This window comes from Olivibacter sp. SA151 (assembly GCF_054130995.1).
The window spans coordinates 749,731-1,211,103 of the sequence record NZ_CP096391.1 but is presented as its reverse complement, the minus strand read 5'-3'; the positions used below and the strand labels follow the sequence as shown (position 1 = coordinate 1,211,103).

The window sequence follows — 461,373 nt, the reverse complement described above, 5'->3', positions numbered from 1 at the left end:
TTAAAAATAAATACTTCTTCATTCGCTATTTGTTTTTAGTTGTTCGTTATTGGTTATTTGTTGCCAGCCATTCGTTATTCGTTCTTGGTTGTTCGTTATTGGTGACGGCGTTCGTAAGGGCAATACTACTTAACTAGACTAGTTAATTGTTAACGGTTATTCATTATTCGTACCAACATTATCACATTAACTAATTAACTAATTCCCTATTCAACATCTCAACCACTCAACGAGTATCTACTTCTTAGAGTGACAAAACATGAAAAGGTTTAAGCAAGAATCGCTCCATAATTTTAATTTAGTGAATAGGGAGTAGTTAATATGGAGTATGGAGTAGCATTATCCTCTTTTTCAACGCATAGTGAATAACGTAATTTCACCTCATTTTGTTATCCTTGTAGTAGAAATAACAAAGATGCCATGACGAACATTCAAATAAAATACAATTTACTTGATGCCGCTTCACAAAAAGAGGTAAGCGACTTTGTTGACTTTCTATTAAACAAAAAAAAAGTGGAGAATCTCTCTTCCTACAAAAGAAAATATTAAAAGTTTCCGCTTGGGCAGAAGAAGATATTAAACGAATTGAGGAGGCTCAAAAGCATATTAACAACTGAATCCACTCCCCTAGTCAACTATTTTCCTATTCAACTATTGGCTAATTAAATCAACGATTCGACTACTCAACGATTTAACAAAACCCCAACAAAAAAGCGTCACGCAAATGCGCGACGCTTTTTCTATATTAAGCTGATAGTCGATTGCTGAAATCCCTTAGCTACTTGCTATTGCTTCCGTCTTTCTCATCTTCATGCTCTTTCTCGATATCTGTAGGCTTAGCCGACTTCTTACTATCGCTCTTATGTGAGCCATTTACTACAATCTCTTCTTTTTCCTTATTGTAGTCAATTTCTAAAGTAGCGCCATCTGCTAAATCACCTTTCAGAATTTCTTCCGCAATTGGATCTTCCAAGTACTTCTGAATGGCACGTTTCAATGGACGAGCTCCGAAATTACTGTCAAAGCCCTTCTCCGCAATGAATTCTTTCGCACCTTCTGTTAAGTTCACGGTATAGCCCAAACCTTGGATACGGGTGAACAATGCTTTCAACTCGATATCGATAATCTTGAAGATCTCTTCTTTACCAAGTGAATTGAACACAATCACATCGTCTACACGGTTTAAGAACTCCGGAGCAAAAGCGCGTTTTAAGGCATTCTCGATGACACTCCGAGAATGCGTTTCAGCCTGTGTAGCCTTCGCACTCGTCGTGAAACCAACGCCTTGACCAAAGTCTTTCAATTGACGGGCACCGATATTCGAAGTCATGATAACGATCGTATTTCTAAAATCCACTCTTCTACCCAAACTATCGGTTAACTGTCCTTCGTCCAATACCTGTAATAGCAAGTTGAACACATCCGGGTGAGCTTTTTCGATTTCATCTAATAGAACTACAGAATACGGTTTGCGACGTACCTTTTCAGTTAACTGACCGCCTTCTTCATAACCGACATATCCTGGAGGCGCTCCTACTAAACGTGATACAGCAAATTTTTCCATGTATTCGCTCATATCGATCTGGATCAAAGAATCCTCGCTGTCGAACATAAAACGTGCTAACTCTTTCGCTAATTCCGTTTTACCGACACCTGTAGGCCCTAAGAAGATAAAGGAACCGATTGGTTTTTTCGGATCTTTCAAACCGGCACGGGTACGTTGAATCGCCTTCACGAGTTTCTTCACCGCATCATCCTGTCCGATAATCCTTCCTTTCATCGATTCGGCCATGTTTAGCAGCTTTTGGCTGTCGGTTTGTCCAACACGTTGAACCGGAATACCGGTCATCATCGACACCACTTGAGCAACATCATCTTCCGTAACGGTATAACGTTTGGTTTTCGTTTCCGCTTCCCAAGCTTGCTTTTCACGATCCAACTCTTCCAGTAATTTCTTCTCCGTATCACGAAGCTTAGCAGCTTCCTCATACTTCTGACTACGAACTACTTTATTCTTCTCCACTTTGATATCTTCGATTTTCTCTTCAATATCAATGATGCTCTGTGGAACATGAATATTTGTTAGGTGAACACGTGACCCTGCTTCATCCAAGGCATCAATTGCCTTATCAGGCAAGAATCGGTCAGTAATGTAGCGAGTAGTTAAACTCACACAGGCTTCAATCGCCTCCGGTGTAAAAGTTACCGCGTGGTGCTCTTCATACTTATCCTTGATACGGTTAAGAATTTCAATCGTTTCCTCATGCGTTGCCGGTTCGATCATTACTTTTTGGAAACGACGGTCTAAAGCCCCATCCTTTTCAATATACTGGCGATATTCATCCAGCGTAGTGGCTCCGATACATTGAATTTCTCCACGTGCCAAAGCTGGTTTAAACATGTTCGAAGCATCGAGTGATCCGGAAGCTCCGCCGGCGCCCACGATGGTATGAATTTCATCGATAAATAAAATCACATCAGGTGATTTTTCGAGTTCATTCATCACCGCCTTCATCCGCTCTTCAAATTGACCGCGGTATTTAGTACCTGCGACTAGGGACGCCAAATCTAAGGTAACTACTCTCTTGTTAAAGAGCACCCTAGAAACTTTCCGTTGTACAATGCGCAAGGCTAAGCCTTCGGCGATAGCCGATTTACCAACTCCGGGTTCACCAATTAAAATCGGGTTATTCTTTTTACGACGTGAAAGAATCTGAGATACGCGTTCAATCTCTTTTTCACGTCCAACGATTGGATCTAAACGCCCTTCTTCTGCAGCTTTGGTTAAGTCGCGACCAAAGTTATCCAGTACCGGGGTTTTCGATTTAATATCTGACACTTTTTTAGGTTGGCTGAAGCTATCTTCATCGCGGAAATCATCATCTCCCGCAGCCGAACCGGCTGCTTGGTCGGTGATTTCCGTTTTGTTCTGCTCTACCTCAGCTTTGAAAATATCATAATTGATATGGAATTGCTGAAGTATCTGAGAAGCAATATTATCTTCGTCTCTTAAGATAGAAAGTAATAGATGCTCGGTGCCAATAATTTCGCTCTTAAATATCTTAGCTTCTAGGTAAGTAATCTTGAGCACTTTTTCCGCCTGCTTCGTCAGTGGAATATTGCCAAGATTAGCCGAAGTGGATGACGTCCCTTTTACAGCCTCTTCAATGGAGCGGCGTAAACGGGCAGTATCTACCCCCACATGCTTTAATATTTTGATTGCTAAACCATCTCCCTCGCGGATCAGGCCCAGCAAGAGGTGCTCGGTGCCGATGTAGTCGTGTCCAAGTCGAAGCGCTTCTTCCCTGCTATAGGAGATAACGTCTTTTACGCGTGGCGAGAATTTTGCTTCCATGAATGTATTTACCTTTCTTTTAATGCTCTAATGTATAAAATTATTAATTAAAACTTTGAGCGCTTTATGTAACTTTTATCAACAATTACGCCATTTCTCTCATATGCAATTCTTGTCAGTCTTTATGATACCTAAAGTTACGCGTTTATGACTAAATATCGCCATCTTTGCAGTAGAATTTTATCACGAATATGTCAGACGAGAAAGTAATATTTTCGATGGCCGGTGTAAATAAGATTTACCCGCCTCAAAAACAGGTACTAAAAAATATCTATTTATCTTTTTTCTACGGTGCTAAAATTGGCGTAATTGGTTTAAATGGCTCCGGAAAATCTTCCCTCTTAAAAATCATAGCCGGTTTAGACAAATCTTACCAGGGTGAAGTTGTTTTTTCTCCGGGGTATTCGGTGGGTTATTTAGCGCAAGAACCTATTTTAGACCCCGCAAAAACAGTGAAAGAAGTAGTGGAAGAAGGAGTCGCTGAAACGAAGGCCATCTTAACGGAATACGAGGAAATTAATGAAAAATTCGGGTTGCCGGAGGTGTATGAAAACCCGGATGAGATGGAAAAATTAATGAATCGACAAGGTGAACTACAGGATAAAATCGACGCCACCGGTGCTTGGGAATTGGACAATAAGCTTGAACGGGCCATGGATGCCCTGCGCTGCCCCGATCCCGACGCATCAATTGCCAATTTGTCAGGAGGCGAACGCAGAAGAGTGGCATTATGTCGGCTTCTACTTCAAGAGCCGGACGTGTTACTGTTAGACGAGCCAACGAACCACCTGGATGCCGAGTCGATCGACTGGCTGGAACAGCATCTACAACAATATAAAGGAACGGTGATTGCGGTAACACACGATCGCTATTTCTTGGATAATGTGGCCGGATGGATTTTGGAGCTAGATCGCGGGGAAGGTATTCCTTGGAAAGGCAATTACTCTTCCTGGTTAGATCAAAAGGCTAAACGTCTGGCACAGGAAGAAAAGACGGAAAGTAAACGCCAAAAAACACTCGAACGGGAGTTGGAATGGGTGCGGATGGCTCCGAAAGCGCGTCACGCCAAATCCAAGGCCCGTCTTTCCAATTACGAAAAGTTGGCTTCTGAAGAAACGAAGGAAAGGGAAGAAAAGTTGGAGCTCTTTATTCCTCCAGGCCCTCGTTTGGGAAATGTGGTGATTGAAGCGCAAAATGTAACCAAGGCTTACGGCGATAAAGTGCTGTTTGAAAACCTCACTTTTTCACTTCCTCCTGCGGGTATTGTTGGTATTATAGGACCAAATGGTGCAGGAAAAACTACATTGTTCCGATTGATCACCGGACAAGAGCAACCGGACAGCGGCTCCTTCCGGGTAGGAGAAACCGTTGCATTGGGTTATGTGGATCAAATGCATGACGACTTAGATCCGAACAAAAACGTCTGGGAAAATATCACCGGAGGGCACGATAACATCGTCCTAGGGAACCGCACCGTTAATTCCCGGGCTTATGTTTCCAAATTCAACTTCAATGGTGCCGACCAGCAGAAAAAGATCGACGTACTATCGGGCGGTGAGCGCAATCGCGTGCACTTAGCCATTACCCTTAAGAAAAGTTCCAATGTTTTACTGCTGGACGAACCAACCAATGATATTGATGTGAATACGCTTCGAGCGTTGGAGGAGGGTCTCGAGAATTTTGGTGGCTGTGCCGTGATTATATCACACGACCGTTGGTTTTTAGATCGAATCTGTACACACATCCTCGCTTTTGAAGGCGATTCCCAAGTTTATTTCTTTGAAGGAAACTACTCGGAGTATGAAGAGAACCGGAAGAAACGATTGGGAGACACAGGACCGAAGCGGATTAAATACAAGAAGTTGGTTAAGTAAGTTACCAGTTGTGAGTTGCGAGTTATTAGTTGTTTGTTATTAGTTATTAGTTGTTCGTTATTGGTTATTGGTAATTCGTCAAACACTGGCCGAATAACTAGTAACCGGTAACGAATAACTATATATTTTTCCTCAACATAAAAAACACATCTTCTTTTGTCGTTGAATCGTTAAATAGTTGAGACGTTAAGTTGTCGAGTTGTTAAATCGTATTAATACTTCCCTACTTAACTACTTCTCTACTTAACTATTTCCCTACTTAACTATTTCTCTACTTAACTACTCCCCTACTTAACTACTTCCCTACCCAACGAATTAACTAAGCTCAAATTTCATCCACGATTCTCCCTCCCCGCCAAACACAAAATATTGAGGGTAAAGAATTTCTGCCAAAAGCTCTACATCATCTGCGGCCTCGGGCAAACTAGCAAGTAAGTGCTTTTCGCCGTCAATTAAAAACACCTTATTTTCCTTAATAGCCGGCGTGTTTTCCCATTCCTCATCTGCTAAAAAGCCTGGGATTTCACCTAATAATTGAAACATACTCCTATTTTGAGCTAGAAAGATGAAAAGCTGAGGTCCCTTCGTATCCAGTACTTCGTTATATACCCTTCCCCCTGCAGTTCGTATAATGGTATTAATATAAGCCTCCAGTTCGTTATCAAGCGTCGATTCGGCTACCACTTTAACAGTAGGTCGTTGGTTATCTGCTATAAATTTCAGTTTGTGAACCACGATATTAATACGCTCAGCAAGTTCTTCGATTAGTTTTTCCGCTTCTAGAGACACGTTCAAGCTTGTTCCTATGTAAGAGATGCGCTCATATATTTGATCAATATGATGAAGTTGCTGTGTTAAGTTGATGTCTTCTTCCAGTAGTTTTACGCATGCTTCATCCAAACCTAAAGCCTTCACAACTGTCGACAAATACGAGGTATAATCTTGCATAGTTTTATTGTTTACGAAGCAAACTTAGATAAAATGAGGGGTATAAAAAAGGGCTGCCAGGATATAATCACTAACAGCCCCCTCTTTAAAAATTGTTTCTTATTCGCTCAATTTAACTTCTCTTGTTATAGAAGTATTGTCTCCTTTTATTTCATTTCCATCAGGTCCTACCAACGTTAATTTGACTTTTAAATTCCCTTTTGGAGCTCCCTTGATTTCATAAGGGCCCCACTTGTCCAACGTGATCGTAGTGTCATTAATCTCTGCTTTCACTTTGTTGCCCGAAGCCGATAACTCCGTGTTCACTAGGTAGAAGTCAAGCAATAAGTTCTCGGTATCTTTTCCCTTATATTCGCCTTTCGGACGACTATAGAATAAAGCGGCATCCGCAGGAACGGGTAATTCCTCATATTTTCCCTGATCGGTAATTTTGAAATGCTTTAAAACATAAGCCTTTGGCTCTTTTATGGATTCATGGTAAGAACGTGAAAGAAAGGACAATAAATAGTGCTCGGTTCCTTTCTTCAGACTTACACTATTTTCCGGTTTATAAAGTGCGGTATAAGGCTGGTTGTCCAAAATAAAATGGATATGCTGCCCTTCCGCTGAATTAGCCATATGATCCGCATTATGATCGGCTGTATGTTCTGTCAACGTAAAATTCTTTACCGCATATTTAACCTCCAACTTCACTGAATCCTGGGAAGCACCCGGTGTAGCCGTAATAGAAGAGACGGCCAATTCAGCACCTGGAAATGCCTTTGAATCTGCGACAGGTGTAACACTGATCGCACTCGTTGCAGCCTCAGTGGCAGTAGTGCTGTCGGTTCCTTCTGTTGATTTTGTGCCAGATTGATTACATGCCGACAAAGAAGCTGCTATGAAAGCGCCCGTTGCCAGCGTCATGATTTGAGATTTAAAGTTCATATTGCTATTTTTTTTACGATAAGTACTAATAAGATTAATATCTAATCTAATAATACAGCTAAGTAACGTATTTTGTTTAAAAAGGACGAAGAATCTGATGTAAAATATTGGATATTTGTTATAGGCGTTGGGCTATAGGCAGTAAGCTTTAAGCACGCACCTACCTACAACATTACCACATTGGCTAATCTGCTAATTGGCTAATTCACTATTTATTGCGAGGCATTAGGCTATAGGCAGTAAGCTTTAGGCAGCCATCTACCCACATTGGCTAATTGTCTAATCTGCTAATTGGCTAATTCACTAATTCACTATTTCCCTACTCAACTATTGCGAGGCATTATGCTATAGGCAGTAAGCTTTAGGCACGCACTTACCTACAACATTACCACATTGGCTAATCAACTACTTAACTATTTAACGTCTCAACTATTTAACGACTTAACCTCTCAACAACCCAACGTGTTGATAATTAACTAAATGTTAACAAATAAACCACATTCTCTTTATCAGGAAACACTTCAAATGCGCTAACTTTATAGCAAAGATCGATACGCAGGCAAGGGCTATTTAGATTTAACGTAATACCTTTAATTTATGACCTGGAAAAAATTTAGCGGAGAACCCATTCGCAAACCACTTCTCGAAGAAGTAAGCACAGCCATCTCGAAAGAATATGCATTAGGAAACAAGCTCAAAGTCTGCATCGGCACCGACTCGCAGGTAAAAGGGCAAATCACTGATTTTGCAACGGTGATTGCTTTTATCCGCGAAAAGAAAGGTGGCTTTATGTTCATTCACCAAGAACGGTCCCTGCTTAAAATGAGCATCAAAGAACGAATGCTCGCGGAAGTACAGCGTTCTATTGAAACGGCTTATTCACTTTGCGATATTTTGGACACCTATCATGTCGACTTAGAAGTACATGCCGACATTAACACTAATCCTATGTTTAAATCCAATCAGGCACTTCATGAAGCTATGGGGTACATTTTAAGTATGGGCTTTGTATTCAAAGCGAAACCCGAGGCTTTTGCGAGCTCAACCTGTGCGAATAAAATGGTGCAGTAAAGAAGTTTTTTGATTCCTAGTTGTGAGCTTTTTTTTTATAATGAGCGAATTTTGGACATAAGGTCTAGGTAACATGACATAGAACCATAGCTGTCAAAGGGATTTCGTTTTTAAAAAAGAACCTTTTTCTTAATCAACTTTTCTTGATAAAAGTTGAGCAAACCGAAGAACGTAGTGATGAGTTCATGAACACCTTTAAAAATAAACAAGCCTGAATAAATCAAGGCTTGTGTAGGCTGCCTTGCAACTGATGGCAAAGCATCATTAGCGCGTATTGGAGCCGTTTCACTTCGTCAATCCGCTTGGGGATTGCAATATGAGCGAGGGTGCAAATGCTTTACTGCTCGTTGCGTCGATATCCTCCAAGGCCGTTCTTCCCACACACGAGGCTATATTTAGGGCTAAAGCTAATACGTCCGGTTAAAAGTAAAAGCCCTCCGTTCTGCCACAATGTCGCCTAGGAAATTTGCGGTTTGCACGTTGATGCATTACCGTTTAAAGCAAAGTTCCAAGCGACGAGTCTTTGGTTACTTTCTTCGGAAGAAAGTGACAAAATAAAGGTTTTTTTAATATAAACACCTCCTTCTCTATGTTAAAACCGAAACTGACCGACCAACGGGAGAAAGTAATCCTAGCTGACAGGCAAATAATTTGACGTTTGTCTTGATACCTGCCTACCGCAGGCAGGCTTGATACTTTTGTATTGGTACCGTAATAACCACCTGCCTGCCGGCAGGTAAGTAGTAGGACATAGGACAATAGATGTGTGTGCTAGAATAATAACATAACAGTCTTCGCCTTGATACTTTTATCGATACTTTTGTCCTAATACTTTTATCTTGATACTTTTGTCCTGATAACTAATAAAACAACAGCAATGAAATACATGTTCCTTTTCCTGATAAGCTTTCTACCTGCATTTTCCTATGCACAAGATCAGCAAGAATGGTTGGTTAAAATAGGTGATAAGGCACCTGATTTTTCGTTCACTCTAGCCGACAGCAGCTTAAAAAACCTACAGGATTATAAAGGAAAGGTAGTGTTGATCAATTTCTTCGCAACATGGTGCCCTCCTTGCCGAAAAGAACTCCCTCGCGTTCAGAAAGAAATTTACGATCGTTACAAGACTAACAAAAAGTTTGAGTTATTCGTCTTCGGCCGTGAAGAGAATTGGGACAAACTGCGGCCATTCATTGAAAAAACGGGCTACACCTTTCCCATCCTCCCTGATGTGAAGCGGGAAATATTCTCAAAATACGCAAACAGCGGTATTCCTAGAAACGTCGTGGTAGATGAAGAGGGCAAAATCATCTATTTATCCCTTGGTTATACGGAAGAAGAGTTTGATAAGCTATTAGAAGTCCTGGATAAGAGGCTTAATTAATCGCTTTATGTTGCAAGACTTCAATTGATACCTGTTGTCCAATCTGATATCGATTCGGCATTTTATTAATACATCGCAATTGGAGCTTCTCAGCCGACAATATAATTTCTTCGTAAAAGCCTTTAAAAAGGATGTTCTGAATAGTAAATGGCGTAGTAGTCCGTACGATCTCATCTATTCGTATCCACTCCGGATGGATAATGATCTCTTTTGCACTTATCTCAGGTAATAGATAACTAGCTTCCTCCTCGGACAATATATTACTCCTTGCCAATAACCTAGCGGTATACGCATTGGGTGGATTATCGTATATTTCTTTCGGGCTACCGACCCCCATTAAATTACCGTCTTGTAAAATTAATAAAGCATCCGATAAAGCCAGTACTTCACTTGGATCATGGGATACCATAATGACCGTTAGGCCGATCTCATCTACTATCTTTCGGATATCTTGCTGCAAGTGGTCGCGGAATGAAGCATCTACCTGATTAAAGGGCTCATCCATTAATAAGACCTGCGGTCCGGTCACAAGTGCCCGGGCGATGGCTACCCGCTGCTTCTCGCCTCCGCTTAGATCAGCAATACGTTGTTTGGATAGCCTCAAAATATTCAGACTGTTTAAGGCGATTTCCGTTTTATCGTGTTTTTCCAGTAAGTTGGTATTTGATAAACGAGACGCCACATTATCCCAAACATTAGCATAGGTATTTAAATCATCAAAGTGCTGAGATACCAGACGCATGTCTTCATGCCCCGGAATCAATTTATCGAAGGGCCCCGGCACCTTCCATCCTTTGAAACGAATTTCCCCTTCATCAGGACTTGCAAGGCCGTAAATTAATCGCAACAGTGTGCTTTTTCCGCTTCCACTTTCTCCTATGATCGCCGTGATTTTACCTTGCTCCACACCAAAGGAAATCTGGGTTAACCCTAAACTATCCGGTTTATCCGAAAAACGTTTTGATAAATTATCGACCTGAATATATGCTAGTCCTTGCTTTTGCGTATCCGAAGGAATAAAATCGCAGGAAGGGGTATTTGTATTATTTGCCATCAAAAAACATTACACTTATAGTGTAAACGCCTCGAAGATAAAAAAATTTTAGGCATTCATGAACTAGGTCGATCGTGACAGCGACTGATCGACCTATAAAAGCAAAAGTTTTTAGAAGAAGAACATCAGTCCGAAAGACATATTTCTCAGGCCCTCTTGCTGTGGACTATTCTCAAACATATCATTGAAATAGTACTTGGCATATAAACCGACCCATTTATAGCCCACACGTGCAAAAGCACCATAACGGAATTTAGCATAATTAAAATCGTCTTTAACTTTCCGTTTGCCTTCCTCTTCACTCTTAAATTTTTGGCTTCCACTTAGCAAGAAACCTCCAATTGGGCCGTAGGCAATTCGTAAATCACGATCCATGCCCAATCGGTGTTCGAAGGTTATCGGTATCCTAAGATAACTGGAGCTGAAACGGTTTTTGCTATAATGTATATCCGATTCGGTGTAGCTTAGCGGTGTAGTATTCCGGTCGAATATGATATCATTTTTCAGGCGTATGTGGGTCCAATCAAAACCGGCAGACAAAAACAATCTAAACTTTTCGTTGAAGCGGTAGCCGAATTGGAAAACATCAAAGCCCACATTAATTGTTTTCCATGTTCGGTTCCTTAGAAAATCGTTCTCCGGACTAAGCGTAAAACTACCATTATCTAGTAAGGTAGCCAATCCTAGATCAAAGCGGGAGAATGTGATTCCTAAAATAACCTTCGGCTTCTGCTTCAAAAAGTCAGTACTCTTACTTTTATTTAAGCTATCGCAAGGATTACAACGTTCAACCTTGACCATATTATCTCCATCAGAGCTCCATTTGACGGTTAGCTTTCGCTTTCGTTCAGTTTTTACGGTGTCCATATCCGTTGTATCACGTATCCCCTCCACCTTCGATAATTCAGTATTGCTTGCCTGAACGGTGCCAATCAACGCTAAAAAAGTTAACCCTGTAAATAAAATATGCTTCATATATGTAGTTATTAGTTGTTTGTTATTAGTTGTTCGTTATTAGTTGTTCGTTATTAGTTGTTGGAGACGTTTAATAGTTGAGTTGTTGAGTCGTTGAGAGGTTAAATGGTTGAGTCGTTGAGTCGTTAAATAGTTGAGTTGTCGAGTCGTGGAGTCGTCAAATCGTATCTACTTAACTACTTCCCTACTTAACTACTTAACGATTCCTCTACTTAACTACTTGACTATCCCCCCTACTTGACTATTCCCCCATCACAGCCTAACCTTCAATGCCTTCAAATCAACGGCTACTTTCAATGTGCCTTCATCATCACTGGCAAAAGACAGCACCTTTGCATCACCATGATCAACCGAACCTACGACATAATTTAAAATCTCACCTATGCCGAAATTTTTCTTTTCTTGGCTCTTCACCTTTGTATCCTTTAACGTCGGAGTCTCAATAAAAGCAAACTGTAGCGCCGGTTGCTCTACGCGTCCATTACCTGGAGATACGGCGACTGATACTACCTCATTGACGATCATGGGCCGGTTGCCCGTGTCTTCCATAATAACATCGGGATCTGTCATTGCCCTATTTTCCGATACCGTTATTTTCCGCCCGTCTATTCGCTCCTTTAAATCCCGCCTCGCAGGGGATACGCTCCTATGAACCATCTTTTCGCCTTTACCGATTCCATTATTGCTTTTGGTCACAGGCAGTGGTAAGGCAGCCCCTTCGTCTTTTATAACTTCTTTCTTTGCACTTAAATATACAACTTTGCGTGGCTGTTTGATATAAGTTATCCCCAACCCTAAAGTAAGCGCAATCATGGCGGCTATCGACCACCTCATCAAGGCTCTCTTCATTTGAAGCGGCCTTGCTCCCGATCCGGTTGTCTGCTGATCCAACTGTTCGGCGATATTCGACCATACTTTGTTCGAGACCTGCGGTTCAAAAGAATCAAGTTTCTTCCGAACCTCCTCATCAAAAATATCATTCCGCATACGATCCATAATTACCCCCTCTTTCTAACATTACCAATTTACTTTTTAACCATGCCCGCGCACGGGACAATTGCGATTTTGAAGCACCTTCGCTGATACTCAGTGCTTCAGCTATTTCTTTGTGTGAATAACCTTCCAGGGCATACATATTAAACACGATACGATAACCGTCCGGCAATTGTTGAATCAGCGCAAGCAAATCACGTACCTCCAACCCTTCCATATCAAATGTCTGTTGCTCTTCGTCAAAAACGGCGTCAACACTTATTGTGTTCTGCATTCGCTGATTCTTCCGTATCATCTCTATCGCTGTATTTACAAAGATTTTTCGTATCCAACCCTCAAAAGACCCTTCCCCCCTAAAACCAGCTACACACTGAAACACCTTGATAAAACCATTTTGCAACATATCCTCTGCTTCTATCTCGGATGTGGCATAACGCAAACAAAGGTTGAACATCTTCGAAGCAATTGCCCGATAGAGCGACTCCTGTGCCTTTCGCTCTCCCCGGCGGCAACCTTCCAATAGATCATCGATGGTGTATAATTGCTTCAAATTATGTTCCCTTTTTCTCTTAGATGTCAAGAGCAGTAAAAAGGTTGCATGATTTTTTTATTTTTTTGTTGAGTAGTTGAGACGTTAAATAGTTAAGTAGGGGATTAGTTAATTAGCCGATTAGCCAATTGGTGAATTAGCCAATGAAGCATGGGCGTGAAGTAGAGAAATTGTGGAGTGGTTGAGACGTTAAATAGCTAAGTAGTGGGTTGGTTAATTATTCATTAGTGTTTATTTAAAGGCATTATTTATAGGAGCTCCCTCGAGTCTTTGGGGTCGGTTAGTTTGATAATGTTGGACGAATAACTAATAACCAACAACGAATAACTAATAACTTGCAACCCACAACTAATAACCGATAACTAACAACAATTTATTAAGTTTGCGAAGCACTTGAACAAAAAGAAACACAAACAATTGGAAAACACACTTATAATAAGCGAAACCAGCCTACGTGAATTTACTGAACAAGTATTCTTAACGATCGGTTGTACGGCAGCGCATGCTAAACTGGCTGCGGATGTGCTGATTGCAGCCGATCTACGGGGCATTGATTCCCACGGGACGGCACGACTAAGCGGATATGTTCGGCTGTGGCAAAAAGGCAGACTAAATCCTTCACCGGAGATACGGATTATACATGAAACGCCCACTACGGCTACCGTAGATGGGGATCGCGGTTTAGGTTTGGTAGTAGCACCTTATGCCATGGAAATTGCCATCAAAAAAGCGAAAGACTATGGCTCCGGGTGGGTCGCTGTACGCAACTCCAATCATTTCGGCATTGCCGGTTATCATGCCTTATTAGCCGTTGAACAAGATATGATCGGTTATGCCATGACCAATGCTAGTCCGCTAGTAACCCCCACTTTCAGCAAAGAGCGGATGTTAGGGACCAACCCCATGTGTTATGCATTTCCGGCAGGAGCGTATCCGCCGGTAGTTGTAGATATGGCGACATCCGCTGCTGCTAACGGTAAACTTGAAATTGCTCAGCGCAATGGATATTCTATTCCTGACGGATGGGTACAAACGAAAGACGGCACTCCTTCGGTAAATCCGCACGAGCTTAAATCCGGAGGGGCCTTACTTCCTTTGGGAGGTGACCGAGCACATGGTAGTCACAAAGGATTTGGACTTAGCGCCACGGTTGACATTCTAAGTGCCGTGCTTTCGGGCGCTAATTATGGCCCTTGGGCACCGCCTTTTGTTGCTTATTTAGAGCCTCATCCTCAACCCGTAGGAGAAGGTTTGGGACATTTTTTAGGCGCATTGAGAGCCGATGGTTTCCGTCCTCTTGACGATTTTAAACAGCATATGGATAATTGGATTCATCGGTTTAAAAACGCAGAACCCATTGACAAAAGTCAGCCTGTCATTATTCCTGGTGAACCCGAGCGGGCTGCAACCATAGAAAGAAAAGCAAATGGCATCCCTGTTGTTAAAAGCGTATTTGATGACTTACTAAAGCTAGCGGATGACCTTAGTTTACCATCACCGAACATAGCATGACGTTTTTGGCATTAATTCTGAAACCTACAGGTTGGCTTTATGTCCTTATAAAAGCAAACTTATTTGAAAATGTTTTGTTGAAAAGCAACAACATGCTTAAACACTAAAACATAAAAAACATCAATGATTATTAAAACGAGTAAAAACATTAAATCCCTTTTAACACTCAGTACAGGTCTTTTTTTATTAGCAATTACAAGCAGCTGCCATTCCGGTTCCTCCAACGCAGAAGATGAAAGCAACAAGCGATTAAGTCTTCCGGTTTTTATGGTTGACACTGGTACGGCTTTAACAGAACGAGATTATCTCGGAACCATCGAAGGAAAAGTAAATGTAGAAATCCGTCCACAGGTTGAGGGCATTCTAGAAAAAATATATGTTGATGAAGGTGCCTACGTGAAACAGGGACAAAATCTTTTTAAAATCAACGAACAACCTTATTTGGAGGCGCTCAAAAATGCCATTGCAGAAGAAACAGTTGAAAAGGCTAAAGAAAAAAATGCCCAGCTGGAAGTCGAGAGTCTAAAACCGTTGGTAGAAAATGACGTTATATCTAACGTACAGCTTCAAACAGCTCGTTCCAATGCCGATATTGCTACGGCTTCGGTTGCAAAAGCAGCAACAGCCGTTGCGACAGCCAAAATAAATCTCGACTTTACCAATATTAAAGCTCCTTCGAGTGGATATATAGGTCGTATTCCAAAACGAATCGGAAATTTGATTACGAAAGGTGATTCTCAGCCACTCACCATTTTGTCTGACACACGTGATGTGTATGTGTACTTTTCCATGAGCGAGGCAGATTTCCTACATTTCACCAAAGGTGGACGATCAAACGACTCGTCTGCTAACAATGACATGTTAATTCCCTACGTTCGCCTTATGTTGGCCGACGGCACCGAATATGCGGAGAAAGGGATCGTAGATGCGATTGATGGACAGGTAAATAGAACTACCGGAGCCATTTCTCTTCGAGCTTCTTTCCCTAATCCTCACGACGTGCTTAGACAAGGGAACACCGGTACCTTGAAAATGGAAGAAAAGAAACCCGGCGTCTTGTTGATGCCTCAAGTAGCCGCCGTTGAATTACAAGACAAAACCTTTGTATATATTGTAACGCCGGATAACAAGGTAAAGATGCGTGCCGTCATTCTTGATGGAGTCAGCGGGCCTAACTATATTGTTAAAGATGGACTAAGGCCGGGCGACCGCGTCGTACTGTCAGGCTTTGACAAATTGGAAGACGGCCTAGCCATTAATCCACAGCTACAAAATCCCAAACGCAGTTAAAATCCCCGTGTTAAAGTAAATACCTATTAACTCCATTAGCGAGAGGAAAAAACTATGTTAAAAACTGTCATAAGCAGACCCGTCCTTGCTACCGTCATATCCATCTTATTGGTCATGTTGGGCATTGTCGGCATGCTGCAATTACCTGTCACACGTTTTCCCGAAATTGCCCCTCCGAGCGTGAGCGTTACTTTATCTTATCCCGGAGCCAATGCTGAAACGGTGGCGCAGAGTGTCTTACTACCTATTGAAGAAGCTATTAACGGGGTCGACAATATGACCTATATACGATCTACCGCCAGCAATACCGGTTCCGGCAGTATCAATATTTTCTTCAAAGCAGGCACCAATCCCGATCAAGCGGCCGTTAATGTCCAGACGCGTGTCTCAAAGGCCGCCAGCCAAATTCCCGCAGAAGTAAACGAAGCGGGCATCAGTGTTATGCCCAAGCAGAATGGTGTCATCATGACTATGAATATTTTCAGTAATCACCCTGATACGGTTTATGATGAAACCTTCCTGCAAGCCTATGCGCAAATTAATATTAACCGTGAGTTATTACGCGTCCCAGGTGTTGCCACCATCAGTCGAATTGGAGCTAGAGATTATTCCATGCGTACATGGCTTAATCCGGAAAAATTGGCTGTTTACGGCTTGGTACCTCAAGATGTCATCGATGCCATCAAGAGTCAAAACTTTGAAATCGCCCCAGGAAAATTCGGTGAAGCATCCGATGAGGTTTTCGAAACCGTTTTGAAACATCGCGGTCGTTTCAGTAATCCGGAGGATTATGAAAATCTAGTTATTCGGACCAACGAAGACGGTTCTGTGCTCTACCTTAAAGATGTCGCTCGTATCGAATTCGGTGCTTCTAATGTGGGATCGGACAACAAAGTAAACGGCTTCCCGGGGTTAACGATCAACGTAGTCCAAACGAGTGGCTCGAATGCCGTGGAAATCGATGGACAAATACGAAAGGTGATGGAAAAGTTACAGCGATCTTTTCCCGAGGGTATCAAATATGAAATCACGTATAGTGTTCGTGATCAAATAGACGAGTCGATCAGTCAGGTGAAACACACCTTATTCGAAGCCTTTTTCTTGGTGTTTGTCATTGTCTTTATATTCCTGCAAGATTTTCGTTCCACATTGATTCCGGCAATCGCCATCCCGGTATCGTTGGTAGGAACTTTTTTCTTCCTACTTCTATTTGGCTTTTCCATCAACGTTTTAACCATGTTTGCGCTCGTTTTAGCCATTGGTATTGTGGTAGATGATGCCATTGTTGTCGTAGAAGCGGTTCATCAAAAAATGGAACGTACCGGATTATCTCCGCGGAAAGCAACACTTTCTGCGATGAGCGAAATTACCGGCGCCATCTTATCGATTACCATGGTAATGGCGGCAGTATTCCTTCCTGTCGGTTTCATGGAAGGTCCGTCCGGCCTATTTTATAAACAGTTTGCCTATACGCTAGCTACTGCTATCTTGATTTCGGCGCTCAATGCATTAACATTAAGTCCTGCACTATGCGCTTTGTTGTTGAGAAACAACCACCATGATGATAAGGAAAAGGAGTTAAAAGGAAGCAAATTGTCCAAATATTCGAGGCGGTTTTTTGATGGATTTAATGTTGCGTTTGATACACTTACCAATAAGTATATACGCTCTTTAAATTTCCTGCTGCGTAAGAAATGGCTTACCCTGGCCCTGTTAGCCTCGCTTTCCGCAGCCGGTATTTTTCTGATGAATAGAACACCGTCAAGCTTTATCCCCACAGAAGACGACAGTTTTGTTACCTTTTCTATGTCTATGCCTCCTGGGGCTTCTTTAGCGAGAACGACAGAAGTATTACAGCGAGCCGACAGCATAGTGAGAAAACGCGAGCAGATTTCAGGCATGACGACTATTTCCGGTTACAATGCCATTGACGCCACGGCCAGCCCGGCCTTTGCGGTAGGCTATATCAATCTAAAAGACCATAAGGAACGAGGAGAGATAAAAGACATTAACGCTTTTATGGATAGTATCCGTCAGGATCTTTCTCAGATTAGCGAAGCCACTTTTAGCGTTTATCCACGTCCTACGGTACAAGGGTTTGGTGATTTTAGTGGCTTAGAGTTCGTTTTACAAGACCGCCTCGGTGGTACTTTTGCATCGTTCAGCAAGGTGGCGAACAATTTTATTCAAGAACTGCAAAAAAGACCTGAAATTGAAACAGCATTTACGCCGTTTAAAGCCAATTTCCCACAATATCAGCTAGAGGTCGATTTTGTAAAAGCACAGGCCCTAGGTGTCACCGCAAAGGATCTGATGACAACCATACGAGGCTATTACGGCCGGGTACAAGCCGGCGATTTCAGTCGCTTTGGCAGACAATATCGTATCTACATGCAGGCAGACGCCCGATTTACCAATGACCCGGAGTCTTTTAAATCGATTTTCGTCCGTAATAAAAACGGTGACATGGTACCAGCCAATACCTTGGTAAAACTGCGGAAAGTCTTTGGTCCGGAAACCGTCAATCGTTATAACTTATTTAATGCTATTGCTATCAATGCGACACCAGCGGCAGGCCATAGTTCCGGTGACGCAATGAAAGCTGTCGATGAGGTGGCGGAAAAGGTGTTGACAGCAAACTATAGCTATGAATGGACCGGCATGAGTTTGGAAGAGCGACAAAGTGGTGGACAAACCATTCTAATCTTTACGTTAAGTATTCTCTTTGTCTATTTCTTACTGGCAGCACAATACGAAAGCTATATTTTACCTTTCGCCATTTTACTTTCGGTTCCGGTTGGTCTCGTAGGGGTTTATACAGCTGTCAATCTGGTCGGACTCGAAAACAACATATATGTTCAGGTTGGCCTTATCATGCTTATAGGACTACTGGCGAAAAACGCCATTCTCATTGTGGAATTTGCCGTTCAACAACGTAAATCCGGTTTGTCGATTTACGATGCCGCGATTGAAGGAGCCCGCTTACGATTGAGACCGATCCTAATGACTTCACTGGCTTTCGTTGCGGGCTTGATTCCTTTGATGTGGACGGTCGGGCCGTCGGCACAAGGTAATCATTCAATCAGTATCGGTGCAGCAGGCGGTATGTTATTCGGCGTAACAGTTGGTGTATTTGTTATCCCCGTTCTTTATATGGTTTTTCAGCATTTTGATGAAAAGGTAAAATCCAAAATGATTCAGGAAGAAGATGATTAAAAAAAATATAAAAACAAGGCACTTCGGCTCAATAGCACTTTTGACGATATTCCTTAGTCTATTACTTAATGCTTGTAAAGTAGGGAAAGATTATAAGCGGCCGCATTTGAACCTTCCCAAAAAATATCGAGATGAAATCAGTCCCGCCGATTCGGTCGGAATAGGCAACATCTATTGGCGCGAATTCTTTGTCGATACTACACTTCGTAAGATTATTGACACGGCCCTTGTGAGTAACTACGATATGCGGAAAGCTCTGAAAAACATTCAGATCGCTAACCAACGTGTTTTCCAGGCACGTGCAGAATTTCTTCCCGACATCAATGCTACCTTGGGAAGCGTCAATAGGCAATACCGATCCAAAAACTTCTATTCTAATCCCTCCTCGAAATATTACGAAACGAAGGGTAAAGAAGCTCCGGAAACCTTATTTGATTATACCATGCAGCATATGAGCAGTATTGGACTCAGCTGGGAGCTGGACATTTGGGGTAAAATTCGGCGCATGAATGAGCGGACCCTAGCGGAGTATCTGCAAACGTATGAGGCTCGTAAACTCTTACAAACGCAATTGGTTGCCAATATCGCGGAAGGCTATTACAACTTATTGATGTTAGATGCTCAATTGGAAGTAGCCCGTCGAAACCTGCGGTTGACCGATAGCACGTTACGCATTGTCAAATTGCAACGGGATGCGGGTCAGGTAACCTCGCTCGCTATCCAGCAAACCGAGTCGCAACGTTTAGCAGCTCAATCGCTTATTCCGCAATTGGAGCGTCAGGTAGTCATTCAAGAAAATAGCTTGCGAGCTTTATCCGGTGAATTGCCCGATAGTATTCCACGAGATGCCTCCTTGACTGATTTTTTGATCGAAGATTCTGTTACGGCCGGTGTTCCGCTATACATGGTGAGTCACCGACCCGACGTACGTGCCTCTGAGCTCGCGCTACGTGCTGCTAATGCAAATGTCGGCGTCACACAGGCCTATCGTTATCCGACGCTGACCATAGAAGCCGAAGGCGGGGTAAACAGTATGTTATCCAAAAATTGGTTTAAAATTCCCGGCTCTCTATTTGGGGGTATAATAGGGAGTTTGACAGCTCCTGTCTTTAATAAACGCAAAATTAAAACGGACATCGAAGTTGCCAAACTCGAACGGGATAAGGCCGAACTGGATTTTCAACAGGTTGTATTGGATGCCATTAATGAAATTACCAATACGTTGATAACCTTTAAAAAATTGCAGGAAGAGTATGAAATTGCTGAAAATCGAGTAAAGGTTGCTCAACTAGGTATTAAACAAGCGGGATTATTATTTAAAGCAGGTTATGCTACTTATCTGGAAGTCATTACGGCGCAACAGAATGCGATTGACAGTGAACTGGAATTAGTAAGCCTTAAACAACAATTATTGCTGGCTAGAGTTGAGTTGTATAGAGCATTAGGTGGAGGGGCGTAGTGTTAGTTATTAGTTATTGGTTGTTAGTTATTAGTTATTGGTTGTTAGTTATTGGTTATTAGTTGTCCGTTGTGAGCAGAGGCACTCCTAAGGGCTAGGTTAGTTGTTGGTTATTCGTTGTTGGTTGTTCGTACCAACATTATCACATTAATTAACCGACTCCGAAGACTCGGGAGAGCTCATGCCCGTCCCGAGTCTTTCAGGGAATGCCTTTAAATAAACATTAATGAATAATTGGCTAATCGGCTAATTAACTAACCGAGCATAGCGAGCTCATGAATACCTTAAAGTGAACACGAATGAATAATTCCCTACTCAACAACTTAACTACTCTCAACGAATAACTAAAATTAATGGATTCCCATAAAAATACGATTCCATCTGATCTTGTCAAAGAAAGATCCTTTGTCATCTAAACTAAGCCATACAAAAAGGGCCTTACCAACAATATGATCTTCCGGCACAAATCCCCAAAATCTCGAATCCAACGAATTATGGCGATTGTCCCCCATCATCCAATAATAATTCATTTTGAAGGTATAACTCGTTGCTTTAGTGCCGTCAATATAATAACCATCCCCTTTTTTCTCAAACGTGTGGCCTTCATATACCGTAATAGCACGTTCGTAAATTGGCACGGTCTGTTCATTCAATTGAACCGTCCAACCTTGATGTGGCACAATGACCGGCCCATAATTATCTCTGTTCCAATCTGACCCTTGGGGAAAAATATCCTGTGTAGGTTCAGGGGTTCCCTTCGGATAAATAAGCGGTTTAATTTCCTTCACGTTTGCCCATCCTTTGATTGTATTTGCCAACGAAGGTGTCAGATAGAAAACGTACTGGTTCGCTTGCCCCGTTGATCCACCGTCGATCCGCATATCGTTAATGCGGTCTAGATTAATATCGGTACCATCCGTGGTCACCTCGTACATAAGTTGACCTTCCACGGGCGTTATGCCCTGTTTTCCATTAACATAAACCTGTGCATTTACAATGGAAATGGTATCACCCGGTATACCGATCGCACGCTTTATATAGTTTTCCCGTTTATCCACCGGTCTATTAAAGGGTGCATCAGCCTCCATCGGATAATTAAATACCACCACGTCATTACGTTTGATTTTCTGCAAGCCCGGTAATCGACGATAATCCATTTCCAAACCGTCCCAATAGGCCTTCGTGCCCGTTATTGGCATGGTGTGATGAGCAAAAGGAAAAGCAATCGGCGTCATCGGAAGACGTGGTCCATAGTTTATTTTACTAACAAAAAGAAAATCCCCGGTAAGTAAGCTCCGTTCCATAGAGCCGGAGGGAATCATGTAAGCTTCAATTAAAAAAGTCCTGATCAACGTTGCGGCTACAACAGCAAAGACGATGGCGTCAGCCCATTCCCGGGTCGCAGACTTTTTGTAAGGATACTTCTTCTTAAATTCTTCTGTAGCCGAAGCTCCCCAATAGGTAACCGTTTTATCAGCGCCCCATAAGGGGAAGACGATAAAAGGTACGATAATGGTCCCCACTTGATCGAGAAAAGAACGCCGACCAAAACATCGAACAAAATCTATGTACAGCCCAATACCGATGAAAAGATTGATGATAGGGACTACTAGCAAAATCACCCACCACCATGGTCTTCCGGTAAGTTTAGTAATAATATATTCACGATAGAAAGGAATCAGTGATTCCCATCCGGGCCTTCCTGCTTTCACAAAAAGTAACCATAAACCGATCTGCGTGCCCAGAAAAAATACTACCAAAAAAGCTGTTAACATGCCTTATAAAGTAAAAATTAAAAAGTAAAAATTAAAAAGCCTGCCTCCCGTAGGGATGGTCAAAACCCCGGAGGGCTCATTGATGCCTTAAGAAACAAATAAGATATCAATAATTAAAAAAGTAATCAGCGTTCGGAAGTCGGCTTTCAGCTTGTTCTAAAAGAAAGCTGATTTCTGACCGCAGACAGCTACCCAAAATCAAACATATCCGTAACAGCATAGAAGCCTTTCTTACCTTGCAACCACTCCGCGGCGATGACCGCACCTAAAGCAAAGCCTGCACGGCTATGTGCTGTGTGTTTAAATTCAATCTGATCCACCTCCGAACTGTACAATACCGTATGAGTGCCAGGTACTTCCTCAATCCGATGCGATTCGATCAATAACTGATTTTTCTTCGGTATGATTTCGTCGCCTTCTCCGACCAGGTTGTTTACCCATTCATCCTTATCATCGTTATGTTCCAAAATACCTTCTGCTATCGTAATGGCCGTACCGCTTGGGGAGTCCAGTTTATGAGTATGATGGATTTCCTCTACTTGGACGTCATATTGTTTATAAGGACTCATAGCTTTAGCCAATAACTTATTGATATGAAAGAACACATTAACACCAATACTGAAGTTAGACCCGTAAAGTAAGGATTTGTTACCTGCTTTACATTTTTCTTCAATTTCCGCCAGGTGACTATACCAGCCCGTTGTTCCCACAACCATGGGCGTATCTGCTTCAAAACAAAGATTTATGTTTTGAAGGGCCCCTTGTGGCGTACTAAAATCGATGGCAACATCAATGTCAGAAAAATCGTCCGCTATGATCTCATGTCGATTATTCTCATCAATAATCAATGCCACCGTATGACCTCGTTCAGAAGCAATTTTTTCTATGATACGGCCCATTTTACCGTAACCAATCAAGGCTATGTTCATTATATTTTGCTATGTGTTTAGGTTTGCAATATACGATTTTACTTAAAACTCCTAAATGTAGTAAATTTTGTCACTTAATCGAAAAGGTTGCTTTTAGCCCCACTACCGGAGTCGAACGGTAAGCCAACATACCGGGAGCTTGCATCAGGGTAGGACGAATATTAAAAGTGAGGTCGTCACTCATATCATAGCGTTTAAATTTCGCATCGATGTAAGCGTCGATTACGTTCAGCGCATACCATCCAACGGTAAGCAGAATGGTTAAATCTCGGTTTCGTCGATAAAAATCTTTCGCCCCGATAAGCCATTCAGTTGTCACGTAGTCAGGATACTTTGGATTCTGGCTGAGCCCCTGGTTGGCTAGACGGAAGCGAACCTCCTCTAAGGTCTCACTGTAGTTATTCTGTGCAAATACAAACGAATAACCTAAGCCTCCGAAACCTGCCCAGATGATCGGAGCTTTTACATAGCCCCAACCACGATTAAACAATTGCCCCCATCCCGGCAAAATAAGTGATCGGCGAACTGCCTTTTTCGTCAAAGCTTCTAATGCTAAACGAGCGGAATCTTTGTAAACGACCGGCTTCTGCTCTTCCTCTTTTTGTTCCCGTCTTTTCCGTTCCTTTTTCGGCACATTAGCGGTATCAGTCATATTGAAACGATCTTTACTGATATCATTAGGTGTTCTAATACTATCGGGCACCTGTGCTAGCACACAAGAGCAGGCCATCACAAAAAAAACAAGTAAAGAGAGAAACCGAAATGTTGTCATTACCAATCTAATAACTCCAGAATCCGACTAAGATCATCTTCCGACATAAATGGAATCTCAATCGTACCTTTTCCGCCCTTACTTTTTACGTTGAGCTTTACTTTAGTAGAAAATTTGGAGGCCAGGTCATCCTGGATCTTTTGAAACTCAAACGACAGCGGCTTCTCTTTAGTATCAGGCTTCGCTTTATTCTTGTAAGTACTGTCGTTAACGAGCCTTACCAGCTCCTCAACTTTCCGTACAGATAATCCTTTTTCAATAATTTCCTGAAAAATATACAGTTGTTTATCGACATCGGCGACATTGATTAAGGCACGGGCATGCCCCATACTCAATTTTCCATCGCGGATAGATGCCTGAATAGCCGGTGGTAATTTTAGTAAACGAAGATAGTTGGTAACCGTTGATCTGTTTTTACTTACCCGATCACCTAACTCTTCCTGCTTCAGGTTACACTCGTCAATCATGCGCTGAAAACTTAAGGCAACCTCTATTGCATTTAGATTCTCCCGTTGTATATTTTCGATGAGTGCCATTTCCAACATCTGTTGGTCATTAGCTGTTCTTATGTATGCCGGAATCTCTGTCAGTCCTGCAATCCTAGATGCTCTTAAGCGTCGTTCGCCGGAAATCAACTGATAATTCCCATTTCCCATTTTGCGTACGGTAATGGGTTGAATCAGACCTTGTAATTTAATTGAATCAGCAAGCTCATTTAAGGCTTCTGCATCAAAATCTGTCCTTGGCTGGAAAGGGTTTACTTCTATCGCATCAATTTTAATCTGGCTAATTGATCCCGGCGGCACATCCTTCCCTATTCCCACTGCGGTTGACTGCTGACTGGCTGCTGTTTGCTTTACCACTTCGTCTGTATCATTCAGCAATGCACTTAAGCCTTTTCCTAAACCTGTTTTTCGCTGTTGCGCCATTATATTTTTGCCTCCTCTTGCTCTTTCTGTAAACCGTTTTTAATTAAAATCTCTCTCGCCAAATTTAGATAGTTAATGGCTCCTTTTGAGTTGGCATCGTGCATGATCACGGAAATACCAAAGCTCGGAGCTTCACTTAAACGCGTATTTCGTTGGATAATGGTATTAAAAACCAGGTCGTTAAAATGCGAGCGCACTTCCTCAACTACCTGATTGGATAAACGCAAGCGAACATCGTACATGGTTAGCAAAATGCCTTCAATCTCGAGATTGGTATTCAAGCGGTTTTGAACAATTTTAATGGTGTTTAGCAACTTACCTAATCCTTCCAACGCAAAGTATTCGCATTGAACAGGGATGATCACTGAGTTTGCCGCTGTTAATGCGTTAATGGTAATTAATCCGAGAGAGGGCGAACAATCGATGATAATAAAGTCATAGTCGTCACTTACCTGCTTCAATACGGACCGCATTTTATACTCACGATCATTGAGATTGATCATCTCGATCTCAGCCCCTACAAGATCAATATGTGCAGGGAGCAGATCCAAATTAGGTGTTTCGGTTTTTTGGATAGCCTCTCTGGGATCTAAATCATTAATAATACATTCGTATACACTCGATTTGATAGCCCTTGGATCGAAACCGATACCGGAGGTTGAATTTGCCTGAGGATCCGCATCCACCAAAAGTGTTCGGTACTCCAATACGGCAAGACTCGCTGCTAAATTAATCGAGGATGTGGTCTTACCCACTCCTCCTTTTTGATTGGCTAACGCTATGATTTTACCCATTGTAATTTATAAGTCCTAAGTAAAAAATATTCGCCTAATGGTTTCCCGCTTTAAATCCGTCATAATCCATTAAACTAGGATGTCTTCTTAATATTGCCTTAATGGAGCATTTTCTCCGAAAAAAATTGATTCGGTTTCCCCAAAAAAAGCGCACCCTTTTCTTCTCTCCTTGTTTAAAAATGCGTTTATTTAGTATCTTCGCAGTTTTTAAACACCTTAAACAAGGTTGCTAAGATACAAATTTTACACAGCTTAAAAACCAGAAGGGGTTTAGATTTTACACATATTATTAACAATGATCACAATTATAGCCGGCACCAATCGCAAAGACAGCTACTCGCTAAAAGTAGCGAACTATTACTACAGACAACTTGGCAAAAAAGGTTATGGGTCCGAGATCATGTCACTCGAATCACTGCCGGATAATTTTATTGTTAGTGATCTTTACGGGGCGAGAAGTGACGCATTTCAACCCATACAAGACAGGATCAGCGCCACAACAAAATTTATTTTTGTTATTCCGGAATACAACGGGAGCTTTCCAGGTGTCTTGAAAACTTTTATCGACAGTTGTTTATTTCCGGACAGCTTCGTTGGAAAGAAGGCAGCACTGGTAGGAATCAGCTCCGGCAGATATGGCAATATCCGTGGGATCGAGCACTTCACGGGTGTTTGTCATTACCTTAATCTTCATACACTTCCTTTACGCATTCACATCCCCTATATCAAGCAAGAGCTGAATGAAGAAATGGATTTTTTTAAAGAAGATACACTTCACTTCACGAATCAGCAAATTACGGAATTTATAGCGTTTTAATATTTACGACGCAATCACCACTTTAATTCCCTTTTTTTCCAAGAGTTTAACCATGCTCGACGGAATCCCCTCATCGGTGACGATGTAAGCGATATCACTGAGTTCGCAAATCTTACCAATCCCTCTTTTTCCAAATTTTGTACTATCAGCCAAAACTGCCACCTGCTGGGCCGCACGTATCATTTTTTGGTTCAGGCCCGTTTCCGCCAGGTTACTAATGGATAAACCGAAATCTATATCGATTCCGTCAACCCCCAGGAATAACATACCACAAGAAATCGTTTCCAATATATATTCCGCATGCGCCCCGGCAACAGAAGAAGAACTTGGCCTCACCAAGCCACCCAATTGAAGGACCTCAATATTATTTCTTCCACTTAATTCGAAGGCCACTTTAATCGCAGGTGTTATAACCGTAATCGGATGGTTTGGCTGCAATGCCTTTGCTAATTCGAACACGGTTGTACCCGATCCGATCATGATGGAATCATTTTGTCCGATCAACGATAAAGATGCTTTCGCAATCTTTTGCTTTTTATCCGGATTAATCAACGCCTTCTCCACAATTGGACGATCATTCGCATACGGATTGGTTAATGAAGCCCCTCCTCGGGTACAAAACAACAAGTTCTTATCCTCCAAAAATTTCAAATCTTTTCTTATCGTAACCCCCGAAACTTTTGTCATCTCTACCAATTCCGGAATGGTTGCGCTTCCATTTGCTTTGATCAGCTTGATGATTGCCTCATGTCTTTTGGTAATATTCCTCATAATCACGGATTCTACTGCAATAGTACTTATTATTTCTTAAATATCATACCATATCAAATATGTTTCATTTTGTTATTTTTTATTTATTAAAACTTTTTAAAACATTTATTTTGTTATTTTTTATTAAATATTATATCTTAGAGGCTTTAAAACCAGTTAGTAACCGAAATACAGCCTACCAGCAGGTAGTTAAATATCAAGTAAAAGCGTCAATCCATTTTGAATTCTGAAGTACAAACCCTTGCACAATAGCTATAAAACGATTTAATAACCTGTACTTAACAAAGCTTTAACATTCAAAAGGGAATTTTGGCAACGTTATAAAATATTTATAAACAAAAATCAACAATCAATAAAACTAAAAAAAATGAAAAGAAAGATTTACCTAAGCCTTTTCTACTGCCTCTGTTGCATTTTTCTAGCCAATGGACAAGAGCTAAAAACGCTTCATGGAAAAGTCGTGACAGACAGTGGAGAAAGCTTACCCGGTGTTTCAGTTACCGTTATCGGGACAGATAAACGCATTGGAACAACTACTAATGAGCAAGGGATCTACCGCTTATCAATTCCAGATGGCGCTACGCTCTCATTCTCTGCTATCGGTTACATCACACAACAGCTGAACCCACAAGGCGCAAGCCAACTGGATGTCGTCATGAAAATCGGGCAGGCCGATCTGGAAGAAGTGGTAGTGGTTGGTTATGGCACACAAAAGAAAGCAAATTTAACCGGCGCTGTTGATCAAGTCGGAAAAGAGGTTTTTGAAAATCGCCCCCTCGCAAGCACTACTCGGGGGCTCCAAGGGGTTATACCAAACCTGAACATTAAAATGACCGATGGAAAACCTACGCGTGGCGCTACCTTTAATGTTCGCGGAACGACCTCCATTGGTGCCGGAGGATCGGCGCTGGTACTTATAGATGGTGTACCGGGCAATGCCGATCTCTTGAATCCCAATGATATTGAAAGCGTCACTGTTTTAAAAGACGCGGCATCCGCAGCCATCTACGGTGCCCGCGGTAGCTTCGGGGTCGTATTAATAACAACGAAAACACCCAGTAAAGAACGATCGGTTATTAACTATTCATCCGGCTATTCCAGAAATGATCATACCATACGCCCGGATCTGGTAACGGAAGGATATCCGTGGGCAAAAACGTTCAATGAGGCTTTTAGTTCGTGGAACGACTACAATGCAGACCCGCAAAAAGCTAATAGTGTATTTCCTTGGTCGCAAGAATACCTGGAAGAATTGCGTAAGCGGCATGAGGCCGGCAACACCCCTTCTACCGATATTGATCCCGCTACCGGAAGATACGTTTATTATGGAAGCACAGATTGGTTGAAAGAATTGTATGCTGACCACACGCCCTCAATGGAGCAGCAATTAAGCTTCTCCGGCAGTGGTGAAAAGACATCATTCTATCTCTCAGGTCGCTACAATAACCAAGGCGGGATTTTTCGTTATAATCCCGATAAATACAACCAATATAATTTACGCGCTAAAGGAAGCATACAGGTGAAAGAATGGCTGCGTGTGGAAAACGACATTACCTATAACGAAAGAGCCTATTTTACACCCATACTGAATCATCCAAGCAATACCCCGGTATGGCGACGTATTTCGGATGAAGCTTTTCCGGTAGCCATGTTGCGTAATCCGGATGGAACGCTCACGGAAAATGCTTCCATTGTTTTCGGCAGCTTTGTTTCCGGTAATAATCATTGGGATGAATCCCGTAGACAAACCCGCAATACCTCCCGGATTTTTACCAATTTTTTCGACAATAAGCTAAAAATCAACGGCGACTTCACCTTTGAAAAAACCGCTTTCAATCGCACGCGCCTGTACACGCCTGTCCCGTATAGCAATGCACCCGGTGTTACGCTCGAACGAGGGATCAGCAAAATGAACGAGCTTATTGACAACACAACCTATCTAGCGCTCAATGCCTATGGTCAATACACACAAGACTTCGGAAAAAACCATATCAACGCCGTACTTGGCTATAATTACGAGCGATCAAAATTGTCGAGCCGTTATATGGAACGTGATAATTTGATCAATCCTTCGCTTCCTGATTTCTCTTTAATTGATGGACAAAATTTTCTCTTAACAGGTGGAGGAAACGAATGGCTGACTGCCGGAGGTTTCTATCGGATTAGTTATGATTACGACGGTAAATATTTACTCGAAACGAACGGTCGCTATGATGGATCGTCTAAATTTCCGCGCGGACAGCAATGGGGTTTCTTCCCGTCCATTTCAGGCGGTTGGCGCGTTTCTGAAGAAAACTTCTGGAAAAACGGTCTAAAAGAGGCGATTGGCGAATTTAAACTGAGAGCCTCCTACGGCAGCTTAGGTAATGGCAATATTGACCCTTACCAATTCCTGGAGATAATGGACGTCAGCCGATCTGGTCTTATCTTGGGAGGTATTCGGCCGAATTACACGTCTAACCCCGGCGTAATACCAAACGGGCTAACCTGGGAAAAAGCAACCACTATTAATTTGGGGACCGACTTGTCCTTCATTAAAAACAGGCTGAATGCTACGTTCGACTGGTATACCCGGAAAACAACCGATATGTTTACGGTTGGACTTCCCTTACCAGGCATTTTTGGAACAGATGTCCCCGAAGGAAACTACGCTGATTTGAAAACAATCGGTTGGGAATTAAGTCTTAACTGGCGCGACCAGATCAAAACGTCGAAGCCAATCAATTACGACCTACGGTTTACGCTGGCGGACAGCAGGGCTTTCATCACACGCTTCAACAATCCACTCGGATTGATTACGACCTATTACGAAGGACAACGCGTGGGAGACATTTGGGGCTTTGTTAATGACGGTTTCTTCCAAAGTCAGCAAGAAATCGATAATTACGCAATCGACCAGTCGTTTATACGAGTGTCAGCCGCTAACAAAATCCTACCGGGCGATATTAAATTTAAAGATATAAACGGCGATGGAAAAATTGACCAAGGAACCAATACCTTAGGCGATCCCGGCGACCAAGTGATTATCGGCAATACGGAGCCTCGCTTTCAATTTGGTTTTAATGCTAATTTTAGCTGGAACAATTTCTTCTTAACCAGCTTCTTTCAAGGGGTTGGGAAGCGTGAATTTATGCCTGGTGCAGACAACGCGCTCTTCTGGGGACCTTACAATCGTCCGTACAGCTGGCATCCAACTTATGTTGTGAATAACATGTGGTCAGAAGAAAATCCCGATGCATATTTCCCTCGCCTACGCGGCTATACGGCACTTAATTCGCGCGGCGAGCTAACGTTTAATCAGACCCGTTACCTTCAAAATGCCGCCTATATCCGCCTGAAAAGTATTTCGATCGGCTACAATTTGCCGAAGTCGTGGTTAGGTAAGCTCAACATCGAAAACCTGAGCGTCTACTTCACCGGCCAAAACCTCTGGACCTGGTCGCCCATGTTCAAACACAATCCCAACATGGATCCGGAAAACATAGAACGTGCCGATCCGGAGCTGAATCCAAATGCAGGACAGGGCATGGCTTATCCGATGCTCAAAACCTATACACTGGGAATCAACGTAACACTCTAATAAGAATCTATTCAAAATGCCTTTTAAAACAAGCAAAAAATGAATAAAAGAAAATATAGGATGAAAAAGATATTTTTTATTGCTACACTCGCTTTGTTAACTGCTTGCGAAAAATCCTTCGAGCAGTATCCACCGGACAAGCTTTCACCCGAAAATGCATTCAATACCGAAAAGGATCTGCAATTATATGCGAATTCTTTCTACAACAATTTGCCTAGCGCCAATGATATCGTCAGAGGTGACCAAACAAGTGATTTCCTCGTAGGCTCCACGATCGACAATTATTTATCGGGTAGTTATTCGGCCGCACAAGCCGGTGGATGGACCTGGGGGCCGCTTCGAAATATCAACTACTTCCTCGAGCAAATGGTAAGAGCACAAATAAGCGACGAATCACGTAAGCACTTTGAGGGGTTAGCCCGTTTCTTCCGTGCCTATTTCTACTTTAATAAAGTAAAACAATTCGGCAACGTTCCCTGGCAAGAAAAAACACTCACGATTGATGATCCCGATTTATACAAAACGCAGGACTCACGTGCGTATGTAATGGAAAAAGTTCTAGCAGATCTTAATTTTGCCTGCGAGAACATTTCACCGGCCATTGATCCCACGTCTTCCCAAATCAGCAGACCGGTAGCCTTGGCCTTCAAATCCAGAATCTGTCTTTTCGAAGGCACTTATCGCAAGTATCATGAAGAACTCAATCTTCAAGCCACGGCAAACACTTGGCTGCAAGAAGCCGCTGATGCAGCCAAGCAAGTAATTGACGGCGGCCAATACCGTTTGAACATAGAATCGGACCCGACGACGAGCTTCCGAAACCTATTTATCAATGAGCAACCAAAAACCAACGAAATCATGTTGGCAGCAATCAACAACGCCTCCTTGCGCGTACTGAACGATGCCAATTGGTACTGGACAAGTGCAACCTACGGTCGGCGGCTCAGTTTCACGAAAACATTCGTTAATACATTCTTAAATCGCGATGGCAGTCGATTTACCGATCAGGCGAACTACAATCAGATCCCTTTCTGGGAGGAAGTAAAAAACAGAGATCTCCGCCTACAACAGTGCATTCGCATGGGCAGCTATCAACGGGAGGGCCAGCCGGCACCGCCCGACTTCACTTATACCTACACCGGCTACATGCCCTACAAATTTACGCTCGATTCGAAAGCAACCGATGGACGTGCCGAAAACAACAACTCACTTCCCTTGATGCGCTATGCGGAAGTGTTACTGAACTATGCCGAAGCAATGGCCGAGCTGAACCGTTTCACAGAGGCGGAATGGAACTTAACCATCAAACTGCTTCGCGAACGTGCCGGTTTAAGCAACACGGCAATGCCTTTAACAGCCGACACTTATCTGGAACAGGAATACTTTGCCGATCAAAACCTCAGCGCTGCGCTGCTTGAAATACGCAGAGAACGTGCTATTGAACTAGCCATGGAAGGCTTTCGATATGATGATCTCATGCGCTGGAAGTTGGCTAATTTGTTACTTAAGCCTTATACCGGACTTTATGTTCCTGCAATGAATACACCGTATGATCTCAATGAAGATGGTAAAGACGATGTCTCCTTTGTAACCGCTGTACCCTCCAATCCGCAAAAAGGTATTGTGTATTTTGTCATTAACGGCACGCAACATTATTTGACAAATCAAACAAGCGGAAATATTGTCGCACAAAACAATTTACGACGGGTATTTGACGATTTCATGTATTTAAGACCTATTCCTATCGAGGAAATAACCCTCAATCCCAATCTAAAACAGAACGCCGGGTGGGAGTCGAGATAACCGTATGGCCATTGGTGTTGCTCGTGCATACCAATGGCTAAACTTTAATTTTATTTATTTATATTTAAATTTGTTATTTTTTATTTCTTTTTGTTTATTTGATGCCAACTAATACCAATATAAACAGGAACTATGATGTACGAAAATTCCTCCCTACTAACAAAAGTCGGACTTCCAAAAACACTGACTTGGGGATACTTGGGCATATTGATCTTTATGATGGGTGACGGAGTTGAACAGGGCTGGCTGAGCCCTTACCTGCTTTCACACAATATGCATATTGAACAATCCGCTGCTTTATTTACCGTGTATGGCGTTACGATAGCCATATCGTCTTGGTTATCGGGGGTATTAGCAGAAACATTCGGCCCACGAAAGTCGATGTTAGCCGGGCTATTATTATACATTATCGGCACCGTTGGTTTTGTGGGCTTTGGCATGGCGAATTTGAATTACCCCATCATGCTAATAACCTACGCCATCCGTGGATTTGGCTATCCCTTGTTTGCCTATTCATTTTTAGTTTGGATTACTTACAAAACACCAAAAGCAATGCTTGGAAGAGCCGTTGGATGGTTTTGGTTTGTATTCACCGGCGGCCTAAACGTGCTTGGAGCATATTACTCCAGCTGGGCGATCGAAAAATTAGGATATCAGAACACCCTTTGGAGTTCAATTTTCTGGGTAGCTTTGGGTGCTCTTTTTGCGCTCGTGTTTAACAAAGAATCTTTTAATACCCATCAACCGCAGGGGCAAACGACCAGTAAGAAGGAAGAGCTGTTGAAAGGGTTTACCATTATTAAAGCGGAACCGAAGGTGCTTTTAGGAGGGATTGTACGGATTATCAATACAACGGCGCAATTTGCATTTCCTGTCTTCTTACCTATCTATATGGCGCAATTTAATATCAGCACCAAAGAATGGTTACAGATATGGGGAACTATTTTTACCGCAAACATTGCCTTTAATTTAATTTTTGGTTTTGTGGGCGACCGTCTCGGATGGCGCAACACGATCATCTGGTTCGGAGGCATTGGCTGTGGCCTTACCACACTCCTTATCTTTTATATCCCTGCATGGACCCATGGAAGTTATTGGGCAGTTATGTTGGCCGGTGTGCTATGGGGAGCTTTATTAGCTGGTTATGTTCCACTTTCTGCGCTCGTTCCTTCACTCGTAGAAAAGGACAAGGGCGCTGCTATGGCAATTCTAAACCTCGGTGCGGGACTTCCTGTATTTGTCGGCCCTGCCTTAGTGGGTTTATTCATCAGCACAATCGGCAATGCTGGCATCATCTGGATTCTGGCCATATTATATTTTATAAGCGCCTTGCTAACGCTATTTATAACGCTACCCAAAAACAAAACACAAATAGAAACAAGAAAACTTTACGTAAATGAAAATATTAATAACGGCCCCTTACCATGAGAAAGCTCAAGGCGAACTAAAGGAATTGTTCGGAGAAATTATATACCGCGAGTGGAAAATCAAAGGAAGTGCTTACACAGAAGAAGAACTGATAGCGTTACTTACTGAGGAACAACCGGATGCGCTCATCACGGAACATGACCAGGTTACCGAGAAGGTCATCGCCACCTTTCCTCATTTAAAATTTATCGGTGTTTGCCGGGGAACCCCCTCCAATGTCGCAATAAATAAAGCAACTGAATTAGGCATACCGGTGTTTAATACACCGGCAAGAAATGCACAGGCCGTCGCCGAAATGTTTATAGCCAACTTGATTACCTTTATGCGTAACACACTGGCCGGTATTAAATGGCTTGAGGCGAAAAAATGGGAGGCCGGTGCTCATGCTTCTTATCTTCAATTCAAGGGACATGAGCTTGCCGGAAAAAAAGTTGGAATGGTTGGCTTTGGTGCCGTTGGACAAACCATTGCCAATTTACTGCAACATTTTCCGACCGACATCGTATATTATGATCCCTACTATACTTCCGAAAATGTAAATTTCAAAAAAGTATCTTTAGAGGAGGTCTTCAGCACCGCTGATATTGTAGGAATACATCTACCTGTTACGGAGCAAACGAAAGGTATGATTAATAAAGATTTAATTAGCAAGATGAAGGCTGATGCTATTTTTGTAAATACCGCCCGTGCAGTGGTCGTAAATCGCGTGGACTTATTGCAAGCGCTAACGGAAGGAAAAATCGGCGGAGCTATATTGGATGTCTTTGACCATGAACCGCCCGACGAAATGGATTATAAGCTGATTCATCACGAACGCGTGCTGGCAACTCCACACATTGCAGGCGCAACATTTGAAGTTGAAGATCACCATGCTGACATTATGAATAATTGCTTAAAGGAATTCTTCAAAAATGGCAACAAACGTATTAAACAACTTGTCAACAAAGAAATTTAGCGCCTTAAGCTGTAAATTATGAATCAGGAAAAGCAATTAGCTTATTTAGTGGTAGACATAGGTACGGGCAATGCACGCGTTGCAACTGTTCTGACCGACGGAAAAATCGTAGCCCTTAGGCGGGAGAACGTTCATTATGAAAAAGATGCCGACTATCCGGACGCCATTTCGTTCGACCCGGCATGCTTATGGGGACAGATCATTCGAATGAGCCAGCAAGTGCTTCAGGAAACAGAAAATCTCGACATTATCGCTATTACCGCAACGAGTCAACGAGAAGGGATCGTAGTCTTTGGCCCGGACGAAAGTGAATTGATAGGCATGTCTAACCACGATAATCGCGGACGCGAATGGGAAGACATGATAAAGGACAAATCGGCCATGTATAAGGTCGTAGGGCGATACCCAACCGCTCTGTTTTCCGCTCTGAAGCTGGTAGGCTTCAGGGAAAGAAAAACGGGAGCAGGCAAAAAAATAACAGCTTTTACCAGTATCAGCGATTGGGTTAACTTTAAATTTTCGGGCATCCTTGCTTATGAGCATTCGCAAGCTTCAGAGACATTGTTATACGATGTAGAGCGCGGGAAATGGGAAGCAGCCTACGGCGACCTTTTCGGAATATCTCCAGCACTATTGCCACCGCTAAATGTAGCCGGAACAGTGCTAGGCCCTGTCCGCTCCCAACTAGCGTTGGAACTCAACATTAATCCTAAGGCTCGGGTCATTGTCGGTGGATCGGACACCCAAATGGCCATAAAAAGCGTGTCACCCAATACGGATGATGTGGTTATCGTATCAGGCACCACCACGCCGGTTGTTAAGATCGTTGACAACTACCTGGTCGATGCCTCGGAACGTACTTGGACAAGTCGGCACATCGATGACAACTATTTTGTACTGGAAGCGAATGCGGGTGTCACCGGCCTAAATTACCAGCGCCTTAAAGAAATTTTTTATCCAAATGAAGATTACGAGGTTATTGAGGAAGAACTGTACAAGGTATCACAGCCCCAGTGTATCGCGTCTTTAGGGTCGCTGATCGCAGACGAAAAATCGCCCCTAACCAAAGGAGGTTTTATTTTCAATGCACCCGTTTCCCACCAGCTCACGAGGGGCGACTTTGTCTGGGCCATATTGTGGGATATCGCCTGCAGCATTTACGAAAATTACAAAACGCTTGATCAGGTTAGCGGGCACTCGAAGGATTATGTATTAGCATGCGGCGGTGGGGTACAGAGTAAAACGTTGCGGCAGTTTCTGGCCAACTTATTTAATAAAAAGATCATCATCCGCGATACTTATAGACAATCATCCATCATCGGAGCAGCGCTGATCTGTACCGAAGCTTTACAAACCGTGTCCTATGAAACCCATGTGCTGGACACAAGCGTTCCCCGCGAGCGCGATCGCTACTTAGCCCTTTATGAAGAATGGTCTAAAGTCCGTAAAACATTTAAGCAGGTAAAATGAAGGAATATATCATTGGAATCGATGTTGGCACGCAGGGGGTTCGGGTAGCACTTGTTCAGGCAAACGGAACGGTTATACAGACAGTATCCACTCCTTTTAAACTTACCGCCCGGTCAAGAGAAGAGCAGTCGCCGGATATGTGGTGGAAACATACGCTTGAAGCGTTGTTGGAAATTAGAAAGCAAACAGCGAGTGATATCGCGCCCCGGGCGATCAAAGCCATTGCGACAACCTCTACATCCGGAACCGTTATTCCGATAGACAAAAACGGCATTCCTCTACATGACGCACTTATGTATAGTGATACCCGTTCGGCCGAAGAGGGTCAATACTGCAAAGCGCTGGCAAAACAGTACAATCCGGATGGATTTACCGGTTTTAATGCATCGTGTGGACTTTCCAAAATCAGGTGGTTCGACAAAAATTATCCGGAAAAGACGGAACGGATACACAAATGGATCCATGCTGCCGATTTCATTACCGGCAAACTCTGTGGCCGGTTCGATATAACGGATTACACCAATGCATTGAAAACAGGTTTTGATGTAGAGCGTTATTGCTGGCCGGATTACCTCGATCGACTTATTACAACCACCTGGCTACAGGAGGTGGTTCCATCAGGAACGGTAATTGGCGAATTGGCCACGGACTTAGCAGGGGCACTACGATTGGACAAAACAAAGGTCGTAGTAGGTCTTACCGATGGTTGCGCTTCACAGTTAGCCTCCGGCGCCGTCAAACCAGGCGATTGGAATACGACTATTGGGACTACCATGGTGATTAAGGGCGTAACCCGTAACAAAATCATTGATCCCAGCGGTAGCATTTATTGCCATCGGCATCCCGAAGGATATTGGATGCCGGGCGGCGCGAGCAACACCGGTGCCGATTGGGTTAGTTTGGATTTTGATAAAAAAGAGCTGCCGATGTTAAACGCGCATGCCGCTCGACTCTTGCCCACCTCACATCTTGCCTGGCCATTAAAACAAAAAGGCGAACGATTCCCTTTTACTTCACCGCATGCAATGGGTTTTACTCCTCCAAGCATATCGAATGAAGAACGTTATACGGCCAATATGGAAGGCGTGGCTTATATCGAACGCTATGCTTATGAACAAATCGAAGGTCTGTCATCCGAGCCGGTAAGCGCTATCTTTACCGCCGGGGGGGCCAGCAACAGCGCTCCCTGGTTGCGTATCCGAAGCAGTGTACTAAACAAGCCTATTTATAAATCCCGCGAAGCAACCGGTGTATTAGGGGCGGCAATAGCTGCTGCGTCCAAAACCATATATGGCTCTATGACAGAAGCCGTCAACCACATGACACAGATAACTGAAGAGGTATTGCCGGAAAAAGAGCTTATTTCCATATACGAAGAAAATTATCATCAATTTATTCATCTGTTAATCGACAAACAATATATTGCGACATGTTAACGGTATATCTTTTACGACATGGCGAAACAGCCTATAATGCAGACGGGAACCGCTACTGTGGCCTAACAGATATAGGCCTGACGGAAAGGGGGGTAGAACAGGCAAAACGAGTGGCATCCTTTCTGAAGGATACACCCATCGAAGCCGTCTATGCTTCGCCCTTGCAACGGGCTTTTACAACAGCCGCTCTAGCCATTGAGGGCAAGATACAAATACAGAAGGAGGAGCGTTTAAAAGAACTTGACTTTGGTAATTGGGAAGGAAAAACCAGGGAGGAATTTGTGCGGGAAGATCCCGAACTTTGGAATGCGTGGGAAAAAGCACCCGAAACTGCCCGAGCCGGTGGTACCGGTAATACCGGTAGCGAAATTGTGGAACGCGTAGATGCTTTTTTCTTGGAAATGTTGCAGACGCATCGCGATCGCAGCATTATGGTGGTGGCTCATAACACCGTCAACAGGTTATATCTTGCCTACAAATTGGGAATGCCTTTGCGAAATTATCGTCGGATTGTTCAGGAGAATTCTGCCATCACTCTTTTTGAACTGGACAATCAGGGGATATTAAGCCTTCATCAATTGAATACACGTTAAAATTTAATTACCTTATGAATAAATTATTTCTATTAAGCCTTTTTATTGTCAGCAGCTTAAGTCGCCCCGCTACCGCTCAAGAAAAGTTACATGTTATTTCCGTTAAAACGGCAAAAGAGCTACACCGCTTTTTCCAATATAGGCCCGGCAATAAACCCATTATTTCAGGCCATCGGGGCGGTACGGAAAAAGGCTTTCCCGAGAACTCGATCGAAGCATTCGAAAATACGCTAAAATATACACAAGCATTTTATGAAATCGATCCACGGCTTACGAAAGACAGCATCATCGTATTGATGCACGATGCGACGCTTGAACGCACGACTACCGGCACAGGAAAGGTTAGCGACTACACCTATGAAGAACTTAAACAGTTCAAGTTAAAAGATGTTAACGGAAACGTCACACCTTACCATATCCCTACCCTTTCTGAAGCAATCGAGTGGGCAAGGGGTAAAACGGTTCTAAACCTCGACAAAAAGGATGTACCGATGGAAATGACCGCCGCCTTAATCAAAAAGCACCAAGCAGAAGCCTTTGTGATGGTAACAGTACACAATGCCGAGCAAGCGAAATTTTATTACGAACAGAATAAAAATCAAATGTTCTCTGCTTTTGTAAAAACCCCCGATGCGTTAAAGCCTTATGAGGATGTGGGAATACCAGCCAGTCAAATGATCGCTTATATCGGACCCGATATAAAACCCGATAATCAAGTGATGTACAAGTTACTGCATGCAAAAGGCATACGCTGTATGATTTCGGCAGCGCCCACTTATGACAAGTTAAAAACGAAAGAAGAACGCGCAAAAGCCTACCGAGCCATTATTGAAGACGGCGCCGATGTGCTGGAATCCGATTTACCGATTGAAGTGGGGGAAGCGATCGGGTCGTTGAGACGTTAAGTCGTTAAATAGTTGAGTAGGGAATTAGCTAATGTGATAATTAGCCGATGTGATAACTAGTTAAGTCGTTAAATAGTCTAGTGGTTAAGTAGTTAGTACGAATAACTATTAACCGATAACGAATAACTAATCTAGTTAAGTAGTTAAATAGTCGAGTAGTTAAGTAGTTAGTACGAATAACTATTAACCGATAACGAATAACTAATCTAGTTAAGTAGTTAAATAGTCGAGTGGTTAAGTAGTTAGTACGAATAACTAACAACCGTTAACGAACAACTAACCTAGCCCTTATAAGCGTCTCTGCTCACAACTGGCAACTCGCAACGCACAACTATTAACCAATAACTAAATAGACGCTCTCTTAAACAAATAAAAGGGTACTTCGACATGTTGCTTGGAGTTTTCCAATATGAGGTTGGCAGCGGTCGTGCCCATTTTTTCGAAATCAGTTGAGATGGTGGTTATGCCGTTCAGTATAAATCGTTTAACGCGGGTTTCGTTGTAAGAAATGACACCAACCTGGCTTCCGATTTCCAATTTCATGGAAATAATACGATCCAACAAAATCACTAAATCGTCTTCCATTAGATTGATATAAACTTCGCCTGCACTGATCGGCTCTTTCGCAATATCGCTCACAAGCAGGTGGTCAAAAGCATATTGCTGACAAAAGCGGTAAAATCCCTTTATAATCTCTCGTGGAAAGTAACTTTTATCCGGAAAAATTAATTTTAAGGTATGGTATTTAGCCAATTCCCCTTTGGCCTCTTCCAAGGCATGGTAAATATCTTCTTCAAAGTTTTCATATACGGCAGCATAATCGCCTTCTACTCCGGGTACTTTTTTATCCAACAAGAGCAATTTCTCTTTTGGCAATTGGTTGATTACTTCGGCGGCTTTTTCACGTTCCTCCACAAAATGAGGGATGATCACATAGTGCGTATAATCCTGCTTTTGGTTCTGTAAGAGCTTTTTAAAAAGATTAAAATCGTTATTGTAAATATAAAAATCGACCGCAGCATCCGTTCCGAGCGTTTTTATAAAGGCATCATACACAATCTTCTTGTGTGCGCTCAATTTATTGAAAAGTAACATGATGCTTCTCTTTTGCCTGAAGTCGGTACGGCTCACATAATACCCTTTACCGGGCACGGAATCGATCACCCCTAATTTCTTGAGATACCGATAACCCTTTTCAGCAGTATCTCTTGAGACCTCTAAAACAAAACTTAACTCGTTAATAGAGGGCAGCATCGTATCCTTATCGATTTTACCATTTTTAATGGCATTCAATATGGCATTCGTTAGCTGTAAATACTTTGGTGTTGCCGAAAACTCATCAATCTTTATATACTCAAAAAACGGATCACACTTCATGGATATAGGTTACAAAGTCGAAAGATACAGATTTTTGATTAATTGCGTACCACATCAAATGTAAAACTATACTTACCGGAACCTATTTCCACAGCGGAATTATCCACTACAATTCCCTTTTCATCCTTCACCGAGTTTTCCACCGCATTGGGAAAAAATACTTTTGCGGTGGTATTCGGCGGAACTTCTACCGTCATTTGCATCTTCGTGCCGGTAATTTTCCAGTTCGAGACGATTTTTCCATAGATCGTCTCAAGCGAAGCGTTGGCGAAAGACAATCCACCTCCAGGTCGCGGAGCAATCACAAACGCTTTATAGCCCGGTGTCTCACTTGGCGCCTGAATACCGGCAACCTGTTGATACATCCAATCGCCTATAGCTCCATATGCATAATGATTAAACGAGTTCATGTCTTTATTTTGAAAGGAACCATCCGCCTTAATACCATCCCAGCGCTCCCAAATAGTGGTAGCACCTTTCAACACCGGATAAAGCCAGGATGGATAGGTACGCTGCATTAATAAGGTATAAGCGAGATCCTCATAGCCATATCGACTCAAGACGTGGCAAAGGTAGGGTGTCCCCAAGAAGCCGGTGGTAAGGTGGTTATCATAGCTTTTGATATTATCGGCTAAGCGTTTTGCTGCCTGTGCACGTAAATTCTCCGGCAACATATCGAATTGCAGGGCTAATACATAGGCTGTCTGCGAGCTTGAAACCAAGCGACCTGACGGTGTTACATACTCCTTCATAAAGGCTGTCTTCACTTGCTGCAGTAATTGCTGATAACGGGCAACATCCTCCCTTTTTCCTAATACCTCGGCTGCATTGATCATCAATTGTACGGAATGTCCGAAAAAACACTGGGCAATAAGATACTTGTCGGTAATAGCAGCCCGTCCATCCCGATCATCATTAGGAATATAGAAAAGCCAATCACCAAAATGAAACCCTTTATTCCAAAGGTCATTCGTGCTATTATCTACCATAAACTGCACCCATTTGGCCATTGAGGTGTATTGCTGCTCCAGTATCCGCTTGTCGCCGTACAGACGATAAAAATTCCACGGAATAATCGTAGCCACATCCGACCAGCCAGCCGAGCCACCCTCTTTCGTTTTCCAGTAATAGGGTACGACGTGTGGTATCGCACCGCTGGCGAACTGGTCGGCCTTTACATCCTGCAACCATTTCATAAAAAAACCAGCGACATCCATGTTATAAGCTGCCGTATTGAAAAAGGCCTGTGCATCGCCCGTCCAACCTAATCGTTCATCGCGCTGTGGACAATCCGTAGGGACATCCAAAAAATTTCCTTTTTGCCCCCAACGGATATTGTGCTGCAGTTGATTGATCAAGCTATCCGAGGTTGCAAAGTCCCCTGTTTGACGCATATCCGAATGTAGAACAACTGCTTTTATATTATTTAAATTGATTTTTTCGTTAGCACCTTCAATCTTCACATACCGAAAGCCCTGAAAAGAAAAACGAGGGTGATACGTTTCCGAGCCGCTCCCCTTGAAAATGTAAGTCAATCGCTGCTTAGCCGAACGCAGATTCTCCGTATAAAAATTACCTTCTTTATCTAATACTTCAGCATGATAGAAAACCAGGGAATCACCTGATTTTCCCTCGGCGTCAAACTGAATCCATCCCACCAGGTTTTGTCCAAAGTCAATCACCTTTTCGCCTTTTGGTGTTGTGATAATCTTAAGGGGTTGAATACTTTCCTGTGCCGTCACGGGTGGAGCAGGCGATGCGACTAGCCGTTGGTATGCAAGTGAATCGTTCACTTTAACGGGCTTCCATGTATCATCCTTAAAAGCAACAGTTGTCCAATTAACCTGCTCCATACGGGCATCATAAGTTTCGCCGTTGTAAATGTCAGTCATTCGGATCGGGCCATCCGTTGAGCAGCTCCACGTACCATCGCTGGAAACATTTATCTTTTCCCCATTTTCAAGCTCGATTTCCAGCTGAGCCAAAAGAGCCAGGTCGCCTCCGTAAAAATTGTTTCCACCCATCAAATTTCCTTTGAACCAGCCATTGCCCAGTAGAACGCCTATAACATTCTGTCCATTTTTGAGCTGCTTGGAAACATCGTAGACCTGATACTGCAAACGCTTATGATAGCTGGTCCATCCAGGGGTAAAATAGGCATCCCCTACCTTTTCACCGTTCAGATAAGCCTCGTATAAGCCATGCGATGTGATATAGAGTCTTGCTTTTTTTATCCCTTGATTCAGGTCAAACACTTTCCTAAATTGAGGACTGGGATTGGAAATAGGCGCAGTTGCCTGATCAAGCTGAATCCATTTCGCGTTCCAATCGGTAGGATTGAGCAAGCCCATTTCCCAAAAACTTACCTCACTCCATGGCGAAACGTTTCCTTTGTTATCCCAAACACGGACTTGCCAAAAGTAACGCGTTTTACTTTCCAGCATAGCTCCGCCAAAGGGTATAAGTACCGAAGCATCACTTGCGACTTTTCCCGAATGCCACGTTTTTCCCTTTTTCAATCCGCCAACATCAGTGGCTACTTTCAGCTCGTAAGCCGTTTGCATCACCTCTTTTTCCGTCGCCTTTATCTTCCAGCTTAACCGTGGAACTGCAATATCAATGCCAACGGGATTTTTTTGATATTCACAAGTTAAGCCATATAAACTAAGCTTTTGTGCCTGACTTTCTCCCATAGCGATAGCACAAAATAACAAGATCAAACAAGTACATTTCCACCAAACATGTTCATTTACTTTCCGTATCATAATTTATTATTAAGAGGTGATCAATCCGCTAAAAAGAATACGTACCGGCCTGCAGTTCATAAATCACTTCACCGCCCTGCTGACCGATTTTTTTGATATAATTTCCGTAGGGTTCCACATCAATATCATCTTCATGCTTCAATCGCAATGTTGCACTACAATTGGGTGGCACAATAACCTGCAGGGCTAAGCGCTCCTCCCTTTTCCATTTCACTTCAATAAGGCCCGCAGGAGAGTTGAATGAAGCTTCCGCCCATCGCAGCGCGGGTAAGGCGCTGGGAGGACTCACAACAAAATGTTGATATCCAGGCCGCTTTGGATCCAGTTTGATGCCAGCAATACCATCTATATACCACGCTCCCGGATAGAGGTACGAGCTATGTAAGAGCGAATGCCCGGGTAGATCTTTCTCCCACATCTCCCAAATGGTGCTTGCGCCATTCGCTTTCATGTAGCCCCAGCTCGGATAATCCGTTTGGGAAGTCATGCTATAAATCAAATCGTTTCTGTTATTTTCACGGAGCAATTTAAACAACAGCGCACCACCGGTGATACCCACATGAATATGACCGTTCCTGTTAAGCAGAATTTCTTGTTCCAGTCTTTCCATCACCTGAGGACGCAAATCTTTAGGCATAATATCCGCTAAGAGTGCTGCGGCCAGATTCGCCATGGAGCTATCGGCATAGCTGTTGTCCGTCTTGTTAAAAAAACGATCGTGAATAACTTTACTATAGACATTCGCCTGTTCCTCCCATTGGTTAGCTTCCTTCTCTTTGCCAAGTGCATGTGCAATTTTTGCGGCTGTCCTTAAATTGTACACCCGGTAGCAATTATTAAGACAGAGCGTTTCGGGCTTATCATTATTCATTCCTTCAGCAGTAGCTCCCGGCCAGAGCCAGTCGCCCAGAAAATCCCAATGCCCGCCAAATCGCTGCAAGAGGCCCTCTTTCGTATTTGAATCCAGAAAAGCCAGCCAATTTTTTATCAATTCAAAATTCTTTTCCAGTATCCGCTTGTCGCCCTGCTGTTGATACATTGCCCAAGGTAAGGTCACCACAATCCCGCCCCATGCAGGCCCACCACCCCCCATATAGGTCGGAGCAGTATGTGGCAGGATACCATTGTTAAGGATTCGGCCACCCATCAGTTTCTTACGGGCAAAGGTGCTATCATACATATTACCGACGATGCTCTCCGTTCCACTTACATCACGCCAATCTTCCATCCATTTGGTGTAAAAAGCACCCATATGATAATTAAGCATACCCGTTTCGCAGGTTGCATGAGCATCCCCCCCATAACCGAGGCGCTCCCGTTGCGGACAATCGACAATATATCCACCCAACGAAAGGTTTTCAAAAGTCCACCGCACCTTATCATAAATCCATTGCTGCAACGAATCGGAGCATGCAAATTGCGTTGCAGATTGAATACCGGTGCGCACCACCCAGCCGCGAATAGCTGATAGTTTTGGTTTTTCCTTTAAACCTTTAATAGTAATCCACCGACCCGAACTATAGTTGAATCGATTCCGAAAAACGCCCTTACCCGTTGCACCTATGATATAGGCGCTATGTAAACCGAAGGTCATGTCGTCTTGTTCTCGTTCCGAATAGAGAAATTGAATAGTATCTCCCGGATTTCCTTTTATCGGTACTTCGGTCCAGCCCGCAAAATTAACACCCATATCTACGCGAAATGAACCGTCCGCCCTTTCTTCTATACTAACCGGCCGAATTTCGTCGAACAGGTAATTTTTTTCTACCTGCTGTGCCGACAATTTCAACTCCGGTTTATAAACCACCACATTTTTCCAAGCCGAATCGCCACCATCAAGCCGGTTCCATTCCGGCATTTCCTGATTGGCATTCCATAATTCACCGCCCATTCGATTGGAATCCCAAATACCGAGCAGTTTATTAGGGCTTGGATGGGTTTTCCAACTAACATCGGTAGCTAGTAAAAATATGGGCTTCGCATCAGCCTGCGGTTCCTTCTCTGCATAAATGGCAGCCTGCGCCAGCACGATAGGGGTGTTGGGCCGATGGTCTGAAACGTAAGGACCGTGGATGGACCAAGACGTTCCTAACCAAATTGCGACCACATTTTTTCCTTTCTTTAGAGCAGGTGTAATATCGTAGCTTACGTAACGTGCACGCTTGGTATGGTCGCTTACTGCCGGAGCCAGCACATCCTCGCCTATCCGTTTACCATTCACATACACTTCATGGAAGCCAACGGAGGCGACAAAAAGTGATGCGCGGCCCGGACGTCGCGGTAACTCAAATGTTTTACGCAACCAAGGATCAATAATATTGCAGTCCTTCTGTTTGGGATCGAAAAGCTGATCCGTGCCAATCCATTCCGCCTGCCATTCACCTGGTTCAAACAAGCCGGTAGTCCATTGCGCCGACTTGCTCCAAGGCGACGGCTTCCCGTCTTCATCCTTTACGGCAACTTTCCAATAATAGGTTCGGTCCGACAGTAAGGGCTTTCCTTGGTAGACAACCTGCTGCATCGCGTCTGAATTGACCCATTTGGAGTCCCACATATCGGCCTCCCCCCTATCCAGCAGACTTGTTTTCGAGGCGACCAAGATCCGATACGCTCCCTGCTTTTGTCCAAAAGCCTTTTTATCCCTCGCTTCCAAAGTCCAACTAAAGCGTGGAAATTGTTCATCTATCCCCATCGGGTTTTCTAAGTATTCAAACCGGAGATTGACAGGTATAATACTTGCTTTTTGCGCAAAGGAAATGGGTACTGCCAGGCAGTAGAACACTAGTGAAAGGAGGATTTTCTTCTTCATGGGAGTATTTTTTTCTATCAACTTCAATACGCATAGGTCTCAATCGTCACGGGCCCGAGCAAGCCCGCCGGATGTAGCGGACTATCCCTTCGATAAGGATTGATCGGCAGCCAGGTGGTACGCTTATCTTGTGGGATACCCAGATCACCAATCAGCCGGTTTACCCAAGTATTGACAACTTTGATCTCTAGCTGATTTTTCCCTTCTTGGACAGCAGATGTGATGTCTATTTTATAAGGTGGAGTCCAAGCACCACCTGCATCTTTACCGTTTATCCGGACTTTTGCTAAGGCAATAACGGACCCCATATTAAGGTATACCCGTTGCCCTTCCTTAGGTTTCTGCAGTTGAATGGTCGTTTGATAGTTCGCAGCTCCCGAGCAATAGCGTATCCGCTCATCCGAATGCTTCGACCAATCGATCAAGCTATCAAAGACTACCGGTTTATCCGGCCCCTGGGCTGTTTGATCGAATATCACCGTCCATGGTTGCCGGATGATCTCCGTTTTTGTAGGAGACGGAAAGTTCAACCGATTTTTCTTCTCATCGAGCTTGTTGGCCTTCCGGAATACAATAAAGGCACTCTCATAGGCTTCGAGCAACAGCGGTACTGTTGTAGTCTGTTCAGTTTGACTAAATTCCGGCAATTCCCGTCGGCTACCATCGATCGCATTCCATAACGCCGGAACCTTGTCGCTAACACGAAATTCAGGTGTTATACGGATCGCTTGATCCGTTTGGTTCGACACAAAATAGATATCGCCTCCATCCAATCGGCGATGAATAAATAAAGCCGTATCCCGATCCGCTAGTTTAACATCCGGAAGTATTTGCAAGCTATCCAATGCCGCTTGCAGGTCTATACCATCCATTACCAAGCCCTTTCCATAAGCATGCGTTTTTATTTTTTTAGCATCGATATTTCCCCACAGTTTGTCAGCCAAGTCCTTTACCTTCTTGTCCGCTTCCCCAAAATGCTGCAAACTGGGCGATCGCTTTGGTTTCGGCCCTAATATCACACCACCATCCCTCACCAGTTCTTCAATTTTTTCGAGCAGCTCCGGACGCATGGTTTCCAACTTCGGTAGCACCAATATACGATAAGACAGCCCATCAGGTAAAACAAAGCGCCCATCCTTCACCTTCAGTCGATCCCGAATGACCTCGCCATTGATATAATCAAAGGAATAACCCTTTGGCAAGGCAGGATCCTGCACGCCCGTCATCTTAGGCGCGTCTTCGCCGATAAAATAAGCCACATCGGCCACGTATTTCCCCTGCTGCAAAATAAAATTGCAGCGTTTCAGGTAATCGACAAATAAATCCATATCCGCATACCATGTATTAAAACGGTTAAACTCGTTTCCGAACCAAGCGTTCATGCCCGGCTTTTTATCTTCATAGGGTTGATGAATATAAACATGCAGCAGGGAATTATTGATCCCTTCAGTAAAGAAGCGATCACCCCGTTGTTTCATCAATGCAGGATATCGACCATAGGTGTTTCCCGCAGCCGTGAAGGATTCGGCCGACACCTTATTTTTCCCATAGATGTGCGCCGCGGAAGAAGCTGCCCTGTTTTCGATATTCCCCAGATCACCCTCGCTCCAAAACTCACCACCCACCTCATCTGATTGTCCGCCATATTGTAGAAACTCACCGGGAAAGCCCCAGTGCCCGTAGTTCTCCAACCAAATGCTTAGTCCGTGTTTATGGCTGATATCACGCAATCCGCCCACATACTCATAGGCTACCTTATCGGCAATAAATCGTCTCAAATCCCACAAAAAGCGATCGGATTCATCCTGACTGCCGATAACATACCCATACATCGCGGGGATATAGGGTACAGGATCATAACCGTATTGCTTTTTAAACTTCTCTATGAGATTATCTGTCCAATTTTGACCGCCCATTTCATAGCTATCCTGAACAGCCACCTTGAACGTTTTCCGATCGGCTGCCGGAATCCGTCGCATAACTTCGCCCAGGAAAGCATCAAAATGCTGAACGACATGGAGGTGATTCATTTTATCGATCTCTAATCCGGTTCCTTCCGGTGAAGCAGGACCGTTCTTGACACCTGTTGGTACCATGCCGGTTCGTAAAACAATCCAGTCACCCTTCGGTGCATCCCAAATCAAGGCACCGTCCGCGTCCATTTTATCCGTAATATCCAACACAGTGGTTGGCTTTGTCAACTGTACCGCATCGTCGACAGGAGCTTGTGTCTCCCACAGATAATCATGCCAATAAGGAAGCGGAGTCGGATGCATCTTCGCCAAAACTTTCTCCTTAAAGCGCGCTACACGCGGTAAAGGACTCAGTATTATTTCGGCCAAGGCGGCATTTTCCGAAACTTCCGTAAAGACTAGGCGAAACTTCTTGGCGCGAACAGCTGCAAAAGATACCGATACAGGAGCGTACGGTTCGAAACCGACATTGAGCTGGCTATTGCTGCGATCGATCCGGAACGATTTGATTTCCCGGTAACCGGTATCGACCGCAATTTGCAAGCGGACATGAAGCATCATCGCTTGCGCCGCAGGCGTAATGGTTAGGCTTCTGGCACTATAATCCTTATCCGTCGTAAAGGTAATTGCTGTTGCTAAGCCAGCAGGCAGCTTCACATGGGTCTGTGTGTCCTGATCTATTAGCAAGGGGAGATTCTTTAAGCTAGGTTGTGCCAAAATCTCAGGACCAGCATCCGCAATTGATTGTCCGTATTCTGCACTTGCGGGAAATGCGAGGACGCGCACATCTTGAAAGTTTTCACCCAGCTTCGGCAGTTTAACGGCAACTTGCTTGCCGCCCCTCACCAACGTTTCGGTTGCCCCTAAGTAGCGCATCGCTTGGGTGGGTTTAACCCAAGGCCCGCCCGATTGGCTCCAGCCGGGACTGTTGAATAAACCGATTTCGATGCCTAGCTCACCCGCTCTTTTTAAAGCTGCATGCGTAATTTCCCACCACCCATCCGAAAAAAGTTTGACCTTTCCGTAAGGCACATCTTCTAAACCGATATTGCCGATAAATGCGCGATTAATACCAACGGCTTTCATCGCTTCCAAATCTTTCACAACCCCTTCTTTGGAAATATGATCCGAAATCCAATACCAATAGACGCTTGTTTGGATGGAGTCGGGCGGTTGCCGAAAAGCTTCTTCCAAAGCAGCAAATGATTGATCGGTATCATCGGGCGCGCATTTCCAGCACAGAAAACACGTCCATAGTAAGATAATTGTCCGGAAAAATATGAAACGCCAATAATTCATGTTTTTGATTAGGTAATAATCGGTAATTTCTTAGCCAATATAGCTTTTATTATGTATTTCTTCATCCTGTTCTATCCTGATAGGAGCTATTAGCTGTAAACTATAAGCGGTAAGCTTTAGGCATTAGGCTATAGGCTTTCGGATATCAGCTTTCAGCCATCAGCTTATTTCCCTAGCTCGAGGCCTTAGCGGCTATAACTATAGGCCTTAAGCCATAAGCGGCAAGCTTTAGGCAGCAAAGCCGACTGACAAGTCGGTGAGTTTATTATGATCTATCGGTTTATTCATCGTTCATTTTGATAAAGTAAAAATTCAAAAGTAAACCTGCCTGCGGTAGGCAGGAAGTAAAAAAACCTATTTTCCCACTGTTGATCATTCATCACTCATCACTCATCGTTCATCACTCATCGCTCATCATTCACTTATAACTCATAACTACCTAACTAGTTCCCTACTCAACGCCTCCCATATAACCCGATAAACGTCTATAGCGGTCAATTCACCCGTATTTTGCTTCGTGGCGTCACTCATGATTACCGGATAATAAGCGGGATCGATTGCCAAGCTACCATGCGAACCTTTAACAAGGGTTGCGTCTAAAGGGATCACATCCATCACATAGCGGAGACCCAGTTTTTTCCGCAGCAGTTTATAAAAAGCTCGTCCTTTAGATGTCATAAACAGCTCCACCGGATCATAGCCGGGTTTTTTATGAATATCTACAGCGCGGGCATAATCCGGTGCCTTTTTATCATCTAACCAAAAATAATAAGTAAACCAACTCTGTGCATCCGCCATTAACAAGAGGTCGCCCGACCGCTCATGCTGTATATGATAAGCCTGCTGCGCATCCCGATCCAGTATTAATTTCACCCCTTCAAGTTGCGCTAACAATTGTTGGATCATCGGAATTTTACGCTTATCCTGTACATAAATATGAGCAACTTGATGATCAGCTACAGCAAATGCCGCCGAAGCCCCGGGATCGAGCAGTTCCAAACCGCGTTCTACCCTAACTTGCAACAAACCCTCCTTCCGCAATAATCGATTCACATGGATTGGCCGATTAACGGGACAAATTCCGTACTCCGATAAAATAATAATTCGCGCATGTTGTTCCTGATAATAATGGACCAGCTGTTGCACAACGCGATCAATTTCCATTAAATCCTTCCTTATTTCAGAGGCATGAGGGCCATATTTTTGTAAACCGTAATCCAAATGCGGCAAGTATATAAAGCTTAAAGTCGGATCAAAACGTTTATCCGTAAGCATGGCGGCATCGGCTATCCATTGGGTTGACTTAATATTTGCACCAGGACCCCAAAATTGAAACAAAGGAAATTGCCCTAGCCGATGTTGTAAATAATCTCTCAGCTCGGCAGGCCGACTATAACAATCGGGAATTTTCCGTCCATCGGCCAGGTAATTTGGTCGAGGCGTAACCGAGTAGTCTGCCTGCGAGTACATATTATACCAACCGAACAATTGCGCGCATGTAAAGTCAGGATCTAGCTCCTTCGCTTTTTCCCAAATCTTGTCGCTTAACACCAATTTATTCGATTGTTTCCAAAATTTCACTTCACAATCGATCCGATCATACCAACCGTTTCCTACAATCCCATGTTCCTTGGGCCACTTGCCTGTTAGATAGGTGGATTGCACCGACGTCGTTACCGCCGGCAACATCGGCGCAATAGGTTGCAATCCATGTTCCGTGGCATAAGCTTGTAAAAACGGTGTATGCTCTCCTATCAAGGAACTTGATAAGCCAACCACATCCAGTACAACGGTCTTGTGTAACATCTCCATTAAATAATTTGATCCTTGACCCAGTTAATTTCCCTAGCTACCGAGCTTACCAAAGGCATTTTCAATGCTTGCGGTAAGACTTCCCAGGTATAGGTTTCGACCTCAATATAATCGCTCAATTTTGCTGATCGCTGCAAACTTAAAATTTGCCGCACATCGTTTTGTGTAGAAGCAATATTTCCATAATTATCTATAAACAAGGGTACGTGAAAGTGCGCCCGCCACTCTTCCACATCAGGGTTGTCCACATCCAAGAGTGCATCGGGTAAATCACGATATCGGATCAAACCGTTCTCGGTGGTTTTTGCAATCACCTGATGGAGGTAGGTATCTTCATTAAATGCATTAAACACTTCCTTTAGCTGGTTCCTATCTTCCCTTAGGGGTGACATGGAGGCTTTAATGGCCGCGCTGGCCTGTATTTTCCCAATTTGTATGCCTTCACTTCTAATGGCTTCTATTATCTCCTCGTGTTGTTCATAACCCACTGCGAAGTGGCAGACATCGTAACATAGCTGAATGTAACGCTTCAGTATCCCTGCTGCTTCCACATCAGATAGATGATGAGCAGCGGAAAGCAAGCGGCTACCGGTAGGGATTAAGTCGTTTATATACCAATCCAAAAACTCGTCTCCATTTTCCAAAAGGCCATCCGGTTCGGGTTCGATATCCAAATGCAAGTGTATACCTTTTTCCTGCTCAATCTGTCGGAGATAGATCGCCACAGCGACGATGTTTTGGGTCGCTACGTTTCGCCTTTCCTGACAATTGTGCGGTTCCCAATGCCTATAGCTTAATGGAGAGGTTGATATGCTCCCATGCATTCCTTCCGGCAACAACACAGCCAAGATGTCAAAGAGTCGTTTTGTATAACTTAAACGTTCATTGGTCGTCCAATCCGGTTGGTGTACCAAGTCTTTCACGCTGGTTTGGTGGAAAGCACCGTAGGGGAACCCATTCATAGTAAATACGTAAAGCTGTTCTTGCTTTAGCCAGTCTTTAAAGGCTGCCAGCTCCGCTGGCTGAATCAATGTTCGACTGGCCTCTTCCGAAACGCGGAGCCCTATCCCCATCCGTTGTAGCGGAGCTACTTGCTCTTTAATCGCCGGAAGAAATGTCTGTAACACTTTAAAGTGTGCCGACCAACTTTCGCCGGCATGTATATTCGTACAATAAGTTAAATGTCCATTTGCTGTATACATAATTTCAAATTTAATCTGGAAGCGAAACCAATTTCCTTTGTTGTTGAGCTTCATCTAACTTCTTTAAACGTGCAAGCGCTTCACTAATCCGATCGTGATCCATTTCATGTACCTCCAGACCTACACCCACCGCACGTAGCAGCATAATGGTCAGTTTACCTCCTAAATGTTCTCTAAACTCTTCCAAACCGTCGAGTAAATCGGATATGACCCTTTCATCTTTTAATAGTTGATGGAAAATAGGTAATTCATAAGCTTGCAGTACACGCAGTATTTCCTTGTAATCACATTCATTTAAATATCCCTGTAAAAAAGAATACGTTGTATCCAGCGCAATACCAATGGCAACAGCTTCGCCATGCAATATTTGAAAGTCACTCAGCTGTTCTATTTTATGCGCACTCCAGTGCCCAAAGTCTAGGGGACGTGAAGATCCCAGTTCAAAAGGATCGCCACTTGCGATGTGGTCCATATGTAATTGCGCACTTCTCCAGATCAAATATTTCATGGTATCAGCATTTCGCTTTAGAATACCATCCACCTGATCACGCAGCCATTCAAAGAAAGTTGCATCTTTGATAAGCGCTACTTTAATCGCTTCAGCAATCCCGGCAACCCAATGCCGATCGCTCAATGTTTCTAATAATTGATAGTCATTAAAAACAGCAATCGGTGGTGCAAAGGTTCCGAGGAAGTTTTTCTTACCGAAAAAATTGATTCCATTCTTTATGCCGGCCCCTGAATCGTCTTGAGACAGCACGGTGGTGGGTACGCGGATGTGTTTGATCCCTCGGTGCGAAACAGCCGCGGCATAACCGGCCACATCCAATACACTTCCGCCACCAATAGCAACCACAAATGAATGGCGATCGACTTTATGCCGATGGATAGCCTCAACAATTTGATTAAAGTAGTACGGACTATTCTTCGCTACCTCGCCACCGGGGATGATTATTTTTTCTTTCACAAGGGCTAAATTTACCTGCCGCTGAAAGTACACATCGATTTGCTCGAGGAGGCCCGGATGAGCAAGGCTAAGTTCCTCGTCTATTACAAAAAGTAATTGACGAACCAAACCAGGCTTTAGGTAAGGCGTTAGCGCATCCCTAAATAAAGAATTATCGATTGAAAAGATATTTTCACTAAAGTATACCTCGTACTGAAAGGTCACTGTCAAATGCTGCTTTAAAATGTGTTTCATGCGATAGTTTTGTTTAAGTAACCGCGAAAAATCGCGCAATGCAAATCGAAAGGGGCAATAGTAACAAGATGATTCCGGTTAAGACGAAGGCACTGCTAGCCATTGCCCAAGCGGCGTTCACGACGATCAAGCCGATGATACCCGCTTTTACCGCTTTACCAACGTTTCCTGCATCGGCATCTAGCATGGCTCGAAACAAGGGAGGATAGATGACGATCACCAACACAACCAAACAGGATAGGGTATAAGCAAAAGAATGATGGATATATGCAAATAAGCCAATAGCCGCAATCACGAGCGTATATGCACCGGTGGCTATCATAGCGTTGGATTTCCGACCTCCATGAACTTCCCCGCTACTAATCAAGGTGATTGCGGCAATATAAACGATGGGCACGAGCGATATGTATCCCATAACTAACAGGTTGTGGGAAGCAATCGCTATTCCCAGCAAAAGATTAGCCCCTCGGCAAAGTCCCATCACCAGTGGGCCAAACAGCCGGTGATGTTTTGCCCATTTATTATAAAGAAGTGCTGCGCATACAATGAAGCCCGCAATCATACCGGCTGCAATATTGACCGTACAAGCAGCTAAAAGTCCGAATACAAAGAAAAGACTTCCAAACAGCGCAGCCTGTCTAACAGAGACCTTTCCGCTGGGTATAGGTCTTTCGGGACGTTCGAATCGATCGATTGCCGCATCAAAAACATCATTGAAAACAATTCCACCACCATACAAGCCGATCGTTGCCATGCAGAGCCACAGGATATCCGTCTCGCCAATGCCGACGGCATCGCTGGAGGCTGTCGACAAAGCTATCCCGGCCAGTACATCACTTATAGCGGTTAAAATGTTTGCCGGTCGCAACAACCGTAGGTAGTATTTTATTTTTCCCATATTAGCTAATGATGATCGATGACTTGTCTATTCGTGGTTGCTGCCCTCCGCGGAGCACACTATTACCCGCAAACTTTTCGCGTTGGTCTACCTTTGCTTTCACGACGAAATCCTGCGGATCAAGTTGACCGCTCCGGGCGAAAGCCGTTATGGCATTTTGATAAGTTACCAGGTGAATTTCTTCATCACTGATTCCTTTCGCTTTCATGAGCGCCGCGGTTTTTGGAACCGCTAAGGGGTCACTAATCCCCCAATCTGCGGCCGAATTAATCATGATACGCGCTGCTCCATATCTTTTCACCAATTCTACCATGCGCTCGTTGCCCATCTTCGTAAAAGGGTAAATTGTAAAAGCTGCCCAAAAGCCCCTGTTCAGGACCTCTTCAACAGTTTCCTCGTTATTGTGATCGATAATGAGTTGATCAGGGGCCAACCCATGCTCTAAAGCAATTTCCATACTCCGAAGCGTACCTCGTTTTTTATCGCGGTGAGGTGTATGAACCTGCACCGGTAACCTTGCCTTTTTCGCCAGTTCCAGTTGCAGGCGGTAATAATGCTCTTCCGCAGCTGTTTGATCGTCAAAACCGATTTCGCCAATGCCCACCACCCCCTCTTTATGTAAAAACAAAGGCAATAATTCCATTACTTGCGCCGCCAAAGCGGTATTATTTGCCTCTTTGGCGTTTAATCCAATCGTACAATAGTGTTTAATCCCAAACTGCGACGCACGGAATCGCTCCCATCCGATCAAACTACTATAGTAATCCTTAAAGGTATGCGCGCTGGTTCGGGGTTGACCTAACCAAAAAGCTGGCTCAATAATGGCAACAATACCTGCATCCGCCATCGCCTGATAATCGTCGGTTGTACGGGATGTCATATGGATGTGCGGATCAAAGAAATTCATCTCTTTTACCGTTTCCAACAAGTCGACACTTAAAGGGGATACCGCATCTTCCCCATTTATAAACAATTGGTTTCCACACATAAGTTTTACGCTACTAATTCATGTTAAAAGAATAGTTCTTTTCGCTCAAACTGAGCAATTTCCGCACAGGGAGGCTTACAGTCCTACCCGCTGCCTCACGTTCCGCTACATAATCTAAAAGCGCCGAAATAAGCGGTTCATTCATACGTGCATATATTCCGACTATATACGCTAACTGCATGTCATTAAAGATTGCTTTCAAGATGAGTTGATTCCATGCGGCATTATCCAAATAGAAAAAGGGATAGGGGTTGTCATACATAATAGCCTCATGTACAAGTCCAATATTCATCCGAATTCCTTCCACACAGACCGATTTCCAATGATCAGGGTATTCCAAAACGATCAGCGAACTATATAAGGCAACCATTTCGGATATATCGGCATAATCAAATAAATGATTTAACACCTGGACATAATCAGCTTCCATCAAGTCTCTTAAATTTAGCAGTAGTAACATACGCGCTAATCGATGCGTATCCCAGGCACGCATCTGAAAACCCGGCGCGATCAACTGCAAGGCTTCGCGATCCGCGTCCAATAATTCAACCGCCTTTTTCGGTAATATTCTACTCAGCGATGAAAAGGTACCATAAATATGATCGGAACTCATCTTCACCTTACCAAGCTGTTCCTCCAGCCACTTCCAATCATTGATTTCAAAGTTTAATTGCCCAATGCGATAAGCTAATCCATTAAGCTGGCTTTTAGTTTCTTCGTTCATATCTTTCTAGATCAGGCACTTACATAATAATTCAATCCCAATGCGGTACTGATAATCAGCAGTCCAAAAAATTCCCGCGTTTTTTCAATGTAGGGTTTCGTGGCCTGCATACTTTCCACGATGCTCTGCCGCTTATATTTGGTAAACCAATCCAGCACCCCATCCTTCACAAAAAAGAGAATAGAGGCGTAGGCGAGGTAAAATCCGATGGCCCCTAAATAGACTATATGGAAGTACCTATTCAATACGGCAAGTCCGCAGAGCACCGCTGCTAACACATAAATGGGAACCCATAACCAAGAGTCTTTGTCGTTTAAATTAAAATAAGCAAAGAGTAAGAACGACAAAAAGAAAATAATATTCAGTATCTGTAACCACCACATAGCCAATAGATTTTAGTGCAGTATTTTCAATTTCATATCCCTAAATTCCACTCTCATTGGCGGACCAACGTGAATCTGAACACCGATGAAGCCTGCATCACGGCGATTTTTACCGTCATTGTCAAGCACTTCACTCATCAAAACACCATTGATATAATGTTGCAAGCTATTTCCTTTTGCGACGATCCGACAGGTATTCCAATCGTTTGCTTTGATCGCTGCCCGAAGCTTCGCGTCTTCACCAAGGGTGCCTTTTACCATCAATCCTGTCCAGGCATTGTTCTTTACTTCACCACCATTAGCATCCGGGACTTCAACGACCTGTCCACGATAAGCGAGTGTGGTCCTTTTACGCTCTTCATAAAGTTGCCCGGTATAGTTATTTTTCCCATCTATATCGGCTTGATATCCCTTTAAGGCAAATGGCGTATCCTCAAGCTGTTCGCTCCGATAATTTATTCCACTATTACCGGCGTCCGAAATTTTATACTGCAAAGTCAAGTCGAAATCAGCGGGTTGCCCTCCCTTCCATATCAAGAAGGTATTCCGCTTCAAGGGTTCGTCAGAGGCCTTACGTTCACCTATTATTTTTCCGTCTTCTACCCGCCAATAGCTCGTATCACCTTCCCATCCCCTGAGTGTCTGACCATCAAACATAAGCACGTATTCGCCGTCTGCCGACGCCTGATGGCTATTGTTGCTTTCGCTGGTGGATTGACTGCAAGCGCCGAACGGCAGTATAAGCAGTAAACAAGCGATTAAGTCTCGCTCGAAGCGCTTCTTTATTATTTTTTCCATAATCTATTTCGATTTTCAGATCAATTATTATGTTTCCGCTGCCCATACCACATCCGTCTGCTGCCATTGGCCGGACGAGGCAGAATGAAGGACGGCTTCACAGACCTTTTGCGTTTCTAAGGCATCCCGAAAGCTTGGTGCACAAGCTTGTCCGCTCTCCAGACTATGCAGAAAGTCTGCTACCTGATGTACGAAAGAATGCTCATAGCCTATTGAAAGGCCGGGAACCCACCATTTATCCATATAAGGTTGATCGCCATCGGTAACGAGAATCGATCGCCATCCCCTTAGCTCCGACTCATCCCGGTGGTTAAAGTAATCCAATCGGTTCAAGTCATGCAGATCCCATTTTAATGAGCCGTGCTCCCCATTAATCTCAAAGGTGTACAATGCTTTATGACCACGGGCGTAGCGTGTCGACTCAAAAAGTCCAAGAGAGCCATTTTCAAAATGGCAATGAAAGATACAGGCATCATCAATTTTTACATCCTGCAGCCGCCCTGTCTCCTCATGCATTCGTTGTTTAACAAAAGTTTCCGTTACAGCCGATACATCCTTGATAGCACCATTTAACCACATCGCCGTATCGATGCAATGTGCCAATAAATCGCCTGTGACTCCTGAGCCGGCGGCGTTTGCATCCATACGCCAGAAAGCTTTTCCTCCCTGTGGAAGATGCTCATTAATCGTCCAATCTTGCAGAAAATTAGCGCGATAATGAAAAATACGACCTAATTTGCCGCTATCAACGATCTTTTTTGCCAGCGTAACAGCCGGTATTCTGCGGTAATTATACCACACGGTGTTTTTTACCCTTGCCTGTTCAATGGCCTTAACCATGGATGCTGCCTCCGGCAACGTTCGGGCCAATGGCTTTTCACATAAAATCATTTTCCCTGCTTTAGCGGCAGCAATTGCTATTTCGGCGTGCATATTATTGGGCGTACAGATATCAATCGCGTCAATATCATTGCGGGTTATTAACCTATTCCAATCCGTTTCGTAAGACTCATACCCCCATTGTTGGGCAAAAGCGGCTACTTTTTCTTTATTTCTTGCACAAACAGCTTTTAAAATTGGTCGGTAATTAAGTTCGGGAAAAAAATCGCCCACTCTCTTGTAGCCATTTGTATGTGTTCTTCCCATAAAACCGCATCCAACCAAACCTATTCTAATTTCTTTCTTCATGATCTTTCTATGTTTAGTAAACACCTTATTCAGCTGCGTACCAGCCATGCTGCTCCCGCACCTGAACCATAGCCCTTAAGATATCTTCCCAAGTATCTTGTTTTTCCATAACCGTATTGGGAAACATGCAGCCATCCCAACAGATGTGGTTAAAAGCTTTTGTTAATTCACCATGACTATCTCTTAACCAAAACCCGGCATCCGTAGCAATATCAAGCTTTCCATTAGGATCACTCGCTAGGCAATGGCGTCCGGTCTTATCGTGCGAGCCGGATCCGAAAACGGTGCCATCGTTCTGCGCCACATGAAAATCAATTGTCCAGGGTCTTAACTGTTCAGTCAGTTCGCGTAAGCCCGCCTGAAAGGTTCCTCGATCGCTCCATTCAAAATCTGTCGGCAAGATGCGATCTTCCGGACTGTTATACCCTAGCAAGTATAAAAGTGTATGCGCCATATCTGCCTGAAAACCGACATTAGGCCTATTTACCTGTTCCAAGGTATCTAACATCACCCGCCAGCTATGCATTCCTCCCCAACATATTTCGCCCTCTGCCGCAAGCCTTTCTCCGAAACCTTCGGCAACATCACAAGCCTCGCGAAAGGTTTGTGCTATCAGTTTGCTATTTGCCACTGGATTTTTTAGCCACTCATTTACACTCGAAGCCGAATCAATGCGGATTACATTATTCGTCCTGATTCCTAATTTTCGCAATTTTTCACCGAAACGGCAGGCCCTGCGTACCACGTCCACGAAGCGCCTTCGCTCCTCCGCATATCCCATTGCTGCTCCGCCCGAAGGGGGCCAAACCGGCGCTACCAAGGTGCCGATTACGAGGTCGAGTGTCCCTACTTTATCCACCAATTGTTTGATTTCGTCATCGGAAGCGTCCATCCGAATATGCTCGTCGAAAAGACCCAAATCTATACCGTCGAACTTAACACCATCCACCACCGCTGTTGCCGTCCGTTCCAGCAGCGTATCCAGCGAAATGATTGGTTCAGCTCCTTCACCTTTTCCAACAACACCGGGCCAGGTAGCATTATGTAGTTTGGGAAAATTGTTCTTCTTCATAATTTGATTGTTTTGCAATGAATTTGGATTTTGCCTAAAAGTTGGTTTTATCTAAATCAGGATTAGCAGGACCGAAGTGTTTCAATAAGACCATCGGATCAACACGTGAATAATTGCTGATGGTAACACCATTTACTGCAGCCTTTTCCGATACGAAAAACTCATCATTCGTAAGCTGGTTGTACCGAATGAGCGCCGGAGTTTCAACCTCCCAAATACCTAGCTTTCCACGGCCTTGCATCATAATCAATCCGTAGGCGGCGCCATCATATATCGTCACCGTTTGGCCTGGCAGAATGGTCAGTTCCTTCGCGCTAAAGGCGTCAGACTTATAACATATCCATTTTTCCTCATAACCCATTTCTCTCATCTCCGCCATTGATTTTACCGGCACAGGACGCATGAAGCGATTTTTCATCATATGGGGATCTACGTTCAACTCCCAATCGATCACATCCAGCAATTCGTCAAAATCGCCGATACGCTCTTTGGGCGTACCATTCCATAATAGCTCTTCGGGTATAACGGCCTCGTTGACGAGCGATTGGTACATCGCAAAGACATCCGAAGCTTTCTGCGGCTCATAAGTACATAAACTGCCCGGTGCGTGAAGCAAACCGGGTGGGACGTCCCACCCCGTACCAGGCTCCAAGCGGAATGCTTGTGAAAAATTGGTAATCTTATTATCGCCTTTTGAAAAATTCATTAAACAAGTTTTTATTTGATCCTTCGTTGTACCGGGCGCGATTCCCATAAACGTATAAGGGAAGTCGCCCCCATGATTATTCAGCTGTGGCGGAAAATAATAGGCTTCTGGTTTGCCCTGTTGACCGATGAGTGCTGCTTTCTCATCATTATGATGGATATGATGTGGAAGTGGGCCCATATTGTCAAAAAATTTGGAATACATCGGCCAGCTTTTGTAAGCATCCCATAGACGTTGACCGATTAATTCGCCTTTGAGTAGTTCAACAGCATCACGGAGCAGGGCCTTTTGCACGGTAGAACCCTCTTCATACACAATAAAGCTTAAGCCCTCGTGCTCGCCTGTTAATGGGCCATTTTTAGCGGGTGTCGTGGATGAGAGCCAGCGTTCGTCAACACCCCCTCGTTCGCCACCCAATATGTAGTAATCGTCCGGATGTAATTTAATACGCCTACCGGGTACACAGAAAGATCGGGGCACCCAATTGGGTGCTAATCTTAATATCCCCTCTCCCTGTTCCATTGCTTTTTGAATAATATTCATCCTATATTTATTTAAAAGTTTACAATTCGTCTGTATACGTTGAAAGCAGCTTTTCAATAGCCGCCTGTTGGCTGATCACGTCAAGCGTTAGCGTGTAACCACGCGATTCGCCCGGTTTCAATAAAATCAATTGCTGCTGTGCTCTCGCTTTATGTTGACCAATCGGTGGATGCGTACCCGGCTCCAAGCCGGTAACGTATTCGCCCCGCCCCCAATGCTGCCAGTTTGTTAGCCAAGGAAGCTGGCTTTTTTGAAAGGATAAGGAAACAGCCAAGCCGAGGTGCTCGTTATACACACCACACTGGCATTTCCCGTTCGGATCACTCTTGACGTCGATAAAGGCAGCCTCTTCCCCTTGTCCGTTATGGATCGACAAAGGCGCGCTACATTTTTTGAAGGCTTGGCCTTCTTTAAAGAGCTTATTTTTTGCTCCCGTCTCTCGTGCTTCCCAGCTCCCATGCCATAACAGTCGGCTTCCTTCGTCCACTAAAGGCCAACCGAAATTGAAGTGATAGAGTAGCATATGAGGTACGGCCGTATTCCCGTAATTGGTGATACGATCATCGATATAGATTGCGGGCTTTCCCAATACAGCCCGAATCGTCCTTTTTAGCTCAAGATTAGGCCCTAGCGGGTGCCCTTGCCTGATGATTCCCGTCATAGACATCGTAGGTTCAGCATCACGCAGATCCGGTTGGATAACAGCGATTATTTCAGCAGGTGAATTACTGATTTGATCGTGTAAACCGCGTGCACCAAAATCATCCTGCTCGGGCCCACCTGTATGAGTAAGCCCACAGGTTACTAATAAACCACCTCCAAAAGTTCGCAGCCAATCGGTACCGCGATCTGCAAATGGTTGTGCCTTCATGACGCCTAACCGACTTAACCAGGATAGGCTATGCTGATTAAAGAAGGCCTCCGCGATGTCCATTGCCCGATCGATGACGACCTTAAACCGCAAGCCTGCGCCGGTATTAATCCAAGCAATACGGGTTCCCGCCCCAAGGCCATTATCCAACACCGAGGTTTCTATCCCACCCAGTTGACTGGGATTAGTGACTTTTTCTAACCAATTGCTTCTTTGCTTGTCATCCATCATTTAGCTTTCTTGGGTTTGAACAATTCACTTTCGGCATTTCCCCCCGACTTCAGGTAGGCCATCAGGTCTTTAAGCTCCGCTGGATTTAATACATTGATCGTACCCGGAGGCATCATGGAAACTTCTGCTATCTTGCTAGCCGTCACACTTTTCTTAGGGATTTGCTTTAAGACCTGTGGTGCATAAGGGTTTTGCGATACATAATAATTCTCTTCGTCCTCATTTTTAAGTCGGCCTAAAATAGAACTGCCATCTTTCAGCGTAAAGACCGTAGAGGCATACTGATCTGAAATAACCTTATTGGGTTCGATAACTGATTCCAAAATGTCCTTCATGGTAAAACGTGTACCCAGCTGCGTTAAGTCGGGCCCGATAGAACCACCCTCACCCTGTACCGTATGGCATGATTTACAACGAATCGCGGCAAATAGCGCTGCCCCTCTTTTAAAATCACGATCGCCTGAGTCTTTTTCGACAATCGGCAGGGCATCCTCCATCTTCCAATTTTTACCCGGACCCTTTGGTCCTTCTCCCTCAAAAGCCAAGGAAGTGCCGGTAGCACTCAAAAGCGAATCGCCGGATAATTTATTATAATGGACGTATTCACTTTTCCCAACCTTTTGTAAGGCCCGTTTTCGCGCTCTGTCCAAAAAGCCGATATAGCTATTGCCCCCTTTATATCCAAAGGCATCGTAAAACCATTTAAAGTATACCTCGCGCAGTTGCGTTGTCCACCCGCTTTCTGCCACACTCAATACGGTAGCAAAATAGATTTGCTGTGCAGGTGGCATTTTGGCTAACATATTGGCAATATCCAAGCCGTATTGTGGGTTCCGCAAAATCAGGTCGGAAGACTGTGTAACGGTTTCCCTACCGGCCGTATCATCTTTAGCCGTATACAATAAAGGAACGGTTTTCTCCACCACATCTTTGGCATCAAGGGCGACCAAGATCTTGCTTAATTGTTGATTTAATGCGTTATTCCCGGAAGGATACAAATTTCCCAGCTGCCAGACAATCATCTCTTTGTCCTGCCTTTTAGGAATACCTAAGCGCGCGATCGTCAGTTCATAAGCTCTAAGCAAATTTTGCTGCATGACCAATGGCAAACTGGCAATCTCAACCGTTGCCATTTTTTTCAGCATGCTGCTTTGTAATGCCGGCTCACCCGTTCGCGCCAAAGCGATCATCGCCTCTGTTAAAGTTGTCACATTTCTTTCACGCAGGGCTAAGTCTATCCAGCTTGCCACCGGTTGATGCTCAATGGCTATCCGGGCTGCATAACGTATAAAACGGTCTTTATATTTAAGATAGGGCCAAAGCTTAGCGGCCGTACCGGGAGCAGCGGCATGGTGATACTGCTCTAATTCTTTCCGAAGCTTGTGCAGATAGCTTGTCTGAGCCTGGTTTTCTTTTGTTTTATCGAGGTTTATTTTTTTGAAGTCCTTATAGTAGACCCGATAAAGATCTGATTCCAGTTTTCTTCCCCCTGTTAAAAAATACAAGGCACCATCCGGGCCGATTTCACCGTCGGTCAAGGCGAGCGGTGAGCCGGAAATGAACTCCTCTGCTTTGGCTTGATAGCTTGCCCCTTTTGCCCCAAGCTGTATGCTATAAATCATACCAAAACTCCAATCAAAAGCCAGCAGGCTATTTCGGTACTTTTCCGGGAATCGGGCATTATAAGCGAACATCAGATTCGTTGGTGATCCTTGTCCGATATTTAACAGCGCCGGTAAGTTATCGGGATAGTACGCCGGCCACTTATCATTGCCCTTTCGCCAACCAAATTCAGCGCCACTGGTTACATGGCAAATTCGCGTCGGACGATACCAAGGCATTCCAAAATCCCATTCCATATCCGAATCATAAGTAAAGAGCTCTCCCTCCCGATTAAAAGCAATATCAAAAGGATTTCGGAAACCGGAACTAATCAGTTCCCACTGCGAACCCACGGAATCTGTTTTGGCAATCCATCCACCCTTATCATAGCTATCCGCATCGTGCCCTTGAGGGTCTAAAATCATACGGAAGAGATTATCCCTTTGCCAAGTGGGTGGTAATTTGTAGTGATCCATTTGCGGGAGATCGGTAAAATTGCCAGCTACTACATAGATGGATGTACTATCAGGACCTAAGACGACGCTGTGCGGTCCATGTTCACCCGCCCCTTCCAATGCGACCAATTGAGTAATTTTGTCAAACTGGTCGTTATTGTCTGTGTCCTGGAGGCGATATAAACCACTACCCTTTGAAAACTCGTCATTTGCTTTATGATTCACCATAACATACAGGCTATTATGTGCCCATAAAAGTCCCTGAGCGAAACCCATCCCGATCGTTTTATCAGTAGTATCCTTCCCGGATTCCTCCACTTTAGGAAAGTCAAGTTTTTGGATTACCGGTTTCACCGTTGAATCCGAACCGATAGGCGGTAATTCGATACGATAGAGCGAACCAAACTGATCGGATGTGATCATTCGTCCCTTCTGGTCGAATGTCATAGCCACCCAAGAGCCCAATTCATTGTCTGAAGGACTATAAATATGTTCGGCCACAAAATCAGGTGGCAAAACGATTTTTTTTACTTTAGGGTCTACTTCTATTATTTTTTCCGGTTCTTCGCGACAGCCAACAAAGATCAACGATATGATCAGTGCCAGCCATAACACGTTACGCTTATATGATTGCATATACGATTTCTTGAATTGTTTTAGAATAATACATTAAAGGCAGGGCTACTGCATTTATCATCTAAAGGATGTTTATGTTATTAGTTGTTCTTATTGATTGTTCTTTATGCTTGATCATAAAGAACCAAACAATCAAGGCTGTCCAGTTCTCGCTAAAAATTCCGTTCCCCGTACACCGTTCTGCGGAGCCGCTCCCGCTCTCAATTCCATCCCTTCGCTTTTTCGCAGAACGTTTTTTCCTATCCTTCTAACTGAATTTTCTTTACGCTCATCCTGGAAGGCCATCATTCCCTATTCGCCATCCCGGCATAATCGTTCAGAAATGCTTGAATGACCTTGAAGAATATCGTAGCAACGAGCAACAAAACATTAGTCCATCACTCATTTTAGCAAAAAGAAAAAAATCCATTTTGCGGTGCCTGATTAAACGATTACCATCCCGGATTCTGTTCAAATCCATTTAACCGAATTTCACGCTCGGGAATTGGGTATAAAAGCATATATTCCTGTATGTTATAGGAGGCCTTGCTTAAACGAGATAGTCGCTGCTTTTCTTCAATTCCGTGTTGCGTTATCACTTCGATCGCTTTAGCCGTTCGAAGTAGTTGAAACCATCGATGATTTTCAAAAGCAACCTCTACCCTTTGTTCGTGCGCAATCGCGTCACGAAGTTCCGTCTGACTTAAACCCGAAAGTGGTTGTAAACCGGCTCTTGCACGTACCTGATTTAGATAAGGGGAAGGATCTCCTCCCTGTTCGTTTATCGCTTCTGCCAGCATGAGTAACACGTAAGCGTAGCGGTATATAGGCCAATTTTCATTAGCGCGACCGTCTTCCAAGAAAGGTGGATGATAGTATTTTTTAATAAAGGGGATTTTGCCACCAAAAGCTACCGCTTCTTGAAATGACGCATTAGACGGATCGTCAAATAATTGAATAGAGGCATCTCTACGAATGTCGCCGTTTTCATAAGCGTTCCATATACTTGGCGTGGGGATGTTTGTTCCTCCCAGTTTCCCGGGAAAGCCGGTGAGCTGCATCTTCCCGTTGTTGGGGCCAAATATGAAAATAAAATTGCTTGCCTCAGTTTGTAATGCAGCATCGTATTGAATAGAGAAAACATCTTCCGCATTATTCTTTGTTGCAGGATTAAAATTATCCGCATAATTAGGCAACAAAGAATAGTTTAACGTCGTTACTTGGGTTAAAGTGGACGCGGCCAGCTCATATTCTTTCCTCGTTAGGTAAATCTCCCCCAATAGGGTTAGCGCAGCGCCTTTTGTTGCACGACCAATTTCTGCACCGCTATACGACTCGGGTAAACTTGCCACGGCTCCTTGCACATCGCTTATAATCTGCTCATAAACCTGTTCAATCGCTGCGCGTCCTTCTGAAAAGGCCTTTTCGGGTTCGGCAACTTCATGAATCAATAAAGGCACCTTGCCAAAAAGACGAACTAAGTAAAAATATTGTAGGGCCCTTAGAAACTTCGTTTCTCCAATATATCTATTTTTTAACGTTTCATCCGCAAAAGGAACGGCATCTACCCGATCCAATATAACGTTGGTCTGTTGAATATTATCGTATAAAATTCGCCAACACGTGTTGACATAATTATTGGTTGAAGTAATCATGAATTCATCAATCTCCTCGCGTTGCTGCGCCCCCCGATCTGTTTCGTCGAACTGATAGTTGGTATTATCTGCGCGCATTTCGGTCAGCGCCCAGAAATCACTTGTATATAAAGTCTGTAAGGATGCATATGCTCCATTGACAGCTCTTAAAATCTGTCCCTCCGTTTGATAATAATTCTGATCACTTGAAAATGAGTAAGGTTCTACGTCCAGTAGATTCTTACAGGATGCACTAAGCAATAGCAAACATCCTACTATATAGATTCTGATCTTCATGAGAATAATTTTCTTTTAATGTCCGTGTTTAAGCTTAAAAGGATAAATTCGCACCCAAGGTAAATATGCGTGGGACAGGATAATTGGAATAATCTATACCCGGTACCAAGGCCCCTGTATCTTCCCGATTGTAATTCGTCCCTTCCGGATTACCGCTATATCCGGTAAATAAGAAAGCATTTTGAACCGTACCATAGAGACGCACCTGCTGAATAAATTTATTTTTCCCGATCCCATTGGGTAAAGTGTAGCCCAACGTAATGTTTCTTATCCAAGCATAATCGGTTTTTTCCACTGAATACGAATGCGTATCACGAAACATAACACGACCACGACCAGTTCCATTAGTGGTAGGCACCCGTCCGCTACCTGGCTGCTCCGGCGATCGCCATCGATCGGCAATTTCTTTTCTAACATTAAAGACACCATCGATATTGCCGGTGTAAAAGTTCGTTGCTCGCAGCATTTCAGCACCTACAGATCCTACTACTAATACCCGAAAATCAAACTGTTTGTATTTTAACGTGTTGGTAACACCCCATGTAAAGTCGGGATAGGGATTTCCAATGACGTCAAAATCTTCTACCGGCGTGATCTGCCCATCGCCATTCACATCCTTAAAGCGCATATTACCCGGTATGGCCCCCGGGAAAGACGGATATCGCTCCAAATCTGCTTCATTTTGATAGATTCCTTCTACCACATAACCAAATAGCATACCTACCGGACTGCCAATTTTTGTGATATTGGTCGGGTTGCCCTCGCTGCTGGTACCTGAATAAATCGGATCGCTGCTTCGGCCTAATGCAAGCACCTTATTACGATTGAAAGACACATTAATATTCGTGCTCCAACTGAAATGGTCTTTTGCAATGTTCACGGAATTAATGCCCAGCTCAAGACCTTGGTTCAGCACATCGCCTCTATTTTCCGTAACGGTACTGAAACCTGACGATTCAGGAATCTCAACATTTAACAATAGGTCTTGTGTATTGCGATGGTAATAATCTACACTGAAAGTCAAGCGATTATCGAATCCTACGAAATCGATACCCGTATTCAATTCCCGCATTTTTTCCCAGCCTAAATTTGGATTCCCTAAAGTATTCATCACACGGCCGCTCGCCAAAGTGCCATTAAATACATAATCATTCGTTCCGATATTACTCATATAGGAGTAATTTCCAATATTAAAGTTTCCTGTAAAACCGTATGATGCACGTACTTTAAGTTCATTCAACCAAGGCACATCTTTTAAGAAATTTTCATTCGAAATCCGCCATCCTAAGGCCAAAGAAGGGAAGACACCCCAGCGATTATTCGAACCAAAGCGTGATGAACCATCGCTCCGTACCGTTGCGGTTACCAAATACTTATCCAAATACGCATAATTTGCCCTGGCGAGATACGATATCAAAGACCAATCACTTTTATCCGTCCCACCGGTTATGCGAGCAGCAGCGTTTAGGGTTTCGATATCATCATCGGGGAACTGATTTCCTGTAAAATCGGCCGATTGATTTTTCTGAGATTGAACGCTAAAACCAACAAGCGCAGTCAATGAATGTCCATTGTCGGTACTGAGGTCGTAATTCAAGGTATTTTCATTCAACCAGTTTAAGTATTTCGATTGTATAAAGCGTCCGCTCGGTACCGAAGGAGGGGCGGCATTTTGGTTTCCTAAGATCGACGGGCGGAAATATTCGCTGTTTCCGTCCTCATAATCGACATTAAAGGTTGTTTTGAACCGCAAATTTTTTAATATGCTATACTCAGCATAGGTATTCATTAACACCTTAATTCGACTCGCTTTATTGGTGGTCTCATTCAGCACCATTACCGGATTGGGTACGCCGAAGGTTCCCGGGGATTGGATATAAGCATTATAACTGCCGTCCGGATTGTATACGGATGGGATGGGACTTGCAATATCAAAACCTTCGTCGCGGCCCTGACCTCTCACGCCGCCCCGTGTATAGGTCAAAGAAGGCGACACATTCAATCCAACTTTAAACCGATCCGATAAATTGGCATCGACATTGGTACGAAGTGAAAACCGGTCGAACCCCGTATTCAGCATCACCCCTTCCTGATTAAAGTAGCCTGCCGAAATATAGGTTTTGATCTTCTCTGTACCGCCCGAAACGCTTAAGTTAAGGTCAGTCATGGGGGCCACACGCGTGACCTCATCAAACCAGTTTGTTCCCTCTCCAATTAATTCAGGATTTCGATAGATTTCCGGTACATCTTCCAATGTTGGTTCACGGCCTTCTTCAAAGCGAATTTTATCCATAATCGCCTCCTTGCGCCATTGAGCGAACTCCTGTCCATTCATTAAATCCGGGCGCCCGGTTTGCGGTACTTCCTGAAGACCTGTACTTGCCGATAACTGGATATTCGGCTTTCCACTCGAACCCCGCTTTGTTGTAATAATGATGACACCATTCGCGCCTCGAGAACCATAAATGGCAGTTGCCGAAGCATCTTTTAGGACCGTCATCGATGCAATGTCTTGTGGATTCAGTGCACTCATTGGGTTAGACTGCTGTCCGGAAGACGAAGGGATTGGAAAACCGTCAATAACATATAAAGGCTCGCTACCGGCACCAATGGCACCAATTCCCCTTACTTGTATTCGGGGTCCTCCACCAGGTGTACCATTTGAGGTGCTTACATTAACACCGGAAACCTGCCCCGTAAGTGCTTGGTCCGGACTTGATATGGCTTGCCCACGCACATTTTCCATCGATATAGGAGCCACTGACCCGGTAACATCTCGACGTTGCTGGCTACCATAGCCAACAACAACCACTTCTTCCAGTCCTTCAAATGAGGCGTCCAGCACGACGTCGATTCGAGCCTCTTCTCCTACTTGCATCTCTTTCTCCTGAAAGCCAATAGCACGGAATACCAATGCTTGTCCGGGGTTGACTTTGATCTGATAAACGCCATCCGTGTTGGTTGATGTACCTTTTGTGGAACCTTTAATAAGCACCGATACACTTGGAATCGGCATCCCCGAGGAGTCTGTGACGGTACCCGAAACAGTATGCTCTTGCTGTTGCAATAACTGCTCCGGTTCGTTGTTAACAAGTCGCTTCTGAAGGACGATTAATTTATCTTTGATTTGAAAGCTACAGGGTTGGTCTTTGAAAATATAGTTCAAGGCCGTTTCAACACTGACATTCTGCAATGAGACATTAAGCGGCTTCATTAACTCGATATCATTTTTTCTGTAAAAGAACGTATAGCCTGTTTGCTGTTCAATATTGACCAGCAATTGCGCTACCGTAGCGTTTTTTTGATTTAGACTAACCTTTTGTGCCAAAATCGTTTCAGCAACTGTCGTTTGCAAACAGGCGGTGGTTAATACCGCTAGCCACATATTCATGAAAAAAAGATTTTTTAGGTATTCTAACCAGCGCCTATCTTTTAATAAAGTATCCTTCGCGCTGATGCACAGACTGCACAGATACAGTCTTTTGTCAAATTGATTAATTTGCATAATTTTGCAAGGTTTGTGGTTTATCTTGGTTAAAGAATATAGCTCATCACGCTATGCCTAATTGACTCAGATTTACCCTCATTGAGACCGATAGTGCTCGCAACACTATCGGTTTATTTATGTAAATCCGCTTTGTGATTTTATACACTAAAGCTCATACATGACCCCTCCTTTTTTTGAATTGAATAATTATATAATAATTAATTTTTTACCCTCCATTTTACATTTCACACCAACGGTTTCCAATACGCTGATCGCCTCGGTCAGACTTAATGATCGTGGAATTTTACCCACATAGGTTTCCGCAAACTCGGTTCGCCGGTAGATTACCTCGACACCGTACCAACGAGCGAACTGCTTTAATACGCTTTGAATGTCCGAATCATGAAAACTGAAGTAGCCGTTTTTCCATGAAACGATCTCGGAGGCATCGACACTTCTTATTTTTATTTTCGACATATGATGGCTAACCTTGGCTTGTTGATTAGGTTTTAATATAGCTACTGCATCTGTATGCATTTGCTTCACCTTAACAGAACCTTTAACAAGCGTGGTGCGCGCCCATTTTTCGTCGCGGTAAGCATCAACATTAAATTCAGTACCCAATACGTATACTTCTTGCTGCCTCGTTTCGACAATAAAAGGAACGGCCTTTCCTTCGGCAGGATCCACTGCAAAATAAGCTTCACCGTCTAGTTTAACACGCCGCTGACCCCATGAATGGAGTGAAAAACGAATTTCAGATGCCGCGTTTAACCACACCACACTACCGTCTGCCAATACCAATTTATAGTCTTTACCCACCGGTGTTTTAATAATGGTACTATATGCTTGCCCATCTCGTGCAGAAACTTTGCGATCACTAACACAGCGGATAACATTTTCCTCTGACTTATGTATAGTTACCCCTTCCACATTTAGCGACGTGCCGACAGGCACATCGTCTAGGTTAACAACATCTCCATTGGATAAACGCAGCATCGTTTTATCATCGCTCCAAGCTCTTTCTTTTTTGGGGATCGAACCTTCCTTTTTAACCAATTCCTTCCTTTGTGTATCAGGCCTATCAAGGTAAATTAAAGCTCCAATTACCGTAAGGCTAATGATAGACGCAGCGACATACATCCACCGCTTATTTAAGCTTCTCGGACCAACCTTGTTATCACTTAGGGAAGTTAAGTGCTTAATTTTGTCGAACAACTGTTTCCGATAGGCTTCTTCATTACCGGCAAATTTTGATTGAATAATAAGCTCCTCATCCTGCCCCTCATTATACCAGGCGGCGAACTCTTTTTTTTCTTCCTCACTGATCGTGTTACTTAACCACTTCGCAGCTAGTTCCTGATATCGTGCGCTATATTTCATTGTAAATAATTGGTCTTTATAAGGATGTCCTTTGTGGAAAGCAAATCCCTTACTTCGATTTAAAAAAAAATTAAAAATATTTTCGTACTGCTGAAATGAGCAGTATTGGTTATAGAAGGGTAAATATAAAATGGCTTAGTTTTGCCCGCAGAACGCGTATTGCTTTGCCCATATGAGCTTCCACAGTCTTCTCACTAATCTTTAATTCTTCCGCAATTTGTTTTTGAGAATAACCATGATCTCGACTTAATTTGAAGACAAGCCTACATTTCTCGGGTAAATCGCGCACATAAAGGTTTAATTGGCTAAACAATTCATTAAATTGCAGCCACTCTTGCGTTGAGTTATCAACAAAACTACTGGATACCAAGCTATTGATGTAATGCTGTTTGTTAAAGTATTTATCCAACATTTTGATGACGCGATATTTAACCGATACTGCTAAATAATTGCTCAGTGAAGTATGAATTTCCAATTCCTGTCGCCGATTCCAAAGATTCACAAAAATATCCTGTACGATTTCTTCCGCGTCTTCAAATCTTTCTACTTTGTTACTGGCGACCGTTAAAAGTTTTTTCCAATAACGATTATACACTTCAGTAAAAGCTTCTTGGTCATTGTTCGTTAAACGCGTTACCAAATCTATATCTGAAAGGTTCTTATAAATCGGCTTCATTATTGGTTAACTCGGTAGATAGCAAAACTAATAAAAACAGTAAGACCGCTATCCTGTACCGTCCTGATTTAAGCGTCTGCAAAACATTTATTTAAGTGATCAGCTTTCGGATATCAGCTTTCGGATATCAGCTTATTTCCCTAGCTCAAGGCCTTAGCGGCTATAAGCTATAGGCTTTAGGCTATAAGCGGTAAGCTTTAGACAGCATCTGCCTACTGACAAGTCGGTGAGTTTATGATCTATCGGTTTATTCATCGTTCATCACTTATAACTCATCACTACCTAACTAGTTCCCTACTTAAGTCATTCCAGTGATAGCCGTACTAGATACGTACTAAAGAAAAGCAATGGAACAGGGATGGAAATAAAAGGGATAACGGAGGACAGGTGGATGTAACGTGGATATAACGTGGACTTGAGGTGGACCTGAGGTGGATTTCTAGATTGTAATTTTAAAGGGAAAAGACGGTTTTTGATTGGTTGATTCGGTGTTGGAGATTCTTTACAAAGATACGGAAATTTTTGCTATTGCATTAGAGAAGAAAAGCTCGAGTGTTGTATATAAAGGAAGGATTAATTTTGTCGCTTAATGGCAGCGACATCGCCAACTACTTTCTTTTCCGCAAAGAAAGTAGTCAAAGAAACTCGCCGCTGCAAAATTTACAGGAATGTTAGTGCCTCCCACTGCATGACGTAAATTTTGGAGGCGGCATTGTCGAAAGCGAATAGCATGTGCTCTTAACCAAACGTGCCATAGTTTGCAGATCTTAAATCGTTTACAAAGTATTACACTGCTTGGCAAAATCTCTCCGTTCTACTGAAATATCGCCTAGGAAATTTGCGGTTTGCACGTTGATGCACTACCGCTTGTAGCAAAGTTCCAAGCGATGAGTTTTTGGTTACTTTTTGCGGAAAAAAGTGACTAAAAAAAACGTTCCTTTTCCTTATATATCAAATTCATGACTACCGGCAGCCAACGTTCTTTTCTCTCCAGACGGTAGCGTCAATGTTCCATCGCTATTAGGGGGAATCGTCAGCCAAAGCTTTATATGTTTTCCTTTCCTTTCCCAGCGCGTTGTGATTTTACCATGAGGTCCTATATGCGAAGCTTCAAAACTTTCCAGTCCCTCGACAAAATGGGGTTCGATAAGAACATGTTTAAAGCCCGGCTTTTCAGGGTCTGGTTTAATGCCACCTAATCCTTTATATAACCATGCCCCAATTTCACCGAACATAATATGGTTAAGCGAGATATCGTGCGCCGATTGGATATTCCAGTTTTCATAAAGCGTAGTCGCACCATTTTTAATCCACCATCCCCACGAGGGATAATCTTCCTGAGCCGCAATTTTGTAAGCTATATCAGCATAACCATTTTCGCTTAAAGCATTTAGGATGGCTTTGGTTCCTAAAAGCCCGACATCCAAATGATAGTTATCTGCTGTAACACGCTCTGCAAGATTTTTTGCCACCTTTGCACGTAAATCATCAGGCACTATACCCCAAAAGAGCGGCATACTTAGTTCAGTTTGAACGCCCTGTCCGTAAATTCCCGTTTCCTTATTTAAATATTTTGCGTTAATAGCGTCCTTTATCTTTCCCGCCAATTGCTCATAATGTATGGCATCTTCTTCTTTTCCGAACAACTTGGCCGCTTTGGCTAAAATCATTGCATCCACATAGTAGTAGATTGAAGATGATAGTTCCACAGGGGATTTTGATTTTACCGGCACCCAGTCGCCCAGACCCCAAGTGGTAAGTCCGCTAGGATATAGAGCATCGATATGATCGACATAACGTTTAATGGCAGAATAGGAGTCTTTCAACAGTTTATTATCACCATAAAACAAGTAAACATTCCAGGGAATTAAGGCAATCGTGCTCGTCCAATCCGGACCATTGCCCCATTCGTAGCCCCAGCCGCCTGTTGGAATAATGGAAGGCAAAACGCCGTTAGCTTGCTGTTCATCCCGGTGATCGGCCAACCATTTTTCATAAATTGTAATGGCATCAAAGCTATACAAGCCTGTCTCAATTGCGATGTGCGCATCACCCGTCCACCCATTTTTTTCCCTTTGTGGACAGTCGGTTGGATAGCCAAATAAATTTGATAAATAGGAACGGTTCGTTGCTTCCCAGATTTTATTGATAACGGGATTAGAGGCATGAATAGTACCAACCTGAGGCACATCACTATGCATAAAATAAGCCGTTAAACTTTCTTCTTCCAAGGTTATCGGACGGTTAGCCGTTACTTCCACGTATTGAAACCCTTTATAATTAAAGGCAGGCATGAAATGATCATGCTTTCCACTAAGGATAACTATGTCGGTCTGAAAAGGATCTCTATGATCCGTAGGTCGGTAATGTTGATCAATATTGGAAATATCCACATGTCCGTTTTCATAAAGTCGCTCCCCATGCTTTAGGCGAACGACGGTCCCTTTCTCCCCTTGAATATGTAGTTCCGTAACGCCTGAAATATTTTTGCCAAAATCAAAGACATACGTCGTATCATTCAATTTTTTAAAATCCTTAACCTTCAACTGCTTCACATTTCGAATTGGATGCATCGTCTGCGATACCACTTGCTGTGAGGGTGCAGCACGGTAAAAAACTTCTTTCCAAGTACTATCATTGAAATCGGCTTTGCTCCACCCCTCTTGCTTTAGGCGTGCATCATAATGCTCTGCTGTATAAATACTGTTGAACACCAAAGGACCGGTACTGGTTTTCCAAGTTTTATCACTGACAATTGTTTCAACTGAACCATCCTCATAAGTAATTCGCAAGTCCAAGCAAAAGGTCGGCCGTGCCCGCCATGGCGCTTTATCAAAAAACCAAACGGCCGTTGACTGATGGTTATACCAGCCATTTCCCAGCAAGACACCGATCGCATTCTTGTCCTGTTGGATTTGCTCCGTTACATCGTAGCTAACGTACAAATTCCGTCGATCGAAGCGTGTGTATGCCGGATCCAATCGATGGTCTCCGATTCGTTTGCCATTTAAATACAATTCATGCAACCCGGCAGCTGCAACATAAGCACGCGCAGATTTTATCGGCTTTGATGGAGTAAACGTTTTTCGAAAGTAAGGTGCGGGTTTTACATGTATGTCCTGACCATCGGAAATCCAGCTCCCTTTCCAATTAGCCGTCTGCATGATGCCTGTTTCGAATGAGCTAACAGGACTTTCTAATACATTACCTTGGCGATCCCAGGCTCTCACTTTCCAAAAATATTTCGTAAAGGCTTTCAGTGCTGACCCATCATAATGTGCGAGTGTTTGATCGCTGACAATCTTCCCCTTTTGATATAAGTTCCCCTCGCCTCGCTGCGTTGCAACGGAATCGCTATTGACATATATTTCATAAGCCGATTGTTTGAAACCTTGCTTTGCAGTTTCAAATCTCCACGTAAATCGGGGATGCTCCTGATCGATACCAAGAGGCGACGGAAGATGTTCAACCTGCAAGTGAACGAGTCTAACCTCTTGTGCAGCTAAATTTCCATAAGCGAATAAAACGAGTAGAATGGCAAAAAAACGGACACCTATAAGGGTAAAAGATTTACAGGAATGCATGATTATATTATAAATTTGTTGTTTTTGATTTTTAAAGATTAGGTTTTGGGACGTCCGCATTTGGCGGGAGTTCTATAATTTTGAAATTGCGAAAGTGAATTTCAGCACCTTCCGATTCGAGACAGAGATAGCCTTTTTTAGACGATGCATTGCGCACGCCATTTACAAAACGACCGTTAACAGAAAGTTTCACCGTTCCGTCTACACATATCACATCATAGGTGTTCCATTCTCCCTTTCCTTTACATCGGTTTTCTATGGATTTACTTCGCTCACCTCGCGGGTTATCCGGTATTGTTGTCGTTCCACCGGCACCGAAAAGCTCACCATGCACATAGGCTATCGGCGGTTTTCGTCCATCCTGCAGGTGTTGATTGACCCAATCAAGCTCCAACATTTGGACTTCAACCCCGGCTGGAAGACGAGTTTTTGCGTCCGGCTTGGCATCACTCCATATAAAGACACCCGAGTTTCCTCCCGCCTCCATATGGCACCACTCGACGTGCAGTATAAAATTTTCGTATATTTTTTCAGAACGCATGACGCCGATCGGCTTTCCTGTACATTTCAAAAGCTCGCCATCCACCCACCAAGTACCGGGGTCCGTGTTGACATTAAGCCATCTTAGGGTATGTTCCCCTCCTGCTTCCTTATTTATTATATTTTCCAAAGCAACAGTGTGGCCAAAGCTCAAACTTTCTGATTGCGCATACACTCGCAAATGATTCGAGCAGAGCGCCAAAAGCAGCGGAAGCACAAATTTATATATCTTCATCGTTAAAATCATTTTAGCTCTCGCCCGGCTAGACAAACTTCGTTTTTCCCGGTACGGCTATTTCCGGGCCTTCCCATTTTAGATCCCAGGCATATTCCTCGATGGCGGGCCCTAAACGGTGCTCCGATTGAATGGCTTGCTCCCAGGTGATCGTTTGCCCGCTATAAGCCACCATCCGACCCCAAATAGCCAGCATGGTACTATTGGCCATCCACTCGCCGTCATTGACGGGTGTACCCTTGCGTATGGCGGCGAACAACTCATCGTGCTGGGTTTGGTACATGTTATTCTTTTTATCTCGATACTTCCAATTGTTTTTCCCTATAATTTCAATCGGACCGCCTATATTAACGACAGCCCGGCCGTCGCTTCCCAAGACCTCAACGCTATTTCTATTGGACGTGCCGGCCTGTTGTCTGGTAAAGTGAAAACCACGTGCACCATTTTCATACTCAAATTCAATGGCAAAATGGTCATAAATATTTCCGTAGATCTCGTCGGTACGAACCTGACGACCACCCGTACCGGTTGCTTTTACAGGCATCTTGTCACCCATTGCCCACGACATCATATCCAAACTATGAACGGCCTGTTCTACAATAAAATCACCGGAAAGCCAGTTATAATAATACCAGTTTCGCAATTGATAAGTCATTTCAGACCAATCCGGTTGTCGGGGAATCGACCATAACTCGCCTCCATTCCTAAAAGTTGACACCGTGTTTACCGAACCGATCTCGCCATCAAGCACTTTACCGAATACCGCTCTATTCGCCCAATCGTAACGAAAGCAAAAGCCGGAGACGAGGCATAAACGCTGCTCTTTTGCCTGCCTCACGGCATCAAGCACTTTACGCACACCAGGCGCATCAACAGCCACGGGCTTTTCGCAGAAAATATGCTTCCCTGCTTTTACTGCTGCGGCTAAATGATCAGGCCTAAATCCGGGAGGTGTAGCCAACAATACGACATCCACATCGGCCTCCAATACCCTTTGATAAGCGTCGAACCCGATGAAACGGTGCTTCTTGTCCACCTTCACCCGTTTCTCATCTATTTGCGACAACGCGTTGAGCGCCTGTTCCAGACGATCTTCGAAGATATCGCCCATGGCAGTAATATGCACCTGGGGATCTGCCTGTAAAGCTTGAGCTGCAGCGCCTGTCCCCCTACCGCCACAACCGATCAATCCTACCTTCAACACGGATTCCTTCACCTGCCAAGCAGCGAATGAAGGTTGACGGTAAGCCAAAGTACCCGCTGCCACTAGCAAGCTTGATTTTCTCAAAAATGTTCTTCTATCCGTTTTTTGCGGTTTAAACTGGTTATACTTCATCATAATACGGTTTGTTTAGTTCACTAAAGTATAAAAAATAACCGCGTAAAAAAATCAGCATTGTTGAAACACAACGATTCCATGGAAGCGTATACGTTTTAGCAAATAAAGGTTAAAACAAGAAGCGCAGCAACCTGTACCGTCCTGTAAAAAGACTAAGGGTCTCCACGAAAGAAACCCTTAATATACCTGAAAATAATAAATTAACGCTTAATAAGATGATTAATCTTACAAAATGATATGTTCAAGTTTCACATGAAACAGTTTAGTAACATTCGATATACACCGGACCCGCTAAGCCGGCAGGACTTGTTTTCCAGTTTGACGCGTCGAAAGGTTCATAGTCGATGTTGACGAATTGACTTCCATTATACTCCCGCCATTTCATTTTCCGTCGATCCATATAGCGGATTCGATTGGCCATTAAATTCGCTACTTCGATTTCAATGGTGTTTTTCCCTGGACGAACAAGATTTCCAAGTCTTAATTTATAAGGAAGGCTCCAAATCAATCCAGCATCTTTTCCATTAATTTTTATACGAGCACTTTCAAATAAGCTGTCCAACTTTAAAACATATTCCTTTGCGGAGCCTGCTGGTAATTCAAAAGTAGACATGTAAACGGCTTTTCCGGCAAAATTATTTGCTGCGCTATCTTGTAGATCTGTCCACCGCATCAGGCGATCCAGATTTCGTGCTTTTGGAATCGTTGGCCCCCCATCCTTAAAGGTTAATCGCCATTTTCCTTCTATAGCGATAGACGCAGTGGGTTTTTCGAGGTATTGCCAATCTACCAGTTCTTGGTGCTCTTTATGTAAGCCTGCCAAAATCCAAGATTCACCGGGGTCCAACTGTACCCTCACTTTCAGTTGGTTATTTTTAGACATGATTGCTGCTCTTCCGGTTTTTTCCGAAAGGGGATCCAAAATATACCAAGAAGCACCTGCTCCATTAAATGTTACATATTCGTCCACCCGTTTTCCGGTTAAATTGACCAGGTAATAATAGTGACCTGTTCCAACTTTCCGCCGAACAAATCGCAGTCCTGTCTTCACCAAGGCTTCCCCGGGCAAACTTACTTCCTGGAGACCGTCACGCAAGATTTCTTTCACTAAAATTTTACCTTTACCAACCTTCGGTTGCCTCGACATCTTCTTTATATTTTCCAAGACCTGAGCAAGTTTCATTCTACGCCTTTCCAGATCGTGAGCACCGGGAACATCCTTCGGCAAGGATTGAAAAATAAGCGTAGCGCCATTTTCCGCCAAGTGAATAAGTCTTTCTAAGGTTTCTACGGGCATTTTATCGGTTTTCGGTATCAATAAAGCACGATAAGGTAAGGACTCCTTACCTGTCACCCAATTTCCATCTTGAACCTGCAGCTTTTCAAGCAAATGATCGGATACAAAATCGAAAGAATAGCCTTCTTCCTGTAATTGCAAAGCCTGCTTATAGAATTCAGTAGGATGTAACCATTCATCGATATCGTGAACCTTCAAGGCCCTTAAAGCTCCCTTTGGCTGATGCCATATATCATAGATCGGCCAATAAATCAGTAATTCATTGTCCGCTTTTCCCGATTGGAGGATCGACTGTACACGGGTAATATATCGGTTCATCCCGTCCAAATGGCTCCATAAGCTATTAGCCGGCACAAAATTCACGGACGCATAAAAGAGCCATCCCGGCCAAGGCACCTCTCGCGGAGAATAAGTCGTACCGTGGTAAAACACATGATTAATCCCGGCCAAAAACACTTGGTCCACTTCCGGTTTACATTGCGCCCAGGACGTTTTAAAGTGTTCCGTCAGCCAGGTGAAGGTTTCACTCGACACCAGATTCTTACCGGTTACATGCGCAGCGGAAGAAGCGAATTTTAACATCATTGGATCGGGATCCACATTACGTATATCGGCGCTATCACGACGCAGCCCCGGTATCGGAAAATAACTCGAACCAAAGGTTTCTGCCTCCGGTATATCCACCGCCGCATATAAATCCAAGAGATTACCTGGCGAACCGTGCGCTTGGTTTTTTGTAATACCATGCTGTTCATGCGCCCAATGAGTCCAATGCCTGGTAAAATTATCTAAAAGCATCTCTGCCACCGTTTCGCGATAATCAGATTTGATACGCGCGACCTGCTCGGTTGAATCCCGACTTAGCAAATCGCGTACATAATACCGTAGATCGTAACCTCGGTTAGCTCGGAAGGTTTTAAACAGTGCTTCCGTCCAGTCTGCTCCATACACCTCATAGCTATCGTTATAGAAAGCCCTTATTCCAATACGCTCTTTACCTAATGCCTGTGTGTACGGTTGAAGATAGCGATCCAGTGCCCCTTTCGAAAAGTGATCGAGCGTTAAACCTTCACCACCTGGTGCGGCACGTTTAACCTGCTGCTTAGTTTTACCTAGGAATAAAGCATATAATTCCCACGTGCCCTTATCGGCCATCCAATGGAGTGTACCGGAGCTATCCACTTTATCTGTCAATAAAAGCGTTTTATTATCGGGACCATATGCGGTTAAAGAGATTAAGGGAGCGTTGGGTTGTTTCGGATCTGAAGACCTAATCTTTTTTTGCAACGGTTGTTCCCCTTGTAATTTATACGTGCCTACTATTAGCTTGGTAGCCGCATCGGCTGTATCAACTTGCGGTCCGCCAAAAGGCCAACCGGTACCATTAGTTAAATCGACCCCCATCCCCAGGCTATCGGCCGTTTGCAAGGTAAACCGTAAGCGCTTCATCCACTCGTCCGAAAGGTGTTCTATGTATTGATCTTCATAACCTTTTGCTCCATATATGGGTGCAATTTCTACCCCGCCAAAACCGCGTTGTTGATATTCCTGAAGGAGGCTACGTAAGTTTGCACTATCTACCGCATTTCCCATCCACCACCAGCGCGTCCAAGGTTTCATCTCTTTAGTAACTTCCGGCCAAAGGGTATCGGGTTCGCGCTGGCATCCTGCTGTTAGCGCGAGACTTATAATGAATATGTATTGAAGTTTTTTTAACATCTTTATTAGTGAACAAGGGAACCTGTTAGTTGGGAACCTGTTAGTTGGGAACTGGTCATACTCCTTGCTCCCTATTAACTACTCCCTATTAACTACTGTCTACTCCAAATGAAACACCATTTTCAAAGGTTTACTCACGGGCGAGTTATCTGCATTTGTTTCCATAATATCCGCCATATAGGCCCACCATTTTTTTACCAATGGGTGATCTCCCAGATCCTGCGAAGAACTGCCATTTTGCCTTTGTACCGCAAACAAGGTATTCGTTTCTTCGTCCAAAAAAATAGAATAGTCGGCTACGCCTGTTTCTTTTAGCAGTGCGCTTATTTCCGGCCATATTTCATCATGCCTTTTTTTGTATTCCTCTTGGAATCCCGGCATTAATTTCATTTTAAAAGCGATTTTCATTTTGAGGTATTAGCTTATAGCTATTAGCAGTTAACACATCGCTAATGCCTTATGTCTAAAGGCTATTAGCTAATTTATACACTTCCGTTCCGGCCAGTAGAAAACAACCCAAGCCGTAATCCTCGAAGTCGGGTTTGCTGGTATAGGTAACCGGTTGGCCGTCCTTCGGCTCTTTTCCGGTGCCTTGTACATACCCCAAGAAACCATTCTTATGTAAGGATTCCTTTGACAACGCTTTCCAAGCCTTGGTTACGATCGGCAAGTATACCTTTTTATCCACCAAGCCTTTATTGATCGCCCAAGCCATTCCGTAGGTAAATAGCGCTGTTCCCGTCGCTTCCTTCCCTCCAAAGTGCGTAGGATCGTGTAAACTTACATTCCAAAAGCCGTCTTTCCGTTGCAGAGGAGCCAATGCCGCTAGCATATTGGTCAAATCCGTTAAATATTCCTGATAATGCGCGTCACTTTTTGGCAATTCGTCTAAGACCCGCACCAAAGCCGCTATTACCCAGCCATTACCACGTGCCCAGTAGCAATCTTCACCATTTGGTTCTTTGTAAGGCGGAACAAAATCCTTATCGCGCCACCACAGTTTATCTTCGGGATTGTATAAACCATTTCCGCCCTCTTTGTATTTAGTATACGCATACAGTGCGTACATTTTATCAAAATATTTCGGTTCATTATAGGTTACTCCCAACTTTACGAATATAGGCATAGCCATTTGTATGGCGTCGATCCAATCCCAATCATTTACCTGATCGCTATTGACCATCGCATCGATGTTATCTTTAATCGCTTTGATCTGAATAGCTTGCTTATCTAAGCGATACAAGTCGATATACGTTTGACCGCAGCATTGGTTATCCGCATTGCGCGTAAACAAATCACGTGCAGGTGCCCATTGGTGTTTTTCTCCCCATTGCGTAGCGTAGTTGTGGTAACGCTTATCAGCATCAATTGTATACAATGCCATCAAGCCTTCGTAATACACCGCCCTGGTCCAGATATTCGCCGGGCGCTCTTTATTCGTAATGATTGTTTTCCCCGCGTCGGGCCATTTCTCCATAAAATAGTTATTAGCCAGCCGAAGCTGCTGTAATATTTCGTCTTTCTTTGGCAATTTTTGCCCATAACCAGGTAAGCCAATCACTAACAAGCAGCATAGTGTTGTTAGCGTTTTCCGTAAGTTTCTATTGCGTATTTTATTCATCGTTATTAGTTATTAGCAATTAGGTATTAGCTGACAGCTTTCAGCGATCAGCTATCCCAAATCAGCTTATTTTCGTTTAATAAATTTTTTCAAACCCATTTTAGGGACTTTCCTTATCGCTTCTACAAGCAGCGCTGCATTCTTCTTTGCACCTTCCAAATCAGTGTGCGTATGGTCGTCGGGGAAATAGGCTCTCACCTGTTCCCGTCCTATTTGATCATAATAATCAGCAACCAAATCGTGCAGTGGAATAAATGTCGCCCCTTCGCGAGCGGCTACTTCTTTTGCCCATTTCGGATATCCATCCGTGTCACGCGCTATCTTATTTTCTTCCCATCTATCACGAGGAATAGGCGAACATACGATCACTCGAGCCCCCTTTGCTTTCGCTTCGCGAATAAATTTAGACAAATACCAACCGTATGTATAAACAACTTCTTGCTGCTTTGTAATGGGATTATATATCTCCTTTTGTTCCTCACCTATGCCTTTCAATGTTCCACGTGCTCTGGCTGTATCGTCCAAGGGGCTACCGTCGTTATGCCCAAACTGCATCATAAGATAGTCGCCGGTTTGGATTCGGTTTAACACGTTATCCCATAAGCCTTTGGTTATATAAGTACGTGTACTCGTTCCTCCCAAAGCATGATTTTCGATGGAAAGACGCGTGGTGTCAAAATAAGAAGACAGTAGGCTCCCCCAGCCCCACTGACCATTGCTGCCATCACCTTTACCATTTTTGACGGTAGAATCGCCAATAATATATAAGGTTGGCTTTCTGTCAACCGGCTTCATTGCCAACAGTAGGAGCAACAGTATACTGACGAATGGTTTAATTTTTGATGAATGCATCGATTTATTTGGTTTAATATAATATCTTTTAAATATGGTGCAAAGGTTTGCTCTCGCCTGCCCAATGGCAGAAAAAAAATTGTTGGTTAAGCTATTGTTACTTTCTTCCGCAGAAAGTAACCAAAGACTCATCGCTTGGAACTTTGCTTCATCGGTAGTGCCTCCACGTGCTAACCGCAAATTTCCTAGGCGATACTTTAGTAGAACGGAGGGCCTTTACTTTTTACCAATCTATTAAATATTAATCTATGGTTTAATATATGAATCGTATGGCTATATCACTTTTTATGCTACTATAATACATCAAATCAAGCAGGCCGGCAACCTGTAGCGTCCTGTTAGTGTCTTCCGAAGACCACGAATTAGCTTGAACCGAGTGGAACGAGCAAATGATGAAAAACATAACCAAAACCGAAGAGTGAGCTAAGGCATTTTTTTAAATCCTTCCGCTTTCACCTGCCACGAACCGTCTTTTGGAAATCCCGGAAGCTCGCCCTCGCTTCCATCCCATCCACCGGCCATCATGGCTACCGCTGCTAATACGCCTCCATTTCCCGGGAGATAAATACGTAATCTCCCATCTTGGTAGTTATGACCATTCCTAAGATATGTATTTGTTTGTATATCCATAAAGAGTGCATCAAGTGCTTTTTCGGGCAGGCCCAGGCGTGCCGCATTCATGGCAGTCATCGGGAAATCCCAGCCCCAAGTATCGGCCCACGACCAGGTCTTCCAAACCGTATCCAAGGTACTTTTCATCACGTTCTTATCTAGTTTGGGTGATTCAGGAACCATGCCTAAAGCGCCCAGCACGGCAGGATGATCCGTCCGCCATTTTGGGTTGGTATAAGAATCTGTTGCGCTCTCAGTTGCTAGGTAAACACCTCCTTGAACCGGCAGTGCTGCCAACTTCTGAATCACCTCATCCCATTTTTCATTGGGTTCCATGCCTGCCCGTTTGCGCCATTGTTGTGCAATGCGCAAGGCCCAATCCCAATAGGCAACCTCATAGGTTGGATTGAAAGTTTCAGCCGCTTTAAAAACCTCTTGTGCCGGAATTACGCCTTTACCTAAATTATAACGGTCTTTTACTTTATCGTAAGTCGGAAATGACGCCATAAAGTCGGCCGTTTCAAAAACCAGGTCTTTATATTTATCAATGACTTTGGGGTCTTCCTTATCCCGATAGGCCAGTTCCGCCAAATAAATAAAATGCGGCTGTTGCCAAATAAGAAACGCGGCCACGGAAGAAGGACTTTCATTGCCTTCGTTGTCTGACATTTTTTGCCATCTGGCACCCTCATATCCCTGACGTTTGGCGATTGCTCTTGCCTTCTCCACCGTATTAGCATAATAGCCGAGGCTTTTTTCCATCAGGTCTACACGACCCCAAAGTGCAAAATGCACAGCATGCCACCAGTGCATCTCCGTATGTGGTTTACCGAACCAACTGTTGAATGTCAGACCCGTCTCTTGCGGTGGATAATGTCCCGCACACTGTACCTTCGTTAAGTACTGCGACAACACCACGCGTCGCTCAAGTTCTTTCGCCCGTGGATCTTTACTCCCGGCAAAATCAATAGCTGCCCCCCGGTTCCAGAAGTCGGCCCAAGCTTTTGTGCTGCTAGCCAAAGTCTCATCGTATAAAGACAGCTTCCCCTCCATTTTTTTTTGCGAAAAGGCAGCACTGAACTCCAACAGATCCGTGTTTCTTCCCGGTTGAAAAACAAAATAATGATCTTCTTTACCTTTGTTGAGCTTACCTTCGGTAAAAGCAAGGCTAGTTTCATACCGCGTTCCCTGGAGCTGATGACTAATATTGGCAAAATGTGTATCGCTTACTTCGATTTTAGTTTGGTGCAGCTCGGGGCGCTCCCAAAAGGTTCCCTCATCCAAAAACTCCGCTGTTGGGTAAGGATAGCGTATATAGATTGCCAAGCGCCCCGTCTTAATTAAAGGTGATTGCACTTTAACTGCCAGCTGATCCTGCTCTTGATGGCCAGCGGTATATACCTCAACCGGCTCGCCTTCCACTTGGAATGAACTATGAATTTCACCTGTCCATAAATTTAGTTCCTGGTGAATATGCGTTAAATCTTTTGCTTCTGCGCGTTGACCATTTTTTTTGTACAATTCAAAACCAATATTTCCCAATTGAAGTCGATGCGCATTCTCACGAAACCAATCAGTGGCTTCTTTATTTCGTTGAGGTTCCTTCCATTGTACACTATATTTGGCATCTCTTCCTTCGTTGTTAAAGTCGTAGCTCTTCAATGTTTCTTCAAAGCGGAAGTTTTTTTCGTTTTTAAAGCTATCCCACGCCCATTCCGATTGCGTTCCCAAGGCCACTCCCTTTTCGTACAATAACGGAAAAGTCTGCAAGCCTGTCACATCAACTGTAAATGCAAATTCTCCATTACCCACGGTTAAAGAGCTCAATGAATCAATAGACTCATTAACAACATTATGCCGGGTTACTACGGCTTTTCGATCAATAGAATCGTTCTTCTTCGTTTGCTTTTGATTACAGGAGAGTATTCCAATCAAACAGTAAGTTAATATCGATAAATAATGTCTTTTCTTGTATATCATATTTGTTATTGGTTATTTGTTACTAGTTATTCGTACTGACTACTTAACCATTAGACTATTTAACTACTTACAAGGCAGTAAGCTTTAAGCGCACCTGCCTACGTTACTTCATTGGCTAATTATCACATTGGCTAATTGACTAACCGAGCGTAGCGAGCTCATAAATACCTTTAAAGTGAACACGAATGAATAATTCCCTACTCAACAACTTCTAGTGTCATTCCCATCAAGCCTATTACTACATCATTGGCTATCGCTCGCAATTCAAGTGTCTTCAGTTCCTTCGTCGGATCGAGCGAGAAGTCCAATAGCGTGGCGGCGCCACCGTCGATTGCCCGCTTCGTAAATCCCTTGATTTCATCATAACTTCCTTCCCCTCCGCGTACGAACCGGCCGGTTTTCAAATGCAACCGATAGGGTTTTTCCTTCAGTAGGGAAAAAGCATAACCATCATCCTCATAATCCTGCTCGATCGGCCACCAATTATCGGGATTTCGGAGTTCCAGCTTTTCTTTGGTCCCGTCCGCGTAAACAATAGTCACTAGGCCATTGATGAACTGGCTCTGCATGGGGTTGGTGGTGCCGGCCATTAGCAAATAAACATGCGAGGCTTTGCCTGTTAGGGCAAGGGTCTTCTTTGTTGGGTAGTTGTCCCACTGCGAGGTAAACAGGATATCGTTTCCATCAACCGATAATTTTATTGGTACACCATTTGGCAAGCGTATATGACCCTGCGCCTTCGCTAACCGTTTGGTCCCTTGATCATCTAAAACAGGTTCAATCAAGGGATAGCACCAATTACCGATACCTTGCCAAGGTAGTTGTAAGGTCGGCGCACCCGGTCGTGGACTTAAGTAACGTTGCTTAAACAATTCTGTTATTTTTCCGTTGAACTCCTTGCTTAAGTCCAGCATTTCGTATCTACCCTTGCTTTTGCCTTCAGTCTTCGGAAAAGCACTGCGACGATAAGCATCTTCAACGCGTACATCCACAGGCATCCACCATTGCGCATTCCCTTGTCTAAGCTTTACAAAGAACAATGATTTCCCCACTCGCTTGAAGGAAAACTTCCGTTTCTCATTTGAGGAATCCACCAATACTCGTTGTGGATCGTACACCTCTTCAAGCCGTGCTTCACGGATATCCAAGTTCAGATCCTGCCCCAAAACGACACTATTTTGATAGCCCAGTTCGGCTATTTCTTTATCAGCCCACTCGATCTCAATGTGGTAGCTTGCAGTCTTGGGTATCGACACCTGAAGTGTCGGCTGCCCCAGTGCTTCCTCTATCCATGTGCAGTCAACGTCTTTTCCATTCACCCTTACCTGCTTTACTGCCGCTTTTTTAGTGCGCAACAGCAATTTCAAGTTCATACTCCTTTGGTATCTTGGCGTGATTTCATAGTGATCAAGCAATCCCGAGCGCTTAAAAGAAAAACTTATATTGGGAACATCTAAATCCGCTTCATTCCACGATTGCGGTAAACCAGGACGTATAGTAAGCGTATCAGCTAATGCATCCGGTAAAATGCCAAACAGTCCTTCCGTTAAGGTTCGAGCCGCTACGCCAATCGGATCGGCAAAATCACGGTATAACTCGCCTCTTTGCGCATCATAGAAAGACAATTGCTGAAAATTACCCGGACTGGCACCTAAGTACATGCTTTCTATAAGGTTGCTTTTCCACAATCGAAAGGCATCTTCCGCTTTGCCTCCCTGCCAGTACGCAAGAGCCGTTTGTAGGTTTTCAGCAAGTGCCACATTGTTGATCGACCAAGTGTACGGTTGCCAATTTGTTGTAGACAACGTGTAAAGTTGCTGCTCCGATAGGCCTGCCGCCCGTATGGGGATATGGGGAATATGCTCGTCAACATAAGTTAACGACTGATAGCGCTGAAAGGGTGTAGCCATGCGGGTATCCAGCGCATGATAGATTGTCCACAATCCTGGTTGCTCGTGCCTTAAGCCCTCACCTAAGAGATCCTTATATTCGGCATACCAGCCTTTATCTTTTAACCACAAATACTTGTTTACTGCGTCCTTAATTTTAGCAGCCTCCTGTTTATAAGGGCTTGGATCTTCACCAACGATTGCGGCGAGTCGCGCCGCCATCTCAAAACCCCGATAATTATAGGCCGAGGTGTGCGTTACGCCACCACCACTATACTGCAGGGCATCGCTTGCCCAAATGGCGCAATACGCGTCGTATAGCCCATCACCGTCCTGATCAAAATTTCGTTTCTCCCATGCCAGGTGTCTTTTGATAGCAGGCCAGCTAGCTGTTATAAAGGCGGTATCACCTGTATATTGAAAATGGTTATATAATTGGTCAAAAAACACCAAGTTCATATCGTAGTGATGGGGTTTGGTATTATCATTGGGATTTCTCGAGATATAACCACTGGAGAACACGGTTGTGCCCATCTCTTCAAGCTGTCTTGCCAAATGCCGTGAGGTATCCGGTACCACTAGCCCCTTCTCCGGCTCCAGTACCTGAGAACGAAGGTAAGCTGAAAAATGCAATTTAGCGCGATCATGCCAACCCAGCGGATCAGCCACATAAGCCCCTCGCCAGGCATTTAAGCGCATGCGCCAGGCCACTGCCCCGTGTAAGTAGGTTGGAGACTCCCAGATCGCATCCGCCGCAATCGCCAATGCACCACCCAGCGTGTTGATATAAGGATCGGGGGTTTTAAGCTTTACACGCTCCGTTAAGCCCTTCCGTTTTTCTTCAGCCTGTTGAAAAACTACTTCCAATGGTGCCTGATCTTTTTCTCTTTGAATCGCTATATAAATTGGCTGTTCGTCTTTTAGCATATATTGTGCGCCCAACACCGGACGATCAATGGATGAACTTTCCCATAATTCAGGCAAAACCGTTAACTTATCTGCATTTAGCAGCTTCAGAGACGGTTGTCCGGAAAAAGCACCGAACAATTCCTGCGTTTGCTTTTTCTTATTTAAAAAGTTCAAATGGAATCCGCGATTGTTTAGGGCAAATGTATTCGCTTCACAATTCTCGGGCAATAAATAAAAGCTCGATTCCGGGTCGGCACCTATGTCGCCGGCACGACTGAAATTTTGCCCACTAGCTCCTCCATAGATAGCCAAAAGCTTCGTTGAATGTGTAATATTTTCTCCCTCCACCTCCAGAATTAAACCTTCGTTCTCCGCTTGTGCCAAAACTTGCACCGTCAATCGCCCATCACCCAACAGTGTATCTTTAATCCAGTAAATCATTGTCCCCGGACGATACCGAGTTTCAATATGATCCGCATCAATCAGTCTTTTATAGTTCTTACCATCGGTCAGCACAAACTGTAAGTTACCGCCCATGCCCGGCAAGTATAAAGCAAATTCAGGCAAATCGCCCGCTTCCACGCGAAAAGCCGTATTCGTGCCATACAAGGCGCGATTAAATCGCCGCCTCCCTTGCACCAATACAAAGTCTTCGCCCTCGGGTTTGTAATGTACTACTCGTTCTATACCGTGCCATAAAGGCTTATGGTCATTTTCCTGCGCGTAGGATGGATTACTCGATAATATCATACTTATCGATATGATCATGCTCAGAAAAAATGTTCTTTTTTTTATCATAACCAATTATTTACTTTCTTTCTCCGCAAAAGAAAGTAACAAAGAAAGCTCTCGGCTGAAAATGTTCTTTGAGCGTCTATGCCGTTACATAGCTTGTGCTACCCGAACCTTTTGAGGCCGATCTTTATTTATATGAAAGTTAATTCCTTCGACGATTCCCTATATTTTAACCAACAACAACGTATCAAATAAAGTTCAAACACTCATTCCATATGGCCATTCGGGCCTACACGCTAAACCTTTGATCGGCTGAATGAAGATCGCTTTACGCTAAACGAATAACCAATAACTAACAACCAATAACTAATTAACTCCTTTTGGCGCCTCCATCACCCTTCCATTTATCTTCACATCCTCAAAGACAAGGTTCTTAACATGGTCGACCTTAAAGGGTTCTTTAATTCCTTTTAAATTGCAATTAATCATTCGCAGATTCGTTACCGGCGACTGCTGATAGGCTGCAACCATCAGCGCGTATTGCCCACCTTTTTCGACGTTCAGATTTTCTACCCAAATATTACGGATCGTAGGAATGTGATTCCCCGGTTTTTCATAAAACATATTGCACTTGACAGCGGCTTCTTTGAACGTGCCGACCTGTACATTTTTCATAAATACATTTTCAATGATCCCCCCACGGCTCGAGCTCGTCTTTATCCGCAAGACACGATCCAAGTTAGGACTATCCATTTCACAATTGATAGCATAAATGTTCTTAGCGCCTCCAGCAATCTCACTACCGATGACGACGCCACCATGCCCATCTTTCATCACACAATTCTCGATAATATGATTTTCTGCCGGGCGACCGATATTGCGGCCGTCTTCATCTCTTCCCGATTTAATGGCAATACAATCGTCGCCTGTATCGAAATAACAATCGCGTATCCATACATTTTTACAAGCTTCCGGATCGCAGCCATCGTTATTGGGCCCATGACTAATCACTTTTACCTTTTCAATCAGTACATTTTCGCACAATACGGGATTAAGGTTCCACATGGGTGAGTTGATCAACTTCACATTCGCAATCCATACATTTTTACACTGATAGGGCTGTATAAAATTAGGTCGTAAATAATGTCCATCACCAAAAATCCGCTTTTTGGGATCTACTTCCTCATGCATCATCTCATGCAAAGCATTCCGCGCAGGAGTTTGCTTACCCAACTCTTCCCGCCAACCGTATTTTTTAGCCCCACACCACCACCACCAATAATCGTTATTTGCATTTCCATCCAGTATCCCATTTCCTGTAACGGCAATATTCTCTTCCCCATAAGCATAGATAAAAGAGGCATAGTTCATACATTCCATTCCCTCCCAACGCGTGAAAACAATCGGATAATCCGAGCTATCCCGACTGAATACAATCGTGGCGCTGTCCGCTAAATGGAGATTTACATTACTCTTTAGATATATCCCACCGGTGAGAAACTTTCCATAAGGAACAACGACCCTTCCTCCACCGCTTTTATGACAGGCTTCAATCGCTTTTTTGAAGGCTTCCGTGTTTTTAGTCAGTCCATCCCCTACCGCACCAAAGTCCGTTATCAAAAAATCCCGTTCTGGGAAAACAGGCGCTTTAATCTGTCGCTTAAGCATTTCCATTTCCTGCTCCGGTTGCTTAGCGGAAGTCCATGCCTTCTCTTGCGCGTAACTATTAATTGACCAAGCTGACATAAAAATGAAAGATAAAAACCTGAATTGGAAAGATCGTTTTGATAAAAAAGAATACGTTTTGTTTAACTTGTTATACATGAATGAATCGTTTTTTGGCACTATCTCGATGTTGGTGTTAAAGCGTTAATATAAACTTCTATATTTAGGTATTGAGGGAAAGACGTATTAGTTTGTAGCGCATCGGTAGCGTCATTTGCATTGAGTCCTAAACGCTGCTCCCACACATCAGGAATCCCGTCTAGATCGGTATCTTTTAATGCTGTGGCTTCGGGGAAAGACCCTAACCCATCATTAGGTAAGGCTAAATCAGATTCCGTATAAATATAGCTGCCCTGCTTTCCTTTTGAGCGCAACTCATTGATCATCGATAAATCGACTTCATCTCTGCTTGGCAAGGTAGCACCGGCATTATTCAATACATAATGATAAGCTTGTTCCGCGTTCATGCTCGGCGTTTTTGCCGGATAGGCGAAAGGCTGTTGTACAAAATTTGAATCCGCTAATCCTGGATATCCGATGGTGTCGAAGGGTACCAAGCTACCATCTAAAACGCCGTTCTTATTAGGATCGAAGTAATTTCCTGCGGCATGCAGATAAAAAGTTCCTGTACCACGTGAGAAAGGTGTGTTTTTTGGTGGTGTAAGTGGACCGGAAATAAAGTAATTATTGAGAATATTAACCTCAGAAATACCGGCCGATCCCCCCATAATATAAGCATCCCCTGAAACGGTATGTCCCATTGGATTATCTAAATTTCCATAATTGTATACTACATTATTAACGAATTCATTATACCCTTTTACTTTAGGGTTGCGGGTTTTATTGCTGTGATAAAGGTTCTTTAGCATACTAATTTTTCCATTCACCGTTTGAATCAGACCGCCTGCCGAGTGATTATGCCGATGCAGGCCTTGTCCGATGATGGAATTCTGTATGGTTATGCTATCGGGTTCATTTCCTTTATTATCCCAGTTAATGGAGAAGACCTCATCCTGCCCCCAAGAAAACGATACATGATCAAAAATCATATTTTTACCATTAGCTACGCCTGAAGCATCATCATTGCGCGATGCACCTCCATTCACTCCCAGCCTAATTCTCATATAGCGGGTAATGGAATTGTTTGCTCCGGTAAAGGTGACTTTACGACCATAGAGTACAACGCCCTTACCGGGAGCCGTTTGTCCGGCAATGGTTGTATTCGCTGCGACACTTAAATTAGATTGCAAACGAATGATGCCACTCACCGCAAAAACGACAAATCGACCCGGCTGACTCACTGCATCGCGAAATGACCCGGGGCCATTATCATTCAGATTAGTGACTATATAGACCGAAGGATTAGCGGCTCCACGAGCACCCTGTGCAAAGCGGCCAAAGCCCTCTGCTCCCGGGAAAGCAATAACTCGCCCATTTTCCATATAAGGATGGTTGTTGTCTGATTGTGGTAATTTAGAACAGGCCCCTAGTAATGCGGCCATTCCTAAAAAGCCGGCAAGCCAGCGATTTTTTTGTAAAAGAATAGTTTTCATCATAATTCAGGATTTTATTGGTTATACCTCACATTTAAAAATAAAAGCACTGGATGTTTGATACTTTCCGCCTTGCGAGGCGCCAAAAAGCCACGCCGGTTGATCATCCTCCAATAAAAGCATGGGTCGCTCTAAGCGCCCGTATCGCTTCAAGTGTGCGGGGGCAGGTGGTTCTTGTACATAATGACTCAATGGCTGAAAAGCTATTTGTGGTTCTGACCAATGCAATCCATCATCAGACTCCATAATCAGCCCTACTTCATGGTTAAAGACACCCATGTCGCGCGCAATCATTTTGAACTTGTCCCCTTCACGCCAAACAAAGGCATCCTCAAACTGGCGATTAGCTCCCTTTGCTGAAAAATCAATAACCGGATTATGGACATACTTTTCATACGGACCTTCCGGCTTATCGGCGAAGGCTACGCCATATTTTCTGTTTCCCCGGATCGGTCCCTTTGTTGTTTCATAGTCGTGGGTATTCCATGACTTGTAGTAGAGCCAATTTCTGCCATCTTTTCCTCTTACCCAAGCCGGGTTTGTGGTGCAATGATCATCCCATGCGCCCGCTGCACCCGGCAAGAGAATAGGCGCATCGGTGCGTGTCCATGGACCGTCGAGGGATGAGGATGTGGCTAAACCAATGCGCTTTGTATTGGTTTTACCATTGGAGTTTCCCATATAAAAAAGATAATAAGTGTTACCTATTTTCTTTATCAGCGGGTTATGACAAGTCGTGCCGTCCCAAAACCCGGAGCCACGCGGGGCTAATACCGTTTCGAGTACCTCAAATGGCTTGTCAGGAGCGTCTGCTACCGCATGAGCGATTTCAGAGCCTTTGATCCATCCGCTCATTCCCAGATCTGCCTTCCATCGTGAGAAAAACACATGCGTTTTACCATCCGGAGCTTCAATTGGACTGTTGCACCATACATAGTAACCAGGCAGCTCCAAAGCTCTACCAATCGGTTTCAGTTTCCTACAAAAATCTGATATCCGGGCATCATCTTTGGTTCGCGCATGGAGCATTCTTCCCCCTTGCACCCACAGTGCTGCCAAAGAAAAGGATAAGGTGTGGATGAATTTCTTTCTATTGACTGTCATTAGTTCCTCGCTTTTTCTATCTCAACTGCATATATACCTTCAAAGCCTTCAAAATTTGCCCGAAATATGATCCATTTCCCGTCCGGTGAATAATGCACATTCGGTTCCAGCTTATAATTATGATGTTTCATATTGACCAAGCGCTCCGCCTCAAAGTGATCACCTTGAGGTTTAAAAAGATAAATATATTGTCCGTCCGGTGCTTTAGCTACCGACCCGGGATCGCCCCCATCTCCTGCAAAGGTTTTATTATCGGCAGCTGAGGTGTAATGCACTGACCATTCATTTCGTTTTAGTTGGTATTTGATCTCTTTTCCGCTCTTGAGATCCGTTCCTCCCACAAAAAAGGTTTGTCCACGCGGCAATTGCAAGTCGTACCAGATATAATCCCCCTGCTTATCAAACCACTCATGCCCGGCTATCTCCCCATCCATGCTGCGTTTATGAATGAGTTTGGGCGTAGCTTTTGTTTTTACGTTAATGGTCCAGATTCGATCGACCTTATGCCAAGGGCCTTCGTGACAGAACATTAATAAGTTGGGATCTGTAGGAGAAAATTGTACATGATTTAACCAGGCGTTATCCGTAAATATCTTTTGCAGTTGTCTTGTTTTGATATCGATGGTAAATAATGTTCTCGGTAATCTTGCTTCATAAATGCGATTGAAATACTGGCTCTTTTCCGGATAGCGTTTTGAAATTTCTTTCTCTTCCTCCGTGGCATAGGCTCCGCCTAGTAGGGAAGCGTCAGCATTGATCGTTGTAATCGAGGCCTTGAAATCTGCCGGAAATACAAAGATCAGTTCCTTTTTACCCGTTTTTACCGCTACGCTGAATACGCTATCCTGACATTGATAATATACTTTCCCGCTTTTTGCATGCACGATTTCCCCTTGGATTTTTCCGGATTCTTGCGTTAACCGGCGAACTTTCAAGTTTTCTAAATTAACTACATAAAGCTGCTTGTCTTTCACATTAAGGTTATAGATTTCTTGTGCCTTATTCTTTAGCTCTCCTGTATAACTTTCTTTCTGTCGCTCATTACTTCCATAAAAAACCATTTCATTTCCCACAAAAGGATTGTTATGAAAATAGAAGCTCAAATTGATTCCCGGCCTCCGCACCAAACGCATCACCCGATGATGTGTTACGTTGTCGACCCATTCATCCGGCATTTCCTTTCCGCCGGTTTCCAATAATGGTTGCGCAGGTAGGATCGCTACCTGCAGCAGAGCAAAGAAAAACAATAAAAGCTTTTTCATTTGTTAGTTTTTAGCTATTAGCTATCAGCATTCAGTTCACAGAGGTTGCAAGTGATAAACTTTAGGAGAAGGATCAGCTATTAATTTTACCACAAAAGTTTCACAACCTGCAGTTCCTAGCTGAAATCCTCTTACTACTCCCTACGCCTATATCTTACCCCTCAATCCTCACACCTTAAACCTTATATCTAATACCCTCCATTCTGCGTATACACCCCTGGCTTCGCATCCAATTCGGCTTGCGGAATGGGATAAAGTGTATAATTTAATTGGAAGGGATCAATACGTGACTGAACGTCCTCTTTTTCAATCCAGCTACTCATGACCGATTCCGCTAGACCACTTCGAATCAAGTCGTGCCACCTTGATCCTTCGGCAGCAAATTCTTTTCGTCTTTCCTCCATCAAGCCTGCGAGGTCTACCTGACTCCTAGGCGCTAAACCTGCTCTTGCACGAACCCGATTGACCACCTGATCTACCTCCGCTTGTGATCCGGAAGCACCATGCAGTGTACATTCAGCCCTTAACATTAAGATGTCGGTAAAACGCCAAACAATGAAATTAATGGGCCAGTCTTCGCGATTATTCGGCACACGTGATAAATCAATATATTTTTTAAAGAATGATCTGGTTTCCGCCACCCCATTATAAACGTATCCTGTTTGAATAGAAAAGGCCTTTCGAACATCGCCTGACTCATACGAATTCAACAAATCATTCGATACCGGACGAATGGTCAAACCGCCCTGATTGGGATGTCCATTGGCATTAAACCATGTGTCAGGAGCTAACAGCCACGCAAAAGTGGCTCCTGCTACCGGATTTTGCCCTGTGATATACTGAACATCAAATACAACTTCGGCATTGTTTTCATTATCATAGGAGAAAATAGAAGCATAGGCATTATTACCCTCTAAAAATTGGTATTCTCCCGAACCGATCACCTCATCCAATAAAGCAGCTGCCTCTTGCCAATTGTTAGTAGCTAAGCCAGGCCCATTTACACCTAAATTAGGGCCCGAGCGGGTCATATATACCAAAGCTAAGAGCGTTTGCGCCGCCGCATTAGTGACGCGACCGCGATCAACTCCTGCATATTCACTTTTCGAGGGCAAAAGAGGAATTGCCGTTTGCAGATCCGCAATAATAAAGTCGTAAATTGCAGCAATATCACTTTGTGGAATGGTAGCTGCTTCACTTGCTGTAATAACGCGATCGACGATCGGGACCCGTCCAAACCAACGCAAGAGATCAAAATAGAAGAAGGCACGCAAGAAGCGGGCTTCACCTTGTAAACGACCTCTCAAATTTTCGTCGGTAACTATGTGCCCATTTTTATCTAGTTGTTCAAGTAAGACGTTCGCACGGTTAATACCATTGTAGTTGGTTAACCAAGCTTCCGCGATATACGGATTCGCTGCCAGATTGCGGTGAAATCCGTTGATGCCTTCCCAATCACGCACACCTCCATCTGATACAGCATATAAATTATCAGAACGTGTTTCCGATAAATTTAATTGTCGGTCCGGATAGCCGCGCAAAGCAGCATATATGGCATTTGCTCCCTGAATAAAATCATTGGGAATTGCATAGAAAGTTTCCGTCGTAGGATCAGAAATAGGTTGTTGATCGAGCTCCTTCTCGCAACCTGTAAGAACTGCAAGGACCAATAGCACTAAAAAAATCTTGTTCATCACTTTATATCTTTAATAATGATCATCACTATGTATGTTGTCTGACGAGGACTTCTCGTTAAAACGTTACGTTCAATCCGAAGATCAACGATTTCGGAATCGGTAGACCGCCGTAATCACCCGCTTCCGGAAACTGCGTGCTACCACTTAAGTTCGTGTTCGTTGCTTCGGGGTTAAAACCACCTTTGTATTTATCATGACCAAAGAAATTCTCAGCCGTAACAAATATGCGCGCACCTTGGAAAGTTGTCTTCGGAATGATCCGTCCCAAATCGTAACCCAATGTGATATTCCGTACCCGAATGTAGTCGGAAGGATAGTACCAATCCGTATTTTTGATTCGGCCGAAAGTTCCGGTTGTCTTTCCTACTTCACCGGCCCCTGGGTCCTCCGGTGAGCGCCAGCGATCGCGCCAGCTGCCCAGCACATTATCCACAATACCGGTTCCGGTCCGGTTAACAGCCCGACCAAATAAAGAGTAGATACCACCGCCCCACTGGCCTTGTACGAGCACACTCAAATCGAAGCCCTTATATCGGAAGGTATTGGTAATACCCCATGTATATTTTGGATTAGGCTGACCTACAATAACACGGTCGTTCTCATTAATGATGCCATCACCGTTGGCATCAAAATATTTCGGATCACCCGCTGTTTGATTTCCATACAAAGCCGCTCCGTTGTCAATGTCGGCCTGCGATAGAATACCCTCTTGCCGAACCACATAAATGCTGTACATCGGGTCGCCCACGCGTAAAATACTATGTGAGATATCAAAAGAAGATGGGATCAGGATTTGCGACTGCCCGTTAGGTAATGAAGTCAGCTTATTGCTGTTATGACTCAAGTTAAAAGAAGTACTCCATTGAAATGCATCCGCCGTCCCTGTAATATTTTGGCTGTTGATTTCCAATTCCCATCCTCTGTTACGTACGCTTCCTGCATTATCCAGGGAAGACGCAAAGCCCGTGATTTGCGACACCGGCACGTTCAAGAGCAGTCCGGTACTCTTACGATCATAATAATCGATTGTGGCCGTAATGCGATTGTTGATGAAGCCTAGATCAAGCCCGACATCAAAGGTATTCGACTTTTCCCAAGTTAAGTCGGGATTTACAATACCATTAGGAGCTAATCCTGTAACCAGTTGCCCACCTAACGAATAGGCATAGTTTCCGAGGACCGACAGGCTACTATAGTCGCCAATGTTGTAGTTCCCCGACTTACCCCAGCTGGCACGCAATTTAAGATCACTCAATGTTCCCTTAATACTTTGCATAAAATCTTCCTGCGACACACGCCAGCCTATAGACGCAGAAGGGAACCAGCCCCATTTGGTATTTGCACCAAAGCGAGATGAACCATCTCGTCTAGCCGACACGCTCAGTAAGTACTTATCTTGATACGCGTATTGCAAACGTCCGAAATAGGAGAGTAAGACATTCTTGGTTTCCGTTGTATTACCCGTCACGCCCAATGCATAATTCAAGGTCGTAATGGTACTACTTCCATAGCCGTTTTGGGATGACATGGTTGCATTATCCAGTTTATCGGAGTTATAAGAAAAACCCAAAAGCGCAGAGATGCTGTGGTCATTGGCAATCGTCTTATTATAATTCAACGTATTTTCATTAACCAGTGTTTGTCTTCTGAAAGTACTATACGTTCCGGAAGTACGTTTGGTTAAATCCGATTGCCTATTCGGTAAACTACCGGTAATCGTAAAAGGAATATAACGCTTAAAGGTATTATCCACATGGTCTAAATTGAAGGTTGTTTTGAAATTCAATCCATCAATAATCTCGTATTGACCAAATAAAGACCCGACTGTACGGAAGCGTTTGGTCACGGCCAAGGTTTGCTCTAATTTACCTACCGGGCTGTTGGCCGAAGTACTCCAGCGGTATTGAGGGTTGTCGCCAACATTAGGATATAGGCCGGCACTTGCTTCCTGTACCGGTGTAAATGAAACTAATTGATGCAGGATATTGTCTTTTCCTTCCACACCCGGATCGTTATTAATCGAATAGGTGGGAGTTAAATTAATACCAAAAGTCAGTTTTTCATTAGCTTTCACCTCTACATTGGCACGCGCCGCATAGGAGGTAAAGTCCTGCTCTTTCACCATCCCTTGTTGTCCGTTGTAATTACCCGAAACATAATATTTAACCGCGTCGGTACCGCCACTAGCAGAAAGTTGGTAATTTTGCACTAAACCTTTACGGAAAGTTTCATCTTGCCAATCAATAATATTTAATCCTGGATAACCTGGCTGTATCCAACGATCATCAATCATGTAACGTGTATCGACCTGATCAGCTGCTATGCCCAGAATAGCACGTCTTTCTTCCGTTGTTTGATCGGCCGTTCTACCCGAACCGGAAGTGACCCATTGGTAATTGATCATTTCAATAGCACGATCTATCCACTCCGGACCACTTAACATATCAAGCTTTTTACTGCGCTCATTATAGCCTACGTAGGTATTTAAATTAATGGACGGCTTTCCAGACTTTCCTTTTTTAGTCGTGATAATAACCACTCCATTGGCTGCGCGGGAACCGTATATAGCTGCCGATGACGCATCCTTTAGCACTTGGATGGATTCGATATCATTCGGGTTGATATTATCCAATGGATTGCCGGTAGAATAGCCACCATTTTGATTAGGCGTTGCTCCCGATAGCGGGAAGCCGTCCAGAACGTACAGCGGTTCATTTCCAGCTGAAATAGATCCTACACCACGGACTTGAACACTAAGCCCTTGCCCGGGATTCCCGGTAGTTTGTTTGACACGGACACCGGCCATTTGTCCAACCAAGGCCTGATCAACTCGTGGAAGTGGTCTTTCCGTTAATTTTTCAGTATTCATGGTTGCTACTGACCCAGTGATATTACCCCGTTTTTGTTGGCCATATCCTACCACGACAACTTCATCCAAACCTTGGCTATCTTGATCCAAGGTAACATTTACAACAGGCCCCGCAACGGTTACCTCTTTTGGTTTGTGTCCCACAAAGGAGAAAATCAAGATTTCATTTTTTGCGGCTTGAATAGCAAAATTTCCATTTGCATCTGTGCTAGTTCCTGCCTTCTTCCCCTTTACAAGCACCGATACGCCCGGTAAGGCTTGACCGTCCTGCGCACTTATTACTTTTCCCTTTACAGTTTCCTGTGCCCATAAGCGCACGGGAAAACTAAACAATAGCAGACACATGAAAAGCCAGCTGATCCCTCGCTGTATTACAAGTGAGTGTACTTGCTGTCTCCGTGTCTGGTTCCGTTCTGATTCTTGGTTCATTTTAAACATGGTTAAATTGTTGGTTTTACTTCGGAGACGATAAAAAACTCCTTCAGTAAGCCTGTTGGTTGTGTATCTGCGTTTGTTTTCGAGTGAATTATTTACTCATTGGTTAGCATAGAGACCTATACCGGCTATTCTAGCTAATACAATATTAAAGAGCTGACGAAATGGATGCATCCTGTAGTGTCCTGTTTGCCGATAGGCAGAAGATCAAAAACAGCGTTAAAAGCTTATAAACGCATTTTTTAACTATGAGTTAAACTACGCAATCGTTTCCGGAGTTGTTGAGTGGTTGAGACGTTTAGTAGTTGAGTAGGGAATTAGTTAATTAGCCGATTAGCCAATTGGTGAATTAGCCAATGAAGCATGGGCGTGGAGCAGAGAAATTGTTGAGTGGTTAAGTAGTTAATTAGCCAATTGATGAATTAGCTAATGTGATGATGGGGCCTGCGGGGGAGTAAAGAAATCAGTGAATTGTTGAATAATTGAGTAGGGAAGTAGTTTAGTAGTGATGCCTGCCTACCGGCAGGCATTATGAAGTGATAAATTTGACAAGGGGATAGAGAGTAGGGAATTCCATTTAACTAGTTCCCTACTCCCTATTAACTACTCTCTAATAAAGCGGATGTTGCTGTCCTTGTAATCCCGGGTTGTCATCAATCGTTGTGGCATTTAATGGTAAAATTTCCACTTTATTTTTCTCGAGGCCTCGGAACAATCCTGTTATCCAAGCCGAGGTGGCATCGGTTCTATTCGCGTTAAAGAGCGAAACATTACCATGCATTTCAAGTAAGGTATAGCCTTGAGTGTTTAATTCCTGCTGCTCAGACGCTGTTGGAGCTTGCGGATAACCGATAAAAGGAACTGCGACGACCGGATCGAGGAAAGATTTAGCTTGCTCTTTTTTGTAAGCCCGATATTTGTCAACACCGGCATATGGCCCTTCACCTTTTGCCAATTGAATGAGTTTCTGCTTCGTTTCACTAAGTGTTTCGTATAAAATACCCCACCTAGCCAAGTCGGTCCTGCGCCAGCCTTCAAAGCCGAGTTCTAATTTCCGCTCCGAAATAACGGCCTTTTTGAAGTCCTCATAACCACTCGGTGTTGCCCCCATTTTAGCTCGATCATTGTTAAAAGCTCTTGACCGTACCTTTTCGTACATTTCAACGGCAAGGGCTGTTGGACCATGGTTCAGTTCGTTTTCAGCTTCGGCATACATCAACAAGACATCCGAGTAACGCAGTACCGGCCAATTGATATCCCGTTTATTAATAGCTGTTCCAATTTCCGCTTTCCATGTCACCCGAAATTTACCGATGGTCATACCGGCATAGTTGTTCATCTGCCGAGTATTATCGCTCGCGATGCTATAATTACAAATCGCTACGTCCCTTCTGACATCACCCTCACTAAAATCGAAATAGTAAGTTGGCAAAGCTCCCATGGCCGGTTGAGCCTTACCGAACATGCAGTTCGTATGGGCAAACATTCCGTTTGTATAACCAATAGAACCATCATTACTATTCGCACCATACTGACCATATTCAAGCATTGTCTCAACATTATACTGTCCATTCACCAAATCGCGGAATACCGTCTCATAAGCAATTAAATTATTTTCGCCACGATCTACAATGGCCTTGCAGGCGTCTCGAGCAATCTCGTACAGCTGTGTAATGCGATTGACATCGTCGCGTTGTGCTATCTTAACAGAACCTGGAGAATACGAATTCAGGTCCCAGCGCAATGAATAACCGGCAGCATACAACGCTACCCGGGCAAGCACTCCATAAGCAGCATTTTTAGTAAAACGCTCCGACGTGGCCACCATCCCCTCCCCTTTCCAAGGTAACAGTTCGATCGCTTTTTGAAGATCCTCAATACACCCATCCAAGATGGTGTCGCGACTTACTCTTGACGAATTGAAGGTCCCTGCATCCACAACCGGAATTTTGGGATACGGAACATCTCCGAAGAAACGGACCACATTAAGTAGATTCATCGCCCGGATGGCATACGATTCACCTAAGAGCATATCCAGTTTGCGCTTTTCCTGCTCATTGGCGGCCTCCATTTGCGGCAGATTTTTAATACATACATTTGCGTACTCGACACCGGCATACATCGCTGTATAAGTAGAAGTAGGAATGTTGGAAGTATTATATACATAATTCGCTACCTGATTTTTTGAATTGGTTTCTCCTTCGGTAGAGAAACATTCGTCGGTTCCCATACCGAATTGATAATATAATTCACGATTGAAGGTGCTGCTATAGGCACCCAATACCGCCATCTCGGCCCGGGAGACGTTATCAAAAATAGTTTCACTATCGAATTCTTTTTCGGACGGCATCTCCAGCCATTTCTTACAGGAGCTGCAAAGAACAATCCCTAACAAAAAAATAAGTTTTATGTTCGTTTTCATGATTGACAAGCTTTACGGTTAAAAGGTTAAGTTAGCGCCTACGACAATACTTTTTGTTCTTGGATAAGCCGAATTGTCTACGCCTCTGGTGAGAATAGACCCCGTAGCTGAAACCTCCGGATCATAGCCCGAATAACCGGTGAATGTATGGATATTATTCAAGGTGCAATAAATTCTTGCATTATTTATGAAGGCTTTCTGTAACCATGATTTAGGTAAAGTATATCCCAGTGTGATGTTATTGATGCGTAAGAAAGAACCATCTTCGAGGTAGTAATCCAAGGCATCAGTAATAGCAATATTATTCGGTGAATGCAGACTCCACATCGCTTTTTTATCATGCTGATTAGGATTTAGCTCCGCCAACCGACCCAAATCGCTTGTTTGCATACCAGTTGCCGGATCAATTAAAGTGAAGCGGTTATTCATAACAGACAGCGAGTTTTGATTGGGCAGATAAGGTCCTATGTAACGCTGGGAGTTCATATTAAAAACTTGGTTACCGTAACTGAAATTGAGGAATACACTTAAATCAAAACCCTTATAGGCAAAAGTATTATTGATACCACCGAAATACTTGGGTTCAGGGGTTCCAATGGCGGTGCGATCATTAGTGGACCAAACCGGGTTACCGTCGGCATCGGTCTCACCACTGAGCGCTACATACTTAACATCCCCTGGCTTTATGGATGAACGCGCCTTACCTTTCAAGGAGGCCACTCCGTCTTTTAAGGTATAGCTACCATCACCGTTTTGGATAAAATCATCGGTTGTATAAATGCCATCGTATTGATAGCCATAAAACAGTCCGACCGTATTATTGAGCTCCGTCCAGAAATCGACACGAGAACTCAAATTGGTGCGCATATAATCACGGTCGCCACCGAAGAGTGATAATACTTTCGATCGGTTAAAGGAGATATTTAAACTTGTTGTCCACTGAAAGTCGTTTGAACGAACATTCACTGTATTTAGCAGGAACTCAAAGCCTCTATTTCTGATGGAAGCCACATTTTGATTTTGGCTGGTATAACCCGTAGAAGTGGGTATAGCCACACTAATAAGCAAGTTCTTGGAGATGTTATTATAATAGTCGGCCGTTAGTGACACCCGATTCTTAAGAATAGAAAAGTCTAAGCCAATATTGGTGGTCTGTGTCTTCTCCCACTGCAAGAGCGGATTACCCAATTTATCTGTCGGTTTTAATCCATTAACCTCTACATTGTTAATGGCATAAGTGGTGGATTGATACAAAGTGGTATAAGTATTATTCCCGATATCACAATTTCCGGTTGTCCCATAACCCACCCTAAACTTCAGCTGGTCGAAGAAATTGATGTTCTCCATGAACTGCTCTCGATCAATGTTCCAAGCAGCGGACGCAGAAGGTAAAGTGCCCCACTGCCGACCGGGCATAAATTTCGATACACCGTCGCGTCGAATCGTGGCCGTTAATAGATAACGATCATCATAGTTATACATCAAACGGGCAAAGCCGGAAACCAAGCCATAGCGTGATTTATCAGACGAAGGACGGTCGATCCTTCCTGCCATACCGACGTCATTCAAGCCGAAATTATTTTCAGGAAATTCATAATACGTATTGTTTAACGACATCGACTCCTCATAAGTTGTCTCCTGTCCTAATACCGCATTGAAATTATGTTTATCATACGTTTTTTTCCAAGAAAGGGTATTGACGATCTGCCATATAAATTTCTCACTGTTGTTACGACTACCGTAGGGCCCTTTATTATTTTGTGCCGTTCGCGTACGACCATCATCCCAGTAATCACTGCGTGTTTGTGTCCATTGGTAGCTTCCAGCGGTACGAAACGTGAAATCCTTAAGAAAATCCACATTCAAGCCCATATTGACTCCCGCTAAACGGGCATATTTCGTTTGGGTAACCGCATCATTTGTAATAATCGGATTATAGATATCGTATTGGGAATCCTCTGCCTGCAGCTCTTCTGCTATATCACTTTGGATCAATTGTTCGTCCGTAAATCGGATACCACCCGTTGGAGGCTGCAAAACAGACATTTTGAGCATGCCGCCTAAAGAACCACCTCCCTCTGTTTTGGTGGCTTGCAAGTTTGTGTTGAAATCAAGACTAATCCCTTCGGCCAATCGCTGGTTGAATTTAGCACGGACACTATTTCTTTCATAACCCGTTTTTGCAAGAATTCCATCCTGCCCGGTGAAGTTATAACTGACCATAAACTTCGTTTTCTCAGAACCACCGTTAATATTAACGTTATGGTTCTGCAAAATAGCTTGATCCCCAAACACTAAATCCTGCCAATCGATGCCAGCCCGTGACCCATAGTCGCGTGCAATCCGATCGTAAGCTCCGGTATAGAAGTCGCTGCTCGACACATCACCACCAAACATGTTCGCCCACTGGCTTTCCTTTCCCGCAAGTGTCTGAAATTCATACTGATATTTCACATACTGTTCTGTGTTCAGTAGATCAAGCTTACTGCTCAGCTTTTCAAAACTGAAATATGTGTTATAATTTACCTCGGTTTTACCGGATTTACCTGACTTGGTAGTGATTAGAATTACACCATTAGCACCGCGTGCACCATAGATGGCGGTGGCTGACGCGTCCTTCAAGACTTCGATCGATTCGATGTCGTTGATATCAACATTACGTAATGCGTTTTCCATTTGAAAGCCATCCACAATATACAAGGGGTTGGTTCCTTGCGTTATGGAAGTCCCACCGCGGACAGTGATATTAATATCAGCACCAGGTGCCCCACTTTGCGTCACTACATTAACCCCAGCAACCCTACCAGTAATCGCTTGTGCTGCGTTGGTTACCGGTATATTCCTGATTTCGCTCCCTTTGACCGTACCAACGGCGCCCGTTAAATCCCGTCTTCTCGCCGTTCCGTAACCAATGACGACCACCTCGTCCAAACCTTGACTATCTTCTTCCAATGACACGGTTGATACTCCTTTTGCAGGGACTTCCTTACTAAGGTATCCCATAAAGGAAAAAACCAGCACGGCATCTTCACCGGCTTGTAAGACAAAATTTCCGTCCGCATCGGTAGTAGTTCCTTGCTTTGTGCCTTTGACAAAGACAGATACACCGGGCAGCGATGCGCCATCCTGACTACTAATTACTTTTCCACGAACAGGTTGTTGCGAAAAAGCGGAGGGCAACAGTGCATAAAACAAAAGAACAGTAAGTAAACAGTAAGTCCGCAAGGCATTGATGCGCCAAGGTAACTTTAATTGCCCTGCATACATTTTAGTAATTTTTCGGTTCATAAGTTTAGTTTATTAGATTTACATTAGTTGAATCGGGATATATCCGTTCAATAATTAATTCGCCTAACAAGTAATGCTAAAATCGAATGATATTGGTTAGTTTATGTCGATTAGGTATTTGTTAGCTGAGCGCAATATTAAAGAGTGAAGAAAGCCTCCGCGTCCTGTAGTGTCCTGCTTAAGGAAACCAAGAGTATCAAAAAAGCTGCTGACATAACAATAAAGCCACTTTTTAACTGTAGGTTAAACTACGCAATCGTTTCCGGAATTGTTGAATAGTTAAGTTGTTAAATAGTTGAGTAGTTAAGTATTATTGCCTTTAGGGGTGCCTCTGCTCACAACTGGCAATTCGCAACCCACAACTAAAAACCGGCAACTAATAACCAATAACTAATCCGTTAGTACATTTACTTTCGGCATCTCAAATTGTTTGTTTTCCCCATTCACTTTTGGAGTTCCGAAGTAAAAATAAACCTTTCTTTCGATGAGTTTTCCGGAGAGGTGATTCAGTTCGCTTTGCGGTCCCAGTCCTTTGGCATCAGTGGTCATATTCAACGCAAGTTTAGTACCAATCGGTGCTATCGCATCCAAAAAAGAGATATCCCCGACAGGTAAATCCGGATGTGGCTTTGCGCCGGTTAGTCCGTAAAAATCAAACAGGCGTACATATTGGTCTTCCGTCGGAAAAGACATATAGAATTTACCTTCCACGGTGTTCATTTCCATCCAAGTGACATCCGCGTAATAACCTTTAAATTCGGGATAGCGCCAAGGATAACTACCCGTTTGCGTATTATTATTCCGATTCTTCCAAACGTTATAGGTAGTTCCCTGCAATCTGTTTTTCCAAACCCGATAGGGCCCTTTTCCAAGCCACTTCACGCCCAACACAAAATTTTCGGGGTAAGAAAAGCTAATGCCGGCGAAAGGTTGATCACCACTTAATGCGTAAGCGTAGTCCATTTCGAGCCATCCCGATTTATCCATCTTCCATTTGATATACTTTAAATCACCGTTGTATGACGCTTCCACAACAGCAATATGACCTTCCCGGTAATGCTTTACTGATACGGCCTTTGCTTGTCCGCTCACTAAAACAGGCCCGTCTTTAAAAGAAAGTGCTTTACTATAAGCATTCGCTAAATGCGCCAATAGGCCTGTATTTTTATGAATTGAGACCGTTATACCATTGGCTTTCATTTGGATAAGGCTGTCTTGTTCAGTCAACTCAACTGCTTTGTCAATTGGTTCATCAAAATTCCGAACCGCTAGCCTGGCGCTATCTTTAATTTTCCAGACCCAACGATAAATGTCATTTCCATGCGGATCAAATGCCGTTAAAGCCAAGGCATCTTGGCCTGACCAATTATTAGGCAAATCCAAATGCAAGGTACCCTCTTCCAAAGGCTCTACGGCGGGAAATTTTCCGTTTCCACTCGACATAATGGTAAAACCTTCTCCGTCTTGCAACGGCATATCAAAATTCAATAGCTCCCATTTAAATGAACATTGTTCTAGGTTGGTAAAATGGAAACGGTTTTCCAAAGGAATGCGACCGTCAAAGTTTGGTGATAGGCTTTTCATATCGATTTTAATAGGCGAATAAATTTCCCGGATAGCATTCACACTTCCCTCGTGCTCACGATGGGGACCTACTAAACCATCGGGCGCGTTGACGCCATTGACGTCAATCATATTTTGCTCATCTGTACGAACTAATCCCTCATCCATCAAAGCCCAAAGGAAACCGCCCGCGCCTCTTTTAGCCTTCCAATGCAGCTCCCATATGTCGGCGAGCCCGGCGGCTCCACCGCCGTCGTCTTGTGCATGTAGAAATTCAGTGGGCATATAGATATTCGTATCCGCTAAAATCTTCTGTGTGCTGTAATAGTCCTCGTAATGATTACAATCAATGCCGTTGAAAGCATTTCCCGGACGATGGTGCGCATGGATCACCGGTCTTTTCGAAAGGTCGCAATGCCCATATATGGTGTCTAGATCAAAATTATGTCCGCCTTCATTCCCATTGCTCCAAAAGATAATGGATGGATGATTGAGATCGCGCAGTACCATTTCCTTTACCAGCTTGGAGCCAACCGGTGTGGCATAAGCTTTTTGCCAACCGGCCAACTCGTCAATTACATAGAGCCCCAAGGAATCACAGCTATTTAGAAAGGACTGATCAGGGGGGTAGTGTGAGCAGCGAACGGCGTTCATGTTCATATATTTCATCAGCTTCACATCCTCCAAGTCAATACGAGCATTTACTGATCGTCCCGTTTCAGGCCACCATACATGTCGGTTTACTCCTTTCATTTTGATCTTCGTGCCATTCAGGTAAATGCCGTCCTGCTTGCGTATTTCAATGGTACGAAAGCCAAATTGCTGCTGCGTTAAGTATACCAACTTTCCATTTTTATAGAGCTCAGTTCTCGCACGGTAACGGTTAGGGCTTTCGGCGGTCCACAAAGCAGGATTACTCACTTTGGTATTAAAAGACACGACGGAATCCCCTTCCTTGGCCAAAGCTTCCAGCATATCCACCGTTTTGCCTCGTTGATCAATAATACTCGCCTTCACCTTCATTTGTGCGGATATTCCTTCAAGGTGAGCTTGCATACGAAAAGAACCATCAGCCTTTGCGTCAATGGCTACATAGTCAATAAATGATGGCGGTACTATTTCCAGATACACCGGGCGAAAAATTCCGCCGAGAATCCAGTAATCGGCTAGTCGTTCGGCATTATTAACGGACGGATCCCCGGACATCTTACTAACTGTAACTTCCAATTGATTTTCCTTTCCGTAGCGGAGCTTGTCACTTATATCATAACGAAAGCGATAAAAAGCACCCTGATGGATCGGGCCGGCGGATTGGCCATTTATTTTTACCTCAGCATCGGTCATTACCCCTTCAAAGACAATAAATATTTTTTCCCCCTTCCATTGTTCATTAACCGGAAAAGTATGTCGATATACTCCTTTCTCGTCATGAAAGCGAAAGTTTTTGCCATAGGTAACATAATCCCTTCCATAATTATAATGCCCATACCCCTGTTGTTCCCAATGAGCCGGAACAGCAATTTTTCCCCATTTACCACTCTTCCGTCCGCTCGAGCACCAAAAGTCCCACTTCACCGTATGTTCATTATCTGTACCGGATAGATACTGAACCCGCTTTTCGACTTCTTGGGAAAAAGCGGTGTACAGACCAAAGGTCATGAAAATAAAGAGTAAGAAGGTTTTATGTGCGATAAGCATGCTCCGGCATTTATTTATAAGCATTGTTTATATACGTTAAAAATAAAAGAATGAGGTTAAAAGACTATCCTGACGCGTCCTGCCACCATCTATTTAATTACCTTAATACCTTTCGGCGCCTTTACGGTAGACTCAATCGTCCCGTTAGCTCGCTTACTATGCCGAATTTCAATCAGCCCGTAGGGAGTAGGAAAAGTACCTTCCACCCATTGCAAGTCACCCAGATGTGGTTCGACTTTGATGACCTTACAGCCAGCTTCCAAAATCTTCACGCCAAGTATATGCTCACTCATCCAAGCGGTAGGCCCGGATGCCCAACCATGACAAAGGCTATGTCGAAACCCGGGATAGCAATAGGCACCGAAATCTCCATGTATATCCTTTTTACCTGGTACCGGTACCTCGTCAATGCGCGTAGCATTTTTTGTCCAATCCAAATTAAAGTCTTCCCAAAAGGTAGTGGCGCCCATGTCCAACATGCCCCCCCAATATTGGCGAATGATATCCACGGCTTGCTGATATTGTCCGGCTTTTGCTTGTGCCTGTAACATATAATAGCCATAAAAGGTAGAGAAATCTTTAGCGCCGCCAACCGAAACTACTTCATTACAAGCTTTTTCCGGATCAATAAGCCCGGCTATAGCCATTAAGGAAGCAGCCTGTTTTAATTGATGATGATCTTTTACATATTTATTCATACGTGCAACACAGGCTTCTGCTTTCTTTGCAGCAATCGGTTGCTTTAAAATTTCACATAATTTGACAGCATCTTGCATCGCCCAGACGATGAGCGCTCTATACCCCGCCTCTACTCCTTCCTTATTGGGAGTAGATGGCCAATCTAAAAAGCGTTCCGCAGCTAGATTCTCTCTACCTTCAGCATCAACTTTACTGTCAATTAAATCGATCAAGCCCAAAATATAGTTTTGATGTTTCCTTAGAAAATCAATATTCCCATTGTATTTATACCAATCGTGCTGAATAATCAGGTACCATAAAGAGTATGCACTCATTCCGTTCATCCATTGCGGTAAGGGATATTGTTGGCAAGCCAAGTCCAGTGTTTTTGGCACCACGTCATTGTCACCGAACACTCGTGCAATGGTAGATACTTCCGGATGCATATCACCTAGCCATATCAAACGATCCCGTTTAATACCATCCCACAAATACTCTTGCATATTCAGATGCACGGTGTAGGCTCCCGTTAGCCAAATTTTATTGAGCCGTTCATCGTTACTTCTAAATGATCCCAAATAAGGTATATCACGGTATCGCAAAATTGCCCTCGCTTCTTTAATATGGATAGTGGTATTCTTCTGCAATAGGTCAATACGAACAAAGCGGAACCCCGTATTGCCGAGTTCTATTAACCCATCCCGAGGTATTTCCATGATAATATCTCGCTTGGCATGGTCGTCAGTCGAATACCCAACTCCCCATTCATAATTTCGGGTTTGGCTATTGCACTCCCCTACCGATTCGCCAAAACGAATACGGACCAAAGATGGTTCGCGACGTGTAGAGCCTCCCAATACAAGCTGTATCCCCCCGTGTATTTCCTTTCCATAATCCAATAAGATTGAGGCGGTCTCATTTTCGGTACTCACCATTTCGCACATATTTTTTTTACCGAGTTCGGTCTGGCTATTCCCTATCTTTAAGAGTTCATTTTCATTTGTTACCAAATTGCCATCTCCAGCATATTTCCAAACAATCCGTTGGGGTGATATAAAAATCCGTGTCAATTCATCTTTTTGTATTTTTCCATCATATATTGATTCAAATACCGGGGGTAACTGTGCATATAATATGGAAGAGGCACAAGTCCATAGACATAGCTGGATTGTGAGAAGGAATGATTTCATACTTATTATGTTGGCTTTAATCGGTTTTTACTGTGTATATAATGACTTAAAGCAAACATACACATAAACGCTATGCAATCGCAACCTGCGCCGTCCTGACTTAGGGGTTTCCTTTTTAAAAAAGGAACCTTTTCTTTAGTCACTTTTATTCGTTATTGTTTGTTTTAAAAGGCACTCATGCTACTTCGTGGTTTCCGCAAAAAGTGACGCAAAAACTCATCGCTTGGAACTTTGCTACAATGGAAGTGCTTCAACTTGCAGGCCGCAAACTTCCTAGGCGATATTGTAGCGGAACGGAGGGCTTTTGCGGGCAGCCAACCAGGCCCCGTGTGTGGGAAAAACGGCCTTGGAGGATACCGACGCAACGAGCAGCAAAGCATTTGCACGTCTGCTCATATTACAACATCCAAGCGGATTGAGGAAGTGAAACGGCTCCAATACGCGCTAATGATGTTTTGCAATCAGGTGCAAGGTAGCCTACATTAGCCTTGACTTTTTTGGTTCTTTTTGTGTTAAGACAAAAAGAACACGATAAAGTTGATTAAAAAAAAGGTTCTTTTAATATAAACACCTTCTGTATATGTTAAAAGCGAAATTATTAGGGCGTGAGTGCTCTATGTCTTGATATTTATATCCTGATACTTATGTCTCGATACCTATATCTTGATACTTATCGGCTTGAAAAAAATCGAAGATAACAATTGAACAATATCGAATTCTCATTACTTTAGCAAAAGTAAACGACAACCTTGCTATAATGGCATTATTAAACTTAAATTATGACTATGCGATTTATTTATTTATGGGCGTTTCTACTATTTGTAATTGTTTTTCGAGTAACTGCCCAACCTAGCGAGCAATTTATTAAGGTGATAGTAGCACCCGATCATGAGAACTGGGAATACAAGCTAAATGAACCGGTGAAATTCACGGTTACCATTCTTCAAAATGGCAATCCATTAAAGAATATTCCTTTACGTTATGAGCTCGGCCCGGAAAAAATGCCTGCACTTAAGAAAGATTCGCTGCTGTTGACGTCCGCGTCCTATACCGTTAAAAGTGAAGGCATGAAGCAGCCAGGCTTTCTTCGCTTAACTGCCTATGCCTATGTAAATGGCAAAGCATATAAAGGCCTTGCCACCGCTGGATTTACACCGGAACAAATTGAACCAACAGCCCAACTGCCGAATGATTTTGTCGCATTCTGGGATCAAGCCAAGAAAGAACTGGCCGGAATTCCGCTAGATGCAAAGATGACGCTATTGCCCGAACGATGTACGGAAAAAGTGAACGTCTATCATGTCAACATGCAGAACTATGGTAATTCCAGGCTCTACGGTATTCTGTGCATCCCTAAAGCAGCGGGCAAATACCCCGCTATTTTAAGAGTTCCGGGCGCGGGCGTTAGACCTTACAATGGCGACATTGCAACCGCCGAGAAGGGATTTATAACCCTAGAAATAGGCATTCATGGCATACCGGTAAACATGGACCCTGAACTTTATGCCAGTCTCCGTTTGGGTGGGTTGGGGAACTACTTTAATTATAACTTAGATAATCGGGACCGCTTTTACTATAAACGCGTATACTTAGGTTGCGTGCGAGCAAATGATTTCATTACTTCATTACCTCAGTTTGATGGTGAGCAACTGGCAGTGATTGGCGGCAGTCAGGGCGGAGCACTTGCGATTGTAACCGCTTCGTTAGATGCTCGTGTCAAATTTTTAGCTTCCTATTACCCCGCACTAAGTGATTTAACAGGATACCTAAAAGGCCGAGCCGGTGGCTGGCCACATTATCTCGATTCAGCGAGCCGGGAAGTTAATAATACGAAAGAAAAGCTACAAACAATGGGTTATTATGATGTTGTCAATTTTGCAAGACAACTTAAAGTGCCCGGTATTTATTCATGGGGGTTTAACGATGAAACCTGTCCGCCAACTTCTTTATATGCCGTGTATAACGTAATCCAGTCTCCAAAAGAACTCTATCTTGCTTTAGAAACCGGACATTGGACTTATAAAGAACAGAATGAGGCAGTAGGTGAATGGCTGGAAAAGAAGCTTGGCAAATAGGAAATTTTAATAACCGAAACTAACATAACGGTACAGGATGGAAAATCAGTTGAGATATATTTCTTTTGTATAACCAGAATTTATTTTCATAAACCGATAATCCTTGCCTTACAAGTCAAAAACGCAAAAATTGGAAAGAGATACACAGATATTGAAGTGTTGGAAGCAAGTGCTTTTTGAAAGCAATGTCAATGCCTTTGAAGCATTATTCCGCTTGACCAATGCCAATTTTATTAAATTCTGCCAACAGTATATTAGCGATCGGGAGACATCAGAGGAGATTGTTTCAGACGTTTTTGTAGATTTATGGCTTAATCGTAGTAAATTGGAGCATGTTAAAAAGCCCGAGGTCTATCTCCTAATTTGTGTAAAGAATAAAGCACTCAATCATTGGAAAAAAAAATCTTCCATGCAGTTAGTGTCACTAGACGAAGAAACAAACGAAATAATTGATGCCTATCGCCCCGACGAAGAACTGGAAAGGAAAGAACTTTTTATGCAGTTAGATCGGGCGATAGGCTCTTTACCCCATCAATGCCGCGTCATCTTTAAGCTCGTTAAGGAAGATGGAATGAAATGTGCTGAAGTGGCTGAAATTTTGAATATTTCGGTACGCACGGTTCATGCTCAAATCTATCGAGCGATGACGAAATTAAATAGCGTCATGACCAAGCACCAAGCGTCTGATGCTGCAATAATTATTAAAAACATTGCTTCAGCTATCGCTCTTTTTCTTTTTCTGCAGAGCAGCTGTTTTTGAAAAAAAGGATTTATTTAGTCAACCTTTATTTAACGTATGTTCTTTTCCTTAGATGAAAAGAACCAAAAATCAAGGCGGTGTAGGCTACCTTGCACCTGATTGCAAAGCATCCATTCCGCGTATTGGAGCCGTTTCACTTCCTCAATCCGCTTGGATACTGCGATATAAACAGACGTGCAAATGCTTTGCTGCTCGTTGCGTTGGTATCCTCCAAGGCCGTTTTTCCCACACACGGGGCCTTGTTGGCTGCCTGCAAAAGCCCTCCGTTCTGCTAAAATATCGCCTAGGAAGTTTGCGGCCTGCAAGTTGAAGCACTTCCATTGTAGCAAAGTTCCAAGCGATGAGTTTATTCACATATTGTTTATTTCATTAGGGGTTCATGAGCTCGCCTTGCTCGGTTTTGCGTCACTTTTTGCGGAAACCACGAAGTAGCATGAGTGCCTTTTAAAACAAACAATAACGAATAAAAGTGACTAAAGAAAAGGTTCCTTTTATTTCACCGCTTTCTTATCATTTACAATGATATTCTTCAATTGTAAACCTCTGATGAAGTCAAACACGACACCACTTTCATTCGGCGTTGAAACAGTTAAATTTTCAAACGTAAAATTGGAAAGCGTGTACTGTTTCGAAGATTTGATATGGAGGAAGCGATCACAAGCTACCTTACAGTTACGCATAGTCAAATGGCTCACGGAAGATTTGGGCTCCGGTTGCCCTTTCAAATCAAAAAACTGCGTCCATGCATCTATGGAAAGAAAGTTACGTGCAGTCCCGGTAATATCTTCTACCCATATATTTTTATGTTTTTGCGGTGTGTCGGGCCGCATCTTCAATCGAAGCACATAAGAGGTATTTTTCACAGTACAACGCCTCATAATGACGTTATCACTAAAAACCGATTCGCTACCCAATGTAAGAGACGGACAGTTTTCAATCGTATTGTCTTCTATGATGATATTGCGATTAGCCCCATTATTTGGGTCCTTATCGGCTGTCGGCCCTTTACCACCCTTTAAGCAAATACCATCATCATTTACTGATATATAGCAGTTTTTTATTAACACATTTTGGCATACATCTAGGTCAATGCCATCGGAGCTTGGCGCGCGAACCTCACTTCCATTATTTGAACCTGCAAGAATGCGCACACCCAAAATCTTTAGGTTTTCGCATTTGTAATAATGCGAGGTCCAGAAGGGTGAATTAAGCAACTGAACGCCTGATACCTGTACATTTTTACTATGCGATATGTATAATAGCCGCGGGCGCTGTTCGTCCATATTAGTACATTTCGGATTCCACTCGCGGCGAAGCCAGAACGCCTGCCAATAACGTAATCCATTGCCGTTGATTATCCCTTTTCCTGAAATCGTAAATCCATCCAAACCATCGGCATTGATCAAGGCCGCAAAATATTTCAGCGACTGTCCTTCAATACGGGTAGTAAGCACTTTAAAATCAGCAATATTGTCACTGCATTTGAGCGTTGCACTTTCGTCTAGATATAGATGTGTTTTAGGTTTGAAGAAGAGTGATCCCGTAAGGAAAACGCCTTTTGGAATAACAATAACACCACCACCATTTTCAGACGCCTTGTCAATAATTTTTTGGATACTTTCTGTTTGTACGAGGGTGCTATCGGTTTTTACACCATGGTCAGTAATGATATATTTTTCCCCGAGCGCATTCGCTTCGATCCTATTTGTATCTGAAAACCAAGCCGGAATAGGCGTTCCATCAGGAAAATTTTGCGCGAATAAATTCCCGGTATTTTTGAAACCAAGGAAATAGAAGAATAACACGAAAGCTAAAATGATCAGGTGTTTATATTGCATTTTTTCTAATGATTATAACAAGGTTAGTGCCTAGCTGCCATTTGCATTTATTCCAAAAAAAGGGTGTTCTTTTGTTAACTGCAACCTGTGCTGTCCTGATATATTTTAAAGAAATAACATTTTTTTATTTTCTTGTAGGTAATTTCTTCAAAAAATTTGTCCTCTCCATATACAGGTATAAACCGCATATGTCACAGGATCGATTCATAACATTGATAACAAAAGAATTCACCAATGAATTAACAGCATCGGAGGAGAGCGAATTAGCAGGCTTGCTCCAAGATCCTTTGCTTAAGGCGCGGTATGATTTGTTCAAAGCTTATCTATCTAATAATCAATCCGACCACTCATCGGACGAGCGTGTCTTTAACAAGATCCGGACGAAAATCGCACAGCAGGAAGCGTTCCCTATTTCTTCGCAAAAAAGTAAGAACAAACAGTATCTATGGAAAGTTGCTGCCGCCGTTTTTGTGCTTATTATAGCTTCTATTGCAATTATGACCTATCTCGTCGGAATTTCTACGCGGCAAATTGCCTACACTGAACGAGCAGCTAAGAAAAGTTTTACTTTACCCGACGGAAGTAAAGTAGTCTTAAATGCGGAAAGTAAGCTCATCTATCCCAAAACATTTAAGGATAAGCAACGACAGGTTACCTTGGTGGGAGAGGGTTTTTTTGACATTGCTAAAGACCCCAAACATCCCTTTATTATCCATACCGAACAAATGGATATCAAGGTGCTGGGAACATCGTTTAACCTTAAATCTTATCCTGATGACCCGTTTAGCGAAACAACCTTATTGACAGGGGCTATAGAGGTAACGTTAAAGGATCGACCCGCTGACCGACTTACATTAATGCCTTCTGAAAAACTGATTGTCAGGAATCCGACTGCCAAAGATGAACTTCCGGAAAGCAAGTCGAGTGCCATAACCCAAATTACGCATTTACAAAAGATGGACAATACAGTAATAGAAACCTCATGGATATTCAATAAGCTTATTTTCGCAGAACAATCTTTTGTGGATGTATCCAAAATGCTCGAAAGAGCTTATGACGTAAAAATTGACTTCAAAAACCAACACCTGAAGCAACTAAAGTTCACTGGCCATTTTGAGCGGGAGTCGGTAACGGACATTTTAAATGCCCTACGTTTAGTTGAACCATTTTCTTACACCATGCAAGACAAAAAAATACTTATTTATTAAAACTACGAACAGCTAACCATTAACAAAACATTATGAAAACTGAATTAGGACCCGATTAAAAAGCAACGGGGACTCGCCATCCCCGCTACATTAAAGACGATTGTAATTAATGCAGACTGCTTTGACCGGGAGTCTGCTTTTGACCATCCTTAAGATTTTTAAAGTTATGAAATTTTTCAGACACCATCGAGGTGTTTCGGGGATTTATTGCCTCAAAAAGCCAATTCTTATTATGAAATTAACATTTGCATTGATTGTGTATTTCAACTTTCAAATGTTAGCAGCGGGATATTCCCAAACCAAGGTTACCTTAAATATCGGAAAGGCCGGTTTTAAGGAAATCATCTCGGAGATTGAGAAGAAAAGCAGCTATCGATTTGTATTCAGCGAAAGGAATATTCCTCTTAAACAATATGAGAATTATTCCGTGCAAGATAAAGATGTATTAACGGTTGTTAATGATCTCCTTAACAACACCCCGTTTACACTACAAATTTTACCCGATCAACTGCTAGCCATTGTTCCGAAAAATCCGATACGAGCCGATATTAAGATTACAGGTAAGGTTGTGGATGAAACCGGACAAGTACTAGCTGGTGCGACGGTAAAGGTAAAGGGTATCAACAGAGAGGTGTCAACGGATAGCAATGGTGCCTTTGTAATTGAAGCGGCCAGCGATGCTGTTTTGGTAATTTCCTACTTAGGCTATAATACGATAGAGATGCCTGTTGGGGGAAAAACATCACTCACTATACAGCTTTCGTCAGCCGGACAGGATCTGAATGAGGTGGTGGTTGTAGGTTATGGCACGCAGCGAAAAGCCGACGTTACCGGATCAATAGCCTCCGTAAGCTCAACCGCCATTGCACGAGCTGCTACCCCCGACGCTGCCGGTGCCTTACAGGGCCAGGCGCCCGGTGCGGTAGTGGTAAAAAATGTAGGGAAACCAGGTTCGGGTTACAACATCACTATCCGGGGGATCAGTTCTTTTAGTGGCCCAAGTTCACCTTTGTTTGTGATCGACGGAATTCCTACTACTTCGGGATTAAATGATTTGAACCCGGCAGATATTGAAAAAATAGACATTTTAAAAGACGCATCGGCTACCGCTATTTATGGCTCCCGCGGTGCTAAAGGGGTCGTTATTGTAACCACCAAACGAGGGAAGGAAGGAAAAACCACTATCTCTTATGATGGTTATATGGGAATAAGAAAGCCGGTTAATTTGCCCCGCATGTTCAACGGTCCGGAATATGTAGAGTTCCGTACCCAACAGTTTCTAGCGACGGGGAGAGATACCTCACGCACGAATGCAGCGTTTTTCACACCTGAACAATGGGAAAATATAGACGCAGGAAGGTTTACTGATTGGCCTTCTCTCTTGCTAAAAAATGGTTTGCAAATGAATCATAATATATCTGCAAGCGGAGGAGATGAGAAAACCCAGTTTGCTTTTGGCGCCGGTATACTAAGCGAAGAAGGCAATGTGAGCCCCGAAGATTTTAAACGCTATTCCTTCCGCGGAAGTGTTGACAGACAGATCAATGAGAAATGGAAAGCAGGCATGAGCTTCTATGCTGCACAGAACCTACAAAACCTAGGCAGTTATGAATCACTTCGTTCAGCGTATCGAATGCCACCTACTGTATCTCCTTACGACAACAATGGCAATAGGGTATTCCGTGTACTAGGAGGAGATGGGGTTATCAACCCTTTATTTGATCAAGAAAACGATATTCGTCAAAACCGATCCATTCGGGCATTTGGTCAACTTTATATTCAAGTAAAGCCTGTTGCCCACCTCACCTTAAAAACGACTTTTTCACCAAGCTTGGACATAGGCCGAGGAGGTTGGTATTTTGGTGCGCTATCCAAGGAGGGCGCAGGCAATGGAGGTTACGCGCAGGCAAGGGACTACGACACGAATGAACAAATAAACTGGCTTTGGGATAACCAAGCAACTTATGAGCGAGAGCTTAATGGAGGGCATAAATTGACCGTTACAGCCATACAGAGTATGCAGAAGGACCGCCTGGAAACCAGTGGAATCGATGTCTACAATTTACCTTATAATTCTTTGTGGTACAATGTAGGTTCGGCAACAAATACCGACTTCAACGGAACCTTCCGTGGACCTACCGTAAGTTCTGGCTATACAAAATATACTTTAGCTTCTGCACGGGCCCGTATTAATTATAGTTATAAAGATAAATATCTCTTAACCGCATCGGGTACATGGGATGGTTCTTCAAGATTTGCAGAAGGAAATCAATGGGGCTTTTTTCCTTCCGCATCTTTTGCCTGGCGATTGTCAGAAGAGAGCTTTGTCAAAAAAATAAATGCCATTAATGACTTGAAATTACGATTAAGTTACGGTGCTTCAGGAAACGACCGAATAGACTCCTACACCACACAGGCAACACTTGGAGCATCCACTTATTTTTTCGGAAATTCCCTTATACAGGGTTATTCTCCTAATCGTTTAGCGAACAAAGCATTAACTTGGGAAACGACGAAAGAAATCAATTTAGGATTAGATTTTGCTTTGCTACAAAACCGCATTTATGGAACGATCGACCTATATAACCGAAAAATCGACAATATTCTATTAAACCGCAATCTGCCGGCACCTTCGGGATGGAACTTTGTTACAGACAACTTGGGCAAACTGAGAAACAAAGGAATTGAAATCGGATTGAGTACCGTTAATATTCAAACAGACAAATTTTCGTGGAAAACCGATTTCGTTTTCGATGCTAACAAAAATGAAATACTGGAAACAGCCAATGGTAAAAACGATGACATTGGAAACCGTTTGTTTATTGGGCAACCCGTTCAGGTAAATTTTGACTACGTTTTTGACGGTATTTGGCAAGAAAGTGAACGAAGCCTTGCCGCACAATATAATCAACTCCCCGGCCAGGTCCGCGTAAAAGACATAGACAATAATGGTGTCATCAATGCCAGCGATCGGCAGATTATTGGTAAGCGAGTCCCCAACTGGACAGGTTCGATTGCCAATACTTTCCGCTACGGTAACGTGGACCTTTATGTACTGGCTTATACCCGACAAGGCGAGCAGTTTAGTAGCTCGTTTGATGGTTCTTTTATGAATTACAATCAGATTTATAACCAGGTAAAAGTAGATTATTGGACACCAAGCAGTCCCTCTCAGGCCCATTTTCAACCTGGTAACCCAGGTCCTTTTGTAAATGCAGCCTATTATCAAAAGACAAATTTCGTCCGAATCAGCAACATTACTTTAGGTTATACTTTTCCAAGCAGCCTTATCGAAAAGCTTAAACTAAACCGCTTACGGGTTTACGCAACGGCTACGAATCCATTTTTGTTTACTAATTACAAAGGATATGATCCCGAGTGGGCCATTCAAAACACTTATGGGACCGCTGTAAGTACTGCTACCTATCTTTTTGGGGTAAATCTTTCCTTTTAAAATTGAATCAAATGAAGAAGAAACTTATCATTATAGTTGTCATAATCTTTGCGGGATTCACTTCCTGTAAAAAATTTCTGACCGAAGAAAATTTAAGCGGCATTACTGCAGAAAATTACTACACTAATGCGGCCGGCTATGAATCATTAATCAACTCCTGTTATGCGTCGCTTAGGGGTATCTATAGCCCTAACCCTAATTTATTTGAATGGGGAACCGACATCACCACAAGAGGCGAAATAGAACTGGTAAGTGGGCAGGCGAATGAGGTCCCCGCCATTCAGCTTAACGAATACCGCTCATTAACCGCTGACAATGTTCCCATCGACACTTTTTTCACAGTAGCCTACAGAGGAATACAACGTTGCAATACAGCGGTTAATCGAGCGGAGGGTATTCCTGATTTAGCAGAAAACATCAAAAATAGAAGACTTGCGGAAGTACGTTTTTTACGCGCTTATTTTTATTATTTACTGGTCGAAAATTTTGGAAATGTACCTATTGTGCAGGAAGAGATCAGTTCGCCGGTTACGCATTTCGCTCCCAATTCTGAACAAGAGGTATATGATTTTATGATTGCCGAATTAAATGCCGTCTTACCTAATTTAGAGGCAAACCCCGCAAGCACAGAACCGGGAAGGGCAACGCAAGGGGCCGCCCGGCATTTGCTTGCATTGTTATATTTAACACGCGGATATAAATCCTTCGGTGAGGCGGCCGATTTTGAGCGTGCCGCCCAACTGGCAGAAGAATTGATTGGCAGTTCTTATTACGCACTACTTCCAACTTTTGCCGAAGTATTTCAACCTGGTAATGAACTGAATAGAGAAATCATTTTCGCTGTTCAGTATGGAGCACAGCCGGGATACAATGGTAACGGCCAAAACATCCTATTCGGCTGGCGATATTGGCGCGAGAAAGGTTTTGACGAGGTAACCGGATTAAGAGATTACAACAGGCGGATTTCGAATTTTATGCCTACCCAGTTTTTGTACACCTTATACAATACCACCAAGGATTCTCGCTACGATGCCACCTTTTTAAGTCGGTTTTATGCAACCAAAACAGATGGGGCGATACAGGCCGGTGAGCTTCGTTATTATTTCCCCTACCCCGACCAACCTTTTACAACAGCCGATTCTATTGCCCTCAAGGCGTCCAATCCGAATGTTGAAATCATTCGGATTGATAAATGGAAGCAAGCTTTTAACAATGTAGGAGGATTAGAGAAGTTTCCTATGATCAATAAGTTTTATGATCCAAATGCCGGTCTTCCTTATAACAATGAATTTGCCTACGCAAGTACAAAAGACGTATTCTTATTTCGATTGGCTGAAACCTATTTACTAGCTGCCGAAGCCTATTTTAAGCTCGGCCAGCTCGACAAAGCAGCAGAAAAGCTGAATACGATCCGTCAACGTGCAGCAAAGCCCGGGCAGAACATGAACATCAGTGCTGCAGATGTAAGCATCGATTTTATTTTGGATGAAAAAGCACGCGAACAGGCCGGGGAGTACAAAAGGTGGTTGGATCTTAAACGAACACAACGCTTAGCTCGTGCATTCGAATATAATATTTTAACAAAAATGGCAAACCCGGGAGGTGTAGTAGATAAATACTATCTACGTCCTATTCCGCAATCCGTTATAGATCGCGATACGGAAGGTTACCCGCAGAACCCCGGTTACTAACGAAATGAATCCAAGGGAGATATGGTATGCTTGCTTGGATTCATTATATAACACCTAAAAACAAGATGTTAATCATAATTAGACGCTTGGCTCAATCCATATTAATAATAACATTTGTACTGAGCACATCCATCACCTCGGCACAAAGCAGAAAAGCCTATAATGCCATTCACTCCGGTATTCCTTGGATGGACAATCAAGGCAAAACCTTGAGTGCCCATGGGGCAAACATCGTAAGGGAAAACGGTAAATATTATCTTTTTGGAGAATACAAAACTGATTCTGCTAATGTATTTAATGGCTTTTCTTGTTATTCTTCTACCGACTTATGTAACTGGAAATTTGAAAGCATGGCTCTTCCCGTGCAGCCAGCAGGCAAGTTAGGACCAAACAGGGTGGGTGAACGACCTAAAGTCATGAAATGCCCAACAACAGGCGAATACATTATGTATATGCATGTGGATACATTGGGGTATAAGGATCAATTTGTGGGTTACGCCACTTCTCCAAAAATTACCGGCCCTTACATTTTTCAAGGAGCTTTGCTTTTCGAAGGTAATCCTATTAGGCAATGGGATATGGGTGCGTTTCAGGATCGGGATGGCTCCGGCTACATACTGGTACACGGTGGTGAAATTTATAAACTAGCTAACGATTATAAAAGTCTGAAAGAAAAGGTAAACGAAACCATGGCGTCCGGATTCGAATCGCCAGTTATCTTCCGCAAAGATAGTCTGTACTATTTTTTAGGTTCTAACCTAACGAGCTGGGAAAGAAATGACAACTATTACTTCACGGCTAAATCGCTACAAGGACCTTGGGTAAAAAGAGGTTTATTAGCACCGGTAGGTTCCCTCACCTGGAACTCGCAATGCACCTTTGTATTACCAATTGAAGGGACAAAAGACACTACTTATATGTATATGGGTGATCGTTGGTCTTTCCCCAAACAAAATTCTGCTGCTACCTATGTCTGGCAACCGCTGATTGTTGATGGTACCTCCCTATCCATTCCGGTATACTTGGAAGCTTGGAATGTCGATGTTTCAACCGGAATGGCATCGCCAACGTTGTTGGAAGGTACAACTATCGAAAGTGTTAATATGCACAGAATAAAGTATTCGGGCAATTGGCAACAAGACACCCTGTCTTCACGAAGTTCTGATGTAAAAGGAGCTTCTTTCTCCATACAGTTCCAAGGTACGCAGGTTGGTTTTTATGGGGTGGCACGCCCCAATGGAGGCTATGCGCTTGTAAAACTTCGAAATAGCAATGGACAAACCGTGTTTTCTTCTATCGTTGATATGTACTGCAAATACCCCATTTCAACGCTCAAATTTCTGAGTCCTCGTCTTTCAAAGGATGATTATACCTTGACAGTTACCGTAATGGGCGAACGCGGCAACTGGTCAGACAAGCGAAAACGTCTTTACGGAAGTACAGGATACATGGTTTCACTGAATAAAATTGTAATTGATCAAAATGACCACTAATTGTAGCAAAGGCTTCGCTTTTTAACATACAGATGAAGGTGTTTATATTAAAAGAACTTTTTGTTTTTCTTTTTCCCGCAAAAAAGAAACTAAAACCGACCGTAGGGAGCTCATGAGCGCCAAAAATGAACGGAACGCAAATAAACTCGCCACTTGGATCTCCTGCTGCAATGGTAGTGCATCAACCTGCAAAACCGCAGGATATCCGATGTGGCATTTCAAGTAGAACGGGGGGTTCCTGCGAATAACCAAAAAGGTATCGAGTGTCGGAAAAACGGCCTTGGGTTTATTCGCCCTTGTTTATTTAAAAAGGTGCTCATGAACTCATCACTACGTTCTTCGGTTTGTTCAACTTTTTGCCAAGAAACCTTCCGTAGGGAAGCTTGAATGCCTTTAAAAGTTAACAAATGATTAAAAAGGTTCCTTTTTTAGATTTTAAAAGCGAGATTTCTGTCAGTTGGAGCAATTTTATTGAAAATTAATCAATGTTTAATGTAACATTACTAATAATGAATTTGAAAAAAAGTTTTTGTTTACTCATTCTCGTATTAACGATTTCCACCTGTGCCATAGCGCAAGACGATCTGTTTCCGTTCGTTACCAAAACAGACAAAGTATTGATTCTATACGATAAACAGGCTCCTAAACTAGATTCAATTATCGCGAATCTGCTTGCCGAAGATATCGAAAGAGTCACATCTTGCAAACCGCGGGTGTTTACCGAACTTTCCCAAGTAAGTGGAAACGTTATTGCTATAGGCAGTATACAATCTGCGATGATAAGAACAGTACTGCATAAAGACAATGACTTTACAGAAAAACTCAAGGGCAAATGGGAAAGCTTTGGATTAAATATCATAAATAAACCGACCAAAAACATATCGAAAGCACTGGTAATTGCGGGGAGCGATCCGCGCGGTACGGCATTTGGTGTATTTACGATCTCCGAGAAAATTGGCGTCTCCCCTTGGTACTGGTGGGCAGATGCGCCTGTAAAAAAGAGCAAAGAATTGATATTAAAACAGAAAAGTTATGTTTCGAAGCCACCTGCTGTTAAATACCGAGGAATCTTTATTAATGACGAGGACTGGGGATTACAACCTTGGGCGGCAAAAACTTTTGAGCCTGAAACCGGTGATATTGGCCCTAAAACCTATGCTAAGGTATTCGAATTATTATTACGGTTAAAAGCAAACCTTATATGGCCTGCTATGCACCCGAGTACGAAAGCCTTCTTTCATTACCCAGGTAATCGAAAAACGGCCGAAGACTATCAAATCGTTATCGGTTCCTCTCATGCTGAACCGATGCTCCGCAATAATGTAGATGAGTGGGACACAAAGGCGATGGGACACTTTAACTACCTTACTAACAAGAAGAGAATCCTTCAATATTGGGAAGGACGAATACAAGAAAGCAAAGGGATTGATGCTATTTATACACTAGGTATGCGTGGTATTCACGACGGCCAAATGGAGGGTGTGAATGATTTGAAAGAGGCTGTCCCTTTGATACAAAGTATCATCCATGAGGAAAGAACCTTGCTTTCCAAGTATATTAATAAGGATGTAACAGCCGTACCGCAAGTTCTTACTCCCTATAAAGAAGTACTGGAGATATATGACCATGGCTTAAAGGTGCCCGATGATGTAACTTTAGTATGGCCCGACGACAATTATGGCTATATTCATCGACTGAACAACGAACAGGAACGGAATCGTACAGGAGGTGCCGGCGTTTATTATCACGCCTCCTACTGGGGCCGTCCCCACGACTATCTATGGCTGCCATCAATGCATCCAGCCTTAATGGCTGAAGAAATGATCAAGGCATATGAAACGGGTGCCCGTACCTTATGGGTACTTAATGTAGGCGATATTAAACCGCAAGAATATAACATACAGCAATTTTTGGACATGGCATTTAACCCCGCTCCCTTTCAAGATGGCAAGTATACGCAACAACACTTATTGCACTGGACGCAAAGTATTTTCGGAGCGGAAAAAGCACCGTTAATTCAATCGATTCTTTGGAAGTACTATCAGCTAGCATTTGAGCGTCGTCCTGAGTTTATGGGATGGAGCCAGACGGAACCCAATACCGAGACTACATATACCGATTTTAATCATTTTTACTATGGAGATGAAGCGCAAAAGCGGATCGATCAGTACCAAGCATTGGAGTTAGCAGTTAGTGATTTGCGTAAACAGATATCCCCCCACGACGCCGATGCTTTTTTTCAACTGGTATATTATCCGGTGATTGGCGCCTCACAGATTAATAAAAAGTTCTTGTACCGCGACAAAAGTTATTTCTACTCCAAGCAAAATAGAATTAGCGCTCATGAATATGCCCGATTGGCAAAGAAGGCTTACGAACGAATCATAGTGGAAACAACAAATTACAACACAAAACTAGCCAAGGGGAAATGGAAACATATCATGTCTATGAAACCACGAGATTTGGCCGTATATCAAGAACCGGTTATAGCCACTATTCATATCGATAGCGTCGACGTTTGGGACATAGCTCCTGAAGGTTTGGTGACAAAAGATTCTTCTCTATTAACGAATCAGCCTCGGTTATCTTTACCTCCCTTTGATGTGTTCAATAAGCAGCGGTATTTTGTTGATGTTTTCTTAAAAAAGAGCCAGCCTATGCAATGGAAAGCCTCCGTTTCGCACCCGTGGATTCGATTATCAAAAATGAACGGACAGCTTTTTCCTGATTCGGGAAAAAATCAAGTGCGTTTGTGGGTAGATATTGATTGGAAAAACATAAATAAAAAAGAAAGCGTACCCGGTAGCATTACGATCACGGGGGGTGGCAAGCAAATAGTGCTTTCATTATCAGCCAGTAATCCTGCCATGCTACAGCTAGCTAACTATAAGGGTTTTGTTGAAAACAATGGTTTTGTTAGTATACACGCCAATCATTTTAATCGACAAAATAGTCAACAAGCAAAACAGTGGAAAGTGATCCCAGGCTTAGGGTATACGGAAAATGCCATCCAGGCCTTTCCCTTAACGGTGGAAGGAAATGTCACAACCGATCTCGATGCGATGAAGAAAAATGGTACGTTTGTCGCGTATGACTTTTACAATTTTACGGAGACCAATCCTTCCGTTACCATTTTTGCTTTACCTACACATCCCATCAACAATAACTATCAGGTCCGTTATGCCGTATCCATTGACGACGGCCCTTTAAAAATGGTCGATATCCGAACGGTCGGAAGAAGCGAGGAGTGGAAACAAAATGTCTTGCGAAACCGGGCCGAGCGAAAAATTGAGATGCCTTTTTTGAAGACCGGCAAACATCAGCTGAAAATTTTCTGTGTGGATCCAGGCGTTATTATAGATGAAATCCGTATAGATTTAGGCGGCTTAAAGAAGGCTTACCGTACTGTTCCCGAAACATATATCAAAAAGTTATGAGCTTCCTGCCTAACAGAACATGACAGTGATAAGCTTTAAATCGCTTTTCTTTGAAGTGAGACCTATTGTTTCTTGTTGAATTGTTAACTAGTTGAGTTATTAATAGCAGCCCTGGCAGGTGCAGTAATATAACATATATGGATTTGCTGTCGTGAAGGCACATAACGCAACGATTTGTTTGGAATGAAATAAATGAGTTATCTTAAATAGTATGGAAAAATTCTTTGTCTATCTTCTATGTTTACTGCCTATTTTCGTTTGCGCCGGCAATGACACGGAAACCGAAGTTACCTTAGATAAGCGAAAAATAAAGACTCCTTTCGGCGTTGTTTCTGTTGAAAGTCCAAATTTTAGTAGCTGTGAGCGACTGCCAATTACCGATTACGGCGCGCTACAGGGCAATCAGCAGCTACTTCAAAAGCCATTACAACTGCTATTGAAAAAGCCCATAAGCTTGGGGGCGGTATTGTAGTTATACCTGCCGGCGAATGGCTAACCGGGAAAATTCACCTGAAAAGCAATGTAAATCTTCACTTGGATAAAGGTGCTCTTCTTTTATTTTCGGAAAATCCTGCTGATTATTTACCCGCTGTTCATAGCTCTTGGGAAGGTATGGAATGTTATAATTATTCACCACTCATTTATGCCTATGAATGTAAAAATATAGCCATTACCGGCCAAGGTGAGATCAAAGCTAAAATGGATGTATGGGAGACGTGGTTTACACGACCCAAACCACATATGGAGAGCATTAAACGACTATATAATTTAGCCTCCGCTTATACTCCTTTGGAGCAAAGACAAATGGTGAATGACACCGCGCACCTACGTCCACAGTTCATCCAGTTTAATCGAAGTGAAAACGTCCTATTGGAAGGCATTTCCATTACCAATAGTCCTTTTTGGACCATCCACACCTATCTATCGAAAAATATAATAATTCGTAACCTAAATGTATATGCACATGGTCATAATAATGACGGTGTAGATCCAGAGATGAGTCAAAATGTATTGATAGAAAATTGCGTATTTGACCAGGGCGACGATGCGATTGCTATAAAATCTGGCAGGAATCCCGAAGGTTGGCGACTGAAGGCCCCGTCAAAGAATATTATAATCCGCAATTGCACGGTAAAAAACGGGCATCAACTGATCGCTATTGGCAGTGAGCTTTCCGGAGGTATTGAAAATGTATTCGTGGATAGTTGTGTAGTGATGGACGGGGCAAAATTAAACCATTTGCTCTTTATAAAAACCAATGAACGCATGGGTGGCTATGTCCGTAACATCTATGCCTCCAATCTTCAGGCGGGACGAATAGAGCTCGGCATATTAGGAATTGAGACTGATGTTTTGTATCAATGGAGAAATTTAGTGCCTACTGTTGAACGTCGCCTAACGCCAATAAAAGACGTTTATTTAAACAACGTAACAGCTAAAAATGTGCAATTTGTTTCCAGGATATTGGGTCAAAAGGAGCTTCCCATAGAAAACATTGTTTTAAAAAACGTCGAAGGGAAAACAGTAGAAGAAGAAAAGCATATTCATGAAAATGTGTTAAACTTTCAACAGCAATAGTAAACCTTTATCAGGCATCCATTGAGGTGAACTGAACGTTAATGGATGCCTTTTATGTTTACGATTTTATTTAACCATCTGCACCGCACTGTCGTTAATTTCAAAGGGGTGCTGTTGTAACAAGCGATAGATCTCTGCACCCGCCAAGAGTACAGGGCCGTAGCCATGGGCAGCAAAATTGCTGATCGGACGATAATAGTAAAAGGCTGGATCGAAGCCCATCCCCGTTCCGACACATGTACCCTCTATCTGTCCTTGTTCCGTTACTTTTGTATTCACTGCATTCCAAGCAAGCAAAACCATGGGGCCATAAGCTTTCGCATCCAACCAACCTTTATTAATTGCTCTCGCAATACAGTAAGCATAGATGGCTGTTGCGGATGTTTCAAGGTACGAGTCATTACGATCCAGCAATTGATGCCAAAAGCCGGTTTTATCCTGCCTTTCGGCAAGCCCTACAGCATGGCGGCGAAGCTTTTCGAGCACTTCTGCTCTACCGGAATAATCAGCTGGCAATACGTCCAACAGTTCTACCTTTGTCATCAAAGCCCAACCATTTGCTCTGGCCCAATGAAACTGCGGATGCGGATCCATATCCTGCACCCAACCGTGCATATATAGCCCTTTTTCGGCATTAAACATACGCCCGGCAAATTGCTTATACTGTTTCAGTGCCTCGTCGAAATAACTTTTGTCTCCTGTTAATTTACCCATTTGTGCCAGCGCAGGCAGACTCATATATAAATCATCTAACCATAAGGTGTTAGGCAGAGGTCGATTACGTGCCAAGGTTCCATCTTGCAAACGGAATTCTTTGTGCAAGATGTAATCTACATAGTTCTCTACTAAGGGACGTAGAAGAGCTGGCTTAGCTCCTGCGTCCAAAGCTTTTATCATAGCGGCAGCCATGGACCCCGCGTCATCTAAGGCATGTGGCTCCAGTACACTCCGAACAGGGGTCGTAGCTTTTTTATGCTGACGAAGATATTTTTTATATTGCTCGGCAACAGCACCAATGAAATCAAGCCGCTTTATCGTATAATCTTTATACTTTTGATCGCCCGTTGCCAAAGCCACTTCCAACATACCGGTATAAGTCACCCCCCACTCATAACTGATTAGTCTGAAATCGCCAGGTTGAAAGATACTGTTGTCATTTGCCTGCCCTAGGTCGATTACCTTATTGGTAGACTTATCAACTAAAGCTGCGGGGGTTGTGGTATTTAAATATCGGTATATCCGATCCAAAGTGTTTTTCACCCCTTCCGGTTTTGTTTCACCATAAGGTATATCATAGCCGGGCTTAAGAAGATGCAAAGGTGCCGAGGCATCATTTCCGCCTTTACTGATATATTGTGCACTTAAGGATAAGGAAGACATACAGTAAAGCAGGCTTAGTGCACCCGATAATATGCCTGTTCGAAAAGGTTTCAATTTGAAGTTCATTACTAATTGGTTATATCAAATTTAAGTTTCATTTAAATACAGGCACAAGATAATCATTCCGACAAAGCTAACTGTCAGGGACTGTCCTGACGACGAAGACGTCCTACTTTAAAACGACGAAGCTGCCCTTAAGCAGCCTCGCCGAACCAACATGAACTAGAACAATATGTATGCAAAAAAGGGTTTCTTACCAGCCAGGGTTCTGCATCGCTTGTTTTTCTTCTGAAGTCAAAGAGGCGCCGTTACGTTGCACGGCATCCAGAAAACTTTGCGGGATAGGGCGTAACAAATGCTTCTCACGCACATTTGGTGCCGCCTCCGGATTGAATTGTTGATCACGTTCCACTAACGTTTTGGTACGTGACAGATCTTCCCACCGATGGAATTCGCCAAGCAACTCCCGTGAGCGTTCATTCAATATAAAATGGATGAAACATTGCGCCATGGAATTAGCTGAAGGAGGATACATTTCAGCAGCGGCTTGTGTTGTCCCTGGTGTAAAAGCAGCCTCCGTTACGATCATTTCGTTTTTTGTTGAACTTACTGTACCGGCGGGTACATTTTCAGCGCGATAGTAAACCGGCGTACGATTTTCACCTTCATTAAATCCTGCTCGCTGTCTCAATATATTGATATAGCGTAAAGCGGAACCGTAATCACCCTTCCTGCCATATGCTTCTGCTACTATTAAATAGGTTTCGCCAATACGGGCGATCATACCATCCCGTGTTCCAAACTGACTGGCGACAGTTGTTCTGAAAGGATCAATATATTTAGATAAAGAAAGATACTGGCTAATCGTCCAGTTAGATTTAACTTCTCCGTCATCAAGGTAGTAACGAACAAAAAGAGTAGGTGCAGATTTATTGATGGTTTCGGCAGTAAAACGGCTATCATTGCTGCTATTAGCGATGTAAACTACCGCGGTATCACCAAGATTAAATTTAGCCTGTCCTATCAGGTTAGAACTCGGCGCATTAGCTTCAGTCCATTTAGGTAGCGTATTTGCATTATTGGCAAGGTACGCGAATTTAAAACTCTTATAAAATCGAGAATCAATCTTTCTATTAAAAATATCAAGCGCGTAATCAGTGGGTCTTAATCGTTGAAATTCCCGACCATTCGCAATATCCCTTACCATACCTGGTAGTGTTTGATAAATCGAAAGAAAGTAAAGGTGCGTTTGATTACCGTAGCGTCCGGCCAAGGCATCTTGGTTATCAAACTGCGCTGCCAAAATAATTTCCGAATTCGTTTCATTTACGTCATTCACTTTGGTATAGCGAAATAAATCAGCATAATCGGAGGCTAATTGATAGGGAGAGTTATTTATAACCTGCTCTCCGTAATAGATGGCACTATCTAAGTCGGTCTGTTTACTAAAAGATGCGTTCAATTCACTGGCTCGATAGAGGTATGCCTTAGCCAAGCAGTGTTGTGCGGCAGCCTTTGTAATACGACCAACTTGTGCGGCCGTGCTAGGCAATAAATCCACAGCTCGTCTAAAATCACTTATTATCTGCGCATAAACTTGCTCTGCGGGTGCCCGGACAAAATCGGTTTGCAAACTTTCGGATGGTTCCAGTTTTAACGGAACACCGCCAAACTGTTTTACCAGCTTAAAATAGTCGAATGCCCGCATAAAATAACATTCGCCCAAGCGCGTATTCTTCTGCTCTCCGTCCGGATAAACACCGGGTATGTTTTTAATACCGGTGTTGGCGGTATTAATATTAGCGTACATATTATCCCACACGTTAGCGAATTCCCCGACAGTCGGATCCAATACACTTGAATAAGTATTGAAATGTACTTTGTCCAAGCCGCCGCCATTCGTAAATTCGTCAACACCATAGTTAGTGGTCGTATAAGCCCATTCATAATTAAAATGAAAGCGCAATCCATCATACATACCAACCACCAAGCTTTCTAAACCCTCCACGGTTTGATAATGTTGATTAGTCAGTGTGGCTACGACCTCTTCTTCTAAAAATTTGGAGCAAGAACTGGGTAAGATCGTGCTTGCCAACAGCAAGCCTATATATATTTTGTTATTAAGAGTCTTCATAATTAGGTCTACTTAGAAGGTAACATTAAGTCCAAGAACAAAACTTCTTGATGAAATTGATGAATTGATATCAGGATCTATAAAACCGTTCCTTGCATAGATATACGGATTAATCATTTGCGCGTATAACTTTAAGTTGCTCATACGAAGCGTTTTTAACACGTTGGGCGCAAAATTATAACCTAAAGAAACATTCCTTAGTTTAATGAAAGATCCATTCTGGTAGTTCATAGACGAATAATGAATCGGCTGCCCACCATTACCATAATCTGCTCGCGGATAAGCGTTTGTAGGATTTTCCGGTGTCCAATAATCTACTTTTCGTGACGCGTAGCGCCCTTGCATATCCACCGCTCCTCCTTCGATCAAGAAGCCCCATCTCGCATAAAAGAAAAAGGACAATTCCCAATTTTTATAATTTAAGGTATTGGTTATACCGGCAGTCCAGCGCGGAAATCTGCTACCCAACACCTTCCGGTCATTATTGTTATCAATAATATAATCGCCATTTAAATCCGCCACGCGGATATCGCCGGCCTTATAAGTTGCACCGTTTTCATTAAATTTTGCCATTTCCGCGGCGTCGGCGGTTTGCCAAATGCCTATTTTCTCATAATCATAGTAAACAAATAAAGGTTGTCCGATAAAGAAGCTAGATGCCGGAAGATCGGATTCGCCATCGAGCAATTCGACAATTTCATCCTTGTTAGTAGCTATATTAAAATCAGTTAACCATTTGAAATTAGGTCGATCAATATTCATGGAAGACAGCGTTAACTCAACACCACGATTTTTAGTTTTACCCACGTTGTAATACATGGTGGTAAATCCATTTACAGTTGGAATGGGACGATTCATTAATAGATCACTCGTTTTAGACATATAGAAATCCAATGAACCATTCAGCCGATTTTTGAATAAACCAAAGTCGACCGCCGCATTCCATTGTGTGGTGCGCTCCCATTTTAAATCGCGATTGGCCATGGTTCCGGGGTTAGCAGCTTTTGGGTCCGATGGAATGTATCCCATCTCTACCTGATTGCCAAATACAATGGGCATTTCAATTAACCCGCCCATCGTGGTATAGGGATCAATCGCGGAGTTTCCGGTAGTACCTACTCCTACGCGAAGCTTCAATTGATTGACCCATGAGCTGTTTTCAATAAAGCTTTCCTGTTCCATTCTCCAGGCCAATGCCGCTGCGGGAAAAGATTGCCACTTATTACCAGGTGCTAAAACAGATGCTCCGTCCCATCGGTTAGAGGCTGTTAAAATATACTTATCGGCAAAGGTATAATTAACCCGAGCCATATAGGACATTAAGGTGTTTTTGGAATAACCCGAGCCCCAACCTTGCAATTCACCTCGAGCGGTTGAAGATAAATTGTACCACAATTGGCTGTTATAAGGCAAGTCGATAGCAGTCATGTCTGAACTTTCGGATCGATTCGATGTCATACTATGCAACAACGTGATGTCTAGGTTATGCTTTTCAGCAAAGGTTTTGTTGTAATACAAGAGATTATCCCATGTCCAGGCGATATTTTGCGTCTTATTAAGACGCGCATAATTAGTCGACGTAGAAGCACCACCTCCTCTAAGTATAGAGCGAGCATCTTGGAACTGGCCATTACGGAAATTTCTAAAATCAGGCCCATAGTTCATACGATATTTCAAACCATCGAATAATTTGAGTTCTGCATAAAAACTTCCCAGGGCGCGCAAAGCCGTTCGTTCATTAATTACATATTCATGTTCCAAAATAGGATTTACAATATTGATGTCGCCGCCCGGCAGGTAAATGTAGTTGCCCTGGTTATCATAAGGCACCGCATAGGGTAGCATACCTTGTGCCGCACCATAGATGGCATTAGCGGCCCGACTCCCGGATCCGGTATAGCCGTAGTTTTGAACAGACCATGTGCCATTAATCGACGCTCCCAGTGTAAACCAATTTGTTGGACGGAGCTCCAAACCCACTCTTCCGCTATAGCGTTTATAATCTTGCCCCTTATTAGTCCCTTTCTGATTAAGATATCCACCCGTAAAATTAGCAGTCATCTTATCAGATCCCATGGACACTCCCAGGGTGTGATCAGTTGTAAATCCTGTCTGCGTGACATAATCGGTCCAATCTGTGGTAGGAACCTGGCTTGCATCATACATGGGTACTTCATCAACGCCCCACTTCGCCTTCTCCTCAGCGGTAGTAGGCCGCATTTGAGCAATCAGATTATCCTTATCTACCCACGTATACCCCTTTGCAATGCTTTCCCAGGCATAGGGGTCAACCCCCAATATTCTTTTGTCCTGTACAGGATTTGGATACGGGGTAGTATAACCCGTTGTAGCATTGGTGGTAGAAACCGAACGAAAAGCATTACGTCGATATTCTGCATACTCACCCGCATTAAACATGGTGTTCAGATCGTTAATGCGTTCAAATGTATTGATAACGTTATAATTAATTTGTGCGGTCCCTTGCTTTCCTCTTTTTGTTGTGATCATAATGACACCATTTGCCGCTCGGGAACCGTAAACGGCTGTTGCGGAAGCGTCCTTTAGCACATCGATCGTTTCAATATCATGCGGGTTAATGGCATCAATCCCACCGGCTGATAACGGGATGCCATCTACCACATATAAAGGATTGTTAGTAGCCAGCAAAGACCGATTACCACGTACCCGGATACTTCCCATTTCACCAGGGCGCGCATTGGCAGATACATCGACGCCCGCAATTCGTCCTTGCATGGCCTGCAAGGGATTTTGGACAGGTAGCTGCTCAATCTGTTTACTGCCTATACTAGCAACAGCACCGGTCAAATTTTCACGCTTGACGACGTTGTAGCCTACCACGGCAACTTCCTCCAGTTGTTGTAAGTTGCTCGCCATCACGACTTGCATGGTCGAATTAACAATAGCTTGTTGAACTTCGTCGTAGCCTACATACCTAAATATAAGGGTTTGACCACGTTCGGCTGAAATAACAAAATTTCCTTTGTCATCTGTCTTTGATTGGGTGGTACCTCCCTTTAAAAAGACACTTACTCCCGGCAGGGGCTCTCCACTTGAAGCATCCTTTACCTGCCCGGATATCGGGGTGTTTTGCCGGGCAAAACTTCGAGCGGTAATAAGCATTAAGAAAATGCCAAGCAACAGGGTTAACAAAGCATTCGGTTGCAATAGGTTTTTCTTCATTTGTTGATTAATTAGTAAAATAATTGGTTTTGGTGTGTCTCAATAAATGTTAGCGAGACATTTACTAACGAAAGAACAATATTTGTTGAGTTGGCGCAACCTGCCCCATCCTGTGTTTTTTTAACGATTATACGTGTAAATGGATCAAGAAAAAAAAGGAAACGTTTTAGCAGAGGAGCGCTTAAACACATAAAAAATCTACGCAAACGATTCCGGAGTTCACGATATAAGAATGCATAACAGTACAGGATGGATTTAAGCTTGGAAAATCTTTCTTTTGAAAGATAACCAATGGCTTTATAATCTTAAGATCGTAGCGTTGACCTGATCATGAATAAAAACACCTTGTTATTAACACGTCACTTTATTTTATTGACCATTTTAGTATTCAGCAGTACCGGCATCGCATTATCGCAAACGGTGAAAGCTACTAGAAAGGACGAGTTATCTAAGATTCGCTTAAAACGTATCGGAGAGTTTGAGCAACCGGTCATTGGTCCAAACCACCCTGATGTTTTATCCAGTAAAAATCGGGCAGGCTTTGAAACAGGACAAGTGGTAAAAATCGATGGTACTTATCATATGTTTATTAATGAGATGTTTGAACGGCCACATCGGGATATGCGAATTGCTTATTGGACAAGTGGGGACGCTATTCATTGGAAACGCCAATCTACACTCGTCGAAAGTATTCCCGGACGGAGCCCATCCAATCCGCGATCAGAAGTATGGGTCACCGCTGTCGAATTTAACGAAGATGAAAATGCCTGGAACATTTTTTATGTAGCTTATCGCGCGGGCGATAAAACCAAAGACGAGATCGAGGGAAATGACTATGCGGGCCGGATTTGGCGAGCCAAATCAGTTATACCCGGCCGCAAAGGTATTGCCGGCCCTTATGCCGATATGGGTATCGTGCTACAACCGGATGAAAACTCGCAACCGTGGGAAGGTCAGCAGGCCGTAGCGACCTTTAATCCCTATAAAGTGGGTGATCGATGGTATGCTTTTTACGACGGGCACAATCATGTACCCCAAGGACCGTGGCCTACCGGTATGGCAACGGCAACCAAGCTGAGTGGGCCTTGGACAAGAATGCCGGAAGGACATAATCCGATCCCTTTAACGGAGATTTTTAACGAAAATGCTCAGGTTACTGAGTTGAAAGACGGACGTTATTTAACCGTTTTTGACTCATTTGGTGATCAAGAAATCGGCTACAGCCTTTCAACGGATGGCACACATTGGAATCATGAGACACGCATCAAGGTGCAATCTCAAAAGAATCTTTGGGGAGACCCGGGGGATCATGCCATGCGTACACCACTTTGCGCCATTGAAGAAGAAGACGGTACTTTTACGGTTATTTATACAGCGCTGACGTCCAAGAATGGTAAAAAGTTCTACGCTGTGGGCAAGTGCACACTTGGATGGGAATAAGACAAAAATTATTGTGTCATTTTTAGTATAAACCAGGAAAGCTCGTGATGTTCAAACCATTTTTAAGTATATCCCGAAAAGTAATTCTGTTGCTCGTAATGGCAGCTGCTTTTTTCAGTTTTCGTATAGAAAAACCGATAAAGGAAAAAGAAAATGGAAGAATTCACTGGCCCGAACTTAAACAAGAAGTAAAGCCATGGACGCGATGGTGGTGGTTCGGTAATGCCGTTACGGAAAAGGACTTAACGGCTGCCCTTGAAGCCTATAAACAAGCAGGATTAGGTGGCGTGGAAATAACACCGATTTATGGTGTGCATGGAGCGGAAGACCAATTTATCAATTTTCTCTCACCCGCTTGGATGGACAAATTAAGCTACACTTTACAGGAAGCAAAAAGGCTGGGCATAGGAGTCGATTTAGCCAACGCTTCCGGCTGGCCTTTCGGCGGTCCATGGGTCGATGAAACAATCGCCTGTAAAAATATGGTTTCAAAAACATTTACTATTGAAGGCGGGCAAAAGGTAACGGAATCTATAAAATATGTACAGAAACCACTTGTACGTACTGCCGGTGATAAGAAGGTTGACATAAGGGAGCTAAAAGAACCCATCACTGCCAACAACAATCTACAAGCCTATGCTTTTGACCAGGTACGGTTTGAAAAAGAACTCCCGCTCATTTCGGTAACTGCCAATAAAATAACTAGCCAAGGCTTTGATGAGGTTATTGATTTAACCGACAACGTGATAAATGGCAGGTTGGAGTGGACTGCTCCGAATGGCAAATGGCTAGTGTGTGCTCTTTTTCAAGGCGACCATGGAAAAATGGTGGAACGTGCAGGACCAGGCGGCGAGGGCAACGTGATCGATCACTTTTCGGCAGAAGCACTTGAAAAATATCTGCTCCAATTTGACAAAGCCTTTAAAGGATATGATTTGAGTTACCTCCGTTATTTCTTTAATGATTCATATGAAGTAGACGATGCACAAGGACAGGCAAATTGGACACCCGACTTTCTTACAGCATTTAAAAAAATGCGGGGGTATGACCTCCGCCAACATATCCCGGCTTTGCTGGGAATTGACACCGAAGAGAAAAATAAAAGAATATTGTACGACTACCGACTCACTGTTAGTGAACTATTATTGGAAGTATACACCAAAAATTGGCAACGTTGGGCCGCTAAACAAGGAAAGGGGATCCGCAATCAAGCGCATGGCTCACCGGCTAATGTACTTGACTTATATGCAGCCAGTGACATTCCTGAAATTGAAGGTACAGATATCGTCAATCTCAAAAGTGCTCCGTCCGCAGGGCATGTGACAGGAAAGAACTTAATTTCTTCCGAATCGGCTACCTGGTTAAACGAGCATTTTGAATCGAACTTAGGAGATGTCAAAACAGCCATTGATAAATTGTGGCTTGCCGGTGTGAATCATGTATTTTATCATGGCACTGCCTATTCTCCTCAAGACGCTACATGGCCCGGATGGCTTTTTTACGCGGCCGTACATTTTACACCTAATAATAGCCTTTGGGATCATTTCGGTGCTTTTAATCAATATGTAGCAAGAGGACAGGCCTTCCTACAAGCCGGCAAACCCTCGAACGATATCTTACTTTATTTTGGTGTATCCGATCTTTGGTCTGAAACGGGCAAAAGTATGCTCCATCATTTTCATTCCAACCGCTTCTTTGATGAACTATCACTAAAAGCTTGCGGAACTTATTTAAGTGAGCACGGTTATAGTTGGGACGCCATTAGTGATAAGCAGTTATTGGATGTTGAGTACCAAAATACCGCTTTGCTTATTGGTAGCAATAGTTATAAAACCATTGTAGTGCCTGAAACACACCATATGCCAGTCGCGACTTTTGAAAAGCTAATGATGCTTGCGCAAAAGGGAGCAAGCATTGTGTTTCACAAAAACTTGCCAACTGACGTACCAGGTTTCGCCAATTTGACTGAAGCTAGGCAACGAATGCAGTTACTAAAAGAAAAGCTCGCTTTCACAGGATATCAAGGCAGCCAAATAGCGAAATATGGAAAAGGCCAAATCGTCCTGAGCGAAGGGTTAGTTGACTTAAGCGGGCATACCGACGTTGTCCCGGAAAGGATATATGCCGTTGGACTTCAAAGTATCCGGAGGGTGAAAGAAGATGGTAACTATTATTATTTTATCCACAATCCATTGCAGTCGCCTTTTGAAGGTTGGATCACCTTAAATGCAGACTATCAATCGGCTGCCTTATATAATTTGATGACAGGTATTGATGGTTACGCCAAGACACGTCGGCATGGGAATCAGGCAGAAATCTACCTTCAATTAAAACCCGCTGAATCGATCGTATTAGAGACTTTTAAAGGCAGCTACAAAGGCAACCATTACCCTTACTATGAAGTGAGTGGCAATCCAATTCCATGCTCAACTAATTGGCAAATAAACTTTATAAAAGGTGGTCCCAGGCTTCCAAATAGCCTATATGCAAAAGAATTGCAATCGTGGACAGATTATGGAGAAGCTTATACAAGCTTTTCAGGAACCGCAACCTATAAAACAAAAATCCCGGCACTTCCTACTAAAGCTGATGCCTGGCGCTTGGATCTTGGCGAGGTACACGAAAGTGCTGCCGTATACTTAAATGGTAGATATCTAACAACGTTGTTCAGCACACCCTACAGTTTAGAAATTCCAAGTGATCAACTGAAAGGCAATGATGAATTGGAGATAAAGGTATCGAATCTTATGGCTAACCGAATTGCTGATCTCGACAAAAGGAACGTTCAGTGGCGAATTTTCTACAATACAAATTTTAACGCACGGAAGAAAAAAAATATGGGCGAAGATGGAAAATTTACAGCGAAAAATTGGACACCAAAACCATCCGGTCTTATAGGCGAGATTACATTAACTCCATTAACTCTTTCCGGTAATTGACATTTGTTATCAGTACTCAGTACGACCGGAACAGGCATGCTTTTTCTATATTCTTTTAAATTTTATTCTGCTAAAACGTATTAACAATTCACTATATACAAGTTAGCATAAAAAAAATGCACACGTATAGCACAAAATATCTCAAAAATAAACAAAAACCTATCACAAAAAACAGAAAAACACCCAAATTAAGTACCACAGACACTATAGAAGCACCAATCCAAACCACAATCGCACCTTCTCTCAATAACCCCACATTAAAATAAGGTTAAAATTAGATAAATTTAGGTTAAAATCCGATTAAAAACAGCTAACTCAGAACGATAAATTTGAGCTGTACTTTTTAAAAAAAATAAAAAGATCAACCCAATTCAACAAAAACTAAACACCATGAAGAAAAAGACCATTACACTTTTGGTTTCCGGCTTTTTCTTGTCTACTAGTCTCTATGCACAAACATTATTGCGTGGTACTGTGGTAGACAAAGACAAAAAGCCGATCCCCGGAGTTTCAATAACTCTTGGAGATGGCAAGGGTACATCGACCGGTCCGAACGGCGAATTTTCCATTACATACGATGGCCCCAGTCAATTAAAAGTATCCGCCATTGGATATGAGAAACAGCAGCTTGCTATTTCACAACAAACGACCTTGCAAATCGTTTTAAGTGATGATGCACAGACCCTAAATGAAGTAGTAGTAACCGCTTTGGGCATCTCGCGCGAAAGAAAATCTTTAGGATACGCCTTACAGGAAGTAAAATCAGAAGACTTGACAAAGGCTGGTCAACTTAGCGTCACAGGATCGCTCTCAGGCAAAGTTGCAGGTGTGCAAGTAAATCAATTCGGCGGTACAGTGGGCGCTTCTGCACGCATTTCAATTCGGGGAAATTCTTCGTTGAAAGCAGATCAGCAACCTTTGATCGTAGTAGATGGTATTCCTATCTCAAATGAGGCACAACGATCTGGCGATAATACATATTCAGGGGTCGACTATGGGTCAGGATTGAATGACATTAACCCACAAGATATCGAAACCATTACTGTACTAAAAGGCGGATCAGCGGCTCTTTACGGTATGCGCGCCGGTAATGGCGTTATTTTAATAACCACAAAATCGGGCAAGGGAGCCAAAAATGGCGTAAGCATTTCGTACGATGGCAACTTTACTATTGATCAAGCGAGCAACTTTCCAAAACTCCAAAATTTATATGGGCAAGGATATAATGGGGATGAATATCATTATGGCTTAAATGGCGACGGTTTAAGCTATCAAGATTACGCTAGTCAAAAGTCATTCACCTATGTAGACGGGACTGGCAGCGGTGGAGGCATTTATGATGGTTTTGATGAGTCTTGGGGTCCTAGATTGGATGCAGGACTGAAATTAGCCCAATTTGATAGTCCAATAATTGATGGGGTCAGACAGCCTACGGATTGGGTGTCTAACCCTAATAATATTAGAGATTTTTTTAGGACTGGCTATTCCATGAATCATAACATTTCTTTACTTTCCCGCACAGATAAATCTTCCACACGGGTATCTCTATCGTATCGAGATCAAGAAGGTACTGTACCTAATACAGACCAACGACGTTATGGCTTACAGCTGAACAATAATATGCAAGTTAGTGAAAAAGTCTCCTATGATGTAACAGCAAATTATACACGTACGGAAAGTGACAATCTACTTTCACAGGGCTATGAAGGCAACAATCCCATGAATGGTTTCGTCTGGTCGGGCAGGCAAATAAACGTGAAGAGTCTTAAGGATAATTGGGATCAGCGGAATGCACAAGGAGAATATACCTTCTATAATTGGAATACCAATTACCATGTCAATCCATTTTTTAATGTTTATGAAAACACCAATAGCTATCAACGGGATCGCTTCTTTGGAAAAAGCTCTCTGTATTACCAACCCTTTCAGTTTCTGAAATTCGAAGGTCGGGCTGGGATTGATTACTATGGTTCAAAGACTTTCGAAAAGAGTTATTATTATCCCTCCTTCAGTAGCGGCAGATTCCGGGACACGAAAATGGACAATACTGAACTAAACCTTGATTTCATTGCATCATTTAACAAGCAATTTGGCGAGTTTAATTTATCGGCTATAGCTGGAGCTAATTATCGGAATCAAAAATGGTCGAAGTCAATGCAAGGCGCCGATGCTTTGACGGTTCCCGGTGTATATACAATTGGCAACAAATCTGGTAGCGCTATCACGGAAATGGATCATACACATGTTCGGTCTAACTCCGTTTACGCTTCGGCCTCTTTGGGATGGAAAGACCAGTTATATCTGGACGCCAGTGCCCGTAACGATTGGAGTTCCACTATTGAAGATGATTTCTTCTATCCATCCGTAAGTCTCAGCTGGTTACCTACAACAACTTTCACCAATTTAACAAATGGTGTTCTTTCCTATTGGAAACTACGGGCCAGCTGGGCTGAAATCGGCGCAGGTACAGATGCCTATCAGAATCAACTGTACTATTATCCGCAGCCAAATTCTTTTAAGGACGTTGCTCAAATGTACAAAAGTATGACCTATCCAAACAAATATCTGCGCCCGGAAAACACCAGAACTTGGGAAGTAGGAACGGAATTAGGTTTCCTGAATGATCGTTTGCATGCCGACTTTACTTACTACTACAAAAAAACAACAGATCAAATTCTGAATGTACCCACGTCCAATGTAATCGGATTTAACCGGATGGTCTTAAACGCCGGTGAGATACAAAACAAAGGTATTGAAATCCTCCTATATGGAGACATCATTAAAAAAGAGAATGGTCTAAATTGGCGCAGTACAATAAACTTCTCTAAAAACCAAAGTAAAGTAATCGAGTTATATCCGCAGTTGGATGTAAACACTTATCAAATTGGTTGGACCTGGGGGATTGCAAACATGGCTCGAGCTGGCGAAAAATGGGGCACATTAGTTGGAAATGGCTATGATCGCGTAGAAGATGGACCGATGGCAGGCGCGATTAAAATCAGATCCAACGGTTTGATCCAAACGAAAACCACTCAGGATATAGGAAATGTAACTCCTGATTTTCTATTAAGCTGGCGAAACGACTTCACAGTCAAAGACTTTTCTTTTGGCTTTATGCTGGATATGCGTAAAGGAGGGGATATTTGGTCGCAAACCATGGCCCATAGCTATGTAGCAGGAACTGCAGAAATTACAGCTGAGAACGGTATTCGAGAGCGGGCTATCGTTGCCGGTGTAGATGTCATGCCTAACGAACGTTTTGCCATGCAAGCTGAAGACGGCTCTTGGGTACCGAATACAATCAGTACAAACGCACAAAGTTGGTACGAAAGCGGTAGTGTAGATCAAATGTACGTCTTTGATGGTTCCTTCATTAAGTTACGTGAAGCATCTATTACCTATACCGTACCACAGAAATACATTCAAAAACTTAAGGGTATTAAACGCGCAAACATCTCTCTTATCGGCTCTAATTTAGCGTTACTTTGGGTACATAAATCCAATACCATGCGACTAGACCCCGAAACTGGGGGGGTATCCAGTGATAGTAGAGGAGTTGGCTTTGAACAAGCCTCTGTCCCTACCTCACGTAGTTTTGGACTGAAGTTAGGCGTTACATTTTAATTAAGATTTAAGTCATGAAAAAGATAACTAGATTTTTTGGCACAGTACTCTTAACTGTCGCGATAGCGTTAAGTAGCTGCACCAAGTCCTTTGACGAAGTGAATACCGACCCTGATGCTTTGGTAGAGGTTCCACCAACAAATATATTGGCCAATGTAATAAGGAATACAGGCGAACAATTTGGTGGAGACATAGATGGCTACGGCACCTTCGCCGGCTATATCGTTAAAATCCAATACCTTGATTATATGGCAGGTCTCATTCCTTCAAACAACACCTATGGAAATAGGTGGTATGCTTGTTATTACAATAACACACAATTGAAAGACTTGCTAAAGAATACAGAAACATCAGCAGATGGTTTCAAAAATATCAGACTTGTAGCCCGCCTTTGGCAATGTTATATGTGGCAATATTTAACGGACGGTTGGCGGGATGTCCCCTATTCCGAGGCACTTCAGGGATCTGAAGAAGAAGGGAGTATTATAAAGGCTAAATACGATAAACAGGAAGATATTTACCCATCCGTGATGGCTAGCTTAAAAGCCATTGCCGATGAAATGGCCGCGGGTTTCGGTACCGATGAAATTGGAGAAGGTGATTTTATTTACCAAGGCGACATGGAAAAATGGCAACGCTTTTGCAATTCGCTACGGCTACGCATGGCTATTCACATTTCAGGAGTTTCGCCAGAATTAGCTAAGTCCACCATTGAGGAGATATGTACAAATCCTGACAAATATCCAGTAATCAACTCTAACGATGACAATTGCTATCTCACATGGCCAGGTGCAGCACCATATTATGAACCTTGGTATAATACTGGATACGTCGGCAAAAGAGTTGACAATTTTGGTATGTCAGACATTTTCATTGATCATTTAGCGTCAATGGATGATCCTCGAATCGCCAGCGTAGCCAATGTTTCCTCAGATGGAAAATATAGAGGCTATCAAAATGGCGCGGCCGGTTCGCCTCCCATATTGACACAGATATCATTTATTGGCGATCGCTATATGAACGATGCTGTCGGCTTTACACCCTTCTTTAAATCCTGCGAAAGTTATTATATTATGGCAGAAGCCGCTATGCTGGGTTATAATGTAGGCATTAGCGCACAAGAGGCATACGAAAACGCCGTACGGTTATCAATGGAAGATAACGGCATTAGCCAAGCAGCTACCGAAGCCTACCTTACCGGAAAAGGGAAATGGGACAACACCAAAGAACGTATTTGGTGGGATGAATGGGTTGCATTATTCAAAGACAATTTTGAAGCTTGGACCTTATACCGCAGAACAGGTATTCCGTCAACCAATTATCCTTCTTTGAATTCGGTGTATGGAGATGCTCATAACGACCAACCTTTCCGGTTACCCTACCCGAACAATGAATACCTTTATAACAAAACGAATCTAGACGTAGTATTAAGCAATGTCTCTGATTACGCTTGGGGCCAACAAATGTGGTGGGATACCCGAACAGGTGTTAAATAATTACTAACTTCTTTGAGAAGTTACAAATATTCGGCCCTTTCTCTTGTAGAGAAAGGGCCTTTTTTTCATCTAATGCTGAGTCCCTGCACTTGTTCTTTTTCAGTACTTCCCCATTGCGTGGGCTTTTTTGCCAATTGAAATTTCAAATTCCCGCCTTGCATGATCTCTTCGTATTTAATATAGTTCCTTCGGAGATCTCGTCCATTTAAACTAACCGAACGGATATAGGGATGGTCTTCGGGGTCTTTATCACAAGTTACTATCCATTTTTTACCGTCAGGCAGCAACATTTCATACTTCTTATAAAAAGGGCTTGTCAACAGATAACTACCTGAGATCGGATCCACCGGGTAAAAGCCAAGCGAGGCAAAAACATACCAGGCCGACATCTGCCCGGCATCATCGTTCCCACTGAGTCCGCCCGGCCCATCCGTATATTCTTCCTTTAAAAGCTGCCTTACACGTTCCTGTGTCTTCCACGGCGAACTTGTAAAATTATAGAGAAAGGGAATCTGGTGCCCCGGTTCATTGCCGTGCCAATAGCCTCCGCTTGAGAATAAACTATCTAAACTATTTTTCAATACGTCTCGTCCTCCCATCAATTTAGCGAGACCCGGGATATCCTGAGGCACATAAAATGTATATTGGTGCGGTGTTCCTTCCGTAATATAGGGTTCCCTCTTATTTGCATTGAATGGTTTGTACCATGTTCCATTAATATAGCGTCCGCGGACCATCCCCGTCTCTTTATCGAACACGTTTTCATAATTCTTTGCCCGTGCGAGCAGCTGCTTATAATCTGCAGTTTGTCCGATAGATTTTGCGAACATAGCCAATGCATAATCATCATAAGCATATTCCAGTGTTCGGCTCACCTGCTCTTTTTTATGGAAGGCAATCGGCACACTATCCTCCATTGGAATATAATTATATTGCAAGTAAGTTGCCAAAGCGCGTCTACCTTTACCCTCATGATAACTGACCGTATCAGGCACAATAAATGCATTTTTACGAAGGAGCGCATAAGCTTCATAAGGGTCGGTCCCTCCGATTCCTTTAAGAAAAGCTGAACTAATGACCGACGTGGCATGATCGCCGATCATGGCGGCAGTATAACTATTCCAGCAAGGAAAAATCGGCATCCATCCGCCCTGTGCGCCCTTGTTGATGAGGGAGCTCACAAAATTATTCACCAATTCCGGCTCTATAATTTCCAGTAAGGGTATCTGTGCACGATAGATATCCCACATTGAAAAGTCGTCATAATAATCAGCTGGTCCGGCCAGTGCATACCCGCTGCTTCCTGCAAACCGGGGATACTTGCCATCAACATCATTAAACAAGCGTGGATGTTGCATCGCGTGATACATGGCTGTATAAAAGATTCGTTTGCCTTGTAGGTCATTATTCTCTACCACAATTTTTCCCAAAGCTTGTTCCCACAAATCTGTTGTTTTTTGCCTAACCTCATCGAATGCCCAAAAGGGAATTTCCTCTTTTAGATTTTGTTCGGCGCCGGCTATATCAGTAAAGGAAGTACCTATTTTAAAGCAAATACTCTCTCCTTTTTTTAGAAAAAACCCCAGGTAAATACCACTCGTCTCGTCACTTCTGCCCAGAACACTTTTTTGTATCTTACCCTGATGAAAACTCCCGCTAATTGATGGTACGCTCTCTGTTATTAGACACATATGACCATCGAATCCCGCATATTCACCCCATCCCTGATAAATACGATGAACCGGGTTCTTTCCAAGAACTTTTCCCTTTCCTCCAAAATGCAACTGCCCTTGATGTTGATCGCTATTTGCATTTATTAGCAAATAAACACTATCACTTTTCTGGGCAGTGACCCGTATTATACCACATCTTGCAGTAGCGGTTAATTCTACAAGCAATTGATAACGATCGAGTGTTACCCGATAATAAGCTGGGGTGCTTTGTTCATTGTTGTGTGAAAAGGAGCACGATGCCTGTCGCAACGCCTTCTGTAAAGAGCCGCTAACAGGCATTACACTGAAACTACCATAGTCTTGCGTACAAGAACCGCTTAGCCAATGACTCGCTCGGAAACCATTGATTAACGAATCGCTATAATAGTAAGGAGCTACACATTTCTGTTCTGTCTTTCTTGTTTGAGCTGTCCATTGAGTCATAGCAAACGGTGTACTTACTGCCGGGATTGTATTGGCATATTGTTCGGAGCTAGCCTCACTATGCTTTTTTGCTGCGTCAGTGCCGCTAACCGCGGTTCCTGCCAAAGGTTGTACAAAATGAATCAATTGGGACAGTTGGGCAAAAACAGGACTATGGAAAAACAAAGCGACGAAAGTGCTATATACAATTAAAAATTCTTTCATATGAATGTTAAAGAAACTAGCTGCTAGCTGATAAGGCAAGATACCATTTATCAAGTAAATCACTAAACAAAATGATTGGTTTTTGATTAGGCGGGGTACGCCTATCATTTGGTGAAGGGCTACGATCAATGGACACTTTTTAGCCAAAAAATACAATTCTGCGCAAACTGTGGTAAAAAAAGGTCACCCAATAACTCAGATTTTCTTGAAAGCTAGGAAAGCTCTTAACAGCTATACACACACTTTCGCGTTAATTGACCAACTTTTTATTTATCAGCTATTTACAAAACAAAACCAATAATTTAGAGGCTATAATTAAAATTAAATGATCGCTGGCTTATGGAAACTTCCTTTACCAATTTGGACGGATTTGAATATCCAGCCTATAAAATAAAAAGATATATAAGTAATTTAGAACTTTTCACTTTGCTTCTAACGGATGGCAGCATTGTACATTACATTGCCCCGGATGAAAACCTATTCAAGAGTTGGTTGATCAGCAATAACATCCCGGATGTTAGAGAGCAGGAATATATAAGCGCGGGGATTTTGAGTTAACTTATTTTTGGCACTATATTCGATAGAAGTGCTAAAAATAACGCCATGAAAAAGATTTACTTCTTACTCACATTGTCTAGCATACTTTTATTTAGTTCCTGTTATACCACAAGAACCGCAGGCAGAAGTGGAAAAGTGCCTCCGGGCCAGGTCAAAAAAGCAACGGGGTCCAAGTCAGCAAAACCATATGCACCCGGCCAAAATTAGGCCAGGTGCAATGGCACAAAGCTAGAATAGGGACTTTTATTTACTATGTCCGTGACCGCCATGTCCCTTGTGCTGGCCGCCACCTTTTTTAATAAGATTGTTCCCTTTCCCCTTGCCCCCATTTCCGGCTTTCATGTATTTTGGGTGTCCTTTTACAACATAGTATTTAGGATTATTACTCCGTGCAATCACTCCTTGCGAATGATTCGATTTATATTTAGCATATTTAACCTTATGGTTATTAAAATACATATAAGGTCGGGGCTGGTTCATCACTACCTTATATCCCGTGTATAGATCATATCCTCTATATCGTGGAGGTAGATTTAAACTGAAAACCCAGGATCCATTGCTTAGATAAATAAACTGTCTGGATGGCACGTAATAATAGCTCTCAATTTCCGGCAAGTAATAATAATCGACATAATCATATCCTACGGGGCCCCAGAGAGGCTGTGATCCTATATTGATGCTTACTTGCACCTGTGCTGCGGACTTTATTGGTATAAACCCTATTGTCACTAAAGTGACAAGTAATAATAGCTTTTTCATGTTTGTTTTTTTTTAGTTGTCGGTTGCCTGCTCCGCGTTTATCAATTTTCTAAGTTGATAACACCCATGTTGGTATTTTGACCAAGTGAAACAGATACATTAGCAATCGTGCTATCAGGAAAGGCAAGAGTATCCTGCGGAACAATTTTCAGTGAATAAGTTCCCGCAGCTAAACCTCCGATTGTAAATGCGCCAGTTGATGGATCGGCAACGGTTCCCACGGTATCGGTACCTTGAATAGCAAGTACTTCGGGATAACTTTCTATCGGTGATACGGAACCGGATATAAGTCCAGAGGTAGCCGCCGTCACTCCCCTAACAACAGGCTTTAGTAGATATTTTCCATTTCCCGTTTGCACAATGGACTTAGCCGCGTCGAAGTCTAATAAAAGTGTATAAGTCACTCCCGGCACCAAGACAGGGTTTTCTGTCAATTTTACTTTCCAACCGGAAGATTGGCCGCTTGGTGTTGTTAATGCATATTCCGTTCCATCTACAACTATCGTATTTCCGTCATCAAGCACCAACCTGATTTCAGTAATGTCGCCACTGGGCATTTCACCTGAAGCCACCAAAATATCAGGATTGGCGGTTCCGATTCTGTAATCGAGAATATTAAACAAACCCGTTTCAGCGGCAAAAGTATAGGATCGTTCGTCCGACTTTAATACAATTTCTTTGACATGTAAATTGATTGCATCAAAGTTACCTGGAGCATCTGTCATACGTACCTCTACCCTAGTTGTTCCGCCCCCGGCACTATCATCGTTTTTATCGCAGCCGGCAAAGGCTAAAAGTCCTATAATTGCTATTCCTAATGCTAAATAAACGTTTTTCGTTTTCATACGATCTGTTTTTTATGTTTCCTTCGGTGTGTGCGCTTGTTTCATCCGTTTAACATGCACACCCTATTGCTTAAACATGTTTCCCATAAATAGATGTTGATCCAAAATTGAGGAGACAAGATGAAAACAACATGAAATTTTAAATCTTTTTTATTTCGACATTTCATTTATTTTTCATACAAAGAACAGATCTTTGTTAATAGGACCCGAAATGGGTTCTGAATATCAAAATCATAAGCTCATGTTGAGGCACTATCACTTGCATACCGTATTTTTGTTCTTTTTAAACACCTCTATTTGCCATGCATTTACAGTACCCACATTACCTGAAGTTACAAATTCGGTAAATGATGAGTACTCCATTGCATCTAATAGACAACAGGACGATAAAGGAAAGAATAAGAAACCGGAAAAAACTAAACAGCAAGTGGAGGTAAAGCAAGTACCAAAAGCGAAGAAACAAAACGCACCTGTTAAAGTAAAACCGAATATAAAAGTTAAACCAAAAGTGATTCGACCAAAAATAAGAAGCATTAAATGATTAGCATCAGATGAAATCAGCTATTTCGATTGTATTCACTTGTTTAATTTTTTCGCACTTGCAAGCTAGGCAAATCAACGATAGTTTAGCAAGCGCAAGCTATACTTTTGCAGCACTTTATAACAGCAATATTAATTATTATGGGCAAGTTACGGATGAGAAGCTGCCTTATGTCTTACTAAATGCAACAGTTCGTTTACCCTTTGGCTTATATTTTTCTGCCAGTTCATACAAATTTTTAAATTACGGATCCGGAATTTCAGGAACCGATCTAGGCATAGGTTACGATTACAATTTCAACGAAAAGATATCGAGCGGTTTAGCTTATACACGATCGTTTTATCCCACCAATTCCCCTTTGCTTCAAGCATCGCTCACGAATAACCTCAATGGTTCGTTAAGTTATCACTGGCCTTGGTTTAAGAGTGCCTTGGATGTCGATTATGCTTTTGGAGATGAACAAGACATTTTTTTAACGCTTTCCAACTCCAAGGATTTGAGTCTGGGCAACCTATTTGATGATAAAGATCTGATTAGCATAGAACCTTCAATAGAATTGGTAGCAGGAACGAGAAATTACTATGAGACCTATGTACGAGCTAAGAACCAACGTGGGCAGGATAAAGGAAATGGGAAGCCGCCAACAAACCCGGGAAATTCAGGAGGGGTGACCGAATATATTCCATCTAAATCCTTTTCTTTGCTTACATACAACGCTAAACTGCCTTTAAGTTATAGTCGTAGTAGTTATTTAATAGAATTAAGCTATCAATTATCGCTTTTGGTCCCTTCAGATGAAGCAATAAAACGTGCACAATCTTTTTTTGGATTGGCCTTTTATTATCAATTTTAAAGCCGCACTATGAAAGTACTCATTGTAGAAGATGAAAAAACCTTAGCCTATGAGATGGCTGATTTCTTAAAGAAAGCCTTTTATATTTGCGATTTAGCTCATACCTATCAGGAAGGGGCTGAAAAGATCGCCTTGAATCAATATGATTTCATATTGATTGATTTAGGTTTACCGGACGGGGATGGACTGGATATTTTACGGAAAGCAAAAAAACATAATGAGGAGGCCGCTTATATAATATTGACAGCAAGAGGTAATTTGGACGATCGGATCATAGGATTGGATCTAGGTGCGGATGACTACCTTTCAAAACCTTTTTATCTTTTGGAATTACAATCGCGTATGCAGGCTATTGCACGAAGGAAATTCAAATTGCAGGACGAACTCATACGCTTAGGTGATTTCAGTATTGATTTACCGAAACGCTTGGTTCTATTTGATAGTAACCCGATTGACCTTTCCCGGAAAGAGTTTGATTTGCTAAGCTATTTGCTGTTGAATAAGAATAGGGTTTTAACGCGAATGCAATTAAGTGAGCACATTTGGGGTTCTTATGCTATAGATGATAATGACTCAAACTACATTGATGCTCATATCAAGAATATTAGAAAAAAACTCGGTCTATGGGCAAGTACCGAATGGCTTGAAACGGTACGCGGTGTCGGATACCGAATCAAAGGATAGATTACTTTAATGGCTATATAATAGGGTCTTTACGATGAAACTATCTACCAAGCTTTTACTATTTATAAGTAGTTCAAAATTGATTATCGTAATCATCTTTATACTGCTTTTACCTATGCTGGTTGATCAGATCGCTTCTGAATACACGAACTACATTTTGGGCCAGCAAAAGACCAAAGTATTGGCGGACTTGGAACAGAATGGCTTGGGTTACTATCTGCAAGGCGATAAAGAATATGGAAGCTATACGATGTTAAAAGAAGAGTACATTGCCATCGAACCTGCGCCTGCCGACCTGCACATCGACAATATAAAAGAGTCTCAACGCATTGTAGAGCATGACACGTTAAATTACCGTATCTTGAGCTATACTTTCCAAGATAAAGGACAAACCTACTTGTTAGAAATAGGGAAAACAGTAAATAGCATAAACCAATATAACAAACCGCTCCAACGCTTCACCTTATATACGCTGATCGTACTAATCGCCTTCACCCTAATTATCGATTTAAGCTTCTTGCGTTTATTGATTCGGCCACTAAATAAAATTATAAAGACCCGGTTACTCAATCGTAAATTTCCATTTAAAGGCCAACAAATCTCAATAAAAACAAGTACTTATGACTTCAGATACTTAGATGAATCGTTGTTACTCTTAATGAAACAAGTAAACGAAGCCTTTGAAAAAGAAAAGGAATTTACAGCAAATGCTTCTCACGAACTGATGACTCCCATCAGCGTTCTCCAGAGCAAAATGGAAAATTTACTAACAGAAGAAGGGCTTGAAGAACCGTTCGCACAACACATCGTTGAAATGATGAAAACCTTAACTCGATTAAAAAAAATATCGAGTTCTTTATTGTTAATCTCAAGAATCGACAATGCACAATTTGGGAGAAAAGACTTAGTCTATCCTTTGGAATTGGTTCGAGAAATCTTAGAGGAATTGGCAATAAAACTGGAAGAAAAGCAAATTGAAACCAAAGTAAACCTAACCATCAATCAAAATTTAGCAAACGTGAACAGAGATCTACTCTTCCATCTGTTTTATAATCTAATCAATAATGCCATCAAATTTAATCGAGCGCACGGCCGTATATATATCAGCGATCGTATTTTAATCCCCGGTTATGAAATCAGCATTCGAGATACAGGTGTTGGCATTCCGGAAGCACAAATTCCGTTTATTTTCGATCGATTCAAAAAGTCGACCGATGGCGAAAACAGCGGCTACGGGCTGGGGCTTACCATTGTAAAAAGTATTTGCAATTATCACCATATAGCCCTTAGTGTTGAATCCGATACTGATCAAGGAACTGTCTTTAAACTGCTGTTTCCTATTTAACACCTAAGACAACATGTTAATCTTTGTGCTAAGAGGCTACTTTTTTTACCGGGGCATAATATTTCAACTCAATGATGTCGTTCGGAAAAGGGAGGCTATTCCATGATTGATGGATAGCTAAAGCTGTACCGACCGCTGTTGCCTGTGCCATAGAAGCTGCGAATACCTCCACTTGCGGGAATGCTTCAGCAAGCAGATTCATGTAAATAACATTCTTTCCAAAACCGCCATCAACAAAGAGTCTTTTCACGGTAGATGCACCTATAGCCAATGTAGTTGATATCTTTTGAGCGTTCACCAAATCGATCATCAGCTGATGGTAAGCCTCTGTTTCGGTTCTAAACTTTCCTAAATCTCGTTTACCGAAAATAGCCAAGCTTTCTTGAGGACTCATCCCTACCGATTGATCCGTCTGTTCTTGCAATTTATTGGCTAAATGCGTATCAAAAGCAATGTTTTTAAATTTGGCGGTAGACACGTTGAAATGGGCAGCAATTCGCTTGGTTTGCTGTTCATGTTCATATCCGGCAAATAAACGGGAAGCTTTAACCGGTTTTCCCTGGTAGTGGATATAGGATAAGCAATCAGCTTTTAAATCCTCACTTGTTAGCGGCTCTTCGTTAAAAGGGTTTAAACTGATACACCAAGTACCCGTAGAAAGGAGCACAAAGGGTTTAGTGAAACTTACTAAATAAGGAATTAGCGCGGCTGAGCTGTCGTGAAAGCCCGCACCAACAGCATAGTTATTACCCGGAAAGGAGGCCTGAAAGACTGAATCAGCAGGTACAATGGGCGCCAATTTGTCTAAAATTCCTTCCTGTTCTACCCATTCGTGGTATCCGCTCTTCTGAAAATCCCATAAATTGGTGTGACAACCAATACTTGTCATATCGCTGTAAACCTTACCCGATATTAGGAAACTCATATATTGGGGCAAATGCAGGGCTTTATATACTTGCTTAAAGACGCTCGGCTTTTCATGCTTTAATCGATACAATTGCATACCGGAGTTTAAGCTTCCCAATACCGGCGAAGCGGTCCGTAAGGCGAAATTCTCCTCGCCACCATATTGCTTGTAAAACTGATCTTTTAAGGTTTGGGGATAATCCTTTAAATAGTTATATAGCGGCGTTAAGGGTTTACCACTCTCATCAATATATACGAAGCTTGCCCCATAGGTTGAGAAATTGATAGCCTTAATCTCGAATTCATCCTTTCTGAATACTTCATGTAAGGAGTCAAAAACGGATAAGCGAAGACTGGCAAGATTTTCACAGGGATCGCCATCTTCGTCTACCGTTTCAGTAAAACGAGCGGAACGTTCGAATACAATCCTGTAATGTTCATCAAACAAAAATAATTTCTTATTAGTCTTTCCTACATCAAATATGGCAATAACCGGTATCTTCATCGTTGTTGGCTATACGTTTTAAGTTATACGTTTTAAGTTGTACGTTATAGGTTCTAAGTTTTACGCTTTAAATCATAAGCTCGGAACGCCTCGAAACCTATCACTTAAAACTTATTACTTAGAACCTATAACTTATAACCCAGTGGCCACTGTCTTAGAGCCCCTTTCTTTGATCAGCTCTCCACGAACATTTAATGATCGATACAATTCTATGGGATTTAAAGCACCTCCTGCACGTAACCTCGCTTCTGCTACCAATGGTCTAACATCGGTGCGAAAAGCCGCTTGTAGTATTTCCTGAGCTTTGGCAACATCATTATCTTCTTGTGCAGCGGATAAAGCTTTTCTGTCCACCAAAAGCGCCTGTGCATAAGCCAACATGATTGCCTCAACAGATTGCAGTAAATCTTCCAGTGGATCCTTTACATTATGCGAGGCATCGATCATCCAGCCTAAGTCAGTTGCATGATTCATTTTTCGGGCATCCATACCTTCAATCAGCTCATTAAATATTAAAAACAATTGATAGGGTTTGATACTTCCGGCCGTTAAATCGTCATCACCATATTTAGAATCGTTGAAATGGAAGCCCCCAAGTTTACCCTCCATGAGTAACAAAGAAACAATCTGTTCAATGTTGGCATTCGGCAGATGATGTCCAAGATCAACTAAGGTATATGCTTTAGGCCCTAATTTACTGGCATATAATAACGACTGGCCCCAATCACCCACCGTTGTTGAATAAAAATTGGGTTCAAAAGCTTTATATTCAACAAAAATTTTCCAATCTGCCGGTAACGCCGCATACACTTCCTGAAGACTCTCCAGGGTTCGTTGAAAAGCCTTTCTAAAATTCAGTTGACCAGGAAAGCAGGATCCATCAGACAACCAAACTGTGAGCGACTTTGACCCAAGTTCGATCCCATGCTGTATGACCTCGATATTGTGCTGGACTGCCTGCTTACGAACGGCAGCGTCTACATGCTGCATGGATCCAAACTTATAGCTAAAGGTTTGATCAGGCTGATCTTGAAAGGTATTTGAGTTCATCGCATCGAAGCCAAGCCCATACTGTGCCGCTAAGGTCTTTATAGACTGATAATCTTTTGGCACATCCCAAGGGATATGCAAAGAAATGGCACCGCTCGATTGATTCAAGGCATGTAGTAATCCGACATCCTCGATTTTCTCCTCTAAACTTCTGGGTTCACCACCACCGGGAAAACGCCCAAAGCGTGTTCCCCCTGATCCAAGCGCCCAACTTGGAATGGCAATCTGAAAATCAATCAGTTTCTCTAAAACCTCATGGTAGTTATTTATATCTTCAACCAAACTTTCCAATTTGCGAACGTGTTTCGCTTTTGCTTGTTGGTTATATTCCTCGATTTTATACTTTTCTATATTCATAATCCTAATCAGTTAGCCACTACTAGCAGGTGAATTTACTAAATCCATTCAAGTTTTTCCATTAGCTAATTAACCGATTGGCTAATTAGCTAATATTCCAAATTTATCGCACAAATGCCATGGCCACTCCGCCGTCTACGTTTAACACATTACCTGTAGATTTATTCAGTAAGCCCCCTACAAACACAAAGCAAGCATTAGCAATATCTTCAGGAAGGATAATTTCATTAAGTAAAGTACGTTTTGCATAATAAGCAGGCAACTCTTCCACTTTTATTCCATAGGCTTTAGCACGCCCCTCCGCCCATGCACCTTCCCATATCTTGCTATCCGAGATTACCGCATCAGGATTCACTACATTCACCCGGATCTTATCACCTCCAAGTTCCGCAGCATTTAACCTGCTCAGATGCAATTGTGCAGCTTTAGCGGAGCCGTATCCGGCATTATTCGGCCCGGATACTAATGCATTTTTACTAACGATGTTGATAACGTCTCCTCCAATTGACTGTTTCCTTAAGACTGCTACCCCTTGTTGTGTTACTTTGAACTGTCCTTTTACAAGGACGTCATATAATAAGTCCCAATCTTTGTCGGTATGATCTTGCAGGGGTTTGGATATGGATAATCCGGCACAATTGACTACAATATCAACTCCTCCAAATGCTAAACTTGCCGCATTATAAGCCGCTTCTATATCTGTATCGCTTGTTACATCTAATTTCGCAGTGATATAAGCATCTTTTCCGAAACGAGCTTTAAAATCCTCGTCAGCCTTTACCAACCGATCTCCGTCATTATCATTTACAACCACTACAGCACCTTCTTCAACAAATTTAACAGCAATTGCTTTTCCGATACCTCCAGCACTGCCTGTAATAAGGGCAATTTTACCCGAGAGCGCTTTTGGTTTTGGCATGCGCTGCAACTTTGCTTCCTCTAACAGCCAATACTCAATATTAAAAGCTTCTTGCCGAGGTAAGGAGGTATATTCCGATATAGCCTCTGCTCCTTTCATAACATTAATGGCATTGATATAAAACTCGGCAGCGACCCTTGCCGTTTGCTTATCTTTTGAAAAAGAAAATAAACCTACGCCCGGAAATAAAATAATAACTGGATTTTTATCACGTATGGCAGGACTATTGGGATGCTTACAAGTCTCATAATAATCGGCATACATCGCGCGATAAGCTTCAAATGCAGGTTTAAGCTTCACTTTTAATTGCTCCACATCCGTTAAGTCTGCGTCAGCCGGCAGTTCTAAAACCAATGGACTTATCTTGGTGCGAAGAAAGTGATCAGGACAACTTGTACCCAGGGGTGCTAGTCGGTCTAAATCATTGGAGTTTATAAATTCAAGTACACGATCGTCATCGGTAAAATGGCCCACCATAGGTCTTTCAGAAGAACAGAACCCCCTTAGTATGGGCGCAATAGCAGCGGCTTGTTTTTTACGAAGTTCTGCAGGAAGACTGCTTATTTTTTGGCCTCCAAAGATAGGCCCTTTTTTACCATAATGCTGCTCTAGATATTCGGCGCAGCTTTCAATAACCTCCAACGTATTGATATAGCTTTCGTACGCAGTATCTCCCCAAGTAAATAGACCGTGCGAACCTAACATAATCCCCCTGATTCCAGGGTTCTCATCCAGGCATTGTTTTAATTTCAAGCCAAGATCAAAACCGGGCCGCTGCCATTCAACCCAGCCAATCGTACCTTTAAATAACTCCTGAGTAATGCGTTTACCGTCTTTTGCTGCCGCAATGGCAATGGCTGCATCGGGGTGTAAATGGTCGATATGTTTGAATGGTAGAAAGCCATGTAATGGTGTATCGATAGAGGGCGCTTTAGACGCTAAATCGTAAATACTATGGTTGAAGAGTTCCACCATTTCATCCTCATGGTCAATCCCTCTGTAAACCTTTTTCAAATTGCGTAACCGCTCCACATAAAGCGCCGCCAATCCACTTCTTTTAAGTGTTCCCAAATCACCTCCTGAGCCTTTTACCCACATCACCTCCACTTCCTCTCCTGTTAACGGATCGTTTGCCATGGCTTTACATGAGGTGTTCCCTCCACCGTAATTTGTAAGGCGCAAATCGGCGCCTAAAAGATTAGAGCGATAAATTAACAAGCCTACCTCATCTCCCGCTAGTTTGGCGGCTTCTTGATCATCCCATAAATAGCTAACGTGCTTAAATGATTTTCTTTTTTCTATTTCAGCCATGTTCTTATGTTTTTACTGCATTTTAAGGCCTAGCGGCCATTGTCACTTTATTACCAATATTAATTTGCCAATTTTAAACCCCATTTATTAACCCATCTCTTTAGCGAACCCCACAATCAATACCGACAGGATGATAACAAGTATTCCTGCCAAAATAGTTGCGTAGGTTTTCTTACTTACACCTTTCCACTCTTTTAATACTACGCCCCAAACATTTGCCAATAAGATAATAAAGGCCATATGCAAAATCCATGAGCTGGCTCCGTTACCCAGTTTACTTTCTCCCATCCCATAGAAGAAAAATTGAAGATACCAGGTGGTACCGGCCAATGCACATAGTACATAATTTCTTAACAGCGGTGTTTTTGCGTCTACATAATTCCCGAAACTTTTGTTGCGCACATTCAAGATAAGACACCAGATAAAGTTGGTGGTAAGCCCTCCCCAAAGCACGACAACATAGGTAACGTTATTTTGAAACAGGAATTCCCCTTCGCCTGGATGGGCTGCCTTCCATAGATCGTTGGCTACGATCGCCATGGGTTTTCCAGCTTCTAAACCGAAATTAAAGCAAGCGCTTAATACTCCTGAGATAATTGCAACAATCAAACCCAAGCTTAAATTGAATTCCTTATTTCCACTGGCATCACTATGCCCTCCTAGATCCCGTTCCTTTCTTACTCCTGCTAAACCGCATAGGTAAATACCGATAATACAAATCAGCAGGCCGCCCAATGTATATAAACCCCAAGCGTTTGCAAAGAACATACTGATCGTGTCTTTCCCTTCTTGAGGAACGAATTCATAGTAAATGGATGGCAACATAGATCCAATAACCATACTGAGCCCTAACATAATGCTACTACCCAAAGAAACGCCCAGGTACCGTACGCCTAAACCATAGGTTAGCCCCCCAATTCCCCACAGAAGACCAAAAAGATACGTGTAACCTAAAGTTGCTGTACTTGTCTGACTAATAATATGACCAAAATTTGGAATAGTAAGCCAGGCGGCCAAAGGTGGTACTATTAGCCAGGAAAACAAGCCTCCGACAATCCAAAAACTTTCCCAAGCCCAGCCATGTACCTTTTTATAAGGTATATAAAAACTGCTTGAAGCAAAACCACCGATAAAATGAAAAAATACACCTAATAATGCCTGCATATATACTAAGGTTCTTGTTGGTTATCATGTGGCGCAAGATAAAGCATCTATAGCAGGGAACTGTCATGCCCTGTTATGCCAAAAACACATTAAAATTCCATTAATTGTCGATTATATGACGGAAATGGCAAATTTTTATAGTAGGTTTGTAGTAGAAATTATGAGATTGCATTACCATACAAATTTTTAATGGCTCCATTAGAAAAAAGAACGATGGTGAATAATTCATTTATATTGTGACGCCCTTTTGAACAATGCGGTTGCTACAAGCGGGGCTTCATTACTAAAAAGAACAAAATGAAAATCAGACAAGCCAATTTGCAAGATTTGGAACCACTTGCCGCTGTTTTTGCCGAATACCGAACAACTGCGGGCCAAGACTACAATCTAGCGGGTGGGAAGGAGTTTTTAAGAGATCGTTTAACGAAGAAAGATTGCATTATTTTCATCGCCATTATAGACGACAGCATTACGGGGTTTACACTGCTGTTTCCATTCTTTACACCAGCAGGAATTAAGGAGATATGGTTGTTAAACGATATTTATATTGCTGATGAATATAGGCATCAGGGCGTTGCTCAGTCGCTGCTCAGCGAAGCTGTTTTCTTTAGCAAGAAAACCAACAAAAGCAAAGTATACCTAGCAACTAAGGTCGATAATGTAAACTCTCAGACCTTATTTGAAAAATTCGGATTTAGAAAGACGGATTATATCAACTACGAATTTATTACCGAGAATAGTCATTCTTAACTAGCAGGAAAGGTTATCGACAATAACAAGGAGGCTAATACTATAATGTATTACCTCCTTGTATATTACTATTGAAAATCAGCCGGTGTAAAAGCCGGGTTTATAACTTGTTCAATTGCTACCATTTTTAGTGGTACCGGTATGTTGGGGCTTTTAATCGTACTAACGGCCGGCAATTTAATACCGCTGTAATCTTTGTATTCATTTATTTCCGCCTCCCCTTCGCTGGCACTCTCTGACTTTAACTTCAAACCACTAACAACGCTATAATAGTTTACAGACTTTGATCCATCGGCCGTTGTAACTAACACTTTATAGGTCTCTTCGTCATTTACCTTTACCATACCATCCAAAGCAAGCTTCGTTCCATTTTTCATATAATTTAGTTCCGGAAAAATCTCCAACGCGTTCTTTAAGGATTTGAACATATCATCAGGCACAGCCTGTTGTTGCCCCTGATTAATCATCGTAGCCTTATCTTGCCGAATAATAAACTTCGACATGACCTGAGGACCCATTTTCATTGACTGTATCGCAATGGGTTTCGTTTGGTCAACCAATAACTCCGCCGTTATTTTCATACCTTGTATCTCTGCTTCTTGCACGCTTTTCAATGTTTTAACTTTCATAAGTCTATCTTTCCCTCCAATCGCTTCAAGATACTTATCAATCACTTTCTCTGCCGTTAAGCTAGCGTCTTGAATAGCGGCTTTCACCTCCGGTTCACCCGCATTTGTATAATATTTTACTTCACCAAATTGCTTTATTCGATCTTTAAAAGCATCCGTATTTCCAACAATGACAATATACGCGTGTTCAGGCTTTATGTATTTAGGGGCTAAGGTATTGAGCTGTTCAACGGTAACGGCATTTAGGTTTTTAAGATAATTCTTATAATAATCTTTAGGAAGATTTTGCAGCTCCGTATTGATGGCAAAGCGGGCAATGGTAGCGGGCTGTTCCAACGAACGGCCAAAACTACCACTTAATATAGCTTTGGAATCGGTTAATTCTTGTTCAGTAATGGTCTTTTTATCGATCCGTTTCAGTTCTTCCAAAAACTGGTATACAGCGCTGTCTGTCACTTCCGTCCGAACACTCGCCCCGGCGCTGAAATTTCCGACGATTTTGTCAGGCGATAAAGAAGAGTATGCACCATACGTATAGCCTTTGCGTTCTCTAAGGTTTAGAAACAAACGCCCTGCAGAACCTCCGCCTAAGATATTGTTCAACAATTGAGCAGGAATTGCATCAGCGTCGTTAGGTTTGAGCGCAAGCGGATAAGTTACGTTAACAACGGATTGTACACTCGAAGGACGGTTGACTAAAATCACTTCATTTTTTTGTGGTGCAGCAGGCACGGGCCATTCCCGCTTCTTGACCTCTCCTTTTTGCCAGGCGCCAAAATATTGCTTAGTTAAACGCTCTGCTTCTTTTATTGTAATATCACCAACAATTGCCAAGTATCCAATATTCGGCTTAAAGTATGCATTGTAGTACTCTCTGATATCAGATAGCTGCACATTGGAAACTGTTTTTTCGGTTGCAAACTCTCCGTAGGGGTGGTCTTTACCATATAATACAACGTTGGAGACCTTTTCCGAAATTTCATCCGGGCTATCTTTTGAGCTGGCAATGCCGGAAATTGCCTGTTTCTTCAGCTTATCAAGTTCCGGCTGCGGAAATGACGGGTTCAATAGAATGTCTGCAAATAACGTTAACAGTTTATCTTGGTACTTGGTTAATGAGCTTGCATTAGCGGAGGTAGATCCGAAAGAAATTTTTCCGCCAATCATATCGATCTCCTCGTCGATCTGGTCTTTCGTCCGATTTTTTGTACCTCCCATCAGCATATCTCCTACCAAGCTGGTTAAACCAGCCTTCTCGCCTTCAAGCAAAGGTGAACGATCCAACACTAGCGAATAGGTAACACGGGGCAGTTTATGGTTTTCAACAACAAATACTTTTAATCCGTTAGGCAGTGTAAAAGTTTCAGCATCGCCGATATTAATTTGAGGAGCGGGACCAGGCTCAGGATATTTCGTACGATCAACTTGCGCTTGAGAAAGGCCTGTTGATAGAAAACATAGCAGTGTATATATATAAATTCTTTTCATCTGTAAATAATTATTCGTCAATTCTATTTTACTATTTCGCACTCATGAACCGCGAACCGGTTTTTATTCCATCGGTCAGATGGAGCTTACCATGCTTTAAATTTGATATTCCTGTGAGATGAAAATGAAATTTTAAACATGGACGATTCATAACTATTTTTTTGGAAGCTCGTGGCTATCGAGTCTTAATTTTTATTAGAAACCCATCTATTTGCTTTCTCCTTTTTTAGGCAGGTAATGTAACACGACCCTACCGTCTTTGTTCAGGTATTCTCTGGCTACGCGTTGTATATCCTCCTTTGTGACTTTATTATAATTGGCCAGCTCTTTATTGATTTCTTCTGCATCACCATAATACACCTTCGCTTCGGCCAGGCTTTCGGCAATACCGGCAACAGAAGCGTGGCGGCTTACCACAGCGTTTTCTGTTTGCGCCCTTAATTTCGCAAAATCTTTATCGGTTATTCCGGTGGTTCTGAGTTTTTCAATCTGTGCATCAATCGCAACTTCTAATGAATCAGCGCTGACACCCATATTAGCAATCCCTAAAAATAGGAATAGGCCGCCATCTTCCAAATCTAAAGGCATAGCCATTATTTGTACCGCTTTCTGCTGCTTATCCACTACTTCTTTTGTAAGCAGCGAACTTTTTCCACCCGCTAAATAGGTAGACAACATGTTGAGTGCGTAACTATCAGGGCTATCCTTACGCGGAAGGTTGTATGCTTCCACCACTGCCGGCAATTGGATATTATCGTAGACGACATCACGGATTTCCTGATTTCGCTTGGGCTCTACGATTGATGGCCGCACAATTTCTTTTTCTCCCTTGGGTATTTCTGCAAAATATTTACGAACCCACTTTTCCGTTTGTTCGTAATCGATATCTCCGGCGATGGACAAAACGGCGTTGTTAGGTACATAGTAGGTTTTATAAAAGTCCATAAACTCCTGCAAGGAAGCAGCGTTCAAGTGATCCATGGAGCCGATGGGTGCCCATTGATACGGATGTTTGTGATAGGCTCGTTTTAAGACTTCAATCAGTATGGAACCATAAGGCTGATTATCCATTCGTTGGCGTTTTTCTTCTTTAACAACTTCTCTCTGCGTTTCCACTCCAACTGAGTCGATCTTTGCGTGTAACATTCGTTCACTTTCCATATACAAGGCAGTTTCCAAATAATTAGACGGAACGACTTCATGGTAATAGGTTTGGTCATTTGAGGTATAGGCATTTAGCGTCCCTCCTATGCCCTGTATCTTTTTCATAAATTCGCCTCTGCCAATATTTTCGCTTCCTTCAAATAGCAAATGCTCAAAGAAATGTGCAAATCCCGTACGATCGGGTTTTTCATTTTTTGAACCCACGTGATAAAGCACAGAAACGGCTGCAATAGGGGTGGTTTTATCCTGGTGCATAATAACATCTAATCCGTTGTCGAGCTTAAATTCTTTGAATTGGATTTTTTCTTGGGCATTCAGTAAACTGCTCGAGCCAAGTAGACCAATCAGCATACTGCCCATTACTAGCTTTTTTTTATTCATATGTGTTGATTGTTGTAATGCGTTGGAAGCATTTGGTTTGGTATTTTTGCATTTGATCTGTTTAAGCCTATATTGTTACACGAATTAACCTATTTTTACTTTCTCATACAAAAAAAATTGTGCCTTCATTCACGACCTCACTTCAACAAAAGAGGCAATCAGTTTATTTTGAACAAAAAAGCCGGGCTAAATAAATGGCCCGGCTCCTTAAGTCGATATGATATTATGCTTTATTGTATTTGCTGCCCTTGTCCACTTTCACCCGCTTTTTGATCGTCGTTCTGTATACCTCGTTCTTTTCGCGGTTTAGCATTGTAATTCATTTTACCAAATTTCCAGCTGAATGTTATACCGAAAGAACGGAATGGTACGGCGAAATTCGATTCTTGCTTATAGCTAGCGGTTTGAATTTTTGATCTGAAATTCTTTTTCTCATTAAATGGATCGATAATATTCAACCCGATACTTGCCTGTTTTTTGAATATTTCTTTTTTCATACCAATACTCCACATATTAAATGCAGGGTTGTAACCTTGAAAAGTACGTCTCGGCGCATTCAATATAACGAATGTCTCTGCGATAAGTCCACCTTTCAAGTTAACCGTACCACTTAGGAAAGCCTGGTACATCCAGTAAACATTACCTGCTTGCGAAGTCAAGTTGTCATCGATATTTTGAAGGTTAATATCATAAGTATACAAATTCAGGTTACCTCTTAACGTCAAAATCTTAATCGGATTGACAGAAGCAAACAGGTTGGTACCAAATGAATTATTCCGTCCGATATTTTCAAAACTCTGCAGTACGATTGGTTGCTCCTCCGTTCCAATATTGGTGTATATTGACTCTATAACGTCATTTGTACGCCTATAATAAAGCGATGCATTCAGAATCGTACTTTTGATCATGGTTGAATAACCCAATTCAACGTTGTGCGATAGCTCGGGATCCAATTCAGGATTTCCCTGCCGTTGATTCACCGGATCTGCTTCATTACGGAAGGGATTCAAGTAGAACAAGCTTGGCCTTTGGATACGCTGGTTGTAGCTTAGTTTAACATTAGACATCTGCCCCAGCTTTTTCGATAACACCACGCTGGGAAGCAGGTTGTGATAATTGTTTTCAAAGGCCGGAAAGTTTGCTACTGCATCACCGTCAAGCAGTGTATATTCATAACGCGCACCCGCTTTCAATTCATAATCTTTAGCAAAGGGAACACTCACCGTAAAATAACCGGCACCCACATTTTGTTTGTAACCGAAATCATAAGATCGTTGTGCATGATTGATATATGAACCATTCTGCAGCATGGTGTCGACCGTGACGTCGGAAGAGATATCTCGAAGGATCGCTTTTGCACCTACTTCCAGTACGACCTTCTTAAAAGGATGGGTATAGTCTACCTGAAAGGTGAGTTCATCATTTACACCATTATTATAGCCCATTTCATTGGGCCTAAAACCCTGCTGTCTATATAAGGTATTGTAATCAGTATTATTGTTGTTTTTAGAATATTGGCCGGCAAATGTCAATTCCTGCCCCTTTTTCTCAAATTTATGGGTGTAATCGGCACTCCAATCAAAGCCATGAAATTTAATCTGGTTTCTCGAATTACTTAAAATTTGGTTAATCCCACCGTAAATGGACGTCATATCTCCATCTGTTTCCATTCGAAACTGATTGTAATTGAAAGAGGATGTAATAATATTCTTATCATCTATGTCGTAATCAACACTTAAGCTACCTCTTCCTCCACCTCTTTTCGTGGTACTGGCGCTGTTTTGCGAAATCAATGGCTGATCTGTCAAAGATCGTTGATCAAAGGTTACATCCGTTGTAACGGGCCAACCCCACATAGCGCCCAAATTAGCGGTAACGCCCAGCTTGCCTTTTCGCACATTTACGTTTCCGTTGAAATTGTTTTGGCGCGTGCCAATACCTCCCGAAATGGAACCGTTCACGCCCACAACGTCTTTCTTTTTAGTAATTATATTGATGATTCCCGAAGTGCCCTCGGCGTCGTATTTCGCTGAAGGACTCGTAATAACTTCAACGTTCTTAATCTGATCAGCCGGAATCATACGTAACGCGTCCGCTACATTGTTCGTCATGGCCCCGGACGGTTTTCCATTAATAAAGATACGAACGTTTTGATCTCCCCGTAAGGACACGTTACCATCCATATCTACTGATAACAAAGGAACTTTCCGCAACACATCGGCGGCATTTCCACCAGCTACTGTAACATCTTGTTCTGCATTATAGACAAGTCTATCCACTTTATTTTCGACCACAGGCACCTGCCCCGTAATCTCAACCGCTTGCAATTCGGTTGCGGAAGGTTTTAATAACACATTGGCCACGTTTAAGGAAGTAAGCTGCTCTGTAATTTCTATCGGACTGATTGTTTTTGGACTGTATCCCATCGCACTGATAATCAACTTATATTTCCCTAGGGGTATTTTGTCTAGACTGAATGACCCTCCTTCGTTTGCAAGGGCCCCGGTGACGGACTGTGATGATGTACTTTTTAAAAGGGTTATCGTCGCAAAATCAATAGGTTTGTTCGTTAAGGAATCTATTACTTGCCCCTTTATCTTTCCCGGTCCACCCACTTGTTGCGCAAACACAACGCAAGCACTCAACTGCATCAAAATACATACAAATAACTGTTTGCTTATACTCATCTGATCTATTTTTTGAACATTAGTCGTTCGCGATTGACAAATGTTACAACAACAAGTATACAAATCACTCATAAAAAGGTAACTTATTAGTTACTTATAGTTTTATTAACATGCGTTAATCAGCACGACTTACCCGTAACCAATTAAGGGCTACTCACATATCTTAAAACAAACACATGCAAAGCCGTTTTTGAATTAAAAATAGGCTGTAAAGCCTCATCTTTCTTCAATATTGGCACGATATATGCTAAAAAGAGGACAGGTTTAGGTTGATTTGAAACTTAGGTTTCGGCCCCACTCCCCAAGTGGGGTTTTTTATTTTAAAAGAATTCCGGTTGTTCTTCGTTCTCTTTATATTTCTCATTTAACTACCTTGATTCTGCATCTCGATTTATTTTACCCTACGATATAAGCAACTACACATATTATCATATTCAAACATTGGTAAAATATTACACCCTATCAAAAACAGCTAATAATATCCTGCAGTGAATTAGGTTTCATTGCCTCAGAACGCCCTAAACACCGCTGACAAAGTGTCATTTTCGCGCCGTTATAATGCTTATAGTATCAAAAAAAACAACTCATCAAAATCCGATTTACATCAAAATAACGCTAGATCACGAGTTCAAATAGACATACTAAACATTTGATAATAAGTATATTAAAAATAAATCAGTCATCTTTTTGCGAATTTCATAATAATTAACGAATCGAAAATGAGCTAAAAAGAGATATCAGAATCCTTGTTTCCTTTCACACTAAAGTAGAGCCTGCACAAATAGCTATACACAACTCATTATGAGCAAATTAAAAAACGAATCAATTTATGGTTATGAATTTCGCAATGCTTTCTTGAGCCTGAAAGCTCCGTCTTAAACAAAAAAACCGTAGTGTTTGGCGAAAGAAACGATCGCGATTCTATTACTAACTATTTTAGCAAGTCATATTGTAGAACTAACCCCTAATAAGGAACGGCAAGAATTGATGCTGATCATCAAATATATTATAAAATTCAATCATCAAAAACGACTTTCAAAAAATAAAGCGATAGGTTTTATAGAAGATTCTTAAAAAATACTTGTAAAAAAAATTAAACCTTTTTTCCAACATCTATTCCAATAGGATGTAAAATGAACAACATGAAAACAGCAAGATTTATTACTTTATGTGTGGTCCTCTTATCGATTTTTAGCTACTCAGAGGCATTAGCGCAACATGGGAGAGGGCATGGCCGAGGACATGGGCATGAGCGTTGGGATGACGACGATGATCGGCATCGGCACCACTACCGATACGACAGAGATTATTATAAAAAACGCCATAAACACTATAAGAAACAGGCAAGATATTACGAAAAGCACCGCCGTTATGATCACTATGGATATCCCAGGTGGGCCCGTGCGCATCGTTATCGAGCGAGACATCATGTTTATTTCAGGGATTATTGTACGTTCTACGACCCCTATCGTGGAGGCTATGTATATTGGTCAAGCAATCGTTGGATTTTCACACCAAATGTTCCGGCCTTCTTAGCGAATGTCGATCTTGGAAGAGCCCGCATACAGCTAATGGCAAATATACCCTTAGAAAGACATCCTGAATATTATTATGACGAATATGCGCGCGCTTATCCACGCAGCACAAACATACATATCAACCTTTCCTTACCTCCTTTTTAGGAGGTATTTATACCTGGAAAAGTCCTAGTCTTGTATAAGATTTAGGACTTTTTAACGGGATAATAATTGCAACAACGCTTCTTTAGAGAAAGATGTTTTAGTCAGGGTTATCGAATCGACCAGTTTAGTGAACAGTTCACTCTTACTTTGCTGTAATTGCAACACTTTTTCCTCTATTGTTTCCTTACAGATCAATCGCACTGCTATTACATTTTTTTTCTGTCCCATTCTGTAAATACGATCGATCGCTTGGTCTTCTACCGCCGGGTTCCACCAAGGATCAATTAAATACACATAATCCGCCTCTGTAAGATTCAATCCGACTCCGCCGACTTTTAAACTCATCAAAAATACCTTTACACGCCCATCCAGTTTAAATTGCTCAATCAGCCCCTCTCTGTCCTTTACCTTTGTACTTCCGGTCATCTTAAGGGTTTGCAATCCTTGTTTATGCAACTGATCTTCTACCAAATCCAACATATGCACGTATTGGGAAAACAATAAAATCTTATGCTGAACACTCCTCTGCCCGATCTCTTCTATCAGCCACTCAATTTTGGCGGCGTTCGGTACATTGCTATACTTATCTTTCAACAAAAGCGGCGAATTGCAAATCTGGCGTAGTCGCATCAAGCCCTTTAATACGACTGCACTTTTATTACTTAGCTCTTCCTCCGTTTGTGCCGATATATAAGATCGAAATTCCTTTTCATATACGTCGTATATCCTTCTTTGTTCTTCGCCCATTTCACAGTACATAACCATTTCTGTTTTCTCGGGCAAATCATCCATTACTTCTGCTTTTGTCCTTCTTAAAACAAAAGGTTTAATTTTATGTAAAAGCTCTTCCAGACGCCTATTTTCACCGAATTTATCAATAGGCGTAGAATAAACATCACGGAAATATCTTTTGTTACCTAGTAGGCCTGGACAAGCGAACGACAACTGCCCAAATAAATCAAAAGTATTGTTTTCCAAAGGTGTTCCCGTTACCGCTATCTTAATCTTTGCCTTCAATCGATTGGCCGCTCGGTATCGCTGAGATAGCGGATTTTTTATATGTTGGGACTCATCTAGAAATAGGTGATCGAATTCTATTTCCTGAAAACGATCCAGGTCACTTACCATGGTGCCGTAAGTAGTTAACACGACATCCCAAGAATCTATTGTATGGTTTTGATCCCGTTGTCCTCCATGCCAAAGAAAAATCCGCAATGAAGGTGCAAATTTTTCGAATTCCTGCAACCAATTAGTCAATAAAGTTGCCGGAACAACAATCAAATTCGTACCTGATTTTCCTTCCTCTTTCTTTAGTAGCAAAAAAGCGATAATCTGAATGGATTTTCCTAACCCCATATCATCCGCCAAACAACCGCCGAAGCCTAGCCGACTTAAACTATGAAGCCATTTTACACCATCCAATTGATAAGGCCTTAACTTGCCGATAAATCCCTCTGGAATCTTTAGCGACGGATCCTCTTCCTGATCGCTCCATTGTTTAAAAAGAAGCAACTCTTGCTTTACACCGGAGTCGAACATGTCGGTTTCGTAGGCACTTTGCAAAGCCTGAAAATTTATCTTGGCCGTTTTAAGTAAATCTCCCTCCCGTCTTCCCAAGCTAAAGAACTGTTCAAACTTGTGAAGCCACTCGGCAGGCAATATACCATAGGTTCCATCGTCTAAGAGTACGTAGTTTGATTTATTTCTAACCGCTTTTTCAAGGTCGCGCAGTCGAGCTACCTTTGAGCCGTAAGAAATCTTCACCCTTGTATTAAACCAATTAATACCGCTGGTAACTTCTATATTTATTGCAGCCTTATACGGACTTCGCTTGCTTATCGATAGCTTATCATAACCCATGACCGCTATTTTTTCGATTTGCCATTGCTCAAAAGCCTCTAAAAACCAATTTCCGTCGAAAAACCGATCTTGATGTAAATAAAAATACAGTAAATCGTCATCTAACTGTTCCGGAAAATAAGGGTGTTGTTTGAGGATAAAAGATAAGAACTGCAACTCCTGCTCATCGTTACGACGAATCAAAAATGAATTTCCATAATCGTCTTTCCCATAAACGGGTCGTTTCGAACGAATGGGAATTTCGACTGTCCCGTAGCGCATAACAGGTTCTATCACGATGTAATTTTCAGACTCTGACAAATAAATGATTCGCTCGGTAGCTTGTACCGGCGTTTCCATAGATGACTGATCGTACCCCTCTGTAAGAAATGCGTAGTTCACCTTTAAGGTATCGCTTACCTTATCCAACAATTCACTTTGCAAGAGATGATATTTCGATGCATGCACGATCAGATCAGTCCCTAGATTCTTAAAAAATCGGCATACTCTCCACACATTATGGTTCTTAAATGCATAAAAAGTTTTCCCTATGTGCAGAAAACAATCAAAGGCAAAGACGAGCTCTTGCATGCTGTACCATTGATCTGCTATCTGCAATAGCGGGCTTATTTGGTAGAGGCTATCTTTTTTCCGAATTCCAAGCGTAAATTGGTCAGCCCCTATTACTTGCAGGTTCACTCTACTAAAATTCTTTGCCTGAAATTGTTTTGAATTCCCTTGATAGTAAACGGGCATATCAAAGGGATTTTTCACTATTTCGTGTAAGGCCCGAATATCATCTTCGTTATACGGTTCCTTGGTTGGTTGGGGAAATCGACTGAGCGCTGCCAAAAAGCGAATATATTCCGGCCGCTTTTCATGCCACAATAACGTTGTTGCATCAATGGTATTAACCAAGGCCTTAACCTTCCCGTTAACGGCAAACGCTAATTCCCCAAGCTGAATTGTAAGGTGGCCATAATGTCTGTGGGGATAAATAAGAATCACTTTCCCCTCCAAATTTTGTTCACGGAACGCCGGTTTAACATCCGGTAAAAGCTTACCTTTAAGATACCGTACATTTTCATCCGTTATTTTCAATAAGCCTTGTATTTTTGGCGTAAGTATTAATTTATTCTCCACATAATGCATATGGAAATGCGAAGTGATGTCTGCTTCGTCTTCCAGACCATAATCTCGCGCAACTTGCCGTACTCTCACATGTCGTGAAATTCCGTCAAAAAAAAATCGGATATCTGTGTTTTTTATTATTTCATAAAGAACCCGATTGCTATGTTGGCACATTCGAAGCGGTGTTTCTAAGCAAGTGCAGTGAAAATGGAGACGCTTTTCAATCCGATCTGTCCATACCCTTATCTGTGCAGTATGTAAGTTAGGGTGCGAATAATCAAAGACGCCTCTGTCGATGGATAGTTGTTTAACATGAACTGATGCATTCGGAACGAGTTGATCAGACGAGTGTTTGTACATCAAGATTTCTGACAATTGCTCATCCGCAAAACCTTCAATTGTATAAGAAGCCTCTTCTGAATCAATTATTTTATCTGTAAAGGTCATTTTATAACATTCTTATGAATATACTTCCCGCAAATATTGTCTATCTTCAACAAAGCTATTCATAAGCAAATTAAGATTTGCAATAAAGAATGAATAATATCAAGAAATGTTCAGGAGCGCTTTTTATTGGAAAATATAGAGAGGGGTTAAGGCGATGAATAAATCGCTTGCAAACTCATTAGTGCTTTTAGGAATCTATAGTAACAAATAATTACATACAGATGAAAATTATTATTATCGGTGCGACAGGGACGATTGGCAGACATGTGGCAACACTTTTTGAAGGCAAACATGAACTCATTAAAGTGGGGGCTACGAAAGGAGATTACCAAATAGATATTTGTTCCGAGCAATCAATAAAGATTTTTTTTGAAACTGTTGGTCCCTTCGATGCGCTCATTAGCACGACCGGCAAAGCTGCTTTTAAGTCATTGAAAGACTTAAGCAACGCCGATTTCCGACTTGGTTTGGACAATAAGCTCTTAGGCCAAATCAGTTTGGTACTCATTGGACAACACTACATTAACCCGGCCGGCTCGTTTACACTGACATCAGGTATTCTATCTGAAGACCCCGTTCCAGGAGGATCTGCACTTAGTACAGTGAATGGTGCTATCAATGCTTTTGTAAAAGGAGCAGCAATCGAGCTAAAAAATGATGTGCGCATAAATGCTGTGAGTCCCGGCGTTGTGGAAGATTCGCCTTCTTTTTTTGAAGTTTTTCCAGGCCACATCCCCGTAAAAATGGAACGAGTAGCAAATGCTTACTATAAAAGCGTAATGGGTGCGTTGACAGGAGAAACAATCCGAGTATTCTAATTTCTTTTCAATTGATATATGACTAAATGGGAAATTGACCCAAAGCATTCAGAAATCCACTTTCGGGCAAAACACATGCTTATATCTACCGTAACTGGCTTATTCACCAAATTTGAAGGAACCGTAGACACCCTGGAACCTAATGATTTCGTTCAAGCATCGATCCATTTGTCTATCGACGTCGATAGTGTGTACACGAATGAATCTTACCGCGATGAACACCTTAAATCATCCGCGTTTTTTGACGTTGATAAGCATCCGTACATTACTTTTCGATCCACGGAGCTAAGCAAGGATGACGACAACGCAAGCACATTTGTGTTAAGAGGCATGCTCGACATAAAAGACATGGTTAAGGAAGTACAATTCCATGTTTCATTCGGCGGGACGGCAGAAGAGAACGGTCGATTAAAAGCAGGCTTTCAGGTATCAGGAATTATCAACAGGAAACACTTTGGTCTAACTTATAACCCATTAATGGAAGCAGGAGGAATGGTTGTGTCAGAAGAAATCGAACTGGCCGCCAACATTGAACTAATTAAAATATCTTGATGTATGAATAACTTTAAAACGGTGGCCGATTCTCAAACGGTAATGACCGAGCTCATGATTCCCTCCTATTCTAACTTTGGGGGCAAAATACACGGCGGGGTCATCTTATCGTTAATGGATAAAGTTGCATATGTATGTGCCGCAAAACATGCCGAAACTTATTGCGTCACCGCGTCGATCGACACAGTTGACTTTAGAGCTTCGGTGGAAGTGGGCGAGATTATTTCATTACTTGCTTCTGTAAATTATGTAGGTAACTCTTCACTTGTAGTGGGTATAAAAGTGTTGGCCGAAAATGTGAAGACGCATGCTGTTAAGCATACAAACTCGAGCTATTTTTCAATGGTTGCTTTAGATGAGGAAACCCACAAACCGGTCCAAGTTCCGGGCTTGATTCTGGAAAACGAAACGGAGATACAGCGCTTTATTACGGCGATGCACAGAAAGGAATTAAACCGCTATTATAAGCAAGAAGGCGAGCGTATCAAAGCTGATTTTAGGAATCAAGATTTTATTGAAGTACTAAAAAAAGAGCGATGCATTTTAAAACAATCGTATTAGTTTGAAGGTACATGCCCTCCATCTTTAAAGATTGCTACTTCCAGCTCTCCCTCCGCCGAAATAGCGCCACGGTACATCCCTGAAGTATTGAAGGGCATAGCAAGATTGCCCTCTTTATCCAGGGCGATCAGACCGCCGTTCCCCCCGCTTTTTGCTACTTTTGCGAGCGCGGTTTCCGCAGCTTCCTCTACTGTCAAACCCCTATAATCCATCAGGGCTGCCACATCATAAGCTACTACATTCCGAATATAAAATTCGCCCCAACCTGTGCAGGATACGGCAACCGACGCGTTATTAGCGTAGGTACCTGCACCTATAATGGGGGAATCACCTATTCGTCCAAACTTTTTATTAGTCATTCCACCCGTTGAGGTTCCTGCCGCTAAGTTGCCTTGATTATCAAGGGCAACACAACCCACTGTTCCGAATTTATAATCATGATGACCACCACCCAGCGTCACAGCGGTCTCATTCGCCTTTTTTTGGGCAGCTTCTTGCTGAAGAGCCTTTTGAAGCCCATCCCATCGCTCCTTCGTATAGAAATACGACGGATCTACCATTGTTAGGCCTACTTGTCGAGCGAAGTCCTCTGCACCATCTCTCGCCAACAACACATGTTCTGATTTTTCCATAACTGCACGTGCGGCACTTATTGGATTCCGAACAATCTTTACGCCTGCAACTGCTCCTGCACGTAAGCTCTCTCCATCCATAATAGCTGCGTCCAATTCATTTTTGCCTTCGTGGGTAAAGACGGCGCCCTTTCCGGCATTGAATAAGGGAGAATCCTCCAACACTTGTATGGTTTTCTCGACCGCATCTAAAGCGCTTCCATCTTTCTGAATAATTTCATAGCCGACTGTTAATGCTTCCTTCAATTTTGCCTTATACGCTTGTTCCAATTTAGGCGTCATACGGCTAGGCTCGATGGTTCCCGCACCACCATGTATGACAAGTACATACTTTTTTATCTGCTGTTGTGCATGTACAAGGACCGGTAGTAAGGAGAATATTAGAATGAGTCTTAAAGGTAATGCCATTTTTTTGTTGGATTTATTTATGTAAAAGTACAGATTTTCATTAGAATCATCGGACCTATAACCAGCTCACGGACATACATCGTTTCCAACAGAAGCGAACCATCGAATATTATTCAAATTTTACATTTTATTAATGAACATTATTCGATAAAAACTATAATATTCTGTATTTTTGTCAGCTTTTTCAACAAATGTAACTATGCATGATATACAACTAGATCGCATCGATCTGGAAATATTAGATTATTTACAGAAAAACTCGAGGATGACAAATGCCGATTTAGCTCGGGAATTAGGCATGGCGCCATCCGGTATCTTAGAACGTGTTCGCAAACTTGAACAAAAGGGAGCATTAGTACAATATACCGCACGGGTCAATCCCGAGGCCGTTAATCAGAACCTGTTAGCCTTTATCTTTATTAAAGTGGCAGATGGTTTAGGCTGCGATGAAGCTGACAAACTGCTTAGCGAAATCGAAGCGATCCAAGAGGTTCATCATATCACGGGCGAAGATTGCTATTTGGTAAAAATCAGAGTCTCCAGCTCGGGGGAATTGATGCAATTCATGAAAACTTCGCTGAGGAATATTCCAAATATTGTATCAACAAGAACTACCATCGTGCTGGAAACAGTTAAAGAAAATCAGCACATCGTTATCAAAAGAGACACAGAAAATGACGAAAGCTAAGAATACATCTACAGCGGCCATTATTATCGCTTATTTGTTAATTTACATTGTCTGGGGTTCCACCTATTTTTTCATTCACATTGCTCTTCAGGGCTTTACTCCCTTTCTTTTGGGAGCCATACGATTTACGATCGCAGGTACGTTGTTGTTGATCTGGTGCAACAAAATGAAAGAGCCCATTTGGAATAAACAACTGCTAAAAACGGCAGCTGTTACGGGTATACTCCTTTTGTTCATCGATATGGGTTTAGTCATGAAGGCTCAACAATATTTACCAAGCAGCCTAATTGCTATTGTAGCAGCTTCTACCGCCATCTGGATTTTGCTGCTCGATAAAAAAATGTGGAAAGTTAATTTCCGGAACTGGAATACCGTTGTGGGTGTCATAGTAGGATTTGTAGGTGTCATTCTACTCTTTAGTGAACAATTAGCTGCCTCCTTTACTGAAACCGGCTTATCCAATAAAGCAATCGGTATGTGCTTACTCATACTAGGAACACTTTCGTGGGCATCAGGCTCGGTATATTCGAAATACAGCGTATTACCTAGCGGTGTTACCTTTGCTAATGCCGCTTGGCAGATGCTAATAGCAGGCATATTATTTTGGGGTGCCGCCTTTGCACATGGCGATGTACAGCAATTTCATATGCAGGCCACACCTATCTCTTCTTGGCTAGCCATCGGATACCTGATTATCTTTGGTTCCATTCTGGCCTTCACAAGTTATATTTGGTTATTGAAAGTACGTCCGGCAACAGAGGTTAGTACCCATGCCTATGTCAATCCATTGGTGGCTGTCTTTCTGGGCAGCACCTTCGCCAACGAACAGGTAACTTTGATTCAAATTATAGGCCTTGCTATTATTTTGTGCGGCGTTGCCATGATAAATTTCGTCAAGGCAAAGAAGGGCAAGCAAATGAAGCCACTGTGCCCCGATCAATAGGAAGATTTTCACTTAGCCATTATGTTGTAAAAATTATAATCCGTCATTGGAGCATCCGTGAATCCGAGCTGCCGACCAATGCTTACCACTTGTCCCCGATGGTACGTGTTGTGATTTACAAACTGCATGATGTACTCTAAAGCCGAAAATTCGCAGTTAAACCACGGACTTTCGACTAAAACCGGCTCTTGTAATTCTTTAACCGTCAAGGCACTTACATAATCTGCGATTTGAGCCGACTGCTCCACCAAGCAGCTCATTACTTCGTCAATCGTAAAAAGATCTTTTTCCGGATCGAAGTCATATTTCTCATTAATGATAGCAAACCAATAACCCTGTGTTTTATACATATGTTTCAATGTTAATAGAACACTTGGGAAACTGGAAATAACCTCTTTTTCAAGAAGTTTCTTCGGCTTTGTTTTTAACCAGTTAACTAATGTAATGTTAGTCCACAAATTGTAGTCTACATAATTTCTTATCAGATTAGTGAGTCCTACTGTTTCGAGTTCGAAGATCAAGTTTTCTTTTACCATAATCGCCTAGTTTTATAGAACAAAGAAAGGATGCGCCAGTGACAACAGTATGTCATCCTCTTTTATTTTTGCGAGCCCGCAAACAATCTTTTATAACTTGGCAACTTAAAAATCTTATAACGGCAATCAGGCTTTACAACATGTTAAAAAACATACGTTAGCAGTGCTTTAAGGGGCTATGTGAGCAATCGCTGAGACTTAGCTAACCAGTCTTATCATATCGTTTGAATTACCGGAGCAAATAGTACATTAAAATGGCTGTTTTATGCATTGTATTATACTATCAATTTAATTAAGTTTGTTTAGAAATGCCAAAGAAGATTAAATGGATTATCAGGCTATTATTCAAGAATCTGCCAGCTGGATAAAGGATTATATCAAAGCGAGAAATAACACCAATTTATGTTTTCACGACATAGAACATATACATCAGGTAGTTGATGCCAGCAGGAAAATCGGCGAATATTATCAGCTATCAGCGGAAGACAATTTCATTGTTCAGGTAGCTGCTTATTTTCACGACGTGGGATATTATACAGGACCTCCCCAAAATCACGAATTACGCAGCGCCGAAATTGCTGAAAATTTTTTGCAGGAAAGGCAGGTGGAAGCATCTGTTATTGAATCCATAAAAAAATGCATTGTTGCTACCCGCATGCCGCAAAATCCACAAAGCTTGCTAGAAAAAATTGTTTGTGACGCGGACCTATTCCATTTGGGAAGCGATGGCTTCAATGAAAGGAACAAACTCATGCGTAAAGAAGCAGAAGGTTGCCAAGGCAAATCAATTGACAAAGAAACCTGGCGTAACGGAACGATCGCCTTGATGGAAAGGCACCACTACCATACCGAATATGCGAATCTTTTTCTAAAAGATAAGAAACTTGAAAATTTAGCGTCACTTAAATCAAAAGCCAACCATACGTCCATGGAAGAAGAAAAAAAACAAAAGAAAGATAAAGATAAAGACAAAGATAAACGTCCCGACAGAGGGATCGAGACCATGTTTAGGGTCACATCTACCAATAATCAACGTTTAAGTGACATGGCAGATAACAAAAGTAACATCCTTATAACCGTCAACTCCATTATTCTTTCTGTTATTATAGCCTTACTTTTGAGAAAACTCGACAGTAATGAGCATCTTGTTTTACCTACTTTTGTCTTGCTTGCCGTTAGTTTATCAACCATGGTAGTTGCGATCTTAGCTACTCGCCCTTATATACCCAACGGCATTTTTTCTGCCGAAGATATGAAAGAGAAGAAAGTAAACCTTCTCTTTTTCGGTAATTTTTACAGAATGGGGTTGCAAGAATACAACGAAGGTATGCGTACGGTAATGGAAGACCGTGATTTTCTATACGGGACCTTAATTAAAGACGTTTACTCACAGGGTGTGGTGCTGGGCAGGAAATATCGATTACTGCGAATCGCGTACAACATATTTATGTATGGCTTAATTGCGTCTGTTCTATCATTTATTGCGGTCATTGTCACCATTCAATAATACTACCATGCTCAAAAAACGAGAGAAGCTTTTAAATAGTCGAGACATAAGTTGGCTTTCTTTCAATGGTCGAGTGCTTGAGGAAGCGGCAAAAGATGAAGTTCCTCTGCTGGAGCGTTTAAAATTCTTAGCGATCTATTCTTCTAATCTAGACGAATTTTATCGTGTAAGAATTCCCGTCTTAATGGCATTGAAAGAATTAAAGAAACGAGCCATCGCCTCGCAAAAGCTCATAAAGAAGGGTATACTAAAGAAAACCAAAAAAATTATTGAAACACAACAGGCTTATTTCGGAAGTATTTTAAAGCAGCATATTATTCCCGATCTAAAAAATAAAAATATCCACTTAGTATATAATGAGGACATCCCCGATTGTATTAAGAAAAAAACGGATCGCTTCTTTTTTGATACCATTGCTGCTTTCCTCGAAATCATTCACCCTGAACAAAAAGCGTTTTCTCCAAAGAACAACCAGCTTTATTTGGCAGCTGATTTCGGCGATGCGAACAAAGGACTGGCGCTTGTAAGCATTCCCTCTGATGAGATACCTAGATTTTTTCACACACAGATTGAGAATACGCACTACGTTGTATTAATTGACGACATTATAAGAGCCAATCTAAAATATATTTTTACGCAAATCCCTCAGTGTGTTTTTTCTTTCAAAGTAACACGTGATGCCGAGCTTGACCTACAGGACGAATTTAATGGTGACCTAGCTAATGAAATCGAAAAATTGTTGGTTTTAAGAGATTATGGACTGGCCACTCGATTCCTATATGCACCAGGCGTTCCACAGCCAACGCTAAATCATTTGATTAGGTGTTTGCAACTCGAGCATGCCAATCATATTGAAGGGGGAGTTTACCATAACTTAAAGGATTTTTTTGCTTTCCCGATAAGAGACCAACAGCTTCAATACGCGAAATTGCCTGTTGCGGAAATCACCTACCAACATGCAAGCTTATTTGAGGAAATAAAACACCGTGACCTGTTGCTTCACACACCATACCACTCTTATGACCCCATTTTGCGCTTTTTTAACGAGGCAGTTCTCAACCCGGAAGTGGAAGAAATTTTCATTACACTTTATCGGGTAGCCACCAATTCTCAAATTGTACATGCCTTGATAAGCGCAGCAAAAAACGGCAAAAGGGTAACCGTATTTGTGGAATTGAAAGCTCGTTTTGATGAAGCTAATAATATCAAATGGGCAAAAAGGATGGAAAATGCAGGAATCCGAATTATATATAGCGATCAGAAGCTAAAAGTCCATGCCAAAATTTCGTTAGTCAAACTTCGCGCTAATGCACCTCTAAACGCAATAGCGCTACTCTCAACCGGTAATTTTAACGAAAATACCGCGAAGACGTATACAGATCATTCGTTGTTCACTTCCTCATCTTTTATAACCGGCGAATTAGATCTACTCTTTACTTATTTGAGCAGCACAAGCTTTGGAAAGGAATATCCGGCTTTGCCTTTTCAACACTTACTTGTAGCCAAATTTAACTTACTTCCGACCTTTTTACATCACATAAATAATGAAATCAATCGGGCTTTGAACGGTGAAGAAGCCGCGATTATTATTAAACTAAACAACTTGGAAGAAGAAAAGTTAATTCATAAGTTGTACGAAGCTAGTCAGGCAGGCGTTAAAATTCATCTAATCGTACGAAGTATTTGTAGAATTCGGCCCGGAATACCCGGATTAAGCGAAAACATACGTGTTGTCCGTATCGTTGATCGCTATCTTGAACACGGACGAATATTTGTTTTCCACAACGGTGGAAATGAACGCGTATTTCTCGGCTCATCGGATTGGATGGATCGAAATATTTACCGTCGTATCGAAGTGTGTTTCCCGATTTATAACGAAGAACTAAAACAGCAGATTAAGCAAATGCTGACTCTGCAACTACAGGATGATATAGCGGCTGTCCAATTAGATAAAAACGCCCAAAACGTGGAGTTGGCCGAAGGGACCACTCGCTCGCAGGAGGAGATACATAAATTAATTCATGCATCATTTCGTGACCTTATGTATCAATAATTAATATGTAACCATTAATAATACATCAATGAAATCGTTATTTACGTTATACATAGCACTAATTGCATGTGCGGCTTGTGCACAAAAAAAAGATCCCTCATTTACCTCACCAAGTCATTATAACTTAAATGAGCCTCAGCAAATGGAGTTTCCACCTGAACTAGAAGAAGTATCAGGCATAACCTTTGTTAATGGGGATTCGAACCGACTGCTTGCGCAGCAAGATGAACAGGGGCATGTATATTATTTAAAAGCAGGTGACAAGTCTACTAAATATGTTAAGTTTGCCGGTAAAGGAGATTATGAAGACATTGCTGTCAGTAACGATCGTATTGTTCTCCTTCGGAGCGACGGTTCTTTTTTTTCCTTTCCGCTTCAAGAACTATATGAAGCAGAGATCGATGCGATGGTTTCCGAAAAAATTTTACCTAAAGGCGAATACGAAAGCTTAGCTGCTTCTATCACGAACAGTCGTCTATATGTTTTATGTAAACAATGTAGTGTCGACAAAAAAACATCACAGACCACCGGTTACATTCTTAAACTTGAGTCAGGGGGTCAGATTATAAAAGAGGGAAGCTTTTCTATTGATAATGAAGAGATCAGTAAATATGTAAAACTAAAAGGTAAAGCTTTCAGACCATCGGCATTGACGCGAAACGAAAAAACAAATGAATGGTATATTGTTTCGTCCATTAATAAGCTTTTAGTGATTGCAGATCATGATTGGAAAGTAAAAGAAGCGCATCTGTTGAATCCAAAGCTATTCAATCAACCGGAAGGTATTGCTTTCGACAAGGATAACAATCTTTATATAAGCAACGAAGCAGGTGATTTGGGAAGAGCCACCTTGCTTAAATTTAATTATAAGCATTAGAAAAAACAGGGACTACCTTTTGGCCTAAATAAGACAGAAGATATCCATATTTTCCTTTCAAAAACAGACGGAGGCATATGAACAATAAATTTTTACTTGTTTCTTTTACGCTTCTTTGTATTGTCTTTATAGCAGCCAATGCACAGGAACCTTTTATCAAAAGTCGGACAATATTCATAGGCGATGCCGGAGAATCGAATACGGCTCAGCATGCCGTTATTGAAGCTGCCACCCGGCAAGTGCTTACCGGTAAAACCACGGTCTTTTTTCTTGGCGACAATATTTATCCTAAAGGAATGCCGGTGAATCCATCTGAAAAACAAATAGGCGAAGAAATTTTAAAATCACAATTTAGTCCTTTTCGAGCGAAGCAAATACCTGTGTACTTTTTACCTGGAAATCACGATTGGGATCGTTCAGGTAAGCAAGGTCTCAGAAAGCTTAAAGCCCAATCAAATTATCTTAAAACTGTTGGGGATTCTTTATTACGGATGGTCCCCGAGAACGGTTGCCCTGACCCGGTAGAAATTAGTATTTCAGAGAACCTGACGGTCATTGCATACGATAGCGAATGGTGGTTGTTTCCTTTCGACAAAATAAATCGCGATACAACTTGCAACTGTAGCAGTAAAGAAGAAGTATTGGAGCGTCTAGAAAGTTTGCTTTATAAAAATAGAAATAAAACGGTATTACTTGCGTCGCATCATCCTTTTTCTTCTTACGGAGTACATGGGGGATATTTTTCTTGGAAAGATCATCTTTTCCCACTGACTAATTTGAGCAAGAAACTCTATCTTCCCCTGCCTTTGGTAGGGTCGTTGTATCCCATTTTAAGATCAACCGTATTCTTACATCCCGAAGATATCCCCCACCCACTCTATCAACAAATGATACAAGATATCAAACATACAGTAGATGAATTTCCTAATCTATTGTATGTAGCAGGCCATGAACATGGCCTCCAACTTTTGTCGGATGGCAACACGTTACAACTTGTTAGCGGCGGCGGATCAAAGGGAAGTTTCATTAAAAATGGCAAAAAGGCTTTATTCACAAATAAAGAAACTGGATTTGTTATTGTCGACGAATGGATGGATAAAAGCAAGCAGATTCGGTTTTTTACTTCGAATAGCGGCATGTTTAAAGAAACATACAACTACAAAAAGTCTTTTGTTGATCCCATTCCCTTGGGAGATTCTCTTTTTCTAAGTCACTCCGATATAGACAGTACCGTGACGCAGGCGAACCCTTTGTACAATCGAGTGGGAAAATTTCACCGAAAACTTTTCGGCGAAAACTACAGACAAGAATGGGCCGTCGACTCAAAAGTGCCCGTTATCCGAATTTCCTCCTTTCAGGGCGGTTTAACGCCCTTGAAACGAGGAGGGGGTATGCAGACAGTATCACTACGACTGGCGGACAAGTCGGGGAAGGAATGGGTTATTCGAAGCGTTAATAAGAACACCGATGCCTTGCTCCCTCCGGAACTGCAACAGACGTTTGCGCGTGATTTTCTCGATGACGCCAACAGTGCACAGCATCCTTATTCAGCACTGATGATACCACCATTAGCTGATGCCGTTGGCGTTGCTCATAGTAATCCCATCATTGGTATTATTGCACCCGACACAGCCTTGGGCGCTTATAACAACATTTTTGCCAACACGCTATGTTTAATAGAAGAGCGCGAACCTTTGGGTGACTCCGACAATACGCTCAAAATGCTCAGTAAAATCAATCACGATAATGATGACATCTACAAAGCAAAGACTTTCCTGCGAGCCCGCATGTTAGATCTTTTGGTAGGCGATTGGGATCGCCATGAAGATCAATGGCGATGGTATGACGATAGCAAAGGTAAAGACAAAGATTACCTACCGATACCGAGGGACAGAGATCAGGCTTTTAGAAAAGTGGAGGGTCTTTTCCCAAATATTATGTCCCGTAGTTGGGCACTACCTACATTACAGGGTTTTCGTGCGACTATCAATCGACCTAACTATTCTTTATTTAAATCACGCTTCTTAAATGCACATTCAAAAAATCAGTTCACTTTTGAGGAATGGATGGAATTGGCTCATGAATTTGTCGCAAACATCACCGATAGCGTACTGGAAGAAGGTTTGAAGAGACTACCAGCGTCTTCTTATGCCATTCGTCACGATTCCCTTTTTGCCGAGCTCAAGAATAGAAGGGATGCTATCCCTGCAGCCATGGAAACTTATTACCGCTTTATCAACAATATTGTAGATATAAAACTAAGTGATAAACACGAATGGGTGGAGGTGGAAGACGACAACGATAAAGGCCTAAAGGTGACGGTTAGAAAGATAAATAAGGAGGGGGAACGGAAAGACAAGCTAATGGAGAAGGACTATTTACCGACTTTGACCAAAGAAATCCGAATTTATTTAGCAGATGGGGATGATAGTGTTTATATAGAAAACAAGCATGCTCCCATTAAACTTCGTGTTATCGGTGGACAAGGAAAAAAGGTCTATCATATAAACACCGCTGTCCGACCGGTTAAGATTTATGATCCGGGTCAGCAGTCCCTTTTTTCCGGACAGGTATCGAAATTGAGAAAGCACCTTTCCAAAGACAGTGCCAACACGGCATTTGTTCCGGTAAATTTATATAATGTTTGGATGCCACTGATAACCGCAGGTTACAATGCTGATGATGGAATCCTGATTGGAGGCGGATTTAGGTACACCCACCAGCGCGGCTTTAGAAAAAGTCCCTTTGCCCATCAACAACAATTACTTGTGTCGGGCGCCTTCGCTACAGGAGCCGTTAAAGTAAAATATAAAGGAACCTGGAAGGAAGTAGTGGGTAAGGCGGATCTTTTAACAGACGTCAATATACATGCACCAAACAATACACAAAACTTTTTTGGCTTAGGGAACAATTCCATCTATGATAAAGATAGTCATTCAGTAAGGTATTACCGAACTCGATTTAATCTATATGAGATGCATGGAGCATTGCGATGGACGCCGACTGAAACTGCTTCGATTTCAATAGGGCCCTCCTTCCAATTGTATTATTATGATTCAGATGATAATGAGGGTCGATTTATAAACAACACCGATCAGCTTCATACCTATGACAGTTTAACGATCGCCAAAGACAAGCTTTTTGCGGGATTTAATGCTTCCTTTCTCAAGGATAATAGAAATAGCAAAATAATGACAACTGAAGGGGGATACCTAAAATTAGATATACAAGGCTTAACGGGTTTGAATGATTACTCGAAATCTTTCTTTCAGGCAAAAGCTGAAGTTGCAGTCTATAAAAGCATTTGGCAAAATGCTGTAACCTTGGCTAATCGATTGGGTGGCGGGACAACCTTGGGAAAAACGACCTTTTATCAGGCACTATTTTTAGGTGGACAAAATAATCTCTGGGGATATCGCCAATATCGATTTGCCGGAGATCATTTATTTTTTAATAATTTTGAAGCCAGGATTAAGCTGGCACAGATCGGCAGCTATATTTTACCGGGACAACTTGGGCTACTAGGCTTTTATGATATCGGTAAAGTTTGGGTTGACGGATTGGATAACAGTTCCATACATCAGGGTACGGGAGCCGGTGTATATTATGCCCCCGCAAGAATTGCACTTTTGCAATTGGTAGCAGGCCATTCAAAAGAAGGTTGGTACCCTTATTTTACCATGGGATTCCGTTTTTAACTACTAATTCTTCAGATCAACAATGTTTGCGCAGGTAATCGATTTATCGGAAAATAAAAAAGATTTATTAGGCGAGCTCGATATACAGCTGTCCCTCGATAGCTTTATAACACATTTAAGAAAGCTCGCAAGTACTCAGGATAACGTGAAGCATGAAATGCTAGAATTTATACTTCACAAATTCTTAGAAACGAGAGAGACTTATGGACCGTTGACGGAAGAAAATTTAGCAAGTTACAAGCAAATCTTATTCTATACCTATAATTTGCTGGTACCTCCACTCGAAGACGAACACGATACGCTCTGGGCGCTGGCAACACCATTAGGAAAAAATGTGTTTTACGGCACACAAGGCTTCTACAATCTGTTGCGTCAGGAATTTTGTGAAGAAACTTTTAAAGACATCGAAGAAAAGACTAAGAAAAAGGACCTGCTCGAGCAGTCCATATATAGCCTACTTCTAGAACGTTTTTACGAAATTCCCGCCGTGGAAGACGAAGTGATCGAATTTTCTTCGAAAGATGAAGTAACGGGCTTACCTCGCTACTATGCCATCCAAATTGATAAACGCTTTGTGGACATCACTCCCAAAATGAAGCTACCGGAACTGGATTATAAAAAAATTAGACAGAATAACGTTCAGCAGTTTGAATGGAGGTTTTTACGTGAATTACTTCCGCTCAACCAGTTCTCTTTTACAGGCTTTTCGATTATTACGGTGAAGGAAATCACACCCGATCGCGTTATCCAGAATATTCGGGATATCGTAAGTCGAAACTCAGACGAAGAACTTGAGCACGCTTATGACGTATTGCAAGAATCCTTGCAAACGCTTACCGGTAATCAACATATTAAGTTTGGTTTATCTCCCATCTTGAAACTGAACAACAAACCAATATTGGATCAGGTATATATGCATGCCAGTATATTACCTGCTCTGTTGAAGAAGAAAACAAGAAACTGCCAGGAAGCTAACATTACGGAATCTTACTTGCTCAACCCTCAAATCATAGTATATAATGTCGGGATAGATTTCGGAGATAACAACTTCAAATTCCTGAACGACCTTTCCGATCTCGGTGTTACTTCTTATGTATGTATCCCCTTATATTATAACAATAAGGTAACGGGACTTTTAGAAGTTTATACCAACGAAGGTCATACCTTTGACAAGATTGTCCTGGCAAAGTTGCGCCGAGCCGCCCCTTTACTTGCGCAGTTACTGAATGATCAAGCACATAGATTCAACGCTCGCATCGACGCGGTAATAAAAGAAAAGTTTACATCCTTACAACCAGCCGTCCAATGGAAATTTAATCAAGCTGCATATGAATACTTGAAAAAGATAGCGCCGGAAAAACCGAAACCCATTATTGAAAACGTTCAATTCAAGAATGTTTATCCCTTATATGGGGCTATTGATATTAGAAATTCTACAATTGAGCGCAATAAAGCCTTAGTTGCCGACTATAAAATACAATTAGGTTTATTAAAACAGGTATTACAAGACATCAAAAACGTTTATAGTATTGCACTACTCGATGAAATGGAATTTAATTGTGATAAGTGGTTGACCCAATTAGACACGAGTCCAATCGACGTTGTACAAATGAAGGTTAAAGACTTCATGGAGAAAGAAGTGTACATGTTATTGATGCACTTCAAAAACAGTAATTCAACTTTAGCAGCGATCATCGAAAAATATGAACAAGAAGTACTAGCGGAAACAGGGAAAGCCCATCAGCATCGACGCGCGCTCGAATCATCCATCGCCACCATTAATACCGCTATTAACGGTTATTTAGAATTATTAAATGATGAAATACAGCGCTCTTATCCTTGCTATTTTGAGAAGTTCAGAACCGACGGTGTTGAATATGATATTTATATAGGGCAATCTATTGCTCCTGAAAGGCCATTTGACATGCTCTATCTCAAAAACGTAAGGCTTTGGCAGCTTACCTCAATGGCTTCCATTGCAAAAATAACGCACACCTTACTTCAACAGATGGAAACTCCGCTTGAAACGACCCAGCTTATTTTTATCAATGGAAACGATATAGACATTAGCTTCCGCGTGGACGAAAGGCGTTTTGATGTAGAAGGAGCCTATAACATTCGATACCACATCATAAAAAAGAGAATCGATAAAGTTCACCTAAAAGATTCTTTTGAACGGCTCACCCAGCCTGGAAAGATTGCTTTGGTATATTACGATGCGAGAGAGATTAAAGAGTATATGAGCTATATTAATTATCTACAAAATAAAGACATTTTATTAGACGATATGGAAGAGCTTGAACTAGAGGAATTACAAGGCGTAAGTGGCTTAAAAGCGATACGAATCGGTGTAAAACTTTAATTGCTAAAAAACGCCTACTAAGCCAATTCCACGCCGTGCAGGCGTAACGGTCCAAGTAATTTGGTTCTGCTTTTTAAAAGGGTTTCTATACTTACTCTCCTCCATACGGCGGACTATTGCCTTCGTACAGAACCAAGATATAGCACCGCCAAAAGCCATATCGGATAGCCAATGGGAATCGCTGTACATACGACTTACCAGTGTAACGCCCGCAGTACTGTAAAATAGCGCTTTTAACAGCGGGCTTTTTACTCGATGCCCCAGTACCAGCGCGCTCACGGTTGCGATCTGCATATGTCCGGATGGAAAGGAATGATAACCTGCTTCCGGAGAGAAAGGATCGAAGGCCCAGGGGCCCACGTCCGTTGCCGGTCTCGCTCGCCCTACGGCGGTTTTCATCAAGGTCTGTAAGGCGCCACTTGTCAGGTATGCAGCACCCAACATGAGCCCCGTTTCTCTAGCCCATTCATTTTTAATAACTAACCCCGTTAAATAAAAGCCGCCGGTCATGATAAAGGCCGCATAAGGTTTACCATAATGAAAACCGGCGCGCTCAATGCCATCCCACACTTTAGAATTCCGATCCTGCCAAAAGTTCCTGTTTGGTTTGTCTAAGGTCGTTAATAACGCGGTTCCGCCAAGAACCGCCCCTACCTTTAACCAATCAGATCCTTTCCATCGAATAGGGCTCGAAACGGTATATGCTACACCGTCCACAAAACGGATTGCATCAGACGTAATTTTTTGTTTGTTTATACTATCTACGGAGATGCTATCATTCATCGCATAAGCAGCAAATCCCATGGTACTAAAGATCAGTATAAATACTGCCTTGCTTAGGTAATTCATATGTTGTAAAAGGATATTCTTCTGCAAAATATGGAATTTCAGCAAAAAACAGAAATATAGTCGTCTCTTCAAAATGAATGCTTTGCATTTAACCTTACCTATTAGATTTCGCTTCTCGGGTATTCCGCTAATACAACCGTTGCCGATCGCTTTTTACTGTTTCATAACAATTTTATAATAAAAGATAGCCTATATTTACGTCCTAATATATTTTCCTACCATGAGATTACTCCTTAAGTACTTAAGTAGACATAAATGGCTCATACTTTTAGCGTTGATATTAGCGGCGATCAATCAGGTTTTTTCCTTATTGAATCCTTATATTCTTGGGAATCTGATCATTGACCCTTATGCAAATAAAGCACAGCAGTTCCGATCCGATGGAGCAGATGGTGCTTTTTTTAAGGGTATTACCATTGGCTTATTGATGATTATTGGTGTAGCGATGGTTTCACGTATTGCGAAGGCGTTCCAAGATTATGTTGTTAATGTTATAATACAGAAGTTTGGTGCACGGCTTTATACCGACGGACTTCGACATGCACTCAGGCTTCCCTTTCAGGATTTTGAGGATCAACGAAGTGGTGAAACGCTTTCCGTGCTGCAGAAGGTGCGAGCCGATTGTGAAAAATTTATTACCAGCTTTGTCAACGTGCTATTTGCGACGCTTGTGGGTATTGTTTTCGTTGTTATCGTTGCCTTTAAATTAAGTCCTCTTCTTCCTTTGATTTACCTGGTAGGAGCAATTGTTCTTGCTATTCTAACCAGCGTTCTAAGTCGAAAAGTTAAGTTCATTCAAAAAAATATCGTAAGCGAAACGACTGCACTTGCCGGCTCTACTACGGAATCCCTCCGAAATATAGAACTGGTCAAGAGTCTAGGCCTCACCCAACAGGAGATAAGTAGGCTGAACGATACAACGATGAAAATACTAAAACTTGAACTAAAAAAAGTAAAGAGTATTCGGTCTGTAAGCTTTGTACAGGGGACCTTCGTTAATTTCCTTCAACAATGCATTATGTTTGCATTGCTATTCTTCGTTTTTCGCGATAAGATTACGGTCGGGCAGATGATGATGATGCAATTTTATTCATTCTTCATTTTTGGCCCTTTGCAGGAGTTAGGAAATATAATCATGTCCTATCGGGAGGCGGAGGCATCCTTGAACAACCTGCAACGCTTATTGAATCGAAAAGTAGAATACCAGCCCCTTGCACCAAAGAAGATCGATGCTATTCAGCAGTTGCGCTTTAACGAAGTGCGTTTTCAACATCAGTCGGCTACACGCCCTGCCCTTGACGGAATTTCCTTCGATGTTTCACAAGGTGAAACCATTGCTTTTGTAGGACCATCCGGTTCGGGAAAAACAACACTGGTAAAATTACTCGTAGGTTTATATCATCCGACCTCAGGCCACGTATATTACAACGACTTTAACGATAATGAGATCGATTTTGAAGAATTACGACATCAAATAGGTTTTGTAACACAAGATACGCAGCTCTTTTCAGGTACTATCCGTGAAAACTTACTCTTCGTCAATCCATCGGCAACTGACGACATGATTTTGGATGTAATAAAGAAAGCGTCGGGACAGAATATTTTAGCAAGAGCGGAAAAGGGTCTCGAAACCGTGATCGGTGAAGGAGGCCTAAAGCTATCCGGTGGTGAAAGGCAGCGTTTATCAATCGCTCGCGCGCTATTACGGCAACCACGCCTTCTTATTTTTGACGAGGCCACGTCAGCGCTCGACTCCATTACAGAGGAAGCGATATCTAATACTGTCCGGGAAATTACAGCGCAAAGAACGCATTTGACCATTATGATTGCCCATCGCTTGTCAACCATCATGCATGCCGACAAAATTTATGTATTGGAAAAGGGTAAAATCGTGGAAACAGGAAGCCATTTCGATTTACTATCGCTTAAAGGTCTTTATTATGCAATGTGGCGACAGCAGATCGGAGAGCGTAAAGAAGAAAGCACGATGGAAGCAAACTAAGCGTTCGATCGACCATTTACTTCTTTCGACAACACTGCGGTAAGGAGCTCTATTACCCGCGAAAGTTCACGGGTATTCAAAGAGGCGAATCCGAAACGAATCGCGTTATAGTTAAACGGACCGGTGTTATATTTTCTGCCATCACTTATCAGTATGCGGTGCTTAGCAAGCTCTGCAGCCACATGGATCAATGGATAAGCTTCACTAAAACGTAGCCAAACTGCCATGCCTCCTGTTGGAATTTCAAACGAGGAAAACGCAAATAGCCGTTCTTTCATTAATGCACATACGTAATCGCGTCGTTCTCGGTAGATATTCACGGATTTTTTTATGTGTCTTGCAACATCACCTTCCCGTATCAAAGAGGCTAAAGCATCTTCCATTATAAAATCGCCTCTCAAATTTATCATCCTTCGGACATAAGCAGCCTCATTGATCATCTCTTGGGGAGCTACCATGAAGCCTATGCGGACAGACGAGGCTAAGCATTTCGTAAAAGAGCCAATGTAAATGACGCGCTCCGGACAGTAACTTACCAGAGGCAAAAAGGGCGAGGATTGATAGTGAAAATCATAATCATAGTCGTCCTCTACAATCATAAAATTGAAACGTTGGGCAAGCGCAATAAGCTGCATTCTCCTCTGGGGGCTTAAGGTTACGGTAGTTGGGTGATGGTGGTGCGGAATAACATATAACATGTTAATACGCTCTCTTAGACAAATCTCCTCTACTTTATTCATATCCAAGCCGTGCTCGTCTACAGGCACACGAAAAATTCGTGCGTTTTGATAAGAAAAGGCATTGTTAGCCATAAAGTAATTCGGCTCGCCAACAATAACTGCGTCGCCCGCTCTCAGTAATAACTGTGCGGCTATGTAAACTCCCATTTGCGCACCCTGGGTGGTAAGAAGGTTGTGTACACTCGCCCGTATACCACGTGTTTCAAATAAATAATCGGTTAATGCTTCCCTCAGTAAGATGGAGCCGACAGACAATGAATCCGTTCTTCCTTTCAATTGCAAATTCCTTCTTAATCGCGCTCTATATTCGCGAGCCAATAAATCTAAAGGGGCTATACGGGAATCAGGCAAACCGTCATCAATAACAATATCATATCCGGCAACGTCAGATCCGAGATCAGTGATCACACTAAACGAGTTACGATAAAAAAAAGGAGTAGTATTGGAGTCCGGCACTTTCTTTAAATTTTGCTCCCAAATTTTCGGATTTAATTCCGGTAAAACCGAGGATACAAAAACACCTTTTTTAGGCACTGTGGTTGCCCATCCTTGCAAAAGCATATCATTATACGCAGCCACAACTGTCTTACGATGAAGCATCAACGATTGGGCAAGTTCGCGCGTACTAGGTAGTCGCATTCCCGGCTTCAATATTCCCTTGCGAATCAATGCAATAATTTGCTTAGACACCTGCAAATATAACGCGGTTGAAGAGGTTCTATCTATGATTAGAAGGCTGGGAAACGGAAGCATGTGGACTACCTATTTTATGCAAACTGGACGACTTACAGAGTCCAAATATACAATATCTTTGAGAAGAAAATTTATTTATAAGACAATGGCAAAAAGAAAAACACTTCAAGAAGCTGATCCTAAAGCGTTCCAAACGATGCTTGCTTTCGAAAAATACCTATCCGAAAGTTCCCTAAGTAAAACACATGCAGAGCTTATAAAAATTCGCGTATCACAAATAAACGGCTGTAGCTATTGTATTAATAAACACACAAAAGAGGCGCGTGAAGCAGGTGAAAGCGAACAACGCATCTATTTGCTAAGCGCCTGGCGCGAAGTTCCCTTCTATTCACCTGAGGAACGGGCTATACTGGCTTTAGCAGAGGAAATGACCAATATTGCTGCACATGGCGTATCTGATGCGGTTTATAACCAAGCCGTTGAGCTTTTGGGACAGCAATATACAACGGAGGTTATGATGGGCATTATTGCTATGAATGCATGGAACCGTGTAGGAATAACAACGCAACGAGAAATAGAATCCTAATCTTAATAAAATATCTTTTCTGTTTCATGCATTTTGCCTAAGTTTGATAAACACTATGAAAGCAAAAATGAATTGATTAACAATCAACTCAAATTAATTGCTGAACAGTCCCGATTATCTAAATTATGGCAAAATGCAACAGTCGAAGTATTCCTACTCGCTATTTAGTATTTTGATAATAATACTACTCAGCAGCTTTATTTCTTCCTTATCCCAAGATAAGCAAAATGGCCTTAAGATCAATGACCAGGCCCCGGATTTTACATTGCCCGCGACAGATGGCAAACAATATTCACTCCGGGATTTTGAGAGGTTTCCAATTTTAGTGGTGGCATTTACTTGTAATCATTGCCCAACTGCACAGGCCTACGAAGATCGCCTCATTAATTTAAAGGCAACATATGGTGAGCGAGGAGTAGCTCTAATTGCCATATCACCAAACAATCCCTACGCTGTACGTTTGGACGAACTTGGCTATACAGAATATAACGACTCTCCTGAAGAAATGAAATTACGGGCTTCCGATAAAAATTTTAATTTCCCTTACTTATATGATGGTGAGACGCAGTTGACATCAAAACGATATGGCGCAGTTGCGACACCTCATATTTTTATTTTCGATAACAATAGAAAGCTTCGTTATAAAGGACGATTCGATGACAACGAAAATCCTAAAGAAACGAAAGAGCACAATGCTATTCAAGCAATTGAAGCACTTCTAGCAAAAAAAGACATCCCTGTAAAAGAGACAAAAACTTTTGGATGTAGTGTAAAATGGTCAACCAAAGAAGATGCGGTAAAAAAGTCTGACGAACAATGGGCAAAAGAACCTGTTACTATTAACCCCATTCAAATCACACAAATCGACTCCCTACTACAAAATAATTCTGATAAACTTCGCTTAATCAATGTCTGGGCTACCTGGTGCGGACCGTGCGTTGCAGAATTTCCTGATTTCGTTATAATCAACCGAATGTATCGAAATAGGCCTTTTGAATTTATCAGTATTAGTGCCGACAACCCGGAGAAACCACAGCCGGTTTTAGATTTCCTTAAAAGCAAAGGAGCCGCGAACCAGAATTTTTTGCTCGAAAGTAAAAATAAATACGACCTGATTGAGGCTATTGACAAAGCGTGGCAAGGCGCGCTTCCTTATACCCTATTAGTAGCTCCGGGCGGAAAAATTCTTTATAGTAAACAAGGGGAAATAGATCCTCTTGAAATGAAAAAGATGATTTTAAAACATTTAGGCCGATATTACTTCTAAATATTCTATCCGATAAATTTTAGCATTTGCAAATATGTAGCCAACTACGTAGTTTTGCTAAAAAAAGAAATGGCTTTTGAAATTGAACTTTTAAACAATGCCGATGTCCCGGAAATCATCGGGCTTATCTTGCCGATACAACAGCAAGAACATCAAGTTCCTGTAACCATTGAAGATCAGCCAGACTTATTGGATGTAGAAAAACATTACCAACAAAAGGGTGGCGCTTTTTGGGGAATTAAACACCAAGGAACGCTCTTGGGAACTATCGCTTTAATAAAGATGGAAGCAGAACAGGGCGGAGTGATACGAAAAATGTTTGTCCGCAAGGAGTATAGAGGAAGAGAATTAGGGTTAGCGCAGAAATTACTGGAACATTTGATATGCTATGCCAAAAAGGCCGGTATGAGCCATTTATACTTAGGTACCTTTCATACATTAAAAGCCGCCTTACGTTTTTATGAACGGAACGGTTTCATGCAAATTGAAAAAGTGCAACTCCCTTCCCATTTTCCAATTATGGAAGTAGACGATGTATTTTTTCACCTAATTCTGAATAACGATGACAAATGTGATTGACGAGTCGGGCCTCTTAGCGATATCAACACGCCTACAACGCTTAAGTGATCAGCTGCGAAAAGACGGACTAAAAATTTACGAATCCTATGGTATCCAATTCGAACCGAAATGGTTTCCGGTGATTTACACACTCTATAAAAAGCCCGTATTGAGCGTAGTGGAAATAGCCAACGAAATTGGGTATACCCATCCCTCTACCATCAGCCTTCTCAAAGAATTAGAGAAAAAAAAACTGATAAAATCAAAGAAAGATAAAGATGATGAAAGGAAGAGGCTTTTATACCTAACCAGAGAAGGAGAAACGTTAGTCGAAAAGATGCAGCCCATTTGGGATGTAATGGTTAAAGCCCTAGAACAACTTACTAATACGTCTAACAACCTAATGAAAGCTATTGACGAAGTTGAGTACCAACTAAAACTACAAGGTTTCTATCAAAGAGCCGAATTAATCAAAGAAAACAAGAGCAAATAATTTATGAGTATTGTAATTAGAACAATCCGTCAGAACGATAATCAGATTTTAGCGCAGATTCTGAGAACTTCCTTAGAAGAACACCATATCCCAAAAGAAGGAACCGTATATACAGATCCGACAACCGACAACCTGTATACACTTTTCCAGCAACCAAGAAGTATTTATTATGTAGTAGAAGAAGATGGGGAGGTCTTAGGTGGTTGTGGTATTTATCCGACAGCCAATTTACCAACAGGCTACGCAGAGCTTGTCAAACTGTATCTGTCTAATAAAAGTAGAGGTAAAGGTTTGGGCAAAACACTCATTAATCGGTGCTTGGAGAAAGCTGTCGACTTAGGTTATACCCATCTCTACTTGGAGTCTTTCCCTCAATTTGAAACAGCAATAAGCATGTACAAAAAAATGGGTTTCTCTTCATTGCCTCACGCACTTGGCAATTCCGGGCATTATGCCTGTAATGTATGGATGGTAAAAGAGCTGGTGCTTGCCGCCAACTAACAAATTCCGGTGTTTTTTGTATCTTTACTGTAGATAAAGCTACTATTATGAGCCGCATAGAAACATTAAACAACGTTTTGGACGGTTTAATGACCCGTTATAAACAACGTGTTCCTGATGTCGGTGCCATTATCCAAGCGATGCTGCAAGATGGCATTATTCAACATCCAGATGAGATCGAAAATGATCATATCGCTTTTAGGACCATGGGAGTATCCCAATTAGGTATAAAATCTTTTGAGAAAATCTTTCTGCATTATGGTTATGAAAAGCGCGATTATTATAATTTCCCTGGAAAGAAGTTAGATGCTTATTGGTATGCACCTCCTGCCGACCGATATCCCCGAATTTTTGTGAGTGAGCTTCGCGTGAGCGATCTTTCTCAAAAAGCCCAAGATATTATCAAAAGCTATACCGATGAAGTAACATCCGATCCGGTGGACAAACTGGATCTTGATAATGCGATGGAAGTCGACCGTTTTCTTCACAGCCCCTTATGGAGAATACCATCGCTGGAAGATTACAATATTTTGGCCGAAGAAAGTGAATATGCTTCATGGGTTATTTACAACCGCTATTATTTAAATCACTTTACAATCAGTATTCACAATCTGAAAGAAGGATTTAATGATATCGCGCTTTTCAATAACTTTCTCGAAAAACATGGTTTCAAGTTAAATACCTCCGGTGGTAAAATTAAGGTAAGTCCTGATGGAGGCTTACTTCAAAGTGCTACCGTGGCCGAAATGATTGAGGCCACTTTTGCCGATGGAGAAAAACAACATATATCGGGTTCTTATGTCGAATTTGCGGAAAGAAAGGTATTGCCTGCTTACGTTCACCTAGCAAAAGAACAAATAAAAAGGCAGCATCGTCGAGACGGTTTTGAAGCCAATAACGCAGATAAAATATTTGAAAGCACCTATAGTTCCCAAACAAAAGGCGATTAAGATCAGCTTTTGAAAATCGGCTTTCAGCGATAATGAATAAAGCAGAAAGCCGATTTCCGACAACCAAAAGCGACTTAAACAACGATATTTACGATCTTCCCCTTGACAACGATCACCTTCTTAGGTGTTTTACCATCAAGGTAACGCTGCACATCTTCGTTCGCTAATACAGCTTGTTCGATCTCGATCCCCTCAAGGCTCAGCGATAGATTGAGTTTTAGTCGCATTTTACCGTTAAACGATATAGGGTATTCAAACTCATCCTCTATTAAATAATCCGGGTTGAAAACAGGGTAAGAAGTGTAAGACAAGGAGCCCGGTTCATTTCCAAGAAGCACCCATAGTTCTTCGCAGATATGGGGTGCGTAGGGTGATAACACAATTACCAAATCCTGCAGAATGGCTCGCTTATTACACCTCAAATCAGTCAACTCATTTACGCAAATCATGAAACTCGAAACCGAAGTATTAAAAGAGAATCGTTCGATATCATCCTCCACCTTACGGATAATCTTATGTAAGGACTTAAGCTCTGCCTTTGTCGGTATTTCATCCGATACGGAAAAATTTGAAGATGCGTCATGGAACAAGCGCCAAAATTTACGAAGAAATTTGTGAACGCCTTCAATACCGTTTGTGTTCCAAGGTTTACTTTGCTCTAAAGGGCCCAAAAACATCTCATACATGCGTAAGGTATCAGCGCCATATTGCTCTATTATATCATCCGGATTAACGACGTTAAACTTGGACTTGGACATCTTTTCTACCTCATGTCCACAGACATATTTGCCGTCCTCTAAAATAAACTTAGCTTCTGCATATTCGGGTCTGGATAGCCTGAACTTTTCTAGATGTAGAATATCGTTGTTCACGATATTAACGTCAACGTGAAGTGCAGTCGTTTTGTATTGATCTTTCAGGCCTAAAGAAACGAAAGTATTAGTGCCCGCTCCATGCTCATCCAATACACGGTACACAAAATTGGAGCGTCCTTGTATCATCCCCTGATTGATCAGTTTTTTGAAGGGTTCTTCTTCCTTTACCTTTCCAATGTCTTTCAAAAACTTATTCCAGAAGCGGCTGTATAGCAAATGTCCGGTAGCATGCTCTGAACCGCCAATATATAGATCAACGGCCTGCCAATAATCAATAGCCTCTTTTGAGGCAAACGCTTCCGAATTGTGCGAATCCATATAACGATACCAGTACCAGCTAGATCCTGCCCATCCGGGCATTGTACTAAGTTCGTACTCATATCCCCCCTGATATTTCCAATTCGTTGCACGTCCCAAAGGCGGTTCGCCGCTTTCTGTAGGCAGATATTTATCCACTTCCGGCAATAACAACGGGAGCTCGTTTTCTTTGATTAGTTTAGGCAATCCATCTTTAAAATAAACAGGCACCGGTTCACCCCAGTAACGTTGTCTACCAAAAATCGCATCGCGCATCCTATAATTGACTTTGGCTTTTCCGATACCACGTTCTTCGAGTACAGATACTAGCTTCGAAACCGCTTCTTGATAAGATAAACCATTAATTAATTCCGAGTTAATATAAACACCCTCCTTCCGACTATCGGCCTCCTCATCTATTTCTTGTATATCAAGAATTTTGATAATAGGTAAATGAAATTGCTTTGCGAACAGGTAATCACGTTGATCCCCCGAAGGCACAGCCATGACGGCACCGGTACCATAACCAGCTAACACATAATCAGCAATCCAAATCGGCACCTGCTTGCCTGTCAAAGGATGCATCGCATAACTACCTGTGAATGCACCGGTAACGGTTTTGGTATCGGCCATTCTGTCACGCTCGGATTTCTTTTTGGTCTGTTCTATATAATTTTCGACCTGTGCCCGCTGTACGTTCGTTGTAATGATCGGAACTAAATCATGCTCGGGCGCTAATACCAGAAAACTTACGCCATATATCGTATCAACTCGTGTGGTAAACACTTCAATGGAATCGCTCCCATCCGCTAAGGCAAATTTTACACTTGCTCCTATACTTTTTCCTATCCAATTGCGCTGCATCTCTACTAACGGCTCGGGCCAATCAACGGTGTCCAGCCCCTGCAGTAATCGTTCTGCATAAGCAGTAATTCGCATACTCCACTGCATCATCTTCTTCTGAATCACCGGATAACCACCACGCTCTGATACCCCATCTTTCACTTCATCGTTTGCCAAGACAGTACCTAAGGCCGGGCACCAATTGACGGTGCTCTCGCGCAAATAAGCTAGACGATATTTTAACAACTCGGTCTCCTTTTGCTCTTCAGAAAAATGGTGCCATTCCTCGGCTGTAAATTCGAGGACATCTTCATCACATACTGCTTCTATCCCCTTGCTCCCTTTGGTTTCAAAAATCCGGATCAATTGGTCAACCGGTTCAGCCTTATCGCTATCCGTGTTATAGAATGAGTTGAAGAGCTGCATAAAAATCCATTGTGTCCATTTATAATAAGATGGATCGCTGGTTCGTATCTCCCTGCTCCAATCAAATGAAAAACCAATGTTATCTAACTGCTCCCTATAACGCTTTATGTTGGTTTCAGTGGTTATTGCGGGATGCTGACCGGTTTGAATAGCGTATTGTTCAGCCGGCAACCCAAATGAATCATATCCCATGGGATGTAACACGTTATATCCACGTAATCTCTTATATCGCGAAAAAACATCGGAGGCTATGTATCCGAGTGGATGACCAACATGAAGCCCGGCTCCTGAAGGATAAGGAAACATGTCTAACACATAATATTTTGGCTTATCTGACGTATTATTAACTTTAAATGTTTGATTGGAAGCCCAAAACTGCTGCCACTTTTTCTCTATAGTCTTAAATTGATAGTCCATTATAACACATTACAGTATGACTTGCGAAAGTACGAAAAATCTCACATCTCATGTCCTATATCTCATATCTAATTATTAATTTCGCATTTCAAATAGTAGCATATGGAAGAATTTGAAGTAAGTGCGTCATCCAGAAAAACAAAATCCGTCTACATATCCACGGTTATTAGTATTGCTCTAGTATTACTCATGACCGGACTATTAGGGTTGATCCTCGTTCATGCTAAAAATCTTTCCAATTATGTTAAGGAAAATATCGTACTTAACATCATTGTTAATGACGGGGTAACAGAAGCCGATATTCTTAGTCTACAAAAAGAGCTGGATGGAAATCCTGCGGTGCTTCGCACACAATATGTTAGCAAAGAATTAGCAGCTAGAAATCTTCAAAATGACTTGGGCGAAGATTTTGTTAAGTTTCTGGGTTATAACCCACTGTTATCGTCCATTGACGTCTATCTCAAAGCAGATTATGCAAATAAAGCAGGTGTAGAGACCTTTACAAAGCAGGTATCTAGCAACAGCATGGTCAAAGAGGTTGTTTATCAAGACTCGCTGATCGATATGGTCAACAAAAACATTCGTGTCATTGGTCTTATCATACTTGCCTTCGCAGCTATCTTATTGATTATTGCCGTCGCATTAATCAATAACACCATAAGGCTGGCAATCTATTCACAACGCTTTTTAATAAAAAGTATGCAAATGGTGGGAGCAACAAAGGGCTTCATTCGCCGTCCATTTTTAGGCTATGGTATTCTTCATGGCCTTTTGGGTGCTCTGATTGCAATCATTCTACTATTGCTGACATTGTATTTTGCGCAAGAGCAAATTCCTGAAATTGTTATTTTACGTAACTATTTTGAATTTGCCCTCATTTTCATAGGTGTAATCTGTTTAGGCATTCTGATCTCGGGGGCCAGCACTTATTTTGCAGTAAGCAAGTATTTACGTCTCCGAATAAATGATCTCTATCGGTAATATACATTCACTTAATTAAATTTAGCATTATGCCGCAAGAAAAAAAGAAAGTAGCTCAAGGCGAACAAAAGTCAAACTTTGTTTTCGGTAAATTGAACTACCAATTAATGTTATTAAGTATTGCCATTGTTATCATTGGCTTTATTTTGATGGCCGGTAAAACAGATATTTACAGTTTCACTAAAATAACTTTAGCGCCGATTGTGGTTGTCGCAGGCTTTGCTCTTGGCATTGTAGCAATATTAAAGAACCCTACTAAATAACACCAATAGATGACTTTAATAGAAGCGATTATTTTAGCCATCGTAGAAGGGCTAACCGAATTCTTACCTGTTTCATCCACCGGCCACCTAATCATCGCAACCGCCTTAATGGGCATCGAACCATCTGCCTTCGTTAAACTGTTTACAGTAGCTATTCAACTAGGCACCATCCTCTCGGTTGTGATTCTTTATTTTAAGCGATTTTTTCGTTCGTGGTCTTTTTATTTAAAACTATTTGTTGCCTTTATTCCGGCAGCCATTTTTGGTTTATTATTTAGCGACGAAATAGACAATATGCTAGAGAGCCCAATGACGGTGGCAATCACCTTAGTTTTAGGCGGCATTGTGCTCCTATTCGTCGATAAATGGTTTAATGCACCTCGCATTGATAACTCAGACAACATTTCTTACGCTACCGCCCTGAAAATTGGCTTTTTTCAGTGTCTAGCAATGATACCAGGCACTTCTCGCTCGGGAGCAACCATTGTTGGCGGTATGGCGCAGAAACTTTCAAGGAAAGCCGCAGCTGAATTTTCTTTCTTTTTAGCCGTGCCGACTATGTTTGGCGCGACGGCAAAAAAACTGCTCGACTTCTACAAAGATGGCAACCAGTTTACCGCAGACCAATATAATATCCTTTTTATAGGTAACTTGGTGGGTTTCATCGTAGCCATCATAGCCATTAAAAGCTTCATTGGTTACGTTACGAAATACGGATTCAAAGCTTTTGGATGGTATAGAATTATAGTAGGTGGGATTATTATCGTGATGCTTTTAAGCGGTCACAGCTTATCGGTGCTTTAATGGAAGACGAAAAAGAAAAGCCGATTTTCCCTCGTTTCGATTTCACCGCCGGTGAGGTTTTACTGATCGATAAGCCTTACAAATGGACCAGTTTTGACGTAGTGGGAAAGATCCGTAATGCTTTAAAGCCTTTGAAATTGAAAGTAGGCCATGCAGGCACACTCGATCCGCTGGCTACAGGTTTACTTATTGTTTGTACCGGCAAACGCACTAAAACTATTGATGAGCTTCAAGCGCAGGAAAAAGAATACATAGGAACCTTCACACTCGGGGCAACAACACCGTCTTATGACTTAGAAACAATTCCGGATAGCTTTTTTGATATCACAAATCTTACGGAACAAGATCTACTTCGCGCCTCACTAACATTCGTCGGTGCTATTGAACAATATCCGCCGGTACATTCGGCTGTAAAAATGCAAGGCGAAAGATTATACGAAAAAGCCAGACGAGGCGAGTCCGTTGAACTAAAACCTCGTCGTGTAACGATCTATGAGTTCGAATTAACCCGCATTGCTCTTCCGGAAGTTAACTTCAGAGTCGTTTGCAGCAAAGGAACTTACATTCGATCGTTGGCACATGACTTTGGAAAAGCAGTGGGCGCCGGTGCCTATCTGAGTGAATTGAGAAGAACTCGCAGCGGTAATTTTCATGTCAGAGATGCCTGGAATGTTTTGGAGCTGTCCGATCATATTCGGTCTTTGAAAGAACAAGGTCTATTAATAAATGACGAAGGAGAACATTCATAAAAAACCTTAACCTCAATACATTATCACTTTTAGAATAAATACGTATCTTGGAAGAAAGGTACATAAAATTATCTCATAAGATTTTCTATAGGCAGAAACAGTGGAGAGCACAAAGCGTGATATATTGCAAATAAGGGTTTAGGAATGGCTTTGGAACAAAGATTAGTATGATTATTTGCTGCTAAAGTAGAATGCTTATGAGGTAAACAGCAGATTCATGATAAAAAAACAATTTATTGCGGATGAAAATATATAGAAACATTGAAGATTTTATACCATTGGACAATGCAGTGGTGACGATTGGAACCTTTGATGGCGTTCATATAGGACATCAGAAAATTATAAGCAGTTTAAGAGAATATGCGCAAAAGATAAACGGAGAAACGGTACTTCTTACCTTTTTTCCTCATCCAAGGATGATCTTGCATCCGGATGATGATAGCTTGCGTCTTATAAACACCATTGAGGAAAAAGCCGATCGACTAGCCGAAAGTGGAATCGATCACCTGATTATCACGCCGTTTACACGGGATTTTTCCAATCAATCGGCAGAAGAATATATTCGCGAAATTCTGGTCAGTAAAATCGGCACTAAACGGATCATTATCGGTTATGATCATCATTTTGGAAAGGACCGCAAAGGATCACTGGTCGATTTGCTAAAATATGCAGAACAGTACCATTATTCGGTACAAGAGATACCGGAGCAAGACATCAATGATGTGGCTGTCTCATCGACGAAAATACGCGAAGCACTCATTATTGGCGAAATTGCCACTGCCAACAAGTACTTAGGTTATCCTTTCCACATTACAGGAAAAGTGGTTAAAGGACAGCAGCTAGGCAGAACCATTGGATACCCCACCGCTAATATCGAAGTTCCGGAAAGCTACAAATTAATTCCTGCTTATGGTATTTACGCAGTACAGGCAACCCTTATTGAACATGCGGAGATGACTACGGGAGAATATATACCGGCAAAAAAAGGCCCTACGTTAAAAGGTATGGGATATATCGGAACACGACCCACTGTAAGAGGTGTCAACCGAAGTATAGAGATCAATTTTTTTGATCTTAACGAAGATTTATATGGCAAAACGCTTCAAATACAATTTTTACACTTTGTGCGTCACGATCATAAATTTGATAGTATTGAGGCAATGACGGCGCAATTGGCAGAAGACGAGAAGAAAATAAAAGAGCTGCTTGCTTAATTTCTCCAATATTAAATTTCCGGATGAAACTTCATATCGATAAGAACGAACAAGAAGCTATTGAAAACGCCATTGCACATTGGGAAGAGAACAGCCTGATTGACAAAGAAACGGCGGACAGACTTAGGCACTCGTACGAGGTGAAGGGCTTCGACTGGAGACGTCTAGCACAATATTCATTTTGGATTGCACTCTCTTGTATTGTACTGGCCTTCCTGTCCTTATTTGTCGATCAGGAGATTCTTCAACTTTTGTCAACGCTATACGAAACACCCAATATCATTATTTGCGTGTTTTGCGCTTTGCTTTCATTTTTATTTTATTACCTGGGTTATTTCAACAAAAAACGACATCCAGAGAAATTATTTACCAATGAAAGCTTAATTGTGTTGGGTGTATTTTCTACGGCTACTTTCATTGGCTATCTCGGCAAGGTTATCGACAAAGGTGACGGGATGTATTCATTCTTATTTTTATTGTCTATAGTCATTTATACCGTTCTTGCTATACAGCTTTCTTCAAAAACTATTTGGGCTTTTATGTTGATCGCACTAGGTATATGGTTTGCCACCGAAACTGCTTACCACAGCAATTGGGGATTTAAATTTTGGGGAATGAATTATCCATTGCGCTTTACCATATTTGGAATACTACTAACAGTTTTCACCTTGGTTCTGCATAATAAATGGGCAGCTATTAGAGGCTTTAAACAATTAAGTTACATCATGGGAGTATTATATCTCCTTATTTCCTTATGGTTACTATCAATTTTCGGAAACTATAGCGATTTAGACAAATGGGCAGCTACCAAGCAATATCATATATTTTATTGGGGGGTACTCTCAACGGTCGTTTGTTTAGCATTTGCTTGGTATGGTCTCAAAAAGAATGATATTATCGCCCGTGAATTCGGCATCATCTTCCTTCTAATTAATCTTTATACGCGATTCTTCGAATATCTATGGGACAATATAAATCGAGCGATTTTCTTCTCTTTGCTCGCCTTATCCTTTTGGCTTATCGGACGAAAAGCCGAAAAAATTTGGAGTGGAAGCTTCCTAAAAAAGAAGGACTTCCCACCCAAATTATGATTGTTTAATAAATTGCAGATTCAATACGATTTTCACTTCATCTCCAACCACTACGGATCCAGCCTCCGTCAAATCATTCCATTTCAGCCCAAAAACCTGTCGGCTGATCTTAGCGGTTGCTTCAAAGCCCGCTTTTTGATTACCGTACGAATCTTTAGCAGTACCGCCAAAATCTACTTCAAACTGCACAGCCTGGGTATGTCCTTTGATCGTTAAATCGCCTCTTAACAAGTATTCGTGGCCTCCTTTTTTTTCAAACGAGCTTGACTGAAAGGTCAACTCAGGGTAATTCGCCGTATCAAAAAAATCGGCTGATCTGAGATGTTCATCACGATCCTTCATATTCGTATCAATGCTATCAGCATCAATCATAAATCTAATCGTTGCATCAGAAAAATCCTCGTTCGTTGCCTCAATTTGTCCATCAAACTTATTAAAGTTACCCGCAACCGTGGAAATAACCAAATGCTTTACCTTAAATTGCACTTCTGAATGCGCCGGATCAACTTTCCATATAGAAGCCATAATATGTGTTTTTATCACAGAAAACAATAAACACCGTAAAATGTTTAGGTTCAACTAACACTATACAGCCTCAGTTACAATCTCATATGTAATTTGTACGCCACCTGCTGCCAACATATCGTGTACCGAACAATATTTCTTTACTGCTAGCTCTGCTGCTTTCTTGGCCTTCTCGATGTCAATACGCCCTTTTAACTTGAATAGTAGATGAATATCGGTAAAAACGGCCGGAATCGCATCTTTTCGTTTTCCATCAACCTCAATTTTTACATCCTCTATTTCCTGCTTTTGTTTTTTCAGGATATTTATAAGGTCGAGTGCACTACAAGAACCCAAAGCCATTAACACCAGCTCCATAGGGCGTGCACCTAATGCCTCACCACCAATTTCCGGAGAGCCGTCAATATGGACTTTTACATCGGTGGATGCACTTTCACCTTCAAAATGCACCGCCTGGTTTAGCCTGTTTAGTGTTACTTTCATTTTCTTAGCTCTTAGCTTTCAGCCATCAGCTGCCAGCTTTATTTCGTTATTATTCCTGTTAATTAATGATACTTTCAGTATCAAGCAATGCATACAAAATTTTGCTCTAAGCTTTAAACGGTATTCCATTCCTCGTTTAAGGTCGAGCTCCGACCTTTTCGAAAGCCGATAATTATTTGCTACCGTCCAAAGCCTGCTTCAAATCGACCAAAATATCGTTGACATCTTCCAATCCGACCGAAATACGAACGGTTCCCGGATAGATACCGATTTGTTCACGCTCCGCATCTGTTAATTTTGAATGTGTCGTAGACGCCGGATGCGTTGCAATCGTACGTGAATCGCCCAAGTTAGAAGTGATCAAGATCATCTTCAAATTATCGAGAAAACGTTTAGCACGTTCAAAGCCACCTTTAATGACAAAGGTAACAATGCCACCTCCAGCCTTCATTTGTTTTTTGGCCAACTCATATTGCGGATGTGAGGGCAAGAAAGGATAGCGAACAAGGTCGACCTCATTATGCGACTCTAACATGCCCGCTACTGCCAACGCATTATCACAATGGCGGTCCATACGAAGCGCCAGGGTTTCAAGACTTTTTGATATAATCCAAGCATTGAAGGGTGACATAGACGGCCCGGTGTGCCGAATAAAAAACATCATCTCGTCGATCAACTCCTGTTTACCTACAACAATCCCGCCTAAAACACGTCCTTGTCCGTCCATGTATTTCGTGGCAGAATGGCTTACTAAATCAAAACCATATTGTATCGGCTTTTGCAGATAGGGCGTCGCAAAACAGTTATCTACATTTAATATAATATTTGGATATTTTTTTTTGAAGGTTCCTAACCACTCTAGGTCTACCAATTCCAAGCCTGGATTTGATGGCGTTTCCAAAAAAATCATCTTCGTATTAGGCTGAATGGCTTTCTCCCAATCAGCTGGATTCTTCGCATCTACATAAGAGGTAGTAATGCCCCATCGTGGAAATAAAGTCGTAAACAGTTGATGAGTAGAACCGAAAACCGATCTACAGGCCACAATATGGTCTCCGTTTTTCAGCAGTGCAGCGAAAGAGGCAAAAACCGCCGCCATTCCGGAAGAAAAGGCTAAACCGGCCTCTGCTCCTTCCAGCTCACAAACTTTTTGTATAAATTCGTTCGTATTTGGATTAGAATACCTAGAATATACAATACCTTCTTCCTCGCCGGCAAATACAGCGCGCCCTTGCTCGGCATCATCAAAAATAAAACTTGAGGTTAAATATAAAGGTACAGAATGCTCGCGATTCTGTGAACGTTGAGTTTGACTACGAATTAATTTACTTTGTTCTTCCATTCTATTTCTATTGTCGACTCAAACCTACCATAAAATTCACTTAGTTAGAAACTTTTATTTTAATTGTTTTGTAATAAACAAAGTCGGAACGCATCAAAAAAGCGTTGATCCGTATATGAACCAACGCCTCATAAAAAACAACCAAATCTATAGGGAAATATAAAAAACTTAATACAAATTTAAATCCTGTTCCAGGAAATTTAATATCCGTGAGAAATCTTTATGCAAAGCAACTGCCTGACCAAATACTAATAGGACCGGCCCTGTGTTATCAATGGATACTTCTTCTGCAACTTCCTCTATTGTATTGACGACACCAATGGCCAGTCTTTCATTTTTCATTGAGCCGTTCTGTATAACGGCCGCCGGCAACCGCCCCTTACCAAGTTTTTTATAAATCGATACGATTTCAGGCAATTGCGCAAAGCCCAATAACACGACAACAGTCGCTCTACTTCGCGCAGCTTCCTCAATCTCCCAATTAAACGAACCATTACTATCGGTGGCGCTTAAAATCCACAAACTATCACTGTTTCCCTTATGGGTAACGGGGATCCCCTGCAAACCGGGCACAGAAATGGCACTGCTTATTCCGGGTATAATTTCCGTTTCCACGCTGTACGATGCCGCATATTCCAACTCTTCATACCCCCTTCCGAAAACGAAAAGGTCGCCTCCTTTCAATCGGACCACATGTCCAAAATTTAGCGCATAATCAACCATTAAGCGATTGACTGTTGTTTGCGAAAAGTTTTCGTCTCCTGATGGATTACCAACATAAACGCGGGTTGCCTCTTTGGGAGCGTAGCTTAATAATGCTTCGTCCACTAACGCATCGTATATTACGACATCCGCTGTTTTAAGTGCTTTAACACCTTTTATGCTAATCAAATCGGGATCTCCCGGGCCTGCGCCTACCAAGGTGATTTTTGGTTCGACATATACCTTCTCAAATTCGGGATGTTGCTGCCTTTCCATATATTGCCTCCTATTTATATCAAATTAAAAAAAAAGCCTCTGCAGGTTACTGAAGAGGCCTCTTGGAAATCTACACGCCCTCTCCTAACTTGTTAATAAATAACACATATTCTTCATATTTTTACAGATGGAGCGTTTCATATTTTCAAAATTAAAAATCAACGAGACAAATATATATAAAATATACCAATTTAGTAGTCTTTTTTTATTAAAATATTTATTTTGACGTTAAACTATTGGTTATCAGTTCATTAATTACAAACCTAAAGCTAGATTCTCTTCACGCTTAATAATATCGGCAATGCTGGTATCATTCAAAATCTGTAACATCGCATTTCTAACATCTACGAAAGTATCTCTGATACCACAAGTTTCTTCGGTTTTGCATTCGTCACATCGCCTATAAAAATTCAAGCTTACGCAGGGTAGCAAGGCTATAGGGCCGTCGGTGAGTCTGATAACTTGCGATAAGCGAATGTCTTCCGGATCTTTGTTTAAACTATATCCTCCGCCCGCTCCCTTTTTGCTATACAATATACCCGCATTTCGCATTTCCAGTAATATTTGCTCAAGAAATTTCTTCGGAATGTTTTCCTCTTCAGCAATTTTTAAAATCTGCATCGGCTCTTTCCCGTAGTTCTTTCCCAGTACAATAAGAGCTTTAATGGCATATTTTGATTTTTTCGACAGCATATTATTCCTTTGCTTTTTGTAAAATTACGAATTTTCCTTTAGTAATAAAGGTCAACAATCCTCTATGCAATCACATATGTGCTTTGAGAAACTGACCGGTATAAGACTGCGAATGTTTGACAAGTTCCTCCGGTGTTCCTTCAAATACAAGCTCTCCACCCTTCTCTCCACCCTCCGGCCCGATATCTATCACCCAGTCGGCACATTTGATGACATCCATGTTATGCTCAATGACTAAGATGGTATTACCCTGAGCAATCAATGCATCAAATGACTTCAATAACTTTCGAATATCGTGAAAATGAAGCCCGGTAGTAGGTTCATCAAAAATAAAAAGTGTATTCTTACTGTTGTTTCCCTTCACCAGAAACGAAGCTAACTTAATACGTTGTGCTTCCCCTCCCGACAAGGTATTCGACGATTGACCGAGCTTCACATAACCTAACCCTACATCCGCCAGCGGTTGGATTTTATTGAGTATCTTCGCTTGTTTGCCGAAAAAAGTCAAAGCTTCTTCTACCGTTAATTCCAGTACATCATAAACATTCTTATCTTGCCAAGTTATATCCAGCACCTGTTGTTTAAACCGTTTACCTCCACAAGCCTCACAGGTAAGATAAATATCGGCCATAAACTGCATTTCAATTTTCACTTCCCCTTCTCCTTGGCAAACATCACATCGTCCTCCTTCTACGTTAAAAGAGAAAGCCGCTGGCTTTAACCCCGCAGCTTTTGCAGCTGGCTGACTACTATACAGCGCTCGTATATCGTCCCACGCCTTTACGTAGGTTACCGGATTCGATCTCGAAGACCTCCCTATCGGATTCTGATCTACCATCTCGACACGTTCAACAAGCTGAAGGTCTCCATCCAAACCATCAAAAACACCGGTTTGCTCGCCGGAATAATTACCGGTCGCTTTCTGCAAAGCAGGATACAATATACGCCTCACCAAGGAAGTTTTCCCCGAACCAGACACACCGGATACTACAGTAAAGGTATACAACGGAAATTTCACGTCAATCCCTTTCAGATTGTTCTCCCGAGCACCTTTTATCTCTACAAAGTGCTGCCACTTCCTTCTACTACTCGGTATACCAATGGCCTCGATTCCGTTTAGGTATTTTCCGGTCAAACTCTGCTCGTCCTTAAGAATCTCTTGATATGTTCCCGAAAAAACTAGTTGCCCACCATGTACACCCGCTTCCGGACCAATATCAATAAGGTAATCCGCAGCCTGCATCATTTCTTCTTCATGTTCTACCACCAAAACAGTATTGCCAACATCACGTAAAGATTTAAGCACCCCGATTAGACGTTGGGTATCGCGTGGATGTAAACCGATACTCGGTTCGTCTAAGACATATATGGAACCCACCAAAGAACTTCCTAAAGAGGTTGCTAAGTTAATCCGCTGTGATTCGCCGCCCGAAAGTGTGTTTGAAAGGCGATTCAATGTTAAATATCCTAACCCCACTTCCGTTAAAAAACGCACGCGGTTCTTTACTTCTATCAATAACCTTTTTGCAATTGTCTCCTCGTGCTTATCTAATGATAGATTGTTGAAGAAATCTAACAAATCATCAAGAGGCATAAGCACCATATCGGTAATTGATTTCCCTCCTACTTTAACATAGGCTGCATCTTTACGTAGTCGGGTTCCCTTACAATCCGGACAATCCGTCTTCCCCCGATAACGTGATAACATAACTCGGTATTGAATTTTATAGGTCTGCTCTTCCAATTCTTTAAAGAAATCATCCAAACCTCTAAAATATTGATTCCCGCTCCACAAGACTTGCCTTTGTTCGGGCGATAAATCTTTATAGGCTCTATGCACCGGAAAGTCAAATTTTATGGCCACTTTAACAAATCGGTTCAACCATTCTCCCATTTTCTCTCCTCTCCAGGGAGCGATTGCTCCATCGTATACCGATTTGCTCTTATCGGGCACTACTAAGTCGGGATCTATCCCGATCACTTTCCCATACCCTTCACACCTGCTACAAGCTCCATAGGGATTATTAAAGCTGAAAAAGTTAGGAGTCGGTTCTTCAAATGCCATACCGTCTAACTCAAATCGATCACAGAAAAAATGTTCCTTTTCTCCATCATCAATATAACAGTCCCCCTTTCCCTCAAAGAAGGCCGTCTGGACTGAATCAGCAATTCTACTTAAAGTTTCGTCTTCTTGATTCACACGAATACGGTCAATAACGATTCGTAAATCACCTAAGTTTACACTGCTATTAGCAACCTTTTTATCTTCGATTAGGGACTCGATTTTCTCAATTCGGCCTAAGTACTCCACTCGAACAAAACCCTTTTGAAGCAAGACGGCTAATTCTTCTTTTAGTTTCCGCTGATTATGAGGATGAAGGGGGCTTAAAATCGTTATTTGTGTATCACTAGGCAGTGAGGACACAAAATTTACTACATCTGTAACGCTGTCTTTTCGCACTTCTTTTCCTGATATGGGCGAGATGGTCTTTCCTATACGGGCAAACAATAACTTCAAATAGTCATAAATTTCTGTTGATGTACCCACTGTAGACCTCGGATTACTTGTAATTACTTTTTGCTCAATGGCAATTGCCGGGGCAATTCCTTTGATGTAATCTACCTCCGGTTTATTCATGCGCCCCATAAACTGTCTAGCGTAGGAAGATAAGCTTTCTACATACCGGCGTTGTCCCTCTGCATAAAGTGTATCAAAAGCCAGAGATGATTTTCCTGAGCCCGACATACCTGTGATAACTACCAACCTGTTTTTCGGTATGGTTACATCAATGTTTTTTAAATTATGGACGCGTGCGCCTTTGATAAGTATATGAGATTTTGCGTTTGAATCAACCTTTTGTGCCATGTATACCTCGTAATTTGCTTTTTTTAAACGATTTCCGCCTCTTCGTTACCTACGTAAATCGAGCGTACAAAAATACAGAATAAAGAAACAACAAACGATTTTCATATTTTTTCTTTGTTTTTCTAAAAAAAATGTTTTGCTTTGAAAAAATTTATTAATGTATCGATTGGGTTAAACCAATGGCTTACTTAAATTTAGGAGGACTGCTATAGAGGAAAAAACTACTTAACATACTTTTTTATAACAAAAAAAAGACGAAGTAGCATAGCATGACACTGCAAAAGAAAACTGACCGACAACTAATTCATTTGTATTTAGCCGGAAATGAGGCTGCAATTGAAGAGTTAGTACATCGATATAAATCAAAAATTTACACTTCCATTTACTTATTGGTAAAAGATCCTTATTTAGCGGAGGACCTTTTTCAGGATACTTTCATCAAAGTTATCAGTACGCTGCAAGCTGGGAGATATAATGATGAAGGCAAATTTCTCCCCTGGGCCATGCGAATCGCGCATAACTTGGTGATTGACTATTATCGTAAAGAGAAGCGTACGCCCCTTATCGCCAATAGTGATGGATTTGATATATTCGACGTATTGCCGTTCTACGATGAAAGTACTGAAGAGCGTATTATCAGACAGCAAACACATAAGGATCTTAGGAAGATGATCCAATTATTGCCTGATGATCAAAAAGAGGTGCTGATTATGCGCCATTACGGAGATATGAGTTTTAAAGAGATTGCAGAAGTAACGGATGTTAGTATAAACACGGCATTAGGGCGCATGCGTTATGCGTTAAACAACCTCCGCAAGATGATATCAACATCTGAGGTCGCGTTAAAAACCGGTTAATTCTTCCATATCGGTTTGGCATATTAAACCGATGGAAACAGCATGTTTTATAGCCTCTCGATTGGTATTAAATAGACAGGTTTGAATTTCTGTTTCTTGAAGATTTTTAAAAAGCTGCAATGTTATTGCGGCTTTTTTAGGTTTTATGTTCCTTATATAAATAGCGGCTATTCGATCAGGATGATCTTTAGCGAGTGCGGCATATATGATTGGATCTCTTTGTGAATTGTCGCCGATTAATACAAATTTCTGCTTAGGAAAAACGCGAAGCAGCCTACTGATTCTTCTGTATTTATCATCATGCCCTGTTTTTCCTGTTTTAAAAAAATCGAACCAACGCTTAAAATGGCTTAGCAAAAAGGAGCCATGTGGCAGTTTATTGTGAGCAAAAATACTTTGGAGATAATCATATAAATTCCATTCACTGCTTGATACATAAAAAAAAGGATTTAAGTGACGCATTTCAGTTCCTGATCGAGACAATAAATTGTACCAAAGGACATGATCTGAAAAGAGCTTTCTTCGATGGGCATTCTTAATCAGTAGTTCACGAAGACGCCTTAATACAGTCGCCGAATGCGATATGAGTACGGTATCATCGATATCCGAAACAAATACGTACTGTGTCGAATGCGGCACATAAACCTTGCCCTGTGTAAAGCCATGCAATTCCTCCTTACCGACTAATCCAATTTTCAGGTCATGTAGTCCGGGATCTAAATGGATGTCTGAGGCCCATTTAAACTTAAAAAAGCCATCCGGTTCCGCTATCGTTTCGATTACCTGATCATAAAAATGCAATCTTAAACGAACACTACCTACCGGGCGTACGAAAAACAGCTTCAATAAACTAAGGGTATGCTTCCAACCATCCTTTGAAAAATCACTCGCCTTTTTTGGTTTACGCTTAAGGACATGTCCATAAACCACTAAGTTTTTACTATGGCCATATCCATTGTATATTTTTATTTCAACTGATGTACCCATCATCCATCAAACATATAAAACAGTTATTGGTTTTATAGTTGTCAACACAAATATGAATGAACATAACTGCTTCCTTAAAACTATACGTCCTTATCAATAGAGGATCCGGTAATCAGCAAAACGACTTCGAGGAAGTTATTCGGGATTTCTACCGCGGTACGCATGTACTACATTTCTTCACGCTTTCAAAAACATCTTCCGTGGAAGAGATTCGTCAAGATATAATTGCGTTTGGCCCTCATCGGGTTCTTGCAGTAGGTGGTGATGGAACGGTTAAGTTGGCAGCCGAATGTCTGCTCGAAACAGATATTCCGCTCGCCATTATACCAACCGGCTCCGCGAATGGCATGGCTAAAGAGATCAACCTCAAAAACAACCTCAAAGCAGCACTCGAATTAGCCGTAAACGGTACTCCAAAACTTATTCATGCTCTAAGGGTCAATGGGGAATTTAGCATTCACTTGGCGGATATAGGCATTAATGCACGCATTGTCAAAAAATTCCAATCCTTGGATGAACGAGGCATGATAGGCTATGCCAAGGCTGCATGGCAGGCTATCAAAAGACACAAAAAAATGCATGTTACCGTTAACGCTCAAGGGAAAAGTAAATCGCGAAAAGCCGAAATGGTGGTAATAGCAAACGGCACGAGCTATGGAACAGGTGTAAAAATAAACAAAACCGGTTCCCTATTTGACGACCAATTCGAGATTGTTATTGTCAAGTGGTTTTCCGTTTTGGAACTACTAAAAATGTGCTTTAGCTTCAAGACTCAATTTAATCCTTTTAAAACCGAAATTATACCTACCAACTATGCAAATTTAACTATAAGAGAAAATACGTCTCTACAGGTAGACGGCGAATATATTGGGAAGGTTAAACAGGTAGAGGTTCAACTTATAACTGATGCTGTACTTCTCGTCTGCAATAACGAAAAATTCAAATCAGAATACGCCTAAACAAACAAATATCGGGCGCATTGATGTTTCTTTCCGGAACAGTTGTCTGAAGCTCCTGATGATAAACGTACTATTACGATACACACATTTTACCAATTCTTTGATGAGAACTAGTTAAAAAACATTAACTTCACTCCTTTCCTCATTAGAAACAATAAACCGAAGATTATGGCTAATTCGAATCTGAATCGTAGAGAATTCATTCAAGGCGCTGGCGCTGTTTTAACATTGTCTGCATTACAAGCTAAAGGGCTAACTTTTGCAGGTACTGCCAATAAGATGCAGGTTGGTTTAATTGGAGCAGGTTGGTATGGAAAAAGTGATCTCTTCAGACTCATTCAAGTAAGCGACATTAACGTTGTTGCAATATGCGATGTGGACAGCAATCATTTAAAAGAAGCCGGTAAATTGATCAGTTTAAGGCAGACTTCTAAGAAGGTTCCCGCATTGTACCGCGATTATAGGAAGATGTTAGCAGATCATAAATTGGATTTAGTTCTTATTGGTTCACCTGATCACTGGCATGCCCGACAAGCTATTGATGCGATGATGTCAGGCGCGCATCTCTATTTACAAAAGCCTGTTAGCGTTGATGTACTTGAAGGGGAGGCAATACTGAGTGCCGCAAGAAAATATAACAGAAAAGTACAGATAGGCACACAGCGAAGAAGCACTCCTCATTTGATTGATGCGAAAGAGAATGTAATCAATAAGGGCTTGCTTGGCAAGATATCTCACGTAGAGATGTGTTGCTATTATCATATGCGAAAGAACGGGAATCCGCCGTTAGAGCCCGTTCCCGATTTCCTCGATTACGAAATGTGGACGGGCCCGGCTCCTTTACGTCCATATGACGGTTTGCCGCATGGAAGCTGGTGGAGAACCTTTATGGAGTATGGAAATGGAATTACAGGAGATATGTGCGTTCATATGTTTGATACGGTTCGTTGGCTATTACAACTTAGGTGGCCGAAACGCATCAGTGCAACAGGGGGAATTTACGTTCAAAAAGAGGGAAAGTCAAACATTGCAGATACGCAAACGGCTATTTTTGAATACGATGAATTGAACTGTATATGGCAACATCGCACCTGGGGAAATCCAGCTGACCCCGAATATCCTTGGGCATTTGTTATTTATGGTAACAAAGGCACCCTCAAAGGAAGCGTTATGAAGTATGAGTTTATTCCAACCGGTACGGGCAATCGCATTGTAAAAGACGTGGTTTACGAAAAGGAAGAGTTTCCGGCAGACTTAAATGAGCCTCGCATTGAATTGCACACAGCGCCAGCTACCAGACGGCACATGCTGAATCTCCTATCGGCTATTGAAAACGACCATCTGCCGGTTGCAGATATTGAAGAAGGGCACATATCAACCGCCAGCTGCATATTAGCTAATCTTTCCATGCATTTGAATCGGCCATTGACATACGATCCACAAAAGAGGATATGTGTTAACGATCCGGAAGCGACAAAATTGCTGAGAAGACCGTACCGAAGCCCCTGGCAACACCCTTACATTTAAACGATCCTGCAAATTGTATTTACCAAATAAAGGGCAACCATCTATCGGTATGCAGGCGTAAATGACATAAAAAAAGGAAACGACCACATTACGGTGTTTCCTTCAGTAGCGGGGAGCAGGATCGAACTGCCGACCTCAGGGTTATGAATCCTGCGCTCTAACCATCTGAGCTACCCCGCCATTTTTACCCTTTCTCGTTTGGGTTTGCAAATATAGTTTATTTTCCTTTTCTTTAGAAAAAAAGTTAAAAAAGTATTTTGGAACACAATTATTATCCTAAACCATTATGGCAGAAAAAAGGAAAATGCAGTTAGAGTATGAAATAAAGTCTTCTCCTAAAATATTATACTCATTTATAAGTGAGCCAAATGGATTAGCGCAATGGTTTGCCGACGACGTTATATATCGAGATAATAAATATCATTTTGTATGGGATGACGAAACGCACCCGGCCAAGCTGTTGGCGGCTCGTGAAAACAAAAGCGTAAAATTCGCTTGGTTGGATGACTCCCCCTATTACCTTGAATTAGAGATTTTACAGGATGAATTAACAAACGATGTGGCGCTCGCCATTACCGACTTCGCTGCCGAGGAGAATGAAGCTGAAAGAAAACTAATCTGGAACAATCAGATTAAATATCTTTTAAGTGTGCTTGGCGCATAAATTTCGTACCTTTGTGAAAGGTTTCGCTTCAATCTAACGAGAGCGAGCATAGATGGAGAAAGATTATTGGCTTTTAACTCATTCAACAAACACCTTAATTGAAAGGAATGTTGTTTGGAGATGGTAAAGCCGGAAAACTATTTTGTTCAATGAAAAAAGTTCATGTACTGGTATTAAAGGCTTTTTTTAAACCTTTTATAGTTACATTTTTCATTGTGATGTTTGTGTTGTTAATGTTATTTCTATTTAAGTACATTGACGACCTGATTGGTAAAGGCTTTGAGTGGTATGTAATATTAGAGCTTTTATGGTATGCTTCAGCCGCTCAAATTTCAATGGCCATGCCCTTGGCTATGCTTTTATCCTCCATTATGACCTTTGGAAATCTCGGTGAAAGCTACGAATTAGTGGCCATAAAGGCGGCAGGTATCTCCTTACGTAAAGCAATGATGCCCCTCATTATTCTGGTCAGTCTTATCAGCATCGGATCCTTCTTCTTTAGTGATTATATCCTCCCTGTAACGAACCTGAAAATGGGTTCGCTTTTGTATGACGTAAGAAATAAAAAAGCTGACTTTCTAATTAAGGATGGAATTTTTAACAACAGCATACCGGGCTATTCCATACGTGCAAAAAATAAAAGCAAGGACGGTACCGTATTATATAATTTAATTATATACCAGCACGGTAATATTTCCCGAGGAACGAACGTATTGTTAGCGAAGGAAGGTGTCATGTACAATTCCCGCGATAATAACTATATGATTCTGAAATTAAAAGATGGCGTTCGGTATGAAGAAACAACTGCAGGTGATCGCTCTTATAATCCAAGACAACAGTTTACCCGCTACTATTTTGATCAAACAGAACAAAAGTTTGATATGTCCACCTTTCAGATGAAAAGGACCGATGAAGATCTCTTCAAAAGCCACTCGATGATGCTTAATCTAAAGCAGCTTCGTTATTATACCGATTCAACGACGAAGATCCTCGACAGCATACGAGGCAAGATTTTCAATGAGATCAAGTCGAATTATAAAATATTCAATAGTTATCAAGCAGCTCAAAACAAACCAATTGAGGCCGCTGGAGATTTAAAAAATTATAACAAATCGTTTGAAGAGATAATTCCTGTTGATAAACGTGTTGTAGCGGTTAATAATTCCCTCAATGATATTCGGTATATCAAAGAGGTACTGGATATGAAGGCAAAGTCTGACAAGGATTTTGACCTTTCCATCGTTCGATACATCCTGGAATATCATAAAAAATTCACCTTAGCGGTTTCTTGTCTACTTTTGTTTTCGATCGGAGCCCCACTTGGAGCAATTATCAGAAAAGGCGGATTAGGCCTCCCTGTAGTAATGGCTATAATATTTTTTCTTATCTATCACATTATTTCAACCGTTGCAGAAAAATCAGCCAAAGAAGGGAATATCGATCCGGTTTTAGGAACTTGGACCGCAATTATTGCTTTAACACCGCTTGGCATATTTTTAACCTACAAAGCGGCAACCGACTCATCTATTTTTGACATAGAAAGCTATAAATTAGCGATCAACAGATTTTTCGGAAAAATGGGCGAGCTATTCAAAAAAAGATTTGGCCGAAAACAGCATTCTTAAAAGACATGACGCTATAATTATAGAGGTGTACATGAACACACTTATCTTTGCATTACGTAACATTACAATACACGAATGGATTTTCATCTAAACACAATCGAAGAAGCGATTGAAGATATTAAAGCCGGTAAGGTCATCATTGTTGTAGACGACGAAGACCGCGAGAATGAAGGCGATTTTATAGCCGCGGCAAGTAAAGCAACACCCGAAGTTATCAACTTTATGATTACACACGGAAGGGGCTTGGTCTGCGTCCCCTTAACTGAGCAGCGGTGTCAAGAGCTTGAATTAAAACCAATGGTAGGGCAAAACACGGCGGTATACGAAACTAATTTTACCGTATCAGTCGACCTTCAGGGATATGGATGTACAACAGGAATTTCAGCGTCTGATCGTTCGAAAACAATTCAAGCTTTAATCAATCCTGACATTAAACCGGAAGAATTAGGGCGTCCTGGACACATCTTTCCATTGATAGCAAAAGACGGTGGCGTTTTGCGAAGAACAGGCCACACGGAAGCAGCTGTTGATCTGGCCCGATTGGCTGGCCTTGAGCCTGCCGGTGTCTTGGTTGAAATCCTAAAAGAAGATGGCGAGATGGCTAGACTTCCGGATCTGATAGAAGTTGCCAAAAAATTTGATTTAAAGATCATTTCCATAGAAGATTTGATCGAGTATCGCTTAACAAAAGACTCTTTAATTAACAAAGAGGTATCTGTTAAGCTTCCCACTGAGTGGGGGGATTTTAACTTAGTAGCCTACAAACAAAAAAATACAGGTGAACAACATTTAGCCCTTGTTAAAGGTTCTTGGGAACCTGACGAACCCATTCTTGTTAGAGTACATAGCTCTTGTCTAACAGGTGATATTTTCGGATCGTGTCGTTGTGATTGCGGGCCCCAGTTACATAAAGCCATGGAAATGATTGAGCAAGAAGGCAAAGGGGTTATTGTATATATGAACCAAGAGGGACGCGGCATCGGCTTGATCAATAAGCTGCATGCTTACAATCTCCAAGAAAATGGACTTGACACAGTCGATGCAAATATTAAACTTGGTTTCAGCCCAGACTTAAGGGATTATGGCATCGGAGCACAAATCCTTCGCAACTTAGGAGTCACTAAAATGCGGCTTATGTCAAACAATCCCACAAAACGGGCCGGTTTGGTTGGTTACGGCCTCGAGGTTGTTGAAAATGTGGCATTAGAAATACAATCTAATAAGCATAACGAGCTTTATCTCCGTACTAAAAGAGATAAAATGGGCCATACGATTATGAAAAATACCTAATAGAGCGAATTATCGCCAAAAGTAAACTGGAATAAATGAGCTGACTTTTTGTTCTAGTTTACTTTTGAACCTTTAACCGAAGTACTTTCCTCTTTTTCCTGAATTGGTTTCGGATTTTCTTCTTCCTCTTCTTTCTTCTTACGGGTTAGCATGAACATTCGTTTAAAGAACTCACCGAAGGTATCGAAATCCTGCCTATATACCAATCCAAAAGCACTTACATATTCATCTGTTGGATTCAAAAAATTTCGATTGTTCAGTCGATTTGAAGCTCTGAACAATAAATTACCATTCTTTCGGATCAGGTATAATGCTTCAACATCACTAGCAACTTGATTTCCAAATACGTTTAGGTCGTTTAGCTGGCTACGGCGATCGGTTATCCCTCCAGTCAATATAAGTCTATTGTTCAATAATCGAATGGAAGCACTGGCTTCATTCAGCGAACGAATGTTAAAATCGACGAAATTTAAATTCAACGATTGTGAAATAATGTTATTCAACTGATTGAATGCCAATTCAGTACCCGCACTCAGAAATGTACTATTCAACTCTGTAGTCAAATCCGTTCCTGTTCCGGGAGCAAAGCTTCTTCGAACAATCAAGCTCAAGGCTTGTTGATTTACGTTGTTCGCATCGCTAAGGTAGCTCTGCAGTTCATCTTTTACATACGAATCAACCGGAAAATCAATAGCAAAGCTTATGTCAGGATGAAGAAGGTTCCCTGCTAAAATCATTTCGGCCTGCGCTACAACCCGTTGATCTGTCCCTTGCCTTCCCGCTGCCGTATAGAGCGGTCTGACACTTGTCCTTACTTCATACATGGCGGTTAAATTGATAAGCGCTTCTGCGGGATTCCCGGTCCAACGAATAGTTCCACCGCGATTGATCTCAAAGATCTTATTAATAAAATCCTGTGCAGTGAAAGTAAACTTCCCTTGCAGAATCACATACTCGCCAAACATCTCGAAATCGCCCAAACTGGTTATATTCATGGTTATATTACCGTTTCCTACACCCGACAATTTGCCAAGGTCTGTAATGATGGTTGCTTGTGCATTCCTACTGATATCCAGATCAATGTGTAGCGTTAAACCATCAAAATATGAGCCCCTGGTTTCGCTGAAGGTAGAATCTTTGGACACAAAAGTGATAAAATCATTCTCGCTCACCGTTCCGGACGCGTTTAGGGGTATATTAAAGCTGGTCCCCTCTTCTGTCGCTGCTTTAATGTCAATATCCATATTGCTGGTCGGTCCCTTAAACACAAAATCGCCGGTACCTATGCCGATGCCATAATAAAGCGGATTGTCTTTTGCCGTTGTATTCAACACCATGAATTTTTTGGCATTAATCTGAACATCAATAACCGGATCTAATGGGTTACTCATATCCACTGAGCCATTTGCTACGGCCTTATTGTTATTTTTATCGAGGATATCCAAATCTTTCAGCTCAATGGAACTATTGTTTACACCAACTCGATCATTGATGGTATAGCGCGTTTTAAGATAGTTTACGGTGAAGCTAGCATTTCTAAATTCACAATCTCCACTTATAATTGGGCTCCAAGGGGTTCCCTTGATGCTAATGGCTGCAGACACTGTCCCTGTTAAATCAGAGACTAGCTTCTTCAGAAATGGTTCAAAAAGCACGATTTCACTATCCTCCAAATTGGCTATTAAATCCAAGCTGTTTTCAGATGCCTTTGCATCGTATGATCCCGTTATCCGTAAGGTTTTAGTTCCTTGCCGATTCACCTCCATATTCATTCCGACTAAATCACTCGCCGGGTCCATTTTTGCGGTAAGGGTCATATCACCAATTTCCCTTCCATTATAATAAATATCCGAAGAATTGATGTCGGCTGAAATATAGGGATTCTTCAATAAGGAGAAGAGTTGGAAATTCCCATTTAATTTACCCTCCAATTCGATTCCAAGTGGGTTCATTATTCCTGCAAGCGTCACCAAATTAAATTTATCAAAGGACACGCTTAACACATCTTCTTCATCTTTAGAAATCAACCCGTCAATTTTAACATGCTGTTCGCCATTCGCGAGTTCAAAGTCATTAACATGTATATTACCGCCGTGAAAGTCAAAATTCACCTTTTCTTCAAGTTTCCAATCTTCACGGTTTATGATCACATTTGAAGGCAACAAGCTTAGAATTGCTGCCTCCTTTTCATTAAATTCAACTAACCCGTTCAAATCCAATTGATTTTTCGCATCCACATCCGATAATTTCATATTAAAACGCAAACTATCATCACTCAGGATATTAGCTATGTTGATATTTTTTACATAAAGGCTATCGGTTATGTTTAATTGATCGGCTGTGACTGTCAAGTTAAGTGATTCGTCCATGGCTACTCCATCAACAATAATATCTGTGACTTTGATTTTTCCAACCTCTAGCATCGGAATATAGGCATTTAAATTGGCCGTGCTATCCACTGTAGAGAATTTTCCATTCACAAACATGGTGTCTGGAATCGTAATAAAAGGTGCGAAAAGCAACAACAGCGGTTCAGATCGTTTTAACTTAAGAGCAAAGTCAAACACTTGTTTACTGGATTTTTGCTCAATTTCCCACGACGGCAAATATCGTTTGGCAACCGATTTAAAGTAGGATGGAAAAGAAGCTAGATCAATCTCTCCATTCATCGTCGCATCAAGCATATCGGATTGCACGGCGATCTTTCGATTCGACCGTTCTCCTTCCGCTAAAAACACAATAGAATCAATGGAGATCGAAGAAGATGGCTTCCGCAAAACAATATGATGCAAACGCGCATTACCTACTATGTTATTAATAGTATTCCCCTGGAATTTGCCTGTCACCTGGCCTTCCAGCTGGAGGGAGTCCTTAATTAGCCCCATCTCCAGGAGATTAGCTTTTTCTACGATAGTCGAAAAATCATAGGAAGTTTCCGGGCTACGAAAGTCGACAGCAGCTTCTCCCTGCAGTTTTAAATTCCGATCGTTCACATCGACTTGAGCATGTAAGACCCGAGCATCGACAGTTCCATCTAACCGAATGTTTCGGTAGTTTTTACCCTTGTAAATAACCGAAGCGATCTGGCTCTTTATGTTAGCATTCAATTCATTCAAAGAAAAGCCGGTACCCTGTATGTCCGCCTGCAAAGAAACCGACCCGACTTGTCGGTTGTCAAGCAGGCCGCTAATATTAAAACGCTCGGCCTTTAGGCTTCCTTCATATGAATTTTCATCCTTCAAGTTAATGGCTACTCTGGCATCGACCTGTCCCAGTACTGTCTTTAAACTCCCGTCGAGCTGAAAATCATTATAAAATCCCCTCGCTTTACCCGTATAGTTAACATGACCCAGGGATGTTAATATTGCAGGTAATTTAAAATCCTTTTGACCGCTAAAGCCGGCAATAGAGGGTTCCAAATCCGTTTTAATTGTGGCAAACTGCTCCAGATCCAGATCAAATATTGTTTTCTCAATATCAGGGAGCCCCGCAACGCTTATATTGCCTCGCAAGTAGGTTGCTTTTCCCGTTTTCAGCAATAAGCGCTCACCTTTAAAGTGTCTCACCGTACCTTTTAGTTTTCCACTTAAACCGACATTAAAGGCAACTTGATTCATACCGGGTGCAAAGAACGCAATATCTCTAGAATCTACTCGAGTATCCTCTGTTTCGGCATAAATTTCTACCTTCTCGATAAAGTTGGCAAAATCTGCCAAAGTAGCATATTTAAATCGGAGTTGTTTTCCCAATTTGCTTCTATTTGTTTGCACAGAAAGGTTTTCGAAATTCATAGACGTGCTATCCATTTTAAAAGAAGCATCAAGTCGTTTAAGTTCAAAACCACTTTTTTCTTTAAACTTCAATCCTTTTATATCGGCTTTTAACAAAAAGTTTTTGAAATCGATCGTTGAAAAATCTCCATGTAACCCTAAAATGTCTATATCATTAAAGTTAACACCCGCCGTATGACGCTTCACTAATTCATTCTTGTACCTGAAATGAATGTTATTAAGTTTTAGACTGTTCAGGTTTACTATAAAAGAGCTTTTTCTTTTTGGCTGCTTAGGCGCACTGAAGTAGTCTAAAATAAAAGTGAGGTTATTAACCGAATCGGCCTTTTTTTTCAAATAAAAGCGGCTATTCGACAGTGTTAAATCTTTTATTGTAATCTCCTTTGATCGTATACTCTCCAAATCTATACCGGCCCTAAGCTCTTGTGCAAACAGCAAAGTGTCGTGTGACAAATCTTCTATATAAAGGTTTCGAAGGGATAGAGAAGAAAAGGGTTTTAGGTATACTTCCTCAATCTCGATCTTTGTATGAAGTTCATTGGACAAATAAGAAGCGACTTGCCGTGCAATATAAGTTTGAACTGACCTAAATTGCAAGGCAAACAATATACCTACCAGCAATGCAAATATACCGGTGCAAATATAAAGTACTATTTTTGCTACTTTTTTAATAAATTTGCATTTAAAACATTAAACAATCTGTGCTTTGGCAACCATTCTCGGCATCGAATCCTCCTGTGATGAAACTTCGGCCTCTATTTGTATAGACGGAGAAATACGATCAAATATTATTTCGAATCAAACCGTACATGAAAAATTCGGTGGTGTTATTCCGGAATTAGCCTCGAGGGCCCATCAACAAAATATCATACCAACCGTTAGCGAAGCTATACGTGTGGCAAAAATACATAAAAATGAGATAGATGCCATAGCTTTTACAAGAGGTCCTGGCCTGCTTGGATCATTACTTGTGGGGACGTCCTTCGCAAAGGCCTTTGCGCTTGCTCGGAATATTCCGCTTATCGAAGTTAACCATATGCAAGGGCATATACTGGCGCACTTTATTGAAGATCCCAAACCGAAGTTTCCGTTTTTGTGTTTAACGGTGTCAGGAGGTCATACGCAAATTGTTCTTGTCAAAAATTATTTTGATATGGAATTGGTTGGTCAAACAATTGACGATGCCGCAGGAGAAGCTTTTGACAAAACTGCCAAAATCTTAAATCTTCCCTATCCGGGGGGACCGCTAATAGATAAGCTTGCAAAGGAAGGCAATCCGCGTTTCAAATTTCCTGAACCTCAAATTAAGGACTTTGACTTTAGCTTCAGTGGTTTAAAAACAGCCATCTTATATTTCGTTCAGCAAAACACAAAAGAGAACCCAAATTTTTTACAAGAAAACATAAATGATATTTGCGCTTCTGTGCAAGATCGCATCATCAGCATCTTATTAAAGAAACTAAAATTAGCCGCTAATCAGCTTGAGATCGTTGATGTAGCTATCGCCGGCGGTGTATCAGCTAACTCGGGACTCAGAAGCGCATTAGTATCGCTTGCTGAGCAAGAACATTGGAATGTATATATTCCGAAATTTGAATATTGCACAGATAATGCAGCTATGATTGCAATCGCCGGATATTATAAATACCTTAATAACGATTTTGTTTCACAAGAAATTGCCCCACTTGCTCGCTGGAATGTAAGTAATTAGGCCATTTCTCATTATACTGTTCACAATGGGAGCACCAAGTTTATTTTTTTTCGGCATTTTCGCCATTCCTCTTATCGCTTTTCTCATATGGCTGATGCGAAAGGATAAAAGGAAGGGCATTTTTGGTATTATTGTTTTGATCATACTCGTTGTTTTCGCTATTGCAGCCTCGTTAAAAGCGAGTAAGAGTGAGTTGGATAGGCAAAAATATGAAGAAATAGATCGCTAAAAGTTCAAGCCGCCATTTTATAAGAGCACAAAAAAGGTGATGAGGAAAGTCTCCACATCACCTTTCATATTCTATAGATTAAACATTAATTAGCATTGTGCTCTTCCAGTTTTTCAGGAGACACCATTTCTTTAATTTTAGCTTCAAGTTCCTCCATCAAGTCGGGGTTATCTAATAGCAGGTTCTTTACAGCATCGCGCCCTTGCCCTAGTTTGGTATCACCATAACTAAACCAAGATCCTGATTTCTTGATCACATTAAAGTCCACACCTAAGTCGATAATTTCACCAACCTTGGAGATACCTTCTCCAAACATAATATCAAACTCTGCCACCCTGAAAGGAGGTGCCACTTTATTTTTAACAATTTTAACTTTCACTCTATTTCCCGACACTTCATCAGCATCTTTAATCTGAGAGGTTCTACGAATATCTAGGCGCACGGATGCATAAAACTTTAATGCATTACCTCCGGTTGTCGTTTCCGGATTTCCGAACATAACACCGATTTTCTCACGCAATTGGTTAATAAATATACAGCAACAATTCGTTTTAGAAATAGTTCCTGTTAATTTTCGAAGCGCTTGAGACATAAGTCGAGCTTGTAACCCCATCTTGGAATCGCCCATTTCGCCTTCAATCTCACCCTTTGGAACTAAAGCAGCTACCGAGTCGATAACAATTACATCAATTGCTCCTGAACGAATAAGGTTATCAGCGATTTCCAATGCCTGCTCGCCATTGTCCGGCTGCGATATCAACAAATTTTCAATATCCACACCCAGCTTCCGTGCATAATATTTATCAAATGCGTGCTCAGCGTCAATAATAGCGGCAATTCCCCCTTTTTTTTGCGCCTCAGCTATGATATGCGTCGCTAAAGTTGTTTTACCCGAAGATTCCGGCCCATAAATTTCAATGACCCTGCCTTTAGGTACACCACCAATTCCTAAAGCTATATCCAAACCTAAGGAACCTGTTGAAATTGAGTCAATCGGTTCCACTGCGGAATCACCCAATTTCATGATCGTTCCTTTACCGTATGATTTTTCTAATTTATCCAGCGTTAGCTGTAAAGCTTTTAGTTTATCTTGATTACTCATCTCCAAAATTTTAATCAAATATAGATATATTATTTCTAAAATACTAAATATGTTAGCATATCTTGCAACTTTTATTCACTTATTGCCTTCAAGCCCTTCAGATATACTTTTTCGTAATATTTGCAGAGGTAGGTAATGGGACATTCGTCGCATTTAGGTCTTCTTGCTACGCAAATATAACGCCCATGTAATATCAACCAATGATGTGCAACAGCAAGTGTGTTTTTGGGCAAATAATGAACCAACTGCTTTTCCACAGCCAAGGGAGTTTTAGCGTTATTCGTTAGGCCAATGCGATTGGATACCCTGAAAACATGTGTATCCACGGCAATTGCAGGAGCATCATATACTACCGAAGCAATGACGTTAGCTGTTTTTCTTCCCACGCCCGGTAATTTTTGTAAATCGTTAATATCCGATGGAATAGTGCCTTCAAATTTCTCGAGAAGCATCTTTGCCATTCCAACGAGGTGCTTTGCCTTGTTGTTTGGGTAACTTACACTTCGAATATAAGTGAATACTTCTTCTACAGAAGCAGCAGCCAATGTTTCGGCATCAGGAAAGCGTTCAAATAATTTGGGTGTAATCTGATTAATCCGTTTATCCGTACATTGAGCGGATAGAATAACCGCGACCAACAATTCAAAGGCATTGCTATAGTGAAGTTCAGTTTGCGCGTCAGGATTGTGTGACGAAAAATAGGCAACGAATTCTCGAAAACGATCTTTTTTAAGCATAAGCAAACCTATAACAAAATCCTCATTTAACCAATTCCCAAAATGGTTTTTGATCAAATCCGAATATAGAGCTATCCATTTTGATTCGATTTTGTCACTCGAATCAAATTTAACTATAGCAAGAGATACTCCCTATAATTATTAACTACGGGAAGTCTTGTGCTGCTTTGAAAAGGTCAAAATAGTGTCAATGCTCCGTTGGGACGGCTCTATTAAGAGGTTATCCAACGGCTGCTGAAGCATAGCGTAGAAAAGCCTATCCTCTGCATTTGATACTTCATCGTATGAAGAGGTATCGCTAGCAAGGTTTTCTAGAATTTTGGATGTAAAAGTTTCTACCATAGATTATATTTTAAAGTCTGAAGATATAATTTAATAACGTCGATTTTGTACACATATTGTGTAGCTTTTCATACAGTTAGTGTTTTTCTGCAAAGTCGTTGGCAAGCTTCAACGCATTGTATGCGTTTACGATACCACCTGTTACACTAATATCGGAAAGCCATACCTTTTTCTTAGTTTTATCCTGTGTAATTTTCACACGATATGTAGGCTTTACAACAGAATCAAATATGATTTTCTTAACCTCAGAAGCTGTCAAATCAGGGTAATAAGATCGTATAAGAGCAGCTAAGCCACTTACAACAGGAGCTGCCATACTCGTTCCCTGTTCTTCCTTATATTTCGAACCTGGCACGGTTGAATAAATATCTACACCGGGAGCGAAAACATCCACCGTACGTTTACCATAGTTTGAAAAGTCTGCCACCAGCGTTTCATCATATTTCCAGCCTGTAGCACCCACCTCAATCCAATTCTCCGCAACTCCTTTATTTATTCCTAAACTGTCCACATAATTTTTATTGGGATAGTTTGGTTCTGAATCATTGTCCTGCCCTTCATTCCCTGCAGCATGGATAATAAGGACGTCATGTTTCATGGCATATCCTACAGCACTATCAACTATCTGTTTATCTTTCACATATGCCTTACCAAAACTCATGTTAATTATTTTTGCTCCATTGTCGACAGCGTAGAAAATAGCATTGGCCACATCCTTATCCCGTTCATCTCCATTAGGCACCACGCGTAACACCATAATAACAGCTTGATCAGCCACTCCTTTAATTCCCTTTTGGTTGCTTCGATCAGCGGCGATAATGCCGGCAACATGGGTTCCATGTAAAGCATCAGGGCCCTTGACATCGTTATTTCCGTAATAGCGTTCCTTACTATCATTATAATTATCTCCCACAATATGCCGAGAATTATAATCCATGTTCAGATGATAGTTAACCTCAGCCTCATAATGCTTCACTCCTTCGACCAGATCATCATAAAATTTCTCATAACTACCCTCCTCCCGGATGCCCTTTTCGATCATAGATAACGTCTTCCGTGCCATTTTATTTTTAGGCTCATAGCGTTTAAAGTCGGCAATTGTTGGATTATCTTTTCCTATATCGCTCACAATAGAATCAACCTGTTGTTTAAACGCCTTTATAACTCGCTCGGTTATCTGAGCAATCTGCAATTTACTCATATAGTCGGTCGTCATCTTTTGATATGCTAAAAACTTGCGGCGCTCTTCCTCGCTCAAGGGGGTTGTTGGTAGTACAGAAACATATTTTGGATGTAGGTCCCTAACTAGTCTTACAACTTCAAGGTTATCATAGTGAACGTTTTCTCCCTCGCTATTACCTATAAAATTCCAGCCATGAAGATCGTCTATATAGCCATTAGAATCATTATCTATGCTATCGCCTTCGACCTCTCCTTTATTCAGCCAGATTTTCTCTTTTAAGTCTTCATGTTCGATATCTACTCCACCATCAATTACAGCCACTTTTACGGCTCTAGCTTCCTTTCCTTTTAAAAGTTCGTTATAAGCTCTCTCTGTACTTATCCCAGGTACGCCGTCCATTTGCAAATCGAGATTATGCCAATTATCTTTCGCCTTTTTTGTTTGCGCATATGTATTGAATGAAAAGAGGGTAATGAAAACTAATAAGAAAAATGGCGTTCTAGCGATACTCATGAATGAAAACTTATGTATTCAATAAAAATAGTATAATTTATTTAGACCCATAGTTATTGAAATAAAAATCTTATTACAAAGGAAAAAAGAAGGAAGGAATTGGTTTCTGAAGGAATGGAAAGCGGCCTATATTTCGGGTTTGCGGACCGATGGGCATCAAAACAGGAAAGGCCGCCGTGCAATGCACGGCGGCCTTCTGTAAAGATCGGCACCGACCTACTCTCCCACATGTTACTGCAGTACCATCGGCTCTGGCGGGCTTAACTTCTCTGTTCGGGATGGGAAGAGGTGGACACCGCCGATATAGGCACCTGAATACCTTTCTAAGTAAAAATTCAAAATTCAAAAATCCGGCACACCGGCCTTTCTACCTTTTACCTTTTACTTTTCAATTTTTTATTTGACTGATAACGGAAGAAAAAAAACAGGAAGACAACAGCCTGCTGCGCTTGAGAAAGCTTCGGGCTATTAGTACGGCTCGGCTGTGGTATCTCTACCTTTACACCTGCCGCCTATCGACGTGGTAGTCTCCCACGGCCCTGTAAGGAAGTCTCATCTCGTGGCTAGTTTCGCACTTAGATGCTTTCAGCGCTTATCTATTCCCGGCATAGCTACTCTGCCGTACACCTGGCGGCATAACAGATTCACCAGCGGCCGGTCCAACCCGGTCCTCTCGTACTAAGGTCAGCCCCACTCAGACTTCCTGCGCCCACAACAGATAGGGACCGAACTGTCTCGCGACGTTCTGAACCCAGCTCGCGTGCCACTTTAATCGGCGAACAGCCGAACCCTTGGGACCTTCTCCAGCCCCAGGATGTGACGAGCCGACATCGAGGTGCCAAACCTCCCCGTCGATATGAGCTCTTGGGGGAGATCAGCCTGTTATCCCCAGAGTACCTTTTATCCTTTGAGCGATGGCCCTTCCATGCAGAACCACCGGATCACTATGTCCGTCTTTCGACCCTGTCCGACTTGTATGTCTCACAGTCAAGCAAGCTTTTGCCATTGCACTCCGCGTACGGTTACCAAGCGTACTGAGCTTACCTTTGAAAGCCTCCGTTACCTTTTTGGAGGCGACCACCCCAGTCAAACTACCCACCAAACAATGTCCCCCCCCAAGGGGGGTTAGGAACCGGATACAGAAAGGGCGGTATTTCAAGGACGATTCCGCGGATCCTGGCGAACCCGCTTCACAATCTCCCGCCTATCCTACACATCCTGCACCCAGTCCCAATGTTAAGCTATAGTGAAGGTTCATGGGGTCTTTCCGTCCCGTTGCGGGTAACCGGCGTCTTCACCGGTACCACAATTTCACCGAGCTCATGGCCGAGACAGCGCCCAGATCGTTACACCATTCGTGCAGGTCGGAACTTACCCGACAAGGAATTTCGCTACCTTAGGACCGTTATAGTTACGGCCGCCGTTTACCGGGGCTTCGATTCAATGCTTCACCCGAAGGTTGACATCCCCTCTTAACCTTCCGGCACCGGGCAGGTGTCAGGCCTTATACGTCATCTTTCGATTTGGCAAAGCCATATGTTTTTGTTAAACAGTCGCCTGGGCCTTTTCACTGCGGCTTCTCCGTCGCCGGAGGAAGCGCCCCTTCTCCCGAAGTTACAGGGCCATTTTGCCGAGTTCCTTAGCCATGATTCACTCGAGCACCTTGGGATTCTCTCCCCGACCACCTGTGTCGGTTTGCGGTACGGGTCTTATATGCCTGGAGCTTAGCGGCTTTTCTCGGGAGTATGGTTACCCGCGCTATCGGCGCCCCCGGAGGTTTGCCGTACTTTCGGCCTTCGGCACACGACCCGGATTTGCCTGGGTCACGTTTACCTACGGCCTTCAACGCACTATTCCGTCAGTGCGCGGCGGTGTCACTCCTCCGTCCCCGCTTCGCAGCATACAAGAGTACGGGAATCTTTACCCGTTGGCCATCCGCTGCCCCTTTCGGGTCCGCGTTAGGTCCCGACTTACCCTGATCCGATTAGCGTTGATCAGGAAACCTTGGTCTTTCGGTGGGCGGGTTTCTCGCCCGCCTTATCGTTACTTATGCCTACATTTGCTTTTCCGGAACGTCCACGGATACTCACGTAACCGCTTCTCCCGTGCCGGAATGCTCCCCTACCGATATTTCTATCCCACGGCTTCGGTGGTACACTTTATGCCCGTTTATTATCCACGCCCGGCCGCTCGACTAGTGAGCTGTTACGCACTCTTTAAATGAATGGCTGCTTCCAAGCCAACATCCTAGCTGTCTGGGCAACCGGACCTCGTTAGTTCAACTTAGCGTACACTCGGGGACCTTAGCCGGTGGTCTGGGTTCTTTCCCTCTCGGCGCAGGACCTTAGCACCCTGCGCCTCACTGCGGACCATATCTCCCGGTATTCGGAGTTCGTCTGGATTTGGTAGGATGTGACTCCCCCGCACCCAATCGGTAGCTCTACCTCCGGAAGACTCAATGTCCACGCTGTTCCTAAAAACATTTCGGGGAGTACGAGCTATTTCCCAGTTTGATTGGCCTTTCACCCCTACCCACAGGTCATCCGGAAACTTTTCAACGTTTATCGGTTCGGTCCTCCAGTACGTGTTACCGCACCTTCAACCTGCCCATGGGTAGATCACAAGGTTTCGCGTCTACCTCCACTGACTGTACGCCCTGTTCAGACTCGCTTTCGCTTCGGCTGCGCGGCTTAACCGCTTAACCTCGCCAGTGAAGTGTAACTCGTAGGCTCATTATGCAAAAGGCACGCCGTCACCCCATTAAGGGCTCCGACAGTTTGTAAGCACACGGTTTCAGGTTCTCTTTCACTCCCCTGTTCGGGGTTCTTTTCACCTTTCCCTCACGGTACTGGTCCACTATCGGTCTCTCGGTAGTATTTAGCCTTGGCGGATGGTGCCGCCGGATTCCCACAGGGCGTCTCCGACCCCGCGGTACTCAGGAACTCACTAGGCCGGTCTTCATTGCGTGTACGCAGCTCTCATGCTCTACGGCGGGCCTTCCCAGACCCTTCCACTTCTTCCGACTGTACCACATTGCGGTCCTACAACCCCGCATATGCCGTAACATATCCGGTTTGGGCTCTTTCCCTTTCGCTCGCCACTACTCAGGAAATCATTCTTATTTTCTTTTCCTGCGCCTACTTAGATGTTTCAGTTCGGCGCGTTCGCGTTGTTAAACGGCATGTCTTCAACATGCCGGGTTTCCCCATTCGGAAATCGCCGGATCTCATCTCATTTGCAGATCCCCGGCGCTTATCGCAGCTTATCACGTCCTTCATCGCCTCCGAGAGCCTAGGCATCCCCCGTGTGCCCTTTCTTACTTTCTTCTCCCCGTACCCTTTTGCCGTACGGGGATGCTTTTGTATCATGTCCCTTCCCCGTAGGAAAGAAACGTCTCTGCTGTTGTCTTCTCTTGTGTTTTTTCTTCCGATATGTCAAAGAACTTTTTTAAGGTGAACGGTACAAGGTATAAGCGCCAAGGTTTTACCTTCCGCCTTTGTCCTTTACCCTTCCGCCTCAATCGCGGAGAATAACGGATTCGAACCGTTGACAGCACCCTGCATTATATCACTGCGGCCTGTCCCCGTGACCATCCTCCCTTTCAGGTAGTCCCGAGCAGATTTGAACTGCTGACCCCTACATTATCAGTGTAGTGCTCTGACCAACTGAGCTACGGGACTGCTTCGCTTCCGCACCGGTGACCCCGAAGGGGCACTGTGGCACTTTCCTCTTTTTTCTCTTTCTCTTTTTTCAAGAAATCTTCATGGCGTAACCGAACGGCCCGAGGGCCCTCTAGAAAGGAGGTATTCCAGCCGCACCTTCCGGTACGGCTACCTTGTTACGACTTAGCCCCAATTACCGGTTTTACCCTGACACGCTCCTTGCGGTTACATGCTTTAGGTACCCCCGGCTTTCATGGCTTGACGGGCGGTGTGTACAAGGCCCGGGAACGTATTCACCGCGTCATTGCTGATACGCGATTACTAGCGAATCCAACTTCACGGGGTCGAGTTGCAGACCCCGATCCGAACTGTGAGGGGCTTTCTGAGATTGGCTTCACCTCGCGGTGTCGCTGCCCTCTGTACCCCCCATTGTAGCACGTGTGTAGCCCCGGACGTAAGGGCCATGATGACTTGACGTCGTCCCCGCCTTCCTCTCTGTTTGCACAGGCAGTCTGTTTAGAGTCCCCACCTTTACGTGCTGGCAACTAAACATAGGGGTTGCGCTCGTTGCGGGACTTAACCCAACACCTCACGGCACGAGCTGACGACAGCCATGCAGCACCTAGTTTCCTGTCCCGAAGGACTTGTCCATCTCTGGACAATTCAGTAACTTTCAAGCCCGGGTAAGGTTCCTCGCGTATCATCGAATTAAACCACATGCTCCTCCGCTTGTGCGGGCCCCCGTCAATTCCTTTGAGTTTCACCCTTGCGGGCGTACTCCCCAGGTGGAACACTTAACGCTTTCGCTTGGACGCCGACAGTCTATCGCCGACATCGAGTGTTCATCGTTTAGGGCGTGGACTACCAGGGTATCTAATCCTGTTCGATCCCCACGCTTTCGTGCCTCAGCGTCAATCGTACTTTGGTAAGCTGCCTTCGCAATCGGTGTTCTGTGGCATATCTATGCATTTCACCGCTACTTGCCACATTCCGCCTACCTCAGGTACATTCAAGCGCGCCAGTATCAAAGGCACTGCGATGGTTGAGCCACCGTCTTTCACCCCTGACTTAGCGCGCCGCCTACGCACCCTTTAAACCCAATAATTCCGGATAACGCTCGGATCCTCCGTATTACCGCGGCTGCTGGCACGGAGTTAGCCGATCCTTATTCTCACGGTACATTCAGCCCGGTATACATACCGGGGGTTATTCCCGTGCAAAAGCAGTTTACAACCCGTAGGGCCGTCTTCCTGCACGCGGCATGGCTGGTTCAGGGTTCCCCCCATTGACCAATATTCCTTACTGCTGCCTCCCGTAGGAGTCTGGTCCGTGTCTCAGTACCAGTGTGGGGGTTTCTCCTCTCAGAGCCCCTAGACATCGTCGCCTTGGTGGGCCGTTACCCCGCCAACCAGCTAATGTCACGCGAGCCCATCCGTCCCCTATGAATATTTAAATGAAGGCCCATGCGGACCTGCATTCTCATGCGGTATTAATCCGGATTTCTCCGGGCTATCCCCCTGGGACGGGCAGGTTGCTCACGCGTTACGCACCCGTGCGCCACTCTCACGGGGACCGAAGCCCCCGATCCCGTTCGACTTGCATGTATTAGGCCTGCCGCTAGCGTTCATCCTGAGCCAGGATCAAACTCTCCATTGTATAATGTTAAGTTTCCGATCTCGGCATTCGCACTTCTTTCAGTGCAGCCTTCCGATCTTTTTTGTATCTTCCGGCCGACGGACCGTTCAGGCCTGTCCTTTTGACTTTCGCCAAAAAACAGGCCGTCCGTTACGCTACATGAATCTGATTTCTTAAAGAACTTTAAACGCCTCCGCTCACGCTTCGGCCTCCGCCGTATCCATCGGGTCTCCCCTCCGGTACTTCCTGTTTTTTTCTTTCACCTTCCCGGGCATCGCGCCCGTTCCGTCGCCCCCTCTCTCCCGATTGGGAGTGCAAAGGTAACAGCTTTTTTCTTTTCTCCAAAATATTTTTTTAAAATATTTTTTCCTCCCCTGCCGTTCACCTCCGTACTTCAAAAAACAACCGCATCCCTTCGTTTGCGGAGCGCCCGCCTTCCGAACGGGATGGCAAAGATACGAATTTCCCCCGTTCCCCCAAATGTTTCGCGCCCCTGACTACAGCTTTTTTTACAACAAACTGGAAATCAAACCGTTTTTTTTATAATAATAATCTTTCATCAGACAAACATTCATTAAATCGGGAAAAAAATGATTACACGATACCCTAATCATTGAGCCATTCAATGTTCTTTTTTAATCGCTTATGTTCTAAATCTCATAATTTCATGTTAGGTTTGTAAATACTATGAGCAATTTTTTGCCTTCTAAGCTTATCACAGCATTAAAGAAAGACTTCCAAATTGACGAGGAGGAATTCCGTCGTGTACATCGGCAGCAGGAACAGATCACCTCGATACGCCTCAATCCGACAAAATGGACGAAAGCTTTTGAAAATACAGATCACATCCCTTGGTGTCCTACAGGTTATTATTTGAATGAACGCCCTATATTTACATTAGATCCGCTATTTCACGCAGGCACATATTATGTTCAAGAAGCTTCATCTATGTTTATCGACCATATTATTCGCTCGCTCAATATAGATAAGAAAGCCTCTTTAGCACTCGATCTATGTGCTGCACCTGGTGGAAAAAGTACTTTATTAAATAGCGTATTACACCCTGATAGTTTATTAGTCTCAAACGAAATTATAAAAACCAGGGTTAACGTTCTGGCAGATAATTTGACAAAATGGGGAAATTTCAATGTTGTGGTTACTAATAATGATCCACAGTCTTTTAACAGGTTACCTGGTTTCTTCGACCTCATGCTGGTTGACGCTCCATGTTCAGGTTCCGGCATGTTCCGGAAAGACGAACAAACCATCAGTGAGTGGTCTGAGGAAACAGTAAATTTGTGCAGTCAAAGGCAACAGCGAATTCTATCAGATAGTCTTTCCACGCTTAAGGAAGATGGCATATTGATTTATTCCACTTGTTCCTATTCTATAGAAGAAAATGAAGAGATCGCAGATTGGTTGGTTGCCAATCATGATATGCAATCCATTCCAATCCCCCATGATCTTGCTTGGCAAATAGAGGAAACACGATCTCCAAAGTTTCAATGTCATGGTTATCGCTTTTATCCACACAAAGTGAGAGGCGAAGGTTTTTACGTCGCCTGTTTCCGTAAGAAAAAAAATCAGCCCACTTTTAATACGAAAAAAATTAAAATCGAAAAGACTCAATTAGATAAAGCATATTTAAAGAATTGGATAAAAATCGAAACCGAATTTACCGGACTCCTTTTTAAGGACGATATACTTATTATTCCGACACAACACGAACTAAATGTAAAAGCACTTCAACATGTTTTGTATCTGAAAAAGGCGGGAACAAACGTAGGAAGGCTTACAAAAAAAGAATTACTTCCACATCACGAGCTTGCCTTAAGTACAGCTATTAGTAATCAAATACCTCGCATTGAGCTTTCTTTAGAAACCGCCTTGCAATATTTAAGAAAAGCAGAAATTCAGTTAACAACAGAAGTGAAGGGCTGGGTTTTAGCCTGCTATGACGGACATCCCTTGGGATGGATGAAAATACTACCGAATCGGGTAAACAACTATTACCCAAAAGAATGGCGAATTATTAACCTATAATCAGCTAGGATAATCACTATTATGACTTTACGAGATATAGCCAAAGCGTTGAACTTATCTACTTCAACCGTCTCTAAGGCGCTCCGAGACAGTTACGAAATCGGGGAAGACACAAAAAAGAGGGTGATAGCCTACGCCGAGCAGGTTGGCTATCAACCTAATACGCTCGCCAAAAGCCTTAAAGAGGGAAAAAGTCGCACCATAGGAGTAGTAATATGTGCCATTGACAACAGTTTTGTATCCCAAATGCTCAATGGTATTGACCGTGCCTGCAATGAACGGGGCTACAGTATCATGATCATGCAAAGTAAGGAATCGCACGTACAAGAAATAAAATGTACTGAGGTACTCTATGGTCGCTCGATTGACGGTTTACTCATTTCGCCAGCTTGCGAAACGCCTAATGTCGACCACTTAAAAAAATTTCAGCAATTAGGATTACCTATTGTCTTATTTGATCGATATAGCGATGAACTGGACGTTCCAAGAGTCAGTATCAATAACCTGGACGCCGCTTACCAAGCAACCGAACATCTTATAAAAAATGGCTATACGCGAATTGCCGTATTACATAGTAACACAAGTCTAAATATTAATATTCAACGCTTGGAAGGTTATAAAAAAGCATTACGTGACCATAGGATTGAATTGATGGATGAATATATACAACCCTGTAATTTACAGACTACAGCCCTATTAGAAGAGAGTATTCACCAAGCGATGCAAAAACTCAGCGCTTTAACTGTCCCGCCGACAGCGCTTCTTACCTTAAGCGACCAAATCAGCACTTCCAGCATTTCTATACTTCAGGAAATGGGTTATCAAATCCCACAAGATATGGCACTCATTGGGTTCACCAATACAAGCCTTGCAAATTCATTACACCCGCCCCTCAGCACTATTTATCAACCCGCAATTGCAATAGGTGAAGCCGCCGCTAACCGATTAATTGATATTATCGAAGGTACAGACGAGGAGGAAAAGCAAACCGTTTACCTGGCTGCCCAACTCCATGAGCGGGCTTCCAGCAGGCGACTGGTATAACAAAGATGAAGAGGCCGGCGGAAAACCTCTTTATCTTGTGTCCTATAGAGGGAAATAATTTTTGGCATTATAATAACAGATATCCTTAATAATTTTACCGATCCAATTGATATCTTTTGGCAGTAAGCCATTGTTTATATCGGAGGCAAACAGATTACAAAGTAAGCGGCGAAAATACTCATGTCGTGAATATGATAGAAAGCTTCTTGAATCTGTCAACATACCGATAAAACAAGCAATCAAACCAATATTTGATAAACTATTCATTTGATTCGTCATTCCTTCCAATTGATCTAAAAACCACCAGCCTGAACCAAACTGTATCTTACCAATAATGCCTCCTGATTGAAAATTGCCCGTCATAGATGCAAATACCTCATTATCAGAAGGGTTTAAATTATATAAAATAGTCTTTGTTAACTGGTTTTCGCTCTCAAGTAAATTCAAAAAGGCAGAAAGATTAGATGCTTGCTGAAAATCACCTATTGAATCATATCCGGTGTCGGGTCCCAGCTCTTTAAGTAATCGTGTATTGTTGTTCCGTAAAGCACCCAAATGAAACTGCTGTACCCATTCTTGTTGATGGTACATTTTACACAAAGCTTGAAGCACACATCCTGTAAAGGCGTCCTGACTAGCCAACGCTTTCGAATCGTTTCCTTGTAAAACTTCTTTGAAGACCTTTTCCAACTCAGCTTTGTTAAAGTGAATCGTTGGCATATGAGCCAAGCCATGATCAGCTATGCGGCAACCCTTGTCATGAAAATAAAACACCCGCTTCTGCAAGGCTTCTAACAACGAGTCGATATCTTTAATCACCACATCCGAAACTTCTGCTAACGAGGAAATGTACTGTCTGAACGTATCACCACCACTTAAATTGAATACCTTATCAGGACGAAAAGAGGGTAATATTCGGGTAGCGAAATCAGATGCAGCAATTTGCTCATGTTCAGTCAAATTAGCGAGCGGATCGTCCGTTGTTCCTACCATCTCCACATTAAAATGTGTAAGTAAGCCGCGTGGTGTAAACGCCGGATCTTGTAATTTATTGCTAGTTACTTCGTATATCCGATCAGCATTCTCTGTTGTTAGTATTTCTTGAACACCGAAAGGTTTTTTTAGTTCCATATGCGTCCAGTGATAAAGTGGATTTCTCACCGTGTAGGGCACACATGCAGCCCATTTTTTAAATTTCTCCTGATCGGACGCATTTCCTGTAATATATTTTTCATCGATTCCCAAAACCCGCTGTGCTCGCCACTTGTAATGATCACCCGCCAACCATATTTGCGTGATATTCGAAAAGTGTTGATTAGCAGCAATAACATCCGGGGGTAAATGGGAATGATAATCAATAATGGGTAAGTCTTTCGCGTACTCATTATATAAACGCACCGCCAGATCCGACTGTAACAAAAAGTCTTCGTCAAGAAATTCTTTCATATTCCCTACTTAATATCAATAATAAAATGATTAGCAAATCTATCACAATAGCCAATTAACTTCCGAGTATCCCTAATTCTAAACCACGTAATTCAGCCAAGCCACGTAACCTTCCGATGGCAGAATAACCAGGGTTCGAGGTCTTATGTAAATCATCAAGCATTTGATGTCCATGATCGGGCCTAAAGGGAATGGGCAGCTCACGTTTTTGATTTTCCTCTGTAAGAATCTTCATAACCGCGTACATATCCACATCTCCATCTAAATGGTCTGCTTCATAAAAATTACCTTCCTCGTCTTTTTTCACATTCCGCAAATGCGCGAAATGAACTCGGTTTTTGACCGATTCTAAAATGTCAGGGATGTTATTGCTTATACCGGCTCCCAAAGAACCGGTACAGAAACAAAGGCCATTAAATTCCCGGGGCTCTTCCTTCATCAAAAACAATAAATCATCCTTATTACTAACTACACGCGGCAAGCCCAAGATTGGATAAGGAGGATCGTCCGGATGGATGGTCATATGAATTCCATGCTTCTCGCATACTTGCGAAATAGCCGCTAAAAATTTAAGCAGATTTTTACGTAGGCCATCCGTACCAATCTCTTTATAAATTTCGATACTCTTTTGTAGATCACCTAAGCCGATTGGGTCTTCGGAAGGAATACCCATCAAAACAACTTCACTCAACTTCGCTAATACATCCTGATTGGTCGTACTATACCGCTCCTTCGCCTTCTCCAATATCGATGTTGGGTAATTATGCTCCGCCCCTTTCCGTTTCAAAATAAACAAGTCAAACACCGCTAAATCTGTCCAATCAAAATATAAAGCCTTTGACCCATCCTTCATTACTAAATCCAACTGGGTACGGGTCCAGTCGAGCACGGGCATAAAATTATAACATATGGTTTTAATACCGCAGACTGCAAGATTTTCTAAGCTTTGTATGTAGTTTTTCAGGTATTTTTCTGCGTCCTCCCGATCAGTTTTGATGGCTTCATGTACCGGAACGCTTTCTACTACGGCCCAGGTAAGTCCCGCTGCTTCAATAATCCGCTTGCGTTCCTTAATATCCTCTAGCGGCCATACCTCTCCATGTGGAATATGATGAAGAGCCGTTACAATCGCTGTAGCACCTGCCTGCTTTACATCTTGTAAGGACACCGGATCATTTGGTCCATACCAACGCCAACTTTGTAATAACTTCATAGTTCTTTTTAGATTAAATTAAATGATATGACTATTAGGCGAAAACTTAAACTATAAACCGCTGTTACAGCTATCCAACGACTGATAGCCAACAGTGATTTCCAGAGCCCGCGCCTAAAGACTAAATACCCGGAATTTAAACGCCACAATAGGTGTTGAAACCACCATCAACTAAAATACTTGTTCCGCTCACAAAAGCAGAAGCATCGCTTAATAAATATACCAGGGTTCCTTTCAACTCTTCAGGATTACCCAATCGGCCAAAAGGAGTTCCATTTACGAATCGATTTGCTCTATCTGTATACGATCCGTCGGCATTGGTTAGTAAAGTTCTATTTTGCTCCGTGAGGAAAACACCCGGTGATATCGCATTCACACGCACACCATCACCATAACGCTGTGCTAACTCTACAGACATCCATTTCGTAAAACCTTCAATGGCAGTTTTGGCCATTGTATATCCCAATACACGGGTTATAGGTCGATGTGCCGAAAGAGAGGAGATATTCACAATAGAACCCCTTCCCTTCTCTGCAATTACTCTCCCGAATATAAACGTAGGTATCACTGTACCAAAGAGATTTAAATCAACTGCTTTTTTTGTATCAGCTATCTTGGCATCAAAAAGATTCTGATCGGGCGATATAGTCGCCCCTGGAATATTACCACCTGCAGCATTCACTAAACCATCGATGGTTCCGAAATGTTGCAAAATCTGCTCTTTGGCAAGAAGCACTTGATCCTCATCCATCGCATCTGCTAAAACAGCAATTGCTTCACCACCAACACCCTTAATTTGCTCAACTACCGCATCGGCGCGTTCTTTATTTCTACCCATGACAACCACCCTTGCTCCAGCTTCAGCTACGGCTAAAGAAAAGTGTTTACCCAACACACCGGTTGCACCGGTAATAACAATAACTTTATTTTCTAAAGAAAAAGGTGAAGTTTTATTCATTGCTTAGCTTTTTATATCAACTCATCAAAAAGATGCCTTGCAAAGAATTTAACAGCTTATAAAGGGCTCAGTTGTCTTTGGCAAGAATCAATAATGAACTATTAAGATTCAATTTTAACAAATTAAAATCGATTTCAATTATTTTGCGAAAAGAATTTACGATATCGATTGCGTAGTTTTAAAAGGAATGGATATTTTTATACACGGGAATAATAACTATTTTCGACAAAAAAACTAGCCACTCTTGACAAGACACAACAGCTATGCTTTCCAGCAAGATACTTGTCATGATCTATTATCATTAGGCTTGCCTTAAAAAATTTAATTCATGAGTTTAAACGAAGGTAATCGGATAGCCGTCTTTGGCGAATTTCTTCTAAGGGTCAGCACACAGACCGGTCATTTTATCAATGCAAGCGAAGGCATTTCTATTTACGCTGGCGGGTCGGAAGCAAATGTAGCTTCTTCTTTAGCCTGTATGCATGCGCAAGTCTCGTACATAAGTTGTGTGCCCGACAATCAGTTGGCAAACCAAGCTCTTAACAGTCTAAAGGAGCGAGGCGTAAACATTAGCCAATGCCGATTTGCAGGTGATCGGCTAGGCCTTTATTTCCTTTTGTCGGCCAATGGGCTTAGCAAAGGAGAAGTGGTCTACGATCGGAAATATTCTTCATTCAGCGCGCTTAAAACTGGAGACATTGATTGGGACAATGTATTGGAAGGCCACAACTGGTTCCATTGGACAGCCCTTACTCCAGCCTTAAATGAAAACATGATCGCCGTTTGCGAAGAGGCTCTACAAGCAGCCAAGAAAAAGGGGCTTATTATATCGGTTGATCTGAATTACAGAAATAGACTGTGGAACTATGGCAAGTCCCCTATCGACGTAATGCCTTCCTTAGTCGATTATTGCGATGTCATTATGGGTAACATCTGGGCAGCCAACACCATGTTGGGCACTTCCGTAGATCCCGACCTTGATCGTAACACTACGAAAGAAACTTATGTGGAACATGCCAATCAATCGGCCCAAGAAGTGTTCAAGCGATTCGAAAACTGTAAGCACATAGCCTATACTTTCCGATTCATGGATAACCCGTCTCACAATCTTTTCTATGGCACCTATCATACTCAAAAGGGGCATTATGTATCACAAACACTAGAGACGAATGAAGTGATCGATCGGATTGGAAGCGGGGACGCCTTTATGGGCGGACTCATTCGCGCGCTTACTACCGGAAAAGAAAACCAGGAGGTAATTGACATAGCAACTTCTGCCGGCTTTAAAAAGTTATTCGTTAAAGGTGATTTAGGAGACGGCAGTTATTAGTTGTTAGTTGTTAGTGAAATTTACTTTTTACTTTTTACTTTTTACTTTTTACTTTTTACTTTTTACTTTAAAAAAAATGAAAACAATTGAAGAAAGTATTGTACAAATAAAAAAATATCCAGTCATTCCGGTTTATTACCATGATGACCTACAAACATGTTTAGATACCGTGAAAGCATGTTATGATGGCGGTATTCGCGTCTTTGAATTTGTTAACAGAGGTAGTCAAGCCTTGGTAAATTTTAAAGAATTGAAAGCTTTTCGCGACGCGCAATTACCGGAATTACACCTAGGCATAGGCACCATTAAGTCGGCCAAACAGGCCGAAGACTACCTTTCCTTGGGAGCTGATTTTATCGTAAGTCCAATTGTGAAGCCGGAAATTGCTGCAATTACATTGGACGTAGACGTTCTATGGATACCCGGATGCATGACTCCTACAGAAATCAATACCGCAGAAGTTCTGGGGGCACCCCTGGTAAAATTGTTTCCGGGAAGCAGTTTAGGTCCAGACTTTCTAAAAGCTATTAAACCGCTTTTTCCTGACATGCTTTTTATGCCTACAGGTGGAGTTAATCCTGATGAAAATAGTATTTCCAAATGGTTTGCAGCAGGTGTTAGTGCGGTAGGTATGGGCTCCAAATTATTTGAAAAGCCAGCTGAGGCAGCCGGCTTTCAATGGCTAACTGACAAATGCAGAGAAGTTATGAACTTTGCTTCTGTCTAATTTGACTTGGATCCCAATGGACGATCCGCTTTTCGTTATAACTGATATTCGCCGCTAAAGCTGGTCCTGCGGTTCGCATGGCAAACTCAGGGCCTTCTATGGCAACACCTTTAGTCCGTATAGCATTAAACCAGTCATCAAAGTGGTCCACGCGCATATCGTAACCCTTGGGCGCCTGAAAAATATTTTCTCCTACTGATAATACCTGTGGTCTGATGCCCTGATATTTTTCATTGTATTGAGACACAAATTCCTGTTGCACTTTCTCGGGAAAAGTTTCAAAAGTGTCCCAACCTCCGTAACCAGGTGCTTGTGGAAGCTTTTTATTTCGAATACTGACACTATTTCCATCCAAAACCATTTCTCCTTCATTACCTACAAGGCGCATGCTATCACCCCCTCCGGAACCATCTACAAAGTTAACGCGTAAAGAAAGGTTGAAAGCGGGATGCTGCTGCGTTTCAGGATAATCAAATAACCCCAACATCAAGTCCGCCACGTCACGTCCGTCTTTCCAATAATTCAGCCCTCCGGTTGCATAAATTCTCTCTGGCCCCAGCGAGCCTGTAATGGTATGCAAGCGAGTAAACAAGTGCACAAATAAATCACCTGCCATGCCTGTACCATAGGCTTGATAATTTCTCCATCGGAAAAAACGTACCGGATCAAAAGGAAGCGCCGTTGCTCCGCCTTGAAACGTTCTCCAGTCGCATGTAGTTTCTGAAGCATTCGGTGGAATGGAATATTGCCAAGCGCCCTTTGCATCGAATCTATCGGTATAAACTTCCACAAAATTCAGCTTTCCGATGGCTCCTTGTTGGTATAACTCTTTTGCCTTATGAATAACAATAGAACTTGCCCATTGACTTCCTACCTGAAAGGCTACTTTTGTATTCCGATGTTCCCGAATCAAAGCTTCGCCTTCTTCAATTTTATGCACCAATGGCTTTTCACAGTATACAGCCTTCCCTTTTTTCATCGCAGCGATCGCTTGCCGGGCGTGCCAATGATCCGGTGTCGAAATGATCACCGCATCAATTCCCGGGTCATCTAAAATCTCCTCGTAGTGACGCGTTGTTTTAACATGGCTACCATACAACTCATTTAACTTTTGTAAATGTCCGTCATAGCAGTCGGCCCCGCTAACTAGCTCAATCCCCTCTCTGCTTAGTGCCGCTTTTAGGTTGCCAAACCCCATAATACCCAAACCTATTGCTGCAATATTAATCCGGTCATTAGCAGGTACCCTGCCCCGCTTTTTTAAGATTTGAACGTGCTTATCGGCAAAATTCGTTGCTGCACTTAATAAACTCGGACTTGCTGCTGCCAGCACAGCAGAACTACCGAATTTTTTTAGAAACTTTCTTCGGGAATTGTTATTGTCGGTTTTATTCATTGTTTAGCTTGCTTAAAAGATCGACTAAAATAGATCAGGATATTCTTCGTCCTTGTTATTTAGCTGATTTTGTATTGAACGAGATACTTATCAGCCTACTAGAAGTGTTAAAGCTAAAATAAATATTTAAGCGAAACAAAAATTTCCCTCCATTTGCAACATCAATTTTACCAATCTTTACTTTACCTTTCAGGCTCCCGATGTTTTAGTTGCCCTTTAATTATCCATATTTCCGTTTGGCCTTTACCAAAGGCATTGGTGGCTGTCAGGGCAACAACAGTACCATCGGAGGTAACTGCTAGGCTATTCCATAAAGCCGATTTATCTGGAGGAATAAGAAAAGGCGTCGTGCAATGCTCAAAATTAGCAGCAAATCGATCTCCGACCACTACTTTCATGTCAGCATATTTCATTTTATTTTTTCGCCCTTCGGTCCCTTGGTAGGAAAGCAGCGTTAACCCGTTTTGTGTTCGGCACAAATATGGGGCACCTGCATAAATCGAATCTGCCAGCTTATGCTTTAAGGCATAAGCACGATTCGAATCCTTAGCCAGCACCGGATAGGCTTGATCATTCTTTGCATTCCCATAAATTATATAGGGTTTGAATTGCTGCATACCATTATCTTCGATTGCAATTGCTAACCTATGATCGTCAATTAATAAGGGTACCGGCATACCATCACGGAAACCAGCTCTAAAACTTACAATCGTTGGCACTTTAGACCAAGTTAAGCCATTATCAAAGGATGTAGATCGCGAGATATTCTGTTCATCGCTGCTTAAGTACAAACCTTCGTTAGCAAAAAACAGTTGGATTGCTCCGTCTGGCAATTGTATAGCAGCTGGTTCCCAACAGCCGTTTTTAAATTCATTTCCCGCTTGATAAACTAAACGTTCATCATGCCAGGTTAATCCCAGATCGTTGCTTTTTTTTGTTCTGATCTCAAAGTGATGTTCCGTATTATTCTTTGTTGGTCTTGGGTTGTACATAGCTAAAAGTGAACCATCTTTCAGCTGAATCATGCTCGGAACGCACATATTCACGCTCGGTTTACGTTCTGCTACAATACTGATTCTTTTCCACGAATTGCCTTTGTCCACGCTTTCAGCGCATACGATATCCCCATCCGATTCGTAAATGCATAGCCAAGATTGATCCTGCAGCTCAATCATTCTAGGATAACTCGTGTAATGCTTGGCCGGGGCCGATACTTTTCGCATCGAGCCCCGATCCCAAACAATAGGCTGTCCATATATCTGCGTTGCACAAAAGCAAAATAGAAACACTAAAAGAAAGGCACCTCTCATTGATTTGATCGCTGATTAATATCCCGAATTCTGCTTTAAGTTAGGATTATTTAACACCTCGATTTGCGGAATTGGCAGACGAATATGTTTACCAACCACGAAATTCTTAAAATCCGGATCCCGCTCGGCAACAGCTGCCACCTTCTCTTGCGTTTCCAAATCACCCCAACGCTTCAAATCTGCCCAGCGCACACTTTCTCCACATAGTTCCAATTCCCGCTCCATCTTCAGTCGTTCTCTAAAAGCATTGGCATCTTGTGTTGCAGCGGCATGATTAACCGCCAAGTTTGGTAATCCTACACGGCTCCGCACCTGATCAACATAGGTAATCGCCTCGCTTGTACTTCCCAACTCATTCAAGACCTCTGCATAGAGCAACAAGATATCAGCATAACGTACCATACGGAAATTATTTTGCGCATAGTAATCCTCGTTATCGCGAAAGTAATCTCGGGCATATTTACGAAACCAAGCTTCATTCGCGTCCCATTGCCAACTTCTGCCATATACTTTATCGCCAAAATCTGCTTCCAAAGCGGGATAGAATAGGGTATAACGCAGTCGAGGATCAATGTTTCCGTCGACTGTTTTTTCCTTCTTAAACTCGTCTACAATCCAGTAACGCGCCTGACCATCTGACCAACCGATACTCCTTGGCGCAAAGAATTGTGCACGCTGACTGCTCATCATTTGGCCGGGGCCATCGGCATCCTCCGGTGTTTTGTTTACGTCCGAAAATTGAATTTCAAATACAGACTCGCTATTATTTTCATTAGTGTGGGTAAAATTGTCCTGAAAATCGCTTACCAAGCTATATTTACCATTACCTTCACCGGTAAAGAAATAATCCAATGCTTGTTTAGCTTCTGCCCATTTATGCTGTTGCATATATGCCCTTGCCAAATAAGCGTTGACAGCACCCTTTGTTGGCCGTCCGACATTATTGTCATCCCATTCAACCGGGAGCACTTCCAGGGCCTCTTTTAAATCCTTTTCAACCTGCGCCCAAACTTCTGCCAAGGTGCTTTGAAGAGGCAAATCATCAGGCTTAGAGGTTTTGAGAACCAGTGGAGCATTCTCCCATAATAAAGCCGCGTAATAATAATGTAATGCTCTTAAAAACTTAGCCTGCCCTAATATTCTGTCTTTTTTTACCGGGTCGGCAAAAGTGATATTTGGCACATTGTCTAATACTTGATTGCATCGAAAGATGGCCTTGTACGTATCCTTCCAAGTGAAGACATTTCCTTCGCCGAAATTGTAATTCACATATTGAAATCGCGTCCAATCGCCTAACTCTATCCAAGGACTTTTGCTAAATCCTTCGTCAGAAGTAAGATCCAATCGAAAGTATATCCATCTCGACCACAAAGCCGGTTTATAAAACATAGCATAAATAGAGTTGACACCTCTCTGGGCATCCTCCTCCGTTTTCCAGAACACGTCCGTCGTCGGTGTGTTCGGGTTTTCTATATTCAATAGATCCTTTTTACAACTTCCACAAAGCGTTAAAAGGGAGATAAAGAGCAATATATATAAGCCTTTCATGATGTATCCTAATTAAATTTAAAATCCAAATTGCAAACCCAGCGAATAGGTCTTGAGATTTGGATAACTAAAATTGTCAAACCCGCGTTCGTATATATTCGTATTGTTAAACTCGGGGTCGAGCCCCTTATAGCCGGTAAAGGTCAGCAGGTTTTGTCCCGAAAGTGTTACCTGTCCGCTTTGGAAGCCAATGCGTTTCAACCAGCTTTCAGGAAGTGTATATGATAAACTGATGTATTTAAGACGCATAAAATTACCGCTTTCAAGCCAGCGGTCGGTGTCTCCGCGCGAGTTCAGCGTAGAACCGTAGTACATTCTTGGCACATCTGTATTAGGATTTTCAGGCGTCCAGGGTTGTATGCCGGCGCGATAATTGGAGTTATCATCAAAACGATCTACTAAGCTGTGATAACCGTTGTAGACCGTAGCGCCGAAAGCACCGAACCAGTTCATGGTAAGAGAAAGGTTCTTATAAGAAGCACCTAGATTAATTCCCAGTTCAACATCTGCCCAAGGAGATCCTAGCACCAATTTATCATCATTTGTAATCTGTCCATCACCATTGTGGTCTTTGAACCGTATATCACCTGGTTTGGCCGAAGGTTGTATAACTCTTCCCTCTGCATTCTTATAATTGTCTACCTCCTCTTGGGATTGGAAAAGCCCATCCGTTTCCAGCACATACCACATACCGGCAGATTGCCCGACTTGCGTGACGGTATTCCCCACAAAAATGTTGTTCCGACCATACCCTAAGCTTGTCACTTTGTTTTTGAGCGTCGTAATATTGGTGTTTACATAATACTTAAACTCTCGGCTGCTTTCATTATAACCCAAAGAAAGTTCAAAACCGGTATTTTTGAGACTTGCAGCATTGGCTATTGGTGGTCTTCCATCATGGCCTGTTGTCAATGCAATAGGCATGGCCGTTAAGACATCCTTCGTATCGGCAATAAAATATTCGGCTGTTAACGTAATTTTATTATTGAATAACGTAGCGTCGACACCGAAATTCTTTTGCGTCAAGGTTTCCCAGCGGAGGTCAGGGTTAACCAGCGCGACCTGGGTAGCACCGGGATAAATCAACTGATCACGACCCATGGCGATAGTCGAAAATGTGTTGATAACCGCTAAGTAATCCCAATAATTGGCACTACTATTTCCAGCTAGGTCTGTACTCGTCGTGCTATTTCCAAGCCGTCCATAACTAGCCCTTAACTTTAAATCGTTAACCCATTCTTTCTGAAAGAATTTTTCATTACTGATTCGCCAGGCTCCTGATATGGAGGGAAAATTTCCCCATTGATTGGATCGACCCAAACGAGAACTTCCGTCGCGACGGATAACACCATTTAATAAATAACGATTATCGTAGTTATATTCAATACGCCCTAAGTAAGATAAAATAATAGCTTCTTGCCGATAGCCACCTGCCTGCGGCTCATTTCCTTGATCGAGCTCACTGTAATAGCCGCCCTTTCCATCAGGGACTAAATTCCTTTTCATCCCGGAGATACGTGCATATAAATCCCGTTGATAGGTTTGACCAACTACCGCGTTAACCGAATGTTTACCAAAGTCTTTATTAAATGCTAGCGTATTTTCTACTAATATCGATTGAAAGCGAGCACGATATTCATCGGCGATGGAAGGTTGAAATTCTTGATTTAAGGACCAGTTACCCTGCTTTCGTAAATGGGCATAATGATCGCTGCTAGTTTCGTAACCTAAGTTAAACCGATACTTTAGAAATTCAACCGGCTTCAACTCAGACCAGACATTTCCGCGAATGCGTAGATTTTCGTTATACCGATCATCCAAATCAGCAATCGCCACGGGATTGCTACCAAAGGTCCGCGCCCTCCGTTCATCACCATATCCATATCCTCCCGGGTTATTCGGGTTATATACCGGAATGGTGGGCAAAAGCCGCACGACATCTGCAATAGGGTTGCCCGACATTTCATCAGCTTTTGCATTGCTGATTGCTAGGTTCTCACCGATACTAAAAATACCCTTGGTACCTTGTGTGTTTACGCGAAAGCTTATGCGATCAAACCCGGTGCTGATTACGGTTCCATCATTTTTAAAATAATTCCCCGATACCAGGTAATTACCACTCTCTCCACCGCCCGAAAAAGTGAGATTCAAATCTTGCATGTTCCCTGTACGGAAAGCCGCATCCTGCCAGTCGGTATTTTGACCTAAATCTAAATCTTGTCTAGTAGCTCCTGCATTGTCATAGGCCATATAATTAAGTCTGGCAAACTCTTCTGTTTGCGCCAACTTGTAGCGAGGTGTAGTTTGCGCGCTCGTTGTTCCCGAGAACTGTACCTTCATCGGCCCTTTGGCTCCCTTTTTTGTTGTGATGATAATCACACCGTTAGCAGCGCGCGAGCCGTAAATTGCCGCAGCAGAAGCATCTTTCAAAATTTGTACGGACTCGATGTCGTTGGGGTTAAAATCCCGATTGGCGGTTGTAATCATTCCATCAATCACGTAGAGTGGATTGGTACCGCTTAAATTTTTCAAACCACGAATTTCCACTCTGGCCTCCGCTCCAGGCCGTCCTGCTCCGCGCACTTTAACACCCGACGCCAGTCCCTGAAGCGCTTCTCCCATGGTTGTTACTTGCCTTTTTGTCAATTCAGATGTTTTTACCACCGAAACGGCGCCCGTTAAATCCCGTTTCTGTTGTGTACCATATCCTACTACTACTACCTCATCAAGCGAATTTTCTTCAGGCAAGAGGGTTACATTGATTTCCTCCTTTCCCTGTAAGGCAACCTCTTGTGTGGTATAGCTAACATAGGAAAAAACCAAAACGGCTTGTTGATTGGGAACTTCAATACGGTATCGCCCCTCTTGATTGGTTGAAACACCCGTATTTGTATTCTTAACCTTTACACTTACGGCGGCTAAAGGTGCGCCTGATTCGTCCCGGACTAAGCCGGTGATGGTGGTTTGCGCCCACAGGCAAACCGAAAGGCAGATGAAGAAAATCAGTAAAAAGAATACCTTCATTACACTGCCCTTTCCATTTAACAATTGACTAGTATGCATACGTTCTCATTGGTTAGTAAAAAAAGGAGCGAAGAACTCCCTCGTCGATAACCAAAGGTAGGTGCTGCATGCTTGTTAATGCTAAACGAAGCGTATCAATATTTCAGCATATTGTGTCAATTTAGCTGTATCAAGAAGCTTCCAAATACCCATTCGATTGCACTCAGACGAATCTTAAGCAATCAACATACTGACAAGTTCCTACAAGAAAAAAAAACAGTCAGTTTCGCTGTTTAAGATTCTCTACATATTCTGAAGGAGAAACGCCGAATTGCTTGTGAAAATTCCTACCGAAATGGGTCTGCGAACTATATCCTACCATTTCAGCTATCTCATATATTTTCAATCCGCCTTCAGCCAACAATTCCGCAGCCCGCTTAAGTCGAGCCACATTAATCAGTTCATTCGGGGTTAAGTTAGATATTGCTTTAATTTTCCGATATAAGGTAGGCCTGCTCATACACATTAAGTCGGCTAAATGCTCCACGTCTAGATTTGGATTTTCCAATCGCTGATGAATCAAATCGTTTAATTTCTCGAGAAACAATTCATCTGACTTCGAATGGGCCATCGTTTTTATGTGTACCAATGGAGAGGATGCAAAGTACTCGCGCAACTTATTCCGATTGGCCAGCAAATTGGCAATTTGAACTTGCAGGTACTCTGGAGAAAACGGTTTTTCGACATAAGCATCCGCACCCAGTTCCAGCCCTTGTATCTTGGATTGCAACGTGTTTTTTGCTGTTAGTAGAATAACGGGAATATGACAGTATTCAACGGTAGATTTGACGGTCTCACATAAAGCATAGCCATCCATTACGGGCATCATAATATCACTGATGATGAGCTGTACACTTTCATCCGCTAAAAAGTTCAAAGCCTCTCGTCCGTCATTAGCGGTAAATACTTGATAATGCTCCTGCAGATCATCTGCTAAAAAATCCAAGATTTCACGGTGATCATCTACCAGCAGCAAAGCAGGTTTGTTTGTAGTGGTTTGTAGGGTATTTATCATAGATCAGATTCTTTATGGTTAAGTGGTAGCGATAATACAAATGTATTAAAGTTTTCGTTATTCTTAATATCTAAAATCAAGCTGCCTCGATGCATTTCGGCAAGCGAACGCGCTAAAGCTAGGCCCAGACCACTACCAACAGATTTCGTATTCCCTTTGATCCGGTAGAAGGGCTCAAAAATTTTCTCTTGTAGATGGGAAGGTATTCGTTCTCCATCGCTAGCGATAATGACTCGAAAGAAGAGTTCTTCCTTTTGTAAACGAATAACAATTTTACTAGCCGCATATTTAAGTGCATTATTTAATAAGTTGCTTAACATTTTGTCTAAGGCTTCTACATCAACATATACCCATAATTCCTCCTTTAACACTTCTAACTTAATCTTTATACGCAACTCCATCGCTGTTGGACCGAGCCTTTCTACTTGATCTTTTAGAAATTGTGTTACCTCAAGATGTTGATAAGTGAGCACAAAGGCTTGTTCCTCGGTTTTCCTAAAATCTAACAGTTGCCCCGATAGCTCCAACAAACGATTGGTATTCTTTTCCATTATCAACAAATTCTTTCGAATAGTCGGCACTTCGTCCACTTGTTTAATAATTTTCTCCATAGGTCCTTTTATAAGGGTCAAGGGTGTTCTTATTTCATGCGCAACTTGCGTGAAGAATTCTATTTTTGCGCGATACATTTCCTCTTCTTTTTTATGTGCAAGCTGTTCCAATTTTAACCTATTCTTTTCCCGCAGACGGCGGTGATAGGAGCCTACGATATAATAGATTAATACGATAATCAATACGGTATATAAAAGATAAGCCGCTTTACTAGCCCAAAATGGCGGTAAAATATGAATGGATAAGATTGCCTCCTTCCCGATACGGACCCCTAAACTATTGATTGTACTAACCCGAAAAATGTATTCGCCGGGAGGTAATTCAGTAAAGTAAGCCTTTCGGTTTGCCTGAAGGTGGGTCCAATCGGGGTCCAAGCCATCCATCTTGTAAACATATTCTGTCATTTCAGGAGATGTATAGCTAAGCGCAGCGAAGTCGATACTGAAGGTAGATTGGTTATGTCTTAAAATGATGGTATCGGTAAACGTAATCGACTTTTTCAAGGGCGAGCCGTTTTCACCAATCGTCAGGTCTTTATTATAAACCTGAAATCCGGTAAAATAAACGGGTGGTACAAAGGATTTGTCTTGTAATCGCCGCGGATTGAAACGAATTAAACCCTTTACGGTACCAAAGTATAACATACCATTTTGTGCTTTATAAACGGAATTATAGTTAAACTGATCGCTTAAAAGCCCGTTTGCAACTCCAAAAAAACGACTGGTATTTGCGCGCGGATTAAAACGGATCAAGCCTTTTGATGTACTGATCCAAAGGTCCCCATGATTATCTTCTTGTACTGTACATACCAATAGGCTTTGCATAGATTGAGGAAATTGATACTGCTTAAACTTTCCCAACGACTTGTCCAGGCGACAGAGCCCTTCCTCGGTAGCGACCCAGAGCTGTCGGTCTTTTGTTTCCGTAATGTAAGTCACACGATTACTTGTCAACGTAGCGATATTACCCGGTTGATGACTATACCTTCCTCTATTACCTGTTTTAGGATTGTAAAAGTATAAGCCATCTCGCCAAGAGCCCGCCCAAATCGTACCTTCCCGGTCTTCAAAAAGCGATGTATAAAAAATATTCGACGGAAAATTACGTACAAGTTGAAACCCCTCTCTTTCATATAAATATTGATAGATTCCTCTGTCTGTCGCCAATAGTACTTCGCCGGAACGGAGGCGTAACATGGTATAAATGAAATTACTTCCCAAATGGAATGGCGCATTGGAAGCAGTATACTGTTTAAAAACTTCGCCGGTGGATATACGCATAAGGTTTAAGCCCTGGTGAAAGGTTCCCACCCATAAAGTATCCCCAGTCGCTAATAAGCCATGAATATTGGAAGAAGATAGTTCTTGAGGTTTACCTTGAACCGAAAAATGTTCAAATCTTCCGCTTGTCAGCGACAATTTGTTTAATCCACCATTTTCCGTTCCGATCCATAAATTTCCATAGCTGTCTGCCGTTATTTCACGAACAGCACTTCCTATAAGACTATTCTCTCCTTTTTGCGGAAAAAATTTCTCAAAGAAAGTATGCTGCTTATGATAATAACTGACACCTCCAAACCAAGAGCCAACCCAAATACCACCTTCGGTATCACGACAAATAGTATAAACAGCGTTATCACTGATGGACCATTGATTATTATCTTCCTTTTTTAAATGTACAAAGCGTTTGTGTCGATCTTCGTAGATGAAAACGCCCAGCTCAGTAGCTGCCATATATTGCCCCTCATCCGTCCTTTTGATATCATGCACATAAATGGGCAGTTGATTTTCACTTTTTTTCAATAGATCCTGATAGGATCCGTCTAGCGGGTATAATAACTTTAGTCCTTCCTTAGCTGTGCCGATCCAGAGCCTTTCTTTGTTCTCGTCCCATAAAAGACATGTAACCGGTCTCGAACCGATGGACGATTTTTTTCCGAAAACTTCAAAGCGTTTTGTCTTTTCCCATTTAGGTTCAAGCAGCTTAATTTCACCATTGCTAGAGCCGACCCATACACCCATTTTACTTACTGACACTGCATCTACTGAACTCATTCCTAGCTTTCCGAAGTTCTTAATTTGCCCTGTTTGGGTGTGGTATCGGACTAAGGATGAAAAGGCCGTATACCAGATATTACCTTCCCCGTCTGCTTGAATATGAGCGATCGCCGCGTCTTGATGATGAACAAAGTGGCTGAATTTCTCCGTAAGTGGATCATAGATATAGATTCCTAAGTCGGTCCCAACCCAAATATTCCCGATGCGATCTTCAAACAGGCTGTGTACAAAATTATTTCCTAAGCTAAGTGAATCCTGTGGATTGTGGTTAAAGACCTTAAAGGTGTAACCATCGAATCGATTGAGACCATCGCGTGTACCAAACCACATAAAACCTTTACTATCCTGCATGCTGCAAATAACCGCATTATTAGAAAGGCCGTTTTCAACCTGATAATGCTTGAAGTAATAAGGTTGACAATACAGTAGTTTTACGAACAGGCAAAACAGGAATACGCTGATTAGTTTTTTTATCATGGCTAATTCAAACTTAATATTTCTTTTCATTTCGAACAAGGTCGCATCTGACTTTTAGTATGAATGACTATATAGTGGCTCATCAATAAAACAGGACTTTAGTCAGCTTTTATTCGGACCTTGTTCGGACCTCATTCGGATACAGACAAATAAGGTCTTATTTATATTCAAATAAATTAATAATTGGTTAAGTGGTGATATGCTCGTTGATAGTACCCGTTCTTAACGCTTCTATGCTACCTGGCCTGGGCGAGACGTGTAGCCAAAGATAATTTGTCGAAAGTTTGATACAATCGGATGAGCCACTTTTCCTTTCATTTTACGTTATTTGAGGTCTAATAACCAATTATTACATGAGGCGCTTTATTTTTTCGATTCTATCGATTTTGTTCATCCATTATTCGTTCGGGCAGGCCATCAAGAACCCGATCATCAATAAAGATTTTCCTGATCCAACCATTATTTACACTGAAGGATTTTATTACGCTTATGCAACCAATAGCAATATCGATGATAAACTAGCCCATATCCAGGTGGCCCGTTCCAAAGACCTTCAAAATTGGACTATTTTAGGCGACGCTCTCCCCGAAAAGCCGAGCTGGGCGGATCGCGATTTTTGGGCTCCTCACGTGCTATTTGATAGTGCCATAAATCAGTTTGTGCTTTTTTATTCCGGCGAATCGGGGAACGGAAAATGCCTAGGTGTCGCTTACGCTAAACACCCCGCTGGACCGTTTAAGGATTCGGGCAAACCTTTATTATGTGGAGAAGGGTTTGTGAATATCGATCCCATGGCCTTTATAGACCCTAAAACCAAAAAGAAACTACTCTATTGGGGGTCAGGCCATGCGCCGATTAAGGTGCAAGAAATGACGGATGATTGGTCAGCATTTCGTGAGGGCTCAAAATCGATTGACGTTATGCATCCGGGGCAGGAAGCACAATACGATAAATTAATTGAAGGGGCATGGGTAGATTACCACCAAGGCTATTATTATCTTTATTATTCAGGTGATAATTGCTGTGGGCCTCAAGCCAGTTATGCGGTGATGATCGCTCGTGCAAGAAACCCCTTTGGGCCCTTCGAACGATTGGGTGTTTTTGAGGGGTCGAACAGGAGTGTTTTGCTTGAAAAGGATAGTTTATGGCTGGCTCCGGGGCATAATTCCATTTTCCGCGATCCGAAGGGCAATATCTTTATCGCTTATCATGCCATTCCCATCAATCCCAACACGGGTAAACCAGATGGCTACGGACGTGTAGCCCTTATCAAGCGAATCCATTATCAGGAGGGCTGGCCTAAGATCGAAGATGCGAGTACCCATTCCGCACCGCTTACTTTAGCTGATCCTCACATTTTTTATGACAATGGCACCTACTACTTGTACGGTACTGGATCACCCGATGGTTTTCAAGTATATAGCTCCGTAGACCTCGAAAACTGGACAGGTCCTGTTGGTCGCGATCGTAACGGTTACGCTTTGCATAAAGACCACACTTTCGGCACAATGGGCTTCTGGGCGCCGCAGGTCTTTAAATATAAAAATAGGTTTTACATGGCTTATACTGCTAACGAACAAATTGCGATCGCTAGCAGCGATAGTCCACTTGGTCCTTTTACGCAAGACACAAAACGCGCCCTCAATGGACCTACCAAACAAATCGATCCGTTTATATTTTTTGATAAAAATAAAGCCTATCTCTATTTTGTGCGCTTACAGGATGGCAATCGAATCTACTGTGCGGAATTGTCAAATGATTTAAGTCAAATTAAAGAGGAAACTGCCAGCGAATGCCTTCGTGCTGATGAACCTTGGGAAAATACATCCGACGCGCGCTGGCCTGTTACGGAGGGACCTACCGTTATTAAACATGCCGGACTTTATTATCTTCTTTATTCAGCCAATGATTTTCGAAACCCCGATTATGCCGTTGGTTATGCCACTTCATCGCATCCCATGGGACCGTGGAAAAAGCATCGAGGCAATCCCATTATAAGTAGAAGATTAATTGGGGAAGATGGCACCGGCCATGGAGACCTTATTCAAGACAAGCAGGGTAACTTGCATTATGTATTTCATACCCATTTCAAAAATGGGCAGGTTGCACCTCGAAAAACAGCATTTATTGATCTTAAATTCGAGCATAGCGGAAATCTGCCCATCATTCAAGTCGATTCGAATTCCTTTAGGTTTTTAACAGTAGGAATAAAGTAAGGTAAATAGCTGTTAAAACAGCACGAGAAAGAGTTATTTAAATACAGGAGCCTTTTGTTTGGCAGAAGAAGTTCCTTGCCCTTTTATTTCAGGCCAACCATCTTTCCAAAACAAAGGTTCCATGAGTAGAACTCGACGATCCGTACCATTGCTTAACTTTCCTTTCCGGGCATTGAAACCATGATACAAGAACCAGTCCTGCCCATTGTCATCACTAATAAGACGGGCATTATGCCCTGTTCCTACAAACCGGTCATTCCCTTGAATCAGTAAAGTACCTCGTCCTCTTTCAGTAATTGGATACCCCTCTTTATCTAGATAAGGTCCTAGTAAATGCTTTGATCTTCCAATAAGCACATGGTATTTGCTGTTTAAGCCTTCACAGCAAGAGCCCTTTGAACCGAAGAAGTAGTAGTAATCGCCCTCTTTATGAATCATAACCGCTTCCCAATCGCCAGCTGCTATTTTTGTTTTTTTGCGGATATCAGCAACCGATCTACCATCTTCGCTAAGTTCAATGGCATAAGTTCCTTGTGTTGGTAAATCACTGAAACTTCCCCAAAAAAGGTATTTTTTACCTCGATCTTCAAAAAAGCATGGATCAATAGAATTTGGCACATCCACCTCTGCGCTTAGAAATATTTTTCCTTGATCTATAAAATCTCCATTTAAGGAGTCGGCAATTGCCAAACCGATACCAGGGTTAGGATCTCCCCAAGTAGAAAATGCGTAGTACATGTAATATTTCCCATTTACTCGATTTACATCCGGTGCCCAAACACCTCCCTTTTCTTTCCATTGCGGTTTTTGCCGCAAGGCATTTTTCACGTAACGCCATTGGGTTAAATTCTTTGATTGCAACATGGGTACCCATCGCGGCCCTTTTCCATCTCCCCAGTCGTCAGCGGTGCCGAATGCATAGAACAAACCCGTCTTTGGATCCCTTATGACGGATGGATCTGCCAGTACAGGTTCGAATACCGGATTGCTATATCGATCAGGCTCCTGAGCAGCACATTCGAGCGCAAAATAGAGCAGCGAAAAAAGGAGAAACTTATGCATTCTACACCCTATTTAGTAACGGAAAAGACGTACTCCGAAGTCGTTTTGTAGACCTTGCCCGGGTCCAGAATGATCGACGGAAAGTCCGGTTGATTTACGGCATCCGGAAAATGCTGAGTCTCTAAAGCAAAAGATGTTCGATAGTCATCCTTCACGCCGCTTTTCAGGGTATTTTGTCCCTTCATAAAATTGCCTCCATAAAACTGCAATCCCGGTTCGTCGGTAAAGATCTGCATAACAATGCCACTCTTATCACCTGTAATAGTAGCTGCTAAACCATACTTATTCCCTTTGTTGAGTACAAAATTATGATCGTACCCACCTCCGAATTTTAATTGCTCATTGTCCTGATCTACGCGGCTACCAATGGCTTGCGCTGTTGTGAAGTCAAAGGGCGTATTCTTGACAGAAGCTAAATTACCCAGCGGAATCAGGGTGCTGTCAACTGGTGTATATCTATCTGCGTTTATTTGTAAAAGATGATTATTAATGGTGCCCGAGCCTTCCCCGTTCAGATTAAAGAAAGCATGGTTCGTAAGATTAACGGGCGTGCGTTTATCAGTAGTTGCCTCGTAATCAAACCGCAATCCATTATTGGCAGTGGCGGTATAGGTTATTTTAACTTCTAAGTTTCCTGGAAAATTTTCCTCACCATCGGGTGAACGGTATCGCAAAACAAGTGAAGAGTCGCTTGCTTGTTCTGCATCCCACACTACGTCCTGAAACCCTTTTTTTCCGCCATGCAAGGTGTTTTGCCCATTATTGGTAAAGATACTATATGCCTTTCCATCCAATTCAAATTTCCCTTTCGCTATCCGATTCCCTACACGGCCGATCGTAGCACCATAATATGGCTCTGAAGCGGCCTTGTATTCCGCCGCTGTCGCAAAACCTAAAACGACGTCAACAGGCTTACCATCTTTATCCGGTACGGTTAAACTGACAACTCTGCCACCATAATTCGTGAGTGTTGCGGTTAATCCCTTTCCATTGCTGATTGTATAAAGCTTCGCTTCTTTACCATCGATTTGGCTATCAAACGCTGTTGTTTCTTTTACGCTGCGCTCATTTGCGTTGTTTTCTCTTGCGGGGTTATTACACGAAAGGGCTATACAGCCCAATATGTAATAAACATAGTATTTTATCTTCATATCTGTCTTCATTAGGTGGGACTAAATTTGATTCTTCATCTCGATTTAGTCCCATTTTTAATATAACCCTTATTGTATAGACTGTTGATAGAGCGTCTGATGCAGTTGATTCAACTGTGTTTCAGGAATCTTGATCACTTCACGATCATAAGTCATCATTCCGTTCGTTTCAACCTCCACATCCGTTGTTTGCGTATATACACCAGCCGATAATCCTAATGGGATCAATCGTTTTAAGTCTTCGATCAGTTTAGTATAACGCTTTAAAAGCTCCTCTTTATTTTTAAAGCTTTGGTATCCCCAGTTATTTTTTTCCTGCCAGGTATGACCTTCTATTGGCAAACCTAAACCACCAAATTCGCCCAGTACCAATACTTGTTTTTCGCCAAATAATGCTGGGTCGGGCATCGAAGGATCAGGATAGTTGTGAATATCCAAAATATGTCCTGTCTTCAAGAAATTGCCTCCGCTGGCACTATTAACCAAACGTGACGGATCGTATTGGATAGTCCATTCGGTAATCTCCTTGGTCTTAAATTGTCCCCAAGCTTCATTAAATGGAACCCACACAACGATACTGGGGAAGTTATGCAAAGCGTCCATGATAGCTTTCCACTCTTTCTTGTGATAGGCTTCTGATTCAGCGGAACGTTCTTTATCCAAGTTATACCCTGAGAGCTGCCCTGGATGATTGTCCCAACGGTTACCGCCTAAATCGCCACTTGGCATATCCTGCCATACCAGCAAACCAAGACTGTCGCAGTAACGGTACCAACGAGCAGGTTCTACCTTAATGTGTTTACGGATCGTATTAAAGCCCATTTCTTTTGTCTTTACAATATCAAACAATAGCGCTTCTTCGGTTGGGGCCGTGTATAAACCGTCGGGCCACCACCCTTGATCCAATGGGCCATACTGGAATACGAACTCGTTATTTAACATTAACCGCTGAATACCTTTACCATCCTTGGCCATGGATATTTTACGCATGGCGAAATAGCTTGTCGTCTCATCTATTACCCTTCCTTTCCGAAGAACCGATACGCGTAGATCGTAAAGTTTAGGGTTCGATGGCGACCATAACTCTACGCCGGGGATCGATAAATTTGCTTCTGACCCTGCCGTTACAGTCTGTTCAGCCAGAACTTTATCACCATCCAGTGCAAGGACTTTAACCTGATCACCGCTTTGGCTGCCCTCTACTTGCGCGTAGAATGTTAGCGATTTTTTGTCGACATCCGGAGTTTGCTTGGTATGAGCTATATACGTTTTTGGAACGTTTTCCAGCCAAACAGTTTGCCATATACCGGTAACGGGTGTATACCAAATTCCTTCCGGATTTTTCACCTGCTTACCACGTGGTTGAGGACCTTCATCCGTTGGATCCCACACTCGGATCGCTATCTCTTGTGTCTTTCCTTTTTTAAGGTATTTGCTGATATTAAAATAAAATGGATCGAAACCACCTTGATGACTGCCCACTTGTTGGCCATTTACGTATACGTCACATTGCCAATCTACTGCTCCGAAATGCAACAGTACATCTTCCTTGCTATTTACGGCTTCTAATTTAATGGTGTTTTTGTACCATAAAGCTTGATCTTTACCAACCGTTTTTCCAACGCCTGATAAAGCAGATTCAACGGCAAAGGGGACAAGAATCTTTCCTTGGAAATTACTTGGTATATTTTGTTCTGTTTTCGAAGTTATGGCGTATTGCCAAAGGCCGTTCAAGTTTTGCCAGCCCTTCCGTACAAGCTGCGGCCTTGGATATTCTTGTAGCGTTTCTTTCGGATTTACTTTCTCTGCCCAAGGCGACATGATTTTATCGCCAACAGGCTTCCAATTTACGTCTTGCGCCACAGCGAACTGCGAACTAATTAAAAGTAAGGATCCAAAAATCAAGTTACGTGTCATGCGTTCTTTTATATGTGAATAAAATATTAATTTGTTGCTTTAGTAAGCGATTTGATGAAGGCAACCTCCTCTTTACTATAAGGTGTGCCATCTTTTCTTAAAATGTCGTGAAACCAGACCTTAGGCGGCGCGTCGTAAGACTTAGACCAGCTATCCCATGCATAAATGGTTTGTGTTTTCCCATCGACAAAACCCCAATTGTAAGCCCCCACATTATATTTCTTTGCAATGGGCAAACTACCTTCAAAAGTACTCTTGTTTTGCCGGGCCATGTATTCTGTACATAATATAGGGCGCCCGTACTTTTCCAACTGCTTAATGCGCGCCTCAAAAGATGCGGGATCTTCATAATTGTGGAAGCTAATAATGTCTGACGCTTCCAATTGCAAACGCTGTATTTCGGTCAGTGCCGTTGAATCAGACCAGTCGCCGCCATCCCATAAACCAGACGTTAGGGGCTGGCTTGGTTGACTAGCACGCGCCCAATCGAAGGTTTTTTTGAGCAACTCGTAAACATACTTGTCCTTATTCTCTAATTCTACTTTTCCGTAAGAACTTTTATTGGGATTATTGGGCTCATTCCAAACATCCCAACCTAAAATGCGATTGTCTTGGGCGAAATGCGTCACAACTCCTTTAATATAGCGTTCCAATTTAGGGTATTGGGTACTATCTTTTAGCACTTCCGAACCAGGACTTTGTACCCATCCCGAGTTGTGGACATGTGGTTTGGGGGCACGTTGCTTTCCTAATTTTGGGAAAGGGTCCCAGCAAGAGTCGAAAAATACAAAAAGTGGTTTGATATGATGCTTATCGGCAATTTCCAGAAAAGTATCCATTCTATTCAAGAAGCCCGCACTGTCTTGCTCATAAAGTAAATCATGAAGATATACGCGAACTGTGTTAAAGCCTAGATCCGCCGCCCAGCCTAATTCCTTATTGATGGTCAAGGTATCAAAACTATCCGCTTGCCACATTTCCAGCTGATTAATCGCCGTACTTGGACTAAAATTGCAGCCCACAAGCCAAGCTTGCTTTTCATACCATTTGTTGGCGTCTTCTGTCGACCAGCGTGTTTCCGCAGCTTCCTCGGTGTGTTCATTTTCTTTTTTATTATTGGTTGACGAGCAGCCCGTCAGCCATCCTCCGGCGAGGATAAATGAAATACCTAGTAATAATGTTGATAGCTTCATATCGATTTGCTAATTGGTTTGTCGTTTGATAAAAAATCTTCCAACCAAAGGAAATGATTATCGTACGATAAACCAATTAGCACTGTGTCAATTTTTCTTTATATTGTCTCAATTTAGCTGTCAGACTTCAGCAATCAGCTTTCAGATTTAATTTATTTTAAGAGTTAAAACTTCGTTTCAAACGGACTGTCGACTGCTGTTTACTTTTTCAACATTTCCTTCTCTAGCATCTTCACAAAATAGCCGCCTACCACCGATCGTGCACGAAAACCAACTGACTTACCATCGGTTGTTTCATGCCAATCGCTCAAGGGGATACGGTTCGGTGTTTCATTCACAAATTTCCACACCGGGCTTACGAACGTCTCAAAATCCGTATCATCCGCTAAGGTAGCGGTCCATAAAATCCAGTCAGATTTTGTATAGGTTTTTCGACTATCCAAAGGCAAACCATATGTTTGCTGTTTTGTCTTGTAATAAGCAATTTCCTTTTCTACCACTTCCTTAGGGAATATATCCAATTTCAACAGCTTATCCCAAATGAGGTTGTACTTTTGACTCCAAGTATCCTTTTGGCCAAAAGCAAGGGTATAATGATTACCGTTGTCGGCCAATTTCATCCACTGGGCGGCCATTTGTTTCGCTAATTCGAAATGCTTTTTTGCTACGTTCTCTTTTTTTAGCATCTCTGCTAGTTTCGCATAAGAAGCGATTCCCATAATCGCTTTCACAGATAAGTTAGCATTGCGCGCGAGATGTCCTGCAAAGTCATCGGTACAGAGCTGATTTGCCGGGTCGAGTCCTTCTTTCTTTAAAAATTCAGTCCAAGTGGTCAGGGTTTCCCAATGTTTCTCCGCGAAACCCGCATCGCCATCCCGTAAAGCTATGGCGGCGGTTAGGGTAATCATATTACCTGCCTCTTCCACCGGCATATCTTCTCCATAGGTTTGACCATTGGCTAAAGGATAGGTTCCGACATCATGGGCAGGGAACGGCTTCTTCCATCTACCGCTTTCCGAATATTCAAAAATAAAACGTAACAAACCTTTCGCAAGCTCCGAATTGTACAAAATAAAAAGCGGCGCAGAAGGATAGGTAACATCCACCGTTCCGATGGAACCGTTTGAAAAGTTTTCTTTCGAGAAAAACAACAATTCCCCATTGGTATTTGCTACTACTTTATGCGCAGCGATTGCTTGTCGATAGGCAAGGTTACATAAGTCGGCATATTGCTCACCGCCCACCTTTTGAGCATCGGCCGATAATTTTTTATCGAAAGATTGACAGGCCTGCATTAAACGATCATAGTCTTTCTCCGCAGCTTGAATCATATCTAGGGCATTTGTCTTATTATCCCGACGCCACCATGGGCGCAAATTCTTTCCGAAATATTGTACCGAGTATTCATCGTCATAAGCAATCACCAAATGTTCTGAGATTTCATCCGTTATTTGCCCTAAGGTCATCTCCACACCGATTAGCATATCGGATGCAGCGCCAATTTTTGCTTCAGAAGAAGCACCCTTTTTTGCAACATCTGCGACAAAATCCTGCAAGCTGTTTGGAGTTGATTTAATAGAAGCCTTTTTCGCGGTCGCGATATATGCTTTTCCCCAATCAATCCGAACATTATCTCCTTTTTTACCTAATATTTGCTGACTCGTTGTCCCCACCGATTGTACCAGTAGTTGATCATGATCTTCTATAGCTGCTTTTACTTCCTGATTGCCTTTATCAGCGCTCACTTTTCCCGATAATGCAAACCAGATTTTTACATCGTGGGCTTTTCCATCTTTCGACACTGATTTAAAAGTTAGATAGGATGCGGGTCTAGCCAATACTTCCAATTGATCCATCAATAAAGGCGAAGTAAAGGTTAAATCAATGGCTACGCCGCCGGCATCAAAGGAGTATTCAGTCTGTGTCGCCGTTAGATGCACAGCCGTCTGTTTTGCCAATTCGGTATCTAACAGTTTCCGCTCCTGTACCAACCCCACATCGATAAAAGCGCCACCCCGATCATTACGACAATGTACAGCTAAAGTGTTTTTACCTTGCTTCAGTGCTTTTATACTCGCGGGCGAAAGAGCTCTTTGTCCATAATCTAGAATAAAATTCGGGTTTTCATAAGCCAATACACCATTGATAAAAACTTGCACCGCGTCGTCATGGCTAATCAGTAACTTCGGATCACTTGGAAGCTTGTCCAAAGTAAATTCCCTTTTATACCAAATTTCCTTATCATAACGTGATGCGGCTTTCATCGGATTATCCACGGAATTATCGCCAAAAGGTGCTGTTCCGGCTTCCCAAGACTGATTGACAAAATCAGTTGCTTCCCAACCCGTTCCCGGATTTGCATAGGTGTAGTGAACTTCATAAGGTTTTTTCTGTGCGGTAGGCACTACATCTTCCAAAAGCGAAATTGCTTTGCCCACTAATTGATATACTTTGCCATCCACCTGAGCCAGTACTACAAGTGGTTGATCCTCGCCCGTCCAGTGTTTAGTTGACTGTGCATTCAGCGTATCTCCGAAAGACCAGATACTAAAGTAAGGATCATGCGTAATCAAGGGATAAGCAGGTGCCCTTAAACCTTGTTTCTTTTCCGCTGAGGCCTGTTTATCTGCACCACTTCCGCAACTTGACAGGAAGCCTAAGCTGATCATTAACGCACTAAAAATGATGTTTTTTTTCATCTTCTATTGTATTGTTTGTTTTAGTATATCCATTGTTAGCTATTAGCTAATCCCTTAAAACTAATACCTAATCACCGGAAAAGCACTAATCCGCAACCTTGCTGCCCCCATGGGTATAAGTTCTAGCTCTTCTGCCTCCGTATTCACCTGTACCGGACTGGCTGGTAATACATCCGTTAACCCATATTGATCGATTTTCCACTCCGGAATTTGTTTACCTTTAACTTTTAATCTTACCGGGACATGGTCAGGCGTAAAAGGAAAGTTATCCTCCGGCCACTCGCTTTTTATTACTTCTATTATTTCTCCTGGTTTCTGGCCAGCATACACGATTCCGTAGTTCCAAGGCGAGTTAGGCAGTATCTCAAAAGATGGCCATTTTTCAGGATCTGCATTATCTTGCCATTTAGAATCCCCAATGGCAGAGGCCTTGCTGTCTTTTTTGATATATTGCTCTTGGATTTTTAAAGAATAAGTGAGCGGTCCTCTGTTAATACTGATACTTCCCTTATTCTCTTTCCATTTTGTAATAGAAAGTTCCATGGGCAATGTTAAGGTAATTTTATCGCCATCATTCCATGTTCGCTCGATCTTAACATAAGAACCCGCTTTAAAGGCTTGTTGCACCTTTTTACCATTAACCAGTACACTGGCTTGATTACACCAATTTGGAATCCGTATATAGTAGGGGAAACTTACCCCATTTGCTGTATGTACGGTAAAGGAAATCTGATCATCAAAAGGATAATGCCCGGCCGATTCAATGCTAATCTCCTGTCCATTTGCCACTTTTGCTGTCACAACAGCTTCCGCAAAAAGCAGGGCCGCCAAACCGTTATCCGGTGTAGCCATAAAAATATGCTCGGCAAAATAAGGCCATCCTTGTGCATGGTTGTGTTGACAGCATCGCGAACTGAAAGGGTTCATCATTAAAAAGGGGCCTTTATTATCAATGCCCGGATGATGGTTCTTGCTATCACTGATGGACATATTCGGACTCGTAATATAACGTAAAGCCTTGAAATCAGGCATTACGGCCGCAGGATAGGTATTAAAAGCAACCTCTTCGGCATGATCCGCCCAAAAAGGATCACCGGTTATTCCCATTAATATTTCATCGGAAGCCATTTGTTCGACCATGCCGCAGGTCTCAACTCCTTGTCGTGGATCCGCATAGCCTTCCCGTGCATTTTCATCTGCGCCGAACATGCCCCCTGGTACATTGCCGAAACGTTCGCGGATAATATCAAAATTACGATAACTAGCTTCGAGATCACTCGGATCGCCCGTTTGCAGATAATAAGTAGCGGGTTCACGGAAGCATTGCGCAATATTCACATTATGCCAATTCGGAAGGTTATGCTGCTGCTTCCAATCGGCCGTATTTCGGTGGATTTTCTTTGCCAAGTCCAACAACCATTCCTTTCCTTGTGTTCGATTATAAAGCCAATAAATGCTATAGAGATTATCCCCTCCCCGACTGTTCTCCCAGTAATCCTTGAGTAGCTTCTCCTCCGGAAGTTGATTTTGCCAGGCAAAATACTTTTCCATAAAAGATAGCACCCGCTCGTCACGACTATACTCGTAGTACGATTGTAAACACCACAGCATAATCATATTGCCCCAGAGGTCGGGTTTGCCATCTTTTAAAATCAATGGACCGAAGTAACCGTCTTCTCGTTGGCTTTCCAACGCGGCATTAAGCCAGATCTTCGCTTCCTGAATAATCCGTTCATCCTTTAAAATATAGCCAAGATTCGCATAACCTTTCAACCAATAAGGAACTTCTTCCCAGCCATGATCCCCACTTCCATCTTTACTTAACCAGGCATTATTTTTCTTTGCTAGCCAAGCACTGATTTCCCCGAGATGTCCCGTCAATCCGTCACGCTGTAATTCCAGGTATTTCTGAAGCCAACCTTTTGGTTGGATAGAACCCACAGGCAATTTAACGAAATAAGTAGATCGCAGCGGTTTCCGATTGGATACGTAATGCTTATTAGATGCACTTGTATCGGGGCGGCTTACATTGGTAACCTCCTCAATAGCCTTCGTCGGATTTAGGATCGATAGACTTAAACAGGATGCGACAATTACGGATTTATAGAACATCATTGCAATTTTTATCTAAGGCGAACAACCGGTGAGTAAATTCCTTGATCGGCGCCTTTCGTCCACACGCATATGCGCCCAAACAGCGTCTTTGCATTCATCGCCTTATCCTCCTCCGAAAAATCGGCACTCAGCGAATTTGATCCGATATTAATATTGGATGTAAATTCCCGACGCATTACATTGAAGCCGTCATCAACAAAAGATGTAGAATTCAGCAGCAATATTACACGATCGATCTCTGCCGTTTCAACAACTTGATTAATTGTGAACGAAGTGTTCATCATATTTCCGTCTAATGAAATAGACGGATTGGCAATCGTAAAATACGGCGTTACTTCTAGATCTACAGAGGTGGTTCCTCTTAGTTCTACTTCTGTTGTATCACGACTATTGACCCAAGGACCATTCCCATCTCGGGTTACCAATTTATAATGACCATCGAACAATTTCGCCGAAAAACTCCCATCTTGACCAACGAAAACTTCAATAGGATCGCGTTTAGCATAACCGTCCTGGTACAGCTGTAAGCGAACGCGCTCATCGGTTCCTCGCACTTGCAATGCCTGCCCCTGAAAAACAACTCGTCCTGTTAACGTTGATTCGGGTGCGTCATAATTGTCCTTACCACATCCAACGAAGGACAATAATATAAGGGAGAAAGCCACGTTTATTATGTACTTTTTCATAATTTTAACTTATTGATAAGGGTTTTTAACCAATTTAGGATTATTATTTAACCAACTATTGTCAAGTTCGCTGTAATAATGGCGCAATTCAAAACTTAAAGCATTAGGGTAAATAAAGCTCATATCCTGCTCTTGAAACGCCCATTTACCATTGTTTGAATTGTCTGGCGCAACTACCCGATATGGCCATAGGCCACGACGGGAGGCAGCTTCACTACCCCGTCCCGCCCAAGTCGTATGGGCACGGCGCCACCGCAACATATCCCAATATCGATGATCTTCGAAAGCAAATTCTACCCGACGCTCATGCACGATATTTTCAAATGTGACGGTTGTCAAAGGTTGAACACCTGCCCGTGTGCGAACAGCATTGATATTTTCGACAGTAACCGCATTGCTTCCCTCATTTAGTTCAAATGCGGCCTCAGCGGCAATAAGGTACGCTTCGGCAATCCGGAAACGGGGCTCCCACATCTCGGAACCTCTTCCGATAGTTCCCGACTGAGGTGTTTCATCCAAAAACTTGCGGATTCCAAAACCTGTTTTATTCACCAAACGCAATGAAGAGTTATAAACGGGCCCATTCTGCGAAGTTATAAGGTTCCCTTGATTATCCCGGTCATTGGCATTACCTTGTTTTTTAATCCACTGGCCATTCTCGAAATTGAGCTGACCTGCCTGGTACACTATTTCAGTACCAGCAAAGAATGCACCTGGGTATATAACTGTCCCCCCTAATCGAGGATCCCTTTCCTTAAAAAGCGCATCTGCCGTCTCATAAAACGTCGGGGTACCGTCAAAAGAACCGACATTGAATTTACTACCTTGTCCGGGCGTGGCTGTGTTAATTGGTTCAAATTCTTCTACCAAATTCAATAATACAGATAGATAGCTAGAGTTAGCGTCTTGTGCGAGAACCGTCGGCAGATTATCTTTAGTAAACTGATGAGTTTGTCCGGGGAAAATATAATCGCGAGCCCATATAACTTCCGTGTTAGCATCTTTTATACAAACCGCTTCATAAAAGTTTCGTGCTTTATCCTCTGGTTTCCGATCCTGAAGTACATAAGGACCTTGCTGGATTACCTCTTGCGCTGCTTCCAGTGCTTTTTGATAATAATCATTAGCTTTATCAGCAGCTATTCCAACCTCCCCTCCAGGCGTTTTTATGGGCGCAGCCATTTGATTATTATACTTAGCGAGTGAAGCCGCGTAAAGTGCTGCACGTGCTTCCAGCATTTTTGCTGTCCATTTGTTTGCTCGAGCAGAATTTGTCGTTTTTTCTGCTGACATCATATCGGCAATTTCATGACACTCATTAATGATATAATCATACATTTCTGACTCCGTTGCACGTGGGACTTGCAAATTTGTAACATCAGTACCAGGGGTATATTCAAATACTTCATCGCCTACTATTGGCATACCGCCCAGACTTCTACAGCTATTAAAGTAGTACCAAGCACGAATTAAACGAGCTTCGCCAATAAGCGGAGCCTTTTCTGTATCCGTCATGACAGTAGTTTCATTCAAACCCTGTAAAAACTGGTTGATGTTTCGAACCAATTCGTAATCGTACACTCGCCAACGATTTCGGTCGAACTGGTTTACTTGATCAAAGTCGTAGCGGATTGCATCATCCAAGCGCGTAAAATCGTAGCCTTCTCCTCCTGGGCGCTGTCCGTAACTGATCCTTTCATAAAAATTTGCCAATACTGATTTAATCAAGTTGGGATCACTATATACCTGATCATTGGTCAGAATGGTATCGGGCTGCTGTTCTAAAAAATCACTACAGCTACTCGTCAATAAAGAAAATGCCAATAAGGTGGTATAAAAATATCTTGTCTTCATGTTGATTTAAAATTTGAGGTTCAATCCGAGGTTATACATTCGCATGGTGGGATAGCCTAATCCGTTCTCATCCTGCTGTTCCGGGTCGACCCCTTGTACATTACTGATAGCAAATAAATTCTGCCCCGAAAAATAAATCCTAAGACCTGAAATCTTCGCTTTACTTAACCAAGCGGCTGGAAAATTGTAACCTAATTCAATATTACGTAGCTTCACATAGGTGACATTATGTTTCCAAAAAGTACTATTCCAATAATTACTGTGTTCACCTTGATTCAAACGAACCATCGGATATTTTCCTGGAATAATTTCACTATTGGGATCCCAAACGTCAGCCAAATGCCAAGCATCATCAAATATAAACCGGGGATTATTCCCATTATTCTGGAATGGTATTGCCTGTTCCCAACGTTGGTAGTAACTGGAAAAAGCGGTACCGCTAAAATCAAAGGCTAAATCAACGTTTTTATAACTGAAAGCGAAGTTCAATCCAAAGTTTAATATAGGTGTTGCATCTTGCCGGTAACCGATGGGACGTTCGTCCATTCCATTGATAACCCCGTCCCCATTAACATCTTTATATTTGATATCACCAGGCATGAGAGTTGTATTTCCTTTTCGGTCGTTATCAATAGGATAATTGGCGATCTCCTCCCAACTTTGAAATTGTCCAATCGCCTCTAAACCCCAGTTGATATAACCAACACGATGATAAATACTATTGCGATATTCATCCCAGGAATTACTACGCCGGTTGTCGTATTGTTCCCAGTCGTAAAAACGTGCGTAAGTCATATTTCCACCAATGCTATAGTTGAAGTCATTAATGTGATCGGACCAGCGAATGGCTGCATCAATGCCTCGGTTGACATCCGAATTTAAATTCTCGAGCGGTAAGTTGAACCCTAATTCTGAAGGTAGAAGCACGTCATAGCGGGATGCTGGTAGCCCTGTACGTATCCGATTAAAGTAATCCACTTGTGCAGTCAAACGATTATCCAAAAAAGCGATATCCATACCTACATCGAAAATCTTCGCCTTGATCCAAGATAAGGTAGTTACAGGTAAACCGCGTGGTCTCGAACCGATCACGTAAGCCCCATCTATAACCGACGCGCCATTTTTGTAATTGTAGCCTGGCATATAATCAAATGCGTTATAATTAGCTACATTGTCATCTCCTACCAAGCCGTAAGATGCACGGAACTTCAAATCGCTAAAGACCTGAGTCCAGTTCCAATCTTTCCAGAATTCTTCTTCAGAAATTCGCCATCCGACAGAACCTGAGGGAAAGAAGCCCCAACGATGGCTGGGCGGAAATTTCCAGGAACCATCATAACGCCCCGAAAATTCCGCTAGGTATTTCCCTTTGTAGTCATAATTGAAGCGCCCCATCCAACCTAGACGAGCCTGTGTATTATCTCCATTATCATTAAAATTACGAAGTTCATCAAGATTAATTAGGTGCAGATTATTCGCAGTAGGCCTACTGATAACCTGCAAGTTAGGATCCTTTCGCTTGATTGTTTCAAATCCCATGATTGCATTAATCGAATGGTCCCCAAATTTTTTATCATAAGCAAGCTGGATATTGGACGTTATTTCCTCTACATTTTGATACACTCGTTCACGATAAGGATCTTGCATTCTATAATCTGTTTCATATTCACCGGTTTGCGTATTATAGCGATAAAGCGTATAAGGATTTTCCTGATTATTAAAAATTTTATTTGCGAAGTAATAGCTTCCTAGCACCTTTGCTTTCAAACCATCTAAAATTTCATATTCCGCATTTGCTCGCAATTGCATAACGCGCCAAGTCTCAATCAGTCTCCCTGATATGTCGTAATTTAATACCGCAAAATTGGTTTGCGGATCATCCCCCGCCTTTTGTGGATATAAAGGATTCCCATTAGCATATGGCCCCTTCGTCGGTAAGTTCCGTAGTACTGCAAAACGAGGCAACCAATAATCGTCACCTCCTGGAACGGCCGGGTTTTCTCTTTCTTCGATCCGTCCGTTCAAATTAACACCAATCTTGAAGCGTTCATTAATTCGTGTATCCAGGTTTAACTGCGCATTGGTACGCTCAAAACCACCGTAATTTACAATGGTCGCATCCTGCTTTAAATGTCCTACGGAAACGTAATAATTGGATTTATCCGAACCTCCGGATACGTTGGCATTCAAATAATACTGGGGACCGCTTCTCCAAATATAGTCCAGCCAATTAAAACCTTGATATCCCGCTTCGGTCCCCACCATCCACTTATCATAATCTTCTGGGGAAATGGAGCGATCCTCCCCACGCAACGTTTCTCCCTGTACATAATTCTTTACGTAAGTTTTGGCATCTGCCGGATCAACGAACTTAAAGTTATCCTGTATTCCATAATAGCTAGTAACGGAAACGGTATTTTTAGAATTCGTACTACCCTTTTTTGTTGTTACCACGATAACCCCATTCGCTGCCCGCACCCCATAAATCGAAGCGGATGCGTCTTTTAACACAGAAATCGATTCAATATCATTAAAGTCAAGGTTATTGAATTGTCCAGCGTCTGATTGCACCCCGTCAATCACATACAAAGGATCTCCCATATTCCGGATACGGATTTGCGTAGACGAACCTGGACGGCCATCGGTTTGGCGGGTATTCAACCCGGCAATTTTACCCACCAAAGCACCGGATACCGTAGGTGCGGAAGATCTAGCAATATCTTTGTCTCCGATGGTCGAAATCGCGCCTGTTACGGTAGCCTTTTTTTGTGATAAGCCGAATCCGGTGATCACGACTTCCTCCAAAGATTGATTATCAGGCTTCATGGTTACGCGGACTTCGTTGCTTTCGTCCAAAACGATGGTTTGGGAAATATAGCCGATATACGACACTTCCAATACAGCATTTTGCTGCACGATTAATCGAAACGTTCCCTTTGCATCAGAGCTCGCACCATTATTGGTTCCCTTCTCCTTGATACTGGCACCCATTATCGGCTGGTCTGCTTCATCTAAAATTATACCCGTAATCTCCCGCTGCTGCGCCTCCAGATATGAATTGGGCAATACAAGGAACTTTGAATTTGCATAAGTATTCTTCCAAGGAAAACAAAGAATACAAATGATTGAGCACAAAAAATAGCTGCTCGGTTTTTTTAATAGAAATGGTGGATGCAGTGTTTTCATCAAAGGCAATTTGATGAGCAACCACTCAGAATAAAAGCGCGTATTCCTCCTCATAAGAAATTGTTTAAGTTTATTGGCACATTAATTTTGTTCAGTTAGCATTAATAATTTAAAACGGTTTAGCACGGCTAGTGTCTGAATCACGATTATTCGCATAAACATGACTCACGATTCAAAGAAAACGATTTAGCAATTCTTTATATACTCTATTTGTATCAATAATTCGCCAATTTGTCTTATAGAAGGATTGAAGAAAGGGGAATGGTAAAAGACGATATAAAGGGCAACAAAAAAGCGACCAAAAGGTCGCTTTTTTTTATTCGAGGATCAATTCGATAACCGGGATCTCTACATTCGGTTTCACCACCGGTAAGTCCACAATGAGATCGTTTTCACCGGCTGTTGCTGTTGTGTGTGCACCGGACGCGGCAGACGAACGCGAGGTGTACTTAATTTCGGAGCCGTCGTGCAGAAACTGCGCATATTTTACCTTGCCCTTATAGTCGGGTAAATACAGTGTTTTAAACGGCCATTGTAATAGGTGGACGTACAAACGCTTGGTATCTGGATTGTAGGTCAGAAAACAGTTATCAGGTTTTTTAAATGCTTCAGGGGCGGCCGTACATCCATAGATGGACCGGCTATTGTATTTCATCCATTTGCCCATACCAGCCAACCGATCAGTAGCCCGATCATCGAAATACCCTCTGGCAGTTGGCCCTACATTTAACAATAGATTTCCGCCTTTGCTTACGACTTCAATCAGCATAGCAATCAGCTGGTTGGTGCTTTTCCACGTATTTTCGTCGCGGTGATAGCCCCACGAACCGGAAAACGTTTGGCAGGTTTCCCACGGCACTCTTTTACCATTCACCTCCGGCCATTTGCTTGGCATAAACTGCTCCGGTGTTTTGTAATCCCAGCCCCAATCCGTATCGTTTAGATCTAATCGGTCGTTCACGATAATTTCGGGTTGTAGTTTGCGGGTCAGCTTTAAAATCCCTTCGCTGTCCCAGTCATCATGTCCCTTACCATCCGGACCTGGATAGGAGAAATCATAGAACAAAAGATCGATCTTTCCATAGTTAGTAAGCAACTCGGTAATCTGGTCTTTCATAAATTGCCGATACTTACTCATATCACGCTTACTGTTGCTCTCGCGGGCCTCCTTGTTATTGCGCAAAGCATGCGTACCGTCCACCTTAAAATCCGGATGGTGCCAATCGATTAGCGAATAGTAAAAGCCAACCTTTAAGCCGGCCTCGCGACAAGCCTCGACGAAAGGCTTCAAAAGATCTCTTTTTGCAGGCGTGTTCGGTGCTTTGTAATCACTTACCTTGGTATCCCATAAGCTAAAACCCTCATGATGCCTTGCGGTGAGTACAATATATTTCATCCCAGCTTCTTTTGCATACGCTGCCCACTCTTTTGGGTTGTATAAATCCGGATCGAATATATTGAAGTACTTGTCCTTATATTCTTCAGTACTCCGTTGTTCTATCTGCTGTACCCACTCATGTCTTGCCGGTACAGCATATAATCCCCAATGGATGAACATCCCAAAGCGATCGTGCCTCCACCAAGCCAGACGCTGATCTTTATGCTCTTGACTTTCTTTCGCCCATGCAGGCGTTTCAGTGCTGCCTTGTCCGCTCGCAATCGAAACTCCAAGATATCCAATGAATAGTAGATTTAATAGAAGGGTTCTCATAATATAATTTTTGGTTTATGCATAAATACACATCCCAAAGCAGATTCAATCAAACTATATTAGCATAGTATTGAGTTATTTTAGCACCCGCTTACGATCGGCACTTTTGCGTATCCACTTTTTGACAAGACTCCCTTTCCAAAGCCAGAATCCCGAAAGAATAATGATGGGTAAGAATACAAACTTTACGGCTAAAGCCGGATATGTTAGTGCTGCCACCGGCCCGTAAATGTAGCCGAGTATTGGAATACTTAATATAATGTGTATCCAACGTATGATTTTTCTTTCTATGTGAGCCTTCATGTTACTCCTCCTTTTGTTTATGACGAGGCCGCTTATTGAGTCGTCAATTTCCTGATCACAAGCTAAATTAGTAAGCTTCGTAAGCATTTAGCGAAGAAGTAGATGTAGCCGAAGAATTTGGAGACCAATCCCTAAACTTTTGAGACCTGTCACTTGGCACTTGACTTTTTAATAACAAAATCAGACGCTAAAGAAACCTGTTCTTCCTCTTTTTCCGGATTATTAATCTTCTTGAGTAAAATATTGACAGCCTGTTGTCCTACCTCTACTAAAGGCTGTTTCACATAAGTTAGCGGACAATAAAAAAAATCAAATGCGTCACACTCGTCAAAGCAGACCACGGCCACATCGTCCGGTACTCTTAGCTTTTTGCGGTTTAAATATTTCAGGCCATGAATGGAAAGTGTGTTGGTAGCAAAAAACAACGCATCAATTTTTTGCTTTCCGTTAATTAATTCGTCAATTTTATCCTGTATTTCGCCTTCACCCATTTCATAAGTAACTTCTTTTAATAAGGCTTTTCCATATGCAGCATCTTTAACTGCCTGTTTATATCCCCTTACCCGTTCTTTCATATGAATAAGCCCATTTTTATAAGCTATCATACCGATCCGTTCGAAACCGGCATCAATTAAATGCTTTGTTGCCCTGTAGGCAGCTCCAAAATTATCGGTAATCACATAATTGGTTTGAATTTTGGGAAAATACCGGTCAATCAAGACAAAAGGGATATTGGCTTTTTTTAAGCTCTCTATCTGTGACTCCGTTCGTTCTGTGGGTGCTATAATAAACCCATCAACTTGCCTTTCAATCAATACTTCAATTAAATCTCGGGATTTTTCAGCATTTTCATCTGAGCTACCGAAGATAACGGTATAATTATATTTTTTTGCCTCATCTTCTATAGTGCGGGCGATATTTGCAAAAAAGGGGTTGGAAATATCCGCCAATATCAATCCGATCGTAAATGACTTTCCACTCTTCAAGCTTTTCGCCAACTGATTTGGCTGATAATTCATTTCCATTGCCTTTTTACGAATCACTTCGGCTATTTCTTTGCCTACTCTCGCTTCTTTTTCCTTATTATTAAGTACATAAGAAACTAAAGCGGTAGAAACTCCTACAGCCTTGGCAATGTCCTTTAACGAAACTTTTTTATTCATATAATGGCGTGAATAATGATTTAGCTTAAAGAATCTTATCAGAAGATTTAGTTCGCAAGTTACTGTTTAAACGATTAAATCTCAAATTCCAATTAATTATTGTCTTCAACAACGGGACTAAAACCTGTCCAAAATTTCCTGAGGTGTGCGTTCTGATATTCCAAAAAATATCTTTTGACCGGATTGATAAGGTTGGCGCAGTTCAAAATTTTCAAAGGCTGCCCCTCCCGGGATTTTCATGTAATGGGTAGAATCCCGACTTCCACCGCTCCAATAACGATACCTGCCGTTCACTCTTACCATTAAACGATTATCACTTCCATTGTTTTGTTCGCTACGCCAGTATTGCGTAAACTTCAGGGGTGGGCGATACCTCCAGCCCAATTTGCTTTTCGCCAAGGAATCAACCGGCCAAGCTTTTAAGGCTTGTATATCTTCATTACCGGTTGCAAATGCGAAATAACTTCCGTCAAGACTACGGAGCATGCTGCTCGCTGGATAGCTTTCCTTTTCGATAAAATCTATTCCATTATAGCCTTTATAGAGCACTCGGGAATCAATCGCGCCTTCTTTTAAATGTAGCGATCGTAGTCGTGCATAGTTTCCCATCGTCGCTGTGATATTGCAATAATCCATTTGCTTACTATCCTCCCGATTGAATAACTGAATAGCCAATTCATCCGGTCGATCACTTCGAATCGAGAGTTTTAAGTAGGGATGCGCCCCCGAGTGATATTTTTCCAGGAATACATAAATAGACAATTCCTCCAACTCGGGACGAGCTTCATCAGGGTGACTAATAACACCACGGCAATTAGCCGTGGGATAAAATGCTGTCGGCTCCGCACGATCGCTTGCCCACATTATCTTCCCCCAGCGGTTATCAACTGATGAAGGCGATATTTCGCTAAATTCGATCTTTCCATCTACAAGTGGTTCAATAGCTAAAAAATTAAGTAGATAAATTTTTCCACTTCGCTCAACGCCAACACGTATCAATCCCCTAGGACCACCACCGTAAATCGCATGCGCATCTTCGAGACCGTAGGGCCATAAACTGAAAACAATGCCTTGCCGGATTCCCCATTTCGCCACATCGTGTACATCATTCGGTCTAATCCAACGATCTTGCGCATTTAATGAAATATGCAGCAAACAGAAAAACGTAAGGAAAAAAATAAAAGACTTCATTATTTTATGATTTATAGCAAACACAGTCTTCGTCGCAGTTGACTAGTTTCTCATGCAGGCCGCTTGCAATTTCCGCCTTATTAGCCAAGCGGACCGTATCGATAATCACTTCCAGCTCAAAACTATCATCAAGACCTTTCCCTACATTCTTTTCGAGCGTAATTTTCTTTTGATCTCCTTTTTGTAAACCCGCCAGCTCCTGCTCTAATTGTGGATCAATCTTTCCATCTCCATAGAGATATTCAATGGCCGGGCCATTCATCAAATCTTCAAGAATTTCACCCTTGCTATTTGACATTCTATAGCGCAAGCTCACCACCGTATTTCTTTTTATCTTCATAAGGATTTCTTACTAATCAATAATGATCTAGGTAATGATTCGATGTGTAGGTCTAGGATATCCAGGAACAAATATACTTGTCTTCAGCAAGGCTATTTTTACACCGTTCTGTTTTGCAACCCGCTGTAAAGCTTTATCGACAATACCTTGTAACGATTTAGGCCGACATTGGACGCGTGCATTTATAAGCATCCGAAGCTTGTCAAGCTTGCCTGATAGTTGTATACGAAAATCCGCTGTTTCCATGGTAGTAAAACTTAATTTCTGACTCTCTTCTCCTCCTTCGATTAAAAATTTCAGGTGTCCTATAGGCAAATTGCGCTCGCGAATCATCCTGTTTAACATGCTAATCAATAGCTCAGCAGCGAGACCCGCACGCCCCTCCAAAGAAACCAACTCTAACTTGTAATCAAGCCAAGTCAGGGCTGCCTCACCTTTCCCATATATATCATAATCAATGAAAAGTGATCTTCTTTCCTTAAAATGCTCATATGTTTCCGTTTTCTGCAACCAATTCAGAATAGATTCACGCTGTAAGGAGCTTTGAAAAACCACCTGCTTATCGGGAAATTCTTTTTTGATCAACGAATCCAAAACAGCTAATTCAGTTGGCTCTAAAAGGTCTACTTTGTTGATGATCAGCAAGTCGGCCTCCTCCAGTTGACGCTTATAAATGTAATTTACACTATCTTTAAAAATTCGGGAATGTCCCAAGGCTATAGGCAAAAGCTTCGCATCGGCGAAAACAGATAAGGTTATTTTGATTTCACCATAGTATCGACGTAAAGGATTGAGAATCGTCGAAATCAAATCCGTGCAAGAACCAACCGACTCTGCAAAAATCAAATCAACCTGATGCTGCTCAAGCAGCTGATTCATATTACGAGTAAACGACTCGAAGTTGCAACAGAAGCAGCTTCCTGTCACTTCCTCAGTGAGGATGCCTTCTCGAGCCATAAATTGGGTGTCTACTAATTCCGTTCCCTGATCGTTTGTAATAACACCTACTCTAAATCCTTGCATCTGCAATAATTTGCATGCATGGTTAATAGCCGTAGTTTTCCCACTGCCCAAAAAACCGCTTAAAAGATTTAAATGCATATGCCTTTATTTTAACCAAGTCTCACTTTTTTACCTGATAGTGAAATTTCTTTCGCTGGTATTTCACCATAAACAACGTCCAACTTTGCCTGACCATTTTTTAAACTCACCAATCCAAAGCCTTTGTCTGTAGACAAGAAAGAAGAGAAATCACCGATTTTGGAATCAATATAAAGCACTTTGTCCACTGCATCGTAGCGCACTCCCGTCATTGCCTGTAAACAAGCATAACTCGCCATTGCTCTGGCATACCAACTTCCACATTCGTATTCATTAAATGGGTTTCTTATACGTCCATCATACCGCTTTCTGCAAGCGCTGATAATCTCAAGTCCTTTATCAGTTTCACCGATCTGCATCAAGTGCGAAGCTACTTGATACTCGATACCTGTCCACACCTCATTACTATACACGAAAGGCAGGGAAAGCATGCCTCCTTTAGGCCAAGTACAGAGCAACAAACCACCTTCATGTCCCATCGCATAAGTCGGTCGCTGTGGGTTGATATGATCTGTTAAATCGTTTTTGAGATTGTATTGATGCACCGCTCGTAAATGGCTGTTTACCTTTTCTTGGTCTAATGGATTTTCCAATCCGCACATCGCCGCCATCCAAGCACCGATTACACCATCCGAAAGGCAGCCTGTACCATATTGATACTTTGGCCCCTCTTTTTTCAATATTTCGATGGCCTCGGGTGTATACTGTGTATGAAAGGATTGCGCTTTGGTTGGATCCGGGGCCTTCAAACCTGTCCATTGTATCTTTTGAATAAAATATTCGCCATTATACAGCTGATCTTCCATATAGGCCCTTCCGCTATCATACAAAGTCTCGTAACGTTTCATATTTTTCCTTTGATAGCGCCCCATTTCGATCAGTGCCTTCAGTGCTCCTAAATAAAAGCTTGTGCACATACCATTTGGGCCCCAAAATTCGATATCATAGGTATTATGATGCGGTTCTTCCAAGATCCCTTTGCCGTTGGGATCCCAAGTTTGAATGCAATAGTCCAAACTCTTTTGTACCATCGGGTAAAGCTTTTTCATCCACTCATCATCACCCGATATTCGCCAATCTCGATAAACTTTCATAATCCCGCCCAATTGGCCATCAGCCGCAGCGTGAAAATCGTGTTTCAACGGACTGATCGGCAAATTAGCTCGAAAGCCCTGATGCCCTTCTGCATTTTGATTTTCACAAAATTCCGTGAGTCGTAAGCTTCTTTCCAAGGAGGGGAACAGATGAGGCAATGCTTGCGCATAGTTCCATACATGCGTACAAGACCCGTCACAGCAACCGTTATGCGGAAAGATTCCCTCGTAGGCCCAAAGACGACCGTCGTGCTGTCTTCTTACGGTCGGCGTTTTCAAAATGCTTAAATTAGCAGCTACTGCCTCCAATACTTCAGGCGGTAAAGTGGAAGCATAAAAGGTATCCCGAAATAAGGCCGTGTTTTTATAAAGTGTTGTGTAATTGGTTTTCCAATAGTCAACCAGCTCCTCCATATGCTTAAATCTTTGGCTATACCAAGGTTTATAATTTGTAGGAATCGGCTTATCTTCCCCCATACCTAAGGCGGCCGGTGTAGTGCAACAAGCTTCTTTGCCTGTTTTGTCGTCTGGCATGGCTTGCCCTGCTTTCTCATTTGATTCGGGCACATACCATGCCATAAGGATTCGGATTTCCTTCTCTTCATTCGCCCCTAATTGAAAAGGAATAAAGAGGGAAGCTCCAGGTGCATCCTTGTCAATAGGATCTACCGCTTTTACATTGGCATCCTTAATGGTATTCCACACCATGGTTAGGGGATCAAACCAGCCTCCTCTGAACCAGCAATAATCAACAATTACCTCGTCCCCGGTATCTGCAAAAACGGCAAAGTCGGTCGCTAAATTATTTTTACCCGCTGTTTTAGCCTGCGATAGGAGGAAGCCATTTTGTATTTTCTTTATCGATCCCTCTCCTTCCGGTTGAACTACAAAGTTTCGGCTGTTGAAAGAAAAAACAGCTTCGAGGTTTTCTTGTGAAGTATTAATGAATCGGTACGTTAAAGCACCAACCGGCAGGCTCGAATTATCGGCATCAGAAGGAACGAAAGGACTCCACGCCTCCAGTCGTACTTGTAACGGAAACTTATCATCACGTAGCTGGATCTCCGCAAAAGGAAACCGTGCTAAAAATTCAGCTTGCTCGAAGTGAGGTAGGCCATAAGTTGTACCACCACTACCGCCACCATAATCCTTATAGCCAAAAAGCTTCCAGTCTGGCACCGGTCCTTCCAACACTTTCGCACTGTTTGCTCGACCTTTAATGGCTACAGCGCCAAAAATGGTAGGTTCATGAAACAGCTCCGGTTTATGACGGATGGAGACGTGCGAAATTGCGCCGGAGCCTTCCAAACAGAACATACCGGCACCGATTCCACCAATGGGAAAAGCAATCTTATCGAGGTGATGACCAACATATGGTCCGTTGAATACTCGGTCATGCTCCTCCTTCGTGAATTGTCTACAGCTTTGCTGTTCCTTTTCTATAGGGCTTTCATTGGTAGAGGCAAAGAGCGTTGAAGGTGCCGCACCTACGGCAACTCCTCCCAATGCGAGATTACGAAGAAAGTTCCGCCGATCTTTTTTCTGTTGCATAATTCATATTTTTAGGTTTAAAACTGGCTGTTAAGCCTTTTCTATACAAACGCCCAACTGATTATATCGCTGATAACGCTTTTCGTACAATTCGGTATATGTTATATTCGGATGGTAGACACGATCAAATCCCGGCCCCATCGCTTCCATCGCTTTTTCCACAGAAGGATAAATATCCGCTACGGTCGCCGCGAACATAGCAGCGCCAAGTGCACAGGTTTGCTCCGATCGATGCACTTTAAGTGGCATTCCTAGAATATCAGCTAACATTTGCATAATGAAGGGCGATTTTTGAGCGATCCCCCCTACACCAATTAGCCCCTTTACCGGAATGCCTTCTTCTTGAAATCGTTCTACTATCTTACGTGCACCAAAACAGGTTGCTTCAACCAATGAACGATATATACTAGGGGCGCTGCTTCCTAAAGTTAAGCCACTAACAAGACCTTTCAATTGCTGATTTGCGTCCGGTGTCCTTCGCCCATTTAACCAGTCAACCGCCAATTCGCTCGATTCGTCGAAAGTTAGTTTAGCAGCTTCATTTGCAAGTCCGTCCAATAATTGGTCCTGTAAACGAGCATACAGCTGGCGCGTTAAGATTGGGTCTGCAGAATTGGAGTTGGACAAATGTTGTACAGGCCATAAAAGCAGTTGTTTAAACCAAGCATATACATCCCCAAAAGCAGATTGTCCGGCCTCCAAGCCAATCATCCCCGGGATGATCGAGCCGTTTACCTGTCCGCAGATTCCTCTTACAACCCGATGTCCCAATTCATGGGGCGGCACGATTAACATATCACAAGTAGAAGTTCCCATCACCTTACTTAAAAAATAAGGTTCTATCTGCCCTCCTACAGCCCCCATATGCGCATCCATTGCCCCAACACCGATTAAAACCTGTGTGGATAAACCCAGACGATCAGCCCATTCCTCACTTAGGCTTCCGGCCAGTTGGTCAGCAGTATAAACCCTTTTGGGATAAGTTTTTACCACCTTCATCAAACGAGGATCAAGTGTCGCAAAAAAATCATCAGAAGGTAATCCATCATACTCACTTGACCAGAGCCCTTTATGTCCCGCTGTGCAGATCCCTCTTTTGATTTGATCAGCGTGCTTTCCACCTGTTAGTAAAAAAGGCATCCAATCGCAATGTTCAACCCAAGTATAACATGCCTTATACACCGCTTCATCGGACTTCACTACATGGAGTAGTTTAGCCCAAAACCATTCAGAGGAATATATTCCACCCACATACTTCAAATAATCGATATTAAATTTTTTTGCTAAAGCATTTATAGCAGCAGCCTCCGCTACCGCGGTATGATCCTTCCAAAGAACAAACATGGCATTGGGATTATCGGCAAAGCCCGGCAAAAGGGCTAGCGGCGTACCGGCAGCATCCACTGCAACAGGTGTCGACCCTGTCGTGTCTACCGAAATGGCCCGAATATTAGCACGCACCACGCTGCCCGCCTGTTTCAGACAAGCCTTAATGGTTTGTTCTAAGCCTTCTATATAATCTTTGGGATGTTGACGAAATTGATTACGAATAGGATTGCAATACAAACCGTCTCGCCAACGTGGATAAGGGTGTACGGCGGCAGCTATCTCTTCCCCGGATTGCGCATCAACAATGAGCGCGCGCACGGAATCCGTGCCAAAATCTACACCTATACAGTAATTGGAATTCATTTCTTCAGCTTTATGCCATAAGCAGTAGGCTATAGGCCATTGGTTATTTGTTGTTCGTTATTGGTTATTTGTTGTTAGTGGCCAGACACCTGCCTACCGGCTGGCAGGTAAGTATCAAGCAGGAAGACGCCAACAAATTGTTTTTTATCATTGGCTAATTAACAAATTGGCTAATCAGCTAATTAACTAATGATGATGCAAGATAATCTCATTATCATGTTCTATTTTGCCGACCCCCCAGATCGCGTACCAAGCAATGAACGCAAAACATAGCATCGGAATGAAAAACGCTACAGACATACTTGAATGATCGGCAACTACGCCCATAATAGGTGGACAAAAGGCTCCTCCTGCTACTGCCATAACAAGAAAAGAGGATGCTTTTTTTGTAAGCGACCCCAAGCCGTGGATTCCTAAAGCAAAAATAGTGGGGAACATGACAGACATAAAGAAGTAGCAGCTAAATAAGGCGATAACAGAGCCCCAACCTAATGCTAACTGTACGAAAACCATTAAGGCTGTATTAATAAGCGCATAAATAGCCAGCAATTTTTTAGGTTTTAGAAATTTCATAAGATACGCCCCGGATATTCTCCCTATCCAGAATAAGCCCATGCCTCCGATTGCAAGAATTACGGAGGCTGCCTGCTCCGCATTCTTCGGCATAAAGACCTCTCCAAAATAACCTAAGTGTTGCATCATGTTAGCGACCGGGCCTGTTACGTTCGGAATTTCTTCCGTTACGTAGTTAATGAAGAAAGAATTAACACCTGTTTGGGCGGCAACATAAAGAAACTGAGCAATTACTGCAGCAATAAAGGCAGGATGTTTTAGCAGTCGGCCCATTTTCGGGTTCTCTTCAGACTCTTCTTCGCTTTTTTCCTCAATATCGGGTAATTTAATCAACATAAAAATAACAGCGACCACTACAACCACACAGCCGATGCCCATATACGGTTTTACCAGCGAATCAAATTTTTCGGCGCCGTCCTGTTGTTCGGCACCGAAAATAAACAAACCACCCATCAAAGGCCCTAAAATCCACCCTAGTCCGTTGAACGACTGGGAAATATTGATACGCCGTGCTGCAAACTCCTCCTCTTGCGAGCCTAACACCGTAGAATAGGGATTCGCGGCTGTTTCCAAACAGGCCAGTCCGCAAGCAATTACAAATAAGGCTAGCAAAAAGGGAATAAAAGCCTCAAATTTTGCTGCCGGATAAAACAAAAACGCTCCTATCCCAAAAAGGGTTAGTCCCAGAATAATTCCCTTTTGATATCCGTAACGTTTCATAAAAATGCCCGCAGGGACGGCCATTGCCAAGTAACCGATATAAAGGGAAAATTGGACAAATCCGGATTGCGCCTTAGAAACCTGTAGCGTATCCTGAAAGTGCTTATCCAGCACGTCCAATAAACCATGAGCAAAGCCCCATAGCAAAAAAAGACTGCAGATAAACATAAAAGGAACGAGGTAGTTTATACCATCCTTGGTTCGGAAAAGCGACCCTGTTGTTTTTTTATTCATAAACATGGCTTATTTATATAGTGGTCCATAACTGGCACAGGCACGGTAATCAGCACCTTCATGGTCCATACCAAAGGCATTCCAGGCGCTGGGTCTAAAAATGCGAGGGGATTCAACGTTATGCATACAAACAGGGATCCGAAGCATGGATGCCAACGTTAATAGATCGGCACCGATATGTCCATGACTAATCGCGCCGTGGTTGGAGCCCCAAGCAGCCATTACACTATAAACGTCACGAAACGCGCCTTCTCCCGTGGTTTTCGGCACAAACCAGGTGGTTGGCCAAGTACGATCCGTCCGTTCATCCAGTAACCTATTCACATTTTCCGGAAGCTCGACAGTCCACCCTTCGGCCAGTTGCAATACCGGTCCTACACCTTTCACCAGATTTAAACGACACATCGTAACCGGCATACCGCCTTCCGTCAAAAATTTCGATGAATAGCCTCCACCTCTAAAATAATCAAGATTTGCCGGATGCCAAGTGGTCGCTGCTAAGCAAGCTTCCACTTCTTCATCGCTAATTTCCCAATGTGGTTTCATCACAGGCTCTCCTTCGTTTTTCTGTTTACCGGTGCCATCCAGCGTAGCGGCTCCGGAGTTAATTAAATGGATAAAGCCGTGTTGAGCAACACCTGTAGGCCGCCAACCTGAAACACGCTCAACCGCATCCGGGCTCCAAAAGGTTCGGACATCGGCAAAAATCTGCGCTTTATTTGTCAATAAGTAATTAAACAGCATGGACACCCCGTTCAACGAATCGTTTTCGGTAGCTACTATAAAGGGGGCACGTTTGCCATTCCAATCGAAGGAAGAATTCAGCAATGCTTCTGAAAAATCGCCGTTCGGCAGGAAATCGGTCCATTGGCGTTGCCCTTGGAAGCCCGATACCAAGGCATGATGCCCGTGTGCCTCTTCAGCATACCCCATATCCTTTAACTTTTTGTTCCCGATCATGAGGTCGCGGATAATAAGGGTCATTTTCACTACAAATTCCCAATCGTTATCTTTTTCGGCGCGCGATTTTACTTTATGAGATTGATTAAAATCCTCACCTTCTTTACAGTATTTTTTTGTCCAAGCTAGCGCCCGTTCATATTCATCCTGATCAAACAAATTCAGTTGAATTCTGCGTAGCACTTCTGACGAATCAACGTATTCATTACGCATGCCTAAATAATTCTGAAAAAAGTCAGCATCAACGATTGATCCCACTATGCCCATAGAAACCGAACCAATGGCTAAATACGATTTTCCGCGCATGATGGCTACTGCTAAACCCGCGCGTGCAAAGCTCAACAGTTTTTCTTTTACATCATCCGGAATAAAGCGATCTCCCATATCTTGTACATCCTCGCCATAGATACCAAAAGCTGGAAGTCCCTTTTGGTTGTGGGCCGCAAGGGTAGCTGCCAAATACACCGCACCAGGGCGTTCTGTCCCATTGAAACCCCAAATTGCTTTCGGCAACAAGGGATTCATATCCATGGTTTCTGAACCATAACACCAGCAAGGTGTTACAGACAAAGAAACACCGACATTTTCGGCTTCGAACTTTTGTGCACAATCGGCGGCCTCCCTTACGCCGCCGATGCAAGTATCGGCAATCACACATTGCACCGGACTTCCGTCAGGGTAACGCAACTCTGACTGAAATAAAGCAGCCACATCCTGCGCCATATTCATAGTCGTTTCTTCCAATGATTCGCGGATACCTCCTAAGCGCCCGTCGATAATGGGCCTAATTCCTATTTTGGGATAGTTGTTCATTTGTTTATATATATTAGTATCAAGTATTAAGACATAAGTATTAAGTATCAGGTATCAAGATATCATTATAAGCCTTCTTCCTTAAACCTTTTGCCTTTCGTATAAAGTCTTATATCTTATTACTTACCTGCAGGCAGGCAGGTGTCTTATGTCGTCTCTTTTAAACCTACATTGGCTAATCGGCTAATTGATCAATTGGCTAATTAATTTTCGCTTCCTTCAATGAAATCCCAAGTGCTTTGCGAGCGATGGCATCTAAGTCCTCTTCCTCGCCGGTAAAATGAAAGACATAATGGTGATGTGTCAATTCTTCTTTAGGCTTTAAAAAAGCAGCCGGTGATACGCTTTCAATTTCATAAAAAGGCCCCATCTGACTGCCGTCTGCTAACGGACCATCATTATAAGCATTCATTGCATCGCCGGTAAAGGGGTCCTTATCCGGTGTCCACTCTTGGTTGAGATAAGTTGCTTTCGGGTAAATATCGAAATAAGTGATGGTTAACACTTTCGTGTCCGCAGCATAGCTGCCTGCAATTGGCTTAACGCGTTGAGGAGGTATGCCGAGCTTCCCTCGCGATTTTCCATCAGCCTTAAACAACAGCACGCTATCCTTTGTGATCAGTCTGTCCTTTGATATCTCTCCGAAATAATCCGTAGTAGCAATTTTACCCTTAACTTCCTTCTCAAACGGAATTATAATGACGGTTTGAGGCGTCGGAGTGAACATATCTAAGCTCCATAGACAAGGTGCGCCACTTTGCTTATCCCAAGCTTTGTCACCTTGATTAAGGATTTTATTAGTTGTTCGAAAACCTACTGTTTTTATGCTTTCACTCCAAGAAAGTCCCAGTACTTGCTCGATATCCTTTTTTTCAAGAATTTCGATGTTTCTCGAAAGTTGGATCTGTAGCTCAGTACCGGCATAATTCGTAATCGCAGTCTGCTTATGAAGCGTTACCTCTCTATCATTGGAAGCGCTGACTTCCCAGGGCTCTGTATCTACTGCCGACGGAGTATGCCAATTAGCAAACTCCATTGTGCTTTTCGGTTCAAAGAACAAAGAGAACTTCCCGCCTTCCGGCCCCAACCATAACCTATCTTCGCCTCCGTAAGCATTCATGTGCTCATCTTTCTTATCAAAAGCAGCGTAGTTGATCCAGCCAAAACTTCTACCCCTTTCTCCATCTGCCGTACTGGTAAATACCTTTGCTTGATATTTGGGCGAGACTACCACCTGCGCATCTCCGTGCACATCTTTAAGCACAATAACACTATCCCGTTTAGATAAAAAGGCAATATCATAACCGAACGAGCCAGGTTTATAGGTTGTCATTTCTTTAGAGGCTATCGTTGCTTGTTTATCTGATTTTTTTGACGATTGACTGCAAGCAACACTAAAAAGAGCCAGTATGCTTGAGACAATAATACGCTGCTTCATTCTTTTCATCTTAGTTAACTTCCAAATCGTTTTTCGCTGGTAATTTCGGGAAACGAGCATGGGGCTCGCGTTGATACCAGAAAGCAACGGTAATAATATCCGATTTTTGCGGTAAATATCGTCCCTCGGAACGCCATCCTAAGTCTTGAATCGTCACCTTCAGATCACTATCGAAGCGGATTGGGTCCATAATGTGCCAGCGATACATGCCAAAGCGTTGTTGCGCTTGATAGACACCGTCTGGACGGATCACCTGATGCAAACCGGCGAAGGGCGTGCAGTATTCCTGATATTGATGTGTTTTCTTATTTTCAAAATTGTAAGAACCGCAGAAGTAATCCTCGGTACCCGTACCTACAATAGTAGCGAAGTCTTTATCGCCATCCATAAAGAACTTAATCTCGCCTTCACCCCACCAGCCGTTATTGTTTACGCCTACGCCCATGTAGGTACCTACATAATGACCTTTTCCTTTGACGCCATCTAAAATGGTGTGAAGCGAAGTTGAATTTGGATTTGAACGGCGGTATTGTGCATGTAAATAAGCCTCCTCTTCCCCCACATCTGTTAATGTATAATCTACCTGATAATACAGGTTCATGGGCTCGCTGTTAATATTTTCAACCGTAATTCTACATTTTTTTCGGAACGGCATCTTCCAATAACAATTAAAGGCACTACCCGGATTCACCGTGACTGCCATAGAGCTCAACGGAGCGAATTCGTTCCAAGCCATTCCGAAAAAAGCACCAACCGGAGCTTCAATAGAGGGCTCCGTTTCATCATCCCAATAGAAACGGATAATAGAGTAACTCCAATTGCCTGTAGGTGTCATCCAGATATGTTGCACCGCCCCGGGACCTTCCATTTCAGCAATCGTGAAGGTCTCGCCTCCATTGATGGTAATATAAGGATTCACTTTCCAACCAAGACCTAAGTCACGTGCCTGAGAGGCCGAATTTGCTACATTTCGCTGACCTGCCTGCTTAACCGGATCTGCCATACCGCCCTTTCCTTTAGCACCGGAAAAATTTTCGGGACTAATTGAACGGGTTTTGGCATCCGATAACTTGGACAGCGTGCCCATGTTCATGTCGAGACCATTGAATGCACCCTGTTGCTGTGCGTACGTAAATGAATAAATGAAAAGACCGATTAGCGCTGCCAGAAATTTTTTCATCATATTTTTCTTAAGGTTCATAAAAGCATTAGTTTAATAATTGGAAACCGATTGCCGGTTATCTTCATTTTGGTTTTACAATAGTAAGCTTAATCGTTTAAACAAACAAATAAAAGCCATTTATTTTTTATCATTTCTTCAACAATCCGTCTCACTGACCTTCGGCAATAACCGCCGTTTGGCCTAAAGAATAGATATTACTTGAATAGTTTACATCTTTTACTTTTGTCGAACCGTTTAGCTTAATGGTTATATGGTAAGTTTTAGCAATATCGGGAATTTCATAAATGAATTCTGAAGGTGCGTTTGACAATGTCGTATTGAAAACAGGAAGTGTTTTAGTCACGTTAACGATTTCCTTAACTTCAACAAAAACGTTGACCGGTAGTTCTATCTCGTTTGGAATATTGTCTGGAATATTCCATGTTAAGCGAACATGCTTATCATCTACTCGCTGCATAGTTAATCCTTCAACGGCAGGTAAACTTACTCCATCTTTTCTTTCCAGCATATCGCGATCGTTACAACCGGTAAAAAAGAGCGCGGACAGCGAGAATATATATATAAGTACTATTTTCATAATATGATAGTTTAATAGCCGGGATTTTGTTTATAACTACCTTTAGACCAATTCATCTGCGCTTGGGGGATCGGCAAAAATTCATCTCTACCTGCGGTAAAGCGCCCTTGATTATACCAATCAAATCGCGTTTTCTCTTTATTAATAAAAGCATTCATAACAGGTTCTAACTGTCCCCATCGCATCAAATCAAAAAAGCGCCGCCCCTCCATGGAAAATTCCAATCTGTTTTCCCACATCAAAGCCTGCCAAGCGAACTCTTTTGTCCAGGTCACGTTTACCCCAGGTTTATACGTTTCCACTTTATAATCCATCCACAAAGAACCATCTGGTTTATGCAAGCGCTGTGTACTGTTCGCGGCTCGTTGGCGTATACGATTAATCAATGGCAATGCTTCATTAAAGCGATCGAGCTGGATAAGCACCTCGGCCTTCCACAGTAAAACTTCGGAGTAGCGGATAACTTTTTCATTCATCGAATTCATTACATAAAATGGCCGAAAAATACAGTCGCAATCGGGATGAACCTGTTCTTTCATGGAGTTGAAGTAGCCATATTGGAAAGGGGCGCGTGACCCTGATTCTTGATACAATAAATTATTATCGTATTTCCAGGGATAGCCTGGTATAGCAGCTGTATGGCTTAATCGTGGATCAAATTCATGACTTTTAAAAAATTCAACATAGGTATTGCCTTTCATTTCCGTATTGTTGTAGTTCTGGAAATCAGGTAAACCCGTTTCGTCTGTTTTAAAAGCATTGATCATTGTATGTGAAACTTTATTGAAGTCGCAGCAGGTAAAGTATGGCGCCCACCAGGGAGCATTGAGCTCATTACCTCGATTGATATGACCATCCGTTGTGCCGTCATCAATGGAATATTGTATCTCCCAAAGCGCCTCCTTGGTAGCGTTATCGAATTCAATCATAAAATTATCTCCAAAGTCCGCTTGTAAATCATAAACAGCCCCGTCTACAGCCATAATTACATCTAAGTGGTCCAATGCTCTCTGCAGCGTTTCCTTGTTAATGTTAATCACTTGATGCCGATCGTTTTGTTCGTATGCTCTAAAAAGCAAGGCCTTTGCAGCTAGCGCGTGTGCCGCATATTTTGTTGGTCGACCTTTTTCAGCTTGGGTCTCAGGCAAAATAGCTGCCGCATCTTCGAAATTTTGAATAATCCAATCCCATAAAGGCAAATCATTCGCCATGCCATCCGGTCGATTCGAAATACCTTCTACCACTACTGCGTCAGAAGGTGTGTTCTCGTCAATTATGGGCACATATTTCCATCTTAGTTTCATACCAAGGTAGATCCATCCGCGTAGAAATTTCATTTCTGCGATTCGCTGATCCTTATTTGGAAACGTGGACGCGTCTACCGCATTCAGTAAACGCAAAGCAATGTTTGCTCGGCTAATCCCAACATAACCGCGGTACCAAGGACCGTCGTTATTGCCGACGTTTGGTGTTACACCGGTAAAGGTTTCCATTTCGTACCACGGTGTTTGATCACTCAAACCACCACCTCCCTTATAAGCGTCATCTGAACGAACAGATTGAATCCAGGGATTGTGTGTGTCTGCAAATCCCAATGAAGACATATGTGAATAGGCGGCCACTACAAAACTTTCTATTTGAGCAGGGTCTTCCGCTTGACTTTGCGATAAAACACCCTTAGTGTCTACCTCTAAAAATTTCTGACATCCCGCTGATAAGATCAGTAAAGTCAGGGTTATATACAATTGAACTGTTTTCATCATAATAAGATTAGAATGTCACATTAACGCCTACAAATAATGTTCTTGGCATTGGGTAACCAAAACCCGGATTTTCGGGGTCTCCCCCTGTAAACCGGTCATCTCCCCAAGTTTTCTTCAGCGTAAACAAGTTTTGACCTGATACGTAAAGTCGAAGTCTGCTTAAGTGCCAAGAATCCATCCACTTTTGAGGGAATGTATAGCCGATATCTAATGTTCGCAACTTGATATAAGATCCGTTTTCAATAAAGTAGGTTGATAACCTTTTTTCTCCATTCGCGTCACGCCTGGATAAAGCAGGGATGTCTGAGTCCGGGTTATGAGGTGTCCACGCGTCTAGTATGCGACTGGGATGATTCCGGTCATTCTGAACCCCAATATTCCAGAAATCGCTTAGTTCTTTCCATGTATTACGAACATCATTCCCAAATACGCCTTGAAGGAAAAAGGTTATATCGAAATTTTTGTAACGCGCCTCGAAATTTAAGCCCGCCATTAAATCAGGATCGGTAATCGCAATCCATGTACGATCATAAATTTCGTTAATCACGCCGTCACCATCGAGATCCTTATAGCGAATCCTACCGACCCCTTTTCCTTGCTGTTGTGGCGCATTATCAACTTCTTCTTGGGTTTTGAAAATACCATCGGCTACCAATCCGTATAACGAGTTTAACGGCCGACCAATAATATCATCCGTTAAGCCATTTCCACCATAAGCAAAGCGAACATTTGCCGGTACATCGTGCACTTCATTTTTATAGGCCGAAAGATTCCCTGTGATCGTGTATGAAAAGTCATTTCTTGTTTCCCCCCAGCTGAGCAAAAATTCGAAACCTTTGTTGGTCATATTGGCTCCATTCACCCACCGGTAACCTCCTTCTCCCAAGGCTGCAATGTAAGGCGGTTCAAAAAGCATATCCGTGGTCTTTTTGGTAAACCAATCAAAGGACCCCGATAAGCGATTATCAAGAAACGCATAGTCGACCCCTATATTGGTCTGCGTTGTTGTTTCCCATTTGAGGTCAGGATTCCCCAAACTACTCCTTCTGTAACCCGATGGAATATTACCTGAGGGATTCCCGCCTATTGCATAGGAGGTGCCATTCACATCCGGAACATAAATATCGGTGAATCTCCCCGTTAAAACAGGTTGTGAGTTACCATTTTTACCCCAGCTGGCGCGGAGTTTCAAATCTGATAAAAAATCAGCTTGTTTCAAAAATGCTTCATCTTTTAATCTCCATCCCGCTGAAAAAGCCGGGAAGTTACCATATCGATTATTCTCTCCAAAAACGGAGGCGCCATCACGTCTAAAAGTGGCCGACAGCAGATATTTGGATTTATAAGCATAGTTGATTTTTCCAAAGAAGGACAAAATACGCCGTTCGTTTCCTCCTCCCGCGAGGTCCCTTCTTTCTCCCGTAGCAGTAGATAGATAGGCATAAGCTCGGTCTTCCAGCAGAATCCCTTCGCGATATACATTTACACTTTCATTGGTAAATTTATAGGTTTCAATACCTCCTAAGATATCGAAGCGATTGTTATTCAACTCCAAGTTATAGACTAAGGTATTGGTCCAGGTTTGACCGATATCGTGCCAGTTGTTTTGTCGAACCCCATTTAAACTGCTGCTTTTGCCTCCTGCCTCTTCCCACTTCCGCTGGATATTTCGATCATACCACATACTGTAATCGACACCATATTGTGTTTTAAAGTTCAGGTTATCTAATATTTTCACATTAGCATAGGCAGTTCCCAAAACCTTCATAAAATTTCCAATGTTATCTTTATTAAGCATTAGGTCACGGATTGGGTTATTAAAGTCATCCATGCCTAACGGCATAGCTACACCACCCCAAGCTCCGTTGTTATCGTACACCGGAATGTTCGGAGGCATAACTAAAAATTCGTAAGTTCGGCTGACATCCCGAAAACGCAGATGGGTAAGCGTTAAATTTTCGCCGATCGTCACCCGTCCGTTGAGTAATTGGTATTCGTTATTAAAGCGTCCTGCCAAACGTTTAAAATATGAAGTAAGCTGTGTACCTTCGTTGTTATAATAATTCAAAGAAAAGAGGCTAGTCGATTTTTCACCTCCCCCCGTTATTGTCAACTGGTGATTGGTTTGAATCCCCTCCCTCGTCCCTTCCTTAAACCAATTTGTGTTTGATGAAGGCATTGTTTGAGCCGCATTTAACCACGGAATTGGTGTTACACTGTTTAGTACCGGGACACCATTGTTATCATAGTTCCAATCGTAATCATAAATCCGTATCGCAGTAGACGGATCATCCCCATCATTAACAGTAGCTTGCCATAGGCCACGCCCATAACCAACGGCATCGAGCATTTTTGGTACACCGGTAATCTTAGATGTTCCGACATAACCTTCATAGGTGATCTGTGTACCTCCTTTTTGTCCTTTCCTTGTGTTTACCAGAATAACACCTCCAGCTGCACGCGCACCATAAATAGAAGCGGATGACGCGTCTTTCAAGATCTGAATCGATTCAATATCATTAGGATTGATATCCCGAAGATTGATATTTACCGGTTGTCCATCAAGTACGATCAACGCCGGCGCAGAATTGAAGGAAGTAACTCCGCGAACCTGGATACCTACGTTTTCGGCCGGGTTACCATCGGTTGTGATCCGGACGCCCGGAATTTTACCTTGGAGGGAGCGCATCACATTGGCGCTGGGCGTTTTCGTAAAATCTGCTCTTTTTATCAAGCTGACAGCTCCTGTTAAATCCGCTTTCTTTTGGGTCATGTAACCAGTTGAAACAACCACCTCTTCGAGTGCTTGCGCATCATCGCTTAAGGTAACCGTATACTCACGAACACTCGTCAACGTTAATTCTAAAACCTCTTTTCCGACATATGTAAATAGCAAATGCGTTGTGTTAATGGGCACATCCATTTCAAAACGTCCCAAGGAATCGGTTTGCGTGCTGGCAGCGATGCCCTTTACGGACACACTAACACCGGCCAACCGTTCCCCCGCTTCATCTAGTACACGACCAATGATTTTTCGGGTTTGCTGACGGGCATGCGCTTCGAAAGTTTGTGCACCGATCAGGTAAATGAGCAATGTGCCTACACCTAACGCTCGTATAAAAGGTATAGGCAAAAGAGTCTCTCCTCTACAGCGCCATGCTGCGAGTCGTTGTAAAAAATTCATTAGCATAATGAGTTAAGTTTTCTAATTGGTTCGTTATTCGCTCCTATCGGGCGCAAGCTCAAACTTTCGATAGGAGCTTAACCTGAGTTGAATGATTGTATCATAAGTTTTTCATTAGCTTAATCGATTAAACAAATGTGTTTTAAATATCCCCGTTTCTAATTCTGTTTATCGTAATTTTATTAGCAAGTCTCCCTTTAAACGTTTAAGCAAATTGCTTCTGTGACCGCATCAAGGAGATTAGTAAGAAGAAAAATATTTGGCTTATAATGATACAATATTAAGCTTAATCGGTTAAGCAAACAAATTTATTGTTCTACAAATTGTATCAATGATTCGTCTATTTGTCTCGAATAGAGTAAATAGCAGAGAAGTAATAAAATAGTAAAGGGAGCGGTTAACCGCTCCCCAATTACCAATTTCCTCATTTCCTATTTCAGTTAGTAAAAGCGATCTTTAAATTCCGGCGCCTACGGCGCGATCGAGATGCACATAACCGCCGTCTACATGGATTAATTGCCCCGTTGTATGGGAAGACTGGGGCGATAATAAAAATACAGCCATGGCTGCAATTTCTTCAGAGGTAGTCATTCGATTTTCCAGTGGGATTCTGCTTGTTATTTGTCTAAGCGTTTCCTCTGGATTGTCTAAGGTTTGTATCCAGCTATCATATTGAGGTGTGGCACATTCTGCTACGACGATGGCGTTGACTCGAATATGATAAGGCAATAGTTCGACAGCCCATTCCCGCGTCAGTGCATTCCTTGCTCCATTGGAAGCCGCATAGGCGGATGTTCCTCCCTGTCCGGTTTCGGCCGTTTTTGAGCTAATGTTCAGAATCACCCCTTTATGCTCTTTGAGTGAAGGTAGCGCATAATGCGCCATAAGATAATAATGTACTAAACTATTATGAAGTCCTTTCAAAAACAACTCGTAATTTCCACTCTCTAAACCGACTCCATCGTTCAGTCCGGCATTGTTTACCAGCCCATCAATTCTACCGAACTTCCTTAAGGTCTGCTCCACAGCATTCTTACAGGCCTCTGCTTGGGTTAATTCGGCTTCCACACCGAAAGCCCGTCCACCCTGCGCAATAATTTCATCCACAACGGTATCATTGTCGGGCTTTTTTCTACCAATAATAACCGGTACAGCCCCTTCCTTTGCTAAGGTCACCGCTATACTTCGGCCAATACCTTTCGCTCCCCCTGTTACAATGATGATTTTATCTTTAAGTTTTAAGTCCATTTATTGTAGCTTTGAGCTATCAGCTTTCGGTTTTCAGCTTTCTGCTCAGCGAAATTAGCTGATGGCTGATATCCGATAGCCGACAGCTAATTAAAGTCTGTAAAATTCCTCTGCGTTTTTATACCATATCGATTCTTGCTCCGCTAATGTTAGCGATCCGAGATGCTTATCTAATAAACTTACAACCTGTTCATATTGGGCCGCCACCAGGCAAACCGGCCAATCGGAACCGAACATAAGTCTGGAAGGGCCAAACGTATCCAAGAGATGATTGATATAAAATGAAAAATCATCCATCTTCCAGTGCTTCCAATTCGCTTCGGTCACCATGCCCGACAGCTTGCAATATAAGTTGTTATGACGCGCTAATAGGGCCATCTCGGTTGCCCAAGGTTCTGTCTTTTTAGCAGCGATGTAAGGCTTAGCTAAATGATCGATTACAAAGCGTTGTTCGCTATCGAAATGCGTAAGGAACTTAATGACAGCAGGTAATTGCTTAGGTTTAACCAATATATCATAACTAAATCCAAATTTGTGCAATGCTGCCACACCTCGGATAAAGGATGGACTCAACATAAAGTGAGGGTCGGGCTCTCCTTGCAAAATATGCCTGAATCCTTTCAATTTGGGAAACAGACTATAATGAGCCAAACGCTCTTCGATATGTGCATTTTTCAAGTCGACCCAGCCTACTACACCTTTAATGAACGAGAACTGTTTTGCCAGATTCAGCAAAAAGTTAGTCTCCTGTTCAGACTGATCAGCTTGTACAGCTACGCAAGCATCGACTTCATTGGCTTGCAAAAGGCCTTCCAAATCCGTAGGTAAAAAGTCACGCTGGATAGCGGCCATGTCGTCTGTTATCCAAGCATCTTTCACAGCGTTATAATTCCAAAAATGTTGATGCGAATCAATGCGCTTCATAAGCTTTTACTACTTGTTTAGAGGTGCCTAGACCTTCAGCTCCCAGCTCCACTATGTCCCCAGGCTTTAAGTATACGGGTGGATTAAATCCAAGCCCCACTCCTGCCGGTGTTCCTGTAGAGATAACATCTCCAGGCAATAAGGTCATAAACTGGCTAATATACGAAACAATGAATGGTACTTTAAAAATTAGATTCTTAGTATTGCCATCTTGAACAACTTTACCATTAACACTGAGCCATAAACGGACATTATTTATATCGCTTATCTCATCTTGGGTCGCCAAAAAAGGACCTATAGGAGCAAAGGTATCGCATCCTTTTCCCTTATCCCATGTTCCACCGCGCTCTAATTGATATTCTCTTTCAGAGACATCATTATGTAATACATAACCAGCAACATAATCCATGGCTGCTGTCTCTTCTACGTAACTCGCTTTCTTTCCAATGACAATACCAAATTCGACCTCCCAGTCCGTTTTAGTAGAACCTTTCGGTATAACGATCGCATCATTTGGTCCAACCATTGAAGTGGTCGATTTCATAAATATGATGGGTTCGGCAGGAATCTTCGCATTGGTTTCTTCTGCATGATCGCGATAGTTCAAACCAATACAGACAATTTTTGATGGCCTGGCAATCGGGCTGCCCAGTCGCGTTCCTTCCGGGACCTCCACTAAGGTTTCCTTATTTGCCTTTATAAACTCTTCTAAGCGAGCCAATCCATTTTCTTCAAAGAACTGCTCGTTAAAATCACCGCCGAAAGCGGATACATCGTAGTTTTTTTCTTCTATCTGTACACCTATTTTCTCACGGCTAGGCTCACCGTAACGGATTAGTTTCATATTATTATTAGCTTTTAGCTTTTAGCTATCAGGCATCGGCCTTCAGCTTTAATTCGTTTTCAATTGGCCGAAAGCTGACTTCTGAAAGCAGAAAGCTGTTAATTATTCAACTTAATAAAGCCTCCATCAATTGGATAGTCATTGCCCGTAATGAAATCAGCTTCGTCAGAACATAGATAAAGTGCTAACGAGGCTATTTCCTCCGGTTTAGCCATCCGTCCAATGGGCTGGCTAGCGGCTAATTTAGCAAACATTTCTTCTTCTTTGCCAGGATAATTTTTAGCAATAAAGCCGTCCACAAAAGGTGTATGTACTCTTGCCGGCGAAATACTATTACAGCGTATCCCATAATCAATATAATCACGAGCAACCGACAATGTCATCGCAGCAATAGCACCTTTGCTCATGGAATAGGCAAATCGATCAGTAATACCAACCTGTGAGGCAATTGATGCCAAATTCAGAATGGCACCCTTTTTTCGCTCTTTCATCAAGGGGATAACACTAAACAAAGCATTATAAGCTCCTTTGACATTCACACTGTAAACACGTTCGAAATCTTCCACTTTACAGTTTTCTAAATTGCCGACATGAGCAATACCGGCATTATTTACCAAAATATCCACCGCTCCGATTCCCTGCACAACCGCTAGCATTTCGCTTTGATCGCTCACATTCACAGCGTGAGAGAAAGCCTTCCCACCGGCTTCCTGAATCTCGTCTCTTACAGCCGAAGCCGCTGACTCATTAAGTTCTAATATATGCACTTCAGCCCCCTGCTTTCCAAACAACAAGCTGATTGCTCTTCCGATACCACTTCCCCCTCCTGTAATAATCGCTTTTTTTCCTGTTAAATCAAACATAGTATTTTATTTTTAGCTATCGGCCGTCAGCATTCAGCTTTCAGCTCTATTTCATATTTGGTTTTCGGCTGTCAGCTTTCAGCCCACCACCCGCCTCACTATTCACTACTCACTATTCACTACCTCACTACTCACAAAGAAACCCCCCGTCTCCAAGGGATAAAATCGTCTTGCCCTAATTTCACCGCTTTAGGCACTTGTTTCCCACTGGCCACCTCTATTACAAAATCTAAAATTCTTTCGGCGGCCTGCTCGATGGTTTCTGTACCTTCGATGATCGTGCCGCAGTTAATATCGATAATGTCCGGCATCTTTTCGAAGGTCTTTGTATTGGTCGACAACTTAACAACGGGCGCAATTGGATTGCCCGTAGGTGTACCTAAACCCGTCGTGAACAGTACAACATTCGCCCCTGCTGCCACCTCGGCCGTGGTACTCTCTACGTCGTTTCCCGGGGTACACAAAAGGTTCAATCCAGGTGTGTTGGCTAATTCCGGATAATCGATCACCGCTTGCACCGGCGAAGTTCCTCCTTTTTTTGCTGCGCCTGCGGATTTAATCGCATCGGTTATCAGACCATCGCGAATATTTCCAGGTGAAGGATTGGCATAAAAACCACTGCCATCTCGCTCTGCCTTCGCATTGTAAGTTTTCATCAATTCCATGAACCGAAGGGCTGTTTCCTCGTCTTTACAGCGATCGCTAAGCTCCTGCTCTACTCCGCAAAGCTCCGGAAATTCGGAAAGTATAACAGATCCGCCTAAGGTTACCAGCATATCGGACAGATAACCAAGCGCAGGATTCGCTGAAATACCGGAAAACCCGTCGGATCCACCGCACTCTAAACCGATACACAGCTTATCTAAACCTGCCGGCCTTCTTTCTTGTTGATTAGCTTGAATCAGACCCGTGAAAGTATGCTTCAAGGCCTCCTGAAGCAGCACACTTTCAGATCCGATTTTCTGTTGCTCAAAAACATATAAGGGTCTATCAAAATGTGGATCACGTTTTGCAATCTCGGCTCTCAAAATGCTCGCCTGCGCATGTTGGCAGCCTAAGCTTAGGACGGTGGCACCTGCTACATTAGGATGCGTTATATAACCTGCCAGCAGACCGCACAAAGCATCTGAATCCATGCGCGTTCCACCACAACCCATATCATGATTTAAAAATTTAATGCCATCTACATTCGGAAAAAGCTTGTGATGCCGGTGCGATTCCTTTACATCCCGCAGATCTACCGACAATAACTGCTCGATGGAGGCACCGGTCTTATAGAGCGAGATCAATTGCTCTACTTCCGGTTCATAACTTTTGGCTTTTTTAAAGCCAAGCTTTTCCTCGAAAGCTTCCTTCATTACCAATACGTTCCGATTTTCACAGAAAACTAAGGGAATAACCAACCAATAATTTCCTGTTCCAACTGTTCCGTTGCTACGATGATAGCCAAGAAAGCTACGGTTTGAAAAGCGGGAAACATCCGGTTTATGCCAGTCTAGTTTTCGTTTCCCTAGTTTAAAATCGTTTGCTGCGTGATAAATGTTTTCGGTGGTAATTGCCTCTCCTTTGCCGATTGCTCTATTCGTTTTTCCTACCAGAACTCCGTACATATGTATTTCCTGCTCCGGTGCCATCGCCTTTATCGTGAATTTATGCTTTGCAGCTACCGCGCCAGGTAGCAAGAAACTATCACCATTAAAGTGAATTAATTCACCGGCAGGCAGGTCCTGCAACGCCACCAGTACATTATCCGATGGATGTATTTGCAAATATTTTCGTATTGTTGTCATTTCCAGTGATCAGCTGTCAGCCTTGGGCGATCAGCTTTTTGTTTCGATTTATTTTTGCCAATATGCCTATAGCATAAAGCCTTATAATTTAAAAATTTCCTCCATCAACAACCACTTTTCACCTTCTTTTGCTTGTGGCAACGGTTGTTGGTATTTCCACATTAAAGCTTCCCATTCCTGTACTTTCGGATTGTTTGCGTCCATCTCCGCTTTTTTATCAAAGCTAAAATCATCCGTAACCTCCATGATCATAAACAAACGGTTAGCCAATCGGTATATGCGCATATCGGTGACTCCCGCTGTTAAAATCGACTCCCTGATCTCAGGCCAAATAGCCCGATGATGCTGCTCATATTCTTTTATTAGATGATCATCTTCTTTGAGATCAAGTGCCAATGCGTATGTTTTCATTTTGCAAAGTCAAAATTCAAAAGTAAAAATTCAAAAGCCTGTCTCCAGGAGGGATGGTAAAAAGGCCCATTCACTCATTCAACGCTCATCATTTCTCACTCATCACTACTTAACTATTCTCCTGCTCAACTCGCCCATAAATTGGCTCATTGACTAATCATCACATTGGCTAATTTACTACTTAACTACTCTACTACCCTATACCCTTTCCATCCATAGTAAAAGACAACCAAAAAACATATTAACGGAACCAGATAAGCAATTTGTATACTGTTTGCCGCAACGGAGATGAGCCCCATCAACAAAGGAACAACGGCTCCACCAATGATTGACATCACTAAAAAGGAAGAAGCAATCTTTGTTTCTTCACTTGTAAGATTTTGTATACCGAGTGAAAAGATGGTTGGATACATAATGGACATAAAAAAAGGAACGGCAACAAGTGCATACAAAGCCACGGTGCCCGAACTAAACACGGCCACCAACAATAGCAAAGTGCATAACAAACCGTAAGCTGCCAATAAACTAGCCGGTTTAATATAACGCATTAAGAAAGTGCCGCTGAAGCGACCTAACATGAAACCAACCATCGCTACTGATCCAAACAAATAGGCCGCATTTTTTTCTCCCATATCGGTCACATGATTAGCATAGCGTATAAAAAAACTACCGACGCCCACTTGCGCACCCACGTAAAAAAATTGGCTGACAACTGCCCATAAAAAATGCTTATGCTTAAATATCTTCAATGAAAAATTCGTCCCAACAGTGTGCGTACCATCCGATTCCTCCTCTTGACTTTCCGGAAGCTTGGTGACAACGAATAAGAGTAAAAGGGCGACTACAATACCGGCGATAACAAGATAGGGTACTTTCACCGTATCGGCTTCCGACTGTAAATACGCATTCAACGACTCGGGGCTCATAGCGGCTAATTTTTCGGGACTATGTTCGATCCCTGAAAGAATGAATTTACCTCCTAAAATAGGTGCTACCACGGCGCCCAAACCATTAAACGATTGAGCAAAATTTAGCCGTTGTGTGGCGGTTTCCTTATCACCTAGTACCGCTATATACGGGTTAGCCACCGTTTCCAGAAAGGTTGCCCCTGCTGCAATGACGAAAATAGCCGACAGAAAAAAGATATAGTTCCTTTCAGAGGCCGCAGGAATAACCAGGAGTGCTCCTATCGCGTAAAGAATTAATCCAAGTAAAACTCCCTTTTTATAACCGAACCGTTGCATATATAAACCCGCCGGAATAGCTACTACGAAATAGCTTATGTAAGCAGATGTGTCGATCAATGAAGACTGTAGATCGTCTAAGGCAAAGGCCTTTCTCAAGTGTGGAATTAATATGGGATTTAAGTTATGAAGCAGGGCCCATAGAAAGAACAATGAAGTAACTAAAATGATGGGTATCAGCACACCTTTTTTCGACATAAAATAATATTAGGTTCAGTTTTAATCAAAATAATTTATCCTTATTGGTAAAGCCAACTACAAATTAAGGAATTTCACTTTTTAAATCCCTTGCTCATTTTAGCCAATCATTAAGCTATTTTAGCATATTTGTTTTATATTTGCCTGATTAGCTGACCATACAACTGAATAGATTGGATATTGTTTCGCATTAAGCAGTTGACGTTAATCACCTAATATGTAAAATAATGAAACCTCAATTACTCAAGCTAAGTACGGCACCTACGCAATCTTTCAGCGTCCGCCAGGACTTTGTTCCCTATATTAATAATAGATGGCATTATCATGCGGAGGTAGAACTCATTCATTTTTACCGGGGAAAAGGAACACAGTTTATTGGAGATCAAATCAATCACTTTCATTCAGGGGATATCGTTTTGGTTGGATCTCAGCTACCCCACTATTGGCGATTTGACGATCACTATTTTAATGAGCAAAATGAGGATCGGGCCGATGTTCGCGTCGCTCATTTCAATGAACACTTCTGGGGTCGCGACTTTTTGGAACTTCCCGAAAACATAGCCATTAAGCAGTTGCTCGAAAAGGCACGAAGGGGCATTCAGGTAACAGGGCAAGCTAAACAGAAAGTAAGTACCTTGTTAGAACAAATGCTTCATTCGGAAGGAACCCGACGGATTATTTTATTAATGGAGGCCTTACATGCTATTGCTTCCGATTCCTCTTATCGGTTGATTTCATCCATTGGCTTTCATCCAAATTTGCAAGATGAAGAGAAAAAAAGAATCAACAGCATATTTGACTACACCTTAGCTAACTTTCGTCAAAAGATTAGCTTAGAAGATATTTCGGCTATCGCCGGCATTAGTTCTAACTCTTTTTGTAGGTATTTTAAAGCAAAAACAGGTAAAACCTATTCTCGCTTTCTCTTGGAAATCCGCGTTGGCCATGCCTGTAAATTACTGATTGAGAACAAAATGAGTGTCAAACAATTATGTTACGAAAGTGGATTCAACAACTTCGCAAGTTTTCACAAATACTTTAAACAGATAACAGAAAAAAGCCCTTTGGCTTATCAAAAGGCTTTTTTGGAGAAAGCTTAGTTTTGCTGTAGGCAGTAAGCTGTAAGCGGTCGGCTATAGGCTTCTGCTGCTGCTACTACTTAACTACAAACTAATTAAAGCTATTCATGCTCATCATTCATAATTCAACACTAGTAAAACCCTACTTAACTACTTAACGACTCTCCTACTTAACTACAAACTAATTAAAGCCATTCATCGCTCATCATTCATAATTCAACACTAATAAAACCCTACTTAACGACTCAACTACTTAACTACTTAACGACTCTCCTACTTAACTACGAGCTCACCTTAACGTGTTCCATCACAGACACCCCGGAAATAGCCAACGGATTCGGCTATACCAGCTAATGGATCTTTCATATCTTTTTCATACTCCAAGCTACAAGAGCCTGTGTAGTTTACTTTTCGTAACATTTTCACATAAGCGGGGATATCAATCACCCCACGCCCCAGCTCGCAGGTTTTACCGTCCTTTGTTGCTGCGGTGACATTTTTTAAATGCATATCAAAAATACGCTTGCTGTATTTTTGCAGGTCCGCTACCGAATCGCGACCGTCCCGTTTGTTGTGTCCCATATCAAAGCAGATGCCCAATCGTGGATCCAAATTCTTTATCAAATCATAAATTACCGATGCATTTGGGTAAAGCTTATCTTCCGGTCCATGATTGTGAATGGCATAGCGAATGTCATATTCCTTTGTTTTTTCGGCGACATACGCCAGATCTTCATGATTAGGGATACCGATAATTAAGTTTACACCAACCCGTTTAGCATAATCAAAACCTTTATCAATCTCTTCTCTGGTTTTCATATAAATAGGTCCTACCGCATAACCGGTAACATCAAAGCTTTTCAGTTTCGCATGAAAAGTCGCTATTTGCTCGGCTGTACTATTATATGGTAAATGAAAATCCTTGATGCACAAATAGTGTACATCTACTTTCTTCATCATCTCCAGCGATTGATCTAAGTTAAAATTAACGAAACTATAACCTGCAATTCCAAGTTTGAAAGGTTCGTCTTTCGCATGCGCTCCTCCAAGTGGTTTAGCTTCGACACTATTATATACGCCGTCTACAAGTGTTGCACTTACTGCTCCTATTATACTTTTCTTTAAAAAATTTCTTCTCGTGTTCATTATCTAGATTTATTTCTTCTTGGCCAATTCCAAGGCCTTTGTGGTTACATAATATTTGGCGATCATATTAGGCACTTCCCAGTCGGGCAGTTTACCTTCTTTCAAATAACTTAGGTAGTTACTGGTCACTTGCCCAAAATGCTCCTCGTGATTAGTCTTTAACACTTCCGGTATATTAATCTTATAATAACCTGCTTTCAATTTTTCAGCAGCTACACCGGTGTATTGCTTAGCAATTTGCGCAACCGCTTCCTGTACAATTTTCTCGAAGTCCGCTTGCTCTTCCCCTACTGCTTCCAGATAGAGAACGGGCTTATAATTTTCTTCCTTACCTTGCTTAATGATCAAGTTCGCTTTTGATCCACGCATAATAGAATAGTGGGTATCGCCGGTACCTTCAGGAGCTTCAAAATTCCATTTCACCACCACTTTTGCATGCACATTCTTAATCGTATAGTTAATTTCGCCGTTAGCAAAAACCCCCAACTCGCCTTTCTCATTCATGTTACCTTTCAGCATATCGGGAAACTCTTCTTGCGTTGCTTTCTTGAATTGTGCGGCACCTAACCAGGTTGGCCAACGTTTAGCATTTAACAGCTTAATATCTTTTTTATAATCAATTACCTGTTCCGGAAATCCTTCCCATTGAACTAAATCGACCAAATGCGTAGTCACGTCCACAATACCCTCTCCCTGTTGATTCACATCAAAGAACCATGTAGGGCGGATGAGGGGCTTACCCGATACATTCTTGAAAAAATGATGCACACTTTCTTTGGTTATGGCCGGTTCCTCAAGCGTACCCATTTGCAATTCGCCAAATAGCGCTGAAATTTGAGAGAACTCTTTTTGCAGGGTAGCTGTAATCTCAAAGCGTTCGGTCATAATATCATAAAGTAAGACCTTCTTCTCTTTAGCTGAGGCAAAAGCTTTTTCCAGTTTCTCAAAACCTGCTACATCGATGGCCATCGGTTTATCGGCCAGCACGTTCAATCCGGCGTCAATAGATAGGGTGATGTAATCTATTTTCTTTTGGTTATTTCCGGCGAGCACTACTACATTACCTTTTTTATCTGCTATCATTTTTTGAAGATAGTCCGTACCGGTATAAACTTCCTCTTTCCAATGAGTTGGATCTTCCATTCGCGTATTATAACTCTCAATTAGAGTTAAGTGCGCTTTTAGATCTTTACCATCTTCCGGTGCGTATACATGCACCACACTGTCAACATTCGGATACATAGACTTTTGCACCAGGGCGGCATGGAAATGTCCGGGATCCAGTGTAATTAAGCGGATGGCATTCGCATCGCCCTCTTGTTTTTCTTTACTCGACTGGTTATTACAGGCAACCATTGCTCCACCCAGTAGCAGCAGTCCCGCAGCCTTCATAAATTTGTTTTTAAACATTTGAATTTTCTATTTTAGCAAGTATTTGTTTTTCCTTTTAAAGCGTCGCGCTTTTTGCTTTTGAATTATTGATGCTTTGTTAGTTTTCTAAGATATCAATGAGCCCTTCGGCATTTTTACCATCCCTCCGGGAGGCAGGCTTTTTGAATTTTTAATTTTGAATTTTGAATTTATTCACCCTTTCACATAATTAGTTCCATAAGGAAAACGCTGCGGTCTAGCCAAGGTTGCATTCGCCTTTTCGTCACCAATAAAACGTTCTGTTTTATTATCCCAGGTTAACTTCTTGCCCAGTTTCATGGCTGTGTGTGCCACGATACAAGCCGAGCCAACACGTTGCGCCACCTCTACCGGGCTAATTGTCTCTTTACCATTTTTAATGCATTCGAGCCAATTGGTATGTTGTTCAGGACTTTCATAAAGATGTATCTCATTAGGCCCTATTTTCGAAGTTAATATTTTTTTGTCACTTGCGTAGAAAGCTTTATTTTCTTCACCGCTGGCGGAAGCGGTAGGATCGGTGGCGGTAACACCAACGTTTCCACGGGAAACGAAAATCCACCCATCCGTCCCTTCAAAACGAACCCCATTCGGAAAAGTATCACGCACTTCCACTTGCACCTTATTGGGATAAAGCGCATGAATCTCATATTTACCATGTACGTCCCACAGACCACTTGTCGGAAACTCAGCCTTTCCCTCAACTTCAAGTGGACCTCCGAGTTCCTGGTCCATGCCCCAATGTGCTATATCGAAGTGATGAACGCCCCAACCGGTAATCATGCCGGCACAGAACTGCTCGCAGCGCAACCAGCCCGGCCGTTCGCCGTCAATTTCCGTTTGAGAATGGACGCGATCTTTGGTATAATATACATAAGGAGTCGATCCCAACCACTTGTCATAATCTAAATTTGGGGGAACCGGCATTTGCGCTGTGTTGCCTCCGGCAGGATCGATAGGCAATCCGATTTGGATTCGCTTAAGTTCACCGATACGGCCATTTCTAACTAATTCGCAGGTCCGTTTAAATTGAGGCCAAGGGTTCATGGACCGTTGTTGCGTTCCAAGTTGAAAGACTACCCCTGATTTTTTCACCGCATCGGCCATGGTTCTACCTTCGGCAATGGTTAAAGCCGTTGGCTTCTGTAAATAAATATGTTTACCTGCCAGCGCGGCTTCCATAGCCGGTTGTGCATGCCAGTGATCGGGAGTACTAATGACAACAGCATCTATATCCTTTGCAGCAATTAAGTCTTTGTAATCATCATAGGTCTTTACATCAATAGATTTTCCAAATTTGTCCGTATGCTTCTTTTCTATCCAGGCTTTACCTTGCTTCAGTCGATTGCTATCAAAATCAGCAACAGCCACTACATGTACATAATCATGTTTCATTACTTCCGGCAGATCATGCGTCATACCTATTCTACCAAAGCCTATTTGGCCTATATGAATGCGATTACTAGGCGCATTTTTTCCAAAAACAGAAGCTGGTACAATTGTTGGAAACGCCGTTGCTGCAAGTAATACAGCAGAACCTTTCGCCGATTTTTTAATGAATGAACGACGGTTTAATTGGTTTTTGTTCATATCTTATCATATTTAGTATCTATAATTCGATTGGCTTTTTCATCTTTCCATCACTTAGCAAGCTGGTTAATCGCTCTTTCAACACGTTGAGCCTTAGCTCTACTATAGTCTCGCTCCTTTTGTTCGCCTATAGCCCATTGGATGCCTCCCAAAATATGCTTCCGAAAGGCAGCATCATCATAATCTTCCTTCTGATGTCCTAATGACGTATACCAAGCCCGTCCACCGTCAAATTCATGACACCAAACGGATGGAAACTTATTACCGAAGGTGATAGGTCTTCGTTCGCGCACTTTATCTATTGTGTTGAGGTCATTAACCGCAATCACTTGCAGATTCACCTCCATTTCCTTTAAATAATAACATTCATCTTTTGCTCGCTTCCATCTAACAGGCAAATGCGATACAGAAGGGTGATCCTGCTGGATAAGCAGTACATCAAAGGCTTGTCCGGGTTCGTGCCAGTCGAAAGTCCCACCTAGCAAGCGTTTAAACCAGGGCCAGTTACGCTCAGTTCCAGATGCAGAATGAATGCCGACAAAAGCGCCACCCGCCTGAATGTAGCGCATCAAGGCAAGCCGTTGCTTGTCGTTATCGAAAACGTCATTATTTGTGTTAGAGAAGATTAATACATCATACTGTTTTAATCTCTCATCCGTAAAATCTGCCGGATTCTCGCTAAAATCAACCTTGAAGCCTGTAGAGGCTGCTATCTCCTGTAGGGCTTTTTTGGAGTTTTCGATATTATCGTGAACAAAGCCCTTACCGTTTTTGGTATAAACCAGCACTTTTACATCCTTCCAAACGATAGTCTGCATCGCTTTCAAGAATGTTGGTAAACACAAGAAGAGGAACAAATGAATACTTATTAGCCTTTTCATAAATATAGTACAATTTACATTGGTTTCATTTTTGATAGTCTATGTTTGGCTTAACACGAGGCTAGACGAAGATAGCCATGAACATCCTCCATGATCCACAATATTAAGTATAGCCGAACGGTTTTACACCACGGATGTCATTAAAAATTAACGATAACGATGTCGTAAAAAAGAGATTACCGAAATTAAGCGTTTCCAAAACATATATATTTCTTTGCGTCAACTTTAAATTTCTAGTCATGCCTAATAAACCTGCTACGATTAAAGATATCGCTAAAGCGCTTAAGGTATCCATATCGACGGTATCAAAGGCCCTGCATAATCATCCAAATATAGGAGCCATTACCAAAGAGCGTGTGTTGGCTATGGCAAAGCAGCTTGATTATACGCCAAACATTACAGCCATTCAATTTAAGCAGCAAAAAACATTTACTTTGGGCATTATCGTTCCCACATTGCTCGATCATTTCTACATACATGCCGTAAATGGCTTTGAGGAAGTTGCATCCAAAGCGCACTACACTGTACTGATAGGCCAAAATCAGGAAAGCCTCCAGCGCGAAAAAGAACTCGTGTCAGTGATGCAGGGCAACCGCATTGATGGATTGTTAATTGCCATGTCGAAAGAGACAAGCAATCTCGATCATTTGCGAAAACTGGAACGTGCGGGGATACCCGTCATGTTTTTTGCACGAAAACCTGTCAATGAAACCTATAGCTGTGTAAGTAGCGATGTATACCACGCCGCTAAAGACGCCGTAGACCTTTTTGTATCGAGAGGCCATCAGCGTATTGCCATTATTAACGGACCATCGCATTGGACAACCAGTCGGGATCGATACCTCGGCTATCGTGACGGATTACTTAAAAATGGCCTATCTCCTGATCAAGAATTGATATGCGAAAGCGATCTAACAACAACCGATAACTATAAGGTCTTACGAAAGCTTATGCGACTAACGGATCCACCAACAGCGATGCTATTGTTTAAAGACTACCTGATGCTCGATATTATGACCTGCCTACGTATAGAATTCCCCAATCGATATCTTACAACAGAACTGATCGGCTATGGTGCATTGCCTCTTTTTAGCCATTTCGAAAGACCACCGCTTGCCTCCTTAAAAGAACAACCTTTTCAGATTGGCGTCAAAGCAGGTTCGCTACTTCTTGATATGATCAAAAATCCGCATCAGTCCCGTAAGCCAAAGCTTATCTCACTCCCTTGTAAACTCCATTATTTTAAAGAACTCTAAGTAGCTTCAGCTTTTAAAGCTGTAGGCTATAAGCAATAAGCTTTAAGCACGACTTAACGATCAACCTAAACCAGCTAATTGGCTCATTATCACATCTGCTCATTAACTCATCGGCTAACCGACCGTAGGGAGCCCCATGAGTACCGAAAAAGCAAACACTTACGAATAATTAACAAGCTTTCAGTCGCGCTAGCCTCTCATTATCACATTGGCTCATCGGCTCATTAACTCTTCCCTACTAACTCCAATTAACTATTTTCTACTGCCCCGTAAATTCTTTCCAAAATTTCTCCGCTTCTGCCGGTTCCATTTCACCATCAAATACAATCAGTCGATAACGGAGTATGTATTTCTTCCCGGGAACTAGCACCCAATCTTTATTTTTAGTTGGTGAAAAATTTACAAACACATCCCCTCTCCCTTTATTCTCTTGTTCCGGCCATACACGAATGGGCTCCGGATGATTATAATTCTCAGGAGAAGACAAGAAAAGGAGCCCTGCAGATGATCCATCAAGATCTCCTTCAGCGATTACCCAACGTGCTAAAGAGCCATCGGCTGTTTTACGGTCGTTTCCCTCTGAAGTAATGATTTTACTGTTCTTATTAGTCCACTGCTCATTTGCGCGAAAGCCAAGGCCAGCATAACGATATGCCTTTAACACGACGGTGTCTTGTCCAACGACTTGGAGTGTTGACGTCAAATCGCAGCTATACCTTTTATCATCAATAGGTGAAATGTGCGCCTCCCAGCTTTCGTCCAAAATCTGCACTTCTTTTTCTGACTGTGGGAATATAATATGCGCGTGTTTGGCTTTGAACCCAATCGTCTTCCCTTTACTTTTTATTTCCTCCACCCCTTGAGATCTGATGGTCCCCTGTTTATCTCCAATATTCCATAAATCGTACACCTTGCCTTTATAAGCGATTCGTGTCCAAGGATTCCATAATCCAAAATGATGGTAATGATCGGATGGCTGAATGCGTGTCAAGGTTTTTCCGGACAAAGTATTAAGAGGATGGATAAAACCAGCTCGCTTGAACGCCGCGTCAACTCCGGGGGGAGGGCTTAAGATTTCATACTGATAGCCCAGTAAATAGTGTCCCTTTGCATCCATTAACTTCAGCACACCATCTTTCCTAACGGCCTGCTGTGCGAAACCGTAAGTAAAACAGCATAATAAATACGTCAATAAAAGATAATTTTTCATCACTGCTTGGTTAGTTTTCTCTTTAAATATAGGTCTTTCTTCATAAAATCAACTATATGACATCCACTAATTATTTCCTTCAGCCGGGATTTCCTCCAAAGGTGGAATATTGCTTTCCGAACCGGCATATCCTTTATTCTGATTAATATGCCCCAATGAATTTCCATTAATAGCGCTAATTGGGACAGGCCACAATACATGGTAAGGACTCATCGTATAGGTAACGCCGAAATTTGTTTTTACCCCTTTATTATAAAAATCACTTTTAGCCATCACCCGATCATAAAAGTAATTATTCTCGGAGAAAGCCTCAAGTGTATAAGACTTACCGTTTTCGGCCGTTTTTCCTGTTATAGCAAAAATATACGCAATGCGGGTAAGCTCTGTCTTTCGTGGCTCTTCATAGTATAGTTCACGTGCCCTTTCATCTAGAATAGTTCCCATGTTAACATCTGCAGCTGTAATAGGAGCAGCCAGCGCTCTTTCTCTAACTTTATTGATATCTGCCGCTGCCATGGCGAGATCTCCTTTCCAGAAATACGCCTCTGCTCGCAATAAATAAGTTTCCGCCAAGCGGAAAATATACCAGTCAGATTTTCCACCTGCAGGCTGCACACGTTGTGGATCCTCTACAAACAATTTATAATGAGGCCATCCAAACCACTGTCTTATGGTGTCGCTCGATAAGATTGTTCCCTGTGCGTTACGCAACTGTAGATGCTTGCCGTAATAGGGATCGGACCCTTTCAAGGAAGGTCGGTTATATACCAGATCCTCCATATCCATCCAATTTCCCGGAGCGTGACGTAGATCGGTTGTGTCTTTCCACATCCCTTTTTGTGTATACCAGGTAGGCCTCACGCGTCCAATACCCCGACCATAGGCCTCAACCTGATCAATTTCAATATTGGGCTGATCGGACATACCTCCATTGCCCGCGGGAGTTAACAACCCGGCATTTCCCCAGTAAGGAACCGCATTTCGCATGGATTGTGTTCCACCTATGGTGGTACCATTATCGGTATTCCCATCAATATTTAATCTATCAATTACTAGCAAAAGGCCTTCTGTATTCGAAGCTAGTGATTTATTTTCCGGCCGATGCAAATCCCAAACTACATTTTTTGATGCATCGTTGGCATCCACACCAAAGCGATTGGTCATCAATTTATACACCCCACCGTCAATGACATTGGAAGCAGATTGAATAGCCTCATCAAATAAGCCCAGCGCTAAGTTTACCTTCGTCAGTAAATGACTTACTGCCCCTTTCGTAACCTGCCCTTTATTTACATTGTCGGGCACCCATTCTTGCGCAAACTCAAGATCCTCTTTCATACGATGCAAAATCACTTCTCGTTTTGTGGTATAGTAATCCAACTTAGGCTCACTAATTTCTTCCAGCGTTAAGGGCACATCACCAAATTGTTGGGTTAATCGATAATACCTTAGTGCCCTATGAAAATATGCGGACCCCAACAACTGATTTCTTTCGGCTTCAGAGGAATAATCCTCCGGCGCATCAATATATTTGATTGCCGTATTTGCATAACGTATGCCGCGATATCCCTCATTCCAATACCAACCTATCTTATTATAATCGGTATGGTTGAGTTGTGCATCCGGTGTGATTGCTTGATTCAGATCCTGTGCAGGGCCTGGTTTGTCTGTTGTCCCTTCCACAGCAATATCAGAATAGATCGTTTCTGTTACGATAGGGGCAGCATCTCCATAATACTCAATGCGCATATTCCGTTCGCAGGCTACCAATGTGGCCCATAAGGCCTCGGCCGATTTGAATGCTTCAGGGGTATAAAAGGATAGATTATTCGGATCCAAGTATTCTTTTTTGCAGCTTACCGCCATAAAAAGAAAGAGCAGTAAGGTATATATTTTCTTGTTTTTAATTATTTCCATGATATTAATAAGTTAATGGATTCTCTACTTGATTAAATCGTTAAGTCAATGCCGAATGTAAAATACCTAGGTGTTGGCCCGGGGCCTTCATCCGTGTTTGAATCATTCCATTCAGGATCCCATAGTTCCCAGTCGGGCGCATACATGGCTGCATTTCTCACATTCACATATAAACGAAGATTTTGGATTTTATACTTACTGATCACATCTCTCGGCAAATTATACGCTAGGGAAACATTATCTAAGCGTATAAACGAGCGCTTACGATATACATTAAAACCGGTAGCACTGCCCTCATTTGAATTGATTCTAGCCCATTCTGTTGATTGATTTTCAGGTGTCCAATAAGGAAATTGATAAGAATTTTGTCGGTCGGGAAAACCATTTCTGCTTTTTAACCAATTAAAGGGTTCTTGATGCCCCCATAAGGAATACATCATGAATGAGAAACTGAAATTCTTATATAGCTGAAAGTCATTTCGTAGCGACCACCTAAAGCGCGGCTCCGTATAACCAAGGAATTGCTTATCGGCATTTGTAAACCGACCGTCGTTGTTCACATCTTCTAATTTATAGTCTCCTGGCCGCAATCCATATCTTGCCGCCGCTTCTTCTTCTCCTAATTGGTAAACACCTAAGGCTTTCCAATCCCAAATAGCATCAATAGCATGGCCAATAAACCATTTGTTCTGCACATCATCTAATTCCTTCCCGTTTGCATCCAAATTGCGATATACGTGCTGAATGCTATTTCTATTGAGTTGAAAGGTTGCACTCGTTTTCCAAGAAAAGTTTTCTCTTTGCATATTGTTCGAGTTCAAGGTAACCTCAAAACCTCTATTTCTCACTTCTCCCAGATTATCCATCACCCAATCAAAACCCGTTACTGTTGGCAAACTCCGCTGTACTAAAAGATCACTCGAATTCATCTGGTATACTTCCAAGCTACCATCCAACTTATTGTTAAACAAAGCGAAGTCTAAGCCTAGGTTGACAGAGCGATTACGCTCCCACCGCAAATTCGGATTACCTAATCTATTAACCCACAGTTGATTGACCTGAATAACTGTTCCATCGGGTTGAACGTATAAATACTTCCCTGTTGTCAAATCGGCTAACGCTACATACATAGGCTCATCGCCTCCCATATCTCTATTTCCATTAGTACCCCAGGAAGCACGTAATTTACCGTAGTTGAACCATTTACTCTTAAAGAATGGTTCTTCGCTGAACACCCATCCAAGGGCAGCGGAGCTGAAATTGGCCCGCGGATTACGTTGTCCGAAAGCAGAATAACCATCTCTCCGATAAGTTCCCGTAAACATATAACGATCTTTATAAGAATAGAACAGACGTGCCATCAACGCATCCCCTGTACTATATTGATCGTTACTTGAGACAATCGGATTAATACCAGATCCTATCCCATGGTAACCGAGGTCATCATTAGGGGCAAAATTATCATTGGTCATCGTATTGTTCCATCGTTGATACTTCTCTGCATTCGCTAATAATGTTACATCGAATCGATGTACCTCGTCGAACGTTTTATTCCATTTAAGGATATTATCCAATTGCCAATAATAGGTTTCCCTTTGTTGCCTAGAGGCTCTTCCGCCAAAAGCAGCCCATGATTCATGACTGGAACGCTCATGGTTATATCTTTCATATAGTTCCAGTTGAGGAGTAAAGTTAGTCTGAAAGGTGATGCCAAAAGGTAAATTAACTTTCGCAAAAACGGTGCTATTAAGCGTAGTAATACGTTGCAGACGATCTGTGTGAGAGGCGTCATAGCCAGGATTTACTCCACCTGAATTTTCAGTATTGGGCCGCCATATTAAGTTTCCATTTTCATCATATTGACTTCCCCAAGGTGATAAACTCGTAATTTCTCCCCAGCTATAGGCGATGGCACTTTCATTTCTTGAAGTAAATTGCGTATTCATACCCACGGATAAAAAGCTGGTAATATTTGCCTCAATATTTGCCCTTGTTCGTAGGGTTTTAAACTGGTCATCCTTGACAATCCCTTCGTTATTCAGGTAACCAGCACCCAGATAGTATCCCACATCCTTGTTTCTGCCAGAAACACTGATATTGTGATCCTGGCGCAATCCTTTTTGAAACACCTCGTCATACCAGTCGACCGATTTTCCAGCAATATAATTATCTATCTCAACAGGTTGCATATTCAGTCTACGTAACCATGTTCGCACCGGATCACCTGTTGATCCATCATATCCCATCCAAGTATCCACGCTGATGTCCGACGGTAATGTTCTAGGATCGTCAAAACGATAGGCTTGTGCATTTGGGTTTATGCTCTTAAAAACGTCTGTCCGCCAAGAAGTGAAGGTGTTTGCGTCATGTACCCGCTCATTAACAGCCATAGTTGCCAATCCGATATTGGCATTATAGTTTATAACGGGCTTACCATCCTTCCCCTTTTTCGTTGTAACGATAACGACCCCAGTGGCTGATTTCGCACCGAAAACGGCGGCAGAGCTGGCGTCTTTTAAGACATCTACTGTTTCAATATCATTAGGGTTAATATCTTCCCAAGCACCGTAATAAATAGCTCCATCTAAAACGATAAGCGGACTTGTGCTGGCATTAAAGGAAGTCCTGCCTCTTACTTGAAGACTTCCCCCTCCCTTGGCACTTCGGTTATAACCAACGTTCACTCCCGCCACATTTCCCCTTAATACGTCTGAAAGCTGACCTGGTGCCTCATTTTGAATTTTCTCCGCATTTACCTGCGAAACCGCACCCGTCAGATCTCTTTTTCGAGTGGTTCCGTAACCCACTACGACCACTTCTTCCAAATTGGCCATATCGGCTGCCAGTTCAACGCGAATAGTCCCCTGTGATTGCGCTACCCGCTCTTGCGTTACGTAGCCTACAAAAGAAAAGGTAAGTGTTGCATTGGGCTTAACATTTGATAGCACAAATTGCCCTTTGTCGTCCGTACTGATTCCATTGGTTGTTCCCTTTTCTTTGACGGCTACGCCAGACAGGGGAGCCTGATCTGTCTGTGAGATGACCACACCCTTTACGGTTATCCCTTGTTGGGCTTCAGCGGATGCCACAGAGAATAAAAGCCAAGCCAATAACAGGCTTATCGATTTAAAATGGTAAAAAAGTACATGTAGAATCCTTTGTGGAAAAGTTTTCATCATAATTTGGTCTCCTTGTTTTTATGGGGTGGTTAAACCCAATTGGTTATCAATAATCCGTTGCAATGGATGGGATAAAATTAGAGACGTCAAGAGCAAGATGTTGCACAACAGGGCGAAACAAGTTTTAGATTTCGTTCAAAAACCGCGATAAAACTGCATTTCAAACGTTGTACTAAAAAAAGCAGCTATGATAACTTTTCCGAAATAATAGATACCGGAATAACACAATTCAATGCTCATTTTAGTGCAAAAAAGCATTCATACAAAAAAGCTGGGAGCAAATTGCTCCCAGCTTTGAAAACACCAATTAAACAAGCTTATTTGAGTGGAATGACTCGATAACTATACGAAAAGTCAGAAAACGGGATTCGATATTGCTTCAAAGGCTCCGAGCCCCAGCTATCAATACCCTGTAAACCAATTTGATTTAAATCAAGATGCATAAATATGGCATCTCGTTTCGTTAATTCTCCTGAATGATATTGCTTTTTCTCTACTTCAGGATCCAAATCATCTAGTGCATAGGGCAATGCAGAGAAATTTAATAAACTATCTGTGAACTCAAACCGTAATCCTTTTCCCTTGGCATTGGTGAGGCTTACCCACCTTACATCACTCTTATTGCCGCTTTCTTGTGGTCTCGCATAAGGAAAATATTGCTCGTCCAGCTTTTGTTTATAAAGACCAACTAAAGATGCCGATTTCCGATCCGAATAGTTTTCCCAAGGTCCCCTTCCATAAAAATCAATTGTACTTAACTGTTTATTGAGTGTTAAATTATTCCCGGCACGCATTAACAATTTATGTTCCCCTTTTATTGCTTTAAAGTGGTTGGTTACTAACAAACTCCCATTAGGCTCAATAGCATAATGCTGTATCATTTCGGCATCACCGTCTAACAATGTTTTTTTGATCATTATATGGTAGGCATCGCCTTCGTGTTTAACATTCACTGCAACCAATTTACCTTCCTCATAAACGTTGCGCCAAGCACGAAGTTTTCGATTATATCCGGCACCAATATCGTTGTCGGTTGGCGCTCGCCAGAAGGCAGGTACCGGGCCTTGTGAAAGGAGTTTTTCTTTTCCCTGCTTGTAATAGAGCATGACGCCGGCCTTCCGATCGAAACCCACTTCAAAATCCTTTCCTTTTATAATGGCCAAATTTCCATCGTCTTCCAAAAGCAATTTCCCTGAAGCCTCCAATTTTGTAGCAAGAGGCCTTGGTTTACCCAAAGGAAACTGATCATAAGCTAATTCGTATCCTTCTTCCAAGAACGGTTCAGCCGCTTTCAAGGCATAATGTACATTAATAAAATACTCTTTCTCGGTTTTAATATGGCTGGTTTTGATAGGTAAGGTAACAATCGCGCTATCTCCCGGCGCAACGTCTAACTGCGGCACTGTTCCTTGTTGCACTGTCTTTCCATTTTCGATAAGTTGCCAGTTCAGTTGAAAATTAGCTAAATCACGGAAAAAATAAGTATTCTTGATACGGATGCGGTAATCGCCCATATACTGTGTTTTGATGTATTGATGTACTTTCTTCAACTCTATTGCCATGGGGGTTAAGTCACGATATGCCGTTACCACCCCTTTTACACAAAAATTATTATCTGTGATGTTTTGATCTACCGGGCCTTCCATTGGAAAGTCTCCTCCGTATGCCATAATTCGCTTTCCGTTTTTTATCGTATCTAAGGCCTGGTCGATCCATTCCCAAACGTAGCCTCCCTGTAAGAACGGACTATTTTCGATCACATCCCAATATTCCTTAAAGTTCCCCAAACTATTCCCCATGATATGCGCATACTCACTCATAATCATGCTTCTACTTTGAGCCTTACTTGAAAAATACGCTAGATAATCTGGCCCAGGGTATTGAGGCACCAACATATCCGTATTGTACTCATCGCCCGCTCTTTCATATTGGACAGGTCGGTAATCGTGTGATTTCAACCAATCGTAGGCCTCGTACATATTAACACCATTTCCTGCTTCATTGCCCAAAGACCAAGCAATGATGGATGTGTGGTTTTTATCCCGCTCATACATTCGGTAAATTCGTGAGAGATGCATTTCGCGCCAAGCAGGATCATTAGCGAGCGTATATTCCAAATCGTAATAGCGCCCGTGCGATTCAATATTTGCCTCATCAATGACATAAAGGCCGTATTCATCGCACAAAGACATCCAATAAGGGTCTGGAGGATAATGCGAATGCCGCACGGCATTCACATTCAATTTTTTCATCATTTCCATATCCTGCCGCATATCTTCTTTACTAAGTGTATGCCCGGTGCGCGGATGGTGTTCATGTCGGTTTACACCTTTGAAAAAAACACGCTTGCCGTTCACTAACACATTAGCGCCTTTTAACTCAATACTTTTGAAACCGACCTTTGTCGGCACTACCTGTATCACTTTTCCCGATTGATCTTTGAGCGTTAGGTAGAGGGTGTAAAGATTGGGTATTTCGGCCGACCATTGCTTTACCTCCGGAATATCGTTCTCAAAACTGACTTCCTTTTTATAGCGTCCAAGTACTGATTGAATCCCTTTACTTTGGCTTTCATAGATCACCCGGCCATTCGGATCATGCAGAGCAATTGCTAAAGAAAATGTATCCGGTACGCTGGTTAAAGTATTGGTATCCACTTTATAACTTTGAACCAAAGCCTTCACTTTAAGCGCCCCTACGCTATAATTGTCTTTAAGTCTCCCCTCCACCTTGAAATCGCGGAGATCCAATTTTGGGGTTGCATACAAGTAAACATCTCTTTCAATACCTGATATCCGCCACATATCTTGGCACTCCAGATAACTTCCCGCACTCCAGCGGTATACCTGTAGCGCCACTAAATTTTTTCCAGGTTTGAGGTATTGAGTGATATCAAATTCAGCAGCCAATTTGCTATCTGTACTGTACCCGACTTTCCGACCGTTAATCCAAAGGAAGAAAGCCGATTTTACTGCACCGAAGTGAATAAATACTTGTTTACCATCCCAATTCTCCGGAAGTGTAAAATATCTTCGATACGATCCCACTGGATTATTGTCAGCTGGAATATCATACGGAGGGTCTAGACGTGGCCCCATTTTTTTGCGTCCCGTAAATTCATAAGGGTGATTTACGTAGATCGGCAGACCATAGCCATTAGTTTCCCAATTTGCAGGCACCTTAAAATTATCCCAACGGCTATCATCAAAATCAGATTGATAGAAATCAACAGGTCTTTTACGGGGATCCTGTACCCAATTAAATTTCCACGTTCCATTGAGCGATAAGAAATTTTGCGATTTTTCCTTATCGAAAGTCTTCGCCTCTTCCTGACTTTCAAAGCCAAAAGCATCAACACGCATCGGCATCCTGTTCAAAGCAACTACTTCCGGACTTAGTAATTCGGAAGGTAACTCCTGCGCATAGGTGTGAACAAACAAGAAAGAAAGCAGAACTACTAAATAGTTAGTCATTTTTCGAAAGATTAGGCAATAATTCAACCTTTTTTTTAAAATATTGGCCAAGCTATCGAAAAAAAAATGCTGTTACAAACCGCATTTAAACACAATCGATTGCGTTTCGCGCAAAAAAATTAGTCAATCGATTGCGTTTTCAAATCGTTTGGGAAAGTGTAGCCATAACACTAGTTTCATCCCCGTCAAATACTAACTATAACAAACAGATTATGTGTAAAGGATGCCATTCCCGTCTCATTTCTAAAGTACAAACCCCTCTATTTCAACGAAAATTAATAACAGTTTAACATAACCAATCACAACATGAACAAAAAAAAAAGAAGGCATAAGGATCTCCAGTCCTTATGTAAAAAATTCGCTTTGGCAGGAGCGATGGTTGCTTGGCAGTTTACAGCTATTGCCAAGGTTACCGATCGCCCACTGCCTCCCACCAACCAACAACAAGCCGAGGTTGAAATAAGTGGGAAAGTAATTGATGCACAAGGCCCCCTGCCGGGCTTAACCGTAAGTGTTAAAGGCAATCCGAAAATCGGGGTGAGTACCGATACTAATGGCATGTATCGTATCAAGGTGCCTGCAAACAGTGTACTGGTGTTTCAGATGATAGGTTATCAACCACAGGAAGTAGCTGTGGGCGGTAAACCAACCATTAACATCACAATGGTGGCTGACAACACCGATCTCGATGAGGTAGTTGTTGTTGCCTACGGAACCCAAAAAAAGGCAAATCTTACCGGCGCGGTTGCCACCATTAGTAATAAACAATTAGTTAACCGCCCCGTTACTTCCACGCAAAATGCGCTGCAAGGACTGACACCAGGGGTTACCGTATTACAGCGTCCCGGTGATGTGAGCCGAAAGTCATCCGATGGTACATCAGGAAATACCGGAGGCATTACCATACGTGGCCGGAGTAATCTGGGAACACCTTCACCCATGTATATTATTGATGGGATCCCAGCTACAGCTCAAGAGTTCGCAAGCTTAAATGCGAACGACATTGATAATATGTCGGTATTAAAAGACGCTGCCTCCGCGGCGCTTTACGGCTCGCGGGCGGCAAACGGTGTGATTGTAGTGACCACCAAGCGAGGTGGAGGTGAGCGCGCAACCATCAGCTTAAACGGAACCTATGGTTGGCAGTCCGCTACCCGATTACCTCATTTCACTAACTCGACCGATTATGCTACACTCTACAACGAAGCAATGCGTAATGCCGGACGTGCCGAACTGTTCTCATCCGAGCAAATTCAGAAATTTGCGGACGGCTCCGAACCTGATCTTTATCCAAATACCGATTGGTATAAAGCCGTTTTACGCAATACTGCACCACAAAGTGACGTTAATTTAAATATTAGCGCCCCTGGTAAAATTACCGACTATTATTTAGGTTTATCTCATTTAAAACAAGAGTCACTGATTCCGAACAAAGACCAACAACGTATTGTTGCCAAACTAAATACGACCAGCAAAATTCTTCCCAATTTGCTGACAATCGGAACAAACTTCTCTTTTATTAAGCAAGACTTTAATCGTGATGGTGCAGACATGAGCTGGACCGAATTAAACCGATCTTTACCAACGGCTGTATTACGCCAATCAAATGGCAATTGGGGCTCCATCAATGCCGGAGTAGCTAATGCCGATGTTGCCAAAAGGAACCAGTTGAGACGCATACAGGAAGGTGGTCGCGCATGGGATCGCGATAACTATTTGCAAACAGCAGCAAACGCAACCTTAACGCCATTAAAAGGATTGTCCATTAACGGTTTAGTATCCTTAAAATATACCAACTCAAATTCATGGTCTTTCAACAGTTTAATCGACCCCATTCCAAATTTCCTTACCGGTGAGTTGATGACGGCTACGGCGTTTACACCAAATGAAATGAAAGAGTACTGGCGTAAGCGCCAAGAGGTCTTAATACAAGGAACGGTCGACTATGAACGTACTTTCGGCCAGCACTTTGCAAAGGCTACGATTGGCGCTTCACAAGAAAGCAATGTATTCAGGCAGGCTTTCGTTGGTAGAAAAAATTTCCCAAACAATGATATGACTACCGTAGGAAGCGGTTCCACAAACCCTTCGGATATTAGCTCGGATGACGATGGACAAGCGAATCGTAGCACGCAGGAGGAATGGGCAATGCGCTCCTTATTTGGTCGCTTAAACTACGCTTACAAGGATAGGTATTTGCTCGAGGCCAATATCCGTGCAGACTATTCTTCGCGTTTCCGGGAAGACCTTCGCCGCGCGGTATTCCCCTCTTTCTCGGCTGGTTGGCGTATTTCCGAGGAGAACTTTTTGAAGGATATCGACTGGATTGATAATCTAAAACTTCGCGGTTCTTGGGGTTCTTTAGGCAATCAAGATGTGGTTGCCATTGGAAATTATTTCGAGTTGATCAACACCGGTTATGCGTATAGTTTTGAGGGAACCCCGTTAGATGGCGCTTGGCAAGGCCAAGGCACCAATGCCTTAGCGCTTTGGGAAAAGGTTTATATGACGGATATCGGTTTAGACTTTACCCTTTTTAAAGGAAAATTAGATGTTACCGCAGATTATTTCATCAAGAATACCCAAGGAATCCTGATGCGCCAAGCAACATTGAAAACCTACGGAATTAAAGATGAGGATCCAGGCAACGGCATTCCCTTCGTCAACGCAGCTGAAACACGTAATCGCGGTATTGAAATTGCTGTTACCCATAATAACACCATCGGTGAAGATTTTCGTTATAGTATCAGTGCCAACCTATCGAAAATCAATAATGAAATTATTAGTTTGGGTAATTCCAAAGAACGCTTTAGCAGCTATTTCATTGAACGGGTAGGTGAATCTGTTGGCTCTATTTATGGGTACATTGCCGATGGCCTATTTGTAGACCAGGCAGACGTAGATGGTCACGCCTTTCAGAGCAATAATACCAAAGCAGGAGATATTAAGTATCGCGACTTAAACGGCGATCATATTATTAATGCGGATGATCGCGCCATTATCGGAAATGATGTGCCTTGGTTCAATTATGGATTTAACCTAGCGGCGGCCTATAAAGGTATAGATTTAAGTGTAATTACCTACGGTGTACCCAATGTACAAACCTATCTGGAGAATGAAGCATCGTTCCCATTTTTTAATGGCGCCGGTATTAAAGAAGAGCTGAAGAATCGTTGGACCCCGGAAAATCCGGAAGCTCGCGCCAATTTCCCTCGGTTGTTAACGTCAGCCGATGGTAATCACAATTATAATAATCGTTCTTCTTTCTGGGTATTCAGCGGCGCTTATTTTCGGGTACGGGCCATTACCTTGGGATATACTTTTCCCGAGGCACTCAGCAAAAAGGCCGGTATGTCTAACCTACGTATCTATACCTCTGCCAATAACCCATTTACCATTATGGGGGATAAAAGATTAGCAGATTATGACCCTGAAATTGCTTCCGGGCGCGGTGGTTATCCCGGCATTAAAACATGGTCATTAGGTTTAAACGCAAGATTTTAAAAAATTACAATGAAACGCAATACAAAAAATTATATAATTGCTGCACTTTCTCTTTCACTCCTGGCGACAGGTTGCAGCAAAGATTTTCTAGAAAGACCTCCACTGAACCAAGTTTCACAAGAAACATTCTGGAAAAAGGAGAACGATGTTTATCAAGCGGTGAATGGGGTATATAATAAGCTCACCGGTGACGGTGTTATCTACGATGATGGCGCTTCTGACAATGCACATGCACAATATCCCTGGGAAAGCTTTGCAACAGAACTATCTTCGGGAAATGTCACCACCGCACTAACAGGCAGTTGGAATTTTGAAGATATTCGTCGTTGTAACTATTTCCTTGAAAATGCAGATAAAGCAGCGGAAGTGATGGACGCTACCCTATTGGAACGTTACAAAGCAGAGGTACGTTTCTTACGCGCGTACTTCTATACACTGTTAATGAATAAATACGGAGATGTTCCAATCATTACAAAAACGCTATCGCTTGACGAAGTAAACATTCCACGAAACCCCCATGCCGAAGTGGTAAAATTTGTCACCGATGAACTGCAAGCAATTAAAGACATTTTACCGGTAAGCTATTCAGGAGGTAAGTCAAACGAAAAGGGCCGGGCAACTAAAGGCGCTGTGCTTTCCTTATTATCGCGCGTGCAGCTAAATGAGGGGCAATGGCAGGCCGCTGCTGAAGCCGCAGAACAAGTAATGGGTTTAGGCTATTCCCTATTTAAGTTGACCACGGAAGCACCGATTGACGCAACCGACGATTACAGCGAGTGGGTCAATTTCCGCGACGCAGCTGATGAACAAAAATTTAGATTAGCATTAAGGAGTTATGAAGGTCTCTTCCGCCAGGTGAACGAAGGTAACAGTGAAGTGATATTCGACAGGCAATATATTGCACAAGTGGACGCGAATTACCTGAACACCTATCTTCCTTCAGGTGATATGGGCGGCTGGAGCTCAGTCACACCTACCCAATCGTTGGTAGATGCTTATGACAATTACCAGAGCGGGGAACCCATTTCACCGGTCGACCCCGCTCGTCGGGCAGAATGGTATAAAAACAATGATCCGGCTTTTGCCAATGAATACAAAAATCGCGATCCTCGCTTTTATGCCACTGTCCTATTCAATGGAGCACCGTGGAATGCCTTTTCAAATGGCTTTGAATTCAAATGGACACCGGGTGCGTCGAATATGTCGCAAACAGGCTACAATTTTCGTAAATTGGTAGATCCTACTTTCTATCAAGAACCAATTATCGACAATCATGCGAATGTGATATTGATACGATATGCCGAAATACTTTTAACCTACGCGGAGGCCAAGAACGAATTAAGCGGGCCTGACGCAGCCATATATACGGCCTTGAACCAAATCCGAGAACGTGCAGGCATGCCTCCCGTGGATCAAGCAAAGTATGCCTCACAAGAATCCTTACGCCAACTGATCAGAAGAGAACGCCGAGTAGAATTAGCATTGGAAGGACAGCGGTTTATGGATATCAGAAGATGGAAAATCGCCCCTCAAGTGATGAAGAACATCAACGATGTACGCAATACACTAGCTCAAGCGCGATCTTGGAACGACAAACTGTATCTACTACCAGTTCCACAAACCCAAATCGATTTATCGCAGGGCGTACTAACACAAAATCCCGGATATTAATTGGTGATCTAGACTGTTAATGATAAATGTAAAGCCCGAGCATGTCACTCGGGCCTTATTTTTTTTAAAATTCATTAAAAATCAATTAATGAAAGCTGATATTTCTTCCCTGAAACAAAATCGATAGCCTTTGTTTTGCCTTTATATGTTAAGGTTTTTTGCCCACTTTTGTCTGCAATGATTTCTGCCGATTTTAATTGTCCAGCTTCCCAATTTAAATTAACGGTAAAACCGCCGCGCGCGCACAAACCGCTGATCCGCCCTGTAGGCCAGTTCTTTGGCAATGCAGGTAACAGTTCGATTTCGCCTGTTTGTGACTGCAATAGCATCTCCGCAACACCGGCCGTAGCGCCCATATTTCCGTCTAGCTGAAAGGGTGGATGCGCATCCAATAAGTTGGCATAAGAGCCTGAACCCTCCCCCTCGTAATTAATAGCGCCTGAACTTGACTTTGTTGCACCCGCGGGCTTAATAACCATTTTATACAGTTTCAAAGCACGATCACCATTTTTAAGTCTTGCCCAAAAATTCACTTTCCAGCCTAAAGACCAGCCGGTTGCTTCATCACCCCGTGCTTCCAGACTTACTTTAGCCGCTTCTGCCAGTTCAGGTGTTTTAAGAGGGGATATTTGACGTCCCGGGTGCAATGCAAAAAGATGAGATACATGCCGATGTTTATTATTGGGATCATCCACATCCTCTTTCCACTCCTGCAGCTGGCCCCATCGTCCTATTTGCGGAGGTAAAATGCGATCCCGCACACGTTGTACCGTGTCAGCAAAAGCTTTATCATCCAACACCATGGCAGCTTCAAGTGAATTGTTCAATATATCCCACGCTATTTGATGGTCCATGGAAGCTCCTCCTGAAATACCACCATGCTCAGGCGAATAAGACGGCGAGGACACCAAGTGCCCGTTCTCATCGGGTGTCAGATAATCAATCCAGAAACGAGCAGCCTCTTTCATTATAGGGTAGGCTCGATTGCGCAAGTATGCCTTATCCTGCGTATAGGCGTAATGCTCCCATACATGCTGCGTCAACCATGCAGCACCTGCGGGATAAAAACCCCAAGGCAGCCCCCAATTTACAGCGGTATAACCAAAAGCGTTGTTCATCGTATTGACGATCCACCCCCTCGTATGGAAGAAATCATGAGCACTTTTTTTTCCCGGTTCTACCAAGCTTTCGATATAATCAATCAAAGGCTCGTGGCATTCGCTAAGGTTGGTTACCTCTGCCGGCCAATATAACATCTGTTCATTAATATTGGTGTGATAATCGGCTGCCCAAGGAGGATTTACACTGTTGTTCCACTTCCCTTGCAAATGCATTGGCATGGTTCCCGGCCTTGATGCAGCAATCATCAGATACCGGCCATATTGAAAATAAAGTTGCTCCAAACCCACGTCTTCGGCACCTTCGAAAAAGGCTTGCTGTCGCTTATCAGTCGGTAAATGATCGGCTGATTTCCCCTGTAATTGAAAGGATACCCGATCAAAAAGTGGCTGATAGTCTTCTTGATGTATCTGAAAGAGTTGCTTATAACTCTTTCCTTTGGCCGCATCTAAACGCTTTTTGATAATGGATCGAAAGTCGTTACCGTTATAATGCGGATACTGCATCGTATAAGCAGTAGCAGCCGTATGAATAATAAGCAGTGATTTCGCCTTCTCCACGGATACTGTTCCGTTAGTGTATTTTACTCTACCATCTGTAACCAGTTGATAAGCCGTTTCGAAAGCTAACTTATTGTTGGGCACATAGCCTACACAGGAGTAACGTAGTCCTTCAAAACTTTCCTTCTCTTTATATTGGGGTGTGCTAAAATGAAGTGTGTAGCTTTCCGATTTATCGGAGGTGAACTTATAAACCATTACGCCTTGGGGATAACTGCCAAAAAAACTACGTTGATACTTATTTCCCGCCACACTGTAGGACACCTTTCCGATTGCTCTTTGTATATCCAATGTGCGTCGGTAATCCTGTACAGGGATCGATCCATGCCCTACCTTAATAAATAAATCACCCATTGTTTGCTGGGCACCATAATCGCCCCAATCTGTACTGTCGTCAGCCAGCTTTACCGGTGCCATGCCTGTCATCTGTTTCTCTACGAGTTCGTTTGCCTCCTTTAATTTTCCCTGCTTAATCAGCGCTCTCACCTCTCCAAGGTATTTCCAGGCATTGGGTCGGTTTCCGAAGTTATAATTTGGATTAGCACCTGGACCACCGGACCAAAGTGACCCCTCGGAGAATTGGATCTGCTCTTCACCAATTCCTCCGAAAAACATAGCGCCTATATACCCATTTCCGATTGGAAGCGCCTCCCGCATCCAGTCGGTAGCAGGCCTGTCATACCATAGTTGAAGCGCTTTTTGCTGAGAGAACGCCAATTTTATTGACAATAAAATACTGAAAAATAAGATTAGCACTGATTTATATCTTGACGGTATCATACATTTAGTTTAACTACATAGATAGCATAATCTGCCGGCAAAGCAAACAGTTATATCGGCAATTTATTCAGCTATTTTCGCCTTTCGATACCGGTACCTGAAAAACAAATATGACCATCGGCTTTCCGTAGAATAGGAATGAACTCCCGTTGGTCGGTTCTCCTTTAACATACAGATGAAGGTGTTTATATTAAAAGAAGGATTATTTTAACTTCTTTCTTTCTCCGCGAAATAAAGAAGCAAAGAAAGCTCGTCGCTTGGAACTTTGCTACAACGGTAGTGCATCAACGTGCAAACCGCAAATTTCCTAGGCGACATTTTAGCAGAACGTAGGGTTTTTGCGGACAGCCAATAGGGCCCAGAGTGTCGGACAAAACGGCCTTGGAGGATACAGAGGCAACGAGCAGTAAAGCATTTGTGTGTCTGTTCATGTTGCAGTACCCAAGCGGATTGAAGAAGTGAAATGGCTCCAATACGCGCCAGTAATGCTTTGCCATCAGTTGCAAGGTAGCCTACACGGGCCTTGATTTTGCTCAACTTTTATCAAGAAAAGTTGATTAAGAAAATCCTTCCTTTTTAAGCAATCCTATTATATCTGGCAGTCATTAATAAATTTATTTGTTGGTGAAGTTCTGCATAATAGTAGCAACCTCTAAAGCATCATCTATGCTACAGGGATTACCACGTTCACCGCGTAGGTAACCAACTACTGCTTCGATCATTGGCTGTTGTACATGCTTTAACGCTTCGAAATGAAAGAGTTGCACTCCCTCCCCATTCACTAACTCAATTGTATGTGGTGTAAAAAAAGAAAGAGTCAGCTTACCTTTGCTACCGAAAATCTCACAGCGATCTACCTCTTCTGTTACATTGAAAGCCCATAAACCATTAAAAAGTACGTCATTTTCAAAAAGAATCCGCCCGGTTACCACATCGTCGGCAGGATATCGCTTACCTAGGTTTAAAGCCAGTCCTTCGCTTTTTTGAATAGGGCCAAAAAGTCGATAGATGATGTCCAGTTGGTGCGGTGCCAAATCATGGAATAGGCCGCCGCCGGATTTGGCCGGATCTAAACGCCACGCTATTTTAGGATCTTGCAGCATCTCTTCGGTCAACGACTTTTTCAGCAACTGTAATGATATCACTAGCGGTTCACCGATAAGTCCGTCGTCAATTATTTGTACAATTTTTTTAAAATAAGGTTGTTCTCTTCGATAATGCGCCACAGATAAATATCCTCCCACCTTTTGCACATAATTGGCTAAGCGCATCGCCTCTTCTACATTTAAAGTAACAGGTTTCTCGACATAAACTGCCTTTCCGGCTTCTAGGGCCATCATGCAATATTGAAGGTGGGTATCTGGAGGTGTGGCAATATAAACAGCATTTACTTCTTCATCATCGATCAATTGCTTCGCATCTGTATACCATTTACGAATATCGTGGCGACGGGCGTAATCTTGCACTTTAACTGCATCACGGCGCATGACTGCTACCAAATCGGAGTGTGGCACTTTCTTAAAAGCGGGACCACTTTTCACCTCGGTAACGTCTCCCGCGCCAATCATTCCCCATTTAATTGAATTTGTCATAGCTTATTGTTTGTCAATACACGAAGGTATTATTTTTATTTCACCAACACATCTGTTGATAGCAAGATATCAGTTCTGTTTGGTATTTCGCGTTCAAACATTTGGTAGACTGAAAATTCCTGTTCTCAAAACCTTCCGCTATATTTACTTGTTAATATACTTACCAAATAAGATTCCATGAAACGGCCTTCCTATTTTCTGCTTATAATGGTTTTCATCTCCCTAACCGGATATGCACAAAAGCATGATACTACAGATGCTTTGCAGCGGACTTTAAAACACCTGGAAACTTTTCAACAGAAACATCCACAAGAACGGGTTTATCTACAGACAGATCGGGCATATTATGAAGCCGGTGATGATATCTGGTTTAAGGCCTATGTAACGGTAAGTCAATTCAATTTACTCTCGGCCATTAGCAAAATCATGTATGTTGAGCTATTGAATGATCAACAGGAAGTAGTACAATCCAGGCGATTACCGGTGATTTCCGGCTTGTCAATGGGCGACTTTAAATTGCCGGAAACACTTGTAGAAGGCCAATACCATATCCGTGCTTATACCAATTGGATGCGGAACTTCGATGAAGGCTTGTTTTTTCACCAAGCAATTACCGTAAACAACAAAAACTCCAGCGGCATTATTAGCAGAAGCAACTTTATTTACAAGAACACAACGGAAAAAGACAAACAGGTTTATGGTACTGTCCAGCTGCTGGACTTTAAAGGCCGGATGATTCCAAATAGGCAAGTAGCCTTCGAGCTAAAGAATAACGGCAAAACAATTGCTAAACAGCAAGTGGCAACAGATGAGCTTGGCCGATTGCGTTTTCAGTTTCCTTATGAAAGTCGAAAAAAAGACCAACCGGATTTATTAATTCTTCATATCGACCATGGTAATCAAGGGACGATTGTAAAAAACATTCCGGTAATTATCCGTCCCGATAAACGTTCGATACACCTACAAGCAGAAGCAGGAACGCTGCTAGCAGGTATCCAAAACCGGGTCGGTGTCCAAGTAATCCGAAATTTTATAGATGAAAAACAAGAAGTGCAGGGGCAATTAGAAAGCAACGGGCAAGTAATCACAAAATTTAAAAGTGACGCTGCCGGTTTAGGTAGTTTCGACTTTATCCCGGAAAGCGACAAAGCCTATTCCGTACTGGTATATTTTGCTGACGGTGATACCATCCGTATGCCTTTGCCAGACGTGCAAACAGAAGGATTTCATTTGGCCGTCAACAATTTAATGGAGCAGGGGATCGTTGCTCAATTGACGGCCTCGCAAAGTCATATAAAAAATCAGCAAATCGCATGCATCATTCAAAGCCAGGGTATGGTATTCTACGCAGCGAAACAATCGATGAGCAAACCAGCGATTACATTTAATATCCCTAAAAAAGATTTACCTTCAGGCATACTTGAGGTAGCTTTGTTAGATGAGCAAATGGATCTGATCGGCTCCCGCAAAATCTTCATTTTGAACCCCCGCGATACCCTTATACTACAAGCAAGACCAAATCAAACAAGCTATGGTACTCGCGAAAAGGTTACCCTTGATATAAAAGGGCTTATGCCTGATACAACCGATATAGGTGCTTTTTCCGCTTCAGTGGTGAATATCGACAAAATACCGCAAATTCCTAAAGCAGACAAGAATATATTTTCGACCTTATGGCTTCAAGCTAATACTTACAACACCTTTGATCAACCTCCGATCAACATTGTTCATCAAAACAAGCAGACACAGCAGCAAATAGATGTGCTGATGCTCACTCAGTCTATTAATCGTAGCTTTTGGAAAAATGTAAAAGAGGGCAAGTTCCCCGAGATTGCCTATACACCTGAAAAAGAATTAAGGATCAGCGGTATTGTAACCAATAAGCAAGACGAGCCGGTCGCCAATGCAAAAGTGACCATTGCGTCCTTTAAACCAACTGCGACTGTTTTAGATACGGTGACAGACAGCGCTGGCCGTTTTAATTTCGACAAACTATTGTTTTATGATCAAACCGATTTCCTCGTTCAGGCAAGAGATGCAAAAGGCAAAAAAAATGTAAAAGTAAAATTGGACGAAGTCCCCAGTCAGGCCATATCCCAAGAAGATAATGAGGGAGAAGTGAAAGTAACTGCGAAGGAAGGGGCCTCAAATCAAAATAGCGAAAAATCGCTTGATGAAGTACAACAATATGGCTTTTCCGGGAAAAGCATTGTTTTGGAGGAAGTGGAAGTCAACGCGAAAAAAGAGAACCCGGCCAAACATTCATCTAATTTGAATGGTCCGGGGAATGCCGACCAGGTTATCAGTGGTGATGAGCTATATTTTAACGGCTGTCCGACACTCGATATTTGTCTACAAGGACGGCTTGTCGGCGTACGTTTTGTTAATGGTATCCCATATAGTACCCGTTCCATGAACCGGCCAATGCAAATCATTTTGGATGGCATGTACATGGACGCTTCCGCGCTCAATATTATTAACCCTTTTGACGTGGCCTCCGTTGAAGTATTACGAACAGTAGGTAATACAGCCATTTACGGTATGTGGGGAAGCAATGGTGTGCTGGTGATCACTACAAGAAGAGGCGATCAGCCTAGGCGTTTCGGTCCCGAACTCTATGCCCCCGGCTTGACAACCTTTAGTCCGCAAGGCTTTTATGAAATCCGTAATTTTGAATCACCGGATTACGAAGCAGCTGCAGATACTACGGGTTCCGATCGACGTACCACCGTCTACTGGCAACCCGGAATAGTCGTTCAAAAGGAGCATCCCGCCTCCGTCTCTTTCTATACGGCAGACGAACCGGGAATTTATCGTATCGAAATAGAAGGACTTGATGTGAATGGAAGATTAGGTAAGTCAACGTCATATATTCGGGTAGAAAAGAAATAGGAAGAAGTGGGGCAACTCCCTGTTCTTATTTTACAACTTAACAATTAGCTTTAGGGTAAGATTTGAGCTTGTCTGCCCCTCTGTTGGTTGGTGTTACTGTAGCTGCTACAGTTTTATCACTAACCACCTACTTTACGGTTTTACGGCTTAACTACTTAACTACCTTAAAATCGATATCAATACTTATTTCCCGGTTGACATCCATCTTCTTCCAAAGCGGGCCATTTCGTACGATCTCCACAGCTCGTTTATCATGTTTGGGATCCAGACTTTTAATAACCCGTATATTTTCCGGTTTACCATCTTTATCTAGCCAAAAAGCGATTTTGACTCGGCCCGCTCGGTCTTTAATGGCTCCTGTCGATTCCTCCAAATACTTCTCATAGGCCTTCCAACCAATGAGGGGCTCGGTGACTAATCTCGCGGAAGGTATGCTGATGGTTGAATCCTTAGTGATATGAACGTCAAGAGTGCGGCTCACTAATTTCGATGACACGCTCTTTTTTGTCCCTTGTCGGTTATAAGCCGAAACCACTTCCTCATTCAGGGTCGCATTTACCGGCTGCATGGCAATCATTACACTATCCTGATCTTTTAGGGCGACATTTCGATTTTCATATCCCAAATAGGACACCTTTAATGTTTCGGCTCTTTGCGGATTTAAAAGGGTGAATTGACCGTTCGAATCTGTAACGACACTAGTAAGTTTGGCTGCTTTCACGGTCACGCCTGCTAAAGGTTCTTCTGTATGTTCATCCACGACACGTCCTCGAATAGGTGTAGGTTCGACCACTTGTTTGGGCGCTAAAGTCGCTAAGGCAGTTTCAGCATTTGTTTCCAGAGAGTCTACTACCGTAGCCTTCTGATGTGATGGTTCTTCTACTTGGTTCAAAGAAGATACCGGTTTACGACGTGCCGCTGATGAATGCGTCGGTATCGGGGCCTTGGCAGTGGTTTTAGGTTCTTTAACAGGTTTCATCGCAATCAAAGGCATAGAATCTCTTTTAACGCTAGTTTGCGAATCCCTTGCCTGGTTTTGTTCTTGCACCAAAGTGGGTTGTTGAATGAATTCTTTCTTTAAGATCCAATATCCCATAAAGAAGAGAACTCCCACAAGAGAAGCGGCCATCCACCAAAGAGACTGCTTTTTTCGATGAATAGCAGGCGTATTAAGCCGCTCCCGCATACGTCCCTTAATATCCGCTAAGTTCCCCACGTGCATCTGCTCATCCCCTTCCTCCATTCCTTGCAATAGATCCATCAACAAAGGATCGTTCTGTGCCCGCCGCTCCAGTTGATACATTTCTTCGCGGCTCAGCTCTCCTTTTAGATAGCTCTTAATTAACGCTATGTCAGATTTATGCTCTTTCACGGTGATTATCCATACAATTCTTTAAATTCCTCTTGCCATTTTGAATATAGCTTTTTACCTCATTGAGCGAATACCCTGTTATATCCACAATTTCTTTATAGCATTTCTCATTCAGAAAAAAGAGGTCTATGCTCTTCTTTTGTTTTTCCGGTAGCGTTTCTAAACATTTTTCCAAAGCTACCAAAGCAATCTCTTTTTCTTCCCGGTCTTCAGGATGCACATCCATAGGAAATTCCACAAATTCTTCCATGGAAACCCATTGCATCTTTTTCTCCGACCGTAGCTGCATCAAACAGAAATTTCTAGTCAACACATAAAGCCAGGTGACAAATTTCTTAATTTCTTGCTTTTCCACCTTTACGATCAGCTCTTCAAACAGCTGCATGACCGCATCTTTTGCTCGCTCTCCATCCTCCAAATAACGAAAGCAAACGTAATATACCATTTCCGTATGCCGCTCATATAGCTCACCTAAAACCGTTAAATCTCGTGTATGGAGATAACGTTTTAACAATGACGCATCGTCTAGTGTCTCATTCGTTTTTTTTGAGCGTTGGAACCAATTCATGCCGAGCGTAAAATAATGCTTTTTTTTGATTAGTTAAGTAGTTAAATAGTTGAGACGTTAATTGGTCAATGTGATAATGAGCCAATGTGATAACCGAACAAAGTGAGCTCATGAACACCTTAATAATAAAACAGATAGTGAATAATTAGCCAATGTGATAATTAGCCGATGAGCCAATGTGATAATGAGCCAATTAGCTAGCTTAGGTTGATCGTTAAGTCGTGCTTAAAGCCTAACGCCTATAGCTTACTGCTTATAGCCTAACGCCCTGTAAATAGTTATTATAAAAAAAATTATGGAATTATAGATAGCACTGCATCCTTGGGCAAAATTTACGATTATGAATACAAGAATATCAGTAATTCTACTCCTCTTTAGCCTGCTTTCCTTCAAGCCAAGCTCGGAATTGACCGTTAATGGCATCGTTTACAATCAGGCAGATCAACTAGGTATAGCGGGTGTCTCGGTTCTTATAGAAGGTACAACTATCGGTACGCTCACAGACGCAAAGGGTCGATATACTATTAAATTGACTCCCGGAGCAAAGTTTCTTATTTTTTCCAAACTCGGTTTCGAAAGTAAACGTGTCGCGATTGGGGCAGGGAAGCAGCTGGACGTGACATTAATACCTTCTGTCGCATTACAAGAGATCACCGTAGTGGAGCATGCGCATGTCAAAAAACGCGGCGCACAAACATTGATGGCCTATAGCCCTGGCTTACACGTGCGTCCCCCATCGTCACCTTTCTATATGCAGCATCTTCCATCGACGGAAGATTATCAAAAAATTAAAGAAAACGGGTTTGTCAGTCCAAAAAAAGAGCCCTTATCAACTTTTGCGGTTGATGTTGATGGTGCGTCCTATAGCAATATTCGCCGCTTTATCAATAACGGTCAATTACCACCAAAAGATGCCATACGTCTGGAAGAGATGATCAACTATTTTCAATATAATTTACCGGCCCCTCAAAATAATGAGCCCGTGGCGATCCACACGGAACTGTCGCAAGCCCCTTGGAATCCTCACCATCGTCTGTTGCGTATTGCCTTGAAGGCAAAAGCCATTGATGCCGCGAAACTTCCACCTGCAAACCTCGTTTTCTTAATCGATGTGTCGGGATCAATGGACGGTCCCAATCGATTACCCCTAGTAAAATCGTCATTAAAGATGTTAGTCGATCAATTGCGCAAAGAAGACCGAGTGGCCATTGTGACCTATGCCGGCACCGCGCGAATCAAACTTGCGCCTGTTTGGGCTAACGAAAAGATGCGTATAAAAAATGCCATCGACGAACTTGATGCCGGTGGTTCTACTGCCGGTGGTGCCGGTTTAAAAATGGCCTACGACTTGGCGAGAGAACATTTTAAAAAAGACGGTAATAATCGTATTATCCTGGCTTCGGATGGCGACTTTAACGTAGGCCCTTCCAGTAACGGGGATATGGAAACATTGATTGAAAAAGAACGACAAAGCGGTGTCAGCTTATCGGTACTTGGCTTTGGGATGGTCAATTTGAAAGACAGCAAGATGGAACTTTTGGCGAATAAAGGACATGGGAACTATGCCTATATAGATAATTTGATGGAAGCAAAAAAGGCAATGATAAGCGAGTTCGGCGCCACCTTTTTTACGGTAGCCAAGGATGTTAAAATGCAAGTTGAATTCAATCCCGCTAAGGTAGAAGCTTATCGCTTATTGGGCTACGAGAATCGTTTGCTGAACCAAGAAGATTTCAACAATGATCAAAAGCTCGGCGGTGATATGGGAACCGGACATATCGTTACTGCCTTTTATGAAATTGTTCCCAAAGGCATTAAAGAGCCTTATATAGGCAGTGTAGATCCTTTAAAATATCAACCGGAGAAAAGTGCATTTGTCGCAAAAACTTCCGATGAACTGCTTACGGTTAAATTTAGGTACAAGGAACCAAAAGAAGATAAAAGCAAAATGAAACAAGTTGGTGTTTTGGATAAGCCGATGCAGCTAGCCGAAACCAGCGATGATTTTCGCTTCGCAAGTGCTATTGCTGAATTTGCCATGCTGTTGCGGAATTCCGATTTCAAACAGCAGGCTAATTACGATGCGCTTATTAATCGCGCGAAATCAGCTAGAGGGGCAGATTCAACGGGTTATCGAGCGGAATTTATACGATTGGCAGAAAGTGCTAAATTGCTAGCAAAAAGTAACGACATAGCGGCTAAAGAATAACAATAAGTAAATGAGGGAGCTATCTTGAAATAGATAACCCTCATTTCCCGCTTATTTGTACCCAATGGAGAAAGGGAGTTTAGAGAAGCTTATTAGCTAAGTCCAGTTCTTCCCTTGAGATGCTATGTGCTTTGTTTTTAAAGAATTGCAAGGTAACCTGTCCACCAAGATCTTCCAAGACCTTCGCTGTATCTGTCACACGCGCAACGGGCACATGCACGTCGGGATCACTACTAGTTAATAGAATAGGTGTACCTTGAAAATTGCCTTGATAACGCTGATTAATTAATTGTTGTCCAATCAATCCACCTGTAAAAGCAATAATACCACCATATTTCTTTGCATTCCTTGCCGTGTACTCAAGCGTTAGACAGGCACCTTGCGAGAAACCCAGAAAATAGATCTGCTCTTCTAAAACACCATTCACTTTGAGTTCTTCTACAACCTCTCCAATAATGGCTATTGCCGAATCAAGTGCAGGCTGATTATCCTGCTCAGGTGCCATGAAACTGTAAGGATACCAGCTATTGTTAGTAGCTTGCGGTGCGAAGATAGCCATATCATCAATCTTCAAAAAACGCTGAAGTGATATAATATCGGCCGCACTCCCTCCGCGTCCGTGAATCATAAGGATAGCCTTATCCGTTTCATTGAACGGTTTTCCCGCTTTTATAAATTGTTTATCGTGTGTGTACATTGTTAGTTATTAGCTATTAGTTGTTAGCTGTTAGTTATTAGGGACGACTTGTAGCAAAGTTACCGCTACTACTCCTGATAGCGTACACCTTATACCCTAAACCCAACACCTTCCTCCGCTTATCCCAAAGAAGGAAGCACTTTTTCCAATTGTTCCCGATAAGCTTCGTATTGCGGCGGCAGTTTTAATCCTTTACCTAGATCTTCCACCGTTTCATCCGTTGCAAAACCCGGATTGTCCGTTGCAATTTCGAAAAGTACTCCCCCTGGCTCCCGGAAGTAAAGTGAATAGAAATAGTTTCTATCTATCTTTTCCGTAATCTGTAAACCAGCTTCCAACACTTTTTGGCGATAATACATTAACACCTCTTCATTTTCTACCCTGAACGCAACATGATGTACCGAGCCGCCTGCTACATGGCCGGCACTTTCACCCGGCGCTTCAACCAAATCAACTAAATTGGCCTGTGCTGCATGATCGGTAATAAAGCGAAAACGGTTAACGTGCTGCTCTGTCAAGCGATAACCCAAAATGTCAGTCAACACCCTTGCTGTTGCTTCTGCCTTATTGGTGGTAATGGTGATATGATGGAATCCCCTTGTAGCTACTAATTCGCCTACTTCACTGGTTGTCCATGGTTTGCGCGTATCTTCATTCTTTGGAACCGTTAGCTCAAATTTAAGTCCATCGGGATCTAAAAAAGTGAGATACTGCTCGCCAAATTTCTCCGCTACTTTATTATAAGTTACATTATTAGCATCGAAGCGTTTCATCCAAAAATCCAAGCTTTCCGCAGGCACGGAATAGCCGATTTCGGTAACCTGGCGTGTTCCTCGCCTACCTGCTGAAATCCCGCCCCAAGGGAAAAAAGTCAAAATAGTACCGGGCGTACCAACTTCATCGCCATAGTAAAAATGATAGGTCTCCGGATCGTCGAAATTCACCGTTTTTTTCACTAATCGCAAACCTAGCACTCGTGTGTAAAAATCATAATTCTTTTTAGCATCACCTGCAATTGCTGTGATATGGTGTATGCCTCTTATTTGATTGTCCATGTCTTTGTCCTTTCTATTATCTTATGATACAAAGGTCGACATCCCATTGTTCAAAAAAATTAACCTATGACAAGAAATTGTAACGAGTTGAAGTTCTACCCATTTGGAAACCGCACATGATAGCAATTATGTTTTTGCTTTTTCATATAATACAGAACTTGCCTGCTCTTTATCTGTGCTTTCTAATACAATCACCATCGGTTGACTAGGCTTGTGTTTCAGGTGAATAAAAAACTCGTTACCATCCGCTTTACTTCGGTGAATTTCTTCCGGAGAATAGTTCCTGTTCGGTTCAGCCAGGTCATAGAGGCTCGCTATATCTGAGCCCGGAGCCAACTTGATTCGCAAGGCACCGGATACCGGTATATTGAAAACAATCAGATAATACTTGCCTGTTTTTCTATGTTTAGTGATATATCCCCAATCTTGCTTCTCCAAGCCAGCGTAGCCGCAATCGTAGATAGCTTCATGATTCACTTTCATCCACTCGCCAATTTCCTTCGCTAATTTGGTTTCTTCAGGACGGATCGCTCCTTGTCCATCCGGTCCGAAGTTAAGTACAAAGTTTCCGTCTAAAGCCACCGACTTGGCCATCATTTCAATAAGCTCTACGCTAGTCTTTACGTGACCACGCCATTCCGAATGATAACCCCATTGATTCTCCGGTATCGTCATGACACAATCCCAATCATTGCCATGTACATCTTCGATGGTATTCGGCAATTTGCGTTCCCACCCTTGTTCGTAATCACCCATCAAATCGCCGTTACTATCGAAATGCCTCCGACCGAATTCATCTGCTCGAAAACGGCTTCCAATGATCAAACCGGGGCGCATTTCCCTTAGTTCGACTTCCAGGCTATCGGCAAAAGCCGTTTGTTCTATCCAAGCCTTATCCCACGTTCCATCAAACCATAAGCCTTTCGTACTAGGATAATTGCGTAGTAATTCTTTGAGCTGATTGGCGGTAAATTTTTTAAAGTCCTCGTATGCCCGCTTTTCTTCCCCTGTTTCAGGAATGGCAGAACGGTATCCTTTATGATTCCAGTCTATAATGGAGAAATAGAGGTATACGTCGATTCCTATAGCCTCATAAGCCTCCACAATTTCCTTCAGCGCATCTTTTTTGTAAGGTGAGTTAGCGATCGTATAATCGGTATATTGACTTGGCCATATACAGAATCCGTCGTGATGCTTGGTAGTAATAATCACATAACGTGCTCCCATATCTTTAGCCTGTTTAGCCCAAGCTTTTGCATTGAAATTTTGGGGGTTAAACTCTTTATAGAGATTATCATAGGCATCTTTGGGCATATCTTTCCAAGAGCGTATCCACTCGGCAGCACCTGCGTAATATTTCCCATTCCAATGCCCTCCCGGAATGGCATAAAGGCCCCAGTGAATAAATTGGCCTAAACCATAATTTCTCCAAGTTTCCATCTGTGCATCCGTCCGCTTCCCCAAACGATGGGCACCGTGTTCTAGCGTTATCGACGATCTTTTTTCAACCGCACCTGGAAATTGTGCCATTAAGGGCTGGTATAGCCCAAGGCAAAGGAATAAGGTTAGATAGGTTAGTTTTTTCATTTGTTACTTTGTTGAGTAGTTGAATTGTTAAGTAGTTAAGTCATTGAACAAACAACTACTTAACTATTATTACTATTCAACTATTTTTCACTAATTATTAATTCTCCTCTGCATTTAAATCCTTCCGATCTTTTTTAAAGTAAACGGGTTCGGGAATATCATTTGGCTGGAAGGGATTGTAGAAATAAAGATTCTGCTTCCTATATAGCAGCAAGTGTTGTTTTAAGCGTTCCTTAAAAGATGCATAGTCTTTCACGCTCTTATGGCTCCAAGCTGCTTCTGCCAGACCCGCCAGTCGTGGAAACAGCAAATAATCAACGCGGTTTAAATTGGTAACCGTTTCCGTCCAGAGGTTCGCCTGTATACCCAGAACCAGTTTCCTTTGTTCTGTATTTCGAACCAAGCTGTCCACGGAAAACTTATAGACGTTTTCGAGGGGACTGTATAATTCTCCCCATTTCCTTCCGGCACGATGGCTGCTGTCTTGGACAAAGTCAAAATAATAGGGCAACCGTGGGCAGAGAATTGTTTGATAACCCTTATCGAGTGACTTTTGCAATTGTTCCGGCTTATCATGGCGCCACCAACATATAATAGTGCTATCCTTTGGCAAATTAATGTCCGCCATTTCATCCCATACCAGCAGCTTCGCATCCAGTTGGTATACGGAATCGGCCATCCGCTCCATAAAGTAACGCTCCACATCCTTCAATCCCTGTAAATGATGTTTCTTCATTACCTTTTTTATCCCCTCATTTTCCATCCACTTGTCCGATCCAAAGCTCACCTCATCACCACCAAGGTGTAACATGCCGGAAGAAAACACGGCATTGGTTTCCCTTAAAATATTTGACAAAAAAGTGTAGGTCTCTTCCTTTCCCGGATCAAAGGTAAAATCAGGGTGCTGTTGACTTCCACCCCCACTATAGTATGGATAAGCTCGATTAGCGGCTGTAGCATGGCCTGGCATATCAATTTCAGGAATAATTGAAATATTCCGCTTAGCGGCATAGTCAATCACTTCGGCAATCTCTCTCTGCGTATAATAAGCCGCCGGTTTCAGCGGATTATTGTGATCACCAATCCCTCCGATCAGCGCCAGTTTGGGATATTTTTTGATTTCCAATCGCCAAGCAGGTTCATCCGTCAGATGCCAATGCAGCTTATTTAATTTATAAAAGGCCATCCAATCGATTAAATCCATTACCTTTTCCTTTCCGATAAAGAAACGTGATTCATCCAACATCAATCCACGCCAGGGGTATGCAGGTTCATCTTCGATCTGCCAAGCTGGGATTAAAATCTTATTCCTATCTACATCGATATTAGCGACCAGCTGCATTAAACTGGAAGCTGCATTAAAGACTCCAGCCACCGAGCCAGCTTCAATGGAGATACCTCGCTCGGTAATCATTAAGCGATAAGCTTCTTCCGCACTGTTTTTCTTTTCAGCCAATCTTAAATGAATGGCAGCAGTATTTGACATTTTTTTGCGACTTGCAGTTAAAGGCAAAAGCTTCAAACGCAGCAACTCCTGTTGCAAATAAGAAGCGACATCCGCTAATGCAGGATCGTCCACCAACAAAGGTGTATTCCTATCCAAGATAAATGCTCCCGCCTGAAGATTCGCTTTTAGCGGTGCGGGAATAATCGGACAATGCTGTTGTCCGTAACCGGGAAGCGTTAGCGCTAAAAGCACCATCCAAGTTAAAAGTCGGTTTATCATATCGTTTTTTCGTTGAGTTGTTGATTCGTTAAATCGTTGAGTTGTCAAATAGTTTAGTCGACTAGTTAACCACTCAACTACTTGACTACTTGACTACTTAACTATTACCTATTCGATCAGCTCCCACTCCATCGAATCCTTTAAGATCTCGCCATCCCCTTCACCTATTGCCTCAATTTTATTGGCACCTTTTTGCAATTTCACCCCACCAACTAGCCAATGGCGCTTATTGACGCCTTGTTTCCCTTCATATCGTTGTCCGTTAACGGAGAGGATGACCCGTTCCAGGTTCGAAAAAATCTGTACTTGCGTGATTTTCTCTGTACGTTTATTATCTCTTCTATTAGCAATATAAATCATTGGCTCCGGATTCCAATTGGCCTTGTACCAATAAAAGCTGTCTTTCTTCCGCTTACGATCAAAAGTTATCAGTCCTTTTAAATTACGCGCATTGACACCACCTCGGTTCCACATAGGAACAGCAAATTCAAAGGTATTCCATAGATAAGAAGCTAAAATATAAGGATGTTTTTCGATAATTGCCCATTGTTTTATATGCGTTTCTGTTTGATAATTTTCAGGAAAAAATTTTCCATTAACCGGATTGATATTTTTTGCCAATGGAAGTTTTTCGGCCGGCTGATCAATATTCCCATCAGCGCCATATTCGGTCAGCATCACCTTATAACGGGGGTATTCTTTTTCCAATCTGCTCGCCCATTGTTCCAAATCGCTGATCTCCCCTTCATACCAGCCATAATAACGATTCATGCCCTGCACATCCCCTGCCAAATTCGCCGGTCTTCCCATTTCACCATAACCGCTTACCGCCGCGGTTGGTCGGTTGGGATCGTCCGTTTTGGCAATATCATTAAGTTCGCGTGTTAAAACCGGCACATGCTCATCTTCTGTTTTCGAATAGACCTCATTATGCAGTCCCCAGATATAAATAGAGGGATGATTCATATGTTGTCGAATAAGTTCGGTTAGCTGTTGCTTGGCGTTCTCACTCTCCTCCAAAGAAGCACTATTTACGAAAGGTATTTCGGCCCAGATAAGAAAACCCATGCTGTCTGCCAGTTTATACATATCTGCCGCTTGCTGGTAATGTGCCAGGCGAATGGTGGTGGCTCCCATTTCTTTAATCAGCTCCATATCCTCCCGGTGTTGCCGGTGCGATAGCGCATTTCCATAGCTCCATCGATCTTGATGCCTTGTCACTCCAAACATAGGATATTTTTGTCCGTTCAAAAAAACACCTTCTCCCGCCCGTAATTCAATATGACGCAAACCCAGTGGCTGACTAACTGCATCAAGCTCCATACCACCATCCAATAAACAGGTTGTCAGGGTATATAAGTAGGGATCTTCTAGGCCGTTCCATAGATGTGGGCTTTCTAATACAAAGTTTTGGTCTATTAGCGTGATGCCTTGCGGGCTTACTTCTATTTCTTTATTAGTCTCTAATACCCGTTTTCCGGAAGCATCTTTAATATTCGTTTGGAGGACAATTTTTTTAGGTGCTTTCTCCTTATTCTCTATTTTTACCTTCAACCCAATTTCTGCCTTTTGAGCCGACACCTCTTTTTGAGTAATATAAACACCTGGCGAAGCATGGTCAGTAGTTGTTATATTTATTTTATTGGTAGTAATCAGGCTAACCGGCCGGTAAATTCCACCATAGATCGGAAAAAGAAAATGGTTAACGGGAAGTACATCTTTCCTTGCTTCGTTATTTGCCTTTACTATCAATACATTTTCCTTATCCCAATGAACCGAATTGGTAATTTCAAAGGCGAAGGCCGAATAGCCTCCCTTATGGGAGGTAAGGTACTTCCCATTCATGTAGATGGTAGCCACGGAGCCTACGCCTTCAAAACGGAGAAAAATCCTTTTATCTTTTAGCGCCTTTCCAAGTTTAAAACTTTTTCGGTAAAAGGCATCTCCTGTGTAGAAATTTTTGTCGAGCTGCATATCCGTCCCGTTATAAGTATGCGGCAGGGTGATATTTTCCCATTCGGCATCCACAAAGTCAATTTCCTTACTGTAATCAACAGCACCTTTTTTAAATTTCCAGTGATCGTTGAAAGGAATTACTTGTCTTACAGACTGCGCTTGAATAGCTAAACTCTGTAAGACAAGTGCACAACAAAATCCAATAAAAAAAATTTTAAGAATCCGTGGTATAAAAAATTGGTTCATGTTTTAAGATTTCTCTCCTGTTATTAATGGTAAATTTTATCGGATTTAGTTCTTTTCTACAATATAAACAGGAACAACTATTTACACAACCTGTCAACCTAATCAATCGGTTGCGTAATCGTTGTTCCTTATTAGTTATGGTTGTTTTTACATTTATAACTATATCTCTATCTTATTTAGTCCCTTCCCAGCCTGGATTTTGGGTTAAATTAGGATTTAACACCAGATCCTCTATGGGAAGCGGAAATAAGTATTGACGATCATCAAACTTGCGGCCATTCGGCATCGTCTGATAATAAGGCATGATGTAGCCACCTGCGCTTAAAAAGACGTCCTTGTTTATCACCACTGTTGGAAATTGACGTTGAACGAACTTAATCCCTTCTACGGGGATCTCCAAAAATTTACCGGCCTTCCAGCGCATCAAATCATCCCATCTAAAGTTTTCAAAGGCAAACTCTACCCGCCTTTCTCTCCTAATTTCCCGCAATAGGGGAGATGGAACATAACCACAATAGGTTGCATATTGTGCGTCGAGTACCAGATCATGTGGGATATTGCTGACACTTAAATGCGGCATACCTATTCGGTCTCGAATTACATTGATCGTCTTATCAATAACATCTTGCGAAGCTTCCCCCAATTCAAATTTGGCCTCCGCATAGTTCAATAACACTTCCGCATAGCGAAATATCGGCGCTGCTTGCATTCCTAACGTCGTCCTATTCCAGTCCTCAGGATCATTCAAGAACCATTTGGCTACCCGATAACCCGTGGGACATTTATTTCCACTTAAACCGGGAATATTAGGCAAAGGCGCGTTGTTAGCGCCCTGTTGTACTCCTTTCGCCAATGCATATTCTCCGAAATTACAGATAGTCTGTCTTAAACGTGGATCTCGATCAACCATCTCGGCTTGAATAGAATCTTTCCCTTTGAATAAGGGGCTAACAGAAATAGGCAAACCGTCTTTACACAAATATTCATCAACCAGGGCGCGGGTAGCCCCGTGTTGATGTCGTAAGTTTTGAGCGTAATAGCGGCTAAACGCGGAACCTAAATTTAATGCAGCCGAATATGCTCGTGCCAATATAATTTCCGGATTACTTTTGTAACTGTATTGTGCAAATAGTTGATTATAATCTTCGTTCATATCGCCTGTACTATATAAAGCATAGCCGCCAGACATCAGCTGCTCGCACGCAGTCACAGCCTCTCTCAAGAAACTTGCCCCATCCAATCCTAGTTCAGTGTGATACTTTCGGAAGGTTCCTTCGTGAAGGCATATTCGTGCCTTCAAATGTAAGGCTACGTCTTTATTTAATCGATCAGGCTTCTCTAAGCCTTTAGCCGGTAACCATTCAATGGCTTTATTGATTACATTTAACACAGAATCCATCACTTGTGCACGCGGCATTCGCGGCGCGGTTAGCTCAGGCGAATCCGTTTGAAAAACTTCGTCCAACCAAGGCACATCGCCAAAAAGTTTCACCTTTTCAAAATAATCCCAAGCTTTGAAGAAGAGTATTTCACCGGCGTAAATGCGTCGACTTTCCTCCGGTATATCTCCCCGCTTATAATTGGCCAAAAAATAATTCAGCGTACGCGTATTTTCCCAATTCCAACCATTGCTTCCGCTGCCACCCGATATATAGCCAATAAATTCATTAGCCGCAACTTTGGAATAAGTATTTGGTGCCGCATTGTCGCTTATGATATCTCCATAAGCAATAGATGCGTCATTATATCCCCAAGGTTGCAGAGTTCCATCGCTCCATCCAGAGCCGAACCCTCTAATATATTTAGGATACAACTCGTTACAATAGAGTTCCAACTGCTCAGCAGACTTCCAAAAACTGGCGTCACTTATTTGATCCAACGGATATCTTTCCATAAACTCATCATTACAGGCAACTGTTAGTGAGCATACTATTCCCAATATTATTTTATGAACTATCTTCATTTGTCTATAACTAATTTGTCAACAATACGAACATGTAATCTAAAAACCTATCTGAACCCCTAATGCAAATGAGCGAATCATTGGATAGCTTGTTGAAAGAACCTCGGGGTCAAATACGTTGGGGACTTTGGAATACTCCCACAGGTTATAGGCAGCACCATAGACGCGCAGTCTTTCAATTTTTATCGTACGGGAAATTCGCTGGGGCAATGTATAACCTATTGAAACGTTCTTTAAACGTATGTAAGCTGCATTTTGTAAGTATCGGGTTTGTCTTTGTATATTGGCCGACTTCGGTTTATAGGCTGGATAGCGCGCATCTACATTTTCAGGTGTCCAAGAATCTTCGTAAACCTCCCAAGTTCCGCTGCCACTGGCAATAGCGCCCCAAAAGAGATTACTTCCCACCCAATAATCACGCTTTCCAACACCCTGAAACATCAAGTTTATGTCAAACTGTTTATAAAAGGTATTCATATTCAAACCAAATTGAAATCTTGGCGTACTATTACCGATAATTTTTAAATCGCCATGATCCGAAAAGGTAGCAGCTCCGGGACTTATTTCTCCGTCTCCATTTAAATCTTTATATTGTATATCCCCGGGGTACCATAAGCCGGAACTGATTTTATTTTGCGATGGTGCTGTATCAATTTGATCTTGTGATTGAAAAATTCCAGCCGTTTCATACCCCCAGATCTCTCCCATGACTTTGCCGGCATACAAGGCTTCATAGCTATTTGATCCATCTTGAATAATACGATTTGGATTACCGTTAAATTGGACAAGTTCTGTTCTATAATCGGAAAGGTTAAAAGCAAGATTATATCGTAATCCATTATCCAATATATCCTTCCATGCGAATGTGAGTTCCCAACCTTTTGTTTGCATTACACCTGAATTTCGGGTGGGTGCTGCCGTACCCAATACCGCCGGAAACTTGTCGCCTGCTACTAATATGTCTTTCGTTCTTCGTCGATACCAGTCAAAAGTCATATCCAACTTTTTGAACAAGGTGAGGTCAACGCCGAAATCGATCGTATTAGCCGTTTCCCAGGTTAACCCGGGATCCACAATACCTGGCGGCGTAATCCCAACAGGCCTCACACCATCAAAGATGTAATTCACTTGTGCAGTTGTCCCGTAAGAAGGTATGTAGATGTAGTTATTAACGTTTTGATTTCCTAAGCTTCCGTAGGAAAACCGTATTTTAAGATCATTGACAACTGATGTCATTCCTTGGGCAAATTGTTCACCACTAATACGCCATGCGCCCGAAAACGATGGAAAGAAATGGAAACGCCTATCTTTTGGGAAGCGTGAAGTACCATCATAGCGGCCGTTAGACTCTAACAGATATCTTCCTTTATAATTATAGGTAAACCGATAAAAAGCTCCACGTATTGCCCAAGCCTCTTCATTATCGTATGCATATTCATTGCCGAGCGTTTGCCCGATAACAGGCACATCCGTTGATAAAATGCCCTCTCCTCGCCCACCTAGATAATCATAGGTATACCATTCCTGATTATACCCAACTAACCCATAGAAGTCATGATCTCCTAACACTAAGTTATAATCTGTGTAAGCATTGATTGTATATTGATTCGAGTGTTGTTTCCAACCTTGCACATAATTGGGATTCGTGTGCACATTGGTGGTTGCGTCCCACCTGGTTTCAATTCTTTCCAATTCCGGAACAACCTGCTTCTGATTATAATTATACGATTTATAAGAGATGTCTGTCCGGATTTTCCATCCTTTTAAGGGGGTAATAATCGGCGAAGCACCCAGAATAATGGTTTCCTTCCCTTCCTGATTTAAAGAACCGTAGTCCATAAAGGACAGGATGTTATCTGTATAAGCGTTTGGTACGGGTGCATAAGGAGGTGTCTTGATGGGCATATTAATATTTCGTCCCGGCTCTTGTGCCAAGGCGGTCCACCATCCGCCTTTTCCACTCGGGCTTACGGGTTCCCGATAAGTTGAGTTATTATATGAACTGCGCAATTCGATCGCCAAATAATCAGAGATCTGAGAATTGATATTCAGGATCGCGTTATAACGTCTGTATTTGTCTGTGTTTATTTGGTATAAACCATCTTGCCCCATATAACCCACTGCACCATAATAAGAAGTTTTTTCGCTACCGCCCGTAAGACTCAGGTTATGCTTCATCATCGGTGAATATTCTTTCAGCGCTTCTTTATAGGGATTCGTATTGCCTACCCAGATAATATTATTTCCGGGATCCATAAAATACATGGGATTATTCACGGGATCATCCATATGCGCTTTAATCTTTTCCAATTTCAACAAAGCGTCACTCGAGGGCGTCTGATTCTGCATTTCCGTAGCTCTTATAGATGCCGCTTGTATGGTGTAAGCATCTAACAAATCCGGTATAGTGGCCGGTTTATTCCATTGAAATGAGTTGGAATATTCGATCTTAGTACGATCTCCTTTCTTACCTTTCTTTGTAGTAACCAACATCACACCGTAAGCAGCACGGGCACCATAAATAGCGGCAGAAGCGGCATCCTTTAAAACAGAAATACTTTCTATGTCTTCAGGATTTAACTGATTGATGTCTGCTTCGATACCATCTACCAATACTAAAGGGCTACCCATACCGAACTTATACTTATTGTCACCCTCGTCAAGATAAAATGACGTACCTCCACGTACATTTAACGAGGGCATGCTATTTGGACTGCCGCTGGTGTTTGTTATATTCAGATTAGGAATTACACCCTGTAAAGCCTGGCCGATATTTGCTACCGGACGGCTCTCTAGCACTTCACTGGTAACCTGATTGACAGCACCAGTTAGATTTATTTTCTTTTGAGTACCAAAACCCACCACCACTACCTCATCCAACACATCACTGTCTTCCTTTAATACCACTTTCATCAAATTACGGGTCGCTGGAACTTCCTGTGCCACACTCCCGATATAAGAAAATGTTAACAAGTCACCTTCCTTCACATCGCTAAGCACAAATTTACCTTCACTGTTTGTGGTAGTGCCTCTATTTGTACCCTTTACCCGAACGGATACACCAGCCATGGGATTTCCTAAAGAATCAGTAACGACGCCACTTACCGTTTGGGTCTGTACAATGCTTGGTTTGATTCCGGTTGTTTCTTTCTTTGGTTTTAAAGTAATCGTCTCATCAACGATATCATAAATGAAGGGCTGCTCATCAAATACTGCTTTCATCACCTCGCTGAATGGCTGATTTTTTACCTGAATAGTAACGGGCTTAGCAGTGGCTAAATACTTTTGATCATAAAAAAAGGTGTAACCACTTTGCTTGGTAAGTGCCTCAATAACTTGCTTCAATGTGGCATTTCTTAAGTTGAGCGAAATTTGTTGCGCATTAGCGTGGCCAAATTCCCAACTGCATAAGAGCATAAAACATACCAGACGTACAATACGTCTCGGTTTGTGTTGAGTTCTCAATAGTTCTTTTAACTTCATACATTCATTTTTGTTAGGTTCGATTAGGGGATGTCTTCTGATAGCCTACAATGGCTTATTCCGATTGTTATTGAAATCAGTTCAACACCGTCTTTTTAAGTCTGCTCATTCTTTTCGGTTTATTAATGAAGACGGATGAAAAGTTGGTGGGGGGGATAGCTACATAAAAAATTCAAAAGTTGGTCATTAACTTTTAATTATCTTAAGAGCCGGGATTTTGCCTAATGAGCCGTATTCTCTTGCCTGCTCCTGTTGCACCTCCTTCTTCGATGACAAATTGAAGCTCACTGGTCAATTCCAGAATCTTTAGAACCTTTGATAAGTTAACAGCGCGTTTCATTTTGCCGTTGTAGGTATTGTTTGGAAACTTATCGATATCCACCACTTTTACATCATACCATCGTTCAAGCTGGCGCATGATCGTCTTTAAGTCGGTATTGTTAAAAATAAACTCGCCGTCTTTCCATGCGATGCTTTCAGCAGGATCTACCTGTCGTATGGTTAATCGGGTTTCGTTTTTGGGTAGAGAACTTTGTTCGTTCGGTTGAAGTACAGCCGATGAAGCACGATCTTTCGTTAAAATTTTCACCCTTCCTTCCAACAAGGTCGTTCTCGTAGCCATTTCATTTTCATATGCATTCACATTGAAATGTGTACCCAGCACGAGGACTTCTTGTTGTTTTGTTTGAACAAGAAATGGCTTATAGTGATTGTGCTTCGCTACTTCAAAATAAGCTTCTCCATCGAGTTCTACCTTTCGTTCATTTTTATCAAAATGAAGTGGATATTTAATGGAAGAAGAAGCATTTAGCCATACCTTGGTACCATCCGGCAATTGCAGCTGAAATTGACCACCCTTGGGCGTATGAACTTCATTAAACACCATTTCCACACCTTGTTCGTGACTATCTTTGACTGGTTTAGCTGTATATACTAATTGGCCATTCTCCTTTTTCAAAATATGAAATCCATCTTGTTCAATTGATTCACCGGGTTTTAAAGAGGTCAAATCAACTTCCGAGCCGTTTGCTAAAGTCAGGCTTGCCCGATCTCCTCCGGGAGGCACATCGTGCACTACCAGCCGGTTTTCGAGCGTGTTGACGGAATGTGTTATATAATAGTTGTACGAGAAGAGAAAAGTCGCAAGCGTTATACCTGCAGCCACCATCCATTTTAAATAAGGTTTTGACGATATGCGTTTTGCCGATTTTTTTTCAATTGCCTGCCACATTTCTTGTTCTGCTAAATCGAAATCCACCTTCGCTAAGGGCAGATCATCGTTATGCCAAGCTTCATACCAATCAATCAGCAATTGTTTTTCCTCCTCGGTACATTGCCCCTTTCTATATTTTCGTAAAAGTCGATCGGCCTGTTGCTTTCTTCTCATTATACCTATGGTATTTTTCTATATGACGGTTAAACGTTCTCCAAAGGGGATATGAAGACTTTATTTGCTGAAAATAAATAAAAGGTATAGTAGAATACCCAATTTTGATCGTAAAATCTTTAAGGCTTTTTTTATCTGATCGGTAACTGTTTGATCTGAGATATTTAACTGTTGCGCAATTTCCTTGTGAGAAAGATGCTCCTTGCGGCTCATTTCGAAGACTAAACGCATTCGTGAAGGAAGCGCAAGAATAGCCTGATCAATATGCTGCTGCAGCTGCTGTTCGCGAATGCGATAATCTGTTCGTTCCGAACCTTCATCCAAGAAGGTCTGAAGCGAGTTTAGATAATCATTGGCGTGCTTACTTTTTGACAACATATCCAACACACGGTTCCTGATCGCTGTATGTAAATACGAAGCCAAGTTCAATGGTGCAAAATCTGCTTGCTGACTATAATTCCAAAGCTTTAAAAAGATATCTTGTACCACATCCTTTGCTTCTTCTTTATCTCTCAGTTTATTATACGCATGCGCAAAAAGGGCTCGATTATATCTTTTAAAAATCTCCTTGAAGGCCAAATCATTCCCTGCTCGAACCAAATCGACCAATGCTAAATCCGAAAGATGAATCAAAGTATCCATGTATGCTTTTCACATTAAGCCTCGACTATTGTATTATGTTCAAATCGTTGCAAAAAACAGCTATGCTCTCAGTGAAGTATAACAATATAAATTGGTTAGCCAACAAGTGCCTCTAGCTGGCAATGATAGACAGAAGTAAGCTGATTTGCAACAGCTCTGTTACACGCAATCGATTGTGTATTTTACGAAAACGTTGTAGTTCTTTTAGATCTTGTTGTAAACGTTATCAATCGATATAGGGCCAGTCTTAAGATAAGGAACATCATAAGACAGAAAATAAACAAGGTATCTTAGCATATTGCTAACATACCTTGAACGGTTATTTACTTATATTAATCTCGTAACAAAATCAGGTCTTCTGTCGGCATTGGCAGGTTCAATTGAGCAATATCATTATACACCAATTCATTCACGTTGAACCCCCATTTACGAAAAAAGTCACTTAAGTCCTTTCCACTGATTGAGCATGCTTTCAACATAAAATAACGCATCTTTTCCGCTGTCGTTGATAAAGTCGGTTTTTCTTCTCGTGTTTGCCTACTAAGCTGAACGTATAGCTGATCACCAAAAGCCAGCCAAAGCTGATGAAACATAATCAGTTTTAGGTCATTATCACCAGCATTATAATTTCGCTCGGTGAGTGGTTTCTCCAAAAACGTGTCTAGTTTTGGCCAGCTATTATTGATTGTAATGCGACTATCAGGTAGGCCAAATAAACGTTCTGAAGCCATAGAATAGACATTCACCGTGGTTTCAGTTAAACCATCCCAAGTCCACGCGGCCTGTTGATAAGTGTGACCAACTTCATGCCAAATACCCCAACCATTCACATTACTTAAGTATTGTGGCTGCAGCATTCGATAGCTTAAACTCTGTGTAAAATAAATGGCGATACCGGCCGCCATATATCCTCCGGCAGCGGGATCACGAACTGTAATTAAATGTTTATAAGGTGGTTTCATGTGATCTACCGAGGAATTATCTAAACCACTTATCGCATCCTGCGACTCGACGATAGAATCCAGTCGATTCACAATCAGGTCCTGGTTTTCATCTTTGTAAGTAATCGCATCCGCTAGCGTGGTAACCAAAATGGTACGATCCGATTCGAACATTACATCCGGTACGTTATCGATCGAATCCAAGGTAGCCAACCATTGCTGATGCGTGGTTACCCCTTTTTTATAATAGGGAACCGGTTTACATCCTGCTTCAAATTTTACTTTCGCCGCAGCGCTTGGAGTTCCAGTCGTTACATAACGAATATAAATAAGTCCGCCATATGCGTCTCCCGGTAACGTCTGTGTACCTGCCACAAGGTTGTGATAGGTACGCACAGGCCTAATAGCATCCCTAAAAGGTGTACCAACTGCCAGTACAGGTAAAGCGGTGCCCGCAGTTTGTGTCACAGTAACGGTGATAGAGTCACCTGGTGCGACGTAGAATCCTGTGGCCTGCATATCATTGTGCTGTCCCCGAAAGCCAAGTTGGGCTGCCACAATTCCTTGTGTTGGACCTTCTCGATATTCGTTTTCTGAAGGAGCTCGTGCGATACTGCTATTCGCATTGTCTTCCGAATCTACGGCATGAAAGGTTTCTTTTTTGCAGGATAATAATATACCGGAAAGGCATACAAAAAAAAACGTTTTTTTTAAGAGGAGTCTTCTCATCATGAATTTAAATTTGGTTAATGATAAATTTTCATGATGGCCTGCTTGTAAACAACTAAGGGCCATCTCTTTAATGAAGACGGCCGAATCTGTTTAAAGGGGGATTGACTAGCGCATCTTTCTCATCGCACCTCTGCCACTACCTCCACCAAATTGGCGTAAGTTGTAAGTGAAGCTTAATAGGAAATATTGTTGCAATATATTCGACTGAGAATCCTCAATATAGCGTTCCGTAATATTTCGGGTAATCTGCGTATTACTGTTAAGCAGGTCAAAGGCAGTAAGCGTTATCTCTGCTTGTTCCTTTTTAAATAACTTTTTACCGATGGAGACATTCCATAGAAGAAAACTTTGGTCATAGCCGGCAGCAAGGCCGGTATTGTAGCGATAGTTTAAACTGGAAGCTACGCGCAATCCCTTCCAGAAAATATAAGTAATATCATTTCGTATCTGCTGATTGTATGAATTATTGCTTAGATCGCGGTTACTGTTATTCCGAACCATATTATAATTCCCGCTATAAGAAAGACTAAAAATAATCTTACGGCTAATATTACTGTTAATACCGATACGTTGATTAATACCAAAGGTATTCGTATGTGTGACCAGTTCATTCAATATACCTACATCCCGATTATGATGCACGGTCGTATTAGCATTCAAGTTAATTTTCAAGGCTTCAATAGGAATACCAAAAGAGCTATTGGCACGCACACTATAATACCCATTTACATTAACCGGACGGGTAAATTGCGCCCCCTTGCCCAACAACACATTGTCCAATATAAAGGTATCTACCGCTGCTATAATCGTCGAATTGACAATGCGATTATTGGTAAGTTCACCATTCACACCAACTGAAAAGTTAGCTCCCGACTCTCTATTTACACTATTATAGTGCAGGGAGAAGGCATGTCTGAACTCTTGCTTTAGGTTGGGATTGCCCCCTGTAATATTCAAAGGGTTCTGGTTATTCACTACATCTTGCAATTGCAAAACATTTGGCGGATTCGTGGATGTATTGTAGTTGAAGCGTACACGTCGATCACGTGAAAATCGATACATGAGGTTTGCATTCGGCAAATAGTTAACGAATTGATGAGACGCGCTCGTTACCTCCGGAAAAATCCGGTCATTTGCCATTTTCGCCTGTTGATAGTCGATCCCCAAATCAACTAGAAAACTTTCCGAAGAATATTGGTAGTTGAGCCCTGCCCCGTAAAATTTATAATCGTTCCTGAATTCATTAGAGAGTTCCCGATTCAACTCACTGTACTGACCCGTTTCCAATAAAAAGTCATACATTCTTCGATCGGAATAGCTATTATTACTACGGTAACTCGCATTTCCCATCAGTCGGGCATGCGCTCCGAAAGGCTCCGTATAAGTAAGTCGCGCATTCCAAAGCGTGCTGTTAGAACGACTATCATTTCGATTATTGACTGTATCGGATCGGCTCATCGTACCGCTATCATAGAACGTATTATAAGAAAGGGCAAAGGCTTCGTTCGTGTTTCGGTTGTAGTTATTCTCCAGATGCGCAGAAACCGATCGGCCTTCACTACTTAAGCGCAAACCATAGTCAATACTACCTCCCAAGGTAAACGCATGGTTATTTCCTCTGTTTTCCCTATCGGACGTATTGATCAACTGTTGTAAAATGTCCTGTGTACGCGTATTGTTGGTATTCGTTGTTTTCCCACTATTGAAATTGATACGTGGATTAACCGTTAAACGTTGCGTTGAATCACGCTTGTATACTACTCGTATGCTAGCGGCATGCCCTTGATTAGTTCGATTGGTTTGTTGCGAAGATATATTAAACTGGTTGGCCTCATCTGCCATAAGTACCTCCCGATTCGCTGTTCGAATTAAATCTTTATCGGACGTATTAAAATGATAATCTGCATTAAACTCCACCTCCTTCCACCACGTATTATTGTAATTTAGAGCGATTCGATGATTGGGGCCAATCCCTCCACCGCTGCCACCGTCGCCTCCCCGGCCTCCCCTACTGCTCGCTCCAACGAGCTCATTGCTCGAAAAACTTCCCTGATTGATATTGTTGGAAAGAATATTTCCACTAATTCGGCGGTCGCCCTTAAAAGCGTTTAGAAAACCGCCTGTATTATAGCGCTCCTGGTTACCGATAGCTCCCGCCATACGTCCGAAATAACCACGCCGTTTCTCCGGTTTCGTGACAATATTAATGATTTTACGTCTGTTCCCATCGTCGAAGCCGGTTAGCTTTGATTGTTCGCTCTTTTCATCAATCAATTGTATTTTATCAATTACATCAGCAGGAAGCGTTTTTAAAGCTACGGCCGGATCGGAGCTGAAAAATTCTTTTCCATCTACAATTATTTTCTGTACATCTTCACCTTGTGCTTTAATTTTTCCATCCGCGTCAATTTCTACACCCGGGATCTGGGCAACTAGTGCATCGGCGTCAGCGTAAGCTTCCGTTTTATAAGCGGCGGCACTAAATTCGGTGGTATCCCCCTTTACCAACACAGGTGGAGGAGCGACCGTAATATTAACCGCATCAAGCATCGTAAAACTGGTTATCAATGGAAACTTTAATTCCAAGTCTCGATCCGCTATTTTTATCCTTCGCTTGCTTTGTTTATAGCCGACATAGGTTAATAAAAGAGTATAGTCAGCGCTCGGCAGTTGATCTATTACAAAACGACCGTTCACTTGCGCAACTGCTTGCTTGATTATGGAGTCTCCGGTGTTCAACAAACTGATACGGGCGCCCTGCAGCCCAATACCATCAGCGCTATCTACGACAGTACCGATAATCTTATGTTGGGAAAAGCCAGAAAAGAATGAAAAGCAAAAAATAAGGCAAATAACGACTCTTAAATGTATCTGACGCATTTATCATAAATTGGTTTGGATAAAAAGGGATGTCTAAAATCGTGGGATTTGCCGACTCATTTAGACATGCCCTTCATTGCCTACCCGAGGCTCTATCCAGAAAAATTAATGTTCTGTTTGTTTTAGTATAAAGTAAGACAGAATCTTGCTTTTATAGTTTAATCGCCACTTAATTGTTACATTTTTTTGTTAAACTCAATTTTACTTTCTCTTTTGGAAAAAGGATTAAATCAGCCCCTGAAAACCGGTATTTTAATTCGAAAAAGGCAAATTTGAAACTAAAAATTAGCCTGAATTTATTTAAATGCTTAGCTTCACTCTTATGAAATACACGAGTTTACTCGTTCTCATTTGCACCATGCTGTGCAGCGTGAGTTCGGCGCAAGAGCAAAGAAAAATATTCTACTTTCTCTCACCTGATAGCTTACTAGGCGTTAAAGATAGTCAAGGCAACATCATCATTCCCGCCATGCATTACTTTCTTCCCATTGCATATGATGATTTTAGCTTGCCTATTCAGGATAGCATTATCATGCTGGTTCCAAAACGTTCCCATCACTTGAAAGATCCGAAGCCTTATGGTTTGGCTTATGATAGAAATGGAAAAGTACTATACGCTCCTTACCTATTCGACAACGGCCCTGATTACCTAGAGGAGGGGCTTTCTCGCTACGTCGAAAATAACAAAATAGGTTTTGTCAACCGCTATGGCGAAAAAATAATTAAGGCGCAATGGGATTGGGTTAGTCCTTTCGAATACGGCATCGCTCGAGCTTGCAACGATTGCATTATTGACTATAGCCAAGATACCGAGCACCCTCGCTTAGACATGTCGAATGCCAACACTTTTTATATAGACAAAAAAGGTCGAATCTTACAGGCCCTGCCCGAAAAATCATCTGAACAAGACCAAGCGATAGATCGTGTTTATCTACCCTATCAATTTAGCTACAATCCATTTGAAGCTAAATTAATAAAGAAATTAGATAGTCAAGCCCTCATCAGCAAAGCTTATTTTGCAAATTATTACAACCGCTTAACGGAAAGGGAAAAAAATCTTCATTTTGAGATTGTGGAAAAACCGAGCAAAGGCTTCCCTTATTATGTGATCAATGCTTTCCGCTACGACGCCAATGGCTCTTATCACAGGATAGACAATCCGGATCTATTGTTTTACGCAACGGGAAGCGGCGATGTTTATCAAGTACCCTATGGAAATTTAGCAGAGAAGATGTCCTTAAAGGAATGGCTATCGAATTATGATGCAGCCGCCCGTCGTTACTTAAAAGAGCACCCCGATGCTCCCAATAGGTATCAATAAAAAAGGCCGCCTCAGAAAATTGTAGGCGACCTTACCAAACACATATCTTCTCAATTCGTTATTGGTTGTTGGTTGTTAGTTATTAGTTATTCGTTATTGGTTGTTAGTTATTCGTTGTTGGTGATTTGTTGTCAGTTGTGAGCAGAAACGCTCCTAAGGGCAATACTACTTAACTACCAAACTAATCCCCTACTCAACGTCTCAAACACTCAACTACTTAACGACTCAACCATTTCCCCACTAACTCGAGCGTCTTCTTGCATATCCTTTAAAAATTCGTCTAATTGCGTTTTTTCCACGCCCGGCATGCAGACAACATGGCTGCACCCATTTTCAGTTGCTAATTGCCATTTTTGACGCAAATGTTTCGAAGGTTCCGGAAAAACGACTGTAATAGCCGAAGGGTTTCGCCAAGCTTGGATTCCCCGGTCCAATAGTTGGCTTTCCAGATAGGTTGCCATCGTAAGACTTTCCGCTGCCCTTCGTTGAAGTCCCTCGCGTCCCAGTTTCTTTATAGCATACCATAAAAAGACGGGACTATGACCATTTCTGCTCCCCGTGATGGTTGTATCCACCGTTCCAATATAAGGTATGGCCTTTCCAATCCGTTCTTTATAATTCCTTTTTACCAATACTAGTCCACAAGGAATGGGGGAGCCAATAAACTTATGCCCACTGATGGCCAAACTATCGGCTCCATAACCGAAGTCAAAACCCGGCTTTAAATTTAATAACGCACTGTATACCCCGGCTAAAGCGGCATCGCAATGGATATAATAATTTTTAATTGCCGCCATTCGTAGTCGACTTTTTATTTCCACTAGGTCATCTTTGGCCTCTGTCATCGTTGTACCGATATTGGCAAAAATAATAGCAGGCTGATCTCGATGCATGTGTAGCATTTGCGCCAAATCGCTATAATCCATCTCTCCCCGCTCATCGGTTCGGATGACAATACTTCGCAAATTAAGGAGCTGAATATTTTTTTGAACGCTATAATGGGTCGCTTCCGAATAATAAACGATTCCATTTGGATAAAGTTCGCGCGCCACATACAACCCATATAAATTCCCTTCAGAACCGCCATTTGTTACATAGCCCCACCAGTTGTCGGCGGGTGCTCTGAACAGATCAGCAAAGAAAGCTAACACTTCCTGTTCCAACGAACGTGAATTAAGATCATAGGTAGATTCTACCAATGGATCGCCTATATTATTTAAAGGAAGTTTCAGTAAGGGATATAAGTCTGAATAATCAAAATCGCGGGCAATGGGATATCCCAGAAAATATGCTGCGCGCTCTTCTGCCCTTTGCATATAATTTGTCAGTCTTTCTTGATCGATAGCTTGCAAACCCATGTTGTTTTAATATTTTGCAAAACTATTACTATAAAAAATTATAATCTAACTTTATTTTCATATCAGAAAATAAAACGGAAAATAAATCGATCATCAGAATTAAATACTTTTTATCTAACTTTGCAGCATTGAAATCAGTAAAAAGCTATGACTGATAGAATAGATAAGATGGATGCTCGTATTTTGAACATTTTACAACGGGATGCATCTTTAGGTGTCAAAGAAATTGCGGCGGAGATCGGTTTAAGTGTTTCTCCCACTTTTGAGCGCATAAAGCGCTTGCGAAAAGACGGTTACATTGAGCGTTATGTGGTGCTTGTCAATCGAGAAAAATTAGGGAAACATCTTTTAGTCATCTGTACGGTTACCCTTAAACAGCAATCGCTGGAAACCCTTAAGAATTTCGAAGAGGCGGTTAATCAATTCAGCGAGGTTTTGGAAATCATGTGCATTGCCGGCAATCACGATTATTTGCTAAAAATTGCCGTAAAAGATGTAGAGGACTACCATTTATTCGTAATGAAACATCTATCCGGCATTCCAAACGTCGCAAATGTAAATAGCAGCTTCGTACTAAAGGAAATAAAAAAAGAGACCGCCCTCGAAGTAAAAATTTGATACGACCTTTTTAGCAGTTCGCTTTTTTTCACATCTCCTTAGTCTTCAATTGGCGAGATATAAGGCCAGAGCTTCAAAAATAATTTTTCGGACTCTCTATCATGAAAATGATCCTCGAGGCAAAAGACCTCCCCTTCATTTCTTGCGTCAGGACCTACGGTTGCCGGAACCTCGCCATGTACTTTCTCCAACACCTCTACCAGGCATTCACTTAAAAAGGTGGTAGGATGTCCATTCTTCTTTAAATCAGCAAAGTCTTTATAAGGAGACAGCTGTACATTGGTAATTGACATCAAAACTTTTGCTACGTTATCCAATTTGGGGCCCATAATCTGCTCAAAATCCACCTCTCCCGACTCCAGGCATCGGCAGTCAATGGAAGAAATTAGAATGGTGAGTTCCAAAAATGCTTCCGGATTCTTTTCCCATTCGGGGTGATAGGACATCAATATGCGAATTAAATCGATTTCTCTTAACATAGCGTTTCGGTATAATTGGTTCAACAATCGTTTCCTTTGCTTTTTGGAAATAGCATATAACGGATAACCAAACTTACTAATCTATGTTGAAGATTCCAAACGAACTTATTCACATTGAAGTATTTACAAAAATAGCGCTATACTTTAAATTTGTGAAGCAGTATGGGAACCTTATAAAACAAAAGCCACATTCGCATTGCAGAATGTGGCTTCAGCTAAAAATTAAATAATTTATTCGCTATAAGGGACACTGAACATATTACTTACTCTGCCAGTAGGTGTTACAATTATATAGTTCAAGTTAACCGGTTTTTCCTTTTTACCGGTCTTAGGCAAATCGATAGGTCCGCTATAGATATTTCCGGTTTGATCGGCTTTATGGTTATCAAACGTGTAATAAATAGTGCTATTTGCAATAAAAGGAATAATCTCCGCTGTTTTCCTTCCTGTTGCCGAATTCGTACCAAAGCTAATCTTGGCTTCCGGAATACGGAAAAAAACCTTTAATTTCTCTAATTCCTGTAAACGAATCGGTAATCTGTTAGTAGAAAAATCGTCAAAGTTTTGCTTTTCCTTCGCTGTCCATGCAATTTCAGCTAGCGCTAACGCACGCGGAAAGAGCATATATTCCAGCTTATTATTGGTACCAATATACTCTGTCCAAAGATTAGCTTGTACGCCTAAAATATGCTTTTGCTCTTGGGCGTTCAAGGATTCAGGGCGAGGATGGTAGCTATACACGCGTTCCAAGGGCAAAAAACCTCCGATAGCTAAAGGCTCTGTGCTAATGTCCTTCGCCTGATAATGGTCTATATAGAGATGGCTATTCGGCGTCATAATGACATCATGGTTCATTTTAGCGGCGGCAATTCCGCCCTCTTCACCTCGCCAGCTCATAACCGTTGCATTCGGCGCTAGTCCTCCCTCTAATATCTCATCCCAGCCTACTAAACGTCTATTGTGTTGATTCAAAAATTTCTCGATCCGGGTAATAAAGTAACTTTGTAAGCCGTGTTCATCTTTCAACTTATTTTTCTTGATTAGCTTTTGTGCAAAGGCAGATTGCTCCCAATGTTCTTTTGGCACTTCATCGCCTCCAACATGGATGTATTGACTAGGGAAAATATCCATTACTTCAGTGAACACATCTTCCAAAAATTTGAATGTTTCTTCTTTTGGGCAGAAAATATTAGGATGTACTCCCCAAAAGCCTGGCACTTGATAAGTCGTATCCTTGCAACCAAATTCAGGATAAGCCGCCAGGACGGCCGTACTGTGCCCTGGCAGCTCTATTTCCGGAATCACCGTGATTTTACGATCAGCAGCGTACTCAACCAAATTCCGTGCCTCTTCCTGCGTGTAATATCCGCCATGTTTTATACCATCATAAATAAAGGGCTTGAAATCACCATACTGACCAATGATGCTGGAATCGCGCCACGCTGAAATTTGGGTCAGCTTCGGATATTTTTTGATCTCTAAACGCCACCCCTGATCGTCCGTCAAATGCCAGTGTAATCTATTAAATTTAAAATAAGCCATTAAATCGACGATTTTCTTCATTTCGTCCAATGAGAAGAAATGTCGGGCGACATCAATCATTACCCCTCTATAACCAAATTCAGGCTTATCTGAAATCGTTACCGCCGGAATCTGTAAACCACCATTATGTTGTTCAATTAACTGTAAAATGGTTTGAAGACCATAAAACACACCGCTGTTATCGCCTTTGATCTTTATTGAATTTTCAGTAACATTCAACTGATAAGCTTCCGCTTCCGTCTGACTGTTCTCTATCAAAATATATTTGCCACTAGGCTCTGAAACGACTGGGAGACGTAGCTGGTAGCGGTTCGATAGCATTTCGTTGAACAGGTTAAAGGTTTTCCGAGTCGCTTCATCCTTTGCCACTAATGTCGTTTGGTTATCCAGTTTAAAGACACCCACTCCAGATTGAATAGACTGAGGCTTTGGGATAAGCGCGTAATTTCGCTCCTGAGAAAAGACACTGCTCAAACAAAAAAAAGTGATTAGCAGTGTAATAAATTGTTTTAGCATATTTATTTGTTGTTGGTTATTTGTTGTTGGTTATTAGTTGTTAGTTTTTTGTTGTTAGTCGTCTGGTTTTTTACCATCCCGGGAGATGTCACGCATCCTCTAGAGAGGCAAATTTTTAATTTATTTATGTGACTGCTTCGCTCAAGACTCAGCCCTAGCTTCAGCTCGCAGAGACGCTCTTATGTAAGTCCTTACTGGTCTGACCGGAAAAGCGCTGAAATAAAAAGGAACCCTTTGGTCTTACGGTTAAAAGACTCTTTTGGTTTTTGACTATTTACCATCCCTACGGAAGGCAAGCTTTTTATTTTTTAATTTTGAATTTTTACTTTTTACTTTCCCTACCATACACCTCTAGCTCCGCAATACTGAATGCCGGTTTATCATTGTCGAATACCGACTGTTTAGCAAGCAATTTGACGTATCGGCCAGTCACTTTTTCCACCAAAGCGGTATATTGTAAAATGGGGTTTGCTTTGACATTAGAAAACTCACCGGTCACAGCCAATCTCCAATCTTTTCCATTATCACTAACATAGTATTCATATTTTTCAACTGTACCGATGGATTTCCCATCTTGCCGTGGCAGGTAACCAAATGCGGATATATTCTGTTTGGAGCCTAAGTCGATTACGATTGCATTCTTATCCGTCAGGAAAAAAGTTTGATCATCATTGTCAAAGGCTTTTTCAGCTGCACTCGATTCGCTTGCCCAGTTGGCCTTTTCCAAGCCCTTACGTTCACCATGCTCTGGTCCTTTAAGCGCTCTTGGTTCGGCGAAGAGTCCGACATCACTCAAAGCAATACTAACGGGAGCATATACTTTTAGTCGCAATTTACTTGTTGAAATCGATTCGGGCATGCGAATAATACGATTAGCTCCTATGCTTGTTGCGTTAGCCGCACGCACCCAAGCGCCATCTTTCCATTTATCCACCAAAACGCTATCAATTCGTTGGCCTAATTTTATGTTTTCGCGTAATCGAATGATATTAAATGTTTGCGGTTTTAGCAGTTCGATTTCGAGATCAGCTTGGTGAACGTCATCATCCGTAGCCCAATAGCTATATCGATCTTCATCCGTTAGGCGCTGCGGCCCATAGTGTTGATCATTCGCATTCCGTACATTGGAAGCCTTCAAGCGAGCCCCTTTGATTAAATTTTTATCAAAAACTTTCTTTAATAATGCACCAAATTCTTTTAATACCTTCACATCGTTTTCATGCAAGAGACCATCCGTGTTCGGCGAAAGCCCCAAGTCAAAAGCGCCACCTCTTCCAACACTTTTACAGTATAAGTCGAACAACATGGCAGGAGTCTTCACCTGATCGTCTTGTGAAGCGTGATAAAACCAGCCCGGTCGCAAAGGCACATCGCACTCCGTAGGTATCCAGCTTTCACCATTTCTTGTTCCCGTTCCCAAATTGCTGTCATCCATGTAACCTGGCATCGGTGCCTTACCTTCTTTACCTACAAGCGTTATGGTCGACCAGCTAGTTTCCGAAGCAACTCCTTTTTCATTCCCTACCCAGCGTACATCCAGACCGATATCGCTAAAAATATTTGCGTTGGGTTGCATTGCTCGCGTTATTTTCCACGTGTTCATCCAATCGTAGTATGTCGATTGGTCAACTTTTCGCTTTTCTTTTTTGCCGCCGTAATAACCATCTCCCCCATTGGCGCCATCATGCCAACTCATAAAAAGTTCACCATAATTGCTATAGAGCTCTTTCAGCTGGTTTCGATAAATACTAACATATTCGGGCGTGCCATAAGCAGGGTTGTTTCGATCCCAGGGCGAACAATAAACACCAAACTTCATCCCCAGTTTTTGAGCTGCTAGTTGAAACTCTTTCACCATATCACCTTTACCCGCTCGCCAAGGGCTCTCGCTAATATTATATGCCGCTGTTTTCGTGGGCCATAAGGCAAAGCCATCGTGGTGCTTAGCGACAGAGATGATGCCCTTAAATCCACCTGCCTTTGCGGCCGCAACAATTTGCTCAGCACTAAATTTTTTTGGATTAAAAATAGCCGGATCAGCATCTCCGTAACCCCACTCTTTATCTTGAAAGGTGGTTGGCGTAAAATGGATGAGACAATACATCTCCGTTTCATGCCATGCGAGCTGGCGTTTAGTGGGTAATGCACCATAGGGTTTCGGCGCATCATCGAAATCCTGAGCGATGCTGTTTACTCCAAACAGACATGTTGCAATAATGGTTAAAAGGCTTTTTCTGCTGTACATACTTACAAACATAAATGCTATCCAAAGTTAAACATTCAGGATTATTAGCATTATGTTCTGCTATATTAGCTATCGTGGATATTAGTTGTCGGTTATTCGTTATTGGTTGTTCGTTATTGGTTTCTGGTTATGGGGTACTTTTGTGAGAACAAGTTAGTATCAAGTATTAGGACACCTGCCTGTCGGCAGGCAGGTAAGTAAGTATCAGGTATCAAGACGTAGGTATCAGGATAAGTAGAAAAGAGATTCATCACTCATAATTCCTGCCTACCGGCAGGCAGGCAACACTCATCACTACTTAACGTCTCTACTACTCAACAACTTAACTGCTCAACAAATAAATCGCTAAGCTTCGCGGGCCATGGGCTCCCAGTACTAAAGACTGTTCAATATCCGCCGTTTTTGAGGGTCCCGCGATAAAAGCTCCGAAGGGATCGACGCCTAGCCCCATCTTCTCATAAGCCTGGTGCATATTATTTACGATCTGGTTTTTCGCGACAAGCAGCACCAAATGTTGACAAATAAAAGGCAGTACACGTATAAGTGTTTCCGGAATCCATAGTGCGCTATTTTCGGCGACACCCAACTGCGCAGCCATAATAGCTATATCAACATCTTCCAAGCTATGCGGATTGAGATCGGCGTCAACAATCTGTTCGGCCAGGTTTTCCATTTCAGGCAAGGTTGACACAATCCGTAAAGATTTCTCAATAGACCACCTTGCCTGCACTTCGGGAATATAGGTCTGCAAAAGATGATCTTTTACCGCTTCCAGGTTCGTCGCCTCCAGGACACTGGTTCCGACAGCTTTTGCAACATCCGAAAATTTCTGTACCGGATCGTCGTATACCGTTGGGTTTTCAACCGGAGCGGGTAATGCTACTTCATCCAACTGCGCTGCCTTGATGGCTTGTAATATTTTGTCTTTACTGGTCATACTTTTTGCTATTAGCTGTCGGTATTCGGCTTTCTGCCACCCTACACCACACACCTTATTGCTTAAACCTTAATAAATTCCTTACTATCTACCCTTTTCTCTGTCTTTATACCATTCACTAAAAGATTGCTTAGGAGGCACCGGCATCTCACGTCCTTTATACCATGGGTTAAGACTGTTATTTACCGTAAATGGCGCGTACTTAAGCGTAAAACGCCCCATTTTTCCTGCTAACCTAAATTTAGTGGGCGACGCCAAAGTGGTTGCCATCAGTTTCATGGCCATTGTTTTTTTCTTATCGGTATATCCCGCTTTTACCAATTCTTGTCGCCACTTGTACAACTGGTTATGGATATCTATTTTTACAGGGCAAACATTGCTGCATGAACCGCAAAGCGTTGACGCAAAGGGAAGGTCAGCAAATTTTTCCATATCCAAGTTAGGCGCCAAGATGGAGCCTATAGGGCCTGATATAGCGTGATGGTAGCTATGGCCCCCGCTGCGTCTATATACCGGACAAGTATTCATACAGGCGCCGCATCGAATGCATTTCAGCGAGTTTTTAAAGTCAGGTCTGCCGAGTTGCCGGCTTCTCCCATTGTCCACTAAAATAACATGCATTTCCTGTCCCTTCCTTGGCTTTCTGAAATGGCTTGAATAGGTGGTAATAGGTTGCCCTGTTGCACTTCTTGTCAACAAACGGAGGAACACGCCCAAATGAGCCCGCTTTGGAATCAACTTTTCTATGCCCATACTGGCAATGTGTATATCGGCAAGATGAGCGCCCATATCTGCATTACCTTCATTGGTACATACCACCATTTCTCCTGTCTCTGCAATCGCAAAATTCACTCCCGTCAATGCCGCCTTGCGTGTAACAAAAACGTCCCTTAAATGCTGTCGAGCCGTCTCCGTCAAAATCTGCGGATCTGATACACCTGCTGCCGTTCCAAGATGCTCGTGGAAAATATCGCCGATTTCTTCTTTTTTCTTATGAATGCAAGGTAGTACGATATGGCTGGGCATTTCTTTAGCAAGCTGAACAATCCGCTCACCTAAGTCTGAATCAATTACTTCAATCCCATTGTCTGCCAAGTAATCGTTCAAATGGCATTCTTCCGTCAGCATAGACTTACTTTTTACCATCCGATCGATGCCATGCTTCTTCAACAACTCGCAAACAATTTGATTATGTTCACGCGCATCTGCCGCCCAATGAACCTGCACGCCATTTGCCTGCGCGTTTTTTTCAAACGCTAGCAAATAATCCTGCAAACGGGATAGCACATGGTTTTTAATTTGAGAAGCGGTGTTCCGTAACTCCTCCCATTCCGGGATATCGTGCGTTAATCGATCACGTTTTGACCGAACGAACCAAAGCGTTTGATCGTGCCAATCGACTCGAGCTTCATCTTTATTAAAGATATCCGCTAATGCGGCGTGTTTCTTTTGTTGTGTTTCCATATGATTGCTCTACACTATAAGCTTTATGTTGTTTACAACGTATAACTTATTACTCCTGCCTACCGCAGGCAGGTAAAACTCCTTCGGTTTTAAACTCGCTATCATTACCTACTGACTATTCAATATCTCGGCAATATGTATCACTTTGGTAGCACTTTTATGTCTACGAAGAATACCTTCCATATGCATAAGGCAGGACATATCCGCTCCTGTTATAAACTCAGCTCCGTGCCGCAAATGATCGGCTACGCGATCTTTACCCATTTTTACCGATACGGCTTCTTCTGCTACACAGAAAGTTCCACCGAAACCGCAACACTCGTCCTTCCGATCCAGTTCAATTAGCTCGATATCTTTTACCATACTAAGCAGTTTACCGGGTTTTGAAAAGGGCTCGGCAGTTAGTTCACTCATCTGCGAAAGCATCAAGCCCCGTTGCCCGTGACAACTTTGATGCACGCCTACACGGTGCGGAAAACGAGCGTCCAGCGCTGTTACTTTTAAAATATCAGTAAGAAACTCGGTTAATTCATAGACACGTTCGCGAACCTCGTTGCTTATTGTAGGAGACTGATCCGAGTGCAGGTGATCTTTTATATGCAAGACACAGCTTCCTGAAGGTGAAACTATATAATCATATCCCTGAAAACGTTTGATAAAATTCTCATTACATCCGGCAGTAAGGTGTTCATAGCCTGAATTGGCCATTGGCTGTCCACAACAGGTTTGTCCCTCAGGATAAGAAACCTTCACCCCTAGCTTTTCTAAGAGTTCAAGTGTCGCTCGTGCTGCTCCCGGATAAAATTGGTCTACATAACATGGTACAAATAAGGCAACCTCCATGTGTTATTTTGTTTAGTTAAAAAGGATAGAAATACAAAGTAAAGAACTTTCAATATAGCTTCATTTTGCGATCTTTACTATTTATTAAGCTATCTTTACTAGGTTTTATCACCCCTCCATAAAATCAAAACAAAATAACGCATTCTTTTCCAAACAACTGTCATGGTCAGTCCGCTTTGCTTAGGTATCAAGACACCTGCCTGCCGGTAGGCAGGTAAGTATCAGGTAGCAAGACGCCCTATTCATCACTCATTTCAGCTATTAGCTATCAACATTAGGTGTTCGATATTTGACTTAAGTCTGGCAACGTAATTCATCACTCATAGTTCATAACTCAACACTCATCACTACTTAACTACTTCCCTACTCAACAACTTAACTACTCAACAACTTAACTACTCAACTATTCCACCACTCTTCCCATAAACGGGTCGCTTTTTGAGTCGGCGCCTGTTTCCACCCTGCCCGCATAGCGTCGCTCAAATGTTGGCCGACCCTTAATAAACAAAGAAAAGTCGTACCAACCGTAGCTTTTTGAGGTATCCATAACGATCTTGACAATTTCGTTATTTTTTATTTTTTTTCGAATTAGGCCTTTACCGTACGACCAATCCTTCAGTTCCACTTCCAACCCTCCTTGGGTCCCCATTAATTGCAGTTCGATATTGCCAGTCAGCTGTTTCGCATCTTTTTGTCTTTCATATAGGCATTGTACCGAAATCACATCATCCATTTCGGTGCCTTTCAGCTCGCGAAAAAAGCCGTTAGGCCCATAAATCTGTAAATGATACTGCTTATTTTCAAGACGGTCGAACGGCCATTGGTAGCTTAGTCTACCCCCCGCTTTCACAGCGAAGGCCCATGTTTTTACTGCTTCCCATATTGGTTGGCTCCTAGCGCTCTCTTTCAGGTATTTGTCGGGAGCATAAACATTAAAAGCTACACCAGCGGCCCCTTCACCGAAAATCTCATCCGCTGCAAGAAAAGTAAGTTCAACAGCCTTTGAATCTACCAGCCTCTCTTCAACATAAAGCTCATAGGGTAAAGCATTCGAGTTTTTTATACCTTTCTCTTGTTGGGGTAATAAAGGCGAATTAAAAGGATGTTTATTAATGAACGCAATCTCATCTTGCTTCAGTTCCTTAAAGCCCTTTGGCAAGTCCTTCGCTTTTGATTTATAGATCGATTGTACAAATTCATTGCGTTTCACAGCACCAGGTAAGGATAGCGTCTCCCCGTTGTAAGGGCGGAATGCGGAGGTCAGATCGCCTGTAATAGCGCGCCGCCAACTGCTAATATTCGTCTCCCTAATTGGCTTTCCTATTTTCTTCTCCAAGAACTTTTCCATGAAACGAATCGTAGAGGTAATATCACAAAGTTCGGAGTTAACCCAGCCCCCACGTGTCCACGGAGATGCAATGATCAATGGTACGCGATATCCCAAACCAACGGGACTTTCCCGAAGGTCATCTTTATCCATTCCATCTCGTTTGCGTTCCTCTTCCATACTCACATATTCATCACGCGTATCCAAGCCTTCTGAAACCGCACCACTGTCGATATCATTAGGGTTAGGAGCGACAAACGGCGGCACATGATCAAAATATCCATCGTTTTCGTCATAGGTAAGCATAAAGATCGTTTTCTTCCAGACTTCGGGATTTTTGGTGAGGATATCCAACACTTCGGACACATACCATGCACCAAACCAAGGTGAACTGGGGTGGTCCGAAAATGCCTGGGGTGCCACCAACCACGATACGGTTGGGAGCTTCCCGGAATTTACATCCGCTCTAAATTGATGTAGGATATCCCCTTTCGGCACTTGCATTTTCTTTTCCTCACCCCCATCAATATAGGAAACTTCCTCAATATTGTAATAGTTTGGATCGTTGATATTGGTGGTAAAGGCCCTTTGGTGTAACTGTTGTTCAAAGCTGCTGAGCTTTGCAAAATTCTCGGGGTTATACTTGGCCAACTCCTCTTTATATTTGGACAGCTGTTCTCTTTTTTGGTTCAATTTCTTTTTGAGGCTTTGTACTTGATTCGGTTTCGTTTTCTTGATCTGTACCTCCAACTCCGTAATCTCTGCCGGCAATTGCTCCGACCGTTTTGTCAGGAATCGATGATGACCGGTGCTGAAACGTACGTGATATTGTTTAAACCACTCCAAATTGTTATCGGTAAAATTGGACAACCAATATTCCCTGTCGCCTTCCAGCTCAGTCTGTATACTCAATTCATTCTGATATACCCGCCAGCTTACGCCATGCTCCTCCAATCGTTCAGGAAAAGTCTTCCAACTCACTTCCTTATTATAATAGACGTCTGAGTTTCTCACATTCGCCTGCTCACCTGCCGCTCCTTTCAGCGTTCCACTCCAGAAGAAAAGGCGATTCGTTGTTGTACCCGTCAGGGACGAACAAAAATGTTGATCACAAACAGTGAAGGCATCTGCAAAGGCATAATAGAACGGGATATCTTCGCGATTAAAATAACCCAGGGTAAGAGGCATATTCTTGTATGCTTTATTTCCCGATTGCTTTGCCTTCAACCATCCATCATACTTACCATTGTTCCGAGCATCCACTTGATTTTCCCATGAATGCGGAAGGCCTCCCATCCAGGTGGATTTTGTTTCCTTCATATTGAGCCGAAATGGCGCATAGGTATGCCCTGCCGGGTCCGACTGCAACCAAACTAGGTTCTTATTCGGCAATCTGATCGCTCGTGGATCGTTAAACCCACGTACGCCTTTTAATGTTCCGAAACAATGGTCAAATGATCGGTTTTCCTGCATGAGCAAGACGATATGCTCAGCATCATAAAAAGTACTACCTGGTGCAGGATTAATATCCAAAGCTCTTTGTAATGACTTTGGCAATGCATTCCACAGACCTGTACTTCCCGCTAAAAATGCGGCTTTCTTTATAAAGTCTCTTCTATTTTCCATTTTATTAGCTATAAGTATCAAGACGCCCTATTCATCACTCATTTCAGCTATTAGCTATCAACATTAGGTGTTCGATATTTGACTTAAGTCTGGCAACGTAATTCATCACTCATAGTTCATAACTCAACACTCATCACTACTTAACTATTTCCCAACTCCCTATTTACTACCTACCAAATGCCAGGCTTTGGGCTTGGTAAAGGCCCGTAGCCCCTGATGCGAAAGTGTCGAACCAATACCAGAATGCTTTCTACCACTCCAAGGAACTGCTGCACTTACGCGATCGCAACAATTCCAATAGGCAGAGCCGGCATCAATTTTTTTCAGTAAAGAAACGGCGCGCGCTTCTGAATCGGTATATATACCTGCTGTTAATCCATAATCAGTATCCTGCATCAGCGATAAGGCTTCCTCATCCGATCTTACGCTCATGATTCCTATGATAGGACCAAAACTCTCTTCTTTCATGATAAGCATGTCATGTGTCACATCAACCAATATTGTTGGCTCAAAGTAAAACCCTTTCCCATCAATGGCTTTACCCCCACAAAGCAATTTCGCGCCTTTTGCTAATGCATCGTTAACTTGCGCTTCCAATATGTTAATTTGTAGCTTTCTCGTTAACGGGCCGAAGTAAACATCATCATCTAATGGATTACCCACTGTCCATGCCTTTACCTGCTGTACGAAATAATCGAGGTATTCATCATAAATATCTTGATGGACATAAATTCGTTCGACCGAACAACAACTCTGTCCATTATTATAAAAGGCACCATCCGCTGTTGCTTCTGCTACTGCTTTTATGTTGCTGATATCATTGGCGATGTAAAGCGGATCTTTTCCGCCCAATTCGAGCTGACAAGGCACCATCTTTTGAGATACCTGTTCGTAGATATACTTACCGGTATGATATGAGCCTGTAAAGAAATAACCGGCGAGCTCCATATCTAGCATCATTTTTCCCACTGGTCCATCACCAATCGCCAATTGAAAGACGTGATCCGGTACGCCTGCTTTTTTTAACAGCCTATCGATTTCTAGTCCCGTCAGCGTCGCATATTCAGACGGTTTGTATAATACCCCATTACCGGCTATCAGGGCGGGCACAAACACATTTACCCCTACCAAATACGGATAGTTCCAAGCGGAAATATTTCCGATAACACCTAGAGGCTCATAGGATATGCATTCGCACACCGTCCCATTTTCCTGCATGAGCTCATCGCTCAGATAGCGTTCTGCATTTGCAGTTAACCAAGTAATTCGGCTTATCGCACCTTTAATCTCATTTTTTGCTTGTTGCAACGGTTTACCGGTTTCAGCTGTTAATATTTCAGCAAGGGAGGCCGACTCAGCCTCCAAAAATGCCGCGAACCGGATAAGCGTATTTATCCGCTCTCCTAATGGCAGCTGGGCCCAAATCTGTTGAGCTGCGAGTAGCCGCCTATATTTCTCTTCTAACGTAGTAGGAGAATCTACCTGTACAGTAGCAATTACCTCCTCAGTTGCTGGATTAATGATATTCATTTTGTTAAGTAAAAAATTCAAAAGTAAAAAGTAAAAAAACGATTCATCATACACTTTTAGCTATCTACAATCAGCGGTCAGTTTTCAGTCGCACAAGCCTTTCTCACAACTTATCCGGCTTTCAGATATCAGCAGTCGGCTTTCGTTAGTGTAACCGTAACTGCTACTACACTAACCTCTCACAAAAAAAATTTCATACTGATGTCTCGACTCGCCTCCTATTATCCCAATCACACCACTCGACATGACGAAAAAAACTCGCAACGGGTAGTTCACAACTGGCAACCGGCAACTCACAACTCTAAATTCATTACCTGCAACTCACTTCAGTGAACAAGGAAACCTATTAGTAGGGAGCATCTCTTACGTCCTATGAAACCCCTAGACACTACTCACTATTAACTACTCACTATTAACTACTAACTATTAACTACTTAACTTCTACCAAAAAAGATTCCCTGATATTTTCCACAAAGGGATTTGAAGCATCTTCCATTCGTTCGGGATGCCATTGTACCAGCAGTAAGAAGGGCTTCCCTTTAGCATCTGTTCGTTCCAGCGCCTCTACCACACCGTCTCGGGTAACAGCGGAAGCTACCAGGCCTTTACCTATCCGATCTGCACTTTGATGATGCAAGCTGTTAACTACACCCTCGCGAGCCTCTGTTATTTTAAATAGCAAGGTGTAGGGATCCACATTGATCGAATGGTTGGGAAGTGAGCCGTTGGGTAATTTAGCATGACCAAATTTTCCCCAAGAAGCTAGATCCGGAATCAGCGTCCCTCCATAATACACATTAATTAGTTGCAGGCCACGGCATATCCCTAAAATTGGAAGTTCACGTTTCTCAGCCAATCGCAGCAATTGCCATTCAAAAGCATCACGCTTTTCATCGAAATCAACGGGCACACAATAGGAAAGATATTCTAATTTGTTGTAGTATTTAGGATGTACATCCTCTCCTCCCGTGAAAACTATCGCCTGACAGACTTCAACCTCCTTTAGATTATCCAAACTATATCCCAGACGAATAATCTCTATACTAGCATCGGCTCCTTTTATCCAATTGGCATAGAGATCGTACATTCTGCCATCCGTCATTCCTATGATTTTTTTGTTTTGCATCGCTTTGCTGTTCGTTGTTAGCTTTGGGTTAAGTAGTGCTTTCCAATAGTAGTTAAATAGTTTAGTCGTTGAATGGTTAAGTAGTTATGACGAATTATCGACCAATTGACTAATTATTAAGCTATAAGCTTTAGGCTAGCACCCATTTTGGTATCAAGACACTAACTTACCGGCAGGCCAACAAATGCCGAGACAGCTTTATTGTCTTATGTCTTGATGCCTACCTGCCTGCCGGCAGGCAGGTGTCTTTTGTCTAGCGCTATTTCCCTACTCAACATCTTAACTACTTAACAATAACTACTCAACCAAATTAAAATGCTTGCTGATATAGTCGTTTAAAATCTTCTCTACTTACGGGCTTTGGGTTATTCGGGTGTGCAAAATCCGCTATTGCCAAATCAGCCAGTATTTCTATATGTTCTTCTTTTACACCTATATCCCGTAATTTTTTCGGAATCCCGATGTGCTCATTTAATTCAAAGAGGTACTTTATTACCCCTTCTCCTGTTTCTTCGCGAAGCTGTAAAGCTTGGGCAATACGTTTAAACTTATCCTCATTGCCGGCTATGTTGAAAGCCATTCCGTAAGGAATATTGACCGCATTAGCCAATCCATGGTGCGTATCCAATAACGAAGATAAGGGATGTGCTAATGAATGCACCACGCCTAAACCCTTTTGAAAAGCAATTGCCCCCATCATGGACGCTACTAACATATTACTCCGCACCTGTTCATTTGGCCTCAACACAGCCTGTTCAAGTGATTTAGCAATTAAATGCATCCCTTCAAGTGCAATACCATCACAGATTGGATTCGGATTTTTGGCCAAGAAAGCTTCCATGTTATGAGTAAGGGCATCCATACCCGTTGCAGCCGTAATATGAGGTGGCAAACCCATGGTTAACAAGGGATCTGCAAAAACGATTTTGGCCATCAATTTAGGCGAGAACAGGATCTTTTTTTGATGCGTCTCGTCATCAGCAATAATGGCGCTCCTTCCCACCTCACTACCGGTACCTGCGGTGGTCGGAACCGTAATAAAGTGAGGAACGCTGTTGGTCACATACACGTCGCCTCCAACCAAGTCATCGTATTTAAACAAATCGTCTCGGTGATTGACACGCAGTACGATTGCGCGAGCGATGTCCAAAGCAGCGCCACCACCAATACCAACAATACTGTCACGATCGGTTTGATCCCAAATATCAGTCCCTTTATATACATCCGATTTCACCGGGTTTTTATGAATATCGGAGAATACTTCCAGGTGAATTCCTTTTAAGTTAAGGTCCCTCACGATCTCAGCAAAAAAATCCAGCTGGGCAATGGTCGGGTCGGTCACGAGTAAAGGCCTTTTCAAGCCCTGCTCGATTAAGTAAGCCGGTAATTCCTTTATAGCCCCACAGCCAAAACGGATCGGTGTGGGAATGTTGAATTGGTAAATCATTTTCGTTGTTTGTTGCTGGTTATTAGTTGTTAGTTATTCATATGAGTTGTGAGGATCTCTCTTCCTTTACCTTATACCTATTAGCTTTCATCGTTTAACTTTACCGCTTTTTAATTTTTAATTTTCTTAAATAATCTCAAAATATCTTTTTAATTCCCAATCGGTTACTGCTTTGGCAAACTGTTGCCATTCCCATTCACGTGTACCGCAAAAGTGTTCCACGAAATCAGCGCCAAAAAGCTCCTTAGCAATTGGGGACTGCTTCATCTGTTGCGTTGCTTCCCAAAGATTCGAGGGCAAGCAACCATGGGATTTATCTTTGTATCCATTTCCAACGGTAGCAGGCTGCTTAAGAGACAAACGATGTTTTATACCATACAGTCCTGCCGCCAGGCAAGCTGCAATAGCCAAATAAGGATTGGTATCAGAGCCGACAACCCGCGTTTCAATTCGCGTTGCTTTCTTCCCTGACGCTAGGATTCGGAGTGCTACTGTCCTATTATCCAACCCCCAAGTTAGCGTTGTAGGCGCCCAAGCTCCTTCTACCAAGCGTTTATAACTATTAATGGTCGGCGCTAACAATGGCAGCATATGGGGCAGACAGAACAATTGTCCCGCAACATATTGCTTCATCAATTCGCTCATTTTGTTTACTTCTGTTTTGTCGTAAAACAAATTTTCCTGTCCATCTTCATCCCACAGACTTTGATGTACATGGCCACTACAGCCAGGCAAATCCGCTTTCCATTTAGCCATAAAAGAAGCAATGATACCATGTCGATAAGCAATTTCTTTTACTGCCGTTTTGAACAATATAGCTCGATCAGCCGCTTCCAACGCATTTGCATAGGTGATTGCTGCCTCATAAACTCCTGGACCTGTCTCCGTATGCAAGCCTTCCAAGGGTACACCAAACTTAGTTAGCGATTCAAAAAGATCATGAAAAAAATCATTTTTTAACGAGCTTCTTAAAATAGAATAGCCGAACATTCCCGGTGTTAGCGGTATTGGGTTTTGAAAGGCTTTCTGCTCTAAACTTCGCGGTGTCTCTTCAAAATTAAACCATTCGAACTCCTGCGAAAAAAAAGGCTTGTATCCCAATTGCATGCATTCATTAATAATCCGCTTCAGCAATTGCCGCGGGCAAACGACCGCCCCCGTTCCCCGCTCGTCAAAAAAGTCGCCCAGGAAAAAGGGCACATTCGCTTCCCATGGCACCTTTCTAAAAGTATTCAAATCGAGCTTTAACGGCATATCAGGATACCCCGAATGCCAACCGGTAAATTTGCTGTTATCATAAGCGACATCATGCGCATCCCAACCAAATACTACATCACAAAAACCAAGCTCACCCTTTAAGACCGCAAGAAATTTATCTACTGAAATGTACTTCCCTCGGAGAATACCATCGATATCCGATGCGGCAATTTTGACCCGACCGCCGGGATGCTGTTTAACATATTCTTCTATTTCTTGTGTCGTCATTTTTTGAATACTTTAAATAGTGCATAAGATAATAACATAATGAGCAAGTACACCAATCCTATTTTCACATTGTACACAAACATGGCAAGCAAGGAAATACCACCAATGACTAAAACTATGAGGGGAAAAATCGGATACAAGGGGACTCTAAAGGGGCGGTACAATTCGGGTTGAACACGCCTTAACTTGATAAGCGCTATCATTGACACAACATATAGGGTTAATGCCCCAAAAACGGAGAGGGTAATGATTTCTGCTGTTTTTCCGGAAAGGAGCGCCAATATTCCCAGTATCATGTTTAAGATCAATGCATAGCTTGGTGTTCGGTATTTGCTTGAAATTTTACCAAGAAAAGGAGGAAAATTGTTTGCTTTTCCCATTTCATAGGTCGATCGCCCTGCGGCCAAGATTAATCCGTGAAAAGAGGCTACCAATCCGAATAGGCCTACCGTTATCAGTAAATGATATAAAATATGGTTATCTCCTGTAATGTGCGATAGTGCAAGAGGCAATGGCGAATCAGAAGTTTCCCCATTTACACCATTCCTAAAAACAATAGCTTCCCAACCTGCCACGCCTACAGAGGAAACGAATACGAGCACACAAAGCATCACAAGCGTCAAGATTGCCCAACCGAAACCCTTTTTAATATCCCGTTGCGGATTTTTAGTTTCTTCGGCTACATTTGCAATTCCCTCGATACCGAGAAAAAACCAGATAGCAAAAGGGATGGCAGCAAAGGCGCCCGACCAGTTATGCGGTAAGGGATTTTGTACAAAACCGGCTGCATTGAAATGAGGTGCAGCAATTCCAACGAAGATCAATAACTCACTGACAGCAAGAATAGTAATGACTAATTCAAAAGTGGCAGCGGCTTTAATCCCTATGATATTTAGTGTAGTAAAAAGTACGTAGGCAATAATAGCTGTTTGTAGAATAGGAGCTTCCGGAAAGAAGGCATTAAAATAGGCACCGATAGCAAAGGCAATGGCTGGCGGTGCAAACACAAATTCAACCGTTTGTGCGATACCAGCAAGAAAAGCAATATCCTTTCCCAACGCAGCTCCTGCATAATCAAAAACGCCACCGGCTTTTGGAATGGCACAGGCAAGTTCGCTATAACTAAAAGTAAAAGCGATATACATCAACATCACGATCAGCGTGGCCAGGGCCATTCCTAGGGTGCCGCCTTTTTCCAAACCTAAATTCCAGCCGAAATACATACCTGAAATAACATAGCCAACTCCCAAAGCCCATAGAGAGAAAGGTGTAAGTGTTTTTTTTAATGTATTAGTCATCCAATTTTGGCTTCAATGTAAAAAATGCGACCCCACGGCTTATTCCTTCAGTTATTATTGGTTTAGGACCGTCTAAAAAGTATTCCTTAATAATTGCATCACCATTTGCGCTAAAAAACTATTTAGACGGCCTTCTTTATTACAATTTCATTCCATCCACGAGCCTGATTTTGGTGGCCCTATACGAAACCCGTCTAAATACCGGATGGTTAAATATAGGATAAAAACATCAAAATCAGCACGTAACAATATAATAATGCGCTCTATAAGATATGTATTGGAGCTGGTCCTTTTTACACCGTTCCATATTTATTTCAGCACCCACATTTCTTGATTGACGTTATCATTGCCTCCAAATTGCCTTTGAATGGCGGCAGCAACATTTTCTCCGTTGTAATTTAGTTCGTCAGCAGGATATAGCCATCTTTTAGGAAAGGAAGTAGTCGGATCATTTAGATTAGTTGCGGGGTTCAAAATAAAAGTAGGGTACCCTGTTCTGCGATTTTCGAACCAGGCAAAATAATCACAATCTTGAAGAAAGCCTGCTACATATTTTTGGGTGATGATTTGTTCCAGCTGCTGCTCCATTGCTCCCTTTAACGGGTTAGCATTTAGGTAGGTCTGAATATAGCCGTCTGTAATCTGCATATTATGGTGGTACTTCTCATTGTCGGGCGTGTGACTAGCCAAGAATTGCATGGAGGCTGTAATACCCTCATTGTAATAATTCACGGCCGAGTTACTAACCCAACCCCGTAAACTTGCTTCAGCGAGAATAAATTGTAAATCCCAATAAGTAAACTGTCCTACGGGTTCCGCATTAAATAGATCGGCGTATCGATCATTCAAATCGGTAAAATCCTTGGAAGCCCGTATTCCTTGTAAGCTATTGAAAGAAGCAGATGCTTCAACAGAGGGGTATGCACCCCAATCCGAAACCTCAAGTCCTGCAGCAAGCTTAACCGATGATGGCTTTGCATAGTAAAACAAGCGCCTATCCTGCATCGCCTTCAATGGTTCCAATAAATTAGCTGTAAGCATGGGGTATATTGTAAACGGATTGGAGCTATTGATATTCACCCAAGGATATTTTTGACCATCCTTATCCAAATAAGTTAAAGCGAAGTTATCATTATAATTGCGCATCAATGGCCTGGAATTGACAATATCCTGAAAACGTGAAATTACCGACAAGTCGGGGTCATCCGTTTTCTTATATAAGTTTAGCAGTACGTATAATTCAAAGCTATTAACCAGACGCTGCCATTGGTCCTTACTCCCTTGGTAGATCGGATCTCCTTCAAAGTCGACCCCCTGTCCAAAAAGCTTATGTGCTTCATCCAACTCATTAAGAATACCTAGAAACACTTCTTTTTGCGTATCATATTTCGGTTTTATAATTCCTTCCGTTTCGCCTTTAGTCGCCTCAGAAAAGGGTATATCGCCCATTTGCATGGTTAAAATAAAGGACTGCCAAGCTCGGATAAAATGTCCGAGGGCGGTATATGAATTTTTCAGTTCCGGAGTTTGAGCATAAGCGATCATGGGTTCAATATTGCGCAATAGGCTGAGTCGGCCAAAGCTTCCCCGGGTAATTCGGTTATATTGAAAAGACTCCTGCCCTTCCTGCCAAGTCACATACTTAGCCAACATAAACGGCTGCATAAAAGATTTTTGTGTACTGATATCCGATCGGGTAATATCGAGGATCATATTGCTGGCTAGCATACCGGCCGTTACTTGATCAGTAGCGTTAGGATTGGTATTAATTTCTTCAAACTTGGAGCAGGAAAATAAGAAGGTAGCCAATATTCCTACCAAACCCATATATTTTATCATAGTTGTTTTCATTGCAATCGACTTTTATGGTACAACGAGTATATATTAGAAACCAAGACGTATATTCAAGCCCAACATTCGTTGTGAGGGAGAATTTAGATTCTCTGTAAAGACGTCAGGGTCTGAAAATTTAAACTTAGTGAATAACAGCACATTTTGACCGGTCAATGAGACCGAAGCACTCTTAATACGAGTCTTAGCTAAAAGTTTAGCAGGGAAGTTGTATCCTAACGATATTTCGCGGAGTTTTACAAAAGACTGATTTTGTACACCGTGTTCTTTATCGCCTCCACTTAACGACTGTGCATAGTCCTGATAATTCACCTGTACATCATTTGCAGTATAGACGCGGGTATCGCTGGTAATTCGTCCATACTTATCGTAGGTAGCCTCGCCTGAAACTACTTTCACCCCCTGCCCCACATAATTTGATAAACCATTCACGACCGCATCGTAGCGATACTGGTTATCTGTCTCAGGGTTCGCTCCTGTATCAAACATTTTATCCCAGATATAGTTATACATAAGGCCACCAATACGTCCATCGATGGTAATACCTAGATTAAAATTTCCCAAGCGGAAATTATTGATAAAGCCGAACATGAAATCCGGATCGCCATACCCCATTTTGCTCTGATAATCACTTTTTTTCGGAATACCATTTACGTGGATAATATTTCCTTCCGGGTCGCGTTCCCATTTGTTTTTAAGATAAACATCTTTTCTTGCGCCTTTTTTGGTCCACAAATCATCGGAGGAATAAACCGGATCTAGGTTCACATAGTATTGGTGGTTATTTGACCAGTTGATTGCGGTATTCCATTCAAAATTGCTATTTCTAATCGGTGTTCCGCTCAAAGTAATTTCGAGGCCCCTTCGCTCATACGTTTCATCGGTATTGATCAGTGTTTTGGTAAACCCCGAAGCAGAAGAAATGGTAACTTCCTCCTGTTGGTTATAGTAATATTTATTAAAATAAGTAATATCTAATCCGATTCTCTTCTGAAGCAACGCAATGTTTCCCCCAAATTCATACGTTCGATGCGCATTTGCCAGCAAGCTTTTTCCCAATAAATTACTTGGATAGCCGGCCGTGTTTTGGTTGTCCCAAGCGCCTGGTGTAACCGTATATGTACGGTTATTCGCATAAACATCTAATGGCGACTTATCCACTGCCCAAGATCCTCTTAATTTAATCATATCAAATGCCTGTGGCAATTTCAGGTATTCAGAAAGAATAAAGCTTGCTGCTATGGACGGATAGAAATAGGATCGCTGATTTTTTGATTGCGTGGAACTCCAGTCATTACGCCCGGTTACGTCAATAAAAACGGCATCATCCCAAGAGAAGCTGGCCTTACCAAAGACACTGTTGATTTGTCTTCGATATTCAGTCTCGGCCACCAGCGCTTTATCCACAGATGCGGCTAGCGAATACCATCCAGGGACGCTTAACCCGTTCTGTGTGGCTGCATCTAAACTACGGTCATTATAGTAATAGATTGTCCCACCCCCAAGCGCATTAAAGCCAAATTTACCCCAACTGTTATTATACGTTACGATAAAATCGTTATTGGTGCTAAAGCCCCAATCTTTGTTGATACCATAAGTCCCAAGTGAATTGAATGAGATGTAATTACTTCCGACATAAAAATTACTTCTTGTTGAATTGATACCAATCGGATTCCGGATTGTCTCTTGATTGCTATAGAAATCATAACCGGTACGAAATAAAATGTTCAGATTTTTGTTGACCTGATAATTGGCATTAAAACTGGCATACAGTTTATTCTGTGTGATACCGTTTAACTTTTCATAAGCAATGAGATAAGGATTATCATACCAGGCATCGTAAAGCCAGTTCTGTTGCTGATGAGGGGTAATCCAATAATCTCGATATTGACGGATATCATAGTCGGGGCCGGTCCACATCAGGATCTGATAGAGATAGCCCTGGTTTCCATAACCAGTACCCCATATTTGTGGGGCGTTTTGCCGCGTATAGCCCGTTTGTGCACCGATGGTAACTTTATCTCCCAACTTCATTTCACCGCTGTTTGTAAAGTTGATAATATTCAACTTGGTGTTAGGGTATTGTCCTTTATTGAGAATATGATTCAAACTGGTTCTGAAAAAACCATGCTCTCCGGTTTGCGTAATACTTACGTTATTATTAGTAATAATACCTCTTTCCAGAAAGTTTTTTAGATTATCTTTTCCGCTGGATACTAAAGGCATATCCTCGTATTGTTTCGTCAATGGATTCCATTGTTCAGCAGTTTGCCCTATATCCAACTTCGGTCCCCACACATAGTCGTCCGCAATAGCACCGTTGATACCATGACCGTAAGAAGTTTGCACTTTCGGAATGGCTAGAAATCCCATTTGAGTCATCGTATTGCTGTTTACATCGATGGAGAATCCTTTAGCCTTACCTTTTTTGGTAGTAATAATAATCGCACCGCTTCCTCCCCTGGAACCATATAAAGCAGAGGCTGTTGCTCCTTTTAAGATATTCATATCGGCAATATCATCGGTGGGGATATCGCGTAAGGTCATATTCCCATAAGGCACCCCGTCAATTACGATAATTGGCGTTTCGCCACGGAGCTCAATCGTTGGACGTGCATTGAATTCGGTTGAATTTTTTACTACTAGCCCTGAAACCTTGCCACTTAAAGAAGTTCCTACATCGACGCCCTTCACAGTTTGTAGCGCCTCACCTGATACTTTCTGTACCGCATAGCCCAACGACTTCTCTTCTCTTTTTATTCCTAATGCTGTTACCACCACCTCTTCTAGTCGACTTTCACTTCGACGTAAACTAACATGGATGAGCTGTCGCTTTCCAATTGGTTCTTCTATGGTTTGATAGCCCATATAAGAAAAGACAATAATAGCATCATCCGGAACATCCCTCAATACAAACCTTCCGGAAGCATCCGTTATCGTCCCCCTGTCCTTCCCTTTCACAAGCACACTAACCCCTGGAAGCAAGGAATCGTCCGTCGCATCCTTTACCGTGCCGGCAACCTCTTTTTGAACTGTTTTCATATGATGATTGCTGATCACTGTATGTTCAGTGTTCTCTTTATTTTCAATTTTTACCGGCTTTACCACATATAACATTTCGTCAATTTTTTCAATATTGACTTTACCTGCCGCCAGATTCTCTAGAAATGTAATTAGATTGGCTTTCTTTACTTTACTCATATCCGGGCGTTCAACCATCGTCGGACCTATTAAATCGGCGCTGTAATTGAACCGTACATTAAATTTTTGCTCTAAAGAGCTTAATAAATCCCGAAAGGGAATCCGTTGCTCTTCAGTATTTGCCATGGATAATTTTCCAAAAATCAGGGCAATAAGGAGCACTGTAGGCATTTTTATGCCTAGTAAAAATTGTTTCATACCTCTCCGTTTTAGTTAATTAATCTTTTGGTTGATATTATTATTTTGTCGTTTTCTTTATTGATTGTACAATCAAGTGCAGCTGCCAACGTCTTTATTGCCTTATTAATATCGTTGGTAGGTAAGGCCCCCGTAAAATGCATGTTTTTTAAGGTCTCTTCGGTAAAATCAATACGGTAACCATAAATATCCTGCATACTGGCAGCGACATTTCTCAACTGCTCATTCTTGAAAGATTGAAGATTATATTGCCAGGCAGAAAAATACATCGTATCCGTGACACTTTTGACCACTCTTGCTTCCTCTGCATGAAAATGCGCGATCTCACCTGGCACTAATAGTTGAGCTTTATCCTGCTGTGCCTCGGGGAATACCTTTACACTCCCCCTATTGAGTACGACATGTGTTTCGGTTGATCTTGCCTTTAAATTGAAAGTTGTTCCCAATACATAAACATCCATCCCGGTATTTGTATGCACAACAAAGGGCTTATTTTTATTTTGAGCAACGTCAAAATAAGCTTCTCCCGAGATCCACACCTCACGTTCCTTATCGGTCAAAAAGGTCTCATTAATTTCAATAGTTGTATTAGCGTTGAGCAATAGTTTGGTACCATCCGGTAATTGGTACTTCTCTTTTTTTGCAAAATCTGTTTGGTATATGATTTTACTAGGTTTTGAAAGATAGAATACAAAATTGGCTAAAATAAGGAGCGAAATGATTGCTGCAGCGATCAACCAATTCGTTTGACGCTTTTTTGTTCTTTCAACATCAGTAACTAGCGTGTCCTGTCCGACGATCGCATTAAAAATACGGTCACTGGACGCATCTGCTATTGATTCCTGTTGTGGTAGCGTCTGTTCCACCTCTTCTAAGCTTGGCAGACCTTCCACATCATCAACCGATTGCAAAAGTTCTATCAACAACTCTATCTCAGCGGGTGTACACTCGCCTTTCATAAATTTTAAATAGAGACTCTTGACCTGCTGGTTGCTCATATACTTCTTTTATCATCTCATACAAAGAAGTGAAGGAGAAGGACGATTCAAGGTGAAATTTTTTTAGTTTATTTTAGAAATCATGTATTCATCAGAAACAAGGCACCAATAAACCCCATTGTGAGCTCCGTATGGGCTAGCATATATTGTTTAATAAACTTAAGCGCTTTCACGATCTGATCTTTTACCGTATTTTTAGATATAGCCAGTTGATCCGCTATTTCTTCGTGAGAAAGAAATTCAATACGACTCATTCGAAAAATTAGTTGGCGCTGCGGCGGTAATTTACTAATCGCTTCCTCATATAGTTGTTGAAGCTCCTTATAGTCCAAAGAGTCTTCTACCGCCTCGTGACTTGCTGCATGACTATAAAAAACATGGTTGATGTACTCTTCATGGCGTACGATTTCCTTCAATTTATTATAGATCAAGTTTCTCGCAATGCGATAGGTATACGCTTTTGCACTTTGTGTTGGATCGAGTGTGGCCCGGTGTTTCCATATTTGCATGAATACTTCTTGCACGATTTCTTCAGCAAGTATAGCAGATCGAAAGAAACGGAAAGCGTAATTATATATAGGATGCTTTAAGTCGTCATAAAACAACCGAAAAGCTTTTTGATTCCCTGCGCGTATCGCTATTATTCGAGTATCCATTGTATCAAATTAGTTGGCAAACCTAACACGGGTATGTTTAATCTGGTTTAAGTTCCTATCAACTTAATAAGAATTTTCTCACTTCCATATTAAAAACATTGCTTCAAAGGAACGGGTTATCTCCCTTCAGTTTATATGATATTTATTGGTTAGTACGATAATATAGACAATATTAAAATTCGATTAGCGCTTTTCAAAATACCAAATAAACGCAATCGATTGCGTAGAATAAACATGTTAGCTTATGTAACAAGTTGAACCAATCAATCACCTTTAAAACAGTCGCTCATCGCTTTTATTGAAGATGAGGTTGATAAGCAATAACACATTAGCTTCTCCTCCTAACGCATTTTTCACTAATTTTTCATCAATTGCTTCCAGCTTTTCACGCTTTCTTTTTGCGGTCCACAACTGCATCAACCGAGCCGCTTCTGTTTTTCTTCCCAATTTTACAAGGGCAGCAACCTGTAACAATGAGACGGGATATGACAGCACACCCTTGCTCGCCGCCATCATTTCCAAGATACGTCTACAGGAATCTGGTTTTTGCATTTTCCTGTAAACCTCTGCAGCGATCCAATCCGCCATACGTTCGTCTTTCTCCTCTAAGTAAGGTTCACCGGCACCTAAATTAACAGGCCATAACTTAGCCTCCTGTACCTTTTTCAGTGTTAGATCAAATTTCCTATTATTGAATGCTTCTAATGCCAGTAATAGTTTAGTTTGCTCATATAACTTCCGCCCATCGGTAGCTCCTTCAAAAGGCAAAATGCGAATTTCTTGCAAGACTTTTTCGGCCTCTTTCAGTCTTTTGTTCAATAAAAGCGCACGTACATAATCTAAACCTATGACATAGTTTTCGGGATTTTTTTCATAATAGTTTCGCAACACTTTTTCCGAGGCGATATACTGTCGATCCGCCAGTAAATACTTTGCCATTAATTGTCCATAACGCCATTCGTTTTTGTCAATTTCAATTGCTTTTCTTATGTTAACCAAGACATCACTAGACTGCGTGGAGTCGGAAAGCAGCGCCTTTAAAACATAAAAGGGCGCAAAATCAACCGGCTCATTTACCTCCTGGACTAAACGCCGCGCTACCGAAGGATTATTTCTAAATTGTTGGAGCAAAGCCATCAAATAGAACCCTTGCCAAGAAGGATGTTCTTTTATTACCCAATCAAATATAGCTGCACTTTCTTCCCTAAAGGGAAAGTTACGCATTAAATCAGCTTGACCTACTTGCTTCAACCAGGCCTCACTTTCTGTAGGATTGTTCCTATTCAACCAGGCCAGCCAGTATAATATTTCTGCATTTTTCGGAGCTAACTCCAGCACTTCGCATGCCTCTTCTTTTAATTGGAGATTAGCATACCATATAGCGAGCTCCAAATAAGTCTCTACGGGCAGTTCATTACGTATTAAAGACACAAAAGCCTCGCGAGTGGTATCTGACCTTTCGGCAAAATATTGTTCGAAACGCAAAAAGTGATTGAGGGGATCTAAGTCAGCTAACCGTCGCTTTACCGTATCGCACAATGCCTTTCGTTGGCATAATCTTGCGCCTATATATTGCAGTTGAAGCGCAAACACATTATCTTGATTGCACTTCAATGCTTTTCCCGCGTATTCCAAGGATTTTGAAAATTCTTTCCTTCTTATATATAGCGCACTGAGCTGCGTATAAGCTGCATTTTTCCATGCTGGATCAAGCGAGGCCACTTCGAAAGCATCTAGCGCATCGTACACTTTGTCCAAATGCGCTGCGGCTAAGCCATAATAATAATTGGCTTCTCCATGATAAGTATCCACACTTAATGCCTTCTGTGCGTATATATAGGCGGAGTCATACTCGAGATGGAAAATTTTTAACTTTGCCATTTCAACCAACGCGGATAACAAGAAGGGTTCACGCATTAAAGATTCCCTAATCTTTGGGAAAGCCTCACGATAGCTTCTAAAACGCATTAAGTCCCTTCCCTGCAAGTATAATCCATAAGCTGAACTGCTATCCAACGCAACCGGTTTTCTCGATGGTCTGTTGAGTACATTTTGCTTTTCCTGCTCCGCCAAATCAAATATTTCTCCTTGCAACTTTACTTTCGCGACAGAGGTTAAAGAGGGAGAGGGGATATCCCGCTCGAGCGTTTCTCCGGTGTTCAGCTCAACAAAGCAAGAAGTGATCGTTTCATCCGCTTCATTGTATACAATCAAACTATCACGAATTGGACTATTTGCCAGCAGTCGCAGTCGTATACTATTATTTTTACTACTTATATTCAGCGTAGCTAAAGGACGACTGGTGGACGGTTTTCCTATTCCTTGATAAGGGTACCAGTATTCTAGCCACTGGTCAGTCTGATAAGGAGCAAATCCTAATTGTTTAAAAGGTGTAAAGCTACTTTTAAACATATTTTGATTGAAGAGACGTCCACTTTGAATCTCAACATATTGCCCACTCTTGTCTGTTAATAGCTGCTCCCACATTTTACCCTCCCCCGATTGCGCCCACAGAAAAATTTTCTTTCCTAATTTTTCTTCTCGATTAGCATAATGAATCATGCCATAATCGCTATTTTTCCAGTAGGCACTAAAATAATTGCTATGGACGCCTAACACGTGATACGACTTAGAACCCCCGAAATCGTTTTCTTTGTAAAATGACAGGTCCCTACCGGCTGTATCAATAGGCCAAGGATGACTTTCCCCATCGTGCCCAATATAGTGTGATCCCGGGTAGAGAAACTGTAGGTCCGTACCCGCCGGTATCCCCAAATTCATCCACGTGTAATAAGCTTGCTCCAGCGGTGTTGAATTTGTCCAAAAAGATCGCGTGGAGAAATAAGCCTTGTCCTTTTCCAATTTTATTTCAATAGTCCATCTCGTTCTCGTTAACAAATCCAAGGTGCTGATAAAGCAGCTGACACTACCATCTTTATTCTCCCGCGTAAGGTAGTCTACGGGGGTAGAGGTGTTGGGTGTATGTCCGATAATTCCGTAATTGGCTTCAATTCCCCCGCTTGTCCAAGGGCCACGCATGGCAATGTCCCGAAATTTTACAACGCCATTATTATACAGGAAATCCCGCTTGTTCTTTTTATCATAGGCAGTCCAAATTTTTCCTCCTATCTCCGGCATAATCTGTATTTTCAGAAACTCATTTTCCAGCTCTACCACCTTCCATTCTTTGGATACAGCTTGATCAGTAAAACCGTCAAATCGGAAATATGGATAGATCTTTTCAGAAGGAATAGGGTCAGGGTCCGAAAAAGGGTAGGTTATGTAAATCTTTTTGAGTTCTCTTATGCTTGCTTCTCCTTGTGCTCTTGTTAGCAATGGAAGCAAACCGAATAATACGATATAGATACGCTTCATGAGTTCGTCAATAATAGATTCATTATTCGATGATCAACAGCCAACCTTGATTCTGATTGACCGGGATTTTGTCGCCTATCTTGAAAATTCGCATCGGTTGAAAACCATCAATCTGAGGTGCCCGAATTAATGCCTTGGCAGGATCAATCCCTAAACTTTCCCAATTAATCACCAAGTCAACCAGAACGTTTTTATTTTCCCAACTGGCTAAGGCAATCATTGCCTTTTTCTCCTTTTTGTAAACGGTAGCTAAAACTTGCGGACTACTCGTTTTTACCGGATTAGTTTCAACCCAGTAACCAATCATTCGAGACCCCTTAATTCCAAAATCATCCCAAGCTTTCCAAAGTGCCTGCGGGCCACTTTTTTGATAGGGTAACCGATTAGTCATGCCATAAATCATACCGCGCCAGGGATTGCCCCCATCTTGCAACATCTCCCCCATTAACCCGAAAGGAATGCCACTCACTTCTGTTAGAAAAAAATCCGGCTTGTTATTTTCATAATCAAAATACTCGCCGAACCAAAGCCTATTGATATAGGGAAAATGTTCAAGATAGAGATTCGCACTATTGTTAAAGCCATCACGCTCGTTATACTGATTCGCTGAATGCAGATCAATTAAACCGGGATGGCCATTTTTAGTCATAACCCGCTTAATGCGCTTCATGGTTACGCGATCGAAAGCCACATCATCCAAGTAAATACCATCTATACCGATCCGATCAACCAACCAATTCATCCCCTCCACATAATAGTTATGCCAACGATTCATACCACTATTAATAATAGCCGCATCTTTATAAAAAGGTACAAACCAAGCCGCAATATAATCGTCATGTAAATGCTCTTGTAGCCAGGAGTAGCCTTTCCCCGGGCCAGGAGAAAACACTTCGTGTCCCAAACTACGGAAGGGGTAAAGCTCATACATCCGATTGGACACTTCTCGCACCGTATTGTAAATTTTCACTTTAAGTCCTACGCGATGAGCCGAATCAATATAAGCCTTCATTGCTTTCGTGGCAATAAAGGGATAGTTAATGTAGGGGTTCAAGGCATTGCCATGATGAATATTGATCACATTCGCCCCACTTTGCTTCACCGTATCAACCGGTTTATAAGCATGGAAATAACGTTCATTCCATTGCGCCTCCGTATTGAGTGGATGAAAAGGTGTAAGTAATAAGGTAAAATTATAGTAAAGCGTATCGCCGGCACGCATAGTTCGCTCTCCGCTATAGTTATTCACTAACACGGAAGGTCCCTTCATACTTATATCAATACCTCCCTTGTCGTTATTACCCCACGACTTTGGGAGTAATAGAGGCTTTTGCAAATAAAAATTTGTATTCAGCGGCCTTGTATAGTTCTCATCCCGTAGCGAAAACTGCATCCCCGCGTTTACATTACCAATCCAGGCGCCATCTTGGTTCTTTTTAGCGACATCCCACTTCCAAACAACCTGTTCCGGTCTATATCCGCCTTTCATCCCAAGTCCCATCATATAGGAAGCCATTTCCGGTTTATAAGGTATGTGCATTGCAATGTCCTGCAAGGTTATATTTTTCCTTGCAATAAGCCCGACTGTATAACTGACAAAACCATCAAACTCTAAGGAACCTTGTACCTCCATTCGCAGTTCGTTCGAAACGTGATGGCTTTCCCAGCTTACAATTCCAGCCTGCTTTTCTTTAAAAGAAAGTCCCTGAGTCTTGAATACTATATCTTTGCCGTCTACCTTACGTTTCACATGAAAATGAATGGGCTCGGTTAACAAGCTTGTCGAGGTTTTACCGACACTCGTCATCTCCGGTGTAAAATAGCTTATCAATTGTTTCGGGAACCCGGTTCGATCGAGAATAAGCTTCCTTCCTAAAAGGGAGATAGCAGTGTCACCCGATACCACAAGGGGGATATAGGGCTTTATCACCGTGTTTTCCTGTGCTAAAGTGGAGTTCAGCCAAGGCAGTCGTGTCATTTTCCAGGGTTCATCTATCCCTTTGTTACGAGCCACGGTCGGCCCAACCTTAAGGCTGAGGGCTACCCTTTTCTCCGGTGCGTTGGCAGGACGAACGTATACAAAGCCTTGATAAGTCCCGGGTTTAATATCTTCAGGAATGTGAACCCCACACCAGAGCGCCTGAACTTTTGACAAGGGAACGTTAACTGTAGCAGAGAAGGGCTTCCCTTTATAACTCGTTCCTTCTGTATTGATGCAATCAAATGCTTCTGCCGGCAATGTTGTTCCCATTTCGCTTTCTAAGGATGAAAACCGGACCGTTACGTTTTTCAAATCGGTTTTTGCCGACCATATACCTAGCTGAAAAGCGTAATAGCATCCTCGCTCCGTTTCGCCCTTTAGAGCCGCCACCGGGTTCGTCTCCATCCACTTCTTCGGCACATGTGATCGCATCTTAATCGGATGCGTGTACAGTTCGGGAAAGATAAAATAGTTTTCATTTGTGTATTTTTTCAAGTAAGCTTGGATTTCCGCTTTCGTAGCGATGAGTTCCATGGGATCGTTCCGATTAAATTCATCTACTGATTCGAATCGAAGAAATTTCGCTTCATTATTGGTTTTGATCTTTGCCCATGCCTGATCGTCAGGAGGCTGGCTGAGATATATCGCGTCGGGATAATATCGGCTTCTACCACCTAGCTGATAAGGTAAATAATAGACATAGTAAATCCCCGAACCTGATGTCGCTTCAAAAGCAAAGTCGCCTCCCTCCTCAGACATCGGGCCATAAACTATAGGTTTCACCAGTTGGTTGTTTGTGCTATCAACGATTATCAGGCCTTGATTTGCCTTCACCTGTCGGTTTCTCCATGCTATGGAGGCTTTCACGAGTTTATCCCCTCCGTCAACCCGCAGTACCGCTCGTTGATTACCCAATGAATCAGCGTTCCATTTAGCTTTCTCCGGTGGATAGGGATGCTGGCCCCAAGCTATTAAACCACTGATTAATAAGCAAACAGTAATTGTCAGTCGTATTGTTTTAGTATCCATTTTAGGCTTTTTTAATCCGGCTTCATTTTTACATAATCCTGCCAAAATTTGGCCGGCACATACTCCGCGCGATAAGGTATAAAATAGGTATTCAACTCCCATAGCACTTTCCCTTGTTTATCGGATATTAAAACGCTCCCTGTCTTTGAACTGGTTTGCAGCACGTTCCCGTTAGGCAGTAAATAAGCACTTCCCATTCTTGCTGTGTATTGTTTGCCAGGCAGCGGAACATCCAATTTTTTTGATGCTGTTTTCCTTTTCTCATCCAGGGAAAAAGATAAAGCTCTGGATTTCTTATTTGCGGTAGAAGAGTCCCGAGGAGAAAAATCGCCGTTATCGAAGAGCATTAAATCACCGTCTTTATTGATATGCGGCGCGTGTTGAAAATAGAAAAAGTCGGAAGCATCTAATTGAAAGTCCCCGCCCTGTCCCAATCGCCACATGGTTTTTCCTGTTTGAGCGTTGATTTTCCATACTTGATTCTCGATAGGAGACGACACCAGGTAATTGCTGTCTTTGTCGAAAGAGATGGTATTAATATGAAATCGATCATGTTTTAAGCTGTCTAACCGTCTATCTTTTGCCAAATCCCAATGATCCCATGTCGACCATTTTTTTAATACCTTCCCGGTCGTATCCATTACGACGATACCATCACCCCATAAGGTATCGATAGATTTTCCCGTCTGTTTTTCCGGCAAGATATAATCCCGAACAACCGCCACAATGTGATTGGCCTTATCCATACGTAAATCGTGGTGCACAATTAATCCAAGCTTATCTACATTCAATCGCCAACGCACCCGCCCGGTGAGATCAATTTCAGCGAGCTCCGTTCCGCCCATATAACCCATTTTACCAGTCCGTAAGCTGTATCCCATACCACTTTTTACAAAAGCTTTGTTAGGTTCCGGCTTATAGAATTCGTCCTTCCCTACCGGCGCTAAGAGCGCCAATATAGTACCACGGGGAGTAAGCGAAGCGATCCGTACCCCCATCTTTTCGTCTTGCCAGTACCACTTGATTGCTCCCTTTCCATCAACCATGGCAATGTATCCCGGAAACTCCCGATAGCAAAGCATCGTTAACCCATCGCCCATTGCCCGAGGATCATGGGGATGTTCCTCTTTAATCCAGTCATGCACCATCCAAGGCGATTGCTTTCGCGTTTTAAAACGCATGACTTTCGATTTTACCGGAATCAACCGATCGAGCACAATACGGTAGTGATAGTCGGTATCGGCATCCAACATCAAGAGATTGAAGATATGGTCTTTTTTCTCGCCTTTTACGGGGGTATAATAGTGCTCGCCATTCGCGCTCCAATATTCTACATAGGCCGCCGCTGGTCTATTCAATTTTACATGAATATCCTCCTTGATGGCAGAGTTATCCGGCGAAGACAACTGAATGTTAACTAGCTGAACATATTGACTATAAAAATAGTAGCAGGCATACAAGACGGCTATTACAAGGGCTCCGATAACAATTTTGAGTATACGCATACTAAAAAAGTGCTAGGGTAAACGTTGTGCGTTGGCTGCTGCCATTTCAGGATGCAGGTTCGCTTCATCTAAGGGATATGGAAAATAGCGAAGCTTTTCGGTAACCTTCGGCGTCATGCCACGGGCTTTTAGATAAGCATTGCATACTTCTTCATATTTACCTAATCGCACCAAATCTGCTTTACGCTTGTACTCAAAAACGAGCTCGAAACCACGCTCGTCAACCAGTGCATTAACAAACTCCTCCTTCGTTGCAGGAGCTGGAAAATCGGCACTTTCGCCTAAAAGTGGAGCCCCTGCTCTTTTTCTGATTTCATTGATGTAGGGTAGACCCGCTGATGGGCCTGATAATGCATTCTCGATTTCAGCTTTGCACAAGATTACATCGGCTATACGAAATACCTGGATGGTTCGTCCGTCCAAGTACGAACTGTTCACCATTTCATAAGAGTACTTCTTAGTCGCTACGTTCTGCAATAATTTTGTGGTATCATTGGGCGCGGTGGTTTGTCCAGGGTTTGGAATCGTATAGTAAAACCCGTGTGTAGTAGACCCGTCTCTTGCCGCTTTTCCTTCATAATTATAGTAGAAGAACTGCTTTCGTGGGTCGCGGTCATCAAACTTACGCCAGAATTGTAAAGAAACCCCGTAATACTGCCAACGGTCAGTCACCTCTTGGTGATCAGTAGGACCGAAATGGTTGGCAATTTCACCACCATTGAGTGATGATTCATGTAAAATACCGAATATCATACCTTTATCCATTTTGTTTGATTCGGACCATTCGTTTTTAAAATCGGGATTTAAGGTATAAACGCCCTTATCACGTAGCGCAAGCACTTGATCGATGTATAATTTTGCCTGCTCATAGTTATGGGCGCGCATATAGTTTTTACCTAAAAGTGTTAGCGCTGCACCTTTAGTTGCGCGTGCTAAGCCTAGCTCACTCGTCCAGCTTTCCGGGAGCACCTCCGCTGCGAAAAGGCAGTCCGCATGAATTAAAGAATCTACCTGTTCAACGGCAGATAAAGGTGTATTATAACTTTCCGCTGGATTTTTTGTGGAAGTGATCAAAGGTACCGGCCCCCAAGCATCCGTTAGGTCATTATAGGCCAATGCCCTTAGAAAACGAGCTTGTCCTATCACAAGGTTTTTATTTTCATCGCTCATCCCTGATACAGCGGTAATATTATCGATCAACAGATTGGCATTCGCTATAACCTGATACATATTTTGCCAGTTATTCTTAAAATAGCGATTGTTTTCGTCGTAAGAAAAATTGCTCAAATGGGTCGGATTACCAGCCGCAGTAGAGAACCCCATATCAGTTGCGTAATCGGTAATCATCACCAAATAGCCCGCGTAGTAAAGATAGGCATCACCCGGGTAAGGCCCTAGACTCGCATAAGTACCAGTTAATGCCGCATTTATATCACTCTCCGAAGAATACGCATTTTCGGTAGTCAAATCGCTGTATAGCTCAGGTTCCAATTTTGTACAAGCACTAATCGTAGCCCATATTGTTGCGAGGCATAAAAAACGGTGGCTTAATTTTATGAAGTTCATTTTTTTTTTCTTTAAAAGTTAACATTAACACCAAAAGTAAAGGCACGCATGCTAGGATAAGAGTTAAAGTCCAAACCAGCACCCGCGTTAGCCGTTTGCGCATTGGAACTATATTTAATCAGTGCATCATTTTCATAGCCTTTCGTGTCGACCTCTGGATCCCAGCCTGAATAACCACTGATTGTAAACAGATTTTCAGCCATTACATATATGCGTAATGATTGCATCGCTTTGGTTTTAAAGGGTACCGTGTAGCCTAATGTTAAATTTTTTAACCGCAAAAAGGAGGCGTCTTCCACAAAATGATCATTCACATAACCCCCATATTCTGTATAATAGAATCCATTTCGAGGCAAGTCGGTGTTTGTATTTTCGGGTGTCCAGCGATTCAAAGCATCTGTAGAACGATTCCATTCCAAATTCATGCGCGTCATATTTAGCAGGTCGTTACCCAAATTCCCATAAATGAAAACAGATAAGTCGAAATTTTTGTAAGCAAAGGTATTGGTGATTCCATAGGTAAGCTTTGGATAAGCAGATCCGATGATTGTTCTATCCGCAGCGGTAATAATACCATCTCCATTGACATCGGCAAATTTCGGATCGCCGGCTTTCGAATTAGGTTGCGGTGCGTAGGCTTCTCCCTGCTGAATAACGCCAATATATTTGTATCCAAAAAGCGAACCGAGCGGCTCTCCTTCGCGAATAATGGCATAAGCCTCTTCAGAAACGGTTCCCATTGGCTTGGAAGAAGTAATAAAGATATCGTTATCGCCACCAAGATCAAGCACTTTATTGCGGTTCATGGCAAAATTCAATTTCGTGTCCCAGGTGAAAGCTCCGGTTAAATTTTTTGTAGCGATAGCGAACTCAAATCCCTTATTGGAAACAGAACCAACATTACTTTGACCAGAGGAATATCCGGAGTACAGAGGTAAATTCAATTTAATCAAGAGGTCGCTTGTCTTTTTATAGTAAGCGTCCATAGTAACGGCAATACGATCATTCAACAAAGCGAAGTCTATTCCGGCATCGTACTGGCTGGTCGTCTCCCATTTAAGTCTTGTATTAGCAGGTGATGAGCTATTTAAATAGGTACCACTGGTATTATTGATTCCATCAAAGGTATAATTGGCATTACTCATTAATCCATAAGAAGCATAATTCCCAATCCGTTCATTCCCGGTTTTACCATAACCCAGACGCAACTTAAGATCGGAGAACAATTGTTGGTTTCGCATAAAAGATTCGTTGATCAACTTCCAAGCGAAAGATCCGGAAGGAAAGGTGCCCCATTTGTTGTCGGAGCCAAAGCGCGAAGAACCATCGTGCCTTACGGTGAAAGTAAACAGGTATTTGTCATCAAAAGAATAATTTGCCCGACCAAAAAATGAAATCAGCATATTTTCCGATTTATAAGAATTGACTCCCGAAATGGTAGATGCCGCACCCAGGTTGTTATAACCATACAAGTCTGTTGAGAATCCATACACATTGATTCCCTTATTACTATTTGTAAATTTTTCATAAGAGTAACCGCCCATTACATTTAGGTGATGCTTACCGAAACCTTTATCGTAGGTAATAAACATGTCCGCTAAATTGTGGGTCAGGTTATAATCCGACTGGGAGGCTACTCCCTTATCGATACTACCTTGATAAGAGTCTTGCGACAAGTAAGTACCCAATTGATCATGCAGAATTTCGGTGCCCGCGTCAAACCGTGCAGTTAGGCCTTCAAATGGTTTTATCTCCAAATAAACATTCCCATTAAGCTTATCCTTTTGTACATCGTTCTGACGAGCCATTAAATTTGCAAGTGGGTTGTCTCCTCTTCCTCCGGGAGGACGGCCAAAGGCACCATTCGCATCATATACCGGAACGGTGGGATCATAAGTCAGCACACTGTAGAGCACATTGGAATTCAAGATATTTCCATCATATATTTGGTAGTTGGAATTTTCTCTTTGACCAAAGATGGAAGCACCTGCACGTACATAATCATTAATAGTTTGATCGATGTTGACTCTTCCGGATACACGTTTGAAGTCGGTAGTTTTTAGAATCCCCTTTTGATCGAAGTAACCCACACTGCTTAATACCTTCGTCTTCTCACTCCCACCAGTAAATTGTAGATTATGATTTTGTACGGTAGCGGTTCGAGTAGCTTCTTTCACCCAATCTGTGTTGATGGTTGAATTCAATTGCGATTGCGTATAAACACCATTCTCAATTCCTTCCTGTCCGTTGATTTCTTTATACAACTCATTAGCAAGCAACATATAGGATTTACCGTCCAGCAAATGATAAGGATTGATTGCCTTTTGCGTTCCGATATATCCGTTGTAAGCGACATTGCTTTGCCCGGCTTTACCCCGTTTTGTGGTAATCATCACCACACCGTTAGCACCCCGTGAGCCATAAATAGCCGTAGCGGATGCATCTTTTAAAATTTCCATAGACGCAATGTCGTCTGGATTAATGTTGACCCCATTATTGCTGGGGAAACCGTCAATGACATAAAGCGGTTCATTACTGCTACTTACTGAGTTGGAGCCACGTATGCGAATAGACATACTTCCACCTGGGGCTTTTGAGTTTTGTGTGACTACTACACCGGATGCACGTCCCTGAATAGCCTGCGCGACATTACTGATCGCGCCTCCTTTTGTTAAGTCATCGGCACTTAGCGAAGCGATTGAGCCCGTCAAATCTCCTTTCTTTTGTGTACCATAACCAACAACTACCACTTCATCTAGTCGCGATTCGATATTGCTCAAAACAACATCAATAGTTCCGGCGTTTGTTACGGGAACCTCCTTTTCGGCATAACCGATAAATCGGAAGACTAGGGTAGCACCCTCAGGCACTTTTAACTGATACTGCCCATTCGCATTAGTCGTGGTACCGTTAGATGCCCTGCCCTTCACAAATACCGAAACACCCGTCAATGCCGCTACCGAATCTCGGACCGTACCGCGTATATCCAGGTCCTGTTGCTGCATCATTTCGCGGCTTGAGCTTAGAGCTGAAACAGGAGCAATCGTGATGGTGGTGTTATGTCTCTTATATTGCAATTTTTTGCTATTTAAAGCCTTTTGCAAAACTTCCTCCACCGGCACGTTATGTAGCTTTAAGGAAACAGTACCTGCCGCCTTCAGCTGTTCCTCGTTGTAAAGGAAACGATAGTGTGTCTGTCTTTTCAATGCTTGCAATACCTCTTTCAGTGGCGCATTCTCTAGCGATATGCTGACCTGTTGCGCCTTCCCTGCTGCATAGACACCCCACGAAAAGACAAAGACCATCAGCCATGTTAATTTCATAATCCTTACAATTTGTAAGTAAAGCGTCTTCCTTCCCGACGCTTTCTCTCGAGATAAACGATTCATATCTGTTTTGCTGCTACGTCCATATGGAATATTCGGTCTAATTTATTCACATTTGTAGTGCTTATACTACCTGGATATTTCATACTTTCGTATAGTTAGGGTTTGGTTATTATATCCTTCAATCATAATACGAGTGCCTTAACTTTTACCGGGAGTGTTGGCCCACTTCCGGTATTCGTTTGACGTTTTTACTAATTATTAGGTTGGTTTTGATTTCAAGTTCATTTCAACTAGGATTTGCTATAATTTGGAGCTTTCGTCCGTTCACATTAAAATTCAATCCGCTTACTTCTTTCAGCATTTCGAGTACTTCGCTTAACCTCTCTTTTCGACTGATACTGCCACCAATATGGATATCGGGAAGTTTTCCTTTGTATGATAGTTCGAGGTCATACCAGCGAGCAACTTCCTCTAAAATAGGTTTGATGGCATCTTCATTGAATAAAAAGTGTCCTTCTTTCCACGCAAGAGCTTTTTCAATATCAGCAGTTCCTATGTTAAGATCATTACCATCAGCGACGGCACATTGCCCCGGTTTTAGATCATATAGGCTGCTGCCGTAATGAACTTTTACCGCGCCACTAACGAGGGTTGTCATGCTTTCCTTTTCATAGGATCGTGCGTTAAAGCTTGTCCCTAAAACAGTAATTTTTGTATCATTCATTGTGACTTTAAAAGGGCGCTTTTTGTCCCTTGCCACTTCAAAATAGGCCTCACCTTCCAAGGTAACGAGCCTTTCATTATTAGCAAAACTGACCGGAAAAACAAGTTTTGATGCGGCATTAAGCCAAACCTTTGTTCCGTCAGCTAAGGTAAGACGGTAGTTACCCCCGGGAGGAACAAAAAGTGTATTATAGATTAACCGGGCCGCGCTTGCCTTTTCTCCTCGATAGATCAGTTCTTCTTTAGTTCCCTGCATATTCGTCCCATCATGTTCATTAAGTGCCACCGATTTGCTGCCAAGGTGAATGGCACTACCGTCGGAAAGCACTAATTTCGCCTTACTTTCACCAGGTAACACATCATTCGCATAGCGATGGGAACTGTCAGGAATTACCTTATTGTCTCGGTGATTAAAGTGCTTGAGCGTAAAGGTTAAGAATAAAGCGATGCCCGCAGCGATACTTATCCAAAAGGAATTTATTCGGCGCCTGGATCCCTTATTTGCTTTTTCTTTAAAGCGATTCCAAGCCTTTTCGGTATCCCTTTCTTTTAAAGTCTTTATACGACTTGCTATCGTTGGTGTGTCCTTATACATTTCCAACAGATCTTGCAGGTTTTTGTCTCGCTCCAGTAAATCTAAAAATTGAGACTCCTCCTGCTCAGAAAGTGTACCTTGAATGTACCCGACTATCAATCGAGCCTTTTCCAGTGGGTCGTCGTACATACCTCTTCGTTATATACTGCTAAAGCACCTTCGGATAAAAAAAGTATGGAAGAAAATGAAAAAAATTATGAAGAAAATACAGGTTGCTCAGGAAAAGCAACTGCCTAATAAAATCAAACGATTATTTTAGTCACTTTTATTCGTTATCGTTTGTTTTAAAAGGCACTCATGCTACTTCGTGGTTTTTTCGCTAATTAATTCTTTTAAAGGAGCTCAAGCTTTTCCAAGATCCGCAAAAAGTAACCAAAACCGACCGTAGGGAGTTCATGAGCTCCCTACGTTCTTCGGTTTGCTCAACTTTTATCAAGAAAAGTTGAATAAAATAATCGTTCTTTTATCTAAGCGTTATTACGAAGTAAATGCGATTGAATACTCGTGGTACTGCAAGCTTATTTTAACAAGGTGACAAGAAACACCGTAAAAAGCTCGGGCTTCAATTGCTCTTTGAGTAGATGAAGGGCTCGCTGTTTTTGACTTTTTACAGTATGGATACTTATACCTAAAAGCTCAGCAATTTGCGGGTTCTTTAGTCCTTCCAAGTATCCCATCCTGCATATCATGGCACAGCCTCCCGGAAGCTTATCTAAGGCGGCCATTAATTCCCCGAGAACTTCTGCATGAATTAAAAAGTTATCGATCTGAAAATCTTCTAATAATTGGTCCGGATGCTGTTTTTGATATTTTTCGACCACCTTATGGTGTCTAAATCGATTGAACGCATCATGTTTAATGGTTGTATACAAATATGATTTAATGGCATGTTCGCTCCAAAGCGTACCATTTGTCTGTTCACAGAAGACAACGAAAGCGTCCTGCACCAAATCTTCCGCTTCCTCCTCATTGCCCGAAAGCTTATACGCGAATTCAAACAAACGCAGATAATACTTTTTGAATAAGTCTTCAACTGACAAACGATTCGGTTGGTCCATGTAATTGGGTTCATTCATCATAAAGCACCTATGTATTAGATAATCAATATCTAGTAAATACCCTGCTTAGTATTGGTTAATATAATTGAACTAGCGATTCTTATCAGAAAGATTGATTGTATCGATCAAGTGTAGAAACTTTTTAGATGAAATGCAAATCCTTTGCAAACGCAACCGATTGCGTGTTTTGATATCAGCTGTCGGTCGGTACCGACCAAGCTGTAGGTATAAGGTTTAGGTATTAGCTTTCAGCTATCGGATCGGATGTCGGCTTTCGACTGTAACTATGGGACAATAAGCGTTGAACTCATGACAAGGCACTCATTACTCCTCACTCAATGCGCATATACTCTATTACTTCTCATCGTCCCAATAACTTAATTTCAAATAGTTTATCCCAGTTTTTGCCTGTTACGTAGAGATGTTTACCCTGCTGATCATAAGCGATCCCATTGAGTACATTGGTATCTTCGGTCACATCTTTCTGAGGCAACAAGCCAATAAGATTAATCTCAGCCTCCACTTGTCCTGAATGTGGATCGATTACCACGACGACATCAGAGTAATAAACGTTGGCATAGATTTTTCCATCAATGTACTCCAATTCGTTCAACTTATCAACAGGACCTTTGTGGTTATATACTTCGATAAAGCCTTCCTCTTTAAAATTATCTCTATTTAGGAAATAAAGACGGTTGCTACCATCTGATTTGATCAGACGCTGTCCGTCAAAGCATAATCCCCACCCCTCTTTGCTCGCTTGGTAAGGAAATTCTCCCACCTTTTCGAAAGAGTTTCTATCATACACAAATCCAACGCCTTCTTCCCAGGTTAACTGAACAATTTTATCACCGACAAAGGTCATTCCTTCTCCAAAATATTTGGAGGGGAGATCGATTTTCTTTACAACCTTACCGGTTTTTAACTCCACTTTCCGCAGGGTTGATTGTCCGCGTTGTCCAGTGCTTTCATACAGAAAGCCATCATGATATTCTAGACCCTGCGTATAAGCGTGAGCATCGTGCGGATACGTATTAACCACCGTAAAACTGTATTGTTCAGGAAGTTTGGATGCTACAACAACAATATTCGTACTAGCGCTTTCTGACTGCCCTGCCTTAAAGACATTAGCAGTGATAAGCTGACTTCCCATACCCAAACTATCTGTCTTTAACCAAACGGCGCCACTGTCTTTTACCGTTACATAAGGCTTATCATTTAATGAATAAGCAATTGAATCAAAAGAAAGGTCTGCCGGTAAACTGAGTTGCAGAGAAACACTGTCGCCTTTGTTGATCAAAGATCCTGGTTCAACAGCGCTAAAGCTCAACGATTTATTGGATGAATTATTCGATTTTTCTCGATCACAAGCCGCCACACTACATAAGGCAGTCAATGCCAGAAGCAAAAATTTGTTCATACACAAATATAGAAGATGTAGTGTATATGACATAATTTATTCCTATGATACAAACTTAGAGAATAGTAATATTTTAGGTATAGTTAATTGTTGAGTAGTTGAGACGTTAAGTAGTGGTGAGTGTTGCCTGCCTGCCGGTAGGCAGGAATTATGAGTGATGAATCTCTTTTTACTTATCCTGATACTAAACCTGTCCTCACAAAAGCACGTCATAACCAGACACCAATAACTAATAACGAATAACCAATAACGAATAACAAATAACCAATAACTAAGAATACCTAGGCCAAAAGGCGTCTTTGATATGTCGGATATTATATTTTTTATCTTTATTTGCAAAAATAGAAACGATATCGAAACGGATCTCACCCGCATAGTGATGTTGACGAATATAAATGGTTGCCGCTTGTGATAGCTTACGTTGTTTTTGCCAATTAACGGCTTCGTAAGGAAGTCCAAAACCGCTACTAGACCGGGTTTTTACTTCAACAAAGACCAATTGAGTCCCATCTTTCATGATCAAGTCGACCTCTAGATGCTTATAGCGCCAATTCTGCTTCACCAAATAATAGCCCTGATGCAATAAATACTGCAGTGCGGCCCGTTCTCCATCCGAACCGGTTATCTGATGCGTAGCCATTCATTGAATTATTTAACAATCACAGTTCCCAAGTAACCTGTCAACTCCTTTTCCATCATCTTTAGCTTTTGATATTTGTCGATAAGGATTTCCAAATTCGCTTCATTATGCTCTATTTTCAAGGCCTCTCTAACTTCCTGCATATTTTGTTCTACCTTCCGTTTCTTTATACGATAAAGCGCTCCCAATACTGCATTTTTTAAATTATCTGTTTCTTGAGATACATAAATCTTTCGTTTCTCATCGTTCCAATTAGGGCTTAGGCTATACGGCGATGAAAGCAGGGAAATAGCCAAATCTGCAATTTCGCGATCTGCATGACTAATAAAATAGCGTTCGTCCGGTAATTCCTCGCGTTCAATAAATTCCAAGTAAATGGTTATGATCTTTTGACACAAAGGATCTGCAAACTCAATGTCTTGCAAACCTGCAAATAACACGAAGGCAATGGGGTAGTCCTGTTCCCATTTCGCGGGTATTTGTCCATAATTAATGAGCAAGCGGATAATCTCACGCTCCTGCAAAGCGATAGATTGCGATAGTGCGGGCTGCAGTTCCTCCTGCGAGCGTGTTTCCGCCATATCCCGCGGATCCATAAACAGGTCAGGAGGTGGCTCATCTCCACCAAAGGGAGCGTTTGCAGCAGCAGATGAATCCGAAGACTTTTGATTTTTCTTGATTGCTTGCAGCTTTTGTTTGTTTAATTCTGCGATCAACAAACGTTCTTCAATATCCAACAATCGGCTACATTCTCGTATAAATACAGAAGCCTTAATATCATCGGGAATAAGCGCGATACTGTCTACCACATCATGAATAACACCCGCACGTTTTACGGGGTCATTCCCGGCATCTTTGAGTAGAATGTCGGTCTTGTAAAAAATAAAATCCTTACTGTTTTCCGCTATATATTGTTTGAATTGCATTGCGCCATGTTTCATGGCAAAAGAATCCGGATCGTCTCCGTCGGGAAAAAGGAGCACTTTAACGTTCATCCCTTCTTCTAACAACATATCCATTCCCCTTAACGATGCTTTGATACCCGCAGCATCGCCATCGTATAAAATGGTTACATTTCGCGTAAATCTTGAAATCAGTCGGATTTGACCAGTGGTCAATGAAGTTCCTGAGGAGGCAACCACGTTTTCGACGCCCGCCTGGTGCATGGAAATCACATCCGCATAACCTTCCACGAGAAAACAATTATCCTGGTCCGTTATTGCCTTCTTGGCAAAGTATAAACCGTAAAGAACATCGGATTTATGATAAATTAAGCTCTCAGGTGAGTTAACATATTTCGGCGTCTTCTTATCTGTTTTGAGCGTTCTTCCTCCAAAACCCAAGACACGTCCTGTCAGGTTATGTATAGGAAACATCACCCGCCCTCGGAACCGATCATAACGTTTCCCGTCATCTCTACGAATTATCAAGCCTGTTTCGTCCAAGAATTCTTCGCTGAAGCCACCCTTTACGGCTTCTTCATATAAAGCTGCCCATGCTTCGGGGGAATAACCCAGTTCGAACTTTTTAATGATATCATCCCGATAACCCCGTTCGCGAAAATAACTCAGACCGATAGCCTGACCGTCCTCTGTATCCCAGAGGCTTTCACGGAAAAATTTAGCCGCCCAATTGGTAATGATCAATAGGCTTTCGCGCTTGTCGCTTGCCGCCGCCTGCTCCGGAGATAGTTCAACCTCCTCAACTTCTATATTATATTTCTGCGCCAAGTAGCGTAACGCTTCCGGGTAGGAATATTTCTCAAGCTCCATAACAAAGCGTACTGAATCCCCTCCAGCGCCACAACCAAAACACTTATAAATACCCTTGCTTACAGAAACATGAAAAGAAGGTGTCTTTTCATTATGGAATGGGCAAACACCAATTAAGCTCGTTCCCCGTTTCTTTAAGTCCACAAAGTCACCCACCACTTCTTCGATACGAGCGGCATCCAAAATTTTCCCGATTGTTTCCTGCTTAATCATTCTTGGTAAAGATAGTAATTTTCGTTATTGGTTAGTGGTTGTTGGTTGCTAGTTATTAGTTGTTGGTTGCTAGTTATTAGTTGCGAGTGCAGAATTTGGTAGCAAGACACCTGCCTGCCGGCAGGCAGGTAGGTAGGTATCAGGATAAGTAACAAGCCCGAAGGGCTCATTGATACCTTAAAAAACTAACAAAGCATCAATAACCCCGAAGGGCTCATTGATACCTTAAAAAAACTAACAAAGCATCAATAATTCAAAAGCCTCCCGGAGGGATGGCCTGCCTCATGGAGGGACAGTAAAAAAGCCTATTCGCATATCACTTGTTTCCGCTTTCGCTACTGCTACTCCTCATTCATCACTCCTCACTCATCACTACTTAATACCTAGCTTTTCATTCTTTACTTCTGGTCCATTGGCAAATTTGATTCCGAAGGCATCGTTCCCGGAAGTTCGCTCGAAAATTTGCAATCCGAAATATGGTACTGCTGCTATTAAATGATCAAAAATATCAGCCATTATATATTCATATTCGGCCCACTTGGTTGTATTGGTAAAAGCATATAACTCCAAAGGCAAGCCATTTTCAGTTGGCGCCAATTGCCTAACCATCAACGTCATGCCCTTATGAAGCCCTGGATGATTATTCAGATACCAATCAATATATTTTCTGTAAAGTCCGAAGTTCGTAAAGTTTCGCCCATTCAATGCAACGGTCCTGTCTGCTCCTATTTTTTCGTTGTGCTTTTTAATCACTTCTCCGCGCTCGTCAATATAATCACGAATTCCTTGTATTTTTTGGAAACGAGGAAGCTCTTCGTCACCCACAAAGCGAATGCTGCCCTGTTTAATAATGATTGCCCTTTTAATGCGACGTCCACCGGATTCTTGCATTCCGCGCCAATTCTGAAATGAATCGGATATAAGGGTATAGGTAGGAATAGTGGTAATCGTTTTATCGAAATTACGCACTTTTACGGTTGTTAGGTTAATTTCTTCCACGTCGCCATCTGCGCCGTATTTAGGCATGGTGATCCAGTCGCCGATACGAACCATATCATTGGTTGTTACCTGAATGCTGGCCACAAACCCCATGATGGTATCTTTAAACATGAGTAATAGAATCGCCGAAGCAGCGCCCATAGCGGCAAAGAAAGCCGTCGGGGATTGACCGGTTATACTGGAAAAAATAGCTACGGCACCAAATAGAAAGAAAACCATCCGAATAACCTGTAGATAACTCTCCATTGGTTTAGCCGAAAATTCGGGTTTTTCTCGTAATACGTCGGCACCCGACCTTATAATGGCCATCACAATGGATATGATCATAAAAACCATGTAAACTTCCATGGCGATGTCCAAGGGATTTATTAAATGCGGGAAGTCATTAAATACAACCGGTATCGAATTTTTCACCAGGCTGAATGGTGCTATCAGTGCAAGAAAATGAGGAAAGCGGTTTTTTAACAGATAATCGAAAAACCGAAGTTGCGTACTATTGTAAATTTTAGTAAAAGCGATTTTCAGTGCTTTTCTCACAACATGTTGTACGGCATAAACTAGAAATACCAAAATTGCGAGCAGAACAAAGACATTCACATAAGTAGCCACTTCTTTGTTTATGCCGAGATCAATGAGTTTGTGATAGGTGAATTCACTAATAAAATTGGAGGATTTCTCTAAGCTGCTTTCTAAATTGTCCATTGTGGAATAGGTTTTAAATATCATCCAAACCCGTAGGCCGGATAAGTTAAAATAAAAACACGATGTTAAAGCTCGGAAAAACAGAAGATATCTGTTAGAGCCAATAGATTCATAAGCCAAAGGGCTTATTAGCAAAGATACGATTTTTCAGCTAGTTTCCTAGACGTTTGAGAGCAATATAGGCCATTAAGCCCGTACTTATGGATAATGCTTTTTCATCGACATCAAAATCAGGGGTGTGTACCGATGCCGTGATTCCTTTTTCTTCATTACGCGTACCTAAGCGATAAAAACAAGCATCCGTTACCTGCGAATAGAAAGCGAAATCTTCTCCCGCCATCCAAAGATCTAGATCCAGTACATTTTCCTGTCCAAGGTATTCAACGGCATAGCCACGAGCTTCCTTGGTTAGCGCTTCATTATTCACGAGATAGGGGTAACCGTGGCGTACTTCAAATTCACAGGATCCGCCCATGCTTTCAGCGATGCCTTCGGCCATTTTTTTCATTTTTTTATGCGCCTCTTTGCGCCATTCTTCATCAAATGTGCGAAATGTTCCCTCCAGCTTAACCTCATTCGGAATTACATTCGTAGCGCCTTCCGCATTAATTTTACCGAACGACAAGACGGTAGGCATCTTGGGGTCGGCTACACGACTTACGATCTGCTGCAAAGCCGTAATAATATGTGCGGTAATAACAATAGGGTCTATATTTTGTTGTGGTTGTGCCCCGTGGCCCCCCTTTCCTTTCACCGTTACATAGAGTTCATCAGTAGATGCCATGTACTTTCCCGCCCTAAATCCAACTTTACCTGCATCGATCAGCGGCATGACATGTTGACCGATAATAGCTTGTGGTTTGGGGTTTTCAAGCGCTCCCTCTTTTATCATAATACTTGCCCCTCCAGGAAGCTTTTCTTCTCCAGGTTGAAAGATTAACTTAACAGTTCCTGCAAATTGATTTTTCAAGGAAGCTAGTATTTTAGCCGTTCCCAATAAGGAAGAAGTATGCACATCATGACCACAAGCATGCATAACACCTCTATTTTTAGATCCATAAGGTCTTCCTTCTACTTCTTTAATTGGTAAAGCATCCATATCCGCCCTTAAAGCTATCACCCCATCCCCGACTTGTTCTCCCTTAATGAGGGCAACGATTCCGGTATTCGCCATTTCTTCCCAAGCGATACCCAAAGCATCCAATTTCTCTTTGACAAATACCGAGGTATTGTATTCTTGAAAAGACAATTCCGGGTTGGCGTGAAGATGACGGCGTGTATCTACTATCTCAGAGAAAATGGTTTGAGCTAATGCTTGGATAGATTCTTTTAACATGTTAGTTTTCTATGTTAATCGTTTCGGTAAATATAAAGACAGAACTGAAATCCCGCTTAAGTTGATTCATAAGTGCTTGTGCCTGGCTCCGACTCGTAAAATCACCTACCTTGACCCGATAGTTCGGCTGCTGATAGCCGACATAGGTATTAAGATCTTTATAAATTTGCTTAAATCTTGCCTGCGCGCTGTAAGCTTCGTTACGATTGCTTCCCGAATAAATCTGTACCCGATAACCACGTGCTGTAACTTTTCTACCGGTCTTCAGCGGCACACCGGGTTTGCTGGATTCATCTGCTGGAGACAAAACCGTGTTACTACCCAGTAACATACGCTCTTTCTGTAGACGTTCAATTAAGATACTTTTATGTTCTTCTACTATCCCCTTCTCATCCTGAGCGATTGCCTTTCCTATAAAACAGAAAAGCAATAGACCTAGAGCGATAAAAATTTGTTTAAGGCAAGATGTTATTAACATATTCAAACGGTTATTCGTTGTTTGTTATTGTTCTTAGTAAATGAGTAAATGACAACAACTAAGAACGAACAGCTAAGAACTAAACTTGTCCTATACCGTGACAATTTTTATATTTTTTCCCACTACCACAAGGGCAAGGATCATTTCTTCCTATTTTATTATCATTTCTGACAGGTTGCGTCTTTTGCACTTCCCTGGTATCCTCCACGGGCAGACCACCTCCTGACGTTGCTGCGGCCAATTCCGGCTTAGATACTTGCATTTTGGGTTCCTGAACAGGTCGACGCGCTTCCCGCACTTCTTGTGGCTGCTGATGCGGAATTTCTCCTTTAAACAAGAATGCCACAATATCTTTATTCATGGTTACCAACATCTCCTTGAAAAGGTTAAAGGCTTCCATTTTATAAATAATGATAGGATCCTTTTGTTCGTAAACTGCATTTTGCACCGATTGTTTCAAATCGTCCATCTCACGCAAATGCTCTTTCCAAGCCTCATCTATTAAGGATAAAACAACCCCTTTTTCGAAGGCCTTGAATACTTCCTTTCCATTTGTTTCAACCGCTTTCTTTAGGTTAGCTGCGACCTGCAATCCGCGAAGACCATCAGTAAATGGCACGACAATATTTTCAATCTGTTCGCCACGTGTTGCATACACGTCTTTCAAAACCGGTAAGGTCTGATTTGCAATATGCTCCGCTTTGCGGTGGTAGAAATCGATTACCCGGCTAAATAAGGTATCTGTTAAGCCGGCAATGTTGCCACTTAAAAAAGCATCTTGATTCAACTCAGGATCAACGGAAAAAACACGGATAAATTCCAATTGAAAATCCTCATAGGTTCCCGTTTCCTTATATTCAGTAACCAAGTCTTCAACCACATCATAAATGGTATTATTCAGATCAACATCCAAACGTTCCCCAAATAGTGCATTTCTACGTTTCGCATAGATCACGGTACGCTGTGAGTTCATCACATCATCGTATTCCAGCAAACGCTTACGGATACCGAAGTTGTTCTCTTCCACTTTCTTCTGTGCTCGTTCGATCGATTTGGTGATCATCGAATGCTGAATAACCTCTCCTTCTTCAATGCCCATACGTACCATGATGTTGGAAATACGTTCGGAACCGAATAAGCGCATTAAATTGTCTTCCAAGGAAACGAAAAACTGCGAAGAACCGGGGTCACCTTGGCGACCGGCACGACCGCGCAACTGACGGTCAACGCGGCGAGATTCATGTCGTTCTGTACCAACGATAGCTAAACCGCCAGCCTCTTTAACACCAGGTCCTAACTTGATGTCGGTACCACGACCCGCCATGTTCGTCGCGATGGTCACGGTACCCGCCTGCCCTGCTTCCGCCACTATGTCGGCTTCCCTTTGGTGAAGTTTAGCATTCAATACATTGTGTTTGATACCGCGTAACTTCAACATGCGGCTCAACAATTCTGATATTTCCACCGAGGTCGTACCTACCAGTACAGGGCGACCAGCCTCGGTTAATTTTTGGATTTCCTCAGCAACTGCATTATATTTTTCACGAGCTGTACGATAAACCAAGTCCTCTCGATCATCACGTTGTATTGGGATATTGGTTGGTATTTCTACCACATCCAACTTATAGATTTGCCACAGCTCACCCGCCTCCGTCACCGCCGTACCCGTCATACCTGCTAGCTTGTGGTACATTCTAAAATAATTCTGTAAAGTTATCGTCGCGTAGGTTTGTGTAGCATCTTCCACCTTTACATTTTCTTTCGCCTCAATTGCTTGATGTAACCCATCCGAGTAACGGCGACCTTCCATGATACGCCCCGTCTGCTCATCGACAATCTTAACCTTACCCTCATCTATGATATATTCTACATCCTTCTCAAACAAGGTATAAGCTTTTAATAGCTGGTTAACGGAGTGAATACGTTCAGATTTAATAGAAAAATCACGCATCAGTTCATCTTTCTTCTGCGCCTTTTCTTCGGCAGGGATAGCTAATTTTTCTATTTCCGCGATTTCCGTTCCTACATCCGGCATGACAAAAAAGTGAGGATCTTCGCCTGAGCTTGTGATTAGCTCAATTCCTTTTTCTGTCAACTCTACTTGATTATTTTTCTCATCTATTACAAAGAACAATTCAGCATCCACTTTTGGCATATTTTTGCTTTGTTCCTGCAGGTAATAGTTCTCTGTTTTCGTAAGCACCTGGCGATTACTCCCTTCGCTCAGAAATTTAATGAGCGCCTTATTCTTAGGTAAGCCTCTATGTGCACGTAATAAGGCCATACCAGCACCTTCTACATCGGTATTACCACTTGAAATCCCTTTCTTCGCTTCGTTCAACACCGTATTGATATACGCTTTTTGTGCATTTACCAGACGCTCGATTCGCGGTTTCAAGTCATAGAATTCATGTTCATCGCCACGGGGAATTGGGCCGGATATAATTAAAGGTGTACGTGCATCATCAATGAGTACAGAGTCAACCTCATCCACCATAGCAAAATGTAATTTACGTTGCACCAAGCCTTCCGGTGCTTGCGCCATATTATCTCGTAGATAATCGAAACCAAATTCATTGTTTGTACCGAAAACAATATCAGCGGCATAAGCGTTGCGGCGAGCCGCAGAGTTTGGCTGATGTTTGTCGATACAATCTACGCGAAGACCATGGAATTCAAATAAAGGCCCATTCCATTCGGAGTCACGTCGTGCCAAATAATCGTTCACCGTCACGATATGAACACCTTGTCCGGATAAAGCGTTTAAATAAGCGGGTAAAGTACCTACCAATGTTTTACCTTCACCCGTTGCCATTTCAGCAATTTTACCTTCGTGCAGAACAATACCACCGATTAACTGGACATCATAATGCACCATATTCCAGGTAACCTGATTCCCGGCAGCAATCCATGTGTTATGCCAAACAGCTTTATCACCCTTGATTTCGACATTTGGCTTTTTCGCTGCCAGATCACGATCGAACTCACTAGCTGTCACTTCTAACGTCGTGTTTTCAGTAAATCGGCGTGCCGTTTCTTTCACAACAGCGAATGCCTCCGGAAGTATTTCCATTAATACTTCCTCTAATTTTTTATCGCGATCTTTAATCAGTTTATCTACTCTGTCATAAATGGCATTTTTTTCTGCCATTTCTACCTGTGGTTCCTCAGCATCTGTTTTCAACTGGTTGATTTCACCATCAATATCCGCTAAATAGTCGGAAATCCGTCGCTTAAAATCAAGCGTCTTTGCACGAAGTTCATCATGACTTAATCCCTCCAGCTTGGCAAATTCTTCCTTGATTTTATCCACTAACGGACGAATATGTTTTATATCACGATCAGATTTACTGCCAAAAATTTTACTTAAGAATCCTAACATGTTCAATAATAATCTAAAATATATGCTATTGGTGTCAACAAATGCGCCAAATCCCATGTTGCGTCATATTGACATCAATACAATTGTCAAAGTTAGTGATTTTTTGTTAATAGTAATCAGCTTTCGGAGATTGGCATTCAGCTGTTTGTTAGTTGTTCGCTGTTGGTTATTGGGTGTTGGTTATTGGGTGTTGGTTATTGGGTGTTGGTTATTAGTTATTGGTTATTGGTTATTAGTTATTGGTTGGCGAGCGCACATTCATTGGCTAGGAAAGGCTTAGGCTGTAGTTAAGCAATAAGCAGATGGCATTAGGCAGTAAGCTTTAAAGTACCTCCCTATCGGAAGGCAGACAAGTCGCAAACCATTATCACATTGGCTAATCATCACATTGGCTCATCATCACATTGGCTAATTGGCTCATCGGCTAATTGGCTCATCGGCTAATTATTTCAGCTATCAGCAGTCGGCCTTCAGTCGCACGAATCCTTCTCACTATTCCCTACTCAACTACTTAACTATTTCCCTACTCAACTACTTAACCATTTCCCTACTTAACTATTGTGGAAGCACGGCCCAAATGGTATTTCCTGCGTCATCGGCGACCAGCATATATCCTTGTTTGGCAAATGCGATGCCTACCGGTCGGCCGTATACTTCAGCCTCCGCGTCATTTGCTATAAAGCCCGTCAAAAAATCTTTATATTCACCTGTAGGCGTTCCATTTTCAAAAGGAATAAAGAGCACTTTGTATCCGACCAATTTCGAGCGATTCCAAGATCCGTGTTGCCCTACATAAGCGCCACCTGCGAACTTACCAGAAGCTCCGAAAGCTAAGCCTAGTGAAGCCGTATGTGACCCCACTGCAAAATCGGGAACGATGGATTCAGCCACCAAATCCTCTCTTTTCCCCTTCAACCGAGGGTCTGGTTTTTTGCCCCAATAAGCATATGGCCAGCCATAGAAGCCATTTTCTTCCACAGATGTTATATAATCAGGAACGATTTGGTCTCCCAACTCATCACGCTCATTCACTGCGGTCCATAATTTACCGGTATGAGGCTCCCATGCCATGCCGACCGGATTTCGAAGTCCTGCTGCAAAAATGCGTTCTCCACTTCCATCGGGGTTAATCTCCAAAATGTTTGCTCTCCGTCTTTCATTCTCCATCCCATGTTCACCAACGTTACTTCCCGACCCGACGCTAACATATATTTTTGAGCTATCCGGTTTCATCAATAAATTTCGAGTCCAATGATTGTTGTATCCGCCTGCGGGCAACGACAAAATTTTCTCGCCCTTTCCACTAACTTTAGCTTCTCCTATCTTATACGGATACTTTAAAATACCATCGGTATTAGCGACATAGAAACTGTTATCCATGATCAACATGCCAAAGGGTTTATTAAGCCCTTCCAAGAAAGGGGATTTGCTATCGGCTACGCCATCTCCGTTGGTATCCTTGAACAAGGTAATTCTATTCGCACTTGCTCCTTGTGTCTGCGATTCGGCCACGAAAATGTCTCCATTCGGGGCGACATAGATCCAACGGGGATTTTGCAAACCATCGGCAAATTTGACAACCTTGTAGCCCGCGGCCACAATCGGTGTTTTCCCTGTTGGCCATCCGATTACCTTTGAGTTTTTAGTACTGGATGGCGTTGCCAATGGCTCAGCTAAGGTAATGTTTAGTCCGTACTCACCTACCGAATCCGTTGGGGCTTCCGGCGTCTCTTCTTGGTTTTGCCCATTTCCTTTGCAGGCATTGATCAAAACCAAAAAAGAAAAAAAAAGACAATAAGTATATCGATTCATTTTGGATGACGTTTTATTCATGTTAAAGGAACACCAAGCCATCCAAAATGTTTGTTTTAGCGCCAAGCTTTATATTGGTTGATTAAGCCGTTGGTGGAGCTATCATGTGAGGTAATGTCTCCCTCGTTTCTGAGCTCAGGCAATATCTTTCCAGCAAGCTGCTTACCCAGTTCAACTCCCCATTGATCGAAACTAAAAATATTCCAGATAATACCTTGTGTAAATATTTTATGCTCATAAAACGCAATCAAGCTTCCCAAACTCCGGGGCGTTATTTTTTTCAAAAGAAAAGAATTGCTTGGCCTGTTTCCCTCAAAAACTTTGAATGGCGTAATAGCCGCTACTTCCTCGTCAGATTTCCCTGCTTTTTTCAACTCAGCTTCCACTTCCTCTTCCATTTTACCATTCATTAACGCTTCTGTTTGGGCAAAGAAATTAGATAACAGGAGCGTATGGTGTTCCCCAATTGGATTGTGTGTTTGAGCAGGTGCAATAAAATCGCAAGGGATCATCTTCGTGCCTTGGTGAATCAATTGATAAAAGGCATGTTGGCCATTTGTTCCGGGTTCGCCCCAGATAACGGGCCCTGTCTGATATTCAACCGGCACTCCATTTCTATCCACATACTTACCATTACTTTCCATATCGCCTTGCTGAAAGTATGCCGCAAAACGATGTAGGTATTGATCATAAGGTAGAATCGCATGCGTTTCCGAATCAAAGAAATTATTATACCAAATACCCAACACCCCCATAATAACTGGAATATTTTCCTCTAAGGGAGTATTTTTGAAGTGATTATCAGCCGCGTGGGCTCCCGCTAAAAGTTCTTTGAAATTATCAAAACCAATGCTCAACACGATCGACAAGCCAATAGCGCTCCATAAAGAATAGCGACCACCAACCCAGTCCCAGAATTCAAACATATTCTTCGTATCTATACCGAAGTCTTGCACCGCTTTAGCATTGGTGCTCAGCGCGACGAAATGCTTAGCGATATCCTTTTCGGCGCCGCCTTGGGTTAAAAACCAGTCACGCGCACTGTGAGCGTTGGCCATCGTTTCTTGCGTGGTAAAGGTTTTGGAAGCAATCAAAAAGAGCGTGGTTTCTGCATTCACCTTTCGTAACGTCTCAGCGATATGCGTTCCATCAACATTTGATACAAAATGTAAGGTTAAATGATTTTTATATGGTTTCAATGCTTCCGTTACCATAACCGGACCTAAGTCTGAACCGCCGATTCCTATATTAACAATATCCGTTATTGCTTTACCACTGTATCCTTTCCAAGAACCGTCAATCACTGCTTCACTAAATTCTTTCATATGTGCCAGTACTTCATTGACTGAAGGCATCACATCTTGGCCATCAACAAGTACGGGTGCGTTGCTTATATTTCGCAATGCCGTATGTAATACCGCTCTGTTTTCTGTTTTATTAATCGGCAGTCCTTTGAACATGGCGTCAATGGCCTCTTCCAGGTGGCATTCGCGAGCAAGCTGCACTAAAAGAGCAACGGTCTGTTCATCTATCCTATTTTTTGAATAATCAAATAAAATGTCTTCAAATAGTAATGAGAACTTTTCGAATCTATCCGGATCGTAGGCGAACAGATCACGTAAATGTTTCGGCGCGATGTTGATATAATGGTTGCTCAAGTAGTTGTAAGCATCGGTTTCGGTAAAATTTACAGTTGGTAACATAAGCAAATCAAAATTTTCACGAAACTACAATTTTAGTCGCAGAAAAGCGAAAAGCATTTGATGGCGCAGCCTAGATTTACTTTCCTAAGACAGAATAGCTACTTAAAATCTCCGATTTTAACATCAAGATTTCACTTTTACATACGGAATATTAGAAGACCATCTTCTTTAGTCACTTTCTTCCGCAAACCACGAAGTAGCTTGAATGCTATTGAAAACGAACAAGTGATGAAAAAAGTTGATTAAGGAAACCTCTTTTTTTAAAGCTAAATTCCTAAACAGCGTAGCCGCTATTTTCAAAAAAGTTTCCTGACTTTTAACACATTTTGTTATACAATATGTAAAAATTTTCGATATCTTTATCCAAACAAATCCTATATTAGTCAGTTAATTTATAAAGGATTAACATAGGCAGCTTTTAGCCAAAAAATATTAATTCATTAAAGCGGATTAAGGTATCAACCATCTTAAAAACGTATCGAGATGACTGATGTAAATTATGACAATATTGAACGTTATCTATCTGGAAGTATGACAGATAAGGAGCGTCATCATTTCGAGGCCGAGCTTGACGAAAACGAAGACTTGGCTCAGGAACTTCATTTTTACATGTACGTAAATCAAAGCATCTCGGAATGTCTTTATCATACCCCTATTGAAGAACTATCCTTCGGCAAGGCCAAAAACAAACGATACCAAGATATGAACAGACTTAAATGGATGGCATTAACAGCTATTGGCGTCATTTTCGTAACAATCCTTTTATGGTCACCGTGGAAAATATATCGAGAGATTGATGCATCATCTGTTCAAATGGGCACCGTTAACGCAGAGGGCTTACCTGTTGGTAATAAATATGCCGATATTATCGAGCTTTTTAATGCAGGCAAATACGAAGAAGCCTTGCCTCTTTTAAACGGGGCATTAACGGAACAACCCAATGATTTGTATATTCGGTATTATAGAGGCCTTACTTTCTTAAATTTAAACTACCTCGGATCTGCCCGTCGAGATTTACTGAAGATTTACACCGAAAACGCACCGCAAATGTATGACGCGGCTTACTATATCGCCTTATCCTATCTAGAAGAAGAGGACGATTATAAAGAAAGTGCTCGTAATTGGCTGGATAAAATCCCTCAAGAAGCCCCCATTCATTCGAAAGCCGAAGCACTTAGGAAATTACTGTAAAATAGCCGTTTAGTTGAGCAGTTGTATTGTTAAATTGTTGAGTAGGGAAATGGTTAAGTAGTTGAGTAGTTGAGTAGTTAAGTAGGGAATAGTGAGAAGGATTCGTGCGACTGAAGGCCGACTGCTGATAGCTGAAATAATTAGCCGATGAGCCAATGTGATGATTAGCCAATGTGATAATGTTTTGGGACTTGCCTGCCTTCCGATAGGGAAGTACTTTAAAGCTTATTGCCCAATGCCTACAGCCTAAAGCTTATTACTTAAAACTTATAACTTAAAATCCTACCTTTGTTCTATGACGAAAGAAAACATTCAAGAATTAAGGGATAGAGCAGCTTCCCTGAGGAGGCATCTTTGACATTGATGCAAAACAAAAAGAAATAAACCAAGAGCAAGAAATAACCCTAAAACCAGACTTTTGGGATCATCCAAAAGAAGCGGAAAAAGTATTGCAGTCGATCAAGAGCAAAAAAGTTTGGACAGATAGCTTTGACGAGCTACTGCAAGCCATTGACGATGCTTCTGTCATGTTCGACTTTTATCAGAGTGGCGACGCCAGTGAGCAGGAAGCCGATGAACTTTTTCAAGAAGCGCTGAAACGGGTTGAAGAGCTCGAATTTAAAAATATGCTTAGTGCCGAAGAAGATCAGTTAACGGCTATTTTACAAATTACTGCCGGCGCTGGAGGCACTGAGAGTTGTGATTGGGCGGCTATGTTGATGCGTATGTATATTATGTGGGGAGAAAAGAATGGCTATAAGGTAACGGAGCAAGACTTCCTCGAAGGCGATGTTGCAGGTGTAAAATCAGTGACACTTCAATTTGACGGCAATTTCGCTTATGGATATTTAAAGGGAGAAAACGGCGTGCATCGCTTAGTGCGAATTTCTCCGTTCGACTCCAATGCGAAACGGCATACTTCGTTCGCCTCCGTATACGTCTATCCACTGGTGGACGATACAATTGAGATTGAGGTAAAAGATTCGGATATTGAATGGGACACGTTCCGTTCAGGAGGCGCTGGTGGACAGAACGTCAATAAGGTAGAAACAGCCGTTAGGCTGCACCACAAGCCCTCAGGAATTGTTATTAAGAACCAGGAGTCGCGTTCACAACTCCAAAATAAGGATAACGCTATGCGTCTCTTAAAATCGCAGCTTTATGAAATTGAGATGCGTAAGCGTATGGAAACGACAGCGGCTATTGAAGGCAGCAAGAAAAAAATAGAATGGGGTTCGCAAATACGTAATTATGTTTTACATCCTTATAAGCTGGTAAAAGATTTAAGGACAGGTCACGAAACATCCAATACCCAAGCGGTATTAGACGGTGAATTGGATGAATTTCTAAAATCTTATCTGATGGAATTTGGTGGAAACTAAAATTCATTTTTCCACATCATGGATTCAACGGGTCGCGTTGTCTTTCTATTGTATTTCGCATTCCCTTTTGTGTTGTACATGGTGTGGATATCTCCCTCTACCGTAAAATAAATCAACTGCCCAATGGGCATGCCAGCATATACACGTACCGGTTGAGCCACGGATATTTCAAGTGTCCAGGTATTACAAAATCCGACATCTCCCTTTCCGGCAGTGGCATGAATATCAATACCTAAACGTCCTGTGCTGCTTTTACCTTCCAGGAAAGGTACATGGTTATGGGTTTCTGTATATTCTAATGTCACTCCCAAATACAAGGTGTTTGGTTCAAGCACATAACCAGCTTTCGGAATTTCAAAGTGAACAATTTCATTATGAACCTTAGCATCTAATACCCGATCTTTATAAGTAGCCAAGTATTTCCCTAAATGAACGTCATATGAGTTCGTCCCCAAACATTCACGCTTAAATGGTTCAATAATAATAGAGCCTTTATCGATTTCCTCTAAAATCCTTTTGTCTGAAAGTATCATAGTGTTTTTAGTGCAGGATACAAACATAAGGAATAATTAATCAATTTGTGAATGAGTTGAGTTGTTGAGTAGGGAAATAGTTAAGTAGTTGAATCGTTAAGTAGTTAAGTAGTTGATGAACCAATGTGATGATAGCCGACATGATTAGAACGGCCAGCGCGTCCGAAGCTGATAGCTGAAATAATTAGCCGATGAGCCAATTAGCCAATGTGATGATGAGCCAATGTGATGATGAGCCGATGCGATAATTAGCCGATGTGATAATGGTTTGGGCTGTCTTCCGATAAGGAGGTACGAGCTTAAAGCTTACGGCCTAATGCCATCTGCTTATTGCTTAACGCCTACAGCTTTTCATAGCCAATGAATGTGCGCTCGCTAACCAATAACTAATAACAAACAACTAACCAAACAGCCGAAAGCCGATCGCTGAAAGCTGATGGCTATTGATAAAAATTTACTACTTTTATTCATGGGTTTAGTATATCTTAAGGAAGTTAATCCGCACACACGTTTTGCCATTTGGAAAATTGAAGAAACAGCTGAAGAGCTATTGGCTAAATTACAGCTAAACAGAAGTGAAAAGGCTTTTTTGGAGCGACTTAACAAGGGTAAAAGGACATTAAATTGGCTGGGAACACGTGTTTTGCTCCGCACCATGTTAGATACCCCGGGTTATATTGATTGCCCTTCTGACGAGAATGGCAAACCTTATTTAGTTAATTTTCCGCATAAAATATCACTCAGTCATTCCTTTGATTATGCTGCTTGCATGCTTAGTACACGATACGAGGTAGGAATCGACATGGAGTTGGTCAAACCTAAAATAGAAGTCATTGCCAGTAAATTCATGAAACCCGAAGAGCTGGCACAGCTTCAGCCTGAACACCACTATGTAGAACAGCTTTTAACTTGCTGGACAGCTAAAGAAGCGGTCTATAAGTTACAAGGAAAAAAAGGAGTTTCTTTTAAAGACAATATTTATATCGAACCCTTTACATATCAAGAACAGGGGAGCAGTATTGTTGCCCATCTTCAAGGCCCGCATCAACATGCGATCTATACCGTTTACTACGAGCGTTTTCGGGAGTTTATGTTAGGATATGTGATGGGATAGGTGCTTTTCTTCCTATTTCCGTAACTTTGCATTCCTTATTAGGATTACACATGAATAAAAACGTTTATTTCCAAGACTGGGGCAGGGTTGACTATCAAGAAGCGTGGGATCGGCAAGAACTTATTTTCGCGCAGGTAGTTCAACAGAAAACGGACAACCGGGTTAATGGCACCAATCATCCTACAGACAACTATTTAATTTTCGTAGAACATCCGCATGTTTATACACTGGGTAAGAGCGGTAAACCCGAAAACTTATTATTAGATGAACAGGGGCTACACGATAAGCAAGCAACCTATTACAAGATAAACCGTGGAGGAGATATTACTTATCATGGCCCCGGCCAACTAGTTGGTTATCCTATATTGGATCTTGATAATTTTTTTACTGACATCCATCTATACATGCGTACGATTGAAGAGGCCGTGATTCGTACATTAGCCGATTATGAGATTGAGGCTGGCAGGTACCCGGGTTATACCGGCGTATGGTTGGATCCGGACAATGAAAAAGCCCGGAAAATTTGCGCTATCGGTGTTCGAGCCAGTAGGTGGGTTACCATGCATGGTTTTGCATTTAACGTCAACACGGACCTAAATTATTTCAACCATATTGTGCCCTGTGGTATAGACGATAAAGCCGTAGCTTCTTTACAAGGTGAACTAGGACGGGAAGTAGACATGGAAGAAGTAAAAGAACACTTAAAAAAACATTTTGCTGATTTGTTCAAAATGAATTTAATAAGCTCTGCATTGACTGCGTTCTAAATCACTCCACAGTACACACTATCGGAAAGCGTATCATGATAGGTATCTCGGAAGGAGGCATATACATGTATTGGCTTCTCAGCAAAGGCTAAGGTGCTATTCTCCCAGCTGTCCGTCTGTGCGACCCTTTCTGCGCCGATTTCTCTAAAATGACGAAATAAGTCGCCATCATATAGCAAAACCACTAAACGATCCCCTTTCCATCCACCTAATGATTCCCATGACAACGTAATACGAGTCCCATTTCGTTCAACGGAGCAGTTATGCGGCGGAATTATTGGGCCTTTACTTATCAAAACCTTTTCCGGGTTGATATAGGGTTCACCATTTTCGTCGATCTCTACGGCGTATTTACGGGTGTATGACTGTACCATCTGAAAAGGTCCCACCCTACTCCCCGGCGGAACTGCATTCCTAAAACCGAATAGGACAAAAGGCTTTATCGGTGTCAAAAATTTAGATACAGCTTTCATTTTAGCCTGATTCAATAATTCCTTGGGAGAGAAAGGTTTGGTACGGCGCCCAATCGTACGAACAATCAGTTGACCATTTAATTCATACGTCGTTAAATCTCCCGTCCTTCCATTAATAGGGCCATGAAGACCATTCTTTGCAATTGCCATGTTAAAAGCCTTGGGTTTATATATCTGCTAGTCGAAGCTGGTTTACTGCTGCTTCCACTCAAATATATCATAAAAAAAGAATTTATAAAGTTTTAAAGAAGAATTTATAAAGAGTTAATAGGGGTGATATCCTTATTAACCCTTTATAAACCCCTTACTAACCCTTTGTTAACACCCTATTAATGGTAAAGGAAACGCGAATGAAATTCAACTTAATCCCGAACGATTAGCGACGGACAACCCGTTAACATTCGGGCAAACTCAACGGAATGTTGGTTGCTAAACCACCATCAGAAGTTTCTTTATACTTAACATTCATATCCAAGGCTGTTTCCCACATGGTGTGCACTACGGCATCTAAACTTACTTTTGCCTTTTCGGGATTGGATTGTAAAGCGAGTTGCGATGCTGTAATGGCCTTAATAGCTCCCATGGTATTTCTTTCGATACAGGGTACCTGTACTAATCCGCCGATGGGATCGCATGTTAGTCCAAGGTGATGTTCCATGGCAATTTCAGCTGCCATCAGTACTTGGCGCTGGGATCCGCCCAAACACTCGGTTAATGCCGCCGCTGCCATCGCCGAAGACACACCAATCTCAGCCTGGCATCCACCCATTGCAGCCGATATCGTCGATCCTTTCTTGAAGATACTTCCTATCTCCGATGCCGTCGCTATAAATTGAATGATTTTTTCTTCATTGTAGCCATTGCAGAATATTAAAAAGTATTGAAGGACGGCTGGGATTACACCGGCAGCACCGTTTGTCGGAGCGGTAACGACCCGTCCGAATGAAGCATTCTCCTCGTTCACGGCCAAGGCAAAACAACTTACCCAATCTAACGTATACTGGAAACCACTCCCTCCTTCACGGATAGCGTACATCCAGGTTTCGAAATCGGCATAATGACGGCCGTTCAATAATTTTTTATTTAATTTAGCGGCTCTTCTTTCCACATTTAAGCCTCCCGGCAAGGTACCCGTAGTGTGACAGCCTCGATAAATACAATCACGAATCGTATGAAAAATCTTTAAGATCCCCTTATTAGTTTCTTCTTCACTTCGCCACGCATGCTCATTTTCGAGCACCACCTCTGAAACTTTAAGGCCGGTACGCATACACCACATCAATAAATCCTTCGCATTTTGAACGGGGAAGGGTAGATCCACCTCTTCTGTATCACCTGCCCGTTGATTTTTCTGGACTACAAAACCTCCACCAATAGAGAAGTAAGTTTCAGATAACGCCGTTCCATCTCTGAAAAAAGCTTGAAAGGTAACCGCATTTGGGTGATAGGGCAAACTTTCCGTCATCAGGAAAAGCAAGTCCTCTCCATAATTAAAGGGAATTACATACTGCCCCGCAAGACACAATTGGCAATCACCCTTAATCTGGTCAACTGTTGGTTGAATCCGACTAACCTCGAAAGTCACGGGGTCACCACCACTCAACCCTAAAAGGATTGCTATATCGGTTCCATGCCCCTTACCCGTCTTGGCCAAGGATCCGTAGAGTAAGATTTTAACTGCTTCTGTATCAGCAAGCCTCTTTTCTTGATCAAGCTTTTGGATAAATCGTTGTGCTGCACGCCATGGCCCAAGGGTATGCGAGCTAGAAGGCCCGACACCGATTTTGAAAATATCAAAAATGGAAATCTGTTCTTTATTCATAAAATAACGCATACGAAGTTAAGCCTAATAATTGTGATTTCCTTATCGGCTCATTTACCCGATATTGACATCATTTTAAAAATTTTAACCATCGGAAAACATTTTTGTACGTTTTATCAGTTCCATATTTTATATTTGTTTATTATAAGCCGAAAAAATTGATAATAAACTAATTTTCAATGCAGTTATTTACCTAAAAAAGTTAAAAGTCTTATAAAAACAACACCCCTGTTTTTCACTTAAATAAGAATCATATGAACAACTACGATTACAACGATTCAATGAGCTCCGGTTTATTTGCCGCCATGGGCATTGGCACAACACTTGTTTCGCTTGCTCTTAGTATTTTAGCGATCGCCGGTTTGTGGAAAATGTTCGAAAAGGCTGGCAAACCAGGCTGGGCAGCAATAATTCCTGTTTACAATCTCATTGTTATTCTTGAGATTGTTGGAAAACCTATTTGGTGGATATTTTTCTTTCTGATTCCCTGTGTAAACTTTGTAGTGATCATTTGGGTGCTGAATCTGTTGATGAAGAGCTTCGGAAAAGATTCAATATACACGGTACTGGCGTTTTTCTTCTCTTTTATCATTTTTCCCATGATTGGCTTCGGGAGCGATCGCTATTTGGGACCATCAGCTGCTGAAGCGAGAGGTGGCAACTCGTTTGATCAGTTTAAGAATTATAAGAATCCATTTGATGATCCGAATGCACCTAGAGACCCAACAGCTTAATAAGGTATGAACTATTTGCTGTTTTTGATTTTCAGTAGCTGGTCCGGAATAGACTGGCTACAACATCATCTTCTACCTTGCCCTTTTAAATGGTTAACCGGCATAGATTGCCCCGGCTGCGGTTTTCAAAGAGCATTATTGTTATTATTTCAGGGGCGATGGCAAGCCAGTATAGTACAATATCCACCAACCATTCCACTTTTATTATTAGGTTTATTTTTCCTGCTAAAAAACCGTTATTTTAAGAAAAATGAAAAACTTGCTACCGTATTATCTTGCTTAGTGGGCTTTCTAATCATCACGTCTTATCTTAACAAGATGTTTTAAGCGCAGCTAATGGAGCCTTTTATTTCGTATTTGATGTCAGATACGAATAGTCGCGAACAATTTGTTTCAAAAACTCCCATTCATTCATCTCGTTAGGAATGTTCAGTTGTAACACATCTTTTGCTTTCATAGCCATTTTGTATACGAGCATATTATTGCCTGACTTACTGAAATTGGCCAACACATCATGAATGAGTGTTATGTCCTGATCGTTAAGACTTGTCACCTCCGGAAACAAGGGCTTATATAGTTCTTCGGTTGGAGGATGAAAGGCAATTGCTTCTAACTGCGTTCGGGGAACGGTTTTAATTAAAGTTGTGCCCGCCACAATATCGCCTATTCGTTGCTTGTTTTCGGATAGTGCCACGCAGATCAATGCCCCTACTTGCATTGTTAGTGTAAAATCTACAAACCGGAATAACCACCTCAAAAAGTATTGACCTACACTAGGTTGATAACCGTCTAGGCTGACAACTTTAATTTTCAGTATGCGCTTGCCAACACTCTGCCCATTAAAAAAAATTTCACACAGCAAATCATAAAACACAAACAGCGAACCATATAAAGCCAAAAGTATCAGATTACCGGTATTATCAAAAGCCAGTCCTAAGCCTGAAACGATCAATATAAATAAGAGATAAATAAGAAAAAAGAGGAGCAGATCGATTATACGTGCAGCGATCCGCTCGCCCACGCCGGCGACATCATAATCGATCGATATATTTTGCGAAGTAATTACCTTTACATGATTCATCAAAACGAATTTAGTGAAATCCATGGATATGGAAGCGTTTGATTTTTATTATCTTTATTTCGATTCAGGACTTATACTCAAATTATTAATACCATATGCGGGAAGCACTGTTCGTCAAACAAAATAATGCAAAATGGGAAAATTATGAAAAAATAAAGACAACCCATCCGGATGAGTTAGCAGCGCGTTTTATCGAAATCACGGACGATCTCGCCTATGCCAAAACCTTTTACCCAAAATCGAAAACCACCGCCTATCTTAATGGCTTGGCAGCTCGTCTACACCAGTCGCTCTATATTAATAAAAAAGAAAAGGCAAGTCGTTTTCTAAGCTTTTGGAAAACGGAGCTTCCGATTATCTTTTTTCAGTATCGAAATCAGTTGGCCTATTCTGCTGTATTTTTTTTATTATTCACCTTTATCGGTGCATTCTCTGCCGCGAATGATGAAACATTTGTTCGGCTTGTTCTAGGTGACGACTATGTAAATATGACAAATACTAATATAGAAAAAGGAGATCCTTTTGGCGTATATAAACAATCGAATCCGTTGCTTATGTTTTTGATGATTGCGCTGAACAATATTCGAGTGTCGTGTATGGCATTCCTCTTGGGTATTTTATGCGCTGTTGGCACGGTCGTACTGCTTATGTATAATGGCATTATGTTGGGATCTTTTCAATATTATTTTTTTACAAAAGGTTTAGGTTTTGAATCGGTATTAGTTATCTGGATACACGGCACATTGGAAATATCGGCGATTGTGTTGGCAGGAGCCGCGGGCTTGATATTGGGAAACAGTCTGCTGTTTCCCAAAACTTACAGTAGACTCACTTCGCTTAAACGGGGAGCGAATGATGGTCTAAAAATCATTGTCGGATTGATCCCCATATTCATTATCGCTGCTTTATTGGAGTCTTTTGTAACAAGACATACAGCTATGCCCTTCTGGTTAAGCAGCGCTATATTGATAGCATCTTTTCTTTTTATCGTATGGTACGTGGTGATTTATCCCCGTAAGCTTTCCAAACTTATTTAGTTATGAATTATTCCTCTGAAGAACCGATTGAATTAAGAAAGGTAAGAGATTTCAGTGAGACGATGAATGATAGCTTCAGCTTTATCAAACAGCATTTCAAAAATCTTTTTAAACCCCTTTTATATATAAGTGGCTTTTTTATTATCGCCACAATAGCCAGTAGCGTTGCACAACAAATGAAAACTATCCGATTGGTTGGCTTGGCAAAAGCATCAACCTCAACCGTATTAGCCGAAAATATGACGGGATACACATTTGGTTTAGCCTACTTTCTGTTACTTTTATTCAGTATCTTATCTGTTAGCGTAATTTATCTAGTTACCTATTGCTATATGAAACTCTATAAAGAACACCACCATACAATTCCATCCATGCAAGCCGTTTGGGACTTATTTAAAAGCCATATTATATCCTTTTTCATAGCGACCATTCTTTTAAGTATATTCATCTTTATTGGTTTCCTCTTTTGTTTAGTTCCCGGTTTTTACCTGATTCCCATTATTAGCTTAACCTTGCCCATTATGATTATGGAAGACAAAGGCTTATTTGAAGCATTATCGCGCAGCATACAATTGATAAAAGACCACTGGTGGAAAACCTTCGCATTGATATTTCTAGCATCTATCATTGCCTATTTTAGCATGGGAATACTGAGTCTTCCATCAGCATTTCTAAGTATCGGCGCCGTATTTGTTGAAGATTCTCCCACCTTGGTTCTCGCTGGTAGTATCTTTGGGTCTATTTTAACGGGTTTAGCACAGCTATTTTATATCTTACCTGCAATTGTGAGTGCGCTGTGGTATTTTAGTCTTACAGAAGAGAAAGACGGATTAGGCCTTATGGAACGAATAGAAGGCTTTGGGTCCGGCGGAGTGAAGGCGTCCAACGATTGGCCAAAAGAAGAATATTAATTATTAATCGATGCACCGTATCTGTCTCTTCCTATTGTGTTTGTTATCTTTTATACGCCCCCTCCAGGCCGTAAGCATAGACGCTGCTTTATCAAAAGGACAACACAAGCAGAAACAGATAAATATTGATACCGGGAAAATAATTTTACGCTCATTTGATGCTGCCAAGTTAGCAAGTTATAAAGAGGACGCAGCCTTCAAGTATGAGGAAGAACAGGTTCCTGTTGGATGGTGGCAACATTTTAAACAGTGGCTTTACGATCAGCTAGCCCGCATTTTTTCGAACGGACAATCCGGGTCAACTTTTAAATGGCTATTTATTATACTAGGGAGTGCCGCGCTCTTATTCCTTGTCTATAAAATTGCCGGTATGGATATACTGTACATATTCGGAAGAAGAAATCGGGTTAGTGGTGCAAGTTCCATTGCGGAAGAAGAGGACATACATCAAATCGATTTTGAAATGGAGCTCCAGACCGCTATTACAAACAAAAATTTCCGACAGGCGGTCCGTTTATCATATCTTCAATTGCTAAAAGAACTGACAGATCGGGCATTAATCGATTGGCAACCGGGAAAAACGAATCAAATCTATGTGCAGGAGTTAGGAGACAGACCATTCAGCAACGATTTTAGAAATTTGACAGGTCTGTTTGAAAAAGTATGGTATGGCGCCTTTCCGGTAAGAGAAAACGATTTTTTCGACTTTAGAAGAAGTTTCGCGAAATTAAAGGATCGGATTTAGATACAGTAACATATGAAAGATCTTAAGTTGTATCTTCTGCTAGGTTTTTTATTGTTGGGTATATATTTATTTATTGAATATAACCGTCCAGTGGCTGTTAATTGGTCGCCCACTTATCAGCGAAGCGACAAAATACCTTTCGGAACTTACATATGCTATCGCGAACTTCCGAAGCTTTTTAAAAGGGGTGTATATAATAGTCGACAACCGCTCGAAGAAACACTTCCAAAGGCTAAAGGTGCCAATTTACTTATTATTTCCTCCAAGATTTCCTTGGGCAACGATGATTATCAAAAGCTTTATACACATATCGAGAAAGGCAGCGATGTTTTTCTCGCAGCGAGCGATTTCAATCAAATTCTTTTAGATTCACTTCATTTACAAATTCGTACACGAGATGTTCTTTTTGCAAAAGACAGCTTACAATTTCATTTTCTGAATAAACACTTGGCTCCAGATCGTTATTATCAGTTCAACAGAGGCATAGCTTCCCAATACTTTAGTAAAATAGACACACTGAAAGCTACTATATTAGGTACGAATAATAAAGGTGAAGCAAATTTTTTGCGTTATCATATCGGCAATGGTGACTTATACTTGTTGGCTTCTCCCGATTTTTTCACCAACTACGCATTGTTAACTGAAGAAGGGGCTGCCTATGCCTCCAAAACACTTTCGTACTTAAATCCAAATCGGCCCCTCATTTATGATGAATATCAATTACTTGGTATGGCAGGTGAGCGATCGCTCTTGCGATTTATTTTTAGCAATGCCTCGCTTAAGTGGTCTTATTACATTATGCTTGCATGCCTAATACTATTTGTTCTGTTCGAAATTAAACGGCGACAACGGATCATTCCAATAGAAGATCCAATGGCAAACACCAGCGTAGAATTTATAAAAGTGGTAAGTAGCGTTTATTTTCGACAGCGTGACAATAGCGATATCGCACAGAAAAAGGCTCAGTATCTTCTTCATTTTATTCGCGCTCACTATCGAATTAAAACAAGCGATTTAAACGATGAGTTTTTAGCGTTACTTGCCGAACGCTCGGGTGTCACAGCGGATGTCGTTCAAAAGATATTTGAATATATGGAAGCTGTTCACTTGGGGAAACAATTAAGTGATCAAGAATTGACAGATTTTAATAATTACGTGGAACGGTTTTACAATCAATCGAAGATACTATGGAACAAGAATTTTTCGAACAACGTACCGATTTAGGTGAATTACAGCAAGCGGTTCAACAAATTAAAGACTCGATCGGTAGGGTTGTTGTTGGGCAGCAAAACCTGGTTGAACTCTTAATTGCCGGAATTTTAGCTGATGGCCATGTACTGATAGAGGGGGTGCCGGGCATTGCTAAGACGTTGACCGCTAAATTAATTGCAAAATGTATTGACGCACAGTTTAGTCGCATTCAATTTACGCCAGACCTCATGCCTTCAGATGTTCTGGGTACATCCATTTTCAATCCAAAAAGTGTTGATTTTGAATTTAAAAAAGGGCCTATATTCGGAAACATCATTCTAGCTGATGAGATCAATCGAGCTCCCGCAAAGACGCAATCTGCCTTATTCGAAGTAATGGAAGAACGTCAAATGACCCTAGATGGTATCACACACCCAATGGAAGAGCCATTTATAGTGCTGGCGACCCAAAATCCAATAGAACAGGAAGGAACTTACCGTTTACCGGAAGCGCAACTCGACCGATTTTTGTTTAAGATCGAGGTGGGCTATCCCTCCCTGGTGGAAGAAACAGAGCTTTTGATCCGACACCATCAAGCGGATCCTCTTGAAACAATCAAGCATATACAACCGGTCCTCTCGAGTGGACAAATTAAATCCCTACGGAATACGGTAAGGAAATTACATGTGGAAGATAAATTAATCGAGTTTGTAGCGAAGATCGTCTATCAAACAAGAAACCACAAGTCTTTATTCCTGGGAGCGTCGCCCCGAGCATCATTAGCCATCATGAATGGGGCAAAGGCTATTGCTGCCATGAATAGTCGTGACTTTGTCACGCCGGACGACATCATAGGCGTTACACCTGCCGTATTGCGCCATCGTATTGTTTTAACGCCTGATCGAGAAATGGAAGGCATTACGCCTGATGAAGTTATCCATCAGCTCATTAAGAATATCGAGATTCCGAGGTGAAGCTTATAGGGGATAGGGGTTAGGTATTAGGGGTTAGGTATTAGGGATAGGGTGGAGATAAGGATAAAGAGCGGGACTTAACAAAAAGCGTTTATTAAAGATTCTACGATGCGTAATATCGTTCGATTATTTTATTTGGATCTATTTCTGAGTAAGCGATTTTTTATCGCTTGGGGAATAACGGCATTCTTATTTTTATTAACTTATTTTTTCCCTTGGCTGGGATTTTTACCTTATATAGCTGCTCTTACAACGACGCTGATTTTATTAGCAGATATCGCATTACTATACGCTGTAAAAAATGGAGGGGTAGTCAGTACGCGTATTGCTCCTGCCCGCCTAAGCAACAGTGATGATAACGAAATTTTTATTACAAGCAACAATCGTTATCCTTTTACTGTAAAAATAGGCATTATCGATGAAATACCTTATCAATTCCAAAAGCGCGATATTTGGTTCGAGCGAGCTCTGGAAGTTAAGGAACGGAGTACTTTTTCATACCAACTACGCCCTGTAAAACGAGGCCTCTACTCTTTCGGAAAACTACGAACTTTTGTACAATCACCCATCGGTTTTATACAACGTAGATTTAATGAAGATGCAGAGGCTAATGTACCCGTATACCCTTCTTTTCTTCAAATGCGTAAATACGAAATGTTAGCCATTTCTAATCGGTTAACGGATTACGGCTTGAAGAAGATCCGTCGTTTAGGCCATAGCATGGAATTTGAACAAATAAAGGCTTATGTTCAGGGTGATGATTATCGAACGCTAAATTGGAAAGCTTCTGCTCGTCAAGGCAGTTTAATGGTCAATTCGTACATTGACGAGCGATCGCAACATATCTATTGTATAATCGACAAATCAAGGGCAATGAAGATGCCCTTTCATGGCTTAAGTTTATTAGATTACGCCATTAATGCAAGTTTGGTATTGGCTAACATTGCGCTCAAAAAGGAAGATAAAGCCGGACTTATCACATTTGCCGAGCAAATTGGGACTGTTCTTCCTGCTGATAGGCGTTCTACACAACTTAATTATATTATGGAGGCCTTGTACAAAGAGAAGACACGTTATTTAGAGAGTAATTTGGAGATTTTATACTCGACTGTAAGACATACGCTACGGCAAAGAAGCTTGATTATCTTATTTACGAATTTTGAAAGTGTATCTGCCTTAAATCGACAATTACCTTATTTGAAGAAAATTGCAAAATACCACTTATTGGTAGTAATCTTTTTTGAGAACATCGAGGTGAAAAGCTTAAGTCAAGAAAAAGCGGAAAGCATCGAAGGTATCTATTTGAAAACAATCGCAGAGAAATTTGTCTATGAAAAAAAACTACTTGTTCGAGAGCTTGCCAGGCATGGAATACAGTCTGTCTTGACGCCACCTGAACATTTGACTGTCAACACAATCAATAAGTATTTGGAAATTAAGGCTAAGCAGCGGATTTGATGATTGTTACATTGCGAGTTATTAGTTGTTGGTTGTTGGTTATTAGTTGTTAGTGTTGGTAGTTAGTTGCGGGCAGATATCCATTGGCTATGAAAGGCCTAGGTTCATCATCGCATCATCACATTGGCTCATCGGCTAATTAACTCATTAGCTAATTAACTTATCGGCTAACCGACCGTAGGGAGCTCATGAGTGCCGAAAAAAGCAAACACTTACGAATAGTTAACTACCTAACTATTTAACAACGGCAAAATGCTGTCGAGATAATTTCGGTCATTTGCCAATCGTGGCACCTTATTCTGTCCTCCCAATTTATCTCGGTTTTTCATCCATCGGTAAAAGGTACCTGACGGAGCCATATGTATAATCGGCGCCTTCAGTGCCATGTTTTTAAACCGTTTCGCATCATAGTCTGAATTCACTTCTCGCAGTTTTTCATCCAACACGTTTTTGAATTCCGTAAAGTCGTCCGGCTCTTTTTCAAATTCTATAATCCATTCGTGTGCGCCAGCCTCGTTATTATGGAAATAAACAGGCCCTGCTGTGTAATCGCGTACAATCGCATTGGTAATTTTACAGGCTTCTCTCAAACCATTATCGGCATTATCAACGATCAACTCTTCACCAAAAGTATTAATATATTGCTTGGTTCGGCCGGTAATCTGTATACGGTAAGGGTGTAAAGTAGTAAACTTAATCGTGTCTCCGATCATATACCGCCATAGACCGGCATTCGTCGAAATGATCAAAGCATAATTTTTACCAAGCTCAACCTGATCGAGCGTGAGCGTTAACGGGTGTTCGTCATACAAATTTTCAACAGGCAAAAATTCATAGTAAACCCCATAATCGAGCATAAGCAGTAAATCATCCGAATCTGACTGATCTTGAATTCCGAAATAACCTTCTGAGGCATTATAGTTTTCCAAATAGTACATATTATCAGAAGGGATAAGTCTCTTAAACTGCTCTTTATATGGCTTAAAGCTCACTCCACCGTGCAGATACAGTTCCAAATTAGGCCATATCTCCAATAGATTATCTTTCCCTGTTAATTCAAGCACCCTTTTTGCCAATACTACGTTCCACGTGGGTACCCCGGATAAATTGGTTACATTTTCATGAATTACCAGGTTGGCGACCCGTTCGATTTTCTCCTCAAAATTGGGATTAAGAGTTGTCTCCAAATCCGGTGTTCTATACATTTCGGCCCAAAAAGGCAGGTTTCGGATCAGAATGGCCGACAAATCACCGGAACTGGAATCTCCATTGCCAAGTTGATTTATTTTATGACTTCCTCCCAGCACAACCCCCTTTCCTGTAAAAACTTTAGCATCGGGCCGATTATGGCAATAAATAGAAAGCAGATCTTTCCCCCCCTGAAAATGGCAATCCTCTAAAGCCTCCTCACTCACCGGTATAAACTTACTCCTGTCAGAAGTCGTACCTGAAGATTTTGCAAACCATTTTATATCCGATGGCCACAACAAATTTTGCTCACCTGCAATCATTCTGTCAATATATGGTTTCAGGCTATTATAGTCTTGTATAGGCACACGTTCTTTAAAAGTTTCAAGATTACAAATCGATTTATAGTCGAACTTCTTCCCCCACTCGGTTGCCTGCGCAGTGGTAATAAGGCTTTGAAACCACTCTTCCTGAACTTCATGAGGATATTTCATGAAAAGTTCAATTTGGTGGATTCGCTTTTTCATTATCCAATTAATAATTGAATTGACAATTGCCATTTTGTTATACTAGGATACTTGGTTTTAGCTACTAAAGTAGCAAATTTATTGGTTATTTGTTGTTAGTTACTCGTTGTTGGTTATTAGTTGTTAGCACAGGGTTTGGTACCAGGACACCTGCCGGCAGGCAGGTACGTATCAGGATTTCCTACCTGCGTCCTATGTCTTACCTCTTTCAGCCATCAGCAGTCAGCTATCAGCTTTCAGTCGTGCTGGCCTCTCTAATCATGTCGGCTCATCATCACATTGGCTAATTATTTCAGCTTTTAGCCATCAGCAGTCAGCTATCAGCTTTCAGTCGTGCTGGCCTTTCTAATCATGTCGGCTATCATCACATTGGCTAATTATTTCAGCTCTTAGCCATCAGCAGTCAGCTATCAGCTTTCAGTCGTGCTGGCCTCTCTAATCATGTCGGCTATCATCACATTGGCTCATCAACTACTTAACTACTTAACGATTCAACTACTTAACTATTTACCGGCTCAACTAACTATCCCAGTTTCTTCCTTCTCAACTCAAAATGACGCCCCAGATAATAGGTTCTCGCCATTTCATTGACCGCTATCTCTTCAGGGGTGCCCGTCAACATGATTTTTCCCTCAGTAAGCAAATAAGCTCGGTCTGTAATGGACAAGGTTTCCTGTACATTATGATCGGTTATCAGAATCCCAATATTTCGATGTTTAAGCTTATGCACAATGGTCTGGATTTCCTCGACCGCAATAGGATCGACTCCCGCAAAGGGTTCATCTAACAGAATAAAATGAGGGCTTGCCGCTAGAGCACGAGCAATTTCCGTGCGCCGGCGCTCTCCTCCTGACAGCAAATCGCCTCTGTTTTTCCTGACTTTATGTAAACTGAACTCATTGATAAGCTCTTCCAGCTTTTCTTTTCTAACCGTCTTATCCTGGTGATGGATTTCCAAGACCGCCATAATGTTATCCTCAACAGATAGTTTTCTAAAAACCGAAGCCTCTTGCGCCAAATATCCAATTCCTTTTTGAGCTCTGCGATACATGGGATCTTCTGTAATATTATCATCTTCCAGATAAACATTACCTTCATTCGGCTTGATCAATCCGACGATCATATAAAAAGACGTTGTTTTACCGGCACCGTTAGGTCCTAATAATCCAACAATCTCTCCTTGCTCGACATGAAAAGACACATCGTTTACAACCGTACGCTGTTTATACTTCTTTACCAGATGTTCTGCCTTTAATATCATACTAGCTTTAAGCTTTTAGTCATCTGCTGCAAGCTTAAAGCTTACATCAACCTAATTCCCTTTAAATTTAATTGAATATTTTTTTTATCTCGCCATACGTTCTCTTCAATAGAGAAACATGCGGTAAAAGGTATTCCTTTATTAATATGTGTTATATATTCCCCTAAGCCAAATCCAATACAATCAAAGGTCGGAGCTCCTTCCTGTGTAATATACATCTTTAGGTGGTTCGCTCCTACCAACTGCGCCTCGCCTACAGAATACACATTTTTGGCAATAAAAACAGGTGCGTTGTTCTCGGGTCCGAACGGTGCAAATTGTTTTAAAACACGAAAGAATTTTGGTGTAATATCCGCTAGATGGATTTTTGCATCAATTGAAATTTCAGGTTCCAACAATTCGGGAGCGATACTTTGTGCCACTACCGCTTCAAATTTCGATTGCAATGCGGGCACATTTTCTGCTTTCATTGTTAGCCCCGCAGCATATTTATGTCCCCCAAACTGCTCTAATAGGTCACTACATTCAGATAGCGCCTCATATAAATCGAAGCCCGCCACAGATCGAGCAGATCCGGCTACATGACCGTTTGATTTCGTAAGTACAATTGTCGGACGGTAATACTTTTCTGTTAAACGTGAAGCAACGATACCAATAACGCCTTTATGCCAATCTTCCTGGTAGACGACGGTTGTTTTACGTTTAATAAGCGTTTCACTTTTTTGAATAATTTCGAGCGCTTCTGCTGTAATCCGCGCATCAAAATCCTTCCGTTGCATATTCTGTACGTCAATTAGCCCGCAACAGTTTTTTGCTTCCTCTAAACTTTTTGAAATCAATAGTTTTACCGCATCTTTTGCATGGTCGATTCTACCTGCGGCGTTGATCCGTGGGCCAATTTGAAAAATAACGTCTGTTAAATTCATTTCACCGGCCTTCGTGGAAAGGTCAACCAAAGCCCTTAGTCCAAAGCTTGGATTATTGTTCAATTTCTTTAATCCGTAATATGCCAACACCCGATTCTCTCCAGTTATCGGTACGATATCCGAAGCTATACTCACCGCAACAAGGTCGAGATATTGAAAAACTTCTGCTTCCTCTAACTGATTTGTCTTTGCAAAAGCATGAATAATTTTGAAAGCGATACCGCAACCTGATAGCTCCTTATATGGATAGTTACAATCTTTTCGCTTTGGATCCAAAACCGCCGTTGCCTTGGGCAATTCGTTCCCCGGCGTATGGTGATCACCAATGATAAAATCGATGCCCTTTTGTGCTGCATACTCAATTTTGTCGACTGATTTAATACCACAGTCCAATGCAATAATTAGCGAATAGTTGTTTTCTGCTGCATAATCGATACCTTGGAAGGAAATACCGTAACCTTCTTTATACCGATCAGGGATATAATATCCTATATGGTTATAAAACCGTTTCAAAAAGCTGTAAAGTACTGAAACTGCAGTTGTTCCGTCCACATCGTAATCACCGTAGACCAAGATATTTTCCTTCATGCCGATAGCCTGTTCAATACGGCGAATAGCAAGGTCCATATCTTTCATCAAAAAGGGGCTATGGAGATCGTCGAGTGAAGGCCTAAAGAATTTCCGTGCCTGCTCAAAGTCGAATACGCCTCGCTGTACCAACAATCTTGCTAAGACCTTATGTATATTAAGAGCCTTTGATAAGGAAGTAACGACATCTGTATCAACTGTATTTCTTTCAACCCACCTTTTTTGCATATACTTTTACCTATTAAACTGTATCTCTCAAAGGCTAATAAGAGAGTGACGGATACTTTGTACACGATGTAGGCTGCATGCATCTGCATTCCTGTATGACAGAGGCCCGAACACGCAACGAACACTTGTGAAAAAAAAGCATTTTGTCTAAGTTTGCGCTAATCAATGGGTAAATATACGCTTTTTTAGTTGTAAGTTTTAGGTTATACATTATACGTGGTCCAATCATTCACGGCAGTTTACTTATCACTTATAACTCATTACTTATAACTTATTCGCATGCAAGCATTCTCACTTTATGAAGGTTCCTATTCTGTTGATAGCAGCAAAAAATTTATCCCTTTCGATCCCTTAAAAGATGATCCGAAAGATCGAAAAGGCTCTTTGTTTATTCATATTCACCCCTTACTCATCCAAACCGCTAAGGATCTGATTTTACTGGACACTGGATTAGGATATAAGGATGATCTTGGCAATCTGGCACTACATAATAATATCAAGAAGGCAGGATTTGATCCTCGTGACGTAAGTTTTGTTTTGATGTCGCACCTACATCAAGACCATGCCGGTGGTATGGTTTTCGAGCACCAAGGCAAGTTACAACTGGCTTTTCCCGAAGCGGAGTATATTGTTTCACGTGGAGAGTGGGAAACTGGTTATAGCGGAAAGTCGGGTTCTTACAAAACCGCAATTTTTGATGTGCTGCAACGTAGCGGAAATCTAGAGTTAGTGGAAGGAAATGGGCGTATTAACGACACCATTACTTACGAGCACAGTGGTGGCCATACAGAGTTCCATCAAGTATTTCATATCAGCGAGAACAATTCACATTATTTTTTTGGAGGAGACGAGCTTCCCGAACCGGAGCAGCTTCTCCGAAAGTTTGTTGCTAAATATGATTTTGACGGTAAGAAAGCTATGCAACTTCGGGAAGAATACGGAAACAAAGCAGCAGAAGAAGGATGGATCTGTATGTTTTACCACTCGACGGGAGCCCCCTTTGGCAAGGTAACGAAAGTAGAGGATGCTTTTAAAGTCATTAGCTAATTAGCTAATGTGGTAATTAGCTAATTGACTAGATCAGCTGATATTGCGTGGCTACGCGGATGAGGGCTGCCGCATTTGAAACTTCAAATTTCTGCATCAGATTTCTTCGATGGGTCTCTACTGTATGCGGACTAATAAACAGTGTTTCGCCAATTTCCACCGTTGTTTTTCCCTCCGCAATACACCGAAGCACCTCCTGTTCGCGCCTGGTAAGTTTCGGTAAATTCATGGGATCATGCAAAGCTGCTTCGAACAAAGATTGCTGCACTTCCGGGCTGAAATAGAGCTTTTTGTTTACAACAGATTGGATCGCATTGATAATTTCTTCCGCGCTTGCATTTTTTAACACATAACCATTAGCTCCATTCTGCAGCATCTTGGTAATCATGCTTCGCTCATTATAATTGCTTATGCCGATAATATGAATATGCGGATGGAGCTGCTTAATCTGTTTACACAGATCAATACCACTGATATCCGGCAAATTAATATCGAGTAAAATTACATCGATATTGTTTTCTGCTAAAAACCGTAAAGCACTTTCGCCATCATGACAGCAAGCTTTGACCGTTACCGATTCGTTATCAGACAATAAGGCCTTCATACCTTCCAGCACCACAGGATGATCGTCAACGATAAGTAGGGATATATGCTTTATTGACATTGAATTCTATATTAATTGTTGTTCCCACATTTTTTTCAGACTGAATATCCAACTGGCCATTCAAATAAGCTACCCTGTTCTTCACGTTATGCAACCCCACTCCTTTTCCTTGTTGGTCGTCGGTATCAAAGCCACAGCCATCATCTTCTACGGTAATAAAAACCTTTCCGTCGTTTTGAATACACTGCACCAGAATGGTGTTTGCTCCAGCGTGTCGCACGGCATTATTGATCAATTCCTGCAAAATACGATAAACCATAATTTGCCGATCTTTATCATCCTCTAAACTAAAACCATAGGTCTGTAAAGATATGTTTATCCCGGATCGCTCAAGATCTTCACAAAAATCGCGAAGTGCGGTTACTAAGCCAAAACGCAATAAAGTTTCCGGCATCATATTCCTAGCGATTCTTCTCAACTCGTTTACAGCTACATCGAGTTTATTAAGAATAATCCGGTGTTGCTCTTGTGCTTGCGGCTCGGGACTTACACAGGGATTTTTAGATAAAAGCAATTTTACATTTGACAGCAATCCGCCTAAACCATCGTGTAAATCACTTGCCAGACGCTTTCTTTCTTGCTCCTGTCCTTGCAACATAGCATTAAAAAATCGTATTTGTTGCTCTTTCTGCATACGCTGAAGCTGTTCTTCATGCAAATCGCACTGCTGCTTTGCTAACCGTTGTTTGTTTCGATAGAGTAAGTATCCAAGCCCAAGCAATATCAATAGGCACCCCAACACAATACAGATAAAGACCAGCATCGTTTTATTGTATTTCAAGGCCGCTGAATTAAGCTCATTTTCGGCCTTTAGTGATACGATCTCCTTTTCTTTTTTTGCATCTTCATATTTCTTTTCTATTAGGTTTATCTTTACGTTAGTCTGCTTTTCGTTCACTGTGTCGGCCAGCGCAAGATACTCTTTCAAAAGCGCAAAAGCTTTAGCTTTATTGCCGACTGCCTCTTCTACATTTACAAGGTTCCTCAAGCTAATCAGTTTATTTCGGGATAAAGGGAAGGCTTTGTTTTCGTTGTAGACGCGATAAGCCATTTCCTTTGCCTTATCGTACTGCTGATTCTCGAAATATAAATAATACTTACGGTTAAGGAGCTCGATGCGATTGTATGCTTCCTGGCGCTGGTTAGCGAAAGTGATTCCTTCGTTAAAGTTTTTCAGCGCGCGATCGAAATTCTTTTCAACATATTGTTGGTACATTCCTGCGAGGACATAGTAGTTCGTCCAGGGATAGGCTTGCGGATAATCCTTTAATTGCTTATAAGCAAAATTGAGATGTGCTTGCATTCGCTCCCGATTGGCGGGTGAAAAGTCTTCTTGATAAAGCAAGGCCTTCACGATACCTAAATGACTGTTAACAGCATCCGCATATTCATGATGATCAGCGAAAATAAGAGCTGCACGTTGAAAATAGGAATATGCCTTGTCATACTGCTTAATGTCGGCAAAAACATTACCGATATCGTAATAATTGTTTGCCAAGAGCAATGAATCACCTATTCTTTCGAGAATCGGACAGGCTTTTTCGATCAGCAATCTCAAAAAAGTCTCTGTATCGTCTTCGCGTTGACTTATAGCACCTATATTATGCCATACCCGTGCAAGATAACGCTGTGCGCTGTGGGATGTATCTGTTTCCAGTAAAGCTTTGGCTTTTTCAAATGCTCGTCGCGCTTCAGACAGATTATAATGCTCCATGTAAACCCCTGCTACATAATAATGTGCAATGGCAAGCGTTAAAGGTTCTTTCAATCGAACACTTCTCTTGAAGGCATCTTGCGCAAAACCCATCGATTTTGCTGAATCGATGTAAAGCCAGTGATCGGATAAATCCTGAAGTGCACTTATCTTCTTTCGCTCGCTCGCATCACTTTTTAGTACATTCTTCAAACTATCTTCATTAAACGCTAACCTTTGTTGCGCAAATAGCGAATAGCAGGGGAAGAACGATAGATAAAAAACTAAAAAGTAATGCATAAGCAATGGGCGACTAACAAACAAATTTATCGATTCTCTCAAGCATAATTGTAAAGAAAACAAGAATATACCTGAAAACCATTAGAATAAAATCCCGAATGTATAGGATAGCATAAAAGAAAATAAAGCTTCAATTTTGAGCCAATGGTTTTTCAAAAAAAAATAATTCTAACTTAATGATGAAACAATTTCTTTTCCTTTCAATCTTTTTAATGTTACTCGGGGCTCTGACCATAAAAACGGCTTCAGCCCAAAGCGGAGCTCCCTACAACACCGGTTTTGGTTTGTTTTTAGATCTAGGAAACGGTGGCACTTATGTCGGTCCTCATGTAAAACATTTCTTCACGGAAAACAATGCCGGACAAGCTATGGTATTATTTGGTAACGATATAACTATTCTAGGCGTAGAATACTCTTATAACAAACAAGTTCCTAATGCAGGGGGGCTTATGTGGAACGTAGGTATTGGTCCGCAGGTGTTATTTGGCGATGGCGATACCGGATTTGCCTTCCGCCCACAGGCAGGTCTTGAATTTAAGGTTCCACAGGCTCCTTTAAGTGTTGGTTTCGACTGGCGTCCCTATTGGATAGTTTCGCCCGATTCGGAATTTGAGGCCGGTAGATTTGGGCTTACTTTTAAATACACGCTTTAAAGGTGGAAGGTTTAGGGTGTAGGGGTTAGGGTTGATACTGCCCTGCACCTCATGCCCGTACCTTATACCTAACACCTCGCTAAAACTTCTCCTTCATTGTTTTTTCAAGGGCAAACATTTCATCGCGAAGTTTGGCTGCCTGTAAAAAATCCATATCCTTCGCTGCCCGTTCCATGTCTCTTTTTGCAGTATCGATTGCCTTCTGCAGTTGTGCTTTACTCATATATTGCACCACCGGGTCAGCCGCTACACTGCTGGCAGGATCCGGATCGACATAGGCCTTCGCCGCTCCTCCTTTAAAATCGGCAACCGATGTCTGTTCCATAATGGCTTCTCTTGACTTGCCGACCGTACGAGGCACAATACCATGCTCCTCATTATATTTAATTTGTTTCTCTCTCCTTCTATTGGTTTCATCGATCGTTGCCCGCATACTATCAGTAATACTATCGGCATACATAATGACACGCCCCCGGTCGTTTCTCGCCGCTCGGCCAATCGTTTGTATTAGGGAAGTTTGTGAACGTAAGAAACCTTCTTTATCGGCGTCTAAAATTGCCACTAAAGTTACTTCGGGCAAATCCAGTCCTTCACGCAGCAAGTTTATTCCCACTAACACGTCAAATTCACCCAAACGAAGTCCACGAAGGATCTCCACCCGTTCCAACGTTTTTATCTCGGAGTGAATATAACGTACTTTTATTCCTAATCGGCTCATATATTTTGTAAGCTCCTCCGACATTCTTTTTGTGAGTGTAGTTACCAAAACCCTTCCTCCTTCTTTGGTTACCTTATCTACCTCATCGAGTAAATCATCAACCTGATTAACTACCGGTCGAATTTCAATGGTTGGATCCAACAAACCTGTCGGCCTAATCACTTGCTCTACCACTACCCCTTCCGTTTTTTGCAGTTCATAATCACCGGGCGTAGCGCTCACATAAATGGTTTGCGGCGCCATTGATTCGAATTCCTGAAAATTCAGCGGTCGGTTATCGAGCGCCGCCGGTAAGCGAAAACCGTATTCTACAAGTGATATCTTTCGAGAGCGGTCGCCACCGTACATAGCCCGTATTTGGGGGACCGTCACATGACTTTCATCAATTACCATTAAATAATCGTCGGGAAAGTAATCTAACAGGCAGAAGGGGCGCATACCAGGTTGTCTGCCATCAAAAAAGCGTGAATAATTTTCGATACCGCTACAATAACCTAACTCGCGCATCATCTCCAAATCATAATTTACACGCTCTTCCAAACGTTTTGCTTCGAGCATCCGCCCATCCTTCACGAGTTGTTCCTTTCGTTGTACTAGTTCATCTTGTATAGCCCATAGGGATTGTGTAAATTTTTCTTTAGGCGTCACAAAAAGGTTAGCAGGAAATAGCGCCAACGTCTCCATCTTATCTAACGTTTTTCCCGATACAGGATCAATGACGCTCAGTTCTTCAATTTCATCTCCGAAGAAAGTAATTCGATAGGCGTCATCCATATAAGCCGGAAAAACATCCACTGTATCACCCTTCACTCTAAAAGTTCCCCGTTTAAAATCAGCGGCTGTTCTTGCGTATAGAATCTCCACCAAACGATGTAAAAAGGCATTTCGGCTGATGGTGGTACCAACGCCGAAGCGAAATACGGAACGTGAAAAATCTTCAGGGTTTCCCATACCGTAGATACAAGAGATTGACGAAACGACAACGATGTCTCTTCGTCCTGACATCAAGGCTGATGTTGTGCGTAAACGTAATTTTTCAATCTCATCGTTAATCTGTAAATCTTTTTCTATATAGGTATTGGAGTGAGCAATATAGGCTTCCGGCTGATAATAATCGTAGTAAGAAACGAAATAGTTTACCGCATTTTCGGGAAAGAACTGCTTCATTTCACCATAAAGCTGCGCTGCCAAGGTTTTATTATGGCTTAATATAAGGGTTGGCCGTTGTGTTTGCGCAATCACATTGGCAATGGTAAAAGTTTTACCCGAACCGGTGACGCCTAATAGTGTTTGATAATGTTCCCCAGCTTCTACTCCTTCAACCAATTGTCGAATGGCCTCGGGCTGATCACCTGTAGGAACGTATTCAGAGGATATTGTAAATTTCATCTATTATTTTCTTTAATTGCCAATGAGAGCTCGAGTCACTAATAATTACCTTGTGTGTCAATATTATTTATATCTCGGCTTCATTGAGTGATTTATTTAATGGCCGTGGAGATTACGCCTAAGCAAAACTTTTTGCGTCTGTAATGCTCCAATGCTTTTTATTAATGTTCCGTTGCTTATTCAATTTACGTTATTAAAGGCGTAATTGATATTTATTTGGACCGCTAACGAATTCTGTTATCGTTATGGTAAACAAAGATACGAAAAAGCTGTTTGATTGTTAATTACTAAGTGCGTACAAACCAACACCAAATTGTCTGAACACATGGCCTTTATTCTAAGTAAAGAAAACAGCATTGCGAATCATTTCATTGCTGAAATGCGTGATCTCACTATCCAACAGGACCGAATGCGCTTTCGTCGCAACATGGAGCGTTTGGGCGAAATCTTTGCTTATGAAATAAGCAAGAAATTAGCGTTCAGGGCAACCGAGGTAGAAACACCGCTAGGTACCGCTGAAACGTCCTTATTGGTAGCGCAACCTGTACTGATTACGATTGTCCGTGCCGGGCTTCCTTTGCATGAAGGCCTTTTAAATTTTTTCGATCGTGCAGATTGTGGATTTATTGGCGCATACAGAAAAACAAAAAAAAGCGGTGCCTTCGAAATCGAGCGTAAGTATTTAACCTCTCCTGATTTGAAAGGTCGGACAGTTATTGTGATCGATCCAATGATTGCTACGGGTAGCAGCATGGTATTAAGCTGTCAAGAGCTGCTAGCGACCTATGACATCAAAGAATTGCATATTGTTGCCGCAATTGCGAGTGAAGAGGGCGTTGAGCATATTAAAGCTTATTTGCCCAAAGCCCATCTTTGGATTGGTGTAGTAGATAGCGAAATGACCAGCAAGGCTTACATTGTCCCCGGACTTGGGGATGCCGGTGATTTAGCTTATGGGGAGAAAAGGTAAATAGTTAAGTAGTTGAATCGTTAAGTAGTTAAGTAGTTGATGAGCCAATGTGATGATTAGCCGAAATGAGTTGAGAGGCCAGCGTGACCGAAAGCTGATAGCTGACTGCTGACGGCTAAAAGCTGAAATAATTAGCCAATGTGATGATAGCCGACATGATTAGAGAGGCCAGCGTGGCCGAAAGCCGATAGCTGACTGCTGATGGCTAAAAGCTGAAATAATTAGCCAATGTGATGATAGCCGACATGAGTTGAGAGACCAGCGTGGCCGAAAGCCGATAGCTGACTGCTGATGGCTAAAAGCTGAAATAATTAGCCAATGTGATGATAGCCGACATGATTAGAGAGGCCAGCGTGACCGAAAGCTGATAGCTGACTGCTGATGGCTAAAAGCTGAAATAATTAGCCAATGTGATGATAGCCGACATGATTAGAGAGGCCAGCGTGACCGAAAGCTGATAGCTGACTGCTGATGGCTAAAAGCTGAAATAATTAGCCAATGTGATGATAGCCGACATGATTAGAGAGGCCAGCGCGACCGAAAGCTGATAGCTGACGGCTAAAAGCTGAAATAATTAGCCAATGTGATGATAGCCGACATGATTAGAGAGGCCAGCGTGGCCGAAAGCCGATAGCTGACTGCTGATGGCTAAAAGCTGAAATAATTAGCCAATGTGATGATAGCCGACATGAGTTGAGAGACCAGCGTGACCGAAAGCTGATAGCTGACTGCTGACGGCTAAAAGCTGAAATAATTAGCCAATGTCATGATAGCTGACATGATTAGAGAGGCCAGCGCGACCGAAAGCTGATAGCTGACTGCTGATGGCTAAAAGCTGAAATAATTAGCCAATGTGATAATGGTTATAACAACTTATGACTAGTATAGCTATCTTTGTAGTATGTACACAGGTAAGAGGCATCTTTTTTTTGATTTGGACCATACTTTATGGGATTTCGACAAAAATGCAGAGGAAACACTAAACGAACTTTTTATTTCTTATAAGTTTGTTGATCTCGGGATTTCATCAGCAGATCTATTTATAGAAACTTATACCCGTAATAATCAACGGGTGTGGGCTCTATACCATAATGGAAAGATTGATAAAACAGAATTACGAAGGGCGAGATTTGCGGACACTTTTCAAGAATTGGGTTTATCGCCTACGCTTTTTCCGAGCTCCTTTGAGACTGACTATCTTCGTTTATGTCCGCATAAAACGAACTTATTTCCGGGAGTGCATGAAACACTGAGCTACTTAAAAGAGAAATACGTTTTACATTTAATTTCAAATGGCTTTAAAGATGCTGCAGAAATAAAGGTTATAAAAACAGACATCAAAAAGTACTTTTCGCAAATAATCATCTCTGAAGACGTGGGCGTACATAAACCACATCCCGACATATACCATTACTCCTTAACTGCCGCCAAGGCATCAAAGGAAGAGAGTGTTATGATAGGCGACAGCATTGAGGCCGATATCCGAGGGGCACAGGCCTTCGGGCTAGATGCCATTTACTTTAATCCGAACGGGCTTGAAGAACCCATTGATGTTAAACGTAGTATCAGCGCCTTAACCGAACTGAAGCTATTATTTTAGCATATCGGCTGCGCCGTAAATCGCCGCCATCTCTCCGAGGGCTGCTATTTCGATTGGAAAAGTAAAACCTCTATTACTCAATAATTTGTGGGTATGTTCCAAAAAAAGGCCATGTGCCTTGCTAATATTGCCGCCTAAGACTAAACCTTCCGGCGATTTAATGAGTAGATAGTCGGCAATGAATACGCCTAATGTTTCGCCGAACTCACGAAAAACGCCCCTAGCAACATCATCGGTGGGAACGAGCTCGCACAAAGCCTTCACACTTTCTATATGCTGCCCACTCCGCTGGCAATACGTATCCTTTAGCCATCGCCCGGCGAGGTAGTCCTCCGCAATCCCTTCTCGAAAAGGAGCACACCAAAGATCACCATCCTCTGCATGTCCATTCAAAAACAAAGCACTCCCCAGCCCCGTACCTAATGTTAAGCCTACAGCTTTTTTGAAGGCAGCTCCGGCACCGGCAAACATCTCACCCTGTAGAAAACTAGCAGCATCATTTATAAACTTTATTTGCAAAGGATCGATCCCTAATTGGTTGGCCAATAAATTTCGCACATTGACTTGGTATAGGGCTTCATACTTATTCTGTCCCCTCATTAAGCTAACGCCCTGATCATAATCAAAGGGACCGGGAATGGCAATCCCCACTGCAAGCTTCTCAAAACCACCTTTTTGCAATGAGGCTTTAATACAATCAGTCCAAGCACTAATAATTTCGGAAACTGTATCGTGTGAATTTACTGAGCGCCGTTCGAAGCTATCATTGACTAGTGATTTGCTTTCCAGGTTGACCAATGCTGTTGAGATATGTGATCCTCCGATGTCACAACCTACTACAATTTTATTACTCATTAACGTGTTTATAATTTTTAATGGAACGTGAGGCAAATATAATTAAAGCGTTTTAGCAAAAAAATAAAGCTGCAAAATATTATATATTTTTTTTAAGAAAATGTCATTTCGACAGCAATTATAGTTGATTTGACTAACAGACGAGTATCATCGCTTACGAATTAGGGATATCTAAAGCTTGCGTTGAGATTTGAACTATTCATTGTCAACATTTTATAACGCTTCAGTGCCTGTATATAATAATAATCAGCATAAGGCAATGGCACATCCACTTCAGCCATAACGGGAATATAGCCTGCGCCATGCATTAAGATAAAACCGCCATTAGCTCCCAAAAGCGCAGTATATTCGGGAGATGCCAAGGTTTCGAGCATTGCTTCACCGGCTTTGAAGTATGTTTTACCGTTGTTGGTACTATAGCCACTTAACTCCAAAAAAGCGGCCGACATAATTGCTGCGGCAGAGGCATCTCTATAAGTATTAGGAATATCCGGGGCATTAAAATCCCAATATGGCACTTTATCTTTTGGTAAGTTTGGCTCATTCAGGATGTACTCTGCAATATGTTCGGCATAGTTCAAATAGGTTGGATTGCTTGTTTCCCTATAGAGTACGGTAAAACCATATAATGCCCAAGCCTGCCCCCTTGCCCAGCAAGACTCGTCGTTGTAGCCCTGCGCATTGCGTTTATGTTTAACCTTCCCCGTTTTGGTGTCAAAAGTCACAATCTGACAGGTGCTGTAATCGGGCCGTATATGATTTTTCCAAATCGTCTCGGCCTCGTTGCATGCAACTTTATAATAAGCGGAATCACCGGTAGCATGCGTAGCCCAGAACAGCAGTTCCAGATTCATGAGATGATCGATGACAACAACAAATTCTTTATCATTTTGTCTGGTATCCCAAGAACGAATGGCTTTCACTTTAGCGTTATATCTTTTCATCAGCGTTTTGGCACTGGCTACAAGTGTTTTTTGATAAGATACCTGTGGATCTATTTTCATCGCTGTACCGAAACTATTGTACATGATGGCCCCGAGGTCAGCCAATTTATCATTTGTCTGCTGTTTAGCTAAGAGCTTTAACGTTCGCCGCGCTTCTTTGAGTAAGACACTATCATTAGTTTCTTCAAAAAGGGCCCACAATGTTCCGGGATAAAAACCACTTGTCCACCAATCTGAACCGCTCGTTTCGAGGAAATTATTTGCCTTAACGTAAGTTTTTGGCAATTTATCTTCCTGCAACTCTTCCATGAGTAGCTTGTACTGTGTACTTGCATGTTTGAAGCGTTGTTCAATTGTTTCCGTAAGTGATTTATTCCCCTTTGTCGCGACTTGCTTGCCGGTAGAGCAGCCGCCGATCGCAAGAAGAAATAGCAGTAGTTGTAAAAGGTTTCTTTTGATTAATTTTCTTATCATGCTCGAACTCTGTACCGAAATCCCGGATATAAAAAAGTGCAACCCTATGATGGGTTACACTTTTCTTATAACGTCGTCTTATGCTTTTTGTTGTATGGTTGATTAATCTTCGTTGCAATCATAAAAAAAGATTTTATTAATCAATTTCTTATCAAATATTTGCTCTTTTATCTTTGAAAGAAAAGAGCAGATAGATTCACTGATGAACCTCTTACCAGGTGTTGCAAGGGAATAGATAAACCGAAGCACCTTGCCAATAATCAAGCGGAGATGTATAAAAAATTCTTTTACCGCCCCATCCAACCACCATCTACCGTCAAAATCGTACCATGAACATAGTCGGCCGCTTTAGAGGCCAGAAATACAGTCGGTCCCTTAAAATCATCGGGGTCACCCCACCTTCCTGCGGGGATCCGCGCCAGAATAGATTGGCTTCTTTCTTCATCAGCCCGAAGTGCTGATGTATTATCCGTTGCGATATAACCGGGTGCTATCGCGTTGACATTGACGCCACTACCGGCCCATTCATTAGCAAAAGCTTTGGTCAATTGTCCGACAGCACCTTTTGACGCTGCGTAACCGGGCACGTTAATTCCTCCCTGAAAAGTCAGAAGCGAGGCTGTAAATATAATTTTTCCGCTTCCTCTTTGGACCATATCCTTTCCGAATTCACGTGTAATAATAAACTGGGCAGTTTGATTAATGGCTATAATTTCGTCCCAGTATTCATCGGGATGCTCTGCGGCCGGTTTTCTAAGGATATTACCTGCATTGTTCACAAGGATGTCAATACTTTCGTGATCAGCTTTAACCTTCGCTATGAATTGATAAATGGCATTCCGATTTGAAAAATCACACTGATAGGCATAAAATTTACGACCCAGGGCTGTCACCTCTTTTGCGACCGTACTGTCGGATAATTCAAGGGTCGCCGATACACCGATAATGTCTGCACCGGCTTCCGCCAATGCTATAGCCATTGCCTTACCGATCCCCCTTTTGCAGCCTGAAACCAAGGCAAGTTTCCCTTTAAGATCAAATTTATTGAGTATAGACATATTTTTATTTTATTGAAATGCTTAACGGATTATTTACTTTTTCTTTATAGGATGTTAAATATTGTTCCCATTCATTCGCATTGTGAATCTTTCCTGCCTTATCCCAAGCGCCGCCGTTGTAATAAACCAAAGGTTGGTCGGCAATCGCACTAAAATGTGCCAGCAATTGACCTTCATTTTCGGTGATTTCAGGTAGATCCGTTTGCCCGAGCACCGCTATGCCCAAGGTTCCATCTTCGCCATGAGGAGGTTCCCAATAGGCTGCGACACCTTTGCTCAGGTTTTTTATAATCTTCCCTCCTTCTTCCTGACGAAGCACTATACCTGCCACTAGCGGAAGCTTCCCACCGCCCTCGAAATGATAAAGTAGCTCCACTCTATTCAATTGTGAACCAGCATCTAAGGTAATTGTTTTAGTAAGAGACACGACACGATCGTTCACTTGCCAAGGTTCATAACTTAGTCGAAAGGTAGTGCGCAACGGGCCGTTGTCCAGCACTTCATGCTTACGGTAATGCTTTGAATAAATTATTTTATCGGCTGCATAAGGTGCTATATCACCGGCACCTAAGGTCATACCAACGGAATAATAATCCAATCCATCGCCGTGATCTTTATGGTAGTCGCCGGTTTTATACCACTCATCGACAACTAATTTTTCCGTTCGCTTCGCCCAAATATCAAGCCCCTGTGCATCATCCGGTCTTCCTTCTAAGGCTTTACCATACATCCGGAAAGCGATTCTGTCATTTTCCCACGCAAAATCATCGTATCGTTCCGGTACGTAGCGGGCAAATGTCTTTGCCGTGACCGCGGCGGGCTCCCCCGACACGGCATGGAGTCTGACTTCACTGTTTGCAGGGATCGCTATCCAGATCAACACATTTACAATACTATCGCTGCCCTTTTTCTCCAACTGATAAGCATATTCCTTACCTTTATCATCAACCAGTTTGAAGCGTTTAGGTGCAGAATGGGTATTGTATACCTTTAAAAATTCCCGGTAAGGGATGCTGGCCAATTCCGCACGATCAACTGCTAAAGTGTTAGCTATTACCAGCTGTTTTCCTACTTTATCTTTATTATTACAGGAAAGTAGGCCGACCATCATTATAACAAACGCCAGCCATTTATTTTTCTTGTCCATCTTTAATTGGATAACCTGCATGTACTACCTAAGTTCTGTAATGGCACATCCATCCATATCTCCATAATCCATATTTTCGCCCGCCATTCCCCATATAAAGGTGTAATTAGATGTAGCTGCTCCGGCATGTACCGACCAAGGTGGTGATATGACGGCCTGTTCATTCTGCATCCATATATGTCTGGTTTCTTGCGGTTGTCCCATAAAATGGCAAACCGCCTGACCTTGTGGGACCTCGAAATAACAATACACTTCCATACGTCTATCGTGCGTATGTGCAGGCATTGTATTCCAAACACTACCGGTTTTAAGCTCGGTCATTCCCATTTGAAGTTGACATGTTTCCACCACGCCTGATACCAATAATTTATTTATAACTCGATGGTTCGCTGTTTCCAAACTTCCCAATTCGACTATTTCGGCATCAGCCTTCGTCACTTTCTTGGTAGGATAGGCATGATGTGCCGGAGCCGAGTTTATATAGAATTTAGCCGGGTTATTTTGGTCTTTACTAGCAAAAATCACCTCCTTCTTTCCTTTTCCAATATACAATGCCTCCTTGAAGCCAATATCAAATGATTCACCATCTACTTTAACAATACCGGCACCACCTATATTAATTAATCCAAGTTCTCTCCGTTCCAAAAAGTAAGGTGCTTTCAATGGATCAATGGTTTCTAAAACTACCTCCTGTGCAATAGGCATGACACCGCCAGCAATATATCGGTCGTAATGGGTATATACCAACGTGATTTTGTTTTCTTCAAATAATCTTTCAATTAAGAAATTACTTCTCAAGGCCTCCGTGTCCATGCCTTTCGTTTCGGTTGGACTCGAAGCATAACGGGTTTCATACGTAGTGCTCATTATTTCAGTTTTTATTTTTTTACTAACTAATTGGCGTTTTATTGGGCTAATATACAAGAAAGTCAGGAAAGGCGCAAACGTTTACATTGGTTAATATGGTCATGTAGCTTAGCATATATGCAGTGGTCTAGTTGATTGGAGTAATCCGTTTGATGTTTTATTCTTTCACGTATAGTTTTAACACACGTATGGCATTATCATATGGATCTTTTTCAGGTAATGAAATCGTAACTCCCTTGTTTCCATCACTCTTTACATTTCTCATCTCTCCCGTTTCAACCAATTGACAGTTCTGAACCTTATCTTTAGCTATAGCAAGCTTTAAGGTGTTATCAGGAAGTTCATCCAGTATATGCGCATAGATAATTTGGCCACCTTCTATTCTCTTTTGAGTAAGAACGACTCCCTTGTTTGTTGGTACGTCACGAAGCGGTTGCGTGGCATATACTGCGTCACCGTGAGTAAGCATCCATGCCCCCATTTCCCGTAACCGTCTAATGGCCGGAAGCGGAAGCGTACCGTCCGGTTTAGGGCCAATATTAAGTAAATAATTTCCTCCCTTACTTGCATTACTTACCAAGTAACGTAACATTTGTCCGGATGATTTCCAGTTAAAATCCTTACTATGCCATGCCCAGGTATGATTCATGGTTGCAGGCGTTTGCCACGGTTTATCGAGCAATTGTTTGGGATAGGCATTATCCATCATCTCCAAAAAATCGATCTCGTTTCCGGGGTCATGCATCGCTATACGTCCATTGATCAAACATTTACTGCTTAATTTTCGAACTAAATGAATCAGCTCATCTCTTCGGGCAGGTGTAATCAATTCCTTCGCCTCCTCGTCCCAAGTATCAAACCACAATAAATCAGGGTCATAGCGTTCGATTAATTCCTGAACTTGCGGCAGGCTCTTCTCTTTCCAATATTTTTCGAAATCACGGCTTTTTCTTGCGGGTTTCCAGTAAGGAATAGCGCCATTGGGATGTTCCCAATCCTGCCAATGCGAATAGTAAAAGCCATATTTCAAACCGTATTTTTTACAGGCATCTACAAGCTCTCCTAAAATATCCCGGCCCCTGAGCGGTGTAGCCGCTATATCGTAATTTGAGACATTTGAGTCCCATAATGCAAACCCATCATGGTGCTTGGCAGTTATCACAAAATACTTCATCCCTGCGTTCTTCGCTTCCTTAATCCATTCATCTGCATTGAAACGACTTGGGTTAAATTTTTCGACTAAGGCTTGGTATTCGTTATTGGGAATCTCTAAACGTTGCTGTATCCATTCGGCATACCAGCTTTTTCCGTTTGCAAGTGCTGTATCCGGCATTGTTCTTCCATTGTAGGTACCACCCAATATGCTGTAAAGCCCCCAATGGACAAACATACCGAACCTTGCTTCTTTAAACCAGTTAATTTTCTCGACTTCTTTTCTCGATACCTCTTGCGCAATCACTGAGTAATAAAGGCCAAGTAAGACGAGTATCATACTGAAAAATCGTTTCATCCTTATTAATTTTAACTTACACCATCTCCTAATAACTTACCTGAAATTGGCATGCTCTATAAATACCAATCTTTATAACGTTTAAGCGCTTCCAAAAAATAATAATCTGCATAAATAATTGGTCTATCGATCTCAGAATTTAATGGAAAAGCGCCTGTGCTATGCTGTATAAGAAAACCACCATTTTCGCCAAGTTTAGATCGGTAAGTATCACTTGCTAAAGAACGCAACATCTGCTCTGCACTTTTCAAATACAAGCGTTTTTTATCCCCCTCTACATATTGCCCGAGTTCCAACAATGCGGAAGCTATAAGTGCACCGGCAGAGGCATCTCGTTCAGCATAAGGCATGAAAGGCGCATCGAAGTCCCAGTAGGGGATTTTGTCTTCCGGAAGATTGGGATGATTCAAGATAAAGGCGGCAATGCCTTCTGCTTGTTTCAAATAGGCTTCATTTTTCGTATCTCTGTACATGAGTGTATACCCATAAAGCGCCCAGCCTTGCCCCCTTGCCCAAGCAGAACTATTAGCAGCACCTTGCCAGGTAGCTTTTCTGCGTACCGTTCCATTGTTTGGGTTATAATCAATTACATGAAAGGAACTGAAATCGGGACGGAAATGATTCTTAAGCGTTGTGTTCGCATGTGTGATCGCGATTTCTTTATATCGCTTATCGCCTCCATGATCGCTCACCCAGTTCAGCATTTCGAGGTTCATCATGTTATCAATGATCACGGGACAGTCCCAGAACTTATTTTTATTCCATGATTGAATCGCTTGAATTTCGGGTCTATAACGCGTTGCTAAAGAGGCAGCCGATTGAAACAGAATATCCTTATAGGCATTGTCACGCGTGATACGATAGGCATTTCCGAAGCTACAAAACATCATGAACCCCAGATCATGGTTGCCGGTAAAAGTTTTATTCGGTTCAATCAATTTTAGCGTTCGCAAAGCCTCTTGATGGATAGTTTCATCTTTTGTTTGCTCATAAATCAACCATAATGATCCCGGATAAAAACCGCTGCACCACCATTGAATGTCGCGCGCGTCGATTTTGCCTGTTTTCGGATCCCAATTTTGAGGCAACTTTTCAGATGGTATATTATTGGCGAGCACTTTATATTGCGCTCTTGCAAAATCAAAGTTTGCTTGAATCAGTTCTTTCATGCTTTTAGTTTGCGCGAAAGACTGTATACCTGATAGCATGATGCTTATAAGTATAAAAACCGGCTTGATTATTTTGGCCATCGTTATATTGGTTAAGTGTTTGGATTATGACGGCCAAAATAGTAGAAATAAGTAGTAATTGCAATCGATTACATTACACAATCGTTTGCATAAATTTCACGTTGTCATTCGCCTCACCAATGTTACGGGAACGATTTCTCGCGTATCATTTATAGCCCTTAGGGATTTATCCTTTAACAAGTTCAGCAATTTTTGGGCAACCCGATTTGCCATTTCAACAGGATGCTGGTCGATTGTTGTTATCGGTGGCGAAATAATAGACGCTCTCGGATCGTTTGAATAACCGACAATCTTCAGTTCATCAGGAATTTTTATCCCTTGTTCCCGAGCAAACTCGACAGCCGCTAAAGCGGTTGTGTCGTTTGATGCAAAAATGCCGTCAGGTCGCTCCTTACCGACAAATATCTGCCTTAGGCTATTCCACGCATTTTCCGCCGTAAGTTCTTGATAGAAACACCATTTCCTTTCAAGTTTTATTTTCGCTTTGTCTAAAGCATGTTGAAAACCTTCCGTTCGTTCCTTATAGATACTACATGACAATGGCCCCGAGATATAAGCAATTTTTGAACAGCCGGTTTCTATCAGATGATTGCCGGCCAACAAACCACCACGATAATCGTCGCCTTTGATAATATGAGCTGCATAGTTTTTTGTTGGAACCCGATCGTAAAAAATTAAGGGGATGCCCTGTTTAGTGAAACCATCGAAGTGCTTATAATCCTCTGTGTACAACGCTAACGAAACGACCAAGGCGTCTACTCGTGAAGAGTATAAGGTTGCGGCCAGCTTCTGTTCGATCGATTCGGAATCATTCGACTGGCAAACCATTAAGCTATATCCCTCTTCCTGCAACCTATTCTGTAAAGCGGTAATAAAAATCGCATGGAAGTACATGGAGATTCTGGGCACAATCATTCCAATGATATTAGAGCGCTTATTTCTTAACGACGAGGCCATGCTATTGTGTCGGTAGCCTAATTCCTCTGCCTTGTCCTTCACCCGTTTCCGGGTTGCTTCACTTATTCGAGGATTATCATTTAATGCTCTCGAAACGGTTGCAGCCGAAACGTTCAAGGCCTCTGCTATATCAACAATGCTAATTTCGGACTTATCCGGTTTATGTTCTCTCATAAAACCCAAACATGGAGTCTACATTTATTTAATATTGGCCAGTACTTAATAAAACGAGCGTGCAGGCATAAACAGGTTCAATTCCATTGGTTTTCGCCAATGCAGCAAGCTCATCGTTTTCTGTACCTGGGTTAAATATAATACGTTTAGGCTTAGTTTTCATAAGATAATCATAATATTGTCCTTGCAGTTTCGGCCCAATATAAAGGGTGACGGTATGAATATCGTGTAAAGGCTCTCCGGGCGGGACAATATCTACTCCTGCTACTGCGTCCTTTTTGATTCCCACATTAACAATTTCATGGCCAGCTGCCACCAAGCGATTCGCGGCTAAATAAGCATATCGCGCCGGGTTAGTGGTAGCTCCTAATATAAGGGTTTTCATATTCTTTGTCTATTTATTTGTTATTCGTCGTTGGTTATTAGTTATTGGTTATTGGTTGTTCGTTATTGGTTGTTCGTTATTGGTATTGCTTTAGGCTTTACCACCTTGCTATAAGCAAGCATTAGGCCGCACGCCATGGGCCTCACTCCTTTAACGCTACACCCCACACCTTTCACTTCACACCTTATTCCCTATCTCCTATTCTACTAACACAATTCATGCCATCGATAGCCGCCGAAACAATTCCGCCCGCATAACCTGCTCCTTCGCCACAGGGGTATAAACCTTCGATCTCGGGGTGTTGTAAAGTATCTTTATCTCTAGGAATGCGTATCGGAGAAGAAGTTCTGGATTCGACACCAACCAACACGGCCTCATTTGTATAATAGCCTTGCATTTTTTTTCCAAAAAGTGGCAAGGCGCCTTTTAGTGCCTTATATATAAAGTTCGGAAGCAACTCTTCTAATTGAACGGATTTCAATCCAGGCTTATAAGAATTTATAGGTAAATCGGCTGACAATTTTCCTTCTACAAAGTCTATCATTCGTTGTGCGGGCGCCACCAGTTGTCCACCACCCAGGTCATATGCTTTTCGCTCGACTTGTTGCTGAAATGCGAGTAAAGCAAAAGGATTTGTGTGCGCCCCTGCAACGTCTTCCAAGTTCACCTGAACAACTGTTCCTGAATTCGCGTAGGGATTATTTCGTTTAGATGGCGACCATCCGTTCACTACAATCTCGCGCTCACCGGTAGCACAAGGTGCAATGATGCCGCCAGGACACATGCAGAAGGAAAACACGCCTCGATTGTCAATTTGCTCAACCAGGCTGTAGTAGGCCGGTGGCAGGTGCTCACTCCGTATCGAACAATGATATTGGGCTTGATCGACAATTTCCTGGGGATGTTCAATGCGCACGCCCAGAGCAAATGGTTTTGCCTCAACCAACCATTTCTTCCGTTCAAAAAGATAGAAAATATCTCTCGCCGAATGCCCTGTAGCTAAAATGACATGATTACCAACTACCTCTTCCCCATTGTGTAAAACAACGCCTTGTAATTTCTTATTCTTAACGACCATATCGACTACCTTGGAGTCGAAACGTATTTCTCCTCCAAATAAAATGATCTTTTCGCGAATAGCTTCTATAATATGTGGTAGTTTGTTCGTTCCGATATGCGGTCGAGCGTCCACAAGGATGTCCGGCGTAGCACCGTGATCGACGAGGATTTGCAGAACCTTTTGCACATCACCCCTTTTATTAGAACGTGTATACAACTTTCCATCGGAATAAGTACCCGCCCCCCCTTCACCAAAACAGTAGTTCGATTCCATGTTAACTAAACCTGCTTTGTTAATCGCCGCTAAATCACGACGCCTGTCTTTCACGGCTTTGCCCCGTTCCAAGACAACTGGTTTGAAACCTAGCTCCAAACATTGCAGGGCTGCAAATAACCCTGCCGGTCCAGCACCTATAATAATAACGGGTTGGCTTTTTGAAACGTCTTGATAATTAATTTTCGGAACGGCTAAGGGTGCTGCTTCATCTATATAGATAACGAGGCGTAATCGGTACACCACTTTTCGTCCGCGGGCATCAATTGATCTTTTTCTGATTTGAAGCGATTGGATACGTTTCGGTGTTACCTTAAGTTGTGCGGCCGCCTGTCGGAGGATGAAGTGATCGTCCGAAATATTTTCGGGATTCACCGCTAATTCGATTTCTTTTTGCATACTATATTGCCCGGTTGTTATCCAGGATATACAAAGGTAAAAAATTTTGTTGTCAGTCATTTATCTCAAGATAAATCCTCCGAGATTTGACTTTTAATGTAAAGAGGTTGTTGTTTAAATTAAAAGAACGTTTTTGTTTTTCTTTTTATTCGTTATTGTTTGTTTTAAAAAGCACTCATGCTACTTCGTGGTTTCCGCAAAAAAGAACAAAAACCGACCGTAGGGAGCTCATGAGCACCAAAAATAGACAGAACGCGAATAAACTCATCGCTTGGAAGTTTGCTACAACGGTAGTGCATCAACTTGCAAGCCGCAAACTTCCTAGGCGATATTTTAGCAGAACGGAAGGCTTCTACTTTTAACCCGACTTATTAGCTTTAGCCCAGTACTATAGCCTTGTGCGCGGGAGAAGCGGCCTTGGAGGATACCGACGCAACGGGCAGCAAAGCATTTGCACCTCTGTTCATTGTGCAGTATCCAAGCGGATTGAGGAAGTGAAACGGCTCCAATATGCGCCGTTGATGCTTTGCCATCAGGTGCAAGGTAGCCTACACACGCCTTGATCTTTTGTAACTTTTGGATCAAACCAAAAGTTAAATAAAAAAAGGTCAAGAAACCTTCCCGTTAAGTAAAGCTTGAATGCCTTAAAAAAACGAAAACTTAATGAAAAGAAAGAAAGAAGTTAAAATAAACGTTCTTTTAAAACCATCAAATATGCAATATATGTTGTCCTGTAAAAGCCGGACTGACAAAGTCGGTTGTTTATAATAAATGGCAGAACATTTGCTATAGCAGAATAAGTTCCGGAGATAATATCAACGGAGGTTACTTGTAGACGGCTAATTTGTATTTGTATTCGTGAATAACAAGCATTTTACATAAGTTTGTTAAGCAGGTAAAAATGATCAACATTAAAAGAAAAGACAATGATTAAAAGATTTATTTTTGGTTTAGTTGGCTTGATTGCCACCTTATCGCTGAGCTCATGTGGCTACAATAGTATGGTTAAATTGGATGAGAATGTTCAATCCAAATGGGCTGAGGTGGAGAATGCCTATCAACGTCGCGCCGACCTGATTCCGAATTTGGTGAATACCGTAAAAGGTGCTGCCAATTTCGAACAGCAAACATTAACAAGTGTAGTGGAAGCGCGTGCGAAAGCGACATCCATTAATATCGATCCATCGAACCTAACACCGGAAGCCATAAAAAAATTCGAAGACGCCCAGGGCGCTCTTACAGGATCATTAAGTCGTTTAATGGCTGTAGCGGAAAACTATCCTGAGCTAAAAGCCACTGAAAGTTTTCAGGGTTTACAGGCTCAACTAGAAGGAACAGAAAACAGGATTGCCGTTGCGCGTCGTGGCTTTAATGAAGCGACACAACAATACAACTCGACAATCCGCTCTTTCCCGAATAATTTGATGGCTGGTATCTTTGGCTTCAAAGCAAAGGGCTATTTCACCTCTCAGGCCGGTGCGGACAAAGCGCCTGAAGTGAAATTTTAAACGATAATGTACCACACGGAAGGCTCGCCTGAGGGCAAGCCTTTCACACTTTAACCTTCGGAAAGAGATGAATATTTTCAATAGTGAAGAACAAGAACACATTGCACATGCGATTGGTTTAGCGGAGGCAAATACCTCCGGAGAAATCCGCATTTGTGTGGAGAAAAGATGCGATCAGGAAGTACTTTCTCGTGCAGCAGCGTGTTTTAACCAACTTGGTATGCACAAAACCAACCTGCGCAATGGTGTACTCATTTACCTTTCTGTTGACGATCATAAATTTGCCATTATAGGCGATGCCGGTATCAACAATAAAGTTGAACCTGACTTTTGGGACACTACAAAGGATAAAATGCTGGCCTATTTCAAGACTGGCAATTTAGTAGAAGGTATAATAGCGGGCATTGAATCTGCCGGAAGCAAACTTAAAGTTCTATTTCCACGTGAACATGACGATGTAAACGAACTGCCTAATGATATTGTGTTTATGAATCGTCCAAAATAAAGCAAACATGAGAGCTTACCAGACCTTGTTCTTTTCTTTTATATTCTTTTTATCAACTTTAGTAAAAGCTCAGGATTTCCCTCCCCCGTCCAGAACATTGGTGACCGACTTTACCGGTACGCTAACGGATGCTCAGCGGCAGCAGCTTGAAAGTAAGCTAGTTGCTTTTGCTGACACCTCTTCAACGCAAATAGCCGTTGTGATTATGCGTTCGGTAGGTGATTACGACATAGCCGACTATGGAGTACGACTAGCCCAGCAATGGGGTATTGGAACAAAAGGTAAAGATAATGGGATTTTGTTGCTTGTTGCCAAGGAAGACAGAAAAGTAACTATCCAAACCGGTTATGGTGTAGAGGGTGCCGTACCCGATGCCATCGCTTTTCAAATTATTCGAAATATTATTACACCTGCATTTAGGCAGGGCGACTATTTTACAGGAATTAATCGGGCTACAGATGCGCTCATCTCTTACACGAAAGGAGAGTTTAAAGCTGAACCACGTAAGAACAGAGGAGGAGGTGGAAGCGGTGGACTCATCCTAACTGTGATTATAATTGCTGTTATCATTAGTTTACTTGCCGGCAGAGGTGGGGGCAAAGGGGGCGGTGGGCAAGTCATCGGTGGCCGTGGTGCATCTGATCTATTCTGGCTTACCATGTTAAGCGGCATGGGACGCGGAGGAAACCGGGGTGGAGGATTCGGTGGCGGCGGTGGCGGAGGCTTTGGTGGTGGAGGTGGAGGCTTCGGCGGCTTTGGAGGAGGAAGCTTTGGTGGCGGAGGCTCCAGTGGAAGTTGGTAGGTAGTTGAGTAGTTAAGTGGTTGAGTAGTAGTAGTAGTAGTAGTAGTAGTAGTCGCATTGTCTTTAGAAGCGTTATCGGAATAACAAACAACGAGCATAACCATAACTGATAACGCCCAACTCAAAGAAATACTGCTAGTAACAGAAAACTGATAGCTTAAAAATGTTAAAACGAGATTCTTTAACCGCACAAATGCAGCAACTAAGCCATACACTGGCAAAGGTGAAAAGGCTGATCATAGAAGACCATGAACCAAAAGCACTGGAAGAGGTAATTTATACTTTAGAACACTATTATGGTACTTCCCAAAAAGCATTGGTTGCTATATCCACTGATGTGTTTATGGATCAAATCCGAGAACAAGCTTATAAGGCAGAAGAATTGAATATGCTAGCGGCCTTCTTAGATGAGCTTGCAGGCCTTAATGACGATGAAGAAACGAGAAAGAACCTATGGGCTAAAGTTATTGCGCTTTATGATTTCATCGAAGAAGAATTTCAAACACTTTCTTTTGATCACATTGCAAGAAGAAATATTTTAGTTAGGGCACTCGGTATGGAGTAATTATTTTGGGTCAAACTAGGTTGTTCGGTATCAATCGTGATATTTAGCTATATTGAGCATCTAAAATGATCGTATCATTTCTACACTTCAACAAAACAGAATACATGATTCTTAAACTAGCTTTATAAACTTTTATGAACTTAAAAATCAAAATGTTGATCCTTTCGTGCATGACATGTCATTTAGTAAGCGCACAGACGGGTGATTTCCAACCCATTTACCCAAACGGCAAGATTCCCAATGAACGACCGGATAAAACGGCGGTAACAGAAGTAAGTGAGATAGGAAAGGATGGTATCGAGCGAATATCGTCAGTCAGTATCCCGGCGATAAAGTATTATGCACCAAATAAGCGCAAAAGTAAGGGGTCTGCCATTATTATTTGTCCAGGCGGCGGTTATGGCATTTTGGCCATGGGACATGAAGGGGATCAAATAGGCAAAAAATTTGCAGAGAACGGTATTGCTGCTTTTGTTCTAAAATATAGGTTGCCCAACGAAGCTTTGATGCAGGATAAGAGCATTGGCCCCCTACAGGATGTCCAACAAGCATTCAAACTTGTTAGGGAGCAGGCTGAAACGTATGGTATCAATCCACAAAAAATCGGTATTATCGGTTTTTCTGCGGGGGGGCATTTGGCCTCTTCGGCAGGTGTACATTATCAAGATGTTAAAATTGATAATCCAAAGAAAACCAGTCTTCGCCCCGATTTTATGTTACTGATCTACCCCGTTATTAGTATGGACTCCGGCATTACACACGGCGGCTCGCGTAATAATTTGCTAGGAAAAATGCCGAACAAGGAGATGGTAAACTATTTTTCCAATGAAACACAAGTTACTTCAGATACGCCACCTACCCTTTTGGTCCATGCAGAAGATGATACCGCTGTTCCGATTGCCAATAGCAAACGCTTTTACGAAGCATTACAAAAACAGCAGGTCCCTTCCAAGCTAATCACTTATCCTCATGGAGGACATGGCTTTGGTTTACACAATAAAACAACCACCGACAAATGGTTTGACCATGCCTTGGTATGGTTACATGAAATAGGCTTTTAGTGGTAATCAAGATAGTTTCTGAAATGTCCGCCACCAAAGGTCGGGCATTTCGCCTTCTATGGCTAATAGATAATCTTCATATCGGCAAGGCACTAAATGAAAACGCTCGTTTACTGACTTTGTATTAGGGTAAGGCACCTGCATCCACCAACGATCTGTTTTTTTACTTTTTATGAAAACCAATTCATAGCTATCATCGTTTAATGAAGCACGATAAGTAACATAAGATGATTTTGGTTGTAGTGGAAAATCTTTCTTTCTGTTATAGAAGCCGTCAATAAAATACCAGATCATTTGGGCTAATAACATGGCAGTTTGTCCATTTTGATCGTATGCAGGATTAAACTCGTAAAAGCCGATAGAACTTAGCTTATCACTCATCCCAGCGTAGCGACATAGCTGACAGGCTTCTTCACCATAGAAACCGTTTGGTGTTGCATTTGCATTGGCTGCAGCATCAGAAGAACGAATAGCACTGATATCGAAGCTTAATAAGTCGGCATTTCTGATAACAGGTTCTGCCTGATCCGTTTTTCCGGTAAACAAGCCAAGACGATAGGAATCAAAATAGAGCTTATCCATCACTTTCAGACTATCTTGACTTACGAAGTAAGTTTGATACCCTATGTTACTATAATTAAAAAGATAGTTCGGCTGGTGTAGTAATATCTTGGTTAGGTAGGTTTGTGACGTTGTTTCACTTTCATTTTCAATAGATTCGTCTAAGTCGAAATGTGAATCAATCACCACCAGGTCCACTTTTTGCTCGAGTTTTTCATAACCTTGGAATTGTGCGTAGGTCAGATCCTGCCCTCCTCCGATAATAATCGGAATAATATTCTTTTTTATTAACTCTTCTACCACTATTTTCAGGGCAGCATACGTATCGCTTATCCGCTCACCTGCTTGTATGTTTCCAAAATCAGCAATTCGCAAGAGGTAATCACCGCGGTGCAAGCTATACAATTTTTCACGCACATGATCAGGAGCAAGTGCACACCCTTGATTAGCGATTGCTCGGCGATCTTCCGCTACACCAATGATGGCTAAATCAAAAGCCTCCTCTTCTTGATCCGGGAATTTCGTTTCAAAAGCCTTTATATGCGCTCCAAGCTGACTGGTCAAGAAGCCATGCGGAGGGGTTAATTGCTGAACATCAATAGGAGAAAAAAAATCGATCAATGACATGAAAAAAGGATTAGCTAATGCAATTTACTTTAAGATTGTGCAAATATCCATTTATTAACTTACTTTTGAAAGTATTAATGATCAATCTATAGGAAATAAGACGGTGATATTAGTTACTGGTGGAACAGGATTTTTAGGTTCAACGCTTCTTAGACGATTACTCGCCGAAGGAAATACGATTCGGGCGATCAAACGTCAAACTTCAGTCATTCCTAATGATCTTCTTACACATCCAAACCTGCAGTGGCTGGAAGCCGATATTAGCAATTATTTTGAACTGGAAGACGCCTTTGACGGAGTTAAGGAGGTCTATCATTGTGCAGCAATGATTTCTTTCGATCCAAAAGACAAAAAGAAAATCGTTGCAGTCAATAGCAGCAGCACGGCCCACATTGTCAACCTGTGTATACAATACGGTGCCCGTCTATTACACGTTAGCTCGGTAGCTGCTATTGGTAAGCCGAAGCCACCACAGCTGCTCTCCGACGAAAATGACATTTGGGAATTTGACGGTTCACAGAATGGTTATGCCATTTCAAAATATGAAGCAGAAATGGAAGTTTGGCGAGGCACGGTAGAGGGTTTGGATGCCGTCATCATGAACCCTTCGCTGATTATTGGTTGTCAAAGCGGCCAGGAAAACACCGGTGCAATTTTTAAGCTTTTGAAAGATGGCCTGCGGTATTACCCGGAAGGCAGTGTAGGTCTGGTGGATGTGGAAGACGTTGCCAGAGCCGCGATCATTTTAATGAACAGTAAGGATATCCAAGCAGAGCGTTTTATTATTAACAATGAAAATATGACGTACCAAGAGCTCTTCCGCATTTGCGCGAATTACCTTGGTAAACCTGCGCCCAATAAATTAGCAACCAGGGGCATGTTGGGATTAGCATGGAGGGCTGCGAAGGTCTTGTCATGGTTTACCGGCCGACAACCGGGATTAACGCACGACACTGCGCATGCGGCCCGTGAAAAGCAAGCCTACTCCAATGCAAAATTTAAAGAGAAGATAGGCTTTTCATTTAAGCCTATTAGCGAAACGTTAAAAGAAATTTGTGAACATATTTAGATAGGCGGAAGTTCTTCTCTCGCCTATCTTTAAAGCTTAATCCCATTACGGACATGAAACATTATTACATCATTGATTTCGACAGTACATTTACACAAGTTGAAGCACTTGATGAATTGGCCCGGATTTCCCTTGAACATCATCCGGCCAGAGAATTGATCTACACGGAAATTGAACGCTTAACCAACGCGGCAATGGAGGGCAACATTTCTTTCCGAGAGAGCCTTGCGGGCCGAGTGAAGCTTCTCCAGGCTAACAAATCGCATCTGGAGAAATTGATCAGTACCCTCAAAAAGAAAGTGTCTTCATCTTTCTCTCGAAATCGTGTGTTTCTTCGTGAGCATAGTGAAGATGTATTGATTGTTTCCGGCGGATTTAAAGAATTTATAACCCCCGTAGTAACTCCGTACGGTATAAAAACAGAAAATATTTATGCCAATACATTCATTTTTGATGAGGATGGAAATATCGTCGGTTACGACGAGAGCAATCCCTTATCAGATGAGGGAGGTAAGGTAAAATTGCTCAAGACAATGAATCTTGACGGCACTATTTATGGTATTGGTGATGGTTATTCGGACTTCCAATTAAAAGAATCGGGTCTGATTGAAAAGTTCTATGCCTTCACAGAAAACATTGAACGCAAATCGGTATCAGAAAAAGCAGACCATATCACACCTAGCTTGGACGAATTTTTATACGTCAATCATTTACCCAGAGCTATTTCATATCCAAAAAATCGCATTCTTTGTCTTATTGTTGGCGACGTTCCGGAAATTGCTATCCACCTGCTTAGGAGAGATGGTTTTTCTATCCGCCATAAAGAAACATTAGAAGAGAAATATGTAAAAGATGTCGGAATGCTTCTTTTGGCGAACGGTATAGATATCACCGATGAGCAACTTTCGCAGGCAGAGAAACTGAAAACCATTGGCTATCTCGGAAACAGTAAAGGTCACATTAATCGGGAGCTATGTAATGAAATGGGAATTGTTCTTTTTGACGACAAGAAGGATAAAAAAAGAAGTGGCGAGTTTATTCCTAAAAGAATGGCCGACTTCATTAATAAGGGAGATACAGCCATGAGCCGTAATTTTCCAAACATGCAATTGCCACGCATTCATCAAGCACATCGTCTTATCCATATTCACAAAAACGTCCCGGGAATTATGGCGCAAATAAACAATGTGTTTGCTCAGCACCATATTAATATCGTTGCACAATTCTTAATGACAAAAGGAAATATCGGTTATGTAATAACGGATATTAGTAAAGGCTATGATGATACGCTTTTAAAAGAGCTTAGGCAGATTACTACAACTATTAAGCTTCGGATTTTATATTAGCGCCTTGTCTTTGAAAAGGAACGCTTTTGTTTTTCTTTTTTGCGGAAAAAAGAAAAACAAAAGCGTTCCTTTAACATAACATTCCTATGGCTTTCTCAAAGCGAAACTCTTTCCTATTGAAGTATTTCAGCTAATTTGGCATGCAGTTCTTCTCCTCGTAGATTTTTTCCGACAATTTTTCCCTGTGGGTCAATCAAAAAATTGGCAGGTATGCCTCGTACGCCATAGAGTTGAGCCGCTGCATTATTCCAAAACTGCAGGTCGGAAACCTGTGTCCATGCCAATCCGTCATCGGAAATAGCTTTTAACCAAGCATCCTTTCCATTTGGTCTGTCCAGAGAAACGCCCAAAATAGTAAAATTTCTATCTTTATATTTATTAAAGGCCGCTACTACATTTGGATTTTCCTGCCTGCACGGGCCGCACCAGCTCGCCCAAAAATCAATCAAAACATATTTACCTTTGAAAGAGGAAAGGGCCACCGGTTTGCCTGTTGTATCATTCATGGTAAATTCAGGGGCTTGCGCACCGATACTGGTACCTTTTGCTGCATTCAATGATTGTCCGTATTCTGCGCCTATCTTGCTTGTTTGTATGTCTTTTGACAGGCTACTATATAGTTGTTGTGCCTGTTCATAATCTCTCCCGGGATCCAGCGTAGATCGCAAGGTATACATACTAACTAATGAATTTGGTTTGCTCTTAATGAAATCACTTACAATTTGTATTTGCTTCTGTTGTAAACCTTCATAAAGTGCTTGAAACTTCTTCTGAAACTCTTCGGAGTTTCTTTCTTCATCCGATGCTCCATAATATACATTCATGATGTTTGCCTGATCAGCCTTAAGCACATCCATTGCCTTGTTTAAGGTCGATTGATCTACATTTAATGGAGTTCCGCCTAATGTAGCTTTACTTAATGAATCAGCCGATTGCACCGTAATCGTTCCTTTTTCCAAAAAGACAGGAATCATATCGGGTGCTTCCAGTTGCATTACAGGTTCCCCCTTATGGGCTAATACTAAAACAGCGTTAAGCGGCTCTTCTACTGCACCTTTAAACGAAAATGCGCCATTTATGACACTTGTGGAGTCAAGCTGATTAGCTCCGTTTAGGCGATAAGAAATATAAGCCTTCGCCGGAGCATTTACATTTCCTATATTTCCTTTAATCACATAATCTTGCTGTGCATTGGCCCAAAAAGGCAGGGCTGTTAATACACCAATTATTAGTTGTTTCATACATTTCTTTTTATACCGTATAACTTACCACCAAAATAAACAGTAAGTAAACTGTGTTTAACAAAGTATTTCAATTGCTTGTAACCTAAAACAAAAGGCATCCCCTTCTTTACAAAAGTAACATTAAAATTAGGGAACGGAAGAGGGAATGTTTTAATCGCTAAATTTTAGCTAACATGTTACAGAGATGCCTTTGCAAAACCCTTCTGAAAGAATAAACGGTCTTTTTTAATGCGATCGCCCCACAACATGCTACAAGTATTTGCCTTCTTTTCCTTTTTTTTCCTAAATTGCACGGCATACAACTTATATATTTTTACCGTGGCACATTCTTATGAAATTAAAGTTGAGTTAACGAAAGACT

General features: G+C 42.2%; 311 protein-coding genes, 3 tRNA genes, 3 rRNA genes and 2 pseudogenes (2 of these 319 cut by a window edge). 107 read left to right on the top strand and 212 right to left on the bottom strand.

What is annotated here, in order from left to right; genetic code table 11:
- A protein-coding gene (locus M1D52_RS04630) for a hypothetical protein (protein WP_377612920.1) crosses the window boundary here: on the bottom strand, positions 1 to 22 show its 5' portion. 383 nt of this gene lie to the left of the window's left edge; the window shows 22 of its 405 coding nt (coding positions 1-22); it begins with the start codon at positions 20 to 22; the stop codon falls past the left edge of the window.
- Between the two features lie 398 nt (positions 23 to 420).
- On the opposite strand from M1D52_RS04630, the gene M1D52_RS04625 reads away from it, so the two are divergent.
- The gene (locus M1D52_RS04625; RefSeq protein WP_437394229.1) at positions 421 to 549 is read left to right on the top strand and encodes a hypothetical protein; all 129 of its coding nucleotides are present in this window, start codon (positions 421 to 423) and stop codon (positions 547 to 549) included.
- Positions 550 to 778: 229 nt separating this feature from the next.
- Here M1D52_RS04625 and M1D52_RS04620 read toward each other — a convergent pair whose 3' ends face one another.
- Entirely contained in the window at positions 779 to 3,355 is a 2,577-nt protein-coding gene (locus M1D52_RS04620) for an ATP-dependent Clp protease ATP-binding subunit (RefSeq protein ID WP_130858544.1), read from the bottom strand.
- 191 nt (positions 3,356 to 3,546) lie between these two features.
- Here M1D52_RS04620 and ettA point away from each other — a divergent pair, with 191 nt between their 5' ends.
- Positions 3,547 to 5,229 (top strand): energy-dependent translational throttle protein EttA, encoded by a 1,683-nt coding sequence (ettA, locus tag M1D52_RS04615; protein ID WP_130858545.1) that lies wholly within the window; start codon positions 3,547 to 3,549, stop codon positions 5,227 to 5,229.
- A 315-nt stretch (positions 5,230 to 5,544) separates the two neighbouring features.
- Here ettA and M1D52_RS04610 read toward each other — a convergent pair whose 3' ends face one another.
- Both M1D52_RS04610 and M1D52_RS04605 read right to left on the bottom strand, forming a co-directional pair.
- Entirely contained in the window at positions 5,545 to 6,177 is a 633-nt protein-coding gene (locus tag M1D52_RS04610) for an ABC transporter substrate-binding protein (RefSeq protein ID WP_013663722.1), read from the bottom strand.
- A 99-nt stretch (positions 6,178 to 6,276) separates the two neighbouring features.
- Positions 6,277 to 7,104: a hypothetical protein gene (locus M1D52_RS04605; protein ID WP_130858547.1), complete on the bottom strand. Its 828-nt coding sequence runs from the start codon at positions 7,102 to 7,104 to the stop codon at positions 6,277 to 6,279.
- Between the two features lie 597 nt (positions 7,105 to 7,701).
- On the opposite strand from M1D52_RS04605, the gene M1D52_RS04600 reads away from it, so the two are divergent.
- Together M1D52_RS04600 and M1D52_RS04595 are read left to right on the top strand one after the other, a co-directional pair.
- Positions 7,702 to 8,175: a ribonuclease H-like YkuK family protein gene (locus M1D52_RS04600; RefSeq protein ID WP_013663724.1), complete on the top strand. Its 474-nt coding sequence runs from the start codon at positions 7,702 to 7,704 to the stop codon at positions 8,173 to 8,175.
- An 877-nt stretch (positions 8,176 to 9,052) separates the two neighbouring features.
- Entirely contained in the window at positions 9,053 to 9,559 is a 507-nt protein-coding gene (locus tag M1D52_RS04595; protein ID WP_437364830.1) for a TlpA family protein disulfide reductase, read from the top strand.
- On the opposite strand, the gene M1D52_RS04590 is transcribed toward M1D52_RS04595, so the two are convergent.
- The 4 genes from M1D52_RS04590 to M1D52_RS04575 all read right to left on the bottom strand — a co-directional run bounded on the left by M1D52_RS04590 (position 9,552) and on the right by M1D52_RS04575 (position 13,131).
- Positions 9,552 to 10,613 (bottom strand): ABC transporter ATP-binding protein, encoded by a 1,062-nt coding sequence (locus M1D52_RS04590; RefSeq protein WP_437394230.1) that lies wholly within the window; start codon positions 10,611 to 10,613, stop codon positions 9,552 to 9,554. The genes M1D52_RS04595 and M1D52_RS04590 overlap by 8 nt on opposite strands.
- Before the next feature lie 111 nt (positions 10,614 to 10,724).
- Positions 10,725 to 11,588, bottom strand: a complete 864-nt coding sequence (locus M1D52_RS04585) for an outer membrane beta-barrel protein (protein ID WP_013663728.1) — start codon at positions 11,586 to 11,588, stop codon at positions 10,725 to 10,727.
- Positions 11,589 to 11,840: 252 nt separating this feature from the next.
- Positions 11,841 to 12,584 (bottom strand): hypothetical protein, encoded by a 744-nt coding sequence (locus M1D52_RS04580; protein WP_437394231.1) that lies wholly within the window; start codon positions 12,582 to 12,584, stop codon positions 11,841 to 11,843.
- Positions 12,565 to 13,131 (bottom strand): RNA polymerase sigma factor, encoded by a 567-nt coding sequence (locus tag M1D52_RS04575; RefSeq protein ID WP_437394232.1) that lies wholly within the window; start codon positions 13,129 to 13,131, stop codon positions 12,565 to 12,567. Before M1D52_RS04575 ends, M1D52_RS04580 begins: the two co-directional genes overlap by 20 nt.
- 393 nt (positions 13,132 to 13,524) lie before the next feature.
- Here M1D52_RS04575 and M1D52_RS04570 point away from each other — a divergent pair, with 393 nt between their 5' ends.
- The 4 genes from M1D52_RS04570 to M1D52_RS04555 all read left to right on the top strand — a co-directional run bounded on the left by M1D52_RS04570 (position 13,525) and on the right by M1D52_RS04555 (position 20,608).
- Positions 13,525 to 14,643, top strand: a complete 1,119-nt coding sequence (locus tag M1D52_RS04570; RefSeq protein ID WP_437394233.1) for an Ldh family oxidoreductase — start codon at positions 13,525 to 13,527, stop codon at positions 14,641 to 14,643.
- A gap of 123 nt (positions 14,644 to 14,766) precedes the next feature.
- The gene (locus tag M1D52_RS04565; protein WP_013663732.1) at positions 14,767 to 15,933 is read left to right on the top strand and encodes an efflux RND transporter periplasmic adaptor subunit; all 1,167 of its coding nucleotides are present in this window, start codon (positions 14,767 to 14,769) and stop codon (positions 15,931 to 15,933) included.
- Positions 15,934 to 15,987: 54 nt separating this feature from the next.
- Positions 15,988 to 19,149: an efflux RND transporter permease subunit gene (locus M1D52_RS04560; RefSeq protein WP_437394234.1), complete on the top strand. Its 3,162-nt coding sequence runs from the start codon at positions 15,988 to 15,990 to the stop codon at positions 19,147 to 19,149.
- Positions 19,142 to 20,608, top strand: coding sequence for an efflux transporter outer membrane subunit (locus tag M1D52_RS04555; protein WP_377612938.1), 1,467 nt, complete (start codon positions 19,142 to 19,144; stop codon positions 20,606 to 20,608). The genes M1D52_RS04560 and M1D52_RS04555 overlap by 8 nt, the downstream gene beginning before the upstream one ends.
- Positions 20,609 to 20,958: 350 nt before the next feature.
- Here the strand turns inward: M1D52_RS04555 and lepB are convergent, their stop codons facing one another.
- The 5 genes from lepB to M1D52_RS04530 form a co-directional block, all read right to left on the bottom strand.
- Positions 20,959 to 22,383, bottom strand: coding sequence for a signal peptidase I (gene lepB, locus M1D52_RS04550; protein ID WP_437394235.1), 1,425 nt, complete (start codon positions 22,381 to 22,383; stop codon positions 20,959 to 20,961).
- A gap of 188 nt (positions 22,384 to 22,571) precedes the next feature.
- On the bottom strand, positions 22,572 to 23,312 hold the full coding sequence (gene dapB, locus M1D52_RS04545) for a 4-hydroxy-tetrahydrodipicolinate reductase (RefSeq protein ID WP_437394236.1): 741 nt from the start codon (positions 23,310 to 23,312) through the stop codon (positions 22,572 to 22,574).
- Between the two features lie 70 nt (positions 23,313 to 23,382).
- Positions 23,383 to 24,084 (bottom strand): DUF5683 domain-containing protein, encoded by a 702-nt coding sequence (locus M1D52_RS04540; RefSeq protein ID WP_013663737.1) that lies wholly within the window; start codon positions 24,082 to 24,084, stop codon positions 23,383 to 23,385.
- A complete protein-coding gene (locus tag M1D52_RS04535; protein ID WP_013663738.1) occupies positions 24,084 to 25,013 on the bottom strand; it encodes a ParB/RepB/Spo0J family partition protein in 930 nt (309 codons plus the stop codon). Before M1D52_RS04535 ends, M1D52_RS04540 begins: the two co-directional genes overlap by 1 nt.
- Positions 25,013 to 25,807, bottom strand: a complete 795-nt coding sequence (locus M1D52_RS04530; protein ID WP_013663739.1) for a ParA family protein — start codon at positions 25,805 to 25,807, stop codon at positions 25,013 to 25,015. The genes M1D52_RS04535 and M1D52_RS04530 overlap by 1 nt, the downstream gene beginning before the upstream one ends.
- Positions 25,808 to 26,102: 295 nt before the next feature.
- Between M1D52_RS04530 and M1D52_RS04525 the strand changes: the two genes are divergently transcribed.
- Entirely contained in the window at positions 26,103 to 26,624 is a 522-nt protein-coding gene (locus M1D52_RS04525; RefSeq protein ID WP_013663740.1) for an NADPH-dependent FMN reductase, read from the top strand.
- Between the two features lie 3 nt (positions 26,625 to 26,627).
- On the opposite strand, the gene M1D52_RS04520 is transcribed toward M1D52_RS04525, so the two are convergent.
- Positions 26,628 to 27,395, bottom strand: a complete 768-nt coding sequence (locus tag M1D52_RS04520; protein ID WP_013663741.1) for a DeoR/GlpR family DNA-binding transcription regulator — start codon at positions 27,393 to 27,395, stop codon at positions 26,628 to 26,630.
- 367 nt (positions 27,396 to 27,762) lie between these two features.
- Between M1D52_RS04520 and M1D52_RS04515 the strand changes: the two genes are divergently transcribed.
- The 8 genes from M1D52_RS04515 (at position 27,763) to M1D52_RS04480 (ending at position 39,565) form a co-directional block, all read left to right on the top strand.
- On the top strand, positions 27,763 to 30,975 hold the full coding sequence (locus M1D52_RS04515) for a SusC/RagA family TonB-linked outer membrane protein (protein ID WP_437394237.1): 3,213 nt from the start codon (positions 27,763 to 27,765) through the stop codon (positions 30,973 to 30,975).
- A 39-nt stretch (positions 30,976 to 31,014) separates the two neighbouring features.
- Positions 31,015 to 32,778 carry a RagB/SusD family nutrient uptake outer membrane protein gene (locus M1D52_RS04510; RefSeq protein WP_437394238.1) on the top strand — a complete coding sequence of 588 codons (1,764 nt, stop codon included), beginning with the start codon at positions 31,015 to 31,017 and terminating at the stop codon, positions 32,776 to 32,778.
- A gap of 132 nt (positions 32,779 to 32,910) precedes the next feature.
- Entirely contained in the window at positions 32,911 to 34,206 is a 1,296-nt protein-coding gene (locus tag M1D52_RS04505) for an MFS transporter (protein WP_049794931.1), read from the top strand.
- Positions 34,175 to 35,161, top strand: a complete 987-nt coding sequence (locus tag M1D52_RS04500; protein WP_013663745.1) for a 2-hydroxyacid dehydrogenase — start codon at positions 34,175 to 34,177, stop codon at positions 35,159 to 35,161. The genes M1D52_RS04505 and M1D52_RS04500 overlap by 32 nt, the downstream gene beginning before the upstream one ends.
- A gap of 18 nt (positions 35,162 to 35,179) precedes the next feature.
- Positions 35,180 to 36,631, top strand: a complete 1,452-nt coding sequence (locus M1D52_RS04495) for an FGGY-family carbohydrate kinase (RefSeq protein ID WP_437394239.1) — start codon at positions 35,180 to 35,182, stop codon at positions 36,629 to 36,631.
- A complete protein-coding gene (locus M1D52_RS04490; protein ID WP_437394240.1) occupies positions 36,628 to 38,067 on the top strand; it encodes an FGGY-family carbohydrate kinase in 1,440 nt (479 codons plus the stop codon). Before M1D52_RS04495 ends, M1D52_RS04490 begins: the two co-directional genes overlap by 4 nt.
- Positions 38,061 to 38,660: a histidine phosphatase family protein gene (locus M1D52_RS04485; RefSeq protein WP_289552550.1), complete on the top strand. Its 600-nt coding sequence runs from the start codon at positions 38,061 to 38,063 to the stop codon at positions 38,658 to 38,660. Before M1D52_RS04490 ends, M1D52_RS04485 begins: the two co-directional genes overlap by 7 nt.
- A 14-nt stretch (positions 38,661 to 38,674) precedes the next feature.
- Positions 38,675 to 39,565: a glycerophosphodiester phosphodiesterase family protein gene (locus M1D52_RS04480; RefSeq protein WP_013663749.1), complete on the top strand. Its 891-nt coding sequence runs from the start codon at positions 38,675 to 38,677 to the stop codon at positions 39,563 to 39,565.
- Between the two features lie 345 nt (positions 39,566 to 39,910).
- Here M1D52_RS04480 and M1D52_RS04475 read toward each other — a convergent pair whose 3' ends face one another.
- The 41 genes from M1D52_RS04475 to M1D52_RS04275 all read right to left on the bottom strand — a co-directional run bounded on the left by M1D52_RS04475 (position 39,911) and on the right by M1D52_RS04275 (position 111,350).
- Entirely contained in the window at positions 39,911 to 40,942 is a 1,032-nt protein-coding gene (locus M1D52_RS04475) for a GntR family transcriptional regulator (protein ID WP_013663750.1), read from the bottom strand.
- A gap of 38 nt (positions 40,943 to 40,980) precedes the next feature.
- Positions 40,981 to 43,707 carry a glycoside hydrolase family 78 protein gene (locus M1D52_RS04470; protein WP_437394241.1) on the bottom strand — a complete coding sequence of 909 codons (2,727 nt, stop codon included), beginning with the start codon at positions 43,705 to 43,707 and terminating at the stop codon, positions 40,981 to 40,983.
- Between the two features lie 28 nt (positions 43,708 to 43,735).
- On the bottom strand, positions 43,736 to 46,516 hold the full coding sequence (locus M1D52_RS04465; protein WP_437394242.1) for a family 78 glycoside hydrolase catalytic domain: 2,781 nt from the start codon (positions 46,514 to 46,516) through the stop codon (positions 43,736 to 43,738).
- A 23-nt stretch (positions 46,517 to 46,539) separates the two neighbouring features.
- Positions 46,540 to 49,788: a glycosyl hydrolase gene (locus M1D52_RS04460; RefSeq protein ID WP_437394243.1), complete on the bottom strand. Its 3,249-nt coding sequence runs from the start codon at positions 49,786 to 49,788 to the stop codon at positions 46,540 to 46,542.
- A gap of 435 nt (positions 49,789 to 50,223) precedes the next feature.
- Positions 50,224 to 51,594, bottom strand: coding sequence for an alkaline phosphatase family protein (locus tag M1D52_RS04455; protein ID WP_437394244.1), 1,371 nt, complete (start codon positions 51,592 to 51,594; stop codon positions 50,224 to 50,226).
- A 5-nt stretch (positions 51,595 to 51,599) separates the two neighbouring features.
- Complete coding sequence (eboE, locus tag M1D52_RS04450; RefSeq protein WP_041387853.1) at positions 51,600 to 52,802, bottom strand: metabolite traffic protein EboE; 1,203 nt, start codon at positions 52,800 to 52,802, stop codon at positions 51,600 to 51,602.
- A gap of 10 nt (positions 52,803 to 52,812) precedes the next feature.
- Positions 52,813 to 54,003 carry a 3-dehydroquinate synthase gene (locus M1D52_RS04445; protein WP_437394245.1) on the bottom strand — a complete coding sequence of 397 codons (1,191 nt, stop codon included), beginning with the start codon at positions 54,001 to 54,003 and terminating at the stop codon, positions 52,813 to 52,815.
- 13 nt (positions 54,004 to 54,016) lie between these two features.
- Entirely contained in the window at positions 54,017 to 54,901 is an 885-nt protein-coding gene (gene eboC / locus M1D52_RS04440; protein ID WP_437364879.1) for a UbiA-like protein EboC, read from the bottom strand.
- A gap of 1 nt (position 54,902) precedes the next feature.
- Positions 54,903 to 55,889: a TatD family hydrolase gene (locus M1D52_RS04435; protein ID WP_013663761.1), complete on the bottom strand. Its 987-nt coding sequence runs from the start codon at positions 55,887 to 55,889 to the stop codon at positions 54,903 to 54,905.
- Between the two features lie 13 nt (positions 55,890 to 55,902).
- Positions 55,903 to 56,613 (bottom strand): EboA domain-containing protein, encoded by a 711-nt coding sequence (locus M1D52_RS04430; RefSeq protein WP_013663762.1) that lies wholly within the window; start codon positions 56,611 to 56,613, stop codon positions 55,903 to 55,905.
- 11 nt (positions 56,614 to 56,624) lie between these two features.
- Positions 56,625 to 56,996 (bottom strand): transmembrane 220 family protein, encoded by a 372-nt coding sequence (locus tag M1D52_RS04425; protein WP_013663763.1) that lies wholly within the window; start codon positions 56,994 to 56,996, stop codon positions 56,625 to 56,627.
- Between the two features lie 12 nt (positions 56,997 to 57,008).
- Positions 57,009 to 57,794: a 3-keto-disaccharide hydrolase gene (locus M1D52_RS04420; protein WP_437364881.1), complete on the bottom strand. Its 786-nt coding sequence runs from the start codon at positions 57,792 to 57,794 to the stop codon at positions 57,009 to 57,011.
- Positions 57,795 to 57,821: 27 nt separating this feature from the next.
- The gene (locus M1D52_RS04415; protein ID WP_437364883.1) at positions 57,822 to 58,982 is read right to left on the bottom strand and encodes a Gfo/Idh/MocA family protein; all 1,161 of its coding nucleotides are present in this window, start codon (positions 58,980 to 58,982) and stop codon (positions 57,822 to 57,824) included.
- Positions 58,983 to 59,007: 25 nt separating this feature from the next.
- Positions 59,008 to 60,054, bottom strand: coding sequence for a TIM barrel protein (locus M1D52_RS04410; RefSeq protein ID WP_437364885.1), 1,047 nt, complete (start codon positions 60,052 to 60,054; stop codon positions 59,008 to 59,010).
- 34 nt (positions 60,055 to 60,088) lie between these two features.
- Positions 60,089 to 61,303 (bottom strand): hypothetical protein, encoded by a 1,215-nt coding sequence (locus tag M1D52_RS04405; protein ID WP_437364887.1) that lies wholly within the window; start codon positions 61,301 to 61,303, stop codon positions 60,089 to 60,091.
- Positions 61,304 to 61,322: 19 nt separating this feature from the next.
- Positions 61,323 to 62,405 (bottom strand): aldose 1-epimerase family protein, encoded by a 1,083-nt coding sequence (locus M1D52_RS04400; RefSeq protein ID WP_437364889.1) that lies wholly within the window; start codon positions 62,403 to 62,405, stop codon positions 61,323 to 61,325.
- Complete coding sequence (locus tag M1D52_RS04395; protein WP_437394246.1) at positions 62,402 to 65,098, bottom strand: c-type cytochrome; 2,697 nt, start codon at positions 65,096 to 65,098, stop codon at positions 62,402 to 62,404. The genes M1D52_RS04400 and M1D52_RS04395 overlap by 4 nt, the downstream gene beginning before the upstream one ends.
- A 132-nt stretch (positions 65,099 to 65,230) precedes the next feature.
- On the bottom strand, positions 65,231 to 65,386 hold the full coding sequence (locus M1D52_RS04390) for a hypothetical protein (RefSeq protein WP_165447069.1): 156 nt from the start codon (positions 65,384 to 65,386) through the stop codon (positions 65,231 to 65,233).
- A gap of 143 nt (positions 65,387 to 65,529) precedes the next feature.
- The gene (locus tag M1D52_RS04385; protein ID WP_437364893.1) at positions 65,530 to 67,008 is read right to left on the bottom strand and encodes a RagB/SusD family nutrient uptake outer membrane protein; all 1,479 of its coding nucleotides are present in this window, start codon (positions 67,006 to 67,008) and stop codon (positions 65,530 to 65,532) included.
- Positions 67,009 to 67,042: 34 nt separating this feature from the next.
- On the bottom strand, positions 67,043 to 70,513 hold the full coding sequence (locus M1D52_RS04380; RefSeq protein WP_437394247.1) for a TonB-dependent receptor: 3,471 nt from the start codon (positions 70,511 to 70,513) through the stop codon (positions 67,043 to 67,045).
- Positions 70,514 to 70,702: 189 nt separating this feature from the next.
- A complete protein-coding gene (locus M1D52_RS04375) occupies positions 70,703 to 71,878 on the bottom strand; it encodes a FecR family protein (RefSeq protein WP_013663772.1) in 1,176 nt (391 codons plus the stop codon).
- 109 nt (positions 71,879 to 71,987) lie between these two features.
- Positions 71,988 to 72,554 carry an RNA polymerase sigma-70 factor gene (locus M1D52_RS04370; RefSeq protein WP_013663773.1) on the bottom strand — a complete coding sequence of 189 codons (567 nt, stop codon included), beginning with the start codon at positions 72,552 to 72,554 and terminating at the stop codon, positions 71,988 to 71,990.
- A gap of 944 nt (positions 72,555 to 73,498) precedes the next feature.
- The gene (locus tag M1D52_RS04365; protein WP_437394248.1) at positions 73,499 to 76,138 is read right to left on the bottom strand and encodes an alpha-L-rhamnosidase; all 2,640 of its coding nucleotides are present in this window, start codon (positions 76,136 to 76,138) and stop codon (positions 73,499 to 73,501) included.
- A gap of 31 nt (positions 76,139 to 76,169) precedes the next feature.
- Positions 76,170 to 76,913, bottom strand: coding sequence for a 3-keto-disaccharide hydrolase (locus M1D52_RS04360; RefSeq protein ID WP_437394249.1), 744 nt, complete (start codon positions 76,911 to 76,913; stop codon positions 76,170 to 76,172).
- Between the two features lie 28 nt (positions 76,914 to 76,941).
- Entirely contained in the window at positions 76,942 to 78,252 is a 1,311-nt protein-coding gene (locus tag M1D52_RS04355; RefSeq protein WP_437394250.1) for a Gfo/Idh/MocA family protein, read from the bottom strand.
- A gap of 262 nt (positions 78,253 to 78,514) precedes the next feature.
- Entirely contained in the window at positions 78,515 to 81,268 is a 2,754-nt protein-coding gene (locus M1D52_RS04350) for a glycosyl hydrolase (RefSeq protein ID WP_437394251.1), read from the bottom strand.
- 99 nt (positions 81,269 to 81,367) lie between these two features.
- Positions 81,368 to 81,676 (bottom strand): L-rhamnose mutarotase, encoded by a 309-nt coding sequence (gene rhaM / locus M1D52_RS04345; protein WP_013663778.1) that lies wholly within the window; start codon positions 81,674 to 81,676, stop codon positions 81,368 to 81,370.
- 55 nt (positions 81,677 to 81,731) lie between these two features.
- Entirely contained in the window at positions 81,732 to 82,889 is a 1,158-nt protein-coding gene (locus tag M1D52_RS04340) for a glycoside hydrolase family 88/105 protein (protein ID WP_013663779.1), read from the bottom strand.
- A 66-nt stretch (positions 82,890 to 82,955) separates the two neighbouring features.
- Positions 82,956 to 83,873, bottom strand: coding sequence for a rhamnogalacturonan acetylesterase (locus tag M1D52_RS04335; RefSeq protein ID WP_437394252.1), 918 nt, complete (start codon positions 83,871 to 83,873; stop codon positions 82,956 to 82,958).
- Positions 83,874 to 84,164: 291 nt separating this feature from the next.
- On the bottom strand, positions 84,165 to 86,333 hold the full coding sequence (locus M1D52_RS04330) for a hypothetical protein (protein ID WP_377613001.1): 2,169 nt from the start codon (positions 86,331 to 86,333) through the stop codon (positions 84,165 to 84,167).
- Between the two features lie 197 nt (positions 86,334 to 86,530).
- On the bottom strand, positions 86,531 to 89,929 hold the full coding sequence (locus M1D52_RS04325) for a DUF4450 domain-containing protein (RefSeq protein ID WP_437394253.1): 3,399 nt from the start codon (positions 89,927 to 89,929) through the stop codon (positions 86,531 to 86,533).
- A gap of 303 nt (positions 89,930 to 90,232) precedes the next feature.
- Positions 90,233 to 91,612 (bottom strand): glycoside hydrolase family 28 protein, encoded by a 1,380-nt coding sequence (locus M1D52_RS04320; protein WP_437394254.1) that lies wholly within the window; start codon positions 91,610 to 91,612, stop codon positions 90,233 to 90,235.
- A gap of 98 nt (positions 91,613 to 91,710) precedes the next feature.
- Positions 91,711 to 93,147 (bottom strand): pectate lyase family protein, encoded by a 1,437-nt coding sequence (locus M1D52_RS04315; protein WP_437394255.1) that lies wholly within the window; start codon positions 93,145 to 93,147, stop codon positions 91,711 to 91,713.
- 18 nt (positions 93,148 to 93,165) lie between these two features.
- On the bottom strand, positions 93,166 to 94,248 hold the full coding sequence (locus M1D52_RS04310; RefSeq protein WP_437394256.1) for a glycoside hydrolase family protein: 1,083 nt from the start codon (positions 94,246 to 94,248) through the stop codon (positions 93,166 to 93,168).
- The gene (locus M1D52_RS04305; RefSeq protein WP_437394257.1) at positions 94,248 to 95,510 is read right to left on the bottom strand and encodes an oligogalacturonate lyase family protein; all 1,263 of its coding nucleotides are present in this window, start codon (positions 95,508 to 95,510) and stop codon (positions 94,248 to 94,250) included. Before M1D52_RS04305 ends, M1D52_RS04310 begins: the two co-directional genes overlap by 1 nt.
- A gap of 188 nt (positions 95,511 to 95,698) precedes the next feature.
- Entirely contained in the window at positions 95,699 to 97,204 is a 1,506-nt protein-coding gene (locus tag M1D52_RS04300) for a RagB/SusD family nutrient uptake outer membrane protein (protein ID WP_437364932.1), read from the bottom strand.
- A gap of 58 nt (positions 97,205 to 97,262) precedes the next feature.
- The gene (locus tag M1D52_RS04295) at positions 97,263 to 100,505 is read right to left on the bottom strand and encodes a SusC/RagA family TonB-linked outer membrane protein (protein WP_437394258.1); all 3,243 of its coding nucleotides are present in this window, start codon (positions 100,503 to 100,505) and stop codon (positions 97,263 to 97,265) included.
- Positions 100,506 to 101,121: 616 nt separating this feature from the next.
- Positions 101,122 to 102,933: a RagB/SusD family nutrient uptake outer membrane protein gene (locus M1D52_RS04290; protein WP_437394259.1), complete on the bottom strand. Its 1,812-nt coding sequence runs from the start codon at positions 102,931 to 102,933 to the stop codon at positions 101,122 to 101,124.
- A gap of 18 nt (positions 102,934 to 102,951) precedes the next feature.
- The gene (locus M1D52_RS04285; RefSeq protein ID WP_437394260.1) at positions 102,952 to 106,221 is read right to left on the bottom strand and encodes a SusC/RagA family TonB-linked outer membrane protein; all 3,270 of its coding nucleotides are present in this window, start codon (positions 106,219 to 106,221) and stop codon (positions 102,952 to 102,954) included.
- A 390-nt stretch (positions 106,222 to 106,611) separates the two neighbouring features.
- Positions 106,612 to 109,482, bottom strand: coding sequence for a glycoside hydrolase family 2 protein (locus M1D52_RS04280; protein WP_437394261.1), 2,871 nt, complete (start codon positions 109,480 to 109,482; stop codon positions 106,612 to 106,614).
- 89 nt (positions 109,483 to 109,571) lie between these two features.
- Positions 109,572 to 111,350: an alpha-L-rhamnosidase-related protein gene (locus M1D52_RS04275; RefSeq protein WP_437394262.1), complete on the bottom strand. Its 1,779-nt coding sequence runs from the start codon at positions 111,348 to 111,350 to the stop codon at positions 109,572 to 109,574.
- 779 nt (positions 111,351 to 112,129) lie between these two features.
- Between M1D52_RS04275 and M1D52_RS04270 the strand changes: the two genes are divergently transcribed.
- On the top strand, positions 112,130 to 113,425 hold the full coding sequence (locus tag M1D52_RS04270) for an acetylxylan esterase (protein ID WP_457941724.1): 1,296 nt from the start codon (positions 112,130 to 112,132) through the stop codon (positions 113,423 to 113,425).
- A 130-nt stretch (positions 113,426 to 113,555) separates the two neighbouring features.
- The gene (locus M1D52_RS04265) at positions 113,556 to 114,185 is read left to right on the top strand and encodes an RNA polymerase sigma-70 factor (RefSeq protein WP_157622169.1); all 630 of its coding nucleotides are present in this window, start codon (positions 113,556 to 113,558) and stop codon (positions 114,183 to 114,185) included.
- Between the two features lie 29 nt (positions 114,186 to 114,214).
- Here M1D52_RS04265 and M1D52_RS04260 read toward each other — a convergent pair whose 3' ends face one another.
- On the bottom strand, positions 114,215 to 114,514 hold the full coding sequence (locus M1D52_RS04260) for a hypothetical protein (protein ID WP_437394265.1): 300 nt from the start codon (positions 114,512 to 114,514) through the stop codon (positions 114,215 to 114,217).
- Positions 114,515 to 114,676: 162 nt separating this feature from the next.
- Positions 114,677 to 116,023, bottom strand: a complete 1,347-nt coding sequence (locus tag M1D52_RS04255) for a rhamnogalacturonidase (protein ID WP_437394266.1) — start codon at positions 116,021 to 116,023, stop codon at positions 114,677 to 114,679.
- Positions 116,024 to 116,211: 188 nt separating this feature from the next.
- On the opposite strand from M1D52_RS04255, the gene M1D52_RS04250 reads away from it, so the two are divergent.
- The 7 genes from M1D52_RS04250 to M1D52_RS04220 all read left to right on the top strand — a co-directional run bounded on the left by M1D52_RS04250 (position 116,212) and on the right by M1D52_RS04220 (position 128,884).
- Positions 116,212 to 117,231 carry a FecR family protein gene (locus tag M1D52_RS04250; protein WP_041387042.1) on the top strand — a complete coding sequence of 340 codons (1,020 nt, stop codon included), beginning with the start codon at positions 116,212 to 116,214 and terminating at the stop codon, positions 117,229 to 117,231.
- A gap of 232 nt (positions 117,232 to 117,463) precedes the next feature.
- Positions 117,464 to 120,685: a SusC/RagA family TonB-linked outer membrane protein gene (locus M1D52_RS04245; RefSeq protein WP_041387865.1), complete on the top strand. Its 3,222-nt coding sequence runs from the start codon at positions 117,464 to 117,466 to the stop codon at positions 120,683 to 120,685.
- Positions 120,686 to 120,696: 11 nt separating this feature from the next.
- Positions 120,697 to 122,376, top strand: a complete 1,680-nt coding sequence (locus M1D52_RS04240; protein WP_437394267.1) for a RagB/SusD family nutrient uptake outer membrane protein — start codon at positions 120,697 to 120,699, stop codon at positions 122,374 to 122,376.
- 65 nt (positions 122,377 to 122,441) lie between these two features.
- Positions 122,442 to 123,869, top strand: a complete 1,428-nt coding sequence (locus tag M1D52_RS04235) for a family 43 glycosylhydrolase (RefSeq protein WP_437394268.1) — start codon at positions 122,442 to 122,444, stop codon at positions 123,867 to 123,869.
- A 509-nt stretch (positions 123,870 to 124,378) separates the two neighbouring features.
- Complete coding sequence (locus M1D52_RS04230; protein WP_437394269.1) at positions 124,379 to 127,306, top strand: glycosyl hydrolase 115 family protein; 2,928 nt, start codon at positions 124,379 to 124,381, stop codon at positions 127,304 to 127,306.
- A 211-nt stretch (positions 127,307 to 127,517) separates the two neighbouring features.
- On the top strand, positions 127,518 to 127,778 hold the full coding sequence (locus tag M1D52_RS04225; RefSeq protein ID WP_437394270.1) for a hypothetical protein: 261 nt from the start codon (positions 127,518 to 127,520) through the stop codon (positions 127,776 to 127,778).
- Between the two features lie 62 nt (positions 127,779 to 127,840).
- Positions 127,841 to 128,884, top strand: a complete 1,044-nt coding sequence (locus tag M1D52_RS04220) for a glycoside hydrolase family 28 protein (RefSeq protein WP_437394271.1) — start codon at positions 127,841 to 127,843, stop codon at positions 128,882 to 128,884.
- A gap of 66 nt (positions 128,885 to 128,950) precedes the next feature.
- On the opposite strand, the gene M1D52_RS04215 is transcribed toward M1D52_RS04220, so the two are convergent.
- From M1D52_RS04215 to M1D52_RS04205, 3 genes are all read right to left on the bottom strand, one after another.
- Positions 128,951 to 130,330 (bottom strand): glycoside hydrolase family 88/105 protein, encoded by a 1,380-nt coding sequence (locus M1D52_RS04215; protein ID WP_437394272.1) that lies wholly within the window; start codon positions 130,328 to 130,330, stop codon positions 128,951 to 128,953.
- A 187-nt stretch (positions 130,331 to 130,517) separates the two neighbouring features.
- Positions 130,518 to 132,398 carry a RagB/SusD family nutrient uptake outer membrane protein gene (locus tag M1D52_RS04210; RefSeq protein WP_437394273.1) on the bottom strand — a complete coding sequence of 627 codons (1,881 nt, stop codon included), beginning with the start codon at positions 132,396 to 132,398 and terminating at the stop codon, positions 130,518 to 130,520.
- Positions 132,399 to 132,410: 12 nt separating this feature from the next.
- Positions 132,411 to 135,599 carry a SusC/RagA family TonB-linked outer membrane protein gene (locus M1D52_RS04205; RefSeq protein ID WP_437394274.1) on the bottom strand — a complete coding sequence of 1,063 codons (3,189 nt, stop codon included), beginning with the start codon at positions 135,597 to 135,599 and terminating at the stop codon, positions 132,411 to 132,413.
- A gap of 330 nt (positions 135,600 to 135,929) precedes the next feature.
- Between M1D52_RS04205 and M1D52_RS04200 the strand changes: the two genes are divergently transcribed.
- From M1D52_RS04200 to M1D52_RS04185, 4 genes are all read left to right on the top strand, one after another.
- Positions 135,930 to 137,039: a glycoside hydrolase family protein gene (locus M1D52_RS04200; protein ID WP_437394275.1), complete on the top strand. Its 1,110-nt coding sequence runs from the start codon at positions 135,930 to 135,932 to the stop codon at positions 137,037 to 137,039.
- 47 nt (positions 137,040 to 137,086) lie between these two features.
- A complete protein-coding gene (locus M1D52_RS04195) occupies positions 137,087 to 139,978 on the top strand; it encodes a glycosyl hydrolase (protein WP_437394276.1) in 2,892 nt (963 codons plus the stop codon).
- Between the two features lie 390 nt (positions 139,979 to 140,368).
- Entirely contained in the window at positions 140,369 to 143,602 is a 3,234-nt protein-coding gene (locus M1D52_RS04190; RefSeq protein ID WP_013663812.1) for a SusC/RagA family TonB-linked outer membrane protein, read from the top strand.
- 14 nt (positions 143,603 to 143,616) lie between these two features.
- Entirely contained in the window at positions 143,617 to 145,098 is a 1,482-nt protein-coding gene (locus M1D52_RS04185) for a SusD/RagB family nutrient-binding outer membrane lipoprotein (protein ID WP_013663813.1), read from the top strand.
- A gap of 65 nt (positions 145,099 to 145,163) precedes the next feature.
- Here the strand turns inward: M1D52_RS04185 and M1D52_RS04180 are convergent, their stop codons facing one another.
- Positions 145,164 to 147,458, bottom strand: coding sequence for a GH92 family glycosyl hydrolase (locus M1D52_RS04180; RefSeq protein ID WP_437394277.1), 2,295 nt, complete (start codon positions 147,456 to 147,458; stop codon positions 145,164 to 145,166).
- 339 nt (positions 147,459 to 147,797) lie between these two features.
- Here M1D52_RS04180 and M1D52_RS04175 point away from each other — a divergent pair, with 339 nt between their 5' ends.
- On the top strand, positions 147,798 to 148,016 hold the full coding sequence (locus M1D52_RS04175; protein ID WP_013663815.1) for a hypothetical protein: 219 nt from the start codon (positions 147,798 to 147,800) through the stop codon (positions 148,014 to 148,016).
- A 243-nt stretch (positions 148,017 to 148,259) separates the two neighbouring features.
- Here M1D52_RS04175 and M1D52_RS04170 read toward each other — a convergent pair whose 3' ends face one another.
- On the bottom strand, positions 148,260 to 148,775 hold the full coding sequence (locus M1D52_RS04170) for a hypothetical protein (RefSeq protein ID WP_437394278.1): 516 nt from the start codon (positions 148,773 to 148,775) through the stop codon (positions 148,260 to 148,262).
- A 41-nt stretch (positions 148,776 to 148,816) separates the two neighbouring features.
- Positions 148,817 to 149,620 (bottom strand): DUF4382 domain-containing protein, encoded by an 804-nt coding sequence (locus M1D52_RS04165; RefSeq protein WP_013663820.1) that lies wholly within the window; start codon positions 149,618 to 149,620, stop codon positions 148,817 to 148,819.
- Positions 149,621 to 149,861: 241 nt separating this feature from the next.
- On the opposite strand from M1D52_RS04165, the gene M1D52_RS04160 reads away from it, so the two are divergent.
- From M1D52_RS04160 to M1D52_RS04145, 4 genes are read left to right on the top strand one after another with little or no spacing between them, the layout of a single operon-like run.
- A complete protein-coding gene (locus tag M1D52_RS04160; RefSeq protein WP_437394279.1) occupies positions 149,862 to 150,161 on the top strand; it encodes a hypothetical protein in 300 nt (99 codons plus the stop codon).
- A 10-nt stretch (positions 150,162 to 150,171) separates the two neighbouring features.
- A complete protein-coding gene (locus M1D52_RS04155) occupies positions 150,172 to 151,014 on the top strand; it encodes a hypothetical protein (protein ID WP_437394280.1) in 843 nt (280 codons plus the stop codon).
- A gap of 9 nt (positions 151,015 to 151,023) precedes the next feature.
- Complete coding sequence (locus M1D52_RS04150; RefSeq protein ID WP_377613049.1) at positions 151,024 to 151,698, top strand: response regulator transcription factor; 675 nt, start codon at positions 151,024 to 151,026, stop codon at positions 151,696 to 151,698.
- Positions 151,699 to 151,732: 34 nt separating this feature from the next.
- On the top strand, positions 151,733 to 153,043 hold the full coding sequence (locus M1D52_RS04145; RefSeq protein ID WP_437394281.1) for a sensor histidine kinase: 1,311 nt from the start codon (positions 151,733 to 151,735) through the stop codon (positions 153,041 to 153,043).
- 28 nt (positions 153,044 to 153,071) lie between these two features.
- On the opposite strand, the gene M1D52_RS04140 is transcribed toward M1D52_RS04145, so the two are convergent.
- The 4 genes from M1D52_RS04140 to rhaT all read right to left on the bottom strand — a co-directional run bounded on the left by M1D52_RS04140 (position 153,072) and on the right by rhaT (position 159,255).
- A complete protein-coding gene (locus M1D52_RS04140; RefSeq protein WP_437394282.1) occupies positions 153,072 to 154,454 on the bottom strand; it encodes an FGGY-family carbohydrate kinase in 1,383 nt (460 codons plus the stop codon).
- Positions 154,455 to 154,586: 132 nt separating this feature from the next.
- The gene (locus tag M1D52_RS04135) at positions 154,587 to 155,861 is read right to left on the bottom strand and encodes a sugar isomerase (RefSeq protein ID WP_437394283.1); all 1,275 of its coding nucleotides are present in this window, start codon (positions 155,859 to 155,861) and stop codon (positions 154,587 to 154,589) included.
- A 103-nt stretch (positions 155,862 to 155,964) separates the two neighbouring features.
- Complete coding sequence (locus tag M1D52_RS04130; RefSeq protein ID WP_437394284.1) at positions 155,965 to 158,091, bottom strand: bifunctional aldolase/short-chain dehydrogenase; 2,127 nt, start codon at positions 158,089 to 158,091, stop codon at positions 155,965 to 155,967.
- An 87-nt stretch (positions 158,092 to 158,178) separates the two neighbouring features.
- On the bottom strand, positions 158,179 to 159,255 hold the full coding sequence (gene rhaT, locus M1D52_RS04125) for an L-rhamnose/proton symporter RhaT (RefSeq protein ID WP_013663828.1): 1,077 nt from the start codon (positions 159,253 to 159,255) through the stop codon (positions 158,179 to 158,181).
- 297 nt (positions 159,256 to 159,552) lie between these two features.
- Between rhaT and M1D52_RS04120 the strand changes: the two genes are divergently transcribed.
- The gene (locus M1D52_RS04120) at positions 159,553 to 160,005 is read left to right on the top strand and encodes a GNAT family N-acetyltransferase (protein WP_013663829.1); all 453 of its coding nucleotides are present in this window, start codon (positions 159,553 to 159,555) and stop codon (positions 160,003 to 160,005) included.
- Positions 160,006 to 160,073: 68 nt separating this feature from the next.
- Here the strand turns inward: M1D52_RS04120 and M1D52_RS04115 are convergent, their stop codons facing one another.
- The 3 genes from M1D52_RS04115 to M1D52_RS04105 form a co-directional block, all read right to left on the bottom strand.
- Positions 160,074 to 162,122 carry a M16 family metallopeptidase gene (locus M1D52_RS04115; protein ID WP_437394285.1) on the bottom strand — a complete coding sequence of 683 codons (2,049 nt, stop codon included), beginning with the start codon at positions 162,120 to 162,122 and terminating at the stop codon, positions 160,074 to 160,076.
- A gap of 207 nt (positions 162,123 to 162,329) precedes the next feature.
- Positions 162,330 to 163,667: a M16 family metallopeptidase gene (locus M1D52_RS04110; RefSeq protein WP_198140306.1), complete on the bottom strand. Its 1,338-nt coding sequence runs from the start codon at positions 163,665 to 163,667 to the stop codon at positions 162,330 to 162,332.
- Between the two features lie 230 nt (positions 163,668 to 163,897).
- Complete coding sequence (locus tag M1D52_RS04105; RefSeq protein WP_437394286.1) at positions 163,898 to 166,354, bottom strand: TonB-dependent receptor domain-containing protein; 2,457 nt, start codon at positions 166,352 to 166,354, stop codon at positions 163,898 to 163,900.
- Positions 166,355 to 167,496: 1,142 nt separating this feature from the next.
- Here M1D52_RS04105 and M1D52_RS04100 point away from each other — a divergent pair.
- Complete coding sequence (locus M1D52_RS04100) at positions 167,497 to 168,036, top strand: hypothetical protein (RefSeq protein ID WP_013663833.1); 540 nt, start codon at positions 167,497 to 167,499, stop codon at positions 168,034 to 168,036.
- A gap of 51 nt (positions 168,037 to 168,087) precedes the next feature.
- Here M1D52_RS04100 and M1D52_RS04095 read toward each other — a convergent pair whose 3' ends face one another.
- A complete protein-coding gene (locus M1D52_RS04095) occupies positions 168,088 to 171,453 on the bottom strand; it encodes a DEAD/DEAH box helicase (protein ID WP_437394287.1) in 3,366 nt (1,121 codons plus the stop codon).
- Positions 171,454 to 171,674: 221 nt separating this feature from the next.
- On the opposite strand from M1D52_RS04095, the gene M1D52_RS04090 reads away from it, so the two are divergent.
- From M1D52_RS04090 to M1D52_RS04080, 3 genes are read left to right on the top strand one after another with little or no spacing between them, the layout of a single operon-like run.
- Entirely contained in the window at positions 171,675 to 172,271 is a 597-nt protein-coding gene (locus tag M1D52_RS04090; protein WP_437394288.1) for a short chain dehydrogenase, read from the top strand.
- A gap of 18 nt (positions 172,272 to 172,289) precedes the next feature.
- On the top strand, positions 172,290 to 172,823 hold the full coding sequence (locus tag M1D52_RS04085; protein ID WP_013663836.1) for a YceI family protein: 534 nt from the start codon (positions 172,290 to 172,292) through the stop codon (positions 172,821 to 172,823).
- A gap of 3 nt (positions 172,824 to 172,826) precedes the next feature.
- Entirely contained in the window at positions 172,827 to 173,384 is a 558-nt protein-coding gene (locus tag M1D52_RS04080; RefSeq protein WP_013663837.1) for an acyl-CoA thioesterase, read from the top strand.
- Here the strand turns inward: M1D52_RS04080 and M1D52_RS04075 are convergent.
- Complete coding sequence (locus tag M1D52_RS04075) at positions 173,381 to 174,424, bottom strand: isoaspartyl peptidase/L-asparaginase family protein (RefSeq protein ID WP_377613062.1); 1,044 nt, start codon at positions 174,422 to 174,424, stop codon at positions 173,381 to 173,383. The genes M1D52_RS04080 and M1D52_RS04075 overlap by 4 nt on opposite strands.
- 199 nt (positions 174,425 to 174,623) lie before the next feature.
- Between M1D52_RS04075 and M1D52_RS04070 the strand changes: the two genes are divergently transcribed.
- Together M1D52_RS04070 and M1D52_RS04065 are read left to right on the top strand one after the other, a co-directional pair.
- Positions 174,624 to 175,112 carry an Lrp/AsnC family transcriptional regulator gene (locus M1D52_RS04070; protein WP_013663839.1) on the top strand — a complete coding sequence of 163 codons (489 nt, stop codon included), beginning with the start codon at positions 174,624 to 174,626 and terminating at the stop codon, positions 175,110 to 175,112.
- Positions 175,099 to 176,055: an EamA family transporter gene (locus M1D52_RS04065; protein ID WP_013663840.1), complete on the top strand. Its 957-nt coding sequence runs from the start codon at positions 175,099 to 175,101 to the stop codon at positions 176,053 to 176,055. The genes M1D52_RS04070 and M1D52_RS04065 overlap by 14 nt, the downstream gene beginning before the upstream one ends.
- A gap of 8 nt (positions 176,056 to 176,063) precedes the next feature.
- Here the strand turns inward: M1D52_RS04065 and M1D52_RS04060 are convergent, their stop codons facing one another.
- Positions 176,064 to 176,591 (bottom strand): DinB family protein, encoded by a 528-nt coding sequence (locus tag M1D52_RS04060; protein WP_377613065.1) that lies wholly within the window; start codon positions 176,589 to 176,591, stop codon positions 176,064 to 176,066.
- 325 nt (positions 176,592 to 176,916) lie between these two features.
- Here M1D52_RS04060 and M1D52_RS04055 point away from each other — a divergent pair, with 325 nt between their 5' ends.
- The 5 genes from M1D52_RS04055 (at position 176,917) to M1D52_RS04035 (ending at position 187,088) form a co-directional block, all read left to right on the top strand.
- A complete protein-coding gene (locus M1D52_RS04055) occupies positions 176,917 to 178,098 on the top strand; it encodes a Pycsar system effector family protein (RefSeq protein WP_013663842.1) in 1,182 nt (393 codons plus the stop codon).
- 7 nt (positions 178,099 to 178,105) lie between these two features.
- Complete coding sequence (gene ppk1 / locus M1D52_RS04050) at positions 178,106 to 180,151, top strand: polyphosphate kinase 1 (RefSeq protein ID WP_437394289.1); 2,046 nt, start codon at positions 178,106 to 178,108, stop codon at positions 180,149 to 180,151.
- 28 nt (positions 180,152 to 180,179) lie between these two features.
- Positions 180,180 to 181,028, top strand: coding sequence for an SdiA-regulated domain-containing protein (locus M1D52_RS04045; RefSeq protein ID WP_013663844.1), 849 nt, complete (start codon positions 180,180 to 180,182; stop codon positions 181,026 to 181,028).
- Between the two features lie 77 nt (positions 181,029 to 181,105).
- Positions 181,106 to 184,726, top strand: coding sequence for a metallophosphoesterase (locus M1D52_RS04040; protein ID WP_437394290.1), 3,621 nt, complete (start codon positions 181,106 to 181,108; stop codon positions 184,724 to 184,726).
- 22 nt (positions 184,727 to 184,748) lie between these two features.
- Positions 184,749 to 187,088 carry a GAF domain-containing protein gene (locus M1D52_RS04035; RefSeq protein ID WP_149106284.1) on the top strand — a complete coding sequence of 780 codons (2,340 nt, stop codon included), beginning with the start codon at positions 184,749 to 184,751 and terminating at the stop codon, positions 187,086 to 187,088.
- Positions 187,089 to 187,091: 3 nt separating this feature from the next.
- Here the strand turns inward: M1D52_RS04035 and M1D52_RS04030 are convergent, their stop codons facing one another.
- Positions 187,092 to 187,937, bottom strand: a complete 846-nt coding sequence (locus M1D52_RS04030; RefSeq protein ID WP_013663847.1) for a phosphatase PAP2 family protein — start codon at positions 187,935 to 187,937, stop codon at positions 187,092 to 187,094.
- Between the two features lie 220 nt (positions 187,938 to 188,157).
- Between M1D52_RS04030 and M1D52_RS04025 the strand changes: the two genes are divergently transcribed.
- Positions 188,158 to 189,939: an ABC transporter ATP-binding protein gene (locus tag M1D52_RS04025; protein WP_013663849.1), complete on the top strand. Its 1,782-nt coding sequence runs from the start codon at positions 188,158 to 188,160 to the stop codon at positions 189,937 to 189,939.
- Here the strand turns inward: M1D52_RS04025 and M1D52_RS04020 are convergent.
- On the bottom strand, positions 189,936 to 191,432 hold the full coding sequence (locus M1D52_RS04020; protein WP_437365004.1) for an aminotransferase-like domain-containing protein: 1,497 nt from the start codon (positions 191,430 to 191,432) through the stop codon (positions 189,936 to 189,938). The two genes, M1D52_RS04025 and M1D52_RS04020, sit on opposite strands and share 4 nt — an antisense overlap.
- Before the next feature lie 85 nt (positions 191,433 to 191,517).
- Here M1D52_RS04020 and M1D52_RS04015 point away from each other — a divergent pair, with 85 nt between their 5' ends.
- The 6 genes from M1D52_RS04015 (at position 191,518) to M1D52_RS03990 (ending at position 195,727) form a co-directional block, all read left to right on the top strand.
- Entirely contained in the window at positions 191,518 to 191,958 is a 441-nt protein-coding gene (locus M1D52_RS04015) for a carboxymuconolactone decarboxylase family protein (protein WP_013663851.1), read from the top strand.
- Positions 191,959 to 192,091: 133 nt separating this feature from the next.
- A complete protein-coding gene (locus M1D52_RS04010) occupies positions 192,092 to 193,225 on the top strand; it encodes a redoxin family protein (RefSeq protein WP_437365006.1) in 1,134 nt (377 codons plus the stop codon).
- A gap of 69 nt (positions 193,226 to 193,294) precedes the next feature.
- Positions 193,295 to 193,804, top strand: coding sequence for a GNAT family N-acetyltransferase (locus tag M1D52_RS04005; RefSeq protein WP_437365008.1), 510 nt, complete (start codon positions 193,295 to 193,297; stop codon positions 193,802 to 193,804).
- Entirely contained in the window at positions 193,788 to 194,276 is a 489-nt protein-coding gene (locus M1D52_RS04000) for a MarR family transcriptional regulator (protein WP_437365010.1), read from the top strand. The genes M1D52_RS04005 and M1D52_RS04000 overlap by 17 nt, the downstream gene beginning before the upstream one ends.
- 3 nt (positions 194,277 to 194,279) lie before the next feature.
- Entirely contained in the window at positions 194,280 to 194,777 is a 498-nt protein-coding gene (locus M1D52_RS03995; RefSeq protein ID WP_013663855.1) for a GNAT family N-acetyltransferase, read from the top strand.
- A 47-nt stretch (positions 194,778 to 194,824) separates the two neighbouring features.
- Positions 194,825 to 195,727 (top strand): DUF1338 domain-containing protein, encoded by a 903-nt coding sequence (locus tag M1D52_RS03990; RefSeq protein ID WP_013663856.1) that lies wholly within the window; start codon positions 194,825 to 194,827, stop codon positions 195,725 to 195,727.
- 74 nt (positions 195,728 to 195,801) lie between these two features.
- Here the strand turns inward: M1D52_RS03990 and leuS are convergent, their stop codons facing one another.
- Complete coding sequence (gene leuS / locus M1D52_RS03985) at positions 195,802 to 198,585, bottom strand: leucine--tRNA ligase (protein ID WP_437394291.1); 2,784 nt, start codon at positions 198,583 to 198,585, stop codon at positions 195,802 to 195,804.
- 102 nt (positions 198,586 to 198,687) lie between these two features.
- On the opposite strand from leuS, the gene M1D52_RS03980 reads away from it, so the two are divergent.
- From M1D52_RS03980 to M1D52_RS03955, 6 genes are all read left to right on the top strand, one after another.
- Entirely contained in the window at positions 198,688 to 199,566 is an 879-nt protein-coding gene (locus tag M1D52_RS03980; RefSeq protein WP_013663858.1) for a cell division protein FtsX, read from the top strand.
- A 29-nt stretch (positions 199,567 to 199,595) separates the two neighbouring features.
- On the top strand, positions 199,596 to 199,829 hold the full coding sequence (locus tag M1D52_RS03975; RefSeq protein ID WP_013663859.1) for a DUF3098 domain-containing protein: 234 nt from the start codon (positions 199,596 to 199,598) through the stop codon (positions 199,827 to 199,829).
- Between the two features lie 9 nt (positions 199,830 to 199,838).
- Complete coding sequence (locus M1D52_RS03970; protein WP_013663860.1) at positions 199,839 to 200,633, top strand: undecaprenyl-diphosphate phosphatase; 795 nt, start codon at positions 199,839 to 199,841, stop codon at positions 200,631 to 200,633.
- Positions 200,633 to 201,382: a tRNA pseudouridine(55) synthase TruB gene (gene truB, locus M1D52_RS03965; protein ID WP_130858227.1), complete on the top strand. Its 750-nt coding sequence runs from the start codon at positions 200,633 to 200,635 to the stop codon at positions 201,380 to 201,382. The genes M1D52_RS03970 and truB overlap by 1 nt, the downstream gene beginning before the upstream one ends.
- A 242-nt stretch (positions 201,383 to 201,624) precedes the next feature.
- Complete coding sequence (locus M1D52_RS03960) at positions 201,625 to 202,596, top strand: bifunctional riboflavin kinase/FAD synthetase (RefSeq protein WP_013663862.1); 972 nt, start codon at positions 201,625 to 201,627, stop codon at positions 202,594 to 202,596.
- 23 nt (positions 202,597 to 202,619) lie between these two features.
- Positions 202,620 to 203,687 carry a DUF2157 domain-containing protein gene (locus M1D52_RS03955; protein ID WP_013663863.1) on the top strand — a complete coding sequence of 356 codons (1,068 nt, stop codon included), beginning with the start codon at positions 202,620 to 202,622 and terminating at the stop codon, positions 203,685 to 203,687.
- Here M1D52_RS03955 and M1D52_RS03950 read toward each other — a convergent pair.
- The 6 genes from M1D52_RS03950 to uvrA all read right to left on the bottom strand — a co-directional run bounded on the left by M1D52_RS03950 (position 203,682) and on the right by uvrA (position 210,574).
- Positions 203,682 to 204,212 (bottom strand): YceI family protein, encoded by a 531-nt coding sequence (locus M1D52_RS03950; protein WP_437394292.1) that lies wholly within the window; start codon positions 204,210 to 204,212, stop codon positions 203,682 to 203,684. The genes M1D52_RS03955 and M1D52_RS03950 overlap by 6 nt on opposite strands.
- A gap of 60 nt (positions 204,213 to 204,272) precedes the next feature.
- The gene (locus M1D52_RS03945; protein WP_013663865.1) at positions 204,273 to 204,695 is read right to left on the bottom strand and encodes an OsmC family protein; all 423 of its coding nucleotides are present in this window, start codon (positions 204,693 to 204,695) and stop codon (positions 204,273 to 204,275) included.
- A 172-nt stretch (positions 204,696 to 204,867) separates the two neighbouring features.
- Entirely contained in the window at positions 204,868 to 206,037 is a 1,170-nt protein-coding gene (locus tag M1D52_RS03940; RefSeq protein ID WP_013663866.1) for a trans-sulfuration enzyme family protein, read from the bottom strand.
- 168 nt (positions 206,038 to 206,205) lie between these two features.
- Entirely contained in the window at positions 206,206 to 207,015 is an 810-nt protein-coding gene (gene cobA / locus M1D52_RS03935; protein ID WP_130858231.1) for a uroporphyrinogen-III C-methyltransferase, read from the bottom strand.
- A gap of 255 nt (positions 207,016 to 207,270) precedes the next feature.
- The gene (locus tag M1D52_RS03930; RefSeq protein WP_013663868.1) at positions 207,271 to 207,708 is read right to left on the bottom strand and encodes an RrF2 family transcriptional regulator; all 438 of its coding nucleotides are present in this window, start codon (positions 207,706 to 207,708) and stop codon (positions 207,271 to 207,273) included.
- Positions 207,709 to 207,778: 70 nt separating this feature from the next.
- Positions 207,779 to 210,574, bottom strand: a complete 2,796-nt coding sequence (gene uvrA / locus M1D52_RS03925) for an excinuclease ABC subunit UvrA (RefSeq protein WP_437394293.1) — start codon at positions 210,572 to 210,574, stop codon at positions 207,779 to 207,781.
- 269 nt (positions 210,575 to 210,843) lie between these two features.
- On the opposite strand from uvrA, the gene M1D52_RS03920 reads away from it, so the two are divergent.
- Entirely contained in the window at positions 210,844 to 211,431 is a 588-nt protein-coding gene (locus M1D52_RS03920) for an RNA polymerase sigma factor (RefSeq protein WP_013663870.1), read from the top strand.
- Here M1D52_RS03920 and M1D52_RS03915 read toward each other — a convergent pair.
- Positions 211,417 to 212,421, bottom strand: a complete 1,005-nt coding sequence (locus M1D52_RS03915; RefSeq protein WP_242627394.1) for an App1 family protein — start codon at positions 212,419 to 212,421, stop codon at positions 211,417 to 211,419. The genes M1D52_RS03920 and M1D52_RS03915 overlap by 15 nt on opposite strands.
- Positions 212,422 to 212,474: 53 nt before the next feature.
- On the opposite strand from M1D52_RS03915, the gene M1D52_RS03910 reads away from it, so the two are divergent.
- On the top strand, positions 212,475 to 213,377 hold the full coding sequence (locus tag M1D52_RS03910) for a diacylglycerol/lipid kinase family protein (RefSeq protein WP_130858233.1): 903 nt from the start codon (positions 212,475 to 212,477) through the stop codon (positions 213,375 to 213,377).
- A gap of 168 nt (positions 213,378 to 213,545) precedes the next feature.
- On the top strand, positions 213,546 to 214,904 hold the full coding sequence (locus M1D52_RS03905; RefSeq protein ID WP_437394294.1) for a Gfo/Idh/MocA family protein: 1,359 nt from the start codon (positions 213,546 to 213,548) through the stop codon (positions 214,902 to 214,904).
- 106 nt (positions 214,905 to 215,010) lie between these two features.
- Here the strand turns inward: M1D52_RS03905 and M1D52_RS03900 are convergent.
- Positions 215,011 to 215,084, bottom strand: a tRNA-Met gene (locus M1D52_RS03900).
- 106 nt (positions 215,085 to 215,190) lie between these two features.
- On the opposite strand from M1D52_RS03900, the gene M1D52_RS03895 reads away from it, so the two are divergent.
- The 3 genes from M1D52_RS03895 to M1D52_RS03885 all read left to right on the top strand — a co-directional run bounded on the left by M1D52_RS03895 (position 215,191) and on the right by M1D52_RS03885 (position 218,483).
- On the top strand, positions 215,191 to 215,568 hold the full coding sequence (locus M1D52_RS03895; protein WP_013663874.1) for an START-like domain-containing protein: 378 nt from the start codon (positions 215,191 to 215,193) through the stop codon (positions 215,566 to 215,568).
- 149 nt (positions 215,569 to 215,717) lie between these two features.
- On the top strand, positions 215,718 to 217,193 hold the full coding sequence (locus tag M1D52_RS03890) for an LptF/LptG family permease (protein WP_437394295.1): 1,476 nt from the start codon (positions 215,718 to 215,720) through the stop codon (positions 217,191 to 217,193).
- A gap of 75 nt (positions 217,194 to 217,268) precedes the next feature.
- Positions 217,269 to 218,483 (top strand): bifunctional 3,4-dihydroxy-2-butanone-4-phosphate synthase/GTP cyclohydrolase II, encoded by a 1,215-nt coding sequence (locus tag M1D52_RS03885; RefSeq protein WP_013663876.1) that lies wholly within the window; start codon positions 217,269 to 217,271, stop codon positions 218,481 to 218,483.
- Between the two features lie 53 nt (positions 218,484 to 218,536).
- Here M1D52_RS03885 and M1D52_RS03880 read toward each other — a convergent pair whose 3' ends face one another.
- Positions 218,537 to 222,946 carry a translocation/assembly module TamB domain-containing protein gene (locus M1D52_RS03880; protein WP_437394297.1) on the bottom strand — a complete coding sequence of 1,470 codons (4,410 nt, stop codon included), beginning with the start codon at positions 222,944 to 222,946 and terminating at the stop codon, positions 218,537 to 218,539.
- Positions 222,947 to 222,980: 34 nt separating this feature from the next.
- On the opposite strand from M1D52_RS03880, the gene tsaD reads away from it, so the two are divergent.
- Positions 222,981 to 223,985, top strand: a complete 1,005-nt coding sequence (tsaD, locus tag M1D52_RS03875) for a tRNA (adenosine(37)-N6)-threonylcarbamoyltransferase complex transferase subunit TsaD (protein WP_013663878.1) — start codon at positions 222,981 to 222,983, stop codon at positions 223,983 to 223,985.
- Positions 223,986 to 224,010: 25 nt separating this feature from the next.
- On the top strand, positions 224,011 to 224,214 hold the full coding sequence (locus M1D52_RS03870) for an archaellin/type IV pilin N-terminal domain-containing protein (RefSeq protein ID WP_041387050.1): 204 nt from the start codon (positions 224,011 to 224,013) through the stop codon (positions 224,212 to 224,214).
- Positions 224,215 to 224,299: 85 nt separating this feature from the next.
- Here the strand turns inward: M1D52_RS03870 and recA are convergent, their stop codons facing one another.
- The 9 genes from recA to M1D52_RS03825 form a co-directional block, all read right to left on the bottom strand.
- Positions 224,300 to 225,316 carry a recombinase RecA gene (gene recA / locus M1D52_RS03865; protein WP_013663880.1) on the bottom strand — a complete coding sequence of 339 codons (1,017 nt, stop codon included), beginning with the start codon at positions 225,314 to 225,316 and terminating at the stop codon, positions 224,300 to 224,302.
- Positions 225,317 to 225,387: 71 nt separating this feature from the next.
- Positions 225,388 to 226,053, bottom strand: a complete 666-nt coding sequence (nth, locus tag M1D52_RS03860; RefSeq protein WP_013663881.1) for an endonuclease III — start codon at positions 226,051 to 226,053, stop codon at positions 225,388 to 225,390.
- A gap of 418 nt (positions 226,054 to 226,471) precedes the next feature.
- Complete coding sequence (locus M1D52_RS03855) at positions 226,472 to 228,091, bottom strand: S8 family peptidase (RefSeq protein ID WP_437394296.1); 1,620 nt, start codon at positions 228,089 to 228,091, stop codon at positions 226,472 to 226,474.
- A gap of 203 nt (positions 228,092 to 228,294) precedes the next feature.
- Positions 228,295 to 228,406, bottom strand: a 5S ribosomal RNA gene (gene rrf / locus M1D52_RS03850).
- Between the two features lie 134 nt (positions 228,407 to 228,540).
- Positions 228,541 to 231,417 (bottom strand): 23S ribosomal RNA (locus M1D52_RS03845).
- A gap of 197 nt (positions 231,418 to 231,614) precedes the next feature.
- Positions 231,615 to 231,689, bottom strand: a tRNA-Ile gene (locus M1D52_RS03840).
- Between the two features lie 8 nt (positions 231,690 to 231,697).
- A tRNA-Ile gene (locus M1D52_RS03835) sits at positions 231,698 to 231,771 on the bottom strand.
- A 116-nt stretch (positions 231,772 to 231,887) separates the two neighbouring features.
- A 16S ribosomal RNA gene (locus M1D52_RS03830) occupies positions 231,888 to 233,409 on the bottom strand.
- Together the 16S, 23S and 5S rRNA genes with 2 tRNA genes alongside form the textbook arrangement of a ribosomal RNA operon.
- Before the next feature lie 162 nt (positions 233,410 to 233,571).
- A complete protein-coding gene (locus tag M1D52_RS03825) occupies positions 233,572 to 233,733 on the bottom strand; it encodes a hypothetical protein (RefSeq protein WP_157622172.1) in 162 nt (53 codons plus the stop codon).
- Positions 233,734 to 234,075: 342 nt separating this feature from the next.
- Between M1D52_RS03825 and M1D52_RS03820 the strand changes: the two genes are divergently transcribed.
- Together M1D52_RS03820 and M1D52_RS03815 are read left to right on the top strand one after the other, a co-directional pair.
- The gene (locus M1D52_RS03820) at positions 234,076 to 235,431 is read left to right on the top strand and encodes a methyltransferase RsmF C-terminal domain-like protein (RefSeq protein WP_437394298.1); all 1,356 of its coding nucleotides are present in this window, start codon (positions 234,076 to 234,078) and stop codon (positions 235,429 to 235,431) included.
- A 21-nt stretch (positions 235,432 to 235,452) separates the two neighbouring features.
- Positions 235,453 to 236,475: a LacI family DNA-binding transcriptional regulator gene (locus M1D52_RS03815; RefSeq protein WP_013663885.1), complete on the top strand. Its 1,023-nt coding sequence runs from the start codon at positions 235,453 to 235,455 to the stop codon at positions 236,473 to 236,475.
- A gap of 42 nt (positions 236,476 to 236,517) precedes the next feature.
- On the opposite strand, the gene uxaC is transcribed toward M1D52_RS03815, so the two are convergent.
- The 3 genes from uxaC to M1D52_RS03800 form a co-directional block, all read right to left on the bottom strand.
- Positions 236,518 to 237,921 (bottom strand): glucuronate isomerase, encoded by a 1,404-nt coding sequence (gene uxaC, locus M1D52_RS03810; RefSeq protein WP_013663886.1) that lies wholly within the window; start codon positions 237,919 to 237,921, stop codon positions 236,518 to 236,520.
- 55 nt (positions 237,922 to 237,976) lie between these two features.
- Positions 237,977 to 239,134 carry a mannonate dehydratase gene (gene uxuA / locus M1D52_RS03805; protein WP_013663887.1) on the bottom strand — a complete coding sequence of 386 codons (1,158 nt, stop codon included), beginning with the start codon at positions 239,132 to 239,134 and terminating at the stop codon, positions 237,977 to 237,979.
- A gap of 136 nt (positions 239,135 to 239,270) precedes the next feature.
- On the bottom strand, positions 239,271 to 240,092 hold the full coding sequence (locus tag M1D52_RS03800) for an SDR family oxidoreductase (protein ID WP_437394299.1): 822 nt from the start codon (positions 240,090 to 240,092) through the stop codon (positions 239,271 to 239,273).
- A 328-nt stretch (positions 240,093 to 240,420) separates the two neighbouring features.
- Here M1D52_RS03800 and M1D52_RS03795 point away from each other — a divergent pair, with 328 nt between their 5' ends.
- Together M1D52_RS03795 and M1D52_RS03790 are read left to right on the top strand one after the other, a co-directional pair.
- Positions 240,421 to 241,422, top strand: coding sequence for a PfkB family carbohydrate kinase (locus tag M1D52_RS03795; protein WP_013663889.1), 1,002 nt, complete (start codon positions 240,421 to 240,423; stop codon positions 241,420 to 241,422).
- Positions 241,423 to 241,498: 76 nt separating this feature from the next.
- Positions 241,499 to 242,149 (top strand): beta/alpha barrel domain-containing protein, encoded by a 651-nt coding sequence (locus M1D52_RS03790; RefSeq protein ID WP_437394300.1) that lies wholly within the window; start codon positions 241,499 to 241,501, stop codon positions 242,147 to 242,149.
- Here M1D52_RS03790 and M1D52_RS03785 read toward each other — a convergent pair.
- From M1D52_RS03785 to M1D52_RS03760, 6 genes are all read right to left on the bottom strand, one after another.
- A complete protein-coding gene (locus M1D52_RS03785; RefSeq protein WP_437394301.1) occupies positions 242,127 to 243,545 on the bottom strand; it encodes a Gfo/Idh/MocA family protein in 1,419 nt (472 codons plus the stop codon). The two genes, M1D52_RS03790 and M1D52_RS03785, sit on opposite strands and share 23 nt — an antisense overlap.
- Positions 243,546 to 243,727: 182 nt before the next feature.
- Positions 243,728 to 244,855, bottom strand: coding sequence for a sialidase family protein (locus M1D52_RS03780; protein WP_437394302.1), 1,128 nt, complete (start codon positions 244,853 to 244,855; stop codon positions 243,728 to 243,730).
- Positions 244,856 to 244,870: 15 nt separating this feature from the next.
- Positions 244,871 to 246,403 (bottom strand): RagB/SusD family nutrient uptake outer membrane protein, encoded by a 1,533-nt coding sequence (locus M1D52_RS03775; protein ID WP_437394303.1) that lies wholly within the window; start codon positions 246,401 to 246,403, stop codon positions 244,871 to 244,873.
- Positions 246,404 to 246,421: 18 nt separating this feature from the next.
- Entirely contained in the window at positions 246,422 to 249,466 is a 3,045-nt protein-coding gene (locus tag M1D52_RS03770; RefSeq protein ID WP_437394304.1) for a SusC/RagA family TonB-linked outer membrane protein, read from the bottom strand.
- A gap of 220 nt (positions 249,467 to 249,686) precedes the next feature.
- Positions 249,687 to 250,481: a response regulator transcription factor gene (locus tag M1D52_RS03765; RefSeq protein WP_130858060.1), complete on the bottom strand. Its 795-nt coding sequence runs from the start codon at positions 250,479 to 250,481 to the stop codon at positions 249,687 to 249,689.
- Positions 250,478 to 253,627, bottom strand: coding sequence for a ligand-binding sensor domain-containing protein (locus M1D52_RS03760; RefSeq protein ID WP_457941723.1), 3,150 nt, complete (start codon positions 253,625 to 253,627; stop codon positions 250,478 to 250,480). Before M1D52_RS03760 ends, M1D52_RS03765 begins: the two co-directional genes overlap by 4 nt.
- A 353-nt stretch (positions 253,628 to 253,980) precedes the next feature.
- On the opposite strand from M1D52_RS03760, the gene M1D52_RS03755 reads away from it, so the two are divergent.
- Positions 253,981 to 255,843: a family 43 glycosylhydrolase gene (locus M1D52_RS03755; RefSeq protein ID WP_437394306.1), complete on the top strand. Its 1,863-nt coding sequence runs from the start codon at positions 253,981 to 253,983 to the stop codon at positions 255,841 to 255,843.
- Positions 255,844 to 255,876: 33 nt separating this feature from the next.
- On the opposite strand, the gene M1D52_RS03750 is transcribed toward M1D52_RS03755, so the two are convergent.
- The 31 genes from M1D52_RS03750 to fucP (M1D52_RS03600) all read right to left on the bottom strand — a co-directional run bounded on the left by M1D52_RS03750 (position 255,877) and on the right by fucP (M1D52_RS03600) (position 300,819).
- Entirely contained in the window at positions 255,877 to 256,905 is a 1,029-nt protein-coding gene (locus M1D52_RS03750) for a family 43 glycosylhydrolase (RefSeq protein ID WP_437394307.1), read from the bottom strand.
- 8 nt (positions 256,906 to 256,913) lie between these two features.
- A complete protein-coding gene (locus M1D52_RS03745; protein WP_437394308.1) occupies positions 256,914 to 258,056 on the bottom strand; it encodes an aldose epimerase family protein in 1,143 nt (380 codons plus the stop codon).
- 69 nt (positions 258,057 to 258,125) lie between these two features.
- Entirely contained in the window at positions 258,126 to 259,973 is a 1,848-nt protein-coding gene (locus M1D52_RS03740) for a glycoside hydrolase family 2 protein (protein WP_437394309.1), read from the bottom strand.
- Positions 259,974 to 259,999: 26 nt separating this feature from the next.
- A complete protein-coding gene (locus M1D52_RS03735) occupies positions 260,000 to 261,166 on the bottom strand; it encodes an endo-1,4-beta-xylanase (RefSeq protein ID WP_437394310.1) in 1,167 nt (388 codons plus the stop codon).
- Positions 261,167 to 261,366: 200 nt separating this feature from the next.
- Positions 261,367 to 263,865 (bottom strand): glutaminase domain-containing protein, encoded by a 2,499-nt coding sequence (locus M1D52_RS03730; protein WP_437394311.1) that lies wholly within the window; start codon positions 263,863 to 263,865, stop codon positions 261,367 to 261,369.
- Positions 263,866 to 263,925: 60 nt separating this feature from the next.
- On the bottom strand, positions 263,926 to 265,980 hold the full coding sequence (locus M1D52_RS03725) for a beta-L-arabinofuranosidase domain-containing protein (protein WP_013663908.1): 2,055 nt from the start codon (positions 265,978 to 265,980) through the stop codon (positions 263,926 to 263,928).
- Between the two features lie 8 nt (positions 265,981 to 265,988).
- Positions 265,989 to 266,666, bottom strand: a complete 678-nt coding sequence (locus M1D52_RS03720; RefSeq protein ID WP_013663909.1) for a DUF3823 domain-containing protein — start codon at positions 266,664 to 266,666, stop codon at positions 265,989 to 265,991.
- A 9-nt stretch (positions 266,667 to 266,675) separates the two neighbouring features.
- Entirely contained in the window at positions 266,676 to 268,520 is a 1,845-nt protein-coding gene (locus M1D52_RS03715) for a RagB/SusD family nutrient uptake outer membrane protein (RefSeq protein WP_437394312.1), read from the bottom strand.
- Between the two features lie 6 nt (positions 268,521 to 268,526).
- Positions 268,527 to 271,586, bottom strand: a complete 3,060-nt coding sequence (locus M1D52_RS03710) for a SusC/RagA family TonB-linked outer membrane protein (protein WP_041387893.1) — start codon at positions 271,584 to 271,586, stop codon at positions 268,527 to 268,529.
- Between the two features lie 436 nt (positions 271,587 to 272,022).
- Positions 272,023 to 273,417 (bottom strand): alpha-L-fucosidase, encoded by a 1,395-nt coding sequence (locus M1D52_RS03705; RefSeq protein WP_437394313.1) that lies wholly within the window; start codon positions 273,415 to 273,417, stop codon positions 272,023 to 272,025.
- Between the two features lie 75 nt (positions 273,418 to 273,492).
- Complete coding sequence (locus M1D52_RS03700; RefSeq protein ID WP_013663913.1) at positions 273,493 to 273,720, bottom strand: hypothetical protein; 228 nt, start codon at positions 273,718 to 273,720, stop codon at positions 273,493 to 273,495.
- A gap of 149 nt (positions 273,721 to 273,869) precedes the next feature.
- Positions 273,870 to 274,883, bottom strand: a complete 1,014-nt coding sequence (locus M1D52_RS03695) for a LacI family DNA-binding transcriptional regulator (protein ID WP_130858071.1) — start codon at positions 274,881 to 274,883, stop codon at positions 273,870 to 273,872.
- 117 nt (positions 274,884 to 275,000) lie between these two features.
- On the bottom strand, positions 275,001 to 276,074 hold the full coding sequence (locus tag M1D52_RS03690) for a hypothetical protein (protein ID WP_437394314.1): 1,074 nt from the start codon (positions 276,072 to 276,074) through the stop codon (positions 275,001 to 275,003).
- 4 nt (positions 276,075 to 276,078) lie between these two features.
- Complete coding sequence (locus M1D52_RS03685) at positions 276,079 to 276,414, bottom strand: peptidylprolyl isomerase (protein WP_049794939.1); 336 nt, start codon at positions 276,412 to 276,414, stop codon at positions 276,079 to 276,081.
- A gap of 27 nt (positions 276,415 to 276,441) precedes the next feature.
- Entirely contained in the window at positions 276,442 to 277,515 is a 1,074-nt protein-coding gene (locus M1D52_RS03680; protein ID WP_437362012.1) for a GTP-binding protein, read from the bottom strand.
- Between the two features lie 11 nt (positions 277,516 to 277,526).
- Positions 277,527 to 280,160 (bottom strand): GH116 family glycosyl hydrolase, encoded by a 2,634-nt coding sequence (locus tag M1D52_RS03675; RefSeq protein WP_437362014.1) that lies wholly within the window; start codon positions 280,158 to 280,160, stop codon positions 277,527 to 277,529.
- A gap of 30 nt (positions 280,161 to 280,190) precedes the next feature.
- On the bottom strand, positions 280,191 to 281,852 hold the full coding sequence (locus M1D52_RS03670; protein ID WP_437362016.1) for a ribulokinase: 1,662 nt from the start codon (positions 281,850 to 281,852) through the stop codon (positions 280,191 to 280,193).
- A 186-nt stretch (positions 281,853 to 282,038) separates the two neighbouring features.
- Positions 282,039 to 283,379 carry an L-fucose:H+ symporter permease gene (gene fucP / locus M1D52_RS03665; RefSeq protein ID WP_437394315.1) on the bottom strand — a complete coding sequence of 447 codons (1,341 nt, stop codon included), beginning with the start codon at positions 283,377 to 283,379 and terminating at the stop codon, positions 282,039 to 282,041.
- A gap of 9 nt (positions 283,380 to 283,388) precedes the next feature.
- A complete protein-coding gene (locus M1D52_RS03660; RefSeq protein ID WP_437394316.1) occupies positions 283,389 to 285,152 on the bottom strand; it encodes an L-fucose isomerase in 1,764 nt (587 codons plus the stop codon).
- Between the two features lie 199 nt (positions 285,153 to 285,351).
- Positions 285,352 to 286,590, bottom strand: a complete 1,239-nt coding sequence (locus M1D52_RS03655; protein WP_437394317.1) for a DUF6786 family protein — start codon at positions 286,588 to 286,590, stop codon at positions 285,352 to 285,354.
- A 10-nt stretch (positions 286,591 to 286,600) separates the two neighbouring features.
- The gene (locus M1D52_RS03650; RefSeq protein ID WP_013663922.1) at positions 286,601 to 287,791 is read right to left on the bottom strand and encodes a glycoside hydrolase family 172 protein; all 1,191 of its coding nucleotides are present in this window, start codon (positions 287,789 to 287,791) and stop codon (positions 286,601 to 286,603) included.
- Positions 287,792 to 287,921: 130 nt separating this feature from the next.
- Positions 287,922 to 288,350: a DUF4945 domain-containing protein gene (locus tag M1D52_RS03645; protein WP_130858079.1), complete on the bottom strand. Its 429-nt coding sequence runs from the start codon at positions 288,348 to 288,350 to the stop codon at positions 287,922 to 287,924.
- An 11-nt stretch (positions 288,351 to 288,361) separates the two neighbouring features.
- Complete coding sequence (locus M1D52_RS03640) at positions 288,362 to 290,113, bottom strand: RagB/SusD family nutrient uptake outer membrane protein (protein WP_437362024.1); 1,752 nt, start codon at positions 290,111 to 290,113, stop codon at positions 288,362 to 288,364.
- Between the two features lie 7 nt (positions 290,114 to 290,120).
- The gene (locus tag M1D52_RS03635) at positions 290,121 to 293,297 is read right to left on the bottom strand and encodes a SusC/RagA family TonB-linked outer membrane protein (protein WP_437394318.1); all 3,177 of its coding nucleotides are present in this window, start codon (positions 293,295 to 293,297) and stop codon (positions 290,121 to 290,123) included.
- Between the two features lie 456 nt (positions 293,298 to 293,753).
- Positions 293,754 to 294,545: an L-fucose dehydrogenase gene (locus tag M1D52_RS03630; RefSeq protein WP_437362028.1), complete on the bottom strand. Its 792-nt coding sequence runs from the start codon at positions 294,543 to 294,545 to the stop codon at positions 293,754 to 293,756.
- Positions 294,546 to 294,635: 90 nt separating this feature from the next.
- Positions 294,636 to 295,469 (bottom strand): amidohydrolase family protein, encoded by an 834-nt coding sequence (locus M1D52_RS03625; RefSeq protein WP_013663927.1) that lies wholly within the window; start codon positions 295,467 to 295,469, stop codon positions 294,636 to 294,638.
- A complete protein-coding gene (locus M1D52_RS03620; RefSeq protein WP_013663928.1) occupies positions 295,456 to 296,313 on the bottom strand; it encodes a fumarylacetoacetate hydrolase family protein in 858 nt (285 codons plus the stop codon). Before M1D52_RS03620 ends, M1D52_RS03625 begins: the two co-directional genes overlap by 14 nt.
- A gap of 98 nt (positions 296,314 to 296,411) precedes the next feature.
- Positions 296,412 to 297,176, bottom strand: coding sequence for an SDR family NAD(P)-dependent oxidoreductase (locus tag M1D52_RS03615; protein WP_013663929.1), 765 nt, complete (start codon positions 297,174 to 297,176; stop codon positions 296,412 to 296,414).
- 131 nt (positions 297,177 to 297,307) lie between these two features.
- Positions 297,308 to 298,966, bottom strand: coding sequence for a UxaA family hydrolase (locus M1D52_RS03610; RefSeq protein ID WP_437394319.1), 1,659 nt, complete (start codon positions 298,964 to 298,966; stop codon positions 297,308 to 297,310).
- 81 nt (positions 298,967 to 299,047) lie between these two features.
- The gene (locus tag M1D52_RS03605) at positions 299,048 to 299,377 is read right to left on the bottom strand and encodes an L-rhamnose mutarotase (protein WP_013663931.1); all 330 of its coding nucleotides are present in this window, start codon (positions 299,375 to 299,377) and stop codon (positions 299,048 to 299,050) included.
- Positions 299,378 to 299,562: 185 nt separating this feature from the next.
- Complete coding sequence (fucP, locus tag M1D52_RS03600; protein ID WP_437394320.1) at positions 299,563 to 300,819, bottom strand: L-fucose:H+ symporter permease; 1,257 nt, start codon at positions 300,817 to 300,819, stop codon at positions 299,563 to 299,565.
- 227 nt (positions 300,820 to 301,046) lie between these two features.
- On the opposite strand from fucP (M1D52_RS03600), the gene M1D52_RS03595 reads away from it, so the two are divergent.
- Positions 301,047 to 301,919, top strand: a complete 873-nt coding sequence (locus M1D52_RS03595) for an AraC family transcriptional regulator (protein WP_013663933.1) — start codon at positions 301,047 to 301,049, stop codon at positions 301,917 to 301,919.
- A gap of 273 nt (positions 301,920 to 302,192) precedes the next feature.
- Here M1D52_RS03595 and M1D52_RS03590 read toward each other — a convergent pair whose 3' ends face one another.
- The 4 genes from M1D52_RS03590 to M1D52_RS03575 form a co-directional block, all read right to left on the bottom strand.
- Entirely contained in the window at positions 302,193 to 303,044 is an 852-nt protein-coding gene (locus M1D52_RS03590) for a sugar phosphate isomerase/epimerase family protein (protein ID WP_437394321.1), read from the bottom strand.
- A gap of 9 nt (positions 303,045 to 303,053) precedes the next feature.
- Positions 303,054 to 304,436, bottom strand: coding sequence for a putative oxidoreductase C-terminal domain-containing protein (locus tag M1D52_RS03585; protein WP_437394322.1), 1,383 nt, complete (start codon positions 304,434 to 304,436; stop codon positions 303,054 to 303,056).
- Between the two features lie 192 nt (positions 304,437 to 304,628).
- Complete coding sequence (locus tag M1D52_RS03580; RefSeq protein WP_437362039.1) at positions 304,629 to 306,044, bottom strand: Gfo/Idh/MocA family protein; 1,416 nt, start codon at positions 306,042 to 306,044, stop codon at positions 304,629 to 304,631.
- 50 nt (positions 306,045 to 306,094) lie between these two features.
- Complete coding sequence (locus tag M1D52_RS03575) at positions 306,095 to 306,925, bottom strand: ThuA domain-containing protein (protein ID WP_437394323.1); 831 nt, start codon at positions 306,923 to 306,925, stop codon at positions 306,095 to 306,097.
- Between the two features lie 239 nt (positions 306,926 to 307,164).
- On the opposite strand from M1D52_RS03575, the gene M1D52_RS03570 reads away from it, so the two are divergent.
- Positions 307,165 to 308,181 carry a LacI family DNA-binding transcriptional regulator gene (locus M1D52_RS03570; RefSeq protein ID WP_437394324.1) on the top strand — a complete coding sequence of 339 codons (1,017 nt, stop codon included), beginning with the start codon at positions 307,165 to 307,167 and terminating at the stop codon, positions 308,179 to 308,181.
- 259 nt (positions 308,182 to 308,440) lie between these two features.
- Here M1D52_RS03570 and M1D52_RS03565 read toward each other — a convergent pair whose 3' ends face one another.
- The 4 genes from M1D52_RS03565 to M1D52_RS03550 all read right to left on the bottom strand — a co-directional run bounded on the left by M1D52_RS03565 (position 308,441) and on the right by M1D52_RS03550 (position 317,960).
- Positions 308,441 to 309,391, bottom strand: coding sequence for a DUF6807 domain-containing protein (locus tag M1D52_RS03565; RefSeq protein ID WP_437394325.1), 951 nt, complete (start codon positions 309,389 to 309,391; stop codon positions 308,441 to 308,443).
- Positions 309,392 to 309,457: 66 nt separating this feature from the next.
- Complete coding sequence (locus M1D52_RS03560) at positions 309,458 to 311,308, bottom strand: RagB/SusD family nutrient uptake outer membrane protein (protein WP_437394326.1); 1,851 nt, start codon at positions 311,306 to 311,308, stop codon at positions 309,458 to 309,460.
- Positions 311,309 to 311,340: 32 nt separating this feature from the next.
- Positions 311,341 to 314,487, bottom strand: a complete 3,147-nt coding sequence (locus M1D52_RS03555) for a SusC/RagA family TonB-linked outer membrane protein (protein ID WP_437362047.1) — start codon at positions 314,485 to 314,487, stop codon at positions 311,341 to 311,343.
- A 317-nt stretch (positions 314,488 to 314,804) separates the two neighbouring features.
- The gene (locus tag M1D52_RS03550; RefSeq protein ID WP_437394327.1) at positions 314,805 to 317,960 is read right to left on the bottom strand and encodes a glycoside hydrolase family 2 TIM barrel-domain containing protein; all 3,156 of its coding nucleotides are present in this window, start codon (positions 317,958 to 317,960) and stop codon (positions 314,805 to 314,807) included.
- A gap of 306 nt (positions 317,961 to 318,266) precedes the next feature.
- Here M1D52_RS03550 and M1D52_RS03545 point away from each other — a divergent pair, with 306 nt between their 5' ends.
- Both M1D52_RS03545 and M1D52_RS03540 read left to right on the top strand, forming a co-directional pair.
- Positions 318,267 to 321,464, top strand: coding sequence for a SusC/RagA family TonB-linked outer membrane protein (locus M1D52_RS03545; RefSeq protein ID WP_437394328.1), 3,198 nt, complete (start codon positions 318,267 to 318,269; stop codon positions 321,462 to 321,464).
- A 9-nt stretch (positions 321,465 to 321,473) separates the two neighbouring features.
- Entirely contained in the window at positions 321,474 to 323,135 is a 1,662-nt protein-coding gene (locus tag M1D52_RS03540) for a RagB/SusD family nutrient uptake outer membrane protein (protein WP_437362053.1), read from the top strand.
- A gap of 74 nt (positions 323,136 to 323,209) precedes the next feature.
- Here M1D52_RS03540 and M1D52_RS03535 read toward each other — a convergent pair whose 3' ends face one another.
- Both M1D52_RS03535 and M1D52_RS03530 read right to left on the bottom strand, forming a co-directional pair.
- Positions 323,210 to 325,594 carry a glycoside hydrolase family 95 protein gene (locus M1D52_RS03535; protein WP_437394330.1) on the bottom strand — a complete coding sequence of 795 codons (2,385 nt, stop codon included), beginning with the start codon at positions 325,592 to 325,594 and terminating at the stop codon, positions 323,210 to 323,212.
- Positions 325,595 to 326,208: 614 nt separating this feature from the next.
- Positions 326,209 to 327,186: a Gfo/Idh/MocA family protein gene (locus tag M1D52_RS03530; protein ID WP_013663945.1), complete on the bottom strand. Its 978-nt coding sequence runs from the start codon at positions 327,184 to 327,186 to the stop codon at positions 326,209 to 326,211.
- 177 nt (positions 327,187 to 327,363) lie between these two features.
- Here M1D52_RS03530 and M1D52_RS03525 point away from each other — a divergent pair, with 177 nt between their 5' ends.
- Positions 327,364 to 330,078 (top strand): MG2 domain-containing protein, encoded by a 2,715-nt coding sequence (locus M1D52_RS03525; protein ID WP_437394332.1) that lies wholly within the window; start codon positions 327,364 to 327,366, stop codon positions 330,076 to 330,078.
- A 151-nt stretch (positions 330,079 to 330,229) separates the two neighbouring features.
- Here the strand turns inward: M1D52_RS03525 and M1D52_RS03520 are convergent, their stop codons facing one another.
- Entirely contained in the window at positions 330,230 to 331,450 is a 1,221-nt protein-coding gene (locus tag M1D52_RS03520) for an energy transducer TonB family protein (RefSeq protein ID WP_437394333.1), read from the bottom strand.
- On the bottom strand, positions 331,437 to 332,018 hold the full coding sequence (locus tag M1D52_RS03515) for an RNA polymerase sigma factor (RefSeq protein WP_013663948.1): 582 nt from the start codon (positions 332,016 to 332,018) through the stop codon (positions 331,437 to 331,439). Before M1D52_RS03515 ends, M1D52_RS03520 begins: the two co-directional genes overlap by 14 nt.
- Before the next feature lie 340 nt (positions 332,019 to 332,358).
- Here M1D52_RS03515 and M1D52_RS03510 point away from each other — a divergent pair, with 340 nt between their 5' ends.
- A complete protein-coding gene (locus tag M1D52_RS03510; RefSeq protein WP_437394335.1) occupies positions 332,359 to 334,227 on the top strand; it encodes a YfbK domain-containing protein in 1,869 nt (622 codons plus the stop codon).
- 79 nt (positions 334,228 to 334,306) lie between these two features.
- Here M1D52_RS03510 and M1D52_RS03505 read toward each other — a convergent pair whose 3' ends face one another.
- The 11 genes from M1D52_RS03505 to M1D52_RS03455 form a co-directional block, all read right to left on the bottom strand.
- On the bottom strand, positions 334,307 to 334,924 hold the full coding sequence (locus M1D52_RS03505) for an alpha/beta hydrolase (RefSeq protein WP_437394336.1): 618 nt from the start codon (positions 334,922 to 334,924) through the stop codon (positions 334,307 to 334,309).
- Between the two features lie 119 nt (positions 334,925 to 335,043).
- Positions 335,044 to 335,979 (bottom strand): ring-cleaving dioxygenase, encoded by a 936-nt coding sequence (locus M1D52_RS03500; RefSeq protein ID WP_437394337.1) that lies wholly within the window; start codon positions 335,977 to 335,979, stop codon positions 335,044 to 335,046.
- A gap of 126 nt (positions 335,980 to 336,105) precedes the next feature.
- Entirely contained in the window at positions 336,106 to 337,566 is a 1,461-nt protein-coding gene (locus M1D52_RS03495; RefSeq protein ID WP_437394339.1) for an alpha-L-fucosidase, read from the bottom strand.
- A 97-nt stretch (positions 337,567 to 337,663) separates the two neighbouring features.
- On the bottom strand, positions 337,664 to 339,292 hold the full coding sequence (locus tag M1D52_RS03490) for a beta-N-acetylhexosaminidase (protein WP_437394341.1): 1,629 nt from the start codon (positions 339,290 to 339,292) through the stop codon (positions 337,664 to 337,666).
- A gap of 108 nt (positions 339,293 to 339,400) precedes the next feature.
- Positions 339,401 to 341,494, bottom strand: a complete 2,094-nt coding sequence (locus M1D52_RS03485) for a glycoside hydrolase family 2 protein (protein WP_437394342.1) — start codon at positions 341,492 to 341,494, stop codon at positions 339,401 to 339,403.
- Between the two features lie 172 nt (positions 341,495 to 341,666).
- Positions 341,667 to 343,388, bottom strand: a complete 1,722-nt coding sequence (locus M1D52_RS03480) for a RagB/SusD family nutrient uptake outer membrane protein (protein WP_437394344.1) — start codon at positions 343,386 to 343,388, stop codon at positions 341,667 to 341,669.
- A 108-nt stretch (positions 343,389 to 343,496) separates the two neighbouring features.
- Entirely contained in the window at positions 343,497 to 346,940 is a 3,444-nt protein-coding gene (locus M1D52_RS03475; protein WP_437394346.1) for a TonB-dependent receptor, read from the bottom strand.
- A gap of 202 nt (positions 346,941 to 347,142) precedes the next feature.
- Positions 347,143 to 348,327, bottom strand: a complete 1,185-nt coding sequence (locus M1D52_RS03470) for a FecR family protein (protein ID WP_437394347.1) — start codon at positions 348,325 to 348,327, stop codon at positions 347,143 to 347,145.
- Between the two features lie 60 nt (positions 348,328 to 348,387).
- The gene (locus M1D52_RS03465) at positions 348,388 to 348,969 is read right to left on the bottom strand and encodes an RNA polymerase sigma-70 factor (RefSeq protein ID WP_437394349.1); all 582 of its coding nucleotides are present in this window, start codon (positions 348,967 to 348,969) and stop codon (positions 348,388 to 348,390) included.
- A gap of 332 nt (positions 348,970 to 349,301) precedes the next feature.
- Positions 349,302 to 350,642, bottom strand: a complete 1,341-nt coding sequence (locus M1D52_RS03460; RefSeq protein ID WP_437394350.1) for a M60 family metallopeptidase — start codon at positions 350,640 to 350,642, stop codon at positions 349,302 to 349,304.
- A gap of 105 nt (positions 350,643 to 350,747) precedes the next feature.
- Positions 350,748 to 353,522 carry a TonB-dependent receptor gene (locus M1D52_RS03455; protein WP_437394351.1) on the bottom strand — a complete coding sequence of 925 codons (2,775 nt, stop codon included), beginning with the start codon at positions 353,520 to 353,522 and terminating at the stop codon, positions 350,748 to 350,750.
- Between the two features lie 322 nt (positions 353,523 to 353,844).
- Between M1D52_RS03455 and M1D52_RS03450 the strand changes: the two genes are divergently transcribed.
- A complete protein-coding gene (locus M1D52_RS03450) occupies positions 353,845 to 354,843 on the top strand; it encodes a WG repeat-containing protein (protein WP_437394352.1) in 999 nt (332 codons plus the stop codon).
- A 209-nt stretch (positions 354,844 to 355,052) separates the two neighbouring features.
- On the opposite strand, the gene M1D52_RS03445 is transcribed toward M1D52_RS03450, so the two are convergent.
- Entirely contained in the window at positions 355,053 to 356,201 is a 1,149-nt protein-coding gene (locus M1D52_RS03445; protein ID WP_437394353.1) for a histidine decarboxylase, read from the bottom strand.
- A 147-nt stretch (positions 356,202 to 356,348) separates the two neighbouring features.
- Between M1D52_RS03445 and M1D52_RS03440 the strand changes: the two genes are divergently transcribed.
- The gene (locus M1D52_RS03440; RefSeq protein WP_013663957.1) at positions 356,349 to 356,819 is read left to right on the top strand and encodes an Lrp/AsnC family transcriptional regulator; all 471 of its coding nucleotides are present in this window, start codon (positions 356,349 to 356,351) and stop codon (positions 356,817 to 356,819) included.
- 38 nt (positions 356,820 to 356,857) lie between these two features.
- Here the strand turns inward: M1D52_RS03440 and M1D52_RS03435 are convergent, their stop codons facing one another.
- From M1D52_RS03435 to M1D52_RS03400, 8 genes are all read right to left on the bottom strand, one after another.
- Positions 356,858 to 357,298, bottom strand: a complete 441-nt coding sequence (locus M1D52_RS03435) for a hypothetical protein (protein ID WP_013663958.1) — start codon at positions 357,296 to 357,298, stop codon at positions 356,858 to 356,860.
- Positions 357,299 to 357,529: 231 nt separating this feature from the next.
- Positions 357,530 to 359,356 (bottom strand): beta-N-acetylhexosaminidase, encoded by a 1,827-nt coding sequence (locus tag M1D52_RS03430; RefSeq protein ID WP_437394354.1) that lies wholly within the window; start codon positions 359,354 to 359,356, stop codon positions 357,530 to 357,532.
- Positions 359,357 to 359,678: 322 nt separating this feature from the next.
- Positions 359,679 to 361,601: an alpha-L-fucosidase gene (locus M1D52_RS03425; protein ID WP_242627385.1), complete on the bottom strand. Its 1,923-nt coding sequence runs from the start codon at positions 361,599 to 361,601 to the stop codon at positions 359,679 to 359,681.
- Between the two features lie 322 nt (positions 361,602 to 361,923).
- Positions 361,924 to 362,538 carry a LutC/YkgG family protein gene (locus M1D52_RS03420; RefSeq protein WP_437394356.1) on the bottom strand — a complete coding sequence of 205 codons (615 nt, stop codon included), beginning with the start codon at positions 362,536 to 362,538 and terminating at the stop codon, positions 361,924 to 361,926.
- A gap of 84 nt (positions 362,539 to 362,622) precedes the next feature.
- Positions 362,623 to 364,002 (bottom strand): lactate utilization protein B, encoded by a 1,380-nt coding sequence (locus tag M1D52_RS03415; RefSeq protein ID WP_437362086.1) that lies wholly within the window; start codon positions 364,000 to 364,002, stop codon positions 362,623 to 362,625.
- A gap of 108 nt (positions 364,003 to 364,110) precedes the next feature.
- Complete coding sequence (locus M1D52_RS03410) at positions 364,111 to 364,845, bottom strand: (Fe-S)-binding protein (protein WP_013663967.1); 735 nt, start codon at positions 364,843 to 364,845, stop codon at positions 364,111 to 364,113.
- Between the two features lie 403 nt (positions 364,846 to 365,248).
- Complete coding sequence (locus M1D52_RS03405; RefSeq protein ID WP_437394358.1) at positions 365,249 to 367,798, bottom strand: phosphocholine-specific phospholipase C; 2,550 nt, start codon at positions 367,796 to 367,798, stop codon at positions 365,249 to 365,251.
- 159 nt (positions 367,799 to 367,957) lie between these two features.
- The gene (locus tag M1D52_RS03400; RefSeq protein WP_437394359.1) at positions 367,958 to 369,328 is read right to left on the bottom strand and encodes an aldehyde dehydrogenase family protein; all 1,371 of its coding nucleotides are present in this window, start codon (positions 369,326 to 369,328) and stop codon (positions 367,958 to 367,960) included.
- 254 nt (positions 369,329 to 369,582) lie between these two features.
- Here M1D52_RS03400 and M1D52_RS03395 point away from each other — a divergent pair.
- A pseudogene (locus M1D52_RS03395) lies at positions 369,583 to 369,633 on the top strand (hypothetical protein); the annotation flags it as partial.
- Positions 369,634 to 369,758: 125 nt separating this feature from the next.
- Here M1D52_RS03395 and M1D52_RS03390 read toward each other — a convergent pair.
- The 22 genes and pseudogenes from M1D52_RS03390 to secA form a co-directional block, all read right to left on the bottom strand.
- Positions 369,759 to 370,460: pseudogene (locus tag M1D52_RS03390) on the bottom strand (gamma-glutamyl-gamma-aminobutyrate hydrolase family protein); the annotation flags it as partial.
- Positions 370,461 to 370,764: 304 nt separating this feature from the next.
- Positions 370,765 to 371,901 carry an iron-containing alcohol dehydrogenase gene (locus M1D52_RS03385; protein ID WP_437394360.1) on the bottom strand — a complete coding sequence of 379 codons (1,137 nt, stop codon included), beginning with the start codon at positions 371,899 to 371,901 and terminating at the stop codon, positions 370,765 to 370,767.
- Between the two features lie 126 nt (positions 371,902 to 372,027).
- Positions 372,028 to 373,386, bottom strand: a complete 1,359-nt coding sequence (locus M1D52_RS03380; protein WP_437394361.1) for a glutamine synthetase family protein — start codon at positions 373,384 to 373,386, stop codon at positions 372,028 to 372,030.
- On the bottom strand, positions 373,383 to 374,684 hold the full coding sequence (gene eat / locus M1D52_RS03375; protein WP_437394362.1) for an ethanolamine permease: 1,302 nt from the start codon (positions 374,682 to 374,684) through the stop codon (positions 373,383 to 373,385). Before eat ends, M1D52_RS03380 begins: the two co-directional genes overlap by 4 nt.
- Positions 374,685 to 374,993: 309 nt before the next feature.
- Positions 374,994 to 376,535 carry a SusD/RagB family nutrient-binding outer membrane lipoprotein gene (locus M1D52_RS03370; protein ID WP_289554351.1) on the bottom strand — a complete coding sequence of 514 codons (1,542 nt, stop codon included), beginning with the start codon at positions 376,533 to 376,535 and terminating at the stop codon, positions 374,994 to 374,996.
- Between the two features lie 33 nt (positions 376,536 to 376,568).
- Positions 376,569 to 379,934 carry a SusC/RagA family TonB-linked outer membrane protein gene (locus tag M1D52_RS03365; RefSeq protein WP_437394363.1) on the bottom strand — a complete coding sequence of 1,122 codons (3,366 nt, stop codon included), beginning with the start codon at positions 379,932 to 379,934 and terminating at the stop codon, positions 376,569 to 376,571.
- 11 nt (positions 379,935 to 379,945) lie between these two features.
- Positions 379,946 to 380,932, bottom strand: coding sequence for a FecR family protein (locus M1D52_RS03360; RefSeq protein ID WP_437362099.1), 987 nt, complete (start codon positions 380,930 to 380,932; stop codon positions 379,946 to 379,948).
- An 80-nt stretch (positions 380,933 to 381,012) separates the two neighbouring features.
- Entirely contained in the window at positions 381,013 to 381,588 is a 576-nt protein-coding gene (locus tag M1D52_RS03355) for an RNA polymerase sigma-70 factor (protein ID WP_437362101.1), read from the bottom strand.
- Positions 381,589 to 381,861: 273 nt separating this feature from the next.
- Positions 381,862 to 384,963, bottom strand: coding sequence for a DUF5107 domain-containing protein (locus tag M1D52_RS03350; RefSeq protein WP_437394364.1), 3,102 nt, complete (start codon positions 384,961 to 384,963; stop codon positions 381,862 to 381,864).
- A 22-nt stretch (positions 384,964 to 384,985) separates the two neighbouring features.
- Positions 384,986 to 387,973: a glycoside hydrolase domain-containing protein gene (locus M1D52_RS03345; RefSeq protein ID WP_437362105.1), complete on the bottom strand. Its 2,988-nt coding sequence runs from the start codon at positions 387,971 to 387,973 to the stop codon at positions 384,986 to 384,988.
- Between the two features lie 11 nt (positions 387,974 to 387,984).
- Positions 387,985 to 389,478, bottom strand: coding sequence for an aryl-sulfate sulfotransferase (locus M1D52_RS03340; RefSeq protein ID WP_130858122.1), 1,494 nt, complete (start codon positions 389,476 to 389,478; stop codon positions 387,985 to 387,987).
- Between the two features lie 12 nt (positions 389,479 to 389,490).
- Complete coding sequence (locus tag M1D52_RS03335) at positions 389,491 to 391,044, bottom strand: RagB/SusD family nutrient uptake outer membrane protein (protein ID WP_437362107.1); 1,554 nt, start codon at positions 391,042 to 391,044, stop codon at positions 389,491 to 389,493.
- 11 nt (positions 391,045 to 391,055) lie between these two features.
- A complete protein-coding gene (locus tag M1D52_RS03330; protein WP_437394365.1) occupies positions 391,056 to 394,367 on the bottom strand; it encodes a SusC/RagA family TonB-linked outer membrane protein in 3,312 nt (1,103 codons plus the stop codon).
- A 292-nt stretch (positions 394,368 to 394,659) separates the two neighbouring features.
- A complete protein-coding gene (locus M1D52_RS03325; protein WP_377611656.1) occupies positions 394,660 to 395,820 on the bottom strand; it encodes a FecR family protein in 1,161 nt (386 codons plus the stop codon).
- Positions 395,821 to 396,209: 389 nt separating this feature from the next.
- Positions 396,210 to 396,770, bottom strand: a complete 561-nt coding sequence (locus M1D52_RS03320) for an RNA polymerase sigma-70 factor (protein WP_437394366.1) — start codon at positions 396,768 to 396,770, stop codon at positions 396,210 to 396,212.
- A gap of 340 nt (positions 396,771 to 397,110) precedes the next feature.
- Entirely contained in the window at positions 397,111 to 398,169 is a 1,059-nt protein-coding gene (locus tag M1D52_RS03315) for a glutaminyl-peptide cyclotransferase (protein WP_437362112.1), read from the bottom strand.
- A gap of 271 nt (positions 398,170 to 398,440) precedes the next feature.
- Complete coding sequence (locus tag M1D52_RS03310) at positions 398,441 to 398,809, bottom strand: YraN family protein (protein ID WP_013663976.1); 369 nt, start codon at positions 398,807 to 398,809, stop codon at positions 398,441 to 398,443.
- 8 nt (positions 398,810 to 398,817) lie between these two features.
- Positions 398,818 to 400,794, bottom strand: a complete 1,977-nt coding sequence (dnaG, locus tag M1D52_RS03305) for a DNA primase (RefSeq protein ID WP_130858125.1) — start codon at positions 400,792 to 400,794, stop codon at positions 398,818 to 398,820.
- A 372-nt stretch (positions 400,795 to 401,166) separates the two neighbouring features.
- On the bottom strand, positions 401,167 to 402,495 hold the full coding sequence (locus M1D52_RS03300) for a mechanosensitive ion channel family protein (RefSeq protein ID WP_049795130.1): 1,329 nt from the start codon (positions 402,493 to 402,495) through the stop codon (positions 401,167 to 401,169).
- Between the two features lie 151 nt (positions 402,496 to 402,646).
- The gene (locus tag M1D52_RS03295; protein ID WP_437362114.1) at positions 402,647 to 403,831 is read right to left on the bottom strand and encodes a M20 metallopeptidase family protein; all 1,185 of its coding nucleotides are present in this window, start codon (positions 403,829 to 403,831) and stop codon (positions 402,647 to 402,649) included.
- A 1-nt stretch (position 403,832) separates the two neighbouring features.
- Entirely contained in the window at positions 403,833 to 404,309 is a 477-nt protein-coding gene (locus tag M1D52_RS03290; RefSeq protein ID WP_013663980.1) for an SPOR domain-containing protein, read from the bottom strand.
- A gap of 79 nt (positions 404,310 to 404,388) precedes the next feature.
- The gene (secA, locus tag M1D52_RS03285) at positions 404,389 to 407,691 is read right to left on the bottom strand and encodes a preprotein translocase subunit SecA (RefSeq protein WP_437362117.1); all 3,303 of its coding nucleotides are present in this window, start codon (positions 407,689 to 407,691) and stop codon (positions 404,389 to 404,391) included.
- Here secA and M1D52_RS03280 point away from each other — a divergent pair.
- Complete coding sequence (locus M1D52_RS03280; protein WP_437394368.1) at positions 407,690 to 407,971, top strand: hypothetical protein; 282 nt, start codon at positions 407,690 to 407,692, stop codon at positions 407,969 to 407,971. The two genes, secA and M1D52_RS03280, sit on opposite strands and share 2 nt — an antisense overlap.
- Before the next feature lie 275 nt (positions 407,972 to 408,246).
- Here M1D52_RS03280 and M1D52_RS03275 read toward each other — a convergent pair whose 3' ends face one another.
- Together M1D52_RS03275 and pgi are read right to left on the bottom strand one after the other, a co-directional pair.
- Positions 408,247 to 409,503, bottom strand: a complete 1,257-nt coding sequence (locus M1D52_RS03275) for a PQQ-dependent sugar dehydrogenase (RefSeq protein ID WP_437362121.1) — start codon at positions 409,501 to 409,503, stop codon at positions 408,247 to 408,249.
- Positions 409,504 to 409,559: 56 nt separating this feature from the next.
- Positions 409,560 to 411,206 carry a glucose-6-phosphate isomerase gene (gene pgi / locus M1D52_RS03270; RefSeq protein ID WP_437362123.1) on the bottom strand — a complete coding sequence of 549 codons (1,647 nt, stop codon included), beginning with the start codon at positions 411,204 to 411,206 and terminating at the stop codon, positions 409,560 to 409,562.
- Between the two features lie 483 nt (positions 411,207 to 411,689).
- On the opposite strand from pgi, the gene M1D52_RS03265 reads away from it, so the two are divergent.
- Both M1D52_RS03265 and prfB read left to right on the top strand, forming a co-directional pair.
- Complete coding sequence (locus tag M1D52_RS03265) at positions 411,690 to 412,397, top strand: tetratricopeptide repeat protein (protein WP_437362125.1); 708 nt, start codon at positions 411,690 to 411,692, stop codon at positions 412,395 to 412,397.
- A gap of 295 nt (positions 412,398 to 412,692) precedes the next feature.
- Positions 412,693 to 413,779, top strand: a protein-coding gene (prfB, locus tag M1D52_RS03260) for a peptide chain release factor 2 (RefSeq protein ID WP_013663985.1) whose coding sequence is annotated in 2 segments (ribosomal slippage) — positions 412,693 to 412,752 and positions 412,754 to 413,779 — 1,086 coding nt in all. Because the reading frame shifts where the segments join, the coding sequence is not laid out codon by codon here.
- Here the strand turns inward: prfB and dcd are convergent.
- Positions 413,776 to 414,312: a dCTP deaminase gene (gene dcd, locus M1D52_RS03255; protein WP_013663986.1), complete on the bottom strand. Its 537-nt coding sequence runs from the start codon at positions 414,310 to 414,312 to the stop codon at positions 413,776 to 413,778. The genes prfB and dcd overlap by 4 nt on opposite strands.
- Before the next feature lie 469 nt (positions 414,313 to 414,781).
- On the opposite strand from dcd, the gene M1D52_RS03250 reads away from it, so the two are divergent.
- Together M1D52_RS03250 and lipB are read left to right on the top strand one after the other, a co-directional pair.
- A complete protein-coding gene (locus M1D52_RS03250; protein ID WP_437394370.1) occupies positions 414,782 to 415,426 on the top strand; it encodes a 4'-phosphopantetheinyl transferase family protein in 645 nt (214 codons plus the stop codon).
- Between the two features lie 50 nt (positions 415,427 to 415,476).
- A complete protein-coding gene (lipB, locus tag M1D52_RS03245) occupies positions 415,477 to 416,193 on the top strand; it encodes a lipoyl(octanoyl) transferase LipB (RefSeq protein WP_437362131.1) in 717 nt (238 codons plus the stop codon).
- On the opposite strand, the gene M1D52_RS03240 is transcribed toward lipB, so the two are convergent.
- Together M1D52_RS03240 and M1D52_RS03235 are read right to left on the bottom strand one after the other, a co-directional pair.
- Positions 416,190 to 416,816, bottom strand: a complete 627-nt coding sequence (locus tag M1D52_RS03240) for a hypothetical protein (RefSeq protein ID WP_013664008.1) — start codon at positions 416,814 to 416,816, stop codon at positions 416,190 to 416,192. The two genes, lipB and M1D52_RS03240, sit on opposite strands and share 4 nt — an antisense overlap.
- Before the next feature lie 244 nt (positions 416,817 to 417,060).
- Positions 417,061 to 418,488, bottom strand: coding sequence for an L-serine ammonia-lyase (locus M1D52_RS03235; RefSeq protein WP_437362133.1), 1,428 nt, complete (start codon positions 418,486 to 418,488; stop codon positions 417,061 to 417,063).
- Positions 418,489 to 418,742: 254 nt separating this feature from the next.
- On the opposite strand from M1D52_RS03235, the gene M1D52_RS03230 reads away from it, so the two are divergent.
- Both M1D52_RS03230 and M1D52_RS03225 read left to right on the top strand, forming a co-directional pair.
- Positions 418,743 to 419,222 (top strand): DUF5684 domain-containing protein, encoded by a 480-nt coding sequence (locus M1D52_RS03230; RefSeq protein WP_013664010.1) that lies wholly within the window; start codon positions 418,743 to 418,745, stop codon positions 419,220 to 419,222.
- A gap of 6 nt (positions 419,223 to 419,228) precedes the next feature.
- Entirely contained in the window at positions 419,229 to 419,549 is a 321-nt protein-coding gene (locus tag M1D52_RS03225; protein ID WP_437394371.1) for a DUF2752 domain-containing protein, read from the top strand.
- A gap of 19 nt (positions 419,550 to 419,568) precedes the next feature.
- On the opposite strand, the gene M1D52_RS03220 is transcribed toward M1D52_RS03225, so the two are convergent.
- Complete coding sequence (locus tag M1D52_RS03220; protein WP_437362135.1) at positions 419,569 to 420,303, bottom strand: RDD family protein; 735 nt, start codon at positions 420,301 to 420,303, stop codon at positions 419,569 to 419,571.
- Positions 420,304 to 420,398: 95 nt separating this feature from the next.
- On the opposite strand from M1D52_RS03220, the gene M1D52_RS03215 reads away from it, so the two are divergent.
- The 6 genes from M1D52_RS03215 to M1D52_RS03190 all read left to right on the top strand — a co-directional run bounded on the left by M1D52_RS03215 (position 420,399) and on the right by M1D52_RS03190 (position 426,619).
- Positions 420,399 to 421,340, top strand: a complete 942-nt coding sequence (locus M1D52_RS03215; RefSeq protein ID WP_437362137.1) for a stage II sporulation protein M — start codon at positions 420,399 to 420,401, stop codon at positions 421,338 to 421,340.
- Positions 421,341 to 421,342: 2 nt separating this feature from the next.
- Entirely contained in the window at positions 421,343 to 422,251 is a 909-nt protein-coding gene (locus M1D52_RS03210; RefSeq protein ID WP_013664014.1) for a glycerophosphoryl diester phosphodiesterase, read from the top strand.
- A 10-nt stretch (positions 422,252 to 422,261) separates the two neighbouring features.
- Positions 422,262 to 422,996 carry a DUF4129 domain-containing protein gene (locus M1D52_RS03205; protein WP_437362139.1) on the top strand — a complete coding sequence of 245 codons (735 nt, stop codon included), beginning with the start codon at positions 422,262 to 422,264 and terminating at the stop codon, positions 422,994 to 422,996.
- A gap of 12 nt (positions 422,997 to 423,008) precedes the next feature.
- Entirely contained in the window at positions 423,009 to 424,220 is a 1,212-nt protein-coding gene (locus M1D52_RS03200; protein WP_437362141.1) for a DUF4350 domain-containing protein, read from the top strand.
- A complete protein-coding gene (locus M1D52_RS03195; RefSeq protein ID WP_437362142.1) occupies positions 424,184 to 425,161 on the top strand; it encodes an AAA family ATPase in 978 nt (325 codons plus the stop codon). Before M1D52_RS03200 ends, M1D52_RS03195 begins: the two co-directional genes overlap by 37 nt.
- 108 nt (positions 425,162 to 425,269) lie before the next feature.
- The gene (locus M1D52_RS03190) at positions 425,270 to 426,619 is read left to right on the top strand and encodes a DUF58 domain-containing protein (RefSeq protein ID WP_437362144.1); all 1,350 of its coding nucleotides are present in this window, start codon (positions 425,270 to 425,272) and stop codon (positions 426,617 to 426,619) included.
- A 230-nt stretch (positions 426,620 to 426,849) separates the two neighbouring features.
- Here the strand turns inward: M1D52_RS03190 and M1D52_RS03185 are convergent, their stop codons facing one another.
- The 3 genes from M1D52_RS03185 to recJ form a co-directional block, all read right to left on the bottom strand.
- Complete coding sequence (locus M1D52_RS03185) at positions 426,850 to 428,367, bottom strand: GH3 auxin-responsive promoter family protein (RefSeq protein ID WP_013664019.1); 1,518 nt, start codon at positions 428,365 to 428,367, stop codon at positions 426,850 to 426,852.
- A gap of 490 nt (positions 428,368 to 428,857) precedes the next feature.
- Positions 428,858 to 429,595 (bottom strand): LPS export ABC transporter ATP-binding protein, encoded by a 738-nt coding sequence (lptB, locus tag M1D52_RS03180; protein WP_013664020.1) that lies wholly within the window; start codon positions 429,593 to 429,595, stop codon positions 428,858 to 428,860.
- Between the two features lie 41 nt (positions 429,596 to 429,636).
- Positions 429,637 to 431,337 carry a single-stranded-DNA-specific exonuclease RecJ gene (gene recJ, locus M1D52_RS03175; RefSeq protein ID WP_437362147.1) on the bottom strand — a complete coding sequence of 567 codons (1,701 nt, stop codon included), beginning with the start codon at positions 431,335 to 431,337 and terminating at the stop codon, positions 429,637 to 429,639.
- A gap of 279 nt (positions 431,338 to 431,616) precedes the next feature.
- On the opposite strand from recJ, the gene M1D52_RS03170 reads away from it, so the two are divergent.
- The gene (locus M1D52_RS03170; RefSeq protein ID WP_437394373.1) at positions 431,617 to 432,384 is read left to right on the top strand and encodes an MBL fold metallo-hydrolase; all 768 of its coding nucleotides are present in this window, start codon (positions 431,617 to 431,619) and stop codon (positions 432,382 to 432,384) included.
- Between the two features lie 28 nt (positions 432,385 to 432,412).
- On the opposite strand, the gene M1D52_RS03165 is transcribed toward M1D52_RS03170, so the two are convergent.
- The gene (locus M1D52_RS03165) at positions 432,413 to 433,048 is read right to left on the bottom strand and encodes a response regulator (RefSeq protein ID WP_013664023.1); all 636 of its coding nucleotides are present in this window, start codon (positions 433,046 to 433,048) and stop codon (positions 432,413 to 432,415) included.
- A complete protein-coding gene (locus tag M1D52_RS03160; RefSeq protein WP_437362151.1) occupies positions 433,014 to 434,954 on the bottom strand; it encodes a tetratricopeptide repeat-containing sensor histidine kinase in 1,941 nt (646 codons plus the stop codon). Before M1D52_RS03160 ends, M1D52_RS03165 begins: the two co-directional genes overlap by 35 nt.
- A 263-nt stretch (positions 434,955 to 435,217) precedes the next feature.
- Between M1D52_RS03160 and M1D52_RS03155 the strand changes: the two genes are divergently transcribed.
- Positions 435,218 to 435,694 carry a hypothetical protein gene (locus M1D52_RS03155; RefSeq protein WP_013664025.1) on the top strand — a complete coding sequence of 159 codons (477 nt, stop codon included), beginning with the start codon at positions 435,218 to 435,220 and terminating at the stop codon, positions 435,692 to 435,694.
- Between the two features lie 79 nt (positions 435,695 to 435,773).
- Here the strand turns inward: M1D52_RS03155 and uvrB are convergent, their stop codons facing one another.
- Positions 435,774 to 437,801, bottom strand: coding sequence for an excinuclease ABC subunit UvrB (gene uvrB, locus M1D52_RS03150; RefSeq protein WP_437394375.1), 2,028 nt, complete (start codon positions 437,799 to 437,801; stop codon positions 435,774 to 435,776).
- A 325-nt stretch (positions 437,802 to 438,126) separates the two neighbouring features.
- On the opposite strand from uvrB, the gene upp reads away from it, so the two are divergent.
- Positions 438,127 to 438,771: a uracil phosphoribosyltransferase gene (upp, locus tag M1D52_RS03145; protein ID WP_437362154.1), complete on the top strand. Its 645-nt coding sequence runs from the start codon at positions 438,127 to 438,129 to the stop codon at positions 438,769 to 438,771.
- Between the two features lie 901 nt (positions 438,772 to 439,672).
- On the top strand, positions 439,673 to 440,371 hold the full coding sequence (locus M1D52_RS03140; RefSeq protein ID WP_130858136.1) for a YjjG family noncanonical pyrimidine nucleotidase: 699 nt from the start codon (positions 439,673 to 439,675) through the stop codon (positions 440,369 to 440,371).
- Here M1D52_RS03140 and M1D52_RS03135 read toward each other — a convergent pair.
- The 10 genes from M1D52_RS03135 to M1D52_RS03090 form a co-directional block, all read right to left on the bottom strand.
- Positions 440,363 to 441,226, bottom strand: coding sequence for an ROK family protein (locus M1D52_RS03135; protein WP_013664029.1), 864 nt, complete (start codon positions 441,224 to 441,226; stop codon positions 440,363 to 440,365). The two genes, M1D52_RS03140 and M1D52_RS03135, sit on opposite strands and share 9 nt — an antisense overlap.
- Positions 441,227 to 441,387: 161 nt before the next feature.
- Positions 441,388 to 442,644 (bottom strand): glycoside hydrolase family 88 protein, encoded by a 1,257-nt coding sequence (locus M1D52_RS03130; protein ID WP_289554364.1) that lies wholly within the window; start codon positions 442,642 to 442,644, stop codon positions 441,388 to 441,390.
- A gap of 287 nt (positions 442,645 to 442,931) precedes the next feature.
- Positions 442,932 to 443,696: an SDR family oxidoreductase gene (locus M1D52_RS03125; RefSeq protein ID WP_198140348.1), complete on the bottom strand. Its 765-nt coding sequence runs from the start codon at positions 443,694 to 443,696 to the stop codon at positions 442,932 to 442,934.
- Positions 443,697 to 443,706: 10 nt separating this feature from the next.
- Positions 443,707 to 444,849: a DUF4861 family protein gene (locus M1D52_RS03120; RefSeq protein WP_437393748.1), complete on the bottom strand. Its 1,143-nt coding sequence runs from the start codon at positions 444,847 to 444,849 to the stop codon at positions 443,707 to 443,709.
- Between the two features lie 24 nt (positions 444,850 to 444,873).
- Positions 444,874 to 445,716: a 5-dehydro-4-deoxy-D-glucuronate isomerase gene (gene kduI / locus M1D52_RS03115; protein WP_437362161.1), complete on the bottom strand. Its 843-nt coding sequence runs from the start codon at positions 445,714 to 445,716 to the stop codon at positions 444,874 to 444,876.
- Between the two features lie 157 nt (positions 445,717 to 445,873).
- Positions 445,874 to 447,226: an alpha-L-fucosidase gene (locus M1D52_RS03110; RefSeq protein WP_437393749.1), complete on the bottom strand. Its 1,353-nt coding sequence runs from the start codon at positions 447,224 to 447,226 to the stop codon at positions 445,874 to 445,876.
- A gap of 56 nt (positions 447,227 to 447,282) precedes the next feature.
- Entirely contained in the window at positions 447,283 to 448,476 is a 1,194-nt protein-coding gene (locus M1D52_RS03105; protein WP_437393750.1) for a glycoside hydrolase family 88 protein, read from the bottom strand.
- 96 nt (positions 448,477 to 448,572) lie between these two features.
- On the bottom strand, positions 448,573 to 449,607 hold the full coding sequence (locus tag M1D52_RS03100) for a LacI family DNA-binding transcriptional regulator (RefSeq protein ID WP_013664036.1): 1,035 nt from the start codon (positions 449,605 to 449,607) through the stop codon (positions 448,573 to 448,575).
- A 28-nt stretch (positions 449,608 to 449,635) separates the two neighbouring features.
- Positions 449,636 to 449,992 (bottom strand): CoA-binding protein, encoded by a 357-nt coding sequence (locus M1D52_RS03095; RefSeq protein ID WP_437393752.1) that lies wholly within the window; start codon positions 449,990 to 449,992, stop codon positions 449,636 to 449,638.
- A gap of 184 nt (positions 449,993 to 450,176) precedes the next feature.
- A complete protein-coding gene (locus M1D52_RS03090) occupies positions 450,177 to 451,724 on the bottom strand; it encodes an NAD(P)/FAD-dependent oxidoreductase (protein WP_437393754.1) in 1,548 nt (515 codons plus the stop codon).
- Between the two features lie 926 nt (positions 451,725 to 452,650).
- On the opposite strand from M1D52_RS03090, the gene M1D52_RS03085 reads away from it, so the two are divergent.
- From M1D52_RS03085 to M1D52_RS03065, 5 genes are all read left to right on the top strand, one after another.
- Complete coding sequence (locus tag M1D52_RS03085; protein WP_013664039.1) at positions 452,651 to 453,232, top strand: LemA family protein; 582 nt, start codon at positions 452,651 to 452,653, stop codon at positions 453,230 to 453,232.
- A 67-nt stretch (positions 453,233 to 453,299) separates the two neighbouring features.
- Positions 453,300 to 453,737 (top strand): TPM domain-containing protein, encoded by a 438-nt coding sequence (locus M1D52_RS03080; RefSeq protein ID WP_013664040.1) that lies wholly within the window; start codon positions 453,300 to 453,302, stop codon positions 453,735 to 453,737.
- A gap of 7 nt (positions 453,738 to 453,744) precedes the next feature.
- Positions 453,745 to 454,539, top strand: coding sequence for a TPM domain-containing protein (locus tag M1D52_RS03075; protein WP_013664041.1), 795 nt, complete (start codon positions 453,745 to 453,747; stop codon positions 454,537 to 454,539).
- 163 nt (positions 454,540 to 454,702) lie between these two features.
- Positions 454,703 to 455,104, top strand: a complete 402-nt coding sequence (locus M1D52_RS03070; RefSeq protein ID WP_013664042.1) for a hypothetical protein — start codon at positions 454,703 to 454,705, stop codon at positions 455,102 to 455,104.
- Between the two features lie 134 nt (positions 455,105 to 455,238).
- Positions 455,239 to 456,165: an alpha/beta hydrolase gene (locus M1D52_RS03065; protein WP_242627136.1), complete on the top strand. Its 927-nt coding sequence runs from the start codon at positions 455,239 to 455,241 to the stop codon at positions 456,163 to 456,165.
- A gap of 6 nt (positions 456,166 to 456,171) precedes the next feature.
- Here M1D52_RS03065 and M1D52_RS03060 read toward each other — a convergent pair whose 3' ends face one another.
- Entirely contained in the window at positions 456,172 to 457,353 is a 1,182-nt protein-coding gene (locus M1D52_RS03060) for a formimidoylglutamase (protein WP_437393755.1), read from the bottom strand.
- 103 nt (positions 457,354 to 457,456) lie between these two features.
- On the opposite strand from M1D52_RS03060, the gene M1D52_RS03055 reads away from it, so the two are divergent.
- Positions 457,457 to 458,422 (top strand): NAD-dependent epimerase/dehydratase family protein, encoded by a 966-nt coding sequence (locus M1D52_RS03055; RefSeq protein ID WP_130855126.1) that lies wholly within the window; start codon positions 457,457 to 457,459, stop codon positions 458,420 to 458,422.
- A gap of 53 nt (positions 458,423 to 458,475) precedes the next feature.
- Positions 458,476 to 459,768, top strand: a complete 1,293-nt coding sequence (locus tag M1D52_RS03050; protein WP_013664046.1) for an HAD-IB family phosphatase — start codon at positions 458,476 to 458,478, stop codon at positions 459,766 to 459,768.
- A 113-nt stretch (positions 459,769 to 459,881) separates the two neighbouring features.
- On the opposite strand, the gene M1D52_RS03045 is transcribed toward M1D52_RS03050, so the two are convergent.
- Entirely contained in the window at positions 459,882 to 461,009 is a 1,128-nt protein-coding gene (locus tag M1D52_RS03045; RefSeq protein ID WP_013664047.1) for a TlpA disulfide reductase family protein, read from the bottom strand.
- A 321-nt stretch (positions 461,010 to 461,330) separates the two neighbouring features.
- Between M1D52_RS03045 and M1D52_RS03040 the strand changes: the two genes are divergently transcribed.
- Positions 461,331 to 461,373, top strand: partial view of a branched-chain amino acid aminotransferase gene (locus M1D52_RS03040; protein ID WP_041387921.1) — the 5' portion only. 1,022 nt of this gene lie beyond the right edge of the window; 43 of the gene's 1,065 nt are visible here — the first part of the coding sequence; its start codon is at positions 461,331 to 461,333; its stop codon lies off the right edge, out of view.

What these genes read in the sequence shown, in the direction of transcription:
- M1D52_RS04625 (WP_437394229.1), top strand. Translation starts at nt 421, where the DNA reads ATGACGAACATTCAAATAAAATACAATTTACTTGATGCCGCTTCACAA.
- M1D52_RS04620 (WP_130858544.1), bottom strand. Translation starts at nt 3,355, where the DNA reads ATGGAAGCAAAATTCTCGCCACGCGTAAAAGACGTTATCTCCTATAGC.
- ettA (WP_130858545.1), top strand. Translation starts at nt 3,547, where the DNA reads ATGTCAGACGAGAAAGTAATATTTTCGATGGCCGGTGTAAATAAGATT.
- M1D52_RS04610 (WP_013663722.1), bottom strand. Translation starts at nt 6,177, where the DNA reads ATGCAAGATTATACCTCGTATTTGTCGACAGTTGTGAAGGCTTTAGGT.
- M1D52_RS04605 (WP_130858547.1), bottom strand. Translation starts at nt 7,104, where the DNA reads ATGAACTTTAAATCTCAAATCATGACGCTGGCAACGGGCGCTTTCATA.
- M1D52_RS04600 (WP_013663724.1), top strand. Translation starts at nt 7,702, where the DNA reads ATGACCTGGAAAAAATTTAGCGGAGAACCCATTCGCAAACCACTTCTC.
- M1D52_RS04595 (WP_437364830.1), top strand. Translation starts at nt 9,053, where the DNA reads ATGAAATACATGTTCCTTTTCCTGATAAGCTTTCTACCTGCATTTTCC.
- M1D52_RS04590 (WP_437394230.1), bottom strand. Translation starts at nt 10,613, where the DNA reads ATGGCAAATAATACAAATACCCCTTCCTGCGATTTTATTCCTTCGGAT.
- M1D52_RS04585 (WP_013663728.1), bottom strand. Translation starts at nt 11,588, where the DNA reads ATGAAGCATATTTTATTTACAGGGTTAACTTTTTTAGCGTTGATTGGC.
- M1D52_RS04580 (WP_437394231.1), bottom strand. Translation starts at nt 12,584, where the DNA reads ATGGATCGTATGCGGAATGATATTTTTGATGAGGAGGTTCGGAAGAAA.
- M1D52_RS04565 (WP_013663732.1), top strand. Translation starts at nt 14,767, where the DNA reads ATGATTATTAAAACGAGTAAAAACATTAAATCCCTTTTAACACTCAGT.
- M1D52_RS04560 (WP_437394234.1), top strand. Translation starts at nt 15,988, where the DNA reads ATGTTAAAAACTGTCATAAGCAGACCCGTCCTTGCTACCGTCATATCC.
- M1D52_RS04555 (WP_377612938.1), top strand. Translation starts at nt 19,142, where the DNA reads ATGATTAAAAAAAATATAAAAACAAGGCACTTCGGCTCAATAGCACTT.
- lepB (WP_437394235.1), bottom strand. Translation starts at nt 22,383, where the DNA reads ATGTTAACAGCTTTTTTGGTAGTATTTTTTCTGGGCACGCAGATCGGT.
- dapB (WP_437394236.1), bottom strand. Translation starts at nt 23,312, where the DNA reads ATGAACATAGCCTTGATTGGTTACGGTAAAATGGGCCGTATCATAGAA.
- M1D52_RS04540 (WP_013663737.1), bottom strand. Translation starts at nt 24,084, where the DNA reads ATGACAACATTTCGGTTTCTCTCTTTACTTGTTTTTTTTGTGATGGCC.
- M1D52_RS04535 (WP_013663738.1), bottom strand. Translation starts at nt 25,013, where the DNA reads ATGGCGCAACAGCGAAAAACAGGTTTAGGAAAAGGCTTAAGTGCATTG.
- M1D52_RS04530 (WP_013663739.1), bottom strand. Translation starts at nt 25,807, where the DNA reads ATGGGTAAAATCATAGCGTTAGCCAATCAAAAAGGAGGAGTGGGTAAG.
- M1D52_RS04525 (WP_013663740.1), top strand. Translation starts at nt 26,103, where the DNA reads ATGATCACAATTATAGCCGGCACCAATCGCAAAGACAGCTACTCGCTA.
- M1D52_RS04520 (WP_013663741.1), bottom strand. Translation starts at nt 27,395, where the DNA reads ATGAGGAATATTACCAAAAGACATGAGGCAATCATCAAGCTGATCAAA.
- M1D52_RS04515 (WP_437394237.1), top strand. Translation starts at nt 27,763, where the DNA reads ATGAAAAGAAAGATTTACCTAAGCCTTTTCTACTGCCTCTGTTGCATT.
- M1D52_RS04510 (WP_437394238.1), top strand. Translation starts at nt 31,015, where the DNA reads ATGAATAAAAGAAAATATAGGATGAAAAAGATATTTTTTATTGCTACA.
- M1D52_RS04505 (WP_049794931.1), top strand. Translation starts at nt 32,911, where the DNA reads ATGATGTACGAAAATTCCTCCCTACTAACAAAAGTCGGACTTCCAAAA.
- M1D52_RS04500 (WP_013663745.1), top strand. Translation starts at nt 34,175, where the DNA reads ATGAAAATATTAATAACGGCCCCTTACCATGAGAAAGCTCAAGGCGAA.
- M1D52_RS04495 (WP_437394239.1), top strand. Translation starts at nt 35,180, where the DNA reads ATGAATCAGGAAAAGCAATTAGCTTATTTAGTGGTAGACATAGGTACG.
- M1D52_RS04490 (WP_437394240.1), top strand. Translation starts at nt 36,628, where the DNA reads ATGAAGGAATATATCATTGGAATCGATGTTGGCACGCAGGGGGTTCGG.
- M1D52_RS04485 (WP_289552550.1), top strand. Translation starts at nt 38,061, where the DNA reads ATGTTAACGGTATATCTTTTACGACATGGCGAAACAGCCTATAATGCA.
- M1D52_RS04480 (WP_013663749.1), top strand. Translation starts at nt 38,675, where the DNA reads ATGAATAAATTATTTCTATTAAGCCTTTTTATTGTCAGCAGCTTAAGT.
- M1D52_RS04475 (WP_013663750.1), bottom strand. Translation starts at nt 40,942, where the DNA reads ATGAAGTGTGATCCGTTTTTTGAGTATATAAAGATTGATGAGTTTTCG.
- M1D52_RS04470 (WP_437394241.1), bottom strand. Translation starts at nt 43,707, where the DNA reads ATGATACGGAAAGTAAATGAACATGTTTGGTGGAAATGTACTTGTTTG.
- M1D52_RS04465 (WP_437394242.1), bottom strand. Translation starts at nt 46,516, where the DNA reads ATGAAGAAGAAAATCCTCCTTTCACTAGTGTTCTACTGCCTGGCAGTA.
- M1D52_RS04460 (WP_437394243.1), bottom strand. Translation starts at nt 49,788, where the DNA reads ATGAATTATTGGCGTTTCATATTTTTCCGGACAATTATCTTACTATGG.
- M1D52_RS04455 (WP_437394244.1), bottom strand. Translation starts at nt 51,594, where the DNA reads ATGTTACACAAGACCGTTGTACTGGATGTGGTTGGCTTATCAAGTTCC.
- eboE (WP_041387853.1), bottom strand. Translation starts at nt 52,802, where the DNA reads ATGTATACAGCAAATGGACATTTAACTTATTGTACGAATATACATGCC.
- M1D52_RS04445 (WP_437394245.1), bottom strand. Translation starts at nt 54,003, where the DNA reads ATGAAACACATTTTAAAGCAGCATTTGACAGTGACCTTTCAGTACGAG.
- eboC (WP_437364879.1), bottom strand. Translation starts at nt 54,901, where the DNA reads ATGGGAAAAATAAAATACTACCTACGGTTGTTGCGACCGGCAAACATT.
- M1D52_RS04435 (WP_013663761.1), bottom strand. Translation starts at nt 55,889, where the DNA reads ATGTGTGGAAACCAATTGTTTATAAATGGGGAAGATGCGGTATCCCCT.
- M1D52_RS04430 (WP_013663762.1), bottom strand. Translation starts at nt 56,613, where the DNA reads ATGAACGAAGAAACTAAAAGCCAGCTTAATGGATTAGCTTATCGCATT.
- M1D52_RS04425 (WP_013663763.1), bottom strand. Translation starts at nt 56,996, where the DNA reads ATGTGGTGGTTACAGATACTGAATATTATTTTCTTTTTGTCGTTCTTA.
- M1D52_RS04420 (WP_437364881.1), bottom strand. Translation starts at nt 57,794, where the DNA reads ATGGAAAAAATAATAAAGAAGCGCTTCGAGCGAGACTTAATCGCTTGT.
- M1D52_RS04415 (WP_437364883.1), bottom strand. Translation starts at nt 58,982, where the DNA reads ATGAAGAAAGAAATTAGAATAGGTTTGGTTGGATGCGGTTTTATGGGA.
- M1D52_RS04410 (WP_437364885.1), bottom strand. Translation starts at nt 60,054, where the DNA reads ATGAAGAAGAACAATTTTCCCAAACTACATAATGCTACCTGGCCCGGT.
- M1D52_RS04405 (WP_437364887.1), bottom strand. Translation starts at nt 61,303, where the DNA reads ATGAATATTATTCAAAAAGCAATGGAACAGGGAGAGGGGATATTAAGA.
- M1D52_RS04400 (WP_437364889.1), bottom strand. Translation starts at nt 62,405, where the DNA reads ATGATGGATGACAAGCAAAGAAGCAATTGGTTAGAAAAAGTCACTAAT.
- M1D52_RS04395 (WP_437394246.1), bottom strand. Translation starts at nt 65,098, where the DNA reads ATGCAATCATATAAGCGTAACGTGTTATGGCTGGCACTGATCATATCG.
- M1D52_RS04390 (WP_165447069.1), bottom strand. Translation starts at nt 65,386, where the DNA reads ATGATGGCCTTCCAGGATGAGCGTAAAGAAAATTCAGTTAGAAGGATA.
- M1D52_RS04385 (WP_437364893.1), bottom strand. Translation starts at nt 67,008, where the DNA reads ATGAAGATCAGAATCTATATAGTAGGATGTTTGCTATTGCTTAGTGCA.
- M1D52_RS04380 (WP_437394247.1), bottom strand. Translation starts at nt 70,513, where the DNA reads ATGCAAATTAATCAATTTGACAAAAGACTGTATCTGTGCAGTCTGTGC.
- M1D52_RS04375 (WP_013663772.1), bottom strand. Translation starts at nt 71,878, where the DNA reads ATGAAATATAGCGCACGATATCAGGAACTAGCTGCGAAGTGGTTAAGT.
- M1D52_RS04370 (WP_013663773.1), bottom strand. Translation starts at nt 72,554, where the DNA reads ATGAAGCCGATTTATAAGAACCTTTCAGATATAGATTTGGTAACGCGT.
- M1D52_RS04365 (WP_437394248.1), bottom strand. Translation starts at nt 76,138, where the DNA reads ATGCATTCCTGTAAATCTTTTACCCTTATAGGTGTCCGTTTTTTTGCC.
- M1D52_RS04360 (WP_437394249.1), bottom strand. Translation starts at nt 76,913, where the DNA reads ATGAAGATATATAAATTTGTGCTTCCGCTGCTTTTGGCGCTCTGCTCG.
- M1D52_RS04355 (WP_437394250.1), bottom strand. Translation starts at nt 78,252, where the DNA reads ATGATGAAGTATAACCAGTTTAAACCGCAAAAAACGGATAGAAGAACA.
- M1D52_RS04350 (WP_437394251.1), bottom strand. Translation starts at nt 81,268, where the DNA reads ATGTTAAAAAAACTTCAATACATATTCATTATAAGTCTCGCGCTAACA.
- rhaM (WP_013663778.1), bottom strand. Translation starts at nt 81,676, where the DNA reads ATGAAAATCGCTTTTAAAATGAAATTAATGCCGGGATTCCAAGAGGAA.
- M1D52_RS04340 (WP_013663779.1), bottom strand. Translation starts at nt 82,889, where the DNA reads ATGAATAAAATACGCAATAGAAACTTACGGAAAACGCTAACAACACTA.
- M1D52_RS04335 (WP_437394252.1), bottom strand. Translation starts at nt 83,873, where the DNA reads ATGAGTCTTTGGTTACTTTCTGCGGAAGAAAGTAACAATAGCTTAACC.
- M1D52_RS04330 (WP_377613001.1), bottom strand. Translation starts at nt 86,333, where the DNA reads ATGATATACAAGAAAAGACATTATTTATCGATATTAACTTACTGTTTG.
- M1D52_RS04325 (WP_437394253.1), bottom strand. Translation starts at nt 89,929, where the DNA reads ATGATAAAAAAAAGAACATTTTTTCTGAGCATGATCATATCGATAAGT.
- M1D52_RS04320 (WP_437394254.1), bottom strand. Translation starts at nt 91,612, where the DNA reads ATGTCAGCTTGGTCAATTAATAGTTACGCGCAAGAGAAGGCATGGACT.
- M1D52_RS04315 (WP_437394255.1), bottom strand. Translation starts at nt 93,147, where the DNA reads ATGATGAAAACTATTCTTTTACAAAAAAATCGCTGGCTTGCCGGCTTT.
- M1D52_RS04310 (WP_437394256.1), bottom strand. Translation starts at nt 94,248, where the DNA reads ATGACAGTCAATAGAAAGAAATTCATCCACACCTTATCCTTTTCTTTG.
- M1D52_RS04305 (WP_437394257.1), bottom strand. Translation starts at nt 95,510, where the DNA reads ATGAAAAAGCTTTTATTGTTTTTCTTTGCTCTGCTGCAGGTAGCGATC.
- M1D52_RS04300 (WP_437364932.1), bottom strand. Translation starts at nt 97,204, where the DNA reads ATGAACAAGATTTTTTTAGTGCTATTGGTCCTTGCAGTTCTTACAGGT.
- M1D52_RS04295 (WP_437394258.1), bottom strand. Translation starts at nt 100,505, where the DNA reads ATGAACCAAGAATCAGAACGGAACCAGACACGGAGACAGCAAGTACAC.
- M1D52_RS04290 (WP_437394259.1), bottom strand. Translation starts at nt 102,933, where the DNA reads ATGAAAACGAACATAAAACTTATTTTTTTGTTAGGGATTGTTCTTTGC.
- M1D52_RS04285 (WP_437394260.1), bottom strand. Translation starts at nt 106,221, where the DNA reads ATGAACCGAAAAATTACTAAAATGTATGCAGGGCAATTAAAGTTACCT.
- M1D52_RS04280 (WP_437394261.1), bottom strand. Translation starts at nt 109,482, where the DNA reads ATGCTTATCGCACATAAAACCTTCTTACTCTTTATTTTCATGACCTTT.
- M1D52_RS04275 (WP_437394262.1), bottom strand. Translation starts at nt 111,350, where the DNA reads ATGAAATCATTCCTTCTCACAATCCAGCTATGTCTATGGACTTGTGCC.
- M1D52_RS04270 (WP_457941724.1), top strand. Translation starts at nt 112,130, where the DNA reads ATGACTATGCGATTTATTTATTTATGGGCGTTTCTACTATTTGTAATT.
- M1D52_RS04255 (WP_437394266.1), bottom strand. Translation starts at nt 116,023, where the DNA reads ATGCAATATAAACACCTGATCATTTTAGCTTTCGTGTTATTCTTCTAT.
- M1D52_RS04250 (WP_041387042.1), top strand. Translation starts at nt 116,212, where the DNA reads ATGTCACAGGATCGATTCATAACATTGATAACAAAAGAATTCACCAAT.
- M1D52_RS04245 (WP_041387865.1), top strand. Translation starts at nt 117,464, where the DNA reads ATGAAATTAACATTTGCATTGATTGTGTATTTCAACTTTCAAATGTTA.
- M1D52_RS04240 (WP_437394267.1), top strand. Translation starts at nt 120,697, where the DNA reads ATGAAGAAGAAACTTATCATTATAGTTGTCATAATCTTTGCGGGATTC.
- M1D52_RS04235 (WP_437394268.1), top strand. Translation starts at nt 122,442, where the DNA reads ATGTTAATCATAATTAGACGCTTGGCTCAATCCATATTAATAATAACA.
- M1D52_RS04230 (WP_437394269.1), top strand. Translation starts at nt 124,379, where the DNA reads ATGAATTTGAAAAAAAGTTTTTGTTTACTCATTCTCGTATTAACGATT.
- M1D52_RS04225 (WP_437394270.1), top strand. Translation starts at nt 127,518, where the DNA reads ATGGAAAAATTCTTTGTCTATCTTCTATGTTTACTGCCTATTTTCGTT.
- M1D52_RS04215 (WP_437394272.1), bottom strand. Translation starts at nt 130,330, where the DNA reads ATGAACTTCAAATTGAAACCTTTTCGAACAGGCATATTATCGGGTGCA.
- M1D52_RS04210 (WP_437394273.1), bottom strand. Translation starts at nt 132,398, where the DNA reads ATGAAGACTCTTAATAACAAAATATATATAGGCTTGCTGTTGGCAAGC.
- M1D52_RS04205 (WP_437394274.1), bottom strand. Translation starts at nt 135,599, where the DNA reads ATGAAGAAAAACCTATTGCAACCGAATGCTTTGTTAACCCTGTTGCTT.
- M1D52_RS04200 (WP_437394275.1), top strand. Translation starts at nt 135,930, where the DNA reads ATGAATAAAAACACCTTGTTATTAACACGTCACTTTATTTTATTGACC.
- M1D52_RS04195 (WP_437394276.1), top strand. Translation starts at nt 137,087, where the DNA reads ATGTTCAAACCATTTTTAAGTATATCCCGAAAAGTAATTCTGTTGCTC.
- M1D52_RS04190 (WP_013663812.1), top strand. Translation starts at nt 140,369, where the DNA reads ATGAAGAAAAAGACCATTACACTTTTGGTTTCCGGCTTTTTCTTGTCT.
- M1D52_RS04185 (WP_013663813.1), top strand. Translation starts at nt 143,617, where the DNA reads ATGAAAAAGATAACTAGATTTTTTGGCACAGTACTCTTAACTGTCGCG.
- M1D52_RS04180 (WP_437394277.1), bottom strand. Translation starts at nt 147,458, where the DNA reads ATGAAAGAATTTTTAATTGTATATAGCACTTTCGTCGCTTTGTTTTTC.
- M1D52_RS04175 (WP_013663815.1), top strand. Translation starts at nt 147,798, where the DNA reads ATGGAAACTTCCTTTACCAATTTGGACGGATTTGAATATCCAGCCTAT.
- M1D52_RS04170 (WP_437394278.1), bottom strand. Translation starts at nt 148,775, where the DNA reads ATGAAAAAGCTATTATTACTTGTCACTTTAGTGACAATAGGGTTTATA.
- M1D52_RS04165 (WP_013663820.1), bottom strand. Translation starts at nt 149,620, where the DNA reads ATGAAAACGAAAAACGTTTATTTAGCATTAGGAATAGCAATTATAGGA.
- M1D52_RS04160 (WP_437394279.1), top strand. Translation starts at nt 149,862, where the DNA reads ATGTTGAGGCACTATCACTTGCATACCGTATTTTTGTTCTTTTTAAAC.
- M1D52_RS04155 (WP_437394280.1), top strand. Translation starts at nt 150,172, where the DNA reads ATGAAATCAGCTATTTCGATTGTATTCACTTGTTTAATTTTTTCGCAC.
- M1D52_RS04150 (WP_377613049.1), top strand. Translation starts at nt 151,024, where the DNA reads ATGAAAGTACTCATTGTAGAAGATGAAAAAACCTTAGCCTATGAGATG.
- M1D52_RS04145 (WP_437394281.1), top strand. Translation starts at nt 151,733, where the DNA reads ATGAAACTATCTACCAAGCTTTTACTATTTATAAGTAGTTCAAAATTG.
- M1D52_RS04140 (WP_437394282.1), bottom strand. Translation starts at nt 154,454, where the DNA reads ATGAAGATACCGGTTATTGCCATATTTGATGTAGGAAAGACTAATAAG.
- M1D52_RS04135 (WP_437394283.1), bottom strand. Translation starts at nt 155,861, where the DNA reads ATGAATATAGAAAAGTATAAAATCGAGGAATATAACCAACAAGCAAAA.
- M1D52_RS04130 (WP_437394284.1), bottom strand. Translation starts at nt 158,091, where the DNA reads ATGGCTGAAATAGAAAAAAGAAAATCATTTAAGCACGTTAGCTATTTA.
- rhaT (WP_013663828.1), bottom strand. Translation starts at nt 159,255, where the DNA reads ATGCAGGCATTATTAGGTGTATTTTTTCATTTTATCGGTGGTTTTGCT.
- M1D52_RS04120 (WP_013663829.1), top strand. Translation starts at nt 159,553, where the DNA reads ATGAAAATCAGACAAGCCAATTTGCAAGATTTGGAACCACTTGCCGCT.
- M1D52_RS04115 (WP_437394285.1), bottom strand. Translation starts at nt 162,122, where the DNA reads ATGAAAAGAATTTATATATATACACTGCTATGTTTTCTATCAACAGGC.
- M1D52_RS04110 (WP_198140306.1), bottom strand. Translation starts at nt 163,667, where the DNA reads ATGAATAAAAAAAAGCTAGTAATGGGCAGTATGCTGATTGGTCTACTT.
- M1D52_RS04105 (WP_437394286.1), bottom strand. Translation starts at nt 166,354, where the DNA reads ATGAGTATAAGCAAACAGTTATTTGTATGTATTTTGATGCAGTTGAGT.
- M1D52_RS04100 (WP_013663833.1), top strand. Translation starts at nt 167,497, where the DNA reads ATGAAAACAGCAAGATTTATTACTTTATGTGTGGTCCTCTTATCGATT.
- M1D52_RS04095 (WP_437394287.1), bottom strand. Translation starts at nt 171,453, where the DNA reads ATGACCTTTACAGATAAAATAATTGATTCAGAAGAGGCTTCTTATACA.
- M1D52_RS04090 (WP_437394288.1), top strand. Translation starts at nt 171,675, where the DNA reads ATGAAAATTATTATTATCGGTGCGACAGGGACGATTGGCAGACATGTG.
- M1D52_RS04085 (WP_013663836.1), top strand. Translation starts at nt 172,290, where the DNA reads ATGACTAAATGGGAAATTGACCCAAAGCATTCAGAAATCCACTTTCGG.
- M1D52_RS04080 (WP_013663837.1), top strand. Translation starts at nt 172,827, where the DNA reads ATGAATAACTTTAAAACGGTGGCCGATTCTCAAACGGTAATGACCGAG.
- M1D52_RS04075 (WP_377613062.1), bottom strand. Translation starts at nt 174,424, where the DNA reads ATGGCATTACCTTTAAGACTCATTCTAATATTCTCCTTACTACCGGTC.
- M1D52_RS04070 (WP_013663839.1), top strand. Translation starts at nt 174,624, where the DNA reads ATGCATGATATACAACTAGATCGCATCGATCTGGAAATATTAGATTAT.
- M1D52_RS04065 (WP_013663840.1), top strand. Translation starts at nt 175,099, where the DNA reads ATGACGAAAGCTAAGAATACATCTACAGCGGCCATTATTATCGCTTAT.
- M1D52_RS04060 (WP_377613065.1), bottom strand. Translation starts at nt 176,591, where the DNA reads ATGGTAAAAGAAAACTTGATCTTCGAACTCGAAACAGTAGGACTCACT.
- M1D52_RS04055 (WP_013663842.1), top strand. Translation starts at nt 176,917, where the DNA reads ATGGATTATCAGGCTATTATTCAAGAATCTGCCAGCTGGATAAAGGAT.
- ppk1 (WP_437394289.1), top strand. Translation starts at nt 178,106, where the DNA reads ATGCTCAAAAAACGAGAGAAGCTTTTAAATAGTCGAGACATAAGTTGG.
- M1D52_RS04045 (WP_013663844.1), top strand. Translation starts at nt 180,180, where the DNA reads ATGAAATCGTTATTTACGTTATACATAGCACTAATTGCATGTGCGGCT.
- M1D52_RS04040 (WP_437394290.1), top strand. Translation starts at nt 181,106, where the DNA reads ATGAACAATAAATTTTTACTTGTTTCTTTTACGCTTCTTTGTATTGTC.
- M1D52_RS04035 (WP_149106284.1), top strand. Translation starts at nt 184,749, where the DNA reads ATGTTTGCGCAGGTAATCGATTTATCGGAAAATAAAAAAGATTTATTA.
- M1D52_RS04030 (WP_013663847.1), bottom strand. Translation starts at nt 187,937, where the DNA reads ATGAATTACCTAAGCAAGGCAGTATTTATACTGATCTTTAGTACCATG.
- M1D52_RS04025 (WP_013663849.1), top strand. Translation starts at nt 188,158, where the DNA reads ATGAGATTACTCCTTAAGTACTTAAGTAGACATAAATGGCTCATACTT.
- M1D52_RS04020 (WP_437365004.1), bottom strand. Translation starts at nt 191,432, where the DNA reads ATGCTTCCGTTTCCCAGCCTTCTAATCATAGATAGAACCTCTTCAACC.
- M1D52_RS04015 (WP_013663851.1), top strand. Translation starts at nt 191,518, where the DNA reads ATGGCAAAAAGAAAAACACTTCAAGAAGCTGATCCTAAAGCGTTCCAA.
- M1D52_RS04010 (WP_437365006.1), top strand. Translation starts at nt 192,092, where the DNA reads ATGCAACAGTCGAAGTATTCCTACTCGCTATTTAGTATTTTGATAATA.
- M1D52_RS04005 (WP_437365008.1), top strand. Translation starts at nt 193,295, where the DNA reads ATGGCTTTTGAAATTGAACTTTTAAACAATGCCGATGTCCCGGAAATC.
- M1D52_RS04000 (WP_437365010.1), top strand. Translation starts at nt 193,788, where the DNA reads ATGACAAATGTGATTGACGAGTCGGGCCTCTTAGCGATATCAACACGC.
- M1D52_RS03995 (WP_013663855.1), top strand. Translation starts at nt 194,280, where the DNA reads ATGAGTATTGTAATTAGAACAATCCGTCAGAACGATAATCAGATTTTA.
- M1D52_RS03990 (WP_013663856.1), top strand. Translation starts at nt 194,825, where the DNA reads ATGAGCCGCATAGAAACATTAAACAACGTTTTGGACGGTTTAATGACC.
- leuS (WP_437394291.1), bottom strand. Translation starts at nt 198,585, where the DNA reads ATGGACTATCAATTTAAGACTATAGAGAAAAAGTGGCAGCAGTTTTGG.
- M1D52_RS03980 (WP_013663858.1), top strand. Translation starts at nt 198,688, where the DNA reads ATGGAAGAATTTGAAGTAAGTGCGTCATCCAGAAAAACAAAATCCGTC.
- M1D52_RS03975 (WP_013663859.1), top strand. Translation starts at nt 199,596, where the DNA reads ATGCCGCAAGAAAAAAAGAAAGTAGCTCAAGGCGAACAAAAGTCAAAC.
- M1D52_RS03970 (WP_013663860.1), top strand. Translation starts at nt 199,839, where the DNA reads ATGACTTTAATAGAAGCGATTATTTTAGCCATCGTAGAAGGGCTAACC.
- truB (WP_130858227.1), top strand. Translation starts at nt 200,633, where the DNA reads ATGGAAGACGAAAAAGAAAAGCCGATTTTCCCTCGTTTCGATTTCACC.
- M1D52_RS03960 (WP_013663862.1), top strand. Translation starts at nt 201,625, where the DNA reads ATGAAAATATATAGAAACATTGAAGATTTTATACCATTGGACAATGCA.
- M1D52_RS03955 (WP_013663863.1), top strand. Translation starts at nt 202,620, where the DNA reads ATGAAACTTCATATCGATAAGAACGAACAAGAAGCTATTGAAAACGCC.
- M1D52_RS03950 (WP_437394292.1), bottom strand. Translation starts at nt 204,212, where the DNA reads ATGGCTTCTATATGGAAAGTTGATCCGGCGCATTCAGAAGTGCAATTT.
- M1D52_RS03945 (WP_013663865.1), bottom strand. Translation starts at nt 204,695, where the DNA reads ATGAAAGTAACACTAAACAGGCTAAACCAGGCGGTGCATTTTGAAGGT.
- M1D52_RS03940 (WP_013663866.1), bottom strand. Translation starts at nt 206,037, where the DNA reads ATGGAAGAACAAAGTAAATTAATTCGTAGTCAAACTCAACGTTCACAG.
- cobA (WP_130858231.1), bottom strand. Translation starts at nt 207,015, where the DNA reads ATGGAAAGGCAGCAACATCCCGAATTTGAGAAGGTATATGTCGAACCA.
- M1D52_RS03930 (WP_013663868.1), bottom strand. Translation starts at nt 207,708, where the DNA reads ATGCTGTCGAAAAAATCAAAATATGCCATTAAAGCTCTTATTGTACTG.
- uvrA (WP_437394293.1), bottom strand. Translation starts at nt 210,574, where the DNA reads ATGGCACAAAAGGTTGATTCAAACGCAAAATCTCATATACTTATCAAA.
- M1D52_RS03920 (WP_013663870.1), top strand. Translation starts at nt 210,844, where the DNA reads ATGACACTGCAAAAGAAAACTGACCGACAACTAATTCATTTGTATTTA.
- M1D52_RS03915 (WP_242627394.1), bottom strand. Translation starts at nt 212,421, where the DNA reads ATGATGGGTACATCAGTTGAAATAAAAATATACAATGGATATGGCCAT.
- M1D52_RS03910 (WP_130858233.1), top strand. Translation starts at nt 212,475, where the DNA reads ATGAACATAACTGCTTCCTTAAAACTATACGTCCTTATCAATAGAGGA.
- M1D52_RS03905 (WP_437394294.1), top strand. Translation starts at nt 213,546, where the DNA reads ATGGCTAATTCGAATCTGAATCGTAGAGAATTCATTCAAGGCGCTGGC.
- M1D52_RS03895 (WP_013663874.1), top strand. Translation starts at nt 215,191, where the DNA reads ATGGCAGAAAAAAGGAAAATGCAGTTAGAGTATGAAATAAAGTCTTCT.
- M1D52_RS03890 (WP_437394295.1), top strand. Translation starts at nt 215,718, where the DNA reads ATGAAAAAAGTTCATGTACTGGTATTAAAGGCTTTTTTTAAACCTTTT.
- M1D52_RS03885 (WP_013663876.1), top strand. Translation starts at nt 217,269, where the DNA reads ATGGATTTTCATCTAAACACAATCGAAGAAGCGATTGAAGATATTAAA.
- M1D52_RS03870 (WP_041387050.1), top strand. Translation starts at nt 224,011, where the DNA reads ATGGGAGCACCAAGTTTATTTTTTTTCGGCATTTTCGCCATTCCTCTT.
- recA (WP_013663880.1), bottom strand. Translation starts at nt 225,316, where the DNA reads ATGAGTAATCAAGATAAACTAAAAGCTTTACAGCTAACGCTGGATAAA.
- nth (WP_013663881.1), bottom strand. Translation starts at nt 226,053, where the DNA reads ATGCTTAAAAAAGATCGTTTTCGAGAATTCGTTGCCTATTTTTCGTCA.
- M1D52_RS03855 (WP_437394296.1), bottom strand. Translation starts at nt 228,091, where the DNA reads ATGAGTATCGCTAGAACGCCATTTTTCTTATTAGTTTTCATTACCCTC.
- M1D52_RS03820 (WP_437394298.1), top strand. Translation starts at nt 234,076, where the DNA reads ATGAGCAATTTTTTGCCTTCTAAGCTTATCACAGCATTAAAGAAAGAC.
- M1D52_RS03815 (WP_013663885.1), top strand. Translation starts at nt 235,453, where the DNA reads ATGACTTTACGAGATATAGCCAAAGCGTTGAACTTATCTACTTCAACC.
- uxaC (WP_013663886.1), bottom strand. Translation starts at nt 237,921, where the DNA reads ATGAAAGAATTTCTTGACGAAGACTTTTTGTTACAGTCGGATCTGGCG.
- uxuA (WP_013663887.1), bottom strand. Translation starts at nt 239,134, where the DNA reads ATGAAGTTATTACAAAGTTGGCGTTGGTATGGACCAAATGATCCGGTG.
- M1D52_RS03800 (WP_437394299.1), bottom strand. Translation starts at nt 240,092, where the DNA reads ATGAATAAAACTTCACCTTTTTCTTTAGAAAATAAAGTTATTGTTATT.
- M1D52_RS03795 (WP_013663889.1), top strand. Translation starts at nt 240,421, where the DNA reads ATGAGTTTAAACGAAGGTAATCGGATAGCCGTCTTTGGCGAATTTCTT.
- M1D52_RS03790 (WP_437394300.1), top strand. Translation starts at nt 241,499, where the DNA reads ATGAAAACAATTGAAGAAAGTATTGTACAAATAAAAAAATATCCAGTC.
- M1D52_RS03785 (WP_437394301.1), bottom strand. Translation starts at nt 243,545, where the DNA reads ATGAATAAAACCGACAATAACAATTCCCGAAGAAAGTTTCTAAAAAAA.
- M1D52_RS03780 (WP_437394302.1), bottom strand. Translation starts at nt 244,855, where the DNA reads ATGAGAGGTGCCTTTCTTTTAGTGTTTCTATTTTGCTTTTGTGCAACG.
- M1D52_RS03775 (WP_437394303.1), bottom strand. Translation starts at nt 246,403, where the DNA reads ATGAAAGGCTTATATATATTGCTCTTTATCTCCCTTTTAACGCTTTGT.
- M1D52_RS03770 (WP_437394304.1), bottom strand. Translation starts at nt 249,466, where the DNA reads ATGCATACTAGTCAATTGTTAAATGGAAAGGGCAGTGTAATGAAGGTA.
- M1D52_RS03765 (WP_130858060.1), bottom strand. Translation starts at nt 250,481, where the DNA reads ATGATAAATACCCTACAAACCACTACAAACAAACCTGCTTTGCTGCTG.
- M1D52_RS03760 (WP_457941723.1), bottom strand. Translation starts at nt 253,627, where the DNA reads ATGATAAAAAAACTAATCAGCGTATTCCTGTTTTGCCTGTTCGTAAAA.
- M1D52_RS03755 (WP_437394306.1), top strand. Translation starts at nt 253,981, where the DNA reads ATGAGGCGCTTTATTTTTTCGATTCTATCGATTTTGTTCATCCATTAT.
- M1D52_RS03750 (WP_437394307.1), bottom strand. Translation starts at nt 256,905, where the DNA reads ATGCATAAGTTTCTCCTTTTTTCGCTGCTCTATTTTGCGCTCGAATGT.
- M1D52_RS03745 (WP_437394308.1), bottom strand. Translation starts at nt 258,056, where the DNA reads ATGAAGATAAAATACTATGTTTATTACATATTGGGCTGTATAGCCCTT.
- M1D52_RS03740 (WP_437394309.1), bottom strand. Translation starts at nt 259,973, where the DNA reads ATGACACGTAACTTGATTTTTGGATCCTTACTTTTAATTAGTTCGCAG.
- M1D52_RS03735 (WP_437394310.1), bottom strand. Translation starts at nt 261,166, where the DNA reads ATGAAGCTATCAACATTATTACTAGGTATTTCATTTATCCTCGCCGGA.
- M1D52_RS03730 (WP_437394311.1), bottom strand. Translation starts at nt 263,865, where the DNA reads ATGAAAAAAAACATCATTTTTAGTGCGTTAATGATCAGCTTAGGCTTC.
- M1D52_RS03725 (WP_013663908.1), bottom strand. Translation starts at nt 265,980, where the DNA reads ATGATGTTCTATAAATCCGTAATTGTCGCATCCTGTTTAAGTCTATCG.
- M1D52_RS03720 (WP_013663909.1), bottom strand. Translation starts at nt 266,666, where the DNA reads ATGAAAAAGTACATAATAAACGTGGCTTTCTCCCTTATATTATTGTCC.
- M1D52_RS03715 (WP_437394312.1), bottom strand. Translation starts at nt 268,520, where the DNA reads ATGAAGACAAGATATTTTTATACCACCTTATTGGCATTTTCTTTATTG.
- M1D52_RS03705 (WP_437394313.1), bottom strand. Translation starts at nt 273,417, where the DNA reads ATGAGAACCCTTCTATTAAATCTACTATTCATTGGATATCTTGGAGTT.
- M1D52_RS03700 (WP_013663913.1), bottom strand. Translation starts at nt 273,720, where the DNA reads ATGAAGGCTCACATAGAAAGAAAAATCATACGTTGGATACACATTATA.
- M1D52_RS03695 (WP_130858071.1), bottom strand. Translation starts at nt 274,883, where the DNA reads ATGAATAAAAAAGTTTCGTTAAAGGACATTGCCAAGGCTGTAGGAGTT.
- M1D52_RS03690 (WP_437394314.1), bottom strand. Translation starts at nt 276,074, where the DNA reads ATGAAGTCTTTTATTTTTTTCCTTACGTTTTTCTGTTTGCTGCATATT.
- M1D52_RS03685 (WP_049794939.1), bottom strand. Translation starts at nt 276,414, where the DNA reads ATGAAGATAAAAAGAAATACGGTGGTGAGCTTGCGCTATAGAATGTCA.
- M1D52_RS03680 (WP_437362012.1), bottom strand. Translation starts at nt 277,515, where the DNA reads ATGCATTTAAATCTTTTAAGCGGTTTTTTGGGCAGTGGGAAAACTACG.
- M1D52_RS03675 (WP_437362014.1), bottom strand. Translation starts at nt 280,160, where the DNA reads ATGCAACAGAAAAAAGATCGGCGGAACTTTCTTCGTAATCTCGCATTG.
- M1D52_RS03670 (WP_437362016.1), bottom strand. Translation starts at nt 281,852, where the DNA reads ATGAATTCCAATTACTGTATAGGTGTAGATTTTGGCACGGATTCCGTG.
- fucP (WP_437394315.1), bottom strand. Translation starts at nt 283,379, where the DNA reads ATGAATAAAAAAACAACAGGGTCGCTTTTCCGAACCAAGGATGGTATA.
- M1D52_RS03660 (WP_437394316.1), bottom strand. Translation starts at nt 285,152, where the DNA reads ATGAACAACTATCCCAAAATAGGAATTAGGCCCATTATCGACGGGCGC.
- M1D52_RS03655 (WP_437394317.1), bottom strand. Translation starts at nt 286,590, where the DNA reads ATGAAGCAGCGTATTATTGTCTCAAGCATACTGGCTCTTTTTAGTGTT.
- M1D52_RS03650 (WP_013663922.1), bottom strand. Translation starts at nt 287,791, where the DNA reads ATGAACCTTAAGAAAAATATGATGAAAAAATTTCTGGCAGCGCTAATC.
- M1D52_RS03645 (WP_130858079.1), bottom strand. Translation starts at nt 288,350, where the DNA reads ATGAAAATAGTACTTATATATATATTCTCGCTGTCCGCGCTCTTTTTT.
- M1D52_RS03640 (WP_437362024.1), bottom strand. Translation starts at nt 290,113, where the DNA reads ATGATGAAAACAGTTCAATTGTATATAACCCTGACTTTACTGATCTTA.
- M1D52_RS03635 (WP_437394318.1), bottom strand. Translation starts at nt 293,297, where the DNA reads ATGAATTTTTTACAACGACTCGCAGCATGGCGCTGTAGAGGAGAGACT.
- M1D52_RS03630 (WP_437362028.1), bottom strand. Translation starts at nt 294,545, where the DNA reads ATGGACTTAAAACTTAAAGATAAAATCATCATTGTAACAGGGGGAGCG.
- M1D52_RS03625 (WP_013663927.1), bottom strand. Translation starts at nt 295,469, where the DNA reads ATGAAGCGCATTGATTCGCATCAACATTTTTGGAATTATAACGCTGTG.
- M1D52_RS03620 (WP_013663928.1), bottom strand. Translation starts at nt 296,313, where the DNA reads ATGAAACTAATCCGTTACGGTGAGCCTAGCCGTGAGAAAATAGGTGTA.
- M1D52_RS03615 (WP_013663929.1), bottom strand. Translation starts at nt 297,176, where the DNA reads ATGTTTGATTTAACAGGAAAAAAAGCGATTATTACAGGAGGGGGAAGT.
- M1D52_RS03610 (WP_437394319.1), bottom strand. Translation starts at nt 298,966, where the DNA reads ATGACAACAATACGAAAATATTTGCAAATACATCCATCGGATAATGTA.
- M1D52_RS03605 (WP_013663931.1), bottom strand. Translation starts at nt 299,377, where the DNA reads ATGAAAACATACGCATTGGCACTTGATCTCAAAGAAGATGATCATCTA.
- fucP (WP_437394320.1), bottom strand. Translation starts at nt 300,819, where the DNA reads ATGTCGAAAAAAGGTGTGCTGATACCCATCATTTTAGTTACTTCATTG.
- M1D52_RS03595 (WP_013663933.1), top strand. Translation starts at nt 301,047, where the DNA reads ATGAAACCTCAATTACTCAAGCTAAGTACGGCACCTACGCAATCTTTC.
- M1D52_RS03590 (WP_437394321.1), bottom strand. Translation starts at nt 303,044, where the DNA reads ATGAACACGAGAAGAAATTTTTTAAAGAAAAGTATAATAGGAGCAGTA.
- M1D52_RS03585 (WP_437394322.1), bottom strand. Translation starts at nt 304,436, where the DNA reads ATGAAGGCTGCGGGACTGCTGCTACTGGGTGGAGCAATGGTTGCCTGT.
- M1D52_RS03580 (WP_437362039.1), bottom strand. Translation starts at nt 306,044, where the DNA reads ATGAACAAAAACCAATTAAACCGTCGTTCATTCATTAAAAAATCGGCG.
- M1D52_RS03575 (WP_437394323.1), bottom strand. Translation starts at nt 306,925, where the DNA reads ATGAAAAGGCTAATAAGTATTCATTTGTTCCTCTTCTTGTGTTTACCA.
- M1D52_RS03570 (WP_437394324.1), top strand. Translation starts at nt 307,165, where the DNA reads ATGCCTAATAAACCTGCTACGATTAAAGATATCGCTAAAGCGCTTAAG.
- M1D52_RS03565 (WP_437394325.1), bottom strand. Translation starts at nt 309,391, where the DNA reads ATGAAAAATTATCTTTTATTGACGTATTTATTATGCTGTTTTACTTAC.
- M1D52_RS03560 (WP_437394326.1), bottom strand. Translation starts at nt 311,308, where the DNA reads ATGGAAATAATTAAAAACAAGAAAATATATACCTTACTGCTCTTTCTT.
- M1D52_RS03555 (WP_437362047.1), bottom strand. Translation starts at nt 314,487, where the DNA reads ATGATGAAAACTTTTCCACAAAGGATTCTACATGTACTTTTTTACCAT.
- M1D52_RS03550 (WP_437394327.1), bottom strand. Translation starts at nt 317,960, where the DNA reads ATGACTAACTATTTAGTAGTTCTGCTTTCTTTCTTGTTTGTTCACACC.
- M1D52_RS03545 (WP_437394328.1), top strand. Translation starts at nt 318,267, where the DNA reads ATGAACAAAAAAAAAAGAAGGCATAAGGATCTCCAGTCCTTATGTAAA.
- M1D52_RS03540 (WP_437362053.1), top strand. Translation starts at nt 321,474, where the DNA reads ATGAAACGCAATACAAAAAATTATATAATTGCTGCACTTTCTCTTTCA.
- M1D52_RS03535 (WP_437394330.1), bottom strand. Translation starts at nt 325,594, where the DNA reads ATGATACCGTCAAGATATAAATCAGTGCTAATCTTATTTTTCAGTATT.
- M1D52_RS03530 (WP_013663945.1), bottom strand. Translation starts at nt 327,186, where the DNA reads ATGACAAATTCAATTAAATGGGGAATGATTGGCGCGGGAGACGTTACC.
- M1D52_RS03525 (WP_437394332.1), top strand. Translation starts at nt 327,364, where the DNA reads ATGAAACGGCCTTCCTATTTTCTGCTTATAATGGTTTTCATCTCCCTA.
- M1D52_RS03515 (WP_013663948.1), bottom strand. Translation starts at nt 332,018, where the DNA reads ATGAATTGGTTCCAACGCTCAAAAAAAACGAATGAGACACTAGACGAT.
- M1D52_RS03510 (WP_437394335.1), top strand. Translation starts at nt 332,359, where the DNA reads ATGAATACAAGAATATCAGTAATTCTACTCCTCTTTAGCCTGCTTTCC.
- M1D52_RS03505 (WP_437394336.1), bottom strand. Translation starts at nt 334,924, where the DNA reads ATGTACACACACGATAAACAATTTATAAAAGCGGGAAAACCGTTCAAT.
- M1D52_RS03500 (WP_437394337.1), bottom strand. Translation starts at nt 335,979, where the DNA reads ATGGACAATCAAATAAGAGGCATACACCATATCACAGCAATTGCAGGT.
- M1D52_RS03495 (WP_437394339.1), bottom strand. Translation starts at nt 337,566, where the DNA reads ATGAAAAAACTAACCTATCTAACCTTATTCCTTTGCCTTGGGCTATAC.
- M1D52_RS03490 (WP_437394341.1), bottom strand. Translation starts at nt 339,292, where the DNA reads ATGATAAACCGACTTTTAACTTGGATGGTGCTTTTAGCGCTAACGCTT.
- M1D52_RS03485 (WP_437394342.1), bottom strand. Translation starts at nt 341,494, where the DNA reads ATGAACCAATTTTTTATACCACGGATTCTTAAAATTTTTTTTATTGGA.
- M1D52_RS03480 (WP_437394344.1), bottom strand. Translation starts at nt 343,388, where the DNA reads ATGGAAAGATATCCGTTGGATCAAATAAGTGACGCCAGTTTTTGGAAG.
- M1D52_RS03475 (WP_437394346.1), bottom strand. Translation starts at nt 346,940, where the DNA reads ATGAAGTTAAAAGAACTATTGAGAACTCAACACAAACCGAGACGTATT.
- M1D52_RS03470 (WP_437394347.1), bottom strand. Translation starts at nt 348,327, where the DNA reads ATGAGAAGAAAGCAACAGGCCGATCGACTTTTACGAAAATATAGAAAG.
- M1D52_RS03465 (WP_437394349.1), bottom strand. Translation starts at nt 348,969, where the DNA reads ATGGATACTTTGATTCATCTTTCGGATTTAGCATTGGTCGATTTGGTT.
- M1D52_RS03460 (WP_437394350.1), bottom strand. Translation starts at nt 350,642, where the DNA reads ATGATGAGAAGACTCCTCTTAAAAAAAACGTTTTTTTTTGTATGCCTT.
- M1D52_RS03455 (WP_437394351.1), bottom strand. Translation starts at nt 353,522, where the DNA reads ATGCGTCAGATACATTTAAGAGTCGTTATTTGCCTTATTTTTTGCTTT.
- M1D52_RS03450 (WP_437394352.1), top strand. Translation starts at nt 353,845, where the DNA reads ATGAAATACACGAGTTTACTCGTTCTCATTTGCACCATGCTGTGCAGC.
- M1D52_RS03445 (WP_437394353.1), bottom strand. Translation starts at nt 356,201, where the DNA reads ATGGGTTTGCAAGCTATCGATCAAGAAAGACTGACAAATTATATGCAA.
- M1D52_RS03440 (WP_013663957.1), top strand. Translation starts at nt 356,349, where the DNA reads ATGACTGATAGAATAGATAAGATGGATGCTCGTATTTTGAACATTTTA.
- M1D52_RS03435 (WP_013663958.1), bottom strand. Translation starts at nt 357,298, where the DNA reads ATGTTAAGAGAAATCGATTTAATTCGCATATTGATGTCCTATCACCCC.
- M1D52_RS03430 (WP_437394354.1), bottom strand. Translation starts at nt 359,356, where the DNA reads ATGCTAAAACAATTTATTACACTGCTAATCACTTTTTTTTGTTTGAGC.
- M1D52_RS03425 (WP_242627385.1), bottom strand. Translation starts at nt 361,601, where the DNA reads ATGTACAGCAGAAAAAGCCTTTTAACCATTATTGCAACATGTCTGTTT.
- M1D52_RS03420 (WP_437394356.1), bottom strand. Translation starts at nt 362,538, where the DNA reads ATGACCAGTAAAGACAAAATATTACAAGCCATCAAGGCAGCGCAGTTG.
- M1D52_RS03415 (WP_437362086.1), bottom strand. Translation starts at nt 364,002, where the DNA reads ATGGAAACACAACAAAAGAAACACGCCGCATTAGCGGATATCTTTAAT.
- M1D52_RS03410 (WP_013663967.1), bottom strand. Translation starts at nt 364,845, where the DNA reads ATGGAGGTTGCCTTATTTGTACCATGTTATGTAGACCAATTTTATCCG.
- M1D52_RS03405 (WP_437394358.1), bottom strand. Translation starts at nt 367,798, where the DNA reads ATGGAAAATAGAAGAGACTTTATAAAGAAAGCCGCATTTTTAGCGGGA.
- M1D52_RS03400 (WP_437394359.1), bottom strand. Translation starts at nt 369,328, where the DNA reads ATGAATATCATTAATCCAGCAACTGAGGAGGTAATTGCTACTGTACAG.
- M1D52_RS03385 (WP_437394360.1), bottom strand. Translation starts at nt 371,901, where the DNA reads ATGATTTACCAATTCAACATTCCCACACCGATCCGTTTTGGCTGTGGG.
- M1D52_RS03380 (WP_437394361.1), bottom strand. Translation starts at nt 373,386, where the DNA reads ATGACGACACAAGAAATAGAAGAATATGTTAAACAGCATCCCGGCGGT.
- eat (WP_437394362.1), bottom strand. Translation starts at nt 374,684, where the DNA reads ATGACTAATACATTAAAAAAAACACTTACACCTTTCTCTCTATGGGCT.
- M1D52_RS03370 (WP_289554351.1), bottom strand. Translation starts at nt 376,535, where the DNA reads ATGAAAACAACTATGATAAAATATATGGGTTTGGTAGGAATATTGGCT.
- M1D52_RS03365 (WP_437394363.1), bottom strand. Translation starts at nt 379,934, where the DNA reads ATGAAACAATTTTTACTAGGCATAAAAATGCCTACAGTGCTCCTTATT.
- M1D52_RS03360 (WP_437362099.1), bottom strand. Translation starts at nt 380,932, where the DNA reads ATGAGCAACCAGCAGGTCAAGAGTCTCTATTTAAAATTTATGAAAGGC.
- M1D52_RS03355 (WP_437362101.1), bottom strand. Translation starts at nt 381,588, where the DNA reads ATGGATACTCGAATAATAGCGATACGCGCAGGGAATCAAAAAGCTTTT.
- M1D52_RS03350 (WP_437394364.1), bottom strand. Translation starts at nt 384,963, where the DNA reads ATGAAGCGTATCTATATCGTATTATTCGGTTTGCTTCCATTGCTAACA.
- M1D52_RS03345 (WP_437362105.1), bottom strand. Translation starts at nt 387,973, where the DNA reads ATGGATACTAAAACAATACGACTGACAATTACTGTTTGCTTATTAATC.
- M1D52_RS03340 (WP_130858122.1), bottom strand. Translation starts at nt 389,478, where the DNA reads ATGCGTATACTCAAAATTGTTATCGGAGCCCTTGTAATAGCCGTCTTG.
- M1D52_RS03335 (WP_437362107.1), bottom strand. Translation starts at nt 391,044, where the DNA reads ATGAACTTCATAAAATTAAGCCACCGTTTTTTATGCCTCGCAACAATA.
- M1D52_RS03330 (WP_437394365.1), bottom strand. Translation starts at nt 394,367, where the DNA reads ATGAAATTAACATGGCTGATGGTCTTTGTCTTTTCGTGGGGTGTCTAT.
- M1D52_RS03325 (WP_377611656.1), bottom strand. Translation starts at nt 395,820, where the DNA reads ATGTACGACGACCCACTGGAAAAGGCTCGATTGATAGTCGGGTACATT.
- M1D52_RS03320 (WP_437394366.1), bottom strand. Translation starts at nt 396,770, where the DNA reads ATGATGAATGAACCCAATTACATGGACCAACCGAATCGTTTGTCAGTT.
- M1D52_RS03315 (WP_437362112.1), bottom strand. Translation starts at nt 398,169, where the DNA reads ATGAACAAATTTTTGCTTCTGGCATTGACTGCCTTATGTAGTGTGGCG.
- M1D52_RS03310 (WP_013663976.1), bottom strand. Translation starts at nt 398,809, where the DNA reads ATGGCTACGCATCAGATAACCGGTTCGGATGGAGAACGGGCCGCACTG.
- dnaG (WP_130858125.1), bottom strand. Translation starts at nt 400,794, where the DNA reads ATGATTAAGCAGGAAACAATCGGGAAAATTTTGGATGCCGCTCGTATC.
- M1D52_RS03300 (WP_049795130.1), bottom strand. Translation starts at nt 402,495, where the DNA reads ATGGACAATTTAGAAAGCAGCTTAGAGAAATCCTCCAATTTTATTAGT.
- M1D52_RS03295 (WP_437362114.1), bottom strand. Translation starts at nt 403,831, where the DNA reads ATGTTAAAAGAATCTATCCAAGCATTAGCTCAAACCATTTTCTCTGAG.
- M1D52_RS03290 (WP_013663980.1), bottom strand. Translation starts at nt 404,309, where the DNA reads ATGTTAATAACATCTTGCCTTAAACAAATTTTTATCGCTCTAGGTCTA.
- M1D52_RS03280 (WP_437394368.1), top strand. Translation starts at nt 407,690, where the DNA reads ATGTTCAATAATAATCTAAAATATATGCTATTGGTGTCAACAAATGCG.
- secA (WP_437362117.1), bottom strand. Translation starts at nt 407,691, where the DNA reads ATGTTAGGATTCTTAAGTAAAATTTTTGGCAGTAAATCTGATCGTGAT.
- M1D52_RS03275 (WP_437362121.1), bottom strand. Translation starts at nt 409,503, where the DNA reads ATGAATCGATATACTTATTGTCTTTTTTTTTCTTTTTTGGTTTTGATC.
- pgi (WP_437362123.1), bottom strand. Translation starts at nt 411,206, where the DNA reads ATGTTACCAACTGTAAATTTTACCGAAACCGATGCTTACAACTACTTG.
- M1D52_RS03265 (WP_437362125.1), top strand. Translation starts at nt 411,690, where the DNA reads ATGACTGATGTAAATTATGACAATATTGAACGTTATCTATCTGGAAGT.
- dcd (WP_013663986.1), bottom strand. Translation starts at nt 414,312, where the DNA reads ATGATACTTTCAGACAAAAGGATTTTAGAGGAAATCGATAAAGGCTCT.
- M1D52_RS03250 (WP_437394370.1), top strand. Translation starts at nt 414,782, where the DNA reads ATGGGTTTAGTATATCTTAAGGAAGTTAATCCGCACACACGTTTTGCC.
- lipB (WP_437362131.1), top strand. Translation starts at nt 415,477, where the DNA reads ATGAATAAAAACGTTTATTTCCAAGACTGGGGCAGGGTTGACTATCAA.
- M1D52_RS03240 (WP_013664008.1), bottom strand. Translation starts at nt 416,816, where the DNA reads ATGGCAATTGCAAAGAATGGTCTTCATGGCCCTATTAATGGAAGGACG.
- M1D52_RS03235 (WP_437362133.1), bottom strand. Translation starts at nt 418,488, where the DNA reads ATGAATAAAGAACAGATTTCCATTTTTGATATTTTCAAAATCGGTGTC.
- M1D52_RS03230 (WP_013664010.1), top strand. Translation starts at nt 418,743, where the DNA reads ATGAACAACTACGATTACAACGATTCAATGAGCTCCGGTTTATTTGCC.
- M1D52_RS03225 (WP_437394371.1), top strand. Translation starts at nt 419,229, where the DNA reads ATGAACTATTTGCTGTTTTTGATTTTCAGTAGCTGGTCCGGAATAGAC.
- M1D52_RS03220 (WP_437362135.1), bottom strand. Translation starts at nt 420,303, where the DNA reads ATGAATCATGTAAAGGTAATTACTTCGCAAAATATATCGATCGATTAT.
- M1D52_RS03215 (WP_437362137.1), top strand. Translation starts at nt 420,399, where the DNA reads ATGCGGGAAGCACTGTTCGTCAAACAAAATAATGCAAAATGGGAAAAT.
- M1D52_RS03210 (WP_013664014.1), top strand. Translation starts at nt 421,343, where the DNA reads ATGAATTATTCCTCTGAAGAACCGATTGAATTAAGAAAGGTAAGAGAT.
- M1D52_RS03205 (WP_437362139.1), top strand. Translation starts at nt 422,262, where the DNA reads ATGCACCGTATCTGTCTCTTCCTATTGTGTTTGTTATCTTTTATACGC.
- M1D52_RS03200 (WP_437362141.1), top strand. Translation starts at nt 423,009, where the DNA reads ATGAAAGATCTTAAGTTGTATCTTCTGCTAGGTTTTTTATTGTTGGGT.
- M1D52_RS03195 (WP_437362142.1), top strand. Translation starts at nt 424,184, where the DNA reads ATGGAACAAGAATTTTTCGAACAACGTACCGATTTAGGTGAATTACAG.
- M1D52_RS03190 (WP_437362144.1), top strand. Translation starts at nt 425,270, where the DNA reads ATGCGTAATATCGTTCGATTATTTTATTTGGATCTATTTCTGAGTAAG.
- M1D52_RS03185 (WP_013664019.1), bottom strand. Translation starts at nt 428,367, where the DNA reads ATGGCAATTGTCAATTCAATTATTAATTGGATAATGAAAAAGCGAATC.
- lptB (WP_013664020.1), bottom strand. Translation starts at nt 429,595, where the DNA reads ATGATATTAAAGGCAGAACATCTGGTAAAGAAGTATAAACAGCGTACG.
- recJ (WP_437362147.1), bottom strand. Translation starts at nt 431,337, where the DNA reads ATGCAAAAAAGGTGGGTTGAAAGAAATACAGTTGATACAGATGTCGTT.
- M1D52_RS03170 (WP_437394373.1), top strand. Translation starts at nt 431,617, where the DNA reads ATGCAAGCATTCTCACTTTATGAAGGTTCCTATTCTGTTGATAGCAGC.
- M1D52_RS03165 (WP_013664023.1), bottom strand. Translation starts at nt 433,048, where the DNA reads ATGTCAATAAAGCATATATCCCTACTTATCGTTGACGATCATCCTGTG.
- M1D52_RS03155 (WP_013664025.1), top strand. Translation starts at nt 435,218, where the DNA reads ATGATGAAACAATTTCTTTTCCTTTCAATCTTTTTAATGTTACTCGGG.
- uvrB (WP_437394375.1), bottom strand. Translation starts at nt 437,801, where the DNA reads ATGAAATTTACAATATCCTCTGAATACGTTCCTACAGGTGATCAGCCC.
- upp (WP_437362154.1), top strand. Translation starts at nt 438,127, where the DNA reads ATGGCCTTTATTCTAAGTAAAGAAAACAGCATTGCGAATCATTTCATT.
- M1D52_RS03140 (WP_130858136.1), top strand. Translation starts at nt 439,673, where the DNA reads ATGTACACAGGTAAGAGGCATCTTTTTTTTGATTTGGACCATACTTTA.
- M1D52_RS03135 (WP_013664029.1), bottom strand. Translation starts at nt 441,226, where the DNA reads ATGAGTAATAAAATTGTAGTAGGTTGTGACATCGGAGGATCACATATC.
- M1D52_RS03130 (WP_289554364.1), bottom strand. Translation starts at nt 442,644, where the DNA reads ATGATAAGAAAATTAATCAAAAGAAACCTTTTACAACTACTGCTATTT.
- M1D52_RS03120 (WP_437393748.1), bottom strand. Translation starts at nt 444,849, where the DNA reads ATGGACAAGAAAAATAAATGGCTGGCGTTTGTTATAATGATGGTCGGC.
- kduI (WP_437362161.1), bottom strand. Translation starts at nt 445,716, where the DNA reads ATGAGCACTACGTATGAAACCCGTTATGCTTCGAGTCCAACCGAAACG.
- M1D52_RS03110 (WP_437393749.1), bottom strand. Translation starts at nt 447,226, where the DNA reads ATGAAACGATTTTTCAGTATGATACTCGTCTTACTTGGCCTTTATTAC.
- M1D52_RS03105 (WP_437393750.1), bottom strand. Translation starts at nt 448,476, where the DNA reads ATGGCCAAAATAATCAAGCCGGTTTTTATACTTATAAGCATCATGCTA.
- M1D52_RS03100 (WP_013664036.1), bottom strand. Translation starts at nt 449,607, where the DNA reads ATGAGAGAACATAAACCGGATAAGTCCGAAATTAGCATTGTTGATATA.
- M1D52_RS03095 (WP_437393752.1), bottom strand. Translation starts at nt 449,992, where the DNA reads ATGAAAACCCTTATATTAGGAGCTACCACTAACCCGGCGCGATATGCT.
- M1D52_RS03090 (WP_437393754.1), bottom strand. Translation starts at nt 451,724, where the DNA reads ATGCAAAAAGAAATCGAATTAGCGGTGAATCCCGAAAATATTTCGGAC.
- M1D52_RS03085 (WP_013664039.1), top strand. Translation starts at nt 452,651, where the DNA reads ATGATTAAAAGATTTATTTTTGGTTTAGTTGGCTTGATTGCCACCTTA.
- M1D52_RS03080 (WP_013664040.1), top strand. Translation starts at nt 453,300, where the DNA reads ATGAATATTTTCAATAGTGAAGAACAAGAACACATTGCACATGCGATT.
- M1D52_RS03075 (WP_013664041.1), top strand. Translation starts at nt 453,745, where the DNA reads ATGAGAGCTTACCAGACCTTGTTCTTTTCTTTTATATTCTTTTTATCA.
- M1D52_RS03070 (WP_013664042.1), top strand. Translation starts at nt 454,703, where the DNA reads ATGTTAAAACGAGATTCTTTAACCGCACAAATGCAGCAACTAAGCCAT.
- M1D52_RS03065 (WP_242627136.1), top strand. Translation starts at nt 455,239, where the DNA reads ATGAACTTAAAAATCAAAATGTTGATCCTTTCGTGCATGACATGTCAT.
- M1D52_RS03060 (WP_437393755.1), bottom strand. Translation starts at nt 457,353, where the DNA reads ATGTCATTGATCGATTTTTTTTCTCCTATTGATGTTCAGCAATTAACC.
- M1D52_RS03050 (WP_013664046.1), top strand. Translation starts at nt 458,476, where the DNA reads ATGAAACATTATTACATCATTGATTTCGACAGTACATTTACACAAGTT.
- M1D52_RS03045 (WP_013664047.1), bottom strand. Translation starts at nt 461,009, where the DNA reads ATGAAACAACTAATAATTGGTGTATTAACAGCCCTGCCTTTTTGGGCC.